We start from the raw sequence: 461,373 nt of genomic DNA, 5'->3' as shown, positions 1-461,373 counted from the left end.
TCATCCTGACTGTAGTCAATGTTGGCACTGACGATTGGGAATTCAGCTTGATCAATAAAATCAGCGAACACTGACGGCCCGTCATCAAATTCATGGTTTCCTGGAACCATTGCATCATAATCGAGCATATTCATGAACTGGACGTCGGCAAGTCCTTTGTACTGATTGTAGAAAAGCGTACCTGAGAACACGTCCCCGGCATCAAGAAGGATTGAATGGTCACGGTCAGCACGGATCTGATCAATGATGGTCACACGTCGGGGAACGTTCTCTAAGTGTGCATGCGTATCGTTCGTGTGCATAATCGTCAAGTCAAAATCGCCCTCAGCGGCTTTTACTTCTCCTCCAGGAATGGCCAGAGTCCCCAATGCAATGGCGCTTGTGACAGCGGCTGTTGCCAACACTTTCAAATTCAGATTTTTCATTTTCTTCATTCTCCCCTTTTATAAGTCTCCGGCATCAGTTCTGTCCCGCCTCTGCTGGGAAAGGGCAGATCCGATGCTGGAGGAATAGATGGAACGTTTCAGTCCTGCAAACCATTCAGCACATCATCGCTTACGGCTTTTGTTCCACCAAGTACATGAAAGTTACGGTAGTCCTTCCTTTCGATGACATCATCAATGCTGTCCGGAATATCGTCCGGCTTCACTAAAAGCATAGGCGCATCGTATTTTGCAGCAAGGACAGATCCGGTCAGAGCGTCGGCAAAGTCACGCCCTGTAGAAACGAAAGCGGCTTTAGAATTTCCGGAGAGTTCGCCGGCAATCTTCGCTGCTGTTGCGTAGCGGTCTGCTCCACTGATGCGCACAGCGTCAGGAAGCTGATTCAAAACTTCATCACTGACCGCTTTCGTTCCACCTGTAACAATCGTGCTCTCCATATTCTTTAAGGCACGCTCGGTTTCAGACGGCAGTTCGTTCGTTTTGGTCAATAGAATCGGATAGCCGTTTTGTGCAGCAAAGGAAGCCGCAGACAGAGCGTCTGGATAATTTCTTCCGTCTGCTACGATCGCTTTATCCGGGCTGCCGTCGAGACGAGCGGCAATGTTGGCAGCCGTCTCATAGCGGTCTTTTCCGTCAATACGTTCAACAGAAAGACCCTGACCTTCAAGCTGGTAGCGGACATAATCGGATACCGCACCGTCGCCGCCCAGAATGACCGCTTTTTCCGCACCAAGACGTTTCAACTCTGCCTTGACTTCGGATGATAGTTTATTAGATTTCGTCAAAAGAATCGGGGCATCCAGCTTATACGCAAGCGGGGCTCCGGCCAGGGCGTCCGGGAATGAATCCCCACGTGCAATGACCACCGTTTCCGACTGATCCCAGCCTTTTTTAGATACTTCAATGGCTGTTTGATAGCGGTCTGAACCGGAGATCCTCTCGGCGGTATCCGCGAAATCAATCTGCGCAAGCATCGGGTCATGGTCACTGGCACGTCCGGCTTCTTCTGAGAAGTCAGCATTGATATTGACACTGTCGATCGACGTGCGTTCGGAAAGATTGTTGGTCACTAAAATGTGATCGAGCACCTGGGAGTTCCCTTGATAGTTATAGGAATAACGCTCTTCTACCGGAAGCTTCTCCACCATATTTGTCATCACATCGCCTTCAAGGGCATGAATCGGGTTGGAGAATTCAAAATCATTTAAGTCGCCCATCACGACGACGTTTGCATCACTGACACGATCCACGACTTTCTGGACGAATTCATTGACGACTTCCGCCTGCTTCATCCGCTGGACTTCGCTGCCCAGTTCAATCGGATGGCTGGCTCCAAACAAGGCATCATCTCCGCCTTTGGAGTTAAAATGACTTGTAACGACAACGATTTTCTCCCCGTTGAACTCAAATTCAGCAGCTAAAGGCTTACGGGAATCATCAAACGCTTCATTTTCAGGGTCAATCCGTCCGGGGTTCAGCGTAAGGCCGTTTTCATCCACATCCACCGCTGTCACAGCGTCCCCTTTTTCTTTGTCAGGAAGAGAAACCCGCTCCGGGTTGTAGATAAATCCGACACGGATGTTCCCTCCCGGCTGGCCGCCATCGGTCTTATCCAGCGGAGCGACATCTGTGAACTGATACGACGGTCCGCCGGCATCCTCAATCGCTTGGATAAGCTTCTTGTAGGACTCATCAGCCTCTACGGTGCCGTCATCCGTCGGGCCGTTATTGTCCTGGACTTCGACAAGTCCGATAATGTCAGGCTGGTTCAGGTTGTTTACCATAGATTCGGCAATGCGGTCCACTTTTTTCTGAGGAGTATCCGCAGAGAAGTTCTCCATGTTGTACGTGGCCACATTCAGTTTATCTTCTTCCACCTGCAGGTCAGACGTTTCGCGTTCCGTCCCGCCACCTTCAACCGTTGGGAAATCCCCGGTTGTCCGGATTTTAAAATTACTGTAATCATATCCGACGACACCTGTGATCGATCCGTCCATCTGATCGCCTACGGTGACATCAACATCGTACCCATCGATATCCACAAGAACCCGCTCCGGGTTGTAGTCATCAGGCGAAATGAGCAGCCCGCCGGCATTTGTCATCCGCTGGTTTTCACTTTTATCTACATAAACGGCTACTTCATCGTACTTTGGAGGTCCTGTAACCGTGGCATCTTTCAGTTCCACGCGCATTCCTTCCAGACTTTCATAAAAGTCGATGGCGTCCTCCTCTGCATCAAAGCTGGTCAGACCGTCATCCTCAATATTTTCGGTCGGCTGGATGCGGTCCTCACCGATGATCGTCGTATCCGGCAGCGTCTCATCAGAAGAAGTCACTTCCACAGCAGCCGCACTAATCTGCGTTGTCAAGAGATCGTCCGCATCATCATAGCCGTCTTCTCTCCATTCGTTCACCTGGCCATTGACATTAACGACATCTCCGACTGCCACACCTGAATTTCTGGAATAGACATAAATACCTTCAGAAGTGGCCACTTCGCTGTCAGGCTCCTGGTCCTGCATATAGAAACCGCTGCTCCCATCCAAGGCGGTTACCACTCCGTCTACATTCTCCACGTTCATATCCTTATAAGGGGATTCGTGAGCTGCACCCTGAATGTCATGAATATCTACATGATCAAGCGGCGCCATGACTTCATATGAGAAACTCGCCGTTTCACTGACCTCTCCACTGTCTTTGATAACAACAGCTTTGATCGTTGTATCTTCATTCAGTGTGATAGGACCTGTGTAGGCAGTACTTTCTTTTGTCGGGTCACTTCCATCCATCGTGTAGTAGATCGACGCATCCGGCTGGGCGGTACGAAGTTTGATTTCGGACCCTTTCACTACGCTGCCTGATGACGGGCTGGCAGCTACTGAGAAAATGGTTTCAACGACATCGGCTTCTTCTCTTGGAACAAGGCGGTATTGATTAAAATCATACGTAACAACGCCTTCAACCAACTCATACGTTTTACCGGCTTCCATTTCCACTTCTGTTTTAGGAGAGATCAGGAAAGTGCCCTTTTCATCTTCAGCAATATAGTCACCGTATTGATTCTTCTCTGTAACGGTAATATTATTGACCTTTACATATTCACCTTCGAAGTTCTCTCCCTCATCAGAGGAGAAATCTTTACTTTTCACGAGCTGAGGATCCGGAATTCCTTTGTTTTCAGTTGTCACAGATACCTGTTCAGCACTTGTTTCAATCTGTTGCAGGCCATAATAATCAGTCAAAGATCCCTGTGCAGTTACTTCATCCCCAATAGAAGCATCCAGACCAGCGGCGCGGACGACAATGCCTGCCGTATCATCCTGTATGTATATGTTGGTTTTTCCGCCTTCTACAAACGATGCTGTCACAATCCCCTGAACTTTGACCGTCGACCCATCATCCACACTTCTCGCAGCTTCAATTGTTTGTAATTCCACCGGCTCATCCGGTTCCGGTTCAACATCGTCTGGATATTGTCCTAAATAAGACAAGGTATCTTTCGGGTAAGTATTGTACGAAGCGTCTCCATCAAAACTGTCTGATAGATCGGTATCTCCAGTAAGCTGATCCATTTTCCGGGTGAGTGTAACGTCTTTAGCAAAATCATCACTCAACCCGACCTGCCCGATGGAGTCAACGACCACTCCATCTTTTTTAAGAACAAGTGTGTCATTTCCATTGAAGCCCATCGTCTGATCCTTGGTTATTTCATCCGCTACGTCGAGAATATCCGGTGACGCTTTCTCATTCGCAATCACATGCGTTTCCCCGGCGGCCAGTGTGCCTTTAAGCTCGAAGGAATAGGTAGGTTCCCCGCTCCCCCCATTATGGTGATCAAGCGTAAACTGACTAAGGTCTATATCCTTTTCTGTCCCATTGAACAGTTCCAGCGCTTTATTAAAGGAACCGCCTTCCACATATTCCGAAAACAACAGCGTATCTGCTGTGGGTGCTTCCGCTTTGACATTATAAGCGGGTCCGGCAAACATCCCCAGCACCATAGAACTTACAACAACTGAACTTACCCCTTTGACGAGGCCTTTCTTTTTCATTTGTGGTCCTCCCCGATATTTATTGACACGATACACCAACATCCCCCATTATAAAGCAATAGTTGTTTGATTTGTGTAAATAGTATTAATATTAGACAAATAATATGTATCCGTTTACAATCAAGAGAATAGACATCTGCCCACAACAAAAGCCCGGCTGATTTGCCGGGCTTTTGTTTTTATAAAGAGGATAAGATGGTCACAGGCATCCCGTCAGGAGCGGTTGTCGAATACATCTTTTCCCCATGTTCTTCAATGGGGCCGTGAACCTCAACCCCCTGCTGTTTAGCGTGAGACGCAAAAGCATCCGCATCATCCACGACCAGCTGCAGCATTTTCACAGGCATCATACACTCATTTTTGTGCCAGAATTCAAGCCAGCTGTCTCCTGTCTTAAAAATACCACCGCGGTATGCCTCCGTATCCTCCCACGCATTCTCGATGCCCAGTTTGTTCTGAAAAAAATCCACCATCGCCTCGCTGTGTTCAGAAACATCAACATACCTGTATCCAAGAATTTTCATCCTCCACCTCTTTCCTTTTCTATTTCCAGGATGGCCCCTTCCACCTTTCTTATTCTAGCCACAGAAAAAAAAGCCTGCACAAAGGCAGGCTTTCAGGAAAAGATTTGATCGATTTTGGAGATTTCATCATCGCTCAACTTCACATCCAGCGTTTTCAGATTATCGACGACCTGCTCGGTGCGTTTTGCGCCGGGAATAACCGCATCAATAGATGGCTGATTCAAATACCACGCCAGGACAATATGAGGAATGTCCACGCCTTTTTGTTCAGCGATTGGACGCAGTTTTTCAACTTTATCCAGATTCTTCTTGAACTCTTCCCCTTGGAACAATGGGTTTTCTGCACGCAGATCGTTGAACGTCGTATTTTTATCATACTTACCAGCCAACAGCCCGGAAGCAAACGGGAAATATGGAACAAAGCTGATTTGGTTGTCCGCTGTGTAAGGAAGCATATCTTCTTCCGCGCCACGTTTGAACAGATTGTATTCACTTTGAATCACATCCACATATCCGTCCTTGTTGGCTTCTTTCAACTGGTCGACAGAGAAGTTGGAAACACCAATGGATCGTATTTTCCCTTGGTCTCTCAGTTCTTTAAGGGCACCGACCGCTTCGTCTTTCGGCGTATCCTCATCAGGGAAGTGGATATAAAACAGGTCGATATAATCGGTTTGAAGACGGTTCAAACTGTCTTCAACAGACTGCTTTAAAAAAGCAGGGGAGTTGTTGAACACAACCTCTTCACCCTTGAATTCATGAGCACCTTTTGTCGCAAGGATGATATCATCACGCTTATATTCGCTCATCACCTGTCCGACAAGTTCCTCAGAACGTTTCGGTCCGTAAATAAAGGCCGTATCGAGAAAATTCATGCCGTGGTTCAGTGCTGTCCGGACGACGTCCTTCCCTGCTTCCTCATCCAGGTTCGGGTAAAGGTTGTGTCCTCCGACGGCATTTGTACCAAGACCAATGGGATTGACATACAAATCTGATTTACCGAGTTTTGTTTTGTTATCCATCTTTTCATCTCCTTCTAAAATTCATCCTTTTTCGGTGTTTACCACAATCCGGGTGTCCAAAAACAAGTGATTGCTGCATCCGGTCCATGATTGATGTCTCGAACCTGCTCCTTTATGATGAGAAAAAAACGTCAAAGGAGATTTCATTCATGGACATCCGCCACCTGCAGTATTTCATTGAAGTCGCACACTTCCAAAGCTTCACGAAAGCAGCTGAACACCTCTATATCTCCCAGCCAACCATCAGTAAAATGATAAAAAACCTCGAAAACGACCTCGGTGTCGAGCTTTTCGAGCGGCGGAGGAAAAAGGTCGTCCTGACAGACGCGGGGCGCCTCATCCTTACCCAGGCGAAAACCATCGATAAAGCCTTTCAAAATCTGACGACTCAGCTGGATGACCTGCTCGGTCTGCAGAAAGGCCACCTGCGTATCGGCCTGCCGCCGATCATGGATGCCGAGGAGTTCATCCAGACACTTGGAAGCTTTCACAAAAAATATCCGCACATTACTTTCCAACTGGTCGAAAGCGGGGCAAAAAAGATCGAGGAACAGATTCTCCAGGAGGAACTGGATGTGGGGATCACTGTACTGCCGACGGATGAAGCACGATTCCATTACTTTTTCCTCTTAAAGGAAGAACTGGAAGTCGTCCTCCATCCGGAACATCCGCTGGCCGGCCGGGAAGAAATCCAGTTGACGGAACTGAAAGAGGAATCCTTTATATTATTCAACAAGGACTTCGTCTTGAATGACCGGATCTCGACGGCCTGTCAGGAAGCTGGATTCCTGCCGAAAATTGTATCGGAGAGCTCTCAATGGAACTTTATAGGCAAAATGGTCGCTTCCAATTTCGGGATTTCCCTGCTTCCTAAAAGCGTCTCCCAACTACTGAATGACAACGTCCGCAGAATCAAAGTGACCCAGCCTTCCATGGCGTGGGAACTGGCTATCATCTGGCCGAAAGATCAATACATCTCCTTTGCCGCCAAAGAGTGGCTGGCATACACCCAAAACCGCATGCACAGCATTGAATATTAATCAGCTTGGACTTCCAAGCTGATTTTTTCATGCCACTTTTGACTGGTTGTAAGCATTTCCATAGATATTGTCTATCGTAGGAATGCCGGATTGCTATTTCACTTTCTCTTTTTTCAGGCTTACACTGATGGTGTTCTCCTTTTTGTAGGGACATGTCTTTACGAATAAGCGCTTCGAAATGATTTTATTTACAGAAAGGAAGTCGGAAAAATGACAGATAAACGATCCAGAGAAAGCCTTGTAATTAATACAGATCAAGTGATGATAAACGATTTGAACAACTACAATACATTGTTCGGAGGGGTGTTGATGAAGAAGCTGGATAACAATGCCACCCTTTCTGCAAGAAGGCACGCCAGAGTCAAGGAATGTGTGACAGCGTCGACAGACTCTATCGACTTCCTTCACCCGATTCATCAGACGGATTCGGTTTGTGTGGAATCCTTTGTTTCGTATACAGGAACGAAATCGATGGAGATTTTCTGCAAGGTGATTGCCGAGGATATGATTACCGGGGAGCGGCGGATGGCTGCCACCGCCTTCTTGACGTTTGTAGCTCTGGACGAAAACAAACGTGCCGTGAAAGTTCCAAACGTCATCCCTGAAACCGAAGAAGAGAAATTCCTTTATAAGTCCGGGGAGGAACGCGCCAAGCGCAGGCGGTTCCGCCGCGACCATAGTGCTGAGTTAACACGGATCATCGGATTAGAAAAACCATGGGAAAAAGGAGTGGATGAACATGATCAAATTAGCAAGCTTGGGTGAGCTCTATGAGGCAAAAGAAGATATCCAGGACATCCGAACCCGCTACCCGGATGTGTACGCCATTCTCAATCATGTAGTCAGCTTCACACGTCAGCTCCAGATCAAGTACGGATACATGGGAGCCCTCCTGATGGAGGAAGACTTGGAATCCTGCCATCCTGAATTTATCAAAGGATCGATTCTCTCCGTCTACCAAAGGGAAGTGAACCGCTTGAAAAACCACGAGGACTTCCCGGTCGTGCAGGCGTTTCTCGACAAGCACAGGGAAGTCGGAGATGCCAAGCTCTTCCTCCTCATTCTCGGGGCTAAACCAGAGCTGCTGCGCGGTTCTACCATCATGAAGTAAAGAAGAAAATCCCCGGGGGTTTAACAACACCCCGGGGATTTTCTTTCCTCAACGATCATTAAGCACCACTTTTAGAAAGCAGCTGCTCCTGCTGCAGCTTTTCCTGAAGCATGGATACTTTCTCACGCTCTTCTTCCAGCTGCTGCTGCAATTTCTCATTTTCCTTCACAAGAATATCTCTTTGGTCTAACACACGGATCATATCTTCTCTCATAGATTGTCCCCTCTTTCTTTTCACTTGTTCACCAGTCGACTCAAACTACTACTAGAAACGTTACTTTGTAAAAATTATGTTAAATAATGACGAATTTTGCAACTAAAATCTTTCGACAAAAGATAAATACCCCATTGCTGCAGAAATGAACCATGTAAAAAACCTCCAATTTTTTGGAGGTTTTTTACAAGATCAATAGATCCACATCGAAAATAGAGCGACTCCAATGCCTACAAAACCAAGCCCGATGCTGTATGGTAAATTCCGCAGCACAATCTGGTAAGGATTTACCTTCAATGCCACAGACGTTAAAGTCACAATCAATCCATACGGCGCCGACGGGACGGTGGCTATCGCACAGACCGAAAGCAGAATGGTAAGGGTCACCGGCGGGAAGGCGCTGGTCAACAGTCCGCTCACCCCTCCAAAGATTCCCATCGTAGCAATCGGATGGACCCCGAGCAGGGTCATCACTAAAAACGCGGCCTGGATGAACAACATGATGAAAATCGGCTGCCCTTCCATTGCGATGAGAGGATCCTGTAAGTATTGGAGATAAGGGGATGCATTCAGCGTTTTCGTTAAGAACGAAAGGGTCAGAAGCAGGACGATAAAGTTATCAAGCCGGTTTGTTTTCCACTTCCATGTCGGCCACCCAATATTCATAAAACTGCGCCTGCGCTTGATCAGCAGCGACCAGACAAAAGCAAACGGAAAAATGGCAATCGTCACGGAAAATAGAAAATCAAGCTGGACGACATTTCCAAGAAAAACAACGAAGCACAAAAATAAGATCAGGGCAGCAATAAACTGCATGAACTTCCGTTTGTTCAATGGAGCTGCTCCTGTGCGGTCGTTTTCTGGAATTGATTCACCCCTGTACGTGAATGTTGCCGCAAACGAATCAAGAGCAATGCCGATCACGGAAATCGCAAGCATCCATGGCAGCACTTGGAGGTAGTCGGCTCCCGTAATAAAGATGGATGTGGCCAGCAGAATCTCCAGCGGGCTCCAAAGAAGAGCGAGCGAATAGCCCCGCAGGGTGACCATCAGAATGAAGTTATTCTTCATCTTCGTGTTCATCTGCTTCAATTTTTCCTTCAGCAGATCCTGAGAGACCGCAGCGGAAGAAAGGTTCAAGAAAGCCGCCAGAGAGACCATCGTAACCTCACTGCGCGTATACAAGCCGCTTAAGCTCTGATCCCCACCTCCGATAAGCGACTGTAGGAGCTTGTTATATCTGCCGGCCTTCACAACACTGTTCATCCACGGAAGCATGGAAATGAGCAGCAGCAGACTGATATTCCCGGCAAAAAATTGAGGGATATCAGAGAGGACCGCATCACTGGAAAAGTAGAAAAATCCGCCGGCTGTCAGCAGCACGGTTCCTAAAATTTTAAAGACGCGGTCCGATCTGGGGAAACTGACGGCCGTCATCACCATCCCCAGGACCCCAATGATTATGTACAGCGTTTCATCTGCCCAGAACGTATGAAGGATATTCAGTAAAAAGACAGACGAGTAGAATAAATAGAGATAATTCGACCAATGGCGCACAGGTATTCTCCTCACTATGGTAGCGTATCCAATGATCTCATCCTATAGAGGAATGGAACTTTTTTCAATCCTAAAGCTCAAAAAGGTGACAACGCCTACAACGTTATCACCTCTCTGTTATTTATCGTTTTTTAGCGAAGAGAAGCGTGGAAGGCTGCCACTGCACGCCTACGTACCCATGTTCAATCAAAGATTTTTGTTCAGCGTAATCCTTCTGCTGAACGGTTACAATGGTAGACTCATCCCACAGCACAGGGCTGGAAATCGGACGATAGAAAATATAGCGGAGCATACCGGCATACTTTTCTTTGACGGCAGCAATGACCATCCCTTGAGAGAACTTATCCTTTAAACTTCCGGGATTTTCAGGGTGAACCGTACAAAAGAGATGAGTCCTGCCGTGGTCAGCTGCGTGGAAAGCCTCCATAATCCAAACACCCATGCTTTTCTGCAGACGGTTCCCTCTGTATTCAGGAAGCACGCATGAAATCTCCTGATGGACGACCTTCTCCCACTCGGCTTCCGGAAGACCGACGTCGCGGCCGAGATTCTCTATGTGCTTTCCTGGATACCATAATGCCCGGAAGGCAGCCAGGGTATCACGCACATAAACCCCGATCAGCAGCCCTCCGCCTGTTAAAATAGTCGTGAACTCTTCTTCGCTCAGCGGCTGCACCGTCGATGAATCATCAACATGCTGCTCCACTTCCTTCTGCATCGTCATCAGTTCTTCCAGGGCATCCAAAGAAAGAACATGGACGCTGTACTTCCTTTCCTGTCCTGTTGGTTGATGCTGTAATATCCCTTCGGCAATCATTCTATCCCTGCTTTCCAATCGTGCTGTCGGCAGTCATTTCCTTTGGTGTAAACGTTTCTTTATGGCTCGTTAATTGTTCAATATAGTCGATATCGGGCTCAAAACCGATGCCCGGCTGGTCCGGAACTTTCATTTCACCGCGGTCCATCCTCACTTCCGGATGAATGATGTCACGCTCCCAATAATGATTGGAAGGAGCTGTATCTCCTGGATAAAGGAACTGAGGCAGGGCTGTGACAGCAATGTTATGCGCCCGGCCGATGCCGGTTTCCAGCATGCCGCCGCACCACATCGGAATATGGTGGTCCTGGCAGAGCTTATGAATCTTCAGCGTTTCCTGCAGGCCTCCAACACGGCCGATCTTCAAATTGACGATCCTGCAGCTGCCAAGCTCAATCGCTTTCCGGACATCATCATAGGAGTGCAGGCTCTCATCGAGACAGACCGGTGTATTCAAATGCTTCTGCAGTTCCGCATGATCAATGATATCGTCATGAGCCAGCGGCTGTTCAATCATCATCAGGTTCAGATCATCCAGCTGCTTCAGACGGGGAATGTCATCGAGCGTGTAGGCGCAGTTGGCGTCCGCCATCATTTCAAGATCAGGAAACCGGTGCCGGACTGCGCGAAGCAGCTCTACATCCCAGCCGGGCTTGATTTTCACTTTGATCCGCTTGTATCCTTCCTTCACATAGCCGGCTATTTTTCCAAGCAGGGCGTCTTTACTTTCCGTAATTCCGATGCTGACGCCCACATCAATGGACGTTTTCGTTCCACCGAGCACTTCGGCCAGTGGACGTCCCTGTTCCTTGGCGTATAAGTCCCAGACCGCCTGCTCCACAGCAGCTTTTGCGTTGAATTGGCCCCGTATGGACTGAAAGCGCTCTGAAACTTCACTCGGATGACCGATCGGTGCTTCCAGCAGTTCGGGCAGGAGAAACTTCCGAAGCATCGGCCAGTTGGTATCAATCGTTTCTTCATTATAAATCGGCTCGTTGATGGATACGGACTCCGCCCAGCCGGAATGACCGTTGGCAGACTGGACTTCCACAAGAATGACGTCCTTATCATATTCAGTACCGACACTGGTCGTAAATGGATGCAGAAGATCCATCTTAATCTGACGGAGAATCACTTTTTCGATATTCACGGAGTTCCCTCCTTCCAGTCTACTTGATCGGCCAGACGCAGCATTTCATATAAAATATCCCGGCCGGTAATCAGAGCCTTTTTGTTAAAGTTCATCGCTGGATGATGCAGTCCTGGAGTAAGCCCGCACCCAAGTCCGATCATCGTCGCAGACAGTCCACTGTTGTGGAAGGTATAAAAATGAAAGTCCTCCGCTCCCGGTGAAACACACGGCGGTGCCAAAGCATCCTTGGAACAGGCTTCCACCACCGCATGTTCAGCCAGCCCTGCAGCCTTATCGTTTGGGACAGCGGCAGGCGAGAATTCCACCCATTCGCTCCCGATTGCTGTTCCTGTTTCCTGCTCGATCTGTTGGATGATTTCCTTCGTCTGGTCGATGAGCTGCTGCAGCCCGTCGTTGGACACGGAGCGGATATCGAACGTCATTCTCGCCGTTTCCGGAATGAGGTTCGCTGCTTCGCCGGAATGCAGTTCTGTCGGCTTCAAGGAATAGCCGGTATCCACATGTACAGCTTTTAACGAAGCCATCAAGCGGCCCGCAGCTTCGATCGGGTTTCTGGCGAGTTCCGGACGGGCAGCATGAGCGGGTACTCCTTTAATCGTCAGCTTCAATGTAATAATCGCCCCGTGCAGAATCACGGGTGCGGCCTTGCCGTCAGGAACTTCCTGTTCTGGACGCAGATGGATACCGCCTAAGAATTTCACATTCGCAAGAGCTCCGCTTTCCATCATCTGCAACGCCCCGGCTGCCGTTTCTTCCGCGGGCTGGAAGATGAATCGGACCGTATGATGTGGCTTTTCAACGGATTCCATAAGCTTTAATGCGGTATGGAGCACCATCGTACTATGGCCGTCATGACCACACGAGTGATTCGGACGCACTTCCCCGTCCACCTCCTGAACGAGCGCATCCATATCCGCCCTCAACGCAATGACTTCCTCTGTCTCCCCCGGATAATCCACGTAAAATCCATAGTGGCGGGCGAAGCTGTGCACTTGATAGCCGGCATCCTTCAGACGGCTTTGTAAATAATGAGAGGTTTTTTCTTCTTTTCCGCTCGGTTCCGCAAGCGCGTGGAGCGCTTCGTATGTTTGTATCAGGTCATCCTGATGCTGATTCACGATGCATTCCCCCTTAGAAAATGAGATGGGCTATACCGACAACAATCGGCAGTGTAATGATGGTACGCAATAAAAAAATGAAAACAAGATCCTTGAAGCTTACCGGAAGCTTCGACCCAAGCAGAAGTCCGCCCATTTCCGACATGTAGACAAGCTGGGTGACAGAAACAGAGGCGATGATGAACCGGGTCATTTCACTTTCAATGCCGCTTCCAATAACAGCCGGAAGGAACATATCAGCAAACCCGACGACCATCGTCTGGCCGGCTGCCGACGCTTCCGGCACCTGCATCGCTACAAGCAGCCATTCAAACGGCTTGCCGATGATCGTGAAGAAAGAGGTGAATTCGGCAATGACTACAGCTGCCGTACCGATAGCCATGACGACCGGCATGACACCGATCCACATATCCAGCACGTTTTGCAGTCCTTCTTTCATCGTTGCCTTCGCCCCGCCACTGTGGCGTGCTTTTTCAAGGGCCTGGCCTTTCCCCCATGTGACAACAGATACACCGGACGGAATCAGCTCCTCTGTTCTTCGTTCGGCGCCTTCGTACGTATCATCCGATTTTCTTGAAAGCGGTGGAATCCGCGGCATGATAATCGCAGCGGCCAGACCGGCAATGATAATCGTTGCATAATAAGGCAGGAAGTACGCCTCCATGTTCAAATAAGTGATGACCACAATCGTAAACGTGATGGAAACTATTGAAAACGTGGTCGCTACAACGGCGGACTCCCGCTTCGTGTAGTAGCCTTCTTCGTACTGTTTAGAAGTCAGCAGCACTCCGATCGTTCCATCCCCCACCCATGAAGCCAGACAGTCCAGCGAGGATCGTCCCGGAAGTGTAAAAGACGGGCGCATCACTTTCATCAACAGAGCCCCGACGAATTCAAGCAGGCCAAAATTGAGAAGCAGTGGCAGAAGGAATCCTGCCAGAAGAAACGTTGTGAACAACACAGGCAGCAGATCATTCAGGAGCAGTCCACCGGTGACATCCGATACAAGAAAATCAGGGCCGAAAGCAAACAGCACCATCCACCCGAAGACCATCCCGGCTGTCCGGGTGACGAGCCAGTTGTTACTTACATAGAAGAGATTTTTCATATACGCAGAATTCATGATCCAGCCAGGCTTCATTCCTCTGGCCAGGATGGAACCTAGAACAGAAATCGTGATGACCGCTACGGTAAAAGCTGGTATATATGCACCAAGAGCACCGTTGATGCTGTTGGCAAAATAGGCTACTGGAACAGTCATGCCTGATTCTGTACGAATAGGAACGATAAAAAATAAAAGACCGAATAATGACGGCAGTATAAATTTCCAGTAATCCTTCTTCGTATAGGTTTTCTCTGTAACATTCGACGTCTGAAACTCTCCCTGCATAATCCCCACTCCTTTTTTTATAGGTCCCTACTCTAAAAACATCCCCCGCTCTGCATACATCAGTTCAATTTTCTGCTGCCTCGCTTTCACCTGTTCCGAGTACTTGTCCGCTGCCGTCTGGATAACCATTTCAGAAACGCTGACGGCCCCCGCAATAGAATGATAGTCCGTCTCCATCCGCTCTTCTGTCGTAATCGTCACATCCGCTTCCCTGCCAACCGGTGACAAAGGCTTATCTGTGAAGGCGATGATGGATGCGCCGGCTTTCCCGGCAGCGTCTGACAGCTCTTTTCCTTCTATCCGATACCTCGGGAAAGAAAAAATGACGACCGCGGACCGTTGATCGATATCTATCATTTCCTCAGGGAGCAGTCCCTCAGCGCTGAAAAGGGACACGCGGTCTCTCAGCTGTCTCAGCGCATAGTAAAACCAATACCCGGCTGCATAAGAACCTCCGAAGCCCCCGATGAATACCCGGTCCGCTTTCATCATGACCTCCGCTGCATGCAGGATTTCCTCCGGATTCAGCTGATCCATCATATGAGCAAACACTTTCTTTTCCTGTTCCGCCACTTGATAAAACCTGTCTTCTTCCTTTACCTGCCCTGACATCGGAGAAGACTGAGAGGACTGAAGCCAGTTGGAGCGGATGGCGTCCTGCATATGGGAATACCCGCGGAACCCAAGCACATTGGCCAGACGGATGACCGTCGTTTCGCTGACGCCGACATTCCGCCCCAGCTGTGAAGCAGTTATAATGGCTCCTTCCTCTTTATGCTCAATCAAATAAGAAGCCACTTTTTTCTGGCCCTGAGATAAAGAGGGATAATACGTCTTAATGGTCTGAAGGATCGGTTCCTCCATCTTCCTCCTCCTTTCTAAGAATGTGTGAAGTTTTTCCTTCGTTTCTATTAATCTACCGTACTTTTTCCTTCATATCAATAATTATTAGAAAATTCAATAATAAAGCTGTCCCTCTTAATAGAGGAACAGCTTTATTTTTCATATAAACGGACGCGTACCAAATAAGCCAGCAACCCTATAATAGGAATACATCCCATCCAATGTCGCTGATTCTCCCTGCCATACTTCCGCTCCCGCCGGTAGATAACGTACACAGCCAGTGCGGTCAAGACGAAGAAATCAACCGTCATCACATGAACAAACTGTGACACTTGAAAGGCGTTTCCGTATGCAGCCGGACTGCCCAGAATAACTCCGTAGAAGAAAAGAGCTGCTGTTCCAAGAGTCATTACTACGAGGAGAACCTTTGAACGAAGCACCTTTACCACCCAGGCGGGCGTTCTTACCTTTCGATCTGATCCCCTTCCGGCTAAGAAAAAATAAGGCATCAAAGCAAAAGCCCCCAGCATAAAGGAGCCGATGACGAAAGGCCATACAGGTACGCGGTCGTCATCCTCCCCAAGTAGAAAAGCCGCAAAAGTTATCGGGTAAATCCCTAAAAAGCTGAACACCATAAGGAGCATCGGATCAGGATCATTCATTTGGATCAGCTGGGTAAGATAACCTTCGTTCCCATCCGGAGCTATGAAGACGGCGTATAAGATAAAAAGCATCCACAATACGAAAAATAAAGAACGCCGCAGCGTCATTTCCCTTCCCTCCTGTCATCAACAGTACTTGTCTATCTCCTGTATTGATTTCACATAAACCATACCTGACAAAAAAGGATCTGAACCTTCTTTTTTTCCTCTAAAAGGGGGATGCTTCTTTGGCAGGAAAGAAGCATCCCCCTCTTTTCAACTAGGAGTCTATCGATTGAATGACGCATTCGACCGCTTCCGTTAAATCCCGCTGCGGCCAGCTCGGAAGCTTCCCGTGCTGTACAGCCAGTTCGTGTGAGGCAGGGAGGTGAATGAACCCGGCAGGAACCTGTTCTCCTTTCTTTTGAAAATGATAGAGCACCTGATACATCACATGATTACATAGATACGTCCCAGCCGTGTTCGAAATTTCCGCGGGATATCCGCTATCATGGAGAACTTCCACAAATCTATGAATCGGCAGCGATGAAAACAGGCCATCAGGTCCTCCCTCATGAATCGGTTCCCCGTCCGGCATGTTTCCTTTATTATCTCTTTCCCTGCTCTCATTACAGTTGACTGCAATCCGCTCCGGAGTGATGGTATGCCTTCCTGCTGCCAGTCCGAGGGATATGACCAGATCCGGCTGGACATCTTCGATATGAGATAGAACTTCCTCTCCGGACGTATGATAATCGACAGAGAGAATACGTCCCTCAACGTGATATCCGTTGATCCGGCGGCCATGAAGTTGATTTACGATTTGTTCAGTTGGATTGATTGGAAAGTTGAGAAACGGTTCGAAACCAGTGAGTAAAAGTGTCGGCACATTTCCATCCCCTTTCGTTCAGAATAACTTTATAAAAGGTAATATTATCCACATTAAAGTTTTCCCTCTATCTTTATATAAAAACCTTCAAACCAATAAAAAAATCATTACAAATCCCAATAAAGCTGTAATACTACTTAAACGAATGAATAAACGAACAATTTTTAATATGATTAAAATAATGTTCGTTTATTAGGTTGTGCAAGAAGATGTCCTCTGTTATAGTAAACCCGTATCCAACTTCATAGCGTACTCGTATATTTTCAGTAATACGGTCTGAGCGTCTCTACCTGGTTCCCATTTAAGAACCGGACTACGAGTTACATGTGTACATCTGTGTCCCCATTGGCACAGTCCTGTTGTATATGTGAACTTTAATGTCTGAAGGTAGGACCCATTTTCTACTTTCAGGCATTTTTATATTGAGGCGGCGTTAAGGTGGATAACAACATCAAAGGAGCTTTCACATATGTCTTATCTCGCACGCACACTTACATTTGCACTTCTTTCCATCCTTTTATTAGCAGGGTGCAGCAGCAATGAATCAGATGCAGAAACCAGCGCAGAAGAAGAAACACAGCAGCCCATCCTTATCCAGGGGCCGATGCCGATAGAAGCGGAGAACTTTGCGGAACGCCTGGAAAACGTAGAAGAGGAAGAATCCGGTACGTTTGTTTTTTATAAAGGAACGGTGGATGACTATCCTGTCATTGTCATGAAAACAGGCAAAGGCATGGAAAATACAGCCGCTGCAACGGCCTTGGCCATCGAAAAGTTCAACCCGGCAGCCATCATCAATCAGGGCACATCCGGCGGGCACGATCCGGAATTGAATGTTTTTGATATCGTGCTTGGAGAGCGCACGGTCAACCTCGGTTCCTTGAAGACAGGGAACCGTGCAGAAGGAGAAGGCATCGCACCGAAGGAATGGATTCCGATGGACTTGATGGCATCTGAAGGAAGTGCCGGGGAAGATCCAGATGCTGAAAACATCCGCTACTTTGAAGGAGACAAAGACCTCCTGGAAGCAGCCAAAGCAGTCAAGGAAACGCACACGGAAGGGAAAGTCGTGGAAGGTACCATTGGTTCCGCAGATGTCTGGAACAATGAAGTCGACCGCATTCAATGGTTCCACGAAAACTTCGAATCCAGCGTAGAAGAAATGGAAGGAGCCGCCGGTGCACAGATCGCCAAAGCGTATGATACCCCGTACCTCGGCATCCGCATCCTTTCCAACAATAAAACCAACGGCGGCGAATACAATCCAGAAACCGCCGCATCCAACCAGGACTACGTCTATGAAGTTGTCCAAGAGTACATCCAAACCAAAGAATGAAAACAAAAGGCAGCTCTGCATGAGCTGCCTTTCCTTCACCCCAAATTCACTTCATCTTGTGCACACACATAGCTCAACACTGTATCTTTAATCGGAACATCCACTTTCCCGTTCAACCCATCCAGAGCCAGCACATCGTAGCCTTTTCCATCTTTGACATAACCGAGCCAGTACGGCACGTAGACGACAAAGCGGTTCACGATTTCCACATGAATTTTCTCACGGCGCTTTTCTTTCGAGAACATTTCCCAGTACAGCACTTCACGTGCTTCCTGCTTCGACACATCCCCCTGCACTCGCCAGAAGCTTTGGCTGCTTTCTTCCACTGGAAGATCAACAGGCAGAATAGCACTCATGCGGCTTAACGGTTCGATTGCCATCCGTCCTTCCAGACCGTCTGGAAGCGAGTGAGTGACCGCCTTATAATCAAAGCAGTAAAAGGGGATGTATACCTGCTCCATGGATGTCAGCTGTTTCGTGTTTCTGAGTTTCTTCCATATGCCGGTGTGAAGCTGCCCGGCCATTTTTTTGACGGCTTCCTCTTTTTCAATGACAGGTTGAAGGTAGTGAGTCATGGATTGTCCTCCTTATAAATTCTGCAGATACACCAGGAAGGCAAAGACGACGAAGAAATATACCACAAGATAGATCGGCCATTTTTTCGTTTTCTTCTCTTCCTCGATTTCCTCGACGGCTGCGGCTGCTTCCGCCCGTCCCTGCAGGGTTTCCTGGACGTTTTTCTTTGTCCGATCGATCGTCAGTCCTTCCAGCTTTTCCTTTGGAGGCGCTTTCGATAACAGGCTGACGGCATAACCGGCCGCAACTGCGATTACCGCACCGACAAGGTTATTGTACAGCCAGGAAATTTCCGCAAAAGCGTTCACGGCCCAGACGGCAAGCATTCCGGCAATGACACCGGCAAAGGCGCCTGTTCCATTGACACGCTTCGTAAAGATCGCAAGGATGAACACACCGAGCAGGGCTCCGTAGAAGTAGGAACCAATCTGGTTGACCGCTTCGATTACCGGTCCGAGGTTGCCGGCAAAGAAGGCGAAGATCGTTGCATAAATGCCCCAGAATACCGTTGCATAACGGGACGCTTTCAAGTAATGTTCTTCGGACTGGTTTTTCTTCATGAATTTGCTGTAAAAGTCACGCACAGATACAGCAGACAAGGAGTTCAGCGCAGAGTCCAGACTGGACATCGCTGCAGCGAATACTCCGGCAATGATCAATCCGGAAATCCCGACCGGAAGCTCATTCACAACAAAACGCGGGAACAATTCGTTCAAGTTATTGATGTTCGGATCTCCAGCATATTGATAGAAAATGTACAGCAGTACACCAATGAGCAGGAACAAAAGCATCTGTGGAATCAACAAGACACCGCTAAGTACAAGAGACAGCTTACTTTCACGAATCGATTTACTTGTCAGCACACGCTGGATCTGACTTTGATCGGTACCAAAGTAGGCCGCATGCAGGAAGAAACCACCGATCACTCCGGCCCATATGCTGTATTCCACACTCAAATCTGTAGAGAAATCGATCGACTCCAGCATGCCCGTCTGGGACGCTGTCGACATGACTTCTCCCCATCCGCCGGGAACATCCTGGAAGATGATGAAGACACTCAGCCCGGCACCGATCCAGAGAACGACCATCTGAATGACGTCCGTCCAGATGACGGCGCTGATACCGCCAAGGACGGTATAGGAAACAGCGATTACGGCCATGAGGATGATCATGATGTTGACGTCAACACCAGTAATGACCGACAACACAAGCGCCGGCGCATACAGGACGACCCCTGTAGCAAGACCACGGGCAATCAGGAACAATCCAGCTGTTAATGTACGCGTTTTCACATCAAACCGGCGTTCCAGATATTCATAGGCCGTATAGACTTCCGTTTTATAGAAGAACGGAACGATCGTCGCAATGAGGAAGGCCATGGCAAGCGGCACGTTGATGAACGTGATGATCCGCGTCAGCCCTCCGTCATAGCCCCATCCCGGGGCCCCGATAAACGTGATGGCACTGGCCTGAGTCGCCATCACCGACAGACCGATCGCCCACCACGGGATGCTTCTCCCACCAAGAAAATAATCTTTTGTCGACTTCTGGTTTTTTCCGAAGGCCGCTCCGATAAAAGCGGTTCCAAGTACATATACGACAAAAATGATGTAATCAATGACTGTAAAACTGCTCATTTTGTCCTCTCCCCATTTCGTTGATCTAACGTATAGACATCCATAAACCGGCGGGCCGCCTGCTTCAACAGTTCAGGTCCCTGTCCAACAGCGTCCTTTAGTGTCATCGGTTTGTCGACGATCGGAAGCACGGCCAGAAGCCCTTCCTTCTCTGCTTCGGACAAGTCTCCTTCCATCATGCCGGCAAAAGCGACACACGGCACATGATGCTTTTTCGCCAGTCTCGAAAGACCGATCGGACCTTTGCCGTACAGCGACTGGGCATCGACTTTCCCTTCTCCGGTGATCACAAGATCTGCTCCGGCAATCTGCTCTTCCAGCTTTCCGAGTTCAGCAATCATTTCAAAGCCGCTCTCCACATGGTAATCATCCAGCAAACTGAATAAAGAAAAACCGAAGCCTCCGGCCGCACCGCTCCCATCCTTTTCACGGACGATCCTTCCGGTGTGCTGTTCGATCACAGCTGCATACCTCGTCATGCTGTCCTCGAGTTCGGCCAGGCACGATTCGTCTGCACCTTTCTGCGGTCCGAAAATCATCACCGCTCCTTCTTTTCCAAGCAGCGGGTTGGAGACATCTGAGGCAATCCGCCATTCCACACCTGTCGTTCTCTGCTTAAAGGTGTCTGTATGGACGTCTGCTACTTTCCGCAGGTTCTTTCCATTCATGTCCAGCTCATTTCCGTCCTCATCGACATACTGAACGCCTAACGCCTGGAAAAATCCGCTTCCGGCATCAACGGTGGCACTGCCGCCAAGGCCGAGGATGATCGTTTCTGCTCCTTTTTCAATCGCCGCCTTCGCCAGTTCCCCGGTCCCGTAGGTGGACGCTTGAAGAGGGTTCTTTTCTTCGTCATTCAAAAGAGGAAGACCGGAAGCGGAAGCTGTTTCAATCACAGCCATCCGCTCCTCCGGAATCCATCCAAAAGAGGCGGTTATTTTTCTTCCTAATGGATCATGAACCGTCTCTTCAATCAGTTCCCCGTCAAACATCTGCATCAAAGCTTCAACGGTCCCTTCACCACCGTCCGCCATCGGAATGGACTGAACATCAACCGTAGAGTCACTTGCTTTAAGTCCCTGCTTCACCGCTTCGCAGGCTTCTGCACTGCTCATCGATCCTTTAAAAGAATCCGGCGCTACAATGATTTTCATTGTTCTCCCGCCTTCAGCCACAGCGCTCCGTAAGGCTGGACCGTTATTTTTTCTTCCGTCGTGTAGGACACTCCGCTTAAAGCATCAACAAACGCTTCTGACTGCAATGGAGCCTGGAACTCTTCCGTATCCACTTCCACAGCTTCTTCAGAGACGTTCACAATCGAAACAAGTTCACCACCGCGGGTGATGGTAAACAACCGGTCATCCAGGAACAGCACTTCCTGCTTGGCGTTCGGGTGGAAGGCTTTCTGCTGTTTGCGAAGTTCGATTCTGTCCATAAACGTCGTAAATACCCGGTCTCGCAAAGTTCCTTCCGTATCGAGGTCTTTCTTAAGCTTGTCTGCCTCGAGCTTCTCACGATTAATGGAACGGTTCCTTCCTGTCGCTTCGACTCCTGCCAAGTCATTCAGTGACCCGAGCAGACTGTGCACGTAAATGCCGGGAACACCTTTGACAGAAAGAAGGATCGTCTGCGCAGCAAGGAAACGGTCGACCGCATCGTGAGGCGTCTCTTCCGGCTTCGTCAATGCACTTAAATAGTTGATATTCAGTTCATATGGACTCTTTGTACCGTCTCCATTATCTTTGTAGGAAACGAGTCCTCCCTGTTCCTTCGCACGATCAGCAAGACTCTGTACTTCCCCATCATTTAAAATCCCTTCCACAGGACGAAGTCCGACGCCGTCGTGGGAAGCCAGGAAATTGAAGAATGACGTATGATCGCTCGTGTCTTCCAACGCATCAGCCCACTCGGAAAGATGGCGGGCATTTCCGGAAACAAACGAGTGCAGTGTCAATGGCGGCAGTGGGAATTGATAGACCATGTGCGCTTCATTGTGTCCGCTCCCGAAGTAGCTGATGTTATCTTTGTGCGGCACATTGGTTTCCGTAATCACGATTGTACCCGGGGAAATTTCCTCCAGGACGTGGCGCATCACTTGAACGATTTTGTGCGTTTCCTCAAGGTGGATGCTCGTTGTGCCAAGCTGCTTCCACAAAAAGCCGATCGCATCCAGACGCAGATAGCGCGCGCCATGCTGGACGTATGCGGCAAGAATTTGAAGCACTTCTGCGAATAACGCCTCACTCTCATAATTCAAATCGATCTGATCATCACTGAACGTGGTCCAGACATATTTTGCCCCTTCGGCGTGCTCCACTTTTGTTAAGAGTGGTAGAGCCCGCGGACGGACAACCGAACTATAATCAAGCGAAGGATCGGATTCCACAAAGTAATCCTGGTATTCCTCTTCCCCTTTTAGGTAATTTTGGAACCAATTACTTTTTCTTGAAATGTGGTTGATGACCGCATCAAACATCAAGTCGTAATCCTCGGACAATTCGTGCACATTATCCCAGTCACCAAGCTCCGGGTTGACCTCCAGATAATCCTGGACAGAAAAACCGTCATCCGATGTGAACGGGTAAAACGGGAGAATGTGTACGGAATTGATGGTCTGCCCGACATACTCCTGCAGAAACTGTTTCAGCGTTGTGAGCGGATTTTCCCCCTCCTGCTTGATGGAGTCTCCGTACGTAATCAGCATCACATCGCGTTCATCCACCCAGTCCTTCGCCTGGGGCTTCTGCTTATAATTATCTATAATATCAAGCGTTTTCCTGTAAAGACGCTCTCCTTTTCCCTTTCCATATACGTCATAAAGGTTCTGTTTAATTTGATCGACAGCCGTTTGAGTCATTTTGTCCCCTCCAAAAATGATGTTAACGCTATCATAAGGGAAATAAGGGATGCTTTCCATGTTACAAATACCAATAATACAAACGTTTTCACAGATTTATTTTGGTATATAGAACAAAAGAGAAGCTCAATCCGCTTCTCTTTCAGGTGATTTTATGGAAGGCAAGCGCTATCTGCAGTAATGTCGAATCATTGATATCACGAGGATCATAACCGGTCACATCCTTAATTTTCTTCAACCGGTACTGAAGCGTGTTTTTATGAATGTGAAGGACTTCCGAGGTCGCTTTAATCGAACCCTTTTGTTGATAAAATGTCTCCAGGGTATGCTGCCAGTCTGGAATGGACCCGAGGTCTTCGGGGTGGAGCTTTCTTGCAATGAAATCACGCCGTACGGATTCAGGCACATCATACATGAGTGACTCCACGCCTAAATCTTCATAGAAATAAAGCGGTTGATGGTGATCAGATGCATAGCGGAGCGCACGGTCGGCCTCTTCCACCGATTTCCACATCGCACCGGGGGTCCGGCACAGGCTGCCGACACCGCCAGAGCTCTCCTGTTCATACGTCTTCAGCAGCGCTTCCTGGATTTCCCGTACCCGTGCACTGACTCTTGCTTTTTGGTAGAGCGGATCTTTATGTTCGTTCACAGACAGCAGGATCATATAGCGGGAACTGCCATCCGGGATCAGTACATGTTCATTGTAGTCCGGAAAGTGGCGGTGGATCAGCTTTTCTACGTTTCTCCGGTACCGCTGCATCTGCACTTCATCATTGACATCTCCGAGAGGGGATCCCAATTTGTCATACCAGTAATCCTGAAAACCGCTGAGCTCCAGCAGCACAGCCACCCGGGGTTTATAAATGTTGATGCCGAACATCCATCCCCTTGTCGCAAACAGCTTTTCATCCTGATACTGATTGCGGATCCATTCGTTCACAAACGTTTCCCTTGCCTGCGTCTCCAGCTCCACCTGCTCATCAAGATACGCTTCCTTAATGAGGATTTCCGTCATTTTTTGAAGCAGCGCGCCCTGCTGGCTGAGCTCCTCCGGTTCACCGGTGATCCCGATCACCCCGACGATCTGTTTATGCAGACGGACAGGAAGATTGATCCCGGCTTTCGCTCCTTCATACGTTTCTTTCGACGATATGACTAACGTATGGCCGGTTTCCAGCACTTTGGCTGCCCCCTCGTGAAAATCACCGATCCGCTTTTTATCAAGACTGGCGATGATTTTCGCCTTTTCATCCATGAAGTTGATATTTTTGTTCATGATCGGTTCGGTTTCCTGAACAATCGATTGAGCTACCTCTCTTGGGATCAGCATTCCCATTCCCCTCTCCGTCGTTCTTCTTATTATTCATCCTAGCACAGATTCCAGGAAGGAGATGGTCATATTCCCCTCTTTCGGCCTATATAGTGGTCTTACGATACTCTGGGAGGAATGATGGAATGACAGAAGATCAAAAACCGGTATTTTTCAAGAGGAAAATGTTCTGGATCCATACGGCTGCTGCGTTGGTGATATTCTTTACTGCATTTTTCATCGGTTCCTACACCCGTACCATTTCTTTAAATGAAGAAAAGCTGAAGTACGAAGAAGTAACAATGGAAATAGAAAAAGTTGAAAAAAGGTTCATCCAAAAACAAGGCGACCAGAAGGATTTAGAGAAGGATGTTGAGCTCCTCGACGAGAAAAAAGAGGAAATAAATGAACAGGTCAAGGCATTGGAAAAGGATTTAAGTGAGGCTGAAGCTCTGGTGGCGGAAAAAGATACACTTCAGGCAGATCTCAAGAAGCTGGAAGAATCAAAGAAATCCAAGGACAGTGAATTGGATGCTGTTGAAGCGGAAATAGATACGAAGAAGGAAGAACTGGCCATCGTAACCGGAAAAATCATTGAATTAAAAGAAGAACCGAAAACGCTCTCCGCCGGATTCTTCACTGTAGGGAAAGACATTCCTGCCGCCCGCTACAAAGTAACCCCGAATGGGAACGGCAACTTCTTTGTGAATGAAGGAGCTAAAGTCAATATCATGATTGGAAGTGGAAGCTTCTATGAGAGCGAATATATCTTTGAGGCGTTGGAAGGCGACGAAATCGAACTGACCACATCTGCCCATTTTACACCCATTCAATAGTTTTCCACCCTGCTTCCATTTATAATAGGAAGCAGGGTGGAACATCTCTCCCTTTCCCTCCAAGACCTCACACAAATATGTCCAACTTTTGAACAGGAAAACGCTTTAATGAAAACAGGACAAGCCTATTGTGAATTATTTCACAAAACTCATTGATTTCATGTTGGATATATTGCACAATATAAATGTGAAATGATTCACAATAACTTGTTCATTATCTTTAGGGAGGAATTCATATGCCAAAACAAAATGTAAACCGTGTCGCTTTAATTGGAGCAGGATCCGTCGGAAGCAGCTACGCTTTTGCGATGTTGAACCAGGCGGTAGCCGAGGAATTCGTGATCATTGACCTGAATAAAGACAAAGCGATGGGCGATGCGATGGATTTGAACCACGGAAAAGTATTTGCCCCGAATCCGACGAAAACATGGTATGGAACGTATGAAGACTGCCGTGATGCCGACATCGTCTGCATCTGTGCAGGCGCGAACCAAAAGCCTGGCGAAACACGTCTCGACCTCGTCAAAAAGAACCTGGTCATTTTCAAATCCATCGTAGATGACGTGATGGCCAACGGATTTGACGGCATTTTCCTTGTGGCCACCAATCCGGTGGATGTGCTCACCTATGCCACATGGAAATTCAGCGGCCTCCCTAAAGAACGAGTGATTGGAAGTGGGACGATCCTGGATTCCGGCCGGTTCCGTTACCTGCTTGGAGAGTACTTCGATGTTTCTCCATCCAGCGTGCACGCAAACATTATCGGCGAACACGGCGATACAGAACTTCCTGTATGGAGCCACGCGACCATCGGCGGTGTTCCAGTCCTTGAATTGATCGAACGTCACGAAAACTATACAAAAGAAGATCTCGACGAAATTTTCGTGAATGTCCGCGATGCCGCCTATCAGATCATTGAGAAAAAAGGAGCCACCTATTACGGCATAGCGATGGGTCTGACCCGCATTACGAAAGCGATCCTATACAACGAAAACAGCATCATGACCGTCAGTGCATACTTGAACGGGGAATACAATGTGGATGACGTGTATATCGGTGTTCCAGCTGTCCTCAACCGCACGGGGATCCGTAATGTGATGGAAATCAACCTGAATGAAGAAGAACAAGGGAAACTGAATCACAGTGCCACTGTTTTGAAAGATATTCTAAGCGAACAATTCTATGTGAAACAGACGAACTAAACTTCTTTTGAAAAGAGATGATCTGCCATGTGGTTCCAACAGTATGATCCTTTTGGTAATCTGGGCGTGAGCGCGCTTTTAGCCGCTCTCCCCATCTTTTTCTTCTTTTTGGCATTAACCCGACTCCGTATGAAAGGGATTCTTGCTGCCTTTCTCACGCTCATCATGAGTCTGGGTATCGCTGTGTTCTTGTTTGATATGCCATGGGGCAATGCGCTCGCCGCAGCCCTGCACGGCATAGCGAACGGTCTATGGCCGATCGGTTACATCGTCATTATGGCCGTCTGGTTATACAAAATTGCTGTACATACCGGGAAATTCACGGTCATCCGTTCCAGTATCGCGAACATCTCTCAGGATCAGCGGCTGCAGCTTCTGCTGATCGGCTTCAGCTTCAACGCTTTCCTTGAAGGGGCCGCAGGATTCGGTGTACCGATTGCCATCAGTGCCGCCCTGCTTGTGGAACTAGGCTTCCGCCCGTTGAAAGCCGCAGCGTTATGCTTGATCGCCAATGCTGCTTCCGGTGCCTTCGGAGCGATCGGCATTCCTGTCATCGTCGGTGCCCAGATGGGAAACCTGGAAACGATGGAGCTTTCCCGGACACTGGCTTACCTGCTTCCTGCCATCTCCTTTGCCATTCCGTTTGTGCTCGTCTTTTTGCTGAATGGATGGAAAGGTGTGAAAGAAACCCTGCCTGCCCTGCTCGTCGTCAGTGGCATTTACACAGGCACCCAGCTGTTTACGATTCTATTTCTCGGACCTGAACTTGCCAACATCCTTGCCGCCCTCTTAAGTATGGCTGGTCTTGCGCTGTTCTTAAGAAAATGGCAGCCGAAAACGATCCACAGAGAAGCGGATGCTCCCGCTGTTCAGACCGGCGAAACGTACAGCCTGAAGGAAATAGTTAAAGCCTGGTCTCCGTTCTACATCTTAACGGCCGTCATTACGATCTGGAGTCTTCCTGCTTTTAAAGCCCTGTTCAATGATGGAGGCCTGCTTGCTGGTACGACCCGGTTGGTATCGATTCCATACCTGCACCAGCAGATTCAGAAAGCCCCGCCGATTGCGCCGGAAACAACCGCGCTTGATGCCATTTTTAAACTTGATTTTATTTCTGCGACCGGCACAGCGATATTGGTGGCTGTTCTTCTGACTGGGTGGTTCAGCTCTGCGATCACCCTTCCGGAAGGGATGAAAAACTTGAAAGCGACGATACAGGAATTGTGGATCCCTATCCTGACCATCTGCTTCGTCATGGGCTTTGCCAACTTATCCAATTTTGCCGGGCTGAGCTCCACCATCGGACTCGCCTTATCCAAAACGGGAAGCCTGTTCCCACTCGTCAGTCCTGTGCTCGGCTGGATCGGCGTTTTCATTACGGGTTCTGTCGTCAGTAACAACGCCTTATTCGGTCACTTACAGGCAGTCACCGCTGACCAGATCACCGCGAACCCGGCACTGCTTCTGGCAGCGAATACAGCCGGCGGTGTGATGGCCAAGCTGATCTCTCCACAGTCCATTGCAATTGCGACAGCAGCGGTTAAGCAGACCGGCCAGGAGTCCACGTTATTCAAGATGACGCTGAAATACAGCTTCATTCTACTGGTGGTTGTCTGTGTAACGACATACATTTTGTCCCTCATTGGTGTATAAAAAGAAATCCCCGCTCTTCTTTAAGAAAGCGGGGATTTTCTTATGACGTTTCATTTCTTTCATGCAGATGTTCAAGAGCCTTCACGAGCGAAGCTTTGAACTGCTTTAGCTCTTCTTCATCCATAGCGAGGTGGTCGACCACCTGAAATGGGATGTCACGGGCATCCTTTTCCGCGTTTCTTCCCTGCTCAGTCAACGTGACGATCACCCGTCGCTCATCCTCCGGCGACCGTTTCCGTTCAAGCAGACCTGATGTTTCCATCCGCTTCAGCATCGGTGTGAGCGTTCCGGAATCCAGATACAGACGTCTGCCAAGCTCATTCACCGTCATGCTGTCCTCTTCCCATAGTACAAGCAGCACCAAGTACTGCGGATAGGTGACATCCAACTTTTGAAGCAGGGGTTTATACATTTTCGTCATTTCACGCGCCGCTGCATAAATGGAAAAACAAATCTGGTTTTCCAATTTCAAATGCTCTTCAGCCATATCGATCTCTCCTTTATACCCCCAGTGTAGCGAATCCATCCATTTGTCACAACAGAACCAGTTTTTGAGTTCCGCTGGTTGACAAACCGATCTCTTTGCTATAAATTAAATTGTGCACAACTTAATTATACACAATTTAAATGAGGAGTGAAGAAAAATGGAAAAAGCTTTATATACAGCAGCAGCAACAGCACAGGGAGGACGTCAAGGTACGGTCACGTCCAGTGATGGTACCTTGAACCTTGATCTATCCATGCCTAAAGAACTTGGCGGCTCAGGAAAAGAAGGAGCGACGAACCCCGAGCAGCTATTTGCAGCCGGTTACTCTGCATGCTTTGACAGCGCTCTTCAACTCGTTGCCTCTCAGGCGAAGAAAAAAATCACATCTGCGATTACAGCCAACGTAAGCATCGGGAAAGAAGGAGAAGGCTTCGGTCTTGCTGTTGAACTTGCAGTGGAAATCGAAGGCGTTTCCCAGGAAGAAGCAGAAGAGCTTGTTGAAAAAGCCCACCAGGTCTGCCCGTACTCCCGTGCGACTCGCAACAATATTGAAGTTAAATTGACAACAACGGCAAAATAAAAAAAGAGAGCTCCTTACTAAAGGACCTCTCAGCTTGTAGAGAAACCTCTGTTTCTTTACAAGCTTTTTTCTTTCTTACCGCCGGGAGCGAAATCCCCTTCCCTTTCCGCGGACGAGCGCCCGAGCTTCCTCAGGAGTGGAAGGAATAACGCTCCTTGGGGGGCTTTTTCATATTCCGTCAGGCAGCCGTCATCAGCGCCTGTTCCTTCACTTTTTCTTTTCCAAGCAAGCGGAAATAGCGCAGCCCATGCCTTTCTTTTGAATCTGCAAAGCTACGCTCGACTTTCTCAGGCTGTCGAGCTACGTTTCGGCAGCTTTTTTTGAATTTATGAATGCGGACCCGTCTGCTCGTTACCCAGTGTATCCTGCTTTTCTTTAAGGCTCGGAAACGCGGTTATGCAGAGTCACGAGGAGCGTTCGGTGGTGACGCCTGCGGGAACAGCACGACCCGAAGATCCACTTGGGCAGGTGATTTTTCCTGACCAAGTCAGCGGAGGCCGTGCCCGCGGCAAGCACCCACCGATAAGCGGAACGTGACCCAAACCACACGGAATGACAAACCTTTTTTCTACAGACGAAAAGAAGCCCCTTAAAAGGGGCCTCTCTATTGCTATTCAAAGGAAAAATCCTCCATACGCTAAAGCTCCGGCGATCACGAAAGCGGGATGCACCTTTACCCGCTCCATCAGCACGTAGCCGGCCACAATCAGAATGACCGTCTGCAGCCAGCCGATGCCTTCAAACGACTCCTTGAAAAAGCTCCACGCCATAACGCCGAGCAGTACGGCAATCACGGGACGGACATACATCGTCATCCGCTTCACTTTTGGTGAATCCTTATACTTGAACAACAGGCCGAGCAGCATGATCATTAAAATCAAGGACGGGGCCACCGTAGCAAAGACCGCAACAAAGGCACCCGGCACACCGGCCACTTCATAGCCGATATAACCGGCCATTTTTGTCGCAATTGGACCAGGAAGTGAATTCCCGAGTGCAAGTACTTCACTGAACTCCTGCACATCCATCCACTCATAGTTCTGGACCACTTCATTCTCCACAAGCGGAATCGAAGCCGGACCCCCGCCGTAACCGAGGATGCCGGGAATGAAGAAGGCGAGAAAAAGCTGCCAGTAAATCATCATGAAGCTCCCGCCCCCTTCGCTTTCTGCTTATCTTTTTTCACAAGGGCAAATACTAACAGAGCTCCGATAATGATCCCCGGGTGGATCGAGAGCACTTCCATCAGAATGACCAGCACGACAGCAGCGATAACCGTGTTCCGCCACCCCATCCCTCTGCCTGCCTTATCTAAAAACTGCCACGTCAACACCGCCAGCATCACGCCCACGACAGGAATAACAGCGGCTGTCATCCCCTGCACCCAGTCAAACTGCTTGATGGATGACAGGGAGGTTAAGAGAATGATAATCAGAAGGATGGTCGGAATAATTGTCGCCAAAACCCCGATCAGCATCCCTGTCATCCCCTTCACCTGATGGCCGATATAGCCGGCGAGCTTTGTTGCAATAGGGCCCGGGAGCGTATTGCCGAGCGCCAGGATGTCTCCGAACTCCTCTGCTGTTACCCATTTGTATTTGTCCACCACTTCTTTATGAATCAATGGAATCGACCCGGGGCCGCCGCCATAACCGAGCATACCGACTCGGAAAAAGGCGATAAAGATATCCCAATAGGTTCTCATGATTTAGAACTCCTTCTCCTCAATTACCACCCCGCGGTTATCCCATCGGTCCGGGATTCCGTGCCTCCGACGAGGACGCCGCTTTCCGGATCTCTCCAGATCATCTGCCCGCGGCCGAAGCTGTTCGGCTCGACCTGAACCGTAATGTCATGGCCTTTATCCACGAGCTGCTGGGCGATATGGGATGGGAAGGTCTGTTCCACTTCCACCTGCTTATCCTTCAGCCACTGCCAGCGCGGCGCATCAAGGGCCGCCTGTGGATTCAATCCGAAATCGATGGTATTCATGACGACCTGCACATGTCCCTGCGGCTGCATGAAGCCACCCATCACACCGAATGGGCCGACGGGGTTTTTTCCTTTTGTTAAAAATCCTGGAATGATTGTATGATATGTCCGCTTTCCACCCTCTAGAGCATTCACATGGTCAGGGTCCATGGAAAAATTATGCCCGCGGTTCTGCAGGGCAATGCCTGTGCCGGGGACAACCAAACCTGAACCGAAGCCCATATAGTTGCTTTGAATGAAGGAAACCATATTGCCTTCTCCGTCCGCGGCCGCTAAATAAACCGTCCCGCTCAAAGATGGTTCACCCGCTTCCGGCTGACGCGCTTCTTCTCCGATGAGCTGCCGGCGCTCCTCCCCGTAGGATTCACTCAGCAGATCTTCTGCCGTATGCCTCATATAGGAAGGTTCGGTAATATGTTTCTGCCCATCCGCAAAAGCAAGCTTCATCGCTTCCATCTGCTTATGATACGTATCCACCGAATCCTTGGCCGGAAACTCGAAGCCTTTCAAAATATTCAACGCCTGGAGCGCAATCAGCCCCTGACCGTTCGGCGGGATTTCCCACACATCATAGCCGCGGTAGTTGACGTGGATCGGATCGACCCACTCACAGCGGTGCTGAGCTAAATCTTCCTTCGTTATGTATCCGCCGTGCTTCTCTGAAAAAGCAGCGATCTTCTCCGCCAGTTCTCCTTCATAAAAAGAGGCGGCCTTCGTTTTTCCTATCGAGCGCAGTGTTTCTGCATGATCGTGGGACGACCAGATCTCTCCTGCTTTCGGCGCCCGTCCTTTTGGTGTGAACGTATGGAACCATTCTGAAAATACGTCATCCTCCAGTTCCTTTTCAAACGTCTGGACAGCCTTGTTCCAATATTTCGCAAGGGTCGGTGAAACAGGGAAGCCTTCTTCCGCGTATTGTACAGCGGGTGCAAGCACCTCTTCTAATGGAAGCTTTCCGAACGTTTCACTGAGTTCCGCCCAGGCGCTCGGTGCTCCAGGTACAGTGACAGGCACCCAGCCGTATTTCGGAATCTCCTCATGACCATCCGCCTTCACCTGGTCAATGGAAATCGACTGCGGCGAGCGCCCGCTCGCATTCAGTCCGTGCAGCTTTCCTTTCGTCCAAACCAGCGCAAAGGCATCTCCGCCAATGCCGTTGGAGGTCGGTTCGACAACGGTAAGGCAGGCGGCCGTGGAAATCGCCGCATCAATGGCGTTGCCTCCTTTTTTCATAATGTCGAGGCCCGCCTGCGCCGCCAGCGGCTGGGAGGTCGAGACCATTCCATTATTGGCGTAGACGGCCTTACGTGAGACCGGGTAGGGCTGGGCATGGTGGTTCAATGATATCATAATCAAGCACTCTCCTTATTCTCTTGTTCATATTCATTCGGTTTGTTCTGCTTCATACTGCTGATGATCCCGTACGTTAAGGACGCGGCGGCCATCACCAGAAGCACAGCTGAAATCGGTCTGGTAAAGAAGGTTGTCAAATCGGGACTTACGGAAATCGCCTGACGCAGGTTTTCTTCAATCATCGGACCAAGGATGATGCCAAGAATGAATGGGGCCAGAGGAAATAGATTGGCTTTCATCCAATACCCGATCAAACCAAAGGCAAGCAGCACCCACACATCAAACATCCGGTTGTTCACAGCAAAGCTTCCGAGCACGCAAAGCAGTAGAATCACAGGGATCAACACATGCTGGGGAATGTTATTGATCTTCAAAAACACTTTAATCCCAAGGCTCTGAACAATCAGCATCAGGAACGCCGCCAGGAAGAAAGAAATAAAGATTCCATAGACAAGAACCGGCTGGTTTTCCATCAATAACGGTCCAGGCTGAATGCCGTGAATCAGCAGGGCTCCAAGCATCATCGCCGTCACCGCATCGCCGGGGATCCCAAAGGCGAGCATCGGGACGAAGGACCCTCCAATGGACGAGTTGTTCGCAGATTCTGCTGCAATAATCCCTTCCTTTGTCCCTTTTCCAAATTCGTGAGACTTCCTGGAAAACTTCTTCGCAATATCATAGCTTAAGATATTCGCAATACTCCCGCCGGCTGCCGGGAGAATACCGACAAGTGTCCCGATAAAGCTCGACCTTATCACATTCGTTCCGGACGACCACATATCCTTTAAAAGCTTCGGCAGTGGGTAGCTGACGTTGGACGCCTCACTGAACGGAACAGGAGCAGGGGGTCTTTTGATATCACTCATCAGCTGGGAAAAGGCAAACAATCCGATCAGCACCGGCAGGAAGTTGAAACCTGACATGAGCTCAGACATTCCGAATGTAAAACGTGGAATCGCGGTCAGCGGATCAGAGCCGACAAGGGCGAACAATATACCAAGCATTCCGGAAATCAATCCCTTAATTAAGGATCCATCACTCAAGCTGGCAATGGCACTGATGCCAAACAGCATCAAAGCGAACATTTCCCAAGGACCAAACTCCAGCGCCCATTCCGCAAGAATCGGAGCGGTGAAAATAAGTATGACACCGGAGATAATCGTACCGATAAACGATGACCACAACCCAATGGCCAGCGCTTTTCCGGCTTCTCCGTTTTTCACCATCGGATAGCCGTCGAACGTTGTTGCGACGGACGAAGGAGTCCCTGGTATCCCGAACAGGCAGGAGGTAATTAAACCTCCGGCGCTTCCCCCTACCTGTACGCCCATCATTAACGCAATTCCGTTGACCGGATCCATGCTGAAGCTGAATGGCAGCGTCAAGGCTACCCCCATTGTTATAGTAAAGCCCGGGATGCTTCCTACAATGATCCCGGCAACGACGCCGGCAAGCAGGATGAGGATCGTCTGTATATTCAATATGGATTCGAAACTTAATAAAATACTATCCATTATTCAAACCCCTTTTTAAAAAAGAACTCCTGATGGCAGAAAGACTAGCAGGAACTTTTGGAAGATAAAACTCAAGACATACGTCACAACGATAGAAATGATCAGCACAAGCCAGAGACGCTTTCTGTTGGATGATAGAAGCAGATAGAGCGTGAACAGAAACGCAACTGAAGATAGAAAGTACCCGGCTGATGGCATGATAAAGATGTAGGCACCAAACAAAGCGAACGTGTACCACACTTTCTTCCCTTCCGCCCACCGCTCTTTCAAACTTGTCTTTGGTTCTGTGCGCTGCTGTTTTTCTGATGTTACATACGCATACACACTTTTCACGAGCAAAAGAAGGCTCAGGACGGCAAGGATACCAATGATTATATTTGGAAAGAAGTCTCCTTCGGTTTTGCCGAGGCTTCTTTCCGGGATTAATGTGGATCCGTAAAAAGCCAGTCCGCAAAAGGCTAAGAGGATTACAGCGTTCATGGCATCTCTTTTAACGGTCATCATGTCAGGCGCCTCCTCTTATTCAAGCAGCCCGCTTGTTTCAAGGGACTCTTTCATTTCCACTTCATTTTCTTCCAGGAACTGAACGTATTCTTCTGTATTTTTGTAGGAGACTTCACTTCCGAGCTCTTCCATTCTTTCCTGGAATGACTCACTTTCTGCTACGTTTTGAAGAGCATCACTCAACTTCTCTACAATAGCCTCCGGCGTATCTTTCGGTGCTGCAATCCCACGGCTTACTGCAGAGGTGACGTCAATGCCTTGTTCTTTCAATGTTGGTACATCCGGGAATTCAGCACTGCGCTCTTCACCTGTGTACCCAAGCAGCTTCATCCGGTCATCCGCCATATACTCCTTACCAGCAGCAATCGATACACTGCCTAAGTGCACATCATTAGCAACAATCGCTTTCATCCGTTTGGCTGTTCCTTCATACCCGACAATGTTGAATTGAATATCTGCAGCGGTTTGGATCAACGCCGGCTCAAGCTGGGAAGTAGAGCCGATGGAAGCAGCATATGTAATGCTTTCCGGATCTCCTTCTGCATCAGCTACGACGTCTTCCATATTGTCCCACGGGTTTTCCGGGTGCGTAGCGACAAGATCATAGGTCGATGTCATAAGCGATACAGGCTGGAAGTCAAAATAGCCGAAATCTGCCTGCCCCATCAATTCGGACATGGCCATGGAATCATGAATCGCAAGAAGCGTATAACCATCCGGCTTGGCATCAAGCGTCTGCTGAGCTCCAATGACACCACTCCCACCTGAGATGTTTTTAACAATGACATCCTGGTCCAGTTCCTTTTCCAGCTCCTCAGCGATGACACGGTTAATGGCATCGGTATCTCCCCCGGCATCCCACGGAACAACAATCTGAACCGGCTGTTCCGGATAGCTTTCTCCTTCTGCTTCCGTCGAACCCCCTGCTGAACTACACGCAGATAAAACTAAGCTGCCGCCAAGAATAAGTGCCCCCATCATTTTTTTCATTCCTCTTCCTCCTCTGATTTTTTAATTTTTCAAATAATTTCGAATTAAATAATATACTAGATAAAGCATGTCCCTATGTCAATACAATTTCAAACAAAAATAAAGATAAATCCGTGTAATTGCTTACAAAAAGATTGAATTAGATTATATTCACTTACATAAAGTAAATGATTACCTGTTTGTTCCATCTTGGTGGTTTGCTATAATGAGTGTGGAAGGAGTTTGCTATGAAAAGTAACGAGTTTGATCAAACGGATCGTACCATTGTCGATGAACTAGTAAGGGACGGTCGAATTTCGTATGTGGAATTAGCTGAAAAAGTCGGCATTTCCCGAGTCGCCGTCAAAGATCGTATCAACAGCCTGATCAATAAAGGCGTCATTGAAAACTTTACAGCCGTCATTAATTCTGAGCGGTTCGGTCAAAACATTTCCGCCTTTTTCGAAGTCGATGTCGAGCCAATGAATCTACAGGCAGTGGCCCAGAATCTGGCAGACAATCCGAGTGTGGCAAGTATCTACCAAATGACCGGACCGAGCACCCTTCATATGCACGTGCTTGTGGAGGATTTCAAAATGCTGGAAGCCTTTATCAATGATGAGCTCTACTCCGTAGAAGGCATCACCCGAGTGGATAGTTCAATTATTCTGAAACGATTTAAAAGCAGGAAAGGATACAAGTTGTAAGCTCTCCTATGGAATAGAAGCATATCCCTCAATCCCTATACCTGCAGATCAAACGGACCTCATACGAAACAGTGACATGGATATGTTTTCGTTCATTGAACTAATGATTTCATTCAACATGAAAAATCCAGTGACCCCTGTCACTGGATTTCCTCTTCTATATCTTCTTAGGACCAACACTATTTTGACAAGCTCCATCATTTCCCGGGAAATTTCCTACTTAAATTTTTCCATATGCTGTATCATGTCTAATAAAGAGCTTACATAGAAAGGAGAACCCTGATTATGGACGGTCTCACGATTACGCAGGCGGAAAAGAGCCGCGGCGGCACGACGATCTTTTCCCCATTTGATTTACGTATTGAACCAGGACAGGTCGTGTCTGTTTACGTTCATACAGATCTCCGACACTGGCTGATTGATATTCTTACTGGAGACGAGGCGTTATCTGGAGGCTGTATTTCCTTCCATGGCTGCCCTTCTCCTATTCCTTTAGGACTGCTCAGCCTGGATGCCCCTCTTTATGAACGCTTGAAGGTGAAGGAGCTGTTCCGTTTTCACAGAGACCTTTACCAATCCAGCGTTTCCTTGGAATCAGTCATGGATTGGACGCACCTGACTGACCTTAAACACCACCAGGTGAAAAAACTGACCTTCTCTGAGAAAAAACGGGTACAGCTGGGCTGTCTCATTTTACAGGACCCTCCATTCTTTCTCATGGAGGAACCCGATCAAAATGTAGACCTCGAAACGAAACAGATGTTGATGAAGATCTTACAACGACTGAAAGAAGAAGGTAAAACTGTGATGATCTTGACCAGTAACCTGGAGAGCGCCATTATGATGGGCGATCACACCCACCGTCTCCATCAGGACGGTATACATAAAGTGGAAAGAGAGCACGAAGAGTCCGCTGAGCCTGAAGCAGATGGTGCAACCGTCACCTTCCATAAAATCCCGACTAAAGTGCAGGAAAACATGATTTTATTTGACCCGCCTGAAGTCGATTACATCGAAAGCATTCAGGGGCAGTCATATGTCCATATCCGCGGGGAAGCCTTCCAGGGAATGTTCACCCTGAATGATTTGGAAGCCAGATTGAAGCTGTTCGGATTCTTCCGCTGCCACCGGTCTTATATCGTGAACCTTCAGAAGGTCCGAAAAGTCATTACGTGGACCAAAAACAGCTACAGCCTCCAGCTCGATAACGCAGAAAAAACCGAAGTCCCGCTTTCCAAAGGTAAAATGGCTGAACTAAAGGAACTGCTGGGCCTCAAATAGCTCCGTTCAGCCCCAGGTGACTCCGTTTACGCAAAAACAGCTGTGCGCTTCGTTGATCTCCCGTAATCTGAAGGAGAACAAAGCGAAACGGGGGAATGAAAATGGATCACATTATTGAAGTCAATCATGTCCAAAAAACATTCGGAAAAGAACAGGCCTTGAGGGATTTAACCTTCGCAGTAAAAAAGGGAGACATTTTTGGGTTTCTCGGACCAAGCGGAGCTGGAAAAACGACAACCATTGAGATTCTGACCGGCCAGCAGGTCCCGACTTCCGGTGAAGCCCGTGTCTTTGGCGTGCCTTCCAAAGATATGCACCATCCCCATTATTTGAAGCGGATCGGTGTGATGTCGGATTCGAGCGGTTTATACGAGCGCTTATCGATTCGTGACAACCTCCTTCTTTTCTGCGAATTGTACGATCAGCCTTCTACACAAGTCGAAGAGGTCCTTGAAATCGTTCATCTGACAGCGGAAAAGAATAAGCGGGTATCGAAGCTTTCCAAAGGGATGAAGCAGCGCACGATGCTCGCCCGTGCTCTTCTGCATCAGCCCGATCTCCTTTTCCTCGATGAGCCGACAGGAGCTCTTGATCCGGCCAACGCTCAGCACATTCATCACGGTCTACGGACTTTAAATGAGCGGGGGACGACCATTTTCTTAACGACGCACGATATGAATGAAGCGGAAACGCTCTGCAGCACCGTCGCATTTCTGGATAAAGGAAGTATCCAACTGCTCGACTGCCCGAAAAAGCTTAGAAAGCAGTTCGGTGACGGACATCTGATGGTGGGACTGACAGACGGCCGGGAAATCATGCTTCCGAACGAACCCGCAAGTGCAGAGGAGATCTACCAATGGATGAAGAACAGCGAAGTGGAAACGATTGAGATGAATACACCAACCCTCGGCGATATTTTCGTAGAGGTCACAGGGAGGAATCTTGTATGACATTTTTAATGAAACGGATTTATGCGATTTTCCAAAAAGATTTGAAGGAATTATACCGGAACCTCTTTGTATCCTCCACGATCATTCTTCCGATTATGATGGCTTTCATGATGAGTCAGGCGGAAGGTGTCACAACAGCCAGCGTCACCTTAGTGATTACGCTGAGCTTTGCGGCTGTTGGGACCTTTGTCCAGTCTGCGATGATTGCGGAAGAAAAAGAGAAGAATACACTAAGAAGTTTAATGATGTCGCCCGCTTCCACCTTGGATATTCTAGCCGGCAAAAGCCTCGTCACGTTTGTCATGACGCTTGCCACACTGATTGTCAGCTTGTTGATCGTAGGCTATTCCATTCAAGAACCTGTGTGGATGACCGGCATGCTTCTCCTGCTCCTTGTTTTCTACATTACCCTCGGAACACTGATCGGCCTGCTGACCCGTACGTTAATTGAAACCTCTGTCGTTCTTATGCCGATTTTACTTTTGTTTGGGATGAACATTACTTTTGAATCGTTGATGGCGAGTTATGAATTCCTTTCGTTTCTTGAGTACCTGCCAAACTATCAAATCCAGCTGTTTATTGAGGACCTCGGTCAGCGGATATCCTTGAAACCTGCATTCATCATCGGCGTATGGACAATCATGACGCTTATCGTAACTATTGGTGTGTATAAAAAGAAATTCACAAGATAAAACAGAAATAAAGGAATAGACGGCAGATTTTCTTGATAACGTTTATGCGGGTGTATTTTCATATAAAAAAGCCTTTCTGATTGGTAAAAGGAATCAGAAAGGCTTATGTATCTGCTTATTCTAAGTTATCGACTGCGTATTGAGCTTGTTCTTTAGTGAATTGCTCTCCATGCTCTGAAATCAACTGATCATAGATGGCTGCTGAAGACATATCCATCGTTTCAGCATAAGATTGCGCTTTTTTCAAAGCATTATCTCTCCAATCATGCTCTATGTTATCCATCGCATATTCTGCTGCTTCTTCAGGGAATTGCTCCCCATATTCAGAAACCAATTGATCAAAAATGGCCGCTTTAGACATATGCATCGTCTCAGCGTAGGACTCTGCCTTACTCAATGCAGAACTATGTTCTCTTGGAACACTAGCCTCTTGAGATGCTTCTTCTTCTGATGAAGTTTCACTAGATTCATCTTCCTCAACGTTTTCTTCAACTGCTGGCTCTTCTGGCTCTTCTGTTTCTTCCACTGTTGATTCATCGTTGGATGTTTCTTCTGTTGTTGGTTCGCTCACGTCGTCAGAACCTGTAGCTTCCTCATCTCCTGAAGTTGCAGCTACAGAAAATATGATAATGGCGATGACCCACACCCACCATTTTTTATAAAAAGGCTTCTTTTTCTTTTCTCTTTTACTCATAATAGACTCCCCCTATTTATTTACACCTATGTAATTATTACTATTTTTTCATTTCATGTCAATAGCACAGTCTACATAAATGTGATGAAATTCATAGGATACTCTTCCTATAGTATATTAATTTCTCTGAATTCCATGAGAGTAGAGGGGGAGATAAAAGGAACAAAGCGGAGATTACCTATATAAGCAGCCTTATAATGCTTGCTCCTTCTTTGATGATGATTCAATTTTATATTGGACAGCTATATAGATTCAGCCTGGCAATCATAATTCTCACTAAAGATATGACTTCCTCCGAAACAGCCTTCGTCCCTCCAAGGGCAACCCCTCTTTCAAATACCTTCTGATTCAGCAGATAGCTCATTTCTACAGGAAGACTGTCTGTTTTTGTTAAAATGACCGCCCCGTTGTTTTTTGCGGCGAGCACCGATCCTGTTAATGCATCCGGAAAGCTGTAACCGGTGGCGATGTAGACATTGTCTGCGTCCATTTGAAACCTTCGGATAATTTCAGCCGATGTGCGAAAACGGTTATTTCCAGAGACACGCGTGGCATCAGGCAATTCGTTCATCACTTCATCACTGACCACCGACGAACCTCCGATCACAAAGGAATGATCAACAGAACGGAGAGCTTCCCTGGTAACCTCCGGCAGGGAAGCGGTACGCGTCAACAAAATCGGGTGTCCTTCCTGGCCGGCATAGGGAGCAATGGAGAGAGCATCGGGAAAATTATCGCCGTAGACAACAAATGCTGTATCCGATTTCTCCATCCGTTCTGCAATCTTTGCTGCTGTTTCATAGCGGTCTTTTCCGCCAATCCGCTCAATAGTAAGTCCCATTGCTTTTACTTCTGTTACAACTAATTCAGAAATGACACCCTTGCCTCCAAGAATGATAACTTCGGATGCCTTCAAGCGCTCCATTTCAGCGCGGGTCGTGTCAGTCAGCCGATCTTTTTGTACCAAAAGAATGGGAGCGTCGATTTCTTTTGCTAAGGGCCCGCCCGCCAATGCATCCGGAAAATTCGAGGCCGTGGATAGAATCACGGTATCAGCCTTGTTCCACCCAGCTTTAGAGATTTCTACAGCTGTTTCGAAGCGGTTTGAGCCGGCAAGTCGGTCCTTTTCATCCGCTGCTGAAGCCATAGGAATAAAAAATAGCAAAAAAATAAGAAAGAAAAGGAAGATCATAGTTTTCCGCATGAGTTTTTAAACAACTCCCTATAAATATTAAAATCATGAACGTCAGTTATTAACAAATCTGATAATTATATATCGGTTGAAATGGCCTGCGATTAAATAGATGCTTATCATCTGCGAGCTGTATCTTATAGTTCCCTCCAACACATGACTGTCACTCAACTCCTTTAAATGACTCATAAAAAAGCTCCTTCCCTTATAGAGAGAAGGAGCTTTCGTTATATAAATTCGGAAAGAAAACCAAGCGTAACAAGCAAAGACACCGCTCCGAAGAAACACGAAGCCAGTGAGAAAAAGAGCGGCCGTTCTTTTCGGACTAAAAAACTAAGACAATAAATCAAAGCTGGAAAAGGGAATAAAATACTAGCAATTTCCCAACCAGTAAACAAGTAAAGGAATGCCATGAAAAACGCAAGATAGCCTGAGATCGTTCGAGCAAGCAGAAATCCTTTCTGTTTTCCGGACTCTTTCACGTTCCAATCTCCTAAAGCCTCTTCCGTCTTTTTCAGTTGATAGGGTTTGTCTGAATGATAATAAAAATACATAGGCTGAAAATACGGAATGGTTCCGACCAGGGAGCTTTTCCCCCAAACAAACCGCTCACCGGCTAGTGGGAATGATTGATACACGTTTTCTGTACTTCCGCCTTCCTTTACATAGGGAGGGGAAGGGGTATGCTCGGTATCAATAGAAAAGACAATCCGTTGATTCTCTAAATGGCCAAAGTAGCGTCTCCAGCTTAATGTACGAATAGAGGAAAAAAAGAAGCGCCACAATTGCCTCCGCACCGTGTAAGCCATACTTGTATCGACCGGCATCCATCCTTCGCCTTCAATATAAATCTCATTCCAAACATGAGCCTGATGACGGCCCATAGCAAAGGCCCCGACCATCACTCTGCAGGGAATGCCGAGTGAACGGCAAAGAGAGGCATAAAGGAAGGAATATTCGCCACAATCTCCCTTCTTTTCTTTTAGAAAATGGGAAACCCCTCTAGCTTTAACCGGAAACGTATAAGAATAGTTTTTCACTAGGTGGACGAAAAGTTCCCATCCTTTTTCTTTATCTGTAGTGGCAGGTTCCGTAATAGCTGAAGCCATATGAGTCATTTCCTCGTTAACAGGAATCATAGGGCTTGAGCGTGTATACCGCTCCCGTTCTTCTTTCGTAAGAGGTGTAGAGCTTTTTGACGTTTTTTCTATTCCAACAACGTAGGAGGCCTGGATCTGCTCCCCCGGGGCTAATTCATAGTAACTGATTGTATTTCCGATCATGTCTTTATCCTCCTGGCGGGGAGGATGTTTCTTTTCTTGTAGGATCGTTTGCCGCTGTGTCTCTGGTGGATTAGCTAGCCAGACACTTACTTGATCAGATGTTTTATTCTTGTATCGGAACGAATAGTCGAACTGCCTCATCACTTCACCTGCTTTTCTCCATTGGAAATCGTGCAGCGATCCCCTTCACAACCGCCAACAGGTAATATGGTCCTTCTACTGGCCAGCCAGTCATACAAGGGAGACCCTAACCCTGCCCATATGGATAATTGGAGGATGGGAACCGCTATCCAGAATAAGGGCAGCTGCTTCACTATTCTCTGCACACTGAAGATCCCTTTTTCCATTTGGTTATCCTTTAATGTAAACGTATGCATCCGTTTTTCTGCCTCTGTCTTATCTATAGCATACCTTTCCAGTACTTGGTTGTCTCTAATCGATTCATACCGCAACTTTCGTCCCCGGTCTAACTTGGATAGGAATCTCATACTTTTGGAGCATACCGGACAATGAGAATCGTAAAAAATGATGACGGCTGCTTGATCACTGAACTTGTTTTGTTTCATACCGCTTCACCTTTGCTCCTTGGAATTTGTTTCGTACTCTAAGAACTGCTCCTTTTATCCAGCTATAGACTCTTTTATACTCCTGGTCGTTGAGCATCAGAAACTGCATAGTAATCATAGAAGCTGAGAACGTAAACAGTCCCATGACAATGGCTATTCCGATATGCAGTCCGATAACACTGAACATAGCAAAGTATTTGGTATACCGATTTAATAGAAAAAAAGGAAAGGACAACTGGACAAAAATGGCGCTGTAAGCCCCTGCCAGCAGCAAAATCTCAGAAGAAGCTATCATATTTTGGAAGAAAGGATGTGTATATTCACCAACTTGGAGAATATAATAGAGCGCTGTTCCGTTCGTCCACATCTCCCCCATCACTTTATGGGTTCCAGAAGATAGATACATGAAGCATAACTGAATAATAGAGGTAAGGATGGCCAGGTTATGTAAGGCATTCCATACTGGAGCATGCCCTATGGCATTGTTTTCTTTATTTGCCCTCGAGCGGTCTATCGAAAAATACGCGGAAGTATTCGCAAACAGCATATAGAGTAGAATGATCCGCATAATGTTATCTCCACCGTCAAGAATCAAGACGTTGGCATGTTGTAATGACCACACAAACAAGAGGTTAACGATAGCAGTAAAACGCGTCATCACTCCCAAGGTGAATAAGAGGGCAAACAAGATGCCGAGGTGAAAAATGATGTCAAAGTACAGAAGAGAATCTGAGAGCTGGTATAAAGAAAAGTTACTGGTCAGAGCCATCTGTTCTTGGAGATGATCGTGATTCTGCATTCCATTAGGCCCCCAGATGAACCTTCTTTGAGAGTAATGAATGAAATACATAAACAAAATGAGCAGACCAAAGGAAACTCTAAGCAATCCAGCTCCAATCAACATATGTTTTTTTTCCGTTAACATTCCATATAAGCGCTTCACTACCAGGACCTCCTTTATAGATTTCAATCAAATACAGGAGAAACTTCCACGAAATCCACCCATTCAAATTCATGAAGCTGCTGTTCTCTTTCATACTGCTCATTATCCTTTTCAGAAAATGGAACAGCTTTTGTTTCCTGCATTATAATTTGTGTTTTTTCAATATCCTTCTCTGGATAGACACTTCTTACATAGGATTGAGCATATCGGTTCAGAGCTTCCTGGGCATATTCATCTTTTTTCTGAGTCCGTTCATTTTCAAGCAGATGATCATAGTCCTCTCGATCAAGGTTTTTCTCTTCAATTTTCTGTGATATTTTCAACGTCACCTCATCCGTTTGATACAGGGAAGTGAAGGCCCCTCTCTGGATTCGAACTAAACGGTTATACGGAGTAAAACGGTTGGCCTGATTTTTATCAATCATAAACGTTGTGAGATCAAGCCAGTCTGATGTACCTCCATCGGCAAACTGAGCCCGAACCATGAATTGGTTGTTGGTAGAAGCCGGGTTGGGAGCAAACAGCCTCCAATTTTGAGAAAATAAAGGTTCCATATAGGCATTGACGGCGAAGCTGTACTTTGCTTTAACGGGGTTGAAAGGAGTTAGATATAAGGCTGTTATAACTAAATGAAAAACAAACACGCAAAGGATTAAGCTGACTCCAATTTTCTTTATCATCGTGTCACCTCTTTAAAGGCAAATCTTCTGCCCTCTATAAAAAGGGCAGAGATTTGCGTTGGAATAACTCACCTAAGTATTATTGATCAAAGACGACTTTCACATCTTCATAATCGCTTTCTCCCTTAATTACATCGTTTCCACCAATCTGATTTTTCGCCCAGTCATACGCATCAGCACCAGCCTTGGCTGTCACGCCCGCTACAAAAGCTCCTCCTGCTACTGCTGCTCCTTTAAGAGCGTAAGCTCCAACCACTGCTGGAATAGCTTCCGGCTCGGCTCCATTTTCAGAAACCTGCTTCACTTCCAGAGTTGTTTGGGATTCGATATCATCTGTGCTAGCCAAAGCGGATGTGGCTGTCGTCCCTCCAACAAATAACCCTAATGCCATACAACCTGCCATCAATTGCTTCTTTACTTTCATTTGATATTCCTCCTTTAATGATCGTACAAAGCATAAGCCAACCAGATACAGTACAGGTACCTCCTTTGTGGTATCCCCCCCTTCAAAATTGCTTTTCTTCTCTTACACTTATTTCCTAGATAAATGGTATCATGGTAACCATGAAAGATGTATTTCGCATGTTATGAAAGAAAAGGGCTGTTTTTCTCGATTTTTTCATCCTATTGCGCAATATAAGAGAAGGAAGTGTTGAAGAGTGGATATGGGAAGAGTATTAAAATACTTTAGATTGAAAGAAGGCATGAGTCAGGAAGAAGTCTCAGAATCTATTGTTTCCCCCTCCTACTTATCAAGAATTGAAAACAACAAAACCACTGTAGAACCGGAAACCCTTATGCTGCTCTTGGAAAGGGTGGGGGTGAATTACGAAGAAATACAAGCAAATGAAGAAAAATTAAAAAAGCTCCTCCGTCACTGGGAAGAGCCCTTACTGAACAACGATAAGCAGGCGTCCGAAAAGATTTACCAGGAGCTGAAGTCTTTCATAACCCCCGTGACTAACACCAACCTTCAAGCTGAATATCATATAAAAAGGGTAAGGGCCTGCATCATCCTTCAAGCATTTGATGATATTAATGATTCCATTTTATTTATCAATGACATCCACGATACTCTCACATCCCGCAACCGCTTCTTTTACTACAAACACCTTGGAAACTACTATTGGGTGAAGAATCAACCCATGATCGCAAAAGAACATTTTGAGAAAGCTTTGTCCGAGTATTCCTCGGTGGATTTAAACGAATTGGAACAAGCGGATCTATATTTCCTTTACGCCCTGACCTTATATGTGTCTCAAAATGAGACCTTAAGCTTTTCTTATGCTCAATCCGCTTTACTCCTGTTTCAAAACAACTACAAATCCAGACAGTGTTTAAAGATACACATCCACCTTGGTATTTGCTACAGCCGATTGGGAGATGTCCCCTCTTCCCTCTCCAACTTTGAGAAAGCGGAAAGCCTCGCACGAGAAATTGGAGATCAAGATCATTTAGGAATCATTTATCATAATATCGCCACGATGCATTTAAGAAAGAGGGAAAGGCAAATTTCTCTTGGCCAGTTAGAAAATGCTCTTTACTACAAGAAAAAAACAAGCACCAGTTATATGAAATCCCTTGTGCTGCTGGTCCTCATTTACTATCAGGAGAACGAAAAAGATACCTGCATGAAGTACTTGAACGAACATCTGGACGTGGCAAAGCAGCTTCCTGAAGACAATATCCACACAAAAGAGTACTGGTTCTTCCATTCTTTTTTCTTTCAATCCGAAAAAGAGTGGGAAATCTATGTCAAAAAAACGTTCCTGCCTTCTCTAAAAAAAGAACAAAAAAATCAGGAAATACAAAGGTATTCCCGATTTTTGGGAGAATACTATGAAGGGAAAGGAGGGTATAAAAAAGCAGCTGAGTACTATAAATTAGCGCTCGACAGCAATCCAGTCGCTGTCTACTAACTACTTCAACAGGGAGGGGAAATCATGAAGAAACTATTGTTGATCTTTAGTTTGGTCCTTGTGTTCATGGCCGGTCCAGCTTCAACCATGACGGCGGATTCTGTTGAAATTGGAAAACCTGGAGTGTCTGAAACCACCCCGAATGGTGATGAACTTCCGTTGAGTAATTAAATGAAGATTTTTCTGCTGTTCCTTACATAAAGCTTTGTGGCCATTTCAAACACCCCCCATATTCCTTTGAATATGGGAGGGTGTTCACTCTTCAAAACAATCTTAAACAGGATCTCCAAGTGAATAACTGAGCTCTTCTTCAGCTCTTCTTCTATTTAATCATGATTTTTTTCTTCATTTACCATCCATACGGCACACCCATTTCCCCTATCATCCGGTCAATCATACTCATCATCACGATCAAAAAGAAAACCGCCATCGCCACATTCGTCATCACAACGCCGTAAAACACATCCAAGCCTTTAGCTTCCCCACCCGAATAAATCGAGAATAAAAGGGCCGTACTTGCCGTTACGTATAACGCAATACTGACAAAAAAGAAAAACGTCCCAACCGTATTCATCGATAGCAGCATAAACAGATTGGCGGCAAGAAGTCCGGTCACAGGAAGGATGACGAGCGACCCGTATTTTGCCAGAACGCTCATATAAGTGATCTCCACCCGCATCCATTTGCCTACACCAAGGTTGACCGCGATAAACACCGCTAAAAAGAGCAGTTGATATAAAAAGGGCTGCAGAACGAGCACACCAAAGAATACATCCGGTACGGACTCCCCGAAGGCCCACAGGCCGCGCGCCGCGTTTCTCGCCGCTAAGTACGAAAAGAACGGCATGAGAAAAGCGAGCAGCAGCAGAGCAATCAGACCATTCGTCCGCTGCAAACCATCCACCCGCTGACTGGCCCGAAACGGTTCCTGCAGCGCTTGAAGGGCAAAACGGTAAAACTGACGGCCTGTTTGTTTAGCCGTTTCTGTATAATCCTTCTGCGGAGGCAATGTGGCCGCTTCGACCGTCGATGCCGATGCATGCTCCGCAAGAACAGAGGCCCCGCATTTTCCGCAGAATTTACTGTCTTCATTCAATGGATTTCCGCATGTCGCACAATGCATAACATCCCATCCCCTTCATTAGAAATTATCCATCCGAACGATTGGTTTCATTGATCGCTACCTCTTCAATTTTCCAGCTGTCGCCCTCTTTCACGACGGTGTAATCCTTCGTCCGCTCGTAATGCGTTTTCTCTCCTTTTGAGTCGGTAAAGATGAACGCTTCATCTGTCGTCACCACATAGCCATCTACTCCATAGGCCGTGGATTTCACAATGTTATTCTCCGTGAACGCATAGGTGAAGCCTTTGCCGGAGATCCCGTCCAAATAGTCCTTAAACTCAGCGGACGCCTGACTGCCATCCTCGAGGAAAGGAGCAATCATCGAGAAGTCCTCCGCATTCAACGCTTCTTCATAGACCTCCCGGAAATCGAGCACGTGATCCTCGGCTGCTTCGGAGTCATCCGATTCCGGTACGTATTCAAAGACCGATTCCTCCGGTTCCTCCAGTTCTTCCTCTTCAAAATAAAAGCTCAATTCACCCCAGTAATCGCCATCCTCCGTACGGACCTGTCCGGACTTGATCACCTCTTTCTTATCGTTTGTCCACTCCGCATGAAGGACCAGCTTGTTTCCGTCCGGCACAGGACCGATGACTCCAAGCTCATCCAGCGACTTCTTCGTACTCTTTCCGTTGACAAAAAGAATCGCTTCCGGCTGGTTGGTATCGACATCATACGTAGTCCCTGCAAAATATAGTTCCATATAATAATCCGATTCCTCCGCCAGCACCTGGTATTCCCACGTTTCTTTGAAACTTCCATATACGTTCGATGCCTCCCCCTTCACCTTATACAGACCAGGGTAGGCTTTGACCGTGACTTCGTCCTCGCCAGCATTCTCCACGGTGATTTTTTCTTTGCCGACTGTAAAGGAAGCCTCGTCCATGTTCGTTAAGAATCTGATCTCAGTCGGAACCGCTTCAATTTCATACGTCTTGTACATCCCAGGGATTACGGCTGTCTTTTTGACAGACAAAATCGGGCTGCCGTATTCATCGCGGATGATGGTATCGAACCGCTGTTGTCCGCTGACGGCATCCAGCATCTGCTCACGGATGGTCTCCCAGTCGTTTTCCTTCAAATACTGCAGGTATTCCTTCTCATTCAGCCATGCTTTTTCATCCAGGGACAACTCGCTTACAAAAGCCGCCGCATCATTATCTGTGACCGCACGATCCATCGCCCGAATCTTCGTCGTCGGGTCAAGCATCGATGACAAAATCAAATGAGCAGTCAGCAGCACAACAAAAACCGCCCCTATCGAGATCAGCGTGATTTTCTTTTTCCGCGGCATCGGTGGTCTTGGCGCTTTTGCTTCCGACCGGGTCAGCGGAGCATCCTTGGGTGCACCACATTCGGTACAGAAAGTTTCTTCCCCGCCCATCTCATGATCGCAGTGTTTACATACTTCCATCCAGCGACCTCCCTCGCCCTTGAAGGTGTTTCCCCGCCTGCTATGTACCTTCCTCCCTTCACCTGATTTAGTTCCATATAATGGGGAGTAATTAACTATACTCAAACGGCCGGGGGTGTATGACTGTCCCTTTTTCCATAAAAAAGAAGAGGACATCCCTCCATGGGACGCCCTCTTTTCCTATTCCTCTATTTACTTTGTAAACTTCACGCAGACCGGCTCGGGCACGAATACATCAGATTGAACAAGCGTCAGCCTGCCGGTTGATTTGTCCCGCTCGAACAACGTCATCGTGTTGGACTTCTGATTCGTCGCAATCAGGAACTCCTCGGAAGGATCCATCACGAAATCACGCGGCCAGTTCCCTTCTGTTGAGGTCCACTCTACAAAAGTAAGTTTCCCTGTATCCTGATCGACTTCGTAAACGGCGATGGAATTATGCCCGCGGTTGCCGGCATAAACAAACTGTCCATCTGAAGAAATATGAATGGCACTGCCATCATTGGTTTCATCAAAGTCCTTAGGGATTGCGGCAATGGCCTGCTGCTCGGTGAAGCTGCCGTCCTTTTCATCATAATGAAGGACAAGCACTTCTGAGCTGAGCTCCGTCATCACGTAGGCATACTTTTTGTTCGGGTGGAAAGTAATGTGACGCGGACCGGAACCCGGTTTCGTGTTGAACACCTGCACCTGGCTCAACTCGCCATTGTCTACGGCGTAAGTGATGACACGGTCGCTGCCAAGGTCAATCGCAATGACGTATGTCTCATCAGGGGTGAAACCTGCATAGTGCATGTGGGGTTTTTCCTGACGCTCATGAGGACCGGTCCCTTCATGCTCCACGATAGAAACTGCAGGATTCAACGATCCATCTTCATTCGTCAGGTAGGAGACCACTTCTTTTGTATGATAGTTAGCCGTGACAACATTGTTGTTCAAATGATCCACACTCACGTGGCACGGTGGAGATCCTGCAGCTGTCTGAGCGTTCAATTTTGTGAGTTCTCCCGTTTCTGCATTGATAGAAAAGGACGTGACACCGCCGTTTTCCCCGTCTTTGGAAACTGCATAAAGATTCTTTTGATCGTCACTCACGGTGACGTACGTAGGGTTCTGCAATTCTGCAGCCAGCTGAACATTTTTCAGTTCCTTAGCGTCTGTATCCAGGGTGAACTGATAGACGCCTTTACTTTCCTGTTTGGTGTACGTACCGATGTAACCAACATATTCCGGCATAGTAAAACTCCTTTATTGAATAGTATCAGTAATTACCATACCCATTATCTCATAAAGACAAAAGAGGCTGAATCATTATCCATTTATGAATATCGAAAGTTATTAAAATCTCTGCTCATAGATCTAAAAGCAGCTCTACCTGTAAGGTATCATCTAATCAGTGAAACGTTAGGTATCCGCAGGAACCATCGGAGAATGGCTGATGGATGAATTGATAGGTGCCTTCATTTTTCTCGTGAAATCCCCTTAGAATTGAAAGAATCGGCAAACCCAGCTGTCAAAGACATTCGCACGTTTACCACCAGTCACAGAATACAATTAATTTTCTCACTTTTCTATAAAATGCATTGACACCTTTCCTTCATACTGCTAACATGGCACTTAACCAAATAAAGGAAGAACATCTTATCCAGAGAGGTGGAGGGACTGGCCCTGTGAAACCCGGCAACCGCTATATTGATAGCAAGGTGCCAAATCCTACTGAGTGAATGCTCAGGAAGATAAGAGATGCCCACAATCTCTAACCTCTCTATCTTTGATAGAGAGGTTTTATATGTTTCCAATTGAATACCTATTTCTTATCCAGAGAGGCAGAGGGACTGGCCCGTTGACGCCCGGCAACCATCAAGCAACAGCTTGAAAAGGTGCTAATTCCTGCAGGAGATGATCCTGGAAGATAAGAAGAGCCGAGAGCCCTCTTCTTATTTTTGTGAAGAGGGCTCTTACTATTATAAAAACAGGAGTTGTTCCATAAATGACGACAGTACTTCTAGACGGCATCCGCACCCCCTTCGGTAAGTGGAAAGGGGCCTTGAAAAAGAAATCCGCAGCAGAACTTGGGTCTCATGCGCTGAGCGCTCTATTAGAGAGAAATCCGGACGCGAAACAAGCCGATGGTGTCCTGCTCGCCCAGGTGATTCAGGCCGGGGGCGGCCAAAATCCTGCGAGACAGGCCGCTTATCAAGCGGGGGTGGATATCGCTACACCCGCCATCACACTGAACAATGTTTGTTTGGGAGGTATCGCTACAATTACCGACGCCTCCCGCAGGCTCCGATTGAATGAAGGAGAGCTGTACATCGTCGGTGGATTCGACTCGATGACGAACGCTCCTCACACCGCTCCTGTCCGGGCTTCTAACGGACTTGGTCACAGCCTGCTGAAGGACACCTTACTGAACGACGGGTTGTGGTGCGCCTTGAGTGATGTGTCGATGGGAGCTCTCACCGATGAGAAGAACCGCTCCTTCGACATCAGCCGGGAGGAACAGGATGAATACGCCGCCCTTTCCCAGCAGCGGGCAGCGGACGCTCAGAAAAATGGTTGGCTGGAGCCGGAAATCGCTCCTTTTACTGAACGACTCGCAGAAGATGAAGGCATCCGTAAAGGGACGACAGCCGAAAAATTATCAAATCTCTCTCCCGCCTTTTCACGCGAAGGCACGATCACCGCAGGCAATGCCTCTCAAATGACGGATGGCGCGAGCGTTGGGATCGTTACCACGAAGGAAAAGGCGGAAGCCCTCGGCCAACAGCCGCTGGCGGAAATCATCGACTGGTCAGAGATTGCCGGACCGGATCCGAGTTTACAAACGAAGCCATCACAGGCCATTCAGAAGCTGTTAGACAAACACCAGTTGACCACGGACGATATCGATTTGTTTGAAATCAATGAAGCCTTTGCCAGTGTCGTGATTGCCAGCTGCCGGGAGCTCGGAATTGATTATGACCGCGTCAATGTGAACGGCGGCGCGATCGCTCTCGGCCACCCGTTAGGCGGGACAGGATTCCGGCTCGTTCTGACGCTTGCCCATGAACTGAAACGACGCGGCGGAGGGAAAGGCATCGCTTCCCTTTGCGGCGGTGGCGGCCAGGGGATGGCCCTGTTGATCGACGTTCCCCATTCATAATTCGAAAGGAGACAATTCCCATGAATACACCCATTACCGCTCAGCGTTCCCCTTACCTGTGGGAACCATCAAACGAACGCATCGAACAGTCGCACATCAAAGCTTTTGCTGACTATACCAATCAGGCGCTCTTCCCTTATGATCGGTTCCACCGCTGGTCCGTTTCCCACCTTTCCGATTTTTGGTCAGCCGTATGGGATTACGCAGGGATCATTGGAGAAAAGGGAGACCGTGTGTTTGTTCCCGGTCCTTCGATGCCGGATAGTGCATGGTTTCCGGACGCCCGCTTGAATTTCGCTGAAAACCTGCTGCGCGGGTCGCTTGACCGGATCGCGGCCTATGAAGCGAATGAGGCAGGCCTCACCCGAAGCATCACGCTGCAGGAACTGAAACAATCCGTTGCCAAAGCCCAGGAAGGGTTCAAACAATTGGGTGTTCAGGAAGGTGACTGTGTCGCCGGCATCACGACGAACGATATCCAGGGACTCGTCGCTCTGCTTGCCACGACATCACTAGGCGCCACCTGGACATCCTGCTCCCCGGACTTCGGAACAAAAGGAATTGTCGACCGCATTGGTCAGGTAAAACCGAAAGTATTAATCGCGGCACTCTCCTATCAATATAAGCAGAAGCCCTTCGATATCGAAGATAAAATTAAACAGACAACCGAGCATCTGGAAGGACTATCCGCGGTCGTCACGTTCGGAGGAGAAACGTCGATCGAAGGCATTTCCACTCTATCCTGGGACGAGCTTTGCCGCAATGAAGCCGAAGAGCCAGTGTTTCAACCCGTTCCCTTTAACCATCCCCTGTATATTTTATATACATCCGGAACGACGGGGCTTCCGAAAGCGATCGTCCATTCTGTCGGAGGCACCCTCCTGCAGCATGTAAAAGAACACCAGCTCCACTGTGATGTCCAGCAGGATGATGTGTTGTTCTGGTACACCAACACCGCCTGGATGATGTATCCGTGGCTCGTTTCCGGACTCGCCAGTGAAGCCGCCATCCTGTTGTATGACGGCTCTCCCGTAAGAAAGGAATCCCTCACCCATTTGTGGGACATTGCGGATGAAGCCGGCATTACCCATTTCGGCACAAGCCCGAAGTATTTAGACACATTGATGAAAGCAGGCGTCGATTTGAAAAGCAGTCATTCGCTTCACTCCTTGAAAAGTGTGCAGTCGTGCGGGGCTCCCCTGGCACCCGAGCAGTACACCTGGATCTATCAAACCATCAAAGAGGATTTGTTCCTCGCTTCCATTTCCGGGGGCACCGAAATCATCGGCTGTTTCGTAATGGGCTCTCCGGTCCACCCTCTGAAGCAGGGCGAAATCGCCTGCAAAGCGTTGGGGATGGCGGTGGACGTCTTGGATGAGCGCGGCGCATCGGTCTACGAAGAAAAAGGCGACCTTGTGTGTACGAAACCATTCCCAAGTATGCCGCTCACCTTCTTCGGTGAAGGCGGCGACGAACGCTACAGGAAGAGCTACTTCTCCAAGCGCCCGGGGATTTGGACACACGGGGACTTAGCTGAACAAACCATCGATCAGTCCTTCATCATTTATGGACGGGCGGATACGACCTTGAATCCCGGCGGCGTCCGGATCGGAACAGCAGAAATCTACGGGGTCGTGGATCATATCAAGGACATTCAAGACAGCGTCGTATTCGGATCCCCGAAGGATCATGATGAAGAAATCGTTCTCTGTATCGTGACCGAGCAGCTGACGGAAGACTTGGCGAAAGACATCCGCGGGCAGATCCGGAAGAAGGCTTCTCCACGCCACGTTCCGAGGCGGATTTATCAAGTGGAGGAAATCCCCCACACTATCAATGGAAAAAGAGTCGAAGGAGCAGCGAAAACAGCCGCTTTGGGAGAAGAAGTGAAGAATGAAGCTTCTCTGCGCAACCCATCCAGTCTGCAGGCGTTCCGCCAGCTCTCAGAAAGGACGTTCATGTAATGACCACCGCCATCCAAGGGGCGATCACCGGCATCGGTGAATTGAAGCCCGTCCGTTATTCAGAAGGAAAAACCACCTTAAGCTTGATCGCAGAATCCGTCCGCCTCGCCGTCCAGGATGCCGGCCTTTCCAAGGATGACATCGACGGCCTCCTCGTCGGACCTCAAGTCGGGGAGACGCCGCAGCATGTGCCGGCGACGGTTTCCGAATACTTAGGCATCGATCCCACGATGTCCAACACCGTCGATCTCGGCGGAGCGACAGGGCCGGGGATGATCTGGAGAGCAGCCGCAGCCATCCAGGCAGGCATGTGTAAAACCGTCGTCTGTGTTTTGGCAAACAAAAATGAAAAAGGGGAAACACTACGCTCTCCCAACCGCAATCCGATCCGCGAATTTGATGTACCTTTTGGGGCTTCCGGAGCGAATACCTCCTATGCCCTGCTAAAACGTCAGCACATGGAAGAATACGGATCCACTCAGGAAGACTTTGCAAGAATCGCTTGGTGGCACAGAAAAAATGCCCAGCTGAACCCGGATGCGATTTTTTATAATAAGCCGCTCGACCTTAAAGATATTCTTGCCTCTCCGATGATTTCCGATCCGCTTCACATGTTGGAAATCGTCATGCCTGTGGCCGGGGGAGCAGCCGTTGTGGTCACTTCTCCGGAGAAAGCAGTGAAAGGGAAGCATAAGCCGGTTTATCTGAAAGGAGCGGGGGAAAAAATCACCCACCGCGCGGTCAGTCAGGCACCAGACCTGGACGCCCTGCCCTTCCACGCTTCCATTCCAAGAGCGCTGGAACAAGCCGGGACAAACGTGGAAGAGATCGACCTTTTCTCCTTGTATGACTGTTATACGAGCGTCGTCGCCATCACCCTGGAGAGTGCAGGATTGTGTAAGCCCGGGGAGTTCGGAGAGTTCGTCAAAAACCACAGCTTCGGCCATGACGGGGATTATCCATTAAACACCCACGGCGGCCAGCTGGGCTTCGGCCAGGCCGACCTGGCCGGCGGTATGTCCCATGTGGTAGAAGCCGTCCATCAATTGCGAGGCGAAGCCGGGAACCGTCAAATCCCGGATGCCGCACAGGCCCTTGTGACAGGAAACGGCGCCACATTAAGCGAAACAACAGCCCTCGTGTTAGGAGGAGAACAATGAGCCAGCAGCCAAATATTTCACTGCCCGGTCCAACGATCACCCCCATCAGCCAGCCTTTTTGGGAGAGCATCCAGGCCGGACATCTCAGCCTTCAGCAGTGTGACAAGTGTGAGCAGTGGGTCTTCTATCCCCGCGCACACTGTCCCCACTGTTTTCATGATTCGTTAACATGGAAACAAGCATCCGGACGAGGAAAGTTGAAAACTTGGAGCGTCATCCACCGTGCGGGACATCCCGCCTGGCAGGCCCATACGCCTTATGTCGTCGGCGTCGTCGCCCTTGAAGAAGGACCTTCCTTATTAACGCACGTCCTGGTAGAAGAAGACGCCTTAACTCATAACCTGAACGTCGAAATCGACATTACTGACGTCGGTCCGCACCCCTTGCCATTCTTTAAAAAACAGGAGGAAACCCCATGATCCTTACGTACTTCATCGCAGTGGCTCTATTCTGGCTGCTCGGATTAATCCTATGGAAGAATTTCTACACGACGAAGAAAGGAGAACGTTAACCGATGCTTACAAGCTCCAGCGTATTACTATGGACCGTCATTCTTTTACTAGCTGTATACTTTGCCGCTGTGACGTGGGTCGGTAAAAAAGGCCGGGCGCACAGCCAGTCGATGGCCGGCTTTGCCACCGCCCGCGGAAAAGTGAGCCCCTGGCTTGTCGGCGCTAGTTTCGCCACCAGTTACGCCAGTGCCAACCTGTTCATCGGTGTCCCGGGACTCGCCTACGAACACGGAACCGCCGTCCTCTGGTACACCCTCGGCTGCTTTGGTGTCAGCTGGGTGGGACTGCTACTCTTTGCCAAAACGTTCTGGCGGTACGGAAAAAAATTCGGTCACGTCTCGACCCTTCCCGAGTGGCTTGGGAAGCGTTATAACTCGAAAGCCCTGCAGGCGATCGTCTCTTTACTGATCTTATTCAATGTGTATTATATCGTCGGGCAGAATGTCGGGCTTGCGACCATCTTTGAAACCGTCATCGGTATCCCCTACTCCTGGGGCATCATCATCGGTGTCGCCATCACGATTCTGTACATCGGTCTTGGCGGCGCCTTCGCACAGATCATTACCGACGGCATCCAGGGCATTCTGATGGCCATCACTTCCATCTTCATCGTCGTATCCTTTTTCTGGACAATCGGTGGAGGATGGAACGTCTTCGGTGTGCTCACCGACCGCCTCCACAGCATCGATCCGAATCTGACCGCCGCCATTGCCGACAGCGGCCCCTATAACAGTGCGCTCGCGATTATGGCCGTCCAGTTCCTGCTCTTCAGTTTCGTACTGATGCCGCACCTGTTAAACAAAGTGCTCTCGATTGAGAAAGAGGAAGATCTCGCTCCATTCACCTTATCCGCAGGACTGGTGCTGTGCATCATATCCACGCTCATGGTCCTCGGCGGACTCGCCGCCCGCGTCCTGTTCCCGAGCCTGCAGAGTGCCGATGCAGCGATTCCGACCTATGTCATCGAAGCCTTCCCGAGTTTCATCGCAGCCATCATGATCGTCGGCATCATCTCCGCGATCTTATCGAGCACAGACAGCCTGTACCTAGGCATCACGACAAGCATCGGCAACGACTTGTACCGCGTCGTCGCACCGATCCTGTCCTCGAAGAAAATGTCCGCCCAGGAGCTGGACAACAAGTCATTGAAAGTAGCTAAAGGATCCCTGATCGTCGTCGGCCTGCTGTCCCTCTACTTCTCCCTGGAACGACCTGAATCGCTGGCCTACCTGATCCAGTTCAGCTTCTCCGCGATCATATCCGGGATCATCGCACCGATCACCCTCGGGTATTTCTGGAACCGGGCGAATCACTACGGCGCAATCGCCGCTGTCGTTACGGGTGCTTCCTTATATGTCGCCTTTACGACGCTGAACGTATTCGGAAACATCTTTATTGCCATGTTCTTCAGTGCCGCTGCGGCCTTTGTCATTATGGGGGTTGTGAGCGTGTTGACTGGTAAAGCGAAGGAAGAAAACCTGGTGCTTGAGAAATCCAGTTAATTTTCCATATATCAAAAAAAGATCTATAAAAGAAGCGTATCACCTCTGGTAGAAACCTAAGGTGATACGCTTCTTTTTATGTTAAATACTCATGAGGTAAAGAAAGACATTCTCAGTGAACCTGACCGCCAGCCTTTATGGTCCCGCTTTTTCCCCATAAAAAAGGAATCCTTTTTTAAAGAAAGCGGCAACTTGACTCATCGTCTATGGTTGTTCCTTCCAATCCATACGATGATTTTCTTATGAAACCAATACCTCATACACTCATCCAAAAAGCAGTCGGAAAACACTTAAGGGATCTACGGTTAGCGCAGGGGCTTTCCCAGGAAGAACTGGCGTACCGAGCTGGCATGCACCCTACGTATATCAGCGGCATAGAACGCGGACGAAGAAACCCGTCCATTACGAACTTCTACTATTTAGCTCATGCGCTGGACGTCCACCCAAAACAACTGATCCCTTCCATTCCATTAGACAGTAAAGGGGAGGAAAACGATGACTGATTCTATAAAGAAAGAGTATCTACTCCTCCCCACTTCAACTTCTTCCATCTATATTGAATTCCTCGGCCAAAATCCTGTTATGGCCATGACCACTTGGAAACAGACCTATATTAAAGCAGAGGCCTCGACGAAAACTGAAGTCATTCAAGAGATACTAACTATGATAAAAAATGACCCTTATACTTTCTGAATCCAGAATCCATAACATGTTTATATGAACACTTACACATATATTATAAAAGTGTAGTGTCATTCATCAACAAAACACCGTCCTAATAATTAGGTAGTCAGCATCGACCATACAGAATTTTCTTCACACAAAAAGTCCCCCTCATTTTACATGAGGGGGCTACTTCATTACTTAACTGTTATCTTTTTTTCATAGTATTTAACATACCAATCAGCGAATCGCTGCAAGCCATCTTGGATGGTAGTCTCTGGCTTAAAACCTACAGCTTTTTGGAGTTGTTCCGTTGATGCGTAGGTCGCTGGAACATCTCCTGGTTTAATGGGTTCATACTCTTTAATAAACTCTATTTTTTGACCAAGAGCATTACTTAAAGCAGCTTCCAAAGAGTGGATGAATGTCATTAACTTTTCAGGGCTGTTGTTACCAATGTTGAAGACTTTATGTGGAGCTCCCTCTTCCTTACCAGGTTCATTGCTTAATAGACGCTCAATACCAATCACGATATCGTCAATATAGGTGAAGTCACGATATAAATCATTTTCAAAGTCACCATTGTTGAAAATCTTAATTGGTTCTCCTGCGAAGAATTTATCCGTAAAGCCGAAATAAGCCATGTCCGGGCGTCCCATAGGGCCGTATACGGTAAAGAACCGAAGACCTGTTGCAGGTATATCATACAAATGACTGTATGTATGAGCCATTAGTTCATTAGACTTTTTCGTTGATGCATATAGAGATACAGGGTTATCAACAAAATCTGATTCTTCAAAAGGCACTTTCTTATTGGCACCATACACAGAACTCGAAGATGCATACACTAAGTGGTCGACCGGATAATGACGGCAGGCTTCTAAGACATTGTAGAAACCAATCATATTACTTTGGATATAAGCATCTGGGTTTTCAATAGAATACCGTACCCCTGCTTGGGCTGCTAAGTTTACTACAATCTGCGGTTTGTGCTCTTTGAAAATATTCTCTAATGCGTCTTTATTAGAAATATCCTCTTTAATGAACGTAAACTTTTCAAAAGGGGCTAATGACTCAAGACGAGTGTGTTTAAGGTTAACATCATAGTAATCGTTAATGTTATCCACACCAATTACTCGACAGCCTTGCTTTAGCAATTGCTTAGAAAGGTAATAGCCAACGAATCCTGCTGCACCAGTAACTAAATACATTTTATTCGTATTAAGTGGTTTGCAACTCATGATTGCGCTCCTTTGAAGACAACTCTCTTTGACCTGGTTGACGTCCGATGGAGTGATACTCTACTCCAGCATCCTTCATTTCTTTCACATCGTAGACGTTTCGCCCGTCATATACTAAAGAAGTTCTCATTAGATTCTTGTATTGTTCTGGAGTTAAGGCTTTTATATCTCCCCACTCTGTAAAGACAAAGCAAACATTCGCATCTTTTAGAGCTTCCTCAACGTTTTCTACATAAGTGATCGTACCTTTTCCGTTTTTACCTTCTGGGAACACTTTTGCAAAGTTTTCTGCTCCTACTGGGTCGAAAGCAAAAATGTCGGCTCCTTGTTCCAATAGAAGAGGAACATTTTCAAGTGAAGGTGCTTCGCGCAAATCATCCGTGCCTGGTTTGAAGGTCAATCCCAGCACTGCAACTTTTAATCCATTAAATGTAATAAGGCGATTGCTTGCTTTCTTGTAAAGCACCGTTTTTTGTTCTTTATTAATATCAATAGCAGCTTTTACCGTTTTGAGCTCATATCCATTCTGTTGAGCCAAATAGTCAAGGGCTTGTGTATCTTTAGGGAAACAGGAACCTCCAAAACCAATTCCAGCGTTTAAGAACTTAGAACCTATGCGTTCATCATAGCTCATCCCTTTTGCTACATCTTGGATGTCTGCTCCCACTAGTTCACAAAGGTTGGCTATATCATTCATATAAGAGATCTTCAAAGCTAAGAAGTCATTAGATGCATACTTGATCATCTCTGCCGATCTTCGATTAACAGATACAATTGGAAGATTGAAAGGCTTATAGATTTCTTTAAGAACGTTCTCAGCCCATTCTGTTTCCGTGCCTAGGATAATTCTCTCTGCATGAAGAGTATCATGAACAGCAGAGCCTTGAGCTAGGAATTCAGGGTTGGATGCAACCTCTACATTTACATCGTTAACCAGAAAATCTTGAATGAATTGTTCAACTTTATCGTTCGTTCCTACCGGTACCGTGGATTTAACAACAACCAAGCAATCTTTTTCTACGGATTCAGCGACTTGTCTAGCGACTGTAGCTATGTATGATAAATCTGCAGATCCATCAGGCTTTTCTGGTGTCCCTACTCCAAGAAAGACTGCATCTGCATCTTTGTATGCAGATTTATAATCGGTCGTATACTGAATGCGACCTTCCGCATAATTTTTTTGCATTAGTTCCTGCAATCCTTCTTCATAGATCGGAGAAGTTCCAGACTCCATTAATTCTACTTTTTCTTGATCAATATCTACGCAAGTTACATGGTGTCCCATTTCTGCAAAACAGACTCCAGCTACTAAACCAACGTATCCTGTTCCTGCCACAGCAATATTATACACATTTATGCCCCCTCAATTAAGTTTACAAGTTCCAGTAAGAATACCCTCGCTTTTCAATTTCTGACTTATCCAAAATACTCTTAACATCGATCACCACTTTTTCCCTATTATCAAAATTACCATAGCACGCATCTATATCATCCCAGCTCATGTTGGCAAATTCATTATGGGCTACTGCAAAGATTAAACAATCTGCTTCTGACACATCTTCCATATCAATCATTTTCACATCGTACTCTTCTTCAATATGACGCTTTGATTCAGCTTGGGGATCCACAATAACTGGTTTTACACCGTATTCTTTTAAAGATGATATAATATCAAATACCTTAGAATTCCTAATATCAGGGCAATTTTCTTTAAAAGTCATACCTAATATAATAACCTTGCTATCCTTAATAAGCTTATTAGCCTTAATCATCTTTTTTATAGTAGCTTCTGCCACAAACTCTCCCATTGAATCATTAATTTTTCGGCCGGACAAAACAATTTGACTATGATAGCCTAATCTTTCTGCTTCATAAATAAAATAGTATGGGTCCACTCCTATACAATGGCCACCAACCAACCCCGGGGTGAAGCCGAGTGCATTCCACTTAGTATTCATAGCATCTACCACATCATTAGTATTAATATTCATTCTATCGAAAACCATTGCCAATTCATTCATAAATGCAATATTTATATCCCTTTGGCTATTTTCAACAACTTTTGCAGCTTCAGCAACTTTTATAGAACTAGCTTTATGTACTCCAGCTTCAATAACTAATTCATATAAATCGGATAATTCATTAGTGGTTTCTTTATCGATACCAGACACAATTTTAATAATTTTCTCCAGTGTGTGCACTTTATCGCCAGGATTTATTCTCTCCGGGGAATAACCTACTTTAAAATCCACACCGCACTTCAAGCCTGATTCTTTTTCTAATATAGGAATGCAAATGTCTTCTGTTACCCCTGGATAAACAGTTGATTCATATACTACAGTAGAACCTTTAGTTAAATTTTTTCCAACTATTCTGCTAGCTCCTTCAACAGGAGAGAGGTTTGGAGTTTTGTCATTATTAATAGGTGTAGGAACAGCTACAATGTGTATTTTGGAGTCTTTTATATCCAGCTCATTTGAAGTGAAAATAATCTCACTTTTTTTAATTTCTTCATCTCCAATTTCTTTTGTTGGGTCTATACCAGACTTGTAGAGTTCCACTTTCTCCTTATTTATATCAAAACCAATAACTTTTATCTTCTTAGCAAACGCTACTGCTAAAGGCATTCCTACATAACCTAATCCTACTACGGATATAGATTCTTTTTTGCTTAGTAAATCTTCATATAATGACATAATCTAACCTCATTTCAATAATTATAGTTATTTTTTGTTAGCATAATACATCACTGCGAAATAATACAATATATATACAACTGAAAATGAACTTGATATTAATACTAAATAGCTTTCTACTTCATACATAAGAACTTTTGAAGCAACAAAGCAGAGTATAGATGAAACTATAAACATAGCTTGTAAAATTAACTCTAAATGTTGTTTGTTGACAACTTGTAATCCATAGGCAATTGTATTCACTATAAACCTTATACCAAACATAGGTGCTAAAATTTGCACATACACCCCAGCTTGCCCCCATCCTTCTCCAAATAATAATTCAAAACCAAATGGAGATAAAAAATACAACAACAAAACCATAGGAATAGCAATTAAAAGTAATATAAAGCTAGTTTTTTTGAAGCTGTCCGCAAATTTCCCAGTACTGTCATATTCTCTAGAAGCCTCTTCAAAAAAAACTTTAGCAATATTTTTACTCATTACAGTAAGTGGTAATCCCAAGACTTTATAAGAAATAGAGTAAAAGCCCAGAACTGTTAAACCATACAATGATTCTATAAACAGAGCTATAGATGCATAAGAAAACCTATTTGAAAAAGTAGCTGGTGCGGAATATATAGGTAATTTCTTGTGTTTTTTCATTACACTTATTATATTAGCTCGTTTTACATTAAGTATGTCTCTAATGTAAGGTCTAATTTTAGACGATTGTTTTTTCAAACCAAATAACATACCTATAACATGAGATATTAATAAGCCGAAAACTCCAAACTTCAAAAAACCTAACGTAACTGATCCTATATTTTGCGCGAAAGATTTTCTTACATAAACTGAGGTCATAATTTTGTATTCTTTATAACGATTATTATATGATTCTAAAATTCTCATAAGACCGTTTATGATTAACATAAAAAATATAAGAACAACAGCGTATGTATAATTGCTATATTCTTGTTTATAACCAAAATAATATGAACCATATAATAAAGTAGCAAGAATGCTAAAGAAAAATGTAATTATAAAAGAAAGCTTAATTATTGGAAATATATTTTTTTCTTTTGGTTCAGAAACTATAGATATGTCATACCTTCCGCAAATTATACCCCCAAATATACTTTCTGCTGTTAAAACTAAGGCATATACTCCCAACTCTTCGGGGGTATATATTCTAGTTAATAGGGGCGACACCAATATAACCAAAGCTTGAGCCAATATTGAACCTGAAGTCAAAGTTATAATTGCTCTTACAAAATTGCTATTTTTCAAACTTTTTAAGTACATTAAATATTTTCCTCTTTTAGTACTGAGGTGATACCCTTTAAATACTCTTGTGACATTTTTTTATTAGTTAAATTTCTTACAGTTTCCTTAGCGTTCATCTTAATTCTTTGCTGTTCTTTGACACTCAATCGTAAAACCTTATCTATAGTTTCTTTAATGGCTTCTACATCTTTTGAATCAGTTAAAAACCCATTATGACCATCAATAATTACACCATCTATCCCTTGACCTTTTGTTCCAATTACTATATTATCAGCAGCCATTGCTTCTAAGTAGACTAATCCTAGCGTTTCTTTTTTACTAACCATTAAAAATACATCTGATTCTTTCATTAACTCAAATGTTTGGTCTCTACTAACTCTACCTGAAAAATGAACTTTATTAGATATACTAAGTTTATTTGAAAGCTTAGTGAGGTTTTTCATTTCACTTCCATCACCAATAATATTGAAAGAATAATTCGTATCTTTAGGAAGCATACTTAATGCTTCTAAACTTTTCTGTACATTCTTATTCTTATCCAATATACCCGCATATAGTATTTTAACCTTTGACTCTAAACTATAACTTGAATTACCGACACCGCTTGATATGTAACCTTCAGGTATCCCAGATAAGCAAATAAAAGATTTGGCGTGCCAACCGATTAATTTAATAAATTCGTCTCTGATTACATAAGATCTAAATCCTAATGCATCAAAGTCCTCAAAGTAAGCCTTCCAAAATTCAAGGTTTTGTCTATTCTTTATATTCTTTATATCGAACGAGTGAACAATTGCTACTTTCTGTTTTCTGTACTCCTTTCCTAAGATTGCATAATAGTAAGTAGGAAAGTGAACTACCAATACCTCTGGTGTGAAGTTTTTATCATCAAGATATTGTTTAGTAACCTTTTTAAACTTATCGACTATATATGGAAAAGATTTAAGAGATTTAGGTAATAATAATAAATTTTCAAAAAAAAGTATATCATTACCATAGCTATCTTCACTTAAATACTCTTGATAATCTAATGGACTACTTATTGCTTTACTTAACTTACTCCACGCACTCTTAAAGCCGTGCATATATGAATGTATTATTAGAATGTTGCTCCCGTGAAAACTTTCTAACAAGTAATGGACTGCCTTTGTATCTTCATATAAATCGTTACGATGGTATATTGGATAAAAAGGCGTTATTATAATTATATTTTTCTTATTCATTATCATCTAACTTTCTTAATATTTTCGCCGGATTACCTACTAAAATACAGTTTCCTTCTGGAAAACTTTTAGTTACTATTGAGCCTGCACCTACTACGGTATTATCCCCAAGTTCTACGCCGGGTAGTATAGTTGAATTCATTCCTACCCAACAATTTTCACCTAAAATGATTGACTTACCCTTTTCATGATTGTCTAAATCTCCAATCTTATGGTTTTGAGTAATTAATCCAACATTTGGTGCTATATATGTACCCGATTTTATAACAATATCAGCATTAAAATTTTGGAAATAGCAACCGAAATTCTGGAAGTTATTCAAGTCATTGACATCAAATTTTAAGTTTTCGATCTTTCCTAGATTATTCCGATGAGAAACCGGAAATGGTATTTTTCTGTTATAACCTACAATTTTCTGCATGAATATACTTTTCCAACACCATTTCCATCCTTTTATATTATCTTCAAACCATCTCCCTCTAAGGTATTTCTTATCATAAAAAACGTACATTATAGGCTTCGAAATTAATATATATATTTTTTTTAGTATATATTTTACATTCACCCTATGATACCTCTTTTTTATTATATTTTGCTAAGAATAAGTTAGGTTCACTATAAACTTTCATCTTTCGATATATATATACCAATACTATTAACAATACAACGACATCTAAACGGTTTCTAATAACAGCAGAAGGGTCTGCATTATTCAATATATTTACTATCGACAGAGAAATTCTAAATAAAATTATTTTTATTGCTAAGTTATCATTAAAAAAATAAAATATTTGATCCAACTTGCGTAATATTTTACCTGTTATAAAACTGAATATTATTAAGGTAATATAACCAAGTTGATAATAGTTTAATGTTAGGAAATCTACTGGTATTCCTCCTGAAGGAATAACTCCCAAAAAGTCCCCATATGCACTAGTGTTGAAGTTTGAAACAGAAATAAGAGATTCTTTACTTATACCTACAGGGTCTAAAAACATACTAGGTATCATAGTAAACGGCCATATTATATAATCCAAAGCGTACCGAAAACCTGAGTAACTTACCAAGTCTTCTCTAAGTACGAAGTTGGTAAAAGGATAACTAAATTCACTTAAGAACAAGGTGATGAAACTTCTTCTTTCATCCATATCAAATTGACCATATGATAAATATTGAAATAAAGCATCCAAGTAATTCAAGAGGAATATTCCTAAAGCGAATAGAACAGTTATGCCTACAAAACTTTTCTTCCTACTTTTATTAAAGGTTAGAAGAAAGGGTAAGAAAAAGATAATTAGTGGCGCACGACCTTGGTTGTATAATAAGAATAGAATTGAAAACAACAATGATATTAACAATTTCGAAAAAATAATCTTACTTTTTTTTAATCTATATAAATAGAAATATAAGAATGGTGTGACAAGTATAATTACAGAAAGAGTAACTAATTGTAAAGCCCCGGATGATATATAGTCTGTTGGTGATTTGTCTAAACCTCTGGTTAATGTGCCCAACATTAAGTATTTGTCCAACGACCCTACTTCCATAATTAATATAAGGATTGATGTTACACTAATTAATAAAAGAGCATCTGTAACATAACCAATTTTTTTATGCAAGGCTGGGATGTAACTTATCTTCTCCTTAGTTATGTTTCGATTTTTATTTGATCGAATTTTCACATTATAAGAAAACACGACAATTAATAAACATGCTAAACACAAGAGCATATTAAAATATAATTCAGAATCACTAACATTATTTAAAAGCTGCGTAAATAAAGATGTATCATCACGTTGTTTTTTAAAAAAAGTTTGGAAGAAAGGTGTTACAATATAAAACATTGTAAAAGTTAAAATGAAAATACTTAAACCGTTAAATCCATTTTTAGAAATAATTTTCTTAACATAAAGATAAATTATTATGAAAAGTAGCACATAACTGATAAAAGATATATATGAAAATATACTATCAAATCCCATAATTCACTCCTTGAAGGTTTATATTTTAAACCCATAGCTCTTCTTAGAGACTTTTCTATAACCTAAATGAATAAAATATCTAATAATATCTACGCCACTTAAATCATTTTTTTTCACTACTTTTATTGCTCCCAAGAAGTCTTTCTTTGACAGTATCCTATACCTGAATAATTGAAGATTTATGATTTTATAAAATTTTCTTTTCTCTTCTTTACTAAATTCCTCAATAAAAGGTTTAAACGTTTTTAAATAATGCTTAGTGATCTTATCCATGTCAAAATTTCTCTCACCAGGGTTTGGATGACGGTGATATATAAGCCCCATTTCATCTACATATGCTATTTTATATTTTTTTAATAACCTCACAGCAAATTCTATATCCTGGTTTCTTTTAAATGATTCATCAAAACCACCTATATCCTCAAAAGCACTTCTTCGGACCATTAAATTAGATCCAGCTTGTATAAATAAATTTCTACAGAGCTCTTCGAAATATAAATTACCTTCCCTATTCTCATAGCAGATGGTATCAATTTTTCCTTTTCTTAATCGCTTATATTTGGTGTAGCACACCCCCCATTCAGGGCCTTTCGATTCTAGACAATTCACCTGGCTTAACACTTTATTAGGTAGAAACTCATCATCATCGTCTAAAAACATAATATACTCGCCTTTTGAATATTTGGCTCCTGTATTTCTTGCCACAGAACCATTTTTGTTTTTTTCGTGCTTAATATAAATCACTCTTGAGTTTTCTTTATACTTTAACATAACCTCTTCTGTTTCTATTCTTTCTGGAGTATTAGGATTATTATCATCTACAATTATCACTTCGAGGTTTGAATATGTTTGATTCAGAACTGAATCAATTGCTCTAGTTAAAGTTAAAGGTCTCATATATGTAGGTATAACCACACTTACTAATTTCCCCCGCATAGTAATAGTCCTTTCTATTTATTGAGTTATTTTTTTAATTTCTTTAAGATAACTTTTCACTACAATATTTCTATCAAACTCAATCTCTACTTTTTTTCTAGATGCTAAACTCATTTGCTTTCTTCTTTCTACGGATAGATTGATGAATTTCTCTATTTTTACAATGAGATCATTTGTGTCTTTTTCATTAACAAGATAACCATTATATCCATCATCTACAATTTCTTTACATCCTGGTCTATTAGTAGTTATTGCTGGTCGGCCACATGCAGCACTTTCTAATAAAACATTAGACATACCTTCCGGGTAATAGGTCGGATGAATAGTGCAATGAGACACAGAATGAAATTTCCTTACATCACTTTGCATACCATGGTATCTAACAATACCTTGTTCATGTAAGGCGTTTATTTTTGATTTATAGTCTTGTTCGCAATATCCTAAAATATGAAATTCAGTATTAGGATATTTATTTTTTATATATTCAGCAGCGCTTAGATATTCTTCGATGCCTTTTTCCTTCATGATCCTAGCGATAAATAAAAATTCAATTTTATTCTTAGCAGGGTATTCTAAGAATTTATAGTATTCTAAGTTCACACCTGATCCAGGTATAATTTTTGAATTGCTTTTTAAAATTTTATTCTTTCTAAAGACTTTTTTATTGTATTCGTTTTGAAAATAAACACATTTAGATTTTCTTAACGATATCTTGTATAAAAACAATGTTATTTTTCTTAGAAGTGTATCATTTTCAACTGCTGTACCTAACCCCGTAATATTAGTTAAATATGGAACTCCTAACAATTGACACGCTAACCCTCCATAAACATTTGGTTTAATTGTATATGTCAGTACTACCTTTGGGCTAATTCTTTTAATAATCTTTCTATACCTAACAAGTAGTTTTATATCTTCTAAAGGATTTCTACCTCTTCTACTTAGAGGTGTTTCAATAAATTTTGCACCAAGAGCTTCTAATTTTGGGACAAAGTCACCATTAGGGAGAGAAATATAAACCTCATATTTTTTAACTAAATCTTCTATTAATTCTTTTCTAAATTTGTATAATCCTATGTCGTTATTTGCGAGTATTAAAACCTTGTCCAAACCTAAGCTCTCCTTGCTGGGACACCTATATATGTCCCCGGTTCTTTTAAGTTATTTATTACTACAGCACCTGCGCCTATATTGCAATCAGAGTCTATCCAGATATTATTAATTGCTGTACTCCCAATACCAAACCATGTTCGGGATCCTACGTATACTGTACCTGCTAAGCTTACATTAGGTGATATGTGGACGAATTCATCTAATATGTTGTCATGATCTATAGATGCGTTGGTGTTTACAATACACCCTGTACCTATTGTACTACCTGAGTTTATTATTGCACCCGGCATTATTACAGATCCTTCTCCTATTTCAACTTCCTTTCCTATAACAGAGGCAGGGTGTATAAGAGTCGCAAGTGATGCTCCCTTTTCTTTCAATTTTTTTTGTATTGTTTGTCTAATTAAATTATCACCAATTGCCACTATAAATTCGGAGCAATCTACAAAATTCCAAGCATCTTTTATAACTCCTTTAATAGGGTATCCCAACAATGTGGTACGATTTGAATTATCATCAAAAAAATATATTTTTTCCCACACATTCATGCGGTATGCCACATCCGCTACAACTTTACCATGTCCACTTGCACCTATAATAATTAATTTATTCTTTTTATTCTTGACCTTCATTATTATTACCTCTAAAAGGTTTAACAGTGGGTGCTTCCGAAGAATTAATTCCCTCTCTAATAAAAACCTTTTTAATAGTAGCAAACATGATTTGAATATCTTTAATTAATGAAACATTATCTACATAGTAAACATCTAAATCAAACTTTTCTTGCCAACTTATAGCATTTCGACCATTTACTTGAGCTAGACCTGTAAGGCCTGGTTTAACCTCTTGCCTACGTCTTTGATGGGAATTATACAAAGAAAGATAGCTCATTAACAAAGGTCTCGGGCCAACAATAGACATATCCCCTTTTATTATGTTAAATAATTCTGGCAATTCGTCTAACGATGTAGATCTTAATATTTTACCAAACTTAGTTAAACGAGCATGATCCGGTAGCGGTTGGCCTCTTTCATCCTTTTTATCAGTCATTGTTCTAAATTTATACATGTAGAAAGGCTTTCCATCGAGACCTGGACGTTCTTGTCTAAACAAAATTGGAGACCCAATTTTGTTTTTAACTAACAAAGAAACTGCTAAAATAAGAGGACTAAATAAAATAATGGCTATTAAAGAAAGGATAATGTCGAGTAATCTTTTAAAGGAGCGTTCATAAAAGCCTTTTTCGTTTTTATTCATTATTTCCTCCATAAAGTTTTAACTATTCTTACAACTTTATCTAGTTCACTATCAGTCATTTTTGTATCAGATGGCAAGCAAATCCCCCTATGGAATAAATCTTCGGAAACTCTCTTACCAATATAAGGATACTTTATAAAATATGGTTGCATGTGCATTGGTTTCCATACTGGCCTAGATTCTATGTTTTCTTTTTCTAACGCATCTATGACATCATTTGGACTTACTCGACCTCTTAAACACATAGCACTTAACCAATAATTAGGATCATCCCATTCATTTACTGGCATAAAATCAATATCTTCATAGTCTCCAAGCTCTCTCTTATAATATTCAAATATATATTTTTTCTTCTCAACCCTCTTATTTAAAACCTTAAGTTGACCTCTACCAATACCAGCAACTACGTTGCTCATACGGTAGTTAAACCCTAGTTCGCTATGCTGATAGTGTCTTGCTTTATCTCTTGATTGAGTAGACCAAAAACGTGCTTTATCTATCTTATCTTTATTATTAGATACTAGCATCCCACCACCTGATGTCGTAATGATTTTATTTCCATTAAATGAAAATATTCCATAATCTCCAAATGTTCCTGTATGTTGTCCCTTGTAGTAACCACCTAATGATTCTGCTGCATCTTCAATAACAATGACATTATACCTATTGCAAACTTCCATTATCCGATCCATATCCGCAGAAAGTCCATATAAATGAACGACTATAACTGCTTTTACACCTGGATATTGCTTAAATGCTTCTTCAAGAGCGTTTGGGCATATATTCCAAGTTTCATAGTTACTGTCTATAAATACAGGGGTGGCATTTTGATAAATTATAGGATTTGCTGTAGCCGAAAAAGTTAATGTTGGGCAAAAGACTATATCTCCTTCACCAACACCTGCTGCCTTTAAAGCTAAATGAATAGCAGCTGTTCCTGAAGTTAGAGCTGTAGCTGATTTTACGCTAACTTTTTCTGCGAGTTCTCTCTCAAATTCATCTACATTTGTTCCCAATGGAGCAATCCAATTAGTATCAAATGCTTCTTGAACAAATTTTTGTTCATAGCCTTCATCACTCATATGAGGGGATGAAAGAAAAATGCGATTTCCCATAATTGAAATCTTCCTTCCATTTTTTATCTACTATTTTGTTTGTTTGGACTTTTATATATCTTTCTTATAAACAACTCCAAGCAAACCAACTTACGTTTCTTCATTATTAGAAGGTTGCCTAAAGGCAACCTTCTTTACATTCCATTAATTAATGGGTACATTTGTTTTCTTCAAAATGTCCCCCATATAACTTATAACATCATCTTTTAGTTCAGTACGCTCCAACGCAAGCTCCAGCGTCGTCTGTACAAACCCAAGTTTTTCACCAACATCATAACGCTTCCCTTCAAAATCATAAGCGAATACACGCTGTATTTCATTCAACCTCTGGATAGCATCCGTCAACTGAACTTCACCCCCAGCACCTTTCTCTTGCTTATCAAGGAACATAAAAATCTCAGGATTCAATACGTAACGACCCATTATAGCTAAATTTGAAGGGGCAGTACCTTGTTTAGGCTTTTCAACAAAAGTACTTACCTGATATCGGCGACCATCTTGTTCTTGAGGATCAATAATACCATAACGATGTGTTTCTTCATCCAACACTGACTGTACACCAATTACAGAAGAAAGTGTGTCTTCATACTGATCCATCAGCTGACGAAGGCAGGGCCTTTCAGCACGTACAATATCATCTCCAAGGAGGACAGCAAATGGTTCATCACCAATAAACTTACGCGCACACCAAACAGCATGTCCTAGACCTTTAGGCTCTTTCTGACGAATAAAGTGAATTTCCACATTAGAAGTCGCATTCACTTTTTCAAGAAGGTCATACTTTTCTTTCTGCATTAAATTATCTTCAAGCTCAAAATTTTTATCAAAGTGATCCTCAATGGCTCGTTTCCCTTTTCCCGTGACGATAATGATATCCTCTATACCAGATTCAATCGCCTCTTCAACGATATATTGAATTGTAGGCTTATCAACAATCGGCAACATTTCTTTTGGCATTGCTTTTGTGGCGGGAAGAAAACGAGTTCCTAACCCGGCTGCTGGAATAATTGCTTTTTTTACCTTTTTCATTACGAAATCCCCCTTACAACCCTATAAAACTTGTTCCATGATTTTTTCACTCGATGGTAATCTGTTATTAGCTAAGTCAATAGAATACTTTTTCAAATCTTCAACTCTGCTCTCTGAATGATGCTCAACTAAATATTCAACAAGTTTATAATCAAAATCCACTGTCTTACCAATAAAGATTTTAGGAAACACCGGGTCCTTATTAACTTCTTTATCACTTAATAGCTCCTCGTACATCTTCTCACCTGGACGTATGCCATTGAACTGAATAGGAATCTGCTCCTCGGTAAACCCGGAAAGGTGTATTAAATTCTTCGCCAAATCGACAATCTTTACAGGTTCGCCCATGTCCAGCACAAACACTTCCCCACCACGAGCAAGAGCCCCTGCTTGAAGCACCAACCTCGAAGCTTCCGGTATCGTCATGAAGTAGCGGGTCATATCAGGGTGAGTAACGGTAACCGGGCCACCTTCAGCAATCTGCTTTTTAAATAGCGGAATCACACTTCCTCGGCTTCCGAGCACATTCCCAAACCGCACAGCCACAAACTTTGTCTGGCTTTGTCTACTTAGGTTCTGCACAACCATTTCTGCAATACGTTTCGTAGACCCCATCACGTTAGGAGGGTTGACCGCTTTGTCAGTTGAAACAAGAACAAAGGTTTTTACCCCTGCATGGTGAGCAGCTTCTGCAACATTTTTCGTTCCAATAATATTATTCTTGACTGCTTCTTTCGGATTCGCTTCCATTAATGGGACATGCTTATGAGCAGCTGCGTGATATATATAAGACGGTGCAAAATCTCTTACGACTTGGAAAATACGTTCTCGGTCCTGAACATCTGCAATGACGGTCACAAGTTCAGTGTCAATATCGTACAGTTTTAACTCCATATGGATCGTATAAATGCTGTTTTCCCCATGTCCAAGTAAAATAATTCGTTCCGGACTGAATTTGACGAGCTGCCGACAAATTTCAGACCCTATACTTCCACCGGCACCTGTGACCATGACGGTCTGCCCTTTGACTTCTGATTCTATGGAACCGATATCGAGTTCGACAGGTTCACGACCTAGAAGGTCTTCAATTTGCACATCGCGGATTTGATTAACAGATACATTACCCATCGCAATATCTTCAATCATAGGGAGAGTTTGTACATTTTTCACCACTTGTTTTGACTCAGTAATAATTTCTTTAATACGCTCATTACTTACAGAAGGCATAGCGAGGACAATGTGATTCACTTGATAATCACTTGCGATGGTTTTAATTTCACTAGTACTCCCAAATACCGGAAGATTAGCAACTGTTAGATGGTGCATTGTGAAATCATCGTCTACAAACCCAACAAGTTCATTTTGGACTTCATTGGAATTCATCATCTGCCTGGCAAGCATTCTTCCCGCAGACCCAGCTCCAACAATAAGTGTTCGTTGATGGTTAGGATCCTTTTTAATAATCCGGGCTTTTTTTAATTTGGGATTAATTGTAAAACCATATGTCTTATAATACTGCCACGCGAATCTAACTCCACCAATAAGTAAAATATGTAACATCCAAGTAACTACAAGGGCCCTCTCATATATAGCCCCAAATGAAATTAACTGAATGAGAGCAGCAGCAATAATTGATAAAGTAACGACAGATATTATTCCTATAAGTTCCTCTGTGCTTGCGTAACGCCATTTTTTCTTATACATCCCAAAAACACTTGAAAATAAATGATGACTAACTAACAGCGATAAGGATAAAACCAACATAACTCCATCGAAAACCGCAACATAGGGATTAAGGAAAAAATGGGACATATAGATGGAGAAGGAAACAATGAGTGAATCTATCAATATTAATAAAAGAAGCCTTCTTCTATATGCAGTGGTCAATGAACTTCCTCCTTTTTAAATTGTCTTTGAGTCATGGCTTTCTCTATTTCTCTATGTAAGATGTATAACTTTTCTTCAGGGGCTTCATATTTAATATATCGAATGGTTTTGATGACTGATTTTGGAAGTTTCTTCAATGAAAGCTACCTCTTTTCTAATTGTGATACAACCCTGATAATTCCTACAACTGTAACTCTTTTGTAACAAATTTGATTGTACCATTTTCCACCATTCAAAAGAAGACCTGTGACGCAGATTTTTACATAACTTTTATATAAAATGTAAAAGTTTGTTATGAATACGCTTTCAATATTGTTCAAAAAAAGAAAAAGGGCACAAGCAAGATAGTTCCATGTACCCTTTCCCATTAGATTAGAGGTTAAATACACCTAAAAATTTAGATTTTTTAATATGCTTAGGTGGATCAGATGCTAACACTTTACCATCCACCACATCTTCTGCGTTTTCCATCAATATATAAACCATATCATTTCCAAACTTCTTATGAATCTCTTCGTATGCCTCTTTCATACAAAACCCCCGGGTCTTTGTATTATGAGCATCTGAAGCTACTAAATGTGCTAGGTTCGCTTCCAAGAGCTGCTCTGAGAACTTTTTGATTTTCTTCCCAAAATGCCCACAGAGACTGCCGGCGGTGACCTGAGTGTAGGCTCCCTTTTTCACGAAAGAATATAGTATATCCGGATTTTCTATAATCTGTTTATTACGCTCCGGATGGGCGATGACGGGGCTGTACCCTGCTACCTGCAGGTCAAAGAATAGCTGCTCGGCATAACGAGGAACAGAGCTGGATGGAAATTCTACCAGGACGTACTTCGTTTTATCATCTATAGCTAGGATTTCATTGGCTTCAAGCCCTTGGACCATTTCACCGTAGATACGGTTTTCCTGACCGGGTAGCACTTCTAAATCGATACCATGTTCTTGAAATGTCCGATTCAGTTCAGCCACTTGAATCAAAATGTCATGTTTATAATTATCATAGGCACCATTTTTATGGTGCGGCGTCGCTACAATTGTTGTAATTCCATCGGCGACCGCTGCTTCGGCCATCTGAATACTTTCTTCTATCGTTTGAGCACCATCATCTACACCAGGCAGAATATGACTGTGAATATCAATCATGGTAAACTCCCCTTTCTTATTCCAACCTATCAAACTAGTTTTTTATAAACTAACGCCGATTATATCAAGAATAAGCATGGATATGAAGAACAAAGCAATGACATTTGTTATAATTTTGTAGAATTATGTGACTGAAGTTATACCCAGTGAGTCTATTAAAAAAAGAAGGCCTAAGACCTTCCTTTTTTATTGCCCATAATAATAGTAGTAGTTGCTCGACTTAATATCCTGGTCGTTCAATACTACACCAAGGATATTGGCCTGGGACTGCTCCAGCTGTTCTTTTGCCTTCACCGCAGAATCTTTCTCTGTCTGTTTACTGCGTACAACGAGAAGAACTCCATCAACGAAGTTTCCAAGCACCTGTGAATCGGTTACAGCATGAACCGGCGGTGTATCAAAAATGATCATGTCATATGTCTGTTTGGCTTCTTCAATGAATTCCTTCATTTTATTAGAGCCAAGTAACTCTGATGGGTTTGGTGGAATGGGACCGCATGTGATGACATCCAGCTTATTTAAGTCGGTATGATTAGCGATTTCAGATACTTTCTGGGCACCAATCAAGTAATTACTCAAACCAATCGTATTCGGTACACGGAACGTATAATGAATCGTCGGTTTTCGCAAGTCTGCATCCACGAGGAGAACCCTTTTCCCCTGCTGGGCAAAGACAACCGCCACGTTGGCCGTTGTGACTGACTTCCCTTCTGAAGGGTTGGCAGAGGTGACAACCATCGTTTCCAAGTCTTTATCGACTGAAGTAAACTGAAGGTTCGTTCGGATGGTCCGGAACTGTTCGGCAATTGGAGATTTCGGATTGTTCTTTGTAACTAGATTCTTCGCTCTTGTATTTGTCGTCGTTGCTGCTGCTTTCTTCTTACGTGCCAACTGATTCACCCCTCATTTCAGATACGCGGTTCTTTGACTTCCGAGCCTTCCCTGGATCAACCGTATCATCTGATGTGATCGTGGAAACGACACCCATAACCGGAAGGCCGAGTGCATCTTCGATATCCGTTTCAGACTTGATCGAGTTGTCGAGGTACTCCAATAAGAAGGCAAGACCGACACCAATCATTAACCCAACCACTAAAGCAATCGCAATGTTTAAAGCTGTATTCGGGCTTACAGGTGTTGGATTCGATCCCACATCAGCTGTAGACAGGACATTAATGTTGTCAACTCCGTTCATCAACTGCGGAATTTCCTGTTTAAATACTTCTACGGTCGTATTGGCAATATCAGCGGCCAGCATAGCATTTTCATCCGTTGCGGTAACGTTCACAACCTGGGACTGTTCCGCATTTGTGACAGACAACTTGCTGGATAGAGTTCCCGCTGTCATATCAAGATTCAATTCATCGGCCACCTGGTCGAGAATTCGCGGGCTTTGAATGATAACGTTGTATGTATTGATAAGTTCGACGTTCGAGCGTATCTCGTTGATATCGTAAGCAGCACTCTGGTCTTGGTTGCTGGACTGGTTCACAATAAACTGGGACGATGATTCATACGTGGGTGTCAGAACAAACAATGTAATTAAGGCACTAATGACCGCTGCTCCAGCTGCTAAGCCGACGATCAGCCACACTCTTTTTTTGATCACCTCGAAAATTTCTTTCAAGGAAATGGTCTCTTCCATTAATAAACCTCCAATATTTGTCGAATTTACAGATAGGAACATTATAGCACACTCTTATTCTTTCAAAGAGGGAGGATTGCGTATTTTTTCAAAATGTTAACAAACCTCTTGTACCACATCTTGTTAAAGTATCGGCATGACGCTATCCATTATTTAGAATTTTGTCGAAATTAGTTCAAATCACTTAATTTGAATGTTTATTATTCTGTTCTATTAGACAAATTAACGGGACATTTACCAAATCTTTCATCTGTTCCTGTATAATGAAGAGACATTTAACCTATGTATGAAGGAAAGGCGGGGAACCATTTGAACAAGAAAGTGCTCATCATTGCTGTCATCGCAGTGCTCGCTGTTGGTGCGGGAGTCTTTTTTACTATGAACGGCGTTGGCGCAAACTCTGTGGACAGTACATATGAAAAAGCCAAGGCGGCTCTGGAAGAGGAAAACTATGAAGAAGCCATTGACTTATATCAATCTGTATTAGAGAAAGACCCGGCATTTGTAGATGCAAGACTGGGACTTGCGGATGCTTTTGTCGCAGTAAAGAAATCCTCAAAAGCTGTAAAGACTTTGTCGGACGGGATCTATGAAACACCGGAAGAAGGAAAGCTGTATACAAAATCCTCCGACATCCAGCTTCAGCTGCAAGATGTAGAAAAAGCGTACAGCTTGTTAGAAAAAGGTATCAAATACAGTGAAAACGATGCAGATGCTGTCAAACAAGCCATGGAAACGTTGGAATCTCAAATTTCCATACAAACGGAAAGACCCCGTGTCCAGAAAGGCTATGAACGTGATCTGCAGTTAGCGTGGAAGAGTGAAGAAGGAAAGTTCATTCCTCTTGAGGCGCAGTGGACGAAGGAAGAAGACAGCCTTGGTGAACTGGTCACAGTTGAAGGCGTCACAGGGACGACTTTTTCTGCAGAAGAACTCGGTAAGGTAGTGGTTACTGCCGAGTGGGAATCCTACACGGAAGATATGGAAGTGGAAGTCGTAGATCAACTGTTGGATCGGGTTGAAGTGACACCGGAAGAAATCGAACCACTCGCGGTTGGAGAAACCCTCGACTTATCGGTGACCGGGTATGATGCGGCCGGAGAAGAAATGAACATCCAACCCGAATGGTCGATCGAAAAGCAGCTGTTTGAACTGGATGTGCAGCAGGATCAGACAGCCACTTTGACTGCAGTAGAAGAAGGTCAGGATGTACTGACCGTCCGCTTCGAAGATTTTGAAGAACAAATCGACATTTTTGTCGAAGGGTCATCTAAAATCATTCAAACAAAATCCCAGGGTCAGGGAACCGTTACGGTCTATCCTGATCAGGAAAGCTATAGTGTCGGCGAAGACATTACGATAGAGGCTCACCCGGCTCAAGGATATGAATTCGTCCGCTGGGAAAATGATCTTGATGGTGCAGTGAATCCAGTGAACCTGACAGTGGAAGACCATATGAATGTGACAGCTGTCTTTGAGCCTGTCAAACACACCTTGACGCTGGCTAAGACCGGAGAAGGCGAAATCGTCCGGGACACGTTGGAAACAGATTTTGAACACCTCGCTAAAGTGTCGCTTCGTGCCCGTGCCGCTGACGGCTGGGAATTCGATCACTGGGAAGGATCACTCACTGCAGAAACCTCTGATATCGTTGTATCGATGAATGAAGACAAAACGCTCCGTGCTGTTTTTACACAAGTGGATGAAGAAACAGACGAAGAGGAACCCGAGGAAGAGGAAGAAGAACAGACAGAAGCTGTAGAAACCTATTCCTTGAATGTGGCGATCAACGGCCAGGGGCGTATCCAGAAAAGTGCGTCTGGCAGCCAGTTCGAAGACGGAACGAACGTAAGCTTATCTGCAATCCCAGCGGATGGCTGGCGTTTCACCGGCTGGAGCGGGGATGCCAGTTCCTCCTCATCCTCCATCACGTTGAAGATGAACCGCAACAAGGTTGTGGCAGCGAACTTTGAAAGAAAATCCGCGCCTCAGCCGGAACCCGAACCTGATCCCGAACCAACACCTGAACCTGAGCCGGAGCCAAAACCGGAACCTGAGCCAGAGAGATACTCTTTGACAATGTCGGTCATCGGTGAAGGAACGATTCAGGCGTCCAATAAAACGGTGAAGGCGGGACAGTCCATTTCTGTCACGGCCGTACCAGATGAAGGCTACACCTTCGTCCGCTGGGAAGGGGACGTCTCAGGATCAAGTGCCAGCACGTCCGTAACGATGAACCGCAACAAACAGGTCAGTGCTGTGTTTGCAAAGAAAGCTGAGGAATCCGAAAGCACAGAAACAGAATCGGAATAAAAAACAGCATGAGAACGAACCTCAGGCTGTTAAGGTCACGAGGAGCGTTCGGTGGGGACGCCTGCGGGAACAGCACGGACCGAAGATCCACGTGGGCAGGTGGTCTTCCTGACCAAGTTAGCTGAGGCCGTGCCCGCGGCAAGCACCCACCGATAAGCGGAACGTGAATATCCACGTTAAACAGAAACAGCTTCTCAAATGAGGAGGACTTTTTCTATAGTAAAAGGAGACGCTATGAGGCCGTCTCCTTTTTTATGTTCACATATTTGATCTCTCAACCGCCTGCCCTGCACTTGATGTTTCCGGTTCACGATGCGTCACATACGTGCCACCGATGAGATCATGGATGGCGCGCTTGTCTTCACGGATTCCGACCATGAACGCACTGACAATGACTCCAATGCCGAAAGTCACGGCGTAGACAATTCCACCGACAACCTCTCTCAAAATCATCCGTCCGAATCCTACATCTGTGCCATCCTTTTTCACAATCCTTATACCGACGGCCTTTTTGCCTACTGTGTATCCGACCCATAGCGCAGGCAGAACGACGTAGTAGACGGTTGCAATGAAGTTAAAAGCAGTATTGTCCTGACTAAAACCTTAAAAACGATAAAATTCAGGGCAGCAATGACAATACCTACTAAAAGTCCGTCAATAACCAATGCACCCAACCTCACCCCGAACCCTGCAGGCATCTTTTCATTCATACTCTCATCTCCCAACGTTTGTATAGTTCTTCTATACCACAAAATGGTATTTTAACACATTTACACACCAACAACCCTTGCGACGGTCGGGGACACCGTTGATGTCAAGCTGAGCGTTCGGTGGTGACACCGTTGATGTCAAGCTGAGCGTTCGGTGGTGACGCCTGCGGGAACAGCACGAGCCGAAGATCCACTTGGACAGGTGGGATTCCTGACCAAGTTAGCTGAGGCCGGGCCCGCGGCAGGCACCCACCGATAAGCGGTACGTGGCCGTAAACTGCTAATAGTTTCTCGACAGCATAAAAAAACCCAGGCGCTTGGCCTGGGTTTTCGTTTATTAGATATTCATCCAATCCGTATGGAACGTTCCTTCTTTGTCGACACGCTTGTACGTGTGGGCACCGAAGTAGTCACGCTGCGCCTGAAGCAGGTTCGCAGGGAGTTTCTCTGTGCGGTAGCTGTCGTAGTAAGCAAGCGCACTGGAGAACGCCGGTACTGGAACACCGTTCTGGATCGCAAGTGCGATCGTTTCGCGGAGTTCTTTTTGATACGTTGTTGCGATGTCTGTGAAGTACGGGTCCAGAAGCAGGTTGGACAGGTGGTCTTCACGATCATACGCTTCTTTGATCTTCTGCAGGAACTGCGCGCGGATGATGCAGCCGCCGCGGAAGTTCATGGCGATATCGCCATACTGAAGATCCCAGCCCTTTTCTTCACTCATGGACTGCATCTGAGCGAATCCTTGCGCATAAGAGCAGATTTTACTCATGTACAACGCTTTGCGGATCGATTCGATCGCTTCTTCCTTGTTGCCGGTGAAGTTCACTTCTGGACCGGTCAAGTACTTGCTTGCCTTCGCACGCTCTTCCTTCATCGCAGAGATGAAGCGGGCGAATACGGACTCGGTAATGATCGGAAGCGGTACACCTAAATCAAGGGCACTCTTACTCGTCCATTTTCCGGTTCCTTTTTGGCCGGCTGTATCAAGGATCACTTCGACAAGCGGCTTGCCTGTTTCTTCGTCGACTTTCGTGAAGATATCAGCTGTGATTTCGATCAGGTAGCTGTCCAGCTCGCCTTCGTTCCACTCCTTGAATACTTCGTGAAGCTCCTGAGCAGACAGGCCGAGGACGTTCTTCATAATGAAGTACGCTTCACAGATCAGCTGCATATCGCCGTACTCGATACCGTTGTGCACCATTTTCACATAGTGACCGGCACCGCCGAGTCCCATGTAGGCCGCACATGCTGTACCTTCAACGTTCGCTGCAATCGCATCAAAGATCGGCTGCACTTCTTTGTACGCTTCTATTGGTCCGCCAGGCATGATGGAAGGACCGCGGCGCGCGCCTTCCTCCCCGCCGGAGAAACCGGTTCCGATGAAGTGGATGCCTTTTTCTTCTAAGTAGGCGGCACGGCGCTCGGTATCTTCGTAATACGTGTTTCCGCCGTCGATCAGCATGTCGCCTTCATCAAGGTGAGGCACAAGGCTTTCGATCACTTTGTCGGTCGTTTCACCGGCTTTGACCATCATAAGGATTTTGCGTGGGGATTCCAAAGAAGCCACGAATTCCTCGGCACTGTAGGCTCCGCTGACGTTGCCGGTGTTTTCTTTGTTTTGGACGAGCTCATCGACACGGTCTGTCCAGTAGTCATACACTGATACTTTATATCCGTTATCTTGAATGTTCAGGGCAAGGTTCGCACCCATGACTCCTAAACCAATGACACCGATGTTCTGTTTCTCCATGTTTCAATCAGTCCCCTTCTCTATCCGTAATTTATACTTCCCACCAGGTATAGCCGTCTTCGTTCAGCAGTTTCTCGGCTGCTTCAGGTCCGTGGGATCCAGCGTTGTACGTGTGAAGCGGAAGCTCGTCGGCTTCGAAGGCTTCAAGAATCGGTTGAATCCACTGCCAGGAAAGCTCCACTTCGTTCCAGTGCGCAAAGTACGTCGCATTTCCTGCCATAGCGTCATTCAACAGGTTCTCATACGCTTCCGGCTGCTCATCCAGGTTTTTCGTGAAGTTGACGTAGGCCGGTTCGAATTTCTCGTTGCCGTCATCCTTCAGATTGACGCGCAGACCGATGCTTTCGTTCGGGTTGATTTCAATCAGAAGCAGGTTGGATGTAGCGCCTTCGGAATCCGGCTCATCCTCCACTTCGTTTTTGAATTCAATGATAATTCGCGTCGATTTCTGGCTAAGACGCTTTCCGGTACGAATGTAGAACGGAATGCCTTTCCAGTATTCGTTATCGATGTACAGACGGGCAGCGAAGTACGTGTCGTTGTTGGATCCTTCTTCGACACCGTCTTCTTCGTGATAGCCGACAACGGACTGAGCGTCCACTTCGCCTGCTTCATACTGACCGCGGACGACATCCTGCTGGATATTGCCCTCATCAACCGGACGCAGCGCCTGCATGATCGCTGATTTCTTCTCTTCGATCTGCTTGGCGGACAGCTTTTCCGGGTGGTGAAGAGCGGTCATCATCACTAATTGTAACAAATGGTTCTGCACCATATCGCGGATCGCTCCGGATTTATCGTAATAACCCGCACGTGTACCGACACCGACCGTTTCACTGGCGGTAATCTGCACGTTGGCAATCTGGTCATGGTTCCACAAGGATTTCAGAATCGGGTTCGGACGGATCAACGATTCCAGGTTCTGCACCATCGGCTTGCCTAAGTAGTGGTCGATGCGGAAGATTTCTTCTTCATCGAACGCTTTTCTCAATTCTGCATTCAGGTGACGGGCGGTATGCAGGTCACTGCCGAACGGCTTCTCCACGATCAGCTTTTTCCAGCCGTCGGTTTCTGTGATGCCGCTCTTCTGAAGCGATGCCGTAATCGGCTCGACAAGGCTCGGCGCCACAGATAAGTAGAATAGACGGTTCTGTGGAATGGATTTCTCTGTTTCACGCTCTTCAATAAAAGCCTTCAAGTCGGCGTACGACTGCGGTTCCATTGCGTCAAAGATGAAGTAGCGGAAGCTTTCCAGAAACTCTTCCATATGGGAGGGATCCGCTTCTCTACGGGAGAACGTAGACAGCGACTCCTTGATGATTTCACGGAAGTCCTCCTGAGAATACGGCCGGCGGCCTAAGCCTACGACAGATAGAGAGGACGGCATTTTTCCTTCGACATATAAATTGTATAAAGCCGGATAGATTTTACGTTTCGCAAGATCGCCGCTGGCTCCGAATAATACGAAAGTCATATCATCCATAAGCTGAGCGGAATCGATTCCAAGCTGACTTTGGTTGCTTTGTTCGTCCATTTTCCTGTTACCTCCTGTTTCTCTGTACGATTCATTTACACCGCCTATAGTATAAAACATGTCAGAGGATTATGTAAGTAATCCACCTTAAACGAGGTGAAAGAAAAGGGAAGCCGTCGCCCGCTTCCCTTCCTTATGGTTCAACTAAACCGGCAGGCTATGCACGGTTGTAAAGATCAATGATTTCATTCAGCAGCCGCTCCGTATCGCTTTCCTCGGCTGCCTGTTCGCCGTTCTCGATCAGCCGCTTACGCAAGAGCTCATCCTCCATCACTCGCTGCAGGCCGGCCTGTAAGGAAGACACACTCTTCGGCTCAACGAGCACACCGTTATCATCCGCCAGCAGGTAGGATAAACCGCCGACATCCGAACCGACCACAGGGGTGTGGCATGACATCGCCTCAAGGGCGACAAGACCGAAGCCTTCGATGTAGGACGGCAGGGTGAACACATCCGCCGCTGCCATCCATGTGGCGACCGTCTGCTGGTCTTTCGGTCCGTGAAAATGAACGAGGGCGCTGTTTTCCTGCTGGACGCTCTCTTTCAATTCCTGGAGGTAACGTTCTTCTTTGACGCTTCCAACGAGGTGGAGCTCCACTTGTTTATTCTGCTTCTGGATGTTCTGTACGGCTTCCAGAAGCTCGGTGAGCCCTTTCGCCTTAATATGGTTGCCGACAAACAGGATGTGAAAATGATCCGGGTTCAGCCCGAGTTCTTTTTTCGCTTCGGTACTGTCAACCGGCTGGAAGACGCGGCGGTCGACCCCCATATTAATGAGGGACACCTTGTTTTCCGCGACTCCAAAGCCGTCAATCACTTCCGATTTCAAAGCCTCGCCGACAACGATGACGTGATCGGCTTCATGAAGGATCTTTTTCGTCAGCTTCTTGATCAGGCCGCTTTTTTTCGCCATCTGATCGAGATCTCCACCGTGGGAGGTGACGATCAGCTTCGTTTTGAACAGCTTTTTGAACAACAGCCCGGGCAGGCCGCTCGGGAAGATGTAGTGCGCATGCACGACATCATACGACCGCCCTTTCGTGATGAAGCGGGCAAGGATTTTCAAAAACCAGATCATATACTTGCGGATCAGATTGCCTTTCCCGCCGCGGTTATCACGGTTGACGGCGGTATCAACGGAGATCCCTTTTTCCTTCAGGGCCTCCACCTGATTTTTCACAAAAATGCCGTACGTCGGTGTGCGGTGACTCGGATACATGTTGCTGATGACGAGTACACGTTTACTCATAAGCGCCCTCCTCGATTAGAGGTCATATTCATGCTCCGGCCGCATATTCAAGAGGTAGCCGAGCATGGCGAAGTAGAAGATCGTGAACGAATCGCCTTCCCAGATGTTGTACACCATCCCGGCGGCATAGGCCGCAAGCAGAACAGCGAGGAGCACAGGACCGAGCAGCGTTTCGTTCCGCTTTTTCCAAATGTGGTACAGCATGTTCAGCAGGAAGATGGCGAATAGAATGACACCGACGGCCCCTGTCTGGGTGATGATCTGGATGTACTGGTTGTCCGAGAAGAACTCCCGCTCGATGCCGTAGTCATCGTAAATCGGTGAATCATAGCTCAATGTCGCCCCGTCACCGAATGTGGCAAAGCCGGTTCCGATGATCGGATGATCGAGATAAATTTCAAAGCCTTTGCTGACAATCCAAATACGTCCGGACTGGCTCGACTGCTCGCGCGTTTCCTTATCAATCGTGGAACCGAGCCGGTCCTTGAAGCTTCCTTCACTGTCGTCATACTGCGACTGCTTCTCTTTCTTCTCTTTTCCGAAGTCGGTGTTCTCGACGATCGACGTTCCGATACTGACCGGCACAGCGATAAGAATCACACCGGCGGCGAGCGATATGAGCAGCGGCTTCAGGAAGTTCCACTTTCTAGCTACAACGACGTAAATCGCAAGCGCAAGTGCGAACGCGATCCATGTTCCACGTGAATACGTGAGACTCCAGACGCCGAACAGACAGGCAAGGGAAACGTAGGTGAGCCACAGCCATTTGCCTGTAAAACGGTTGCGGAAGTACATGATGATGATGATGGAAAAGGACAGGTAATACGCCAGCACGTTCGGGTTTCCTGTCATTCCGTAAATACGGATCCGATTCGTTGCAGACAGCGGCATATCCTGCCAGCTCTGCGGCAGAAAGACGCCGCGTAAAGACAGCTTTTCAACCATGCCGTGGATACAGATCAAGAAGGTCATGATCAGTGTAGTGATGATAAATTTGTTGATGTCTTCCTTCGTGATGTGCAGCCTTCTTGCTATGTAGAACACGAGGTAAAACAGCAGGAAGCCGCGGATCTGGAAGATGATCGCTGTCAGGGATACACCGGTCAGGTACGCCGATACCGCTCCGACAATAAGGAAGCCGAAAAAGGCGTATTCAAACCAGTAGAACTGGAACAGCTTTTTTAAATCCTTGCGGTACATGAGTAGGACACGGAATAAAAGCGCAAAGATGATGATGTCGCCGATTCCTTTTAATGCCGGGTTGAATTCCAGCAGAAACGGGCGGATCGGGAAATACGTAAATAAGATCAGCAGCGAGTTCTTCGGCTTGAAGAGCGCATAGCCGGCGAAGAACAGCATGATCAGTAGATCGATCACCGTGTTATCGAGAGCTGCGCCGATGAAGAAAAGCGCAAGCGCGACGAACACGAAGTATAGTTTTCTCCATGGGATAGGCATGGGGGACACCTCTTTTCTATGATGATTAGTTGATGGTTTTGCGGTACAAATCCTTCTTCATGGCGTAGTTTTTGAAAATCGCCCACAGCAGTGTATCGGTACGGTTGACCTGCTTGAACTTCTCCGGGAAATCATAGCCCATCTGATCGAGCACATCGACGTGTTTCACGAAGTTGGATTTGTCCCATTCGATGAACGCCTCCGCAGTCTCTACAGGATCAGACGCCAGTTTTCCTTTGTAATGGTTCAGCTCCAGGAAGCCGTCAAAAGCGATGGCCTGGGAATCGAACACTTCCGTCGCCTCCACTTTTCTCTCATGCTGCTCGGACGTGTCGACGAGGCAGTTGATCGAATCCGGCGGGAAGGCACAGTTGATTTCATACATGCGGATTTTCGAGCGTACGTTATCCATCCGCTTCAGCGTATCGCTGAGCAGTTTGGCGGTAGCACTGTGATCGGTATGCGCATCAATGAACGGCGTCGTGTAGATGATGTCCGGGCTCAGGGTTTCGATCCTTTCCTTCAAGTATTGAATCGCATCCGGGGTGCTTGATACACCACCGTCCGGCAGGTTGAGGTAGGCGACGTCCGTCAGTCCGAGGATGTCTTTGACCTTGTCAATTTCCTGGCGGCGCTTGGCATTCAGCTCCTCCGCACTCATCTCAGAAACACTGCTCGCTCCATCGGTGATGAACACACAATGGACCTCTGCTCCCTGATCGGCGTGCTGGCGGAGGGTGCCGCCCGGCCCGATCGTTTCGTCGTCCATATGGGGCGCGAGGACGAGCACCTTCTGGACCGGTTCATTTTTCAGCGCCATCAGGTCTGCGTTATAGTGACGGCCGAGGATGAATTTCGTCATCGGTGCGTTGACCGGACGCACCGCGTTCATGAACAATTCTTTACGACTCATGACGTTGCTCCTTTCTTTTTCCGTTTCGTAACATTATGGAGTAGAAACATAAAGGCGTCCGACTTCATAACAAAAGCGGCTCCGACAAAGACAACCGCGCCGACACCGGCGACGATGATAATAATGAACAGGTTGGGAAGACCTGTAATCAGCGGTTTGACGGCCAGGACGGCTCCCGTCATAAGCGCGGCTGCGGCTGTGATTTTCGCGTAATCGATGAGGATGGACTTGAAGTTGAGTCCACCGACAAGCTTTGTGAAAACGATGAGGCATGCCCCTGTATAGAAGAGCGCCATCACAGATGCCGCAAGTGGGATGCCGAGGTAGCCGAGCCATTCGGCAAATACGAAGTTGAAGACGACGTTCAATAAGATGGAACCGACACTGATCATGAGGATCAGGTGGCCCTTTTTCATAGTATAAAAGCCTTTGTTGATGATGTTGTTGAGACTGAAGAACAGGACGGATCCGAAGTAGAAATACGCGACCTGGGTCGTGGCTTCGGTCGCCTTGTTATCAAAGGCACCGCCTTCATACAACAGCTCGATCAAGTTCGGCATCAAGAGCATCATGCCGATGATCGACGGCATCAACACGAGGTACATCGTTGTGAGCCCTTTTTCAATACCCTTTTTAAACTGCCCGGTATCGTTCGTTGTAATCGCTTTAGATAATAACGGGAAGATAATCGTCGCAATCGTCACCCCGAAGATCGCCTGCGGCATGTGCACGAAGTTCTTCGCCGTATTGATGTACATGACCGCGCCCTCGCCCTGGTAGCTGGCGAAGACCGAGCCGACAAGCAGGTTCACCTGGCCGACCATAACCGTCAGTCCTACAGGCAGGAAGATCCAGTAAAACTGGCGGACTTCCGGCCAGTCGAACTTCTCCTTCAGCGTCAACGACTTCTGAGGAACGACGATGAACGCCTTGAAGATGAGGGATAGGACGGTACCTACCGCATAACCGATCGCCAGCGAGTACGCCCCGATCTTGTTGGCGAATAGGAATGCGCCGGCAATCGAGCTTAAAATGACGATGATTTGAGAAACGATCGACAGGGAGAACTTGTTTTCCGCGTCAAAGAACGCCTCCAGCACCGAGTTCATGCCGACGAACGATATACACGCAAAGAAGATGACCGTCACCCAAATGGCGATCTGACTTGCTTCCGGACTGAAATCCGGATACAGGAGCGGAATCAGCACTGGTGCGATGGCCATTCCGATAATCGAAAGAATAAGAGCAAGTCCGGCGGTTCCTTTGAAGACCTGTCCCAGATGGGAGCGGCCGCGTTGTTCCTCCGCCGCCTGGATATAACTCGGAACGAGCGCATTCTTCATCCCGTTCTGCATGAATAAAATCAGCATATTCGGAATAATGAAGGCAGCCAGGTACGCATCCGCCACGTAGCTTGCCCCGAAGTAGTAGGCGATGACCATGTCCCGGATCAGTCCGGAGACCTTCAGGATCAGAGTGGCGCCGATAAACAGTATGCTCGCTAAGCCTAATTTAGATTTCACACAAATACCTCTTTCACGTTTGCTAAAATCAAACAAATTTCGCTATGTAACACTATAATCCATACTTGTTGATTTTACCATAACCTTAAACGAATCGTAATCGTCTAGTCATATCTTTTCCATATATGGGCAGAAGCTCATGCGACCTGAGTGGGGTGGGGGTTGAGGTGGATCGGCGGGGATGTGGGTTTGTCGATCTATCGTGGAATTCGTTGATAAATGAGCGGAATAATCGATATACGTGGATAATCATTGATAAATGCGGAGAATAATTGATATATCCGCAGAATCATTGATATCGGCGGATTTTCGTTGATATGTGCTATGAAAGGCGGTGGCTGCGCAGGGGTGGCGACCGATATATTCGCAATAAGACCGATATAATGCGAATTTGACTGATGTATCCGCGGTTCGACCGATATCCGCGCAGAAAGACTGATAAACCCACCGCTCCGACCGATATCCGGCCGCACACTTGAGCATCAACGCAAAAAACCGGCTGCTCCTCAAGGGAACAGCCGGTTTTCTTCTATTATATCAGCGGCGGATACTTTCCAGCTCCACCTCGGCCTCTTCGGAAATGGCAGCATTTCCGCCCAGGTAGTAGTTCTCCGGGCTGATCGGCAGATGGTTCAAGTAATTCTTCACGGTTGATGGTACGTTGTCTTTTCTCGTCAAAAGAATCGGTGCTTCGTAGGAAGCGGCCAGCGGTGAGCCGGCAAGAGCATCGACGACTTCCTCCCCTTGGGCGAAGAACACCTCTTCCAGACGGTGGTCGTTGAAGTACTTCTCGGCAATCTGCACGCTTGTGCTGTAGCGGTCAGGTCCGCTCACACGCTCGACCGTGTCAACGATACCTTTCAGCTGGTTCTCAACGGTCTGGTGGACAGCCCCTGTTCCGCCGACAATCGTCGCTTTTTCCACGCCGTTTTCACGGATGAAATTGATGACGTTGTCTTCAAGCTTGTACGGCAGTGTCAGAAGGATCGGTGTGTTCTCATCGCCGGCATATGGGGCGATGGAAAGGGCGTCGGTCGATGTTTCATCAGAGGTTGTGATGAAGATTTCATCGACGTTCACTTCATCCGCTACTTCGTCGGCCACTTCATAAGCGGTTTCGAAGCGGTTGGCTCCGGACAAGCGCTCGACATTCGAAGAGCCGTATTTCTGCTTCAGCTGGTTTTCAACAGAAGCGGAAACCGCTCCTTCACTGCCAAGAAGGTAAATCTTCGTCGGGTCCATACGTTCCAGTTCTTTTTCCACGGTTGCCGGAAGCTGGTCCGTCTGTGTCAAAAGAAGCGGGGAATTGTGATAAGCGGCCAGTACACTTCCAGTCAGGGAGTCGATCGGCAGATCCCCGCGTCCGATCACTGCGACTTTCGGTTCGTTCCAGTGCCAGCCGTAGTTGGACAGGGCGGTACTTGTTTCATAACGGTTGATCCCGGAAAGACGGTAGCTGTCCGGCTCCTGGGTGGCAGACAGGTAGCTGGAGGCGACATAGCCGGTTTTCCCGCTTGTCGTTTTCACCGGGTACCATGCCCAGTGCTGGGTGTTGCTGTCATAGCCGACCGGGGCGCCGGTCACTGTGACCTGCTCGCCACGTTTCAGGCTTGTGACAACTGTACTGCTTGGTGCTTTGCGCACATTTAGACTTCCTGCGGTTACGTAAACTTTTTCCCCCGTCCCGAAATCATGCTTCGTCGTATGAAGAGGTCCGGTTGTTTCCACGTTGCTTTCTTCAAAACGCATGATGCCGTCTTGATAAGGGTTCAGCTTGTGCGTCGGGAATGGGGTGACGTTAAACAATCCATAGTTGCGCATGCGGTCATAAATCTTTTCCTGATAGGCAATATACCCGTTCGTAATCGGGTTGTTACGCTCGGAAATGCCGTTATAAGCTAAAATAGCGAAATACCAGTTTTCAATCACATCACGGTCGCCGTCATTGACCGTAGGAATAAGATCGTAGTTGGCATAGTTCCACTTGGACTCAAGAATCTTCAGCCCTTCACGAATGTTGTAGCGGATATCAGTGGAAAGCTTGTAGACTTCTTCTTTTCTTTCCTGGTCGTTCTCAATGAAGCGGTAGTCGGACACCTGCATGATGCCGATTCCGATACAGTCATAACCAAGCTTCAGGTTCGTTCCGTCCCAGGCAATTCCTCGTGTTTTTGAAGGCGTACAGGAATTTTGATAATGGGTGACAGGCGTGCGGCCCGGATCCCAGTACTGCTGCCAGCCACTTTCCTGATAGGCAATCGCTTTGACTATTTCCGGGGGAATATCGAAATTTTCGGCTTCTTCGGTCAAGATGCGGTTGATTTCGGCATAGCTCGGATTCTTATATTTTTCATTGACTGCGGCTTGAGATGTGACCGTGTTCTGCAGAGACATTTTTTCCTCTGTTTTCCCTTTCGTCACGTCACCGCCGGCAATCGTGAACGCATCTTCCGCCAGGGCTTCCGGCTCTGTATCGATGCTGTCTTCATCAAGAATCGGATATTGTATCATAAGTTCTTCTCCGGACAGTTCGAATGTCGAGCGGTCATAGGCTTCGGATTCGAACACTTTCTTTCCATTAGACAAGTTGTACGCATCAAAGAACAAACTTTGAGCTGACCCGTCGGCGCGATAAACGACAACGAGCGTTTCTTCAACAAGAATAAGATCCGTAATCGTGCTGAGCTGTGTCGTTTCTTCAAGCAGTTCTTTCCCTTCTTTGGTTACAGAAAGGTTCGTTTCAAGTTCTTTGTTTTCAACGTCAGCGGTCACAGAGTCATTGATTTCAAAGGAAGCTTCGCTCTCCTCGACGACCCATGTGTTGGAATCTTCTGCACTAACAAAGGCTGGGGCGGTCAGGCAGGCCAATAGAAAAGCAGAAATGCAAGTTAATAGTCTTTTCACACTCATCCGTCCTTTTATCGTTTTTTATTCCTGAATCTCCGTCAGTTCTGATGTCATCGTATAGCCGTTGTCCCCTTTGTCCTCGACCTTTTCACGGATCAGGCCGTACTCAGGGGCATAGTGGTACATCGATGTCACCTTGGAACCGGACGTTCGTTGAACAACGAACACATTTTCAAATTCTCCATAAGGCGTAGCAGTCGTCTGAGCTTCATCAAGAATCTGGAAGTTCGCGGAGCTGCCGGTGGCATCAACAAGAACATCAATCGTTTCATGCGCTTCAAATGAATCAAGCTGACTGGACGTATCCTCCGGGTTGGACTCCTGGTAGACAACAGCAATTCTGCCTTCTGTGAATTCAAGAATCTGCAGGGTCACCATGTCTCCGAACGTCACAATCTGCTGGACGAAGCGGTCGTTCACATCCACCACTTCATGTTTCACTTTGTAATCTTCGTTCTGTGTGAATGTTTTCGTCATCGGCCCTTTCGGCATGTACGCCTTCAGACCGGCGGAGGAGCCTGCTTCCTCAGTTTCTTCCGAGTCATCGGATGCGGAAGAGACAGTATCTTCGTCTTCATCCGTCGTTTCTTCCGGCTGTTCTTCTTCTGTCGGTTCCTCTGCAGCGGTTTCCTCTGATGGATCCTTTTCTTCAACGTCAGATTCCTCTTCGGTCGGCGCTTTTTCTTTTGCAGTCTCTTCTTCTACAGGAGCCTCTTCCGTCTGTTCCTCTTCAGAAGGTTCTGCTTCTTCCTCCGTATCTTCTGAAGGGGTTTCTTCTGACGAGGTTTCTTCTGATAGGGTCTCTTCTTCCGTTGGTTCCGTTTCACTGTTCTCTGGTTCTTCCAGCTGTTCAGCCTGATCGACATCGGTGCCGGAACAGGCTGAAAGCAGAAGAACAAAGAACAGGGCGATAAAGCTTAGTTTCTTCATCCAATCCCTCTCCTTTGTTCAAAAAAGTACTGATTGATTTAGTTTAAGTGGTCAGCAATTTGTTTCTGGTTGTTCTCATCTACGACAGCTCCGATGACTTGAAGCTGTTCGACGACGTTTTCCCCGCCGTACAGATCGAGTTGTTTTTCAAGCTCAGGGTTCAGCTTGTCCCCAACGAGTACGAGGGGTGCGGACGTTCTCGCGGACAGCGCCGAAGCTGTTAACGCATCCGGGTAGTTCTTACCTGTCGCCGCAAGGACGGTATCGGAATTCATGTCATCCTGGAAATACTTGAGCGCAGCCGCAACGGTTTCATAACGGGTCGCTCCGGACAGACGCTCCACACGATCCGCTCCGTTCGCCTCGACAAGCTGTTTTTCAACATCTTCCGAAACTACAGCGGTTCCGCCGAGAATCACGACTTCTTTCCCGGTCAAGTACTTCAAGCTGTCGCTGCTGATTTCATCTTCTCCTGTCAAAACGATGGACCAGCCATTGGCTGCTGCGACAGAGGAGGCTTCCAGTGCATCCGGGAAGCTGGTGCTTGATGCAACAAACACACCTTCTGCGCCTTTCAGATTTTCATTGATTTCAAGATTCGTTTCGATACGCGTGGATCCTGAGATGCGGTCGACGTTATAGCTCTGCTTCAGCTCTTTTTCAATGCCTTCAGAGATGGCGTTCGTCCCGCCCAGAATAACGACGTTTTTCGTATTCAGCCGCTGCAGTTCCTGTTTCACATCGTCACTGAGTTCATCGTCACGGTTCAACAGAATCGGAGCGTTGTCATACTGAGCAGCGAGCGGACCGGCAGACAAGGCATCGGCGAACTCAAACGCTGTCGCAAGGACGACCGTTTTTTCTCCGTCCAGCCCATTCGGATACAGCTGCTTGGACACTTCAATCGCTGTCTTCATCCGGTCTTTACCGGCAAGTACGTTCGTTTCAAACGAATAGTTGTAGCTGTCATCCATATTGGACCAGACCACATCTCCATCGTTCATTACCTTCGTGTTCTTCCACTGCTCGGCATAGGCGACCGCTTCCTGTTCGCGGTAGAAGGATTTCAGATCACCTTTGTCAGAATGGGAAACCGTGTAGTCTTTATCCAGATAGTTGCTCCAGATCACTTCGTCCTGGGCTTGATCCAAAACAGATGTGTTTTTCCACTTCACCGCATAAGTGACAGCATCATCAAGGTTGTAGGATTCGTACAGGGCCCCTTTGTTGGAATGCTCGACGACATAGTTTTTGTCCAAGTAGTTGCTCCAGACGACTTCGCCTTCTTCGTTATCAACGACGCGCATATTCTTCCAGTCATCGGCATAGTCGATGGCGTCTTCTTTTTTCACGAACAGCTTCGTTACAGAAGACTGGTTGGAATGATAAGCGCCATACCGTTTTTTCGTATTATCATAGACTTTTTCCTGCGTGTACTTATCAAGAACATAGACGTTGGCTTCGTCTTTGGCGTAATCGATCGCGTCCTGTTGATCATAAAAGATTTCAAGCCGTTCGCCGTCCATGTCGTACACTTCATACACTTGGAAATAGGCATTGACACCGTCAACGACAGCCTCCGCCGCTTTCTGCTGGAAGGACGATGTTTTAATCAGGGCTTCTTCATCCGGGTTGGACATGTAACCGAACTCTAAAAGAGCTGCCGGCATGTGGGCGTTCCGTGTAACATACAAGTCGGATGGCACAAGGCCGCGCCCTTCTTTCAACGGGGCTCCATCAAGAATGTTTTCATGGACGGTGTAAGCCAGACGCTTACTTTCCGGTGAATATTCGATCTGCTCCTCGGATGGCGGATAGGTCTTGTTAATCCCTTCATCAATATCAAAGAAATAGGTTTCATACCCTCTCATATACGGGTTGGATGGAAGTGCATTCGAGTGCACAGACAAAAAGATTGAGTTATCATTGTTTCCATTCACCGCGTCGTGGGCGATATCCAGACGCGCCTGCAGATCATCGTGCAGATTCCAGGCAAAATGGCTGTCATCTGTGCGTGTCATATGTACGTCGTAGCCGGCATCCTCGAGCTCTTCCTTAATTTCTTTGGACATTTCCAAATTGAAGTGCTTCTCATAATAACCCGTGGATATACCGGAATATCCGGTCGTTCCGGAGAACCTTCCTCCATGACCCGGATCAAGGATAACTGTTTTTTCAGCCTGTGCCTGGGCCGGGTAAATGACAAAAAGTGCGAACAGCAAAAAGAAGCCGCCTATATGTGTTTTTTTCATATGAACCTCCTGCATAATATGAATCATAGATAGCTAGAGTCTAAAGTGGACGGACAGTGATATATGGTTTCATGCAGCGATTTTAGCGGAGCAGTCCCCTCCTTTTGTTTTGGCTCTGATCCCATAAAAAGTGTGATTCAATCGTATATAATGGTAGGTTTGCTGGTTTGTTTAGTCGGGTATATAGTCAATAGGGTAGTAGTGTGTCTAATGATGCAAACTTTCATGGTCATTCGATCCGATGGATGAATACGTGCCGGTAGTTTGTATATCGGCTTATTTGTCGAAAGGGTTAAATATTCGGGAAGAAATTCCGAAAAATTTCTACATGATTCTCTATGTATTTCCAAAATAAGCCTCTACGAGAATAATATGTTCATTATATAAGAGGATTCGACGGCAAACAACATACCTCGGCGTATCTTTGCGCAATTTTAACTTTTTAAGTTCAAAAGTAACAGAAATCACGTAGAAGGATCGAACTACTTCCACCTCCCCTTTTTTCTAACGGTGATGAAAGCCCCCTGCTTCCATCATCACGAAATCCGTCCACATAAAAAAGCAGCGGTGCAAGCACCGCTGCTTTTTCTTTTTACTTATCTCTCCATACCTTCAGCAGAAACAATGGAAGGCGGATCTGGCGTTTAATCCGCCACGGCTCAGAAATCAGCCGGTAGAGCCATTCCACACCGAAACGCTGGAAAAGCGCCGGGGCGCGCTTGACGCGGCCGGAAATGACATCGAAGGAGCCGCCGACACCTTGGAAAATGCTGATATTGAGCTCTTTCATATGATCGACGATCCAATACTCCTGGCGTGGGCTGCCAAGGGCTACAAATAGAATATCGGCACCAGACTCATTGATCGTCTGGATGACCTTCTGTTCATCTTTTTCATAACCGTCCAGTACACCGGCAACGTGGAGGTTCGGATACTGCTCGATGAGCTTTTCCTTCGCTTCCCCTGCAACGCCGGGTTTCGCACCGTAAAGAAAGACGGACTTTTCGTTATCTGCAGCCTGCTCGCAAAGGGTAAGCAGCATATCAATCCCGGTTACACGTTCCTTGATGCCGCCTTTGTTCAGCTTGGAAGCCAGAAGAACGCCGACACCGTCGGGAATCTGGTACGTCGCTTTGTTCAAAAGCGCCTTTAAATCCTGATCTTCCTGGGCTTTTAATATCTTTTCCGGATTGATCGCCACAATGAAAGACTGGCGCTTTTCATTGATATCATCCAATACATTCTGCTTCAGCTGCTCGTACGAGTGGCTGCTGACGTCTACACCTAAAAACTTTTCCTTCATGATTTCACCTGATCTTTATCCGTTTTTGGAGTCACCCAGACGCTTGGCGATAAAACCGGCTTCTGTCCAGTTATCGAGGTTCAGGGCGTTCTTCGTATCATAAACGACGCGGTTGTTCATCTTACTCTTGATGTAGGCTGGGTCGAGCTTCTTGAATTCATCGTGATCCGTCAGAATGACAAGGATGTCCGCTCCTTCAAGCGCTTCATCCATATCCTGTGTCTGGTTGGAGGCGACGTTTTCTTTAATATGCGGATCGAACGTCTTGAAGCTGATTCCTTTTTCAACGAGCTCAAGAATCACTTTCAAGGACGGACTTTCACGCTGGTCATCGATGTTCGCTTTAAAGGACAAGCCGAACAAGGCCACTTTCGGATCCTGAATGAACTGGTCCTTCATCAGCTTCTCGATCTGATTGGCTGTGTACACCGGCATGTTATCGTTCGTATTCCGGGACAGCTGGATCATCTGGGAAAGATCCGGCTGGATTTCAGCAAGGAACCAAGGATCCACAGCTATACAGTGACCGCCGACACCCGGGCCGGGTGTATGGATGTTCACACGCGGGTGATAGTTGGCAAGCTTGATCGCTTCCCATGCGTTGACACCGATCTGGTCGCTGATCAAGGCGAGCTCATTGGCAAATGCAATGTTCACATCGCGGTACGTATTTTCAATGACCTTGGCCATTTCCGCTGTTGTCGCATCCGTCAAGTGGATATTCGCTTTAACGAAAGAACGGTAAAGATCCTTCGTCATTTCGGAGGATTTTTCATTGATTCCGCCGACGATCCGGTCGTTTTCGACCAGCTCCTGGAAGACCTTCCCTGGAATGACGCGCTCCGGGGAATGGGAAACGAACAAATCAGTTCCGATTTCAAGACCGGTGTCCTTAAGGACCGGAAGCATCACGTCTTCGACGGTACGTGGAGGAACGGTGGATTCCAAAATGACAAGGTTGCCTTCGCGTACGTAAGGGACAATCGCCTCTGTCGCTTTACGTACATAATCGAGGTTGGCGGTTTTATCTTCGCGGATCGGGGAAGGGACGGCGATGATGAAAACATCGGCCTCTTCCGGCTCCACCGCCGCTTTGAAGTTACCGGCGTCAACCGCTTCCTCCAGGCGTTCCTGCAGACCGTTCTCTTCTATATGAAGCTGCTTGGCATTAATCATGTCGACAGCTTTCTGATTCACATCAACTCCATGCACTTTGTGCCCGTGAATGGCGAACATGACGGATGTAGGAAGACCAATATATCCTAATCCGACTACACATAGTGACTTCTTCATACAACAATACTCCCTTTCTCTGGCCCATCCATAATCAAGATGCGGTTCCTTAGATCTATTGTTTTATCATGTATTTTTTGAATGATTCCGCAGCCCTTCTCCTTATATCATTCGACAACTTCCTATCTTTATGACGTCTGCCGGTGATGGAGAGGGGTGAGAACCTGTTTATGCAATGCTTTCGACATCATCTAATACCCGTCAGCCGTACACGGTCAAACGTTCCATGACATTACCTTCCATTATAGCTGATTTTATGACAGAGTTCTATCTTGAGATAAAAATGTCGCTTGAATGCCATCGGGATTTAATGAAACGTCACGAACTTGTAACAGAGACCTTCTGCCAACCATGGGCGTTCTTTGTTATACTTTGGGAAGTATTTTTTTATACGGAAAGGAAAGAAGCATTATGGCAGTCCGCCGTTATCAACCAGGCGATGAATCCCAGATTCAGACCCTTTTCCAAAAAACCTTCCACCAGGAGCGTCCTCTTGACGCCTGGGAATGGAAATTCAAACAAAACCCTAAACATAAAGAACCCTTCATCCTCGTCTTCGAGGAAAACGGAAAGATTCTCGGCCACATCAGCTTATGGCTGATGAGTGCCTACATCAAAGGATGCGTCGAAACGGTCGGTGTCCGTGTCGACACGATGGTGGATCCCGATGCCCGCGGCAAGGGGATCTACAAGCACTTGAATGACGCCTTGATCGAAGAAGGGCGCAAAGCCGGCATCACATACCTGTATGGTTTTCCTGCCCCGAAAGCGAAGGAATTATTCCTGCGCTACACCGGCGCGAGCCATCTGACGGATATGCCACGCTGGATGTATGTGCAGAAGCCTGTCAGCCTGCTCGCTTCCAAGCTGTCCCCACTGAAAGTCCTCAAGCCGCTGGATCGTGTGTACGGAAAGATCCGGCAGTCGAAAAAAGCACCGCACGGCTATGAAGTGAAACGGATAACCCGGTGCGACGAAGCGTTCGATAACCTGGCTGAAGAGACGAAACATACGGCGGACGGACTCGTCGTCCGTGATGCCGCGTACTTGAACTGGCGCTACTTCGACCATCCTGTCCATCCCTATAAGATGACCGCCCTCTATAAGCATGGACAGCTGCAAGGGTTCGTCATTACGCATGAAAAAGAAGGACGCTTCCGTAACGGGATGATCGTCGACTGGCTGGCGGTCGATGACGACGCCTGGCGGGCTCTCCTTGAAGAAGCGCTCAACGTCCTGAGGGAAGCGGATGTCGTCCAGTCATGGGCTCTGCCGTCGATGATGCCGGCGCACCTGATGAAAAAGAATGGATTCGTCCATAAAGACAGTCCGATGCCGCTCGTCGGAAAAGAAATCGAATCGGACAATACCGACATGAATGACCCGGATAAATGGTTCATCACACCCGGAGATGTCGATTCCTATTAAAGAAAGCAAGGGAAGCCGCTGCTCCTCAGCTTGTAGAGAAACCTCTGTTTCTTTACAAGCTTTTTTTCTTACCGCCAGGAGCGAAAGCCCCTTCCCTTTCCGCGGACGAGCGACCGAGCTTCCTCGCAAAACCCACGCTCGGCGATCTCGGCCCACTCGTTCTTCCGCAGGAGTGAAAGGGGCACCGCTCCTTAGGAATTCTTTATCATCGAAAAAGACTCTCCTTCACCCCGCTCACCTCTGCTGGATGGAGGGAAAATTTTTTCATATTGTGGAAGGAGTCCGTGAAGTTCAATCTTAAGAACCATCCATAAGCAGCCGTTTTTTTGAATCTGCCGTTGAAACTCACGTTCGGAACGGATGCCATAAAATAACCCGATGCACATCATTTTGAATCATACAAGAGGATCCAGGGAAGGACGTCCATTGTCTTCAGAATAGCAGGGCCGTACTTTTTCGGGAGGTAAAAGAGAAACCTATGTATTGGTCGATCTTACGGAGTAAGTGATTTTCCGGGACAAGCTCTTCTATAGTTACAATTTTTATAGGATAACAAATGAACAAGGTGAAAAAAAAAAGAAATCAGAAAAAAACAAGGCTGTCGATAAAGTCTCGACAGCCTTGTTTTTTATTATGCTTTTTCTTTTTCTTTGTTTTTTTCGCGTTCCTTTTTCGAAAACAAACCGATGATCGGCCGCTTGCCGCGGTAGACGACGCCTGTCATTTCTGCAAAAAGATGAAGCAGAAACAAAAGGACGAACGTGATGATCAGCGATATCCCGAAGGATGTCAGCGAAAATAAGAGCGCCAGCAGGCCGAATAAGGCACTGAAGGCATAAATGATCAGAACCGTTGCTCTGTGGCTGAAGCCGGCGGCAAGAATTTGATAATGGATGTGTTTGTTATCCGGCATCATAATCTTCTGCTTGTTGATCATTCTCCGCAAAATCGAGAACAACGTATCAAACACCGGCACAGCAAGGACGATGATCGGAATGACAAAGCTGAACAATGTCACGTTCTTGAACAGACCGACCATGGAAATGACGGCCATGGAATAACCTAAAAACAGGGATCCTGTGTCCCCCATGTAAATCGAGGCAGGGTTGAAGTTGTGGAACAAGAACCCGATGTTGCTTCCGATCAGAACTATACATAAATAGACAATGGAAATCTGCGGTTCAATGGCAAGCGCCATCACCGCGATGCTGATCAGGGATATAGTCGATACACCGGCCGCCAGTCCATCCAGGCCGTCAATCAGGTTGATGGCATTGGTAATACCGATGATCCATAGAAACGTAAAGATGATGCTGATCGGATCACTCAGAGAGACCATTCCGATGAACGGAATACTAAGCACGTCCACTTTCAAACCGGAAAAGATCAAAACAGCCGCAGCAGCCACCTGGCCGCCAAGCTTGAAGATCGGCCGGATCTGATAGCGGTCGTCCAATAATCCGGTCAAGACGATGATGAACGCTCCGATGATGATCGGTCCTATATACGGCATATCCGGGCGGATAAACAGCATGCCGGCGGCTGCTCCTCCAAAGATTGCCAGCCCGCCCATGCGCGGGGTGATTTCTTTATGGATCTTCCGCAGCTCCGGATAGTCCATCATTTTCCATTTAACAGCTAGCTTCATAACAGGGAATACAAGCGCATAGCTGACCGCCATCGACAGCAGCAGCGCTACGATAATTTCAACAGTAATGTTCATAGAAATCCTCGCTTACTTGGTAAGTTTACTCTTGTCGGTATTAGTATATCACAGGCACGCGAAGATTCCGTTATCTTTCCCGTGAGCCTTTTTTCTCAGCTTATGTAAAACCCGGAACATGGAAAAACACCGCCATAGTCCTCAGCGATGCTCCACACGATCTATTCCTGCAGCTGCTGAATCAGCTGGTTGATGACTTCCTGAGATGATAACAGTTCGGAATTCTCCGTCCGCTGGATGATGTTCTCCAGCACTTCTTTAAGATTCTCCATACGACCCACCTTTTCATTCATGATGTTCCTATATATTCCTATTTACTTAACGGTTCGGTATCAAACGCCTTTTTCCGACGGTCATTATGTAAGGACCCTTCCTGCTGTATGCCGTCTTGGAATAAGCGTCCCCATATTTTCTACGTTTCTCGGAATGATCTGTCAATAAAATTCAAAATACTTTGTTACATCATAATCTATTTTTGTCAGAATGAAAAGAAGAAAATGGTAGAAAAGGCCGTTGATCTTTCGACATCGCAAAAAAACCGGCCCTTTTATAAAGGCCGGTTAAGAAATGGCTGCCCACCTGCGTGTCAATGTCTTCAGCTCATAGCTTCCATGAGCGAAACGATGGACATGTTTCCGTATGACCGCACCACCTTCACGATGGTACGTAAAAAAGACGACAGCCGGATGAAAAAGAGAATCATAGAAGAACAGTGGATTGAAGCTGCGGAGCTGCTTTCCAAACGGCCAAGCACCGAACAGATCAAGTGTACGGGCATACCTATCGTCGAGGACGGCCTGGGGGATGACTCCGGACGTCTCGTTCGTATATTCCAGCAGATGGTGATAACAGAGGGACGCCTGCAGGTAGGAAAGCGGGGACTCATCCCCCGTCACAGCCTTCATGAACGATTCTTCCCATAGTACCGTTTCTTTCTTTCTCCCTCCTATCCTGCCGTTGATCACAAAGATATCCCATCCAGGCTTGATGAGCAGCTGGGAATACTGATCCACTATGGAAGAGAGTGTGCAGGCTCTGCGTTTGTCCGTGACACGCGGGGAAACCGCTGTGACATTGCGCCAGCCTGCTTCTCTCGTGAAGACGGTTTTACCCTTCACAGTCCCCCGTCCCTTCGGTGAGGAGTTCCGGCACCCGGGGATTCTCCAGGAAATCCTTGACCTCCTCCAGACTCAGACCGAGCTGTCTGGCTTCTTTGATCAGAGTCACCCATTCTCTGTATTCCTCCTGTTTCACCATATGATCGTCTCCTTTCGTCCGCTATCGGCTCTGTCCATTCCCCGTTTCTTCGGCATACTTATGCGTTAATAACTCTTCCAGCGGTACCTCCAGCGTCCGGGCGAGTTTTCCCATCACGATTAAGGAAGGGTTCTTCTGTACCCCTCTTTCAATGTTGCTGATATACGATTTGGATACACCAGAACGTTTGGCAAACTCGTTGACAGATAAACCTCTGCCGGTGCGCAGGATACGGATTTTTTCACCAATCGGCGTCACTTCCACCTACCTCACCTTCCATCGTCAGATGACTCCTGACATAATTAACCTATCTTTTTGTTCGTTATTAAGAATATTATAAACGCTGTTCCATTGGAAATAAACAACCATTTTTCATTATAAAGAACATATATTCCACACATTCCTGCCTGTATCTTCTATATACTCACAAATAGTCCGTTTTTAAGAACAATTCCTCACAAAAAATCAGCTGAAACTGGATCAGCTGATTACTTTTCCTTTATTCGATATTTCTGCCGGAATTCTTTCGGACCGATCCCTTCCACACTTTTGAAAACCCTTGTGAAATAACTCTGGCTGTTGTATCCGAGCAGCATACTGATATCCATAAGCGAATGCTCTGTGATGCATAAGAGCTCTTTCGCTTCGGTAATCCGCTGCTGATTGATGAACTGGGTGATCGATACGCCGGTTTCTTTTGTGAAGACGCCGGATAAATAATTCGGATTGACGTTTAATGTTTCCGCAATTTCCTTTAACGTCAAATCTTTCGTCAGGTTTTGGAAAATATATTTCTGTGCGCGCTCCACCAACGGAGAAAAGGACTGCCTCCCCACCCCCTGGATTCTTTCCAGGAACGAACGAAGAATGATAGATTCCAATCCTTCCAGTTCCTCGACGGTCTCTTTCGTCTCCAGAAAACTGATATGGAAATCACTTAATGACCCTGTTTCATCCGGCTGCGCTCCTTTTTCTACACAAAGAAGGCTCAATTCCGTAACCAGACGGATCAGATGGTTTTTAAAGGAACGCACATGATTTTTTATATGAGAGAGGTTATTGTCCATCAATGCATAATACGCTTCCACTGCCTGTTTTTCCCCACGTTTGAAACGTTCCATGAATTCCTGCTTCGACGCCACCGTATCCGGGTAGGATTCAAGCGATGCCGCATATTCTTCATAATGGTGCAGAAGATCAGGCTCTGTTGGATCTTTCTTCGCTTTTTCCTTTTTCCCTGGCAGCACATGCTGTAAGACGCGCTGGATGGATGCCAGTTCCTTCGGCGTCCTTACCGGCAGATGATCCAGGTATCCGGCAAATTCCTCTGCAAGAGAGGAGGAAAGATCATTCATAATCAAACTCAGCTGGACCTCTTTATAGTCCGATATTTCATGGAGGAATGGACCGAGCAGGGCGACCACGGTTTCCTTCTGTGGATTTTCATACGCATAAAAAAAAGCATACTGGTTAAAAGGATCCTTTAACAGGTGCAGGGTGCCGGGCATCTTCCTTGCTTCCTGAAGATAAGGATGGCGGGTTTCCAGAATTTCTTCCGGTGGTTTAAGAAAAGTGTCAGGATATTGAAAGATGGCTGTGTTCTTTCGATCGATTAAATGGACTGGTATATTGAATGCAATGGCACAATCTTTGAGCAGATTGATCATTTCAAAGTTTTTCATGCCGACCCTCCTTCCAACTACTACTATATACTCATTATAATGGGAGGCATAAAAAAAGACACCCTTGAAAAATAAAGGGTGTTATACTAGTTTATACAGTTCCGTTCCGCCGCGCAGGAAATTTTCTACTTCTTCCTTACTCAGGCCTAAAGCTTTCGCTTCCTGTATCAAGTCGATCCACTCATCATCCAGCAGACGATCTTTAGGCATCGCTTTCATCTTGTTAACCTCCCCGTTTCCCGGTTCTTCTTTTCCTAATCCTGTAAGTATAAACCTATTATAATGGATTATACGCCACCACATTTGAAAAAAATTCATATGTTTTTAACATTTATCACTTATATTTCAGTATTTTTAGGAAAATCGTTGTGGTTTTATGTAGAATAGTATATCAGACAAAAAGAACCGGGCCAAAATAATCAGCCCGGCACCTATGAATGCATCGCTTTCCATTTCTCGGTCAGCACTTGGAAAGCTTCCTGATCGTCCTCATCAATGGCCTGATCGATCAGGCGCCGGAGGTTTTCTTTTTCCAATTCACGGATGATGGCTCTCACTTCTTTAGATGATTGCTGGCTGATGTCAATCCCCTCTTCATAATACGGCGACACAATCGAATGAAGGTGTGTCAGAAATTCCGGCAGCTGCAGCAAATCCGCTACGGATACATACACCATATTTTTACCGCGCTGAAACACGAAAATATCGAAGACATTGTGCACCTTCTGACGATTGCGGTCGATGATTATTTCTCTTGCTTCCATTGGAATAAACTGATAAAGTTCGTCATCAATAAACAATGAAAAGTACTGGTAGGCTAAGACGATGCGAATAAAACGTTTATCTTCTTTAACATAATATGGCTTCAACATCTTTATGTTCAACATGGGCCCACCCCTTTTTATGTTATATCTGAATTTTCAGTATTTTATTCTATTATCGCTCATTTGTCAATCAATTGAAAGCCCTTTCTAGATGGATCCGCAAAGTTAGGCGGAACAAATCCGGCCCCTTGAATAAGGAGACCGGATTTTCAGAATGCAGGCATAACCGATATCCTCCAGGCCCTCCAGGAGCGCAAACCATTCCCTTTCCGCGGACGAACGGCCAAGTCTCCTCGGGGAGACCGCCCTGCGGGGCCTCGGCCGTCCGTTTTTCCGCAGGAGTTGAATGGTCTGCGCTCCTTTCGGAATTGAAAAGGATTTTCCGATCCTTACTGGGTAAGGTCTCGTGGAGCGTTCGGTGGTGACGCCTGCGGGAACAGCGCGAGCCGAAGATCCACTTGGACAGGTGGTCTTCCTGTCCAAGTTAGCTGAGGCCGTGCCCGCGGCAAGCATCCACCGATAAGCGGAACGTGACCACCCACCTACAAAAAGGGGGGGGGGCGCCTCTATGAGAGGAAGAAGGAAATTAAAAATCCGGTCCCCTGAGAAGGAGACCGGATTTCATTTGATTAGATGATGGCGTGGAGACGCTCGTCGACCGCAGCTTTGACGGACGCAAGCAGTTCTTCACTTTCACGGCGTGTAGTGGACTTCACTCCGTAATAGAATTTGATTTTAGGCTCTGTTCCGGATGGACGCAGGCAGAACCAGCAGTCATCCTCAAGAATGAACTTCACGACATTGGAGGTCGGAAGATCGATTTCCTCTGTGGTTCCTTCCTGTACCAGCTGGCGGACCGTTGTGGAGTAATCCTCCACCGCCATGACTTTCTTTCCACCGGCTTCCTGAATGTCCGCCTCACGGAAATCGTTCATGATTTTCTCGATCGTATCCGCTCCTGATTTTCCTTCCAATGTGACCGACTTCAAGTCTTCAAGGAAATAGCCGTGCTTCTGATACAGCGTATCCAGGGCTTCCACCAGTGTTTTCCCCTGGCTCTTCCAGTAAGCCGCCGCCTCTGCGGCAAGTACAGCAGCCTGGACGGCATCTTTATCACGGGCGAAATCCTTCACTAAATAGCCGTAGCTTTCCTCGTAGCCGAAGAGGAACTTGTACTCGCCGGACTGTTCGTACTCGCGGATTTTCTCTCCGATAAATTTGAAGCCTGTCAATGTATCCAGAGAGGAAATCCCGTAGGAATCAGCGATCACACGGCCGAATTCAGACGTTACGATCGTTTTCACAAGCAGGCCGTTTTCCGGAATGGAAGCGCTCTGGCCGAGAATATAATCAAGAAGCAGGGCCCCTGTCTGGTTACCAGTCAGCACTTTGTACTCCCCGTTCTCATCCGGCACGGCAACGCCGAGACGGTCTGCGTCCGGATCTGTAGCCATCAGGATGTCCGCGCCCACTGCTTTCCCTTGATCGATCGCCATTTCAAAGGCCTGGTGTTCTTCCGGGTTCGGTGAAGCCACCGTTGAAAATTCCGGATCCGGCGTGGCCTGCTCTTCGACGATGTGCACAGAGTTGAAGCCGTTCTGCTTCAAGCCCTGCTCCACGAGGTGGCGGGCAGTTCCGTGCAGCGGTGTGAACACGACCGAAAGATCTTTCGGCAGGTCGCCGCGAACACTTACGGTTTTCAAAGCTTCCATATAAGCGGTATCGACGTTCTCGTCCACCCAGCGGAGCAGACCGTCCTGTTCCAGCTGCTTTTGGTCCGCTGCTTCTACGTTCAGCTCATTTTCGACCTTGTTGACGAAGTCGATCATCACTTCCGCCTGGGCTGGAGGCAGCTGTCCGCCGTCTTCATTGTAAGCTTTGAAGCCATTGTATTCCGGAGGGTTGTGGCTGGCGGTGACGACAACACCTGCCGCCGCCTTCAAGTGACGGACCGCAAAAGACAGCTCCGGTGTCGGCCGCAAGGATGTAAATACATAGGAAGGAATGCCGTGGCGTCCAAGAACCTTCGCTGTTTCAACTGCGAATTCCTTCGACATATACCGGGAATCGTACGCAATGGCAACGCCGCGCTTGGACATCCCCTGGTCATTGACATAGGAAGCCAGACCTTCAGCGGCTTTCCGAACGGTGTAAATATTCATCCGGTTTGTACCGGGACCGATTTTCCCGCGCATACCGCCTGTACCGAACTCAAGGTTCTTGTAGAAAGCATCCTCTAAAGATGCCTCGTCTTCTACGATCTTTTCCAATTCGACGGACAGATTCTCATCAAGATCAGAAAAGTCTTTCCAGCGTTTGTATTCGTCTTTCCACATGTCCAACACTCCTTTGTCTTTTGGCGGATCGGCCGGGCCGCTCCGCGCTGTTATGTAGAGTTCCGGCTCACTGGTCAAGCCTTAAACGTTTCATTCGTCATGAACGGGGAAAGTTCCTGTCAAGACGACAAAAATTTGTGTATGTATCCGGATAAAGAAATTGAATCAGTTCCTTGATTTCCCAGTGATTCTATCTGTATTGTATCATAAGTCCTGCAGACAGAACGGGAAGCGGACAAGGTTTTTTATGGAATTTCTCCGCTTCCGAATCCCTGTCTTTTTTTCTATGTGACTTTCCCATTTTCCCTGCCTGATTCTTCTATTGATGAGGTGATTGTATGCGTGAGGCCTTTCAAATGAGGGGGGCATTCCTTTCAATGGATGCAGTGTTAAACGGGGGTGCTTCCATTTCCGCCATAGATGTCGACCAGCCGTTTCCTCAGCGCCGAGTAAAACAGGGCGCACTTCTCCTGATCGCTTGCTGCCGTCTCAAGTTTCCTCTGAATATCCTGAACCACTTCCTGCGCATCTTGAACGAATTCATGTTCTTTGCCGCTTAATCCAAGATCGAGCAGCAGAATCTTGTAGTACTTTTCATACTTAATCATAAGTCCAGAGAAAAACAGACCTCCACGATACATAGTTCTCACCTCCTGGTTCTTTTTTCACACTTAGTTATAATCCACCTTCTGGAAAACGTCAACTCCCCCATTATGCATTCCAGGTTTGTGTTTTTTCTCTTTTCTTTCTGAAAAACCTGTTTTTCTACTATATTAATAAGCCTTTTGGAAAAAGCGGGTTTCCAAGGCAATTAAAAGGGCTTTTTCGCACGATTGTTAATTTCCTGTAAACCTTGGAGTCCGCCCTTTGTAATCGTCGGATAATTCACTCTTGTACTTCAATTTCCTTTCCGTTACAATGTCCTTTATACAAAGAATTCTGTGTATATATAGGAGACAGAGAGAAGGAGTGTGAAGAATGAACAAATCCATTACGGTAGGACTGCTCGGTCTGGGAACAGTCGGATCAGGTGTCATTGAAATTCTGCGCGATCATAAAGAACGCATTGAACATAAAACGGGGTGCGATGTCACGATTAAATCGGTGCTTGTCAGTGACATGGCGAAAGAACGTGAGGTTCCGGCTGAAACGGAACTGACGGACCGCTACGAGGACATTACGAGAGATCCGGACATTGATGTCATCGTGGAAGTGATGGGTGGGATCGATCACACCTTGACGATCATGCTGGAAGCCATTGAGCACGGCAAACATATCGTAACGGCGAACAAGGATCTTGTCGCCCAGCACGGGGAGCAGCTTTTCGAAGCCTGCCAGAAGCACAACTGCGACCTTTATTATGAAGCCAGTGTAGCTGGTGGTATCCCGATCATCCGCTCGATCATGGACGGCCTTTCTTCCGACCGCATTACGAAAATGATGGGAATCGTGAACGGAACGACCAACTACATCATGACGAAGATGGCTCAGGACGGCGTCGATTTCGACAGCGTGCTGAAAGAAGCGCAGGACCTCGGTTTTGCCGAAGCCGATCCGACCGCTGATGTGGATGGCCTTGATGCGGCTCGTAAAATGACGATTTTGTCCATTCTCGGCTTCTCCATGCCGTACAGTCTGGAGGATGTTGATGTGAAAGGCATCCGCGGCATTTCCTCTGACGACATTACGTATGCAGAAGAACTCGGGTACCGCATCAAACTGATCGGGATTGCAGAGAACGATGCCAACGGTGTATCCGTCAGTGTCGAACCGACGCTGCTGCCGGTTGAACATCCATTATCTTCTGTCAACGATGAATTCAATGCGGTGTATGTGTACGGTGATGCAGTCGGCGAAACGATGTTCTACGGACCTGGAGCCGGAAAACTTCCGACAGCCACAGCCGTTGTTTCTGATTTGATTGCCGTCTTGAAGAATATACGACTCGGCACGACGGGAACCGCTTACGTCCAGCCACAGTTCCCGAAACAGGTGCGCGCCCAGAGCGAGAAACTGACGAAAAAGTACATCCGTCTTCATGTGGATGATCAATCCGGCATGCTGAAGGAATTGACGAATATTTTTGCCGAGTATTCGATTTCCTTCGATCAATTCACCCAGAAAGCCACCGATCAGGAAGGCGAGCGTGAATTGATGATGGTGACACATAAAGTCAGTGAAGAAGACTTCGAAAAAGCACTTCAAGAGCTGAAAACCTTGGATTCCGTCAGAAAAATCGACAGCGTTTTCCGTGTCGAAGGAGGAGAATGACCATGTGGCAAGGATTAATCCATGAATATGCGGAGTTTCTTCCCATCAATGAACGTACACCAAAACTGACGCTACACGAAGGGAACACCCCGCTGCTTCCGATTCCGGCGATATCCCAGGACCTCGGAATCGAAGGCTATGTGAAATTCGAAGGAGCCAATCCGACCGGTTCCTTTAAGGACCGCGGCATGGTGATGGCCATGGCCAAAGCGATTGAAGAAGGGTCCGAAGCGGTCATCTGTGCTTCCACAGGGAATACATCCGCCGCCGCAGCCGCCTTTGCCGCACGTGCAGGCATCCGCTGTATCGTCGTCATTCCGGACGGTAAAATCGCAGAAGGCAAGCTTGCCCAGGCCGTCATGTACGGCGCTGAAATTTTTGCGATCAAAGGGAACTTCGATGATGCGTTGAAGATGGTCCGTAAAATTTCAGAAACAGAACCGGTGACATTGGTGAACTCGGTGAACCCTTACCGGATTGAAGGCCAGAAAACGGCCGCTTTTGAAGTAGTGGACGCGCTCGGTTCCGCACCGGACATCCTCAGCATCCCTGTCGGAAATGCCGGGAACATCACAGCCTACTGGAAAGGGTTCAAGGAATACCATGACCGCTTCCAGTCCGGCCTGCCGAAAATGATGGGCTTTGAAGCCAGCGGTTCTGCGGCGATTGTCCGTAATCAAGTCATTGAAGATCCGGAAACACTGGCGACAGCCATCCGTATTGGAAACCCCGCGAGCTGGGATAAAGCCATCCAGGCCCGCGACGAGTCGGAAGGGTTGATTGATGAAGTGACCGATGAAGAAATCGTCGAAGCTTATCAACTGCTGGCCCAGAAGGAGGGCATCTTTGCCGAGCCTGCTTCCTGCGCCTCGCTTGCCGGCATGATTAAAAAAGTGAAGGAAGGTACGATTCCTCAAGGCTCCAAAGTCGTCCACGTTCTGACTGGTAACGGGTTGAAAGATCCAACGACAGCGATTGAAACGAGCCCTGTCAAACCGGCACGGATTGAAAACAACTATGAAGTGTTCGCTTCCGCCGTCACAGGAGTACAGTCATGAGCCGGTTCCAGATCCGGGTGCCTGCAACATCCGCCAATTTAGGACCAGGGTTTGATTCGGTCGGCATTGCGCTTTCCAAATATGTGACCCTGGATTGTGAGCCGGCGGAGGAGTGGCATTTTTCTGTTCCGGCAGAAGATCAGGCGCATATCCCTTCGGATAAGCGCAACTTGATTTATCAAACAGCACTGGCCGCCGCTCAGACGCGCGGCTTTGATTCTCTCCCTCCCACCCATGTGACGTTGACGAACGATGTGCCGGTCGCCCGCGGGCTGGGGAGCTCCTCGACGGCGGTTGTCGGTGGCATTGAACTTGCCGATCAGCTGCTGGATCTAGAGCTCACACGGTACGAGAAGTTCAAGATCGCCTGTGATATCGAAGGACACCCCGACAACGTCGGACCTGCCGTCTATGGAGGAATTATGGTCTCGAACTATGACGGCGAGCACCTTGACTATGTCCATTTTACAGAGGACCTGGATTCCTTGACGTGGCTTTCGGTCGTTCCTGATTATCATTTGGAAACCGAAAAGGCGCGGAGCATTCTTCCATTGGAGATCGATTATAAAGAGGGCGTCCGAAGCAGTTCGAGAGCCAATGTCCTTGTGGCTGCTCTTGCCTCTAAAGACTGGGCGCTCGCTGGAAAAATGATGAAGAACGACCAGTGGCATCAGCCGTACCGGAAAATGCTGATTCCTGGTTTCGATGCTGTTACGGAGGTCCTTGAAGGGGAGCAGTCGCTCGGGTATTACATCAGCGGTGCCGGACCGACGATGGTGGCTGTTTTTGATGAATGGACGAAGGAGAAGGAACGACGTCTTCAAAATAAGCTGTCCTCCTACACGGTCGAAGCGCTTGCTGTTGAACTGGATGGAGTCACAACCATCCAGAAAAACGAAGTTCCAGCTGCCGAATCCTGAATAACGAAGAACCAGCGGGCTCATTCCCGCTGGTTCTTTTATTTTCTTCTTCTGTTTCCTGCCAAAATAAGGATCAGGCCGATCAGGGCCCCCACACTGTCGAGTCCGATATCCCCGATGTACGGGGTACGGTCCGGCGTCAGGGATTGATGGTATTCATCCAGACATGCATACAGCACCGTTACAACCAGAGCGCTGACGGCTGCTGTCCTTTTTTTCCAGGGTGTGTTCACAAGGAAAGCTCCATACGCGGTAATCATCAATACGAAAAAGATGCTGATATGAGCCCCTTTCCGAATGAAAAATTCGACCATGCCGTCGATGCCGTGGCTGGCCAGACTGACCTCTTCCCCGTGGTAGGTAAACGAAACCGGCGCCAGCAGCGGCCGAAGCAGATCGAGCGGAAGATACATCGATAACGATGGACGCATATCCTGTTCTCCATAGGGCTGGGAGGAAAAGTAAAAAATCAGGCCCATCACTGCAAATGGGAGGATAGTAAAGATTAACCTTTTATACAAATCATTCACACTTTCTAAATAAAATAGCTGAAAGACATATGAATAGTCTACTATAAATATCAGGAATTAAAAAAAATTTCATAAATTCATAGGACCTACTATTAAAATATTGTAATCTTGTATACAATTGCTTATGGAAAGAAAAAAAGGGGGATTCGAGAGTGGCAAAGAAAAGTAAGCAGTACGATTATGACCTTGGCGAAGTGAAGCGTCTGATCGGTGAGACTGATAAAAACTATCGCGAAATCGCGGCCGAAACGGGATGCCCTTATGCTAGTGTCGTTTATCATGGTCGTAAAATCCGTGGACGCGTCAATCGTATGCGTCAGGAAGAAATCCAGGCGGAACAGCAGCAGCCCCAGTCCCTGCTGGCCTTGGCCCAGGAGACTCCGGAAGAACCAACCGTGTTGTCTGGCGGGACAACCTTGAGTATATCCAGGAACGAAATCCATATCCAGAATGCCGAACAGGAAGCAGCCAAGATGATCAAGGCTGCCCGGGCTATGGGACTGACGAAAATTAACATAACCATCGATCGATGAGGAACATCCGGCGCTTTTCTGGAAGGCGCCGGACTTTTTTATGGGGATGGAAGAGTGGGGATTAAAGAAGGTGTCTGCAGGACTTCAGTTTATTTCGGGCATGACGTCCCCAGTTTTTCACAGCATCCTGGGTCACGCCTTCGATCAGGGCCGTTTCCGCAACAGAACGGCCCTGCTTCACACGGTGGGATACCCATTTCCACTGGTTGGGTGTCAGCAGGTTCTTCACCTGGTCCCAGAAGTATGTATCAACCGGTTCGTCCTCCCATATGTAATCTTCGCTGTGGATGAGTTCTTCTACAAACCGGTTTTCCCTGTCCTGACGGTTGTTTTCGCGGCGGATCTGGTCAATGAGCGCGTTGCGGATCTTCCAGTGGGCATAGGTGGAAAATTCTCCAGCCTCGGGATTGTACGTGCGGTGGGCCTGCCATAAGGCAAACAATCCTTCGGCATAAAAGTCACCGTTCGCATCGATGATGTGCAGCTTACGGATGTGGTAATGGATGCTCCTTTCCCATTCGGCCAGCAGCTGTTCAAAATCTTGTTCCGTATCCATGACTTCACTCCTTCTCATTTTCTGCCTTCACTCTATAATCGAAGAAAATGGAAGTTTTCGTGTCATCTTTTTTCAAAAAATATAATTTCCACCAGGAAAAATGGAATTTCTGCTGGGAAGCCGGCGGCAAATGTAGGACAATAGAAAAGTAGAAAGGAGTGACTCATGTCAAAGATTCAGGAATTTCACGAATTGGAAAAACTCATTTACAAGGTGATGCACACCCTGCACCTCCCACCCCCGTACGACGATTATTTCCAGGAAAGCTACCTCGTCTATCACGCGGCCAAGGCACGCTATGATCCTGCGAAAAGTCAGTTCTCCACCTATTTCCACACCAAACTCCGACATCACTACCAAACCCTCGTCTCCAACGACCTAAAAAGAACAGCGGCCCAGAGCCGGCTGTATACGTTCGCCTCCTTTGAAAAACCCCTCCCAGCGGCGGATCCTGCTCCGACCTCCACTCTATCTCCTTTTGAAAAGCGCCTCCTCTCCGACCTTCTTAACGGTTATAAAAATGTGGAGATTGCGGCCCGGATGAACATCAGCTCCTCGACCTTTTACCGGCGGCGCAGGATCTTAAGAACGAAGCTTGCGCGTTTATACATGTAAAATACAGGGAAAACGACTATCATATCAACTAAACGGAGGAATCGCCTTGGAAGAGACATCCCGCTCCCTGACTCCCCTTGCCAGCATCTGGCTCGACGAGGCACCGACGACCTACACCCACGCCTTTGTGGAACGGCTCGCGTATGAATGGATGATTGAAATCGTGAACCCCTTCCCTATACCGATTATGGAAAATAAGGAATACGTTCTTTCTATATCGATTGAGCAGATCGACGGCACTTTTTACGAAGCCATCCCGATCGAATCCTACAGCATCGAGATGGGGGAACAATTCACCGTCTACCGCTTCCATATGTATCCCCCCGCATAACCTTTCCAGGAATGTTATACTAACGTTGGACGTTTGACTTGGAAAGGAAGAGATTATGCTTTATCTTGCATTTGCCGGATTTTTTCTCATTTATGTGCTGCTTGGATGGTTCACCGACACGGTGGAAATGTCAGCAGTCGGCGGCGTTTTGAGTGTCGCTTTTTTCTTTGGGAATCTTTATTTGTTCTGGCGTGAAAAACGCAATGCTTCAAAAAGTGAATAAAAAAGCTCCGCCGGAACTGGCGGAGCCTCAGGCTGTCGATAACTTTTCCCGACAGCCTTTTTTGTTCTTCCTTTGAAAGTGGAACTTCTGCTTTTTCATCCTGGGAATACCGAAGATTCACTTGAGAAATAGGTCATAAATTACTGAATGACCACTCCCGGAGGAACGCTCCTTTCTCCTAAAAGCCAGCTACTCAACAGGGGAAGTCCTTCTTTCAAAGCAAATGAAGGCAGGAATAGTCTGTTCGCGTCACGAAGAGCGTTCGGTGGTGACGCCTGCGGGAACAGCACGAGCCGAAGATCCACTTGGGCAGGTGGTCTTCCTGTCCAAGTTAGCTGAGGCCGTGCCCGCGGCAAGCATCCACCGATAAGCGGCTCGTGCCCCCCTTTTCATCGCAGAAACAATGAATATCTAAATAAAGCCCGCCGGGGAACGGTGGGCTTTTTCTACGTCAATAGAGTCAGGAGAAGCGGAAGCGTAACCACACTCAGGATGGTTGTCACCAGCGTGATGCTGGAAACGAGGTCGGGCTTGGCGTCGAACTGGACAGCGTACATCGTCGTCGTTGCGGCGGACGGCATCGCCGCTGCTACAATAAGGACCGAAGCCATCAGGTCGTTCATCGGAAGAACAGTCGTCAGCCCCCAGGCGATCAGAGGAGAAGCGACCAGTCGGATGGATGCCGCAAAGGAAACCTTGCTCCAGTCGAGATTTTTGATGGTAATGTTCGCCAGCTGCATTCCGAGCAGAATCATGATGCTTGGAACGGTCGCATCGCCGACGAGTTCAATACTGGAATACAGATTATCCGGGATGTTCACGTCGGCCGCTTTAAACAACAAGGCCATCCAGACGGCGTGGGTCGGCGGCATTTTCAAAATCGTGCGGACAGCCATGCTGAACCCGGCGGTGCCTTTGGCGGCATAATAAACACCGAAAAAGTTCATGACGATCTGCTGAAGCACCATGAATGTCACCGCGTAGACGAACCCCTGCTCCCCGAAGGCGAACAGCACGATCGGAGTTCCGTAATTGCCGGCATTCATAAAAGCGGTGGACAAGATCAGGCCGCTTTCCGTCGGTGTCCCGTAACGGAACAGGCGGGCACCGATTTTATTCAGGATGAGAATACTAGTCAAAAGCGTCAATGAAAAGAGGATCATCATATAGTAATCCCGGTTGAAATCCGCTTCATAGAAGGTTTTGAACACAAGGCAGGGCAGCATCAAGTACAACGTAACCGTAGACAGTGATTTAATCTCCAGATGCAGACTTTTCTGCAGGATATATCCGGCCACGAAGACGAGGATGACCGGAAGAACGACTTGGAAGAATATCCCCATACTCTCCCTCCTTTATCGAGCATTTCTGTTAACTTCAATAGTCTATCAGAAATGTGGGAAGGTTGTCCTGCTTCTGCTCTAAAACGGCTGTCAGCGGGAGCTCATCATTGCCCTCAACGGGGTTTTTTGAAATAATAACAAAAGAATACGAAGGACAGGAGCTAGACGTATGAATAAAACGCTGCGACGCTTTCTCATCGGTGCCGGGATTTTTGCTGCCGTCGGCCTGCTCGCTGTACTGGTGGTTTTCATCGCCATCAGCGGCAATAATGAGGATGCGGTAAAAGAAGACGCCGAAGCCTATACAGAGGACCGATTTACTGGTGAAACCGAAGTATATGGTGTGATGTATGATTCGATGGGCAATCAGCCGTTCAAAGCCGCCGCCGAGGTCAGGCATGTGGAGGACGGGATTGAATTTCTCGTCTATCGGAATGAAGATAACCAGCTGGTCGATACGTATGTGTCCTCCAAATGGGAGGACGAAGTCAAACAGACGTCCATGACGTATCTGGACGAACAGCTGGGAGGAGTCGAAAACCTCGATATCCAGTTTGAAAAATCAACGAGCAGTCAGCACCGCTACACGCCGGAAGATACGCCGAGTGTCGGTGAGGTGGAGGCCGCTCCATCGATTTATCTCGATCTGAACCGGGAACCGGAGGATGGAGATGAAGAGATTTTCGAAGCCTTTGCCGATTTTCTTCAAGACGAATTTTCATTTTCTGACGGCCGGATTACGGTCCAGTACTTTGAAGGGGACACGAAAATCAAAGGCGGATGGACCCGGGAATTTTCATAAACGGAACATGTTTCCTCTCCTACGGGGAAAAGAAACGCCTGCGGCAGTGGAGACGCTCCATACCGCAGGCGTTTCTTTCTTGTCTGTCCTCCGTTTTTCCATCAGGTTCCTTTACTGGGCATCCTTTTTATAATATTCGCCGTTCTTGTATTGGATCTGCTCCGGATAACGGAGGTCCGTGACTTCATCCTGCGTCTGTTTGCTCGGCGGAGCTGTCAGCAGTGAAACGGTGATGTTGGCGATAATGGCGGCAGCGGCTCCGAAGACGCCTGCCCCTGTGTCGATGATTCCAAGGATCGTAAACCCGCCGTACTTGGCTGCGAAAATATAACCAAGCGTAACCGAGAGGCCTGTGATCATACCGGCAATGACACCTGGACCGTTGGCACGGCGCCACCATACCCCAAGGAGCAGAGCCGGAAAGAAGGAGCCGGAAGCGAGCGCAAAGGCCCAGGCGACAATCTGAGTAATCGCCCCCGGCGGATTCAAGGCGATCAGACCAGCCACCACCGTTGCGAGGACAATGGACCAGCGTCCGACAGACAGCCGTTTCTTCTCACTGGCGTTCGGGTTGATGGACCGGTAGTAAATATCATGTGAGAGGGCAGCCGATATGGCAATCATCAGACCGCCGGCCGTCGATAAGGCCGCTGCCATCGCACCGGCCGCCATCAAACCGATGACGAAAATCCCGAGGTTGGCGATTTCCGGTGTGGCCATGACGACGATATCATTACTGATGGCAAGCTCGGTCCATTGGAGCACGCCGTCACTATTGCCATCCGCAAGGGACAGCTTGCCTGTATCGACCCACGGCTGCGTCCACGCCGGCAGGTTCCCGAGCGAGGAACCGGCAACTTCCGTCATTAAAATGAACCGGGAGAAAGCAGCATAGGCGGGAGCAGATAAATACAGCAGGCCGATGAACAATAGAGCCCACGCTCCGCTCCAACGGGCGGCTTTCATCGTTTTTACGGTATAAAAGCGGACAATCACATGCGGCAGACCGGCGGTTCCGGCCATGAGCGTAAACATGAGTGCCATGAACTGCCATTTGGAGGCTTCTGTGAACGGAACGATGTATTCCGATATCCCGAGCTCCTGATCGATAGAGCGCATTTCCGATATGACTTCCCCGTAGGAGAGCCAAGGAACAGGGTTCTGTGTGAGCTGCATCGACATGAAGATCACAGGTATTAAATAAGCAACAATTAAGACGAGGTACTGCGCCACCTGTGTCCACGTAATCCCCTTCATGCCTCCCATCGCCGAATAAAAAGCGATCAGGACGACACCGATGAGGGTCCCGATCATCGTATCCACTTCAAGCAGCCGGCCGATGACGACTCCTGAACCTGACAACTGTCCGACAGAGTATGTAAAGCTGATGATGATCGTCGCAACAGCGGCAATCAGACGGGCGGTGTTGCTGCGATAGCGGTCACCGATAAATTCGGGGACTGTGTAACGCCCGTATTTCCGGAGCTGCGGGGCAAGCAGGAATGTAAGCAGCAGATAACCCCCCGTCCATCCCATAATGTACGCAAGCCCATCATAGCCTAAAATCATGACGGTTCCGGCTAGACCGATAAAGGAAGCGGCACTCATCCAGTCAGCACCGATCGCCATGCCGTTGAACACCGGCGGCACCCCTCGGCCGGCGACGTAGAAGTCCGACGTCTCTTTCGCCTTATTGTAGATGGCGATGCCGATGTAGAGGGCAAACGTCACAACAATTAATCCTAATGAAACGAGAAACTGAGCATCCATACTTTTCCCCCTGTCTTATTGATTGGCAGCCTGGTCCGATTCCTTGGAGCTGTCCTTTGGAACGAGGCCGAATTTTTTATCCACATAATCGCTGATGACGGCATTGAAAAAAAGAAGGACGATAAACGTTAAAATGGCTCCCTGGGACCCCATGTAGTAGGGCAGCGGAATCCCCATCACTGTAAAGGACGAAAGACTTTCTGCAAACAAAACGATGCCAAAGGACACCAGCAGACCGATACCGAGGTAAATCATAATCAGCGTCGTTCTCAGCCGGAAATACGCCCTCGCCTGCTCTGGATCCATCTTCTTCATGTATTCTCCTCCCTATCCTTTTAAGTTGAAAATAAAAACGACCGTCTCCCAGAACGGCAGCGGCACCATGATCACCTTGATCAGCGCGGCGGCAAATAAAGCGGCCAGTGGCAGGGCAAACAGCACCGGTTTTTTCTTTCTTACCGCAGCCACAACAGAAACGATGGTTATGAATGCAAAAAGCAGCGGAATGAGCACCTGGATGTCACCTCCTTCTTGTGTAAGCGTTACCATAACGCTGTAAAAATTTTTAATAATTAGAAAAAACTGAATATTATACCCTGTATTATTCTAAAAATATCAAATAATGTCAACCAGTCAAAAAGAACCATAACGAAAAAAGCACCCGCAATGGGTGCTTTACCTCCCGAACAGCGACCCCCATGTCTTCGGACCTACAATTCCATCGACCTCAAGACCGCGGGAGTCCTGGTAAGCGCGGACAGCAGCCTCTGTCCGGCTTCCGAAAATCCCATCCGCTTCTGCGCCTGTCTTTTTCTGAACAGCCTTCACTTCCTCCCCGCGTGACCCTTTTCTAAGCGGTGTACCCGGGTACGTCCGGATATCCAGCCGCTGCAGCGTTTCCGGACCGGCACTCCCATCGACCTGGAGACCTTCTTTTTTCTGAAAGGTGGAGACGGCCTCCTCTGTCAGCGGGCCGAAGCGTCCGTCGATCTCCCCCGTGTAATAGCCGAGGTTCCGGAGCTTCTCCTGGACGTCATTGACGAGGCTCCCCTGACTGCCGCGCCGGACGTAATGGACGATCGGCAGCTCAAGATGGGCATAATCCTTGAAGCTTGACCAGTCGCCTCCCCAGGAAAAACCCAGTTCCTTCGCCCGTTCCGCCACCCAGCGCCAGTTATGATCAACCGTCCAAAGGGCTGTCCGTCCATCCGGGGTGACTAAAAAAAAATCGACGGCGCGGCCGCTGTGATGGTTGCTCTCTCCCGGTTCGGCATACGTCACGATCGTCCCGCTTCTGCCATACGTTTTCCCTTTATACGTGTAGCCGGGACGTCCTTTTCCATATAAAGCCGCCTGCTCCTCATACGTCCGGTAGCCGGAGGAGATCTGGACGAACAGTCTCCGCTCGTACGCTTCCGTTAACAGCTTCTCCACTTTCTTCTGCACTTCCGGATGGACGTTCCCCATATTGTTCCTGCTCCGCGATTTTAACGTTTCCAATGTAATCATAAAAAAATCCCTCCCTGCTTTTATAATCGAAGCAGAAAGGGATTCGGTGTCTATCGGCGTATTAAGCGGTCAGACTGTCCGGCTGACTTGTGAAGTTCTTCTTCAGCTGGTGATCCAGGATGAAGTTCCCGAACGGAATAAACGCAACCACAAACGCCCCTGCGGCCCATTTGAGCGGCCAGCGGACGGTGAAGGTCACATACGCGACGGCAGCCATATAGATGACAAACAACCCGCCGTGGATGGCGCCGTTGACAGAAACGGCCTCCGGATAATCAAACATATACTTCAGCGGCATTGAAATGAATAACAGAACCAGGAAGGACATTCCCTCAAGGAATCCCATCACTCGCAATTTACCAATGGGTGTTTTAAGCATGCGCTGTCTCCTTTATCGCAAAAAATCAGCGGCGCCGCCCTGGGATGGCGCTTTCACTAGTTCTATCTTAATGGTTCTGGAAAGGAGATGCAATCACCCGCGGCGGCTTTCACTTTTTGTTCACAGATGGGGCGGACGGGCGATATCGATGATTTTCTGCGTATATCGATTTTTTTGTGGATATATCCATTATTTTCTCGATATATCGATTATTTCTCAGATATATCAACGAAATTCTGAATATATCAACCAAATGCCTGACAAACAGAATAATGGCATTCGTTCTCCAACACTCGTACAATGGGAAGAGAAATTACTAGTAGAGGTGATCCCTGTGAAAATAGAAGTATGGTCCGATTTCGTCTGTCCTTTCTGCTATATCGGAAAGGCCCGTCTCGAGGAAGCATTGAAGCAGTTCCCCAACGAAACGGTAGAAGTCGAATATAAGAGCTTTGAGCTTGATCCGAATGCCGGGCGCAACACAGAACCAGTCATGCATGAGCACCTGGCTCATAAATACGGCCGCTCTCTGGAAGAGGCGCGCGGCATGACAGCCAATATGACCGAGCAGGCGAAAAGCGTCGGTCTTGATTTCCATTTTGATACGATGATTCCAACGAACACGTTCGCCGCCCACCGTGTGGCTCAGCTGGCGAATGAAAAAGGGCTCGGCAAGGAAACAGCGGAGCGCTTCTTCAAAGCCGTGCTGACGGACTCTGAGGATATCGGTGATTATGGGACGATTACACGCCTCGCTGTTGATGCTGGTCTCGAGCGCAGCGAAGTGGAAGACGTCCTGAACAGTGACGCTTACACAGAAGCGGTACGCATGGAAGAACGAGAAGCGCATGAAATCGGTGTGCAGGGCGTTCCTTTCTTCGTTATCAACCGTAAGTATGCTGTGTCCGGCGCGCAGCCGACGGAAGTATTCGTCAACGGCCTTCAGAAAGCCTTTGATGAAGAAAACAAACCAGCATTTGAAGACCTTTCCACAGACAATGGTGCGGCCTGCACCGAAGACGGCTGTGAAGTCCCTTCCGGAAAAGAATAACGAAAAAGCTGCAGGACATGATCCTGCAGCTTTTTTTATTTCAGGTGTGAAACCAGCAGGAGACCGATTTATCCGCTTTTTGACCGATAAAACGCTCGATTGACCGATATATCAGCATTTCGACCGATATCCGCGCGGAAAGACTGATAGGTGTTCCACTTGGACCGATAAACAGCCGGTCACCATCTCCAGTGAGCTGCAGCCTTTTTCCTTAAATGATCCCCTGGAAGCGTAAAATCACTTCGGCGATCAATGCCGAACCGATATACGTCCCGAGCATGACACACATCGCAACAACGATGCTGCGCCAGCCAAGCTTGACGAAATCCCCCCATGAGCGGCCGATGGCAATACCGGCGTAGGCAAGAATCGGTGTCGTCAACGCAAGCAGGTTCACTTCACTCGTCGTCTCCACGATAAACGAGGAACCCGGAATCCACGGCATCGACACGAGCACACCGACGAGCGCAACATAAGCGACACTCGGGATGCTTCCCGGGAGCACTTTTCCCAGTATCAAACCGACGAGACAGATGCCGATAAGCACAAGCATGCCCGGCACCGCCTCCCAGACGATGACCTCATAACCGATCCAGTTCCCCAAAAGGGCGGTCACTCCGAAAATCGCAAGCATGAGCAGCCATTCCTGTATATTTTTCAGCATCGCTTACGCCCCCTTTTCTACGCGAGAGCTGGTGCTCTTTCTGCGCGTCATGATTTCATAAAGCTTCTCTGTAAGCGGCAGACCGATGAAAATACTCATATACAGACCTGTCGATAAGGAGAGCAGGTTGCTTGCCCCGGCGAAAGCGAGGATATCGTTCTCCATCTGTGGGAAAGCGGCGACGAGCGAGCCGCTGGCAGCAGCCATCATGCTTCCACTTCCGATACCCGAAGCCATGGCAAAGGACAGCGGATTGAGCGGTGTCAGTGTGGCCAGAAAACCGGATATCAAACCCATGAAAACCGCACCGAATACCGTACCGAATATGTAGATGGCCATGACGCCGCGTCCTTCCGGTGAGTTGAACCCGTATTTGTCCATAATGAGACCGACATTCGGCTCACGGGCGACCGAGTGGGTCATGCCGATACTCTCCCGCTTCAGCCCGAGCATGATCGCGACAGGCAGGGCGATGAAGATCGTCCCAAGGTTCCCGAATTCCTGCAGCAATAGAGCTGGACCTGCTTCAATAATCTGTGGAAGCGATGGACCGATGATCACGCCGATTTTGGCAATCAGCAGCGTGACACCAAGAACGATGAGCGGCTCCGCGTTTTTCGACTGTTTGTCCTTAATGAGCGGTGTAAAAAATAATCCAAGACCAATGATGATGGCATAAAGCATCGGCAGCAGCAGTACTACGCCGGGACCGACCGTAAAGGAATGCGTACCGATCGCCTCTGTCAGGAGGACGATGGCGAGCACAATCATATGTAAACGCCAGTCTTTCCATAAATTCGTAAGCTCTTGTTTCATACCTCTCCCCCTTAATGAAAATAAATATACCAATCATTATAATGTTCTGAATATTAAAATCAAAGTTATTTTTTGGGAGAAAAGGTTTAGGAACCGCTTTATTCGAAAAAAACCCCCGTGGTGACAGGGGGTTTCCTATCGATTTTTCTTTTTCTTCAAGTAATACTCATAGGTTTGGATGCGTTTGTTCAATTGATAGATCAAGAGGAGCGACACGGCAAGAATGCCGGCGCCATATCCATAGAAAGCCACTTCGAGAAGGATCGAATACCCACTGAACAAAAGGTTGCCGGCCCCGTAAAGAAGAGCAATCAGCAGGCAGGACCAGCCGGCTTTTTTCAAAAAGGAAGACTTCCTGCCGGCAAGGATGTGCATGTGGATGATGAAGGCGGCCGAACAGGACAGCACAGCGATCAAAACGCTGAACACATAATCCTCCGGGCCGGAGAGCAGTGGACGGCCGGACCACAGGAGAACGACTCCCCGGATCAACACGCCGATGAGGACCGACAGCAGAAGAGCTTCCGTATAATATTTTTTCATCGCTGATCACCTCATTCCTAGAAACGTTTTGAAAGATTTCACATAGTTTTTGGACACTTCCACTTCCTTTTTCGATCCTTCAAACGTCAAGAGCAGACGACGGTTGAACCACGGAATAATTTTTTCCACTGTGTCGATATGAACGATAAAAGAGCGGCTTACTTTGATGAATTGTTCTCCCGGCAGCCGTTCCTCAAGTCGAAACAGCTTTTCCTTCATCCGATAGACGTCATTTTTCGTATGACAGAAAACAACGGCATCCTGAGCTTCGAAATATAAAATGTCGGCATGCGGCAGGACACGGAATTCCTCCTGTTTCATACCGACGATTTTTGTGGAGGATGTTTTGGAGGAGAGTGACTGCAAAAGCAGCGTCAATTCCTCCAGGTGATCCGGATGGAAAACGATGCACGGCAGAAATCCGTCCTGCAGGCCTTCCTGGACGACATAGACATCGGCCTGTCGGTAGATTTCGATACCGAGAGCTTCGAATTTTTCCAAAATCCGCTCTCTGTGGTCATTCCCGCAGATCAATCCGAGTTTCACAGCAGCCCCTCACTTTCTTTGTTTTCTAATAAACACGGCGTACAGAAGTAGAATCACAGCTATTATAATACATACGGGGAAATAATGCCCCGCCGCCGTGTAAAAGGTCCGCTTCTCCTCTACAGGGACATGGCCGTGCATCGTCCAGTTGTCTGTCGTAAAATGATCCATTTCCGCAATCGTACGTCCATAAGCATCCGTGATCATCGACATCCCGTTCACCGTCTGGGTGATGACAGCTACTCCGTTTTCCAGCCCGCGGAACGTGCCCACAATGGTATGGTACGGCGATATCTCCTTCCAGTCAGCGGATGGAACAAAGAGAAGATCGATGTCCTTTTCCCCGACTTGATCCATGACGGCTGGGAAATCCTTATCCCAGCAGATGACTCCGGCAATCCGACCGTAAGGAGTGTCCACATAAGGGATATCCCCGTCTCCCTCGACCGTCTGTTCGACAAAGCTCCCGCCGTACTTATAATGCTCCGCGGCAATCTCTCCGTTCTGGTCAATGATGTACAGAACATTTTCGTTCGGTTCCTCTGACGGAGTATAGATGTACGGGACGGTGATGATGTAGACGCCGGCCTTTACGGCGACCTCCCGCAGTCTGTCCAGATACTCCGTCTTCTGTGATTCATCAATAATGACCGAGCCTTCGGCGTGATGGATGATTTCTGCCCCGTGCTCCGCTTCTTTTTCAGTAGCTTTGATCAATTCATCCATCCGCTGCCCGGCTTTTTCCAAAAATAAGGAAGGATCGCTTTCCTGAAGCTGAAAAATTTCCGTCGTCTCCTCGTTGGTCCGGTCAAAGATGTGCAGACCGGCAACGTGGACGGTTTCTTTTTCTCCTCCTGAGATCGTCCGCAGTCCGCCAAGGGTCAGGGCAACTGCGAGCACGCCGGCCATCACAAGAGTCGTCCGGCGTTTCTTCAACGTCACCTCTCCCCGCATCAGCCAGAAGACAACAGCGGCCGTCCAAGTAATGAGAAACGTGAGGCCTGTAATGCCGAGGATGGATGCCATCTGCATGACCGGGAGAAGCTGATGCTGCGAATAACCGAGATGACCGAAGCTGCCATATGGATTGAGGTACATATGAAGCGTATCCAGCAACGTATAAGCCGATGGAAAAAGCAGCGTAACGATAAAGGAATCACTCCTTTGGTACGCATGCTTCTGTAGAAGATAGGGGATGGCATACAAAGCTCCAGCCAAACCAGGAAGGTATTCAAAAAAAGGAACGTCAAGACTCGGCAGCATATGTTGAAAGCTGATTTGATTAGCCGCCCCCGTGGCCAAAGGAAGAAGAAGCCATGCTTTTCTGAAGGACATTTCCTTCACAGCCGTCATAAAAAGAACCGGAAAAATCCACGCCGCCACACTGTTTAAATATTTTCCGTTGCTCCAAGCCATAAAAGTCACCCCAGCCGCCATCAAAAGGATCATCCGCATCCATTTCATTTCTCCCACTCCCTTTCTTTTACTGTCTCTATCGTAAGCCGGCAGAGAATAAACCGCCCCCGTTTTTCCGCGGAAAGGACATAATGGAGGATGAAAAGGACATCTTTCCTGATCACTGTCGTTGCACTTCTATAAAAATTTAAAAACAGCAGGGGGGCGTTGGAGAAGAAGACCTTCAAAGGATGCATAGGAGGCCGGCATAAGAGGAGCGCTTACTGCAGAAGGCTGTCTGGTTAATGGGGGATGGGGGAACCATAAGAAAGGCCCTTCCTAATAAGGAAGGGCCTTTTGGCTTTAGAAAAAGCCTGTGTTAACCAGTTAGAGTTGTCCATTTGTCGTGGGAGGGGTCACATTCCGCTTATTGGTGGATGAATGCCGACGTTAGAATATTGAGGAGAGAGACTGCGCCCTATGCAGGTTCGCAGATTCCAAAGAACGACATGAGCTGCGCTATGGCCGCTTGCGTGGAAAAGAAGGGAAAGAACAAGCGCTGATGACGACTGCCTGCAGGAATATGAAAAAGACTCTCTTCCATCCAGCAAAGGTGAGCGGGGTGAAGGAGAGTCTTGTTCGTTTTTAATGAACTCCCAAGGAGCGGTGCCCCTTCCACTCCTGCGGAAGAACGAGTGGTCCGAGATCGCCGAGCGTGGGTTTTGCGAGGAAGCTCGGGCGCTCGTCCGCGGAAAGGGAAGGGGCTTTCGCTCCTGGCGGTAAGAAAGAAAAAAGCTTGTAAAGAAACAGGGGTTTCTCTACAAGCAGAAGACCCTTCCTAATAAAGAAGGGCCTTACACACGTGTTATTCCTGAATCAATCGGCTTTCAAATGGTGCCAGCGACTCTCCTTGGAACCGCTGCTCTTCACTGGTGTGGTTCATCACGAACAAGTAGGAGTCCTTCCCACTTCTGCGGCGGTACACTTCAACTCCGCGGTCCGAAGAAATCGTTTCAATCTGATGATGTTCCGTAATCTCCTCACCAATCCGATCGAGAGCTTCTTCATTGAGCCCGCCGCCGATGTAGTACACATGCCCCTCTCCGAAGCTGTTTTTCGTGACAGCTGCGTAGCTGTCATAGAACGCATCCGTGTACTGGTACAGAGCTTCCGCTGTTTCCGGTACGAGCAGATCACGCCAGATGCTGACGGTGCCGGGAACTTCTGAGAAGCGTCCTTCACCCTCCAGCTCGAGACGGTGATCCTTGGTGAGCGATTCGATTTCCTCCACCCGGGCGCCGACGAGATCGCGGACGAGTCCCGGCTGAACTTCACCGAGACGCAGGTTGTTGTCTTTGCCTTTCAACCCTGTACGGTAGGAAAAGAGAACAGTCCCTCCGTTCTGTACAAACGCTCTCAGCCGCTCGGCAAGCGCCTCGTCCATCACATGCATCACCGGTACGACCACAACCTTATAGCCGGATAAATCACGGTCTGCCGGTATGACATCAATGGCTGCATTCTGGTTGTAAAATGGGCGGTAGAGGCGGACAAGTTCATCGGTAAAATCAAAGTCGCGGCTCTGAATCTGGGAACGCCACGCCCAAATGTTGTCATAATCATAGAGAACGGCTATATCTGCCTGGATGGGTGCATCAAGCAGCTCGCCGTAATCTTTCATTTCGCTGAACAGGGACTGGACCTCTTTGTATTTGCGGCCATACACATTATCATGATCGACGACACCATAGCAGAACTGCTCTGCCCCTTTCGTCATCCCGCGCCAGCGGAAGTAGAGCAGATTGGAGCAGCCGTGGGCGAAAGCCTGGTACGACCACATTTTCGCCTGATTCGGACGCGGCAGGTATCCGATGACATCATGGCCCTGCGCTCCCATCAGCTCTTCCACGATCCAATAGTTCTGATCCAGCAGCCCCCGGTTGAAATCATGCATCATCGCAATCGCTTCCGGTGCGATCGGCTCTTCCAGTCCACCCCAGACCGGATAGTTGTCATAGGAGACAAAGTCCATCGGGCGGAGGTTTTCTGCGTGATCGAACCATTTCGAGAAAAACCCGCCGGAAACGTTCGTCGTGACCTGCTGGTGCGCGCCTTTTGTTTCCTTTACAATCTCCGTCATTTCATGAGCAAACCCGTTCAGGGAGTCAGAACGGAAGCGCGCCCACTCGAGCTTTAAGCTCGGGTTATGCGTCGTAATCGTCGGTTTCGGTGCAGGAATTTCTGAGAAGGCGTTGTACGTCTGGCCCCAGAAAATCGTTCCCCACTCCTCGTTCAGCTGGTCGATGCTGTCATACTTCTCGGCCAGATAGGTCTGGAATTTCTTTTCACACGACCCACACCAGCACATATCGCTGCCTTCATGCCCGAATTCGTTATCAATCTGCCAGGCGATGATGGCCGGCTCATTCTTATAATGCTCGACGACCTTTCTTGTAATCTCTGCCGCATACGAACGATAGACGTCGGAATTGAAGCAGTACTGCCGGCGTCCTCCGAAAACGCGCGGATGGCCGTATTCATCGGCCGATAGAATCTCAGGGTATTGGTTCGCCAGCCACGCCGGGAACGTCGCGGTCGGCGTGCCGAACATGATATGGAAATCCTTCTGCTTCAGCTTTTCAATGACTTGATCGAAGTAGGAAAAATCAAATCTTCCTTCCTCGGGTTCCATCAGATGCCAGGCGAATTCACCGATTCGTACGATGTTGGCCCCCAGCTGTTTGATGCCTTCCAAATCTTCGTCGATCTTTTCCTCCGGCCAGTGCTCCGGGTAATAATCTACACCTAAGTACGTCATAGCTGTCCTCCTGATTCCAATCTATATCGTTTGTAGAAAACGGCGGAATGCGTCCTGTCCTTCTGCCGTGCGCTTGAATACGCCTGCGTGCTCCAGCACGACTGAAAAACGGCGGCCGATTTCATCCTGCAGCTGCGGCCATACATCATCCTTTTCCCAGCGGATGCTTTCCGCCCACGGGACATGCTTGGCTGTTTTTTCATCCTTAAGGGCTTTTCCTTGAAGCTCTCCGCCTTGGATGTATCCCGCCAACGCCTCCATCTCATCAATAAGGCGTCCCGGCAGGACAGCCAGTCCCATCACTTCGATGAGGCCGATGTTTTCTTTCTTAATGTGATGCACTTCCTCATGTGGATGGAAAATTCCCATCGGATGCTCGTCACTCGTACGGTTGTTGCGGAAAACGAGATCCATTTCAAACGCCCCGTCTCGATAGCGGGCAATGGGAGTAATTGTGTTATGCGGCTCTCCGTTTGTTTCGGCATAAATATCCGCCGACGCATCACTATACGCGCGCCACTTCGTCAAAATGCGGTCGGAAAGCTCAGCCAGTCGTGTGCGGTCGGTGCTCTTGAGACGCAGCACTGACATCGGCCACCGGACGATTCCAGCTTCCACATCCTGATATCCCGGAATATGGATGCTTTCTTCCACAGGCGCTTTCGCCATCGGGAATTCATGATGTCCGCCCTGGAAGTGGTCATGGCTCAAAATCGAGCCGCCGACAATCGGCAGATCCGCATTGGAGCCGACGAAATAGTGGGGCAGCTGATCGACGAAATCAAGCAGCCGGTCGAACCCTTCTTTGGAGATGCTCATTGGACGGTGTTCCCTTGATAAAACGATGGCATGTTCGTTGTAGTACACATATGGGGAATACTGCAGGAACCAATGCTCGCCTTCCAAATCGACAGGAATCACCCGGTGGTTGTCCCGTGCTGGATGGTCGAGACGTCCGGCATAGCCGACATTCTCCTTACAGAGCAGACAGTCCGGATAGCTGTCGGCTTTTTTATTTTTCGCCGCGGCAATCGCCTTCGGGTCTTTTTCCGGCTTGGACAGGTTGATCGTAATTTCAAGGTCGCCGTATTCCGTTTCGCTGTACCAGTGTTTGTTTTTGGCGATCCTGTCCGTGCGGATGTAATGCGCATCCTTGGAAAGCTGATAGAATTTTTCCGTCGCCGCTTCCGGCCCCTGCTTTTCAAAGGCATAATAAAAATCACGGATGACTTCCGACGGGCGTGGAACGAGACAGTCCATAATCTTCGGGTCGAACAAGTCCCGTTCTGTCGTTGTGTTGTCTTCGATCAGTCCCTGCTCCACTGCATAATCAAGCATCGGTTCCAAAAGGTCTACAGGTGTATCCGGCACCGGATCTTCCGGCGTTTCTTCCGGATTTTTCCCTTCCAGTTGAAACAAATGGAACAGGCGGTTGCGGGTGTAATCGACATCCCACACGGAGATCATCTTTTTGGCTAATCCGTATTGAAGCAGTCGTTCAATGGTGTGATAAATGGACACGTCTGTCACCAGCCCTTCAATTTATTGGTTGTAACCGGCAGGGTGGTTTTGGAACCAGTCCCATGCGGTTTGAATCATCGTTTCCAGTTCAGCATACTGCGGCGTCCAGCCAAGCTCCTCCATCGCTTTTCCGGAGGATGCGACGAGTTGAGCCGGATCACCGGCGCGGCGCGGAGCCACTTCGGCAGGAATCTCCCGTCCGGTCACACGGCGGGCGGTATCGATGACTTCTTTGACACTGAAGCCCTGTCCGTTCCCAAGGTTATAAATGCCGCTTTCTTCTGTGCGTTTCAGCTTGTCAATCGCCAGCAGATGGGCGTCCACAAGGTCTGTCACATGGATGTAGTCACGGATGCAGGTGCCATCTGCGGTCGGATAGTCATCGCCGAAGATCATGATCTTTTCACGCTTCTCCTGAGCTACCTGCAGCACGATCGGGATGAGATGCGTCTCTGGACGGTGATCTTCCCCGATGCGTCCGTCCGGATCAGCACCGGCTACGTTAAAGTAGCGGAGCACCACGTGCTTGATGCCGTGCGCCTGTTCGGCCCATTTGAGCATCTTTTCAATGGCAAGCTTCGTTTCTCCGTAAGGGTTGGTCGGGAAGGTGCGGTCGTCTTCCTGGATCGGCACCTGATCCGGTTCCCCGTAAACCGCCGCCGTGGAGGAAAAGACAATCCGGTTCACGTTATGAGCAGCCATCGCCTTCAACAGGCAGACCGCTCCGTATACGTTGTTGTCGTAATATTTCAGTGGCTCCTCGACACTTTCCCCTACAAGGGAATCCGCCGCAAAATGAATGACAGAATCAATCTCATTTTCCTCGAACACACGGTTCATGAAAGCTTCATCTCTCAGGTCCCCGTTATATAAAACCGCTCCCTCAAGAATGGCCTGTTTATGACCTTTCTGCAGGTTGTCTACAATGATTACTTTTTCGCCTCTGTCCAGCAGCTGGGCTGCGGCGTGGCTGCCGATGTATCCGGCACCTCCACATACTAGTACACTCATTCCTCTTCCTCCTCCAACCGTTTCGCCCCGTCGCCGATTTCCACCACGTAGAAGTCCGCTTCAAGACCGGTTTTCTTATAATACTGTTCTCCTACGTTTTCCTTAAAAGTATCAATGTCCGCTTTAGGAACGATGCTGATGGTGCAGCCTCCGAACCCGGCGCCTGTCATTCGCGACCCAACGGCTCCTTCTTCCCAGGCGGCTTCCACTAAAGCATCCAGTTCTTTTCCTGTTACTTCATAATCCTCCCGCAGTGAACGGTGCGAATCATTCATCAGCCGGCCGAAACCTCTGATATCCCCGGCATTCAGCTTTTCCACCGCTTCAATCGTACGTGCATTTTCATATATGACGTGTTTGGCGCGTTTTCGCGTAACAGGATCATCAATCACGTGTTTACAGGCCTCAAAATCTTCTACAGAAATGTCCCCGAGGAAGTCGGCTTCCAGTTCGGTTTTCAACTGCTCCAAAGCTTCTTCACATTCCCGGCGTCGTTCGTTGTATTTTGAATCCGCCAGTCCTCGGCGCTTGTTCGTATTGGCGATGACAAGCGTTTCGTCTTCCAGGTGGATCGGTGTTTTCTGATACTCCAGCGTCTGGCAGTTCAACAGGAGCGCATGATCCTTCTCGCCTTTACCAATGGCAAACTGATCCATGATGCCGCAGTTGACTCCGACAAACTCATTCTCCGCCGCTTGAGCAAGCTTCACAAGCTCCACCCGGTCGATGTCAAGTCCGGCAAAGGCATCCAGTACGACACCTGTGACTAGTTCAATGGAGGCTGATGAAGAAAGACCGGCACCGTTCGGGATGTTTCCGTAATAGACGATATCCGCCCCTTCAGAAAGCGGATAACCCGCTTCCCGGATTTTCGCTGCGACACCTTTGGGGTAATTGGCCCACTCCTGCTCTTTTTCATAAACGAGCGCAGTCATGTCCGCTTCTATCATACCAAGTTCAGGAAAGTTCATCGAATACAGTCGTAACTTCGCATCGCTGCGCTTTCTGGCCACCGCATACGTGCCGACACTCAGCGCGCACGGAAAAACGTGTCCTCCGTTATAATCGGTGTGCTCGCCGATCAAGTTTACCCTCCCCGGCGCAAAAAACGAGTGAATGTCTCCCCCGTTTCCAAACTGTTCATGAAATGCCTTGATCATCTGCTTCATTTTTCCACCTCATCCATTGTTGTAGAATTCGTAACGGCTGTCAGGACGAACAACTGGGAAGTAAAGTCGCCGGACTCCTCCAGTCCGCCTGTCTGTGATCCGTCGTAGCCGCTTTCCAGCTGCAGGCCGGCATGCATCAGTTCATCTCCATAATACGTGCGCTCCAAGCCTGCAATCCTATACTCCGTCTCCGGATTCAGCCCGGTCAGCTGGATCCGGCGGAAGCCTGGATTAGGGCGGGCCAGCACTTGATAACTGGCAGCGACCGCCCGCTGTCCGTCCTCGGATACGACCATCCATGCCGTTTCATTCCCGCCCTTTTCAAACGGACTCGTCAGCCGGTAAAAGGTACCGAACTGGAACAAAGCCCGATGCTTTTTATAAAAAGTGATTTGTTCACTCATCCGTTCTTTTTCTTCTTCGTTCATTTTCGTTACATCCAGCTCATAACCGAACGCTCCGAAGAAGGCGACATCGCCGCGCGTTTTCAAACTCGTCACCCGTTTCACCTGATGGTTGGGAACGGCGGAAATATGGGCGCCCATGCTGCTCAATGGATACACCATCGAGGTTCCGTATTGAATCGCCAGACGCTCGACGGCATCAGTATCATCACTCGTCCACCCTTGAGGTGCGTAATACAGCATACCCGGATCGAATCTCGCCCCTCCGCTTGCACACGATTCAAATAGAATGTGTGGAAACGCTGTGGTAAGACGCTCATACAAATCATAAACCCCGAGGATATACCGGTGAGGCACTTCCATCTGCTGATCAGAAGCCAGACGTGCCGATCCGATTTCTGTCATATAGCGGTTCATATCCCATTTCACATATTCGATGTTGGCCTCTGACAAAATGGTTTTCATCCGATCATAGATGTAGTCCACCACTTCCGGGTTGGAGAAATCGAGCACCAGCTGATGCCTGCCTGTAGAAGGGTGTCTTCCTGCCACCTGGATAATCCAGTCGGGACGCGCTTCATAAAGCTCACTTTGCTTGGATACCATCTCCGGTTCAAACCATAGGCCGAACGTCATCCCTGTCTCATTCACTTTTTCAACGAGCGGTTTCAATCCATTCGGCAGTTTCGCTTCATCTACAAACCAATCGCCAAGCGACGTTGTATCGTCATTCCTTCGGCCGAACCAGCCGTCATCGAGGACGAACAGCTCGACACCCAGCCGGCTGGACTGTTCGGCAATCGATTGAAGCTTCTGTTCATCGAAGTCGAAATAGGTGGCTTCCCAGTTGTTGATGAGCACCGGACGCTCCTGATCCCTCCAGCGCCCGCGGGCAAGCCGCTTCTGATACAAATCATGATACAAATGGCTTAAACCGTTGCGTCCATGCGATGAAAAAGCGGAGACGAGTTCCGGTGTCTGGAACGATCCGCCCGGCTCCAGCTTCCAGCTGAAATCGAATGGATTGATCCCCATACTGATCCGTGCCTGCTCATATTGATCGACTTCAATCTGCCCTAAGAAGTTGCCACTGTATACGAGACTGAATCCATAGACTTCTCCAGAATGCTCCGTCGTCCCCGGCCGCTGGACAGCGATGAAAGGGTTGTGCTGGGCACTGCTTGTCCCCCGGGTGCTCTGGATTTTCTGGATGCCCGGATGAAGCGGCTGTGTATGCATGTGACGTTCCCTTGACCATCCGCCGGAAAGCTGGACCCACTCAAAATCGCTGTCCGGGAAGTCCATGGAAGCACTCAGCGCCCTGTCCAGCTGGTACGGTTCCGGTCCTTCATTTGTAAATCTTGCCGAGCGGACGATAACGTCTTTGTCATGATAGACGGTATACACTAAATCAAGCTTCATACCGGTATGGTCGTCCAAGAGAGTGATGGTCAGCGTTTCCGCCTCTGCGTCGTCTTCCACATAGGTCGCTGGAAGCCCATCAAGCGAAGGCTTTCCCGGGGCGACACGGTGGGAGGAGTAAGCGAAGTTCGATATTCTCGAACCGTCCGGCTGCCGGATGTGAAAAGCCGGCTCCCGGTAATCCGATGTCCCATACCCAGGGTAGTCCTGGGGAATCATATCCAGAGAAAACGCTGGATCTTCCTCATAGACATAGGAAGAAGTGACGCGGAACTCCTCCTTGGACAAATGACTGAAATCGTCCCTGTCCCTTACTTTCTTTCCATAATAAAGATGGCCGATCTGACCGTTTTTAAGGACATGTATAATGTAACTGATGTTTTTTCCTTGTAAGTGAAACTGCCGGCTGTCTTCCGTGATGTGAATCGCCAAGATGTTTCCTCCTCCAATCTTTTCCGCAAACGCTTCCAAGTAGTTGTTAGCTTTATTGTAAAAATGAACCCCTTTTCAATCAATGGTAAATAAAAAGACGCATTCTGCACATTTTTGCTTATCGATATTCCACCAGATCAGGTTAGCTGTTATGATATGGAGGGAAAACAGAAACTTAACCATTATGAAATTCTGCTTATATTTGCTTTTCCAGGAAAGGAGAATTGCTTTGACCCCTTCTTCTTTGACACACGGCTCCTACGGCTACCGGTTTTCCGATCCGGACCTGCAGCAGCTTGCCCAGATCTGGTCCCTCGGCTGGGACGAACAGACGACCACGCTGTATGACTGGGACGGAAAGAACCGGCGCGACCGCGGGAAGTATATTTTCCAGTACACGACCGCAGGAAAAGGAGCCATCGATATTGAAGGAACGACCTATGAGCTGACGCCGGGACAGGCGTTCATCGTTAACATCCCCGGGGACTACCGGTATTATCTCCCCGATCACAGTGATAAATGGGAATTCATGTTTTTGACGCTGTATGGAAATGTGGTGGAGTCCTATTGGAACCAGATTCAGGAGAATGTCGGAGCGATCCTCCATATGCCTCCGGATGCGCCGCCCGTCTCCTACGTCCACCAGCTGCTCGAATCAGCGGCCAATAAAGAGATCGCCAATGCCCATCAGGCTTCCGGCTACGCTTATCAATTCACGATGGAGCTGTTTCATTACTGCTCCACCTTGGAAAAAGGACTCGTCCAGTGGCCGGATGCCATCATCGCCGCAAGCATGTATGCCAAAAACCACTACACCGAGGAAATCAGCCCGGATGATATGGCGGAAGCCTCCGGCATGTCGCGCTATCATTTTACGAGGCAGTTCAAAGCCGCCACCGGTCAGACGCCGATTCAGTACTTAACGTCGATCAGGATCAACAAAGCGAAGGAACTGCTGGCGAATACGAAATACTCGGCTGAGGAAATCGCCGTCCTTGCCGGCTATAAAAACGCCAATTATTTTACGAAGGTTTTTAAAAAGCAGGCCGGCCTCACTCCCGGCAGATTCCGCGAATCTCACAAACATTTGTAACAGTAGAATCAGACATAAGAAAGGACGGCCCCGGTCAGGGCAGTCCTTTCAACGCTTCCAGCAGCTCTATGTTGAACCAGCGCCTCCAGAAGCCCCTTTCCGCGGACGAACGTCCAAGCCTCCTCGGAGAGAACGCCCTGCGGGGTCTCGGCCGCCCGTTTTTCCGCAGGAGCGGAATGGTCGCAACACCTTTCGGATCCAAAAAAGGATGTCTCGCCCAGGGTAGGATGAATTTTTTATATGATGGTAAGTGGACAGCGCCAGCACCTATACCCAAACGATTTTGGGCCCTCTGTCATGAGCCACACTGCTTGTTATCCTGCGAAAGACAGGTTTCAAGAGATCATATTCTTCTCCGGTATTATGCAAACGTATGAAAAAGGGAAGGTTTCCTGTAGAACAGGAAACCTTCCCTTTTTCATATGAACCTTTCGTGAGGTCACGAGAAGCGTTCGGTGGTGACGCCTGCGGGAACAGCACGAGCCGAAGATCCACTTGGACAGGTGGTTTCCCTGTCCAAGTTAGCTGAGGCCGGGCCCGCGGCAAGCATCCACCGATAAGCGGAGCGTGACCGCATGCGACTTGCAGACATTGGGCTCTCCACAGGAGCCGCCCTGTTTTCAGCGTTTTGGTACTTCAATGGTGACCGAACGTTTATCGTAGTTGATGGTCATGCTCTTGCCATCGTCCACGAAGTTCTCGAGGACGTCCTTAGCCAGCTGGAGCGCAAATTCTGTCCGCTCCAGCTTTTCGTCATCCACTGGATCGCCACCGGACTCTGCTCGTTGAAGCTCCTGCGCTTCTTCATGGAACGCATCCAGGTTCTCGTACACTTTATGATAAAAAGACTCAATCGGCTGACTGGCTTTTCCCATTCTTTTTCCCGCCTTTCACTCCTTTTGACAATACTCTCATTATATCAAAAAGAAGGCGGGAACATCAGTCAGGATAAGATGCCGATTGGGGAGAGCAGCAGGTAGATGACGACCATCGCAGCTGTGGCGGCCAGGCCGACAGGATAGACGAGCTTCCACGGCGTCATATCCACTTTCGCTTTTTCTTCCAGTACAAAGTCGGTATCCCTCGGACGAAGCTTCCCGATCAGAAGCATCAATCCAGTACAAAGGACAAACAGGATGCCGAGAATGTGCAGGAAGTGAAGGCCTGTATCCCAGACCAGCTGGGTCGTTGCGTAGATGGAAATAAAGACGAACAATGATATTTTCGCTGCAATGGACGGCACCCGTTTCGTTAAATACCCGACAATGAGAATGGTGAAGATTGGTACGTTATAAAACCCATTAACGATCTGCAGGTATTGGAAAAATCCCTGCGGCACTTTATCGATAAGCGGAGCGATACACATCGCAAATACAGCAAGAATGATACCGACAGATTTCCCTTTTCTTACGACTACCTTATCCGGAGCATCCGGGTTGAAATACGGCTTGTAAATGTTCAAGGCAATCAAGGTAACCGAAGAGTTCAGGGCTGAGTTGAAGGAGGATAAAATCGCTCCGAACAAGACTGCCGCAAAGAAGCCCACAAGTGGTGCCGGAAGCACTTCCGCGACGAGGCGGGGGTAGGCGTCGGTCGGTTCAAGACCCGGACCGAACATATTGAAGGCGATGATTCCCGGTACGATCAGGAATACAGGACCGAGCAGCTTCAGAAATGCAGCAATTAAAACACCCTTCTGGCCCTCTTTTAAGTTTTTGGCAGCAATCGCCCGCTGCATGATGTGCTGGGCTGTCCCCCAATAGAACAGGTTCACAAGCAGCATCCCTGTAAACATCGTTCCAAATGGTACCGGGCTGTCCGGTCCGCCGACAGAATTCAATTTTTCCGGAGAATCCTGCACAATTGTCTGGATCCCATTTGTCATCGATCCATCCCCAAGAGCGAAAAGACCTAAAATCGGAATCATCAAACCACCGATCAACAGACCGACGCCGTTGATCGTGTCGGATACGGCGACCGCTTTCAATCCTCCGAAAACTGCGTAGATCGAACCGACAGTACCAATTGCAAAGACGGTGATCCATATTCCGACCGTACGGCTTACACCGAGTGCGCCCGGAATATCAAACAAACCGTTGATCGCTACAGCTCCGGAATAAAGAATAGGAGGCAGCAGGTTGAATACATACCCGAATAAGAAAAGAATCGTCACAATCTGTTTTGTATTAAAATCATAACGATCCTCCAGAAAATCGGGAATCGTCGTGATGCCGCCTTTCATATAGCGAGGCAGCAGGAAGAAAGCTACAATAACCAATGAAATGGCCGATCCAACTTCCCAGCCCATGACGGCAAGGGTATCCGAGTAGCCCTGCGCGTTCAGGCCGACCAGCTGCTCGGTTGATAGGTTCGTGAGCATCAGGGAACCAGCAATGACCCAGGCGCTCAAGTTACGCCCGCCAAGGAAATAGCCGTCCTGTGTATCGAGTTTTTCCTTTCTAGTAAACCACCAGGCTACGAGAGCAACGAAACCTGTAAAAAATAAGAATGATACGACTGTAAATGCATTCATAGATGCCTCTCCTTTGTGTAAGCGGAACCAAATGTATGTATGCGCTTTTTTATGTAACTTCTATATTAGCGGTCTTTCTGAAAGCGTTTCAATGGTAAAAATTCTGCCGTTTTCTGTCTTTTTTTGCTTACAATAGGAGAATCTTTATGACAGATTAGAGACGGGAGAAGCCTTGACCTTCCTGCCTCTTCACCATGAATTTCCAAAAATCATCATAATTCTGCACTTTTTTGCTGTTTTATCTATTACACAAAAAAGAGTCCGATGAATGGTCGGAGTCTCAACAAATTATAAAACCTTCTGCTTTCCAGCCCCCCTCCAGAAGTTCCGACCATTCTTTTATCTGTTGGATAAGGGGAGAAGGATTCAGGACATGGACAGCACCCGAGCAGACAACCGATTATGAGTTGTACGTCTTTTGGTTTCGTCATACAGATTGATAAAGAGAAGGCACATGCTTTTTTCTATGATTTGGACATAAAAAAGGAAGATCTTCTGATAAACAGAAAATCTTCCTTTTATAGAGCATCATCAGGGAAGGTCACGAGGAGCGTTCGGTGGTGACGCCTGCGGGAACAGCACGAGCCGAAGATCCACTTGGACAGGTGGTTTTCCTGCCCAAGTTAGCTGAGGCCGTGCCCGCGGCAAGCATCCACCGATAAGCGGAACGTGACCAGAGACCACATGCTAGCTCCCATTCTTTCCTGACATTCCAGGATTGTAATGATTCGCAGGCTTCTCATCTTTTTAAAAACTGCTGCCTGTTTCCATCTTAAACTTCCATGTGTAGGAGCCGTTTGCGGGAATGTAGGATGCCCGGCCGATTTTGTCCGCTACATACACATCATCATAGACACCAGTACACGGTTCAAGGGCGATGTTATGCTCGCCTCTATAGCCCCCGCGGGTTTTCCATACGCCAAGGTATGGAACTTTTTCTTCAGGGAAATGGTAAGTCAATTTCCTTCCAAGGTCCGGTTGTACAAGGGCGCACCAGCCTTCACTGAGAGGCTTTGTGAAATAAAACTTTTCAGCCGTGCCGTCCTCCAACGGCTCGAGCTTAGCCAGGTCGATCCGCTCCCCCGTAGAAACGGATGAGGTTTCCGGATAGGTGTGCGTTGTGCCCCAACCACCTAAGTGGGTGGAGGAAGCTTCTACACTCATCACTTCCTTCATCGCTTCTGGTACTTGGATTTCCGTCTGGTCGTTATAGTTGAGCAGCGCATGTGGTGTCCATATAAAAGGAAATGGAACCGATCCCTTATTGACTGCCTTGTAGGTGATTTCCACATCGTTCTTCCCGAGCTTGACCCGTTTCATCAACCGATACGGAAACCGATCACTCTCCACCGTCAATTCCATTCCATCGCAGGTGGCCTTCCATGTCCAAGGCATGGCCCATACTTCCCCGTGATCGGGAATTTCGTCCATCGTTACAGGATGAGGGCCCTGATCGATACCGGGGAACATTTCATCAAACCCACTGGAATCATACGCCGAAAAATCCGCCCCGTACGGCGGTATCCGGAGGGACTCTTCCCGTGCCTGATACAGCCACTCATATTGAATGGTCTTGTCATAAAAACTGACCATCTTTCCTCCGTAGTCAGGAAGGATGACAGAGCGTACATACTCATTCTCCAGTACAACTGCTTTCAGTCCTTTAAATGTCGTCTTTTGACAGGTCGATACATCGATCATGATTCATCCTCCTCCATCACTGTCTCCTGGTTTTCCAAGCGTTCATTTCTGGCCCACCTTCAATGGTAACGCTTCCAATTATCTATTATGTATAAGGTAGCATATCCATGGATATCGTGGAAGAGGTTTTTCTAAATTTGGAAAAAACAGAAAAATAAAAGAGACTTTTCTAAGTCTCTGTCTGCTTATGGGTTGGAAAGCTGTAAGATCATGCCTTCCAGCACGTGTATATTACGGGCGTTAAAGCGGATGCCTTTATAATCGAATACAAGGATCTGCCCGTCTTTGACTCCCAGTAGTTCTTCATAATCCTTATCGTCCTTGATCTTCCTGTAACTGATGGAAGCTGGTATATTTTTTCTCGCCAGAAACACTTTCATCCCCGTCAGCTGAGCCTCCAGCTTTTCTGTAGGACGTTCCTGTTCATAAAAGTAAACGATATGAAGTTCATGTTCCATCGTGGATGTCAGTTCCTGAATGGCCCGCTGCGAAGATCCTGCGCCGCAGCCGGCTACGATTAGGAAAACAAAGAAGGTTCCCAGCCACTTTCTCACGTTTCCATTCCTCCATTATAAAGCTTATACCACTATATGCAGGACCATGGAAAATATCCCCCGTTTCTACGGCCGACATTCAAATTTTCACAGAAACCCTTCATCAGCCTTCCATGCGTATAATTTTGCAAATTTGCATATGAAAAACTATGAACATTGAAACCCCTTACATATCCGTCATTAAACGGCTATACTCATAACATAAGATGATCATCCCAATCACAACGTACAATCTTGCATGAATTTCCTAGAAAAACAAAGGAGGGCCCCTCCATGGTTTTAGATAAAAGGCGTGCACACCTGATATCTATTTTGAATCAGTCGACAACTCCTGTCCCTGTTCAAGAGCTCGCTTTCCAAATGAATGTCTCTCCACGCACCGTGTACTATGATGTCGAACAGATCAACGACTGGCTGGCCGGCCAGCAGCTGGAACGGCTCGAGACCAGACACGGAGAGGGACTCTGCTTGCCTGAATCATCCAGACATCACCTGGAAGGGGCTTCCCTTCATTTTGACGGCTGGCATTACCAGCTTTCAATAAAAGAACGCACCCTGTTGATTAAAGCAAACATTCTTTTACAGCCCCATGCATCGATGAATACCTTTATGGATCTCACCCATATGAGCAGAGGAACGGTCGCCAAAGCAATTGCATCACTCAAACAGGAATTTGACCAGACGGGGTTGAGACTCCATTACCAAAAAGGAGCAGGCTACCAGGTGGAGGGACCGGAGGGTGTCCAGAGGCTGATGCTCTTGAACCTGGTCGTTGATGCCTATTCCCATCCTGAGTGGGTGACGGTTCAAAACAACATCCAACACATGGCCCTGCCCTCTTTCCTTCCGTCCGGAGAAAGCAGCCGGATCATCAAACGGCTCCTGTTTGATGTTGAGGAACAGCTCGGGGCCACATTTACCGACGAAATGGCCGATCTGCTGGCCCTTCAGATGCTGATGATGGTCAAACGGATCGACATGAACCAATTCGTCCACGTACAGCCGGAAGAAAAGGAAGTTTTGAAACAGACCGACGCCTATCGTTCCGCTTCCGTTCTTACAAAGGAACTGGAAAACGTATGGCCTCTGGTTTTTCCGGAAGATGAAATCTGCTTTATGACGATGAACCTGCTTAGTTCCAAAGTGCAGCACGACGACATCAGCCGGTATTCAGAAAGGGAAAGTGAAGGACTGCGACGGGTGATCCACCAGATGATCGAAGATTTTCAGATTTATTCATTTGTCGTCTTCGATGACAGAAAAGGGCTGGAAGAGAACCTGCTGTCCCATATCAAACCCGCCTATTACCGGATTAAATATGGAGTCAAAGTCACCAACGAGCTGTCTCAAAACATTCAGGAAACCTATGCCGACCTTTATCATCTGACCCAACGCGTCATGAAGCACCTGGAGCTGTTCATCGGCAGGCCGGTGCCTGAGGAGGAAACGGCTTATATCACCCTTCATTTCGGGGGATGGTTGAACAAAGAAAAAAAAGCCGTCGAAACGAAGTACAGAGGCATCATCGTCTGTGAAAACGGCATCGGTACATCCAACATGCTTCGTTCCCAGCTGGAAGAGTTGATTGCCGGACTTCGGATCACTGCCATTCTTTCCAAACGGGAGTATCAGAAAAACAAGCATGACACCGATGTCGTATTCTCCACCAATTATGTGAAGTCGGACGAGGTACCGGTGATCCACGTCCCGGCCATCTTGAACAATTTTGAAAAAGAACGGGTCATCCAAATCATGAATCAACAATTGGAAACAGAACCCGCAGACAGAAGCCTGCCGGCCGCATTGATGGAAACGATTCAAAAGTATGCGACCGTCCACCAGCAGGAACGGCTTCAAAAAGAGATGACTATGATGTTGGACCGCCTTCATACCGATAGAAAGGAGCTGAGAAAGCCAATGCTTAACGAGTTATTGACGAAGGATACGATTCAGCTTCAAGAACAGGCTCCGGATTGGGAAGAAGCGATCCGCACGGCTGCCCAGCCGTTAATCGACAAATCTTCCATCCATCCTGAATACGTTGAAGCTATGATTACAAATGTCAAAGAGCTGGGACCTTACATCGTGATCGCCCCAAGGATCGCCATCCCTCACGCCCGTCCGGAAAGTGGCGTGGAGCAGCTCGGGATGAGTCTCCTAAAACTGAATGAACCGGTCGCTTTTTCTGAAAAGGAAAAGCATCGAGCGCAATTGATCATTATTCTGGCAGCCATTGATAATCAAACCCATTTAAAAGCGCTTGCCCAGCTGACGGAACTGCTTTCTGACGAAGAGGCCGTCGATCGAATGATTGAAGCGTCATCTCATGACGAAATTCTTCACCTGATCAACCAAACGATAGAAGTGTAAAATTACGAGGAGGTATTCAAATGAAAAAAGTATTAGTTGTATGTGGAAATGGACTTGGAAGCAGTATGATTGTTGAAATGAATGTGAAATCAGCCCTTCAGGACATGGGGAAGGAAGCAGAAGTCTCCCACACCGATTTGACGACGGCCAAAACCGAGCAGGCCGACCTCTTCCTCGGATCTGAGGATATTGTAGAAAGTCTGGAAGATGGGCAGAAGAACGTCGTAAAACTGCAGAACCTGATGGACAAGAACGAGTTGAGAAGCGCGTTGGAACAAAACCTGTAACCTAACCCATTCCATCAAACAAAGGAGCGACTTATATGGTTGATTTGATCATGAAAGATATTTTGGGAACCCCTGCCATCCTCGTTGGATTATTCGCTCTTATCGGGCTCCTTGTACAAAAGAAAAATTCCGGAGATGTCGTCTCCGGTACGCTGAAGACCGTGATGGGATTTGTCATCCTGGGAGCCGGGGCGAATGTGCTCGTCCAGTCTCTCGGGAACTTCAGCAGCATGTTTGATGAAGCCTTTGCTGTCGAAGGGGTCATCCCCAACAACGAAGCGATCGTTGCACTGGCGCAGGAAAGCTTCGGTACAGAAACGGCTATGATTATGCTGTTCGGGATGGTCGTCAACATTATCCTGGCCCGCATCAGCCCTTTTAAATATATCTTCTTAACCGGGCACCACACCATGTTCATGGCCTGTCTCATCTCTGTCATTCTGACGACCGGGGGCTTTTCCGGTGCAGGCATGATCCTTCTCGGTTCCATCATCCTTGGAGCTATCATGGTGTTATTCCCGGCCATGCTTCAGCCCTATACGAGAAAAGTCACGGGGTCTGATGATTTTGCTGTCGGACACTTCGGTTCCGTCGGCTACCTTGTTGCCGCTTCAATCGGAAAAGTGGTTGGCAAAGACTCCAGGTCCACCGAAGAAATCAAAGTCCCCAAATCCCTCAGTTTCCTAAGAGATACTTCTGTGTCTGTCTCACTGACGATGGTTATTCTCTTTTTCGTCGTCGCTGGAGCCGCGGGGCCCGGCTTTGTAGAATCTGAGTTAAGCGGAGGTCAGAACTTCCTGGTGTTTTCCTTCATGCAGGGACTGACTTTTGCTGCCGGTGTCTACATCATTCTTGCTGGTGTGCGTATGCTGCTTGGAGAAATTGTGCCGGCGTTCAAAGGGATTGCGGATAAGATCGTACCAAACGCCAAACCGGCGCTCGACTGTCCTGCTATTTTCCCGTTTGCAGGAAATGCGGTCATCATCGGATTTCTCTTCAGCTTTGCCGCCGGGTTGATCAGTATGCTGTTCCTTCCCCTTCTCGGGTTGAAAGTCATCGTTCCCGGTCTCGTCCCCCACTTCTTTACAGGAGCAGCCGCCGGCGTGTTCGGGAATGCGACCGGTGGACGCAAAGGTGCGATCTTCGGTTCGATGGCCAACGGTGTCATGATCAGCTTCCTTCCTGCGCTGCTTCTCCCTGTTCTCGGAACCTTAGGCTTCCAGGGAACAACATTTGGTGACGGGGACTTCGGAGTTGTCGGGATCGTCCTCGGCAACTTGATCAACCTTGTAGAATCCAATGTGGTTGTTGTCGGCATCATCCTGGCGCTGCTGGCTCTACCGTTTGCACTGGCCGCAAAAAAACGCGGCAGTGAAAAACAGAAAGATACAAGCGCCGCATAAACGAAGTGCCCAAACCTTCCATTCCGGAGGTTTGGGCACTTTTTTTAAACTGAATTTCGTTTTCGGTTCAAACAATCTTCCATTCGTCGGCTTCCCGAGCTTCCAACCCGTCCCAGAACAATTCAAATATCGCAAGAAGCGTTGCTTCGTAATCAGGGAAATTTGCATTCACATGCTTTAAGGAAGCCCCTTCCATCAGACAGTAGAACGAATGAGCCAGGGTCAGGGACAAATGGTGCGTCTCAATTTCCCCGGCAGCTTTTCCAGCCTCGAACATCTCTTCGAAATAGGCGAGTAGAAAGTTTCTGGATGCTGATATCTTTTCGCTTACCACCTGTTCCAGTGACCTTGGCGGAGAAATCTGAGCCATCTGCCAGAACGCAATCAATGCGGGTTCTTTGACGGCTGTCTGGATCGACATAATAAAGCTGTCCCTCAACTTTTTTTCGCTGGACGCCGATTTCATCCGCTGTTTTTTCTGCATCCAGTATTCTTTGTGAAACACTACTAAATGGTCGAGTACAGCTATGTACAGATCTTCCTTGTTTTTGAAATAACTATAAATCCCCGCTTTTGTAATCTGTGTCTCGCGGGCAATCAATGACATCGAAGCCCCGTCATATCCATAGGAAGCAAAGTACTGCAGGGCATTTTCAAGAATGGTTTGTTTCGTATTCATTTTGTTTCCCTTTCAGAGGATGAGCGGTTGTCATCCACATGTATTTAGAAAATAAAGGAAGGTAACTAAACGTTCGGTAACTACTGTCCGCGCGTAACTAAAGTCAAATGCCCATTTCTCTCTCTGGCATTCTTTTCTCCATATTCACGTCCGGCCTTCAGGATTTTCTGTTCGTTCAGGTAACGGCGGAATTCCTCTTTGGAACACGGTCCATCCATTGCTTTCTCAACAAGATCCAGCCATTTGTGATCTAAGTTCTCTCTCATCTGTCTGCCTCCTCCATCGAATGATCCCTTTTATATTATTTACCATAATTCTACATAGATTTTATATAGGTGTAAAGACCTATTTAGCGCATCGGACGCTCTTCGCAAAGGAATATCATGGTAATATGAGAGGGAAGATTACTGTATTTTATTCGACGCAATGCGACTAAACGAACGTTCACATTTTTTTGTACAATGGGGAGTTGATGTTCCATGGTATCCGATTTTTTTGTCAATATCTGCATCCTGACCGCTTTGTTTTTCTCCTATCTTCAATTAAGATGGCACACCCTTGAAAAACATCTGCCACTAAAGGTGATCTGCCTGATTGATGGAGTCGCGGCCGGTATAATGGGAAACTTAATGATGTATTATTCCATTCAGGTGACTGATTTGACGATTGTGGACCTGCGGCATGTTCCCGTCCTTATGATTCTGTTAATCAGCGGTGTCCGGCCGGCCGTTATCGGCACTATCCTCATTATTGCCGGACGTTTCCTTCATGGCTTCAACCTTTCATCGTTGGCGGCCATTATTTTCATGATCGTGACCCTTGCCGGCATCATCGTGATTGATCGAATGAGAAAAAGTCATCAGCCCCGCTATATTTCAGGCTTTTACATGATTTTTTATTCCAACCTCGTCTTTTCCATTGTGCTTTCTGTGGTCGTAAGGGATTGGAGTCTTCTTGAAACTCTGCTCCCTGTATACTGGGTGATCAGCTGTCTTGGCGGTGTGGGGATCATTTATCTCATTCAATACCTCGACCGGTCCCACTCTCTTTTTAAGAGCTATGAGCAAAAAGCTTCCATCGACCATCTGACAGGATTGAACAATGTGAGGCAGTTCGATTTCCACTGGAACCAGCAGCTTGAGGAGAGCGAAAAGAAAAAGAAGGAGTTGTCCCTTCTTATCATTGATGTGGACCACTTCAAGGATGTGAATGATACGTATGGTCATCCGGCTGGAGATCAGGTACTCAAGCAGCTCGGACGTCTTCTTCAGGAACATACAAGAAACTCAGATATCGTTTCCAGGAACGGTGGGGAAGAGTTTTCTGTCATTCTTCCGGACTGCTCCAATTCCTGTGCCTGTGCCATTGCCGAACGGATCCGGAGCGAAGTGATGGCCCATACCTTCTGGATCAATGCCACATCGCATATTCCGATAACGGTTTCCATCGGGGCGAGCACGTATCCATCTACAACGGAAGACAGGCAGGAGATCATTGATTTGACCGATCAGTCGTTATATCAGGCGAAACAGCTGGGGCGGAATCGTGTTGTCTCTTTCACCGCCGGTGGATTCGTTCAGGCTGATCACCGGACTTACTTGATGTAAATTCACAAAATGCTTTGTCTTTCACACCCTGCCAGGCTGTAAAAAACGTTCCATTAGAGTTATCTGTATGTTGTGTGAGTGGTCACGTTCCGCTTATCGGTGGATGCTTGCCGCAGGCGTCACCACCGAACGCTCCTCGTGACTTCACCGAATGATGATCTAAAAAATAGGCGTTTTCTTAAAGCTCATATATCTAGAACAACAAGCTTTATATCTTATAAGAGAATTCAGTACCATTCGTATGCAGGTACTGACTATGGCATTAACCTTCTCTTGAAAGGAGCTCAGATCGTTCCACACCTGCGGAAAGCAGATGGTCCAGGCCCCACAAGGTAGTTTACCCGTGGACACTCGGAGGTTCGTCCACCCAAAGAAAAGGGGCTATTCTCCTGGAGGCACCATAAAAAAGCTCTGCCTTTTCGGCAGAGCTTTTTTATTTATAAGAACAGTAACCCGAGTGAAATTATGATACCGCTTACAAAAAGGACGATGAGACAGAAGCCCATAATATCCTTCGCCTTCAAGCCTGCAATCGCAAGTGCCGGCAGGGCCCAGAAGGGTTGAATCATATTGGTCCATGCGTCTCCCCAGGCGACTGCCATGGCTGTTTTTGGTATCGATACTCCGAGGTGCTGGGCGGCATCCAGCATAATGGGTGCCTGCACTGCCCACTGTCCTCCACCGGACGGAACGAAAAAGTTCACGATCCCTGCACTTAAAAAGGCAAAGAAGGGAAACGTAAAGGGGGTGGAGATGGACACAAACGCTTCTGACATAAGCGCTGCCAATCCGGATGCGACCATCATCCCCATAATTCCTGCATAAAACGGAAATTGGATGATAATGCCTCCCGCCCCTTTCACCGCATCGCTCACAGCGTCCAAAAAATGCCTGGGCGTGCCGTGGAAAAGGATCCCCATAAATAAGAAAGCAAAGTTGACGATGTTCAGATTCAATTGAAAACCGGTCGTAACAAAATAGTACACGAGAAATCCAACGCCAAGTCCTCCGATGATCATGGAAAGAATCCGGCTGTTTTCCATGCGGACGGCCGGTGTCAGGGCGTCCGCCTCCAGCCCGGCTGCCTCCTGATGACGAGGCTGCTCAAGCAGGGAACGGTCGATGACAAACCTTTCTTCCTCTGCTGGTGACATCCTCCTGTTCAAAAGTGGTACAGCGATGAATAACGCGGCTGTTATCGCAAGGTTGAATCCGGCAAATATCGTCTCTGAAGCGGGGATGATCCCGATGGAATCTGCTGTGAAATGATCAGGTGTGGCGATCGTCAGTGGTATAGAACCGGCCAGTCCCCCATGCCAGACAAGGAACCCAGAGTAAGCGCTTGCAATTAAAAGCCGGTAATCCACCCGCTCCACTCTTTTGGCAAGCTCTCTTGCGAATAAGGCTCCGATGACAAGTCCGAACCCCCAGTTGATCCAGCTGGCTGCCAGGGAAACAACCGTCACAATGACAACAGCCTGGCCCGGTGTGCGGGCTGTAGATGCCAGTCGTCCGAGCGCACTTTTAAACACCGGACTGCTCGCCAGAACAAAGCCGGTGACAAGTACGAGCACCATCTGCATGGAGAACGATAAAAGGTTCCAAAACCCTTCCCCCCAGTACTGCACCATCTGGACAGGCGTGCTTGGTGTAAATATCAACCCTAACCCGAAGACCACCATCGTTAATAGAATGACGAAAAGAAAGGGATCGGGCAGGTAACGCTGCATGAGTGTGTTGGATACATGAATGGCTCGTTTTAACATCAAATCCTCCTTTGGTTGGTAGATAAAGACCCACGGTACCATTTCGTTATGCGACACCATTTTCCTTCTCTACAAATGAATTTCCCATTTCCACGAATGATCAGAATGACTTTTCTCCCAAGACAAAATGCAGGATTATTTTTACAAGGTTCTACAAAAATCGTATAATAGAAGTAGTTTGAATGAAAGAGGTGGGGGTATGGAAGAGCGCAGACGTTCCAAGAAGAAAAAGCGCAGAAAGAAAAAACGCTGGAGAATCCTCCTGGCTGCACTGGCACTGATCCTTGTCGCAGGAGGAGTTTATGCATATATGATCCTGCAGGATGTCCGCACAACAGTGAATGAAGATTTACACGAAAGTGTGGCTTCCATTGATAATGACGAAACGAAAGCGAAAGTAGACAATAAAGACCCGATCAATATCCTTCTGCTGGGCGTCGACGAACGCGAAAATGACGTCGGTCGTTCCGATACGATGATTGTGATGACGCTTGATCCGAACAATGACCAGATGCAGATGGTCAGCATTCCCCGTGATACACGGGCGGAAATCGCCAATGACGGCCGCGTGACGAGAATCAACCATGCCTACGCCTATGGCGGAAGTGACATGGCGGTCAATACGGTGGAAAATTTCCTTGATATCGACCTGGACTATTATATTCGTGTGAACATGGAAGGCCTGTCCCAGGTTGTGGATGCTGTCAACGGTGTAACGGTTCAGAACGATATGACCTTTACGTCCGGCAATTACACCTTTGAAGAAGGCGAGCTTGAGCTTGATGGACAGGAAGCCCTGTCCTATGTCCGGATGCGGAAAGACGATCCAAATGGAGACCTCGGCCGTAACGAGCGGCAGCGCGAGGTTATTACTGGTATTATTGATAAAGGAGCAAGCCTTGATGCGGTGAATAAGGTGGGAAATGTGATGGATGTGCTTGGAGATAATGTGAGTACGAACATGCAGTTCTCTGATATGAGGCGTCTGGCGACGAACTACAGCAGCGCCCGTAAAAATACGTCCACCTACCAAATGTCCGGAGATGGACAGATGGTGAACGGCATGTACCTGATTTTCATGTCTGATGCTGAAATTCAGAAAACCCATGATATGATTGTGAACTTCGGTTCCTGATCAACCATAAAGAAAGCCCCGTCTTTACGAAGACGGGGCTTTCTTTATGTTAAAACAAGATGGATGTCACCTGATTCGGCTTCAAGGATAGAGAGACTCTTCCTTGTTGGTGCAGCAACGTTTCCTGAGGCACCTCGTTCAATTTCGCCTCCTGGATGTTCTCCGAATGGGAGGAAAGGTGAAATTCTGCTTCCTGCTCCTCTTCTTTCGGATTGAAAAAGCGCAGCAGCAGACGTTCCTCATCTTCTGCTTTTTTGAGCGTACTTAGAACGGCTCCTTCATTTCCTTCCTTCAGCAGTGAATGCGATCCCGGGGTCACGAGGCCGGATTCATTCAGTTTCATTGCATTGTAAGGAATTCTATTATAAATCTCCACAGGGGTTGTATACTCTTTCGCGATTCTCCCTGCCCCGGCATCTGAGAGTGATCCTTCATGAAGCACCAGTGCAAAGTCAAGTTCCAGACGGCCGATCATCTGGGAGTCCGGTGTCGGAAGTTTTATTCCTGATGGACGTCCCGGACGCCTCACCAGCTCTTCTTTTCCTAATACGCCGACACTCCTGAACAGCGTGACTGCGATCGTATCAAAGGAATCTCCGATGATTTCATATTCACGAACGCTGTTCGTAAGCAGCGTGACCCCGCGTTTGTCGTCTGATAAACCGACATAGGACAGCATCGGATAAATGGAATCCGGGCGTTCATCCCAGTCTTCCTCTTCCCAATAATCCATCGCGCTGTCGACGACATCGCGTTTGATCATGCCGAATTGATTATCCGACCATGAGAAAGCGGAGGCAATCTGTGTTGGAATGAGGGCGCGCAGACGGTGATCCCCGGCCTGGTTGTTAATGTCTGCTTTCACCTCAATGACCGGCTTATGCTTCGCAATGTGTAAGTGCCATTGAACAGATACGAAGCTGTCGATTTTCCCAGCTTTCCGGCTTTCCAAGTTGGCGGGTACAGGTAATTGCAACGCGATATCCAGCCTGGCACTGTAATCATTTTCATACACTTGAACGTCTGCTTCCATCGAACGACTATAGATCAACGTCTCATTCTCAAGCGGGGAATAGTCATATTCATCCCCATCATCACCGCCGTTTTCCAGAAGCAGGACATCTTGGATTTCCACGTTGTTCCTTTTGTCGTAAATGGTGAGTGTACCATTGCTGTTCACTTGAATCCGGTAGTGATCGGTCTCGATTTCCCGTTTATCTGATTGATGCGGGCCGGCAGCAGCAAGCGCTCCTTCTTCCGGTTTGATTTCATACGTCTTATACCCCATGGAAGGGAGGGTGTCCTTCCATTGAATGGTATATTCATAAAACGGATCATAGTTGCCATAGTGGACAATCTGACGGTCAATGAGACCTGGATCAAGAATGTTTTTCTCCAGGACTTCAAAAGGAACTCCCCGGCCGTCATGGCCCTCCATGACGAAGGATTCCAGCTTCGTCACGACTTTATCTGTAATGACTTCCCCGCGCTCATAAGGGAGGAAGTTGAAGGCGGAAACGACATCATGCTCCGCTTGGACCGCATCCGTAATTTTACGCTTATAAAATTCGATCAGCTGATCCGTTTTTTCCTCAGCCAGAAACAGGCGGTTGAGGATTTCCCTGTGCACCTTATCAGAGCAGCAGCATCCGATACTGTCATGGGCATGGTTTTTCATCATTTCCTTCCAGATCAATTCAATCAGTCCGTGATGGTATTCGAAGCCGAGCGAATAGGCCATGGACGCCAGCGGCTCCAACACGTTGGTCAGCTTATTTTCCACGCGTGTATTCGCTGCTTTGATATCATTTCTTGTGGAGTAGATGCTGCGGTGTACACGCATATATTTTCCATCAAGAAACTCTCCGGATAACAACGGCAGGTCGTCGTTCTTCTCCAGTTCCTCAAATACATTTTCATAGCGGCTTAAGAAAAATTCCCGGTCAGGGTAAAGCCGCTGCAGCTTTTCAATGATCGTGTGAATGTTTTCCTGAATCGGCATCTGGTCATGTCCATTGGGAAGGATGATGTGATCGGTCGTAGCCCCGCGGTCGAGTACACGGAAATACTTATCCATCCGCTTCTGGAGCGCTTCTTCATCCTCCGGCAGGTACTTCCCGATGGCATAGCCGAGTGGGAAGAGCTGGACGAGGACGCTGGATCCGTCCTCACTTTCCCAGTGGAATTCTGTTTTATCCGTGCCGTGACGCTCCGATGTACCGCGCCAGAAAATCGAATATTGGATGTCAAAGCCGTTGAAAATCTGAGGCATCTGAGCCGACTGACCGAACGAATCCGGCAGGTAGCCGATTTTCATCGGCGCCCCGAAGGCTTCTGAATCCTTATGGCCATACAACAAGTTGCGGACGATGGATTCAGCTCCGACCACCATTTCATCGGTCTGCGTATACCACGGTCCGATGATCAGCTTCCCTTCCTGGACGAGCTTTCGGACCCGCTCTTTATTTTCCGGCTTTACAGCAAAGTAATCTTCCAAAATGGATGTCTGTCCATCGAGCACATAATAGGGATAGTCGGGATCGTTCTCAAGCTTATCCATAATTTCTTCCATGTTGTTCACTAAGAGGATACGGGACTCCTCTGTTGTAAAATACCATTCTCTGTCCCAGTGCATATGCGGTACAATGTGGGCCTGCTTCATTTCGATATCCTCCTTATTCATTCGTACTTCTCTATCAGGCGGCAGCAGCCGCTTCTTTCGTTATTTTCCTTTTTCTTGTTGCGATCAATAGAACCATAGAAATCAATGCGCCGAGCAGAGCCGCGCCGAACCAGAGACTTGCAGCGAGCAGAATCGGCTGTCCCTGAAGGAGAGCGAGGGAGAAGATGCCGGCGCCCGGTACATTCAATCCAAGGTCAAAGTAGGCGACAATGGCTCCCGTCACCGCAGAACCGGCTACCAGGGAAGGAATGACACGAAGCGGATCATTGATCATAAATGGAATCGCTCCCTCCGTAATGCCGGCAAGGCCGAGCAGCCACGTCTGTTTTCCAATTTCCTGTTCCTGAAGGGAGAAATATTTCTTCCCGAGAATCGTAGCTCCAGTGACAGCAAAAGCGGACACCATTTTAACCGAAGCAAAGGCTGCATAAGGAATAAAGTTACCGCTCGCCATCGCTCCGATACAGAACGTATAGGCGGCTTTATTGACAGGTCCTCCCAGATCGAAGGAAACCATAGCGCCAAGGATCGCTCCAAGAATCAGGGCGTTGGCTCCCGATAAGCTTCCAAGCCAGTTGATCAGACCGTTATTGATCCAGGCCAGTGGTTCTCCGATGACGAACAGCATAATCGATCCAACCACAAGCGTACCAAGGACGGGATAGACCCAGAAGCTGATGAACCCGGCAAATGTACCTTTGGGCTTGATTTTGTTTTTCAAGAATTTCAGGAAGAATCCGGCTAGGAAACCACCGAGCATCCCGCCGAGAAACCCGGAGCCGATCAAGTTGGCAGCTACACCAGCAGCAAAACCAGGTCCAAGCGCCGGTTTATCTGCAATCGAGTAGGCCATATAGGCGGCCAGAATCGGCACCATCAGCTGACCGAGAAGGCCACCGCCGAGCTGACGGAGCATCCAGAGCCATGAACCTTCCGTATCATAGAGCGTCTGCAGATCGAAAGCCTGCGAGATTAACACAGCCGCAGCGAGCGTCATCCCACCGGCAACGATGATCGGAATGATGTAGGAAATCCCGGTAAGGATGGAATCCTTGATTTCTGCTTTAAACCCTTTTCCATCCTGTTCTTCTTCCGTATCATCAGCCGCAGCCGCTTCGGAAACCTGTTCATCCTTCACATAACCGGCTGCTTTTGCTTCCGCCTTTTCCAATATTCCGCGGGCATCCCGGAGTGGCGCTGCTACCGACGTTTTCACTTTCGGCAGGTGAGCAAAGCGCTCTTCATCTTTGACAGCAACGTCATTAGCAAAAATGACCGCATCCGCTTTTCTTAAGTTCTGTTTCGTGTGACGGTCTTCAATACCGTTGGCTCCCTGTTTTTCTACGAGAACTCTATAACCCATCTCTTTTCCTGCCTTCGTCAACGCTTCCGCTGCCATATACGTATGGGCAATTCCGGCTGGACAGGCGGTGACGGCTAGAATGAGACGAGTTTCCGCTGATTGTTCTGCGTTCTCCTCTGATTCCTCTGCTTCCTCTTCTACCGCATCAAGCCGTTCAAATAGCTCTTCGCTTGAAGAAGCGTTCAAAAGCCCTTGTTTATACGCGTCGTCTGATAAACGGGTGACAAATTCAGATAATAAAGATAAGTGCGTGGATCCTGCTTCCTGATCCGGGATTGCTAACAGGATAATGAGTTCGACCTGATTGGAAGGGTCGATGCTCTCCCAGTCCGTCAGTGGTTTTTCAACCGTCGCTACAGCGAAAGCCGCTTCCTTCACGGCCGTCGATTTCCCGTGCGGGATTGCGAGGCCTCCTTCAAACCCAGTCGGGGACAGCTCTTCTCTGTCTTGAACCGCTTTCAAAAATTCGTCCTTGGAATGAAGCTTTCCCTCCTCATCCAGCTGTTTGACTAAATACTCAATGGCTTCCTGCTTCGAAGCAAGATGTATTTTCGTACTTATCAAATGGGGTGAGGTCAATTTTCTTAGTTCCATTCTGTTCCACCTCCGCTTTGTAAGTGTTTTCATCACTTGGCTTTATCTTAGCAAAAAAAAAATAAGAAGATGGATTCTTCTTATTTTTACACATCTTTTTCTTATTAAAGCGTTTTCTTGTGTATGCGGAAACAACTTCAGTAAGATTTCCAAAAATACTGGGATAATGTTTCTAAAACAACCATGACCGGCGTCCGTCCCGTTATATTGTAGCCGTTTTTCGTTTTTTTCGGTGCATAACAATAGAGATTGATGGCCGCCATCGCCTGCAGCGGGTTCTTCGTAAAATGAGTCAAGGATATAATAGGAATCTTCTTTTCCACGGCTTTTTCGGCCGCCTCCAGGACAAGCGGCGTTTCTCCGGAAAGGCTGATTAAGAAAAGGACGCTCTGCTGATTGGCCTGGTCGAGACTGTGGAGGATTTCGTGCCGGTGAATGTGATGGCTCGTCGGCTTGCCGACCACCCGGAGGTTTCTGGCCATCATTTCGCAGAGGTCCGAAGAATCTCCAAGCCCGAAAAGAAGCACCTGTTTGGACTCCGCAAGCTGACGAGCCGCTTCCATCATCCGGTCCTGATCAAGGATTTCAAAGGTTTTCTGGATTAAAGAATAGGAATCGTCATCCGGGACTTCATACGGTTCTTCGAGTTCTACTTTCAGACTGTTCTTCATATGAGAGAATCCGTCGTAGCCGAGTTTTTTCGAAAGCCTTGTAATGGTATTGGGGACAGTATAGGCCTGTGAAGCAAGCAGTTGGATGGATCCGCCGGTCACATCTTCTTTATATTGAAGGATGTAGTCAATGATCTGGTCATCGGTATCATTCAGCTTATATTCATATTTATGAACACGTTCTTCAAATCTCATGTCAGTTCACCTCATTTTGTTGCATCTATTATAGCAGACATAAACCGTGTTTTTTTAATCATTCTATCGGAGGGATCCCCCATGAATATTTTAGTAGCCTTGGATTCTTTTAAAGGTAGCTTATCCTCAAGGGAAGCGAACGCAGCGGTCCAGAAAGGACTGATCAACGCATCCGATTCATTCAGCGTTGATACCATCCCTGTAGCAGATGGAGGTGAAGGCACTATGGATGCATTTGTATCTGCTCTAGGAGGAAAAGTCGTTTATAAAAACGTCTGCGGTCCTCTCAGACGTCCGGTCAAAGCAGCCTATGGAATCATCCGCCAGGACACCACCGCTGTCATTGAGGTAGCGGAAGCGTGCGGACTTCCGCTTGTCAACGAAGAAGAAAGAAATGCCTTATCCGCTACCTCCTACGGCGTCGGAGAGCTCATGGTCGAAGCTCTTGAAAAGGGCTGCCGGGAAATGATCGTCGGGCTTGGAGGAAGCGCAGTGACAGACGGAGGCACCGGGATGCTCCGGGCCCTCGGTTTTCAATTTCTGGACGCGGATGGCCGGAGTATCGGTGATGGGGGCCGTCATTTATCACGACTGGCTCACATCGATACGACTCATGTCCATCCCCGGCTGAAGGATGTTGTCATTCACACGATGTGCGATGTCTCCAATCCACTTTATGGACCGAACGGGGCCGCTCACATTTTTGCTCCGCAGAAAGGGGCATCCCCTGAGGAAGTCTCTCTCCTTGATGAAGGACTGAAGCATTTCGCTGACATTGTACAAAAACAGCTGGGGCTGGATCTTCAGGACACCGCAGGAAGTGGTGCGGCGGGTGGACTTGGAGCCGCCTTCTCAGGATTTCTCCAGTCTTCCCTGCAGTCTGGTGTCCAGTTCATTCTCGATGAGATAAAGATGGATGAGCGCATAGCCGGAGCCGATCTCATCATTACCGGAGAAGGAAAACTTGATGCCCAGAGTTCAATGGGAAAAGCTCCATCCGGCATAGCGGAACGTGCTAAACAGCAGGGCAGAGCCGTCATCGCTCTTGCCGGGGACATTACAGGTGTTGAAAAAGGACATCATGGTGCAGGAATCGATGCCTGCTTTTCGATCATGAGAGGACCTTCCTCCTTACAGGACGCTTTGAATCCGGACACAGCCCGGGACAATCTGGCGGAGACAGCTGAACAGATCGGCCGGCTCCTGACCGTTAAAACAGGTGTATGAACTTGAGGGGGCGGATAGAAAAAGAGGAATGGATCTTCATCCATTCCTCTTTTCCATTTCCTGATACGATTCCCTGTGGGAAAGGACCTTCTCCATGTTCTCCCTTCCCCACTCCCGCATCATGACGACGATCGGCTTCAAGGAGAAACCAAACTCCGTCAAGGAATATTCTACTTTCGGAGGAACAACTGGATACACTTCTCTGTGCACAATCCCGTCTGCCTCCAGCTCTCTCAGCTGCAGCGTCAGCATCCGCTGGGTAATGCCGCTGTTCAGCCTTTTGAGCTCATTGAACCGCTTCGTTCCATCCAGCAGATGAAAAATGATGACACTTTTCCATTTCCCGCCGATGACGTGGACCGTTCCTTCTACGGGACAGGAATATTGGTTCAAGAAAGGTTTCCCAACCGTCTGATCTTTTTTTTCTGCACTCATAGAGGGCCTCCCCTGTTCTATAGGAAACATTTCAATTGTAATCCCTTTTTATATACTGTCACTATACCATAAGTTCATGTGTGAAGAGGAGCAGAAGTCTTTCCCAGCAGGTATCCTTTTTGATACTTTCCCACAAAAATGTGCGTACTTCAAAAAATATAAAGAATCCTTTACGATCAAAACAGGAACTCTAACACCGAAAGCTATGGATGTTGAGAAAGGATGTGGGAGTGATGAGTAAAATGAAAGCTGTTGGATTATATAAACATCTGCCTGTCGACCATGAGGAAAGCCTGATCGACTTGGAACTGGACAAACCGAAAGCCGAAGGTCGTGATTTACTCGTACGCGTGGAAGCCGTCGGAGTCAACCCTGTCGACTACAAAGTAAGAGCGAATGGTGACACGGAAACAGAAGCCAAGGTCCTCGGATGGGACGTTGCCGGGGTTGTCGTGGAAACCGGAGCTGAAACCAGCCTCTTCAAAAAAGGCGACCACGTCTACTATGCCGGAGATATTACCCGGCAAGGCGGGAACAGTGAATTCCACCTCATAGACGAACGCATTGTCGGAAAGAAACCGGCTTCCTTATCCTTTGCAGAAAGCGCCGCTCTTCCATTAACAACGATTACAGCCTACGAAGCCTTGTTTCATCGTTTAAAAGTCAGTCATCATCCAGAAGATAATAAAGGGAAGTCTATTCTGATTATCGGTGCATCCGGTGGTGTCGGATCCATTGCCACCCAGCTGGCGAAGCGGGCCGGGCTTACGGTTGTCGGCACAGCCTCACGTCCGGAAACAGAGGAATGGGCGAAGAAGCGGGGAGCTGATTTCACAATCAATCACTATCACGACTTTTCTTCTCAGCTGAAGGAAATCCAAATCGAAACGGTGGACTTTATTTTCTGCCTGAATGCAACAGAGCAGCACTGGAGTAACATGGCAGAATCCATCGCTCCTCAAGGGAAAATCTGTTCCATCGTAGAGATGCCGGAACCCGTTGATTTAACCATGCTGCAGAGTAAAAGTGCAACATTTGTGTGGGAGTTGATGTTTACACGTCCGATGTATCAAACCGATGATATGATCAAACAGCATGAACTCCTCAATGAGATTTCCGGTCTTATTGATGAAGGGAACATACAGACGACGTTGAATGAAACCCTTTCTCCCATCCATGCCGCAAACATGAAAAAAGCTCATGAGAAGCTTGAATCCGGGAAGGCCATCGGAAAAATTGTTGTGGAATCTTTTGAATCTTAAAACCTCCGCCCATAGGGGCGGAGGTTTTTTACTGGATACCTTCGCCGGCTGAAACAGGCGTTCTGGAAAACCTCGTTTCCGCTTATATCGGAGAGGGAATCCTCCTGGTCCTTCCTATTTATGTTTACATCCATTGAAAATCTTTTGAATCTCTCCTCGCATTCACAGTCATTGGTGTGATTGTTCAACTTACGATGATTGGTTGGCGTGCGTTTGAAAAAAGTTCAAAGCATGTTCATTCACTCTCTCTATTATGTTCCTATATGAAAATTGGATGTTTATGCTCTAAAGGGAGGGGTATACCTTTTAAGGAGATCCCCCTTTTATCCCTATGCGGATACATATCATCACTATCTTCACACCAGTCTCCCGTGGACGTACGTTCACGGGAGTTTCATTTTCACCCTTAACGCTCGTCTGTCCGCGCGTTTTATTTATTATTTTTATATAATTTATAGGAAAATCCTGCATAGGAAGCGGATCCAAAGGGTATTTCATATTGTACAAACCCAACCTACAAACAGGAGATGACCATATATGAGTGAACATCAGCGATCGCTTGGGATTGTCACACCGCCTGGTTACCCCAAGGAGCTCAGTAAAACAATCAGCGAACAGCTTCCAGACATGCTCAAATATTACGTGAAAGACGACTGTGAATGGCAGGTCGAAGCCTTAATCGATCCTTTGACCGGCGTCACGGAAGACCCGGAGGAAGTATTTGAAGCCGGCTTAAAAAAGAAAGAAGAAGAAGACTGGGATTATATCGTCTGTCTGACCGATCTTCCTTTCTTTCATGATCGGAAGCCGATTATGGCTGAAGCATCAACCAATGACAAAATTGCCATCATTACCCTCCCCGGGCTCGGATCCACACCTCTATTAAAACGTGTCCGGCAGTCGATTCTGCAGCTCGTCAATGAAATGTACTATGGAAGCGGTGAAGAAGACAGAGAAAAGGCGCAGGAGAGGCTGCAGTCAAAAGAAGATGGCGAACATAAAAATTTAAAGAAAAAAGGCTCCCGACGGCTTGTGGAAAAACGTGGAATAGACCGATTCTCCCCCATTAAACGGGTGACACCGGATGAAGAGGATACGTATATGGACGTGCGGTTCATCGTCCAGTCCCGAATCAGTGGTGCGTTAAGAGTATTGACCGGGATGGTGCGGGCCAACCGCCCATGGGCGATTTTCCCCGCCTTTATGAAGGTCATCATCTTCGCCTTTGCCACCGGTTCCTACGCCCTTGTGTTCCCGACGTTATGGCGGTTGAGCAATAATTACAGTTCTTGGCGGATGCTTCTGCTTACCATCCTGTCCATTTCGTTAATGGTCGGCTGGATCATCCTTGCTCACAATTTATGGGAAAAGCAACGGAAAGACCGGGCCCCCTATCTCCGGAAACTGTACAATATGACCACGCTGCTTACGCTCGGGGTAACCGTTGTCATCTATTACTTCATCCTCTTTGTAATGTTTTCGGTTGCCGTTGTCGTCTTCATCCCAATGGGGCTGTTGGAGTCGGAAGTTTCCGGCGCTGTCGGTTACGATAATTATTTCTACATCGCCTGGACGGCTACCAGCATATCCATCATTATCGGCGCGCTCGGCTCAGCCCTTGAAAATGAAGAAGTCGTGCTGTCCTCCACCTACGGCTACCGCCAGCAGCAGCGCTATAAAGATGCGGATACAGATCAGGAAACGGAAACAGCCAGGAAACAAGAAACGAAGAAACAGAGAGAGAAAAAGGATAAGCAGGAAGTTTCGCCGGAAAAAAAACGTCCTTCCAGGGAGGATCAGGAAAAAGCGGCGCAGTAAAAGTCGGTGATATCCAGTTCAAGGGATTTCCGCTCCTGACGGCAAGAAAAAAACCGTTCTAGTTAACTAGAACGGTTTCTTTAGTGCTGGAGGGCGTGCAGCTTGGCAAAGAGGCCGGCTTCCCGCCCGAGAAGCTCTTCATGACTTCCTTCTTCAGCCACTCCCTCTTCCGTAATCACGAGAATACGGTCGGCTTTTTTTATCGTCCCAAGACGGTGGGCGATGATCAAGGTCGTCCGATCTTTGGAAAGCTCGGTGAGCGCCTTTTGGATCTGGGTTTCAGTTTCAGTATCCAGCGCGGATGTTGCCTCATCCAAAATGAGAATGGAAGGGTTTTTCAAGAACATCCGTGCGATGGCAAGCCGCTGCTTCTGACCGCCGGACAGCTTCAATCCCCGCTCTCCAATCTGCGTATCATATCCATCGGCCAGGTTTTCAATCATCTCTTTCAGATGGGCCTTCTCCACAGCGTCTTCAATTTCTTCCTGGCTGGCATCCAGTCGTCCGTACGCAATGTTTTCCCTTATCGTTCCGGTGAACAAAAAGACATCCTGCTGGACAATGCCGATCTGGGAACGGAGCGATTCTTTCGTCATGTCACGCACATCGATGCCGTCTATGGTAACCGCGCCATCCTTGACGTCATAAAAACGAGGAATCAACGAGCAGATCGTCGATTTCCCAGCTCCGGAAGGTCCGACAAAAGCAATTGTCTCGCCGGGCTTTACGGACAAGCTCAAGTCCTTTAGAATCTCCCGGTTTTCGTCATAGCCAAACGTGACCTTCTGGAAACGGATGTCACCGTGCAGGTGAGGAACGTCGACGGCTCCCCTCCGGTTTTGGATATCAGGAATGGTATCCATCAACTGGGTAAACCGCTTGAAGCCGGCCATCCCTTTTGGATACAACTCCAGCAGCGCACTGATTTTTTCGATCGGTTTAAATAAAATATTCAAATACAAAATGAATGCCACAAGCTCTCCGTAGCTTAAAGCACCGGAAAAACTGAGCCAGGCGCCGTACACGAGAATGGTGATGGTCATCAGTCTCGTTGTCAGATAAATGCCCGTCAAATTCAGACTCATCACCTTGTAGGCGGTCAGCTTCGCTTTTCGGAACATTTGGTTGTTCGTGTTGAAGCGTTTGATTTCATACGCTTCATTTGTAAATGACTGCACGACACGGGCCCCGGATACACTATCTTCGACCCGTGCATTCACTTCTGCAATATTGCCGAACATTTTCGTCCAGGCTGCATTCATTTTGATGTTGGAAAAATAGATGAGCCAGATGAGGAATGGGACGATAATGATGGCGACAAGCGCAAGCTTCACATTGATGGTCAGCATGATCCAGAAAGCACCGACAAAGGTCATGATGGCTATAAAAAAGTCCTCTGGACCATGATGGGCAAGTTCCCCGATGTCCATGAGATCGTTGGTGATCCGGCTCATAATATTTCCGGTCTTCGTATTATCAAAGAAACCGAAGGACTGCCGCTGCACGTGCAGAAACAAATCTCTGCGAAGATCTGTCTCGATATTGATTCCAAGCTTATGCCCCCAGTAGTTGACGACAAACTGCATACTTGAACTCAGCATATATAAAAGCAGCAGCCCGGTACTGACCGCCACAATCGTTCCCCAGTTCCCCTCGGGAAGCAGATCATCAATAAACCAGGAAACAGCGATCGGAAACCCAAGTTCAAGCAGTCCAACAAAAACCGCACAGAAAAAATCGATGAAAAACAGTTTTCTATGCGGACGATAATAACTGAAAAAGCGTTTCAGCATCTTCCTCCACTCCATCCTGACGACGCTGCTGCAGCGTTTTTAATCGAGTAAAAAAACCGCACGCTCAAGCGGCGGTTTCATCTTCTTTATTCTTCCTGTACCGCTGGATTCCCTTGGTAATCAAACGGAAAATCATGTAGAGGCTGCAAAAGAAAAAGAAGCCGAGCACACTGACGAGTGCGTCCGCAAATTCCATGTTGCCACGGCCTGTGATCTTCTGCTGGATTTCCACCGCAAAAACGAAGACAAGCACCATAGCAAATGTGAAAAGAAAGGAAATAACCGTAATACTCCATTTTGCAAGAGCATGAAACAGAACATCTATAAAAATAAGACCGATGATTCCTAGAATTCCAATTACCCAGAAATGCAGATCCTTATCTGAGAGTTCCCATCCCATCATTCTGGAAAATTTTGCGATGACGTCATGCCATAGGTTGACGACTTCTGCTAACAAGAGAATGATTTCTTTCATGGCATATGTTTCTCCTATCCTGTAAAAATCAATGGTTCAGTTCTTTCTCACTATATCACACCCGCTGTTTTCCAGTAAGTCCCTTTTGATTCCAGTATTGCTTCCTCCGCGGTTCCGCTATAAAATCCATTATAAGACCATTGATCAAAGGAAGTAGAAAGGGATGACACGATGAAACAGACACGATTCAATCGATTTTTCAACCGCCTTTCCCCCTTTCAGATCATCGTTTTCTTCTACTTTTCCGCCTCCCTCATCGCTACATTGCTGATCAGTCTTCCTTTTCTTCATAAAGAAGGCGTTAACGTAAGCTTGATCGACAGCTTATTTACTGCCGTCAGCGCTGTGAGTGTGACAGGACTGGGAGTCGTTTCCACACCGGATACTTTCAACACAGCGGGGTACGTTGCGCTGATGTTTATCCTCCAGTTCGGAGGCATCGGCGTTATGACGCTCGGCACATTCATCTGGATTCTGCTCGGTCAGAAAATCGGATTAAAGCGCCGCGAATTGATCAAAACCGATCAAAACCGTTCCACATTCTCCGGAATGGTCCGGCTGATCCGACAGATCCTCCTGATCATCCTGCTTATTGAAGGAGTTGGGGCCGTCGTTCTCGGTATCTATTATATCCGTTATTTCCCCAGCTGGGAGGAAGCTTTCATCCAAGGGGCCTTCGCTTCCGTGAGTGCCACGACAAATGCCGGGTTCGATATAACCGGGTCTTCCCTCGTCATGTTCCAGGACGACTATTTTGTCCAGGTCGTCACAATGCTGCTGCTGACTCTCGGAGCCATCGGTTTTCCTGTTTTGATTGAAATCAAAGATTATGTAACCAATCGGAGGAAAGAATTGTTTCACTTTTCCTTGTTTACGAAATTGACATCTGTCACGTTCGGACACCTCGTTCTTGCTGGTACTCTGCTTATCTATTGGTTTGACCGAAATCACTTCTTTGCAGGGAAAAGCTGGCACGAGTCTCTCTTTTATGCTTTGTTCCAATCCGTCACGACACGGAACGGGGGACTGGCAACGATGGATGTGGCTGATTTTTCCACGCCGACTTTGTTGGTGATCTGTCTGTTGATGTTCATCGGAGCTTCTCCAAGCAGTGTAGGTGGAGGGATCCGGACGACGACCTTTGCCATTATGGTGCTGACCATCTTTTCCTTTGCCCGTGGGAAAAATCATGTACGTGTGTTCCGCAGGGAAATTCACGAGGACGATGTTTTCCGCTCTTTTATCGTGATTACAACCGCCATCGCCATTACAGGTGCGGCGATTGTGCTTTTGAATTATTACGAACCGCAGTTTACTTTGATGGAAGTGATTTTTGAAGCCTGCTCGGCCTTTGGGACTACCGGCTTGTCCATGGGCATCACCCCGGAGCTTGGCACAGCCGGCAAGCTGATCATCATCGGATTGATGTTCATCGGACGTATCGGCATCTTCTCCTTCCTGTTCATTCTAAGACGCCGGAACATTCAAGATGTATACCGCTATCCAAAAGAACAAATGATTATTGGTTAACAAACAAAGACCAGGGCTCCACGCAGCGTCCGCATTTCAGCAGAAGTGAGACGGGCTGAGCGACTCTTTTAACCCCTGTCTCCCTCCTCCACTCATTCCCGCAAACTGACTGCGGGAGGGGACTTCCCTATTTCAGTATGTAAACATTTGAGGGTTCTCCGTCTTATATATATCCTCCTTGTTTCCAACTCGTCATTTGGCAGGTCGCGAGAAGCCCTCGGTCGGAAGTTGACCATTTCCCTGAACTATGGACAGATCAAAAACAGGACCGGGGCAGGTCCTGCTTATTCATGATCCTCTTTTATTGATACATGTACCGCATCATGACGTGCGCGGCGAGGCGGCTTGTCATATCCCGGAAATCCTTGGATGGATCGACCTCGACAATATCCATGGCGTTAACGATAGGATCCTTGGAAGCCGCCTGTACACTCATCAGCAGTTCCCGTGACGTCAATCCACCAGGGCCGATGGCAGGACATCCGGGAGCATCGGCCTGATCCACGGCATCCATATCGACAGATAAATAGATCATATCCACCTGCTGCTTCAATCGCTGAATCTCTTTTTTCACGATCGATACAATGCCCTCCGTCACTACATCTGCCATCGTGTAGACAGCCACCCCATGGCGTGCACAATAGTCCGCATAGGCTTCAGCATTGGAATAGTCCCGGATGCCGATCTGGACCAAATCCTCTCCCCTTACAATGCTGGATTCGAGCAGGCTGCGAAAGGGGGTGCCGTTCGTCCGTCCGCCGTCCTCTGTGTTCCTTACGTCATGATGGGCGTCCCATTGAAGCACACCGACACGGCCCCACCGCTCATGAAAAGCAGTGATAGAAGGAAAACTGACCCCGTGATCTCCTCCGAGGAGGATGTAACGGGTACAGGCTTCTTCCTCAAGCATTTCCTTCACACTCTTCTTCAATAAATCGTTCGTTTTTTCCGTATCTGTCGGATGGACGGGAGCGTCTCCGAAGTCGAGCATCGTCACATCCGTATAGTCCTGTTCTTTTTCATGGGAATACGTCGTATAAAATCCCAGAGCCCGGCGGATGCTCTGCGGGGCTTCCGATGCCTGGGAGGCAGAGATGGATGATTTCGAGTAAGGCAGACCGAGCAGGCCGATATCTCCGGATTTTCCTTTTTCATACCACTGCTTCGTTTCCTCCACTTTCGTCGTGAACCTGTCTTTGAACCCCCGTACCGGACCGGGATTAAGGTGTTGGAAAGACATCCGCCTCCCTCCTTTCCCAGATTAACCGCCCCCGCTTCCATACCGAACGGGCATGATTCACACCGTAATGATAAGGAAGGTACTTGTAATTCGGAATGTCCCAGAAGACAAGGTCGGCCTGCCCGCCCACCGTAATTCTTCCAGCCACTTTCTCCATGCCGATCGCATGGGCCGCATTGACCGTCACAGCGTTCCAGATTTCTTCCGGCGTCATTTTCATTTTCAAAGCGGCCAGCGCCATGATCATCTGCAGATTATGGGTAACACAGCTGCCCGGGTTGAAATCCGTCGCCAGGGCTACGGCCGCCCCTTCCTGTATCATCCTTCCTGCATCCGCATAGGTGTCTTTGCCTAAATAAAAGGTTGTACCCGGAAGAAGGACCGCAATCGTGTCAGAGGCTGCCAGTCGTTTGATGCCTTCGGATGATGCCGCCACCAGGTGGTCGGCCGATACCGCACCGTATTGAACAGCCAGCTCTGTGCCGCCCAGCGGGTCGATTTCATCCGCATGGATTTTCACCTGGAACCCGTGGCTCAGCGAAGCCTCCATGAACCGGGCTCCCTGTTCGGTCGTAAACACCCCCGTCTCACAGAATATATCCGTAAAAACCGCCGATGTTTTTTGTTTAATGACCGGAAGCAGGTCCATCATCTGGTCAAGAAAAGCGTCTTCCCGCCCTTTATACTCAGGAGGTATGGCATGAGGGCCGAGAAAGGTGGCTGCGATATCAAGCAGCCCCTCGTCGTTCAGCCGGTCAATGACAGCCAGCTGCTTCAACTCTGTTTCCTCATCCAATCCGTAGCCGCTTTTCGCTTCCAGCGAAGTCACTCCATAAGCCGCCATACCGCTGGCAAACCTACGAGCTTTTCTATACAAGGAACTTTCATCCGCCTGCCGCGTTGCACGTACCGTCGAAAGGATGCCTCCACCACTTTTCAAAATATCCAGATACGTTGCACCTGCTTGTTTAAGCGCCAGTTCTTCTTCTCTTGATCCTCCAAAAACGAGATGGGTGTGTGGGTCCACCAACCCCGGTGATACGACTCTGCCTTCAGCATTGAAACGCTGACGGGCCTGCCGTGCACGGGCCTCTTCCGAAGAACCGATCCAGACGACTTTCTCTCCCTTTATGGCGATAGCGGCCTGATGACGGACAGGCAGCTCCTTCATCGCCTTCCCCTTCAAGGGTCCTGCGCTTGGAAGGAGGAGGGTACCAATGTTTTCAATGATTTGATCATCCATCATGCTTATCCCTCCCCAGCATCGGAATATCCAGATTGTGTCTTCGTGCTTCCTGCTCGGCCTTTTCATAGCCGGCGTCTGCATGGCGCAAGATGCCCATGCCGGGGTCCGTCGTCAATACCCGTTTCAGACGTTCCTCTGCGAGATCCGTCCCATCGGCCACAGCAACCATCCCAGCGTGAAGCGAATAGCCCATGCCGACCCCGCCGCCGTGATGGAAGGAAACCCACGAACCACCGGCGGCCGTGTTGATCAGCGCGTTCAATACCGCCCAGTCTCCGACAGCATCACTGCCGTCCTTCATCGCTTCTGTCTCACGGTTGGGAGAGGCTACCGAACCACAGTCCAGATGATCCCGGCCGATGACGACCGGTGCTTTTAATTCTCCCTTCCGTACCAGTTCATTGATGCCAAGCCCCATTTTCAACCGGTCCCCGTAACCGAGCCAGCAGATTCTTGAAGGAAGCCCCTGAAATTTGATTCTTTTCTGAGCCTTGTCAATCCAGCGGAGGAGCGGGGCCTGATCCGGGAATAGGTCGCGTACGAGCTGATCGGTGCGGTAAATATCTTCCGGATCCCCCGATAAGGCAGCCCAGCGGAACGGTCCTTTTCCTTCGCAGAATAACGGCCGGATATACGCGGGGACAAAGCCCGGGTAGTCAAAGGCTTCGGTGACGCCGGCATCATAAGCCACCTGGCGCAGGTTGTTGCCATAATCAAAAACAATGCTTCCATGCTTCTGAAACTCCAGCAAGATTCGGACGTGCTCCGCCATGGAATGGGAAGCCTTTTCCACATATAATTCCGGGTTCTGCTTTCTCAGTTTATCCGCTTCGTCCATGGAGAGATCTGTTGGCACGTACCCATTCAGCGGATCATGGGCGGATGTTTGGTCGGTCACAATATCAATCGGAAATCCTTGATCCATGATCTGTTTATGAATGTCTTCCGCATGGCCGAGGCAGGCGATGGACAACGCTTCCCCCTGATGCTTTGCCTCCTCTGCCCAATGAAGGGCTTCTTCGAGGCTTGATGCCCGTCTGTCACAGTAACCGGATGAGAGCCTTTTCGCTATGCGGTCCTGATCGACTTCAACAGCAATGACGACGCCGCCGTTCATCGTCACGGCCAGCGGCTGCGCGCCTCCCATTCCGCCAAGTCCTGCGGTCAAGGTGATGGTTCCCTTTAAGGAGCCATCAAAATGCTTCTCTGCCAAGGAAGCGAACGTTTCGTAAGTGCCCTGTAGAATTCCCTGTGAGCCGATATAGATCCAGCTCCCAGCCGTCATCTGCCCGTACATCATCAATCCTTTTTTGTCCAAGTCGTGAAAATGGGGCCAGTCCGCCCACTTCGGAACGAGAACAGAATTAGAAAGCAGCACACGCGGGGCAGCCGGGTGGGTACGGAAAACACCGACCGGTTTGCCGGATTGGATAAGGAGCGTCTCGTCATTTTCCAACCGTTTCAACACACGGACGATGGCATCAAACGCCTCCCAGTTCCTCGCTGCCTTCCCAATTCCACCGTAAACGACCAATTCCTCCGGCTTTTCGGCCACCGCCGGATCAAGATTGTTGGAGAGCATACGCAGGACAGCTTCCTGCTCCCACCCCTTACATTCAAGCATCTGTCCAGTTGCAGCTTTTATGTTACGGCTTGTCGACATAAGCATCTCCTCCTTCGTGAATCGACCGCCACTCTTCCCAGTCAAACGAATCACTTTTCATCCATGCCGTCATTTTTTCAATATCTGTAGAAAGAATTCTGTCCTCCGTCAGCGGTGCAACCACGGTCCGGGCTTTCTCCCACAGCTTCCGGATCCGTGGAGATGCCCGGTCAATGCCGCGCCATTCGAGTGCCTGCAGACCGCAGATCAGTTCGATGGCGGCGACTTTCTCCACATTCTCAAGAATAAGAGCGGCATGGCGGGCCGCTGTCGTTCCCATGCTGACGTGATCTTCCTGGTTGGCCGAGGAGGGGATGGAATCCACACTGGCTGGATGAGCGAGCGTTTTATTTTCTGAGACAAGAGAGGCTGCCGCATACTGAACAATCATGAACCCCGACTGCAGTCCTGGATCTGGACTTAAAAAGGCGGGAAGATCATTCAACTGCGGGTTGACGAGCCTTTCAATTCTCCGCTCGGAAATCGAAGCCAGTTCACTGAGCGCAATTTTCAAAAAATCCATCGCCAGGGCAATCGGCTGTCCATGAAAATTCCCTCCGGATACTACGACGCTCCCGCCTTCAAGAAGGAGCGGATTATCTGTAGCTGCGTTCATTTCGATGGTCAGCTTTTCTTTCACGTAGTGAAGCGCCTGCCAGGTCGCTCCATGAACCTGTGGGATACACCGTAACGAATAAGCGTCCTGTACCCGCTTTTCGCCTTGGTAGGTCATCAGCTGACTTCCATCTGTCAGGTGCCGGATACGCTCGGCGACAGCCTCCTGCTCCGGATAGCCCCGTGCAGCATGAATACTCGGATGAAAGGCATCACGGACCCCTTCCAGCGCCTGCAGCGTTACGGCCGCAGTCCAGTCACACTGTACGGCTAATTTTCTCGCCCGAAGCCAGGCTGTGACGCCGACAGCCGTCATGGCCTGGGTCCCGTTGATCAACGCCAGCCCTTCCTTCGCTTTTAATGACAGCGGTGGAATCGATAACTCGGTATAAACAACCGCCGCCGCACGTGGTTTGCCGCGAATAAACACTTCACCTTCACCCATGATCACCAGCGCTAAATGGGCGAGAGGGGCGAGATCCCCCGACGCGCCAAGAGATCCCTGCGAAGGAATAACGGGATGAATCCCCTCATTAATCAACAACTGCAGCCGTTGAACTACGACCTCCCGGACACCTGAGAACCCTTTCAAAAGCGTATTCAGCCTGAGTACAAGCATTGCCCGGCTGATCACTTCAGGAAAGGGCTCACCCACCCCGCAGGCATGCGACCGGATTAAATGTCGCTGCAAAGTATCGACGTCTTCAGCGGCAATCCTGACGTCACTCAGCTTGCCAAATCCAGTATTGATTCCGTAAACCGTATGTCCGTCCGCTACAATCTTCTCAACCGTCTCTCTTCCCACACGTACACGGATCAGACTGCCCTGGGCCACACGAACCTGCTCGTTGTGTACACAGATCCTCTCCATTTCCTCCAGCGTCAAATGATCTCCGTCCAATTCGACCATGGCCATCCCCCTTTCAGACTTCTCCCATCGTTCAGGTGGATCGGCTTAAAAAAAGGCGGCAATGGCACGAAATCCCTACCATTGCCGCCTTCTCATATCTAATGACTACAGGCCACCTATTCTTTTATATATGATTGATTCCAAGTCCACATGTCTCATGCTCCAAACCTTTTACAGGAGCGCCGATCGTCCCGTAAAACGCAACGGCCAGCCATTCCCCTTCTCCAGGATGGTCATAAGGGCGGCCGCGGACGACTGAAAAGCGGAGCCCTACTGTGCGCATCATCGTGCCTACGCCGATCTGCCCCCGGGTGACACCGTGCAGCGCTTCGAGAATCGCATGATACAACGCATGGGTTTCCCTGTAGACATGTTCCTTGATGATGCCGTTGCGCTTCGCCGCCGTTTCTACAGCAGCGATGATTTTCTGAACATCCATGGAACCTGCTTTTCCCTGACAGTAACGGACATGATTGAAACTGTCGGCAAACACAGACCGTTCTTCTTCTGTCAAAGAGGCGGCCAGGACAGCCAGTTTACCAATCTTAATCTGTTGCGGCACACTAAATCACCGCCTTTCTTCAATCTCCGTCTATTCACTAGTCACTGCATAAATTGTAACCGTTTTCTTATAAAGATACAATCCTAATCCAGGAAGTCGCTTTCGATTTCCTGGATCATTTTTTATGTATGGTCGGCCTGTGAGTGTCTCCGCTTCTGCACAAACACATAGATCAGTTCGGTTAGGAAAGCGGCGGCGATTCCCGACCAGAATAATATCTGAGCGGAAAACAGAGATCCGGAAGCAAAGGTTTCGTAAGAGAAGTTGATGAACAGAACAATCAGGTACGTATAAAAACCGACATAAATGCCTTTGTTCCATCCTTTTTTCTCCTGAGCTGTCATGGAACGGAAGAAAATCGGCTTACCCATTTCCTTTCTCTTCTTTCGTAAGACTCATCGTTATGGTCTTCTTCTGAAAACCGAGCGATTCATAAAGTTTAGATGCGTCATTCCCCGCATAGACGCTCAAGCGGATTTCCCGGTACTGCTGCTGAAGACGGCTGATCCCTTCTTCCATAAGAGCCCGGCCGACATCCCGGCCTCTGAATTCCGGAAGAACAAACAACTCATAGATGAACCCGAACTTCTCTCCGGAAAAGGTATCGCTTTTCTCTCCCGACAGCAGCCAGCCAAGCAGCTGTCCCTGATCGTTCTCTGCGATGATGTACGTTCCCCCTTCATCAAGAACCGGCCGGACGAAAGTTTTCGCCTGCTCCTGCCCCACCTTGACCGTACGCATGGTCCCTTCATAAATCATTTGGTGCGTGTGTGAAAGGACCCGGTCATATTCGGAGCTTTCCAGTTTCCTAATCTTCATGCTATCCCTCCGCTTTATGGTTTGATATGAACCCTTGTATTACTTCCTCCATTTTACCTTACAGAAAAAAAAAGAAAACCCGGATGGCGTCATCCGGGTCAGTCCTCTGTATTTAGTTTCCTGTACACCCGGTAAAAGGCGGAAAATGATAGAAACGCAATGATGGAACCTGTAAAAATCGGGATGATCAGCGGGAAAATATACAAGCTGACCATCAGCATAAACCCTGCACTTACCGCAACAGCCACAAACAGAACAGGACTTGTAATGGTAATCAGCAGCGCCTGCTTCATGACGTGCCGGGCTTTCATATCATAGTGAACCATCACAGAAAAACAGTTGATGGTATACACGAATAAGAGAATGCCGAGAACAAGGAAAACGTTCATCAGAAGCTGGTTCACAGCAGAGAAATAGTACAGATCCGCCACAAGCAGTCCCCATAAAACCGTAAGGAACGTTCCAACCGCCGCACTGGTTTTATAGTTTTCCTTATAATAGCTCCAATAAGAACGCCGGGATGCTTTCTCTTCATCTTTACGGACCCACTCGCGTGCCTGGGCAAACAACGCAGTCGTTGCCGGAAAAAAAACGACGGGAAGCAGAATCACCAGTGGTGGAAGCAGATACCATAGATCCTGCAACCCCGAGCTGTACAGCAAACTCAGCAGCAGCAGTCCAACGGGAAGGTTGAAGAATGTCCAGGACAGATTGGCCAGGGCCAGCCGGCTGATCCATTCACTTACGGCATATAGTCCTCCTCTTACTCCTGATGTCTGTTCCATCGTTTTTTCCCCTTTCCAGCGGCTTTATTTGTCCATGTCAGCCAGCCTTCAGGCCCACCACATGTCCGTTGCCGGTTCCTCTATCATCACATCTTTTAAGTTCTTCACCGCAGCTTGGAACCCTTCCTGAATGGACATGATCGGATCTTCGTGTTCAATACTCACCACATGGTCATATCCGAACGTCCTTAGAGCACTGATGATATCAGACCATTCTTTCGTCCCATGGCCGTATCCGACAGAACGGAAGCTCCATGCTCTTGTTTGCACGGCTGCGTAATTCTGCATATCCGTCAGGCCATACATGTTCACGTTTTCCTGATCGATGTACGTATCTTTGGCGTGGAAGTGGTGAATCGCCTGTTCACGACCCAGAATCTTTATCGCTGCGACCGGGTCGATGCCCTGCCACCACAAATGACTCGGATCCAGGTTTGCACCAATGGCTTCTCCTGCAGCTTCGCGGAGCTTCAGCATCGTGTATGGCGTGTGGACGAGAAAACCGGCATGCAGTTCCAGGCCGATTTTCACGCCATGCTCCTCAGCGAGCCGAGCCTGCTCTTTCCAGTATGGAATCAGCTTCTTCTCCCACTGCCATTCAAGAATATCAGAATATTCCGGCGGCCACGGAGTCACCGGCCAGTTCGGAGCGGTGTCATTTTCGTGTCCTCCCGGTGTTCCGGAAAACGTATTGACGACAGGTACGTCCATCAGGCCTGCCAGTTTGACGGTTTTAACAAAGGTGTCATGACATTCCTCTGCAAACGCTTTGTCAGGAGAAATGGGGTTGCCGTGACAGCTGAAGGCACTGATCGTCAAACCTCTGTCATGGACTTTTTGAAGGTATTCTTTACGCTTGTCTTCACTTTCCAGCAGTTCATCCAGGTTGCAGTGAGCATCGCCTGGATAGCCTCCTGTCCCGATTTCAACGGCCTTCAAGCCGGATTCTTTCGCATGATCGAGCATGTCTTCAAACGATTTATCAGAAAAAAGGACGGTAAATACCCCTAGTTTCATTCAGCATCCTCCGCTCTATGGTTTAGTTTAACACTTGTTCCGGTTTGACTGCTTTCATAAATGGCTTCCATCAGCCTGGTGACTTTCAGTGCCTGCTCCGGTTTTACGACAAGCTCTGCCTGGCCGAGACACGCATCAATAAAATTCTCCGCTTGAAGAACCCCGACTTCCGGCTCTCCTTCACGGATTTTCGCTGAGCTGTCAAACAAGGCACCGTATTTCGCCTGGTATAATTCAAACGGATAGACACTCAAGCCGCCTTCCGTGCCTGAAATGGTCAAGGTTGTATGGTCTTCCTTAATGTTCGCTGCCCATGAACACTCAAACTGGAGCGACTCGCCATTTTCAAACGTGATATAGCTTGTTACATGATCATCTACGTTAAAGGTTTCATGATCAAAGCTGCCCCAGTCATTGACAAGTCCCGGTGTCCTGCTCAGCCGGTCATAAGTCCGGCCCGTCACTTCAACCGGTTCCGGATCATCCAGAAGCCAGAGAGCAAGATCAAGGAGATGACAGCCGAAGTCGATCAGACTTCCTCCACCCTGGAGGTCCTTATTTGTGAATACACCCCAGCCGGGAACTTTACGGCGGCGCATAGCCTGGACTCTCGTCACGAAGGCCTCCCCGATTTCATTGTTCAACAAAACTTTCTTCGCCAGCTGCGCCTCTGGAGTAAACCGGTAGTGGTAGGCAATGTCAAGGATGCAGTTATTCCGCTCTGCCGCCTCGATCATCGCCTCTCCCTCTGCCGTTGTCATGGCCATCGGTTTCTCACAGAGCACATGGACCCCGGCTTCCAGAGCTGCAACCGCAATCTCTGCATGGAACTTGTTCGGCGTACAGATCGTTACAGCATCCACTTCCTGGAACATATCTTTATAATAAGAAAAGACGTAGGGGATATCGAACGTCTCCGCTGCCTCTTCCGCCCGGTCACGGTTCACATCCTGAACGGCGGTTAATTCTACTTTTCCGCTTAATTCAAGGAAAGAGGGAATATGCCTCCCCTGGGCAATTCCCCCCGCTCCAATGATTCCCATTTTCAACCGAGTCATTGAAGAGCACGCTCGATACGACTGATTTCCTTCGTTTCCCCTGAACGGACCGCAGCAAGGATCAGTTCAAGTGATTTCAGACCTTCTTCCCCAGTAATGAGTGGTTCCGTGTCATTGAGGATGCTGTCGACAAAATGATCAATCACCTGCGTATTCGTCTGACCGCCTTCGTCATTCGACTGGATTTTCCCAAGCTGATAATTCACGATGTCCCCGTTCGTATACTGGGCAATCAGGGAGTACACAGGATCGTCCTCCAGACGCAGCGTTCCCTTCTCTCCATATATGACTGTGCTGTTATCCTCGTGGGTATTGTAAGCCCAGCTTGCTGTCATTGTTCCGACGATGCCGTTTTCTGAGCGGAGGATACAGACCGCATTATCGTCCACCGTGATATCTTTTTTCGCATTGTTCTCGACAAAGCCGGCCGCTTCGACAAATTCCTGTCCGAGGATGTAGCGGAGCAGATCGGCTTTATGTACACCTAAATCCCCCATGGCACCGATGAAAGCCTGATCTTTCTTAAAGAACCAGCTGTCTTCCCCTTCGGCACTCCAGCCTTCCGGACCGCCGTGCCCGAAAGTCGTACGGAAGCTGTACACTTTTCCGATGCTGCCGGACTCAATCAGCTCCCTGGCTTTCTGATGGGACGGCACAAAACGCTGGTTGTGGGCAATCATCAATTTCTTTCCATTCTTTTCTGCCGCAGCGATCATGTCCTCCGCTTCCTCTCTTGAAGTAGCCATCGGCTTTTCACAGAGCACGTGCGCTCCCTTGTTCAAAGCGGCGATGGACACAGGAGCGTGCAGGTAGTTCGGCAGGCAGACGCTCACCGCATCTATATCTTCTTTTTCTAAAAGATCTTCATAATCCGTATAGATTGTAGCTCCATACAGCTGCCCTACTTTCCGGGCCCGTTCCTCAGCGATATCACAAACCGCCTTGATTTCCACATGTTCATTCGCTTCATATTCCAGCAAGTGACGGTTCTGGGCGATGCTTCCGCATCCGATTACAGCAACTTTCAGCATTGTCATCGTTACAGCTCCTTTATGATTTACTCGTAATGTTTTCTAAAGGCTGGGCATTTCCATAAACCGGCTTCGGCGTGTCTGCGTTACGGACGTAGTTCACACCGTTGCGGATGACTTTTTGTATTTCTTTGTTGTAATAGGTTGGATACGTTTCATGACCTGGACGGAAATAGAAAATCTTTCCGCGTCCGCGTTTGAACGTGGCACCACTGCGGAACACTTCGCCGCCTTCAAACCAGCTGAGGAAGACAAGCTCATCCGGCGCAGGAATATCAAAATGCTCTCCGTACATCTCTTCTTTTTCCAGTTCGATGTATTCCCCGATCCCTTCAGCGATCGGGTGGGTGGGATCGACGACCCATAGACGTTCTTTCTCATCGGCTTCCCGCCATTTCAGATCACAGGAAGTCCCCATCAATTTCTTAAACGGTTTGGAAAAATGGCCGGAATGAAGAACGACAAGTCCCATCCCGTCAAGGACACGCTGCTTCACCTTCTCAGCAATCTCATCCTGGACTTCGTCGTGGGCTTTATGGCCCCACCAGACGAGGACATCTGTTTCGGCAAGGACTTCATCTGTCAATCCATGCTCCTCTTCATCGAGGGTGGCTGTTTTCACCTGGGCATGATCTTCGCCCAGAAATTCTGCAATTGCGCCGTGAATGCCGTCGGGATAAACATCAGCAACGACCTGGTTTTCTTTTTCATGTCGATATTCGTTCCATACTAGTACATTCATTCTTTCCATCTCCTTTTCCTTTATCTCTGTTTGATTTTTCTATGGATCATGCTTTTTTCTGTCTGCTACGCTCCGGCCTGCAGGACGACTCCCGTTCCACGATTCTTGTAGGGATGATCATGCTTTTCTTGACCATATCCGGACGTTTGAGCAGGTCGATCAAGCTGGAGGCTGACTCATGTCCAAGCTGGATCGCCTGCGTATCCACCGTCGTCAGCGGGGGATCAGCGAGTCTTGACACCACCGTATTGTTAAAGGCGGCGATACTCATCTGTTCCGGAATAGACACTCCTCTGCGGGACAAGGACCGCATAACTGTGAGCGCATTGTATTCGTCAGTGAAGATTAAAGCTGTCGGTATCTTTTCAAGGACCAGGAGCTGTTCAGCAACCTGATCGGGATCCTGTTTGTCTGATGGATCATTTTTCAGCCATTTTTCATCAACCGGCAGCCCCTGATCCTTCATGGCGGCGCGATATCCTTCCAACCGGTCGCGGGCGACTTCAAATTGGGAGTTGCCTCCGACATATCCGATTCTTTCGTGACCAAGTCCAATCAAGTACCGGGTCATTTCCTTACTGGCCTCTACGTTATCGTTGTCTACATACATCGTCTCTCCCGGTCGATCGACAGGCTTTCCAAGCACAACAAAAGGAAAGCTGGATTCTCTTAAAAACGGAACGACTTGATCGTCTTCCCTGGAGTAAAGCACGAGCACACCGTCCACACGTTTTCCCTGGACCATCTTGACGACTTCCTGAAAAATCGCTTCCTCTGTATTCCCTGTTGTCAGGTACATGCTGTAGTCCCGTTCATGGCAGGCATCACTGATTCCCCGTAACAATTCGGAGAAAAACGGATTTTCGAAAAAGTGATCAGAAGAAACTTTCGTTACGATGCCGATGGTCTGCGTGGACTGGCTGACAAGGACACGGCCGTTGTAGTTCAGGTGATAGCCAAGCTCATCCATGACTTTCCGGACTTTCCGCTTCGTTTTTTCACTGATTCTCGGACTATCCGAGATGACACGGGATACGGTAGATGGCGCGACGCCGGCCTTTTTGGCCACATCCTTGATTGTTACGGACACGTTCATCTACCTCCCTTCTTCGTTTATTTAACAGCACCCTCTGATACACCATTGATGATCTGCTTCTGTGCGAAGAAGTATCCGATGATGACCGGCAGGATGGCAATGGTAAGTCCAGCCAGCGCCAGGTGCCACTGTTTCGTATATTGCCCGAAGAAATAGAACATTTTCAACGGTATGGTTGCGTTGGATTCGTTAAGAACAAGGGATGGAAGCAGGTAGTCGTTCCAGATCCAGATGACGTTCAATATAGCTACCGTAACGGAAATCGGTTTAAGCAGCGGGAAAATGATGTACCAGAATGTCTGGAAGCGGTTCGCTCCATCGATGATAGCCGCTTCATCCAGGGATTTCGATACTCCTGTCATCGCTCCGTGATAAAGGAAGATGGAAAGACTGCAGCCGAATCCGAGATACATGAAAATCAATCCGCCGGCATTCAGCATGTCCGCCTGTCCAAAGATCGATACAAGCGGAATCATGACCGACTGGAACGGAATAAGCATCGCGGCCACAAAGATGAAGAAAATCACACTGCTCAGCTTACTTTTATTTCTCGCCAGCGCATAACCGGCCATGGATGAAAACAGGATGATGATCGCAATACTGAACCCTGTAATCATGAGCGAGTTGAAAAGAGACTTCAGGAATTCAAGATCAACAAACGCTTCGACGAAGTTTTCAAAAACCGGTTCACTCGGAAATCCGAGTACCCCGCTGAAAATGTCCCGCTTCGTTTTGAACGCATTGACAATCATCAGGTAAAATGGCGAGATCCAGATCAATCCAAGCAGAAGGCCGAGGATTTCTATCGATAGTAAATTTCTTCTCTCTTTGTTCTTCTTCATTACATCTCAACCTCCCGCTTCTTGTTGTAATACACCTGAGTCAATGCAATCACAGCAACGATCAGGAAGAAAATAACCGCTTTTGCCTGGGCATAGGCCATATCGTTGTCAGAGAACGCTGTACGTACGATTTCCATCGCTACCATCTGCGTGGAGTTGAATGGTCCACCGTTGGTCAGGGACAAGTTCTGGTCGTAGATCTTGAAAGCCATGGACAATGTAAGGAACATACTAACCGTAAACGCTGGTGCGACCAGGGGGAACGTAATATTTTTGAAGCGTTGGAAACTGCTTGCTCCATCAATTTTCGCCGCTTCAATCAGTTCTTTCGGAATGTTTTCAAGGTAAGCAATGTAGATGATCATGATGTAACCAGCCATCTGCCACGCTGTCAGAATGACAAGACCCCAGAAGCCGGTATTTGTGGTGGACAACCAGCCTTCAAAACCTTCGATTCCTGTAATTCCGGCAATATCACCGAACACACTGATGAAAATGAACTGCCAGATAAACCCGAGGATCAATCCACCGATCAAGTTCGGCATAAAGAAGACGGTCCGCAGAAGACTGCTTGATTTAATATTCCGTGTCACAAGCAGGGCCAGGCCCAGTCCCATCACATTAAGCAGGACGACCGTAATGAGGGCAAATTTCACAGTGAACCATATGGAATCCACAAATTCACTTTCCTGAAACAGGTTGATGTAGTTCTCAAACCCGATAAAAGCTGTAGCCGTAATTCCATTCCAGTCTGTAAATGAATAGAAAAGACCGTAGAAGAATGGGATGACGACGACAATCCCCAAACCAAGAATAACCGGTGTCAAAAACAGCCAGAATGATAAGCTGCGGTTCTGCATGTACAACTCCTCCAATACATGATGCGGTAGATGCCGCTGGTTATGGTATCGATTTCATAAAAGAATAGGATCAAAACATCCCATCTATTAACATACTTACTTCAGCAAATATCCTAATAGAGGAGAGTTTTATAGTTCCGGCAGCGGCATGGCCGCCGCCGGTCACCAACATCCATTTACTTACGGGCTTTCTCCCAGGCTTCTGTTGCTCTCTGCTCCACTTCTTCCCAAGTGATATCGCCGGCAATGTATTCCTGCATCGCTACACCCATCGCGTCTTCTGTCCAGCCTGTAGGAGCGCCGAGGAAGACCCATCCAAGTGTATTGCCTTCACTTGCGTACTCGTAGATCTGCTGGGAAATCGGATCGGCAATCTCAAGATCTTCGTACCCTTCGTAAGCTGGAATGAATTTGAACTCTTCTGTTACGAATTTCTTACCTTCTTCAGATGTGTACATCCAATCAAGGAAGTCTTTACTTGCTTGAACCACTTCATCTTCAGACTCTTTGTTCACAACCCAGTAGTTTGGTACACCGACAGGAATGCTGCCTTCATAACCTTCCACCGGAATAGGCAGGATGCCTACGTTGTTTTGAGCGAATTCTTCATCCATGGATTCAACGGTATTGTATACCCAGTTCCCCTGCTGGATCATAGCTACTTTTCCAAGGGAGAAGTTTTCTTCCACCTGCTGGGAATAATCAAGGCTCAAAACAGGTTGGACGGAATATTCTTTCTGGAGATCGGTGAAACGTTTCATCTGATCACCCATTTGGAATTCGACTGTATCGGCTTCATAGGCTTCCGTCACACTGTGATTGAACTCATCCGCCAAGTATGCGTTGGAAAGGTGGTTCCCAAGTACCCACTTCTCTTTTGCTGCGAAGGCGATCGGTGCTTCGATGCCAAGCTCATCCTTCTTGGAATCAAGGGTTTCCAAAGCTTCTTCAAAGGCATCAAAGGTTGTAATTTCTTCCGCGTTGATTCCGGCTTCTTCAAAAACTTCCTTGTTATAAAGCATGCCGTAGCCTTCCTGGTTGAATGGAAGTCCCAGAACCTGATCATCGCGGGATACGCCTGTCAAGGTTCCTTCCAATGCAGCTCCAGCGGCTTCTGTATCAGATAAGTCAGCAAGGTACTGCTCGTATTCATCTACATCTGTTGGTCCGCCTACGTTAAAGATGTCAGGCTCTTCCCCGGAGGAGAAGGATGTTTTCAAGGAAGCTCCGTAATCATTTCCTCCACCCACTGTTTTTACGTTGATATTTACATCAGGGTTTTCTTCTTCATACATGGAAACAAGCTCTTCAAATTGATCCTTGAATTCTACTTTGAACTGGAAAATATCTACAGTTGTCTGATCGCCGGATGCACTATCAGAGGAGCCTGAATCTCCGCTGCTGTCAGAACCGAAGGAACAGCCTGCAAGAGCAACAGTTGAAGCGAGTACAGCAGTAGCAAAACCCGAATAAAGTTTGTTCTTTTTCATTACATCCACCCCTATTTTCTATTAATCATTGAATCCGCTTTCATATCACATGAAAAAAAGAGAACCATTCCGGCGGTGTTGTGCAACGAATCGTGCATACGTTTGCACAAATGATATTAAAAAAAGCTCGCCGGCTTGTCCATTGAATATAAAGAAGAGTGCTTGATATTCATGTGAATACGTTTGCATAAAATTCAATGACCACTTGAGTTGATTAAATCATAACATGTGCCTGTCTTAAACACAACACCATTTTTCAAATAATTCCTGAAACGGGCAGCGCTTTCAAAAGACCGTTTCCTTCACGGTTATGGGAAGCCCGTCCCCAACATAAACTAATGAAATGAGGTGATCGATATGAAGAAAAAGAACAATTCCATCAACTGGGAAGCTTTCTCTGAAAATGTTGAAAAAGTTCTGGGAGAAGACTTCTGGAATGATATGCATCACGTCATTCCGAAACGCGGACCATCGTATGATTTATTCGAAACAAAGGATCAGGGGGTCGTTGTCGTTGAACTCCCCGGGTTCAGTAAAAATGATCCACTCCATCTTTCCCAGCAAGGGACACACCTCATTATTCAAGGCGAAATCACACCTCATTATCCAGTACCTGTAGAAGAGCTCCATCACAATGAACGAATGAAAGGGAAGTTCAAAAGAGTCATTCCGATCCCTTTCCATTTTGCATTCGAGGATGTTGTCACTTCCTATAAAGAGGGCCTGTTGATTATTACTATTTTCAAACGTCCGCATCGTCAGGAGATGAAGATCATTTTTGAAGATTAATAATGCAGAAAAATTTCTTTTTCATCGGTTTGTTTTTTCTGCAGACGTATCTCAATCCGGCCTTCCCGATATTGGGCGTAGACGTTTCTTCTGCTGGTTGCCGCCGGAAGTTTAATGGTCATCCGGCCGGCTTCCACTCCCTCCACATACAAATATCCGCTGCCGACACTCAGTCTGATCATATCCGGATCCACCGGATGACTGAGGGATACTGTAACCACAACTTCATTCATCAGTTCCACGACCTTCACCTGATCCAGCTCCTGTTCTTTCCTCAGGTGTGATTCATGGTGAAAAGGAGTAGAAGACAAAGCTTCCTTCATCGACTGTTGGAGAAAGTCATTCATTTTATCGCCATTCATCCAGTTGGGAACGGGACCGTTCCAGCTGCCATCTTCACCACCAACCGGATTGAACCATTTCATAAAGTCCATCATGCTTATCTTTCCCTTTCATACATTAGTCATAGGAGGTGATTTCATGAGCCGCATCCATTTTGGTCAGCTGTCGATCCACCAGGTTTCCAAATCCTCAGGAGTGTTTTCAGGTACGAATTTCCAGTCCGGCTTCAAGGCACACGCCCGTGTGTATGAAGGGAATGGAAAAGTCGTCGGGCATCGCAACTCCCTCCTCCATAATAAACACTTAATAATGAAACGCCCTTCTGCCGATGGGGATTAACCGCTATGTTTTTTTCACGAAAGCGGCGGGATTCCAATAAAAAAACAGATGACTTGGAAAAACAGATTGAAGAATTAAAAGCAGCTCTGCAGCAGGTCAAGGGACGTCCGATCGAATACCACATCCATATCGACCATGTAACAATCAAGGAACCTTCTCTGGAACAGCTGACCTTCCAGCTTGATCAACTCGATATTGAGGAACTGAGCGGTGCATTGAACATGGGGAATAACTTCGGGGTCCATGTAAAACCCAAGGCCTCCCCCGCACCCAAGCTTAGACAAACCAATGACGGCTTAAAATTCACCTTCCCTTCCAAGGAGGAGTAAGATGGCTTATTTATCACCGAATTTCTTCATCGGAAGTATCCGGATCGGAACGATCGAAAATGCTTCCTGCCTGAACATGGGGAATAACGTACCCACAGGTTTTGAAGGACATCAGAAACTCAACCAAGGGTTCGGAACCATTCACGGGGACGGAAACACATTGGAAGAACTAAAATCCATCCTCAGCGACTCGGCGCTGCTGGATTTCATGTCCAAACAAGAAGACACGGAACTGCCGGAATGGATTCAAAACATGATGGAAGAAAAAATGAGAGAGGCTCAGGAAGCTGAATAGTTCCCGGGCTTCTCTTTTTTCTTATGCTCTGAACTGTAACTGGTGACAGGCATATCGATCAGATCATTGTCATACACCACATTGATGTTGCACGAAAGAATGTTGCCGTCTCCAATCACGCTGCCGAGCGCTGCATTTAGTTTTTCATGACTGCTCCAGTTTGACTGGGTATTGGGTCCGACGAAGATGCCCGAGTTCTCTACAATCTGATTAACATAAATAGAATCGAAACGAATGTCGATATGCGTCCCTCCTACACTTGAACGTTCGGTTGAGGGTTATTCACCGTAGGGTTATTGATCGGAGTATCTGTGAAGTCATTATCAAAAATCGTATTCACATTATTGGTGGCAATGAAAAAACCGACAGGAATACCAGCTGCATTATTGTTCTTGCCCTGCCACGACCAGTCCGGCTGATTATTCTGACCAGTGGATATCAGGCCATTCTCGCTTAGTGAATTGACAGCAATCTGATTAAAGACGACGGATACAGGCATTTCTATTCACCTCACCTTTTCTAGACTATCCTATTCCCCCGTCACTGGAATGTGTCACTCCCCGAAATCATCGACCTCCATGTTATAACAATCGAAACATAAGGGTATAGAAACGTGAACGTCCTGCTTGAAGACCACTTCCTCTTCCAACAGTTCCTGCTTGCAGCTCCAGCAAAGGGAACGGAATCCATTCAGGGTTTTCAAAGTATGTTCAACCGTCGTCACCTGGATCACTCCTTTCTGTTGGTTGTAGTATAGGGGATTTTTTCAACGATGACGAACGCCGATTCATCGTCATTCAACGGAGATTCGGTTTACTTTTTTTCCTTTGGCTTATCGTTTTTTCATTTTTGGAAGGATTTTGGAGTGTAAAACGCAAAAGTGTCTATATAAAAAGAAAGGGGAATGAAATCATGACCACCATACCATTCGCTGTCCAGCTTTATACATTAAGGAACGAAACAGAGAAGGATTTTGAAGGAACGTTAAGGAAAGTAGCAGATTTAGGATTCCAAGGCGTTGAGTTTGCCGGTTTCGGTGGACTTTCCCCTGAGAAAGTAAGCGCACTTCTGGACGAGCTGGGACTGAAAGCAGCTTCCAGTCACGTTCCACTTGAGGAACTGAGGGGAAATTTGACCCAGGTGATTGAAAACCATAAAATCATCGGAAGTCCTTACATCGTGTGTCCTTATATTGAGGACAGGGAGCCCGGGGATTACGAGGTTCTGATTGAAGATTTGAAAAACATCGGCGCTATCTGCCGTGACCACGGCCTGACATTGTGCTACCATAATCACGACTTTGAATTGACTCCGCTTCCTGATGGAGCCGTTCCTTTGGAAAAAATCTTTCAGGAAACCGGTGAAGAGGACGTACAGGCGGAATTTGATATCTACTGGATTCAAAAGGCTGGTGGGGATCCTGCGGCCTGGATCGACCGTTACCAGGGGCGTACACCGCTCATCCACTTAAAGGATATGACACTGGATGAGGAGCAGTTTTTTGCGGAACTGGGTACAGGAGGCGTCGATCTGGATACCATTTTCACCCTCGGGGAGAAAAACGGTGTGAAATGGTGGGTGGTGGAGCAGGACGAAAGCCGCCGGACCCCGATGGAAAGTCTTGAAATCAGCATGTCCTACGTCAAAAATAAATTCCCATCTTTACTAACAAACTGAGTGTTCCCAGAAAAAAACCTGACTGAGCGCATCCAGTCAGGTTCTTATTTATTCTGATGAATTCTCCATTTGTTAAATTCTAAAAATTCACGGAACTGCTCTTTGGATACCCCTGAATTCATGGCTTCCTGGACAAGTGTCATCCAGTCCTGATCCAGTGTTTCATCCATCGGCTCTGATTCGCCGTGAAGGAGAAAATTAATGGAAACATCAAGTTCCTGAGAAATTTTTGTCAGGAATTGTATCGATGGATTCGTCTGGATGTTCCGCTCGATCGAGCTCAAATAAGACTTTGCGACCCCTGCTCTATCCGCCAGTTCTGACAGCGACATATGTCGGTCTTTACGTATTTTCTGTATGCGTTCACCGATCATATTTTCACCTTCTTTCTATGTACTACGAGTATAGCATACTTACGGTTTTCGTTCTATTTAAAGCACGTTTTTACTTTGAAACGTGTCGAAAGTAGTAAGCCGCATTCCCCCGTTTTTTATTCTACCTATTATTATCGGCTTCGACAAAAAATTCTTTAATTTTTTGTTCTTCATCAGATCAGGAATTGATATCATCAAAAACAGAAATACTATAAACAAATCAAAAAAAAGGTGATTTGCATGCATGATATTGTAGAAGAGTTTGAAATAACCTTCAATCAAATCCACCAGCACCTGAAGGAACTGAACGGATATCCTAAAAACGACAATTTCGTAGAGCTGCTTCAGCATTCCAAACTGAAGCACAGTGTCGTCCGTGTTCATTTTGACCAGCTTAAACAATATGCCAAATTAAGAAACGCCATTGTCCATGAACGGATCAGCGGTGATTATTATATCGCCACGCCGCATGAAGATGTCGTCCATCATTTGAAGAGCATTAAAAAGGTTCTTGAGCAGCCACCTGAAGCTCTGACCTTCGCTACGCGTCCTGTCCTGTTCTTTAAGATGAGCACGGATCTGCTTCATATTATGGAGGCATTCAGCAAGCACGGGATTTCCCAGTTCCCCATCTATGATGACAGCCATCGCTTTGCCGGACTCCTGACTAATGACGGCATTGTCCGTTTCCTTGCACAGACAGCTGAACATGGAGACCCTCCCGCCCTTCACGCACAGGCCGCCGATGTTCTTGGCTATGAGAAACATGCCAATGTTCAATTTCTTTCCACGACCGCCTCAGTATTCGACTTAGAGGAAAGGTTTGAGAAGAGTCTGAATGAAGATAAGAAACTGAAAGCGGTCATTCTTACGAAAACAGGACAACCGGATGACCTTCCTATGGGAATCGTTACCACGTGGGATTTGATTAAAGTCGATAGGCGGGAACAGGATATTTCGTAATTCGGAATTTTAACTGATTAAAGATTGAATCCATGTATTCAGGAGTATATGATGGACTTAACTGACCATATAAGAAAGAGGTGGCCGACGTTGCACGAAAGAAGACAAGAACCTTTCAGATATCCATTCCAATCACCTCTCCCTGGTTTTTATAACAAGAAATTCAGCCCACAGGTGTCCGGGCCGCTTGAGGTCAATGACATCAGCCTGAACGGCATGCGCTTTACCTCCTCCCCGCAGCCTCATTTGTCGATGAGAGATGAAGTGATTATTTCGTTTATGATGGACGGGGAAACCTTCACCTTTGAAGGCCGGATCATCTGGCTGAAAACCAATGAAGAGAAAACAACGTGTGGTTTACATGTCTTTGATTACCCGGACCGTTTGAAGAATAACATTCAAAAGCTTGGAGATTCCCTGGCAGAACATCAAAAGACTCAAATAGAATCAAAGTCTCCTTAACAAGGAGGCTTTTTATATGCGCCTTTTTCCATCACCCCTTTCAAAAATCCAGGAAAGATCCGGTGGGCTGCGCACACGCGGCAGCAGGGAGGGGGGAAAACGGCCCGCTTTCCTCTGGTGGAACCGTCAGGACCTTCAGACTCCCGCTTCGTCCCTTCTACTACGGGAGTCCAACGCTGCCGCTACTCTGTACGTGCCCGTCCTATTCTTATCACTTCAATTCAGGCTGTTATCATACAATGAAAAAGGGTCTTCCCTGCGTAGAGAAGACCCTTTTTCATTTATTCTTTCGCCGATCGTTTTCGGAAGAATCCTGTGATTTTTGCAGACAGGTCATCAAAATACGTATAGACAACCGGAATCAAGACCAATGTGAAGAAACTGGAGACGGTAAGTCCGAATATAATCGTGACGGCCAGTGGCTGCTGGGCTTCAGCTCCACGTCCGATACCGATGGCCAGAGGGACCATGCCTAGAACCGTTGTCAGCGTCGTCATTAGAATTGGACGCAGGCGGCTTGGTCCAGCCTCCAGAATGGCTTCATACCTGTCATAGGATTTCCTGCGGAGTATATTTATATAATCCACCAGAACAATGGCGTTGTTCACGACAATCCCCGCCAGCATGATTATACCGACAAAGGCCGGCAGACTGAATGGAAGTCCTGTCATGAACAATCCACCGCTGATCCCGATAATAGTGGCAGGGAGAGAGAACATGATGATGAATGGGAAAAGGAAGTTCTCAAACTGCACAGCCATGACCGCATAAACGAGAAACACAGAGAATAGCAGGGCCAGGGATAAATCACCGAAAGCTTCCTGCATATCCTGCGCCTGGCCGCCAATCGTGTAGGAGTATCCATCCGGGAAATTCAAGGCATCCAATTCCGCCCGGACCTCCTCGGTCGCTGTTCCCAGATCAATGTCTGAGATTTCCGCTTCAACGTTCACCTGAGGCTGCTGATTTTCTCTCAACAGTGAGACCGGTCCCTGGACCTGCTCCAACTCGGCAATCGTCGCAAGTGGAACCAGAGCTCCGTTCGGTGTTTGAACCGACATGCCCTCTAAGTCCGCAATCGTCTGCCGCTCCTCCTCCGGAAGCAGGAAGCGTACGTCTTTTTCATCCGTACCATCCCGGTACCGGGTAGCGACTTGTCCATTGAATCCAAGCTGCACCTGGCTGATCACCTGCTGCTCGGTCAGCCCATATTGAGACGCTTTCGCTTCATTGACGGTAATATTCATCTGCGGGCGTCCTTCATCGGTCGAAGAAGCGGCGTTCTGAACACCATCCACTTCATTCATCAAGTAGGCGACTTGACCGCCGAGTTCATCAAGCACTTCATATTCAGGACCGTTCAACTGTACTTGAAGAGGTGCTCCTGTCCCCAGTCCTGCATCCAGTTCACTGACTTCGATTTCAGCTCCCGGAATATCAGACACGGCTTCGTCCATTTCCTTCATCACCGTCTGGGTCGTTTTCTCCCGTTGATCAGGTTCGACCAGTTGAATGGTGTAGGAAGCAAAGTCAGAGGTGCTTGCTCCAAAACCGCCCATATTACCTCCTCCGATAGACAGGTAACGAACATCCACGAGATTTCCAAAAGTATCCAGCTGCTCGTCCACCTGAGCGGTCACGGACTCTGTTTCATCCAGCGAGGTCCCTGCCGGCATGTTGACCCTTATTTCCACCTGACCCTGGTCAGACGGAGGGATGAATTCCGTGCCGATCAGAGGCACCAGAGCAGCACTTCCGACGATTAGAGCTCCTGTAATCGCTATCGTCGTTTTCCGGAACTTCAATACCCAGCGCAGCATCGATCGGTACCCATTGTTCACTTTATCGAGGAATCGGTCGAACCAATACCGTCGTCCGCTTTCTTTCAAGGACTTTGTTAACAGCTTCGACGACAGCATCGGAATTAACGTGACCGATACAGCCAGCGAGGCAATCAAAGCAAACATGATTGTCAGCGCAAGCGGAGTAAAGAGTTCCGAGGCAATCCCTTCTACAAAAATGATCGGCAGAAAGACAACAAGTGTTGTCGTAGCCGAAGCAACAACAGCAGGAGCAAGCTCTGAAGCTCCCTGTTTAGCTGCTTCCACCATTGAGTATCCCCGCTGACGGTAGCTGACGATATTCTCCAAAATAACAATGGAACTGTCCACCATCATACCGATCCCAAGAGCCAGTCCTCCCATCGTCAGCACGTTCAGTGTCTCTCCTGTGAAGTACATTAATGTGAAGGTCGAAATGATGGCGATCGGAATGGACAGACCAATGACAAGCGTCGCCCGGATACTTTTCAAAAATAGCAGCAGGACGAGCACGGAGAAGATTCCTCCGAGAATGATGTTTAAAACGACACTGTTAATGGATATTTTAATAAACTCCGATGTATCCAGAACGATATTCGTGCCGACTTCTTCTGGAAGGTCTCCCTGCACTTCATCAAGGGCTTCCCTGACATTGTCCGCTGTTTCCACTGTGTTGGCTTCCGACTTTTTCAAAATAGAAAGAACGACCGATGAATCCCCGTTTACTTTACTCACCGTATCAGAGTTCGTCAGTGTTTCACTGACATCTGCGATTTGATCAAGGGTAACCTGGGCACCTGTCTGTGATTGAATTCTCGTATTCTTCACGTCGTCAATTGAGCTGAACTCCCCGTCCACCCTGATCTGGAGGTCCTTCTGTCCTTTTTCGATCGTTCCTGCAGAGGCGGACTGGTTGGAGGCATTGAGCGCCTGGATGACCGTTTGTGAATCGAGTCCATACTGGGCCATCTGCGCACGGTCGACAAGCACCTGGATTTCACTCATCTGACCGCCTTCAATACTGACGGAAGCAACCCCTTCCTGCCTTTCCAGAAACGGAACAATCCGGTTTTCCGCTGCCTGCTGTAATTCATCCGGGGTATCTCCCGAAAGGCCGATGGTCATAATAGGAAGCTGCTGTGGATCAAATCGCAGCACACTTGGATCCGAGGCTCCTTCCGGAAGGACCCCGGTGATTTGATCCACATTTTCTCTTACCTGTAAAAGCGTGCTGTCCAGATTGACTCCTGTATTAAACTGAAGAAGGACAAGAGACGCTCCAGCCTGTGATTGAGACTGAAGCACCTCCAATCCTTCAATACTGCTGACAGACGATTCCACCGGCCGGCTGACCAGCTTCTCCACCTCCTGGGGGGCCGCTCCCTCGTATGAAGTGGATACGACCGCAATCGGAAGCTCAATTTCAGGATATAAGTCGATGGTTAAACTTCTTAATGAAACGAATCCAAGGCCTAAGATGGCGGCCACAATCATAATGACACCCACAGGTCTTTTGACGGACAGATTAACGAGCTTCATCAGAATCCTCCTTCATGATGGTCACCTGCGCACCATCTGAGAGGGTCAGCTGTCCTGTAGTAATAACCTCATCCTCTGCCGTAAGATCACCAGAAACGGCAGAGAAGTCACTCTGTGATTCGATCACTTCCACATCCACACGGACAGCCTTCTCTTCCTCGACTTTATATATGAATGTCTCATCATTTTGTTCAACAAGACCGTCCGTAGGAATAATCAACGTGTCCTCAACGACATTTTCGGGGAGCAGGAAGGAGGCCATCATCCCCGGCTTGATTTCCTCTCCGGCATTGTCGACCGTCGCTTCAACTGGATAAAGGCCGGTATCGTCGGGAACAGAAGAGATGTAACCGATAACTGCTGCTGCTTCTTTTTCCAAAGCAGGGAGATCGACTTGGAGCTCCTGCCCCTTTTCAAAAAGATCCAGCTGTTCAGGAGTGATGGAAGCGGAAATAGTCATCGGGTTCAAACGAACGATTGTTGCAAAGGGCTGCTGATTTGTCACCGTGTCCCCTTCTTCTGCACTCAGACTTGCGACTTCACCTGTCACAGGAGCTGTAATCGCCTCATTCGCTGCCTGTTCTTCCGCCTGGTTCAGCTGCACATTCGCCTGTTCTACTTGAAGTTCCGCCTGATCGACAGCCACCTCTGCCTGATCGAGCTGCTGCTGCGCCTGATCGACTTGAGCTTCCGCCTGAGCGACGGCTGAAGAAGACTGGGACTTCTGTCCTTGAAGCTGCTGATACTGAGCCTGGGCTTGATCAGCTCTACTCTGCGCCTGACTGTAGAGAGCTTCTGGAATGGTGCCTTCATCCACCAATTTTTTCGTTTCATCGGCAATCTGCTGCGCCTGCTCATACTGCTGACCTGCCGCCTCTGCCGCTTGAGCAGTCTGACCGGCTTCCGACTGAGAGGCCTGTTCTGCCAATTCCACCTGGTCTTTTGCGTTCTTAACGCCAAGCTGCGCCTGCTCTTCAGAAATCCTGGCATTCTCAAGCTGTTTTTCTGCCTGTCGGACAGCAATCTCCTGCAGTTCTACCTGATCCCCCACATTCCCACCGGGGCGGACGACGGCTATCGTCTCCCCTTTTTCTACACGGTCCCCTTTAGCGATATTCAAGGTGGCCACTTCCCCTGGCGTCTCGGGCATCACCGGGGAGGAATCAGGCGAGGCCGCGCGTCCTGTAATTTTTCGTTCAATAACGAAATCCTCGTTTTGAACACCATCCACCTTCACCGGAGTCACCCGTTCTTCTGTCTCTTTCGAGCTTTCCTCCTGCATACAAGCGGTTACAAAGAAAAGTAGTATAAGTAGTAGCAACAACCGTTTCATTAAAGACTTCCCTTCCGTAGTAAGACTCCGAGATCCCATCATTTTCCTATCTATATTTTCCCTAATACCTTCCGCAAACATACGACAAAATCCCACTGTTTTTGTGGGAGTGACCAAATAGTCACAATTATGAATTATGTTACTAAAGTGTGAAATGTATTGCAACTTGTAGTGTTTTAGCGAAAATGACAATATTGTGAAAGGTCCAAGCACTATTAGAGGGGACTTTGTGATACACCGGGGTCATCCATAAGTGCTGGGAATGGCAGCGTTCCGCTTACCGGTGGATGCCTGCCTCAGGCGTCACCATCGGAAACTCCTCGTGACATCCCCGGGGTGACTTCAAAAAAAGGGGTTCTTTTTTCCAACTGACACCGGTCGGAACTGCTCCATCCTCTCCCTTAGAGAAATCAAAAAAAGGCTGCCGAGATTGTTCTCGACAGCCGGAAACCTTCCTTTTCAGGAGGTTCTTTTTTTCATTGAAGCAGGTTGCCGAGCTGGGCAACCATAAGATCCAATTTTTTAATCTTAGGCAGGTCGTATTCAGGGAACCGTTCATCGAAATGATTGAACATCGGTTCAAGGGCTTCATCCTGGATCAGCTCTTCATACGTTTTGAATGTATGCTGATACTGTCCGATATACCGTTTCATTTTCTTCTCAAATCCGGACAGGTGATAAGTAGAGGAGAAATCAAAGGCTTTCACAATATCACTGTCATAGGAAGGAAAGCCCGGATTGATGGTATGAAGCATGGAAGCCGCCAGAGGAAACTGCATCGTAGGGTTTCCCTTATGATTCTTCACTTCATATAAATCCCTGGTGATCTGGACGATATTCGGCCGTTCATATCCCCTTTGTTCTTCCATCAGTTTAAAATAGAAAATCTCGAATTCCTTCGTTAAGCTTGGATTATCGAGCCGGAAGAAATGGCGGAAGATGAATTGGTACAAGGTGTCGTCCGGCACATAAGTATCATGGAAGACGGTTTGAAGGTAAACATAAACATCCAGTTTTTCGAGCGGGATGTTGTTCACTACTTTTTCATAGTCTTCCAACAGCAGGTCTTTTAAGTCGTTCGCCGTTCTATACTTCATCATTAATCACCTCAATTCGCTTATTCCACACAACCCAAACGTGGAAACACGTATTTGTAAAGTCTGTATGAACGTTTATACTTCCATTTTACATAACACGCATGCTTTTTCCAAAGGTTTTCAACGATTGATAGACGGCTTCCTCCTGTTTTCTCTTCATTTTGCTCCGGAGGCGCCGATGGTAATACGAAAGGAGGGATATTATGGATACTGCCGCTTTATCGATGGTCCTTGGTCAGACGCAGCTCAAACAGCAGACCAACCTTGCATTAATGGACAAAGTGAAAGATGAGTCCGAGGCAAAAGGGAGTCAGATGGTGGAAATGCTGAACCAGTCGGTTTCCCACCCTGATCTTGGTAATCGTGTAGATTTAAGAGGATAAAGTTCAAGCAGGGAGAGAACTCTCCCTGCTTTCGGTTATTCGTTATTTTCTTCATCTTCAGGAGCATTTTCGTCTGTCATGTCTTCCTGTTCCTTCTCTTCCTCTTTCATTTCTTCATCCATATTTTCTTCTTCGTCCATATTCTCTTCTTCTTCCATGTTTTCTTCTTCCTGCATGTTTTCTTCTGTGTCGTTTTCCTCTTCTGCGGGCTCCTCTTCAGAAGCGCAAGCGCCGAGTAATGTGATGGCAAATAGAGCTGTCATAAGCTTAAGTAATAAGGATTTCATTTCATTTCCTCCTTTTCTCATCTTGAGTGTTAGTATGTCCAGCGGGTGGAGATCCATCCATGCTCCCTGCTTTTTTTCCATGGCCCTGTTATTGCTTGGTGTTGTTGTTTAACATGTGAGCTCAGATCACTCCTTTCTGTCATGGGATTTGTAGGAGGCGGCCTTGGGAATGACTCCCTTTCCGTGGGCTACCGTGAGCCGCGGAAAGCGGACGGTTTTCCCTGCTATCCCATGCTCTGAGTAAACAACGGACCGGACCCCTAATTCCAGACGGAGACGATTTAGTAATCGTTTAAAATATCAACACCAGGCTTTAACAGAGCTTTTTCCATAAAAAAAGACCCGCATTCAGACGGGTCTTTCATCAGTTATTTTAAAGCGAACATAATTTCCGCTTCGCAGGCAAGCTCACCATCGACGGTGGCTTTCGCTTTCCCTTTACCTACAGGGCCTTTCAGGCGGACAATTTCCACTTCAAGCTTCAAACGGTCCCCTGGTTTGACCTGGCGTTTGAAACGGCACTTGTCAATACCTGTGAAAAAGGCCAGTTTTCCCTGGTTTTCTTCTTTCTTCAACATCGCCACTGCCCCCATCTGGGCCAGGGCTTCAGTGATCAGAACACCCGGCATCACCGGGTAATCCGGAAAGTGCCCTTGAAAGAAGGGTTCGTTCATCGTTACGTTTTTATAGCCTACCGCGCGCTCCCCCTCCACAAGCTCTTCTACTTGATCGATAAGAAGAAAGGGATAGCGGTGGGGAATGATTTCTTTAATTTGGTTAATGTCCAACATGTTAAAAGCTCCTTTCCTGCGTTCTTTTCTAATTATAAGGGCAGGAGCTCTCTGGAACAAAATTTTTTCGGAAATTGTACGATTCTGTCATTGAAAAGGTGGTTATGAACTTCTGGTCAATTCGGCGCTGCGGGCGTTTGATTTCAGGGATCGTGACGATTCGCCTGAATATCCGGTCTGGTGGATTTCCTCTACCGGGCTCGCCGGGCTCAGCCAGAACGTATACCACGAGCCTTCTTTAACGATTGGACTCAGGTCGAATAGATCAAATTTACAGGTCTGCGATACTTCCTGCAGTTCTTTTTTCGTCGGAAGGGCGAAAAGGTTGGAGTGAGCCACAAAGAAACTGTTGAATGCGGAGGAAAAGGCTTCTCCATGCTCGGTTTCATTGATCGGCGTAATGACCGATATCAGCCCCTCGGCGCGCACGTACGAGTAAAGGTGGTCCAACAGCGGCGGCCGGTCATCCGGATGAATGTAATGAAAAATATTGTGGAGGAGAATCACATCCACGTGTTCATCCTCCGGAGTCCAGCTATTGATGTCTCCGACTTGAAAGGTGACATTCGAATAATCCCCGGACATTTCCCGGGCTTTATCAATGACCTTCTGGTTAATATCGACACCAATCATCTGCACATCCGGAAATTCAGCAGCCAGCTTCCTCAAATATCCTCCATGGCCGCAGCCTAAGTCGACAATGGAATGGACCTGTTTTTCACGGATCATCTTCTTGATTTTCTTAATCGCAAAATGTTCAAGAAGGGCTGAAGTCTCAGCCACTACTCCTCCGTGACGTTCATGATCGAATTCCGCCCGCTCCTGAGATTTGATGATATCGGGATACCTGAGCATCGTCGGGATATGCAGCTCCATCATTTCTTTCAGCAGGGCTTTGACACCTGGAGAAGCATCATCTCCCATAAGAGCACCACACTTCCGTTTGGAAGTCCTGAATCGGTTGTTGGGCCGTTTTTTTAAATGTTTGACGGCGACACCGACTTTCACCCAGGATGAGAGCAGGTCATAAGGATAGCCGGTTTTCTCGCTGATCGCTTCCACCGTCCTTGCCGTCCTGAACTCATCGAACAACCCGAGCTCCGCTCCAACATACGCATGCCAGCCCGGTAAAAAGGATTCATTATTCTTCATCCATTTTCTTGCCTGCATAGCTGTGACCCACTCATTCATTGTCATCTCCCTTTCTTTGGTCTTTTCCAAGGATAATCCTCAGCTTCAGAAAACAAGAAGCGCTGCTGTTCCTGATCCGATACTTTCTTCTTTCTCACGGGCAGGACATTTCCCTGGATGCCCCGGTCAATGAAAGTGAAATCCCATTTCCCCAATCCTGATATATTCAGCATTTGCTTGACATGAAGAGGGTCATCATCGAAAATCCGCTGGACGGCCTTCATGCGGAAACGCCTCCACCACTCATATCTAAATGAATAAACGAGGGCGGACATATGACTGAGGTTCAACAGGAATTCGACTCTCGGCTTTCGAACCTCTTCGTAATAATGCAGATGATCCGCGTAGGATTTCCCTTCCTCCCAGCACCACGCCAAAAGTTCACCAAGCACATCGGCGTCCTGAACAGCCAGGTTCATTCCTTCTCCTGCCATCGGATGAACCGTGTGAGCGGCATCACCTAAGATCGCCAGGTTGCCTGAGTAGTATTTGTCCACGTGATACGTAAAAGGGATCATCAATTGGACCGTCTTCCAGTCTTTAATGGCCCTGACACCTTCAGCAAGTTCAGGCTCCAGTTCACTGTAAGCTTTGTACAGATGTTCAAGCCCCAGCTCTTTTATTTTTTTGTAGTCTCCCGCCTTAATCAGGAACACTGTTCTGACTTCGCGGTCAGGAAGTGGGAATAAGCCGAGGAAACAGCTGGAGGTCGTGATGATTTTCCCTTTTGTGAAGCTTTCCGGCCGGGGGATGGTAACTGTGAGAAAGTGATGGTTATAGTCTTTCCGGTTCACTTCCACGTTCATCGCATCCCGTGTAGGAGAGCTCCTGCCTTCAGCTCCTATGTACACACCGGCTTGGATGTAGAGGATTTCCTTCTTCTGTTTGACTTTAGCCATCCCATTCTCAAACCCTAAGAAGCGTGCGCCCGGAAGATAATGAAAATACTCTTCATATTCCATTCCCTTATTGCGGAGAATCTCCTTCGTCTTTTCGTGAGGGACCATCAAGGAATGGTCATAGGTCGTTGCCACACGACTGTAACTCAGCTCAGTCAGATTGATTTCTTCCGGAGGCTGCCCTTCCCGGCGATGGACTTCCTGGAATCGAAGTTCATCCAAAGCATGGCCGTTCGCCTCTATTTCATCGAGCACCCCGAGGCGTTCCAGTATCGCCAGCGTCTTTGGCTGCAGAAGTTCTCCTTTATAAGCAGGAGATTCTTTTTTTAATTGTTCTGCGATAACGACGTGTACACCTCTTGAAGCGAGCTTGGCAGCAAGAGCCAGTCCGCCGACACCGCCACCTGCGATAAACACTTCTGCTTTCACCTGTCACCCTCCCCGTTGTGATTCATGTCCGTATGGTTTTCTTTCCCTAATTCGGAACTTGAAAACCTTTCAAACGACAACGATATTCCAGAACATGGTATCCAAATCCGGGCAGTGCGTCCGTCCCATAACCGGTGGAGAAATCTTTCATCGGCCGGAAAGCTGGAAGGAATATAAAAAAAAGAACGAGCTGCTGCGCCCGTTCTTTTTTACTGAAAGAAAGCATAAAGATTAGAGTACAAGCTTTCTTTTATTCAGTTTTCACTACAATATCCAGGATGTGCTTCCATGTATCCAGCTTAAGAGCATCCATAGGATTTCCATCTCCGAGAACGCCGTAACCGACCATCAACCCAATGATCAAAGCGGCCGCACTGAACAGCACAACAAGAATAATACGCAGCCAGATCGGCAGAATACGCCGGCGCCCCTGGAGATTTTTTTCTTTCTTATCTGCTTGAGCTCCTGCTTTTTCACCCGTTTCTGTGCGTTTGGGTTCTTTCTCTTGTTTTTTATTCAGTTTTTTACCTTTTGATTTTGGATCTGTCGCCATGGTCGTTCTACTCCTTACGTTTATGGTCTCAGCTGGTTTACCAGTCCCATCATCTGGTCTCCTGTTGAAATAGACTGAGCATTCAATTGATAGGCTCTTTGAGCTGTCATCATTTCCGTCATTTGAGCACCGATATCCACGTTGGATTGTTCCAATGCTCCTCCTTGCAGCTTGATGTTTCCTGCTTCAAGCGCCTCGATGAGTCCAGCCTCCCCGCTTCCCTCAGGGATCCGGAACCGGCTTCCACCTGCGGACTCCAGTAAGTGAGGGCGGGACGCTTCCACAACCTGAATTTGTCCTTCCACTTCCTGGGTGCCGTTTCGCTGGACAAGCAGCGATCCATCATCAGCGATGGATATTCCGTCAAAGGTATCTTCGATCATGATTGGATTACCATCTTCACCGATGACCGCATGCCCATCAGCGTTTGTAAGCATCACTTGATTATTCCCCAAAGGGTTCAGATAAAAGTGACCAGCTCTTGTATACTGGGTTTCTGAGCCGCCATTCTGATCAGAGACATCGAGGACAAACAACTGATTTTCTTCCAGCAGGGCAGCATCCAGAGCTCTGTCTGTCTCCTTCAGGCTCCCCCGGCTGCTATCCACGCGCGTACTTCCGAGTACAGCACCTGTCCCGACCCGGATGCCTTCAGGAGTCAAACGCCCTGTTTCGGCTTGTCCATTGGATTGGTTGTTCAACTGTTGAACGAGGAGGGAGGCAAAATCCGCTCCGGTACTTTTGTATCCTGTCGTCTGGCTGTTGGCCATATTGTTCCCGATGATATCCAGTTTCTGCTGCAGCTGCCCCATCGTTGCAGCTGACTGAATCATGGACCGATTAATCATATAGATCCTCTCCCTCAGCGGATGCGGCCGATTTCAGATACGGCCTGCTGCATACTTTGATCATAAGCTTTCAGGACACGCTGGTTCATTTCAAACGAACGATAGGTGTTCATCATTTCTGTCATCGTCTGGTTCATATCTACATTCGACCGTTCAATGTAGTTCTGGTGCACGGAAAAATTCACACCTTCGTTTTCCAGAGCGTTCCCTAAAGGCTGGGCATTTTCTCCGGGGCCGTAAAGGTCGCTGCCTTCCGGGACAAGCCCATTGGCATCTGGTGTATAGGAAACGGCCAGCTGAGTGCTGCCACTGTCTGTCGTGAGCATACCGGTTTTGGACACAAGAAACGCTTGTCCTGCGGTATTGATTGGATTGCCGCTTTCATCAAGAAGTCTGTACCCTGTATTCGTGGTCAGAAATCCTTCCACATCCACCGTAAAGCTCCCATTCCTCGTGTAACGTGCTTCACCATCGGTGTTCTCCACTTGAAAAAGAACAGCACCGTCTTCATCAGGCAGCTCATCTGCGACAAGTGCCATATCTGTAGAGACTCCGGTTTCTTTAAGAGCCCCCTGGGAAAAGTCAGGCGTGGTCTCCTGAAGATATACACCTGTGTGAAGAGATCCGACCTCACCTTGATCCGGAACGACAGGAGCCGTTGACGTCGGCTGTGTTTTCGATCCCATCTGCTGCAAAAGCAGCTCGGGAAAAGCCCGTAAACTTCCCTGGGTCTGTTTATACCCCGGCGTTTCTACGTTCGATATGTTGTTCGATAACATTTCCTGCATCCGCTGGTTGGCCATCATCCCTGATGCAGCGGTATAAAAACCTCTTAACAACGTCCGTTCACTCCTCCCGGATATCTCAGCCTTTTATAACTTTGTAGAGATACGCTTGTCTATGTTTTCAAGCATAATTCCCGTTCCTGTAGCCACACAGTCCATCGGGGACTCGGCTACAAGAACAGGAACCTTCAATTCTTCTGCAAGGAGCTGATCAATACCATGAAGGAGGGCTCCGCCGCCGGTCATGATGATCCCTCGGTCAATAATGTCTGCGGATAATTCAGGTGGTGTGCGTTCAAGCACCTGCTTTGCAGCCTGAACAATCATCTGGACAGATTCACGAAGAGATTTTTCGATTTCTTCGGAATTGACCGTAATGGTTCTAGGAAGCCCGGAAACCATATCGCGTCCGCGGATTTCGATTTCCTCACTTCTGGAACCCGGGAACACCGTGGCTACACTGATTTTAATATCTTCAGCTGTCCGTTCACCAATCAACAGTTTGTATTCCTTCTTAATATACTGAAGGATTTCGTGGTCGAATTTATCACCGGCCATCTTGATGGAGGAAGCTGTTACAATATCCCCCATGGAGAGCACCGCAACGTCCGTTGTACCGCCACCGATATCAACGACCATATTACCGCTCGGCTGGAAGATATCCATGCCGGCACCAATCGCCGCTACTTTAGGCTCTTCCTCAAGATATACTTTCTTCCCACCGGATTTTTCCGCTGCTTCCTTGATGGCTTTCTGCTCCACTTTCGTAATATTCGTCGGGCAGCAGATCAACATCCTCGGCTTCGAAAGGAAACCTTTCACATTCGTTTTTTGTATAAAATGCTTCAGCATCGCTTCTGTCACATCGAAATCAGCAATCACGCCGTCTTTAAGAGGACGGATCGCTTCAATGTTCCCCGGTGTCCGTCCGACCATCCGCCGTGCTTCTTCTCCAACTTCCAATACTTTGCCTGTATTCCGGTCCATCGCAACGACCGATGGCTCATTCAAAACGATACCTTTACCTTTTACGTGGATAAGTACATTGGCTGTACCCAGGTCTATACCTATATCTCTCGCAAACATGTCCTGTAGATCCTCCCTATTGTAAAAACATCATTACCTCACCACAAAACACATAACGGATGGCCGTTATCCGTTATGCTGTCAGGCAATGCCATACAAATACTCGATAACTTATGTTTTCCCTATTTGAGTCAGTCTATTTTGTTGAAATGATCACACATCTAATTCTATATTCTATCACAAAATTACGACATTCGTCTCATGGGAGTTGAAAAAAGTTACCAAGTCTTGAGGGATTTTGACAATGGGAGGGACTGTTCACAATTGAGGCTGAACCGGCTGCTCTTCAATGATCTGCGTTTTATACTTACGCCTTGTTGCTTCCCCGCCACGGAGGTGTCGGATTTCCTTATGATGATCCAGGATTTTTTTGACTTCCTTCGCCAGCTCCGGATTGACCTCAGGGAGCCGCTCCGTTAAATCCTTATGAACCGTACTTTTTGAAACGCCAAACTCTTTGGCGATCACTCTCACCGTTTTTTTCGTTTCAATAATGTGCTCTCCGATCTTGATGGTCCTCTCTTTGATGTAATCATGCACTCCACTCGCCTCCTGTGATTGACTATCCAAGGAGATAGGGCGTTTAGGAAAGCGTCCGTTATAACATGAGGGGGTACTTGCTTCTGGATGTCTATTCATGGTGTTTCACCCTGGATGTTACCGAGTGCTCGGTTATCTCATTGTATTAATAAAACCGCCCCGATATGCCTTCGCATGCGCATGATGTTCGGATTTCTTAATTTTATGCCCGAAAAAATAAAAAAATAAGGCTGACAAGAATGTTCTTGTCAGCCTTATCTGTTATGCCTGTGTTGTAGAGATGGAAGATGCGCTTTCTTCATCAGGCGCCTGTTCTCCGCCTTCTGTTTCTGCCGGGTCTTCCTCATTATTCAGTTGTTCATCCGATGGTTCCCCGTTTTCTTCTTCAGGGCTGTCGGAAGGAGTTCCTTCTTCTGTCTGCTCAGCTTCAGCGGGCTCTTTTTCTGCACTTTCCACAATCTGGCTGACCGGCTGACCGAAGAATGCTTCCGGGTTCACCGGCTGACCGTCATTACGGACTTCGAAATGCACATGGACACCGCTTGCCTGTCCGAAGGAATTACGTCCTGCTGATCCAATGACATCTCCTTGAGCGATATCCGATCCAGCCAGTACATCGACACTTTCTAAACTAGCATACACGGTAGAGAGATTCTCGTCGTGCTGAACTTCAATAACATTGCCGTACAGCGGATCTTCTTTCACTTCAGTCACTGTTCCTGATAGAGCAGCCGTTACTTCAAAGGCTTCTCCATCTTCTCTTGTAATATCTACGCCTTCACTTTGGTAGTATTTATTGTTGTATAGGACCAGTGCACTTTCTTGATCTTGCTCAGAAGCTTCGTAGTCGTAGAATTTTGTTACGATGGAAGCTGTCTTTTCGTCAGCCACAGGCATCTGCAGATTTTCCTGGTGGTCCATAACGGGTACAGACTCTCCATCTTCATTGACAAGGAATTCATCCTGACTCTGCGATTTCTGCTGGTCAGCAATCTGGTTTTCTACATCATTGGCACTCTGCTGATACCAGAATACGCCGACAAGGACTAAAGCAGCTACGGACAAATACAAAGCTGGATACAACCACTTCTTGCGCATCAAGCGTTTGAACTTTAATTTAGTCACGCTTTTTTTACCTTCATCTTTCATGTTTATCACCTCAAAAACCATTCTGAACAGATCTTGTCCAATCTATACATCGGTGATGAAAAATTTTACAGATGAAGGCAAAACCACCATGGTGATGATTTACTGTATAGGACTGTCCATGAATATCTGATTTCGAGAATTGGATGTATATGAGGGGCGTTTGGGGAGGAGTCGCTTTCCGTGGGGCTCATCATTCCCCACGGAAAGCGGACGGTTTTCCCTGCCATCCCATGCTCTGGAGTAAACAACGGATCGGACCCCTAATTCCAGACGGAGACGATTTAGTAATCGTTTGAAATATCAGCAACAGACTTTAACAGAGCTTAGTTTAAAAAGAAAAAAAGCCGGGGATCCGGCTTTTTGCTTCATCCTTATTCGGCTGCTGAGCTGAGGAGGGCGGTCTGGGTGCTTAAGGGGCTGATTTCAGTATCCTGGTAATAATGGTGGATGATGTCTTTATAATTCTTCCCTGTTTTCGCCATACCGTTGGCTCCGTACTGACTCATCCCCACTCCGTGACCGTATCCTTTGGTTGTGAAAATGACATGATCGCCTTTTTGTTCGATTGTGAAATCACTTGAAGACAAGCCGAATTTCTCGCGGATTTCCCTTCCTGAGAAAGTCTGGCTGCCGAAATGAACTTCATCCACCCGATTGCCTTCTGTTTTGGTCATCGTGGACGTCTGAATCGATCCATCCATGGCTATGCCGAGCGTCTGCTCCAGTTCCGCTGTGGAAACAATTTTCTGATCAGCGAATTTCGGAGAATCTTCATCCCACGGACTTTCTACGCTCTGCAGGTAAGGGATGTCGTGCTCCCAGTAATCGCCTGCATTTTCGGTGTAGCCATTACTCGTGGAAAAAAAAGAAGCCGTAATCGGTTTGTGATCATAGGTGATGATTTCCCCCTGAGTGGCTTTTACCGCCTGTTCAATCTTTTCCATGTTGCTGTTAAACGCATCCTGCCACTGGCCTCTGAGCTCATCCTCATTCTTATATACCTGGTGGGTGACCGTGTCTGTAACATCGGCTGCTTCTGACACCTGAGCTCCTTCAATCATATGACGGGTGATGTACGTCCTTGCTGCCAGCGCTTGAGCCTTCAAGGCTTCCAATTCAAAGTTGACCGGCATTTCTGAAGCCACCACCCTCGCTACATACGTCTCCAATGGGACTTCTTCCACCTGGTCTGTCTGGGAACGCAGAACCTTCACAAGGAATGGAGACTCCTCCTCTCCCTGTTTCTCCTTCGGTTCTGCTTCTTCCACCTCTGATGTATCCGCAGGACTCGTGAAGGGGATAACGATTAAAGTCGGTAGGACAAGTATGGTGATCATTAAGCCGAGAACAACCATCAGACCTGTTCGATTGTTTTTTTTCATCCGCACCCTCCTGGCTGTACACATAGTAAAATCCTCTACTAAAAATGTATCCAGAAATGAAAGATGATAGAACAAAAAATGCCTGCCTATTTCAAATATATTGAAACAGGCAGGCTGTAAAAATGTATATTATAAGGTCGATACAGATTCACTTGGTTCGTGCTCTTCGCTGTAGGCATCTTCTTCTTTCACGCGTTCGATGTCAGCGCCGAGTTGAGCTAATTTTTCTGCGAAGTCTACATATCCACGGTCCAGGTGCTTAAGCTCTGTCACTCTTGTGTATCCTTCAGAAACAAGACCCGCAAGAATCAGGGCTGCCCCTGCACGCAGGTCTGTCGCAGCTACTTCTGCGCCCTGCAGTGAGGATGGTCCTTCAATAATTACACTGCGTCCTTCGATTTTGATACTTGCGTTCATGCGGCGGAATTCCTCCACGTGCATAAAACGGTTCTCAAAAACAGTTTCTGTAATGACACTCGTTCCAGTAGCATTCAGCATTAAAGCCATCATTTGAGACTGCATATCTGTCGGGAATCCAGGGTGCGGCATCGTCTTGATATCCGTCGCCTTCAAAATATCAGGGCCGATCACACGCAGACCTTCATCCTCTTCTTCGATGATAACACCCATTTCCTCCATCTTGGCGACAAGGGATCTCAGGTGTTCATGCATAGCACCTTGTACTAGAACGTTTCCGCCGGTAATCGCTGCAGCTACCATGAAGGTTCCTGCTTCGATACGGTCCGGAATAATGGTGTGTTCGGCTCCGTAAAGCTTTTCCACACCTTCGATACGGATGGTTTCCGTACCTGCGCCTACAATGTGGGCGCCCATTTTGTTCAAGTAGTTGGCAAGGTCAACGATTTCAGGTTCTTTGGCACAGTTTTCCAAAGTAGTCGTTCCTTCTGCAAGAGCTGCCGCCATCATGACGTTTTCTGTCGCCCCTACACTTGGAACATCAAAATAGATTTTTGCACCTTTTAGACGGCCTTTTACTTCCGCTTCGACATACCCGTTTCCTACAGTAACATCAGCTCCCATGGCTTCAAAGCCTTTGAGGTGCTGGTCGATAGGACGTGATCCGATAGCACAGCCGCCAGGCATGGCTACCTTAGCATGGCCATAGCGGGCCAAAAGTGGTCCCAGTACAAGAACAGAAGCACGCATTTTCCTTACATACTCGATCGGAGCTTCTGTCAGCAGCTCACCTGAGGCGTCTACAGTGACAGTGTTCCCCACCATATTGACATCTGCGTTCATATGTCGAATCACTTCGTTGATCGTATATACATCAGCTAGAGTAGGTACTTCGTGTAGTACGCTTTTTCCTTCACTTGCGATAATACTTGCTGCGATGACAGGCAGTACGGCATTCTTAGCACCTTCAGCTTTAACGGTACCATTCAGCTGCCTCCCACCACGGACGATGATTTTTTCCAAGGTTCATTCTCCTCCGCGTCCATATTCACTATTATTAATATTCAGCAGTAATAATGGGTGTGCCAATAGTGATGTTTGTCTCCCCGCCCAAAGTTCTTGTGGCGAATTGAACATTCATTGATTGTTTACCTGAGGGTATTGACTGAGCCCATTTCTCTGTCCAGCCGGATCTGCTCGTCCAGCCATTCTCGTCGATTTCATCTATTGTTGCTACGTCGAAAGTTTCTTTGAATTTTTCATACACTAAAACATCGTCTATAATACCATTGCTTACGGCCTTAAGACAAGAGAAAATTGTAGCAGATTTAGAGAAATATCGACTTTTTACATCTTCCACACTAAGAAACAAGTCCTGTGTCAGAGAAGATGTTCCCTCTCCCTGAATAGAATAAACCAATTCTACCTTGTTCTTCATATTTCTGGGAGAAATCATACTATATGTTTCGACGATCTTTTTATTTTTTTGACGGTTTGTGACAATCCATTTTTCCGCCTGTGCCGTTTCCTCATGGGAAACATCCTGATGCTGCCCCTGCTCTAAAATCCTTTCCATGATTTCTCCGGATCGTTCTGCGGAAACCTTCCGTTTCATCATCATGGTCCATTCTTCTACGTTGAGCTGCTTATCCTCAGCAAATGACGCAAACATCATCAGTGGTTCCTGCTCCTGTGTCATTTCCTGTGGATAAGCACCTGTTCCTACAATGGCAGCTGCCAGCACACCGGCCAAAATATTCTTCCACATGTTTATGCCTCCCCAAGCATCGTCTTACTTTCAGTTTGACCAGGGACAGGCACAATCATACGATACAATTCCTAACAGCATTAGACATTAAAACAAGTACACAAGACTGTTTGACCACGATAGAAAGTCGAGGAAAAAATTACTGACAGTCGTCCCAAGGGCAATCGTGATTATAATAAGGAGAGCTCTTGCTTCAAAGACGCGGTTTTTTCGGAAGAACGCATCAAAGTTAACCGACTGCAGAGCACGCCATGTAATAATGATGAAAATCAAATGGGAGGTCATGCTCATCAGTGCTTCTTCGGCAAAATATTGTTCCATGTCTGTTCACCCTCCTTCATCTACCAGTCCTTTAATCATACGGGCATAACGACAAAAAAGCCGCAGCCTTTGTATTTCCCGGGGAATATCGAGAATATCCCCTATATTCCATCATAGTTACAGGGGAATGACAATTCATCTGACTGCCTCAAGCTTTTCACAAAAAAACTGCTCTCATAATGAAAGCAGTTAGAAATTGTTTTCAATAACGTCTAAACGATTAATGGCTCGCTTAAGGGCCATTTCAGCCCGTTGGAAATCAATATCGGCCTGCTTATCCTGAAGGCGTCGTTCTGCACGTTCTTTAGCCATACGGGCACGATCGGCATCTATATCCGTTGGTTTTTCAGCAGACTGCGCAAGGATGGTCACTTTATCCGGGCGCACTTCTAAAAAACCGCCGCTGACAGCAATTCGTTCAGATCTTCCTTCGCCTTTTAGACGGACAGCACTGATGGTCAAAGGCGCCACCATTGGAATATGTCCCGGAAGGACTCCAAGTTCGCCGCTCTCTGCCTTACAGCTTACCATTTCAAATGCATCTTCCAACACCGGGCCGTCAGGAGTGACTACACTCACCGTTAGTGTGCTCATACGTATTCCTCCTTGGCGATCTCATGAAGGGGTGTAAGATGCTCCATGGGGAGCATCTTAACCTTCAGAGTTGTTTATTGCATTTGTTTTGATTTCTCAACGACTTCTTCGATGCGTCCAACTAGTCGGAAGGCATCCTCAGGAATATCATCATACTTACCGTCGAGGATTTCCTGGAAGCCTTTCACCGTTTCAGCAACAGGGACATAAGACCCCTGCTGTCCGGTGAACTGCTCGGCTACGTGGAAGTTCTGAGAAAGGAAGAACTGGACACGACGTGCACGGGACACGGTCTGTTTATCTTCATCAGAAAGCTCATCCATACCGAGGATCGCAATGATATCCTGAAGCTCTTTGTAACGCTGAAGCGTACGCTGAACTTCACGGGCTACATTGTAGTGCTCTTCTCCCACAATATCCGCATCAAGGGCGCGGGAAGTAGAAGCAAGCGGATCCACCGCCGGGTAGATTCCCTGCTCGGAAAGCTTACGCTCAAGGTTCGTCGTCGCATCAAGGTGGGCGAATGTTGTCGCAGGGGCCGGGTCTGTATAGTCATCGGCAGGAACATAAATCGCCTGGATGGACGTTACAGAACCTTTATCCGTTGATGTGATACGCTCCTGAAGCTGTCCCATTTCCGTTGCCAGCGTCGGCTGGTAACCTACGGCTGAAGGCATACGGCCAAGAAGGGCAGACACTTCAAGACCACCTTGTGTGAAGCGGAAGATATTATCAATGAAGAACAAGACGTCCTGTCCCTGCTCATCACGGAAGTACTCGGCCATTGTCAGTCCGGAAAGGGCTACACGCATACGTGCACCAGGCGGCTCGTTCATCTGTCCGAATACCATGGCTGTTTTCTTAATAACTCCGGAATCTGTCATTTCCCAGTAAAGGTCGTTTCCTTCACGGGTACGCTCTCCAACACCAGCGAAAACGGAGATACCGCCGTGCTCTTGAGCGATGTTGTTGATCAGTTCCTGAATCAATACGGTTTTCCCTACACCAGCTCCACCAAACAAGCCGATCTTACCACCTTTTACGTAAGGGGCAAGAAGGTCAACGACTTTAATTCCTGTTTCCAGAATCTCAGTCTCAGTGGCAAGGTTTTCAAACTTAGGAGCTTCACGGTGGATCGGATCACGGCGTACATCAGCTGGAAGCGGCTCATCTAAATCGATAGTTCCGCCCTCTACGTTAAATACACGACCGAGAGTTACTTCTCCGACAGGTACAGAAATCGGCTTACCGGCATCTGTTACTGACGTTCCACGCATGACACCATCCGTTGATGACATAGCAACGGTACGAACCGTATTGTCACCTAGGTGCAAGGCAACCTCTAAAGTAAGGTCGACGCTTTTTTCGTTTTCATTTTTCGCTTCGTAGCGAACGTGAAGCGCGTTATTAATATCTGGGAGATGTCCATCATCGAACGTTACGTCAACAACGGGTCCCATAATCTGGGTTACGCGTCCATTACTCATCGTTTTCCCTCCTAACTTACTTTTAAAAATCCGAGAGTTCCTACTCGAGGGCTGCGGCTCCGCCGACTATCTCGGTAATTTCCTGGGTTATCGCAGCCTGACGGGCACGGTTATAGGAGAGCGTCAGATCCCCGATGAGCTCATCGGCATTGTCTGTCGCACTCTTCATGGCTGTCATACGGGCTGCGTGCTCACTTGCTTTACTATCAAGAAGAGCCCCGTAAATTAAACTCTCAGCATACTGAGGAAGCAGTACTTCAAGAATTTCTTCCTGATTCGGCTCATATTCATAAGAGCTGCGGCCTGCTTTTCCTTCTGTATTCAAATCCGTCAATGGAAGAATTTTCTTCTCTGTCACTTCCTGAGTGATCGCACTGACGTAGTGATTATAGAAGATGTAGAGCTGATCAATCCGTTCGTCGGTATACAATTGAACGGTATTGGATGCAATGTCCTTAATGTCGGCAAAGTCCGGCTGATCGGACACGCCTGTAATATCCATATCGACAGGCATATTACGCTTACGGAAGAAATCACGTCCAATACGTCCGATTGTAATCAACGTATATTCATCAGCGGATGTATGCTTACTGCGGATCTGCTGGTAGACACGGCGCAGAATGCTGCTGTTAAAAGCACCTGCGAGTCCCCGGTCCGATGTGATGACAAGGTAACCGGTCTTCTTCACATCACGCGCTTCAAGCATTGGATGACTTGCGTCTCCACCACCCTGGGCGATGCTTGATACAACTTCCTCAATTTTTTCGCTGTACGGAACATAATTTCTAGCATTCTGTTCCGCACGGTTCATTTTAGAGGCAGAGACCATTTCCATCGCCTTTGTGATTTGTTTCGTCTTTTTGGTAGACGTAATCCGGCCTTTAATATCTCTAAGGGACGCCACGCTGTTTCACCACCCTTTCCTGCTATGATTCATTTATTCAGAAACGACGAATGTTTTCTTGAATTCATTCACAGCACCGCTCATATCATCGTCTTCCGCAAGCTTCCCTGTTTCACGGATCTGATTCAGCAGTTCTTTGCGGTTGTTATCCAGCCAGTTGTGGAATTCCGCTTCAAAACGTGTGATGTCTTCGGTTGGAATTTCATCCAAGAAACCTTTTGTCAGGGCATAAATGATCATAACCTGCTTTTCAACTGCCAGTGGCTGGTGAAGACCCTGTTTGAGAACTTCTACCGTACGGGCACCGCGGTTCAGCTTCGCCTGTGTGGATTTATCCAGATCAGATCCGAACTGGGCGAAGGCCTCAAGTTCACGGAAGGAAGCAAGGTCAAGCCTTAAGGTACCGGCTACTTTCTTCATCGCTTTGATCTGTGCTGAACCACCTACACGGGATACGGACAAACCAGCGTTGATGGCTGGACGTACACCTGAGAAGAACAAGTCCGACTGAAGGAAAATCTGGCCATCCGTGATGGAGATAACGTTCGTCGGGATATACGCCGAAATATCACCGGCTTGAGTTTCAACGAAAGGAAGGGCTGTCAAAGAGCCGCCGCCTTTGGCATCACTAAGCTTAGCTGCACGCTCAAGCAGACGGGAGTGCAGATAGAAAACGTCTCCCGGGAATGCTTCACGACCCGGCGGGCGGCGAAGAAGCAGGGAAAGTTCACGATAAGCGGCTGCCTGCTTGGACAGGTCATCATAAACAACAAGAACGTGCTTGCCGTTGTACATGAAGTCCTCACCCATCGATACACCAGCATAAGGAGCAAGGTACAAGAGTGGTGCAGGCTGGGAAGCACTTGCTGTAACGACAATCGTGTAATCAAGAGCACCATGGCGGCGCAGTGTTTCTACTGTTCCGCGGACAGTGGATTCTTTTTGTCCGATGGCTACATAAATACAAACCATATCCTGGTCGTGCTGGTTAATGATCGCGTCGATCGCTACAGATGTTTTACCTGTCTGACGGTCTCCGATGATCAGCTCACGCTGGCCACGTCCAATAGGTACAAGGGCGTCAATCGCCTTGATTCCTGTTTGAAGCGGCTCATCTACGGATTTACGATCCATAACTCCTGGTGCAGGAGATTCGATTGGACGGGTTTTGCCAGTTTCAATCGGACCCAGACCATCGACCGGCTGGCCAAGCGGGTTGACGACACGGCCAAGCAGTTCCTCACCTACTGGAACCTGCATGATACGACCGGTACGGCGTACTTCATCGCCCTCTTTAATATCTGTATATGGTCCAAGAATGACAAGACCAACGTTACTTTCTTCCAAGTTCTGTGCCAGTCCCATGACACCGTTTGAGAATTCAACGAGCTCACCAGCCATGACATTATCAAGGCCATGTGCACGGGCAATACCGTCACCCACTTCGATAACAGTCCCCACATCATTGACTTCTATATCTGATTCATAGTTTTCAATCTGCTGTTTAATCAGCGCACTGATTTCTTCAGCTTTGATGCTCATGCGATTTCACCCCTATCATCTATTGTTCGTGGAAAGAAGCTTCCGTTCTATACGGCGCAGTTTTCCACTGACAGAACCATCAAAAATGCGATTCCCTACACGCAGGCGTATGCCGCCGATAATGGAAGGGTCTACGATATTTGTCAGGTTCAAGGATTGCTTCCCGACTTTCGGTGCAAAAGATTCAGATATACGCTGCTTTTCAGCTTCGGAAAGCTGACGAACAGAATAGACATCCGCATCTGCAATTCCTTTGGCATCATTCATCATCCGAATGTAATCCTGGATCATATCCAGAATAATATCCTCACGGTGTCTCTCTACCAAAAGTTTCAATAAGTTCACGATCTCTTCAGAGAAGGACTGAAAAGACTCGGCAATCATTGTTTTCTTTTGATCGATGGAGAAACGAGGGTGCTTAAGAAAAGAGATGATCTCTTCACTGCTTCGGAATACTTCTTTCAGCGTCTGCAGTTCCGTTTCAAACTTCTCCAGCTTGGATCTTTCCTGTCCCAGCTGAAAAAGAGCATCGGCATAACGGTGGGCAATGATCGACTGACTCATCGCTTCTCGCCTGCCTCATCGATATACTGGTTGATCAAAGCTTCCTGATCTTTTTCAGAAAGTTCTTTTTCAATCACTTTGGAGGCGATCATGACAGACATGCCTGCCACCTGATCTTTAAGAGCCTGTACGGCTTTTTCTTTCTCCTGCTCGATTTCCTGACGCGCTGATTCTTTCAGGCGCTCAGCTTCCGAACGTGCAGAATCGAGAATATCACGTTCCTGCTCTCCCGCCGTTTTGCGGGCATCTTCGATAATCTTCTGTGCATCCTGACGAGTGGCCTTCAGTTCATCTGAAGCTTCACGCTGCATACGGTGAGCTTCTTCACGGCTTTTTTCAGCCGTATTTATTTCATTGGCTACATAATCTTCACGATCTTTCATCATTTTCATCAATGGTCCCCACGCAAACTTCCCTAATAGGGCAAGAAGACCAAGGAAGAAAACAAGCTGAACGATCATATCACCGATTAACAGTCCTCCCTCAGCACCGAGGACCAGATTAGCTGCGAATCCTTGCACAGTTTTCACTCCTCTCCACACCAAATCATCACGAACGCTGCCTGTCCCCATCCAGTCCGGTTGAGGCTAGACAAGCGAAAAACCCGGCTTCCGCTGGCTGTACAGCTTCCGTCGAAGTTTTCCTCCTGTGACTTGCGGGTATAAAGTTTTCATAAAGTATAAAGGAAAGGCGAAGATCGATTGAGTTGAACTTCGCCATAAGCGTATATACTCGTCCTGATTATTGTCCCATTACGATGAATGCAATAACTACGCCGATGATAGGAATCGCCTCGACTAGTGCAACACCGATGAACATCGTTGTTTGAAGAGCACTGCGGAGTTCCGGCTGACGCGCGATACCTTCGACTGTACGACTTACGATTAGACCGTTACCAATACCAGCACCCAGTGCTGCTAAACCTACTGCAATTGCAGCTGCTAAAAGACCCATAATGAAAATCCTCCTCAATATTTTAAAAAAATTTGTTTATGATGCTTTATATCAATGATCTTCGCTCACTTTGTGAGACAAGTAGACCATCGTTAACATAACGAAAATAAACGCCTGGATGAAACCAATAAACGTACTAAAGCCCATCCACGCAACCATTGGTACCGTGGCACCAAGGAAACCGCCGACGCCTGTTGTTGCCAATCCAACCAATAAGCTCAACAGAATTTCACCAGCATAGATGTTCCCGTAAAGACGCAGACCAAGTGTCAGCGTGTTGGAGAACTCCTCAATAATCTTAAATGGCAATAAGAATGGCAGCGGACGGACAAAGCCTTTGGCATATTCCTTCCCGCCTCTCAATTTCACGCCATAATAGTGGGACAATACGACGACGAGCGTAGCCAGGGTTAATGTGATACCCGGATCGGCTGTCGGAGATTTCCACCAGAGAGTGTGTCCTACTACACCATTCGTGACGACCCCAAGCATGTTGGCCACAAATATGTAGGCAAATAATGTCAACCCAAGCGGCAGGAATAACCTACCTGTCCTCCAGTCCATGTTGGACCCTATGATCCCTTTAATGAAATCGATGAGCCATTCCATGAAGTTTTGGTAACCTTTAGGATAACGCTTCATGTTACGTGTTGCCGCTACGCCGAGGATAAAAACAATCAATGATGCGACAAACATCATCAGAACGTTTGATAAGTTAAAATCCAGCCAACCAATACCAAACGCATCCTCATAAATCGGTGCTTCATGATTCAAACTGTTCACCTGCCTTCCATCATGCTATACTGTTGATTTATTGAACAGATAATCTATCAAAATGACAATGTAGGCTGTCATTAAGCCCAGAACTACAGAAATTAAATGGAAATATTCTTCATATTGAAGGGCGATGACTGCAGCTAAAGCGCCGGAAGCCAGTCGCGTAAATGTGCCAATCCCTCTTACGGAGCGGTTGTCTGAGGAAGCTTCTCCTAATTTGCGGATCTTTCTCTGCATGAGCCAGAGGTTGTAGTAGCTCAATGCACTTCCAAGCAGAAGTCCAAGGAAAATTGGCTGCCAAGGGGTAATCCCCCAACCAAGTACAAATAATGCCAGAAGGTAGAACATCCATTTTCGCTGACGGGTAATCATCTGATGATATCCTTGCATGTTAATCGTCTCCCGTATACGTCCGTACTAAATGAATGGTTCCATATGTACCTGCACCTAACCCAAGGAATAATCCAATGATTAAGAATGTGGGTTCAGTGGAATAGTGACTGTCCACCCATTTCCCTAAAAAAACACCTGCGAGCGGACCGCCTGCAAGCTGGGAAAGGATACTGCTGGTCAGCGCCATCGCTTTAAAAGGAGGGTCGTATTTTTTCAATCATTTCCGTCCCTTCCACTTTCAGGATGGCATCTGCAAGTCACCTATGAAAACCTTATCATTCCACACTATGTAAGAATACAATAGGGGTGGTTTCATGTCAATGTGTTTGTGATTAAAAATACAAAGGATTGACACCGTTCGATCACATTTCCGTCACAATTGTGACACAATCTTCCTGCATAAAAATAACCATGATTCCAAGGCCACGGATAAGCACCACAGAACCTCGTTCTGTGGTGCTTTTTTATCGGTTCCCTTCTATATATACAGGAAAGGCATAGCTGGCCTTCTCCCTTCCATGCACAATTTCCACCACTGCTGTATACATCCCTGCCAGTTCCTGATTACGGACAGAGACTTCACCTTCCACCATGCCGGCTTCCTGTTCCTCCAGCTCCACAAGGGTGGCTGTCCACATCATCGTCCCCGCACGATACAGGTCAATAACAATACTATCCACAGGATCCGAAAGGTGAAAACGGTAGTCGGCCTTTTCCCCAGCCGGCCACCTTTGGGTGAACTCAAATCCGGAAACCCATTCATAGGTCGATTTCTGATTCACGTACATATAAGGAACATTGTAAGACACACCGCCTGCTTGAAAGGACACGTACCCTTCCTGCACACCCTCGTCCAGGAAGGATCCATTCAACCCAAGTCCTATGCTTACTTCCTTTGTTTCATTTCCTTCAAGGCGGAACGGCAGTGGCAGTTCCCATGTCTCCCCCTGTTTTCTTTCCGGTTGTTGAAACCGGACCTCTACGGATTCGTCAGTTCGGTTTTCCAAGGTTAATGCAAGGTTTTTCCGCTCCAGCCGTCCCTCAACTTTTCCAATAACCATGTCCTCCTGATGAAAAAGAAGGGGTGGTTGAAGAGCTTCCGTCATATTGAATACCCCGGCTCCCTGTTCCGTCGGGAGAAATGTCTCTCCTTTTCCCTCCATCACATCCGCTGTACTAACCAACGCACTTTTGATCTCTTTCGGCGTCCAGTCCGGATGTGCTTCTTTCAACAAGGCCGCCGCACCGGCAATGTGCGGGGCAGCCATACTCGTGCCCTGCAGGGGTGTGTAGCCGCCCGGGACTGTACTCCACACGGCTACACCGGGTGCCAGGAGATCAGGTTTGACCTCCCAGTTTGTTGTGACAGGTCCCCGTGAACTGAATGGCGCCACCTGCTCATCCTCCGCAAGCATGACGGTTTCGACCCATTGATTCTGCTCGACGGCCTTTTCCTTCAGCCACAGCCCTTCCTTCTTCGTCAGCGAGGCTGCCGGAATTGGAATCCTGCTTCCATTCAGCCCGCCACTGAATGAACCCTCTTCATGATTGTAGATGAGCACAGCCTCCGCTCCCGCTTGATACGCCTTTAAGGCTTTTTCGAAAAAAGGCAGCCCTCCACGCTCAAACAAGACGATATGCCCGCGGGCATCAGAAACCTCTGTCTCCCCTGTCCCTGCAAAAACGACCGGGTACTTTTTTTCCAACGACCAGGGAACAGAGCCTGAAAGTGTCTGGATGTGTATGCGCTCTTTTTCACCAGGGATCTTCAGGGCTGGGACTTTCGTTTTCATAGAGGAGGCCCCGACGGTTACGGCAAGGCTGGAAGTGGCCGGTGAACCGACTGTCCACGCATCCGGACCTGAATTCCCTGCGGCAGCTACTACGACAACTCCCATTTCCACGGCTTTGTTGACAGCATGCGTCGTTGGCCAATCCGGCCCGTTCACATCATTCCCCAGTGAAAGGTTGATGACGTCCATGCCATCTTCCACAGCTTCTTCCAGTGCGGCGATGACCTGGACCGATGTCCCCATTCCCCCTGGACCGAGTGCTCGATACGCATACAAATCAGCATCAGGGGCCATCCCCTTCATCTCCCCATCCGCAGCAATGACTCCGGCAACATGCGTGCCGTGGATCGTCGCACCCTCTCCTTCTGTTTCCATTGGGTCATCATCAAAGTCCACGGTGTCGCAGCCTCCCTGATAATTTTTCGTTAAATCAGGGTGGGTGTAGTCCACACCGGTATCAATCACCCCCACTTTCACGCCCTTCCCTGTATAGGAAGTCTGCATCTCGTTACGGAGCGTGTGGGTGGAGTAGGGGATTTCATCTGTGGCGAGGGCCTGATACTGGGTAACAGCGTGCTGATTCCTGACCGTTTCCATCCTCGCTGCTTGTTCAAGTTCATTCACCCGGCCCTTCACGGCTGCGGCATTCAACAGCGTGTCATATCGGGCGACCACTTCAAGCCTCGGAAACCTCCGCTCCAGCTCATCAACAAACTCTGCCACAGGCTGTTCCACTTCTATGATGATGGTGACCTCTTCATCCGGCTCGGGAGCACGAAAGCCTGAAACCATCAGAAAGACAGATATTATGGGAACCAAAAGTTTCATAACGGTGCGCTCCTTTTTAGGATAGCTTCTGCCAGTAGAGAACGATTATACTTCCATAAAAAAAGCTGAGCTCGAATGAGCTCAGCTTTTAGAGAAACCTTTTTTCTAGTGACTCCAAAGGATCGATCACCAATACTTGGTTATGGATAGGATCCTGTCTCCCCACAGGCATCGGCACGAGGAGCGTTCGGTGGTGACGCCTGCGGGAACAGCGCGAGCCGAAGATCCACTTGGTCCCATGGTTTTCTTGACCAAGTCAGCTGAGGCCGTGCCCGCGGCAAGCATCCACCGATAAGCGGAACGTGCCCTCTCAACATGACATACGGACAACTCTAACTGGTTATGATGAACTTTTTCTACAGACTGAAAGCTGAGCTCGAATGAGCTCAGCTTCCTTTTTATTCGTCAATTTCAAAAGCTGCCGGCTTTTCCTGCCTGCGGCCGAAATAATATTGGATGGCTTCTGCAATGCGCGCAGATGCTTGTCCATCTCCATAAGGGTTGGACGCCTTCGCCATCTGTTCATGCTTCTCATCCTCAGATAGAAGCTCATGAGCAAGGTGGAAAATGTGGTCTTCATCTGTCCCGGCGAGTTTTAACGTACCTGCTTCAATCCCCTCTGGACGTTCGGTCGTATCACGCAGAACAAGGACAGGTACACCGAGAGACGGTGCCTCTTCCTGCACGCCGCCGGAATCAGTCAGAATCAAATGCGCACGGGAAGCAAAGTTATGAAAGTCGATGACGTCGAGAGGATCGATCAATTTAATCCGGTCATCATTACCAAGAATGCTGTCCGCCGTTTCTTTAACCACTGGATTCAGGTGAACTGGATAGACAACTTCAATATCGTCGTGTTCCTGAACGAGGCGCTTAATCGCTCTGAACATCTGTTCCATATTGTTACCGAGGTTTTCCCTGCGGTGCGCCGTCATTAACACAAGACGCTTGGAACCCACTTCATCCAGTACAGCCGATTGATAATCACCCCGGACAGTCGTCTGCAGGGCATCGATGGCCGTATTTCCGGTTACGAAAATATGGTCCTCTGATTTATTCTCAGCGATCAGGTTATCCCTGGACTTGTTCGTCGGAGCAAAATGAAGATCTGCCATGACCCCTGTCAGCTGCCTGTTCATTTCTTCCGGGAACGGAGAGTACTTATTCCACGTGCGGAGTCCAGCCTCCACGTGCCCGACAGGAATCTGGTTGTAATAGGCCGCAAGGGAAGCAGCGAATGTCGTGGTCGTATCTCCGTGCACCAAAACAACATCCGGCTTCGTCTCCTTCATGACGTTGTCCAGACCTTCCAGCGCCCTCGTCGTTACCTGGGCCAGTGTCTGTCGATCTTTCATAATATCCAGATCAAAATCAGGAGTGATATCAAAAATCGTGAGCACCTGATCCAGCATTTCACGGTGCTGAGCGGTGACTGTTACAATCGGCTCAAACTGGTCACTGCGTTTTTTCAATTCCAATACAAGCGGAGCCATTTTGATGGCTTCCGGCCTTGTACCAAAAATGGTCATTACTTTAATTCGCTCTGCCATGGTGCTGCCTCCTTCTGTTGAGGAATAGTAGCCGTACGTTTACTTAGTGCCATATAGGCGGTCACCGGCATCTCCGAGACCAGGGACAATATAGCCTTTTTCATTCAGTTTTTCATCAAGGGCTGCCAGGTAGATATCAACATCCGGATGCTCTGCCTGAACAGCTTCTACACCTTCAGGCGCCGCTACAAGGCACATCAGGCGGATTTGGCGTGCTCCACGTTTCTTCAAGGAGTGGATTGCTTCATTGGCAGATCCGCCTGTGGCCAGCATCGGATCGATGACAATCAGTTCACGTTCTTCGATATCACTTGGAAGTTTGACATAATACTCCACCGGCTTCAGCGTCTCAGGATCACGATAAAGTCCAACGTGACCGATTTTCGCAGCTGGAATCAGTTGTATAATTCCATCCACCATACCCAAGCCTGCACGTAAAATAGGAACAAGGCCGATTTTCTTCCCTGTCAGCACTTTCGCTCTGGCCTGTTCCACGACAGGCGTATCGATTTCCACTTCTTCCAATGGAAGATCACGCGTGATTTCAAAAGCCATAAGAGCAGCTACTTCATCCACGAGCTCACGAAAGTCTTTCGTCCCCGTCTCTTTTTTACGTATGTAGGTCAACTTATGTTGAATCAAAGGGTGATCCAGTACATAAACGTTTGCCATTGCCATTCACTCCTTCTCAAAATTTACATCCTTTAAATTGTACTGAAAAAGCCTCTCTCCTGCAACCCGGATTTCATTTCGATTTCCTTACAAAATGTTAATTTCCTTCATGAACAGCAGAAGAGAACCATTCACAGATGGATGGAAAAGGAAAAGAATCCATAAAGAAAGAGCTCCCTGTGTACAGGCAGCTCTTTCTTTATAAGCTTTTTTCTTTCTTGCCGCCAGGAGCGAAAGCCCCTTCCCTTTCCGCAGACGAGGAGCTTATCGGTGGCGATGCCCGCGGCATTCATCCATCGATATGCGGAAAGTGGCCCTTCACACGACTAATGGACAACTCTATATTGGAAGGCTTTTTGTGTCAGATGGATGAATAATTTAACGTCTGGTATAGAGGGAAGCGGGAAGTAAGAGCACGAACGCGCTTCTCTGCTTCTTTCATTTTCTCTTCGTCTTCATGGTGGTCAAGCGTGAAGGCAATCAGATCTGCGATTTCTTCCATTTCCGCTTCCTGGAAGCCGCGGCTTGTAACGGCAGCTGTCCCGATCCGGATGCCGCTCGTAACGAAAGGACTCTCGGGGTCAAACGGAATGGCATTTTTGTTCGTTGTCAGTCCGATGGCGTCCAAGGATTTCTCAACGACTTTCCCGGTTAACTCCTTGCTTCTTAAGTCCAGTAACAGCAGATGATTGTCCGTTCCGCCGGAAACAATATCCACTCCTTTATTTACAAGAGCCTCTCCAAGATGCTTCGCATTAGCGATCACCTGGCGGGAATACTGTTTGAATTCAGGCTGCAGCGCTTCTTTAAAGGAGACCGCCTTCGCTGCGATGATGTGCATAAGCGGGCCGCCCTGCATACCAGGGAAGACGTTCTTATCAATTTTCTTCGCAAACTCTTTTTCACAGAGGATCATTCCACCACGAGGACCACGGAGTGTCTTGTGGGTCGTTGTTGTTACAAACTGGGCATGAGGGACAGGGTTTGGATGAAGGCCGGATGCTACAAGTCCTGCAATGTGAGCCATATCCACCATCAGGTAGGCACCCACTTCATCAGCAATCTCCCGGAATTTTGCAAAATCGATTTCTCTCGGATAGGCACTGGCACCCGCAACAATCAGCTTCGGCTGCACTTCTTTGGCTTTCGCGAGCACAGCGTCATAATCAATTTTCTGATCGTTTTCATCAACGCCGTACTCCTCAAAGTTGTACAGCTTCCCACTGAAGTTCACTGGACTGCCGTGTGTTAAGTGACCGCCATGGCTGAGGTTCATGCCGAGTACAGTATCGCCGTGGTCCAATACTGTAAAGTAAACAGCCATATTTGCCTGGGCTCCGGAGTGAGGCTGTACGTTTACGTGCTCCGCTCCAAACAATTCCTTGGCACGATCGCGCGCAAGATTTTCCACGACGTCTACGTGCTCACAGCCGCCGTAGTACCGGCGCCCTGGGTACCCTTCTGCATATTTGTTGGTGAGTACAGAACCCATGGCTTCCATTACGGCTTCAGAAACAAAGTTTTCAGAGGCAATCAGCTCAATATTATCCTGTTGGCGTTGTCTTTCATTCTCCATCGCGGCAAAGATTTCTGCATCTGCTGTTTTTACATGATTCATCGTATTTCGTTCCCCTTTCATGGCTCTTAATCACAAAACGATCCTTCTGCATCCCTTTCATACACCGCCCGTGCTCCCCCGATGAGAGGAGGACGGGTTTTAGCTGCTGTCATATGGGCATGCCCCACTGTTTTCTGCTTCAATCGGACAGGAACAGCCACCCGCTTCAAATGCATGCCGATCAGCGTGTCTCCGATATCCAGACCTCCCGCTGCCTCTACGGCTTCAACAAGGACTGGATCCTTCAAATGCTTAAAGGCATAGGAAGCCATCGATCCTCCCGCCTTCGGAACAGGAACAGCCGCTACTTCCTGCAGCCGTTCACGCTCAAGCACGGAGCGTTCCACCACCAGAGCCCTGTTCAAATGTTCACAACATTGAAAAGCCAGATCGACACCGTCGACAGACTGAATGTCCAGCAAAGCATGAAAAACAGATTCAGCGATCGCCTCGCTGCCGGATGTGCCGATACGTTCCCCGGCAATTTCACTGGTCGAACAACCGACTACAAACAATCCCTTCTGCAGAATATCGGATTCAAGCAGTTCATCTATCAGCTGCTTCATATCATTCTCCACATGATTCCATTGTGCCATTTCCCCGCACCTCCTTTGTTAAGTACCCGGAACACCGGTAACACAGGCTTTATGATAAAAAAGGAGAAGCTGATTCTGCTCCTCCTTTTTATCGCAGCGAAAGCTGTAAGACCTCCGCATTTCTATATCCCATTGTATTACTTATTTTCATATTCGGCAATCTTACTTACACGTCTTTCGTGACGACCAGCCTCGAAATCTGTAGATACCCACGTTCTGGCAATTTCCCTCGCCAGGCCGGGTCCGATGACGCGCTCTCCCATGCACAGGACATTAGAGTCATTATGTTCACGTGTGACCTTTGCCGTAAATAAATCATGCACCAGGGCAGCTCGGATACCTTTCACTTTGTTTGCGGAAATGGACATCCCGATCCCCGTCCCGCAGATTAAAATGGCTTTATCAAATTCACCGGCTGCTACGCGCTCCGCTGCCGGTATCGCATAATCCGGATAATCCACCGATCCTTCACAATCACATCCGGCATCCTCAAACGCCACGTCCAGTTCTGTCAGGACCTCTGCTACTTCTCTACGCAAATTCACACCGCCGTGATCGGAGGCAAGAATGACTTTCATTTACGCACACTCCCCTCTTCTACATTCCACTATATCGTGCCAGTTTCCTATAGGACTGTCAATGAATAGAAAGAAGGGAAATCCTTATGTACACACGCCCCCCGAAGGGGTCCGTTTTTTATGACTGCTCATCCTTCAGCTTGTCCACGAGAACATCGATGTGTCGGCTGAGTTCATCCCTGGTCCTCCGATAGACATTCAGGCTGCCTCCGAACGGATCCGTAATATTCACATCCGGGAGCTGTTTTTCCAACCGTTCAATCCGGCTGATTTCATCGTCCAGCTCTTCACGGAGTCTGGATTCGAGTTCTTCATCATTGAGGTGATGGTATTTGGCGAGCAGGCTTGTCCGCTTTTCTTCAAAATGGCTGTACAGTTCCTTCAATTCCCCCCACTGATTTTCATCAATGAGCACGTACTCCTTCAGGGTGAAGAACTTCTCCTGATGGTCAGGATACTGAATCGCAAGCGTCTGCTTATGGCGGTCTGTCATTGTCAGAACAAGGTCTGCCCATTCAAGGGTTTCAGCTGAAACGGGGCTTGTCTGGTGGTTCAGTGACAGGTCGATTTCACGTAGAACGAGGCTGGAGTTTTCCGCGAGCGGTTCTCCTTTTCCGGCAAAAATACCGGCAGAACGCACCTTGTCCTGATCGTATTTTGATTTGAGAAGCGCTTCTGCCATCGGACTTCGGCATGTATTACCTGTACATACAAATAAGATATTCATTTCCAATTTCTCCTCATATAGAATCCGTTTTATTCCATCATATCACAGAGGATTCTCTTCCTGAAAGAATGCTCAAAATATAGCATAGAGGCCGAGGGCACACAGGATACTGCCTCCCAGGAGCTCGCTGTAAATCCCCAGGAAAGCTCCAGCCCTTCTTCCTATAAGAAAGCCCGTCCACGTCAACAGCATACTGAACAGGCCGAAAGAGGCAATCGTCATCACCACATCCGCCTCCCGCAGCCCCAGACTGAAGCCCACAGGAAAGCTGTCGATACTGACACTTAATGCAAACAGCCAGAAACCGACCCCGCTGAGACGATAGGAGACCGCGTGTTTTTCCGTAAACGAGGCAAACACAGTGTAGGCACCAAGACCGAACAACATAAAACCTCCAGCCATTTCAGCCCACTCGCTCGCGCCGGCAGACAACCACTGTCCGAGAAGCATTCCCAGTCCAGGCATGAAAATATGAAAAAGCCCGATGGCGATCCCTGTCAGCAGGACATATCTCATACGCACCGCCTGCATCCCTATTCCTAACGACACAGAGAAAGCATCCAGCCCCAAAGCGATGGAAAGCAGCAGCAGTGAAGATAATTGTTCCAACGAAAAACCCCCTCCCCGGACATGCTGTATCATCGTATGCACGGGGAGGGGGAGCTATGTCATTGGTCTTTGACCTTTTTCTCAGCAGCTTTATTCAAACGGTTCATCACAGCAGCACCCACCCCGGTTTCAGGGAAGGATTCGCACAAAATAACATCAACATCTGCTTCCTTGAATTCACGAAGAGCACCATACAAACCTTCCGCCACTTCTGAAAGGCGGCGGCGGGATCCACAGCGGATGATGCGGTCGTGATCCAGGGAATCCGCCAGTTCCCGGCTTGCAATAATCCCGATCCGTTCTCCACGGGATTTACACGCAGCCAGCGTTTCAGCAAAAAAGGAATCGTCCCCTTCCACAAGCCAGAGTGGCGCTTCCGGTGCATAATGCTTATATTTCATACCGGGAGACTTCGGAGCTTCGGCGCTGCCGGCCAAAGCCGGGTCCACGGCAACGCGTGGAAGCACGGTCTCTAAATCTTCCTTCGTCACTCCCCCGGGGCGTAAAATGACCGGAATCCCGGCAGTAATATCCAGCACCGTTGATTCCAGACCGACTCCTGTCGGTCCGCCATCAAGGATACCGGCAATCCGCTCATTCAGATCCTGATAGACGTGGGCAGCGGTCGTAGGGCTCGGACGGCCGGAGCGATTGGCACTCGGAGCGGCCAGCGGTGTATCGGCCGCCTCCAAAAGAGCCAGGGCCAATGGATGATCCGGCATACGGACAGCGACCGTCGACAATCCAGCCGTCACATTTTCCGCTGCGGATCCATTGCTTTGAACAATCAAGGTGAGCGGTCCCGGCCAGAAAGCATCCATAAGTTCAGCTGCTACCGGAGGAATTTCCACGGCCAGACTTTCCACCTGGGCGCGGTCCGATACATGGACAATCAAAGGATTATCTGAAGGACGTCCTTTGGCTTCAAAAATTTTCTGGACGGCTTTTTTGTTGGTTGCATCAGCACCCAGTCCATATACCGTTTCCGTCGGAAAAGCTACCACCTGCTGATTCAGAAGCAGCTCCGCCGCTTCCTTGACAGCTTCATCGTTTTTTTGTGGATGATTCAATCTTTTCCACATCTTCGTTTGCATACACATGGTCCGTACTCCTTTGTTCTAGGTAAATATCTACATATATTATGATGAATTCTACAATATATCGCAAATTTAGACATTATTCACAAGATGTCCTCAAGTTATCCACAAAAATACCCACATATCCAAAGAATCCGTTAGTAACTTGGAAGATAAATCCACCACTGTGCACAGGTTATCAACAACAAAAAGGCCAATTGTGAATAAGTTCCTTAGTTATTCACAATTTCGCATGTGACCCTTCATATATCCACAATCTTTTTTCGACATCCTCCAGACGGAAACCCTGATGCTGTAAAAGAAGGTCCAGCGTTTGGGAATGACTCTCCACGTGAAGCGGTCCCAGGTTCTTATCTTGCACATAAACCTGGATCAGCTCAAAAATCTGCAGGATTGTCCCAGGCGTCACCGCAGCCTGCACATGCAGTTTCTCCATTTTCCGACCGGCGGACACAGGCGTCAGACAAAAAGAGCCTACAACCTTATTCTCCTTAACCAACTGGAAGTTTTGATCGTCTATTTGTTTAATAAACATGATAGAATCCACCCCTTTGATTCACTCTATGAAAAAAGAGGTGGATTCTATGCTAGGAAAATAGACTTTCCCATATCTCTACAACGAAAAACTTCACTTCTTTTTCTTCCTTCTCTTCCTTCACATCTTCCTCATTGTCCGAAGGTGTTTCTTCAGCTTCAGCTACACTTGTGCCGTTTGAAAAATCAAGGAAGCATAAAGGAGGAAACAACACACACCACCAGTTGTCGCCAGTCCCTCTTCCAAGCGTAATCAACACCGCTTCATACTCTCCGGCTGGATAAATATAAGACCCGTAAAGCTTTGTTGGAAACTGGACGTTTTCCCCGTAATCCACCGTATAGGAGGAACGTTCCCCCTCGGCTTTCAACGTCTCTTCAACGATGACTTCCAATTCAGGCAGCCGGGCTTCAATTAACTGCCTGGCGGATTCTACAGATGTGAGGTCCTTCACCCATTCAGTAATTTCAGCATTCACTTGGTCGCGCACCTTCCGTTTGATACGCTGATCCTCCCCGTCATTGCTGTCTGCAAGAATCCGGAGACGAATCGCTTCATCCGGGATGACTTGATAATCTATGCCGGCTTCTGAGCGCTGCCCCCACGGCAGAACGGTCATAAGAATAATTAAACTGAATAATAGCAGTACACTGTTTTTCATCGTCCTCTTCCTCCCTGTCCCTTACTAGTTGCTAGTATGGGCAGGGAGGAAATATCTTAAACCATTGACCTATGAATCTATTAAAAAAACCAGATTTTTATTCTTTTTTCCTCCGGCTTGCAAAAACCATCCGGTCCCGTCCGTTGATATCTGTTCTGACCTCGGCCTGGAAGCCGGGCAGCAGTTGTTCAATCATAGACAAGACTTGTTCTCCCTGAAGCCATCCAATTTCAAAGGCGAGGAGAAGAGGCTTCTGTTCCGCATGCGCGACCTGAGTGAGAATACGCTTGTAGGCGGCCAGGCCTTCTTCTTCTGCAAATAACGCCAGAGAAGGATCAAAATCAAGAACGGTATCATCCATCAACGCTTTTTCTTCTTCAGAAATATAAGGAGGGTTTGAAATGAGAATATCAAATGGTTCATGCTGTACAGGGGATAGGAAATCACCCTGGTAAAACTGGATATCCACCTCGTGGCGACGCGCATTGGCCGCTGCCACTCTCAGGGCTGCCTCGGAAATATCCACAGCAGTCACATCACTTCCCGGTATTTCCAATGAAGCTGTAATGGCAATGATCCCGCTTCCTGTTCCAAGATCCACAATCTTTGGCGATGCTATTTTTTCGGCACGTGCCCATTCCATGACACCAAGGACAAGTTCTTCCGTTTCCGGGCGTGGGATGAGAACATCCGGCGTCACGTGGAACTCCCGGCCAAAAAAGGAAGCAGAACCAAGCAGATGCTGAACGGGCTCTCCGGTCTCCGCATGCGCCCGGACAGCATTGATGAAGTTCTTTTTCACTTCCTCATTCAGTGGTTCATCTTCATAGGCAAGCATTTTCGAAAAGCTCCATCCCAGATATCCTTCGAGTAAAAGCTGCGCGGCCTGGGTCTCTCTGTCATGCTCCTGCAAAAAAAGAGAAGCCCAGCGGCGGGCTTCCCGAATCGTCGTAAAAGTAGGCTCCATACTATTCACCAAGCTGTTCCATTTTTTTCGTCTGCTCTTCGATCAACAGGGCATCAATGATTTCATCCATGTTTCCCTGAAGAATCTGGTCAAGCTTCTGTAACGTCAAACCGATGCGGTGATCCGTCACACGTGTTTGCGGGAAGTTATACGTACGGATACGCTCGGAGCGGTCTCCTGTACCTACAGCAGATTTACGGTTTTCATCGTATTCTGCTTGTGCTTCCTGTTGGAATTTATCATAAACACGAGCACGAAGAACTTTCATCGCCTTCTCTTTGTTCTTGATTTGTGATTTTTCATCCTGACAAGATACAACAGTTCCTGTTGGTTCGTGAGTCAGACGTACGGCGGACATGGTCGTGTTGACACTTTGCCCTCCTGGACCACTTGAAGCAAACGTATCGACTCGGATATCTTTATCGTGCAACTCTACTTCGACTTCTTCTGCTTCAGGCATAACTACGACAGTCGCGGTAGAAGTATGAATACGTCCGCCTGATTCCGTTTCAGGTACACGCTGCACGCGGTGAGCGCCGTTCTCGAACTTCAGCTTGGAAAAGGCCATGTTTCCGGACACCATAAAGATAATTTCTTTATAACCGCCGACATCACTTGCATTTGCTTCAATGACTTCTGTCTTCCACCCCTGAGCCTCTGCATAGCGTGCGTACATGCGGTAAAGGTCACCAGCAAATAGAGCCGCTTCATCCCCACCGGCTGCGCCGCGCACTTCCATGATAACGTTCTTGTCATCGTTCGGGTCTTTCGGAAGCATAAGGACTTTCAAGCGCTCTTCAAGATCTTGTTTGCGTGTGGAAAGTTCATGAATTTCTTCTTTGACCATTTCCACCATATCCGCATCCATTTTGTCGTCAAGCATCGCTTTTGCATCATCCAGCTGCTCGGTCACTTCTTTATATTCACGATAGGCAGTCACGGTATCCTGCAATCCGGACTGTTCTTTGGAATACTCGCGCAGTTTATTCGTATCAGAAATTATTTCAGGATCACTAAGTAATTCATTCAATTTTTCATAACGATCTTCTAATGTTTGTAAACGTTCGATCAATGGTATGCACCTCTTTCTCCATAACAGTCTAATTATATTATAGAGCGCCTGGAGATACAACAACCCCGGAAAACCACCAAACAAAACCGGCACCAATACGGGGCCGGTCCACAGACGTCACTTTATTTTGACATGGATATCATAACGGGGGACTGCTTTGTAAACCGCTTCACCAACCTGGTCTTTCCACTCTTCCCGTTCTTCCTCTGACATGTCCTCTTCACCAGCTATATCAACGGTCACCCAAACCTGGTCCGCCTCCATGATGACACGTTTAACCGCCACCCCTTCCAGCTGCTGGGCGGCTGTCTTGATCAACTCGCGATCCTGTTTCAGTCCCCATGTGTGACCGACTTTATTTACGGATCGCGGGTTCTCATCTTCCATGGTCACTTCATTGTTCATTCCCATATTCTCTACATCGTCACGGCTCGTCTGCCCCTGATATTTTTCCACTTGTGTCCCACAGCCGGCAGCAAGCAGGCACAGCACAGCGGCTGGTATCAATACGTGCTGTTTCAAGGTATCACCTCTTATCCTTTTAGGCCTAGTATGACCAGAAGAGGTGAGGGTATGTAATAAGGTTCCGTGCAGCTTTCAACATGCTGAAACAAGCAGGACCTCGATGGCCTGCTGTTACACAAGTTTCCTTAACCGGCGGGGGTCCTCCTGAATGTGATATTCCAGCTCTTCACACAATTCCGCATAATCAAGGCACATCTTATATGTCCTGCCGGATCGGCTGTCCCCGAGTTTCAGACACTCGTCGGCACAGGAACGGCACACTTCCGCACACGATTGAGCTAAATCGCGGCTCAAAGGACTGTTTTTTCGAACCACTTCCACCGCATATTTATAGGCGTTCATGGATTCTTCCAACAAATTGGATTTCTCCATAAGATATGCGCTTGTTTTCATTTTTTCCACTCCTTTTCCAAGGGATAAAGAAGATAGGAATCCTCTGCTTTTCCATAGAATACCACATCCACGCCGATGAAAAACCTTCATCAGCACATCGAAGCACACCCAGTCCGTTTTAAGCATAAAGCTCTGTTAAAGTCTGTTGTTGATATTTTAAACGATTACTAAATCGTTTCCGTCTGGAATCAGGGGTCCGGTCCGCTATTTACTCAGAGCATGGGTTGGCAGGGAAAACCGTCCGCTTTCCGCGGGGAACGAAGTTTGAGGAAGCTCACGATACCCCGTGGAAAGCGGATCATTCCCAAGTCCGCCTCCTACAAATTCCATGACAGAAAGGGGTGATCTGAGCTCACATGTTACATAACAACACCAAGCAATAACAGAGCCAAGCATAAAAAAACAGCCGGCACCAAGACCGGCTGTTTTTAAAACAGGTTACTCCGCATAAGCGGCTTTTATTTCCTTCTGCCTGGGTTTGTTCGGCACTTCGTGATGATGACGGCAGCGCGGCTCGTAGGATTCTGACGCTCCCACCAGAATAACCGGATCATCATAAGAGGCCGGTTCCCCATCAATCAAACGCTGCGTACGGCTTGCGGGCGATCCGCAGACCGGGCAGATCGCGTTCAATTTTGTCACACTTTCACTCAGAGCCATCAGCTCAGGCATCTTACCGAAAGGTTCTCCCCTGAAGTCCGTATCCAAACCAGCGACGATGACGCGTATGCCTTTGTCTGCGAGGCATTCGACTACTTCTACGATATGTTCGTCAAAAAACTGTACTTCGTCAATTCCAACAACATCCATCTCATCCGTGACCTGCTGCAGAATATCCAAAGAGTTTTTTACCGGCCGCGCCGTCACTGAAGTCCCATTATGGGAAACTACAGCATCTTCCTTATAACGGTCATCGATCGCAGGTTTGTACACGCGCACATTCAAGTTTCCAAAGGTTGCCCGTCTTACCCTGCGGATCAGCTCTTCTGATTTTCCACTGAACATGCTTCCGCAGATCAGTTCAACCCATCCGCTCTGTTTCATCACATACACGTCCACTGTCGCTCCCTTCTCCATCAATCAAGCTCAATCCAGCAAAATTGTTTCGTTTATCCTGTATCTCATCAAAAAAGAGCTTCCTCGGCAGCCCCGGATCCCACCGCGGCTCAAACACCAAGGACAGCTCCCTAATATTCATACTTCCCCGGGAATCAGCTGTTCAGTCTTTTGAACCTCTTTTCCCGCATTTTTTTGACAAAAAAACAGGCAAACCTTTGAGACAATTTGCCTGTTTTTGTTCAAAATGATGATGTCCCCTTCCGTAGAAGGCGGATCATAATTATGAAAGGTTATATTTCTTCTTGAAGCGATCCACACGGCCGCCAGCTTTGTCAGCTTTCTGCTTACCTGTGTAGAACGGGTGAGACGCAGAACTAATCTCTACACGGATCAATGGGTAAGTGTTTCCATCTTCCCACTCGATCGTTTCTTCAGAAGTCTTAGTAGATCCTGTTAGAAACTTGAAATTAGAACTTGTGTCTAGGAATACGACTTTACGGTATTCTGGATGAATTCCTGCTTTCATGTTCTTCCACTCCTTTTTGCCCTGAATCCTTGAGAGACAGAGTTATTGTAAGAGCCGTCGAAGGTTCAACATACACCTTGTACTGAAACTCACATAGAAAGATTATAACAGGGGGGAGACCCCAATGCAACAACCAGTTTTTATGAATGGTCAGAGAAGGTGTTGTTTCCACCCACAGGCCCGCCAAAAGCCCGGCGGAGGGATCAGCGGCGCGCCGGTGAAGCTTTGCCTTTCATATCCTTGTCCATCAGATCGAAAAATTCGTCGTTGTTTTTCGACGCACGGAGTCGACGGAGGAACCGGTCAGCAAAATCATGGGAATCGGACATCGTTTTCCGGATGGCCCAGACTTTATCCAGCTGGGTCTGCGGAAGAAGAAGCTCTTCTTTCCTCGTACCGGACCTTACAATATCAATAGCAGGGAAAATCCGGCGTTCTGCCAGACTGCGGTCAAGATGCAGCTCCATGTTCCCCGTGCCCTTGAACTCTTCATAAATGACATCATCCATCCGGGAGCCTGTATCAACAAGCGCCGTGGCTAGAATCGTCAGACTTCCACCTTCTTCAATATTCCGGGCAGCGCCGAAGAAACGCTTCGGACGATGGAAGGCAGCCGGGTCAATACCACCGGATAATGTCCGGCCACTTGGCGGGATGACCAGGTTGTACGCCCGGGCAAGACGGGTGATGCTGTCCATCAGCACAATCACATCACGCTTGTGTTCCACAAGGCGCATCGCCCTTTCCAGTACCAGCTCCGACACTTTGATGTGGTTTTCCGGGACTTCATCAAAGGTCGAACTGACGACATCCACATCCGGGGCAACGGACCGTTCGATATCCGTCACCTCTTCCGGACGCTCATCGACTAACAGAATAATCAGCTTTGCATCGGGGTGATTGGTGGAAATACTGTTTGCCATCTGCTTCAGCAGCATCGTTTTCCCTGCTTTAGGAGGAGCAACAATTAAGCCACGCTGTCCATAACCCACGGGAGCCATCAAATCCATAATTCTTGTGGAAAGCTTTTTCGTTTCCGTCTCCAGTTTCATATGTCTGTCAGGATAAAGCGGTGTCAATGCCGGGAAGTGGACACGCTCCTTGGCGGAATCCGGGTCCTCCCCGTTGACCGCATCTACGTGAAGCAGCCCATAATATCTTTCGTTTTCTTTCGGCGGACGGACTTTTCCGGACACCTTATCCCCGTTACGCAGGTCAAAACGACGGATCTGGGAGGCAGAAATATAAATGTCCTCTGCACTTGGAGAATAATTAATCGGACGCAGGAAACCGAAGCCTTCAGAAGGAATGATTTCCAGAATGCCATCCATAAACAAAAAGCCGTCTTTTTCTGCCTGAGCTTTCAGAATGGCAAAAATCAATTCACGCTTCGTCAGCTTTGCATAATAAGAAACTTTATACTGCCTGGCTTTTGTATAAAGGTCCTTTAAGGTCAATGTTTCTAAATTGGAGATTGTTAAATCTGCCACGTAATCACCACTCTTTTCATTTCTTATCGCTTGGATACACGTACCTGTCCCACTAAAGGACCGGGCGTTCATGGGTCACCATCTGCATCAATAGGCCCTTTCCGACCCTGAACCCAATCAAGGTATGGATGGACCCAATTTATAGGTTCTTGGAATTAAATGTGAACGGAGTCAACGACTTCTCAAAGTGAATACTTGCAAAGAAGAAAAAGGAGAAGTTAAGTGAAGTAAAAAAAAGAAGCCTAAAGAAGCAAGTGACATGATCCTTCTAACTCATAAACAACATTCATTGTACTCCTGTCACTCAAGAGTTTCAATGTTATTTTTTCAGAAGATGCTGTGAGGATAGGAAAAGGAAAAGGAAGCCGCCATTTCCGGCTCCCTCTTCCTCTCCTTCCCACCCACAGCGCGTACGACACACGGGAGGCGGTTCTCCTGCAGTCCCTCTGGAGAATAACGCCCCAGGTGAAAACTTAAGAGTTTTGGAACTGTTCGATTTCCTCTTCCGACATTTCCTCATACCAGACGTCGGCGCCCAGATCAATCAGCTTATTGGTTATATTTTCATACCCTCGTTCGATATGATCTACTCCGGTGATTTCTGTAATTCCATCTGCCATTAAACCGGCAATCACTAGAGCGGCACCAGCTCTTAGATCGGTGGCTTTCACCTTCGCGCCCTGAAGCTTGGAAGGACCGGTCACAATCGCTGATCCCCCCTCCACTTTTATGGAGGCATTCATTCGTCTGAGCTCATCCACGTGCTTGAAGCGGGCCTGATAGATCGTATCGGTGACAACACCCGTCCCTTGTGTCTGTGTAAGCAGGGAAGTGAACGGCTGTTGAAGGTCTGTCGCAAACCCTGGATAAACGAGTGTCTTGATATCCACACTTCTTAGTTGTTTCCCGGGACGTACGTACAGCTGCTCATCATTTTCTTCAATGGTCACGCCCATTTCCCTGAGCTTGGCAAGCAGGGACTCGAGATGCTGGGGAATGACGTTATCAATGACCATCCCGTCTCCCTGGGCTGCTGCCATAATGGTGTAGGTACCGGCCTCAATCCGGTCGGGGATAATCGTATGCAGACATCCCTGCAGTTCCTGCACCCCTTCGATGCGGATGACATCTGTACCCGCACCTTTGATTTTGGCGCCCATGCTCGTCAACAGGGTGGCCACATCAATGATTTCCGGCTCTTTTGCGGCATTTTCAATGACGGTTTTCCCTTTTGCCCTGACGGCAGCAAGCATAATATTGATAGTCGCTCCAACACTGACTACATCGAGATAAATACGTGCGCCTCGAAGTTCTTTCGCTCTTAGATAAATGGCGCCCTGTTCGTTCGTCACTTCCGCCCCAAGAGCCTCGAAACCCTTGATGTGCTGGTCGATCGGACGCGGGCCCAGGTGACAGCCGCCGGGAAGCCCGATGACCGCTTTATTGAAACGGCCGAGCATAGCTCCCATGAAATAATAGGAAGCCCGAAGTTTTTTCACCTTCCCGTTCGGGAGCGGCATGTCCACCATATTGGACGGATCGATATGTACGGTTCTGCCTTCCTTTGCCACCGTGCCACCGATCTCTTCCAGAAGATCAGCCAAAATACCAACATCCGATATATCCGGCAGGCCTTCAATCGTTACAGGGGATTCAGCTAAAATCGCAGCTGGAAGAAGAGCAACCGCACTGTTTTTGGCGCCGCTCACCCTTACCTGTCCCCGCAGCGGGGCCCCGCCTTTTACTAATAGTTTACGCATGGAAAACTCCTCGCTTTAAAGGTCAAGATTTTCACTTATTATGTGCAATTTTTACCAAATCACACATTATTTTTGGTTGTTCCAGTCATTCAGGAATTTTTCGATTCCCTGATCCGTCAAAGGATGCTTCACGATTTGATTCAGCACCTTAAAAGGAACCGTTGCAATGTGCGCACCATACAGGGCCGCTTCCGTGATATGAACCGGATGGCGGACCGAAGCAGCGATGATTTCTGTATCAATCGCATGACGATCGAAGATTTCTGAGATTTGAGCGACTAATTCCATGCCGTTCTGGCCAATATCATCAAGACGGCCGAGGAATGGTGAAACGTAGGAAGCGCCTGCTCTGGCTGCCATCAGCGCCTGATTGGCTGAAAACACAAGCGTGACGTTTGTCTTGATATTCAAGTCACTGAATGCTTTTACAGCTTTTAACCCTTCCATTGTCATGGGAACCTTTACGGTAATATTCGGCGCAATGGCTGCAAGTTCCTTCCCTTCCCCAATCATTCCTTCTGCGTCTTCAGAAATGACCTCCGCGCTGACAGATCCGGCCACTTCTGCCGTAATCTCTCTTAAGCGGTCGTGAAAAGAAACGCCTTCCTTGGCGACGAGGCTCGGGTTTGTCGTCACACCTGCAAGAATGCCGAGAGCATTGGCTTCGCGGATATCCTCAATATTGGCTGTATCGATGAAAAATTTCATAATCTCCACTCCTCTTCCCTTTGTGTTGGATGCTCAACCATGAAAAATGTCGAATGATTGCGTTTTCATTCATGCTTAAAAGGAAACCGCTACAGGGGTAGCGGCTTCCTTGATACAGAGGTTCTTACGCTTTGTTGGAAGAACCGAATTCGCGCATCTTGCCGATAACCGTTTCTTTGATTGCGTCACGGCCTGGTCCAAGATATTTACGAGGGTCGTACTGTTCAGGCTGGTCAGCAAGAACTTGACGTACGGCTTTCCCTTGTGCGATCTGGTTTTCAGTGTTCACGTTAATTTTAGCTGTACCGAAAGAAATAGCTTTCTTAATGTCAGCCGTCGGGATTCCTGTACCACCGTGAAGAACAAGCGGCTTGTCTACAAGTCCCATGATTTCTTCCATGCGGTCAAAGCCAAGGTTCGGTTCACCTTTGTAAGGGCCGTGGACAGAACCAAGTGCCGGCGCAAATACGTCAACATTTGTTTCGTCTACCAATTGCTTACACTCAGAAGGGATCGCGTAGGCAGCTTCAGCATCGTCTACGATCAAGTCATCTTCCTGACCACCTACACGGCCAAGTTCTGCTTCAACAGATACGCCGTGGATGTGAGCAAGCTCAACAACTTTTTGCGTTACAGCGATGTTCTCTTCCAATGGATCGTGAGAAGCATCGATCATGACAGAAGTAAATCCGGCGTGGATCGCTTCTGCACATTTTTCGAAGCTGGAACCGTGGTCAAGGTGAATCGCAACCGGTACAGTTGTACCGTAGGCTTTCATAAGGGCCTTCACCATGTCAACGACTACGTTGAAGCCGCCCATGTAACGTCCGGCACCTTCAGAAACACCAAGGATGACCGGAGACTGCTCTTCTTCTGCAGCCTGCAGGATGGCCTGGGCATATTCTAGGTTATTAAGGTTGAACTGACCTACACCGTAGCGTTCTTCCTTCGCTTTTTCCAGCATTTCTTTCATTGATACTAGTGGCATGAAAGATATCCTCCTTTGAATAACGTGCTTTCCCTATTTACAAGTCTGTTTCCATACGAAAACACACCATGCAAGTTTGGTTACAGTAATAGAATACCAATACCCTTCTTATGGTGCAACAATAGGAGGATTATATAACGCTTACATTAAGAAAAAAGTCATGAACGGCTGTGAACAAGCGTCCCATTTACCATTTCCTTCAAGTTATGGATATCAAAAGGTTTTGTTATGATATGCGTGACAAAATGGAAATCGATGTCCTTTCTTACTGATTCCTCCGAATCCCCTGTGATAATCATAACTGGAGAAGAATCGTTCATTTCCTCAAGAAATTGGAGAACGTCTCTTCCATGCATGACAGGAAGATTATAATCCATGATGATAAGGTCAAGGTTCTCTTCCTTCACCACCTGGCACGCTTCTTTACCTGTTTTAGCCGAAATGGTCTCATGGCCTTCTGCTTTCAGAATTTCTTCAAGCAGTAACCGGATCCCCGGCTGATCATCGACAATCAGGATTTTATTCGTCATTCTTTCTCCCTCCCTTTCCATGATCGTGTACTTTTTCTCTCATTCCTTTAGTTTCGAGGCGCCCCCTGTCATTTCCTGCCTACAAATGGATGCGTTGTCATATTTTCTGGAATCAAACTGGAATTCGACATCATTCTTCTCCCTGACATGAAAAAGCCTCTTCTGTCAGAAGTTTTTTGAACAAGAAAGGCTGGCGCGGTCCCCCGCTCCAGCCTTTCTTTCCAGCTCTTTTATTGGTAAGTTTTCATAGCTGCTCCGATAAAGCCGTAGAACAACTCCTGCGGACGAGTCGGGCGTGATTTGAATTCCGGGTGGAACTGGCTCGCCACGAACCAAGGATGATCTTCCACTTCGATAATCTCAACAAGACGGCCGTCAGGGCTTGTTCCTGAGAACTTGAAGCCGGCTGCTTCCATCTGTTCACGGTAATGGTTGTTAAACTCAAAACGATGGCGGTGACGCTCATAGACGACTTCTTCCCCGTAGGCTTCCAATGCTTTGGACCCTTCTTTGAGGCGGGACGGGTAAATGCCCAGTCTCAGCGTCCCTCCAAGATCAGATACCTCTTTCTGCTCAGGAAGAAGATCAATGATCGGATGCGCGGTAGATGGATCGATTTCTGCCGAATGCGCTCCTTCAAGACCGAGAACGTTACGGGCAAATTCAACTGTTGCCAGCTGCATCCCCAGACAAATGCCGAGGAATGGGATGCGGTTTTCGCGTGCATACCGGATGGCGTCGATTTTGCCTTCGATGCCACGGTCCCCGAATCCGCCTGGAACAAGGATGCCGTCTACACCGTTCAGCTCAGCTTCTACGCTGGCTGCATTCAGCCCTTCAGAATTGACCCATTTCACTTCGATATCGGAATCGTAGCTGTATCCTGCGTGTTTCAGAGCCTCTACAACGGAAATATAGGCATCCGGAAGTTCTACATACTTACCGACAAGCGCAATTGTCGTCTTGTGCTGCAGGTTTTTCACACGATCAATGAGCTTATTCCATTCGGTCATATCGGCCGGTGCACAGTCCAGACCGAAGTGGTCGCATGTCAGCTGGTCAAGTTTCTGCTCCTGAAGGTTGATCGGAACATTGTAAAGCGTATCAGCATCCGCCATTTCAATGACCGCTTCCTTGTTGATGTCACAGAACAGGGCAATTTTCTCCTTCATGTCTTCGGAAATTTCCATCTCTGTACGAAGGACAATCGCATCCGGCTGAATGCCGAGAGAGCGCAGCTCTTTCACACTGTGCTGGGTCGGTTTTGTCTTCATTTCACCGGCCGCTTTCAAGTAAGGTACCAATGTACAATGCAGGTACATGACGTGCTCGCGTCCGATATCGCTCTTGATCTGGCGGATCGCCTCAAGGAATGGCAGGGATTCGATATCCCCGACGGTTCCGCCGATTTCTGTGATGACGACATCTGCATTCGTCTCATGACCGGCACGGAATACACGGTCTTTGATTTCATTCGTAATGTGCGGAATAACCTGAACGGTTCCGCCGAGGTAGTCGCCGCGGCGTTCTTTTTTAATAACGGTGGAGTAGACTTTCCCTGTTGTCACGTTACTGAATTTGTTCAAATTGATATCGATGAAACGCTCGTAGTGACCAAGGTCCAAATCGGTTTCAGCGCCGTCATCTGTAACGAAAACTTCCCCGTGCTGGTACGGGCTCATCGTACCCGGGTCTACGTTGATGTATGGATCAAATTTCTGGATGGTTACTTTCAAGCCTCTGTTTTTCAATAATCGTCCTAATGAAGCAGCTGTAATCCCTTTTCCTAGAGATGACACCACTCCGCCTGTTACAAAAATGTATTTTGTTGCCACGTCAAATCCCTCTTTCTCTATTTGTATTAATTAGTTATTTACTAAAGCTTCAATTTGATAAGGGGATGTAAAAACAAAAAACGCTCCCCGTCATTGCCGGGGAGCGTTTGGATTCCGTTCAAGGAAATTAAAGAGCCCAAATAAGATTTTACTGATATGACTTTTGAAAGTCAACCTCCTTATTTATCTTCATCGTCATCTCCAACGAAGCTGAGGTCATCTTCCACAATTTCTTCCTCTTCTTCATCCAGGTCATCCTCTTCATAATCACCATCGTAATCATCGTCATCATCAAGGTCAAGGTCTTCATCAGTAAGCTCAAGATCATCCTCGAGATTCTCATCTTCATCGTTGTATCCATCCTGCCCAAGCTCATCTTCAAGCACCTTGGAAGGTTTTTTCTTTTTCTTCTTCTTTTTGCGTTTCTGAGGCAGGTTGGCGATTTCTTCTTCCATCTGCTCTACAGGGTACCACTTTTTCAAGCCCCAACGGTTCGTCCCGATCGTCATGAAACGGCCGTCAATGTTCATATCTGTGTAGAACTGGGAAATGTACTCTTCATTCTGCGCTTTTGTGAAACCTTTCATTTTTGAAATCCGGTTAAAGATTTCATTGAAATCAATGGCTTCGCGCTCCTCTTCCAATATCATGGTCGCCAGTTCGATCATGGAAATTTCTTCAATCTTCTGTGGGCTGAGTTCTTTTACGCTCACGATTCAGCACTCCTTTATCTAGACAAAATAGAATTAATGACTTCATGGGCATACGAATCACATTTAATCATACCATCCATTATATGAGGTGCCTGTACAAAAATCAAATAGAGTCTGCCTCTTCTTTACTTTTCTAGCCAAAGCTGCATGAAAGTAAACCTTGTGCTGAAAAATAGAAAACAAACATAAGCCTTTGTGTTCCTGGAGATATCCTTTAAAATAAAAAGGAGAATGCTCTATGTAAGGAGAGACGATCAATGGAAAACCGCCCTTTTAACTGGACAGCCATCATTCTGACTGCTGCCGCTGTTGGAGTCTGGCTCTACTCAAGCTTCGGAATCATCCACTCCGAACACCTCGAGGAAGCAGAAGTGACGAAGAAAGTCCATAATGATGAAGGCTATTATGTCACGATTGATGAGAAGAAAGTATCTGTCAAGGATACGAGCACTTGGATGCTCCTTGAAGAAGGAGGAACCTACAACATTACGTATGAATGGTACGGCATGAAAAAACCGTATGTGACAGAAGTGAACCAGGCCCACGATGACGATCAGGTGGGCGGCCACTAAAACGATGCGTCTAAACTTATGTAAAACCCGTCCTGTGAGGAGATTTCCAAATCACAGGACGGGTTTTATCTTTCAGAACAGCCTACATGTTCCTTCTATACTGCCCCCCTACTTCATAGAGGGCGTTCGTAATCTGGCCGAGGCTGGCCACTTTGACGGTTTCCATCAGCTCAGCAAAAATGTTTCCACCGCCGGCGGCCGTCTGCTTCAGCCGATGCAGAGCCTCAGCAGCCGTCCGTTCATTCGACTGCTGGAAACGGCGCAGTTCTGTAATCTGATGATTCTTTTCTTCTTTCGAAGCACGGGCGAGCTCCATCGAATCGATTTCTTCTTCAGAAGGAGGATTTGGATTCAAGTACGTGTTCACTCCGATGATCGGCAGTTCACCTGAATGCTTCTTCCCTTCATAATACAACGACTCTTCCTGAATTTTCCCCCGTTGATACTGGCGCTCCATCGCACCCAGCACACCACCACGGTCGTTGATCCGTTCGAACTCCTGGAGAACTGCTTCTTCCACAAGGTCAGTCAATTCCCTTATAATGTACGCCCCCTGCAGGGAGTTTTCATTTTTCGTGAGGCCGAACTCCTTGCTGATGATCATTTGAATCGCCATGGCCCTTCTCACCGACTCTTCGGTCGGCGTTGTAATGGCTTCATCATAGGAGTTGGTGTGCAGGGAATTACAATTATCCTGAATCGCAATCAATGCCTGCAGCGTCGTCCGGATGTCATTAAAGTCTATTTCCTGGGCATGGAGCGAGCGTCCGGATGTCTGAATGTGATACTTCAGCTTCTGACTCCGCTCATCAGCACCGTATTTATCCCGCATCACCACTGCCCAGATCCGTCTCGCTACGCGTCCGAGTACGGTGTACTCCGGATCCAGTCCGTTGGAGAAGAAAAAGGATAAATTGGGTGCGAACTTGTTGATGTCCATCCCCCGGCTCAAATAATATTCCACATAAGTAAAGCCGTTCGCAAGAGTGAAGGCCAGCTGTGTAATCGGGTTGGCCCCTGCTTCGGCAATATGATAGCCGGATATGGAAACGGAATAATAGTTGCGGACTTGATGGTCAATGAAATACTGCTGAATATCCCCCATCATCCGCAAGGCAAATTCTGTAGAGAAAATGCATGTATTCTGTCCCTGGTCCTCTTTCAGAATATCTGCCTGCACGGTGCCGCGGACGACATGGATTGTTTCCTCTTTTATCTTTTGTGCTTCTTCAGCTGTCGGCTCCCGTTCTTCTTCCTTCTTAAACTTGGCAAGCTGCTGGTCAACGGCTGTGTTGAAGAACATCGCCAGAATAATCGGAGCCGGTCCGTTAATCGTCATCGATACCGACGTCGTTGGATCGACAAGGTCAAACCCGTCATACAGCTTTTTCATATCTTGAAGCGTGCAGATATTCACTCCGCTCTCGCCGACTTTCCCGTATATATCCGGCCGTTCATCGGGGTCCTCCCCGTAAAGGGTGACAGAATCAAAGGCCGTACTCAGCCGTTTCGCATCATCACCTTCGGATAAATAATGAAAGCGGCGGTTCGTCCGCTCCGGCGTTCCTTCTCCGGCAAACTGGCGCTTCGGATCCTCTCCCTTCCGCTTGAACGGGAAAACGCCGGCTGTAAATGGGAAAGCTCCTGGAACATTTTCCTGAAGAAGCCACGTTAACCGGTCTCCCCAGTCTTTGTAGTGCGGCAGGGCGACTTTCGGGATTTTCGTTCCGCTCAGACTTTCGGTTGTGAGGTCCATTGTAATGTCTTTGTTTCTCACTTTAAATGTATAGGTATCCCCGCTGTAACGTTCATGAAGACCATCCCAATCTTCCAGTTTGCCGAGGTCATGACGGTCGATGGTCCGTTCATAATCTTCCATTAAGCGGCGGAGGTTCTCTCTCACACCCTCATCCTCCACCATATCGAGGGTTCCCTGAAGCTGATAAAGCTTACTCGCCGCTTCCGCCTGTGTATCGGTGCGCTTATGATAATGGCGGACTGCCATGGAAATATCCCGCAGATACTGCTTTCTTTCATTCGGTATAATCACATTCTGCTTTTCCGCTTTTTGGTTCAGTGAAGAATAAGAAGTCTCATCCTCCCAGGCATAGGTTTCGTTCAACGTCTCAAGGAGAGCGGCGAACAATGTATTGGTGCCCGGGTCATTGAACTGGCTGGCAATGGTCCCAAAGACAGGAAAGCGGCTGTCATCTTCATGAAACAGCATATGGCTGCGCTGATACTGCTTTTTCACCTGATTAAAAGCATCTTCCGAACCCTTCTGCTCGAACTTATTAATGACGATGAAGTCAGCAAAATCAATCATGTCGATTTTTTCGAGCTGGGAAGGTGCCCCGAACTCCGCGGTCATTACATACATGGACAAGTCCGTAATATCTGTTACAGCGGCATCCCCCTGTCCGATCCCGCTCGTTTCGACAATAATGAAGTCTACACCAGCGGCTTTAACGACCTGGATGGCTTCTTCCACTGCCGTAGACAATTCTGAACGGGCCTCCCTTGTCGCCATGGACCTCATATAGACACGGGGATGGAAAATCGCATTCATCCGGATCCGGTCCCCAAGCAGAGCGCCGCCTGTTTTCTTCTTCGTCGGGTCGACCGACAGAACAGCGATTTTCTTCTCCGGGACTTCATGAATAAAGCGGCGGATCAGTTCATCGGTTAACGAACTTTTTCCTGCTCCCCCTGTACCGGTGATTCCAAGAACCGGGATCGTTTTATCCTGCGTTTTCTCAACTGCTGTTTCAAAGGCAGCTACGGCCTCGCGTTCTTCCTTGGATGTGTTTTCTACGTAGGTAATGAAGCGGGCGATCGCCTGGTGGCTCCCTTCAGATAAATCGGCCACCCCTTTTTCCACATCCAGTGGCGGGAGAAAATCACATTCCTCCATCATCTTATTGATCATCCCCTGCAGGCCGAGTGAACGGCCGTCTTCTGGAGAAAATACCCGGGCCACACCATACTCGTGAAGCTCCTTGATCTCTCTCGGAATAATCACACCGCCTCCTCCGCCATAGACACGGATGTGTCCCGCCCCTTTTTCATTCAAAAGGTCGACCATATATTTGAAATATTCTACATGTCCGCCTTGATAGGATGAGATGGCAATGCCCTGGGCGTCTTCCTGGATGGCGGCGTTGACTACATCTTCGACAGAACGGTTATGACCGAGATGGATCACTTCCGCACCGGTCGATTGAAGAATTCTCCTCATGATATTTATGGAAGCATCATGACCATCAAAAAGACTGGAAGCCGTTACGAATCGAACAGGATTTTTCGGCTTATAGATTATCGGTTGTTCCATTTCCGCTCTTCCTTTCTTTTTCAGCTGCTGCTACGCATGCCCCGCGCTGTCAGCCGGCTGTAATTCCTTCTGTCTCTTTCCCCAGTCCTCTTAGAAGCAGATGGATCTGGGTATCGGTATACGTTTCAATCGTAAAATTACGCTGCAGAATCCAACGCCTGAATCCCCACATCTGTCCCTGCACAAAAATATTGTTGGCCATTAAGCGTACTTCCGCTTCCGCGTACTCGCCCGGGAGACTGTTGATGATGACCTGCTCCAGCATGGCGACCATGTCACGCTCTTTCTGCAGGACATATTCCTGAGCTTCCCGTGACAGCGATTTCACTTCCTGATACATCACCAGAACCTCATCCTGCATATCGTCCATCAATTGAAAATACGATTGGACCGCCTGAATCAGACTTTTGACGGTTGTCTGTTCCGGGTCGATCGAAGCTTCCATTCTTTCTTTTACACGCTGATAAATAGAATCACAGACAAGAAACAATACATCCTCCTTCTTGCGGATGTACTCGTATAAGGTTCCAATACTGAAACCGGAAGCTTTGGCGATCTCCCGTGTCGTCGTTTTATGAAATCCCTTTTCCATAAACAGCGTGACGGCACCCTTGATCATCTGATTCCGCCGCTTCACAATCAATGCTTCGTCTTTGATGGTGGATGGTACCTGCTGATCTGTCACATCATTCATCCTTCCCAGCCCATTCCTGAAACCATGATCGGGCCAGCTGATAGGGGTCGGCGTCGGGATTTTGGAAGGCCTGTGTTTTCTCCGGGTCCTTCTCTACCGAAGATTTTACGTTCCGCCATATTTCTTCACGGATCAGATCATAGACTTCCAGCTGCAGCTGGTCTTTTCTCCGCTTCATCCCTGCCTCGGTTTCGTATAAATACGTACGATGATCCTGCACCTTTTCCCAGACGTCTGCCATTCCTTTGGATTCCGTGGCCACCGTCTCAACAATAGGCGGCTGCCACCCTTCCGGCTGAATGATCATCAAATATTCCTCGAGGGTCGATTTCAGCTTCCGCACGCCGGGGAGGTCTGCTTTATTAATAAGAAAGAGATCGGCAATTTCCATGATCCCGGCTTTGAAAATCTGAAGGACATCGCCACTGTTCGGTGTCAGGACAAGACCTGTGGTATCCACCACCTTCATCACATCCAGCTCCGACTGACCCACACCCACCGTTTCCACAAGTACGACATCAAATCCGTAAGCATCACAGACCCGGATGCTGTCCTTCGTCGCTCTTGCCAAACCTCCCAGACTGCCTCTCGTCGCCATACTGCGGATGAAGATTCCAGGATCAAGAAAGTGCTGGTTCATTCTTGTGCGATCCCCAAGGAGAGCCCCTCCACTGAATGGACTTGTAGGATCGACAGCAATAACAGCGACCGTAAGCTCCTGCTTTCTTAAAAACGTCAGCAGGTGGTTGATCAAGGAGCTCTTCCCTGCCCCCGGGGAGCCTGTGATGCCGATATAGTGTGCCTTTTTCTGTATCGAAAAGATATCACTCATCAGTGGAAGCTTTTCCGGATCTTCATTTTCAACGAGCGTGATGGCACGGGCAAGCGCCCTCATATCCTGATTTTGTATTCGTTCCGCCAGCGGGTGCATCATCCATCACCTTCCTACTTCGTTACCATCCGGCCGATAACGAGACGTTGAATCTCCTGGGTCCCTTCATAGATCTGAGTGATCTTCGCATCCCGCATGTACCGTTCCACCGGGTAATCCTTCGTATATCCATATCCGCCGTGAACTTGAACCGCTTCTGTGGTTACCTTCATCGCCGTATCACCGGCAAACAACTTCGCCATGGCCGACGCCTTGGAATACGGAAGACCTTCAGATTCCAAATAGGCCGCTTGATACGTAAGCAGACGGGAAGCTTCGATTTCAGCTGCCATATCCGCGAGTTTGAAAGATATCCCCTGTAAAGCAGCGATCGGCTTGCCGAACTGCTCCCGCTCCTTGGCGTAGGCGACAGACTCATCAAGCGCCCCCTGCGCAATTCCTACAGCCTGGGCAGCGATGCCGTTTCTACCACCGTCCAGCGTCATCATCGCGATTTTAAAGCCCTGGCCTTCTCCACCAAGCAGGTTTTCCTTAGGAATCCGGCAGTCTTCAAAGATTAACTCTGTCGTCGGAGAAGAGCGGATACCGAGTTTTTTCTCTTTTTCCCTGTGGAGAATCCCGGTGTGTCTTTTTCTACGATGAAGGCGCTGATGCCGCGGTTCCCTTCATCCGGATTCGTCTTAGCAAAGACGACATACGTATCAGCGACACCACCATTGGTGATCCACACTTTGTTTCCATTCAGTACATAGCTGTCACCGTCAAGCTTTGCCTGTGTGCGCATGGAAGACACATCACTCCCTGCCCCCGGTTCGGATAAAGCGTAGGCGCCAAGCTTTTCACCCGCAGCCAGTGGAGCCAGAAACTTCTTCTTCTGCTCTTCCGTTCCAAATGTATAAATCGGCCAGCTGGCCAGAGAAATATGCGCAGAAAGGGTGACGCCTGTGGAAGCACACACTCTGGAAAGCTCCTCCACAGCAATCACGTAACTGATGAAATCCGAACCGATGCCGCCATATTCTTCCGGCCATGGTATTCCCGTCAGCCCGAGTTCAGCCATTTTGTCGAAAATTTCACGATCAAAACGCTCCTCTTCATCCCGCTCTGCCGCTGTTGGTTCCACCTCATTCTTGGAAAAGTCCCGAACCATTTTTCTAAGCATTTCCTGCTCTTCTGTTAATGTGAAATTCATTTCTCCATCCTCCTAATCTCTCACCAGATGATTGCCGATGACGACACGCTGGACTTCGCTTGTTCCTTCGTAGATCTCACACACTTTTGCATCTCTGAAAAACCGTTCCACCGCATAGTCTTCTGTGTATCCGTAGCCTCCATGGACCTGAACCGCTTCAATGGCTGCTTTGACTGCTGTACGGGAAGCGATCAGCTTAGCGATCGATGCCTCTTTACTACACGGTTTTCCTAATGCCTGCATCGATGCTGCATTGTAGACCAGCAGTTTGGAAGCTTCGACTTCCGTGGCCATGTCTGCCAATTTGAAGGAAACCCCCTGCAGATGGGCAATCGGGCGCCCGAACTGCTCCCGCTCTTTTGCATAGGCGGCGGCATGCTCCAAAGCGGCTTCCGCAATACCAAGTGACTGGGCGGCGATGCCGATTCTTCCGATATTCAAATTGGAGAGGGCGATTTTATAACCTTCTCCTTCTTTACCAAGGAGCTGGGAAGCTGGTAGCTCACAGGCATCAAAGTTCAAAGAAACCGTACTCGACCCATGCATGCCCATTTTCCTTTCCGCTTTTCCAATCGAGAACCCAGGTGTGCCGCGCTCCACAATAAAAGCGCTCAAGCCTTTACTCGGAGACACTTCGGGATTCGTCCGCGCGAAAACGATGAAGGTATCTGCACTGCCTCCATTCGTAATGAACACCTTGGAGCCGTTAAGGATGTATCGATCTCCCTTTTTCTCAGCACGCGTCTTCAGGCTGCTGGCATCACTGCCCGCGCTCGGTTCCGTCAAAGCGAAGGCACCTAAATATTCACCCGATGCGAGTTTGGGGATGTATTTGGATTTCTGTTCTTCCGATCCGAAATATAAAATCGGGTGGGTCCCCACTGATGTGTGTACAGATAATATGACACCAAGGGTCGCACTTACTTTAGATAGTTCATGAATCGCAATGATATAGGAGGTATAATCCATCTCGGCTCCCCCGTATGCTTCAGGGATCGGGATCCCCATTAAACCGAGCTCCCCCATTTTAGGAATCAGTTCTTCCGGGAAGCGGTCTTCCTTCTCCATACGTTCAACGGCCGGTGCCACCTCATTCTGCGCGAAATCCTGTACCATCCGGCGCATCATTTTCTGTTCATCTGTCCATTGAAGCTCCACGGTCATCTCCCCTTTTCATCAGTTATTCATAGATGTAAAAACCGCGGCCGGATTTCTTCCCGAGCCATCCGGCTTTGACGTATTTACGGAGAAGCGGGCAAGGCCGGTATTTGCTGTCGCCGAATCCTTCATGAAGGACCTCCATGATAGAAAGGCATGTATCCAGTCCGATAAAATCAGCGAGTGTCAGTGGTCCCATCGGATGGTTCATCCCAAGTTTCATGACCGCATCGACATCTTCGGGTGAGGCGACGCCTTCATGGACGGTATAAATCGCTTCATTGATCATCGGCATCAAAATCCGATTGGAAACAAATCCCGGAAAATCCTCTACCTCTACCGGTGTCTTCTGCAGTTTTTCAGCCATTTCCTTCACAGACGCATACGTGTCATCGCTCGTTTGGATAGCTCTGATGATTTCCACCAGCGTCATGACCGGGACCGGATTCATAAAATGCATGCCGATTACTTGGTCCGGACGCTTCGTCGCTGCAGCGATTTCCGTTATCGGAAGAGAAGAGGTATTGGTCGCCAAAATTGCATGAGGGGGTGTAATTTCATCCAGCTTCTGGAATACATCGACCTTCACTTTCATACTTTCCACGACGGCTTCAATGACGAGATCGCAGTCAGAGGCCTCCTGCAGATCGGTCGTAATTGTCAGACGCTCCAACATCTCCTCACGCTTGCCATCGGTCATACGACCCTTCTCAACAGCTCTTTCCAGGCGCTTTTCGATCCCGGCCTGCCCTTTATTCAATGCTTCCTTCTCTCGATCATTCAATTTCACATGAAGACCAGCCTGGGCAAAAACTTGAGCAATCCCTGCGCCCATCTGGCCTGCGCCGATGACCATGACTTTATTTATTGACATTCCTGTGTCCTCCTTATTGTTTTGGTACTTCGATGAGAACGGCATCCCCCTGGCCGCCGCCTGAGCAGATGGCTGCAATCCCTGTGCCGCCGCCCCGGCGTTTCAGTTCATAAGCCAATGTCAAAAGGATACGGGCTCCGCTGGCCCCGATCGGATGGCCAAGAGCAACGGCTCCACCGTTGACATTCACTTTTTCCGGATCCAGACCGGCGATTTTCCCACTGGCCAGGGATACAGCGGCAAATGCCTCGTTTACTTCAAACAGATCGATCTCATCGATGGTTTTTCCGGATTTTTTCAACAGCTTATTGATAACAAGTCCCGGTGTCTGCGGGAAATCCTGCGCCTCCACAGCAATCTCATCATGGGCGAGAATTGCTGCCAGCACAGATGCTCCGGTTTCTTCAGCCTTTTCATCCGACATTAAAACCATGGCACAGGCCCCGTCATTGACACCTGGTGCATTTCCGGCCGTAATCGTTCCTGTCTGGTCGAACACCGGCCGCAGTTTAGACAACGCTTCGATTGTTGTGCTCTTTCGAGGAGCTTCATCCTGATCCACGATGACAGGGTCCCCTTTGCGCTGGGGAATTTCCACTGGCGTAATTTCTTCTCCCAGCTTTCCCTCTTCCGTGGCCTGGACGGCACGCTGATGACTGCGGTACGCCCACTCATCCTGAGCTTCACGTGTCAGTTCATACTGTTCGGCTGTCCGGTTGCCGTAATTGCCCATATGGACGTTCTCGAATGAACAGGTCAATCCGTCATGCACCATCATGTCTTTCACAGACGCATCCCCCATCCGGAGACCCCAGCGCGCTTTCGGCATGAAATATGGCGCATTGCTCATGCTTTCCATACCGCCGGCGACGATGATTTCTTCTTCTCCAAGGCGGATGAACTGATCTCCCATCGTGACACTGCGCATGCCGGAGGCACACACTTTATTGACGGTTTCTGTTTTCACATCCCAGGGGATTCCAGCTTCACGAGCTGCCTGTCTGGAAGGGAGCTGCCCTTGTCCTCCCTGAAGAACGCTTCCCATAATCACTTCGTTCACATCCTCCACATGGACCTTCGCCTTCTTCAACGCTGCTTTAATCGCCATACCACCAAGCTGTGCCGCCGTCAGTGGTGCTAAAGCCCCTCCGAATTTTCCAAATGGTGTGCGTGCTCCATCCACGATGACTGTTTTACGCATTGTCATTCCTCCTCTTTTTTGATAACGCTTACAAAATTGACAATTGAACGCTCGCTCAATATCGTCCCATAAGGAAAGTGTACATAAAATACTGTACACTTTCCACAATTTTTCAATCATTCTGTCATTTTTCCGTTTTTTAAACAAACGTTTAATTAAGCCGTTTTCTCCTCTGTGCTCTCAAAAATGGACTTCGCCAGAATTTCTGCAATATCCATCGTGCTGACCTCTTCTTCCACTTCCTTCGCTTTTGTTCCGTCTGACAGCATCGTCAGACAGAATGGACATCCGCTGGAAATCATTGTCGGCTCCACTTCCAGCGCCTGCTCGGTCCTGGCTACGTTCACACGATTCCCTGACTTTTCTTCCATCCACATCATGCCTCCGCCGGCTCCACAGCACATTCCGTTGGAACGGTTCCGCTTCATTTCCACGACCTCGACACCTGGAATCATCTCCAGAACTTCTCGCGGCGGCTGATAGACTTCGTTGTAGCGGCCAAGATAGCAGCTGTCGTGATAGGTGATTTTTTCTTTCACCACTCCCTGAGGTTTCAAGCGTCCTTCTTTCAACCATTCCGCCAACAGCTCGGTATGGTGGTACACTTCGGCTTCCAATCCGAAATCCGGATACTCATTTTTAAAGATGTTATAGGCATGTGGATCAATGGTAATGATCTTCTTCACATCATTTTTCTCGAATTCCTTCATGTTCTTCTCCGCCAGCTCCTGGAAAAGGAATTCATTTCCCATCCGGCGGGCGGTGTCTCCGGAATTCTGTTCTTTGTTTCCCAGGATGGCAAACTTGATGCCTGCTTCATTCATCAGTTTCGCAAACGCCATGGCGATTTTCTGGCTCCGGTTATCGTAAGAGCCCATAGAGCTGACCCAGAATAAGTATTCGAACTCTTCCCCTGATTTCTTCAACTCTTTCACTGTAGGAATATGAACATCTTCATCCAGCTCTCTCCAGTCTTCTCTTTCCTTCTTGGAAAGACCCCATGGATTCCCCTGGCGCTCAATGTTCATCATGGCACGCTGACCGTCGGCATCCATTTTTCCTTCGGTAAGTACGAGATAGCGGCGCAGGTCGATGATTTTATCAACATGCTCGTTCATAACCGGGCAGGCATCCTCACAGTTCCGGCAGGTCGTACAAGCCCACAGCTCTTCTTCTGTAATGACATCCCCGATCAGGCTTTTGTTCTGGACCGCTTCGAGCGTTGCTGCGGCCTCATCTGTCCCATGGCTCCGGGCCATTTGAGCGAGTGTATTCCCTTCTGTCCCGGAAAAAGCGTAGGCTGGGACCCACGGGGACTTTCCTGTAACAGCGGCTCCTTTTTCGGTAAGGTGGTCGCGGAGTTTCACAATCAGATCCATCGGCGACAGCATTTTTCCGGAACCGGACGCCGGACATACATTGGTACACCGTCCACATTCAACGCATGCGTAAAAATCAATCATTTGAAGCTGATTGAAGTCCTCAATCTTCCCTACCCCGAAGGATACGTCATCTTCATCGGCATCTTCATCCATTTCAAAATCAATGGACTTCAATTTCCCCGGCGGCTCCTCACGACTCAAAAAGACGTTCACAGGTGCAGCAAGAAGGTGGGCGTGCTTGGACTGCGGCACGTAGACAAGGAAGGTAAGCAGGATCAATAGGTGAATCCACCACATGACAAAGAACACCGTAACAGCTACAGGTTCCGGCACCCATCCGAAAGCGCTTGCAATAACGCTCGCAACAGGTTCTGTCCATGCTCCTTCATGGGCATGCCAGATCATACTCATGCCGTTTCCAACGAGGACGGTTACCATCAGTGTTCCAATGAAAATCAGGACAAGCCCGGCTTTAAATCCGCGCTTCAAACGAACAAGCTTTTCGATGTAGCGGCGGTGAAACGCCCAGATAACGGCGGTCAGAATAGTTAACGTCACCAGCTCCTGGAAAAACGTAAAGCCGGCGTAAAAAGGGCCGAGCGGAAGATGGGCATCCGGCACAAGTCCTTTATAGATAAAATCAATCGCTCCGAATTGCACGAGAATAAATCCATAAAACATCATAACGTGAATGATTCCGGATTTCTTATCCTTGAGCAGTTTCTTCTGCCCGAATACATAAATCCAGATTTTGCGTAACCGTGACTTCAGCTGTTTGTCATACTCGAATTTTTTCCCCAGTTTGATATAAGCGATACGAGTCTGAACCACACGGACAAATAAATAAAGTCCATAGATCAGGACACCAAGGAACAAAATCCAGTTTGCGACCAGCAGTGGATTCATAGGTTTTCCCCCTCTTTGTTGTCATCGCACGAAGCGATTTCCCTTTTCTCCGATCAGAAACTTTTAATTTTCTGAATCTTATAGCTTAACTATAAATTATGAATGAGCATTCAGTCAACATTTTTTCTGTATTTTTCCTTTTGAAAAAGTCGAAAACGGGGAAACTATGTGGAAGAGTTTTTTAGGAGGCTATACTATCATGTTCTATATCATTCTATTACTAGCAGCCGCTCTTATTTTCCTGCTTTATATAGATTTTAAATTAGGAAGAGTCCGGCATCATAAACAGGCCCGCACGATACCATTGGAGGAAACGACGGGCAGCTATCACTTATTTAAGAACGGTTCCAGGCTGTATGAGCAGCTTTTCCGGGATATATCAGAAGCAGAAAAACAGGTGGATGTGCATTTTTTTCTTATTGAAAATGATTATATCGCGGATAATTTCCTTCAGGTGCTCAAAAACAAAGCGGCCGAAGGTGTCCCTGTCCGCCTGATGGGCGACCGTGTGGCCAGCTTTAAAATAACGAAAAAGCGCCGCAGCGAACTTGAAGAGGCCGGGGTGCGCTTCGCTTTTGCGGAAGTACCCGGCTTTCCTTACTTCTTCTACCGCCTTCAACGAAGAAACCATAGGAAAATCACTGTCATCGATGGAAAGATCGGCTATGTTGGCGGCTTTAATGTCGGAAAGGCGTACATTGGAGAATCGTCAAAATTCGGGGATTGGCGGGACTACCACATCCGAGCATACGGTCCGGTCGTTCATCAGCTCCATACGATTTTTCTTGATGACTGGTATCTGGCAACAGGGGAACAAGATACCCCCTTCCCTCCTTCAGAAACCGAGCATCCGTATCGAATGAGGGTTGTAGCGAGTGACGGCGTAGAGCTTGAGAAGGAATTCAGGAAAATGATTGATTCGGCTGAGCAGGAAATTTTAATCGGTTCGCCTTACTTCATCCCTACGCCTACGCTTCAGGAGGCTTTGAAAAAAGCATTGAAGCGGGACGTCTCGCTGCACATTATGATTCCGATGAAAGCGGACCATGCCTTTGTAAAGGAAGCAGCGGTGCCGTATTTAAAAGAACTGAAGCAGGCTGGTGCTGACATACGCTTCTTTGATGCAGGCTTTTATCATTCAAAGGTCATTATGATTGACGGTCAGTTCGCCGACATTGGAACGGCGAACTTTGACCGGCGCAGCTTTTTCCTGAATAAGGAAGTGAATACCTACGTGTATGACGAAGCTTTCATCCAGGACTTGAGAGATGTCTATTTTGAGGATGTCGCGGACGCTGTTCCTTTCGATGACCGCTGGCTGAAAAAACGCTCGCTCGGAACGAGAATCAATCAAAAGATTGCTGTTCTGCTCCGCCCGTTTTTATAGACGTCATTTGAACAGCTCTGTGAACACTGGCCCGATCCATCCATACACTTTAAACCCAAGATAAATGCCAATGATACCGGCCACTCCCGCAAAGGCGGGCGGCGCCGGTATCGGCAGTTTTACAGCAGCAAATAACAACCCGACAACGAAACCGGTCAGTAATGCCAGCACCACTTCTTTTCCCACATGGATTCCTCCTTCTTCCGTCCTTTTCGTATATCATGTACTTCTTTCTCCACTCCATTCATCATTCCCTTTTCCTTATGACTGCGCCCATAAAAAAAGAACGCCTCTGCCTGATTATGCAGAGACGCCCTTTTCCTACTCTATGAGATTACATTTGATTTGGTGCAGATACACCAACAAGTTTCAGCGCATTGTTCAATGTGATCCGTACAGCCTTCATTAAGGCAATCCTCGCCGCTGTGCGCTCCGGATTGTCGCCATCCAATACTTTCACCGCATTGTAGAAGCTGTGGAGGGCAGAAGCCAGATCAAAGGCATACTGGGTCACCCGGTGCGGGGTACGTTTGTCGGCCGCATCCGCTACAACCTGCGGGAATTCCCCAAGCTTCTTCAGCAGGTCTTCTTCCTTCTCAGCCGTTAACCAGCTGTTATCGTAGTTCTCTTTCATGAGTCCTTTCTCTTCCGCCTGCTTCAACATCGTACAGATTCTTGCGTGCGCATACTGCACATAGTACACAGGGTTTTCATTGGACTCAGAACGGGCAAGATCCATATCAAAGTCCAGGTGGGAGTCACTGGAACGCATGGAGAAGAAATAGCGCATCGCATCGACACCGACTTCCTCCATCAGTTCTCTAAGTGTGACCGCTTTTCCGGTACGCTTACTCATTTTCACCTTTTCGCCGTCCTGGAACAAATTGACCATCTGGATGATTTCCACTTCCATCGTATCTTTTTCATAACCCAGTGCCTGGATGGCTGCTTTCATACGCGGGATGTAGCCGTGGTGATCCGCTCCCCAGATGTTGATGAGCGTATCAAAGCCGCGGTCCAGCTTGTTTTTATGATAGGCAATATCCGGCGTCAAGTACGTGTATGTGCCGTCGTTTTTAATAAGGACACGATCTTTATCATCGCCGAACTGTGTTGTTTCAAACCATGTGGCATCATCTTTATCGTACACGTATCCTTGATCCTTAAGGACTTTCAAGGCATCTGTAATCTGGTCACCCTGATACAAGGAGGTTTCAGAGAACCATTCATCAAATGGCACACGGAATTCTTTCAGATCGGTCTTGATTCGGTTTAAAAGGAACTTCAAACCATATTCACGGCAGAACTGAAGACGCTCTTCCTGCTCGGCTTCCGCCCATTTTTCACCGGTCTCTTCCGCGAGATTTTCTCCCAGCTGGATAATATCTTTCCCGTGATAGCCATCTTCCGGCATGTCCCAGTCACGGCCGAGCGCCTGCATGTAACGGGCTTCGAGAGACTTCGCCAAATTCATCATCTGGTTCCCTGCATCATTGATGTAGTATTCACGGGAGACGTCATAGCCGGCTGCATCCAATACGTTGCACAAGGAATCACCGACAGCTGCTCCACGGGCGTGTCCCAGGTGAAGGGTTCCCGTCGGATTGGCCGAAACGAACTCAATCTGGATTTTATGACCGTCTGCGCTGTTGGTGCGGCCATATTCACTGCCGGCTGACAGTACAGAAGGCACAAGCTCCGTCAAATACTGATTGTTCATGTAAAAGTTAATGAAGCCCGGTCCTGCGATTTCAATTTTTTCAATGGATGCTTTCGAATGGTCGAACTGCTCCACCAGTTCAGTTGCAATCGCACGCGGGTTCTTTTTCGCTACACGCGCCAGCTGCATGGCCATATTGGTGGCATAGTCCCCATGAGCTTTATCCTTCGGCTGTTCAAGCACCACTTCCGGCATTTCTCCTTCTCCGGCAAGCCCCGCTGCCAGCACAGAACGCACAATCTCTTCTTTCAGGTTCTGTTCCATTTGTTCAACGATATTCATGAATCGCTCTCCTCCTCAAACGTCAACGTCAGGCTGTGCTTCTGCGTCACCTCGTGATTTAACGTCATCGTATAGTTTAAAAACAGTCGTCCCTGCACGGATTCTTCCAGCGGGGTGTAGTCCAATTCTTTCGTGTAGGTTTTCATATGAAAATCACCATAGGTGTGGTGATAGAGATTCTCTGTTTCCATCAAAGGTTTAAAAACCTGGCGCATTTCCACACCGCCGGTACGCTTGATGCTTACATGCTCCGGTTTGATCGTCACCATTGTATGGACAGGCTCACCGTCTTCCGGGTGCTCCGTAAAGGTCAGCACCTGCGTACTGCCGCGGACTAAAAAACGGCCGGTCTCTTCGATTTCCATGGTCTCTCTGCGATCTTGATCCTGGATTTTGGTAACAAGCTGGACCTGGATGTCTTTTGCATTTGCAGACATGTTTCTCCACCTTTTCTTTAACAGTTTTACGAACGAGTTATAACTAATCCATTATAAAAATTTCAGTTTAAAAACGCAAGCGCTGGTATCAGGAACTTGTCAGCAGACGAACATACCTCTCTATATCATCCACATAGGAAACGTGTGCCGGAACGGACCATGCGGTATATACCACAAGGATGGCCAAAACAACCGCCGCGTACCACTTAAAGGCTAGATGTTTCTTAAACGGACGCTGTGCAGGAGCAGCGATAAACAACAAGAGAGGCAGAAGAACAGCGATCACACCAAGGTCCACGCTCCATTGCTGTCTTTCTTCAGAAACCGCCAGCTGGAAGAGCAGGATATTGTTGATGTTCCCTTCCCTCTCCACTTCCATTTCTTCTTTATTCCATAATCCTTCTTCAATCGTCAGGGTGTTTTCATTCAATGTATAGCTGTAATTTGATGGGTTCCATTCCCCTGCAAAAGTGGCGGTGAAGAGAGCCACCATCACCAATGCATAGGCCGAAATGAGACCGATCCCTTTCTTCGTCAAAATGAAACGCTCCTTTATTCATGATTTCAGGCCCCGGGCCTGAAAATAGAAAAGCCACCGTGATCATCACAGCGGCTTTTCCTATTCTATCATTTATTGAACAAACCCTAAAAGCATTTCACGCATCAGTTTGCTGGCAGCAATCTGCGTTTTTTCCGAATGATCATAGGCCGGCGCTACTTCCACCAGGTCAGCCCCTACAATATTCATCTCACTTCCTGCCATGGCATGAATGGCCGCAAGCAGTTCCTTAGAAGAAATGCCGCCCGCTTCAGCCGTCCCCGTTCCTGGTGCACCGGCGGGGTCAAGCACATCTATATCAATCGTGACGTAAACCGGCCGCCCGGCCAATTCAGGAAGAACCTTCTGCAAAGGCTCCAGCACATCGAACTTGTACAAATGCATACCGGATTCAGCAGCATATTGGAACTCTTCCCTCATACCGGAACGGATACCGAAGGAGTAGACATTTTCCGCTCCGATGAGCTCACACGTCTTCCGGATCGGCGTCGAATGGGAAAGCACCTCTCCCTCGTATTCCTCCCGAAGATCAGCATGGGCATCAATATGAATGACGGCAAGGTCCGGGTATTTTTTGTAAACGGACTGAATGACCGGCCAGGAGACAAGGTGCTCCCCGCCCATCCCGAGCGGGAACTTGCCTTTTTCCATCAGTTCATCCATATAATCCTCAATAATAGCAAGGCTTCGGGCTGCATTTCCGAATGGCAGCAGCAGATCGCCTGCATCATGATAGCTGACCTCTTCCAAATGACGGTCCAGATAAGGACTGTATTCCTCAAGGCCGATGGAAGCTTCCCTGATCCGGTTCGGACCAAATCGGGAGCCCGGACGGAAGCTGACCGTCCAGTCCATCGGCATGCCGTAAATCACAGCGTCCGCTTCTTCTTCTGAAGCTCGGCTCATAATGAATACTTTTCCAGAGTAGGCTTCATCAAACCTCATGAATGTCACTCCTTCGTCAAGTCTTTCACAAATTTCGGCAGCGCAAAGCAGGCCTGATGGATTTCTTCGGTATAGTATTTCGTATCCAGTTCCGTGAAACGGTCTTCAGGAACCTGAAGGGGATGATGCGTCTTGCTTCCCATCGTGAATGTCCATAGTCCGCTTGGATACGTTGGAATATTGGCCGTATACACGTGGGTAATCGGAAATGTCTCTTTCACATCCCCGTACACCTGACGGATCAGATCTGCCTTGAACCACGGGTTGTCTGTTTGCGCGACAAAGATGCCATCCTCCTTCAGTGCTTTGGCAATGCCCTCGTAAAAGCCCTTGGAAAAAAGATTCACAGCAGGTCCGACCGGTTCTGTGGAATCAACCATGATCACATCGTATTCGTCCCGGCTTTGTGCAATATGCATGAATCCATCATCCACTTTGACCTCGACCCGTTCGTCTCCAAGCGTTCCTGCGATGGATGGCAGGTACTTTTTCGAATACTCGATGACCTTCCCGTCAATTTCCACAAGAGTGGCTTTCTTCACACTTTCATGCTTCAGGACTTCTCTAATCACACCGCCGTCTCCGCCGCCGACAACCAGCACATTCTCAGGACGGGGATGGGTGAATAAAGGGACATGGGCGATCATTTCGTGATATACGAATTCATCCTTCTCCGTCGTCATGACCATATCATCAAGCACGAGCATGTTTCCCCATTCTTCTGTCTCCAGCATTTCCAACTCTTGAAAATCTGTTTTCTCTTTATGAAGCGATCGATTCACTTTCGCTGTAATCCCGAAATGATCGGTCTGTTTTTCTGTAAACCATGTACCCATGAAGCATTTCTCCTTTTCATCTATACATCCGCCGGTGACGGGGATCCCCCTCCATACCGGTATTTAAAAAGCAAACAAGAAGTTTATTTTACTACGAATTCTCCCATAATAATAGCAGTCTTTCGATTCGGTGAACACAAAATTTTCTCTTTATAGTTGGGAGTATAAACAAGATGTGGTCATTTATCAAAACTTCTTACAAATGGCTGATCATCAGCCTTAAACTGACGGGAGCCGGTGCCATCCTCGGCGTGATCGCTGTCATTGCTGTAGTCATGACAGCGATTATCCAGGGCCCCCCGTCCTTGACGACAGAACAGAATACACTCATCTACGGCAGCAGTGGAGAGGTGATCGGGGAGGACAAAGGGGCCGAGGAAAGGTATTGGATCGCGATTGAGGATATGCCCCAGTCGATTAAGGACGCAACCCTTGCCATTGAAGACCGGCGGTTTTACAACCATTTCGGCTTCGATTTCAAACGGATTGCCGCTGCTGCCTTAACCGATTTAAAGCAGATGCGCATGGCCCAGGGAGCAAGCACGATTACCCAGCAGTATGCCCGCAACCTATATCTTTCGCACGATAAAACATGGAAACGCAAACTCTATGAGGCGATGTATGCCCTGCGACTGGAAATCTTCTATAACAAAGACGAAATTTTAGAGGGGTACCTGAACACTATTTATTACGGCCACGGGGCTTATGGCATTGAAGCAGCGAGCCGCCACTATTTCAGTAAGCATGCCGGGGAACTTTCCCTCACAGAAGCCTCCATGCTTGCCGGCATACCGAAAGGGCCCAGCTACTATTCTCCTCTGAACAATGAAGAGAAAGCCGTATCCAGGCAGGGGCAAATTTTAACGGAGATGGAGCGCCACGGCTATATTACTTCGACAGAAAAAGAGGAAGCTGTGGAAGCCAGCTTGAATTATGCGGATGGTCAGAATGAAAAGATACAGGAAACCGCTCCCTATTTTCAGGATGAGGTCATTTCCGAAGCAGCCCGGCTGCTGGGCGTGGACAGAGAAAGCATCCAGACTGGTGGGTACCACATCCATACGACTCTTAATGAAGAACATCAGGACACACTGGAAGAAATGGCCGCCCGGCACCTTCCAGACGGCCATGACGTCCAAACGGCCGCAGTCGTTATGGACAGCCGCACCGGCGCTGTCACCGCACTGATCGGGGGCAAAAATTATGAGGAAAGTCCGTTCAACAGGGCGGTTCAGGCAAAACGGCCGATCGGATCCACCATTAAGCCGCTGCTTTATTACAGTGCACTGGAGGCCGGAGAATCGCCGGTCACGATGCGCGAAAGCAAGCCGGTGGATTTCCCCGTCGAAGGAAAGAGCGACCCGTATGTTCCAGCCAATTTCAACGATCAGTATGCCGATAAGCCGATAACAATGGCTCAAGCTCTTGCTGTATCCGATAACATTTATGCCGTATCCACCCATATGGATATCGGTCCGGAAAAGCTTGTCGAAACGATGAAAACGTTTGGTCTAGAGGGGGCTTTTGAACCCCACCCCTCTCTTGCCCTAGGCTATTCATCCATATCCTTGTACGACATGATCACGGCGTACGGAAAGATGGTCAAAGGATCTGACTCTCTCGAAGGGCATACGATTGAAAAAATTACCGACCGGCATGAACATGTGTTATATGAATATGAACCGGTCCTTTTGAAAGATGACCCTGTCAATCAGGAAACGGCCTTTACCGTTACCCATATGATGACAGGGATGTTCGATCCGGCCCTTGATGCCTCTTACGCTTCTGTGACAGGCACACCTGTTAACGGAAAACTGACCCGGATGTATGGAGGCAAATCAGGAACTACAGATACGGACAGCTGGATGATCGGTTTCAGTCCGCAATACGTTACAGGTGTATGGATCGGCTACGATGAAGGAGGGCGCCCTTTGGAAACGTTCAATGATCACCGATATGCCAAGTCCATCTGGGCGGATACGATGGAGGGCATTCACGAAGCTCTCCCTTCAGCGGCTTTCGTACCTCCACCAGGTGTGAAGGGGGTCTACATTGACCCTGATACCGGCTACCTTGCCGGACCTGACTGCCCTCAGGAGCGGCTCGTCTACATGGAAAAAGCGGACATACCGAAAAAAGTATGCGGAGGCAGTGAAGAAAAGGATATCAATGATGAATTCGAGGACGACCCATGGTTTAAAGATGTCGTGGACTGGTTCTTCTAACCAAAAAAGTCCGATCTTCAACCAGCAATAGAAAAGCACGGAGAAAGCTCTTGTCACACAGTACTTGTACGCACGTTGTGTCTGAGGTCACGTTCCGCTTATCGGTGGATGCTTGCCGCGGGCACGGCCTCAGCTAACTTGGGTAGGAAAATCACCTGCCCAAGTGGATCTTCGGCTCGCGCTGTTCCCGCAGGCGTCACCACCGAACGCTTCTCGTGACCTACCCTATGGAGAGATGGACAAAAGATTGACCTTTTGTGAAACGGAAGGGGATCCTTGATTCTAAGATAATGCAGTCTGCTCCATGATCACGTTCATTCGCAAAAAGGAATGGTCGGATTTGGAGCGATAATAAAAAAGACAGAGAAAACGACCGGTCACAAGCCGGTCGTTTTCTCTGTCCTAGTCAATCATGTACGATCCATGTATTACTTAATATATTACCACGTCAAAGGTTCGTCAATACGAATCACAGAGATCTATCCGTATTTTATGAACATTCCGGTAAATCAAGCTCAGGCGATCGTTAAATCAATGATATCCTCCAAGGGAAAGCGGACCTGTTCCTTCGTTTCCCAGTGGATCCCTTTGACAACTCTTTCCCACCGGCTTACCTCCTGGACCTTCAGCAGACATTCTTCATAATCAAATCCATTATGGAACCTCAGACGGACGGTTAAATCATCCTTCACCGCCCTCTGCAGCAAAAAGTCGATTTCGACCGCCTTCTGTTCATCAATGATGCCTTTTTCCACGCGCTGATCCTCTTTCCACAACTTTTTCACCATCTCCACATGTTCCGGCAGCATCAAAGACGTCCACTTAATGGTTCCTCGATCCCGATTACGATTATCCATCATGCCCCTCCTCAATCACGAACATTTGTTCTTATTCTATCATAAAAAAGGACAGCGTAAACTGGAAGTTACAGGAGAAGTGAAAAAAAGATCCCTTTCTCCAGAATACCTGAAAAAACGAGGCATAAAAAAAGCCGCCGGTTGTCCCGGCAGGCTCCCCTCTTATGAAACGCCTAACGCAGCCTTCAATTCCTGAGCCGTATTTTCCCAGAGCTCCGGTTTGAATTCACGAAGATATTCTCCAAGAATTTTTCTGCTCTTTTCATCCACGTGCTCGACAACAAAGCGTCCTTTTAACGATTTGTCCATATGATTCACGTGCTCCGGCATCAGCTTATACCCTCGCTTGATGGAACGATCGACGATGATTTCACTGGCAGCCACTCCGTAGTAGCAGGGATTCCCTCCACGGTAATCCACCGTCACCCAGGCAATCCAGTAATGAAGGCCATTGGCCACCACGTCTTTATCTGTGATGAATTTGATCCGCTTCTCTACTTTACTGCGGGCATGAAGCGCCCCCATGTCCACATAAGCTTCTTCTTCATTGGGATCGACGATGACCGGGGTCATATTCTCAAGACTGATGGAGCCTACCCCGTAGCCGCCGTGCCCGTCTGTCGCATCATCTTTGATGATCGTAAATTGATTTTTCTTCTTATCACTGCTGTCACTATTTTTCTTAAACTGATCGAATTCTTTCATGATTCAGCGAACCTCCTTTACAAGCCCGTACGTTTTGCCCCTATTTTAACATAGAACCACCGGGATGGTGGAGTGAAAGGGCAGCGGTCACTCTTCCTTATTGGTCAAACGTTTGTTCAAGGCCAGGTATTCTTCCTTCAGCATAGAGAAGACAACCGTATCCTGAAACCTCTCCCCATCAAAATCCGTCTGACGAAGTGTCCCTTCCTCCTGAAATCCATATCGTTCAAGAAGTTTCCTCGACCCCTGATTTTCTGCAAATATATCTCCGACGATTCTGTTCAGCTGCAGCTCCTCAAACCCATACCGGAGAATGGCGGCCATCAATTCAGACATGACGCCTGAACGCTGATATCCGGGAGAGATGACTACTCCCATCTCCGCTTTCCTGTGCCAGTGATGAAGCTTATGAAACCGGAAAAATCCAATAACGTCTCCACTCCGGTCTTCGATCACCCAGGGGATTTCGCGCTTCTCCTCATAAGCCGTCAAGTACGCTCCAACTTGTTTTCTCATCTCCTCGATATTCTGAACCGGATGGGCCGTGATATACTTCATCGTTCCGCCGTCCCCCATGAACGGGAACAAAGAAACGGCGTCTTCTTCCCGCAGACCCCGAAGACGGTAATGCTCGGTATGTAACGACGGTATGGCCATTTTCTCATCCTTTCCCAGGCATTCCTGTTCTTCTGTGCAAGCCTTTTCCTCCAGGAGCATAAAAAAGATTGCCCTTCACACATACGCTCGGGCCAGGTGGAGGACAATCTAACGACAGTAACGCAGTCCACATCGTTCTTCCCAATCTGAGAAACTGCGCTCTATTTTTTCTTTTCTCGAACCATACATCCATTTTCCTTCGCACGTCGTCTATGCGGAGCGTGACCATCCACACGACATACAAGACAACTCCAACGGACACGTACTTTTTATTCCTATCTAATGCATACCGCGGATCGTTTCGATGAAGGTCCAGCCTTCTTCAATGTCTTCGTCTGAATACTTCTGGGCACTCTTGACTGTAAACACTTTTTCGGCGACCTCTTCTTTCGGCAGGTCCTCAAAGAAAAGCATCGTTGAAACGAGCTCTAAAAACCTTGAGCTCCGTTCATTCATCAGATCAATGTGCTGATTCAGAGGCGGCAGGTCCATTTCATAATGCTTGAGAAAATCGCGGCCGCTGTCGGTCAGCTGATAGCGGTACTGGTAATAATTCTTCTTCTCTTCTCTCGTTTCCGTTACAAATCCCAGGTTGCACATTTCCTCTACCCGGAGCGTCAGTTCCTCTGAATAGGGGCCGTAAAAATGGAATTGGTACCGTTCCTCAAATGGGATTTCACACTTTTTCAAGATATAGATCATCTTCTGCAGTTTCTTCCTTCCGACGATTTCTTCCGTGCTTGAAAAAAACTGCATCAACTTCGCATGATTCTCCAACATGGAGGTTCACTCCTTATCCAAACAATATTTCCATAATCCGCTTCTTCGTTTTACTTCGATTGGACATTTCCTCAAGGCGGTCGAGAGGAATATACAGCTTATGATCCGTCCGTTTCTTCCCGGAAATCGACTCGACAATATCCGATAGTCTGGACAGCTCCTTCAATTCACCGCTCGGCTGCAGCAGATGAATCGGCAGGCGCTCCCCCTCTTCGCCGGGGCGGTAGAAATCATAAGGCAGGTCGGAACTGGAATCCACGACAAGGTAATAATCCGGGTTCAATCCCGCTTTGGTGAACAGCTTATACAGCTCCATCCATTCATTCATCTGGGCATTCGGATTGAATTCGATGTATTTGAACAGCCGCCGGTTCACGAACCGCTGGCAGAGATCACTCAATACATCGTCCTCTTCTTCCATCCACATCTGGAAATAGTAAAGCACAACGGCTTCATCTAAAGCTAAATACTCCTTCAAGCTCGGTTTCCCTTCAAAAAAGGAAAGGAAATGGACCGGTTCCAGCTTGAATGTATAGCCATCGTCATACAGCTCTTTTGCCCGGTGCAGAATCTTTGTCAAAATGACTTCCGCACTGCGGGTGACCGGGTGGAAATAAACCTGCCAGTACATCTGGTACCGGCTCATAATGTAGTCTTCCACCGCATGCATGCCGCTTTCCTTCACTACGACCTGATCTTCCATCGGACGCATGACTCTGAGAATCCGCTCCATATCGAAATGACCATAGCTGACCCCCGTGAAGTAAGCGTCACGCTGCAGGTAATCCATCCGGTCGGCGTCAATCTGACTGGAAATCAAACTGACGACCAGCTTATTTTCATACGTTTTGTTAATGACATCGGCAACCTTTTTCGGAAATCCTTTTTCCACACGTCTGAGGACCTGATTAACCTCGGTATCCCCAAGCAGAATGGCCTGGGTGAATTCCTCATGATCCAGCTTGTACACCTTCTCAAAGGAATGGGAAAACGGGCCGTGGCCGAGGTCATGCAGAAGCGCCGCACAAAGACAAAGCAGCCGCTCCTCCTGATTCCAATCCGGCCGGTCCTTGAAGTTCTCAATGATCCGTCTCACGATTTCATACACACCGAGCGAGTGGTTGAAGCGGCTGTGCTCTGCTCCATGGAACGTCAAATAAGAAGTTCCCAGCTGCTTCACACGTCGCAGCCGCTGGAATTCAGACGTTCCGATCAAATCCCATATGACCCGCTCCCGTACATGGACATAACGGTGAACCGGGTCTTTAAATACTTTTTCTTCACTTAGTTTCTCATCACGATAAGCCATCCGCTTGTCCTTTCCTGACGACATTTTTAACTATTATATACCTTTATATCCGACAAAAAAACGTCTTGACAGACAAAAAATGACAGGGGCGAGGTCTCTTCCCTGTCCCTATCCCTTTTTGACCGACGACTTTTTTTAACCCATCGGAGATTTTACAACGGTTCACTTATTCATGCAACAACCGATATTTGCTATAATAGATGGTGCTGTATGTAAAGGAGTTCGAATGTGCATGAGTACAATCCATACCTTATTAAAAACCAATACCTACCGCTTCATCGATCAAAGCAGTCTTGGACCTTCGTTTTCAGCTCTTCAGTCGTTCGCCATGGACGACACTCTGTCCATCTCCGTCGGAGAGCGCATCAGTCCGACGACGGCCCGCTTATGGGTGCATCATCATACCGTCGTCCTCGGGATTCCCGATGCCCGTCTGCCCTACATCGATGAAGCCATCGAATATTTGAAAGCCGGCGGCTACCAGGTTGTCGTCCGTAACTCCGGCGGCCTTGCCGTCGTGTTGGATGAAGGTGTCATGAACCTCTCCTTCATTTTCCCAGACTCAAAGGAAGTAAACATCCATGAAGGCTACGATGCGATGGTTTCATTTATCCACTACCTGTTCCAGGATGTGACCGATGAGATTGAAGCGTATGAAATCACGCGGTCCTACTGTCCGGGCACCTATGACCTCAGCATCAACGGGAAGAAATTTGCCGGCATTTCCCAACGCCGGGTAAAAAACGGTTCCGCTGTGCAGATCTATCTGGACGTCACGGGGAGCGGAGCTGAAAGAGCCTCCCTGTTGAAGAACTTTTATGAAATCGGAAAAAAGAATGAAGAAACACGATTCACCTACCCGGATATCGATCCGTCTGTCATGGCTTCTCTTAACGAACTGCTCGACACCCCCCTTACTGTAGCGGATGTCCGGGACAGGATCTTGACGAAGCTGTACGAACTTTCCGGCCACATTGTGACCGATCCACTGAATGACACGGAAATCGAATGGTTCCAGAAACGGTTCGATCAAATCGTCAAACGCAATGAAAAAGCGCTCGACCACCTCCGCTGAGGATGTCGAGCGCTTTTTACCTATTTCAGCCGAACCAGCTCAGGCTTCTGACTTTCTTCTTCACGTGTCGTACATAAGGAGTCCCAGTCATAAGATGCCCCGTCTCTCATCGTAACCATACGATCGGCAAGGGCGCGGGAATCCTCCCGGTCGTGCGTCACAAAGATGCAGGTCGTACCCGTTTGCTTAAGGATGGCTTTGAGCTCATTTCTTATTTTTACCTGCAGATCCGCATCAAGGTTACTGAATGGTTCATCCAACAACAGCAGCTCCGGCGCGGGTGCCAGAGAGCGGGCCAAAGCGATCCGTTGCTGCTGTCCTCCACTCAGTTCATGGGGGTACCGTTTTGAAAAGTCCCCCATGTTCACAAGCTCCAGCACTTCCTGCACTCTGCGGCTGCGGTCCTTCCTCTTCCATTTTTTCAACCCGAACTTCACATTCTCATACACCGTCATATGCGGAAACAGCGCATAATCCTGAAAGACAATGCCGATGCCTCTTTTTTCAGGAGCTACAAATGTCCGGTCATCTGTCATCGTACGGCCTGCGATGTGGATCGTCCCTTTTTCAGGGATTTCCAAACCGCACAGGAGACGGAGGACGGTACTTTTCCCACTGCCACTCTCGCCCAGGATGGAAATGATTTCGCCCTGCTCAATATCCAGGTTAAAACCATGGACGGTTCGTTCTTTGGAATTGGCATACCCAAAACAGAGATCTTTGATTTCAACATACATATCAATTCGACTCCTTTTCTAAGACCTGATGAAAAATAAAGACAGCCGCTGCACTAATGACGACTATGATGAGAGAAGACAACGCCGCTTCATGAATCTGCTCATCACTGGCATATTTAAAAGCATTGGTCGAAAGCGTTCCGAAGTTAAATGGACGCAGAATCAACGTCAGCGGGAGTTCTTTAATGATCTCAATAAAGGCAAGCAGAAACCCGCTGATCAGCGGTGCCCGCAGCATTTTTACGTCCACTTTGAAAAAGGTCTTCGTCATATTCATACCAAGCATTCGTGAGGCTTCCGTATACTTGTTTCCGATTTTATCGAATCCGGACTCGATGGAATTGTACCCAATCGCCAAAAAACGAATGATATAGGACGAAATCAGAATGACTAAACTTGTGCTCAAAAACAGCCGGCTTTCCATCCCTGTGGATTCATAGAAACGGGAGAGGCCACTGTCCAGTTCAATAAAGACCGTGCTGATACCGACAGCAATGACGGCTCCAGGAATGGAATAGCCGAGAATCGTCACTTTGGCTGCAGATTTCGCCAGCCGGCTCTGATGCGTGCGGGCGAAGTTGCCGATAATCACAGCAAAAAGAACAATCAACAGCGCTCCAACCAGGGATACGAACAGGGAATTCCAGATCAACGTTAAAAATTCAGGAGATGCTACTTTTTCAAAGGTTAACAACATCCAGTCCAAAAGCTGGATCAACGGGATAAGAAACCCGAGCATGAAGATGGCCAGACAATAACTGAAGGCGGCCCAGCCACGTCTTCTGCTTAGTTGAACAGCACGCAGCGGACGGGCTTTTGCCGTCGTAGCCGCGTATTTCTTCCGGCCGCGCAGCAATTTTTCCAAAATCAAAATAGAAAAGACGATAAACATCAGGGTCGCTGATAATTTAATGGCTGAATTCAAGTCATTCATACCAAACCATGTTTGGAAGATGGCCGTACTGAATGTAGGAACACCAAAGTACTGCACCACCCCGTAATCATTCAGAACCTCAAGGAGAACAAGGCTGACACCCCCGACGACAGCTCCACGGGAGATCGGCAGGACCACCCGGAAAAACACTTCCAGCGGCGAGCCTCCAAGCAGCCGGGCATTTTCAATTAAAGATGCAGACTGATTGGCGAGAAATGCTCTTGTAATCGTATACACGTACGGATATAGAAAAAGAGTGAAAATAAAAACAGCACCCGGAAGATTCAGAATATCGAAGTATTTCTGGTCCACTTCGATCCCCCACGTGTTCCGCAATGTCGTCTGGATCACTCCTGTGTAATTCAAGATCCCATTGTACGTGTATCCGGCAATGTAAGGAGGAATCGCGAGCGGTAAGATAAGCGCCCACTTAAAAAACTTTTTCAACGGGAAATCATAAGCAGAAATCAACCAGGCGAGGCTTGTGCCTATGATAATGGTTAACAGCCCGGTGCAAACGATAAGCAGGGATGTGTTTTTCAATAAATCCGGAAGTATATATTCAGTAATATGCTCCCAATTTTCTGCTTTTTTCGTAAAGAAGTTATATAAGATCGTCACGTTGGGGACGAGAATTAAGATGACAATGATCAAACTGAGTATTGACCAGCCATTTCTATAAGCAGGCAGTCTTCGCCGTACATTCAAAGAGGACACGTCCTTTTCTACCAGTCCCTCAGCCTTGAATGAAAAAAGCCTGAAGACTTGCTTCATTCAAGGTTGAGTCCGTAATAATGATAACAGTTCTCATCTGTTTTGTATAGAAAAAACCGCATCATGACGGGCATGATGCGGTTTTTTCTTATTTCCAGCCAACTTCATTCATAATTTGAATGGCACGATCGTTGTTTTCTCCAAGTTCATTAAGAGAGATGTCCTGCTCTTTGAACTCACCCCAGCTTTGAAGCAGTTCAGAAGCTTCGACATCAGGGTTTACCGGATACTCGTAATTCGCTTCAGCAAATTGTTTCTGCGCTTCTTCTCCAGACAGGAATTCAATGAATTTCTGAGCGTTTTCAGTGTTCTGGCTGCTCGCTGTCACACCAATACCGCTGATGTTCACGTGGGTCCCTGTAGAATCCTGGTTCGGGAAGATGATTCCCAGCTGTTCAGCCACTTTCACTTCTTCCTCATCTTCAGAGTTCAGCATTTTTCCAAGGTAGTACGTGTTCATAACCGCCACATCACCTTCACCGGCAGCGACAGCTTTCGCCTGGTCACGATCTCCTCCTTGAGGATCACGAGCCATGTTATCTACGACTCCCTGTGCCCATTCCTTGGCAGCATCTTCACCATCTGTGGCAATCATAGAAGCAACAAGAGACTGGTTATAAATGTTGGAGGACGAACGAATCAAGACTTTGTCCTGGAACTCCTCGTTTGTTAAATCCATATACGTTTGAAGGGTTTCTTCATCCACACGCTCTTTGTGATACGCAATGACACGTGCACGTTTTGTCAGACCAAACCAGTTGTTATCCGGATCACGGAATTTCTCCGGGATGTTTTCATTCAACGTGTCACTTTCCAAAGACTGCAGCAGATCCTGCGATTTCGCACGGTGCAGACGACCGGCATCAGCGGTGATCAGCAGGTCGGCTTCAGAAGCCTCTCCCTCGCGATCAAGACGGGCAATCAATTCGTCATCATCCCCTTCAATGACATTGACCTCGATCCCCGTTTCTTCTGTAAACGTATCATAGAGCTCCTGATCTGTATCGTAATGACGACCGGTGTAAAGATTTACTTCTCCACCCGTTTCCTCGGAAGCGTTCTCTCCACTTGTTTCTTCTGTGTCTGCCGCTTCCTGATCAGAAGATGTACCTTCCTCCTGTTCGTCCCCTCCGCATGCAGCCAGTACGAATACGGATAGAAGAAGCGTTAAACCTAACATCAACCATTTGTTCCTCATCATGTCCACCCCTGTATGTAAATTTTAAATGATAATGATTTTCATTCCAGCTATTATTTTAATGGAATTCAGCCTAAAGTCAAGCGTTTTCAGCCTATTCCTATTTCCTAATGCAAACGCTTTACTCCAACATTATAAAAAAAGACTGCCGGCCTTCAGGCCGACACTCTTTTCTGCGATTCTATTATAGAGATTGAGCTGCTGTAATAATGGCCAGCTTGTACACATCATCTGCACTGCAGCCGCGGGAAAGGTCGTTGACCGGCTGGTTCAGACCTTGAAGAACCGGACCTACCGCATCAAAACCGCCAAGACGCTGGGCAATTTTGTACCCGATGTTACCTGCTTCAAGACTAGGGAATACGAATGTATTCGCTTCGCCTTTCAACGGGGAATCCGGCGCTTTTTTCTCAGCTACGGATGGAACGAAAGCAGCGTCGAACTGGAATTCACCGTCGATGACAAGATCAGGGTTCTGTTCTTTGGCAATCGTCAGTGCTTCAGCTACTTTTTCCGTTTCCGGGGATTTCGCAGAACCTTTCGTGGAGAAGCTGAGCATCGCTACTTTTGGATCTACATCGAATAAGGCAGCCGTGTCCGCACTCGCCAGCGCAATTTCTGCAAGGTCCTGGCTGTCCGGGCTGATGTTGATGGCACAGTCAGCAAACACATATTTCTCGTCTTCACGGACCATGACGAAAACACCGGAGGTTTTCTTAATACCCGGCTTCGTTTTGATGATTTGAAGAGCTGGACGTACCGTATCCGCTGTTGAATGAGCGGCACCGCTGACAAGACCATCTGCTTTGCCCATATAAACAAGCATTGTACCGAAGTAGTTTTCGTCCTGGAGGATTTCACGGGCTTTTTCCTCTGTCGCCTTGCCTTTACGGCGTTCGACGAAGCTTGCTACCATGTCATCATATTCAGGATAGTCCGCCGGGTTCAACACTTCAGCGCCGGAAATGTCCACACCCAGTTCTTTCGCTTTCTGTTCTACTTTTTCTTTATCTCCGACTAGTACAGGTGTCACCATACCATCCGCAGTTAATTGGCCGGCAGCTGTCAGAATACGCTCGTCCATCGCTTCCGGAAGTACGATTTTCGTACCTTTTCCATCAATTTTAGCTTTCATAGTATCAAATAGGTTACTCATGCTTAACCCTCCAATTTTCATTTCTGTTATATATGATAAAGTCTTTTGTGTATAAATGAAAGGAATTCCCTTCAAATTTTCTCCTTCCCTACGGTTCTATCCCATTTATCTGTACCCGGAAACGTCATCCATCATTCCTTCATTTAATTGTCACAGGATATCGGTGCCCTTCGTAATGCCGAATGATCAAAATATGTTATATTGGGAATGTGATTTTTTTAACTAACGACTTGCTATACAAAGGAGCGAATGATCCTATGCCAGAAGCAGTAGTAACGATGGATGGATGGTATTGCCTTCATGATTTCCGCACATTGGACTGGACAGCCTGGAAGTACGCCTCCGAGGAGGAGCGTGGACAGGCCGTCTCCGAATTCCGTGAGCTGATCGGACAATGGGAACACACGGAAGAAAACAAGGAAGGCAGCCATGCCCTCTACACAATCGTCGGTCAGAAAGCTGATTTCATGATGATGATTCTCCGCCCGACGATGGAAGAATTAAACGAAATTGAAACAGCCTTCAACAAAACGAAACTGGCTGAATTCACCACTCCGGCCTATTCCTACGTTTCTGTTGTCGAGCTCTCCAATTATATGGGAAGCGCCAATGAAGAGGATCCTGAAATCCAGGCCCGCCTTCGTCCGAAGCTTCCGAAGTGGAACCACATCTGCTTCTATCCGATGGATAAGCGCAGACAAGGAAACGACAACTGGTACGTTCTTGAAAAAGATGAGCGTGCGAAGCTGATGTATGCTCACGGCATGACCGGCCGGCAGTATGCCGGAAAAATCCGCCAGATCATCACCGGTTCCATCGGTTTTGATGACTGGGAATGGGGCGTCACCTTGTTCGCTCACGATGTCCTTCAATTCAAGAAACTCGTGTATGAAATGAGATTCGATGAAGTCACATCACGCTACGGCGACTTCGGCTCTTTCTATATCGGAAACCTTCTGAAGCCGGAAGCTGTTGATCAATTCCTGAAAATCTAAGATCCAAGAAACTGTCCGGGGAAACCCGGGCAGTTTTTTTATTTCCCATGATATCCCCCATTTATTGTACCTCTGTTTTATGAAGCGGATTTTTCGGATGTGTTAAGGTTCGATGAATGCACCATGGTTTATTTTTTTCATATCCAGGGAGGGTCCGTACATATAGTGATAAAGAGCATGCAAGCATGCCTTTCGTAAAGCGAGGTGACAGCGTGGCTGTTATTCCTTCCACTGAGGCTGACGTGAAGTTACTGGCACGGCTGATGCGGGCGGAAGCCGAGGGTGACGGAGAGCTGGGGATGCTGATGGTTGGGAACACAGGAGTGAACCGCGTGCGCGGAGATTGTATTGATTTCACGGATATCAACACGATCCGCGATATGGTCTATCAAAGTCCAGGAGGATTCGAAGCCACCCAGAAAGGTTATTTTTACCAGAGGGCGCGCGAAAAGGATATCCGCCTGGCCAGGAAAACAATCAAAGGGACGCGCTACCACCCTGCCTCCAACTCCCTCTGGTTTTTCAAGCCTTCCGGCGACTGCCCTGAACAATGGTTCGGACAGTGGAATACAGGCCGCTATAAATCGCACTGTTTCTACTCTCCGACCCGGTCCGACTGTCCAAGTGTGTATTAAATTCCTGTAAGGAGTGATTCAATTGGCACAAAAACCACAATCCGGAGGCCAGGGACAGCCGATGTACGGGCAGATGTCCTCCCCTTATTATGGTCAGAGCCCTTATATGTACCAGTATCCCAGCGCCCCCTATTCCAACCAGGGGATGCCTCAAGGACAACAAGGAGGAGGTCTCCAGGTTCCGCCTATGCAGCAGGGAACGTTCAAAGGTGGAGTGAATCCGCCGAACATGCTTCCTTCTGAGGAATCCTATATTGAAAATATTCTCAGGCTCAATGCCGGCAAACCGGCAACAGTGTACATGACCTTTGAAAACAACGACCAGTGGAATGCAAAAATCTTCAAAGGAGTCATTGAAGCCGCCGGCAGGGATCACATCATTCTAAGTGATCCACAGACTGGGAAACGTTATCTACTGCTGATGGTCTACCTCGACTACATTACCTTTGATGAGGAAATCAACTACAACTACCCATACGGCTCCGGATCCAATCAGGGGATGGCCAACTACCAGTCCCGCCCTTAAGCCTGAACTCGCTATTTCGATAGCGGGTTTTTCACTATGAAAGGAAAAGGTGAGCGGATGAGACCTCCTTATGAGAACTACCAGCGGGCCTTGCTGGGAACCCTCCTTCTTGCGGTCGTCCTGGCAGTCCTGGCCTTGTTTCAGCTGGAACATCAATGGCTCGTTCTTCTTTTATTCTACGTGCTGACAGCCGGTTTTGTATTAGAAGGACTTGTAGCCATGAAAAAGCAGCTGCAGATCGAAATGATCATCCAGCTGCTGCGTGCCTTTATCGTTTTTGTGTTTGCAACCATTCTTTATTTCTGACGATTACAGGTGCTTAATGATGGCATACCCAAGCAGAATCCAGCCAATCAGGAATGATAAACCACCGAGCGGCGTAATCATGGCAAACGTCTTGATTTCTGTAACGGCATAGATATAGAGACTGCCGGAGAACAGGAGAATGCCGATCAAAAAGAACCAGCCGGCGCCTGTCATCATTCCAGCCTGGATTCTGCCCATCAATAATGCTGTACCAAACAAAGCCATCGTATGGAACATTTGATAATCCACGGCTTTGCCCCACTGATCCAATCCTTTTTCCGATACTTTCCCTTCCAGACCATGAGCTCCGAATGCTCCCAGAGCTACAGACAAAAAACCATTGATAACTGCGGCGATCAGTAAAAATTTCATATCGATCCTTCCTTCCTAGAAATCAAATATAGACGGCCCGTTGGCCTCTTCATGATCGACGGCCGTATCAGGCTGGGACTGTTTCACAGGTGCCTTGTCCGCCCCCATCATTTTCCTTATTTCTTCTGCGGTCGGTTCATTCACCGAAGGTTCCGGACGACCTCCCCGGTCCTCTTCCTCCAACAGAAGCTCCGCCAGAAGCTTCACAGAACGGACATGCTCCCTTACTTTCGGCTCATTTCCATGCTGAAGCATCGCTTCCTGTATTTCATTGGCCATTCTTTTTAGAACACTATGGTTGGTTACTGCCATTTTATAAACTCCTTTACTTACATAAAAATGGGACTCTGTCGTAGTTTAACACGTCTCTTCCCCTCCTGTCCCATCCCCTTTCCAATGTTCAAACAAAGTTCCAAAACGTTTCTATACAAACCTCTCTTACTAAAATGCATAAAGATGTATACGCTCGTCCTCAAAACCTTTCCCATCCAAACTCGATTAAGGGGGATGCTGCTTCTGTGAATCTAAGTCCTTCTCAAGAAAAAGACGTTTATGAACAGCCATGGATAAAGGGTGTCCGCGCCTAGCCCGAATAGCTGTATGAAGAAAGGTCTCCCGCACATCATGACGGTATATAAAAGAGGACTGCCTTTTGTTAAACAAAAGGCAGTCCTCTTTTTTTGCACATGACTTGGTTCGGTCACGAGAAGCGTTCAGTGGTGACGCCTGCGGGAACAGCGCGAGCCGAAGATCCACTTGGTCAAGTGATCTTCTTGACCAAGTCAGCTGAGGCCGTGCCCGCGGCAAGCATCCACCGATAAGCGGAACGTGACCGGAAACACAACGGAAGAACAGTTTCTAGTCAGGATGATCAAATAACCCCTAATTTGTTTAGGAAGATAAGGAGGATCATGACCGGTGCGACGAACTTCACGAGGTAGTACCAGATCTGCCCGATACCGGATCCTGTGAAGTCTGTAGCTTCCAGAGCTTCTGATTTAGAGAAATACCATCCGATCAGAAGGGCCATGGAAAGACCGCCCAGCGGCAGAAGAATGTTGGATGCAATGTAATCCATGGAATCCAGAATGTTCAAGTCACCGATCGGGGTGACGCCTGACCAGATTCCGAAACCGAGAGAAACCCCGATCCCCATGACAAACATGACCGCTCCCATGACAACACTTGTAGCAAACCGTGTCCATCCGAGAATTCTCATGAAATAGGCCGTCGGCACTTCCAGTATAGAAACCGAAGAAGACAGAGAAGCAAGAATCAAGGCAAAGAAGAAGACAAGCCCTACGATTCCCCCCATCGGCATCTGTTCAAAAATACTCGGCAGTGTAATGAATACGAGCGGCGGACCTGAACTTGGATCGATCCCGAAGGCAAAAACCGCCGGGAAAATGACGAGCCCTGAAATCACTGCAAAGAAAGTATCCATAATCCCAATGCCGAGGGCTGCACTCGGCAGTTTGTTTTCTTTTCTTAAATAGCTTCCGTACGTGAGCATCGCTCCCATACCAAGACTGAGAGAGAAGAACGCCTGCCCGAGGGCGGCGATGTAAATGGACGGATCACTTAGAGCGGTCCAGTCCGGCTGAAATAAGAACTTCACCCCTTCAGACGCCCCATCCAGGGACAAGCTGAAGAAAGCGAGTCCAATGAGAATGAGGGCAAGCAGCGGCATAAAGATCTTGTTGGCTGCCTCAATGCCTTTTTTCACCCCGCTCAAAACAATAACAATCGTAAGAATCATAAATAAGGCTGTCCAGGCAATCGGATGCCAGGAATGACTGATAAACTGACCGAATGCCCCTTCGTAACCGACCTCCGGAGATGTAAAATAAGATCCATTTAAATAATTCCAGAAATAAAAGATCGCCCAGCCGGCTACGACGGCGTAAAAGCTCAAAATTAAAAAGGAACTGGCAATGCCGAAAAATCCCGTCAAATACCATGGTGTATTTGGTGCCAGCTTTTTAAAGGAACCGACAACATCACTCTCTGCTTTTCTACCGATACTCACCTCAGCAAGCAGCAGCGGGACCCCCAGTAAAATGACAAAGGCCAGGTACAACAGCAGAAAGGCTCCTCCACCATTATTTCCCGCTACAAAGGAGAACCTCCAAATGTTCCCGAGGCCCACGGCCGAACCCATGGCCGCCAGCATAAACCCAAGCTTCGTCCCCCACTTTTCTCTTACCATTCTTCCTCAACTCCTCTCCATCTCTTTCTATGATGTTCTGATAAATATTCATCATAATATCATAGATTCGGGAAAAGATAATATAAAATCAGAAATTTCATAAAATTTACAGCCTGAAATCGATCTTTGTATACTTCGCTTGGACACGAGAAGCGTTTTCCTGATGTTTTTCTTCAAATTTCATACAGGATGAGCCAGAGGAATGCAGCACCACCTGAGAGGGCATTTCCTTCGATTTGAAATCGTAGGCACTGCAGGCTCTCGGAAAAGCGGGGTTCCATGTCGTGCGAAAGTGCCGGCACCGAAAACAGTTGATCTTCTTCAAAGAAACCCTTCCTTTCTACCATGATGTGGTAAAAGCATAGCATATCCGGCCGGCCCGGACATACATAAAACAGCCCTGCTTCACTCTCATGAAGCAGGGCTGTTATTTTAGTACCCACGTTCTTTTTCAAGACGCTGGATCCGTGCTTCCAGTCTCTCGTATTCCTCACGGGAAACGAAGCCAAGTTCGTTCATTTGGTCCTGGAATTTCGCCTTCACCTGTTCATTCCACTGCTGATCCTTTGTTTGACCTTTGGCCATCCACGCCTGCATCCGCTCATTCACCATGCTCTTCGCCTGCGAAGGACTGATCTCTCCGCGCCTGACCATGTCATTCACAAGCTTCTCGAACTTTTGTTTTCCACTGACTGCGGCTCCAAGACCTAAATGAAACCCTTTTTTCAATAAGTCATTCATGTTCGATTCCTCCTATTATGAGTAAGCTTCCGCAGCATATGCACGTGATTGATGGAGCTGAAAATAAATCCGGCTGCACCAGTCCCGAAGATGACCCCACCGATCCACCAGCTGGGAAGGACTTCAATAACGCCTGTATAAAAAAAAGCAGCGGTTCCGATCAGCATGATGATAAACGAAAGCAGTGTCATAAATAAATAATATTGGTGGAACAACTGATTTTTCTGCTGAGTCGTTTTCCACTCTCTTTCCTTGTCCCCGTCCTCCAAATATTCGACCAAAGCCCGCGGGAGGGAGAGCAGCGGCCTCGCTGTCTCCTTCAACACGTCCGTGTAAAGGGATGAAGTGGAATCCTTCCCGGATACCCACTCCTTAATGACCGGCCGTCCCCAGGCAATCAGATCCACTTGAGGATAGATTGTGCTCAGGACACCTACGACAATGGATGCCGCACGTCCAAGAAACGCATAGTCAGCAGGCAGCTGAATCGGCTGTTCTTTGACAAACTGCTGCAGATCCTCCAGCATGTCATTCATCATATGTGCATCCAGCTTGTCAAAGTTCCCTTCCAGGTACATGTCTGTTGTCTGCTTCAACAGTTTCTTCACTTTTTCCGTATCCGCTTCCGGCAGAAGGAAATTCATTTCCTGCAAGGCTTCAATTACTCTGTCGTAGTCGTCCAGAATGAACCCTTGAATCATTTTACGTATGGAATCGGCATCCTCTTTCCGGATTTCCCCGACCATTCCGAAATCGAGAATGACCACTGTACCGTCTTCTTTAATCATCAAGTTGCCCGGGTGTGGATCAGAGTGGAACATCCCGGCATATAAAAATTGTTCGATACACAGTTCAAACAAAATATAGGCAATACGGCTCCGGTCGATCCCCTGCCTGTCCATAAAGGAGACATCCGTAATTTTGTGCCCCTCCACCCACTCCATGACGAGCACGCGTCTGGTCGATAGGTCTTCGTAATAATGCGGCACCCTTACATCCTGAAAATCACGGAACCGCTTTTGAAACGCCCGTCCGTTCTCCAGCTCCATCGTAAAATCAAGTTCGTTGCTGATGACCCGGACGACTTCCGTATAAAGGGCCTGGAGATCCGCTTTTTTTCCATAAACGGTGAACCGGTTGACGAGCCAGAATACAATTTTCAAAGCCTTGAAGTCCATCCGGAATGTATCACGGACTCTGTAGCGCTGCACTTTAACCGCCACCGGTGTCCCATCCTTCAGGTACGCTTTGTACACTTCTCCAATGGATGCAGAGGCCACCGCTTTTTCATCAATGGAATTCAGGTGATCATCCAGTGAGGCGTTCCAGTCTTCTTCAATCGTCGTTCTGGAATAGGAAAACGGGACGGGCTTCACACGATCGACAAGTCCCTCCAGTTCTTTAATGAAGGACGGCGGAAGAAGATCCCCACGGGAGCTGAGAAATTGTCCGAACTTTATCAGCAGCCCGCCGAGGGCGACCGCCTTCCTCCGATACTCTTCCGCCATATCTGCCAGCATCATCTCCCATTTCCTTTTCGTCTGCTCATCCCAGATCCGGTGTCTCTTTTCGAACCAGAAAATGCGGAGCAGAAAACGGACAGACATCCAGACAATAACTGTGATCCGGTAAATGGCTATGTATTTCAACCGCTGATGCATGCGTCCCGCCTCCTTTCCATACTTCTGTATCTTACTTTTCCCCGCAAATCCACAGGTCAACCCTGTCAATCGACAATCCCGCACAGACTTCAGCTACTTACAGCCGCCCCGCAGAAAGGCAGCGCTTGCACTTTTCTCTACTATTGTGTGAAAATTCATGTATAACGAAAGGATGAGTGCCATGATTCAGATTCGCGAGCTGGAAGTCAGGGAATTACATACGGCAGCCGAGTGGCTGTATCAGATGAATGGCCAGGACCGCCATTATGTGGCCTGGATGGCTTCTGAGAAAAATGAAATCTTCGAGCAGATCTGGACGTTAACCCAGTTCACAGAGCCTTTAGCTTATGTCGCTTGGGAAGGTTCCGAAATCGTAGGATTTTTAGGCATGGTCCCTTTTTTCGAGCAGAAATTCTGCCGGCTCCTCGGGCCTTTTGCGGTAAAAGAGGAATCCGACGTCATTGAACGCTTATGGGACAAAGCTTCTCTGACTGCCCAGCTTCATTTTGATGCGGTTAAAGTAGCCTGCTACGGGGCGAACGAAGAGTTGAAAGCTTTCGCTGAAACCCATGCGTTCGAACTGTATAACGTTGAAAAAACACTGGTCCTCTTCCAAGCCCATTACAAGGCTGCGGAGTCCACAAAGACCCCGTCAATCTTCCGGCTGCAGGAACAGGATAAAGAAAGATTGGACAAGCTGCATCCAGATGCGGCTTATTATACGACAGAAGAAATGTTTTACCTTTCACGACAGCAGGGGAACGATCTATGGGGATATGAGAAGGAGGGAGAGCTCGCCGGGTACCTCTACTTTGAAACGATCGCGGAAGGGGAAGAGGGTGAAATCTGCTTTGTGAATGTTCATCCTTCCTATCAAAACACCGGCATCGGCACAGAGTTGATGGAACATGCCCTGCAATATGCGTTTTACGCCCTCGAACTGCAGGCGGTCACCCTATCTGTCCGCTCCTTGAATCCTCAGGCTGAACAGTTATACAAAGCCATCGGTTTTCAGGAGCTGAACGAAATACATGCGTACCAGAAGATTTTCACACCGACCCCACCTGCTCCGCTTCATTAATGGAAAGGAGACCTTTGATGGATATCATCGAAAAAACATTGAGCACCATTGGAGATGAAAGCCGGATACAGAAGCAGACCGCCGTCAGTGGTGGTGACATCAACCAGGCATTTTACGTACAGACCGAAAGACAGGCGTACTTTATAAAGACGAACGCCGGGGTCCCCTCCCACTTTTTCCAGGCGGAAGCCGAGGGACTGCAGACAATTCAACAGACAAAGACCATCCGTGTCCCGAACGTCTATCATTACGACATGCCTGAAAACAGGGAGCCTGCCGCGCTTGTGATGGAATGGATTGAACCCGGGAGCCGGAACGATCATGCAGCCCTCGGCCGTCAGCTTGCTCATATGCACAAGCACACAAGGGATTCGTATGGATACGGGGCTCCGACGTTTGTCGGACAGCTCGATCAGCCAAATACGTGGGCCCCTTCCTGGGTGGACTATTACCGTACGTGCCGCCTGGGCGCACAGCTTGATATTGGGATCTCCAAAAAACGGATAACGAACAAACGAAGAAAGCGGATGGAAGCATTGATGAACAGACTGGACCAATACCTCCCCGCTCATCCCGAAGCCTCTCTGCTCCACGGTGATCTATGGGGCGGCAATTACATGATGGATGAGCACGGACAGCCGGTTTTGATTGACCCTTCCATTCTTTATGGGGACCACGCTTTTGAACTGGCCTTTACAGAAGTCTTCGGCGGCTTCCCAGCTGATTTTTACAATCATTATCAAGAGGTCCTCCCTCTGCCTGAACATTACGAGGAAATCAAACCTCTGTATCAGCTCTTTTACCTGCTTGCCCATCTCAACATGTTCGGGGAAAGCTATGGTCCGGCTGTGGACCGCATTCTTAAGCATTATGCAGAATGATCATCAGGAATAGGCCCGGCCCTTCCCTGAGTCGGATATTTCCACCAGATCGACCGGGTAGGGCTGGAAATAACTCTGCTGCTTCAAATACCCGCTTTGAAAACGGGCGGTCCAGGAACTCAATACACTGAGAACAGCACTTAAGGGGATTTTTTCTTCTTTATATTGATGAAGAAGATCAGCAAAACTTTGTTTTTCTCCGCTTGTCAGCTGCTTCTTAAAATACCCGGCAATGTGCTGACAGACGTTGACGTGGGCGCTTGTTTTCGCAGGCTCCCGCATCAGCTCATGAAGCAGATTTTCGTACGTTTCAAGCACCTCACCGATTCCAAGATGGTCATGGTTGGCTGTCGTCTGCCCCATTTTCTTCAACAGGCCCGGGTGGTAGGCCATAAACAGATATTTATGCCGGGCATGAAACTGCTGCAGCTCCTTCATCTTTCTTTCCTTCTTCATCTCCCGGAAGGAGGCCAGGGTGAACAGTTTCGTCAAAAAATGATGGCGCAGCGTGAAGTTTTTCAACCGCCCTTCCTCCTCCACAGCGAGCCCGCTGTGACGCTTGAGTACCTCTGCGGCAAACACCCCGGATGTCTTTCCGATCACCTGGGAATTCTGCGCACTCTGATACACCTTCACATCATGCATCCCACAGGTCGGAGAACGGTTCTTCAAAAGAAATCCATCGACATCATCAAGATGATCAAGAAAAGTATTGGAAAAACCAGTCATTTTATCAGTAAGATCTTCCCCCGTTTTCGGTTGAACGAGACGTTTTTCCTCATCATCCACGAGACGGATGACATCTCTTGGTACACCCAGTCCGATTTCCACTTCCGGGCAGACAGGAATAAATTCTACATGCGCTTTCATTCGTTCGACTGCTTTATCTGGTATGACCGCTCCGTTATACCGCACCTCTGCAAATTCAAGGCACCGGCTTACGACGACTCTAGGCTTCGCATATGACTGCATTCCCTTTCCCCATTTCCAGTTTCCAATGTATATAAAAGGTTCCCCGTTGTCCTTTTGTGATAAACCCCGGGGTCTGTGATTCTCTACAAATTTCCTATTGGTTTTTGGCAGTAATCGTAATAGAATAAATAATGTTGTATATTTATTCTGAGATGTTTATAAATAAAACAGATTAGTCAGGAGAGATTTTGGATGAAAGCGAAAGATTTTAAACCTTCTTCGCATCTGCGTTTTATCATACCGTCCCTCATCGGTATTTTCTTATTTATGTTCCCTATCAGTGGTGATGACGGAGCCGTCACCATTCCAATCGCCGTTTTGGCAGGAGAGGTCGAGGAACGACTGGCCGGCTCCCTGTCTCTCATCATGACCATCATTATTACGATAACAGCGCTTGCCACTGTTGCCGCTAAACTGCTGAGATCGGATGGTTCCAAATCTCCGTTTTTCCATTCATTATTTAATGTACCCGCGGTATGGGTCGTTACCCGTGTTCTCGGTATGATTTTCGCCATCATGGTCTACTTCCAGATTGGACCGGAGGCGGTCATTTCCGAAAATACAGGCGGACTGCTGCTGGATTCCCTGCTGCATGTCCTGTTCGCCGTCTTTTTATTTGCAGGGCTGTTCCTTCCCCTGCTGTTGAACTACGGCCTGTTGGAATTGTTCGGAGTCATCCTTACGAAAATTATGCGTCCGCTCTTCAAACTGCCGGGACGCTCGTCTATTGACTCCCTTGCTTCCTGGCTCGGGGACGGAACGATCGGAGTCCTTTTGACGAGTAAGCAGTATGAAGAAGGGTACTACACGAAAAGAGAAGCAGCCGTAATCGGAACCACCTTCTCCATCGTCTCCATTACCTTCAGTCTTGTCGTCATACAGGAAGTCGGGCTCGGCCATATGTTCGTGCCGTTTTATCTAACTGTAGCGCTCGCCGGATTTGTTGCAGCATTGATCATGCCGCGGATTCCGCCGCTGTCCAGAAAGCCTGATACCTATGTAACCGATGAAGCAGGAGAACAGAATGAAGATATTCCCGAAGGCCACAATGTGTTTACCTACGGATATGCCCAAGCGGTTGAGCGCGGCAGCAAATCGATAGGTCCCGGAGCCTTTATGAAGCAGGGCGCCCAGAATATCCTTGATATGTGGATGGGGGTTGCTCCGATTGTCATGGCCCTCGGGACGATTGCTCTAATCATTGCGGAATTCACCCCTTTCTTCACGTGGATCGGTATGCCGTTCATTCCACTTCTTGAACTCATGCAGGTGCCCTATGCTGCGGAAGCCTCTGAAACCATTCTTGTAGGGTTTGCGGACATGTTCCTGCCTGCAATCATCGGAGCTTCTATCGAGAGTGAAATGACACGGTTCATTATTGCCGCTCTTTCTGTAACCCAGTTGATTTACATGTCGGAAGTCGGTGGTCTTCTGCTCGGTTCCAAGGTTCCGGTTAACCTGAAGGACCTGTTCATCATCTTCCTTGAGCGTACGATCATAACCCTTCCAGTCATTACACTGATGGCACATCTATTGTTCTGAATGCATAAAGAAAGACCGCCGGGCCTTTGGCTCAGCGGTCTTTTAATTGTTCCAGCACTTTTTGCGCGGTTTCCAGACTGGACGAAGGATTCTGACCGGTCACAAAGGGAAAATCAACGACGACGTGACTTTCATCCGGCTTTCCTTTGCTGAATTCCGCCCCTTCTTCGATTAAACGATCTTCCAGTGAAAACGGGACACGTCCCTCAAGACCAACCTTCGTTTCCTCTTCATTCGAAAAGCCTGTCAGCTTTTTCCCACTTACAAGAGACTGCTTATTGTGATCCGTGACACCAATGAATCCGGCGGGGCCGTGACAGACGGAAGCCATGACTTTTCCTTCGGTAAGAAAGTGACGGAGAAGCTCTTCCAACTGTTCATTTTCAGGAAAATCGACCATGGTTCCGTGCCCGCCGCATAAAAAGACAGCGTCATACGACGTCGGATCCACTTCTGCGAGTGCCACCGTCCGGCTGATCGGCTCCATCACCCCGTCCCATACATCAGGAAGCTGGTTGCTGTAACTGTTTTCATCAATCGGCGGGCGCCCTCCCCGCGGGCTTGCGGCGGTCACCTCATAACCGGCTTCCCCGAACTCCACGGACGGTTCGACAAACTCAGACAGCCAGAGCCCCGTTTCATGTCCATCCATGTGATCAGCATTCGTGACAATCATCAAGATTTTTTTAGACATACAAAAACCTCCTTGCGAATCTCTTACGTATTATTCACAAGGAGGCTCTATTCCATCCACCAGGAAAGGCGGATTTATTTATGATTGAAGCGTGGAATCTTTGTCAAAGGTCCGCTGCCACCAACGTTTGATGAGCTGGATACGCCCCTCAATGAACGGCTGTGTCAGCGTGCGGATCAAGCTGCTCGATAACAAGTAGACAATAGCGGCAGAGATGATCGCAAGCCCGATGACATCAAACAGGTTATCCACTTTGAACAAGTCGGCCTGCCGGAAGAACTGGATGAAAAAGCCGTGCAGCAGATAAACGTACAAGGTCTTTCCGCCAAGGTACGTGATTTTATATTCTGTATTCGGAATCCATGAAAGGACACTGACAACCATGATCCCCGCGAGAGCGTATACCGCCAGTCGGAACAGTCCTCCCATTTCCGGACTGCCGAGAACCTCATAGGATTTCGAACCGAGCAGCCAGCCGGAGTTGATTTCAGGGAGGACAGCAATCACACCTGCGGCTGCAGCCATAATGACCATACTGATTTCCCGGACACGGCGTGTTCTCCACTTATGCACATGCTCCTTCGTCAGCCAGTACCCGGCAAGGAAAAACGGGAAGAAAACGAATGTGCGGGATAGACTGAAATGGTGGCCGATATCTGTGAAATATCCGACGAGCACACCGATCTGAACAGCGATGGCGACACCGAGCATCGGCGGGATTTTCTTAAACCAGTACAACAGAATGTGCCAGCAGAACAAACTGAACAAGAACCATAACGACCAGTGCGGATAAAAAATCCCGTCAAACCCTTCACCTTTCCCGATGAAGAAGTAATACCCGGTATAGACGAGCTGAAAAATCAAGTATGGCAGAATCAACTTTTTAGCCAGCTGGATCAAGTAATCCTTCTCCCCCGATCCTTTGGCAAAGAACCCGGCAAGGAAAATGAACGCCGGCATGTGAAAGGTATAAATCCACGTATAAAGGGTGTACATCGGTTTGGAACCATCGGTAAACGGCTGGATCATATGACCGAAAACGACGAGAAAGATAAGGACTACTTTGGCATTATCAAAAAAAGCATCACGCTTCATGGGATCACCCTTCTTCGATTCAAGATAATCTATTCTACTTCATATGTACCACAATCTATCCTTATTGTAGACAGGTTTTTGAAGATTTAAATCGTCTGTAATGATAATGTAATTCAGAAGATACAATGTCATCTTTCCACGAACAAAGACACCCTGGATCAAGGTGTCTTTCAGCTTGTAGAGAAACCTCTTTTTCTTTCTTACTGCCAGGAGCGAAAGGGGCACCGCTCCTTGGGAGTTCTATAACATCGAAAAAGCCTCTCCTTCACCCAGCTCATCCCTGCTGGATGGAGGAGAGGCTTTTTCATATTCCGGCAGGCAGCCCATGCCGTTCTTTTGAATATGCGAACCTGCTTCGTGCACAACCTCTCTCCTCTATATTCTAACGTTGGCACAAGGAGCGTTCGGTGTTGATGCCCGCGGCATTTATCCACCGATAAGCGGAAAGTGACCCTGCCCACGACAAATGTAAACTCTAACTGGTTTACACAGGCTTTTTCTAAAGCCAAAAAGACACCCTGGATCAGGGTGTCTCTTCGCTTTCCTCAAAATCCACGGCCCACATACCGTTCCGGAAAATAGGTTCATACAGACCTTCCTTCGTTTCTCCGTCGATGTTCAATTCATCCGACCCCATCATGAAGTCTTCATGGACGAGACTATCATTGACGCCGTGTGATTCCATCTGCTCCTTATTAAAGGAGGATCCGCCTTTTATGTTGGTGGGATATGCTTTTCCTAAAGCTAAGTGACAGGAAGCATTTTCATCATATAACGTGTTGAAAAAGATGTGACCGGATTGGGAAACCGGGGAAGCGTGCGGTACGAGGGCGACTTCTCCAAGTCTGGCTGAGCCATCATCCGATTCAACCAGATGCTTCAGTATATCCTCCCCGGATTCCGCGGCGTAATCCACCACTTTTCCATCCTTGAATGTTAAGGTGAAGTTCTCAATCAAGTTCCCCGCGTAACTCAACGGCTTTGTGCTGGAGACCTTCCCATTCACACCGTACTTATGAGGCATAGTAAAGACTTCTTCGGTCGGAATGTTGGGGTTGAACGTGCTTCCTTTTTCTGATTCAGCCGCTCCTCCATGCCAGATGTGATTCGAAACGAGCTCAATGGTCAGCTTTGTCCCTGGCCCGGAATAATGGAGTTTTTTATACTGCTTTTGGTTCAAATATTCCCTCGCCTGCCGAAGAGCTTCATTATGCTCCTCCCACGCCTGAACCGGATCGTCCTTGTCCACCCGTGTGATTCTGAAGATCTCCTTCCACAGCTGTTCCTGTGCCTCTTCCGGAGAAGCATCCGGAAACACTTTCTGCGCCCATGCTTTCTGCGGATAGGCAACAATGGACCAGGTCGTCTTATCATTCATTAAATAGTCCCGGTATCCGGAAAGAGCCTCGCCACTCGCTTTCGTGGCCGCAGCCACCCGTTCCTGATCTACATTCTTCATTAAATCCGGGTCCGGACCGTAAATGGTTAACAGCCCATACCCGTCCGCCACCATTTCTTCAAGACCTTCCGCTTTCCATTTAGGGAAATCCTTAAGGACGTCCATCGGTGCATGCTTCATTTTCATATAACTGAGCATTTCGTCGTTCCATTCGACATGAACGTTTTTCGCCCCCATCCCGTAGGCCTTTGCGGTTACGATCCGGACGAAATCGGCAGCTTCAATGGGGGCGTTGATGATCAGCCCCTGCCTGTGCTGCAGGTTCACTCCGTTTTTCAAAGCCAGATCTGCATACTTCTCTAAATCATTTCGCTTTATTGTCATGGTTACCCCTCTTTTTAGGTTTTGTCTTTAAAAACTTCAATCGCCCGCTTTCGCATCTTTTTATGGTCCACCACAGGCTCAGGATAGTCTTCACCGATCATGCATCCAGCCTTTTCCTGTTCGTTCTCCGGCATCTTCGAAGGATCATGGATATACTTCTTCTCCACATTTTCAAGCTCCGGCACCCATTCCTTAATGAAACGGCCGTGAGGATCGAAGCGCTCGGACTGCCTGACTGGATTAAATACGCGGAAATAAGGAACAGGATCTGTACCGGTGGAAGCCGCCCACTGCCAGCCACCGATATTCGAGGCAGGGTCATAGTCCACCAGCCTCTCAGCAAAGTACCGTTCTCCTTCGCGCCAATCCATCAGCAGATCCTTCGTCAAAAAAGAGGCCACAGCCATACGGAGCCGGTTATGCATCCAGCCGGTTTCATTCAGCTGTCTCATCGCTGCATCAATCAACGGAAAACCAGTCTGCCCCTGCTTCCATTTTTCCAGAAGATCCTCATCATTATTCCACGGAATACCTCTGTATTTTTCAACAAGCTCTTTATCGTCTGATTCCGGATAATAGTAATAGATCATGTTGTAAAAATCCCGCCACGCAAGCTCGGAAATATAGGTTTCCACTCCGGATGTATCCTTTTTGAAGTTTACTTCGTCCTGAATTCTATGATACAGCGTCCGGACGGAAACCGCACCGGTACGCAGATACCTGGACATCAGACTTGTCCCATCAACGGCCGGGAAATCCCGCTCCTCATCATAATCATAGATGGCTCCATCAAGAAACAGGCTGAACCTTTCACCGGCAGCTTCTTCCCCTGTCCCGGGAAAATCAGCTTCTATTTTTTCCATCAGCGACTGGTACGCTTTTTCTCCTTCTTTAAAGGAAGAACGTTTATCCACGGCCGCATTTTTCAGTTTATCGTGGTTCACCCGTTGAATACCGGGTTTCTGCTGCTGCTTCCACTTCTTTAAGTATGGGGAGAATACTTTATAATGGCCGCCATCCTGCTTTTTGATTTCCTCCGCCCCGTGCAGGTGGTGATCCATGTAATGGTAGACTTCCACATCAATCGAGTCCAGATACTCCACCATATGATCATCCCGCTTCTTACCAAATCCTGTTTCATCCCGGTTGAAGTAGACCATGTCCACATCCAGTTCCTTTACAAATGTCTGAAAGGACTCTTCGGTTTCTCCTTCAATAACATGGACAGGCGCACCCATATCCCCGGCACGTGAAACGAAGTCCTGAAGGGTTTGAAAATAGTAATCATGCCTCATTGTGAATGACTTGTTCAAATCCGGGTGAATATGAAAAAACAAAACGAGGCTGTCCTCATCTTTTGTATGTTCAACAGCTTTTGCAAGTGCTGTATGATCATTCAACCGTAAATCTCTTCTAAACCAGACGGCTCTTGTTGTCATCACCGTTCCCCCTTTCCCTTTATCCTTCCTTTTTCCTACTTCACTTAAACCCTGTCCAACCGGGGGGACAGGCTCCACGAAAAACCAGAGCCCCTTCCCTTTCCGCGGACGAGCGCCCGAGCTCGGCGGTCTCGGACCACTCGTTCTTCCGCAGGAGTGGAAGGGGCACTGCTCCTTGGGGGTTCTTTAACATCGACAAAGACTCTCCTTCACCCCGCTCACTCTTGCTGGATGGAGGAAAATCTTCCGGCAGGCAGCCGTCATCAGCACCTGTTCTTTCCCTTCCTCTTTTCCACGCAAGCGGCAATAGCGCAGCCCATGCCTTTCTTATGAATCTGCGTACCTGCGTAATGCACAATCTCTCTCCTTCATATTCTAACGTCGGCACAAGGAGCGTTCGGTGTTGATGCCTGCGGGAACAGCACGGGCCGAAGATCCACTTGGGCAGGCGGCCTTTCTGACCAAGTCAACTGAAGGCGTGCCCGCATCATTCATCCACCGATAAGCGGAAAGTGACCCTTCCCACGACAAATGGAAAACTCTAACTGGTTAACACAGGCTTTTTCTACAGCCAAAAGAGGGGTTCTGCTTAGCAGAACCCCTCTTTTTTGTACTATTTTGGCGAAGTTACGAGAAGTGTTCGGTGGTGGGGCCTACGGGACCGAACCCAGGTCAGCTGAAACCGGGCCCACGGCAGGCATCCACCGATAAGCGGAACATGACCGCACATACCACCTCTGTAAAACCGTACTTTTCCAAATAGGTTCTTTTATTTGAACGCGTTCATCAGTGTCGCCATTTCAATGGCTGCTGTGGCTGCCTCCCAGCCTTTGTTACCGGCCTTCGTACCTGCACGCTCGATGGCCTGTTCAATGGTGTCTGTGGTAATGACGCCAAAGATCACTGGAATACCAGTCTTCTGGGAAGCCTGAGAAACCCCTTTAGCTGCTTCGCCGCAAACATAGTCGAAATGCGGCGTGGAGCCGCGGATGACAGCTCCCAGGGTGATAACCGCATCGTACTTCCCGGTTTCCGCCATCTTCTGAGCGGCCAGTGGAATTTCAAAAGCTCCAGGCACATAAGCAGCCTCTACATCGTTCAGATCGACGCCGTGACGCTTCAGCGCATCTACGGCTCCTTCATACAGCTTACTCGTAATAAAGTCGTTGAACCTTCCTGTTACAATACCGATTTTCAGTCCTGTTCCTACAAGATTACCTTCAAATGTTTTAACCATAAGTCTCTTCCTTTCTAGTAGTGGAATAAGTGCCCCATTTTAGACTGTTTCGTTTTCAAGTAGCTTTCATTTTCTTTGCGGGAAGGCATCTGAATAGCCACCCTCTCTACAACCTCAAGACCAAAACCACCAAGTCCGGAAATTTTCTTCGGGTTATTCGTCAGCAGACGAAGTTTTGTAATGCCCAGGTCCTTCAGGATTTGAGCACCGACACCGTAATCTCTTAAATCAGGCCCGAAGCCGAGTTTCTCATTCGCTTCCACCGTGTCATAGCCTTCTTCCTGAAGCTTATAGGCTTTCAATTTATTCATTAACCCGATCCCGCGGCCTTCCTGTCTCATGTACAGCAGAACACCGCTGCCATTTTCGGAAATCTGCCGTAAAGCGTTGTGCAGCTGAGGACCGCAGTCACAGCGGTAGGAGCCGAAGACATCCCCTGTCAGACATTCGGAGTGTACCCGCACAAGGGTCGGCTCCTCCGGATTGATGTCTCCTTTTACAAGAGCGATGTGATCTTTAAAATCGATATCATTCTTGAAGCCTACCGCTCGGAATTCGCCGTATTCTGTAGGCATCTGCACCTCGATTTCCCGGGTCACATGGTTTTCCTGCTCATGGCGGTATGAAATCAAATCCGCAATGGTGATCATCGGAATGTCAAACGCCTCGGCCATTTCTTTCAGGTCAGGCACACGGGCCATCGTTCCATCATCTTTAATGATTTCACAGATGACACCTGCCGGCCGGGCTCCCGCAAGACGTGCCAGGTCGACAGCCGCTTCCGTATGACCCGCTCTGCGCAGGACACCGCCTTCCTTGGCAATCAACGGGAAAATATGACCGGGCCGCTGGAAATCGGAAGCTTTACTTTCCGGGTTCAGCATTTCCCTGATGGTCAGGGCCCGTTCGTCCGCTGAAATTCCAGTTGTTGTCTCTTTATGATCCACACTGACCGTAAACGCTGTCTGATTAGGGTCTGAATTGTCATTGACCATAGGCATCAGCTCGAGCGCTCCAGCTGTTTCATTCGTAATCGGGGCACAAACCAGCCCACGCCCATGCTTGATCATAAAATTGATCATCTCCGTGGAAGCATGCTCCGCGATTCCAATAAAGTCCCCTTCATTTTCCCTGTCCTCGTCATCACAAACGATGACAAGCTTTCCCTGCTTCAATACATCAATCGCTTTTTCAACCGAATCAAACATATGCTTTCCCCCTCTTCATGCAAACCCGTTATCAGCCAGCATCTTTTTGGAGATGGCTGTTTGCGGGTGCTCTTGATTCTGCCCACTCAGGAAGTGAGCGACATATTTTCCAATCATGTCACATTCGATATTAACTTTGTCTCCCGGACCTTTCCTGCCGAGAACGGTATGTTCCATCGTGTGCGGAATCAAAGAAATGGTGACACGATCCTCTTCTACTCCGAATACAGTCAGGGATGTACCATCAACAGCTATCGAGCCTTTATAGACAAAATAAGGAACCAAGTCGGACGGAAGCTGTATGTCGTAATAGACGGCGTTGGACTCCGGCCTTTTTGATACAATGCTGCCCGTACCGTCAATATGACCCGATACAAGGTGACCGCCGAACCGCCCATCTGCCGCCATCGCGCGTTCAAGATTGACATCGCTGCCCTGCTTTAATTCATGGATGTTGGTGGCGCGGTATGTTTCCGGCATCACATCAAAGGATGCGGTATCCTTCGTATAATCTGTCACGGTCAGACAGACACCGTTAATGGAAATACTGTCCCCAAGCTTGATATCTTCCAGAATTTTGGATGCAGCAATCTTTATCTCCAAAGCTTCCGTTTTACTTTTAACGGACTGCAGTGTTCCTATTTCTTCTACAATTCCTGTAAACATTAGGATTCCCCTTTTCTTATCGAAACAATTTTAATATCTTCTCCAAGCTGTTCGGTCGATACAAACTCAAAAGATGTCACCTGTTTCAACTGTTGGATGCCGCGGCCGGCAACCGGGGTCAGTGCTTCTTTTCCACCGATCAATTTGGGAGCAATATACGTAATCGTCTCATTCACCTTTCCTGATCTGACAAAAGCGTCGGCAATGGTGGCCCCTCCTTCAACAAGGAGAGAGGTGACCTTGTGCTTTCCTAAATAGCGCAGGACTTCTCCAGGATCGATGGTGCGGCCAAGCGGAATGACGTGGACATGGGCATGCTCTTCAAGAATCAGACGCTTTTCATCCGGTATATCCGCTGACGTGAAAATCCACGTTGGAGATTCATTATTTTGTATCAGATTCGAAGCAGTCGGAATACGAAGATGCGTATCGAGGACAAGACGGATCGGATGCTTTCCGCCACCCGGAATTCTTGTCGTCAATGTCGGATTATCCATCATGACCGTATTGATCCCGACTAGAATCGCGTCCGATTGATGACGATAGCGGTGTCCGTCCTGCCGCGCCTCTTCTCCTGTGATCCATTGACTCTCTCCACTGGCGGTGGCAATCTTCCCGTCAAGGCTCATCGCTGTCTTTAAACGGACATAAGGTTCACCTGTTTGAATGTAATGAAAGAAGGCACGATTCAGTTCATCTGCCTCGTCTTTCAAAACACCCGTCCGGACCTCCACGCCCTGCCGCTTCATCATTTCAATGCCCCGGCCGGAAACTTTAGGGTTCGGATCCGATGAAGCCGTAACGGCCCGGCGGATGCCTGCCTTCACGACAGCTTCAGCACACGGAGGTGTCCGTCCATGATGGCTGCACGGTTCAAGAGTGACATAGATGTCCGCGCCTTCCGCTTTTTCTCCTGCCATCCGTAGTGCGTGCACTTCCGCATGAGGTTCACCAGCCTTCACATGCACGCCTATACCGACGACTTGATTATCTTTGACCACAATGGCGGCTACTGAAGGGTTGGGACTCGTCTGGCCGACCGTTTCCCTGGCCATCTGTACAGCCATTGCCATGTACTGCTCATCACGCTCCATCTTCATCACCTGCTCTTTTTCCATAAAAATAACCCTGAAGAAGACATACTTCTCCAGGGTCTTAAACGTCATTTTTTTGCGTACAGCAAACAAAGGGTACACGTGTTGCATGAACGGTACCGATACGTTTCCACAACCTTCTCCCATCCAGACTTTAACTGTCGGCTTTGGAATTTCACCAAATCAGGGAGAACCGTGCTTAACACTGATTCTCCGTCGCGGGCTGAGAGCATAAGCTCATTACCGCCGGCTGGGACTTTCACCCGACCCCGAAGGTTTCCATATTCAGTTGAATTACTTTAAATATATATGAAATCCCCATCTGCCGCAATCCTTAAGGTTTAAACAGCACCCATTAAGGCTATGTACTCATAAAACTGACCGCCCTTATGATGGGCACACGGATAACTGTCCACCGGATTCACGCCGCTTTGTTGTGAAATCAACAGGATTCATGACAGCCTTTCAACATCCTCAACAGAAGATGCACCACCTGATTTTAACAATCCAATGATGTGTAAGCCTGCTCTTTTCACGAACCTCCTATTGTAAAGCAGAAGAAAATCAGCTAGTATAGATTTATCAGGAAAACGTTTGCATAATAAGATATATTTTTAGATTTTCATGGTTATGGTTATTGAATAAACAAGCTGTTTATTCAATCATTCTCACTGAGAAAACGTTTGCATATCACGAATGATTTTATTAGGAAAGAGGGGCTGTATATGGAACGGGTATGGTGGAAAGAAGCGGTAGGATATCAAGTTTACCCTAGAAGTTTTCAGGATTCAAATGGAGATGGGATCGGCGATCTGCAGGGAATGATCAGCCGTCTGGACTATTTGAAGGATATGGGCATTGATTTCATTTGGATCTGCCCAATGTACAAATCCCCGAAGGATGATAACGGTTATGACATTTCCGATTATCAGGACATCCTGGATGAATTCGGAACGATGGAGGATTTCGACGAGCTGCTTAAGGAAGTGCATAAACGTGACATGAAGTTGATCATCGACCTCGTCCTCAACCATACAAGTGATGAACATCCATGGTTTTTGGAATCCCGGAAATCCAAGGACAATCCCAAGAGGGACTGGTATATCTGGCGCGATGGCAGAGGCGGCCGCGAACCGAACAACTGGGAGAGTATCTTTGAAGGATCGGCATGGGAATATGACGAGGAAACAAGGCAGTATTACCTTCATGTGTTCTCCAGAAAGCAGCCGGACTTGAACTGGGAGAACGAAGACGTCCGCGAAGCTCTATACAGCATGGTCAACTGGTGGCTGGATAAAGGAATCGACGGTTTCCGCATAGATGCCATCAGCCATATCAAAAAGCGGCCGGGCTTTCCAGATATGCCGAACCCTGAAAAAGAAACGTATGTGTCCTCTTTTGATATGCATATGAACCAAAAAGGGATCCACACCCACCTTCAGGAATTCAAAGACCGCACATACGATAATTATGACGTGATGACGGTCGGAGAAGCGAACGGGGTAAGTGCCGATGAAGCGGATCAATGGGTCGGCGACAACGGAAAAATGGATATGATCTTCCAATTCGAGCACCTGGACCTTTGGGATCAGGATGCTGAACAGCAGCTTGACATTAAGGGTTTGAAAAAAGTACTGACCCGATGGCAGAAAGCTCTTGAAGGGGATGGATGGAACGCTTTGTTTGTAGAAAACCATGACAAGGCCCGTGTCGTTTCGACGTGGGGGGATGATCAAGTCTACTGGCGCGAAAGTGCGACGGCGATTGCAACGATGTATTTCTTTATGCAGGGGACGCCTTACATTTATCAAGGTCAGGAAATCGGCATGACGAATATGACCTTCCCTTCCATTGAAGATTATGATGATGTGGCTGCGAAAAATTTATATCAGAACAAAAAAGCAAAAGGCATGGCTCATAAGGACATTATGAACATTCTCTGGAACACATCCAGGGACAACAGCCGTACGCCGATGCAGTGGAGCCGTGAAGCACAAGCTGGTTTTACAACCGGAAACCCGTGGATGAAAATCAACCCGAACTATACGTCCATCAATGTGGCTGATCAAGAACAGGACCCCCATTCCATCTTGAACTACTACAAAGAAATGATTGCCATGAAAAAGGAGCAGGATGTGTTTACGTATGGCATCTATAATCTTCTTCTTCCGGAAGATGAGCAGATTTATGCTTATACGAGGACGCTGGACAGTAAAAAAGCCATCGTCATCGTCAATCTGACCGATCAAGCAGCTGACTTTCAGTCGGAGGAGCCACTCAGCTCCAGTCAGCTGATGTTGTCCAATTCGATTGTAAACCATCATAAGAACGTATCCAGCTTCTCGTTGAAGCCTTATGAAGCGCGCGTTTATCTTATGGAGACGTAAACGAAGAAAGCTTGTAAAACCATGGTTGGTTTATAGTGGTTCTCACTTCCTGCCAAGGCGGAGTCCTTTAAAAACGAAAAGCGGCCTGTATGCCATGCCATACAGGCCGCTTTTTTCTTCCCTTTCTGTCAGGAAGCAATAGTTACATCTGAGTCCAGCTCCAACGCTACGTTTCCTGCAATTGCTCGTGAGATCATGCAGGACTTTTCCGCCTTTTCAACAAGACGCTGAAGTTTTTCCAACTCCTTCTCTTCTGCCTCACTTTTCAACACGACACGGGGACGGTGAATGATTTTCTTATAGGTGAAGACTCCGTCGGTCACATCGACCTGACCTTCCGAGGTCATATTCATTTCCTGAAGCGGCAGATCCGCTCTTTCGATCATAGCGGCCAGCGTAATGATGTAACAGGTCGCCGCCGCCCCCAGAAGCATTTCATCCGGGTTTGTTCCTACATCCGGTCCATCCATTTCTTTAGGGATGGAGATTTCTGTTTTCAATTTATCTGATTCGATCCGGCCGACTTCGTTGCGGCCGCCCGGCCAGTCTGCCTTTAAATGAAAATGATGTAATGCCAAAGCAGAACAACCTCCTTTTTATTTTTTCATAGCAATGAATGGATGCGTACCTCCATTGGTCTTCTGCATAAACCGGTGGGTTTCTTTAAATCCAGCTCTTCGGTATACTTCGACCGCCCGCTGATTGAACTCAGCAACACTCAATGTAAAAAAACGGGCCCCATAGTGGCGCTCTGCAAAACTCAAACCAGCTTCCATAAAGGAATCTCCCTTCCCCTTTCCCGTTAGATCCGGGCGGAGTCCAAGACCTACATCCACCGTTTCTTCAACAGTCGGATGAAAGGTGAAGAAACCGATCAGCGCGCCTTCCCTATAGGCGCTGTACGTATGCGGACTTCTCCGATGGGGATCGATAAACTCACGATAATCTTCTTCATCGGCGGTCATATCGTAAAAATCATACGGCGGAGGATAATGCCACGCCGCCATTTCCTCGGCTTCCTGCTGGGTCATCCGGGAAAAAGTGATGGACATTATGACTCCCGCGCATCCCAGTCTTTCTTGAAGCGGTCCATTTTTATATGCAGCTGCTCCACCATTTGATGGACACGCTGAAAATCTTCCCGATCGAGTTCTTCTGGATCCATGCTCTCAACAACCTGATGCAGCATATCAATCCGGTTTTTCACATAACGGAATTGATCGGACGTATTCTCTACAGCTTTTCCCACCGTACATTCCCCCTTTTCTCTATTGTATCGTTTCTTTTATTTTCAATAAACCAAACGGCACTTTCACGCGCCATGAACGGGTGCGGAATGTGCCGTGCTTCAGCTGAGTGATACAAGAAAACCCGTACTACGTGCGATCATAGTACGGGTTTTCTCCTCAATGCCGGGCTCTGCCCTTTAAAATCAGGCTTGCTTTTCTTCCTTTTTACCGGAAAGGAACCAGCCCAGCACTGCAATTAAAACAAGGACAGAATAGAATATAATTTTCCACACTGTCGAATGAGCAAAGTGTTCATCAAGAATTTGAATATTCGGGTGGGCTAGCGTGGATACGACAAGCTTGATACCGACCCATCCCACAATGACAAAGGCGGCGATTTCAAGACCCGGACGGGATTGAAGCAGATTGACGAACACATTGGCCGCAAAACGCATGATGATAATTCCGATCATCCCCCCTGCCAGGATGACACCGAACTGTCCTCCATCCAGACTTCCGACGTTGGGAAGATCCGTTTCTGGAAGAGCAACAGCAAGAGCTACAGCAGCTAAGATGGAGTCGACAGCAAAGGCGAGGTCGGCAAGTTCGACTTTCAACACAGTCATCCAGAAGCCTTTCCCCCGCTCGGAGCCGGTATCTTCCTCTTCCTCCTCTTCCTCTCCGCCGGACCTCCATTTATCAATGAGGTGCTTGATCGAGATGAATAAGAGGTAGGCGGCACCAAGGGCCTGCACCTGCCAGACATCGACAAGGAAAGATATAATGAATAAAGAACCAAATCGTAAAATGAACGCACCAAGCAGTCCATAAAACAGGGCTTTCTTACGCTTTTCTTCCGGCAGGTGCTTTACCATAATGGCCAGAACAAGAGCGTTGTCTGCGGCTAGAATACCTTCCAGACCGACAAGTACAATCAAAACCCAGCCATACTCAATCAACAATTGAACATCCACAGTTTCACTCTCCTCATTTATACAAGCTGCCATTAAAAAATGGCCCCGACCAAAGTGGTCCGGGCCATTACATAGACCTTTACCACTGTGGGTAAAGGTCTCGCTAACAACGTACGTTGCCAATAAAGCCGGGGATGACTCCCGAAATGACGACTTTATTGTACCAGCTACTCCCCTTTAGGAATGCTATATCTTTCTTAATCATAGCATGAAGCCTTTTTTTGTCAATCATTCCCGCCCACATTATGGAATCACTTTAGTATGGGGACGGGACGGAATCCTTATACGTGGTTCATCAATCGTTTGATCCATTCGGGATAACACGCGTCCATCAGGCTTTCTCTTCAAATAAACGGGTGGTTTCGACGATGACCTCAGCCGCTTTTTCCATACTCTCCAGAGATATGTACTCATACTTTCCGTGGAAGTTTTCTCCCCCGGTGAAAATATTCGGCGTAGGAAGTCCCATGTAGGAAAGCTGTGACCCATCCGTTCCTCCGCGGATCGGTTGAATGATGGGCTTCACACCTTTGTTCTGCATCGCTTCTTCAACGATATCAACAATATGACGGACCGGTTTGATTTTGTCCCCCATGTTGTAGTACTGATCCTCCATTTCTACAGCCACCCGCTTTTCTCCAAGGCGTTCATTCATGTCAGCAGCCAGACCATGTAACCGCTGCTTTTTCTCCTCAAATTTTTCTTTATCGTGATCCCTCACAATATAGGAAAGCTCAGCCCGATCCACATTCCCTTGCAGGCCAAGGAGATGGTAAAAACCTTCATACCCTTCTGTATGTTCAGGCGCTTCTTCGGCTGGAAGCTGATTTTGGAATTCCAGAGCAAGCTTTACCGCGTTGACAAGTTTATTTTTTGCCGTCCCCGGATGCACACTGTTTCCGTTAAAGATGAGCTTGGCGCCTGCTGCATTAAAACTTTCATACTGAAGTTCACCGAGCGGACCTCCATCAACGGTGTAGGCGTAGGAAGCACCAAAACGGTCGACGTCAAATTTGTGGGGGCCTCTGCCGATTTCTTCATCCGGTGTAAACGCCACACGGATTTTTCCGTGCTTGATTTCGGGATGTTGAATAAGATGATTCAGAGCCGTCATAATTTCAGCAATACCTGCTTTATTATCGGCCCCGAGCAGGGTCGTTCCATCCGTTGTGATCAACGTCTGCCCTTTATAGGCGGTAAGTTCAGGGAAATCTTCCGGGCGAAGCTCCACCTCTTCATTCAAAGGCAGCACCCCTCCGTCATAGTTTTCAACAATTTGAGGGTTTACATGTTCGCCGGTAAAATCGGTGGCTGTATCCAGATGAGCGAGAAAGCCGATTACCGGCACCTCTTTTTCCGTATTTGCAGGAAGGGATGCCATCACATAAGCATGGTCATCCACACTGACTTCACTCATCCCGATAGCTTCAAGTTCTTCGACAAGCTTATGAGCAAGCTCCCACTGCCCTTCCGTTGAAGGGGTACGGCCGGTAGTTTCATCGGATTGAGTATTCATTTTTGCATAGGAAACTAAACGTTCCAACAATTCTTTTTTCATCATTGATGCTCCTTTCATGTCTCTTTCGGGTAAACTTTCATACAGGAAAAGTAAATCTATTGCTTCCCCCCCGAAATTTGGTATCCTTATTATAACGAATATGCACGAACGTCTGAAAGCTGGAGCATCCAGCTTTTCTTCATTCTACATAAAAAGGTGTGTCTTATCTGTGGTCCAAAAAAAATGGTTTCAAGCCATCGTTACTGCCATCCTGCTTGCTCTGTTGATTTTACTGCTGCATCAAATTCAGTTTTTCTTCGATCCGATCATGACCTACGTCGGAGCCATCGCCTTTCCTTTAATCGGTGGTGGGATTCTGTTTTATTTATCCCGTCCCTTACTAAAACTTCTGGAACACTACAAAGTGCCGAGAATTCTCGGAATTGTCATCATCTTCCTATTGTTCATTGTTCTCGGTTACATCATCACCCAGTTCATTGCTCCAATCGCCCAGGAGCAGTTCACCCGGCTCGTAGATAACATTCCGGATATGGCTGAAATGATTGGCGAAGGCGTAACATACTGGCAGCAGAATCAGGACATTATACCAAGTCAGTTCAATGCGACCATCGATAATGTGGCCAACAATCTGGAAACATATCTTCAGGATGCCTCCACGGTGGTCATCAACGTCGTCAGCCAGTTGATCAGTTTTGTGTTCGCTCTTGTCCTGATCCCGTTTTTCCTTTTCTTCATGCTGAAGGATGGTGACAAACTGATCCCGTTCATCAGGCAGTTCTTAGGAAAAAGAGCGGGAAAAAGCTTTGCTAAACTGGCTCACGATATCGATCATACGCTTCATTCCTTCATTCTCGGTCAGCTGACGGTCAGTATCGTTGTCGGTCTGCTGCTGCTTGTCGGGTATTTAATCATCGATCTTCCATACGCTCTGACCTTGTCTTTATTTGCCATGGTGATGAATGTTATCCCATTCGTCGGCCCCTTCCTGGCCGTGGTACCAGCCATCCTTGTCGGATTGTTCGAAGACCCCATCCTGGCTGTGTGGGTGGCCGTCATTACCATTATCGCTCAGCAGCTGGAAGGGAATTTTGTTTCGCCAAACGTCATGGGTAAAGCATTGAGCATCCATCCGCTTACCATCATTACCTTGATTCTCGCAGCTGGAAGCCTTGCCGGCTTCCTCGGATTATTGTTTGCTATTCCCACCTATGCGGTTATCAAGACAATTGTCCGTCACTTCTATCAGGAGTGGCTTGAACGGAGAACAGCTGATCACAGCTGATTATACAAACGCTCTGACCCGCTATTGTTTACAATAGGGGGTCTCCTTTTTTCATTCCATATCACCGAAGCGAGGGATTTTTTATGCATAAACCAAGATTATGGACCCGGCCTTTTATCTTTCTCATTCTTGCCAACTTATTTACGTTTATGAGCTTCCAGATGCTGCTTCCCAACCTGCCTCCGTATATCGAGTCGATTGGCGGCAGCACCCTTGAAGTCGGATTGATTACCACCACCTTCGCTTTTGCAGCGATCGTGATTCGTCCGTTTATTGGTCACCTCCTGATGACCCGGGCACGGAAACTGCTCATCCTCATCGGTGCCGGGGCCCTGCTCCTCCTGACGATGATGTATCCTGTGACACAGGTGGTCTTCTTCCTGCTGGTCATCCGCTTCATCCACGGCCTTGCGTGGGGATGGTCGACGACGGTCAACGGAACCGCCGCTGTTGACATCGTCCCAAGACGCCGTGTAGGGGAGGGGATGGGCTATTTCGGTTTATCCGTTACCGTCGGAATGATTATGGCTCCAAGTCTCGGTATCTACTTGTATCAGAACTATTCATTCTCTCTACTCATATGGATTTCCGCAGCACTCGGAATCATTGCGCTTCTTTTATTTTCTGTCACCCGCTTCACCACGCCTGAGCAGGTGTATGAAAACCAAAAAAATCCGCCTCGCTTCTCCTTCAAAGATGCATTAATCGAAAAGAGAAGCTGGTACCCGGCTCTCGTCACGATTCTCAACACGTTTGGTTACGGAGCGGTTGTTACCTACATTGTCATCTTCGGTAATGAACAAGGACTGGACGGAACGTTTCTTTTTTATTTCTTTAATGCCGTCCTTGCTACTGTGTCACGTCCCATAACAGGACGGTACTTTGATAAGCGGGGACCATGGAACTTAATAATCGTCTGTTCCGTCATATCTTTCATTGCCATGTGGGTGCTGGCAACAGCGGATTCGAATCTGGACCTTATTATCGCAGGAGCTTTATTCGGAGCCGGCTATGGATCCATGATGCCGGCACTCCAGGCCTGGGTCATCTCCAAGACCTCCATCGAGCGAAGCGGGATTGCCAACGGGATGTACTACTCCTCTATTGACCTCGGCATCGGTGCGAGTGCCCTCATCCTTGGGTTTATCTATCAATTTGTGAACACAGCTGCCCTGTTTAAACTATCCAGTTTTCTCTTTTTAGTCGTCATGGTGCTGACGATCATGGACTTAAAAAGGCAGACCGAACCGTGGCAGTCGCCTCAATAATAAAAGCCCCGCATCTCTGCGGGGCTTTTTCGTTATTCGGCTGCATTGATTTCTTCAATCAGCTTATCAAGAACTTCACCATCTACCGTGGATACTTCGTTGCGGTAGAAGTCGCGGACAGGTTCAGCCTTTTCTTTAAAAGCTTCACGCTGTTCGTCAGACAGCTCTACAATCTCTGTCGGGTTTTCCGTATCGTTCTTAATCGTTTCTAAATATTCTTCGTTCTGCTTCTTCTGTTCTTCAAATACCCAGTCCTGCATCTCCGTTACGGTTTCATCCACCATCGTTTTCATTTCTTCGTCAAGGCCATCATACCAGTCAGTGTTCACAGTAGTCATTGCCACGTAATTGTTATGATTCGACATTGTCATGTAGTCCTGTACTTCGTTGAAAGAAGCATCTCCGATGAAGAAGATCGGGTTCTCCTGTCCTTCCACTGTGCCACGGTCCAGGGCTGTGTAAAGCTCAGACCAGCTCATTGGTGTCGGATCAGCTCCATATGCTTCATAGGACTTCAGGATCAACGGAGACGTCTGTGTACGCATCTTGAAGTTTTCAAAATCCGCAGGTTCGGAAATCTCCTTACTGGATGTCCACTGCATCGCGCCTTCAGACCAGAAAGAAAGCGGCGAAATGCTGTGTTCCTCGTAAAGCTTACGAAGGTCTGTATTCAAAGCTTCGCTGTCGTTCAGGATATTCTGTGTCTTTTCTACACTTTCAGGAAAAAGGAATTGGAGCGCAAAGATTTGTCCTTCTTTCACCATATTCCCTGTGAACCCTGGAGACATGACAGCCATTTCCACGGTACCGCTCTGCAGCTGCTCGACCTGGTTTGTTTCACTACCGAGCCCTCCGAATTCATACACGTCGATATTAACAGCACCGTCGGATTTTTCATTCATACGCTTGGCAAACTCCTGGGCGTATTCATACTGGACCTGTCCTTCCACTTCCTCTGTTACGAACTTCCAATTATACGTCTGTCCGTCTCCCCCGCTGTCACCACTGCTGTCGTCACTGCCTCCACAGGCAGCCAGCACCAAACTGATCAACCCTAGAATAAGAACTGCTAATCCAATCTTTTTTCGAATGAGAATGACCTCCCTTTGTATTTAAACTCTCCTTTTCCTAAAGAAGGAAAAGTGACAGTTCGTCAAAAAATATGAGTAAGCCTGAGATGGCAAACAAAATGAGAATATACGGCGGTGTGCCCTTGATAACCTCCAGGTACGGTTTATTGAAGACCGCACTGGCTGTAAAGATATCTACTCCAAACGGCGGCGTAGCTGATCCCAGAGCCGCCTGGAATGTGATGACGACTCCGAGGTGGACCGGATCTATACCAGCACTCATCGCAGCCGGGTAGAAAATCGGCGTCAGGATAAGAATGACGACGATCGGGTCTACAAACATACAACCGATAAAGAAGAAGATGGTGACCATCAAGAGTACGTAAATGGCACTAGGATCGGTTCCAAGGACAGTTTCCGTAATCATCTGAGGAATCCGTGCAAAGGAAATGACCCATGTAAAAGCCTGCCCGCCGGCGACAAGGACAAAAACGGCTGATGTAACAAGCCCTGTAGACCTGGCGATTTTCGGGAGCTCTTTAATATGTACGGAGCGATAGATGAACACCTCAAGAATAAAGGCATAGAGCACTGAAACCCCCGCTGCTTCCGTAGGACTGAAGAGTCCTGTATAAATACCCCCGATAACGACAATTGGAAATCCGAGTGGCAGAATCGCTTTTCTTGTCATCGTCCACCGTTCGCTCCAGCTCGCTTTTCCTGCCAGCGGAATATCGGCCATTTTAGCGTAGATGATGCTGTAGACCGCAAAGCTGATGAATACGATGATCCCGGGAATGATACCAGCAATGAACAAGTCACCGACAGAGGTGCCGGAAACGAGGCCGTATATGATCATTCCAATACTTGGCGGCACAAGGAGTGCGACGTCACTGGAATTGATAATTAAAGCGATGGCTGATGGATCTTTATAACCGATTTTCAGAAGACGCTCTCTCATCGGCTTACCGATGGCGACTACTGTAGCCTGGGTTGAACCTGATATCGCGCCAAAAAGCGTACAGGCAGCGGCTGTTGTTACAGCGTAGCCTCCCCGGATATGACCGATGAACGATCCGATGAAGTCCAACAGGCGGTTTGATGTCTTCCCTGTAGTCATAATATCGGCAGCGAAAATGAATAAAGGTACAGCTAGTAATACGTAAGGTTCGATTCCTGTAGAGAATTGCTGCATGAGGATCATGGGGTCCAATGTTGGGAAATAGATAAACATGATGACTAATGGAGCTGCCATCAGTGGAATCATCATGGGAAAGTTTAAGAATAAAAGCACCACCATGATAATGAGCATAGTCGCGATCATATCGTTATCCTTTCTTGTATCCGATTTTTATAAATGCGTTCCTTCCAGATCATTTGTATCTTCGTCGTTGTAGTCCTTGACATCGGTTCCCAAGTACACTTCATCCCGGTTCGTAATGTTGATCCACATGTTTCTAAGGAACTGGATGCCTCCCAGCAAAAAACCGATTGGAATGAAGATGTAGAGGTAATAGGCCGGCATTTCCAGTGCTGAAGTCACTCTTCCTGACTCATACACGTCCTGTACATAAAGACTCGAATAATAGGCCAGGACAAACAGCACGGCTGCTGTGCCAAAGGGAATGAGAATAGAAAGGAATTTCCTCACCTTAAAGGGAGCCAGATCATAAAAGGCGGACATGCTGATATGTCTTCCTTTACGTGCGGCATAGCTGATCCCCATAAAGGTTGCTACGACAATGGCAATCTGGCTGACTTCATCAGCAAATGGAGGCGAATAGCTGAAAAGCGCCCGGCTCAGCGCCTTTCCAACGACCATTAAAGCAATAATAATAACCGCGTAGCTTAATATAAACTCTTCAATTTTTAATATGATTTTGTCTACTGCCTTAAAAACCTTCAAGTATGTAATCCTCCTAAATAGATCGAATGTAGTAGTTTTCAGGCCAATTACTAAACATCATACCGGAACCACGAAATTCACTCAAATCAGTATGAACAGAATATTTTGTACTAATTAACCAAATGGAGCTGCCAGATGGAAATGGATGGGTGAGAGTCCATTATGGTGCCGATAGCTCGTTCTAGATAAAGAATCCTTCAGTTTACCGCTTACATTTACAAAATATAACAGATTTATTTTTTAATTTTTATGAAAATGATAAACGATGGAGTCACTGATTTTCTCATAACCGATTTTTTTATAAATGGAGTTTGAGGTGGGATTGGCGAGATCTGTGTATAACGAGCAGAAGGTGTATCCCTGTTGAAGAAGATTCTTCGTTAAGTGCCAGACCGCCTGGGTGGCATAACCCCTTTTTTTAAAGGAGTCCGGTGTGAAAACCGCGTTGATGGTTGCCCCGTTTTTTGTTGTCCTGGCCCGGCCTGCCATCGAAACCGGGATTCCATCCACCAGCCATAGAAATAAGCGCTGATCCCGGATGAGACTCTCTGTAAGCTCCGCGGCCCTTTCAACAACAAGGGGTTCATCTGTTTCTTTTCCGTACTGGATCATCCATTCCACCACCATGGAGTAGTGGGACATGTCTGCGTCCTGGAGCTTACCGCTGCTCTGAGGAATGTCATTCAATTCATCGAGGCGATGGACGCCCTGCTGCACATGGACCCGGGGGATGACAGAAGTCAGCTGCGTCCATTCTTCTACAAATGCGGCAGTGGATTTTTCATCTCCGATGACACCCGGCACTTCGCATTCCTGGTTATATAGATGACGGGCTGCTGCTTTAATGTAAGGAGTGGCATCTCCTCGTACGCTCGGCAGAATCCACAGATGAGGGGGTGTGCGTAAAGCCATGTATTCCGTCTTTTCCCCCTTCGTGATGCGGAGGGTGTAACAGGGGCCCTCTTCCCTGCCAAGCACGAAACGCTCCAGTACACCTAAAGGCAGATTATTTTCAGCTTCTCTTTGCAAGAGGAGTGGTTCCACCTTGGACAAGAACTCTTTAGGACTTTCGTCATTATGAATGATCATCAATTCTTTCCCCTTCCCCTTTAACTCTAAACTATTTTTTGTTAAAATTCTGAATATAAGATCGTTTTTCCATTATACGTTGTCAATAAATGGAGAACAAGATGAAAAGGAGTGATCCTGTGACTGAACAGGAAATTCGTGACCAAATCGCCTTCTTAAAATCAGACTATGTCCGAATCCAAGGCGATCTGGATAAACTGGAAGCCGCCGGTGGAAACATCCAAAATGCTGAACAGCAGCTCGCACGGATGGAAGAAGAATTAAAAGTATTAAATAAGAAGCTTGCAGAAGCATAATAAAAAGGAGAAGCCGGTATCGGCTTCTCCTTGTTTTGTATAGAATCCCAGTGCATCCTCTTGTCTTCAGAAATTCTGACCATTCCGTTTCCCGGAGGAACGTCCAAGTCTCCCAAGAAAAAACTCCATGCGGGTTCATGGACGTCCGTTTTTCCGGAGGAATGTTCTTTCATAATCGAAAATACGAACCTTCACTTAAGCAACCATAAAAGTTTTCGTATCTTGGCAGGGTCTCCATTACCTGTGCATGAACGGTTTTTGGACCATTTTAATAACTGTTAAGATCGTTTTCTGCTTATAATTCCGAACCGGACCATGCCGGCGGCGAGGAGCGTTCGGTGGTGACGCCTGCGGGAACAGCACGAGCCGAAGATCCACTTGGTCAAGTGGTTTCCTTGACCAAGTTAGCTGAGGCCGTGCCCGCGGCAAGCATCCACCGATAAGCGGAACGCTGTTTTCTCCACGACCTTACATCCACTTTTTCCAAAGTCAAACTTTGACTTTGCTGCTTTATGATTTTTTCTCTTCCTGGTTCTTCCTCTGGCCTTCGAGCTTTTCCTGAATTTTTTCGAATTCCTTGCTCGGAGGCATTAAGGAAACGATCACATCCCCATTTTCAGGACGGAACTCCATCCCCGGTGTAAAGAATTCAACTTTACCGGAGGTCCGTTTGGCGAATAGCAGCATCGCATGTTCATCCATATTCTTCCGATAATCTTCAAAAGAATATTGAGCCGTCAGGGTTGTTTTTCTGAACACATACCCATTTTCAACCCGGGCGTTCAGTTCTTCCCACGAAGCTCCTTCTTCAAACAGAACACGGCCTCCAATTGTATGAACAAGATCTTCCAAATTATCCCCTTCCTTATTGGAGAGGCTCAATTGGAAAGAGTTGTTCCGGCCAAATTCCGGCACGAATGTCGTACAGACCAGTGCATTGTAGGAATCCAGTTCTGTTGCCGCCACGAGGTATTCATAAGGCGTCATGTCGAGATAATATTCCGTCTGTTCAGAAAGGATCTCCCCGTGATAGGAGGCAATGCCTCTGGAACGCGCCCGTGACAGGCGCTGCCAGGAAGAGTCCGTAAGAAGTACCGGGATTTTCAAGTCTTCCAGCGTTTTTGCCAGGCCTGTTGTGAAGGCACTTCCTCCTGCAATCAACACCCCAGGCGGACCTTCCATAGACAAGCCCAGTTTTTTAGCGAGCCAGCCGATGGAAAATCCATGAGCCACAACTGTCGTAAAGACAAGGGCAAAGGTGAGGGAGATCAGTATGGATGCATCTTCATATCCACCTTCAAGAAGGATACTCGCAAAGTAACTGGCAACCGTAAGGGCCACAATTCCCCTTGGAGCAATCCAGCCTACGAGCAGTTTTTCTGATTTTGACAAATCGGTCCCGATTGTCGACAGGAAGATCGACAACGGACGAACGATAAATAACATCAGAAGGACAAAACCGATAATCCGGATATTAAAGATCTCCACCAGTGTATCCACCGTTAAGGAAGCTGTCAGCATGATAAAGATTGTTGAAATTAACAGCAGGGAGATATTTTCCTTAAAGTGCCTCATGTCCGCAATGGATGAAATATGCATGTTGGCAAGGGTCATCCCCATAGCTGTAACAGAGAGAAGACCTGTCTCATGCATGACTTCATCCGCTCCTGTAAAGCAGGCAATGACCACTGCGAATACGACAGGCGACTTTAGAAACTCCGGCACGTAGCCGGTTTCGAACATCCACCCTACGCCTTTTCCGCACAGCCAGCCAAGAAAGACTGCGAAAGCTGAAGCTAAAAAGAACATAAGCAGGGCCGATGGGTCATTGACAGTTAAAAACACAATGATTTCAAATGCGAAAACCGCAAGAAGCGCTCCGATCGGATCGACGATAATCCCTTCCCATTTAAGAATCTTGGCGGGTCTGGGTTTCAGTTTCGCCTGCCTGAGCAGCGGGAGGATTACGGTTGGTCCGGTTACAATAAATAAACCGCCGATCGTAAAGGCGACCGCCCAGGACAGCCCGGCAACATAATGGGCAGCAAAGGAACCGAGAATCCAGCTGAAGAATGCGCCGAACGTAACAATCCGGAACACCGGCCTCCCCAGTCCCCGAACTTCCTTAAAGTCAAGATTCAAACTGCCCTCAAACAAGATCACCGCAACAGCCAGGGAAATAATCGGTTTATAAAGATCCCCAAAGTCCTGTTCCGGATTCATTAAGTTAAATACAGGTCCAGCCAGCAGTCCGGCTATGGACATGACTACGATAGCCGGCAGACGGAAGCGCCATGCCACCCATTGAGAGCCGACGCCGAGAAAGCCAACCAGGGTCAATTGCAGTAACAGCGAATCGATCATGTAGTAGTCTCCTTATCTTCTATGTTTATCAACAGCCGTGATTGATGTATAGCCATATTCTATAACCCGGTTTTCCTTCTGTAAACTAACTTATCTTATCAGTTTTATAAAAATATCATGACATTCTTTCCCTGGTAATCTTAACCGTTTAAATTTTCAGACAAAAGGGTTGACATGGTATTCCCACCCTGATAACATTACTCCGGTGCTAATTGAAATTTCTTAAAATTTTTGATGGATCCCACGCCTATCGTCACTTCCAGACAAGCTGTGCTCATGTCTGGATAGGAGCGATTTTTTTTACGCAGAATATATAGACACCCTTGAGGAGGAAGCTGCTTTATGAGAGCCAGAGATACGCTGTTTATCGGATTTACACTATTTGCCTTATTTTTCGGCGCCGGCAATTTAATCTACCCTGTTACATTAGGAATTGAATCAGGAACGTCTTATACACCTGCTATTCTAGGGTTCGTCATAACGGGAGTCGGTATTCCCATCATCACAGTGGCTGCCATATCCCTTGTTCAAAACGGCGCGGTCCAGCTGGCCGGACGCGTGCACCCTCTGTTCGGAATTCTTTTTACTTCCATGGTGTATTTAGTGATCGGACCTTTCTTCGCCATACCAAGGGCAGCCAACGTTGCCTTTGAAACAGGCGTAGCGCCTTTTGTGAACGGAGAATCCCTGACGCTCTTCATCTTTACCATCGTCTTTTTCCTGCTCGTGTATTTATTGAGCCGCAACCCTTCCAAATTAGTGGATCGTATCGGTCAATTTTTAACACCTGCTCTGTTTCTGGCTATTGTCGCCCTTGTAATCGGCAGCTTCTTCGCCCTTGACGGTCCCATACAGCCGGCAGGTGAAAAGTATGCGGCCCAGCCATTCTTTACCGGCTTTGTGGAAGGGTACCTGACCATGGATGCCATCGCATCCCTTGCTTTCGGAATTCTTGTCGTATCATCATTCAGGGACCGCGGTGTTACAGAGCCCAGGCAGGTGACGCTCTCCACATTAAAAGCGGGGCTTGTCACAGCCGCCGGTCTGACTTCCGTTTATGTGGCTATCGGCTGGATTGGAGCTAAAATGGCGGTAGAAGGTACGTATGATAACGGAAGTGCGATCTTATCCGGGGCCGCCCAGATCATGTTTGGAGATACCGGTACCGTCCTTCTCGGTGTTATTGTCGGTTTGGCCTGTCTGACCACCTGTGTTGGACTGACCGTCGCCTGTGGACAGTTTTTCTCGAAGCGTGTCCGGAAGCTGTCGTATCATTCCGTCATTGTACTCGTGACCATCGTCAGTCTCGCTATTTCCAACATCGGGTTAAACCAGATCATTTCCTATTCTGTACCCGTCTTAGTGTTCGTCTACCCTATTACGATCGTCCTTGTTGGTCTGACATTCATGAGCCGGCTGTTCAACCACTCTTCCTATGTGTACCGTGGAGCCATCATTCTGACAGCTTTCATCGGGCTCTATGATGGACTGGCAGCATTCGGAGCCGATGTTTCCGCGATTACCCCGCTTATCAGCCGCCTTCCCTTTTATGAGCTGAACCTGAGCTGGTTGTTCCCGGCCATTATCGGTGGTCTTGCCGGCTGGCTGTATCAAACCTTCAAAGGGCAGACGAGAACGACAGAGAGTTACCAGAAATCTTAAGTATTAGAAAATCCCTCTTTCATGAAAGAGGGATTTTTTTTATTACTGATCAATGAGCGTGACGCTGACTTTCACGTCCAGGTTCTGTCCGCCCCCGCGATAAACCCCCTGCAGCGGGCTGACATCTGCATAGTCCCTCCCCGTACCGATACGGATATGCTGCTCAAGGGCTTCTACATTATTGGTCGGGTCAAGACCGACCCAGCCGATACCCGGAATCATGACTTCCACCCAGGCATGTGTAGCGGCATCTCCGACTAAGGCAGAGTCTTCCCCTACGTATAAATACCCACTTACGTAACGGGCGGGTATTCCCTGGGAACGGAGGACGCCAATCATAATATGGGCATAATCCTGGCAGACACCTGCACGAAACGGCCAGGACTCATACGCTTTCGTACTCACCTGGGTCGTACTTGTATCATAACGGAACGACTCGTGAATGTACTCCATCAACCGCAGGGAATACCGGACAGGGTCCTGCATCGGCCCAAGAATATCCTTGAATTCTTCAATCTGTTCTTTATATAAAAAAGTATAGGGCGTCTCATTAATATAAGCCAGGTAATGATTCCGGAACAATTCTGAATGGAAAATCGACTGCATCTCATCCGAACATTCAATCATACGGATGAATGGACTTTTTTGAATACTGACGGTGGAAATCGTTTTAAGAGTAAGGTGTTCATGTTTTTCCGGAATAAAAAATGTTTCCACATGGTTTCCCCATAAATCGATATGTTCCTTTGTCATGGAGGACGGCGTAATTTCCGTCCGGTAGGCAAGCAGACGCTGACATTCATCGGTTCTCGGTTTAAGCCGGATGTGATTCATGCTCTGGTCCACGAAATTATCATAATAGAAGGTATTGGTATGTTCGATTTGAAACTTCACTGGGTATTCCTCCTGATTGTTTTCTATTTCACCCGAACAGGTTCGATTAAGTAGTAGGTTTCCGAAAACATCCGGCTTAATGTCATACAGCGGTCCTGGAAGTGGTCAAGGAACTGCATCAGTTCTTCCATGCCCATATCTTCAATCGATGATTCTTCGATTTCATTTTGAATCACTTCCAGCATTTGAAACAGGTTTTCCGAGTAGTGTGAGACTTTCCCATCCTCCAAATTAGTCACAGCCTCAAGGACATGATCCATACAGTACTGAATCGAGCGCGGGAAATTCCGTTCCTTAATAAGGAAGCTCAACACATTTTTCGGCTCCATCGTCGGTGGATGTTCTTTAATATAGGCATCATACCCATTCAGAAAATGGAGAGCCGTCAGCCAGTGGTAATAATGATGAGTGCCCCCGTCGGTTTCCTTACGGTTTTTCTCACAGGTAACGTTCAGGATGCGCGCCATTTTTTCAGCCCGCTCCAGCCATTTTCCGATTTTGATGAATGAATAAGGCGTACCACGGCTCATGCTTGATTCAATCACTCCCTGGGAGGTCATGGATGTCTGGATCACCCGGTTTAAATACTGCTGGGTATGATCCCTGGTGTTCGGAAGCTCCTGCCAGTCTTTTTGATCGAGGTGGAACTGATTCAGCACTTCCCATAATTCTTCGGGAAGGATGTCCCTTGTCGCCCTTGCGTTTTCCCGGGCGTAATTCATCGTGTGCATCAGGGAATTGACGTTGAGCGGACTGATCGTCAAATACTGGATCATCGTTTCCCGATCCATCCGTTCATAAAAACTGTAGTAATCCGCTGTAGAAGCACAGACTTCCAGAATTTCCTCCCATTCCTTGTCCAGTGCATCTTTGCTGGAAGCCTCCAGCATATGGATCAGCTGTACTTTCAATACCCGGGCATTGTTCTCAGCCCTCTCGATATTTCTGGACATCCAATACAGCGAATCCGCTACCCGGCTAAGCATGTTGATCACCACTTTCTGAAAGAATCCATGTATCCTTGCCGCCTCCACCCTGGGAAGAGTTCACGACGAGCGATCCTTCCTTCAAGGCTACTCTGGAAAGTCCGCCTGGAAGGACGTTCATCTGCTCACCGCTCATGATAAAGACACGGAGGTCCACATGACAGGGATAGAAGCGTCCTTCCTGATACGCAGGAGCTCTGGATAATTTAATGGTCGGCTGGGCAATATACCGGCTCGGATTCTCCACGATCTTTTTCCTGAAGATTTCCTGTTCGCTTTCATCGGACTGTGGACCGATAAGCATATCGTATCCACCGGAAGCACCGACATTTTTAATCACCAGCTGGTCGATATTCTCCAGTACATAATCGAGACGCTCCGGATCACTGAGAAAATATGTTTCCACATTGGGAATGATCGGATCCTCATCGAGATAGAAGCGGATCATGTCCGGAACATACACATACATGGCCTTATCATCAGCCACGCCGTTGCCGATCCCGTTCAAAATCGACACATTCCCTTTCTTATACGCTCTCAATAATCCGCTCACACCGAGCATGGAGTCAGGACGAAAGGCTTCAGGATCGAGAAAATCGTCATCAATCCGGCGGTAGATGATATCCACTCTCTGCAGACCGCGGGTCGTTTTCATATACACCATATCATCCTTCACCACCAGGTCACGTCCTTCCACAAGCTCGATCCCCATCTGCTGGGCAAGAAAGACATGATCATAATACGCAGAATTATAGATGCCCGGGGTCAGCAGAACAGCTGTCGGTTTCTTCCCGGGCTCGGCATTCAACGGCACCTGTGTGATCAAGGACTGGTGAAGTTCAGATAATTGATGTTCCAGTGTCTCAATAGAATGCTGGTTGAACAATTCCGGATAGACCTGCCTCATGACATACCGGTTTTGAAAAACATAGGACATGCCTGATGGATTGCGCAGGTTATCCTCCAGCACCCGGTACTCTCCGTGCTCATCCCGGATCAGGTCCACCCCGGCAAGGAAGATATGATTGTTCAGCGGCACGCGCACCCCGCCGATCTGCTTATCATAATAGTACGGGTTGTTTTCAATCAGATCCCTCGGAATCACACCGGCTTCCACGATACGCTGTTCATGATAAATATCATCGAGAAAGTGGTTGAGCGCCGTCATCCGCTGCTTCATGCCTTTCTCGATCTTTTCCCAATCTCCGCGCGGGATAATAATCGGCACAAAGTCAAAGGGCATCGTTCGTTCCGTCCCTCCGGTATGACTGTAAACCGTAAAGGTGATCCCCTGCCTGAGAAAATTCAACTGAGCGGTTTCATGTTTATTCATCAGCTCTCGTTCATTAAATTGATGGACCAATTGATAAAACCATTGGTAATGACTTTTGGGCTGTCCATCTTCCTTCATCATTTCATCAAAGTAGACACCCGTTTTATAATTGGTTAACACGACCTCTCCTCCGTTTCCTATGTAATCACTATCCTTTACCCTAAGTTAACAAAGATTAGGCCGAAATTGTAAGAAAATTAGTACATTTAACAAAAAGCCCCAGAATTCCTCAAAATTCGAGGTTTCCTGGGGACACACTCTTATTTCATTGTAATGACGATTTTACCTTTGGCATGGTGACTTTCACTGATTTCATGAGCTTTACGAAGTCCTTCCTGGGAGAACGGCAGCTCATGGCCGATCACAGACTTCAATGTGCCTTCTTCCATCATCTTACCCAGCTTGGAGAGCTGTTCTCCGTTCGGTTCCAGCCAGACAAAACCAGTCTTGATGTTTTTCTCGGCCGCCTTCGTTTCATCAGGGGGCTGGACGATTGACGGAAGCTTCCCTCCTTCTTTCAGAACCTGAAAGCTTTTTTCCTGAATGTCTCCGCCAAGGGTGTCGACAACGATGTCAAAATCCTGCAGGACCTCAGAGAAATCCTCTTCTTTATAATCAATGAAGCGGTCCACTCCCAGCTTCTCTACCCATTCCCGGTTTTTGCCGCTCGCAGTGGCCGCAACATATGCTCCGAGATGTTTGGCAATTTGGACAGCGTAATGGCCCACTCCGCCTGATCCCGCATGGATAAGTACACGATCCCCTTCTTTAATATCCGAAAAGTCGACGAGGCACTGCCATGCTGTAAGACCGGCCAGAGGAACAGCGGCCGCTTCTTCGAAAGTCACTCCCTCAGGCAGCGGTGCCAGCAGATGTTCATCCACCGCTGTATACTGGGCATATGTTCCGAATCTTGTCGTATCCGGTCTTGCGAATACCCGGTCCCCCGGTGAAAAATCCTTCACATCCTCTCCTACTTCGGTAATGACCCCTGCGGCATCCCATCCAAGAATAATCGGAAATTCGAAAGGAACCGCATCTTTCAAGTACCCTTCACGCAATTTCCAATCAATCGGGTTAATGGAGGTCGCCCGGACATCCACGACCACCTGCTTGTTCTCAGGTACAGGGTTTGGAACTTCTTTCTCAACGAGCTGATCCCGACCTCCGTACTGTTCAATGATGACAGCTTTCATGATAAAACCGACTCCTTTTTTGAAGATTGATCCAGGTTAGTTTTCCCCTATATTTTCACGTGAAACATGGTAAGATGTGAGGAGAACGATTACATTAAAGGATGATTCACATGATGGAACAGGCCGAAAAAATTTTAATGCAGTATTACGGATATTCTTCCTTCCGGCCGGGACAGGAAGAAGCGATTGAACAGGTGATGAACGGGCAGAACACCCTCGCCGTCATGCCGACCGGGGGCGGAAAGTCGCTGTGCTATCAGATCCCGGGACTTGCGCTTGAAGGAACGGCTGTCGTCATATCGCCATTGATTTCGTTAATGAAAGATCAGGTCGATGCCCTGCTTTCCTACGGGGTGGCTGCCACCTACATAAACAGCTCCCTTACGGCAGAAGAGCAGCGGACACGACTGAGAGATATGGAAAAAGGGCGCTACTCCTTCATTTACGTCGCACCGGAACGATTTGAGACTCCTTCCTTTCTCTCCGCTGTAAGCAGGATCCCTCTTTCTCTAATTGCTTTCGATGAGGCCCATTGTATATCCCAGTGGGGACACGATTTCCGACCGAGCTACCGTTCCATCGTCCCGACGCTTAATAAAATTCCGAACCTCCCTGTACTCATGGCTTTGACAGCGACAGCCACCCAGGAAGTCGTGGCCGACATCAAACAGCTGATCCATGTCGAAAACGGTCATGTGATCAACACAGGGTTCGCAAGGGAAAACCTGGCTTTTCGTATCGTTAAAGGAAGAGATAAGCGTGAGTTTATTACAGAATACATGAGCCAGCTCCCCAATGAGTCCGGTATCATCTATACCGCCACCCGGAAAGAAGCCGACCAGCTGCACTATATTCTCGAGAAAAAGGGCTACGCAGCAGGCAGGTACCATGCCGGTATGACAGAGCATCAGCGGAAACAGGCACAGATGGATTTTGTACAGGACGAGACCAAAGTGATGGTGGCCACGAATGCGTTCGGGATGGGCATCGATAAATCCAACGTCCGCTATGTCATCCATTACGCTATGCCGATGAATATAGAATCCTATTATCAGGAAGCGGGACGTGCAGGAAGGGATGGCGAACCCGGTGACTGTATCCTTCTTTTTGCGAGTAAAGACATTAATCTGCAGAAGTTCCTGATCGACCAGTCGCCTTCTGAGGAAAAGAAGAAAGAAGAGTACGCCAAACTGCAGGCGATGACGAATTACTGCCACACCCATACGTGCCTGCAGAAGTATATTCTGGAGTACTTCAACGACCCTGTCCCCTATGAACGCTGCGGAAAGTGCTCCAACTGTACACATAATGGAGAAGTGGAAGACCGCACGAAAGAAGCCCAGATGGTGCTGTCCTGTGTGAAACGCATGGGAGGCGGATTCGGGGCAGGTCTGACAGCCAAAGTGCTGAAGGGCTCCCGCGACCAAAAGGTGAAGCAGTTCGGTTTTCACGAGCTTTCCACCTATGGGATCATGCCGAAAATTACGGAGAAGGAATTAACCCAGTTTATTCACTTCCTGACGGCCGAAGGTTATTTAACGGCCGGATCAGGGAAATACCCTTCCCTCCAGCTCACCTCAGAAGCAGCAGCTGTCCTCAAAGGGGATAAACCTGTAGAAATGCTCGTGGAAACTGCCGCCGTCCAACAGTCAGGTGAATATCATGTGCAGTATTTTGAAGAACTGCGGCACTTAAGGAAGCAGCTGGCTGATGAAGCCGGACTTCCGCCATACGTCATCTTTTCTGATGCCACCTTGAAAGAATTTTCCAATCACCTGCCCCGGACGAAAGAAGAGATGCTTCAGATGAAAGGGGTGGGAGAGCGGAAGTACGAGCAGTACGGCGAGACATTCCTGGAAGTGATCCGGCCGTGGTCCGAACAAACCGAATCAGCCCCAATCCCGTCACGCCGGCCGGAACCGAGAGATCCCTTTGATGACAGGCCCAGCCACATCGTAACGTTTGAGCTGTGGAAAAGCGGCAGTCACTCTATCCGGGACATTGCAGATCAGCGCGGCATGAGTCCGCAGACGATTGAAAACCACCTGTTCCGCTGTGTGCAGGAAGGAGAAGATATTTCGTGGGACTACTGGTTTGATGAAGAACAAGAGGAGCAGGTCCTTCAACATTATCACAAGCTCGAGGAGAAAAAGCTGAAGCCGTTGAAAGAAGAGCTTCCGGACACGTTTACGTATTCCATGATAAAAGCTGTATTAATCAAACACCGTTACCTGAACAGATAAAAGGAGGAATGGGATGATTACCCTGGATGATGTAAGAAAATGGGACGCAGATGATGAACTGAATGAATATAAATCGGAATTCTTTTTAAAAGAAGACAGCATTTACATGGACGGCAACTCTCTTGGACTGTTGTCCAGGCGTTCCGAATCTGCTCTGCAGCAATCTCTTAATGACTGGAAAGCGCACGGCATCGAAGGATGGACACAAGCTGACGAACCGTGGTACTACATGTCGGAAAAACTCGGACGGATGACGGCTCCTCTCCTTGGGGCTTCTCCGGAACAGGTCATCAACACAGGATCCATTACGACAAATCTCCATCAACTGCTTGCGACCTTTTACAATCCGGAAAAAGGGCGGACAAAAATTATCGGGGACGAACTAAACTTCCCCTCCGATATTTATGCTGTCAAAAGTCAGATGGCCCTGCACCACCTTGACCCTGAGAAGCATTTTATACAAATCGCCAGCGCTGATGGGTATACACTGAAAGAAGAGGACATTATCGCCCAGATGAAGGATGACGTAGCTCTTCTCCTGCTGCCTTCCGTTCTGTACAGAAGCGGGCAGCTTCTTGATATGAAAACCCTCACCCACGAGGCTCACAAGCATGGAATTCTTGTATTGTTTGATCTTGCCCATTCCATCGGCGCTGTTCCGCATCAGCTGGATGAATGGGAGGTGGATTTCGCTGTATGGTGTACGTACAAATACTTGAACAGCGGCCCCGGTGGTACAGGTGGATTGTACGTAAACCGCCGGCATCTCGGGACTCATCCCGGACTTGCCGGCTGGTTCAGTTCTGATAAAGACAAGCAGTTTGATATGGATCACGATCTGACTCCCTCTTCCAGTGCCGGTGCTTTCCAGATTGGAACCCCGCATATTTTAAGTTCTGCTCCGCTTCTCGGATCTCTGGAAATGTTTTTGGAAGCAGGCATCGAGGGAATCAGAAAGAAGTCACTGGCCCTCACCCAATTATTCATGGATTTAGTTCATCAGGAATTGAAAGGCCTCGGGTTCACCCTGGGTAACCCTGTGGAGAAGGAGCGCCGGGGCGGTCACGTCTGCCTCGTCCATGAAGAAGCGGCCAGTCTCTGTAAAGCACTGAAAAGCGAAGGGGTCATTCCCGATTATCGATCCCCGAATGTCATACGGCTCGCCCCTGTCGCTTTCTACACTTCCTACGAGGATGTGTTTAAGGTTGTCATGACCATCAAACAAATCGTACAGGAAGAAAAGCATAAATCATTTAAAAATGAGCGGGATATTATCGCTTAGGAGGATACCGATGAAGTGGATGGATATCAGTATGAAACTGGATGCAGGCACCCCGCCATGGCCGGGGGATGAACCTTTTACGTATGAAATCACTTATGCAATGGAAGACACCGGATCTGTCAACGTGGGGCAGTTTAAAGGCAGTTGTCACATCGGAACACATGTCGATGCCCCTTTCCATTATGATCCCTCAGGGGCCCGGATAGCAGATCTGCCTGTCGACCGTTTCGCAGGAAAAGCGGTGGTCGTTCATTTGGACCGACCGGAAGTCATTCATAAAGAACAAGTGATGGATATCGATTTGACAGAAGTGGATAAAATCCTCTTTCGTACAAACAGCTGGCCTGATCGGTCCGCTTTTCCTTCTTCCTACTCAGTGATCGGAAGTGACCTGGCTGCTTACCTTGCTGAACAAGGCATTGATCTAATCGGCGTCGATACTCCTTCTGTTGATCCAGAAACGAGCAAAGACCTCCCTGCCCATCACAGTCTCTGCGCCCATGATCTGCTCATTCTTGAGGGTCTCGTCCTGGAAAACATCCAGCCGGGCATCTATGAGCTTATGGCCTTCCCGTTGAAAATGACTCAAGCAGACGGCAGTCCGGTACGTGCGGTGCTGAGAAACCTGTAATGTTGCAGTAAAAAAGGTGGACGTCAAAAGACGTCCACCTTTTTTATCTTTATTTTTTTGAAATCCGTTGTTCCACAGCCATGATCTTCGCCACTTTCGGCGCCAGCCAGATCATAGGAAGCAGAAGGAGTGACACAGGAACGGCAGTCACCACAATAAAGTTCTGCAGCTGTGTAATTCCGCTGTCTCCTGTAATCAGAAGAATGACAGCAATCGCTCCCATAAGCACAGCCCAGAATACACGGAGCCATGTCTGCGGGTTACCTTCTCCTGTCACGGCCATAGCAATGGTGTAGGACATGGAGTCAGACGTTGTCACAACGAATAGAATCGTCAGAATCAAGAAGAGCGGTGATACGATTTCCGCCAGTGGGAACTGTCCGGTAATCGCAAACATCGCTGCCGGGTTTCCTGCCTCATTCAAAGCGTTTGAAACCGATCCCGGATTCTCCATTTCGAAGAATATTCCAGATCCACCAAGGACAGTAAACCAGAACGTTGAAATAACCGGAGCGAATACAGACACCGCTATGATAATTTCACGGATCGTACGACCTCTGGAAATCCGGCTGACAAGAATGGCCATCATTGGACCATACCCGATAAACCAGCCCCAGAAGAAGACGGTCCATAGAGATAACCAGCCTTCATCCCCGCGGTACGTACTCATAGGAATGAACTGATCCACATAATAACCAAATCCAGATAGGAAATGGTTGATAATAAAGCCGCCGGGACCAAAGATGACGATGAAAATCATTAGTCCAAGAGCAAGACGGACGTTGAAACTACTCAGCATCTGGATCCCTTTATAAAGTCCGGACACAGCTGAAATCGTAGAGACAAGAACGACAACCAGGATGATTGTAAATTGCGTACTGAATGTATTAGGAATTCCGAAGATTTCCTGCAGTCCATAGCTGGCCTGCAGACCAAGGAATCCGATCGGACCGATTGTTCCTGCTGCCACGGCAATAACAGCAAACGCATCAATCATCGTTCCGAAGAAGCTGCTCCGAAGCTTTTCACCAAAGATTGGATAAAGCAGGGTCCTCGGCTTCATAGGCATCCCTTTTTGATAGTGTCCGTACATCATAACGACAGCACTGATCGTACCTAAAATCGCCCAAGCAAGAAAGCCCCAGTGCATGAAGCTCTGAGCAAGTGCAGGATCAATTGCCGCTTCTGTGCCCGCTTCTACTCCGGACTGAGACGGCGGTGCAGTAAGGAAGTGCCACATCGGCTCAGCAGCAGCCCAGAAGACGCCTCCGCCGGCCAGTAGTGTAGCCATGATAATTGAAAGCCATTTATACAAACCGATTTCCGGTTTATCCATATTACCCATTTTTATTTTTCCATATTTAGAAAATCCAAGCCATATACCGACGAAGAAGGTCGCCAGCATCAATACCTGCCAGAACGCACCAAAATAAGTGGCTGACCAGGCAAAACTTTCACTTACAACTGTTTCTATAAACGAAATGTCGATAAGAGCAATAATCACGAAGAGTGTCAATAAGCCTCCACTGATTGCAAATACAGGCCAGTCTATCCGGCCTTTCGATTGTTTATCCATTTTGATCTCCTTTTGATAATGGTGTTACTTTCTCGGAGGAAAGCACAATAACTGACTCTAACATTACCCCTATTATGGTGTAAAGAAAAATCTTTTATCCGGTCGATGAAAAGGTCACTATTGTGACCTTTCAATCCCGTACCTCCACTTTGTGGTCTTCCTGCCGGCGCTGACATTCCCTGCAAAGATTGATGTCTTCCTCTGCCCCGGAAACGAGCGGCTTTCCACAGCGTGAGCATTCATCGTGACGGTTGGGGTTTGCTCCAAAGATGTTCATCTCATATCCGTCGCCCACCATAGGACCCTCTCCTTTTTCGTATGCTGTTCTTTGTATTCCCAACGTTTTTCATTTTAGTCCTTTTGCGGCCTGTTTTGCTGCCATTAACCCTGAAAGCGTTACGCCGAGTGTTCCGGCACCTGGAAAAACGGTATCCCCGCACTGATACAAATCAGGGATGCCGGTTCTTATCGAGTAACTGGACAGCCAGCTGTATTTTCCAGCAGGTGCATAACCGCCTACCTTCCCATCTTTACGGCGCAGCCATTTTTGAAAAGTGACGGGTGTACCCGGCAGGACAAGGTCAAGCTGATCAGTGAACCCTTCAAAATAGTGCTCCACGGTCCGTATGAGTTTCTCCTTCATCCAACGCTTTTCGGCTTCATAATGGCCGGACTCCCACCAGGGAGAAATGTCGGTATGGGTGGACAGGGTGAACGAACGCTTCCCTTCGGGAGCCATCAAAGGATCCTCCGGGTCCGATAATGACAATAAGAACTGTCCGCCATTATGGAGGTCATCCGGATGATCGGGATCGATAAACTGATGGTACAGCACATCCGTATTTTGGAATACGTCTGCGTCTACACCGCCGTGAATAATATACGCCCCCCAGGCTTTCTTTGCTGTTTCTTTCCGGGGACGAATATAGGACTGTGAGCTGAGGTCCTCTGTTAACGTGTCATGAAGGTTGTGAACAGAATTGTTCAGGATGACCTGACGGGCTTGAAAGGTGGAATTCCTTTTGGAATGAAGGATAAACCCTGCCTCTCCTTTTTCTATGGAGTGAACCGGATGCCTCATGAGAATGGACCCGTCATGCTCCCGAATATAGGCAGCCAGTTTATCAGCAGCTTCAGCAAGACCACCGTGGACGGCAAAAGCACCTTTATGAAACGTTTGAAGAGCAGCAAAACCTAAAAAGGCGGGACATTTTTCTACACTCGTCTGTACACTGTCCATTAATTCACCATTTAAAAACGTCCTAAACATGCGATGCTGATCCAGCCCATGTTTTTTAAGCCGGTCCTCCACGGTTTGTGTCATATAGGGAAGCAGCCGGAGAGAATTTTCATTCACAAGCGTCAGAAGCTGAGCATAGTCCCCCCATGTCCTTGGAGGAAACACCGGAAGCTTGTCTGTCAGCCGATCCACCAGATGTCCTACTTTGAACACTTCATCATAGAAATTCTCAAACGTGCTCCCGGGTCCTTCAAAAACCCGTGCCATCTCTTTATACCAGTCATGCCGGTCACGGTAATAATGAATGATGCGATCCGGAAGGTGGACATCCATAATAATATCCAGCTTTTTCATTGACGGTTTCTCAATCCCCAGCCGTTCAAATAAGCTGTCAAGTACACCTCCGGGCTCAAACCCCATCCCAACGGTAGCACCGGATTGAAAACGATAACCGTTCCTCTCGAATTTACCCGCGCTTCCGCCCAGTTCGTTGGACGCTTCAAATACGACGACCTTATACCCTCTATAGGTTAAATCCGCAGCGGCTGCCAGTCCCCCGAAACCAGCACCCACAACAGCAGCATCATAGATCAAATCGGCCACCTCCTTTTTTTATTCATTCCCCTAATCGGCCGATGTTTAAAAAGAAAGCAGCGGATTCAATACCATTACTGAATCAGAAGTTATTCTAAGATAATCTTTTTACACATTATGGATGGTATTTATGAACAGGAAGAAACAAAAAAAGACAGCCGGGACGTCCCCGGCTGTCTTCCTATTCATTATTCAAACGTAATCGCCCAGCTGCCTTTTCTCATGACGGCTTCGGTTGTACCGTCTTCAAGCACACCGTCGATATCCAGTTCCCCGGATCCCATCATGAAGTCCACGTGGGTGAGGCTGTGGTTGACACCATTCTGATCTAATTCTTCCTCATTCATGTCGGAACCGCCCTGCACGTTATTCGGATACGCTTTTCCAAGCGCAAGGTGACAAGATGCGTTTTCATCATAAAGGGTGTTATAGAAAATCAGTCCGGATTGAGAAATCGGTGACTCATGAGGCACGAGCGCGAGTTCACCAAGGTGACGGGAGCCTTCGTCCGTATCCAGCAGGTGTTGAAGGGTTTCGCTTCCTTCTTCCGCCGTAAAGTCCACCACTTTTCCTTCTTTGAAAGTGAGAGAGAAGTTATTGATGACGTTCCCACCGTAGTTCAACGGCTTCGTGCTCGCCACTTTCCCATCGACACCGTATTTGTGAGGAGCTGTGAAAACTTCCTCTGTCGGCATGTTCGGGTTAAATGAAATATCACCTTCTGCCGTTTTGGCCGGTCCGCCTTTCCAGACATGTCCTTTTGGAAGCGCCACTTCAAGATCAGTGCCCGGCGCTTTATAAATCAGCTTCTGATACTGTTTCTTATTCAAATATTCACGGGCGGTGATAAGCGTATCATTATGCTTTTTCCAAGCGTCCACCGGATCTTCCTGATCCACACGGACGATGCTGAAAATCTGCTCCCACAATTTCTCCACAGCTGTATCTTCCTCTTCCCCTGGGAAAATCTTCTTCGCCCACTTTGGAAGAGGAATACTGATGATCGACCATTGGATCCGGTCATTCATCGTGTAGTTACGGAATGTGGACATCGCCTCTGAGCGTGCTTTAGCAGCAGAAGCTACTTTCCCAGCATCAATCCCTTTCAAAAGATCCGGGTCCGTGGAACGGATGGAAAGGATGGCTGCTCCCTGCTCTGCGAAATACGTGTATTTTTCCTGCTGCCATTCCGGTACGTGGGAGAGTGTTTCCTGATCCGCGTGCTCATAAGCCATGCGTGTCAGCTCATCGTCTCCCCAGTTAATATGTACATCCTTGGCTCCCATTTCAAACGCTTTACGGGCGACAATACGAGTGAATTCCGCCCCTTCAATGGTGGAATTGATCATTAAAAGCTGATCGTTTTGAAGATTGACGCCTGTACGAAGCGCCAATTCTGCATATTTTTCGAGTTTATCCATACTTGGCATTTTCATCTGTCTACCTCCTATATTTAAACAGTGTATCCGTATTCATTATTCCACAAAAAAACGATGACTACAAAACATATGAAAGGAAGCGGGACAGGGTCGGATGGACCACTGCCCTGCATATATGGAAAAGAAGGCGCACGTTCTTTCAAGGTGCCATCCTTTTTCTCTGAACATTATTCAAGCCCTTCAACTATGAGGGAGAGCTCTTCCCAGCGTTCCATTTTCTGCTCCAGCTCCGCCTCCGCTTCTTCTTGTTGAGCAGTAAGGTCCCTGACCTTGTCATAATTGGAAGCCTCTTGAGCCAGCTGGTCATTCAACTCTTCGATCTTCTCTTCCAAAGCGGCAATATCGTCTTCAATGGTCTCCCATTCCTGTTTTTCCTTATAGGAAAGTTTCCGCTTACGGTTCCCTCTTCTCGTTTCCTCCTGGGCGGACGGCTGTTTATTTTCCTTCAAAACCGTCTGCTCCTCTTTGACAGCTTCCAGGTACTCGGAATAATTTCCATAGAAACGACGCAGTTTTCCACGCTGTTCAAACGCAAGCAGCTGGTTTACGACGCGGTCAAGGAAATAACGATCGTGGGAAACCGTAATGACGACACCGGGGAACTGCTCCAGATAGTCTTCCAAAACGCCAAGGGTTTCTGTATCCAAATCGTTCGTCGGCTCATCAAGAAACAAAACGTTCGGTTCACTCATCAGGACGCGCAGCAAATAAAGGCGCCGGCGTTCTCCACCGGAGAGCCTCTTAATGTAGGTCCACTGCTGCGGTCGTGGGAATAGGAAACGTTCGAGCATCTGCTCGGCGGTAATCTCTGTTCCGTCTTCAGTCCGAATGACTTCTGCCACTTCTTTAATGTATTCAATCACTTTCAAGCTTTCATCGAGCTCTCCGTGATCCTGTGTGTAATATCCGATCTTCACGGTTTGGCCTGTGTGAACATTTCCTGCGTCCGGTGTAATCCGTTCCGCCATAATATTCAGGAGGGTTGTTTTTCCAGATCCGTTGGGACCGATGATCCCAAGCCGCTCTCCGGGGACGACTAAGTAATCGACGTCCTCCAGCAGTTTATGGCCGCCGTAACTGTGGGTGACCCCCTGTAGTTCGATGACCTGATTCCCAAGCCTTGATGAGCCGATAGCCATATCAACATTTTCTTTTTTCGTGTGGAAGGTCTCTTCTTTCATCGCTTCCACCCGCTGAATACGCGCTTTCTGCTTTGTAGATCTCGCTTTCACTCCAGCTTTCAGCCAGGCAAGTTCCTTACGCATGGTATTTTTATGCTTTTGTTCAGCCTGCAGTTCCCACGCTTCGCGTTCAGCCTTTTTCTCAAGGAAGGTTTCATAGTTTCCCTCATACGTATACAGACTGCTTTGATCGAGTTCATAGATCAGGTTCGTTACTCTATTCAAGAAGTACCTGTCGTGCGTCACAACCATAAGAGCCCCTTTGTAGGAGGAAAGGTGCTCCTCCAGCCACTCGATCGTTTCATTATCCAAATGGTTGGTCGGTTCATCAAGCAGCAGAAGATCCGCCGGCTGAATAAGCGCCTTGGCGATGGCCACCCGCTTTTTCTGACCGCCCGACAACTCCGATACTTTTTTATCAAAGTACGTGACGCCGAGCTTGGAAAGGACGGTCTTGGCTACAGTGCTCGCTTCCCAGGCCCCTTTTTCATCCATTCTCTGCTGCAGGTCGAGCATCCGCTCCTGGACGCCGGTGTCCTCCGGATTTTCAGCAAGTTCCAGCATGACCTGCTCGTACCTGCGCATCAGCACCATAATTTCAGCTTCCCCGTCATAAATATGTTCCAGAACCGTCTGGCTTTGGTTGAATTCAGGGTCCTGTGGCAGATACTCCACTGTGAAATCCTTCGCATGATCCATATCGCCCTGATCCCCTGTTTCCATACCGGCCAGAATTTTCAGCAGGGTCGATTTTCCGGTCCCGTTCACACCGATCAAGCCGATTCTCTGCTGGCTGGATATCGTAAAGGATAGGTCATCAAATAAATCTTTATCTCCATAACTTTTACTCAGTTGATTGACTGATACTACACTCATTACGCTCATTCCTTTAATAAGAATCTGCTCCCATCATATCACACCGGCCGCTTCTGCTGTGGAGGACAGGGTCTGGGAAGGGAAGAAAAAAGCTGTCGACAGGGCATCGCCCGTCCACAGCTTTTGTATCAATTTATGCGTCTTCCTTCTCAGAGGACTGGTCTCTTCTCCAGTATTCCATTCCGTCTACACCAGGCAGGTGATCCTGATAAAAGACAGGGTCTTTCCCAGCTTTTTTCTGTTTCACATAGTCATTGAGAGCTGCATAGGCCACCGATGACAACCGGAAAATGGCATACAGGTTGATTAAGGCCATGATTCCCATCGTTAGATCCGCCAGTGACCAGACAAGGTCAAATTCAGCGACAGCACCGAACATAACCATAGCCAATACCGCAAGACGATAGATGAAAATGGTGCTTTTACTCGTTTTAATAAATTCGATGTTCGTTTCTCCATAATAATAGTTTCCAACAATCGAACTAAAGGCAAATAGAAGAATGGCAATAGCGATAAATACCGCTGCCCATGATCCAAGCTGGGATTCGAAAGCTTCCTGAGTCAGCTGGATGCCATCAAGGGAGGTGTTTTCATAACCCCCGGCAAACAAGATGATGACAGCTGTAGCACTACAGATAAGCAGCGTATCCGTGAACACACCAAGGGTCTGAATCAGTCCCTGCTTGACCGGGTGGGTCACTTCTGACGTAGCCGCTGCGTTCGGCGCACTACCCATACCGGCTTCGTTGGAAAACAGGCCGCGCTTAATTCCAATCAGAATCATACCGCCGAAGGTTCCACCAGCGATTTCACGGAAGCCGAACGCCCCTGCGAAAATCTGGCCGATCATTTCCGGTACTTGAGCAATATTGCCGAACAGGACGTAGGTGGCAAGAATGATATAGAAGATCGCCATTATCGGAATGATGTACTGCGTCACCTGGGCGATACGCTTGAGTCCACCAAAGATAATTAAAGCTACGAAAACAGTCAGGATGGCCCCCATCAGCCATTTATCAACATCAAAGGAGTTTTCAAAGGCAAGCCTGATCGTATTGGACTGCACAGAACTGAATACAAGACCGTATGTAAAAGTGATGGTAACGGCAAAGACAATCCCCAGCGTCCGGTTTTTTAATCCTTTTTCAATATAATAAGCCGGTCCGCCTCGGTATTGGTTTTTATCCGGAACCTTATAGACCTGGGCCAGGGTGCTTTCGATAAAGCTTGAAGCTCCTCCGAGGATAGCTACAATCCACATCCAGAAGACCGCACCAGGTCCTCCGACAGTAATAGCCGCAGCGACACCTGCCAGGTTTCCTGTACCGACACGGGATGCCGTACTAATAGCGAAGGCCTGGAAAGGAGAAGTTCCTTTCTTTCCTTCTGCCGAGATCGCCCGTTTATCGAACAAGACACGGAACATCTCGGGTATGTAACGAAACTGTGCGAATTTCAGACGTATTGAAAACCATAAGCCCACACCCAGTAAGGCGGCGACAAGAATGGTCCCCCACATCCAGTCATTCAAAAAGGATAAGACTTCCTGCACACTGATCACTCCTATAAAATGTAAATGTTTTCCTGTTTTAACACACGTATTCCCTTATCATAAAGGAAAAAAACATGAATAAGTTCAACTTTTTTATTTTATCATACAATTGGATTTCACCACTACTGCCTTTCCGATGAAAGGATCCCCTCCCGCAGCAGGATATTTCTGTTTCGAAAGTCCGGTATCTTTCAGGAGCCGCCGAAGTTATGGATATGCGGGTATTAAAAAACCAGGAGAAGCGCTGCCTCTCCTGGTCTAGTATTAGGAATTCCTTAGCCACGGAAGACTCGTGCCGAATTTCTCAGCGAGTTCCTTGGATTCCTTCCGACGGCTTTTCCGGTGCTCATGACGCTTCTGGGCGTGATCATGAAGCCACTGTTCTTCCTCTGTCTCCGGGTACACCGGCGGTACTGGTGTCGGGTCATTGTTTTCATCAACAGCCACCATGGATAGAAATGCGGTAGTGCATACTTTCCGTTCTCCTGTCAGCAGGTTTTCTGTCGTTGCTTTCACGAATACTTCCATGGATGTATTATGCGCCCATGTCACAAAGGCTTCAAGGCAGATCGTATCGCCTTCAAATACCGGCTGAAGAAAGTCGACAGAGTCAGTGGAAGCGGTGACCACCGGTTTGCGGCAGTGCCGGACGGCAGCTATTGCAGCCACGTCATCAATGTAAGCCATCAGTTTTCCACCGAAAAGGGTTCCGTGGGTATTCGTATCCGGAGGAAGTACATGTGAATTTTTAACGGTCAGTGAATCTATACAAGGTTTTGCATCCATATCTTTTTCCTCACCTTCATGTGGAATCGTTCTCTGAGATACATTATATCATGTTAGAGAAGCTCGTCTTTCCTTTGAAAACGGATTTCAAAAACGGCTCCTGGTTGATCATCGCGGTTATAGGCCTTGATGGTCCCTCCGCTCCTCTCGATGATAGCCCGGGCGATAGCAAGACCGAGTCCCGTTTCCCCTTCTTTCCCTTTGATGAACCGCTCAAACATCTGCGGGAGAAGTGCCTCTGGAATCCCTGTGCCATCATCTTTGATTTTGACGTGCATCTGTTCGGCTTGCGTTTCGATTTCTACAGTTACATGATGGGTTCCGTGACGGACAGCATTACTTAATATGTTGATGACTGCTTGGAGTATACGCTCTCGATCTACAAACGAATAAAACGAATCGCCGCCTTTCAAGTCAATGGTCATATCCTTATCGTTCGCAAGCGGAATGAGTCTGTCTTTCGCTTGTATGACTACATCAGTGATGTTTGTCTGTTCAGGATGGTAGACATCTTCACTGCTGTCGAGCTTAGCAAGCAGAATCATTTCATTGACGATCTTTTTCAGCCGTTCCGTTTCACTGACCATGACGTTCAATCCTTTTTCCGCCGCTTCTCCCTGGAAAATACCGTCCCGTATTCCTTCTGCATAGCCTTGAATCGACATGAGAGGTGTTTTCAGCTCATGGGAGGCATTCTGGAAAAACTGTTTCTGGGAATGGATGTAACGCGCAAGCTCCGCAGCCATGTGCCGGACGCTCTGCTCGACTTCTTTGATCTCCCCGGAAGCCTGGACCTGTTTAACATCATCGAACCGTCGTTTCTCGATTTTTTTCACTTCCTGCTTCAGCTTCGTCAACGGTGTAACGAGCCTCCACGTTAAAATGTAGCTGACAATCAAGGCGAGAAGGAGGCCGATCAGAAAGACCATGATCATCCGGATCGCAAATACGGACTGGACCGCCTGGAGATCATTCAGCGGGGTCGCCATCACAAGAATCTGACTGTTTCCAGCATTGACCGGGAAATCATAGACCACATACTTCTCCCCTTCACTCTCCCACACTTCCTCCCCTTCCAATTCTCCCTCATACCGCTCCATCCAGGAAGCAGCAATAGCGGCCGGCATCGTGCGGAACAGGATTTCTCCATTGTCGCTGTCGAACAATAAAATGGGATAATTGCGGTCCTGAATCAACTGGGATAACTCCGGGGTACGGTCTTCATCCTGGTCATTAATCAAATCAATTAAGAGCTCCGCCCTGCCTTTCAACTGGCGCTGTTCATCCTGAATAAGCATATCCATTAATAAGGAATAAACGAAAAAAGCTGTAATGGACATAACGATGATGATTAACGCAGTGAAGGCTGCATTCAATTGATAGAGCAGCTTCATGAGGACTGATCCCTCAACCTGTAGCCATGACCCCAAACGGTTTCAATCGGCAGTTCCTTCATCTTCTTCCGCAGTCGTTTGACCAGATCATCGACGGCTCTGTCGCTGCCGTAATAATCATCGCCCCATACTTTAATAAGAAGCTCTTCTCTTGAGAACGCCCGGTTTTCCTGGGAAGCCAGAATGCGGAGCATTTCAAACTCCTTTGTCGTGACTTCCACTTCCATTCCCTTGAAATAGGCCCGCCTTTCGGCTTCACTCAGTTCAAGCTCGCCGGCCTTGATCACATCGAGCCTTTCTTCTGAAAGAGGCTTCATGGCTTCCCACCGCTTCAAGTGTCGTTTCACCCTCGCGACCAGTTCCCGAGGACTGAAGGGTTTCGTCAAATAATCGTCACCACCGAGCTCAAGGCCGAGAATTTTATCGATTTCGTCATCTTTGGCAGAAATGATGATAATCGGAACTTCTGAAGTCAGTCGGATTTTCTTGCAGAATTCATACCCATCCATGCCTGGCAGCATGATATCCAGCACCCAGAGGTCCGGAGACGACGCTTCGAATATTCCCCAGGCCTCTTCTGCCGTTTCCACGCTGATCACTTGATAGCCTTCTTTCTTTAAGTAGGCTTCTACTATATCCCTGATGTTTGGATCATCTTCCACCAATCCAATAAGTCGGTTCATCACGTTTCCTCCTGGTTTTTTCTTTTATTCTCTCACATTTTCAGAACTTCCTCTTCCATTACACACTTTTTACACATTTTCTCCAAAGTCATTCCATAAGTCATGCCTATAATAAGAATTGTCAGAGGGAAACACCAAAGACATTCCAGCAGATCTTCACGAAAGGGGCAGCCGTTACTCTATGTTGGATGATGATAAGAATGTAAGCAGAAAGCAGTATAAACGTTCGGGGATGGCCTTCAGCGTCCTCGGTGCCATTATCGCTGTTTTTATCGTAACGACGGTCTTTCAATGGAAAGGAATTTCTATTGAAATCAACACCGAAGAGCCGACAGCACAGGCTGATGAAGTGAATATCGGACAGAACGAAGAAGATGTCACTCAAGCAGTGAATGAGGTTTCTCCGGCAGTCGTTGGTATAAGCAACATTCAAAGTTCAGCTCAGGGAACACAACAGGCCGGCACAGGTTCCGGGGTCATTTACAAAGAAGAAGGTGATCAGGCATTTGTCGTCACCAACCATCATGTTATTGAGAATGCTTCAGCCCTTGAGGTCATCCTTAGTGATGGGACCAAAGCAGAAGCCGAATTAAAAGGCAGCGACCCATTGACAGACCTGGCCGTTTTACAAATAGATAGCGAACATGTCGAGAAAGTTGCCGATTTAGGGAATGCCGGTGACGTAGAGATCGGCCAGACAGCCATAGCCATCGGCAACCCACTGGGCATGGAATTCGCAGGGTCGGCCACTAAAGGAATCATCAGTGGATTGAACCGGAATATTCCGGTGGACATCAATGGTGACGACCAGGCCGACTGGCAGACCGAAGTCATACAAACAGATGCAGCCATTAACCCGGGCAACAGTGGTGGTGCGCTGATTAACCTACAAGGTGAAGTCATTGGTATCAATTCTATGAAGATCGCCCAGGCCGAAGTCGAAGGCATTGGCTTTTCGATTCCTATGGACGCCGCCAAACCTGTCATTGAAGACTTAGAGACCAACGGGGAAGTACAGCGCCCCTATATGGGTGTTTCCCTGCAGGATGTAAGCCAGATTCCAAATCCTGTTCTGGAAAGCGAACTGGGTTTACCAACTGATATCACCCACGGCGTCCTTGTCCAGGGCGTCGAGCAAGGTTCCCCTGCTCAAAAAGCAGGACTGGAACGCTACGATGTCATCACCGCCATCGACGGGAATAAAGTAGACTCGCTCATCCGTCTACGGCAGTATCTCTACAGCCAAGCACAGAACGGAGATACTGTAGAGCTTGAAGTGTATCGGGACGGGACCCCAACCACCGTCCAGCTCACACTGACCTCTCAGTAAGTATTGAACAGATATGAAGAATACGGATACGAACAGAAAACACGGAACAGTCAGGCCTTGTCCATCGGAACCCAACCCCTATGCCGATGAGCAGGCACGGCCGTTTCAGCAGCCAGCCAAAGTAAAGTGGAGCCTCTGCTTCCGAAAAAGACTAACCTCCTTTTTCAGAACAGAGGCAGGTACAGAAACGACAGGCCGGCCGGTGTCACCAAACAGCTGAGATCCCCCCCTCCTATCCTGTTTGTTTGATGCCTGCCGCTCCGTCCTTTCTATGATCGAAGTAAAACCAAATCAACCTCTCTCAAAAAACCCCTGCACACGGTGTGCAGGGGTTTTTTTCAGATATAAAGGAGAAGAAGCATCGTGTTTTTCAAGCACCATTAGAAAACCATCAAAAATCTTATAGTGAACATGCTCTTTCCCGTCTATGATTTTTCCATACGAAGGGAGATAACCTTATCTTGATTAAAAGCCCGATGCCCACCTCGTCATGTATGGAGCTCACAAGGAACGTTCGGTGGTGACGCCTGCGGGAACAGCACGAGCTGAAGATCCACTTGGTCAAGTAATCTTCTTGACCAAGTCAGCTGAGGCCGTACCCGCGGCAAGCATCCATCGATAAGCGGAACGTGACCATTCATAAGACATATGGGGATCTCCAAATCCTATATTTACAGTCCAAAAACCCCTGCCTATGACAGGCAGGGGTTTTTACGTTATAAGATCGGCGACAGCAGCCGGGAGATCGCTTCTTTGAAACGGATCCACGTTGACCTTGATTGATAAAGCGGCAGAGTGAGCTCAGTCGAATCTACGATATCTTCATGAAAACGGTCAGACAGCTCTTTCGCTGCATCCGGATGATAGAGAAAGGCATTGACTTCAAAATTGAGCCGGAAGCTGCGTACATCGATATTGGCCGTTCCGACGGAAGCGATAGTATCGTCCACGACAATCGTCTTGGCATGAAGGAATCCTTTCTGGTAAATATAAACCGTTGCCCCGGCCTTCAGCATGTCGCCGATATTGGAATAAGTCGCCCAGTAAACAAAAGGGTGATCCGGCTTATTCGGAATCATAATCCGAACATCGACACCTGAAAGAACAGCTACACGGAGAGCATCAAGAAGACTGTCATCGGGAATGAAATACGGTGTCTGGATATACACATGTTTTTTTGCAGACAGAATCATCTTCAGATAACCATGTTTGATCTGTTCCCATTCAGAATCCGGTCCACTTGAAACAATCTGCATCGCGACGTCGCCCTTTGGCTCCGCTTTGTAATAACGCTCTTCATATACGATGTCTCTGCGGGAGGCATGGTTCCAATCGAGAATGAAACGCGTCTGCATATTGTTCACCGCATCCCCCTCGACACGGAGATGAGTATCGCGCCAGTAGCCGAACCGCTTATTAAAGCCAAGGTATTCATCCCCAATATTAAAACCACCGGTATAACCGATCTTCCCATCGATGATTGCCAGTTTCCTATGGTTACGGTAGTTGATCTTCAAATTGACCTTCGGAATAAAGGAAGGAAAAAACGACTCCACCTGAATGCCGGCCTGCTTCATCTTCTTCAGGTAGCCCCGCTTCAAAAGACGAGATCCCATATCATCATAAAGAAGCTTTACTTCAAGACCGGCTTTCGCCTTTCGAATCAACGCATCTGCGAGCCGCTGTCCAAGGTTATCATCCCGGAGAATGTAATACAGCAGATGGATATGATTTTCCGCCTGTTCAATATCTTCAAGAAGAGCCTGGAATTTCTTCTGCCCATCCGTAAAGATCTGCACAGCATTGTTCTGGGAAAGAAGGGCATCGTTGTTTTTCAGATGCATGTATATCAGATCCTCATAAGGAATAATGTCTTTATGCTGAACTTCCAGATGTCCTTCCTTAATGGCCGTCAACTGCTCCTGGACAGCCGTAAGAAGACCGAGACGGCTCTTTTTATCCCACGTGAAGATTTCTTTCCGGTTGAGTCGCCTCCCGAAAATCAAGTACAGCAGGAATCCGGCAATAGGAATGAATAAGAGCACCATCAGCCACGCCCACGTCGCACTGGCATCTCTTCGTTCGAGGAAGATGATCGCCAAAGCGAGCAGGACGTTTAAGCCAAGAATAATACTTAATAAAATTGGAAATATATCGATCATGTAGACACCTGCCTTTTAATGAACACCATTTCTCTCAATATATCATATTCTCTACCTCACAAAGGTTGGGAATGGAATGAAATCATGTAAAAAATACCATAAAAAAAGACAGGCGCTTCACCTTATGCCTGTCTCGTACCCATCTATCCTTGATGTTCCAAAAGAATTCCTGCTTCTTTAAGAGCCTGTTCTGCTTCATCCAGCGCTTCCCTGCTCTCTGCAGCAATCGTATGCGTATGAATGCCGCCCGTAAGCTCCAATAAAAAGGGAGCATTGGTGGAACGGACTTTTTCAATGAACTTCTTTACATCGCGGCGGTTTGCGACTTGAAGTCGTGCGGTCAAATCCCCGTATACCGGGTGTTCGACGACGACGTCCCGGACGTGGACACCATGATCCACCAGGATATTCAATTCATTTTCTGTCTCGCTTCCTTCGTGCCGACAGACAATGGTCCGCTGATAAGCCAGATCTTCTTTAGCCTCTGACATATACATGTAGCCCTGACTGGTAGCCACAATCGGTTCGTTCCCCGCTTTCAACAGGGAAACGTCACCGACAATCACCTGCCTCGTTACATTCATTTCTTCAGCTAGAGCACTTCCCGTAATCGGCATCCCCCGCTGCTTCAACAGGGTGAGGATGTACTCCCGCCGTTCATTTGCTTTCATTTTTTTAGAAGATTGACTCATAGACATGACCCCTTCGTGCAAAATACGTATCCTTATCTTACCATACAGAAATAGTGTTCAGGAAGCTTGACAGAGCCTCATCCCTGCTCAAGTGTCCACCCTGACAAATTCCACTTTTCAATGGAGAAGGTGCTCTCCCCAAGTGAAGTAAACAATATATGCTCTTCTTCCGGCTGAGGGAAGATCCGCGAGGTGAACACTTCCTCGCCCCCGTTCACGAAAATTTCCAGGCTGGATGTATCCGCAAAGATACGTAAGCTTTCCAATGGCCGTTCAAGACGGACTCTCCGGAATTCCGTTTTGGAATGCTCATCCAGACGCGGACGCGATAAAGTAAGAATGCCTTTTCTATAGCTGAGGGAGGCATATTGGTAGAATTCCAGCGCAAACTGATCCCCGAGCTTTTCAAATTCAAGGTTAAGCTCTATGGACCGCCCTTCTACTCCTCTCACAGCTTTCTGATCATTTTCAATTGTGATGGACGAATGCAGAAGGACCGGCCCTCTCATTTCCTGCAGTTCCTCCACCGGGGACTGAATCAACTGTCCATCCCTCCATGTCAATTCCCGCGGAAGGGTCAGGGCATGGATCCAATGGTTATCGACCGTTGGGTGAGCCTCCTCCCATTGATCAGGCACTCCCATCCATCCGACAAGGAGGCGTCTTCCATGCTCATCCTCCATCGTCTGCGGCGCATAAAATTCAAATCCTCGGTCCAGTTCCTTGAAGGCGCCATGATCGAAGGTCCCTGCCTCATAATCCAAACTGCCGGTGAAAAATCCACTCTGATAAGTGTTGGCATAATCCATCCCATCCGGGTCAAGCCCCTGTGGAGAAACAATCAATACATCCCGGCCGTTCAAATGAAAGAAATCCGGGCATTCCCACATATAACCGAACGCTTGCAGCGGCCCTTGGAAACTCCCTGCGGCAGGTCCGATAAACTCCCAGTTTTCCAGGTCCTGTGATTGATATAACAACACCTGCCCCTGCTTGGCTTCCGTCTGTGCCCCGACAACCATGTACCACTTTCCTTCATGATGCCATACTTTAGGATCCCGGAAATGACTGGTATACCCTTCGGGACGCTCCACGACGACACCTTTTTTCGTGAAGGTCACCCCGTCACTCGAAACGGCCAGGCACTGATACTCCTCTTCAGGGTCTCCATCACCATCTATATTTCCTGTATAGAAAAGATGCAGCTGATCATCCGATACAACAGCACTCCCAGAGAATGCCCCGTCCTTATCAAACCATTCGGACGGCGTAAGCGCAGGCTTTTGCTCCGTCCAGTGGATAAGATCCCTGGATGTCCGATGTCCCCAGAATTTGGCGCCGTGGCCTGTATGGAAAGGCATCCACTGATAAAACAAGTGGTAGGTGCCGTTCCACTGGATCCATCCATTCGGATCATTCATCAATCCTGCAGCAGGCATATGGTGGTACGTGAGGCGGTAAGGATCCCCTTCCACACTCTCTTTGTTTTTACGTACTTCTGCTTCTACAAGTTCTCTCAGTTCCTCGTCCCGCTCCGTCAATGTCATCCCCCTCTATGTATAAATACGTCCTATCACCTGATTCTTTCCACCTATTATATAGCGTTTTCTATCTATTTTCCATTCATATCCCAGCAGATGAATACGAGCCGACAGCCATGCTGCTCCACGCAGATTGCTTTGTTTCTTCAAATCTTCTGCATAAAAAAGAAAAAAGCCTAAAACACCAGGGTATTTTAGGCTTTTCCTATTACTTCGTCGTTAAGACAGCCACTGTAGACTGACCAGCTTCTGCATGATCACTGTACGATGGTTCAAAAGAGTCGATGATATCGTCATAGTTGGTAATGATGACAGGAGTAATGGTGCTTTTCGCTTTTTCTTTAACCAGATCCATATCAAATGTGATCAAATGGTCTCCAGCTTTCACCTGATCTCCAGCTTTCACGTGACCTTCGAAACCTTCTCCTTCCATTGATACGGTTTCAAGACCGATGTGGACAAGGACTTCAACACCGGACTTCGTTTTGATCCCTACGGCATGGTTGGTTGGGAACAGTTGAACGATTTCTCCGGATACAGGACTGACCACTTTTCCATCTGCAGGTTCAATGGCAACACCATCACCCATCATACGCTGGCTGAATACAGGGTCGTCCACTTCATCAAGAGCGACAACTTTCCCGCTGACAGGAGCAGTCAGCTGCTCTTCTTCATTTTTTTTACCGAATAATTTTTTAAACATACGGCACCGTCCTTTATGTTTTTATAAATGTTAAAGCTAGTTTCACGGTTGTTCATGAAGCTACTTTTACTTTTCCCTGCACCGGAAAGGATAAACGCCGAACAAAACAAAAAAGCCGGACAGGTGTCACGGCTTTGACGCGTTCATCAATCTTCCGAGAGGGACTGATATAAATCATACCAAATATCGTCGACGGCTTCGAGTCCGACGGATATACGGATAAGCGATTCGTGAATGCCCATGGCGTTCCGCTGCTCTTCAGGAACGACCGCATGAGTCATGGAAGCGGGATGCTGGATCAATGTTTCGGCATCTCCAAGGCTGACCGCAATCTTAATGAGGTTCAACCGGTTGATGAATTGTTCCGCTTCTTCCCGTCCTCCGTTCAATTCAAATGCGATGACTCCCCCTCCGGCCTTCATTTGATTCTGTACAATCGCGGACTGCCTGTCATCCTCAAAGCCCGGATAATGCACGTGCTTCACTCTCGGATGACGAATCAGACGAGCCGCTATTTCAGACGCATTCGCACTATGGCGATCCATGCGGAGGTGCATCGTTTTCATTCCTCTGATCAACAGCCACGCATCAAATGGAGATAAGATACCGCCGATGTCCTTCTGCTGGGAAGAAGCAAGCTTCTCCATAAACGACCGGCTCCCTACGACGACACCGGCTACGACATCCCCGTGTCCTCCTATATATTTCGTTGCACTATGAACAACAACGTCGCATCCAAGTTCGAGCGGTCTTTGAAGATAAGGCGTGCAGAACGTATTATCAACTACAACCGGGATGCGGGACAAAGAGGCTGTCCGTGACACCATCTCCAAATCTATGACTTTCATCGTTGGATTAATCGGCGTTTCCACGAAAATACAGGCCGTCCGGTCCGTTATCGTCTGCTTCAGATCCTCCTCTGTCTCCATAGAACAGAAGTCATGAGTAATCCCATACTTCTCTTCCATCATCTTGAGCAGCCCGTACGTACACCCATACAGACCATTGGAACAGACAATATGGTCACCGGCTTTTGTAAGCGCAATAAGGACGGCCGAAACAGCCGCCATCCCAGATGCAAAGGCAAGTCCCTTCCCGCCACCTTCCAAAGCAGCCATTCGTTCTTCAAACTGGGCGACGGTTGGGTTGCCGAGCCTGGAATAAATATAGCCCTCCTCCTCACCGGCAAACCTGCGTGCCCCTTCCTGAGCAGAAGCAAATGAAAATGTAGAAGTTTGATAGATCGGGGTGGTCAGGCTCCCTGTTTCATTATGTCCAGCCTGCTCATTGTGAATCATCTTTGTTTCCATATGTGTCTTTTTCATAACCCTTCCCCTTCCCTTTTCTGTAAGCGTTTACATTAATAGTTTATCAAAAAAGGAGGGAAAAGGCTCCCCCCTTACCTACTATATTCATCACAGAGACTCTTGTTCTTCCACATCGTCTCCGTCCTTAAGTTCATTGAAATGTTCATGAAAGAGCCGCTCCAGCCACTCAAAATCAACTTCTTTAATCCCTTCTGCAAGTGGCAGCGGTTCTCTTCTGTAACCATACGGTTATCCACGTAATGAAGCAGTTCGAAAATAAAGGCCCTTTCCGGATCGATAACGTCGTCAAGAGCAATGGTGTACCCTTTTGATTTCAACTCACGGCACACCTGGATCATCTCGAAACTGAATGACACTTCATCAAGGATCTCAACGACCAATTCTTCAGGGTCGAAGTATTCCGGTATTTTTTAAAACAACAGGTCCTCCATGAAATTAATAAAGCAGGGCTTATCATTGGACAACCGATCCAGTCCGATTGTAACGAAACTGTTCATCAGCACGTCCGATGCTGCCTTGTTCTCATCCATGGGCACAAACTTGTTCTCCTCCCTACTCCGGTATAGAAGCTCATACGTCATCCACCGTCAAAATCGGCTGCCGTGCCACACATACTTCCATCCTGTTTATCACTTCCATCTGATTCCATATACCCACTGGTTATACTACAAAAGTTTCCATACAGGGATCAGGTAGAAGCCTGCAGCCTCATTATGTCATACGATTGTCGAAAACTTATATTTTTTCCAGATACATGATTTGGTAAGGAAAGGAAACACTGTAAGAAAAGCATCTCTCAGGAGGGTTTCTATGACACATTATGAACAGTGGACACAACCTGAACCACTATGGAGAGAAGATACATCCTTGTCTTCCTATGAACCGTTAAAAGAAGATACATCTGCGGAAGTCGCTGTCATCGGCGGTGGTATGACCGGAATAACGACGGCTTATCTGCTCGCTAAAACCGGGAGAAAAGTCATTCTTCTGGAAGCGGACCGATTGATCAACGGCACCTCCGGACATACAACAGCCAAAGTAACGGCCCAGCACGGATTAATCTATCACGAGTTGATTAAACACTTTGGTGAGGAGTCCGCCTCCCTTTATTACCAGGCACAGACAAAGGCTCTCCAAACGATGAAAGAATGGGTCGATAAGTACAATATCGCTTGCGACTGGGCGGAAGAAGACGCTTTTTTATTCGCAACCACCTCTAAAGGAGCATTGAAACTGGACAAGGAGTACGAAGCCTATCAGACGCTGGACATTCCCGGTGGTACAGGTCATACGCTCCCTTTCAGCATGGATGCTGAAAAGACACTCCGCATGAGAAACCAGGCCCGGTTCCACCCTGTGAAATATCTGAAAGCCATCGCTGAGGAATTTGTGAGACTTGGAGGAGAAATTTACGAACAGACGAAAGCGGTTGACGTTACTGAAAAAGACCGCCTTGAAATTAAAACCGGCGGCGGGTCCGTCGTGGCCTGCGAGAAAATGGTCTCCTGCAGCCATTTCCCTTTTTATGATGGAAAAGGCCTGTACTTTTCCCGCATGTATGCGGAAAGATCCTACGTGATCGCTGTCGAACCTGAGCGTGAAGTTCCTGCGGGCATGTACCTGTCCATCGACGAACCGAAACGTTCGATCCGCACGGCTGAGTACAACGGAAAGAATGTTCTGATCATCGGTGGAGAAAGTCATAAGACCGGTCAGGGGGTCGATACAAGCTTCCACTACCGGGCGCTGGAGGAGTTTGCTGCCGTGACGTTCGGCATCAGGAAGAAGCTCTTCCAATGGTCTGCCCAGGATTTGACGACGCTCGATAAGGTTCCTTATATCGGACCGATCACCCGGAAAAACGACCGGATTTTTATTGCGACCGGTTTCCGAAAATGGGGCATGACCAATGGAACACTCGCTGCCCAGCTGATTACCGATTATGTATGCGGGGAAACCTCCTTGTTCCACGAGCTTTTCAAACCATCCCGTTTCAAGTCAGATCCAAGTATGAAGCAGTTCATTTCCCAGAACTTCGATGTAGCCGCCCACCTGGTGGAAGGAAAAGTCGAACTGGTGGAAGATAAACCGAACCGTTTAAAAAAAGGGGAAGGAATGGTTGTCCAGTGGAAAGGACAGAGGGCCGGTGCATTCAGGGATGAGGAAGGACAGCTTCACGTCCTGGATACCACCTGTACCCACCTTGGATGTGAAGTCGAATGGAACAGTGCGGAACATTCCTGGGACTGCCCGTGTCATGGGTCCCGCTTTTCCTATGATGGTTCTGTCATGGAAGGACCAGCCGATCAGCCGCTTCTGAGAATAGCAATCGACAACCATGCGGAACTCCCGTTTCAAAACCTTGGTGATGCAGACCGGCCGCAGGACACGCCGTAATCAATGACAAACGTTTTACCGCTTGTAGAGAAACCATGTGTTTATCTACAAGCTTTTCTCATGCTTCCAGATCACCGCCATTGGTCAGCCGCCCGTATCTTCCGGAGAGGCCATTGGCCGGCCTGTACTTTTTGATCATCTAAGAACCGTTCCTCTTCATAGGTGGCCCTGAAGCGCACCCTTTTCGATTTCAAGGGAAAAGGAGGCACTTCAGGCCTTTTCTTTCCATTCTGTTCTGCAAATGGTGCTATAATGATTCGGACGTACATCGAACAGTTTTTTATGGAAAGGAGGACAGAGATGGAAAATGATCAAAAACTAGGAATCATCTATACATCCGGAGCTTATATTCTATGGGGCATTCTTCCGATTTACTGGAAATGGATTCAAGAAATTTCCGCCTTTGAGATTCTTGCCCACCGCATCGTCTGGTCGTTTGTTTTTATGACGCTGATCATTTTGGTTCTTCAAAAACAGCAGGCGTTTTTCAAAGAATGCCGACGGATTTTAAAGAATAAGCGGCAGATGATCGGAATGACACTGGCATCTGTGACCATCAGTATCAACTGGGTGACCTACATACTTGCTGTCAATACCAACCACGTGGTTGAAGCCAGCCTCGGCTATTACATTAATCCGCTGGTCAGCATTCTGCTCGGCATGATTTTCCTTCAGGAACGCTTCTCGAAAGCCCAGTGGCTCGCTTTCGCTCTCGCTGGAACAGGCGTCCTTTATATGACACTAAAGTTCGGCTCCGTCCCCTGGCTTGCCCTGCTCTTGGCCTTCAGCTTCGGAACATACGGCCTGCTTAAAAAACTGGTGCCGTTGAACGCCATGTTTGGGCTGACCATTGAAACGTTCATCGTTACACCAGCTGCGCTTTTCTTCCTGCTCCAGCAGCTAAGCGGGCAGGGGGCATCCGTAGAATGGGGATTGCTCACAGCACTCCTTGTCTTCGGCGCCGGAGTCGTGACCGCTGTACCGTTACTTTTATTCTCAGCGGGGGCCAAACGGATTCCGCTTTCCATGGTGGGTTTTTTACAGTATTTCGCGCCAACGATTATGCTGTTCATCGGTGTATTCCTCTACGACGAACCATTCACATCGGTGCATGGCGTCGCCTTTACATTCATCTGGGCAGGACTTGCCGTCTATACGATGGCCCGCATGAAGCGCATGAAGAAATACGAACCGAAAGTCACATAAAAAGGTGTTCTCCTGGAGAGAACACCTTTCACCTTGTAGAGGAGCTTCTGTTTCTTTACAAGCTTATTTCTTTCCTACTGCCAGGAGCGGAAGCCCCTTCCCTTTCCGCAGACGAGCCCGCGAGCCGAAGACCCACTTGGTCCAATGGTTTTCTTGACCAAGTCAGCGGAGGCCGTGCCCGCGGCAGGCATCCACCGATAAGCGGAACGTGCCCCCCTCAACATGACATGCGGACAACTCTAACTGGATAGGACGAACTTTTTCTACCAGCGCAGATGGGCAGCAGCATCTTTCCCTGACAAATAGGCACTTTCAAAACGGGTCCGGCCGGCTGTATCATTCGGGCGGAGGAACGCGTCTCCTCCGAGGATGAGTCTGCCGTCTCCATTCACATCAAGACAGGACTCCTTCACAACTTTCTTCGCCTGGGCATACCTCCACCGCTTCAACTGCTCCGACTCCAGGTCGTCCCATGGAAGATAGTTCTCCGCCTTTTCTTTCACCAGAGACATGACATAATCTTCACCGTAGTATTTTCTGGACCAGTCTGCTGTCATATAGACACTGACGATCACATCTTCGGAAATTCCTTTTTTACTATGGTCGACAATCCGTTCCACACCTTCAGGAAGGTCTTGATCCAAATGGCCGTGCTCAGGAAGTTCTGTAGGCTTGTTGAATTCAAACAATCCCACATACGTTGGCTCAAACAGGATCCCTTTCAATTGTTTTCTCACAGGTTCAGGCATGCTCATGGTACTGTTTCTGAAGAGCTCCAGAACCTGGGGCACAGGCATCGTCAAATACAGGCTGTCCGTCTGCCATTCAGAACCGTCTGCACTGTAGACCCTGTATCCCCCGTCATTTTCTAATAATTTCTCGACCTTTGTTTCCAATAAAGTGGGGATACCCTCAGCAAGCTGCTTGGCAAAAGCATTCATTCCGTCTACAGCCGTGTACCGCGGGTGGTCGTCACCGAACCATTCCTTTACCCATCCGGCCTCCACCCAGTGCTGGACTTCTTCTTCAAGTTCTTCTGTACGGACCGTGAAAAACTGGGCCCCGTGGTCCGCTCTGCCGCCCGCAATCCGGCGGGTGGCGAGGCGTCCCCCGACACTTTTCCCTTTATCGACAAGCAGGATATTTGTACGTCCCTGCTTCATCAGACGGCGCGCGGCTGTTATTCCTGCAAGGCCTGCACCGATAATCGTCACTTCATAATGTTCCATCCTTGACCCTCCCCTTCTCTTCTCTTGGGCTTCCTTTGCAGAAAACCCCATTCATCCTATATTTTTTCGACTTCAAGAACTTCATCAAGAATCGGATAAACCGCCTCGACTCCTTCTTCTGCCACCAAACAGGCGACACCGAGAGGCGTTTCCCAGAAAGTCTCTGGAATGGCCGGATTCTTCAAGCCGGCCGGCTGATACAACGAACGGTAAATCCGGTTCAAGTGATCCCTCGTTTCTTCTGCTTCCTTCGGTTTTTCTCCACGGGCGACCAAAAAGACCCAGCGCATCGACTGAAAAAGATTATCGCCCGGCATAAACGTGTATTCTTTAAAAAACTTCAATTGTTTTTCAGCTTTTTCTGTCAGACCTGTTTCCACAGCAAGATCGTCAAGATGGCCATGCAGATGGCGGTACACCATTTGGAAGATTCTTCTTTTTTCGTCCTGCATCACTTTATCTGTATAAATTTCCTGCAGCTTTTCGAAAGCTGATGTTTTCGACCATTCCATCTTCTCATCACCTCTCTTAACCATTTCGCCTTCAAAGGAAGTTAATCCTTCCTGAAACCGAAGGAGGAAGCTTCCCCTTCCACCGATTGATAAAAAAGAGGGAAATCCTTGGTGTCTTCTTTCAAATGCCGTCCCATATGAGGCATCAGCTTATTCCACGCCATAGGGTTGGCGGCGATGGTTTGAAACAATGCCATTTCGTTGTCTGTCCACTTCCGGAGCGATTGAATATAATCCAATGTCAGCTGAAATCCCGGCAGCAGCTGTTCATCCCTTCGACTCTGAAAACGATCCAGGGCTGTTTTCCAATCCACCCCTTCATCCATCTGCTGAAAAGCATCGGCCAGCAGAAAAGACTGTAGAAACGCATCATTGATTCCAAGCCCCGTACTTGGATCTTTACTGTGACCAGCATCTCCAAGGAGGACCCAGCCCTCTCCATAAGCATTCCTGAAAAAGTTCGGCATTCCGGGGGTTCCGATAATCTTTCCCTGCAGAACTGCCCCTTCCATCCTTTTCTTCATTCCGTAAAATTGATTAAACGTTTGTTCAAATGTATCCTGCGGCGCTTTCATCATGTCCGTAAATTCCCCAGGGTGGATTTCAATACCGAGACAATCCCGGTTTTCCTCCATTGGAAATACAAAGCCGATTCGTCCTTCATGCAGGAAAATCTCCGTTACAGGTTCGCTTAACGGCTCCACGCCTGTGTAATAACCGTATAAGACCGGACGGAGAGGCTTCGTTTCCCGATACTTCTCTGCTTCCGTCCAGGCAGCGATGTTCGAGTTCTTTCCATCCGCTCCGGCCACCCACGCTGCACAGGCCTCCCACGCTTCCCCTTCTGTTTCAAGGTGAAGCCCGGCAACGCGCCCGTCCTCTCTGATCAAACCTCTTGCTGACGTACGCGGCATAAAAGTGACGGAACTCAACGCCTCGGCCTGCTCGATCAGAAGAGGGTCCAGGACATCTCGTTTAGGTATAATCGTATAATCCGCTCTCGGTCCTTCTATAAAACTTTGGCCGATATACGTCCGCATCCGGCTCACTTTTCTCAAACCGGTCTTCTCCAGTTTATGAAGGATGCCCAGTTCCTCAAGGAAGCGGGTATGGGACATAAAGTGAGTAGACAGTGTGTCACTCGGAAACGCGGCTTTATCGATCAACAGGACACGCTTCCCCATTTTCCCGAGCAGGACAGCCAGACTTGCCCCAGCTGCCCGGGCTCCTGTAATGATCACGTCATATGTATGATTCATTCCGGTCCTTCCTTTCTTTCTCAACCTGTGTCCCATCATAATCGGTTTCACGCAAAAAAACTACAGCCACAGGAAAACAAGCATAGGAAGCCATAAAAAAATCCCCTGGACGGGGATTTTTTAAAAGGTACGCTCTTCTTCAACTTCGTGATTCTGGTCAAGGATGTACAAGCGGCTCGGTTTGTTCTTTTTCGCGATTTCTTCCGCTTTTTCTACAGCTGTATCACGCTCATCAAATAAATCTGTCGGAGCTACGTCCTCAATTTTTACGAACCATCCGGTTACATCTTTATTTGGTACTACACTATATTCCTTCATGAAAACATCTCCTTCAACATAGACTTAATTATCCATTCCCGCCCTATTATAGATTTAAACACCCTTGTTTCAAGCTGGGAATTGACAAGAGAGCTGGACCCCTTTATAATTTCAAACAAGTCAGATAAATTAAATATTGAAAACTCTTATCGTGAGCGGCAGAGGGACTAGGCCCTGAGACGCCCGGCAACCTTCAAGGAAAACTTGAAAAGGTGCTACATCCTACAGATCAGATGATCTGAAAGATAAGGGGAGGTAAGCATACATAAAAGCCCTCTTCTTACTTACAGAAGAGGGTTTTTCTTTTTCCCTCTACACCGAGGATCAGGATGTCCTGGAAATCATAAGGAGGAATGAAACAATGACCAATTCAAATCATGTATACGGTGATGAAACACAGCTGCTTCACGGTGGACAGGAAGCTGATCCAGCAACAGGATCGCGTGCTGTTCCCATCTATCAGACAACGTCATATGTATTTAATGATACCGATCATGCCCAGAACCTATTCGCCCTGGCCGAACCAGGGAACATCTATTCCAGAATCACAAACCCGACGGTCGATGTATTTGAGCAGCGTGTTGCCCTTCTGGAAGACGGTGCCGCTGCTGTCGCTACAGCTTCCGGGATGGCGGCAATCACGATGGCCGTCCTGAACGTTGCCGGAGCCGGAGATACCATCCTCACTTCCTCCAACTTGTACGGAGGTACGTATAACTTATTCGTCCACACCCTTCCCCGCTATGGTGTGAACGTTGTTTTCGTAGATGGGAACGATCCTAATGCCTTTGAGGAAGCTGTTACACCTGAAACGAAAGCGATTTTTGCTGAAACCATCGGGAACCCAAGCCTGAATGTGCTGGACTTTGAAGCGGTAGCGGATATTGCCCACGCCCATCACATTCCCTTGATTGTCGACAACACCTTCGCCACCCCTTATGTATGCAAACCGATCGCCTGGGGAGCCGATATCGTTGTCCACTCCGCAACGAAGTGGATCGGGGGCCATGGTACAGCTATCGGCGGTATTGTCGTAGACAGCGGGCGTTTTGACTGGAATCACGAAAAATTCCCGGGTTTTACTGAGCCTGATGAAAGCTACAACGGCATCCGCTTCGGTATTGATGCTGGACCTGCCGGCTATGCGGTTAAGCTCCGTGTTCAGATTTTGAGAGATATCGGCGCCTGCCTGAGCCCCCAGAACGCCTTCCTGCTCCTGCAGGGACTTGAAACGCTTCACCTGAGAATCGAAAAGCATGCAGAACAGGCCTATGAGATTGCTGCATACCTGCAGAATCATGAAGGGGTGGATTGGGTGAATTACCCTGGACTGCCGGATCACCCTACTCATGACCTTGCCCGAAAGTATTTGAAAGGCGGAGCCGGATCCATGGTTGTCTTCGGAATCAAAGGGGGACGCGAAGCCGGTCGTAAATTGATCGATCACTCCACACTCTGGTCCCACGTAGCTAATGTGGGTGATGCGAAATCATTGATCATCCATCCGGCATCCACCACCCATCAGCAGTTGAATGAGGAGAACTTGAAAAAGTCCGGTGTTTCCGAAGAACTTGTCCGCTTGTCGGTTGGTCTGGAATCTGTGACTGATCTTATACAGGACTTGGATCAAGCCATAGAAAAGGCCAATGGATACAGCCGCCCTTATAAGGAACAGCCTCATCCAGCGGAGACCGTTCTCCGTTCCTCTCTCGACCGGTCCAATGGGAACATCCGCCGGAAAACGATCGGCGTCATTCCTGATCAGCCGGGAGGCCTGCAGGAGGAAGCCTCCAAGTTGGAGCGGTTCGGTTTTGATGTGACTACTTTTTCAAAGGTGGAAGACATTCTGGAACAGAACGATCCAGCTTTCGATATTCTTTACTTTGAAACCCTTGGAGAAAACCAAACGGATCTGGCCCAGTCGGCGAATCCATCGGTCATCTGGTCCAAAACTGCTTCTTCCCTGAAAAATGAACAAATCCTATCCGGTGCGAGCCTTTACGAGACGATCGTTTCGATCCGCTCAGGACACCACTTATCTCAAACACTCGTCACTGTATAATGGCCAGAAAGGAGAATGAAAGCATGTCTTTAAAAAACCCCGCCAGCCAGACAGCAGCTTTGGAAACGATTGAACTGGGACCCTTCCATTTCGAATCCGGCGGACGGCTGGAATCTGTCGAACTGGCTTACGAACGCACCGGCCCGTCTCATGCTCCCGTCATTGTCGTCTGCCACGCTTTAACCGGGAACCAGGCAGCTGTGGGTACGGAAGAGCAGCCCGGCTGGTGGGCAGGATTAATCGGGGAGGGGGAGCCAATCGACACCTCCCTGTTCCAAGTGATTACTTTCAATGTTCTGGGAGGTTGTCACGGGTCTACAGGTCCCGCCAGTATGAATCCGGATACAGGCAGACCATTCCGTCAGCATTTCCCTAAAGTGACCATCCGGGATATGGTCCGTGCCCAGTATGAGGCTTTAAAAAAGATGGGCATTCATCAGGTCAAAGCTGTTGCGGGAGGATCGCTTGGAGGTATGCAGGCGTATGAGTGGGGGCTCCTCTACCCTGACTTTATGGAGAAGCTGCTGATTATGGCTGCCACCCCCTACTTAAGTGATTACGGCATCGCCTTCAATCATATCGGGGCGAAAGCCATTAAAAACGATCCTTTTTTCCAAGACGGGAACTACACGACGAATGAGTCCCTGCAGGGGTTTGAAATTGCGCGGATGACCGGCATGGTGACTTACAGAAGCCCTGCTCTTTTTGAAAAAAGGTTTGACCGGTCCAATGGAGGAGACACTTATGAAATTCAGTCCTACCTGGATTATCAGGGAGATAAAATCAAAGAACGGTTTGACGCGAACAGCTACTTGTACCTGCTTGATGCAATGAATAACCATGACATCGGGAGAAACCGGGGAGGATGGAAAGCGGCCGCCGCTCAGTATAAAGCAGACTTGATCACGTTCAGTTTTGAACACGACCTGCTGTATCCAGAAGAGCTGATTTCCGCTTTTTCATCGGCGGCACCGAAGGCCGTCCACAGGCATATCCCTACGGATTATGGTCACGACGGCTTTCTCGTTGAATTCGAACAATGGGGCCGTTTCATCAAAGATGAGCTGAATGAGGACTAGAAAACATAAAAAAGACGGGTAGACGAACACGATGTTCATCTACCCGTCTTTTTTATGATGGAAGATCACTGACTTTCACAAATTGAAACCCTTGGGAAGTTAACTGTTCCAGCACAAGCTCTACGACTTCAGGGGTCCGGCTCTCTAATTCATGGAGAAGAATCACTGAACCATCCTCTGCCTGTGAAATAATCTCTTCCGCTATTTCCTCCGGCTCCTGTTCGCTCCACTCTTCGGAATAGAGCGTCCATGGAACCGTATTCCAATCGCCTTTATAAGCCTTTGGAGGATTCTCGCCAAACGGCAGTCTCAATCCAGCCGTTTCTACTCCCGCGGCCTGCTTGATCACGTCCTGGGCAGCGAGGATCTGCTCATCCACCTCTTCCGGATTTAACCGGGCGAGGCGGGGATGATCCCACGTATGATTTCCGATTTCATGACCCTGCTCAGCCACCATCCGGGCCGTTTCCGGGTAATAGGACACCCGTTTTCCGATCATGAAAAACGAGCCTTTGGCGTCATACTTCTCCAGAAGGTTGAGAATATCCACTGTCCATGTTGGATGAGGACCGTCATCAAAAGTGAGAGCAGCTCTCTTTTCTCCGGTTTCCACCCCAAGGTCATCCGTTGAAACAGCCTCCACGGGGCTTTGCTCCTGCTCTGAAGAAGATGTTTCCGATGCGTCGGAAGCGGATTCCAAAGCTTCTACAAATTCTTTCCGAATGAGATCCTGCCCTTCTTCAAGTTCGACCAGTACATATCCCAATGTGCCGTCCTCCGCCTGAAGATAGACCCTCACCCCTTCTTTGGTAAGGGCCACATCTTCAAATGTTCCCTTATTCACGTGAAGAGGTAGATGGTAATGGGTGGCGACTTCCTCTTCCTTCATTGCTTCTTCTGTCAATGCAGCCAGTTCATCAAGCACTTCCGGATCATTCTTGAGCAGCTCGTCCAGCTCAAGCCTGCGTCCGTCCTTCTTATCAAAATTCATGACGGTCTGGTTTTGGATAACCTCGTTTCCGCCTACATCCATCGTTTCTATGAAGCGGACTACGAAGAAACGGTGATCCTGATAGAGCATCTCAAAGTCCACGTGAAGCTCATGGGATTCAGAAGCCTCCACGGATTGTTTATTCTGATAGCTGGCCTGTTTAAAGTCGGCCTTCTGTTGATTGACGTAATCAACAATCGTCTGATTCAATTGATGGTTGGTTGTCTGCGGATAGTGGATGGTTATGTGGTATTCATTATGCTCCACGAGTTCCGTCTTCATATCGATATCGTACATTGGTTCTGTTTCATCAGATGGTTTAGAATCATTTTCATTAGCTTTTGCGATAAATGAGCATCCTGATACAACTAAAACGACCAGCAGTGATATATATAAAATAGGTTGTCTCATAATTCTTCCCTCTTTATCTATTAGTCACACAACCTATTGTAACACAAATGTAACAATCATTTAATTAATCAGATATATTCAGCCTATTCTGACATTAAAAGTGGGTGCGGACGTCCCAGAGCTCAGGGAAAAAGCGGTGATCCAGAACTTTCTTCAAGTAGCCGACCCCCGAGGATCCTCCTGTCCCTTTTTTATGGCCGATGATCCGTTCCACTGTCTTCATATGACGAAAACGCCACTGCTGGAGGCTGTCCTCCAAATCGACAAGCTTCTCAGCCAGCTGATACAGATGCCAATACTGATCTACATCTTTGTAGACCATTGCCCAGGCGGCTTCAACCGAAGGGTTCTGCTCATACACATCTTTATAATTCCTGTTCAGCACCTGTGGATCGAGATCAAAACCTGCTTTGGACAGCTGCTCAAGTGTCACATCATACAAGCTGGGATTTTTATAGGCCTTTTCCAGTCGATTGTGAAGATCTTTATCTTTCCGGTAAATCTTCAATACAGCATTCGTTTTATACCCAAGAGCAAACTCAATCATCCGGTACTGGTAGGATTGAAACCCCGAAGCCTGGCCGAGGTGATCCCGGAATTCCATGTATTCTGACGGGGTCATCGTCGCCAGTACGTCCCATGCTTGGATGATCTGCTTCTGAATACTGGAGACTCTGGCAAGCATTTTAAAAGCCGGCTGCATGTCGTCATGTTGAATCGACCGGATGGCTGCCTGGAGTTCGTGAAGCATCAGCTTCATCCATATTTCACTCACCTGATGGATCATAATAAAGAGCATTTCATCATGATGGGAAGAAAGCGGCTTCTGCGCATCAAGCAGCTGGTCTAAACGTAAATATTCTCCATAAGTCATCCGATCGGAAAAATCCGTATGCACGCCTTCACTGCCTTTCGGCGGTTGCTGGGTCATGAGTGGGACCTCCTTTAGTCAAGTACTCCACGCTGTGGGATATTGCGGAACGTCATCGGGAGGAATTCTGTGTGAACAAGCCCTTCATACATTAAGAGCGTTCCGAGGACAGGGTCTTCTGTATGGACGTGCACCCGTGTCGCCCCTTCTTTTTCTTCATAATGTTCATATACGGACGTCACAGGCCCGGTCATGCCCAGCACTCCTCCCACATGATTCGTTCTTGACTCCATATACAATCCGCCCTCTGAAGTAACGTGAAGATCAAATTCTGCCTCTACCAGGCCCGAACGGCCAAGATGATCGACAAGGCACTGTTTTTCTTCATCATACCTCGCAGCAGAATCAAAACCGCGGATGGCATATGGGAAAAAGAAGCGGCGGATCCAACTGATCGTTTCTCTGCCCTCTTCATCTTCATAGACGTAATTTTCGAGGGTAAACGGCACATCTTTTCCACGCTCTCTGAAGAGAAGGTGATCCTTCACCCCCGCACTCATCAGCGGCCTCACCAACGCCGGAGTTCCTCGGATTTCCGTCATTCTGCCCTGTCCAAGGACCATAAGATTCTGCTTACTCGTTAATCCGTATTTTTTCTGCAGCTCAGGATGAAGGTTATGGAACTGCTCCCCGAGTGCTTTGTGGTAGATGGATTTCATTTGTATGCGGCCTCCTTTAAACTATCCGTTTTCCTGTTCTCCCCGTGCCTCGTGATGAATACACTAGGGAAGACGGAACCTTGGCTGTACATGAATTATAGCACAAGTAAACGCTTACGATTCAGCTGCATGCAGAAAAGAAAGACCTGCCCTTACAAGCAGGTCTTTCTTATGAAAAAACGTTGTTCTACATAACTTCCTCTGCATAATCACTGATTGCATAACCCTTCTGCTGCTTCATCAGCCAGCCCTGCTTTTCCAGCTGGGTGAACAACCGCTGAATATGCTTTTCAGGCCAGCTCGATAACAGACCAAACCAGCGTGTTTCATGAAGATAGAGACTTCTTAATTTGTTCGTCGGCTTGCCCGCGAGCATCTGGACCAGGGTGTGCACCGGATATTCACTGCCATAATAATAGATGAGGTCAAGAATCTGCTGAGTATCCGCATAAGTGATGGACCTTCCTTTAATGGTCAGAATGATATCCTCATCATTGTAGCGGACTTCTTCGAGACGCGCCTTCAGTTCCTCAAGGACATGCCGGGTATTCGGGTAGACATGCTCCGGCACGACCTTCTGCCAGCGGTTCAACTCCTTAAGAATACGGACATCATGAAGCTGGACACCTGCCAGCCACAGCAGCTCTGAATCGGTCCGCTTCTCCGGAATATGAACCCGGCTTAATTTGTCATACATGTCCAGTAAAGGATAGGCGGACAGGTCGTCTTTTCTGCGCTGATACTTTTCGATACGGCTGACGACAGCCAGGCTTTCATCAAGGGATTTCCTTGCGGTGTTGAGCTGTTTTTTCAAAGCTCTCAATTGGCCAAGCTGCTCGAGAAGCCTGCTGTTCTGTATCGCTATGTCATTGAACTGCTGCTCAATCGTCGCTGTGCGCTTGGCTGCCCGTTCCACATCAAACTCTTCAGGAAAACGGACCATATCTTCCACCGTGTCATAATAAAGGCAGAAATCACACGTTTCACAGTAGCAGCAGATCGTTTTCTCCCCGGCATCGAACTGTAAACATTTTGAATGGGGGCAGCTGCCTTGTTCCTGCTCGACCCACGCCTGTGGAAGAGCTCGGAACGGGCGCATGACGATTTCGACACGGTGCCTCCAATATGCGATGTCCTCAGGATAGTTCAGCACAGAAATGAGTGAGGATTGATTCATTGTTTCGACCGCATCGATGACTTCGCGCTTTTGATGAAAAAGCTGGACCATCGGATGCCGGTGAAACGCATCTGCTATTTTATCAAGCCAGTCTTCACGACTTTCCGTGCTGATGTGAGAAAGAAACAGATAATCATCCAGCACTTCCCCGACATGGTCATACAACTGGTCTGCGGACAGCTGAGTGAAATCTGTGTTATATAAATATTGATCTTTTAAAGGTAGTCCATGTTCTTCAGGCAGGGACTTCCATAAAAATAATTCTGGGCGCAGCAAATGTGGATGGATCTTCTCTTCCTTTTGAAAAGCTACAGGCAGAACTGCATCTCCGGTTAGTCCGAGATAATTCTGGATGGACGTTGTGTCCAGAGACTTCCTGCCGATATGATCCACAATTGCATCGTTAAGCCTGGATAATAACCCCCGTTCAAATTTATGTCCGATGGAACGAATATGTTTGTTCTTTTTCCCAATCGGCGCAAGTACAACATGAGGGTAGCGATGATCCTGGTAAGCAATCCTATTTGGCAGTCCCATAATGAATTCCCCTTTGAATAAGGATTTACTACTATTATAGAAAAAGTATTACGAGTTACCAACAAATATAAGTAAAATGGGCGTCAAACCGTTAAAATTTCCACGGGATACCCAATGAACAGTCCTGTTTCTATAACTCCAGGGATGGCACTGAGCTCTTTTTCCAACTCATCATGAATGTGTTGGAACCGCACTTCCAGCAGGAGATTTCCTGCTTCCGTGAGCACGGGGCCGTCTTTCGCCGCCGCCATCCGCAGCTGAATGTCCACACAAGGGAATTCCTGAAGCTTTGTTTCCACAAGATGCACAGCCCTCGGATCCACTTCAACAGGAACAGCATACTTTTCACCGAGTTTCTGAACATATTTACTTTCATCCACTAAAATATACGTTTTAGGGGAGCTTGCCATCACGAGTTTTTCAGCGAATAACGCTCCGCCCCTTCCTTTGATCAACCGGCCGGCATTGTCTACCTCATCCGCTCCGTCAAAACCCCAGTCGGGCTTTGCAGCTGTCAATGTTGTCGTCTTTAAGCCGAACAAGGCACAGTTCATCTCCGCTTCTTTCGATGTCGGTACGGCATAAACGTCCAGCCCCTCGTTCTTTACCCGTTCAGCGATCTTTTCCAGAGCAATGAAAGCCGTCGACCCGGAACCGACGCCGATCACCTGCTGATTTTCAACATATCCGCTCACTCTGGCGGCGGTCCGTTCTTTGGCTTCCCGATTGGATATTCCGCCAGCCCATACCGGTTTCCCGGCCAGCTGATTGTTCCAATTCATACAAATCACCTCTCTCTTTGTATTCCCGAAAGTCTCATGAAACAAGCACAGGTGTTAGGAAAAGTGTATCAAACAGGTTCCCCACAGATACAGCGACGGGGTAAACTTTGTCATTCTTTACGCCTCCTTCACATAAACTTAATGGAATACGACGGGCCGAAGTAAAGGGGGAAAAGCATGAGAAGACTCTATTGGAAACTGGTCATCTTCTATCTCATTCTGATTACCGCCTTTGTCTACGTCACCTTCCTCCACTGAAAACACCCCGGCCTGCATGGCCGGGGTGTTCGTATACTCTTTCATGTATTTAATGGACAAGATCATGTTTGAATGCGTAAATGACGGCCTGCGTCCTGTCTGATACTTGTAATTTCCCAAGAATACTGCTTACGTGAACCTTTACCGTTTTTAAGGCTATGAACAACTCTTCTGCAATCTCCTGGTTCGTCCTGCCATCTGCCATCAGAAGCAGAATTTCCTTTTCTCTGTTCGTCAAATCTTCATGGAGCGCCCGTTGGTCGGGGTGACGCATCTTTGTCATGATTTTCCCGGTGACTTCCGGTTCCAGAATGGACCGTCCTTCAAAAGTGGCACGGATCGCCTGGGCAATTTCCTCTGCTTTTGACGTTTTCAGCATATAACTGACCGCTCCCGCCTCTAAAGCGGGATACACCTTCTCATCATCAAGAAAACTTGTGACGATGATAATCTTCGCCTCCGGCCACTCGGCTGTAATCCGCTTTGTCGCTTCAATCCCATCCATATGTTCCATCACGAGGTCCATCAAAATAATGTCCGGCCGGTGTTGAAAGGCAAGCGCTACAGCATCTTCGCCGTCCCCTGCTTCAGCGATCACCTCAATATCCGGCTGCGAGGACAAATAGGCGGATACACCAATACGGACCATCTCATGATCATCTGCAAATAATACTCGAATCATCAGGATTGACCTCCTTTAAGTCGGTGGGGCACTTTTACTTCCAACCGGGTCCCCTGTCCTTTCACACTGACAACCTTTAGCACGCCGCCCACTTCAAAGGCACGCTCCTCCATATTTTGGAGACCGTAGGAACTCGTTTTTTTCTCTTCCACATGAAACCCCATACCGTCGTCGATCACTTTCAAAATAACGGTTTGATCACGCTCCAGAAGCATAACCGAAAGGGTCGATGCCTTGGCGTGCCTCAGTGTGTTGGATACCGATTCCTGCAGAATCCGGAAGAGCTGGTCCTCCACACCTTTTTCTAATGGAAATGTTTCAATCGTCCAGTCAATCTGAAGCGGCACCTTTTGGATCAGCTCCTGAAGAAGCTCTGTCATTCCTTCCGCCAGCGTTTTATCTTTCAAGGGAACCGGCCGAAGATGGAGGAGCAGTGCCCTCATTTCGAGCTGGGATTGATGAATCATCCTCTCTACCATCTTCAGCTGCCGATCCACGCCTTCCCGCTCATGGTCTTTTGTCTCATTAATGGCTGACATCATCATGGAAGCGGCAAACAACTGCTGACTGACAGAATCGTGAAGTTCCCTGGCCAGACGATTCCTTTCCTGTATGACTACTTCCTGAAGGCTTTTTTCCCGTTCTTCCGCTCTTTCTGTAACCATACGTTGAGAAAGCTCGGCTTGTTTCACAATTTTCTCTTCCAGCTGTTTCATTCGATCTTCAATTCTTTTCACTTCTGCCAGATCCGCCGTGTCCGTCTCCAGAGGACTGCCTTTCACGACTTCTCCAAGCTGCTGTTCGATATGGGTAAGCTGACGACGCCAGTACCACCCCTGGGCCGTACCGGTTACAAGTCCCATAAACAGGGATAACAGCAGAATCAAAAATCCATACGGAAGATCGAGCACCTCTCTTGTCCAGAGCACTGACCACCGCTCTACCGGAAAAGCGGCGAATGTTACAGCGGTCAGGAGAACAGCAAATAGAAAGAACGTGAAAAGTCCCGACCCAATCTGCCTCTGCCAAAGGTTCATATCCGCTTCACCTCGAGATCACCGGAAAATATCGACGTAATCACCTTCACCCGGGGCTTATTTTCCTGATAATCCGGTGTTTGGTAATACGTCATCTGATTGAGCATTCTGGACTTTTTAAACTGAAAAATCGAGCTTCTTCCAATGATGGCGCTGTGAAGGATCGTCACTTCCACCTCATACGGAACATAAATCGTGACATTGCCTATAAAATGACGGATGGAAATAACGGATTCGTTCGAAGGAAGAACGGTCTCACTTAAATCGATAACCCGGTCGCCTATGCCTCCGTGCACATTCACATCCTGCCACGGATAGGAATGTGGGGGCGTCGCCTGCCGCCCAAAAAACTTTTGAGTGAATACAGGTTCTTCCGGAGGGTCATGCGGTTCCTGGTCCATCTCTCCAAGCTGAACGTTTTCCGGGTGCTGCTTCGTTTTGTAATAATGACGGACCGCCAGAAAAAGGATGGCCAGCACGAGAAAACGAACGGCAATCATACTTAGTACAGTCAGCCCGAGACTGACCGCCCCGATCCAGAACATGACTTTTCTCCAAAGCGGTCTATAATTCTTCCAACCGAAGTAAATCAGTACGGCTGAAAAACCGACAGAAAAAATGAGACCTCCGTTAAAGAACACTATTTCAATAATCAGGAGAATCACCCCCGTGATTAAAATCGTGTTCAGCATATCTGTTGAAATTCTTTTAAGCACAGCGGTCATTCCCCCTTCCTCTTATCCACCTGCGCCCTTTAGACAAAGGAAAGACGCAGAGAACTGCGCCTTTATCATACCATGATTTAGTTACCCCGACACTTCCTGCTTATTCCGGACCTTTTTCTCAATCTCTGTCATCTTACTGTCAAACGTATGACGGTAATAGGCACTGTTCACCTTATACTCCAGGTCCTCCATGTAACGGTCGATCTCAGAGAATCTGGAATACGGCTTGTCTGAGCCATCCTCCAGCACACGGTTCATTGTGTGATGCGCACGCGCTGTATTTTCACGTCCCATAAACGCCATCCGTTTCAAATGCATATCCTTTAGTTTATGCTTCATTTCCTCATACTTACGCTCAAGGGCCTCCAGCTGCTCTACACATTCTGCCTGAGACTGCTTCAGCTTTTCAGCACGCGATTCATATTCTTCCTGCTCTTTTACCGCAAAATTATGCATGGACGTTTCGCCGGCCTGTTCAGCCACATGCGCCTGATGCTTACGTTTCTCAGCCAGATCTGACGCTTTTTGATATTCCCTCGTGAATTCATCCTTCAACTGGTACTGCCTCTCCACCAGCTTCCGGACTTTTTCCGTCTCCTTTTCACTTTCTCTTAAGTACTGATTCAGCATAGCGGCCGGGTTCTTCTGTTCCTTTTGGTCCAATGCCTCATGAAGATCTGCCGTAATTGAATCCTTTAGTCGTGTAAATAGGTTGGCCATGTTTCCATCTCCTTTGTTATTTGTTCAACTCTGCCCATTGACGCTCAAAATTTGTAAATGGATCGTCTTTTTTTTCAGACGCGGGATCACGTGGACGGCTTGTCCAATTTTTATAAATCCAGTAAAGGACAAAAGCAGCAGCGACGCCGACGACCGCGTAAACATTGGAAACAGCGACGCTTAAAACAATCAAGCCGACGACCATCCAGCCGATCTTCCCGGCTGTCGAGTCACTTTTCACAAACTGCTTGAAAACGATATAAAGCAGCCACACACTGACACCAAGCAGAATCATCGGGCCAAGGTTCGCAATGAATAATCCAAGGGCAATCAGACCTGCGAGGAACAACAGAAACTTTTTCATGTATTTCCCTCCCTGCACTGTTCTTGTCTTTATCATACCGGTGCTGAAGGATTTCCGTAATGAGCCGGGGATATATCTTTATCTAAGACCAGAGGCTTATATCCCTTCCGCCCTCGTTTTCCATAGGAGAGAAAAGATCTATATACCTTCCGGAACCAAAGCCCTCCCATTCGTTTGTTTTGATTTCACAGACAAAAGGAATGATCGTCCGGCCCGCACTTTTTCTACAATAAAAGCTCTGTTAAAGTCTGTGGTTGATATTTCAAACGATTACTAAATCGTTTCCGTCTGGAATTAGGGGTCCGGTCTGCTATTTACTCAGAGCATGGGATGGCAGGGAAAACCGTCCGCTTTCCGCGGCTCACGGTACCCCGCGGAAAGGGAGTCATTTTCAAGGCCGCCTCCTACAAATCCCATGACAGAAAGGGGTGATGATAGGAGCTCACATGTTAAATAACAACACCAAGCAATAACAGAGACACAATAAAAAAAGGAAAGGTGCCTTCTGCAGGCACCTTTCCTTTGATCGTCTTACGGCTGCTCTATTCACTTTATGATGGTGAGTTCTTTTGGTGTTTCTGTCAGCGTGACAAATCCTTCCGGGGTGACAAGTACATCATCTTCAATACGGACACCGCCGATTTCAGGATCGTAAATGCCCGGTTCGAGCGTATACGTCATCCCTTCTTTTAATACCCCGTCATTCAAATGGCTCATAGAAGGGAATTCATGCACATTGATTCCCAGTCCATGTCCAATCCGGTGTGGAAACTTATCGCCGTAGCCGGCTTCTGTAATGATCTGACGCGCCGCTTCATCCAGATCACCAATCCTTGTTCCAGGACGACTGATGGCCAGGGATGCATTCAATGCTTCCAGAACCGTTTCATAGATAACTTTCTGCTTTTCATTGACAGAGCGGAAAGCGAAGGTCCTCGTAATATCAGACGTGTATCCTTTCCAGACGACTCCAAGATCAAACAGGACAAGGTCTCCTTCTTTTAATCTACGGTCTCCAGGATTTCCGTGAGGGTGGCCGGATTTCTCACCAAAAAGCACCATCGTGGAGAAGGACATTTGAGCGACGCCTTTTTTCTTAAGCTCATACTCAATCGCCGCCAGGACTTCCATTTCCGTAACCCCTTCATTCAGGGCTTCTGTCCCTACCTTGACCCCGAAATCTGCGAGTTCTGCCGCTTCCTTCAAAACCGCGATTTCCTGCTCATCCTTCACGACACGCATCTCGTTTAATTTCCCTTCGATGTCCAGAACCTCTGCGTCATCAAACAACGCAAAAAAGGACTCACTACGCCCGTAGGAAAGCACTTCTTTTTCTATGCCCACATGATGTACGTTCGTGATCCCCGCCTGATTCATAGAATCCTTCATCAACGTCCAAGGATTTTCATGATCAGCGTAACCAATGATTTCATGGCTCCACCCTGTTTCCTGCAGCTGTGCTTTTTCCATTCCCGGAAGAACAGCTATAGGGTCTGCTTCCGGAAAGACGACCAATCCTAACAGTCTTTCATGAGGGTCAGTTAGAAACCCGGTTAAATAAAAGAAGTTTTCCGGTGAATTAATAAAAGCTGCATCAATACCCGTCTCCTTCAGGTAGGCAGCCAGTTCATCCAAACGATGTTTCATTCTCCATCTCTCCTTTCGAATCTTCTTTCATCATATAGCAATCCAGACCGTTATCCAACTCACACAAAAGTCCGAAAAATGGCAAAAAAGCCCTGTCCCCTATGCGGGCAGGACCTTACGTTCTTTCATGAAACGACAGGACTATGCCGCCTGTCTGAGTCTTGTTTTGGAAAGCCACGCCTTTTCCAACCTCTGGGTAAACAAGACTGCACCTACGGCGAGAATACTGTCCTTTATGATAAACGGCACCATACTGGACCACGCCAGAGCGAGACTGATCCCGTCTCCTCCCACCCAGAAATTCAGTGCGAGATAAAATAATTGGACACCGACAAAATAGTTGATGATGATGCCGGCGGCAGCGGCCATCATGTACCTCGGCATCGTCCGCCTGGATTCAGCGATTTTCCCTACAAAATAAGCAAGAATAATATAAGACAAAATAAATCCGAACGTCGGAGCAATCACAACCGACAACCCGCCTTTAAACCCAGCAAAGATCGGTGCTCCCGCCAAACCTAAAAGAACATACACGAGAATCGAAAAAGACCCGAGACGGCTTCCGAGCATAAGCCCTGCCAGAATAGCGAAAAACGTCTGCAGGGTCAGAGGAACTCCCATAACCTGGAGAAATGGCAGGTAAGCCGTAATATTGGCACCGATAGCCATCAGCGCAACAAATAAACTCCCTAAAGTGATGTCATAAACGCTTAGTTTCGACTTCTTCATCATTTTTCCTCCTCCACAACTTCTTCCTTAAAGATAAAAAAACCCTGACATAATGTCAACACTAATTTATTTTAGTTTACAATAAACTTTTTCAAACACACACCTTTTGAAAAAATACACAGCGGCCAAAAAAAGACTGCCGGAAAAGTTCCCGACAGTCTGAAAATCCCAGTCTCGAGCGGTGCTTAAACCTTTACAATCCAAGCCCCATCGACAACTGATTCGTATAGCTCGTATAAGCCACGGTATGGTTTATCACAGCAATCTCACGAACACTAAAGCCTGCTTTCGTAAGGCGGTTCACGCTGTCCTGATCCACCTCTACAGGTTTGGCGGTTAACTGTTCGGCATAATTCAGGACAGCTTTCCACTGCTCACTCATGGATGATGCTTCATAATGATCCAGCCATTCTTCTACATCATTCACACCTGTGTGGCCTTCTAACAAGGAAGCATGACTTTTTGTACAGTAGCGGCAGCCATTTTTCATTGACACAAACGTGATGACCGCCTCTCGCAAATCATCTGGAAGGCCGGTATTCTTCACTGCCTGTTGAAGTGGAAGAAAAGCTTCATATAAACCGGGGTCATTGGCAATAAGCCGGTCAAACAAAGAGGAAGGCTCATCTTCTCCTCTTATTTCTTTCATATGCTGTTGTTTCACAGGTTTAACCCAAGGCATATCCATCCCTCATTTCTACAAAATCCATTCCCGGCACAGCGGTATCCGCCAATAAATTTCCCGGGAAATCTTTTTATTTAATAATTCGATAATTTCTCCAATCTTCTGGGAATAAACTCGTGTATTTTCCAGAAACAAACCGGTCATCTATAAGCTGGATAGCTCCATGATCCTCTTCCGAACGGATCAAGCGTCCACCAGCCTGGAGCACTTTGTTCATTCCAGGATATACGTAAGCATAATCATACCCCCGGCGGCCTTTCTCATTGAAATAGTCTTTAATCAACTCTTTCTCGAAGTTTCTTGGAGCCAGACCGACACCAACGACGGCCACACCATTCAGCCGGTCTCCGCGGAGGTCGACACCTTCAGAAAAAACACCACCCATGACAGCAAAACCTGCCAGACGCCCTCCTGGAACGAATTGGGCAAGAAAATCCTCCCGCCGGCTCTCATCCATGCCCCTTTCCTGCATGACTGCATCGACAGGGGACATCTGCCGGAACTCTTGGTAGACAAGCTCCATGTAGTGATACGACGGGAAAAAGAATAAGTGGTTTCCACTATAGCTTTCCACCTGGTCTTTCAACCGCTCTGCCAGAATTCCGGCCGTTTGATTCCGGTTTTTATACCGGGTTGATAACGGCGTAATTGTGACATCCACCTGAGAGGCGTCGTAAGGGGATGGAAGCTGAAGGATGTAATCCTCCTTCGTCCCTCCCAGCATTTCTTTATAATAGGCAAAAGGTGAAAGCGTGGCTGAAAAGAATGTACCGGAGCGGAACCCATCTGTCACCTTCTTTAATACGTGGGAAGGATCCAGGCAGAACAACTTCAGCATCAGGTCCCCGTTTTCCCCTTTTGCCGCTATAAAACGATAATGATCATCCACAAACTCAAAAATCCTCAGGAAATTCTGGGCGGTGAAATACAAGTCAACAAGAGATTCGGAGCGCTCGTCCTCCGCTTGTTCCTGGATGATCTGCTCCGTTTTCCCAATGAACCGTTCCAGGTTTTCTTCCAGTTCTCCAGGGATCTCATTGATGACGATCTCTCCACCTTGGAAACCGGCAAGGCGCTCCAGGTCATCAGCCACTGCCAGGGCGGTCTTTCGGACCCCCTCCTCGTCTTCCCACGAATCAGAAGCCTCCCTGAATGGGTTTTTATAAATCGAGGCCGAGTACATTTCTCTCGCCCGTTCAACAAGGTTATGCGCTTCATCCACAAGGAGAGCTGTTTTTTTCTTACGGTCAGGCATCAGCCTCTTTAAGGCAACACGCGGGTCGAAGATGTAATTGTAATCACTGATGATCACGTCCACCACATCCGTAAGGTCAAGAGAAAACTCAAACGGGCATAAACGGTGTTTTCTGGCATACGCTTCAATCACAGGGCGTGTGAGCTGCGTCTCATTCCTCAGTACATCCACAATGCCGTCATTCACCCTGTCGTAATACCCATCTGCATATTCACAATAATCCGGCTGACAGATCGTTTCCTCCTGAAAACAGATTTTCTCCTTAGCCGTTAAGGTGACCGACCTCAGGGAGAGACCGTGCTCTTCCATTTTGGCCAGTGCCTCCTCAGCTGTCGCTCTCGTCGTCGTTTTAGCGGTTAAATAGTAAATCCTGTCCATTTTATCAAGAGAAAGAGCTTTGACAGCCGGAAATAAAGTCGATATCGTCTTCCCGATGCCGGTGGGGGCCTGAGCGAACAGGTTCCGTTTTTCTTCAATCGTCCTGTACACACTCCCCGCCAGTTTCCGCTGGCCTGTCCGATAGGTAGAGAACGGAAAAGAAAAGGAAGGAACCGTGGCTTCCCTCTGTTCCTCCAGATGATGAAGGACAGAGGCGTAGGATTGATAAGCCTTCACGGTCTCCTCCATAAAGTCAGCCAGTTCCTCATGCGTGAATCTTATCTGCAGGCGTTTCTTTTCCTTCGTCCGTTTCTGCACATAGGTCAGCTGGACATCGATTTTTTCCAGGTTTTCCTGGAGAGAATAGATATAGGCGTAGCCTTTTGCCTGAGCCCAGTAAACGGGATGAGAAGAACTGTCGAGTTCCTCCAGGTCCCCGGATGTCGACTTGATTTCATCAATGACCGGCCCGTCTTCTCCCTCAAGCAGGCCGTCACACCGTCCCTGAACAATCAGACGAAGCTCTCCATACGCATATTCACACTGAAGAAAAACTTCCTTTTCATCTCCGTCCTTATATTTCTTCTGCACTTCCTGATGGATGGCTGTTCCCTCCAACAGAGCTGTATTGGACTGGAACCTTTCATCAATACTTCCAGCCCTGTACACATAAGAGACCAGCTCTCTTACAGAAATCGTCATACTTCGATCCATTTTTCAAACGCCTCCCGCAACCAATTCGTTCCCTACCCTCATCTTCCAACACTCGTTCACGTATGTCTATTGTAAAGGCGTCATGCTATAATTATGGATAAAACTTTTTCATTTCCCATAAAAATAAAACCACATATAATAAAATTAACGCCCCCTCAGGAGGGATCCTAACGTGAAAAAGTGGAGATGGACAGCCTCCATCCTGCTTACTCTCATTCTTGCCTTTTTTATAACAGCCTCCTTTATCTATACACCAGAGGAGCAGGAGTCATCCAGCACACCTGATGAACAGCCGTTAGAAACAGGAGACGCGGATGTAGAAGAGCAGCCAGAGATAGAGCAGGAGGAAGTTTCAACAGAGGAAGACGAAAACGCCCTTGGCGAAGGTCTGCGGGACGTTTTCACAAGTGTCATGGACAGCGCACGTGACCTTTTCATAAAAAATGATTTGACCGTAGTTGCCATTGGGGACTCTTTGACGCAGGGCGTCGGAGACGGGACAGATAATGGCGGCTATGTTGGTATTCTTGAAGACAACTTCACAAATACTAACAACAATACGTCTCTTGAAGTGATCAATTACGGAAAACGCGGCAATCGTACGGACCAGATGTTAGAACGGATGGAAGACGAAGATATTTCCCGGTCCATCGAACAGGCAGACATTGTGCTCATCACCATCGGCGCCAACGATGTGATGAAGGTGGTTAAAGATAACTTCACAGATTTAAACTACCAGGACTTCCGAAACGAACGCGATGGATATGAAGAGCGGCTCAAGGAAATTATTGAGAAGACACAAAACTTGAACGGCGAAGCCCCCATCTACTTCGTTGGTCTGTACAATCCATTTAACCAGTATTTTGATAACATCCCCGAGCTTGGAGAAATCATGGGCGATTGGAACGAGGCGAGCGAAAGGATCATCGGCACCTATGATCAGGCCCACTTTATTCCTATCCGTGATATCTTTGATGGAAACGAAGAAGAACTCCTATGGGAAGAAGACCATTTCCACCCCAATGAACAGGGATACAAGGAAATGGCAGAACGCGTACTCGCTCATATTAGAGAAGATATTGAAGAATAACCTGGGTGGAATGATAAATGAAACGATTACTTCTTAACAATAAATGGCGGACATCCTTCTGGGTCCTTGCCATCATCAACATCGGGATCATCGGGTGGCTTCTGGCTTTAGTCTTTCTCCCGAGCTCGTATACCCTTGTCAATGTAGACCGTGGTAAAGAAAACACCGATGCCGAGTTCACCATTGTCTCAACGAAAGAGAATATGGAGCAGCTCGCCAATGAATACTTATCCGAGCTGTCCAACCAGACCGTATTTGATTACTCCGTCTCGATCGACAAAAACGTTACGTTATCCGGTAATATCAAGGCTTTTGAACAGGTAGTCCCCATCAAGGTGGAATTAAACCCTGTGGTCCAGGAAAACGGCGACCTTGTTCTGGAACAGGAGAAAATCTCTCTTGGGCAGCTGCCACTTCCTAATAAGAAAGTACTGGAATTCTTAAAGGATAACTACAATCTGCCGGAATGGGTCATCGTGAACCCGAATGAAGAAAATATCTATGTTGCCGTCACCCAGATGGAAACGGCCAGTAACTTCAATGTGAAAGTGGACCGCTTCAACCTGAATGCCAACCAGCTGGCTTTTAAAATTTCCGTACCAAAAGATACGTTCCAATTCGCCCAGCAGATGGTGGAAGACAATTTTTGAAGCAGTCGGGAGAGCACAGCGGATGAATGGCCTCCACTTCCTATGGTAAACTTAAAGCAACAGGTCTAACAAAAGGATGTGACGTTCATGCGCGTAGTCAACAACATTGCGGATCTAATCGGAGATACTCCGTTAGTGAAATTAAACCGCCTGGCTCCAGAGGGTGGCGCAGATATTTATATGAAACTGGAAAAGTACAACCCGAGCGGCAGTGTGAAAGACCGGGCTGCTTTCAATATGATTGAACAGGCTGAAAAGGATGGATTTTTAAAAGAGGGATCCACCATCATTGAACCGACAAGTGGAAATACGGGAATCGGTATTGCGATGAATGCCGCCGCCAGAGGATACCGCGCTGTTCTAGTCATGCCGGACACGATGACACAGGAACGGATCAATCTTCTGAAAGCATACGGAGCGGAAATTGTTCTGACGCCGGGAGACGCCAAAATGCCCGGAGCCATCGCCAAGGCAAAAGAACTGGTCGAAGAAATCGACGGCGGCTTTATGCCGATGCAGTTTGAGAATATGGCCAACCCTGATGCTCACCGCCATACCACAGCTGCAGAAATTATCGAAGCAATGGATGAACTCGGTAAACCGCTGGCCGGTTTTGTCTCCACAGCAGGGACTGGAGGAACGATTACAGGAACCGGTGAAGAATTAAAAAAACGCTTCAAGGACATGACCATCCACGTTGCGGAACCGGCAGGATCTCCCGTGTTGTCGGGCGGTCAGCCAGGCAAGCATAAGCTGGTCGGTACAAGCCCGGGATTCATTCCAAGTATATTGAATCAGGAGATTTATGATGAGATTTACCAGGTCACCGACGAAGATGCCTATGACATCACCCGTCGTCTGGCCCGTGAAGAGGGGCTGCTCCTTGGGACATCCTGCGGCGCCGCCTGCTGGGCTGCCATCCAGGCCGCCAAACAGAAAAAACCGGGAGAAGTCATCGTCTGTATCGCTCCGGATACAGGAGAGCGCTACTTATCAGGCGATCTATTCCGATATTAAAAGATATAAAAAAGGAGTCCACGATGGACTCCTCAGCTTGTAGAGAAACCCCTGTTTCTTTACAAGCTTTTTTCTTTCTTACCGCCAGGAGCGAAAGCCCCTTCCCTTTCCGCGGAGGAGCGTTTGGTGGTGATGCCTGCGGGAACAGCACGGGCCGAAGATCCACTTGGACAGGCGGTCTTCCTGATCAAGTCAGCGGAGGGCGTGCCCGCGGCATTCATCCACCGATAAGCGGAACGTGACCCTTCCCACGACAAATGGACAACTCAAACTGGTTAACACAGGCTTTTTTAGATGCGGTACAAATCCCGAAATCGTAAATGCCATCCGAGATGATACGACAACACGCGGCTCAGGATAATCAGTAGAAAAATGCTGTAGGTATGAAAGGGATTGTAAAGGTCGACCCACCCAAGCCCAATCACAACACCAGTCACCATTGCCCATACCGCGTAAATCTCCTGGTGAAGCACCATCGGGCGCCGCTGGGCCAGCACGTCCCTTGTCACACCCCCGCCCACTCCTGTCAGGATGGCAGCGAAAACGATTCCGCCCAGTGGGAATTCATGCTGGACAGCAAAGGACGCTCCCTGCAGAGCGAATGCAGAGAGTCCCACAGCATCAGGATAGATATTCCAACGGTCCCAGGCCATTACCCACGTTTTTGGAAAAAAGTACACAATGGCAATGGTGATTAAGGCGACGTAAAATAAGTATCCCTGATCCCATACGTGAATCACCGGCACATCCAAAGCAATGTTCCGGATAATCCCTCCCGCGAACGGTGTGGCGATTCCTAAAATAAACGTACCGAATATATCATACCTCTCGTTCAATGCGACAATAGCTCCACTAAAAGCAAATGCACTGACGGCGAGGATGTTTAAAACTTCCCATGTCATGCCTATCCCCCTCCCTCTGCTTCCCGATATACGAATGTCATGCCGCACCGATTATACCAAATTCTCCATCCCCTCTATCGAAAAAACTCAAAAAATGTAAAAAATGCGCACAAAACGCTAGGACTAGTATGTTTTTTTCTATACACTACCATATATAGTGAATTTTGTTGCAATATGCCACAAGGAATTTTCTTCAATAAGTAGAATTCATTATATAACTAAGCAAAGTAGGATGTGATGAACCAGAAATGAGAAGCTGGCTGATCAATTTAAGAAAAGAACAGGCACTCACCCAGCAGGAGATTGCAGAAGGAGCTCATATTGATAGAGCTTATTACGCACAAATAGAGAACGGTACCAGAAACCCCAGTATGACGGTTGCTTCTCAAATTGCGTCTTACCTGCACATCAATCCATCTCTTTTTTACACCGAGCACTTAAGTGAACCTTTCGAAAAAGCGCTCGTAAATTCCCCCATAGTCATTGCTCACTGTGATTTGAACCTCCGTTATACATGGATGTTCAACCCCCACCCGGACTTTAAAATGAATGTAGTCATGGGTAAAACAGATGAGGAATTGGACTTTAATGAAGGCACAACAGCATTGATGAAGCTGAAGCAGCGTGTGATCGACGATGGAATGGCGAGAAGAGAAATCCTCGCCTTTCCCCTATCCGAAGGCTTGACCAGATATGACGTATTTGCCCAGCCTCTTTACGATCAGCTTGGACGTATTACAGGTGCGGCAACAGTTTCTGTTGAAATGCTTACGTAACGAAGGAGGAACTGCTATGGCTTTTGATAAACTATCTCCCTTCCTCCTGAAAGATGCCATTCATAAAGCCATGGAGTTGAAGCTGGAGGAGGAGTTCATCCAGCTGCTGCTGAATGAGATGAGGAAAAGGGAAAGAGAAGCAGGAGAAATCGCTTCTTTCGAATAACCGGAACAGCCGATTGAACACCTTCGGAATGTATGTTTCCACTTCAGGGCGGGTAAAGCTAACCAGAGGTGATAATCATGGATAAGAACCGATGGATTATGCATCAGGACTGGGATGATTTATATTTCATACACTGGCCCGTCCCTGTAGATGTACTGCGGCCTCATGTACCTGAGGAGCTCGATATAGACGAATTTGACGGCTCAGCCTGGATTGCTGTAGTCCCCTTCCGTATGAGGAATATCCGGTTCCGCGGCCTGCCGAAACTCCCGTTTGGCACGGATCTTCTGGAACTGAATGTAAGAACATATGTCTCCTACAACGGCGAACCAGGGGTTTATTTCATTACCCTTGACTCCGATCATCCTCTCGGGGTTTTTTTAGCGCGCACCGCTTTCGGACTTCCTTACGTCCACGCCTCTATGCGGATGGATAAAAATGATTCGATCACACAGTTTTCCAGCAGGCGGACCCATAAAGGGTACACACCTGCCCACTTTCATGCGGAATTCCAGACACTCAGTGAGCCTATGCAGGCCCGTCCAGGCTCACTTTTATACTGGCTGACGGAAAGGTACGCCCTCTGGGTGGTTCGGGGGAAGCGTGTTTATAAAGGGCCCATTATTCATAATAATTGGATGCTGCAGAAAGCTGAAGCGGCCGTAGGAACGAATCATCTGCTGGACTTTCTCCCTGCCGAACATTTCCAGCGTCGACCGATCACCTATTATTCCAAATCCGTCCAGACACGTATTTTTCCGTACGAACGGAAGTCATGAGCGCACATGTTGAACCTCATGACTCTCTGCGTTATAATTATCTCGAATTCAAAGTAAATGAGGAGGATCATTCATGGAGTTAAAAGGCATCCATCACGTATCAGCCATTACAGCTTCCGCAGCCAATAACTATGATTTTTATACAAGTGTGCTTGGGATGCGGCTCGTCAAAAAGACGGTAAACCAGGATTCCCCTTCTATGTACCACCTCTTCTATGCGGATGAAAAGGGAAATCCCGGGACGGACCTGACCTTTTTCGAAATACACCGGGCCGGCCATACCTATCCGGGAACAAGGAGCATCTCCACCACATCTCTACGGGTGAAAGATGATGAAGCCCTGCTATTCTGGCAGAAGCGTTTGAATGATTACGACCTTGATGTAGACAGGATACAGGAACGTCTGGGTAGAAAAACGCTCGCGTTCAGAGACCCGGAAGGCCAGCGGCTTATGCTTGTATCCGATCAGAACAACACCGGCGTACGTGCAGGAACACCCTGGAAAAACTCCCCCATTCCTCAAGACAGCGGTATTCTTGGACTCGGCCCTGTTCATTTGACCGTTCATGAAGCCGTTAAAACAGAAAAAGTACTGACGGAAGTCCTCGGTTTCCGTAAAGTCGGCGCCTATGATCAATGGACGGTTTATGAAACAGGGGAAGGTGGGTCAGGAGCTGAAGTCCATGTGGAGGAAAAGCCGGATGCACAACCTGAAAAGCCTGGAAGGGGCAGTGTTCACCACGTTGCCTTCCGCGTTGAAAATGAAGAAGAATTAGCAAAGTGGAAGACAATCATCGATGCCGCCGGTTATCCGAATTCCGGTCTTGTCGATCGCTTTTATTTCAAATCATTGTACTTCAGAGAAGCCAATCACATTTTATTCGAACTGGCTACAGACGGACCTGGATTTGCCACTGATGAAGACCCCGCACACCTGGGTGAATCACTGGCTCTTCCACCGTTCTTAGAGCACGAACGCGAAAAAATCGAAAAAACGCTGGCTCCACTGGATACTTCCAGAACATGAATCGTGCTCCATTGTGCATACGCCTCGTACAATCCGCCAACCGTACGAGGCTTTCTTTATTCTTCTCATCTCCTCCCTTCCGAAAAGACGGGGAAGCAGACTCCCAAAGCATGAAAAAAGCTTGTAGAGAAATACCTTTCCCTACAAGCTGATTTCGTTAAAATGCAATCTGTATTACGATTCAAGACGCGATTTAACCCAGTTGATTAAACCGCCTTTTTCCATAATGTCCATTTGTCTGTCTGATAGGGCATGCTCCAATTTAATCGTTTGGCCCCTGCCTTTAATTTCAGCTTCAACCACCGGCGATTTTTTGATCTGCTCTCTCAATCCTTTGAAAACGAGAACGTCTCCCTGCTCAATCTCTTCCAATTGAGCCGGATCCTTGAATGTAAGCGGCAGGACGCCAAAGTTGGCCAGGTTCTGCCAGTGAATTCTGGCAAAATCTTCGACAACCGCTACTTTCATCCCTAAATACTTAGGAGCCAGAGCGGCATGTTCCCGGCTGGAACCCTGTCCGTAGTTGGCACCTGCCACAACAGCATGACCACCCTTTTCTCTCTGTTCCATCGCCCGGTCATAGTACGTGTCATCTACGATCTCAAAGGTGAACTTACTAATTTCCGGCAGGTTACTTCGGTATGGCAGCACTCGCGCTCCTCCTGCAAGAATCTCATCGGTCGAAATGTCATCCCCCATTTTCAGGAGCACAGGGAGCTCCATTTCGTCCGGAAGTTCATCCATTTCAGGAATCGAGGCGACGTTTGGACCTTTGACTAATTCGACGTCCTTTGCCTCCTCGTAGGGCAGAGGTTCATCCAGAAGACGTGTATCCACGGTCGGCTCATCCAAATCCTTCACATCAGGATAGTCAAACCCGGCTTTTCTCGGGTCCGTTATGACTCCTGTCAAAGCAGAAACGGCTGCGGTTTCCGGGCTGCATAAAAAGACACTGTCTTCTTTCGTCCCGGAACGTCCGGGGAAGTTTCTCGGTGTTGTACGCAGGCTGTTCCGTCCTGTGGCAGGTGCCTGTCCCATACCGATGCATCCATTACACCCCGCCTGATGGAGACGTCCTCCAGATTGAAGGAAATTAGCGATATGCCCTTCCTGTGACAAGTCAATCAGCATTTGTCTGGAGGTCGGATTTATATCAAAAGAAACGCCATCGGCTATATGTTTACTTTCAACAATTTTGGAGGCTGTCGCAAAATCACGGAATCCAGGGTTCGCCGAGGAACCGATATAAGACTGGTAGATTCCTTCTCCCTCCACTTCCTCAACAGGTACCACGTTTCCCGGACTGGAGGGCTTGGCCACCATTGGTGTAATTTCTGAGAGATTCAATTCATCGTGGACATCATATGTGGCATCTTCATCCGGTGACAGTTCTATCCATTCGTCTTCCCTGCCTTGAAGCTTCATGAATCGTTTCGTTTCCTCATCGGAAGGAAAGACCGTTCCAGTTGCCCCAAGCTCTGCTCCCATATTCGCTATGACATGCCTGTCCATGGCTGTGAGATTTTTCAAACCGGGTCCATAATATTCAAACACGTGGTTCACTCCGCCTTTGACCCCGTGCCTGCGCAGCATTTCCAGTATGGCATCCTTCGCACTGACCCAGTCCGGAAGGGAACCGCTCACTTTTACGCCCCATACTTTCGGCATCTTTACATAAAACGGTTCACCGGCAACAGCCATTGCGACATCGATGCCGCCTGCCCCCATGGCAAGCATGCCCATACTGCCGTTGGCACATGTGTGGCTGTCAGATCCCAGCAGTGTTTTCCCCGGCCTCGCCAGCCTCTGCATATGAACAGGATGACTGACACCATTTCCCGGACGGCTGAAATAAAGCCCGAACCGCTTGGCGGCACTTTCTAAGAACAAATGGTCATCTGGATTTTTGCTGTCTTCCTGGATTAAATTATGGTCTACATACTGAGCAGAAACCTCTGTTTGAGCCTTTTCAATCCCCATTGCCTCCAGTTCAAGCATCACCATTGTCCCTGTAGCATCCTGCGTAAGAGTCTGATCAATTTTCAAACCGATTTCCGATCCAGGCGTCATCTCTCCCTCGACTAAGTGGTCCTGGATCAGCTTCTGTGTGACATTGTATCCCACACGAATCACTCCTCCTCACTGATTGGTCGATATTTCAAGAATAGATGAAATTTTCCTATACCTTTTATACCCGTTCTCGTGTATTATTACTCATAAACCCATATTTTCCCTTGAAAAACCTCTAATGGACACCCATTCTGTCCCTTTTATGAAAGTCCCCTTCAAAAACCACCTCTTAAGTACCATTTTTTCTGCGACTTGGGAAACTGCCGAAATTTATTGAAAATGATGAAACGAACATGTATTCTAAAAATAGATTTGAAAGAGAATTGTTCTCCCAAATCAACAGTTGATCAACTAGGTGTGTGGAAAATGGAATATGGAAAAGTGCTTCGGTTCCATCGGGTGAAGCAAGGGTTAACACAAAACCAGCTCGCTGATGGAATTATTTCGCCAGCGTATTTATCCAAGATTGAGAACGATCAGACCGTTCCTGCCTCTGAGGTACTCGAACTTTTGTATGAACGCCTCGGCCTTGATTTTCACGACTCTTCCTATAACCACCCTTCCAAAGAAAAGCTGAAGGAATGGTATAAAACGATTTTTTACAAGCAAAGGGAAGACGCGGAAAGATTGAGAGAGGAACTTTCTCATCAAAAGGATACGCTGAACAATCATCATCTGTATATATTTTTCGAGCTCTTCCGCATTCGCCATCTTTTATTGGAAAACAAGGTGGAGAAGGCTTATGAGGCATGGAAAGATATTAAACAGCATGAAGATACATTCGATGTTGAAATGAAGTACTATTTTCACGTAAGTTCCGGCCTGCTTGAATATTATCGAGGGAATTTTGATGAATCTTTTCAACAGTTGATGAAAGCCAAGAACTACATCAGTTCAGCGGGCATCGAAAAGTGGGAAATAAGCGATTTATATTACCACTTATCTTTAAGTTCCAGCCAGGCTCATCATGTTTCTGCCTCTGTTTTCTATGCAGATCAGGCCTTGGAAGCTTATAAGAGCCAGTACGATCTTGCCAAAAGTGCAGACTGCCACATTCTTCTAGGCATCAATTACAGCCGGTTGAAAAACTATACGAAATCTCTTGAAAATTATAATCTGGCTAAAAAGATTGCATCTCAGACCAAAGATAATCAACAACTCAAACTGGTTTATATCAACATTGCAGTGTTGGAATCCAGAATTGAAAACCACGATTCTTCCATTCATAATTATAAGAAAAGTTTAGAATATGTTCGTGAATCTAAATCTACTTATGATTATCACGAGTACTTGAATATCATTCACGGGCTGGTCATTGAACACTACCGCTTGGATGATAAATCCGGGTGTCTTGAATGGATTGAAAAAGGCTTATCGGAAGTCGAAAAAACTGCTTCTGAAAGTCACTACCTGCACTTTATGGTGTATTACAATTTACTGAAAGAACTGCCTGAAACACTTCCCTTCATTGAGGAAACTGTCCTTCCTTATTTTCAAAAAAAGAAGGAACATGTTTATGTGATCAGGTATTCTAAGTTCTTAGCCGATCTCTTTGAAAGGCAGAGAATGTATAAACGCTCTTCCGAATATTTAAGGTTAGCAATGCAATTGTTAAATAAACATTCTGACTTAGGAGGAATTATGTTATGAAAAAGATCATTGCATTTGTCGCTGTTCTAGGTCTGGCTGTATCTATCGCCGCTCCGATGACTGCAGATAGCGCAGTAGAAACTTACCCTAGACCATTAGTTGCTGAGCAAGTTTAATTTACGTGTTAATTTAATTTTTATATAATTAACACCTCCCCTAATCCTATACCTATACAAACTTTCGCCTCTACTTTTCTTGAGTAGGGGTCTTTTTTTGCCAAAAAAAAACACGACCTTGTTCCCAAAGTCGTGTTTTCATCAGGATTTATTTATCCCTTTGTTGTTCCCAGGCCGCATATCCACCCTTCAAGTTGATGGTGTCCTTAAAGCCGTTGGCCTGCAGCAGGCTGACGGCGATCGCGGAGCGGACCCCGGATTGGCAGTGGACGATTGGTGTCCGGTCGTTCGGAATTTCATCCAGGTTGTCTTTCAAATGTCCAAGCATGAAATGACGGGCCTGATCCATGTGACCTGCCTGCCATTCACCTGGATTACGCACATCGATGACCACATATTGATCATCCTGTTTATAGTGACTCTCCAGTTCCTCCGGGGTAATGGACGTATAAGTTTCAAGTCCTCCGATCTGACTGAGATCTGATTGGGCAACATAAGCTGTAACTTCATCCAGACCGATGGCTTCCAGTGATTTTTTCATTTCATCTAACCGGCTTTCCTCACCGATGAGTACGATGGACTGGTCATAGTCGACGAGCCAGCCGGCCCAGTTTGAGAAAGATCGATTGTAAGGAATATTGATCGTTCCTGGAAGGTGGCCTGCCGCAAAGGTCCACTTATCTCTCGTGTCAATGATGACCGTATCATTTCCTCGATAACCTTCCAGTTGATCCACTGTCAATTTCTTTATATCTCTTCCCTTATTCAAAGACGGGCCTTCTTTATTCAGCTTTTTCATCATCCCAAAATATTTCGGTGGCTCCGGCTGTCCATCAATCAATTCCTCTGTAAATTCATCGACATCCGTGTGCTGAAGCGCCCAGTTATTTGCTTTTTCATAGCCAACCGTAGAAGCAGGGACTGCTCCTAATGATTTCCCACAGGCACTGCCTGCGCCATGACCCGGCCAGACTTGAAGATAATCAGGAAGTTCTTTGAAAGCTTCAAGGGACTGGAACATTTGGCGCGCTCCCTGCCTGGACGTCCCTTCTGAACCGGCAGCCTTTTCCAACAGATCCGGACGGCCGACATCCCCTACAAAGACGAAGTCTCCTGTGAAAATCCCCATAGGAACCTTGGAGCCTCCTCCTTCATCAGTTAAGACAAATGAAATACTTTCAGGGGTATGTCCGGGGGTGTGAAGAACATCAAATTTAATATTTCCAACGTAAAACTGATCTCCCCCGTTCAGTAACACGTGATTCAATTCATTTAAATACTCGTATTTCCAGTCATTGTCTCCCTCATTGGACAAATACAGAACAGCTCCAGTATGCTGAGCCAGTTCTCTGGCACCAGAGAGAAAGTCGGCATGAATGTGTGTTTCCGTCACTTTCGTGATTGTAAATCCTTCTTTTTCAGCTGTTTCAAGATAAGGATTGATATCACGTGCGGGATCAATCACCATAGCTTCACCCGTTCGCTGGCATCCTGTCATATAAGACATCTGAGCTAATTCTTCATCAAAAAATGATTTAAAAAACATCGTTCGCATCCTCCTTAAAAAGCTTATATTGAATTTATAACATACCCCTTACCGTATGTAAAACCAAGAAGCTTATTTACGTCTGTCCCAATTCGGACCAAGAAAAACAAGGGAATTTCCAATGAGGCACCGGCTTATTTATAAAAAAATGCACACGAATACCGTGTGCATTTACTCTTCAAAGTATTTGTTTAAAGTGGTGACGGGATCCAGGTTCTTCAGAGGGCTCATCGGGAATACATTGTTATCCTTATTCAACGCTACGGCGTCGATTTCCTCGTAAGACAGGTCACGCACGGTATGATCGATTCTTGCTTTTGTTTCATTCATCATGCCCATGACACTGCGGTTATCCGTTTTGGTATAAACGATTTCATCAGTGGCATCAAGGATATAGTAGGCTGCCTTCTTATCAACATCCAGCAGTTGAAACAGCTGCTGAAGGGAGCCTTTAATCACATTATCCAGATGCTCAAATTGTTCTTTCTGCAAACCGAAGAGCGTCAAATTTATACCTGTTTCATTGTTCATAAGCATCAGGCACTTTCTACCCTTCACCGTAATCATATTTGCATGCCATTTATATAAATCGGGGACATCCTGATAATCATTCAAATCACGAACAGGGGATTTCAATTCATTCTGCAGTTTTTTTGTAGCACCAATGACGAACATCTTTCCACCTCTTTCATTTCTTTAGCTACACCTATTTTACCTTTTTCACTATAAAAAACAAAGGAGAACCATTACGGCCCTCCTTTGTTCAAGCTTTCGTGCGCCTGGCGAAGTCCACAAATTGAAACTTGTCAGGACGGTGTCTGGATTCTGTAAATTGAAAGGCTGTCGTATCGGCAAGGTAGACATAACTTCGAATAACGACCACCTGCTGATGACCATTCAAGTCCAGCAGTTCCCTGTCTTCATCCGTGATATCTTCGACGACGATTTCCTTTTTGGCAAAACTGATTTCAAGTCCCAGCTCTTCTTCTATATAGTGATAGAGAGACTGCTCCGCTGTTTCCTTCGTAATATCCGGGATCAAATCTTCACGGATATAGTCTTTATCAAGAATGATCCGTTCTCCATCAATTTCTCTTGAGCGGATCAGCTTCCAAAGTTTCGCATCTTCCGGACATCCCAGCTGCCTTCGGATGTGGGAGGCCTGTGTGACGATCGCCAATTCATGCACCGACGTTTTCACTTCCTGTCCCATCTGGTCAGCCAGCTCTTTAAAGCTGGTCAGACCCGAAACAGGAAATTTGAATTTGTTCCTTTCCAGAACGACCGATCCCTTCCCACGCACTTTTTGGATATATCCATTTTGAGCAAGCAAATTCAGCGCTTTTCTGATCGTTTCCCGGGATGTATCAAACTGAGCAGTCAGCTCATGTTCAGATGGAAGTGTCTCACCGGCAGAAAAGACCCCCTGCTGTATCTTTTTCACGAGTTGATTAAAGATGACTACGTATTTGTTCTTCAAGGTTTATCCCCCTCTTCCATTTTACCTGCCTGGGAGATGATAAACCACAGATTCATAAGGGCGGAGAGAGATTTCTTTTCTGATTGATGGTTCGTCCTCATAGTTGCTGATCAACACGTCCATCTCTTCCTGACTGTCTATGGATGATGGCAGCTGGAACGTCGCAGCTTCTCCGTAAAAGTTATTGATAACCAGCAGCTTTTCTCCATTCCACTCCCGAAGATAAGCGAACACCTGTGGATGTTCCGGCGTAAGAAGCTGGTAATTCCCGAACGTAATGATATCGTGGGACTTCCTCAACTGAATCAGCCTGCGGTAATGATGAAAAATGGAGTTTTCCTTATTCATGACCTTTTCAGCATTGATGGTTTTGTAGTTATCTGCAGGCTCAATCCACGGCGTTCCATCTGTAAACCCGGCATTCGAGTTATCATTCCACTGGACAGGTGTCCGTGAATTATCTCTCGATTTCTGCTTTAGAACAGCAAGGATCTGATCTTCATCGAACCCTTTTCCTTTAAATTCTTCATACATGTTCAGGGATTCCACATCCCTGTATTGATCGATATGGTTGAATTTAGGATTGGTCATTCCAAACTCTTCTCCCTGATAAATATAAGGCGTGCCCTGCATCATATGAATGACAGTCGCAAGCATTTTCCCGGATTCCTCCGGATAGTTCACGTCATCTCCAAATCTTGAGAGGACGCGCGGCTGGTCGTGGTTGCACCAGAATAGAGCGTTCCACCCGCCGCCTTCATTCATTTCCTTCTGCCATTTCGATAAGATGGCTTTCAGTTCATGAAAATCAAAGTCGGCTACGGTCCATTTCTCTCCACCCGGATAGTCCACCTTCAAGTGATGGAAGTTAAAGGTCATGCTGAGCTCCTTGCGTTCAGGAGCCGTATATTTGATGCAGTGGTCAATCGTAGTTGAGGACATTTCCCCAACCGTCATCAAATCATAAGGCTGGAAAACTTCCCGGTTCATTTCCTGCATGAATTCATGGACCCTTGGACCATCCGTGTAAAATTTACGGCCGTCCCCCGGAGCTTTAGAGCCATCATCATCAGGAAATTCCTGGTCCTTGGATATCAAGTTAATGACATCCAGGCGGAAACCGTCGACACCTTTCTCTCCCCAGAACCGCATCATTTCATAAATATCCCCGCGCACCTGTTCATTTTCCCAATTCAGATCTGCCTGAGTAATATCGAAAAGGTGAAGGTAATATTGACCGGACGTTTCATCATAGGCCCAGGCACTCCCCCCAAACTTGGATTTCCAATTGGAAGGCGCACCACCGTTTACAGGGTCCTTCCAAATGTAATAATCCCTGTACGGACTTTCCTTGGACTGAAGAGCTTCCTGAAACCATTGATGTTCGGTCGACGTATGGTTCACAACAATATCCATGATCAGCTTCATGTCGCGTTTGTGCGTTTCATGAAGCAGTCGTTCAAAGTCTTCCATTGTTCCGTATTCATCATGAATATCGTAATAATCACTGATGTCATACCCATTATCATTCTGAGGGGATTTATACATCGGAGTCAGCCAGAGAACATCCACTCCAAGTTCATTCAGATAATCCAGTTTCTCAATGATCCCCTGGATATCTCCGACTCCATTGCCCGTTGTATCGTTAAAGCTTTTCGGATAGATCTGATAGACAACCGCTTTTTTCCACCAGGGCTGTTCATTCATGACCTCACCACCATTTCATAGTTTTATACGTCTTTTTTACGTTTTGCATAGAGATACGTTCCTACTAGAGGGAGCACGATGACGATAGCCATCCCTATCATGAAATCCAGCCAATAATCGCTGACGATGGAGAAAATGCCCGGCACACCGCCGACTCCAATCGAATTAGCCAGCACCCCTTGAGCTGAGATATACAGTCCGGCAATGGCGGATGAACTGACCGCTATAATGAATGGATATTTGAAGCGCAGGTTCACACCGAATAAGGCAGGCTCTGTAACCCCAAGCCATGCGGAAACTCCTGACGATACACCAAGCCCCTTCAGTTTTTCATCCTTCGATGCAAGCCAGATCGCAAACGCCGCTGATCCCTGGGCAATGTTAGACAAGGCAAGCATCGGCCATAGGAATGTCGTGCCTGTAGAACCGACAAGCTGGATATCTACAGCCAGGAACGTATGGTGCATCCCTGTTATGACGAGCACGCCGTACAAGCCGCCGTAAATCAGCCCGCCAAGCCAGGAGAACGTATCAAATACAGCTACAAGTCCATCTGTAATCCCGTTTCCAATCGCAAATGTAATCGGCCCAATGATAATGAAGGTCAAAAAGCCTGTGACAAGTAAAGCAATCGGCCCAACGAAAAGCAGTTGTATGCTGTCCGGAATCCGCTTGCGCAGGAACAATTCAATCTTCGTAAGCAGATAAGCTGCAGCCAGGACTGGAAGCACCTGACCCTGATAGCCGATTTTCTCGACCGTCATACCAAATAAATTCCACGTAGGAACGGAGCCTTCGGAAACAGCTTCCCCATAGGACCAAGCATTCAATAAGTCCGGGTGAACGAGAACGAGTCCAATAACAATCCCTAAAATCGGACTGCCTCCAAATTTCTTGACAGCGGACCACCCGATCAATCCAGGCAGGAACACGAATGCCGTATTGGCGATAATAATAATCATGTTCGCAATATCAGACCACTGAGGATACACATCAATCAAAGACTGATTATCAAAGAAAATATCGGGTGCTGTAAGCAGATTGTTGATACCCAAAAGCAGACCAGCGGTTACGATGGCCGGCAGAATCGGAATGAAAATATCAGCCAATGTTTTTATGGCTCGTTGGAGCGGATTCATTTTTTCACTTGACGCTTGTTTCACTTCTTCTTTTGTAGACTCACCAATACCGGCCAGTGCTACAAATTCCTTATACACTTTATCAACTGTTCCCTGGCCTACGACAACCTGGAACTGGCCATTCGTAGAAAAAGAACCTTTGACGGCTTCAATCTGATTCAGTTTCTCCTGATCGACAATCCCCTCATCATGCAGGGCCAGCCGCAGCCGAGTGACACAGTGCGTGGCAGCCGACAGGTTTTCCTTTCCACCAATGGCTTCTAAAATTTCTTCGGCCTGTTTTTTGTGATTCATATCCTTACCTCCAGATGTTATTTTTTCTTCCCAAACAACGAGGTTCATCTACGGGTATCCAAGCGCTATTCTTAAACGCTTTCAACAACCATCAAAATAAACTTGTATATACATGATATGACTTTATTATAATTTGTATATACAAGTTATGCAACCGTTAACATTAATCATTTATAAATGGACTTCCTTTCCTTCATGAAGAAAAACGAAAAAAGCCCAAAACATCGTTATTATATGAGCAGATTGTTTTTTCATCCCTATCTGTTATGGTATATATTTAGGGTGTCGAAATAAATAGGAAGAAGGGATAAGCATGCAGACCAGCACAGCAGAAGCCCGGAAAAATGTGTGGGTGATGTGGTTTGCAAATTTCTTTATTGCAGGAAGCATCACGATGGTTCTTCCTTTTTTGTCGTTGTACATTGAAACATTCGGAAATTTCTCAGATGCCTACGTTCAGACATGGTCCGGATGGGTATTCGGCGTCACATTTGTCACTGCTTTTATATTTTCACCGATATGGGGGAAGGTTGGAGACCGATATGGACGGAAGAAAATTCTCGTCATGTCTGCGCTCGGACTAGCCTTATCGGTCTTCTTTATGGGGCATGCCACATCCGTTTGGCAGCTCTTTTTCCTGCGTTTATTTATGGGCGTATTCACCGGGTTTATTCCCATGTCCCAGGCCCTTATCTCTACGCAGACACCTAAGGAGACAGCAGGACGTGTACTGGGAACGCTTCAGACCGGGAGTATTACCGGCAGCCTCCTCGGACCGCTGCTCGGGGGGTGGATTGCCGATGCCATTGGTTACGCCGCTACATTCCAATACGTTTCCTTTACCGTAGCCCTTTCAGCCATCATCGTCTATTTCGGGGTACGTGAGCAGAAAGTGAAAAAGGAAAGCGCCGATGAGAAAACCAGCTATAACACGAGAGAAGTGCTCAGCCATATTGTTCACCACCCACTATTACTAATGGTTATGGTGGTGTCCTTATTTGTCCAGATTGCCCACTTCAGTATTCAACCGATCCTTTCCTTGTTTGTCGGGGAACTCCACGGCCCGGAAAACCTCGCCTTGTTTTCCGGAATTGCATTTTCCGCTGCCGGACTGGGTAATTTAATGATGGCTAGAAAATGGGGAAAAATCGCAGACCGGATCGGTTATATAAAGATTCTCATCTTCCTTCTGGTTATGGCAGGTGTCGTATACCTGCCGGCCGCTTTCGTTACGAACATATGGGAGCTTGTTCTATTAAGGTTCCTTCTCGGTGTTTCCATCGGAGGCATTATTCCTGTTCGAACTGCTTACATTAGACAGCAAGCCCCTGTAGCTATGCAGGGAGAAGTCCTTGGCTACAACACCAGTCTCCGTTTCCTAGGAAACATCATCGGCCCCGCCATGGGCGGTATGGTTGCAGGTGCATATGGATTTTCGATGGTCTTTTTCGTGACCAGTGGATTGCTTCTTCTTTCCGGTGGCATGCTGTTTTTGGTCCTTCACAAACGTAAACCCGTTTTCAATCACGCATCCAGCCACTAACAGATTTTATCTGTTAATATAGGTGTAAAGACATTCCGGGAGGGATTCGATGAACCGTGCACTACTAGTCATTGATTACACGAACGATTTTGTGGCGGATGAGGGGGCGTTGACCTGTGGAAAAGCAGCTCAGGCGCTCGACCCATTCCTTACCAAGTTGAGCAGGGATTTTGTTGAGCAGGGGCAGATGCTTGTTTACGGGGTCGATGTTCATGAGCAAGACGATCCTTATCATCCGGAAACGAAGCTGTTCCCCCCTCACAATATAAGAGGATCAGAGGGCAGACATCTGTATGGGAAAACCGGGGAGGTCTATTCCGTCTATGCCGACCGCTCTTCGGTCCTATACATCGATAAGACCCGTTACAGTGCTTTCGCCGGAACCAACCTCGATCTGAAATTACGCGAACGGGGCGTTACTGACCTTCATCTTACAGGGGTATGTACAGACATCTGTGTGCTTCATACAGCAGTGGACGCTTACAATTTCGGATATTCCCTTACGATTTATAAGGAAGGGACCGCCAGCTTCAATGAAAGTGGTCATGCATGGGCACTGGCCCATTTTGAAACCGTGCTTGGTGCCAAGGTTATCTAACAGGCGCAGCTTTCGTTTCCCGTTGGGGAAGCGGAAGCTTTTCTTATGGCCCGGCATTACAGAACCAAAAGGAAGGGAGTGATGAGGTTGTCACCATCACCAGAACCATCTATGAAATATTTTAAAACCGTGTTTATATTAAGTGCTGCTGTTCTCATTGTTGTCATGAATACAACGATGTTTAACATAGCACTCCCGAGCATTCTGCGGGAGTTTTCACTCGAACCTTCCGAAGGTGCCTGGATTGTTTCCGGTTATTCCATTGTCCTGGCTGTCTTTACGATCACCTACACGCGGTTAACGGATTATATCCCTATCCGTCATCTGTTGACGATCGGGATCACCATTTTCAGTTTATCTTCCATTCTGGGATTCTTTGCAGATTCCTACCTATGGCTGCTGACCGCCCGTCTTTTACAGGCGTCAGGGGCCGCTGCTATCCCAGGCTTGTCCATGGTATTCGCCGGAAGGTATATTCCGCCGGCACGCCGGGGAAGTGCTTATGCATTAATCGCTTCCTCCTCTTCCCTCGGTTTTGGTCTCGGGCCTGTTGCCGGCGGGTTTATTACGGACTACGTCGATTGGAATTTCTTATTTGTTGTCACCGTTATGGTTCTATTCATCGTTCCTCTCCTTTACAGGGTCATGCCGGCTGAAACAATGAAACGTGGAAGCTTTGATGTGTGGGGCGCTGTATGGTCTGGAGGTACGGCTACCTTTTTCCTTTTATACTTTTCCACCTTTACGCCGTGGTATTTAGCAGGGGGCATTCTGGCCGCCCTGTTATTATGGAGAAGAATCAATCATACAGATGTACCGTTCATTCAACCTGAGATTTTAAAGAATGCTCAGTACCGGAAAATCTTATATATGAGTTTTCTCGGTTTCACGCTTCACTTTGCTGTTCTATTCCTGATGCCGATTATGCTTGAACAGGTGTATGGAAAAGGAGCGGCAGCCATCGGCCTGATTATTTTCCCGGGAGCCATGCTTTCAGCTGTGGCTGCGGTGTATATCGGCCGTCTCATTGACAGCTACGGAAACATCAGAATCCTATTATTGTCACAGGTGTTATTAATGATCGCCGCCTTTAGCTTTTACATGTTCTCCGGGCTCAGCCCCTATCTCATTATGGTCGGGTATATGTTTACAAGCTTTGGATTCTCCAGCTTGTCGTCTAGCTCAACAAACGAGGTATCCCATATCCTGCCCAATGAACAGATCGGGGCCGGAATCGGGCTTAAACAACAGATCCAGTTTATCGGCAGTGCGTCCGGGTCTGTCCTTGCGGGGATTCTCCTGGATTTCAGGCAGCAGCCGTACACGGTGTCTGACTTCTCCCTTCCATTCGGCATATTGATTGTTCTTATGGCTCTGTCCATTCTGACACTGGCGCTTTATACAAGAAAGACGGAAGTTCCAAACGTTCAAAAAACTGACATTTGAATTTTACCGCAGAATCGAATATGATGGAGAATGGAAAAATTTTAATTAACCCAAACTGATATAGATAGAACAATAGGAGGAATCACTTATGAGCTCAAAAGATTATCGAGTTCTGCTGTATTATAAGTATGTTGACCTTCCTGATTACGAAGAGTATTGCCAAAACCACCTGAAATTCTGTAAGGATCTCGGGCTGAAAGGACGAATCATTGTTTCTCATGAAGGAATCAATGGAACCGTCTCAGGTACAGTAGAACAGGTCGAGGAATATATGAACTACGTCCGCTCCGATGAGCGCTTCGCAGACATCCACTTCAAAATGGATGAGCATGAAGGCCACGCATTTAAGAAAATGCACTGCCGTGTGAAGCCCGAACTTGTCAACTGGAGCCTCGAAGAAGATGATATCGATCCTAAAACCTTCGGAGGTAAGCACCTGAAGCCGAAGGAATTCAACGAAATGTTGAAAGATGAAGATACGATCGTCATTGACGGCAGAAACGAATATGAATACCGGATCGGCCATTTCCGTAACGCTATTCAGCCGGACGTCAACCACTCCCGCGAATTCCCTGAATGGATTGCTGAAAATGCAGACCAGTGGAAGGGCAAGAAAGTCCTGACTTACTGCACGGGAGGCATCCGCTGTGAAAAGCTGACCGGTATTCTTAAGAAAAACGGTGTTGAGGATGTGTACCAGCTTGAAGGTGGAATCACCACGTACAGCAAGGACCCGGAAGTGAAAGGTGAGTTGTTTGATGGAAAGATGTACGTCTTTGATGAGCGTATCTCTATTCCCGTCAACCACGTAGAAGAAAAGGTCATCGCTGAATGTGAGCACTGTGGAAAAGCGGAAGACCGCATGATCAACTGCAGCAATCCCGTCTGCAACCGCCAGTATGTCTGCTGCGAAGCTTGTGAAGAAGAGCATCACGCAGCCTGCACAGCTGAATGTAAAGAGCACCCGGAAAACCGCTGGGATGCTGTTCAGAAAAAGCAGATTGATAAATACGACCGTATTCACGGTTAAACAAAAAGGCTTGTCCCCTGCTTGGGGACAAGCCTTTTATCATTCCGCACTCCATCAGGTCCGGGCTTATCCTTTAAGCCGGTGGGCAGCATGATAAGTGGAACCGATGCCGCGGTCAAAGGGTAACGCATGCTGAATAGCTGTCGTAACGAAAGACTTAGCCCGCCGGACAGAGTCCTCCACACTGTTCCCTTTAGCCAGTTCAGCGGTGATGGCTGCAGAATACGTACAACCCGCTCCACTTGTATGGATTGTCTGGACACGTTCCGATTCCAGTTCCATCATTCCGCTTCCATCATAGAGCATGTCAACGGCTGGATAATCCTTCAACGCTCCCCCTTTAATCAATACATACTCTGGACCAAGGTGATACAGATCACGCGCCGCTGCCTTCATATCTTCCGGGGTTTCCGGAACCGGAACACCAAGCATATGGGCCGCTTCCTGAAGATTGGGCGTGATGATTTTCGCTAATGGCAGCAGTTCGTTCATAAGTGTCTCAACAGCCTCATCCTTCAGCAGCTGTGAACCCATTTTCCCGACCATCACAGGGTCCACCACTACATTCTCCACCTGGGACTCCTCAATGATTTCAGCCGTCCGCTTAATGATTTCTTCCGTAAACAGCATCCCTGTTTTTAATGCATCCACGCCTACATGCTCAAGTGATGCGTATATTTGAGCTTCGATAGACACAAGCGGCTGTGTAAAAATCCCCTGCTCTGTTTTTCTATTATTTGCAACAAGAGCTGTTACAGCGCTCATTCCGTAAACATCAAATTCTTGAAATGTCTTCAAGTCCGCCTGAATGCCTGCACTTCCCTGTGAGGCCGAACCAGCGATACTCAAGACTCTTGGTATTTGTCCCATCATGGACCTCCTCTTTCTTCTCTGTTCATAAATTGTAACAAAAACAAAAGGTCCAAAGCTATCCAGTCCCCTTTTCTATCCTGTAGAATAAAGGCAAAGGAGACGTGAAGATGAAACCGTTCACCGAAAGGACCATAACCATCATTAAGCAGATCCCCGAAGGACACATTATGACCTATGGACAGGTAGCTCGTACGGCCGGTAACCCAAGCGCAGCCCGACAGGTTTCCCGTATCCTTCACAGTATGAGCTCCACCTACCACCTCCCATGGCACCGTGTAGTGAATGCCCAGGGGCGGATCGCTTTTCAGGATGAAGAAAAAGCGGCTGTCCAGCGGAATCTTTTAGAGGATGAAGGCGTTTTGGTGCTTCATAATAAAGTGTCGTTGGAAACCTATCAATACGTGAATCATGAACCTTATGAATCCATATAGCTGAATGTGTGAAAAAAGGATGTTTTTCTATGTTTGAAATCAAACCATATCCCGAGTTGTCCTGGTCTCTTTCGCGGCATAAGACCATGCTGACCTGTTCCAGGAAATACGCCTATGATTACTATGTTTCCCATAATGGATGGCTGCGTCAGGCTGATTCGCTGGCCCGACAGGCGTATCGTTTAAAGAAGATCACCAATCTGGAAATGCTGTTCGGAAGCATTGTCCACGATTTGATTTATCAAACCCTGCAAAAAGTGCGCAGGGATGAGCCCCTGCCGGGCGAGAATCATCTTTTGGATGACATCCGCCACCATCTGAACCGTGGTTTCGTTGAATCCACAAAAAAAGAACACTTGTGGATGAACAGACCGAAACACTACACCATGCTTCATGAAATATACTACAGCCAGTCCAATACCCTGCCGGCAGCCAAGGTGGAGAAAATTACAGGAAGGCTGAAGCATGTAGTGAAACACTTTTTTAACAGCCGGACATTCAAGGATGTTCAGAATAAAGAAGCAATGGAATTCATCGATTCGGAAACCTTTCGTTTCATGAAAGCGGACGGCGTGAAGATTTTTGTTGTGATGGACCTTGTCTACAAAGATGTCACAAGAAATAAATGGATCATCGTAGACTGGAAAACGGGAAAGTCCTCCGAAGAAGACCGCAGTCAGCTTTCTCTTTATGCCCTGTACCTGCTTCAAAAGTACGAAATTCCATCTTTGGACGACATCATTATCCGAAACGAATATCTCCTTGATGGAACACATGTGGAGTACCAGTTGGACGATCAGGATCTGATCAATGTCCAGCACCTCTATCAAATCAGTATGGAGCAGATGAAGCTGTACCTGGCCGATCCGGATAAAAATGAGCCCCTCCCCCTTCAGCAGTTTCCGATGCAGAGCAATCCTTCCATCTGTTCACGGTGCAATTATCAGGAACTCTGCTTCCCTTCCAATTCGAATGTTTGAGAAAGATGAGAAAAGGCTAAACAATTAGCAGAAGACATTCTAGAAGGAGCTGTATACGACATGAAAGTACTTGTAGCAGGAGCAAACGGACATACCGGACGTCTATTAGTAGAATATTTAAAAGCTGACGGCCATGAGCCTTACGGCCTGATTCGTAAAGAAGAACAAAAAGCAGCGGTCGAGAAGCTTGGTGGAACACCAGTCCTTGCCGATGTAACCAAGAGTGATGTAGGGTATGCGGTTAAAGGAATGGATGCGGTTATTTTCGCAGCCGGTTCAGGATCCAGTACCGGTGCTGACCAGACAGAAGCTGTTGACCGTGATGGCGCGATCAACCTCGTCAAAGCAACCGAAAACCTCGGCATTAAGAAATTCATTATGCTGAGCAGTATGGCCGCAGGTGAACCGGAACGCGGGCCTGAGGAACTGAAGCATTACATGAAAATGAAGGGCGAAGCGGATGATTATCTTGCATCCACGGAGCTTGACTATACCATCGTCCGTCCCGGCGGTCTGACCAATGAATCCGGCACGAGCAAAATCCAGGTCGGTGAAAAAGTAGACGCTGGAACGATTTCCAGAGAAGATGTTGCGAAAACAATGATTGCCTGCCTTCAAGAACAGAACTGCTATCACAAGACATTTGAAATGATTTCCGGTAACCAGCAGATTGAAGAGGCATTAAAAACATTATAATCAAAAAAAACCAGGCCGCGCGCCTGGTTTTTTTATACATAAGCAATAGGCATAGGCACAAAGTCACTTCATAGGACAAAAGTATTGAAAAATATAATTCTCTGCTATAATGTTAACAACTGATGCGTTAAAGGAGTAGTGAATTATGAAAGGCTCATTAATTAAACAACATCGGAAATTTAAAAATATGACCTTGGAAGAACTTGCATCAGGAATCTGCTCGGTCTCTTATTTGAGTAAGATCGAGCACGATACAATCAATGCCAGTGAAGAGATTTACCGCCTGCTCGGCGAGCGCTTAAAAATTAAACTGATTGATATTAACGAAGAGTTCGACGAGGCAATATACAACAATCTGCATGCCTGGCACGAGGCTGCCCAGATGAGGGATTTCTCCCTTATGGAAGAACTCTATGAAGAGTGTACCCATCAATTAGATGATAACCAGAATATTGAATTGACCAACTTATATAAAATTGTTCACACCCGCCATCAAATGACTAAAATCGGAAAAACCCTTACGGATGACGTCATGAAGGAACTTTCGAATATTTATGACGGTGCAAATCCAGAATATCGTTTTTTTTTCCATAAAACCGTCGGTGTTCATTACTTGTTATCAGCGGAATTGAAGAAGGCCCTGAAGCACTTTATGGAAGCCGAACACCTCATGAATAGACTTCCCATCCACGACGGGGAGGTTTATTTCCATTTAGCTTTAGCGTATTCAAAAATCCGGTCGTTTGTTGAATCCACCTACTATGCCTACCAGGCCTTAGAGATCTATGAGGCTACACTTTATTATCAACGCATGGTTGATAACTATATTATTATTGCGATTAATTACAACGCCCTCGGCGTGCATCAAATTGCTGAAAGGTTCCTCTTAAAAGTGCTGAAGGTCGCTAAATATCAGCTGCCTGTTACTGAAAAAAGAAGGATTTATCACAACCTGGGGATCAACTATATTAATCAGGAAAGATACTCTGATGCCTATCACTACCTGCACCAAGCCTATGAAATCGATACGAAGGAAACCATGTTCAGATCCAGTACGATCTACCTGCTTGCTTTGACCAGCTACTATAGTAATGATTTACCCCAGTGCTGGAAGTACATTGCGGATGGAGAGGCTGAGTCGGAAAAGGAAAATCTCCTGAAATACAAACATAAGTTTTATATCTTAAGGAACATGGTGAGTGAAACAACACTCGAAGATTCCTTCATGGAAAAGCTCGAGCATACAATTATTCCTGACTTCCGGCGGTTGAATGAATACAAAGACTATAAAGAATTTGTAGAAATGCTCGGCAACCTCTATTACGAAAAACGCATGTACAAAAAAGCCGCCATGTACTACAAAGAAGCCAACCACTACAGAGAAACCCAAAAAAAAGATTTACTATAAAAAAAGGAGAAAGCAACCGCTTCCTCCTCAGCTTGTAGAGAAACCCCTGTTTCTTTACGAGCTTTTTTCTTTCTTACCGCCAGGAGCGAAAGCCCCTTCCCTTTCCGCGGACGAGCGCCCGAGCTTCCTCGCAGAACCCACGCTCGGCGATCTAGGACCACTCGTTCTTCCGCAGGAGTGGAAGGGGCACCGCTCCTTGAGAGTTCTTTAACATCGACAAAGACTCTCCTTCTCCCAGCTCACCTTTGCTGGATGGAGGAGAGTCTTTTTTATATTCAGGCAGCCGTCATCAGCGCCTGTTCTTTTTCTTTTCCACGCAAGTGCGCACAAGCGCAGCCCATGCCGTTCTTTTGAATCTGCGAACCTGCTCAGGGCACACACTCTCTCCTCTATATTCTAACGTCGGGACGAGGAGCGTTCGGTGGTGAGGCCTGCGGGAACAGCGCGAGCCGAAGATCCAATTGGTCAAATGGTTTTCTTGACCAAGTCAGCTGAGGCCGTGCCCGCGGCAAGCATCCACCGATAAGCGGAACTTGTCCCCTCAACACGACATGCGGAGAACTCTGCCTGGATAACCCGGATTTTTCTACAGCCTGAGGAGAAAGCATCCGCTTCCGCCTTTTCCTTTTTACATCCCGGTAATGTTTTTCTTCCAGTTCTTAAATTCCAGCTCATCGAATTTAGCTCCCATTTTCTCCTCATCGATGTAAAACAGCGCCTCATCAAGAGAACAGTCAACCTCTGCTTCACAATGAATCGCAGCAAGCCTCCTTGATAAATGAAGCATCTCCAGGTTCTCTTCTATTTTCGAGCGCTGCCCTTTCGTCAGTTCCTCGATATTTTCAAGGATGCCTTCAATAGTTCCATACTTCAGAAGAAGTTTCAGGGCTGTTTTTTCACCAATCCCTTTCACCCCTGGATAGTTATCACTCGTATCCCCCATTAAGGCCTTCAAATCAATCATCTGAGAAGGTGTGATGCCTTTTTCCTCATAAAAGCTGTCTTCATGATACTCGGCATAGTTTCCATATCCCTTCTTCAATAGGACGACATTCACATTCGGTTTCAAAAGCTGGAGGAGGTCCTGATCTCCTGTCAGCAGGAAAACCTGGGAATCCTCACTATACACCCGGCTGAGCGTCCCCATACAGTCATCCGCTTCATACCCGATCCGCCCAACATTCGGTATATCCAAGGCCGCGACGGTTTCTTTAGCCAGTTCAAATTGGGGAATCAGCTCAACAGGCGGCTCCCCCCGATTCGCTTTATAATCCGGATATAAATCGTTCCGGAAGGTTTTACTTCCCATATCCCAGCAGCAGATGACGTGGGTAGGCTGATAGGTGTCCAAAGCGGTGAATAAATGCTTCATCATCCCATAGACAGCATTCGTCGGTGTGCCTTTGCTGTTGATCATATAATAATTACTCATAGCCGTGGCGTAAAAAGCGCGGAATAATAGTGCCATGCCATCGACAAGCAGTACTCGGTTGGTCGTCATACATAAGCTCCTTTTTCACTAGATACTCTTATTATAACAAGAATGTCCAAAGCATCGAGCGCTGTTTTTCAGTTTTGTTTTCTGTAAATTGACAATTTTCCATCTTAATGGTAGTTTCAAAATGAAGGATAATGTAAACGCTTGCAAAATTATTTTAATAGGAGGATGGATCTATGGTTTATGCTTTTCCAAACACAGAAGGGTCGGACGTTCAGTTTAAGGAGCGCTATGATAATTTCATTGGCGGGGAATGGACAGCACCCATTAAGGGGCAGTACTTTGAAAATGTGACTCCTGTAACCGGCAGAACCTTCTGTCAGGTCGCACGATCCACAGAAGAGGATATTGAACTGGCTTTGGATGCGGCTCATAAAGCAAAAGATTCCTGGGGCACAACATCCGTCACGGAACGATCGCTGATTCTCAACCGGATTGCAGACCGGATGGAGGAAAACGCTGAAAAGCTTGCCATCGCTGAAACATGGGAAAACGGAAAAGCCGTACGCGAAACCTTGAATGCAGACATCCCTCTTGCTGTAGACCACTTCCGATATTTCGCTTCTGTCATTCGATCAGAGGAAGGAAGCATCGGGGAAATCGATCAGGATACGGTCGCCTACCATTTTAAAGAACCACTGGGCGTTGTCGGTCAGATCATCCCTTGGAACTTCCCGCTTTTAATGGGTGTTTGGAAAATCGCCCCTGCTCTGGCTGCAGGAAATACGGTCGTTCTGAAGCCGGCCGAGCAGACACCCGCATCCATCCTTTATTTCATGGAAATGGTGCAGGACCTTCTTCCTGCAGGCGTCCTGAATATCGTGAACGGCTTCGGTCTGGAAGCTGGTAAGCCTCTGGCGCAGAGTCCCCGCATCAACAAGGTGGCCTTCACTGGAGAAACGACGACAGGCCGTATGATTATGCAGTACGCTTCTCAAAATATCATTCCTGTCACGCTTGAACTTGGTGGTAAATCACCAAACATAATCTTTGAAGATGTCATGCGCGAAGATGACGATTTCCTTGATAAAACGATCGAAGGCATGGTCATGTTCGCCTTGAACCAGGGTGAAGTCTGCACGTGTCCATCCCGTGCCCTTATCCAGGAGTCCATCTATGATGAATTCATGGAGCGTGCGATAAAGCGGGTGAAAGAAATCAAAACCGGAAACCCATTGGACCCTGAAGTGATGATGGGTGCCCAGGCTTCTTCTGAACAGCTGGAAAAAATCCTGTCCTATCTGGAAATCGGTAAGGATGAAGGTGCCGAGTGCCTGACCGGTGGAGCACGCAATCAGCTGGACGGCGACTTTAAGGACGGCTATTATGTGCAGCCGACCGTTTTTAAAGGGAACAACAGCATGCGTATTTTCCAAGAGGAAATCTTCGGACCCGTCTTGTCTGTGACCACATTCAAAGACCATGACGAAGCTATGAAAATCGCCAATGATACCCTTTACGGTCTCGGAGCTGGTGTATGGACGCGGGATATGAATACCGCCTACCGTTTCGGCCGCGGCATTGAAGCCGGACGTGTGTGGACAAACTGCTACCATGCCTATCCTGCTCATGCAGCCTTCGGTGGATACAAAATGTCCGGCGTCGGCCGTGAGAATCATAAAATGATGCTCGATCACTATCAGCAGACGAAAAATATGCTTGTCAGCTACAGTCCGAAAAAGCTTGGGTTCTTTTGATCCCCCTCAGCTTCCTAAAAGAAAGGAGACCTCTTTAAGATGGTGGAACGTGTAAAAGCAACCGATGCTGCCCTGGATCTCATCGACCGTCTGAAGAATAAGCACGGCCCCCTCCTTTTTCACCAATCAGGCGGATGCTGCGACGGCAGCTCGCCGATGTGTTACGAAGAAGGCGATCTGATGATTGGCAGTCAGGATGTCCGGCTCGGGGAAATCGGGGACACCCCCTTCTATATGAATAAGCGGCAGTTTGATTACTGGAAGCATACCCAGCTGATCATAGATGTTGTGGACGGACGGGGAGGCATGTTTTCTCTCGAAGGAGTCGAAGGGAAAAGATTTCTTACGAGGTCCCGCGCCTTCACGGATGAAGAGTATCAGCAGTTGAAAGAAGCAAAAGTGAAGAAGTAAAAGGGCTCTCAACCAGCTGCCGGGAATATTCCCGGCAGCCTTTTTTCAATCCTCGGATGTCCATTCACTTTTGTTTCCTGAAAGCTGTCGTGACTCTCTCTTGGACACCACCCGCTTTTTCGAACAGCCTCAGCATCGCTTTGTTCCGGATATTTGTCGAACCTACATGGGAGGAAGCACCGAAGTCATGCTTCAGCCTGCGGAGAGTACCAAAAAACAACGCCGTCCCCTTTCCCCTTCCACGCTCTTCAGGCACCAGTCCGAAATAAAACACCCGCCCCTCATTCTCTGTTCCCGGTTCAATATGAGGCATAACAATCCCAATCGGCCGCCTCTTCTCAAAAACGGTCAGACAGGAGGATTCGTATCCTTTTCCTAATTCCTGTTTGACGCTTTCCATATGATCATCCATCGTCAGCGTCGACTTTCCGTTTGGAGAATCGTTCATCGACTGCTCCCAGACTTTCTTAAATAAAGGTTCCCCTATCTCTGAGACTGTCTTCCATGTGTATGAAGAGGAAACAGAAGGCAGAGACTTTAAAGGGGTCCGGTAAAAAACGGTCGTGTTGTGCCTGGTAAAGCCGTTGTTCAGCAGGTACACTTCTGCTTCAGGACAATTTTCCAGCATAAGCGTAATGATCTGCCCCGGGGAAGCATCCTGTTCAAGAATATCTGCCAATGAGCAGATGTCCGCTGCAGACAATCTCCCTGTATCTTCAATGGTGATATACTTTTCACCTTCGATTCGTTTGATGGCACCTTCTTCTGCAGGCATCATACATGTATCCCCTTCCATTGAATGAATGTTCATTACGCAGGCCCTATTACTTTTCAACAGGGTTTAAAAAGCGTTACGATAAAATAGAAACAAAGGAGGATGATTAAATGAGTAATCGAGAAATCCAGCTGGTAGAAAGACCCGTAGGCGCGCCTACCCATGAGCATATCAACATCGCTGAAACAGAAACACCTGAACCAAAGCAGGGAGAGGTCCTTGTGAAACTTCTTTACGTATCTGTAGATCCTTACATGCGTGGACGTATGAGTGATGCAAAGTCTTACGTAGCCCCTTTCCAATTAAATGAACCGATGGAAGGCGGCGTTGTCGCTGAAGTTGTGGAATCAAAATCAGATGCCCTTGCGTCGGGAGATATCGTAACCGGCATGCTTCCGTGGCAGGAGTTCACAACGGCTGATCCAAATACCCTGAGAAAAATCGACCCAAGTCTGGGACCTGTAACCACATCCCTCGGTATCCTTGGTATGCCGGGATTAACCGCGTATTTCGGATTGATGGACATTGGTCAGCCGAAACAAGGCGAGACACTGGTCGTTTCCGGTGCGGCCGGGGCTGTTGGCTCAGCTGTCGTTCAAATCGGTAAAATTGAAGGCTGCCACGTCGTTGGTATCGCCGGCTCTGATGAAAAGCTTGCGTATTTAAAAGATGAGCTGGGTGTCGATGAAGTCATCAACTATAAAACGGATGACGTTCCTTCCCGTCTTGATGAAGCCTGCCCGAACGGCATTGATATTTATTTCGATAACGTCGGTGGTGAGATCTCCGATGCGGTTTATCCACGCCTGAATAAATTTGCGCGGATTTCCCAGTGTGGAGCAATTTCCACATACAATACACCGAACGCTCAGGGACCTCGCATGCAGTCCCACCTTATTAAATCAAGCGCCCTTATTAAAGGGTTCACTGTAGGCGATTATCAGGATCGTTTCAGTGAAGGCTTCCAATACTTGTCCCAGAAACTTCAGGAAGGCCGGCTGACGTATGAAGAAACAATCATCGAAGGTTTCGAAAACGTCCCGGACGCTTTCTTTGGACTGTTTGAAGGGACCAACCTCGGGAAACAGCTCGTAAAAGTTGCTGAACCTTCCCATCCCTAATTGTAAAAAAACCTGTAGAAGGGCTCCTTCTACAGGTTTTTTTACGTTTCAAGCGATTTGGAAGGGCGCTGGATTCCCAGATCACTAAGCGCCTGTTCAAGGCCGCCTTTCGTATGGATCCGTTTAAAGTTGACCCCAAGGTCCACCATTGTTTTGGCCATTTCCGGTCTCAGTCCTGTCAATGTCGTTTTCACACCGACAAGCTCCAAGGCATGAAAGATTTGATAAATGTAATTGGCTACATACGTATCTATGATCGGAACCCCGGATACATCGATGAACAGCTCATCAAGATCCAGTTCCATACTCCGGCGCAGAGACGTATCCATCACCATTCTTGCCCTTGGGGGATCGACCTCTCCAATAAGAGGAAGAACCGCCACTCCTTCAACGATGGAAACAACCGGCACAGACAATTCAGCGAGTCTGGTTTCTTTCCGTTCTGCCTCCTGCTGGATGCTCCTTGAATAACATTCGCTGAAATGACGGGTAACTTCATCCAGGATGGAACTGATCGTTTTACTTACTTTTATAATCGCAGAAGAAGAAAAAACGTCCTGTTCCACCTCTTCCTGAAAGTGATCCCAAAGGACCCGACGGACGAAATGTACAGCTCGCAGCGACTGGGATAACTCCCCGCCCTGGTTGATTTTGCTTTCCACTTCTTTCTCCGACCAGTTCTTCACTTTTTCATGAATTTCCAACGTCTCTTCTTCCAGGCTCTGGGCAATATAAATGAACAACTGCTCCCAGTCAGCAGTCATGAGGGCTTGTACCCCATATTCTTTTTTCTTCATCGCCTTGACTTGCTCACCCAGCGTCTCCCTGCTGGATAAAATCTTCTCTTTTATGTAGGACAGCTCATTATTCATCTGCAACCGTCTCCCTGTTTAAAGTATTCTTTTGTCCTAACCATACCATAAACTATTTTTTGAAAGAATAACTATGCCTATTCTTCTTTGTTCAATTTTTGTATGATGAGAAAGAAAACGTTTATCCATGGAGGATCCATATGAATAAAGCGACTCTGATTGTTTTTCTTGTACTCTGCCTTCTCTTCCTGACCAGGGGGCTCTATATTGGTGTTTCTCAGGGGGAATGGACATCCTTGATCATCGCCCTTCTCATCATTGCCTTTGGGTCCTACCGCCTTTTTAAGAAAAACCAAAAATAAAGCCTTCTGTAAAGGAGGCTTTCAGCTTGTAGAGGAACCTCTGTTTCTTTATAAGCTTTTTTCTTTCTTGCTGCCAGGAGCGAAAGCCCCTTCCCTTTCCGCGGACGAGCGCCCGAGTTTCCTCGCAAAACCCACGCTCGGCGATCTCGGACTACTCGTTCTTCCGCAGGAGTGGAAGGGGCACCGCTCCTTGAGAGTTCTTTAAAATTGAAAAAGACTCTCCTTCACCCCGCTTATCCTTGCTGGATGGAGGAAAGTCTTCTTCATATTCCGGCAGCCAGCCGGCACCAGCGCCTGTTCTTTCCCTTTTTGTTTTCCACGCAAGCGGCCATAGCGCAGGGCACAGTCTCTCTCCTCTATATTCTAACGTCGGCACGAGGAGCGTTCGGTGGTGATGCCTGCGGGAACAGCACGGGCCGAAGACCCACTTGGGCAGGCGACCTTCCTGACCAAGTCAGCGGAGGGCGTGCCCGCGGCATTCATCCACCGATAAGCGGAAAGTGACCCTTCACACGACAAATGGACAACTCTAACTGGTTAACACAGGCTTATTCTACAGTCAAAAAGCCTTCTGTGCAGAAGGCTTTCATGCATATCTGGGAAGATCGTATCTCCCGAACCACTGGTGCCTGTGGGCGGAAAACCAACGGTATAATGGCGATCCGATCCGGGAGGCGCCAGGGAGGGATAAGAGGACGCCAAGGGCTGCAAAAAATGGCAGGGCAAGCATCAGCCGCCGAATCGTTTCAAACCCCTGAGTGACTTCCCCCTGCTTTGTCAGCATATGAATCTCATCTAAGACGTTTCGATCCTTTAAGTAAGGGTATTTCCCATAGTTCTCTGTTTCCTGTACAGCTACCCATTTAATCTGTTCCATCCAGTCAAACTTTCTCAATACTTTTTTTACATAGAAGCAGAAAGGACACTGCGCATCGTAAAACACGATATGCTTCACTGGATCACTCCTTTATGAAAACTCCACCTTCACCCATCCGCGCAGGGCGTTCACCATCCAGATTTCATCGAATTCTCCAACCTGATCCTTGTAGAGAATCTGCTCCTTTATCAGTGATTCATCCAACAGGTACTGCCGGTAGGTCCCTCCGAGAAGACCACTGGTAACTGGTGGGGTGAGGTACTCTCCCTGGTATTTAACGACGAGGTTCGCTATTGTGAATTCTGTCAGCTCCCCCCGTTCGTTCCAAAGCAGAACAGCTGCTTTACCGGGCTTCTTGTGTCTCTCATACACTTCCCTGTGGGTTGTTTTATGAAACAAAAAAGGATCCTGGTCGGACACAGGGGTGTCGGCAAGAGCGGTCTGGACAAGGGAATTCGGCTGATCCATCGGTGTGACCTGAACTTCCTCCCGCCCCTTTTCACCCGTGAGCAGTCTTACTTTGTACAGACCCTCCGGCCGCTGATCCGCTTCATCCAGTAACCGCTGCTTCAATCGGGATAGGTTTAAAGAGAAACGAAAATACCGGGCCGACCGCTCGAGCCTCTGCAGGTGGTAATCCAGCAGGTGAAGGTGTCCCTCCTCCAGCCTCATCGTTTCCAACAGATGAAAGTCGGGGCGGTTTTCTGTGAGAAGACGCGCTTTGGTCAGGACCTCCTGGTACTCCCCTTCTGAAGTCGAATCCCAAGTTACCCCGCCCCCGGTTCCGTAAACCGCCCTTCCGCTGTCATGATTGATCATGATCGTCCGGATCGGGACGTTAAAAACAGTTTCCCTCCGCGGAGTGATAAAGCCGATCGCTCCGCAGTACACGTCACGGGGAGAATCTTCGAGCTTTTGGATGTATTCCATTGTCCGCACCTTAGGCGCCCCCGTAATCGATCCACACGGAAACAACGCTTCAAACACCTGATACATCGTGAAGGAGGCAGGAAGCTCCCCTTTCACGGTGGAAGTCATTTGATGGACCGTAGGATAGGTTTCTATATCGAACAGAGCCGGCACACGGATAGACCCGGGTATGGCAAGCCGGCCGAGATCATTCCTTAATAGGTCGACAATCATCAGGTTTTCTGATTTTTCTTTTTCAGAAACTTGAAGATGTCTGTACTGCTCTTCATCTTCCCGGTGAAACCTTCCACGCGCAGCCGTCCCTTTCATCGGCTTTGTTGTAATCGTGTCGTTGTCCATCCGGAAAAAAAGTTCAGGAGAGGCGGATAAAAGACTATGTCCTCCCATATTTATATAAGCGCCATAATCGGGCTTCTGATTTTTAATCAAGCGCTTATACAACGAATAAGCATCACCCGAAAACGCTGCTTCCAGTCTTGTCGTATAATTGACCTGGTACGTGTCCCCCTCTTCTATGCCCCTCTTTACTTGCTCGATGCCTTTTTGGTAGTGCTCATAGCTGCCCTTCATTTTCCACTGGGACACATGAAAAGGCAGGTTCGAGGAAGGCTCAGGAGCGTCCATCGCTTTCTCAAAGATACCGAACCAGACGAGCGGCCATTCCGGTGAATCATGAACCGTGAACGCCTCATCAAAAGCCGGTGCTGCCTCATAGGAGACGAATCCCGCCGCATAATACCCTTCATCAAGAACATGCTCCAGCCGATCGAAAATCCCCTTCACTTCCCTGTGGTCGTCGGTGGTTAAGATTTCGACCGGTTTTTCAAATCGGCTGGTCTCCTTTTTTCCGTGCTCGTTCACAAACTCAAAATGCAGGAAAGGCGCTTCATTCATACAACCGCCCCTTTCCTGCCTGCTTGATAGTGCAGAGACTGCTGATACTTGTTCCACAGCATCGTAAAGCCGTGTTCAGTGAGAATCGATTCCGGGTGGAACTGGATCCCTTCCACTGGATAGTCTTTGTGCCGGACCCCCATAATACTTCCATCTTCAGATGAAGCTGTCAGCTCAAGCTGCTCCGGAAGCTGGCGCTTATCGGCCTCAAGGGAATGGTACCGTGTAACCTGTACCTTTTCCGGAAGCCCTTCATACACGTGTGCCCCATCGTGGGTAATCGCTGTTACCTTTCCATGCATCGGCTGCCTCCCTTTACGGACCAAGCCTCCATAAGCTTCTACAATCAGCTGGTGGCCGAGACAAATACCAAGAATAGGGATGTCGGCTTCAAAGGCCCGGAGTACCTCCAGACAGACACCGGATTCTGATGGTTTACCAGGCCCCGGGGACAGCACAATCAGATTTGGTGCAAGCAGGGAGATTTCCTCTACCGATACGGCATCATTTTTCCTGACGATGACTTCTGTGTCCATCTGCCGAAAATATTGTACTAAGTTATACGTAAAAGAATCATAGTTATCAATAACGACGATCATAGTTTCGTTCACCTTTCGTCCGTAATCATAATGCTTTCATTATACTACCCTTTGAGGTCCTCCTCATAGGAAGAACTGCTGGTAAAATCCATCAGCTCAGGAAAAAACAATCGAAAATGACTGATGGATATATTAGAATGTATAAAAAGATGCGCTCCAGTGAGGATGAATCAAATGTGGAAACAACTGCTTTATTCAAAAAGCATATGGATCAAGATCGCCTGTATCGTAATCGGTATTACGATGCCGCTGTGGCTGAGTATTGAACGGACAGGCATTGATGAATGGATGGAAAACCTCCAAACCGATCCCGATGGAAGCACCCTGATGCTCGCTGCCTTCGGCCTTGTCATGCTGAACACCATCCGGGCGCTGCCCCATTATATCGGGGCCCTCCTTCTTGGTGATGAATTAGGAAGACGCCTGGAACGACCCTGGCTCAAGATTGCTGTGCCGTTCGCCATCATTCCCCTTGTCTATGCCATCATCAACGGGTATAATTCGATCAACTATCATTTTGGCGGACCCGCCATCATTCTCTTATTATCCATAGCTGTTCTTCACCTGTTAGGCAAAGGACAGCTCCGCCCGACTTACAAAGCCTTTATTCTCGCTCAGCTTTTATTCGGATTCCAGTGGCTGGATACGATCACGTACCTGACAGCCTTCGGATTCGGGGGCGGAGAGCTTTCCATGCTGGTGAAAACTACGGCAGAACTGCTCGGCTTTGAACAGGCGATCAGCCTTTACAGCTTCCTTTTCTTCGCCTTCTTTATCAGTAACGCCACCGTCCTTGCTGTCTACCTGACTGTGGCTGAACAGAAAACACGCATGAGGCAGGACCTCGATATTGCCCGTCTCGACATGGTGGAATCCAGATCCGGACGGGAAGCTCTGCACCTCGTGCATGATTTGAAAACACCACTCTCTTTAATGGAAGGGCTCAACTCCCTCATCCAGATGAAGACAGAAGACAGGGAAATCCTGCAGTACACCAATAAAATATCCTCATCCATCCAAGCCACCAGTGATATGGTTTCCGAAATCCTCTATCATGAAAAAAAGAACTGGTGTTCATTAAAGACTTTCATCGAATATGTCAGGGCCAATAAACTGTCGGAATCAGAGACGATGTACACGTTTGACCTGGCTGCGGACGAAGAACTGGAAATCAATATCAACAAAATCCGTATGACAAGAGCGCTTGTCAACTTAATTGATAATGCCGGAGATGCGGTCGAAGGAAAAGCAGATGCCAAAGTAACGATTGCTACGAAAGAGAACAGGCAGGGCGTATCCGTCGGTGTCCAGGATAACGGCCATGGCATCAGTAAAGAGAACATCAATAAAATATGGAATGCAGGCTACAGTACGAAATCCCATCCGGGGGTCGGCCTGACATTTGTGAAAAACGTCGTGAAAGAGCATGGCGCTGAAATGACGATTGAAAGTAAGAAAGGCCTGGGAACTACGTTCTGGATTCACTTACCGAAGGAGAGAGTACGAGATGAAAATATTAATCATGGATAATGACGAATCTCTTAGATATATGCTTACGGAATTCTGCCGTCATGCCCAATGGGAGTCCGATACGGCCGCCAATGGCCGTGAAGGCGTAGATCTGTTTCTGAAAGGAAACTATGATGTGATTCTCGTAGACTACCATATGCCGGAGATGGACGGTTTACAGACAGTCAAGGAAATCCGCCGGCATAACTCGATCGTGCCTATTCTTGTCCTGACCGTCGACGAAAGGCAGGAAGTCGCCGACCGTTTCCTTGAAGAAGGGGCGACGGATTTCGCATTAAAGCCTGTGAAAGCTCCTGATCTCATTTCACGAATCAAACTCCATGCCCAGATTGCGAATATGAAACATGTCCAGGAAGAAGAGGAAGATGTCTTTACCGCCAAAGGAATCAGCAAAGGTACGCTCCACTCCATCGCTCAATACTTACAGGAAAACCGGGAAGCCTTCCCTGTCGATGTGATTTCTAAGGAAATCGGTCTTGCCTATCCAACGGTCTATCGTTACTTAATGCACCTGCTGGAAGAAGGAAAAGTAAAACAGGTCGTGAGCCACCAACGCATCGGCCGTCCGAAAAAATTATATAAATGGTACGCACACTAACATACATCCCCCGCCCTCAGGGTACAGGGGTATCGAACGATTTATAAAGGAGGCTCTCTATTGAGAACCAGCAACCCGATATTAAAAACAGACGCGTTCCAGCGATCCCGTGAACAGGGGAAAACAATGACTCTTGGCGGAACGATCGCCAAAATAGCCGTTTTATTCCTGTTCCTGCTTGGAACTGCCGGATATACATGGTATCAGTACGCCCAGGGAGCGGACGTAACAACGATGATGTTGATCGGAGCGCTCGGAGGATTGGTATTCGCCCTGGTGACCGCTTTTATTCCAAAAGCTGCTCCTGTTACAGCTCCCATTTATGCCGCTTTGGAAGGATTTCTGATCGGAGGGCTGTCCGCTTATGCGGAGGGAGCTTACTCAGGCATTGTCATTCAAGCGGTCAGTTTAACGCTGGCAGTCATGGCTGCCCTGCTTTTTCTATATGCCACCCGAATCATTAAGGTAACGAGGAACTTCCGTTTGATGGTTGTTTCCGCTACGCTTGGAATATTCCTCGTCTATCTTGTGCAGTTCATTCTGCAGTTTTTCGGAATGGAAGTGCCCTATCTCCATTCCAGCGGGCCCATCGGCATCGGCATCAGTCTATTTATTACCGCTATCGCTGCGTTGAATCTCGTCCTTGATTTTGACTTTATCGAACAGGGAGTGGAACGCGGGGCACCTAAGCATATGGAATGGTACGGCGCCTTCGGTCTGATTGTGACGCTTGTGTGGCTGTATATTGAAATTCTCAGACTCTTACAGAAGATTCGGCGCTGAAACACTAAAAGCATGGAAGGAACCCCAGGGTTCCTTCCATGCTTTTTTCATACTTTATCATTGACCGGCCGGTCCTGTTTTTCTTTTTTTCGGGCAGCCTTTTCCTTTTCATGCTTGCGGGTAAGAGTGTATCCCAAAAGGGTTTGTATGCTGAGGAATATATATAATACCGGCAGGCTGATGCTGTTGGGTGTTAACTGGTCTAATAAAACTCCACTTTCGTCAGTTTGGAGGATAGACTTTGTTGATTGGATGTCGAAAATGCCCGTGAGGATAGTTGAAATCCCGAAAGCTATTGTGAATCCTGCAAAGATTATGATCCATACACCAAAGGGCTTTTTTCTAATAATACCTCGTATAATCAGGTAAGTCATCAAACCTGTCATCAGCCCGCCATAACCTATATAGACATAGAGTTGCATAATAAGATCTGAACTTTCAATGATAAAAAATCCCTCTTTTCTTGTGTTGGTGTCATCGCCAGCCGTCTCCTGCCTGCTTGTTAAAATGGGCCAGGCAGGTTACTGCTTCAAAAGATATTAGAAGAAAGGCAGCTATGCTGTTATAGAAAATCGTCTGGCATTGAGTGGATTTCATCATGATTATCAAAAACCGTTGTTCTGTAAAAAAGTGATCAATGGATCAGTGAAGGACTCCGGCAGCGGAAGGTCCGGGTCTGTATATGTTTCCAGATTTCCTTCACGGTCTTCAGGAGCTTCCTTCAATACATGATTCATCCCTTCCACCAGAAGAAGCTCCGACTCCGGTGCCGCTTTCTTTAAACGCTCAGCTTCCGCTACCGGAATCTGAACATCATGGGTACCGTTCACAAGGAGCACCGGCATATCCAGCTCACTGATCCGGCCGGCTGGATCATAGCTCATCCAAGAACGGAGAAACGGCTGAAGGTCAGAAGCGAATAAGCTCTGCAGGGGAGAACTCACCCTCCCGGCATCCTCTCCATTCCTCAACTTTTCCAACACATCCAGACTTTCCTTATATAAATCCTCTGGCAGACTCTCCTCGAGCTGGTTTTCAAGCACTCGATCAATCGGCTGGCCGGCGCCTGCAAGGGAGACATAAGCGTCCACCGGATGGCCCTCAGCGGCCATCATGCCGACAAGTGATCCCTGACTGTGCCCGATGACCGCTGTTTTCGTAAACCTGTCATCCCTGGAGAGTTTGTCGATCCATTGGCTGGCATCATGAACAAACACCTCAAACCTCATGTTTTGATTATCCATAACGGCCTCACGGTTCTTCCCCGCGCCCCGCTTATCATAGCGAACAGAAGCGATCCCGGATTCCGCAAGTGTCGCGGCAAGCATTTTCAGGCTGTCATTCCTCCCCTGCATGCCCTGCGAATTTCCGTTACGATCCGTCGGGCCTGATCCTGGAATGAGCAGAGCCACCGGCGCCTGTTCCAACCCTTCAGGCATCACCAACTCCCCGTAGAGGGTGCCGGAATCCATCTCTATACTCAGAAACTCCCCCTCTTCTTCAGGGGCCGCTTCTTTTTTCTGCATTTGGAAACGATAGGACTGTCCTCCCTGGGTAAATGTCCCCGCAAGCTCCCCGTTTGTTAATTGTCCATTGAATTGAATGGATTGACCCGGTACCGGCATCGTGAAAGCCACTTCCTCCCCGCCTGCCGTAATATCGGACAAGACGAAATCCTCCACGTTTTGGGCAGGGATGCTGATGGTTCCCTGCCATTCTTCTTGTTTATCCATATGTATAACAATGCCCAGCGGCTGTCCCGGCACTTCAATGGAACCTTCCCATCTCCCCTCCAGCATTTCAACACTCCTTTGATCTTCTCCCTTTTCTCCCGTTTGACATCCAACTAAGAAAAGAACGACCAGAAAGATGCCCCCTACCCACTTATCCATTGATTTCCCACCCTTTCCTTTCTTAAATTTTACAGGAAATTCAAGTGAATATCACAACATCAATAAAAAAACTCCGTCTCTTCAAGGAGACGGAGTAAACATCAAGCCTGCTGCTGACGGGATTTGCTGCTGTTCATAAAGAAGGTCATGAGCAGCATAAGGGCGAGGAATACGAGCACGATGCTGAATCCACCGGCCATTCCGAAAATTTCAGAGGCCAGGCCTACAATGTAACCGGCAATACCCCCGCCAATACCGGCGGCAATATAGATCAGTCCTAAGGCAGAACCGCTGGTTTTGGACATCTGCGTCCCAAACGCTGTCGCTGTCGGGAACAATGCTGAGAAGAACAGGCCGGCTCCTGCGAAAAGATACGGGAAGCTTTCCGCTACAAGGAAACTGATACCGACCATCAGCAGCGCCCCTGCCGAAAAGCTGATCAGGATCACCCGCTCGTTCACCCATTTGGTAATATAGGCGGCTGCGAGTCTTCCAACCATGAAGAAAACAGAGAAAATCGATAGAATAGCCGCTACCAGATCTTCCTTCTCTGCCGTTGCCATGCCTCCTAAATCAAGCGATTTGAGGTAGACCGGGAAGAAGTTTGTAAAGGACACTTCCGCCGATACTTGAAAGACGAGAAAGATCATAAGGAAAACGAATTGAGCATCCTTCAGCATCGGAATAAAAGCCTTCAAATCGACTTTTTCCGCTTTCCCTGAAGGGAAGGCTACACTTGTGATATAGATAATGACAGCAACCAGTGAAACCGCAATGCCTAGATAAAAGTATCTCCAGGACGCGAATTGGAAAAGGAAGTTCAATACTTGTGGGAAGATCACCATCCCAAGACCATAAACACCCATCGCAAGGTTGAACATCTGGTTCTGTTTTTCTGGATAAGCGGCGGGAACAATGGCGTTGGAAGCTACCCCGAGCGCTCCAAGACCAAAACCGACAATCATATAAAAACCGAGGAAAAACATAATATTGGGGGCAAGACCTGTCCCCAGGAATCCAAGACCCATAATAATCGAGCCGATGATGGTCATCGTACGCAGACCTTTTTTGTCTGTGTAATATCCAATGATGACACTGGCAAGCGTAAAGCCAAGCTGGAAGATTAAAACGACAAGACCAAACTGGCTCATGTCCAGACCCAGATCATTTTCCACCTGGTCAAGGACAATCCCTTTGGTGTTGGTCACCCCGCCTGATATAAATTGAGTAAACATTAAAATGATTAAAGCGTGTAAACTTTTCCCTTTCTTCATGTGTGGTACCTCCTGATCGTCTTTTGTATGGGAACATTTTCAGGAAATACCCCGGTTTTTTTTTAGTAAAACTCCAATCTTCTATGTAACCGTTTTTTTATAAAATTTCTTACTATTATTTTAGAAAAATGATCTCCTCTTCCTGTGAATATCCTTTATCTTCCTGGTTATCCACCACTCATGAAACCTTAAAACACGGCATACAGAGATGAAGATGACCTGATTTATAAAAACAAACAAGGCTGGCGGGAGAATCCACCAGCCTTCATTATTATATTAATGTTTCATATCGGTGGAACCATGGCTCCGCCTCCTCCAGCTGCGCCGCCAGTTTAAAGAGCGTCTTTTCATCTCCGAACCGGCCCGTGAAGTGGGAACCGACAGGCACATGGTTCTCTTTCCAATACAGCGGCACACTCATCGCAGGGAGCCCCGTCACATTGGCTGCCGGGGCCAGATGGGCATAGGCCGCTGAAACAGCAAGGATTTCATCAATCGTCTTCTCTTCCCCGTTATAACAGCCGAGCGGAAGCGCGGAAGAAGCATTGACCGGGTGAAGGAGAACATCGTATTTCTCAAAGAACGCATGGAATTTCGCGCTTTCAGCCGCCAGATAGAGACGTGCTTTTTCATAATCAAGAGCTGAATAACCTTCTGCTTTTTCAATAAGGGTGGAAAGCATCCGTTCTACGCTGTGACGGTCTGCCGTTTTCCCATTCATCTGTGCCGCTTCTTTCACGGCCAATGCGCCTCCTACGACCCACACGACGACAAAAGCATCCATAAACTTGTTCAAATCAATGTCCGGGTACGCCTGCTCAACGTGATGACCGAGTGATTCGCACAGCCGTGCTGTTTTATTTACGGCTTCCTGAACATCTTGACTGATCGGCATAACGTCGCCGAAATCAGCCATATATCCGATTTTCAAGGAGCCCAGATCGCGATGATCCAGGCCGGCATAAGGTTTTCCCTGCGCAGGAGTGGCAAATAGATCCCCTTTTTGCGGGCCTTCTAAAATATCAAGCAGGGCTGCACTGTCCCTGACAGATTTAGTCACCCCATGACTTACCGCAAAACTGTTCAAGTGCATGGAGAATGGAGTCCGCCCCCTTGTCGGCTTGAATCCGAACAACCCGGTGTTGGAAGCAGGAATCCGGATCGAGCCTCCACCGTCACTGGCGTGGGCGAAAGGAACCATCCCTGATGCGACGGCCGCTGCAGCTCCACCACTCGATCCACCGGGTGAGAAATCTTTGTTCCACGGATTTTTCGTAAACCCGAGATGGACAGACTCTGTCGCTGGTGTAAAGCCGAATTCAGGGGTGTTGGACTTTCCAATGATGGTCAAGCCTCCTTTTCTAAAGCGCTTGACGAATTCATCATCCCATCCAGCCTTGAATCCTTCCATCACTTTGGATCCATATGTTAACGGATGGCCCTTCACGACATTCAAATCTTTAATTAAGAAGGGGAGCCCCATAAATGGACCATCGGTGTTCACAGGCTCTTCGATTTGATGAACAACAGCGTTCAGATCCGGGTTTTTCCGGTTGATGACAGCCCGGTAGTGATCGATCACTTCTTCAATTTTCCATTCTTTCTGAAGGAGTTTCTTTCGAAGCTCCCACGCATCATAACGGTAAAGTTCACGGTGTTCCATTATGTTTCCTCCTTTATACTTTCCTGAATATGTACAGGTTTGTCCCCTTTATGCCAGGGTAAAGTAAAACAAACAAAAGAGGAGGGAAAAGGTGTGCATCCTAACATCTTCTGGACGGCGTATGCGGCCGCTCTCATGATTTTGTCCTTGTTTATCAGTTTCACCCATCAGGAAGGACTGCTTCAGCTGATCCGGACGTTTCTCTGTTTTGGTGCAGCCCCGGCTTTGATTGGATACACTACAAAAAGGGGGAGCTGGTTCCGCCATTCCTGGAAACAGCTGCTTCCTACGGTCTCCTGCCTGCCGGTAACCGCAGCAATTTTTCTGGCAGGCACCACCGCCGCATACGACTTCCCGGCCCAAGAGGCACCGTCCTCCATATGGACGGGCATCCATCTGAGCCTGTCATTTTGGGCGGCGCTGCTTTTCTGGTCTCCTCTTTTGATCCCGGCTCCTTTTTTGCGGAAACGAACCTCTATGGAAAAGTTCGCCTATTTGATCGTTACAGGTATGCTCTTCTACTTTTATCACCAAGCCGCCGGTTATGTACAGGGAGACCCTGTATCCATCACGTTTATGACGACAGGGACCACCGCATTGATCATGTACCTTTTCTATTCCATCCATACGTGGGCAGCTGCAGAAGAACAAACGGACCAGTCAACGGTGAAAGGGAAGTTCCACCGTGTCCAACGCAACGAACCTTCATGATTCCATACTTACAGCGTAACAAGTACACATTTATTTTCCACACCGCAGACGAAAAAAGAAGGCTGCCGGGAACATTCCCGGCAGCCTTTCCTGTTCACATTTATCTCGGCTTCATGAACAACTGGGTCCAATACGTACCGAACCTGCCCTGCCCTTCTACGTAACCCACTCCGATATGAGTGAAATCCTCATGAAGGATGTTGGCCCGGTGACCGTCACTGTTCATCCAGCCTTCCACTACTTCCTCCGGTGTCCGCTGTCCGGCTGCAATATTTTCACCAGCAGCAAGGTAGGAGAAGTCAAACTGATCCATCATATCAAACGGACTTCCATATGTCGGCGATTCATGACTGAAGTAATTCTTATCCGCCATATCCTGGGATTTCACATCGGCCATGCCGCTCAATCGATCATGCATTTCTAAAGGCGGCAGACCTTCTTCAGCCCGCTCTTTATTGACAAGGACAACGACTTCCCGCTCATATTCACCGGGGGTGTAGCTGTCCAGCGCCTGCACTTCCGCTGTCGGCTCGGCTTCGTCCTCTCCATCCGGTTGAGCAGAGGAGGAAGACTCAGCTGAAGGTTGTTCCCCTTCCCCGTCCTGTTCCGACGGAGACTCATCCGGGTAGGTCCATTCGATTTGATCTATAAACGTAAAGAAGTCCTGAAGGTCGGACCGGAATCCTTCCACTTCTTTTTGAAAATCGGTTTCCTGCACCCATCCCTGAATATGTTGGCTGACTTTTTCATAAGAGGCTTTCGGCCCTTCTTTAAAAAGGTCCTGAGCAGAGACAGGAGTAGCTGCAACAATAATGACAAACAAGGCGGCTGAAAAGAGGACAAGTTTCTTTATCATGATGATTCTCTCCTTGGTTTGTGAAGGTATGATTCTACTTCCAGTATTCCATGCTCCCCTTCAAAAGGCAACTTTCCCGCTGTCTGCTACCGGGTCTGCAGACGGCCTTTATAGATGATACTTTCCTCTAACGGAATATCAAGGTCTTTAGCCATCTTTTTCAAACGCTTCTCTTCCACGGGGTTGACGATGGAAACGACGCGTCCTTCCACTGCCCCGATACGGCCGGTCCTTCCTGCTCTATGCACATAAGAACTCGGGTCCTTCGGAATATCCAGATTGACGACGTGATTGATTTCGTGGATATCCAGTCCTCTCGCGGCCACATCTGTCGCCATCAATAATGGATAAGTCCCGTTACGGAACTCCTTGACCGCTTTTGCACGCTGTTCTTTTTTCGCATCACTGTGAAGGAGACCAAGATCCAGCTTTTTGTAAACCAGCTTTTCAGCCATCACGTTCAGTTTGGCGATATCCTGCATGAAGGCTAGTCCGGTAAACCCTTCGGTGTGGGCCAGCTTCCGGACCACTTCAATTTTTTCCCGATCTTCACTGACGATATAATGGTGGGTCACTTGTGGCTTTTTCATCTCTTCATCAATGCGGATGACTTCGGCATTCTCATCCATGAATGTCTGCGCCAGGTCGATGACTTCGTCTGGAAGAGTCGCAGAGAATAACAGCTTCTGCGTATCGCGCTGGACGCTTTTTAAAATATGGTTGATCGTCTCTTTGTGTTCAGGGACAAGGAGCTGATCCGCTTCATCAAGAACGACAGCCTTTACTTCATGAGCTTTTAATTTCTTTTTCTGGATGAGCTCATGGACACGCCCGGGCGTCCCTGCCACCATATGCGGTTTCTTTTTCAATTTATCGATTTGGCGTTTCACGTTCGCCCCGCCAATCAACGTCGTGCTCGTAATCCCGCTTCCCTTCGTCCACTTTTGAATTTCCTGGTGGATCTGCATCACCAGCTCATGGGAAGAAGCAAGGAGAAGGATCTGCGTATGCTTTTGGCTGCTGTCGATTTTCTCGATCAGTGGAAGGAGATAGGCAAGGGTTTTCCCACTTCCTGTCGGTGCTTCTGCCAGCACATCCTCCCCCGCTGAAATAGGAGGAAGAGACGCTTCCTGCACAGCTGTCCACGAATCAAAGCCGGATTCCTCCCATGCCTGTTTCGTAGAGGAAGATAAGCTCTCCAGCCATTCCTGTTGTTTATCTGTCATGATTTATTCGTTCCTTTCTATCTGAAAAACGTTGTGTATGATTCACGGTATAAAAAATAGGCCTCTTCCCAATTCGTTTGATGGAGAGGCCTTCATGTGTGATCCACAGCTTACTTCCAGTATAGCATGATTGCGTTTAAGATTCGATAAACTTCTTCAAGTGCTGCAGATGATCCTGGTCTTCTTTTTTAATGATCTGTTTGATTAACGGGCGGGTCAGCGTATTGCGCAGTCCCTGTGTGAACAATTCACCCTTGAAGACCACCTGCGTTCCTCCCGGCGCCGGTTCAAACTGATAATGGTAACGCAGGTCAAGACCACTCTGTACACTTTTCACCGAATACGACCGGTTTTCTTCCAAGGCGGTGACCTCAATGACCGCCGAGACCTTCCTGCCTCTAATCTCTCTCGTCTCTTTGAATTTATACCCTTCTCTTACAGGGCCATCACTCAGCAGTTCCACCCCAACGACCGCTTCCATAATCTGCGGACTGTTGGAAAAATCCACGGCAGCTTGGAACACTTCTTCTACCGGCCGTTCAATCAGGACCGTCTGGGTCATAAAACTCAATAGCCTTCCTCCTTTCTCTCTCCTTTTCCTATTCTCCACAAAAGGCCCGTCCCCCTTTTTCCAGATGATGATTCCATTTCTCCCGCTCCTGGAGGTATAACACGTGTGGAAACACACAACCTACGAAAAATAGAGGTTTGAAAGGGGGACCGATGATGGACTGGTTATCCGTCCTTCCATTTATCGTTGTCATCTTCGCAGCCATATGGACCAGGCAGGTCGTTCCAAGTCTCCTCTTCGCGGTTGTTGTTGCCGGATATATTATGGATTTCCACTGGCTTGGAGGGATGTTGACGGCTCTCGGTTTCATTATTGACGGCCTGAAGGATGAAAGCAACATTAAAATTATCCTGTTTTTATATGCTTTTTCTGCTTTGATCGGTCTGATTAAAATGTCAGGCGGGATTAAAGGATTTGTGCAGGAGGCGGCCGAACGGATTGAACATAAGCGGGGAGCTTTCATGCTGACCTGGATTTCCTCTGTCGGAACCTTCAGCGCCCCAAGCTTCCGGATCGTCACGATCGGACCTGTCATGAAAGCTCTAAGAAAATCCATCCCTATGACGAAACAGGAGCTTGGATTTGTCATCGAGACGACCGCCTCCCCCCTCGTCGTCCTGATTCCGATCGCTACAGCCTTCGTCGGCTACATGACCTCCGTCATCGAATTATCACTCAAACAGGCGGGACTGGAGGGAGATGCCTACAGCCTTTACATCCAAAGCATTCCCTACAACTTTTTCGCTTTTGCAATGCTCGGGGTAGGCTTCTATCTAAGTTTTTTTCATAAAAATAAGACGCCTGCCACTGATGCTGAAAATCATGAGGAACAGACGGAGGATGATCAATGGGAGGACTGCCACCCGGCCGTAACGAAAGATCTTCCTGCCAAACCGTGGCATTTGATTGTCCCTTTGATCAGCGTCATTCTCCTGACTTTTCTACTCATGTACAGTCTCGGCGTTCAAGCCGGCCGCCAGGGGCTTGATGCTCTGATCAACGCCAATGTGCTTGATGCCATGGTCCTTGCGGTTGTGCTTACGTTAACAGCCTTTGTCATCTATTTGAAGCTGCGGTCGGAATCTTTGAAAAAAATGATGGACAGCTTAATTGCCGGCGGGAATGATATGATGGGCGTCATCCTCCTCCTTGCGATGGTATGGGGGCTGAGCACCGGCTCGGAAGCGCTTGGTTTTGCGGAGACGATTTCCTCCTCCTTTTCCTGGGTCCCTGCAGGATTTGTCGCCGTGATTACATTTATTGCAGGCTGCGGCATCTCCTACTTCATTGGGTCTTCCTGGGGGACGTGGGGCATCCTCATGCCTGTCGGAGTATCCATTGCTGCTGCCGCCGACAGTTCCCTTCCTATGGTGATCGGAGCTGTCTTTGCAAGTGGTACGTTCGGAGCTTTTGCTTCTCCATTAAGTGACGATACGAATACGACGGCCGGTATTCTGGATTTGAATCCTATGAAGTACGCCCGGTTCAAGCTCCGTCCCGCTCTCATTGCCGCCGGTGCTGCCGCTGTTCTCTATTTCATGCTTTCCTTCTTTCTGACTTGAACATTGAAGCACAAAAAAGGAGCTGATCCGCTTAAACAGATCAGCTCCTTTTTTTCTGAGTCTCATTTGGTGACGACTGCGGCAGAAAGCCGAGCGGTAATCCACATTTTATCCAGCTTAAACACCGGGGAGCCGGAGTGGTTTTCCAGCCTCATTTGATTGGCAGATAGAGGCAGTATCTTGTTTCCTGTCCCGTGTAAGGCTGATACTCCTCAAAGCCGAATCCTTCCACCTGCTGATATCCATTTTCTACAATCCATTGATGAAGAAACGTATACGGGTCAAAGTCATGAATAGAAGGGTCATAATCGATCATGGCGTACGTGTGAGCAGGGACGGTTTTAGTAATCATATCCTGTGGAATCTTCTCAAAACTCTCAACTTCCACGGCAGCAATCCAATAAAAAGCATCTCTGGATTCATTCCAATTCGGCGGGTCTACAAACATTCCGATCGACCGGGGGGCGTGGACACGGTTCTTCACTTTCGGCAGTTTCATCGTATGAAACTGTTCCATCAGCCTCGGCACCTTGATGGCACGTTCATCCATCATCGTTTGACAAGAGACACCGACCACCTTGAAATGGGGCTTTTCAACGACCTTAGGTTCCACTGCTGTTGTCACTTGCTCACTCATTGCATGGCCACTCCTTTTGATTTTGATCTCTCTTTGACTACTTCCACATGAAACCTTGTAATCCCTTGTAGAAATAACTCGTTCGATGATATTCGCAGCCATTCGACTATCTTTTTATGCACCCTGGCGTAAGATAAAGTATAAAGTTCCATTCCTTTATCTTACGGTGCAGGGAGGAGCATTTATGTCATTTTTATTTCCAGCCGATAACCGCCTGCAGAACCGCCTTCTGCACGTGCATACGATTTTCCGCCTGTTGAAAAACGACCGAATGGCTTCCATCAATGACGTCGGCCGTCACTTCCTCTCCCCGGTGGGCAGGAAGGCAGTGGAGAAAGGTGACATCGTCAGCTGCCTGCTTCAACAATGCATCGTTGACCTGGTAACCGTTGAAGTCCTGAAGGCGGGCCTCCGCTTCGTCCTCCTGCCCCATACTTGCCCAGACATCTGTATAAATGACATCAGCCTTCCATGAGGCCCGCTTGGGATCCGGTTCGATCGTCACTTTCCCGTCGTATTTGCCGGCCAGCCCCCGTGCCCGTTCTGTCAGCTCCTTGTCCGGTTCATAGCCTTCCGGGGTACAGATGACCACTTCCATCCCCATCATAGCGGATAGGATCATCAGAGAGTGGGCCACATTGTTGCCATCGCCGATATAGACCACTTTCAATCCAGAAAGACGGCCTTTGATTTCAAGAATCGTAAAGATGTCCGCAAGAGCCTGACACGGATGGTAGCGATCACACAACCCGTTGATGACCGGGACAGAAGCATGGGCAGCCAGTTCCTCGAGTTTCTCATGGGAGGTGGTGCGGTACATAAGCGCATCCACATACCCTGACAGAACTTGTGCTGTATCAGCGATCGTTTCACCGCGACCGATTTGAATATCTCTTGAATTCAAGTATAGGGCGTGCCCTCCCATTTGGACCATTCCGACTTCGAAGGACACCCGGGTTCTTGTGGAAGACTTCTCAAAGATCATGCCCAGCGTCTTCCCTTTCATGGACTGCGAGTAAGGATTCTCCTTCACATGCTGGGCGGCCGCCAGGAGCCGCGAGACATCCGACTGGGTATAATCAAGCCACGTGAGCAGATGACGGCCGTGCAGGGATTCATTAGCTGCGTGCATTTGTTCCATTAAATTCATAGGGGTTTCACTCCTTCAAGGGATTGCTGTGGCAGAGGGACAGGTACAGGGTCTTTGCATTCCAACCCCTTCACATACGCATCAAAGGTCGCTGCCTCGCTCATGACGGTCAGGCCGTTTTTGACAGCTGTAATTCTGCGTTTTTCTGCTTCCTCACCCGATTGGTCATTGACATAAACAGCCGCATCTTCTTTCGTAATCCATTCCTCGAATGACAGGTCAGAAGCTTCTGGAACGTGTCTTCCTTCGAGTTCCACCATACACGCTTCCTTCACGTCATACAGATCAGGGAGATGAGCGAATACCTTGGCAAGAGCTTCCTCGACCGTTGTTCCGAGACACATGCCTTCTCCCGTCGATTTCATGTTTGGACCAAGCTTATGATCCAGGTCCGTCATGGCATAGGAGGAGAAGAGCGGGTATTTGACAGCTGTCTCCTGAAAAACGGGAGCCGGCTGTTGGGACAGACTGAATTCAGCGTCATCGATCAGGATACGGACGGCCCAGTCGACCATCGGGATATCTGCGACCTTACTGACGATCGGAACCGTACGGCTTGCCCGTGGATTGACTTCCAGGACGTACACGTTATCCTGCTGAATGAGAAATTGGATGTTCATTAAGCCGCAATAGGCGAATTCCGCCGCAATCTTTTCACTATACGTGCGGATTTTCTGCTTCCATGCATCTGCCAGTGTGGATGGGAATACAGCCATACTGTCGCCTGAGTGAACTCCACCAGGCTCGATATGTTCGATGATGTCCGGCAGGTAGATCGAATGGCCGTCCGACACGAGATCCACCTCTACTTCCGCCCCTTGGAGCAGAGAGTCCAAAACGATCGGATAATGACGATCATCCGATTCAGCGAGCGCCTGCTCCAGCTCCTGTTTATCCTGTACAATGACCATCCCCTGACCACCAATAACATACGAAGGGCGGCAGAGAAGCGGGAAGGTATAGGAATCCGCAGCTTCCAGCGCTTCTTGCTTGGAATGACAGGTCGTTCCGGCCACATGCGGGATACCAAGTTTTTTCAGCGCTGCGTAAAATTTATCACGGTCCTCCAGGGCATCAAGCACATCGGCGCGGACGCCAGCTAACGGAAGGCCCGCTTTCTCCAAGTCTTCAGCCAGATTGATCGCCGTCTGTCCTCCAAACTGAGGGAAGACAAGGTCAATGCTTTCGTGTTCCACAATGGAAGCGATGATTTCTTTTTGGATCGGTTCAAAATAAAGGCGGTCGGCGGTTTCATAATCAGTACTGACCGTTTCCGGATTATTATTGATCATGATCGTCGTCCATCCCTGCTTCTGAAGACTTTCAATCGCCTTAACCGCACTATAGTCGAATTCAACCCCCTGACCGATTCGAATAGGCCCGGAACCAAGAATCAACGCCTTCTTCCCTTTTGAAGGCAGCGGTGCAATTTCATTCATACCGGCAAATGTACTGTATACATAGTTTGTGGCGGCTTCAAATTCCGCTGCACATGTATCGACAAGTTTAAAGGAACGCTGGATATCATACGCTTTGCGTGCCTCTTCCACATCGGCTGTTGTACACCCGGCAAGCGCTGCGATATGGTCATCCAAAAACCCGTAGACTTTTGCCTGATGAAGCAGCGGCTGTGACAGTCCTTCCGTACCAAGAGCCTTTTCTGTATCGACTAAATGACGGATGACTTGAAGGAACAAAGGATCGATGTGTGTTTCCTGATGGATTTTATCCATCGACGTCCCTTTCCGAATCAAGTCATAGATAGCAAAAAAGCGCAGGTCTGTCGGCTGGTGCAGATGGTACCAATGATTTTCCACTTCAGGAATTTTTGTATCGAGCGATTGTACAGCCTTTTGGAACGCTCCCTCCATCGTGCGGTCGATCGCCATCACTTCGCCGGTCGCCCGCATTTTCGTACCAAGCGAACGGTCCGCCTGTGGAAACTTATCAAACGGCCATCTTGGGAATTTGACGACAACATAATCAAGAGCAGGCTCGAAACTTGCGTACGTATATCCTGTCAATGGATTCTCCAACTCATCCAGTGTGTATCCAAGTGCAATCTTGGCGGCCATTTTAGCAATCGGGTAGCCTGTCGCCTTTGAAGCAAGGGCGGAGGAGCGGCTGACACGCGGATTGACTTCAATGACGTAATACTGCTTGCTTACTGGATCAAGGGCCAGCTGGACATTGCATCCTCCAATGACTTCAAGCGCCGATACGATTTTTATCGAAGCGGAACGAAGCATTTGATAGTCATCATCGGTCAAAGATTGGGAAGGCGCAACGACGATGGAATCCCCCGTATGCACACCGACGGGATCGAAGTTTTCCATATTGCATACCGAGATACACGTCCCCTTATGGTCCCGCATGATTTCATATTCGATTTCTTTAAATCCGGCAATGCTTTTTTCGACGATGACCTGATGAATCGGGCTCGCCTTCAGACCTGTAGCTATCAATTCATCCAGGTCTGCCTCATCGTGAACGATTCCACCACCGCGTCCCCCAAGGGTGTAGGCCGGGCGGCTGATGATCGGATAACCGACTTCCGCAGCGAATACGCGCGCCTGTTCCGTCGTAGTGATGACCTCACTTTCCGGAACCGGCTGATCAAGGTCGTTCATCAAAGCACGGAACAATTCGCGGTCCTCTCCCTGCATAATCGAGGAGATCCCTGTCCCCAGAAGGGTGAGGTTATATTTTTTCAATACTTCTTCCTTTTCCAGTTCGACGGCGAGGTTCAGAGCCGTCTGTCCGCCCAGGCCCGCTAACAGGGAATCGGGGCGCTCCATCGCAATGATTTTTTCCAGACTCGCTACCGTCAGCGGTTCGCAGTAGACTTTATCCGCCACATCATAATCCGTCATGATGGTCGCCGGGTTATTGTTGACGAGGATGACTTCATGACCTTCTTCTTTCAGTGCCAGACATCCCTGTGTTCCGGAATAATCAAACTCTGCGGCTTGACCGATCATGATGGGTCCTGATCCGATCACCAATACTTTAGACATGTTCCTTCACTCCTTTGCTGCCTACAAGACTAATGAAATCATCAAACAACCATTCCGCATCCTGTGGACCAGGATGGGCTTCCGGGTGGAACTGAGCCGACATCAACCGTCCTGAATCATGCATCAACCCTTCAATCGAACGATCATTCACATTAAAGAAACGCTCTGACAGCGGGGTCTGTGATAAGCTGTCTTTTTTCACAACGTAGTTATGATTCTGGGACGTTAAAAAAACCTTCCCTGTCACGGCATCTTTGACCGGGTGGTTGGCACCGCGGTGACCAAATGGAAGCTTCTCCGTATCCGCTCCGTAGGCCAGTGCAATGACCTGATGGCCCATGCAGATTCCGAAGGACGGATACTCGTCGAGAATGGATTTGATCTGTTCAATCTTCGGTAAAGCATCTTTCGGGTCACCGGGACCGTTGGACAAAATGACGGCCTCTGGTTTCACCTTATGAACGGATTCAACCTGTGTAAAAGGAATAACCGAAACTTTCACTTGGCGCTTCAGCAAAGCCTGCAGGATGGATTTTTTCCAACCAAAATCGATTAAAGCGACATGAAGACTTCCTTCACCATACGTCTCTACCGTCTCCCCCTGTACAGCGAATATCTGCTGATCAGACGGTTCGGAAAAGTCGTGATGATTCTGATGACTCATAACTGCCTGTTGTGTTCCATGAGCCCGTATCGCTTTCGTGACTTCCCTTGTATCTACGCCCGTGAGATAGGGCACCTGCTGCCCATCCAAATAGGCCCCGAGCGACTGGGTCGACTGGAAGTGAGAAGGCTGCTGTGTGCATTGGTACATGACCACTCCACTCACTTGAATTTCGCTGCTTTCTTCATCCGTTTCATTAATGCCGTAGTTTCCAATGAGTGGATACGTGAAAACGACGATCTGATCTTTGTAGGAGGGATCTGTGAGAACTTCCTGATATCCGGTCATGCCGGTAAAGAAAACAATCTCCCCCTGCATCGGTTCTTGTAACGTCGAAGAAGCCTTTCCTTTAAATGTCCGGCCGTCTTGCAAATGTAGGTAACTTTCCATGCCCTTCACCTCGCTGAATGAATATTTATTATATACACTGAATTTTTATACATTGAGTGTCTGGAAAAGACGGCGCTTAGAAGTCACCGTCTCATCTATTAGGCGTTCTGCAGGTTTTTTTCCTGTTCCACAAGGGATGCCTTGATCAAAGCGGCCGCCCGCTGCAGTTCGTCCGTTTCCACCGTTAATGGGGGAAGCAGTCTCAGGACATTCGGCCCGGCTACAACAGCCAGCAGTCCTCTGCCTCTGAGGGAGTGGACGAGCTCAATGGCCGGCGTGTCCACCTCCACTCCGATCATCAATCCTTTTCCACGGATATCCTTGACGCTGTTTAAAGAGCCAAGCTCTTCTTGGAGCGCTTGGACGAACGTGCGTCCCTTCTCCTCTACGTCGGATAAGAAGGAAGAAACAAAAATCTCTTCCAGCGTCGCCTGCACAGCGGCAGAAGCCAGCGGGTTTCCGCCAAATGTAGAGCCGTGGGACCCGGCTGAAAAGGAAGGAGCCAGTTCTTCTTTTCCGATCATGGCTCCGACCGGAAACCCACTGCCAAGCCCCTTCGCTGTCGTTACGATATCCGGGTTCAGACCATGATGCTGGTAGGCGAACGATTTCCCTGTCCTGCCGATCCCTGTCTGTACTTCATCAATGATCATAAGTGCCCCGAGTTCGTCACACTTGGCTTCAACTGCCTTCAGAAATTCTGTGGTACCAGGGATGACGCCCCCTTCCCCTTGGATCACCTCAACCATGATGGCGGCAACTGAACCATCATGAACGCGCTCAATGGCTTCCTTGTCATTGTAAGGGAAGTATTCGAACGTCTGCAGCAGACTTCCGAACCCTTCCTGAATTTTCGCCTGACCTGTCGCACTCATCGTCGCAAAGGTCCGTCCATGGAAGGACTGTTTGAAGGAAATAATCTTTTCCCTTCCTGTATGCTTGCGGGCCAATTTAATAGCCGCTTCATTCGCTTCCGCCCCGCTGTTGCAGAAGAAGGCATAATCCAGACCCGATCCTTCACATAAAAGCTCCGCCGCTTTCTGCTGAGCAGGAATTTCGTAAAGGTTGGATACGTGCCACACCTGATCGAGCTGCTTCTGAAGGGCTTCCTGGACCTTGGGTGGACGGTGTCCGAGATTACAGACAGCGATGCCTGATACAAAATCCAAGTATTCCTTTCCTTGATCGTCCGTCACTCTTGTACCTTCTCCAGATACAATCGTTAACGGAAAACGGTTATATGTCGGAAATAAACTCATAATACGGTCTCCTTTCGTCCAGAACGGATGGAGGTTCCTTTCAAATGGCTGCCCTGTACAAGACGATCCCCGCCGCTTACAATCCACACTTCCTGAAGCCGGTCCGATAAGGCTTCTACGGCGGACTGCACCTTTGGAATCATCCCCCCATAAATGACACCTTCCTGGATGTACTGATTAATTTCCTCCGGGGTGGTACCCTCAACCAGCTCCCCTTCTACTAAAATACCGGGAACATCTGTGACAAAGAGGAGCTTTTCTGCTTGAACAGCTCTTGCTACTGCGGCGGCGGCGGTATCGGCATTGATGTTTACCGTGCGTCCGTCTGTCGTTTTTCCAAATGGAGCGACGACTGGTACGTATCCACCCTCAAGCAGGTGATCGAGCACGGATGGATCGATCTCTTTCACTTTTCCAACGAAACCAAGCTGTGCTTCGTCCACAAAGTCAGCGGTCAACAATCCGGCTTCAGATCCTTTCACACCGAGAGCCTTTATCCCTCGTCCGGCAAGCCTTCCTGTAATCTGACTGCTCACGGTACCACCGAGGGTCATCTCAACAGCCTCCATCGTATCTGCTGTCGTTTTCCTCAACCCTTCAATAAACTCCCCGTGGATCTGCAGACGATCAAGCAGCCGGCTGATAGCAGGTCCTCCACCGTGCACGATGATGCAGCGGTAATGGGTAAGGAGTTCCTGGAAACTGTCATAAAAATCGTCTGTCAGCTTATCGAGCATACTGCCGCCGAGTTTGATGACAATGGTTGGTTTATGTTCGGTAGCTGGCGTTGATTTTGACGTAGTCATACGTTAAGTCACACCCCCAGGCCGTTCCAGCTCCATTTCCTTCATCAAGGTGTATGGAAATATGCACTTCTTCATTGTCCAGATCCTCCGTTGCCTGCTCTTCTGAAAACGGACACGGCGTCCCTTTGCTGAAGACGAGCTGATCCTCAATATAAATGTCACACGCTTCCGCGTTCACTTCAGCTTCACTGTGACCAATCGCGCCGACAATCCGGCCCCAGTTGGCATCCAGCCCGTAGACGGCCGTCTTCACAAGACTTGAGCCGACTACCTTCTTAGCAATGATCCGTGCCTCTTCATCTGAACGAGCACCGGAAACGTTCACTTCGATGAGCTTGGTAGCTCCTTCCCCGTCTTTAGCGATCTGCTTGGCCAGATCCTCGCACACCAGTTGAAGGGTCGCTTGGAATGCATCCCAGTCTTCGTGATCCTCATCAAGCGGTTCATTATCCGCATGGCCGTTGGCAAGCGTCAAAACCATATCATTCGTGGAAGTTTCCCCGTCCACAGTAATCTGGTTGAACGATTTATCTATCGATTGGCTGAGCGCGCGTTGGAGCGCTGCGGGTTCAATAGCCGCATCGGTCGTAATGAAACCAAGCATCGTCGCCATATTCGGGTGAATCATCCCTGAACCTTTGGATGCGCCGCCGATGGTCACGGTTTTCCCATCAATCACCACCTGATAGCAGGCGGATTTCTGACAGGTATCTGTCGTTAAAATCGCCTGTTGAAAATCGCTGTACCCCTCTTCCGATACTTCAACGGTTTCACACCCGTAGGATATTTTCTCCATAGGAAGCTGCTGTCCGATTACACCGGTGGAAGCGACGGCTACAAAATGTTCAGGCAGACCAAAGCGTCCGGCGATCATTTTTCTCATTTCATAGGCGTTCTGCAAACCTTCTTCTCCTGTACAGGCGTTCGCTACAGCACTGTTAATGACAATCCCCTGGAGTTTCCCTGCTTCATTGACACTCTCCTGAGTCACCTTCAATGGAGGAGCCTGGAAATGACTCTGGGTATAAACGGCTGCAGCAGAAGCTGGTGTTTCACTTAGCAGAAGGGCAAAGTCTTTTTTACGGTAGCGGAGGCCGCTGTGAATCCCGCCTGCACGGTACCCTTTTGGAGACAAAATGGAGCCTCCCGTTACTTTTTCCATCTGCTTTGATTTATCCACTTGTATCAAATCATTTCTCTCCTTCTTTAGTTAGGGATAGACAGGATGTGGCGCAAGTCCTGTTCTTTCGTCAAGCTGGAATAATAGATTCATATTTTGAACGGCCTGACTGGCTGCACCTTTCATTAGGTTATCAATGACACTGACGATGGTCACCCGGTTCGTTCTTGGGTCGACCGTTACACCAATATCACAATAATTGGACCCGTATACGTCTTTCGTAGCTGGGAATTCCCCCGGCCTTCGCACACGGACGAATGGTTTGGATTCATAGTATTTGAGAAAAAGAGAATGCAGTTCTTCGGCTGTCTTTTCTTCTTTTAATGTTACATAGATCGTAGCCATGATTCCTTTCGTCATCGGAACCAGATGGGTGGAAAACGTCACCGGACGCGTGTCTCCACTCCATACAGAAAGCTGCTGCTCAATCTCCGGGATATGCTGATGCTGATTCACTTTATAAATCTGGAAATTTTCCTGGGCATGAGCGAAATGCGTCAATGGATTGGCATTTTTACCTGCTCCGGAAACACCCGATTTCGCATCGATGACAATAGATGATGGGTCAGCAAGGTTTTCGGATATCACTGGACCGAGTCCGAGCAGAGAAGCCGTCGGGTAACAACCCGGATTAGCGATCACTCCGGCTGCACGAATGGCTTCTGCATTCCATTCAGGAAGTCCGTAAACAGCTTTCTGAAGGGTTTCAACAGGAGCGGGCGGCTTTTTATACCATTGTTGATAAGCTTCAGGATCCCGCAGGCGCAGATCTCCGGATACATCGATAATTTTAGCTTTTCCTCCAAGCAGTTCAGGTGTAAGTTCCGACGACACTCCTGAGGGTGCTGCCAGGAACAGGACATCCTGCTCTTCCTTCATCTTTTCAGGGACAAGATCCTGTAATTCATGACGGCTTCCCCCTGCAAACTGAGGAAACATTTCCTCATAAACTTCTCCTGCCCTTGATGAGGAGTACAGCGTTATTTGACTGATCTGCGGATGGGTGCTGAGGATCCGGAACAGTTCCATGCCTCCGTATCCTGTCGCCCCTACAATTCCTGCTTTCAACGAAAAAACCACCTTTATGTATAAATATGATAAGGTCTGTATATTTACAATATTATTAACCCTTAGAAGTCATCTGTCAATAGGCAGCTGCCACATTCTGACGATTTTACAGTGTCGTAATCTCATAGACTGCTGTTGTTGCAATTCATCCAGCTTTTCCAGCTCAAAGTTATCCACATGTGCATAACTGACACCTATTCCTGAAAATTTCTGTTTTTATTCACATATACACACATTTATACACAAAAACCACAATCAAAGTCTTATATGCCCTTCCCTATCTAAGAAAAGGTAAGGATCTTTCCACATAAAAGGTTTGACGGTCACGTTCCGCTTATCGGTGGATGCTTGCCGCGGGCACGACCTCAGCTAACTTGGACAGGAAAACCATCTGTCCAAGTGGATCTTTGGTCCGTGCTGTTCCCGCAGGCGTCACCACCGAACGCTCCTCGAGACCTCACCTTATGACGGAATGAAAAAGAGGAGTTTTTCTGTTCACCAGAAAAACTCCTCTCTTATCCTATAAAGTCATAGGTGCGAAAAAATGTGCTTCCCCTTCACCGGAAAACCATCCGTATGGATCATAACAGCCAAAGCAGAAATCACAGGGTTGTCTATACAATGAAATGGTCCAGCATGTGCCACGCCGTTTCGGTTATTAGACGTCAAAGGTTTGGAAAACGTTGGTCTCATTCAAAGGATAAACGTTTCTCTTCGTCAGGTGGTTAATAATCACCTTATTCCGGTGTACCGACAACCCGAGGTTTGTGGAACCAACGCCATGGGTGTGGGAAATGCCGCTGTGGACATAAATATGATTGGAGTTCGGTTTCTGCTGCACCAGACGGTAATCCTCTGTCACTTTATACCGGCCCTCATCGTCCCACACCAATAGATCGGTGAGTTCCGTGACAAAGTCCGGAACATATGGCTGATAACCTGTGGCTGCAATAATTACTTCAGAATCATGACTGAATGTTTCACCCTTCTGAATATGACGGCCTTCAAGGGTGAAGCCCCCCGATTCATTTCTTTCTATTCCATTGATTTCACTGAGCACTTTCAATCCGACGTTCAATGTCTCCCGGCCGACCGAATGCTCGTATAACAAATTATAGATATCATTAATGGTATGATTGCTGATTCCTTTGTAATACAATCCCTGCCCGGCAAAAATATCATCTTTCTGCTTTTGGGGAAGCTGATAAAAATAATCCACATAATCCGGAGAAAAGTGCTCCAGACTCAACTTTGATTCTTCCATCGATTCAAATCCGGCAGAACGGGTGATCCAATCCAGCCGGTAGCCCCCGCTCTTCTGCTCTTTCAGAAGTTCGCGAAACGTTTCGGCAGCACTCTGTCCTGAACCGACCACTGTAATCGATTCCGCATTCCTGCAGTGGTCGTAGTGGGATAGAAATTCAGACGTATGAAAAACCCCCTCGCCTTCCACTTTTCGGAACGAGGCCGGCATCACAGGGACACTGCCTGTGCCGAGCACAAGGTTCTCTGCGTAATACGTGCAAACCTCCTGTGTTCCTACATCACGGACTTCAACCGTATACAACGACTTTTCTTCCTCGAGCGTCAATCCCACAACTTCTTTTCCAAACACACAGCTGGTCAGCTGTTCAGCGGCCCATTGGCAGTAATCGTTATATTCCCTCCTCGGGATATCCAGGCGCTGCAGAAAATAAAAAGGATACATCCGTCCATGTTTATTGATGTAATTCAAAAAGCTGTACGGGTTTGTCGGATCCGCCATCGTTACTAAGTCAGCGAGAAATGGGACCTGCATTTTCGTCCCTTCGATCAACATCCCTGGGTGCCATTCAAAGGCGGGCTGTTTTTCAAAAAACAGAGCCTCTACATCTTCAAGCGGCTCAGAAAGTGCTGCTAAACTGAGGTTGAATGGTCCTACCCCTACACCGATTAAGTCAAAAACCTTTTCTTGTTGCTCCATCATCCACGACTCCTTATCTGAAAAGTGATAGATTTCAGAATTTGATCTACTAGTCTTATGTTATCATATGCTCAGGATGTTCGTAGAGAGGAGAAGATATACTTGAACGATGAAGTGAAGATACATAAAAAAGAACCCGCTGCTTACATGGACGTCCTTCTGCTGGCTGATGAAAGCGAAGAGCTGATCCGGTCGTATATGAACGAGGGCGATTTCTATGCGATTACTGTAGACGGCAGAACAGCAGGGGGATGTGTATGTACGTTCCCGGAAGAATCTACCATCGAAATTAAGAATATCGCTTTAAAGGAAGCTTTCCGCGGGCAGGGAATCGGAAAAGCAGCGATTAAAAAGATTGAAGCCTTTTACAGGAGCAAAGGAAAAACAAGGGTGATCGCCGGAACATCCAACTCCAGCATTGAGAACCTCTTGTTTTACCAGAAAGCCGGCTTCCGCTTTCATTCTATAAAAAAAGACTTCTTCCTGTCCTATCCGGAACCGTTCTATGAAAACGGCATACGGGGGATCGACATGATCGTCTTTCAAAAGAAGCTTTGACAAACCAAAGAACCCCCGGAGAGCTGTTCCCAAAGAGAGATGAACGAGATTCATCCATCAAAAAACTGCCGGAAACCTTTCCGACAGCCTTAAGGATCTGCTTTGATAGATCCGTCTGCTACAGCCACCCGGATCTTCCAATGAGAAGACATGCTTCAAATCCGAATTTCACTCCATAATAAAAGAGAACAAGTCCGGCCGTTCTCTGAACCCATTTCAGCAGAGTAAAGGTCATGATGGATCTGCTGAAATGGACAATAAAAGCGAGATTCATGTTCCACAATCCGATTCCAATAAAGACCATGGAGCTGATCAAAAAAGAGTGAAGAACATCCTCTTTCTGCAGCGCACCGCTTAACACAGATCCGTAAATGCTTACCCAGAAAAGAATATTCATGGGATTGGTGCCGGCAATCAGCACGCCGCGGGCATAGGAAACCAAGGAGGCACCACGGCTGCTCCTGTTTCCTTCCGCTGCGTCCCATTCCGCTACGACAGGTTTACGGAAGCTTGTCCACCCGGCATGCGTTAAAACCAAACATCCAAGAAGCAATAAAGTAATCTGCACCCAAGACCATGACAGCACAGTGCCTGCTCCTAAAAACATCACAAACATCAGCAGTAAATCGGAAGACATCCCGCCAAGCCCTACACATAGCGCCGGCCAGAAGCCAAAGGTCAGCCCTCTCCGGATAATTTCTATGTTAATGGGTCCGACAGGCGCTGCTATAGATAATCCCAGGACAATGGAACCTGCAAGAAGAGTGACCATCCATTCTCCCCCCTGCAGATTTAATCAACGACAATGTAGGCAATCATAGGTCCGTCGGTATCGATCTCTGCGTGCGTTGTACAGATCAGCCGGTAGATGCCTTCCTTATCAAATTTCAAATCCACCACCGTTTCCTTGCCCTGCTCCACCACTCCTTTGATGTCTGTACCTTCAATATAGAAAGGATGCTCTTTCCCATTCACTCCATAAATGGATAATTGGACATCCTCTCCCTTTTCAATAAGAATTGTTCCCGGGTCCCATCGGTAGGCTTCCATTTCTGTGCCATCCGCTTTTTCGGCTTTGAATTCCCCTGTTACAAGCTGGACCACCCGCGGTTCTCCACCTGACGGGGCTGTCGTTGTCGAGACGGCACCTTTCCAAAAGAATGATCCGATAAAATAGGCGGCCAGTGCTATAACAAGGGCACCCCCGATCAGACCGATTTTCTTCGCCGACCATATCCATGCTTCCATGTTTATCCCTCCTGTAGATGTTCCTTACATATATATGCAGGTCCTCCAGGGGAACTTGTCTCTTTTTTCCCCTACAAAAAGAACAGCCGTCCGGCTGTTCTCTCTCATCCATATTAAAAAAAGAGCTTTGGATCAATCCATTCCGTATAGGACGAGGATTCATCGTCTTCGCTGAGAAGCAGGGACCGGCACCGCTGATCATAATCAAAGGGTATGGCCTGCGTATAATCCGCAGGGTACACGTCCGCATTTCTATACTGGGTGAAAGGTCGATCGAGCGGGACACCCCGGACTTGATCCTTCTTCAATTCTTCAACAACGATGCCGCCGATCTGGCGCCCCAGTCGAAGGCCCTGGTCGTTGTCGACAGGATAGTGAACACCAGCGAGCAGCCGTGACCGGGCATTTTCCTCCGCGAGCTCCCTGATTTTTTTCCTTTCTGCCGGAAAGAAGTAGGTTAATATAGCTTCTGCGGCTCCGGATACGGTTGCATGGCCGGACGGATACGAAGGATGGTCCGGTGTGCAGATGACGGTGGCCAGAGATGGATCAAGCTGGTTCGGACGCGGCACCAGCCACTTATACTTCAACGACCAGCAGACGACGAACGCATCATTCATCCCACTGAACAAAGCCCCTAACATCCGGGCAGCCCGTGGAGCTTCCACCCCATAAGTGTCGATTAAACGATCAGCAATCGGAAGCCACTGCTTGGAAGCCGGCCCCTCCCCCCAATATTTCGCTACACGGATGTCATGGTCCGTCAAACCTGCCAGTACTTTCTTCACTTTCTTTAACTCTTCCTGCCAGTGGATCGTTTCCGGGTCCTGGATCATTAAACGGATTGGCTGTCCATCAAGCCGTTTGAACCCATGCCGGCGGCTGTGGTGAATAAAATAAGTCTTCCATTCACCTGCCTCCACTTCAACACCGGAATCGAGCTTCGGAGGATGATCTTCTCCTGCGTAAGGCAGTTCCGTCCAAAGTGGATAGTTGTGATTACGGGACATACGCTTCCCCTCCCTTATGTCATACCATATGACACAGGGACCACGGTGGTGTATTTTTCACCGAGCTGATGAACGCTGAGTCCCGGACTGAGCTTGAATCAATCCCGCATATCTGCCGCGCTGTTTCATTAAGGACGTATGGGTCCCCTGCTCTACGATGGCCCCATTCTCCATAACAAGAATCACATCCGCCGATCGAATCGTATGCAGACGGTGGGCGATGACAAAACTTGTCCTGTCTTTCATCAATTCCGTCAGTCCTGCATTGATTTTGATTTCCGTCACTGTATCAATACTGCTTGTCGCTTCATCAAGGATCAAAAGTGCCGGGTCAGCGATCATGGCCCGGGCGATAGAAAGTAGCTGGCGCTGCCCGTGACTGACCCCCTTCCCATCCGAATCGAGTTTCGTATCATAGCCGTCCGGAAGCCGGACGATAAAATCATGAGCATGTGCAGAAATGGCGGCTTGCTCCACCTCTTCATCCGAAGCACGAAGACGGCCGTACCGGATGTTTTCCCGAATTGTCGTGTTAAACATGACAGCGTCCTGGAGAACGACTCCCATCTGACTGCGCAGACTGTCCCGGCGGATATCGCTCAAAGCTGTACCATCCAGCAGGATGCTTCCTCGATCCGGTTCAAAATAGCGGGATAACAAGGAGATTACAGTGGTCTTCCCTGCCCCTGTCGGTCCTACAAGGGCCACTGTCTGCCCTTGTTTCACCTTGAAGCTGATATCCTTCAAGGTATCCTGTCCTTCCTTGTAGGCGAAGGAGACATTCTGGAACTCCACTTCCCCCTGCAGAGGAATCGATACAGACCGGGATTCATCCTCGGTTTCCATCTGTTCATCCATCACTTGAAAAACTCTTTCCGCTCCTGCAGCAGCTGACAGGATCATATTGAATTGGTTGGCAAGATCATTAAGAGGCCGGGTGAACTGACGGGAATAGGTCGTGAAAGTCACAATGATTCCAATCGATATGAATCCATTGACCGCGAGAAGGCCGCCTGCTCCTACAATAATGGCAAAGCTGACGTTATTCAGCATGTTCATCAGTTTGGGGATAAACCCGGTATATACCTGCGCATAATAGCCGGACTCTCTCAACGCTTTATTTTTTTCAGCAAAGTCCTCAATGACGTGGGGTTCTCTTGAGAACATTTTTACGATGAACTGACCGGTGAACATTTCCTCTACATATCCATTCACGTCACCGAGATTCCGCTGCTGTTTCTTAAAAAAAGGGCCTGTCCGGTTCGTAATCCATTTCATACCGGCATACATGACCGGAACGATCGTCAATGTCAAAAGAGTCAGCACAGGGCTCAGCCAAAGCATCATTCCGATTGTACCCACAATGGTCAACACGCTCGTAACGAATTGGACAACCGCTGTGTTCAGCGTCCGACTTACATTTTCAATATCGTTGGTCAGACGGCTCATCAGCTCCCCCTGCGGCATTGTTTGAAAATAGATGACAGGCAGCTGCTGAACATGGGCAAATAACTGGTCCCGCATACCCTGCACAGCCTCCTGGGCAATCCCGATCATCCAGTAATTTTGGAGCCATAAAAAGACAGAGTGCATCAGATATACACCCAAGAGAAGCCCAAGCATGATGAGCAGCTGTCCTCTACCTGGATCCTCAATGACGGTATCTACTGTTCTTCCGAGCAGGTAAGGTCCGAGAAGAGAAAGACCCGCACTTAGTACAATAGCTGTTATAACGAGGAAAAAAGCCCACTTGCGTCCACTCATATAGCTCCAAATCCGTCTTAAAGTCGAACCAAATTGATCCGCCTTCTGTCCTGACATTCCGATCGAGTGATGGCGGCCTCCCCCTGCTTCCTGGCGCTTCATGACATCACCCCTTCCTTTTGTGACTCAAAGACCCGCTTGTAATAGGCATTCGTTTCAAGCAGTTCCTCGTGTGTTCCTTTCGCAGCAATCCTCCCCTGATCAAGCAGCAGAATCAGATCCGCCTGCTGGATGGAACTGATCTTCTGAGCTGTAATGAAGACCGTACAGGACTGATCATCCAGACTTTTCAACAGCTGTTTTTCCGTATGGGCATCGAGAGCACTGGTGCTGTCATCCAGCAGCAGAACAGACGGATTCCGCACTAAAGCCCGCGCAATGGACAACCGTTGTTTCTGCCCGCCGGAAAAAACGACGCCCTTCTGCCCGATTTGTGTATCATACCCACCAGGAAGTGATTCAATGAAGTCAGCTATCTGCGCCTGAGCGGCCGCCTCCCTGATTTCTGCTTCGTCCGCTCCCGGTCTGCCCCAGCTGATATTTTCACGGACCGTTCCTGAGAAAAGCTGGACCTCCTGAGGAACAAGACTGACGGACTGCCTTAACACCTCCAGGGAATAATCCTCCATATCTTTTCCGTCCAAAACAATTCGACCGGATTCTTTTTCGTATAATCGGGGTATTAAATGAAGGAGAGACGTTTTACCTGAGCCTGTTTCTCCTAGGATTCCCACGGTGCTTCCGTTCTCAGCTTCAAAGGAAATGTTGTTTAGAATACGTTGACCGCCCCGGCGGAAAGAGACATTCGAGAAATTTATTCCACCTTCGACATGGTCAAGCGAACAGGACCCGGCCGCACGGTCGGTCTCCACAGATGATAAAAGAACCTCTTCCACCCTCCCGGCAGAAGCCTGGCCGCGGGAAACCATCACAATGAGGAAGGTGAACACAGAGAATGTGAAAAGAATTCTAGTCGCATAATTGATGATGGCGACAAGCTCTCCCGGCTGCAGACTTCCGATGGCCAGAAAACCGGAGCCCGTCCATAACAGAACGAGAATGACCACATTCATGCCGAGCATGACCATCGGCATAGCGGTTTCCATCAACCAGAGCGCCTTTTTATTCTCAGCGACGAGCCCCGCATTAGCCGTGCGGAACTGCTCTTCCTCGTAATCTTTGCGATTGAATCCTTTCACAAGACGGACGGCAGATAAATTCTGTCTGATTACATTATTCAAAGCATCAAGCTTTTCCTGCACTTTTTTAAAGTACCGGACCCCTTTCATTAAAGTGAAAAATAAGAATACGAGAAATACAGGAACACCCCCGATCAAAATCATGGAAAGACGGACATCAATGGTCAGTGCCATGATAAGGGCAGAAATGATGAAAAGAGGGGCGCGAAGCCCGATTCTGACCAGCATGAAAAGCAGGGACTGCAGCTGTATGACATCGTTTGTAATTCTTGTAACGAGACTCGGTGTCGAGATCCTTTGAAATTGATCATCGGTAAAATACTGGACTTTTTCAAATAAGTCACGACGCAGGTCATGCCCCACTCCTTGACTGAAATCGGCGGCATAAAAGGAATTTGTTATCCCGGCAGCAAAGGCGGCGAACGATAACCCGAGCAGAACAAGTCCCCAGATCGTGACCTCCAATAAATCACCCGGGACAATTCCATCATCGATAATCTTCGCCATAAGGACGGGCTGAGTCAGTTCGACGATCAACTCAATCACCATCAGCAGTAAAGCGATAACTACGGATTTCTTATATGGAATGGCATAAGAAAATATTCGTTTCATATTTTTTCCTTTCCGGCTGTGTCCACTGTACAAGCTGTTCCGTATACAGCCCCTGTGTTATGTATGGTCCGACGCATGCACTTATACAAAAACCCCGAAATTTATTATATAAGTATAACTTTTGTATACCTGTACACCCCTTTTCAACAGGCTGTACAAACCAAAAACACGGACTTAGTTGTTGCTTAACCAACTATTTTTAGTTCATAATGGTCTATGTTGAAACTAACCTTTTTGTAACTACTTGTGATGTGAATAAAAAGGAAATAGAATTATAGTAATAGCGTTTTCCGATTTATCAGGAAGGTGATCCATTTGGACAATATAAAGCCAATTTTTCCGGTTACGGAAGAATTGCTCGAACTTGTGGACTTGTTGAATCAAATATCTCAATCAGAGGAAGAAAAAATCATTCCTCAAACAATGACGGTATTAAATAAAGTATATGCCCAGGGCATCATGGAAGGCTATGAAAAAGCCATGCAGAAACAGGGGCAGAAAAAATAAATGGAAAAGAGGCGGGACTGATGGGAGGCAGAGTCGGCATTAGTGTCACACTTGAGGTCGTCTGTGGGAAATGGAAGGGGTTGATTCTCTGGAAGCTTCTTCAGGCTGAATCCATGCGGTTTAATGCGCTGCGTCGTACTCTTGATGGTAATATTTCTTCGCGGATCCTGGCACGTGAGCTGAAACAGCTGATGAATGACGGACTTGTGGAAAGAATTGACCATCAGACCGTTCCGCCTCATGTTGAATACCGCTTATCCCCTTACGGCCGCTCAACAGCTTCCTTCCTCCATGCTATGAACCAGTGGGGAATCAAGCATCAGGAAGAATTGGAAGCTGCACAGCCCTATCCTGACCGGGCAGGTGACGAATCCACATCTTAAGAAAAAAGAGGCACGTTCATACACGTGCCTCTTTTCTCTTCGTCTTATTCATCTGCGGGATATAGGAGACCAATCTGTCTGCGGGCTTCCTCCATAATCCGGGCAGTGATCAACGTGTGTTCGAAGGAATTTACAGAAGACTGTTTCGCCCCCCGTCCAATGACCTCAATAAACTCAGCCACTTCATAATACATAGGAGGAAAATCACTCTCGACCGTCAGTTCTTCCCGTTTTCCGTCCCGGTATAGGATGTGGATGTTTTCCGGTTCAGAAATGTTCGGAATGATCATGGTCCCTTTTTCTCCTTGAATTTCTGAAGGAGAATGGGAGTCGATAATCTTCGAGTGCATAACGACCCCTTCCATATCGCCGTAGTCCGCTGTTACAGATCCTTGGCCGTCGACACCGGATTCCAGAAACAGGCCGTTTGCTTTAATGGAGCGTGGTGCCCCGAATAAAGCCGCCATCGGATAGATGCCGTAAATCCCTAAATCCATCAATGAGCCGTTGGATAATTCAGGTTTGAAGGCATTCAGGACCTCCCCTTGCTTATACGCGTCATAGCGGGAGCTGTACTTACAGAAGTTCCCTACATATCGGCGGACAGGGCCCAGCTTATGGAGATGCTGCTTCACCGCTGAAAATCCAGGCATCAGCGTGGACTTCATCGCTTCCATCAGGACGACCCCTTGGTTTTTGGCTGTATCAATCATACCGGCAATTTCCTGCTGGTTTGACGCCATCGGCTTCTCACAGAGTACATGTTTTCCATGCTTCATAAGAGTGACCGCATGTTCGGCGTGGAGAGCATTCGGACTGGCTATGTAGACGGCCTCGATTTCTTCACTGAGAGCCAGGTCTGCTATTTTTGTGAAACGGAGTGGAGCTCCGTACTGATCGGCGAACGCATCGGCCCGCTCCTGGTTTCTTGAATAAACCCCTGTCAATTCAAATTCCGGATGGCTGCGCCCGGCTTCAATCAGCTTTTCGGTAATGGTATTTGTTCCTATGATGGCAAATTTCAAAACGATACACCGCCCCTTCTTTATGGTCATTATACATGAAACCATAGGAAACCCCTATATTTACCGCTAGTTTTTCAACTGATTCCAGCCCAGCTCAGCCAGTTTTTCCTGTCCCTTTTTGTTCGGGTGAACATCCCGTTCTATGATATATTCCGGATGTCCTTCAAAAGCTCCATACGCATCAATCAGCGTAACAGAGGCAAAATGACGGACCAGTTGGACGAGTGATTGATACTGCTGATTAATGTAGGAGAGGGGGGCACTCAACTGATCAGAGGCTGCCGGATAGGGATTATATAAATTATAGACAAGAATTTCCCCGTCTGACAAATCGTCAATTTCAAGGATTGTCGAATACACATTATAAATAAGATCTCTGATGACAGGTGCCGCTTTCTCCAGATCCACCCCTTGTAGGTTATCGTTTTTCTTGAGGAAATTGAGCAGGTCATTCCCTCCAATATAAAGAAGGATATAATCCGAATCAGCGACCGCTTTACGGAAGACCTTATTTGTTTTCAACTCCTGAAGCAGTTCTCCTGATGTAAGTCCCGGGACACTGAGATTATTGACGGCCATGTTCCCTTTTTTCCCAATCAAATAAGGAAAAGCATAAGGTGATGGCTGTTTATTGACGGGGGTAAGGTGATACCCATATGGGATGGAGTCACCAAGCGCTGTGATCTGCTTTTCAGGGAAGCTGTAGACATGGACAGCTCCCGTCATCCATATGAGCAGAAACAGTAGTAGTCCTGTCTTCTTCATGTGTATCGTCCTTTGCTGGTTTATGTAGAAAGGCGCCGGCAGAGCCGGCCGCTTTTCTTTACTTCGCTATGAACATCTGCACCCAGTAGTTCCCATCCTTGGCATAGCCTACACCAATGTGGGTGACACTGTTGTTCATGATATTTTTCCGGTGTCCGGAGCTGTTCAGCCATCCATCCACAACGGATTTTGGAGACTGCTGGCCTGCAGCTATGTTTTCAGCCGCTGTAGAATAATCGACATCAAAGTCCTTCAGCATATCGAACGGACTGCCGTAGGTTGGAGACGTATGGGAAAAATAATCATTCTCCGCCATATCCTCTGATTTCACCTGGGCGACCTCTTCCACTTCTGCACTATTCTTCAATGGCTCCAACCCATTCTTTTTACGGGCTTCGTTTGTTAACTCGATGACCTTTTTCTGAAAATCACCGGATGCTGCCTGGCTTTCGCTTGGGCTGGAGTCTTTTTCAGTTTGGTTCTTGTTTTGCTGAGCAGACTCCGGCTGTCCTTGGTTATCCCCGGATGGTGCAGCCTGACGTTGGTCATAACGGCCTTCCTGATCGAAAAAGTACGGGCCTTCCATCCTTCCATTCGGACCATTGGGATTGATGCCCTCAAAATAGACGTTGGCATCGAAACGGCTCTGTTCATTGGAACGGGGGTCTACGGCATACCTTTGTTCCTGCTGCATGTTCTCATCTTCCGGATCGAAGGTAACCTGGTTCAAATTGTTGCGCTGACTTTCACGCGCACGTTCTTCTGTTGTATTACAAGCAGCCAGCAAGCCGAGAAGCATGATGACTGATAAGATCACAAGGATATTCTTCCTCATTTTCATCCTCCTTAAGGAATAGGTTCATCTATACTATCTGCTCTTTCCATAACCTTATCCCTGAAAAGAAGTACCAGCATCACTCTTGCTTTTCCACGAAAAAAAAGACTGCGGAACCCCACAGTCTTCGTACTTATCACCGGTGATTCAATCGGAAACAGACGACCTTCTGCTCGGTCATTGCTTCCATGCTGAAGCGCACACCTTCCCGGCCGATCCCCGATCCCTTGGTTCCACCAAACGGCATCTCATCAATCCGGTAATCACTGCTGTCGTTGATCATCAGTCCTCCAACATCCATATACTGAATAGCTTCAAACGCTTGTTGAATAGTATTGGTGAAAATTCCCGCCTGCAGCCCGTAGTTCACAGAATTGGACAATTCAATCGCTTCATCCAGACTTCTCACCGGGTGTACGAGCACAACAGGTCCGAATATTTCCTCCTTAGCCACTTTTGCATCATGCGGAACGCCGGTCAGAATGGTCGGATAGTAAAAGGCTCCTTCTCTTCTTCCACCAAGGACGATCTCCGCCCCTTCGCTGACCGCTTCCTCCACCCAGCTTTCCACCCTGAGCGCCTCTTTTTCCTGAATCATCGGCCCGACATCCGTTTCTTCCTCCATTTTATCGCCAACATGGAGAGCAGCTGACGCGGCTGCGAACTCATCAAGAAAAGCTCCATACTGCTGTTCCTCCACATAAATCCGCTGCACACCGATGCAATTCTGCCCGGCCGCTGAAAAAGCACCTGAAACGCAGGCTTTTACAGCTTCTTCCCGGTCTGCGTCGTTCAAGACGATAACAGGGGAATTGGATCCGAGCTCCATACTTAATTTTTTTGTCCCTGCTTTTTTCGTAATCGCATCACCTGCTTCGGGTCCACCGGTAAATGAGATCATCTGAACGGCCGGATGAGTGATTAAAGTGTCACCAATATCTTTTCCTGATCCTGTAATGACGGACAAATACCCTTCTGGAAGCCCTGCGGCTGTAAACGCCTCAGCAAGTTTCAAAGCACTTAAGGGGGTGACAGAGGCCGGTTTCAGGACAATCGCATTACCCGCAGCGATCGCAGGGCCGATCTTATGCGCCACTAAGTTGAGGGGATCATTAAACGGCGTAATAGCTCCGATGACACCGATCGGAAAGCGCTGATAATAGCCGACTCGGTTTTCACCGCCTTCATTCTGATCAAAATTGATGGTTTCTCCTTTTAACCGCCGCGCTTCCTCGGCACTGATTTCAATCGTCTGAACCGCCCGCTTCACTTCTCCCCTGGCTTCGGTAATCGTTTTGCTTCCTTCCAGGGCGATCACTTCAGCAAAGGACTCTTGATTCTCCCGCACGTAAGCGGCAGCTTTTTTCAACACTGTCATCCGTTCATGCGTCGGCCAAGGGCGCCGGGAAGTAAAAGCACGATGCGCCCCTTCCACCGCCTCTTCCATATCTGATTTGGAGGCGGAAGGTACTTCGGCGAGTAAACGCCCGTCCTGAGGATTGTAGACCGGGAAAGTGGAATCGGCTTCGACCCACCGCCCCGCGCACAGCATTTTTTCAACAACAGGATTCGTTTTCATGGCTCTGCTCCTTTCCTACACTTTTATTCTTGACTGCTGTTTATGGTAATGGATCAAATCAATCAACAAGGCATACCCGGTTTCCTTCAGTCCCGCTCCTGCTCCTGTCATAAAAATGGGGCCGGACATGTCACAGTCATATAAAATGGCATTCAAGGCTCCTGATACTCCCGCAAGAGGCTCATGAGCGGAGATGCGTTCCGGCTTGACCACCCCTGTAACACGGTCACCGTCCAAGGTTAATGTACCGATCAACCGCCATTTCTTTCCCGCTTTTTCCGCTTCCTGTATATCCGATGCACTCACTCCCGTAATCCCTGTACAAGGAATATCTTCCGGGGACAACGCCACACCAAAGACATGACTGGACAGGATGGCGAGTTTATAACGGACATCATAACCTTCCACATCACTGGTGGGATCAGCTTCTGCATACCCTAGGCCCTGCGCCTGCTTCAAAGCCTCTCCATAGTCCAGACCCTGCTCCATTTCCGTCAAAATATAATTGGTCGTACCATTCAGGATGCCCTTAATTTTATGGATCGTATTTCCTGCAAGTGTCTGCTCTGGGAGACGCAGCGCAGGTGTTCCGCTCATGACCGTGCCTTCAAAACCGAAAAATGCACCTTTCTCCTCCGCTTTCCGGGTCAACTCCTCATACGCATGGGCGACAGGTCCTTTATTCGTCGTGATGACACTTTTCCCATGATCCAGAGCCCGGCGGCAGTGGGTCAATGCCGGTTCGCCTGTTTCCACATTCGTATAAGTGACTTCCACGATGACGTCTGCATGAGCGTGATCGATCATCTCCAAACTGTCCCAGCCTTTAACGACACCCGCGTGTTCCGGATAGGTTTCCACAGTCCCATGATCGCTGAGCCCTTTCAAAAGAACGGGAATATCAAGCCCATCCGGATGATATACCGCCCCTTTCATAACATCACTGACTCCGACAACGACAGCATCCAAGCCATACTCCTTCCTAAGGCGGAACCTTTTCTCTTCGATGATTTCCGCAAGTGCGCGTCCGACTCCTCCAAAACCGATAAAGGCGATTTTAACAGGCATTGTCATCCCCCTCGCTTTAATAGTTCATAAGCACTCCCCAAAAGGACTTGAACACCATGGGGCAGTGCTTGTTCGTCCAAATCAAAATCGGATTGATGCAGACTTTTCTCTTCGGTCAGCCCACAGCCAAGGAAAAACATCGCACCGGGAATGGTTTTCGTGTAAAAACTGAAATCTTCACTCCCCATGCCGAAGGGTTCTTCAATAAGCTTCAGAGAACCCGCGGCTGTTTTAATGGCTGTGTTGATATCGCGGTCGTTTACAAGGGCTGGTTCTCCCCGCTGGACAGTAAGTTCATAATTCCCGCCAAGGGCTGTCACGATGGCAAGGGTCTGCTTCAATTCTTCCAGCAGCTGTTCTCGGACGGATTCCTTATAAGAACGGATCGTACCCTCCAGATAAAGCCGGTCAGGGATAATGTTTCCCGCTTCACCAGCCTGAACCCGGCCGACGCTGAGTGTCCCGACTTCCAATGGGTCCATCCGGCGCCCATTCAGGCTGTATAAAGCTCCCAGCAGCGAGGAGGCCATCCAGATTGGGTCATTCACATGCTGTGGATAGCCGGCATGGCCGCCGGAACCATGGATGACAATGGAAAATTCATCGTTGTTTGCCATACTCGGCCCGTCATGCCACTGCACTTCCCCTGGTTTACGCCACGGACACATGTGGAGCCCCACCATTTTTTGAATATCATCCAATCTTCCTGTCTGCAGCATTTTCACAGCTCCGGTTTCCCCTTTAGAGTCGCAGCATTCTTCGGCCGGTTGAAAGATCAACTTCACTGTGCCTTTGAAACGCCCTCGTTCTGCATCTTCATGCAGCAGCTGAGCGGTACCCAGCAGTACAGCCATATGGGCATCATGGCCACAGGCGTGCATCACCCCTGGAACCCTGGAAGAGAACGAATGAGTGGTCGTTTCTTGAATCGGGAGGGCATCCATATCCGCCCGCAGTCCGACCACCGGACCTTCTCCATGACGAATGGAAGCAACCACGCCATGGCCGCCTACTTTTTCTTCTACCTTAAAGAGTGGAAGCTTCTTAAGTTCCGCAGCAATCGTTTCACTCGTCCGCTTTTCCTGAAAACTGAGTTCAGGGTGGCGGTGAAAATCCCTTCTCCAGCTGACCAGCTGCTCAAACAATTGACGGGATCTCAAGGCCAAGTCCGGGTTTCTGGTCTCCACACCGCTCCCCCCCTTAAGGATTCACATAGGTTTTCAGCGATTGGAATGCCTGGGCTAAGTCTGCCTTCAAATCTTCAATGTCTTCGATTCCCGCCGAATAGCGGATCAAGCCTTCAGGAATTCCCATAGCCGCTCGTTCTTCTGGTGTACACTCCACATGACTCGTCGTTCTCGAAGGGCCGACAACGGTTTCTACAGACCCTAAGTTGGCTGCCCTATTGGCATAATTCAACTTAGGCAGTAAATCACGGACACCTGCCACTCCGCCTTTCACAGAAAAGCTGAGCATGCCACCGAATCCTCTCATCTGTTCTTTCGCTGTCTGGTGATGCGGATGCTCCGGAAGGCCTGGATAGAAGACGGCTTCCACTTCGTCAAAGGATTTCAAGTATTCAGCGATGGCTGCAGCATTCTTGTTTTGTTGATCGACGCGCAGCTTCAACGTCTTCATCCCGCGCAGAAGCAGGTAGGCAGCCATCGGGTCGAGGGTGGCTCCATTGATTTCACGGTAGTGGTAGATCGGTTCAATCAATTCTTTTCTGCCACAGACTGCTCCCCCAAGAGCATCAGCATGGCCACCGAGGAATTTCGTGGCACTGTGGATGACAAGGTCTGCCCCTAGCTCCAGTGGGTTTTGGTTGACCGGTGTCGCAAATGTATTATCGACGATGACAAGGGCACCAGCAGCCTTTCCGGCCTCAGCCATCCGCTTGATATCCGTAATCTTCACGGTTGGATTGGTCGGGCTTTCCAAGTACAACACCTTGCATCCTTTGGCAATCTCCCCTTCAATCAACTCGTGATCTCCAGTCTCACAAAGGACAACCTCGACCTGCTGTTTGGGAAGGAATTCAGTAAAGATTTTATTCGTTCCGCCGTACGTATCTTTAATGGACACCACCCTGTCGCCCGGGAACAAGTACGTACTGAGCGTATTGCTGATGGCCGCCATCCCGGTGGAAAAGCTTGTGGCCGCCTCCGCTCCTTCCAAGATACGGATTTTGTCTTCAAACGCCTGCACAGTCGGGTTGGTGTTCCTGCCATAAATATGACCGGGCTTAGCGCCTACAGCAACGTCATACCATTCATCCATGTCGTCATAACCAAAAGATACGCTGTGGACGACAGGTACCTGTGTCGCTCCGAAAGCCAGCTGTTCCTTTTCACCAGCCCAGATGGATTTTGTGCTCATTTTAGCTTCTTTCACGAAGATCATCTCCTTTATTTTTCAAAGCTTTCCACGCAAACCTTGCGATGGCTGTGTCCTGCACCCCTGTTCCTGTTAAATCACAGACCGTAATATCCTCATCGGAAGTTCGGGCCTGTTTACGGCCGCTGGTGAGCTCCCCGAGTTCCAGAGCCTGTTTTTCCAGATCCGGTACCCCTCTCAGTTCCCCGAGACGTCTGGACTGATGGATGACATCACAGGTGATGCTGTCCGCTTGTTCCAACACCCCGTGGTCAAGCTCCTGCTTATGTTCCGCATCCGATCCCATTGCTGTGATGTGAAGGCCGGGTTTTAACCATGCTGCATAAATCAGCGGCTCACGGGACGGGGTGGTCGTTACAACGATGTCGCTTTCATCGACGACCTGCTTCACGCTTGAGCAGATCGTTACCGGCAGGCCCAGTTCGTTTTCCACCTCTTTTTTATACGCTCCCGCCTGTTCCACTCTTCGTCCATACACATATACGTGATCGATAGGACGGACGAGCGTCAAAGCTTTCAATTGGAGTCTTGCCTGGGCACCTGTCCCGATGATACCGGCCCGGTGTGCGTCTTTTCTGCTGCAGAACGCCGCTGCCACGGCCCCCGCGGCGGCGGTACGCAGATCTGTCAATAGACCCTCATCTGCCAGCACGGCAAGCGGCTGTCCGGTACGGCTGTCAAGCAGAATCATCATGCCTCCGGATGTCGGAAGGCCTGCGGAAGGATTGTTAAAGAAGCCGGTGGATAATTTAACAGCAAAACTGTCTTCGCCCTCAATATAGGCGGACTTGATGTCCACTTCCCCGTTATGCTCCGGCACGTCTATACGCATAATCGGCGGCATCGTCACCTTTTTCGTGACCAATGCCGTAAAGGCTTGTTCGATGACTTTGAGTAATGGGGGATCGAGACGTATGAGGCGCTCGATCTCCTCCCTGGTATACAATTGAATCACGGCCACTTCCTTTCAGCTGATTTGTCCGCTCAAATCCAAATGGTCACGAATGACTAATTCCTGAGGATATGTGGTGAAGCGTTCACTGCCTGAGTCCGTCACCCGGAACGTTTCCGATATTTCTATCCCATCTGTATCAAACCAGAGTGCCGGGATGAGGTGGAAGGTCATATTAGGCTGAAGGACAGTCGGGTCCCCTTTTCTAATACTGGCTGTATGCTCGCCCCAGTCCGGAGGGTAATTCATGCCGACAGAATACCCGAGACGGGCTTCTTTTTCATATCCGTATTTTTTGATCGTGTGCCGCCATACTTCTTCAAGCTCTCCACAGGTGACTCCAGGCTTCGCAAAATCAAGCACCGTCTGAATACCTTCGAGAACTACGGGAGCGACCTGCTTCATCTTCTCATTCGGCTGTCCGATGGCTACGGTTCTTGCAAGTGGAACATGGTACCGCTTATAACACCCTGCCAGTTCTATAATAACGGCGCTTCCTTCTACAAACGGCCGGTCCGTCCACGTTAAATGAGGAATCGATGTATGGTCTCCGGTCGGCAGAAGCGGCACGATGGATGGATAATCCCCGCCGTATTCCGGCGTCCCTTTTACGAGATGGTAGTAAATCTCCGCTGCCGTATCACATTCTCTGACACCGGGCCGGACGCTTTCCACCCCTTGAGTCATGGCAAGATCCGCAATCCGGGCTGCCCGCCTCATGTATTCAATTTCCTGGTCTGACTTGACCATCCTCACTTGGTTGACCAAAAGCGAACCATCCGCAAAAGAAGCGTCCGGAAGTCCCTGCTTCAGCCGTTCCAGAGCCATACCCGTGAAGTAGTAGTGATCCATTTCCACACCGATGCGTCGTTTCCCCTGACCGATCTGCCGGATGATTTCCGCTGCAAAATCCATCGGATGGTACACGGCTGAATGGACATAGTAATCCGGATAGGCGATGACATTTTCATCGTAGATCCATGTCGTCACTTTGGCACCGCCGGCATCCTGGTATCGGCCAATCCAGAGTGGCTGAGGTTCATCAATCAAAATTACGAGCATTTGATGGACATAAAAGGACCACGCATCATAACCGGAGAGATAATTCATATTGGCAGGATCCGTTATCAGCAGCACATCGATCCCTCTGTCCGCCATATTTCCTTTGACGGCCTGCAGACGCTTCTGGTACTCCAAAATGTCAAACGGAAGAACCATTCCATCCCCTCCATCCAAGTAGTCAGAATTTTAAATCTTCATTACGTCCATTGTATTCAACAGAAATTTTTTATGTAATGTAAAAATTGTATGAATTTTCAAGGCTGTCCTTGCTACATAATGGACACAGATGTCCCCTTTGGTGTTATGCTCTTTATAAATGCTTGTAGGAGGATGATCCATGACGTACAGTTACATCTCTCACCTTTACTGCCCGAAATGCTCGAAAACCTACAACACCTCAGAACCTCACCACTTATGTACTTGCGGCTCACCACTGCTTGTAAACTATGATTTGGAAGCGCTGTCTACATCTTGGTCAAAAGAAAGCCTCAGGGACCGCAATCCCGATCTCTGGCGCTATCATGAACTTCTTCCACTACAGAACCCTTTTTACCGGGTCTCCCTGGGAGAGGGGATGACACCGCTCCTTTCTCTGCCCGCTCTTGGAAAAGACATGAACATCCCCCATCTGGATATGAAGGATGAAGGCGTCATTCCGACGGGCTCTTTCAAAGCCCGCGGAGCAGCTGTCGGGGTATCCAAAGCCCGCGAACTTGGCGTGAAGGCACTGGCTATGCCGACAAATGGCAATGCAGGAGCGGCTTGGTCCCTCTATGCCGCCAGAGCGTCCATCACCCCCACCATTGTTATGCCGGTCGATGCCCCGAAAATCACACGGAATGAGTGCGCGGTTTCGGGAGCACGCCTTTTCCTTGTCAATGGCTTGATCAGCGATGCCGGCCAAATCATTTCACGGGCCGCTCAGGACCCGGACATCTATGATGTTTCCACATTGAAAGAGCCTTATAGAATCGAAGGAAAGAAAACAATGGGGCTTGAAATCGCAGAACAGACCGAATGGAAGCTGCCGGATGTCATTTTGTATCCGACCGGAGGCGGCGTCGGTTTAATCGGTATTTATAAAGCGATTCGGGAGCTCCAGCGACTGGGATGGGTAGAAGACGGGCGGATGCCGCGACTTGCTGCTGTCCAGTCAGAGGGCTGTGCCCCCATTGTGAAGGCCTGGGAAGAGGGACGGACAGAGTCCGATTTCTGGGAGGATGCAGAAACGATGGCGTTTGGAATCAACGTTCCGAAAGCCATCGGTGATTTCCTTGTGTTGGAGGCGATCTATGAGTCCAATGGTTGTGCGGCTGCTGTTTCTGAATCATCGATTCTGGAAGAACAGCAGCGGGCGGCGGAAATGGAAGGAACATTTGTCTGCCCGGAAGGTGCGGCTGCTTTTGCTGCTGCCCGGCAGCTGCGTCAGAAGAACTGGATCAAGGAAGAAGAGCACGTCGTCGTATTGAATACCGGAGCCGGCATCAAATATCCGGACACCGTAAACCTTGATATTCCAATCCTTCAACCTGGTGACGCTCTGAATAGAAAGGTATGATGAAAGTATTCTTAAAGAAAGTTGGGATAGAATGGAACGCATACAAATAGCAGAAGACCTCTCTTATTCACGCATTGTACACGGATTATGGCGTTTAGCCGACTGGAACCAATCGAAGGAAGAGACACTTGACTTGATTGAACACAATATCGATCAAGGCATAACGACATTTGACCATGCCGATATTTACGGAAGCTATACATGTGAGAAGCTTTTCGGAGAGGCACTCAGTCTGAAGCCATCTCTCAGGGATCAGATGGAGATTGTTACGAAGTGCGGCATCGTGCTTCCTTCAGAAAACCGCCCGGAGCATACGTCTCATCACTACAATACGACGAAAGAACATATCATCAAGTCGGTGGAACAGTCGCTTACCGATCTTCAGACAGAGTATGTAGACACTTTGCTGATCCATCGTCCCGACCCGTTCATGGACCCTGCATCCACAGCTGAGGCCTTTATTCAGCTGCAGAAAGAAGGAAAAGTACGTACCTTTGGTGTGTCCAATTTCAAGGATCATCAATGGCAGATGCTTGAATCCTATCTGCCGTTTTCTCTTGTAACCAACCAGATGGAACTTTCCGCCTACCAACTGGAAAACTTTGAAGACGGTACGTTAAACCTTTGTCAGCAGAAACGCGTCGCGCCCATGGCCTGGTCCCCTCTGGCCGGCGGAGAAGTCTTTACATCCAACGATGATAAAGCCGTGCGGCTGCGAGACACACTGGCGAAGATCCAGGAGGAAATCGGTGCCGAGGGCATAGATGAAGTCATGTATGCCTGGCTTTTGAACCATCCGTCCCGGATTATGCCGATCGTCGGATCCGGTAAAAAGAACCGGATCGCCGGTGCCGTTAGAAGCCTGGATTACACCCTTACTCATGATCAGTGGTTTGAAATTCTACAGAGCTCCATGGGCCATGATGTACCGTAATTCATTTACAAACGTTTGATTCTATAAAAAGGACCGGAACGACGCTCGTCATTGCGTCGTTCCGGTCCTTTTCAGCGTTTATAACTCTCCAACAGCCTTCCGGATATCCTCCGCTTTCGTAATGGCGGATATGACAGCTGTGCCGGATGCGCCGGCTTCCATCACTCTGTGTGCATTTTCCGTGGTGATGCCGCCGATGCCGACCACAGGCATGTCCGGCTGTCTATCTTTTAATTCTTTGATCCATTCCGTACCGGAAACCGGGTTGGCATCCTTTTTACTCGTTGTAGGATAGACCGGTCCTGCTCCAAGGTAATCAACGAGATCAACGGGGCTGTTTTCCCATTCATCCAGGTCGGAGACGGACAGACCGATCACCGCATCAGGATGTGCCTCCCGGATCCCCTTGACGTGTTCATCCGACTGACCGACATGGATGCCTTCCGCGTTCAATCGGCGGAAAAGGTCCACATCATCATTTACGATGAATAAAATACCGGCGGATTTACAGCGCTGCTGCAATGCAGCCGCCAGCTGATATTTTTCATCCCCCTGCAGCGCCCCTTCCCCTTTTTCCCGGAATTGGAAAGCCGTAATGCCCCCTTCAATCGCTTCGTCCAGGATGGATAAAGGGTCCCTGTCACAGTCCTGACTGCCCATGATCAAATATTTTCTGAGCTGCTGTTCCAAATTCACCGGTCCGCCTCCTCTTCTGCTCCCAGAGCATCGATAAACGCAGGAACAAATGTCCCGGGTCCTGACACATGAGGGTGAGAAGCGGCCTGTTCTGCTGCTTTACCAAAATGATAGAGACCGGCCCGGACGTTTCCTGCGCGGTCTCCTTCAATGGCAAGAAACGCAGTGAGAACGGCACCAAGCAGGCATCCGGATCCTGTGACTTTTGAAAGCCATTGGTGTCCTGTATCGTTTTTGAAGACTTCTCCTTCATACCCGATCACATCGGTTTTGCCTGTGCAGACAGCCATCGTCTGATAAAGTTCAGAAACTTTGAGAGCAATCTCATCGGTATTGGAGGCTTCTCCAGAGTCCACCCCTTTTGTTTCGACTTTCTCTCCAGCAAGGAAAGCCAGTTCTCCCGCATTGCCTTTGATCACATCGACATGAACCGTCGACAATATTTTCCTACAGGCCTCTTCCCTGTAGGAGGTGGCAGCGACTCCTACAGGATCCAGAACGACAGGGACGCCGGCTTCATTCGCCGCTTTTCCCGCCTCCAGCATCGCTTCCACCTGCTGCTCGTTCAATGTGCCGATATTCAACAGAAGGCCGTCTGCCAAACGAGCGACATCCCCGGCTTCCTGAACGGCATTCGACATAATCGGCGAAGCGCCGAGAGCAAGCAGGCCGTTGGCTGTATAATTCATGACGACTGCATTGGTAATGTTATGAATCAAAGGACGTTCACTCCGCAGCTTCTGGATCAATGTTTGTGTCATGGATGAAAAACCTCCCTGCGTACAGCGAAATGATTGGTCGGGCCGTCCCCTTTACCAAGATCGAAAGAATGGCGAATAGCCTCTGTCACAAAATGCTTGCCCTTCTCTACCGCCTGCGCGAGCGGATATCCCTGGCTCATATAAGCGGCTATAGCAGCCGAGTACGTGCAGCCTGTGCCATGGGTATTCGCTGAATCAATCCGTTCTTCTTCGAAGGTGTGCAGCTCATATCCGTCATATAGAAAGTCGACCGCTTTCCCTTTTAAATGGCCGCCTTTTACAAGCGCAGCACCGGCTCCCAGCTGTTCTACAATTTCCACAGCTGCTTCCTTCATATCCTCTTCATGATGGATCCTTCGATTGAGAAGGGTTTCTGTTTCCGGAATATTGGGGGTGACAAGCGTCGATTCTGGTACAAGATGCCTTTTTAAATAGATCTGTTCTTCCTGCTCTACAAGCGGATCTCCACTTTGAGCAATCATGACAGGGTCCATAATATACGGAGCATCAATGGTCTGCATCCAGTCTTTAATGACCTGCATCATTTCCTTATTGGCAATCATCCCTGTCTTCACAGCGTGCACCGGCATATCATCACTTACCGCAAACAGCTGCTCACGGATGAAGGAGTCAGGGAGATGATGCACATCTTTGACTCCTGTCGTATTTTGGGCGACAACCGAAGTCACCACACTCATACCATAGCTTTTCAATTCCTGGAATGTTTTCAAATCGGCCTGGATGCCGGCTCCTCCACTTGGATCCGTACCGGCAATTGTTAATACACATGCGGGTTTCATTGAACCACTTCCTTTCCTATCAATCATTCTTTTCAATTGGATTTCATCAGGACTGCGGGAGCGGGCTTTCCACCTTCACTCTTGATAAAAGGAACACAGCAATGACCGCTCCTGACAGACTACTCACTAGAAACGACGGAAGAAATGCAAAGACCGCTGCTGAGCTTCCCATGAACCAGCTGGCGAAGGGAACGGCGGCCAGAGCACCAATCACACCTGTGCCCAGCACTTCTCCTGCTGCTGCAGAAAGCTTCCGTGCATAAACCTTATAAAATACACCGGCAAAAAACGCCCCGAACATACCTCCGGGAAAAGCCAGAATCGTCCCGAGTCCCAGCAGAAAACGCAGCAGGCCGATGACAAAAGCGACCGCCACCGCTGGAATCGGACCGAGCATTACGGCTGCCATGACATTGACGGCGTGCTGGACAGGGTAGGCTTTGGCTGCTCCAGCGGGAAACCATAAAAACTGCGAGCCTAGTGTACCTACGGCCACAAGGACGGCCATGAATGTAAGAATTCTGGTTTTATTCATCAGTCAGCTCCTTCCTGGGAATAAAATAAAAAACCAGGTCCACCGGGGACCTGGTTTTGATAGAAGAAGTCGATCAATGACGATCATGTGACTACTTCCCTCCGCTGGTATTAACCAGATCAGGTACGTAAGAGTCAGAAAGCGTCCATGCTTTCCTCTCAGCCTCTTCAGGCTCCCCTAGTAGTTTTGAAATCTATTCACTTGCATCCATCATAACAAAACTGGTTGAATCTGTCATCATCTCCTGCCTCATGCAGCCAGGCAAAAAGACTTCCGTTCACTGCGGCCCGGGCTTCTCTACTTTTTTCAGGAGCCACAGCCGCACACTCAGCTCCAGTAAAAATAAATCATCCGCGTTCAATAAGGACAACCCCGTCAGCTGTTCAATATTCCTCAGCCGGTGCAGAAGGGACTGCCGGTGCAGATTCAGTGCTCTCGATGTCTGGCTGACATTGCTGTTGTACTTGTTATAAACCATAAATGTATGAAGAAGCTCCGCCTGCCTTTTCTGATCATAATCAATCAGGGGCTGGAGAGTATCCTGAACAATATCCTCGATTTCCTTTTTATGGGATAAGGCCATCAAAAGCCTGTTCATCCTTGTCTCCTTAAAGAATGTCCGGCCCCCGGCCTCGTTCTGCTGCTCTCCCATCTGCAGGGCTGTCCGCGCTTCCTCATAGCTGTGATGGAATACTTGATACCCGTCTTTATGACACGAAATCCCCCATTGGATCGTGACACCAGCCAGCAGCTCGAACAAACGCCTTTCGACAAGGTCCAGAAATTGATTCGCTGCTTCCTCACTGCCTGCTTTATCCGCCTCCAGAAAGATGATGACTTTCTCTTCATCAAAGGTCGTCATCACCTGCCGTCCCACCATGTGCCCGGCATAAGCGGCCTCCTTCTGTATGTAATAGTTGCGGCTCTGTAGAGAAGAAGAAGAGGGAAGCTGTCCATCGTTTCCTACTGAACGGCTTGCCGGCTGATGGAACAGAACCTCTCCGACAAAGCAGACGTAAGGTTTCTCAAGATCATAGCCGAGAAGCCTGGCTTTCGACAACAGCTGCTTGTCCATGCGCTGCTCCTGCTTCGCCAGTTCCAAAAGAAAGTTATCCTTGAGACGGATTTCTGTCATTTCGATGGCATTTTCCTTCACGAAATAAAGGGCACAGGCGGTCAGCGTGTGCTCAAGAATCGTCATCATCTCTGTTGTTACCTCTTGGTCCTTTTCCGGCTGAAACAACAAATATCCCTGTTTCTTATAGTTGGATAGAATCGTAAGCTGATAACAGCATTCTTCACCGATTTGATAAGCTTCTATAAAATGTGTAAGCGGGTGCTCCACACGGAAAGGATGCTCAATTAAAGAAACAACCGCTTCTTTACGCCCGTTCAACGCTTCAATCAGGGAAGAATCAAAATGCTGATTGGCCCGGATGTGCTTCAAATGGTCACTGATGGCATTGGGCAGCCCTGTGTATTGATAGAGGATGGTCGTGATTTCCTGAAGTCCCTTCCCATTCAGCACGCAATTGATCAATTCCTGACGGATCCCTTCGACATGCCTGTGAATCTTCTGTTTCTCATCATTGATTAACTGCAGCACGCCTTGAATAATATCCGCAAACCGTACTTCCCAGGGGATTTCCACAAGCACGAGCTCATGTTGTTCAGCTAGAGCAATGATACGATCAGGGATTTTAAACAAATGACGGCCGGTGGCAAAAGCCAGAATGGAAGCATCTGACCGGATGACATCCTTCACGTAGGCCTCCAGGGCCGGGATATCCTCCCCGCATCCCACTCCCGTGCTGAGAACAAATTCATTGTTTCTCACAAAATTTTCGACAGGCGTCTCTATGACAGAGATCCACTCCACATCACGCTCATAAACAGGCGTCTGCACGTTCGCTTTCTCTAACATCGGCAGCTTCAATACCTCTTCCACAGGTACACCCATCCCCACTCCCCCTTTTTCAGTTGTCCATCCACGTTCGAACCGTATCTGTATCTACATTGTTTCCCGTAATGATCAAGACCACAGGCCCTTCCAAAATCGGCTGATCAAGGAGATAGCCGGCTCCAACAGCGGCTGCACCCTCTACGATAATTTTATGATGATCAAGGAGACTGTATAATCCTTCTTTAATACGGTCTTCCTGTAAAAGCACACCTTTATCCATCAACGACCGGGTCATAGAAAATGTATAACGGTTATCCTCACCAATGCCACCCAGCAGACTATCGGCCAGGGTATCCTCTTCTTCCAGCCTAACGACCGCCCCTTTTTTCAGACTGGCCTGCATGACGGCACTTCGTTCCATCGTCACCCCGGTGACTGAAACAGCAGGATCCATCTTTTTCAAAACGAATCCGATCCCGGATAAAAGGCCGCCTCCGGACAGCGGGATCACCACTTCTCTCAGTTCAGGAAGCTGTTCCATCAATTCAAGACCGATGGTTCCCTGTCCAGCAATCACCTCGGGGTCATCAAAGGGCTGGACGATCGTCATTCCATACTTAGATGCCAGCTCCCTGCAGCGAACAGCAGCTTCATCCTGACTGACCCCCGTCCGTTCGATATCCGCCCCCAGACGCTTCAGACGTCTAAGCTTCGCTTCTGGAACACGACGGGATAGGCAAACCGTACAAGGAATACCCATCTGCCGTGCTGCGTAGGCGGTGGCGATTCCATGATTTCCTGTAGAAAATGTTGTCACACCACGCTTTTTTTCATCTTCTGTTAAAGATAGCAGCTTGTTTGCCGCCCCCCTTATTTTAAAAGATCCTGTAGGATGGGATTGTTCCATTTTCAAGTAAACCGGCTGCCCTGAGCGGTCGGAGAAATACTCCGAATACACAAGCGGCGTCGGTTTCACGATGCTCCCGATACGTTTCCTCGCTTTCCACACATCTCTCAACAACAGCTGTTCCAAAGAATCCCCCCTGAAATAGATAAAAAATTCTGATTATTACTTATTATAGGGGATGGATTGATAGTCGGAAAAGGGGCAGAGAGGGGAATCTTTGTAAAACCCTCTAAAAAAAGCCCTCCCATGACGGGGAGGGCCTGATGTATTCAGGATGATTTCTTCTTTCCAGACGTCGTTGTTTTCGTTCGTGCTGCTTTGGTCTTGCGCTTTTTCGTGGGTCCTTTTGTCTTTTCAAGGGATTTTTCCAAGGCGTCCATCAGACTTGTAACGTTATCCGGAGCCGGTTTATCCTTCGCTGTTGTAATTTCTTCATTATTTTTCTTCGCTTCAATCAGTTCCATCAACGCTGTCCGGTAGTCATCTTTATATTTCCCAGCATCAAATTCGGTGGTCAGCTGGTCGATCAATGTAACAGCTGTACTCAGTTCTTTTTTACTTAAATCAGATTCTTCAGGGACATTCGGGACATCCTGGACACTCCGCACTTCATCAGGATAATGGATCGTCTCCATGACTAAGGTGTTCTCATACACCCTTAAAACAGCCAGCTGCTCCTTCGAGCGGATGATGATTTTGGCAATCCCGATTTTACCGGTATCCCCGAGTGCCTGACGCAGAAGGCTGTAGGCCTTGGCCCCGCCTTCGTTAGGAGAGATGAAATAGCTCCGTTCAAAGTATATCGGATCGATCTCCTCCAGTTTTACAAAATCGAGGATTTCCACCGCTTTATCGCCTTGTTCCTTTTTCAGCTGCTCTAAATCCTCGTTGTCCAGGACAACAAACTTATTTTTCGCATACTCGTAGGCCTTAACGATTTCTTCACTTTCGATTTCTCTGTCACAGACAGGACAGCGCTTTTCATATTCCACCGGCGAATGACACTCTTCATGCAGCTGCCTCAGCTTAATATCCTTATTTTCTGTAGCAGCATGCAGTTTCACAGGAATGTTGACCAGACCGAAACTGATGGTTCCTTTCCACATGGTGTGCATAGTGATGGCTCCTTTTTTCTTAGCTTTTGCGTTCAAAGTGAAAATATGTTCCATCCTGAAAGGACAACCTAAGGGAAAAAGGAGGAAACGTATGAAACGTCCGATGGTGCTCACCCCGTCCGACGATCTCCCTGAAGGCGGGGAGTGGATGTATGAACCAAAATATGATGGCTTCCGTGCATTCCTCGAATGTACATCTGAAGGCATCCGCCTGATCAGCCGGAACGGGAAGGATTTAACAAATAAATTCCCTGAAATCAGTGAAGCCGTCCCTCCTCCGCATACAAGTCCCTTTATTCTGGACGGGGAAATTGTCATTCTGAATACAGCTTTTCAAGCCAATTTCGACCTTCTCCAAAAGCGGGGACGTTTAAGAAAGACAGCGAACATTCGAAAAGCAGCGGCGGAGCGGCCTGCCTTATTTGCAGCTTTTGATTTCGTTCAGGAAAAAATTCCGTTAAAAGAAAGAAAACAACGGCTGACGGAACTCCTTGCCAAGTGGGAACACCCACGAATTGAAATGGTGGCCGTTTATCAACATGTGGATAAGCTGAAAGACATCATCCACCTGCACTTTGGTGAAGGAATCATCGCAAAACGGAGCACCAGCACCTATCGATTCGGAGAAAGAACCCGGCACTGGCTGAAGTGGAAGCAGTGGAAAACAGCATCCGTATTCCTCACCCGCTTCGACCCAGGCAATGGATATGTGGATACAGGTGTGTATAACGAGGGGCAGATCCGAAAAGCTGGACGCTTCAAACATGGTCTTCCACATGAAGAAGCTGCCACTCTTCGTCAATTTTTTAAGGAGAAAGGAAAAAAAGAAAAGAACAAGTGGACACTCCCGCCAAGCGTCTGTGCTGACATCCACTGCTTAGGAGCAGAAAATGGAGAGTTCCGGGAACCGATGTTTCACCGTTTCCGTTTCGATCACACACCAGGAGAATGTACATCAAGGAAGATGACGTGGGATTTAAGTTTGTTCCCCGGCCGTTTTGAGCCGACCAGCCTTGAAAAAGAGCTGTTCCCAGGTGTGACCAAGCGGGACTATCTTCTGTACACCCGGCATATCGCTCCTTATATGCTGCCTTTCATGAAAGAAAAGAAGTTGACCGTGATCCGATTTCCTGACGGCATTCATAACGAATCCTTCTTCCAGAAACACCGTCCGGATTATGCCCCGGATACACTGAAACTGTGGATGGAAAAAGGAGAGCCCTATATGATCTGCGAAGAACTTCATGGTCTTCTCTGGCTGGCGAATCAGGGAGCCGTAGAATTCCATCTTCCTTTTGAAAAAGCAGGCGGTGTTCATCCGGATGAAATCATTCTTGATCTGGATCCTCCAGAAAAAGAGGCTTTCCCTCTCTGCCTCACAGCCGCTCTTCTCTGCCGGAAATGGCTGGATGAGCTGGGCATGATCAGCTTCATTAAACTATCAGGAAGCAAAGGGATGCAGCTTCACATCCCGTTCCAAGAGGGAGATCTTACTTATGAAGAAACGCGGGCCATCACAAAGACATTAGCCCGGCTCCTCGTTGAGACAAAACCGGATCTTTTCACTGTGGAACGATTGAAAAGAAAGCGTAAAGACAGACTGTACATCGATTATGTCCAGCATGGGGAAGGGAAGACGATCATCGCTCCCTATTCTGTACGGGCGAAGGACGGCGCTCCGATTGCCGCCCCTTTGCACTGGGAGGACGTACAGGATGGACTGGACCCCCGGTCATTCACGGTGGAGAACATGCTTGAAAGGCTCCAAAAAAGAGGGGATCCTTTTCAGGACTATGAAAAAGCCAGAGCCCTCCAACCGATGGATCAGGTTCAAGCCCTGCTCGACTATTGATGTCGGATATTGCCCGGGAAATAGGAAAATACGCCATTCTTCTTTCATACAGGCGGATGTCGAGGTTCCATTTTTTATGTAGAGGTGTTGGGAAAAGGAGAAATCCAGCGGTCGATTCTCCTTTTTCCCAACCTTCCCGCAAGCCTCAGGTGCCTTCATGACTTATAATTCAAGCTTTTAACACCTGTTTCCGGGTTATGACAGCAAGCAGAACAGCGACGAACATTTCCGCAAGAGGCAGAGACAGCCATACCCCTGCAGCTCCAAACCAATTTGGAAGCAGCCATAAAAGCGGAAGGATGAATACAAAGCTCCGCAGAACAATAATCGTTGTCGAAGGGCGTATCTGACCTACGGACTGGAAATAGGTCATATAAACGAAGTTGAAGCCTAAAAACAAGTAACCGGTAAAGAACAGCCGGATGCCGTTCACCGCAAGATCCGTGACATCTTCGGACTCCACTCCAAACAAGGAAACAAGAGGACGGGCAGCTAAAACTCCTATGATTAGCAGCACGATGCCGAGACCTGCAGCTGTCCGTTCACCTATCCTCACTGAATCCTTGATGGCAGCCTTGCTCCCAGCTCCATGGTAATAACTGATCATCGGCTGGAGGGCCGATTCAATACCGAAAAAGGATAAGAACATAAAGCCGTGCAGGTAATTCACTACTGAAAAAGCGGCGACGCCTTCCGTTCCAAGTAACTCCCCGATCGCTATATTATATCCAGCGACAAATACAAGCGTCCCCGCCTCTGCAAGAAAGCTCGGAAAACCGATGGTCATAACTTCTCCAAGAAGCTTCCATGACCATAGAAAAACCGGTTTTCGCAGATAAGTATTTTCCTTGAAAAAGTGAAGCAGCAGCACAACCAGACCTGCCACACTGGCAAGCACGGTCGCCAGTGCCGCTCCAAACACCCCTTTTTCCAAAATGAAAATCATATAATAGTTCAAACCAATGTTCACGATGGCAGTTACCCCAAGCGCCACCATAGAGAGGGTAGGACTTCCATCGTTCCGGACGAAGATACTGAGGAGCTGCTGAAGGGCAATCAACCACCCCAGCAGAAATAAAACCGTTAAATAGTCCACGGTAGGAGCGAACGTATCCGCATTGGCCCCGAGCCAATAAGCGATTGGCTCAATGAAAAAGTATCCGGCTGTTCCGATTACAGCCAGTATAACGAGAGAAGCCGCAGTGGAAAGCGAAAAGACACTCCGCGCTTTGTCAGGCTCTCCACGGCCGATATGCATGGAATAAATCGTCCCTCCTCCGATTCCGATCCAGAGGGAAATGGAGAAGATTAATGAGAAAACCGGCATAGCAAGATTGACACCAGCCAGTCCTTCTTCGCCTACACCGCGTCCTACGAATATGCCATCGATCAGGATGTTGATCGACATCAGCATCATCCCGAACAACGCCGGGAAGAAATATTGAAAGAATACCTGTCTTACTGGTTTGGTTCTCAACGTCTCATGTGTTCCACTCATCTTTATGACCTCCTGCATCTGTTTGCAAGAGAAAGTATAAACCTTAAAGTGACTTTAAGGTCAATCCTTTTCTGTTACAGGAATTTGAATCCAAGTAACATAGGCAGATGAATCGTTGGTTACCGATTCATCAAGAACCGCCACTTCCAGAGGTGTCCCTGATATCTGCCTTCCATCCTCCTTCAAGTGATCCAGCATCACGGCATAACTGTCTTTAATCGTCTCATAAGGCCCCCGGTGGGGGTAGCAGGCATATGTCCCTTCAGGAAGGCTGGGACTCGCCGGTGTTTCCTTGTCTTTTGCTAAAAATATGAACACAGCGAAATATTTCGCAGGTCCTTCTCCATGAAGACTGTCCATGTCGACCATCGTCCCCATATCCCCTGTGAAAAATCCATCATAACCGCCTCCAGCAGATGCGAGTTCTTCCAGATCCTGAAGAAAAATGGCGTCTGATGCTACAAAAAGATCCACCGGTTGATCATTATACAAATACGTAATCGGGCGCTCAGGAAAATAACGATAGACGAAAGAAGGCGACCGGCGGAGCGCAAGCCCCTCATCAATGGTCTCAATTTTGCTTTGAATCATTGCGGAAACCTTCTTCAGCCTTACCATTTCATTATCGATTTCCCTTTGTTTGCTCTCCAGCAGCTCTTTTGTATTTTCAGCTGTCCGGTTTGCCAGCTGGTGGTGGATATCATCGATGGAAAAGCCGTTCTTCTTTAGAAATATGATCGTATCCAATACGACAAACTGTTCAAAGTTATAATAGCGGTATTGTGTTTCCGGATCCACATACCCCGGACGAAACAGCCCGATTTGATCGTAATACCTTAACGTAGAAGCAGAAATCTGAAATAACCGGGCCATTTCCCCGATACGAAAGCGCCGCTTCATAAGTATCTCTCCTCCCTTTCATCTATCCCCCTATCCTATATCATATCCTAAACCGATCGCACGGATCTCTGGGCTGGATTTTTCCATTAGAAAAGGGTGCCTTGATCAGGGGCACCCTTTTCTTTCTGCTATTCTGTTACCTTTTCCACGGTTTCCCTCAGTTTGAATTTTTGAAGCTTCCCACTGGCATTCCGCGGCAGTTCGTCCACAAATTCATAGCGTCTCGGCCTTTTATAGCGGGCCAGCTGCCCACTTGAAATACAGAATTCATCGAGCTCCTTCTCCGATAGTCCGGGGTCTTTTCTGACGATATAAGCGGCGACCCGCTCTCCCCAAAGCTGATCCGGCTCACCGATAACAGCGGCATCCAGGACACCCGGATGTGCGAATAAGCAGTCCTCCACTTCCCGCGAGTAGATGTTCTCCCCGCCGGATAGAATCATATCCTTCACCCGGTCACTCACCCACAAATAGCCGTCTTCATCAAAGGAGCCGATATCCCCGGTGTGGTACCAGCCTTTATACAACGCTTCCTTCGTCGCTTCCGGGTTGTTGTAGTATTCCTTCATCATACTCGGCCCCCTCACGATAATTTCCCCGAGTTCCTGAGGCTTACAAATTTCATTGGGCTCCGCAGGCCCGTGTTCATTCGTCCGTACGACCCGTATGTCATGATGGAAAATCGGCCTTCCCGCCGATCCGGCTTTCTCGATCTGCTCGTGGTCGAACAACGCCGTAATCGCCGGTCCCATTTCAGTCATCCCGTACGCCTGGACCAGTTCCACCCCGAGCACTTCATGCAGTCTTAAAGTAAGCGCTGGAGCCATTGGTGCGCCGCCATACAGCCCTTGACGCAGTGTTGAAAAGTCCTCATGGGAGAAGTCTTCCTGCAGCAGCATATTCCACATTGTCGGTGCAGCGAAGAACGTTGTAATCTGTTCCTCTCTTACGGTCTTGATCACTGCCGGGGCATCAAAATGATGGAGAAGAACATTGGATGCACCAATCATAACTCGTGGGAAAAAGGCACAGTGCAGTTCCGCGCAGTGGAAGATAGGTGCCGCGGTCAGCCCTCTGTCTTCTTCCTGCAGACGCATGGAAGCCGCTATAATGAGCGCCTGGTCCACCATATCCCTGTGGGTATGAATGACTCCTTTCGGCAGACCGGTCGTCCCTGATGTATACATGATTGCGTAAGGGTCATCCTCCTGGACCTCACAGACAGGGGGGCGCTCCAGGACTTGTTCCATACGATCGTAATAATGAGAGGCAAAAGAAAAGGCTTCATCAATCGACCAGAACTCCACTCCCGGCATCCCACCAGCCACTTTTTCCACTTGAGGGGCCGTCGCTTTTTCAAACAGGACAACTTTCGGACCGGCATCCTGCAAAATAAAGCGGATCTCTTTTTCTGTAAGTCGGAAGTTGATCGGGTTGAATACAGCACCGATTTTCATGCAGGCAAACAAAACCGTGGCGAATTCTGCTGTGTTGTACAGGACGGTTGATACTTTATCCCCCTTCTCCACACCGGAAGCAGAAAGCGCTGCGGCTGTCCTGTCCACTTCATCCTCCCACTCCTTGAACGTCCACCGCACTCCAAGCCGAACATCTACAAGGCCTTCTTTATCCGGATACTTCGCAGCAGTCTGCTCAAACATGCTCTTTAATGTTGGTCCCATTTTCATCGACTCCTTTTCGTTTTTACCAGTGGCTTTTCTGCCGGTTCAACAGGAAATCCAGGACACGGAAGGATTATTTCGGCTGCATCCGTATGGCTCCGTCCAGGCGGATCACCTCCCCATTCAACATAGAATTTTCTATGATGCTTACAACCAGATTGGCAAATTCATAAGGTTTTCCCAGCCGCTTCGGAAATGGTGTCATTTGACCAAGAGCTTCTCTTGCTTGTTCCGGAAGACGGTCAAACATCGGCGTTTCAAAAAGTCCGGGTGCAATGGCCATCACACGGATACCCCAGCGGGCCAGCTCTCTGGAAACTGGAAGCGTCAGCCCGGCTACGCCTGCTTTTGAGGCACTGTAGGCCGCCTGACCAATCTGGCCTTCAAAAGCAGCGACAGAAGAAGTATTGATGATGACGCCTCGTTCCCCGTCCTCAACAGCTTCATTATTCTGCATAACTTCAGCAGACAGGCGGATAACATTAAAGGTGCCTGTCAAATTGACCTGGATCACCCTTTGGAACGAATCCAGCGAGTGGGGTCCCTCTCTGCCTGTTACTTTTTCAGCCGTGACAATACCGGCACAGTTGATAACCGCCTGAATGCCCCCAAACACATCCACACCCTTCTCTAAAGCCTGTTGGACTTCTGTCTCAGATGTTACATCCGTCTGGATAAAAAGCGACCGGCTCCCAAGTTCGCGGGCAAGAGCCTTTCCGTTCTCTTCATTCTGATCGACCATTACGACACAGCCGCCCTGCCGGATGATCTTCCGGGCAGCGGCCTCTCCAAGGCCAGAAGCTCCGCCTGTGATGAACGCTGTCACACCTGAGACATTCATGAGTGTCCTCCCACTCTTTCCACCACTGTGGCATTAGCCATGCCGTGTCCTTCACACACAGCGAGCAGTCCGTAACGCTTCTCCGTCCGTTCTAATTCGTGAACCAAGCTGGTCATCAATTTGGCTCCGGTAGCCCCGAGCGGGTGGCCTAAAGCGATCGCTCCACCGTTCCTATTCAATTTCTGATGAGATACTCCGGTCTCTTTCATCCAGAACATAGGGACGGGCGCAAAGGCTTCATTCACCTCAAACACATCCACATCCTCTATTCTCAAACCGGCTTTTTTCAACACCTGCCAGGTTGCTGGAACCGGCCCCGTCAACATGAGCGTTGGATCTGATCCCACCACTGCACGGGCAAGGACTTTTGCTTTTGGAGTCAGTCCGAACTGTTCCGCTTTATCTTTCGACATCAGCAGGATAGCTGCCGCGCCGTCACTAATTTGGCTGGCATTCCCTGCTGTAATGCAGCCGCCTTCCTGAAAAGCCGGCGTCAGGGTGGATAAAGTTTCCACAGATGTACCTGGTCTGGGTCCCTCATCCACTTCAACCCGTCCAGCCTCTGTTTCCACAGCCATGATCTCCTTATGAAAATGCCTTGCCTGGATAGCTGCCAAAGCCCGGTGATGGCTTTCTGCTGCATAAGCATCCAGCTCTTCCCTCGTAAGCTTCCATTGTTCGGCGATTCTTTCCGCTGATACCCCTTGATTGATCATGTCAAAGCGCTCCGTCAGCATCTCGTTGAAGGAAACGCCTTTCATGTTTGAAAACATCGGGACGCGGGACATGCTTTCAACACCACAGGCAATGACGACATCCATGTCACCGGATGCAATCGCCTGTGCACCGAAATGAACGGCCTGCTGGCTGGAGCCGCACTGACGGTCAAGGGTTACCCCTGGAACTTCAACAGGAAATCCGGCCGTTAAGGCTGCAATTCTGGCAATGTCACCGGCCTGCTCCCCCACCTGTGACACACAACCTGCAATCACATCCTCCACGGTTCCCTTTGGAATACCGGCTCTTTCTACGACCTCATTCAAAACGCCGGCCAGAAGCAGATCCGGGCGGATAGAACTTAGCACGCCATTCCTTTTCCCTACAGGCGTTCGAACCGCTTCAACAATTACGACTTCATTCATGCTTTGATCCTCCCAATCCCATCTTCTTCGCAATAATGGTTTTCATGATTTCATTGGAACCTGCATAGACAGCCGTTACAGGGGCATCACGAAACCTCCTGGCAATCTCATACTCTTCCATATATCCATAGCCGCCGTGGAGCTGCATGCACTCCAGGGCTGTCTTTTTCACGAGTTCTGTCGTCCACCATTTGGACATCGATACTTCCTTTACAACGTCTTCTCCCTGCATATGAGCTTCAATCGTCCGGTTCAGGAAAGTGCGGCCGATTTCAATTTCTGTATGAAGCTCAGCCAGTTTGAACTGAGTATTTTGAAACGAAGCGATGGACCTTCCGAAAGCTTGACGCTGGGTGACGTAATCCACGGTTATTTCCAACATCCGTTCGCAGGCCGCAACAGCTCCGATGCCTACAATCAGCCGCTCCTGCTGCAGCTGATTCATCAAATAATAAAATCCCTCTCCCTCTTTTCCCAGCAGCTGGGAGGAAGGGACGATGGCATCCTCAAAAATCAATTCCGCAGTATCCTGGCTGTGCAGTCCGACTTTTTCAAGTTTCCTTCCCCTTGAAAAACCGTGTGTCCCCCGCTCGACAACGAACAGGCTGATCCCTTTATGCGGCGGGGAAGCATGAGGATCTGTCTTACAGACGACGACAATTAAATCCGCATGAATCCCATTCGTAATAAATGTCTTTTCTCCATTCATGACATACGTATCATTTTTCTTTACTGCTGTTGTACGAATGGCAGCAAGGTCCGACCCCGCTCCCGGTTCCGTCATGGCAACAGCCGTGATCACCTCTCCTGTCACACATTTCGGAAGCCACCTTGCCTTCTGCTCTTCGGTACCATAGGCTTCCAGATAAGGAACGACAATGTCATTGTGAAGACCGATCCCAATCAAACCGGTTCCTACTTTTTCAAGCTCCTCATTAATGATGACAGAGTAACCAAAATCTGCCTCCATCCCACCATAGGTTTCACTAAGCCATGGACACAAATAGCCCTGCTCCCCGAGTTTTCTCCAAAAGGACCGGGGCACTTCCCCCTTTTCCTCCCATTCTTTGTAATAGGGGACAGCTTCCTTTTTTAAAAATTTTTCAAAGGAATCCCGGAGCATTTCATGTTCTTCTGTTATGTATCCCGCTTTCATGACCACCCTCCCCGCCTTTACTAAGCACCTATTTCTCCTCTCTTCCTCGTTTTTCCTGCCCTTAACGGAAAACGCTTACAAAAAATTGTTTTTCTGCATCGAATGACAAAAAAACCAGCCCTTACCGGACTGGTTTTGTTCGTTATTCTATAACTTTTTTAATCGCTGCGGCTACGCCGTCCTCGCTGTTTGATTTCGTTACAAAAGAGGCTTCATCTTTGACAATCTGCTGTGCATTGCCCATCGCTACACCAAGACCCGCTTCCCGGATCATGGCTATATCATTCATGCTGTCGCCGACAGCCATGACATTCTTCATATCAAGATCCAGCCACCGGCACACTTTCAACAGGGCCGCTGCCTTGTTCACGCCTACGGGATTCACCTCAATATTGGTAGGACTTGAATTCGTCACTTCCAACGCATCATTAGCCTGAAGCTCATCCAGGATCACTTGACGGACCTCATCATCTTCGATATCGAAACCGAATTTGAGCCAGTCGTAGTCTTCAATTTCATTATCAAAAGGGTTCTGCGTATTATACAGCCCCTGGACTGTTGATGACCAGAAATAAAGGCCGTGTTCCTGTTTCATTTCCCACAAACGGTTCACATGGCTGTGATCGAGTTTCGTCTGATCCACCAGTTCGTAATCATGATTATAAATCTCTCCACCATTAATGGTGACGATGTACGACGAACGGCCAAGCGCTTCAGAAATATGCCGGCACCGGGAAAGGGAGCGTCCCGTGCTCAGGACCACATGGATCCCCTTCTCCTTCGCCTCTTTCACAGCAGCAGCGTTGGCTTCTGACACCTCTCCTGCGTGATTCACTAACGTACCATCAAGGTCAAGAGCTATTAATTTGATATCTTCTGTCATTCCAGTCACGTCCTCTCTTTATCCACACTCCATTTTAATATAAGGACGGCCCTCTTACAATTCACACCTTTCCAATCCTCCATGATTAACAACATACCACAATGGGTATGGTAAAGAAGAATTCATAAGGAGGGAGAACATGTTTCATTATACGGTTGAAACAGAAAAAAGCGTAGAGCAGGCCGTTGAAAGCCTGGAAGCGAATTTGAAAGAGGAACAGTTCGGTGTCCTATGGAATTTTGACCTGAAGGGAAAATTGAACGAGAAAGGATTGGATTTTGAGGACGATTTCCGGGTTCTTGAAGTGTGCAATCCAAAAGAAGCCCAGCGTGTCCTGGAACAGAACAAAATGGCTGGATACTTCCTGCCTTGTAAAATGGTTGTTTATAAAGAGCAGCAGCAAACAAGGATCGGAATGCCCAAACCATCCTCCCTTACACAAATGGTGAATGACGACCAAATTCTTGCCATGGCTGAAGATATTGAATCACGTTTGATCCGCTGTATGGACAAATCGATATAAGGGTGAAAAGAGCTGCCTCGTGGCAGCTCTTTTTTAATGGTTCAGCGGAGGCAGATTGTCTGGAGGATTCCCTTTTAACGAGTAATGAAATTCCCCTTCACTTGTTATAGCTCCGAAGAAAACATCTGTTACCTGATGATCTCCAAGCACTGATTCCAGCCACCCACGGTCACGCCCCATCCTCTGGAGGATATCAAGCTGGAGGGTTCCATCAAGAATGACGGGGATATCATACCCCCCTCCCCTTAAAGGCATCTGGAATTCCTCACGTGTGGGCGGTTCTTTTTCAGGCACTAATTTCACAGATAACTGGCCGTTGGCCTCCACGATTCCGAGATCCACCTGAGTGAGATCGAAAACCTGCTGTTCGCGAAGCATTTGAGTGATGTTATCAATGGAATAGCGGATCTGCTGGAGGTTTTTCTCCACCATTTTTCCTTCATATACGACAATGGTCGGTTCAAATGTCAGCAGTCTGCCCAGCTTCCTGTTTTTCAACTTCACCGTAACAATGAATTTCTGGAGCAGGGCTATAACAATAATGGCAGCAACCGTATGTATATGATCGATATCAGGATCTGCGATATCTGCGCCAACGACAGAACCTAACACAAGCACGACGAGAAAATCAAAGACCGGCAGTTCCCCGATGGACCGTTTCCCCATGAAAATACCAACCCCGAGCATCAGCGGGAGAATCGTAACAATCCGAAGGACGACAATGAACAGGTCTTTCCATAAATCCATGGACCCTCACCTCCTTTCCTAGCTTCACCCTTCCTTCTCGTCCTATCCATTCATTCAAACGAAGGTGTTGACATTATACCTATAGGGGTATATGATATGTCATGTACTGTTCAACAGCAAACATCTTCACAAGGAGGGGAAAACATGGAATATAATGACGCCATGAAGAACAGAGTCAAGCGTCTCGAAGGCCAGCTGCGTGGTGTATTGAAGATGATGGAAGAAAATAAAGACTGTAAAGATGTCATTACGCAGCTTTCTGCTTCGCGGAGTGCCATTGACCGAGCGATTGGACTTGTGGTAAGTTCCAACCTTGTGGAGTGCATCCAGGAAGCAGATCAACAGGAAGATAAAGAAGCCTCCATTAATGAGGCCGTTCAACTGCTCGTCAAAAGCAGATAAATTTTTAGATTTTAATATACCCTAGGGTGTATCAATTCAAGGAGGATATAACATTGTCTGAGACAAAAAAGACGAATATCATTTTATTCAGCGGGGATTATGATAAGGCAATGGCTGCCTACATCATTGCCAACGGAGCAGCAGCTTATGATCATGAAGTCACCATTTTCCACACGTTCTGGGGATTGAACGCTTTACGTAAAGATGAACCCATCCAATTGAAAAAAGGGTTTATGGAGAAAATGTTCGGCCGGATGATGCCTAGAGGTGTAAATAAAATGGGCATTTCTAAAATGAACTTTGCCGGATTTGGACCGAAGATGATCAAAGACGTCATGAAAAAGCATAACGTTATGCCACTGCCGGATTTGATCGACATGGCCCAGGAACAAGATGTGAACCTTGTAGCCTGCACGATGACTATGGACCTTTTAGGTCTGCAGAAAGAAGAACTGTTGGATGACATTCAATATGCCGGCGTAGCCGCCTATCTCGCTGATGCTGAAGACGGCGCTGTAAACCTGTTTATATAATCGAGGAGGAATCAAGAATGAAGACATTGACGGCAAAAGAAGTAGAACAAAAGCTGAATGAAGGAAAAACATTAAATATTGTGGATGTTCGCGAAGATGAAGAAGTCGCTGAAGGTATGATTCCAGGTGCTAAACACATTCCGCTGGGATCCATTGCAGACCGCGCAGATGAACTTGATAAAGAAAAACCTTATCTTATGGTCTGCCGTTCAGGTGGACGCAGCGGCCGTGCCAGCGAGATCCTTGAAGATAAAGGATTTGATATCACGAACATGGAAGGCGGCATGATGAGCTGGGAAGGACCGACGAAATAACCAAGTGACCCTTATGGGTAGAGGAGGAATTGCAATGGAATTGAAAACAGATGTAACACTGGACGCTAAAGGATTAGCCTGCCCGATGCCGATCGTGAAGACGAAAAAATCGATGAAAAACATGGAATCCGGACAGGTACTTGAAGTCCAGGCCACTGATAAAGGATCAACGGCAGATCTGCAGGCATGGACGAAGAGTGCCGGTCACCAGTACCTGGGTACCATTGAAGAAGACGGAATCCTCAAACACTATGTACGCAAATCAAATGATGAAGAAACAGCAGAGAAAAAGCACCCGGATGTCGTGAACAACGAAGAACTGGATGCTGTTCGCTCAAATCCTGTATCCATCATTGTTGATGTTCGCGAAACAGCAGAATATGCCTTCCATCACATCCCTGAGGCCATTTCTATTCCTTTGGGTGAAATCGACGATCGTGGCAATGAACTCGATCAAAGTAAAACGGTCTATGTCGTGTGCCGCACAGGCAGCCGAAGCGACCTGGCCGCACAAAAGCTTGCCGCTAAAGGGTTTCCTGCTGTTTATAACGTAGTTCCCGGGATGAGCGGCTGGAACGGTGAAACGAAATCACTGAATCAATAATTTTTTTGATAAAAATATACCGCAGGGGGTAAGTATATGACAATGAAAAATATGTCGATCCAAGACATTGCTCATAAAGTCCTGAATAACGAAGAGCTGTTCCTTTTGGATGTCCGCACAGAAGATGCCCATCAGGACTGGAAAATCGAAAGTGAGCATTTTTCTTATTTAAACGTTCCCTATTTTGATTTGCTGGACGGTGTCGATGAAATTATAGGACAGCTGCCAAAAGATCAACCGATTGCTGTCGTTTGTGCCAAAGGTGGTTCTTCACAAATGGTTGCAGAGATGCTTGTTGAAGAAGGAATGACAGATGTTTATTCAGTGGAAGGCGGTATGAAAGCCTGGAGTGAGCATCTCGAGCCAAGGAAAGTCAGTGATCTGAAGGACGGCGGTGAACTGTATCAGTTCGTCCGTCTCGGAAAAGGATGTCTTTCCTATATGGTCACATCCGGAGGCGAAGCAGCCATCATTGATGCAGTAAGAATGACCGAAGCCTACACGGATTTTGCTGAGAAACTCGGAGTAACGATTACGAATGTCTTTGATACCCATCTTCATGCAGACCACATTTCAGGCGGTCGTAAGCTTGCAGAGGAAACAGGAGCTGTTTACTGGCTGCCACCGGAAGATGCCGGTGAAGTTGTCTTCAACTATCAGCCTCTAAGGGATGCCGATCACGTCCAGATCGGTCATTCGAACATTGATATTCATGCGTTGTACTCACCAGGACACACAATCGGATCCACTTCTTTTGTCGTGGACGATACGTTTCTGATGACGGGAGATATTCTATTCATCGATTCCATCGGCCGTCCTGACCTGGCTGGAAAAGCAGAGGACTGGGTAGGGGACCTGCGCGAAACCCTTTATACACGCTATAAGGAACTCTCTAATGAACTCGTCGTCCTCCCCGCCCACTTTATGATGATGAACGAATTGAACGAAGACGGCACGGTAGCAGAGAAACTTGGAACTCTGTTTTCCCGGAACCACGGCTTGAATATATCCGATGAAGGTGAATTCCGCCGTATGGTTACAGAAAACCTGCCGCCACAGCCAAACGCCTATCAACAGATCCGTGAAACGAATATGGGCAGAATCAGCCCTGACCACGAAGAGCAGCGGGAAATGGAGATTGGTCCAAACCGCTGTGCTGTAAGATAAACCATTCTGACATGCGTCCGTCCACTACGGACGCATGCATCAATCAAAATTGAGGAGGAAACAATATGAACGCAGCGAAAGTACTTGATGCAAAAGGTCTGGCATGCCCAATGCCGATTGTAAAAACAAAAAAAGCGATGAAAGACGTTGAAGCCGGTGAAGTTCTTGAAATTCACGCCACGGATAAAGGTGCGAAAAGCGATTTGACAGCATGGGCAAAGTCCGGCGGTCATGAACTGCTGAAACATGAAGAAGAAGACGGCTTATTCAAATTCTGGATTCAAAAAGGCGAGTAAGCACACAGATTCACGTATAAAAAATGCAGAGGGAACCGGTAGAGGTTCCCTTTTTTAAGGAGGTCATCTTCATGGAATTTGGATTTATTCTTACGATTTTCCTTATCGGTTTTGTCGGTTCCTATGTATCAGGCATGCTCGGAATTGGCGGGTCGATTATAAAATACCCGATGCTGCTTTATATTCCACCTCTTGTCGGTTTTACAGCCTTCACCTCTCATGAAGTTTCCGGGATCAGTGCAGTCCAGGTTTTCTTTGCCACCATCGGCGGTGTGTGGGCCTATCGGAAAGGCGGTTACTTAAATAAGCCGCTGATTATTTATATGGGAATCAGCATTCTGATCGGGAGCTTTATCGGAGGGTACGGGTCGCGTTTCATGCCGGAAGCAGGTATCAACCTTGTTTACGGTATCCTCGCCCTGATTGCTACCGTTATGATGTTCATTCCGAAAAATGGACTGGATGACCAGGAGATGGATGAAGTGACGTTCAACCGTCCGCTGGCCGCCGGGCTTGCCCTGATTGTCGGGATTGGAGCCGGGATCGTCGGTGCTGCCGGAGCTTTCCTGCTTGTACCCATTATGCTTGTCGTATTAAAGATCCCAACAAGAATGACGATTGCTTCATCTCTGGCGATTACGTTCATTTCTTCCATTGGCGCAACGATTGGAAAAATTACGACCGGCCAGGTGGAATACGCGCCTGCTGCTATTATGATTGTGGCCAGTCTGATTGCGGCCCCTCTCGGAGCATCCGCTGGTAAGAAAGTGAATACAAAGATTCTCCAGACAGTCCTTGCTGTACTGATCCTGGCATCGACGGTTAAGATCTGGATGGACATCTTTTAAAAAGCTCTGTTATTGCTTGGTGTTGTTATTTAACATGTGAGCTCCTATCACCCCTTTCTGTCATGGGATTTGTAGGAGGCGGCCTTGGAGTTCGAGGAGACTCATCGTTCCCAGCGGAAAGCGGACGGTTTTCCCTGCCATCCCATGCTCTGAGTAAATAGCAGACCGGACCCCTAATTCCAGACGGAAACGATTTAGTACTCGTTTAAAATATCAACAACAGACTTTAACAGAGCTTTTAAAAAAGGACCTTCCCAGGTCCTTTTTTCGTTGTTGTCTTTACCCGCCCCTCTACCCCCGGAGAATTTCCGGGATGGAGGGCCGTCGCTTCTGGTCCGTTACCGTGAACCTTTCTATATTTGAAAACCTTCTTATGCACTCTGGACATAAAAACCCCTCTGCCTGACAACAGAGGGGTTTGGTTTATTCTTCGTTTGATCGGGGTTGTTCATCTTCTGTGACCAATTCCGTTTCGTCCAGATAGCGGAGCAGGTCGCCGTATACGATGGAGTCGGACATCTCCAATTCTTCCTGTGCTGCCGTGAAGCCATCTTCACAGGCAGCTCCATCTTCGACTTCTTCTCCTGTTTCACGATCATAGCATGTGCCTTGAATACCAACGTATTCTTCGTTGGCAAAGTTTCCGTCTCGTGTGATCATCAATTGACGGCGGTCTTCATCCAGCAGATCATGACCGAATTGGACAGGGTTCTCATCTTCAATACCTAAAAGATTCATGAGGGTTGGACGCAGGTCAACTTGTCCACCAACCGTATGATTCTCCTCAGATTCGATGTCTTTTCCGTAGATAAGGAAAGGAACACGTTGAAGCTGGAACTGTTCATACTCATTTATTTCTTTTCCTAAATACTCACCCATCGCTTCCTGGTGATTCTCGGAAATGCCGAAGTGATCTCCATAAATGACGAGGATTGTATTGTCATACAGCTCTGAGTTCTTGAAGTCCTCGACGAATTTTTTCAACGCTTCATCCTGATAGCGGATGGTTTGGAAATAACGGTTCAATGTGCCGCTGCTCGTTTCTCCTTCTTCAATGAGTTTCAACTCTTCAGGAAGTGTGAACGGGTAGTGGTTGGTCAGCGTAATCATTTTAGAATAGAACGGCTGATCCATCTCCTGCATTTTGTTCAAGGAATCTTCAAAAAAGTATTCATCAAGGTACCCCCACCCGTGGGACTTTTCTGTCGTTACCTCATAATCTTCCTTGGAGAAGAATTCATCATACCCCAGCGAATCATACATCACGTTTCTGTTCCAGAATGTCTTATCGTTGGCGTGCATGGAATTTGTAAAGTAGCCATTTTCACCAAGTACGCTCGGCATCGCTTTATATTCGTTACCGGAGTGCGTAAAGAATACGGCGCCACGGTTCAGAGGATAAAGGGAGTTCGCCAGTAGAAATTCGGAATCAGACGTCCGTCCTTGTTTAACCTGGTGATAGAAGTTATCAAAGTAGATCCCCTCTTCTTTCAGGTCGTTGAAGTAAGGAGTCAGCTCCTCGCCGTGCAGCGTATTATCCACTACAAAGGTCTGTGTACTTTCCAATGAAATGGCAATCACGTTCTTGCCTTCAGCGGCACCTTCCAGTCTGTCGCTGTCTTCTTTCTTGTTTTCGTTCAAATAGTTAATGACCGGGACGAGCTCATTGCTGTCCGCCAGCGTTTTCTTCATTTCGGTCTTCCCTTGAAGAACAATATCATACACATGATAGTTCAATACACCAATGTATTTGACAAGCATGTTGCGGTCAAATGTTCGTTCAAGCAGGTCCGTACGTTCTGTCTCCGCCCATTGAAGGTTTACAATGAACAGGGGAATAGCAACGATGGCCAGAACGATTCCCTCCGGCCGCTTCGGTGTGAACGTCTGGAAGCGGGAAGGTTTGAGATAAAACAACAGAAAGCCTGCAGCAATCACATCAACGAACAACCATAAGTCAGCAGGACTCATAATCGTCGTAATACTTCCCCCGAGGTCAGCCAGGTTGGCTACTTGATTTAACATCGGAATAGTGATGAAATCATTGTATTCACGATAAAACAACACATTCACATAAAGCAGGATGGATCCTAGAATGTAGGCAGCAAACATCCCTCGCCGGCGTCCAAGCAGAATTCCAACTCCGAACAATAGGAATATACTGCTGAGCGGGTTGAAGGCCAGAATATTCGCCTCATTCGCATTCTCGACACCCAATGTGAAAATGTTTGTTTGAATATAATACATTTTCAACCAGAATAGACCGATCACAAATGCATAGACTAGTAGTTTCAGTCCTGTTTTTTTATTTATATATTTATTTCCTGTAAACATTGTAAAACCTCCGTTAATTTTACATTACCCTATTTTAACTCATCTTATTTCATTTTTGTACCATTATGGCGATAGTTTTAAAACTCTGACACATTTATCCTTGTTTTATTACAGGTTTGTCATGGAAAAATGAACCTCTTGGCCTATGACACTTAAAAGTTACTATCTATACATGAATTTTTCATCGTTTGTCATCTCTCTCCTCTTTTTATGTTAACCTATTATCAAATAAGTTTACAAAAGGAGGCTGCTTCATGTCAGACGAAAGCAGAAAGCTTCGATTTTTGTTGAATAGTGCGATTTTCGCCGCATTAACGGCCATTATGGCCCAAGTTGAAATCCCTCTTCCCGTTGTACCGATCAGCGGCCAGACACTTGCTGTCGGCTTAACCGCCACGATTCTCGGGAGCCGCCAGGGCGCAGCAGCTATGGTTGGATACATGGCTTTGGGTGCGGTAGGGATGCCTGTATTTGCAGGGTTCAGCGGAGGACCCCAGGTTCTTGCCGGACCGACGGGAGGATACATTTTCGGATTCATACTCAGTGCATTTATAACTGGATATATCCTCGAAAAAACGTCATTCAACTTAGGATGGGCGTTGGCGGCGAATACGGCCGGGATGGTCATCACTCTTCTATGTGGAACCCTGCAGTTAAAATTCGTTCTTGATATCAGCTGGACCGCAGCCTTTGCCACCGGTGCCTATCCTTTTATCGCGGTCGGATTGATCAAGGCGTTTCTTGCCTCCTGGCTGGGCATTACGGTCAGAAATAGACTCGTGGCCGGACAGTTCATTCAGCAATCCGTACCAAAGGAAGCCTCCTCGTTCTATTCCCCGGGAAATAAGGCCGGCTCATAAATGCCGGCCTTTCGGGAACCCTATTCCTGGAGGTGATCGATTTGAATCCTTATTTATGTCCAGGATGCAGAACAAACCGTTCTCGCTTTAACGTCATTGAACAGCAGGCAATGCCGGTCAAGATGGACCCGCAGACTGGAGAAAAAAATCCTTCTTACACTGCAGAAACCATGGATGCCTTTCATCTCGCTTATCAAGGACCAGCCATTAAGGTCCAGTGCGGGGCCTGCGGTCTGATTGAAGATGAAGCCTCTTTCATAGCCTTTGCTGGACACCACCGTATGAATGGAACCCCCTGAATAGAATCAGAGGGTTCTTTTTCGTCGTATATTCAAACGGAACCCTCCCCGGGTGAGAAAGAAGACTATAAGAAGGAGAGCTGAAGATGGATACACCATAACGGCGGCTGTGAATACATATCCCGCCAATCGATACCACGAAGCTGGATAAAAGGATTCTTCATTCACTTTCCTCATCTCCTCCAACACGCTCCCTTTCAAGTCATACCCCGTCCAACAAGCAATGGCCAATGCCTGGATACACGAAGAAACCAAAGAGAAACTGAGCATCTCCTGAATAACCATCACCGCACATCCATAAATAACAAGCAGGGGGGTCATCCATTTCACATACGTAAGGGCGAGCAGTTCATCCTCAACTGGGATAAATCGAAATACCGTCGGCTGTTTAAAAAAATTGTGAAAGATACTGGTCGACACTTCAACAAAGATAAAAGCAGCCAGCGGCACCGTGAAAAATCTCATCCAGTCCACCTGGAGTGGGACAACGATGATAATAAGGACGCCCGCTGTTAGAGCAGACAGCAGATAGTTGTAGGATTCTTTTCCATGGGACAGCCAGATCCGATCATACAACCGCTTAGGATAAAACCTACTGTTTCTCCTTCTCTGGACCGCAGACGTAAACCGTCTGGGTGGTTTCACAGCGACATTCGTCACTTGATTGACCAGCCACAGGTTCCAAACCTTTGCGTCGTTCCGTTCTGCGATCCTGCCCCAGGAAGGTTCATAATAATAAAAGCAGGCACTGGAAGCTGCGGCAGCCCATACCAGTGTCCCGATAACCAGACCAAGGAAGGATCCTGCTGTATAGCCGGCCGTTATAACCATTCCCCCTGCAGCGGCAAGCACCAGTTTGATATACCACGGTGTGCTGTATAATCTCCATTGAATCCACACCTCAAACAGATGACTGACTCCATATACCATAAGAAATAAAAGTGTAAAGGCTGACGATAGTGGGGTGATAGAACCGGCTGCCAATAGCAAAACGGCTGCCAGAAGGAGGGTTTTCCCTGCCTTCTCCTTGTATAAATATAAAAGAATGTCCCGTCTGGAATGAGGAAGAAGGCTGAGGTGAAGTTCTGATGAAGTAAAAGGCAGCGAGGAATCCTTGAAAGCTGCCATACAAGCTCTCACCCACACAGCAAGGGGAAGAAAAGGGAGATACATCAAGGCACGTTTTTCCAATGTTTGAAAAAACGGGGTGAATTCTTTCAACCAATCAAGGCTGATAAAGAGCAATATAACGGCCATGACCCCGGCATAAAGAAATACCACAGGATCATACAACGTCTTAAACGATTTTCGGTACAAATGCATCTTTTTCTGCCGACGACTACGCTGCAGCAGCCGAAAAACCTGCCTGCTCTCCGGCCTGTTCATTTATGCCCCCTTCTTTCCAGCTTCTCAAAAGATTCGACAGGGCCGGAGGAAGACACAGAACCATGTTTCAACATAACGTATGTATCTGCCAGAGCTTTCACTTTGTCCAGCTGGTGAGTGGTCAGAATAATCGTCATGCCCTGTTCTTTTCTGCGAATCAACTCTTCTTCTAAATATTGACCAGCGTATACATCCAGACCCATAAAAGGTTCGTCAATAAACAAAACAGGAACATCCGGCAGGAGGGCACAAATCGTCTGAACCTTCTGCCTCATTCCTTTGGATAACGCTTCTGGATAGTCATCCTTTTTGTCCGTCATTTCAAAGGCGGCCAAATACCCTTCAACTCTGGCTGCAAAAATATCTTCATCGATGGAGTAGCTCCGCCTGTATAGATCAAAATGCTGCCGGGTCGTTAGTTCACTGAACAGCAGCGGCTCTTCCGGGATAT

At 47.9% G+C, this 461,373-nt stretch carries 436 protein-coding genes, 4 pseudogenes and 6 riboswitches (2 of these 446 running past the window's edge); of the genes and pseudogenes, 116 read left to right on the top strand and 324 right to left on the bottom strand.

The genetic code is table 11. The features are described from left to right. The 4 genes from ACXADP_RS04800 to ACXADP_RS04785 form a co-directional block, all read right to left on the bottom strand. On the bottom strand, positions 1-425 hold the start of the coding sequence (locus tag ACXADP_RS04800) for a cell wall-binding repeat-containing protein (RefSeq protein WP_474970962.1). Its footprint begins 2,035 nt before the window's first position; the window shows 425 of its 2,460 coding nt (coding positions 1-425); it begins with the start codon at positions 423-425; the stop codon falls past the left edge of the window. Between the two features lie 98 nt (positions 426-523). Then, positions 524-4,495: a cell wall-binding repeat-containing protein gene (locus ACXADP_RS04795; protein ID WP_474970961.1), complete on the bottom strand. Its 3,972-nt coding sequence runs from the start codon at positions 4,493-4,495 to the stop codon at positions 524-526. A 179-nt stretch (positions 4,496-4,674) separates the two neighbouring features. Beyond that, positions 4,675-5,019: a VOC family protein gene (locus ACXADP_RS04790; RefSeq protein ID WP_474970960.1), complete on the bottom strand. Its 345-nt coding sequence runs from the start codon at positions 5,017-5,019 to the stop codon at positions 4,675-4,677. Positions 5,020-5,111: 92 nt separating this feature from the next. After that, positions 5,112-6,041: an aldo/keto reductase gene (locus ACXADP_RS04785; protein ID WP_474969577.1), complete on the bottom strand. Its 930-nt coding sequence runs from the start codon at positions 6,039-6,041 to the stop codon at positions 5,112-5,114. Positions 6,042-6,190: 149 nt separating this feature from the next. Between ACXADP_RS04785 and cidR the strand changes: the two genes are divergently transcribed. The 3 genes from cidR to ACXADP_RS04770 all read left to right on the top strand — a co-directional run bounded on the left by cidR (position 6,191) and on the right by ACXADP_RS04770 (position 8,192). Next, the gene (gene cidR, locus ACXADP_RS04780) at positions 6,191-7,081 is read left to right on the top strand and encodes a cidABC operon transcriptional activator CidR (RefSeq protein ID WP_474969578.1); all 891 of its coding nucleotides are present in this window, start codon (positions 6,191-6,193) and stop codon (positions 7,079-7,081) included. Positions 7,082-7,291: 210 nt separating this feature from the next. After that, positions 7,292-7,846 (top strand): acyl-CoA thioesterase, encoded by a 555-nt coding sequence (locus ACXADP_RS04775; protein ID WP_474969579.1) that lies wholly within the window; start codon positions 7,292-7,294, stop codon positions 7,844-7,846. Continuing rightward, on the top strand, positions 7,821-8,192 hold the full coding sequence (locus ACXADP_RS04770; RefSeq protein ID WP_474970959.1) for a hypothetical protein: 372 nt from the start codon (positions 7,821-7,823) through the stop codon (positions 8,190-8,192). The genes ACXADP_RS04775 and ACXADP_RS04770 overlap by 26 nt, the downstream gene beginning before the upstream one ends. Positions 8,193-8,250: 58 nt before the next feature. On the opposite strand, the gene ACXADP_RS04765 is transcribed toward ACXADP_RS04770, so the two are convergent. The 9 genes from ACXADP_RS04765 to ACXADP_RS04725 form a co-directional block, all read right to left on the bottom strand. After that, positions 8,251-8,406: a hypothetical protein gene (locus ACXADP_RS04765; protein ID WP_474969581.1), complete on the bottom strand. Its 156-nt coding sequence runs from the start codon at positions 8,404-8,406 to the stop codon at positions 8,251-8,253. A 192-nt stretch (positions 8,407-8,598) separates the two neighbouring features. Next, positions 8,599-9,963 (bottom strand): hypothetical protein, encoded by a 1,365-nt coding sequence (locus tag ACXADP_RS04760; RefSeq protein WP_474970958.1) that lies wholly within the window; start codon positions 9,961-9,963, stop codon positions 8,599-8,601. 121 nt (positions 9,964-10,084) lie between these two features. Beyond that, positions 10,085-10,780: a GNAT family N-acetyltransferase gene (locus tag ACXADP_RS04755; RefSeq protein WP_474970957.1), complete on the bottom strand. Its 696-nt coding sequence runs from the start codon at positions 10,778-10,780 to the stop codon at positions 10,085-10,087. A 1-nt stretch (position 10,781) separates the two neighbouring features. Then, on the bottom strand, positions 10,782-11,930 hold the full coding sequence (gene menC / locus ACXADP_RS04750) for an o-succinylbenzoate synthase (RefSeq protein ID WP_474970956.1): 1,149 nt from the start codon (positions 11,928-11,930) through the stop codon (positions 10,782-10,784). Continuing rightward, on the bottom strand, positions 11,927-13,051 hold the full coding sequence (locus ACXADP_RS04745; RefSeq protein WP_474970955.1) for an amidohydrolase: 1,125 nt from the start codon (positions 13,049-13,051) through the stop codon (positions 11,927-11,929). Before ACXADP_RS04745 ends, menC begins: the two co-directional genes overlap by 4 nt. A 13-nt stretch (positions 13,052-13,064) precedes the next feature. After that, entirely contained in the window at positions 13,065-14,441 is a 1,377-nt protein-coding gene (locus ACXADP_RS04740) for a YjiH family protein (RefSeq protein ID WP_474970954.1), read from the bottom strand. 27 nt (positions 14,442-14,468) lie between these two features. After that, on the bottom strand, positions 14,469-15,305 hold the full coding sequence (locus ACXADP_RS04735; protein ID WP_474969587.1) for a MurR/RpiR family transcriptional regulator: 837 nt from the start codon (positions 15,303-15,305) through the stop codon (positions 14,469-14,471). A 131-nt stretch (positions 15,306-15,436) separates the two neighbouring features. Next, positions 15,437-16,054: a hypothetical protein gene (locus ACXADP_RS04730; RefSeq protein WP_474970953.1), complete on the bottom strand. Its 618-nt coding sequence runs from the start codon at positions 16,052-16,054 to the stop codon at positions 15,437-15,439. A 151-nt stretch (positions 16,055-16,205) separates the two neighbouring features. Then, positions 16,206-16,814: a pyroglutamyl-peptidase I gene (locus tag ACXADP_RS04725; protein ID WP_474970952.1), complete on the bottom strand. Its 609-nt coding sequence runs from the start codon at positions 16,812-16,814 to the stop codon at positions 16,206-16,208. A gap of 233 nt (positions 16,815-17,047) precedes the next feature. Then, a riboswitch (purine riboswitch) is annotated at positions 17,048-17,150 on the top strand. A 133-nt stretch (positions 17,151-17,283) separates the two neighbouring features. On the opposite strand from ACXADP_RS04725, the gene ACXADP_RS04720 reads away from it, so the two are divergent. Next, positions 17,284-18,150, top strand: coding sequence for a 5'-methylthioadenosine/S-adenosylhomocysteine nucleosidase (locus ACXADP_RS04720; RefSeq protein ID WP_474970951.1), 867 nt, complete (start codon positions 17,284-17,286; stop codon positions 18,148-18,150). Between the two features lie 35 nt (positions 18,151-18,185). On the opposite strand, the gene ACXADP_RS04715 is transcribed toward ACXADP_RS04720, so the two are convergent. The 5 genes from ACXADP_RS04715 to ACXADP_RS04695 all read right to left on the bottom strand — a co-directional run bounded on the left by ACXADP_RS04715 (position 18,186) and on the right by ACXADP_RS04695 (position 24,553). Further along, on the bottom strand, positions 18,186-18,725 hold the full coding sequence (locus ACXADP_RS04715) for a hypothetical protein (RefSeq protein ID WP_474969591.1): 540 nt from the start codon (positions 18,723-18,725) through the stop codon (positions 18,186-18,188). A 12-nt stretch (positions 18,726-18,737) separates the two neighbouring features. Continuing rightward, positions 18,738-20,363: a sodium:solute symporter family protein gene (locus ACXADP_RS04710; RefSeq protein WP_474970950.1), complete on the bottom strand. Its 1,626-nt coding sequence runs from the start codon at positions 20,361-20,363 to the stop codon at positions 18,738-18,740. Further along, positions 20,360-21,517, bottom strand: coding sequence for a glycerate kinase (locus ACXADP_RS04705; RefSeq protein ID WP_474970949.1), 1,158 nt, complete (start codon positions 21,515-21,517; stop codon positions 20,360-20,362). Before ACXADP_RS04705 ends, ACXADP_RS04710 begins: the two co-directional genes overlap by 4 nt. Next, a complete protein-coding gene (locus tag ACXADP_RS04700) occupies positions 21,514-23,220 on the bottom strand; it encodes a sugar phosphorylase (protein ID WP_474970948.1) in 1,707 nt (568 codons plus the stop codon). The genes ACXADP_RS04705 and ACXADP_RS04700 overlap by 4 nt, the downstream gene beginning before the upstream one ends. Positions 23,221-23,362: 142 nt before the next feature. After that, positions 23,363-24,553, bottom strand: coding sequence for a CdaR family transcriptional regulator (locus ACXADP_RS04695; protein ID WP_474970947.1), 1,191 nt, complete (start codon positions 24,551-24,553; stop codon positions 23,363-23,365). 125 nt (positions 24,554-24,678) lie between these two features. Between ACXADP_RS04695 and ACXADP_RS04690 the strand changes: the two genes are divergently transcribed. The 3 genes from ACXADP_RS04690 (at position 24,679) to ACXADP_RS04680 (ending at position 28,223) form a co-directional block, all read left to right on the top strand. Beyond that, on the top strand, positions 24,679-25,368 hold the full coding sequence (locus ACXADP_RS04690; protein WP_160837903.1) for a hypothetical protein: 690 nt from the start codon (positions 24,679-24,681) through the stop codon (positions 25,366-25,368). 236 nt (positions 25,369-25,604) lie between these two features. After that, the gene (locus ACXADP_RS04685) at positions 25,605-26,570 is read left to right on the top strand and encodes an L-lactate dehydrogenase (protein ID WP_474970946.1); all 966 of its coding nucleotides are present in this window, start codon (positions 25,605-25,607) and stop codon (positions 26,568-26,570) included. A 27-nt stretch (positions 26,571-26,597) separates the two neighbouring features. After that, positions 26,598-28,223, top strand: coding sequence for an L-lactate permease (locus tag ACXADP_RS04680; RefSeq protein ID WP_474969597.1), 1,626 nt, complete (start codon positions 26,598-26,600; stop codon positions 28,221-28,223). A 40-nt stretch (positions 28,224-28,263) separates the two neighbouring features. Here the strand turns inward: ACXADP_RS04680 and ACXADP_RS04675 are convergent, their stop codons facing one another. After that, positions 28,264-28,710, bottom strand: a complete 447-nt coding sequence (locus ACXADP_RS04675; protein WP_474969598.1) for a MarR family winged helix-turn-helix transcriptional regulator — start codon at positions 28,708-28,710, stop codon at positions 28,264-28,266. A gap of 157 nt (positions 28,711-28,867) precedes the next feature. Here ACXADP_RS04675 and ACXADP_RS04670 point away from each other — a divergent pair, with 157 nt between their 5' ends. Next, entirely contained in the window at positions 28,868-29,290 is a 423-nt protein-coding gene (locus tag ACXADP_RS04670; RefSeq protein ID WP_027954908.1) for an organic hydroperoxide resistance protein, read from the top strand. 178 nt (positions 29,291-29,468) lie between these two features. Here ACXADP_RS04670 and ACXADP_RS04665 read toward each other — a convergent pair. The 7 genes and pseudogenes from ACXADP_RS04665 to ACXADP_RS04635 form a co-directional block, all read right to left on the bottom strand. Further along, positions 29,469-29,627: pseudogene (locus ACXADP_RS04665) on the bottom strand (transposase); the annotation flags it as partial. A gap of 277 nt (positions 29,628-29,904) precedes the next feature. Beyond that, positions 29,905-30,432, bottom strand: a complete 528-nt coding sequence (locus ACXADP_RS04660) for a chromate transporter (RefSeq protein ID WP_160838616.1) — start codon at positions 30,430-30,432, stop codon at positions 29,905-29,907. Further along, complete coding sequence (locus ACXADP_RS04655) at positions 30,432-30,995, bottom strand: chromate transporter (RefSeq protein ID WP_474970945.1); 564 nt, start codon at positions 30,993-30,995, stop codon at positions 30,432-30,434. The genes ACXADP_RS04660 and ACXADP_RS04655 overlap by 1 nt, the downstream gene beginning before the upstream one ends. Before the next feature lie 23 nt (positions 30,996-31,018). Beyond that, the gene (locus ACXADP_RS04650; RefSeq protein WP_474970944.1) at positions 31,019-32,632 is read right to left on the bottom strand and encodes a gamma-glutamyltransferase family protein; all 1,614 of its coding nucleotides are present in this window, start codon (positions 32,630-32,632) and stop codon (positions 31,019-31,021) included. Between the two features lie 2 nt (positions 32,633-32,634). Continuing rightward, positions 32,635-34,149, bottom strand: coding sequence for a tripartite tricarboxylate transporter permease (locus ACXADP_RS04645; RefSeq protein WP_474969601.1), 1,515 nt, complete (start codon positions 34,147-34,149; stop codon positions 32,635-32,637). A 15-nt stretch (positions 34,150-34,164) separates the two neighbouring features. Beyond that, positions 34,165-34,653, bottom strand: coding sequence for a tripartite tricarboxylate transporter TctB family protein (locus ACXADP_RS04640; protein ID WP_474969602.1), 489 nt, complete (start codon positions 34,651-34,653; stop codon positions 34,165-34,167). Positions 34,654-34,668: 15 nt separating this feature from the next. Beyond that, a complete protein-coding gene (locus ACXADP_RS04635) occupies positions 34,669-35,643 on the bottom strand; it encodes a tripartite tricarboxylate transporter substrate binding protein (RefSeq protein WP_027954903.1) in 975 nt (324 codons plus the stop codon). A 227-nt stretch (positions 35,644-35,870) separates the two neighbouring features. On the opposite strand from ACXADP_RS04635, the gene ACXADP_RS04630 reads away from it, so the two are divergent. From ACXADP_RS04630 to ACXADP_RS04615, 4 genes are all read left to right on the top strand, one after another. Next, positions 35,871-36,329: an Lrp/AsnC family transcriptional regulator gene (locus ACXADP_RS04630; protein WP_474969603.1), complete on the top strand. Its 459-nt coding sequence runs from the start codon at positions 35,871-35,873 to the stop codon at positions 36,327-36,329. 285 nt (positions 36,330-36,614) lie between these two features. Further along, complete coding sequence (locus ACXADP_RS04625; RefSeq protein WP_474970943.1) at positions 36,615-37,610, top strand: LytTR family transcriptional regulator DNA-binding domain-containing protein; 996 nt, start codon at positions 36,615-36,617, stop codon at positions 37,608-37,610. Positions 37,611-37,711: 101 nt separating this feature from the next. Continuing rightward, positions 37,712-38,560: an ABC transporter ATP-binding protein gene (locus tag ACXADP_RS04620; RefSeq protein ID WP_474970942.1), complete on the top strand. Its 849-nt coding sequence runs from the start codon at positions 37,712-37,714 to the stop codon at positions 38,558-38,560. Continuing rightward, on the top strand, positions 38,557-39,252 hold the full coding sequence (locus tag ACXADP_RS04615; RefSeq protein ID WP_474970941.1) for an ABC transporter permease: 696 nt from the start codon (positions 38,557-38,559) through the stop codon (positions 39,250-39,252). Before ACXADP_RS04620 ends, ACXADP_RS04615 begins: the two co-directional genes overlap by 4 nt. Positions 39,253-39,367: 115 nt before the next feature. Here ACXADP_RS04615 and ACXADP_RS04610 read toward each other — a convergent pair whose 3' ends face one another. From ACXADP_RS04610 to ACXADP_RS04580, 7 genes are all read right to left on the bottom strand, one after another. After that, the gene (locus tag ACXADP_RS04610; RefSeq protein ID WP_474970940.1) at positions 39,368-39,946 is read right to left on the bottom strand and encodes an Ltp family lipoprotein; all 579 of its coding nucleotides are present in this window, start codon (positions 39,944-39,946) and stop codon (positions 39,368-39,370) included. 229 nt (positions 39,947-40,175) lie between these two features. Further along, the gene (locus tag ACXADP_RS04605) at positions 40,176-41,150 is read right to left on the bottom strand and encodes a cell wall-binding repeat-containing protein (RefSeq protein ID WP_474970939.1); all 975 of its coding nucleotides are present in this window, start codon (positions 41,148-41,150) and stop codon (positions 40,176-40,178) included. 215 nt (positions 41,151-41,365) lie between these two features. Next, the gene (locus tag ACXADP_RS04600; RefSeq protein ID WP_474970938.1) at positions 41,366-42,421 is read right to left on the bottom strand and encodes a transglutaminase-like domain-containing protein; all 1,056 of its coding nucleotides are present in this window, start codon (positions 42,419-42,421) and stop codon (positions 41,366-41,368) included. A 140-nt stretch (positions 42,422-42,561) separates the two neighbouring features. Then, on the bottom strand, positions 42,562-42,987 hold the full coding sequence (locus tag ACXADP_RS04595; RefSeq protein ID WP_474969616.1) for a thiol-disulfide oxidoreductase DCC family protein: 426 nt from the start codon (positions 42,985-42,987) through the stop codon (positions 42,562-42,564). Further along, positions 42,965-43,930 carry an HTTM domain-containing protein gene (locus ACXADP_RS04590; RefSeq protein WP_474970937.1) on the bottom strand — a complete coding sequence of 322 codons (966 nt, stop codon included), beginning with the start codon at positions 43,928-43,930 and terminating at the stop codon, positions 42,965-42,967. The genes ACXADP_RS04595 and ACXADP_RS04590 overlap by 23 nt, the downstream gene beginning before the upstream one ends. A 23-nt stretch (positions 43,931-43,953) precedes the next feature. Further along, positions 43,954-44,610, bottom strand: coding sequence for a DUF5819 family protein (locus ACXADP_RS04585; protein WP_281658654.1), 657 nt, complete (start codon positions 44,608-44,610; stop codon positions 43,954-43,956). Positions 44,611-44,689: 79 nt separating this feature from the next. After that, positions 44,690-45,034 (bottom strand): hypothetical protein, encoded by a 345-nt coding sequence (locus ACXADP_RS04580; RefSeq protein ID WP_027954894.1) that lies wholly within the window; start codon positions 45,032-45,034, stop codon positions 44,690-44,692. A gap of 241 nt (positions 45,035-45,275) precedes the next feature. On the opposite strand from ACXADP_RS04580, the gene ACXADP_RS04575 reads away from it, so the two are divergent. Beyond that, complete coding sequence (locus ACXADP_RS04575) at positions 45,276-46,529, top strand: helix-turn-helix domain-containing protein (protein ID WP_474972291.1); 1,254 nt, start codon at positions 45,276-45,278, stop codon at positions 46,527-46,529. A 24-nt stretch (positions 46,530-46,553) separates the two neighbouring features. Next, positions 46,554-46,700 (top strand): hypothetical protein, encoded by a 147-nt coding sequence (locus tag ACXADP_RS04570; RefSeq protein WP_156896470.1) that lies wholly within the window; start codon positions 46,554-46,556, stop codon positions 46,698-46,700. A 178-nt stretch (positions 46,701-46,878) separates the two neighbouring features. Here the strand turns inward: ACXADP_RS04570 and ACXADP_RS04565 are convergent, their stop codons facing one another. The 3 genes from ACXADP_RS04565 to ACXADP_RS04555 all read right to left on the bottom strand — a co-directional run bounded on the left by ACXADP_RS04565 (position 46,879) and on the right by ACXADP_RS04555 (position 50,302). Next, entirely contained in the window at positions 46,879-47,652 is a 774-nt protein-coding gene (locus ACXADP_RS04565) for a zinc-ribbon domain-containing protein (protein WP_474970936.1), read from the bottom strand. Positions 47,653-47,677: 25 nt separating this feature from the next. Next, positions 47,678-49,066: a TcaA NTF2-like domain-containing protein gene (locus tag ACXADP_RS04560; RefSeq protein ID WP_474970935.1), complete on the bottom strand. Its 1,389-nt coding sequence runs from the start codon at positions 49,064-49,066 to the stop codon at positions 47,678-47,680. Positions 49,067-49,258: 192 nt separating this feature from the next. Beyond that, on the bottom strand, positions 49,259-50,302 hold the full coding sequence (locus tag ACXADP_RS04555; protein ID WP_474970934.1) for a lactonase family protein: 1,044 nt from the start codon (positions 50,300-50,302) through the stop codon (positions 49,259-49,261). Positions 50,303-50,704: 402 nt separating this feature from the next. After that, a riboswitch (SAM riboswitch) is annotated at positions 50,705-50,809 on the top strand. 68 nt (positions 50,810-50,877) lie between these two features. Next, positions 50,878-50,985: riboswitch (SAM riboswitch) on the top strand. Between the two features lie 71 nt (positions 50,986-51,056). On the opposite strand from ACXADP_RS04555, the gene ACXADP_RS04550 reads away from it, so the two are divergent. The 7 genes from ACXADP_RS04550 to ACXADP_RS04520 all read left to right on the top strand — a co-directional run bounded on the left by ACXADP_RS04550 (position 51,057) and on the right by ACXADP_RS04520 (position 58,042). Further along, positions 51,057-52,211, top strand: coding sequence for an acetyl-CoA C-acyltransferase (locus ACXADP_RS04550; RefSeq protein ID WP_474970933.1), 1,155 nt, complete (start codon positions 51,057-51,059; stop codon positions 52,209-52,211). A gap of 20 nt (positions 52,212-52,231) precedes the next feature. Beyond that, positions 52,232-54,175, top strand: a complete 1,944-nt coding sequence (locus ACXADP_RS04545; RefSeq protein ID WP_474970932.1) for an acetoacetate--CoA ligase — start codon at positions 52,232-52,234, stop codon at positions 54,173-54,175. Next, positions 54,175-55,335 carry a thiolase family protein gene (locus ACXADP_RS04540; RefSeq protein WP_474970931.1) on the top strand — a complete coding sequence of 387 codons (1,161 nt, stop codon included), beginning with the start codon at positions 54,175-54,177 and terminating at the stop codon, positions 55,333-55,335. The genes ACXADP_RS04545 and ACXADP_RS04540 overlap by 1 nt, the downstream gene beginning before the upstream one ends. Continuing rightward, the gene (locus tag ACXADP_RS04535; protein ID WP_474970930.1) at positions 55,332-55,754 is read left to right on the top strand and encodes a Zn-ribbon domain-containing OB-fold protein; all 423 of its coding nucleotides are present in this window, start codon (positions 55,332-55,334) and stop codon (positions 55,752-55,754) included. Before ACXADP_RS04540 ends, ACXADP_RS04535 begins: the two co-directional genes overlap by 4 nt. Before the next feature lie 95 nt (positions 55,755-55,849). Beyond that, positions 55,850-57,349, top strand: coding sequence for a sodium:solute symporter family transporter (locus ACXADP_RS04530; RefSeq protein ID WP_474970929.1), 1,500 nt, complete (start codon positions 55,850-55,852; stop codon positions 57,347-57,349). A gap of 242 nt (positions 57,350-57,591) precedes the next feature. Then, positions 57,592-57,852, top strand: a complete 261-nt coding sequence (locus tag ACXADP_RS04525) for a helix-turn-helix domain-containing protein (RefSeq protein WP_474970928.1) — start codon at positions 57,592-57,594, stop codon at positions 57,850-57,852. Next, positions 57,845-58,042: a hypothetical protein gene (locus tag ACXADP_RS04520; RefSeq protein ID WP_474970927.1), complete on the top strand. Its 198-nt coding sequence runs from the start codon at positions 57,845-57,847 to the stop codon at positions 58,040-58,042. The genes ACXADP_RS04525 and ACXADP_RS04520 overlap by 8 nt, the downstream gene beginning before the upstream one ends. Before the next feature lie 167 nt (positions 58,043-58,209). Here ACXADP_RS04520 and ACXADP_RS04515 read toward each other — a convergent pair whose 3' ends face one another. The 17 genes from ACXADP_RS04515 to ACXADP_RS04435 all read right to left on the bottom strand — a co-directional run bounded on the left by ACXADP_RS04515 (position 58,210) and on the right by ACXADP_RS04435 (position 76,548). Beyond that, positions 58,210-59,253, bottom strand: coding sequence for a GDP-mannose 4,6-dehydratase (locus ACXADP_RS04515; protein WP_474970926.1), 1,044 nt, complete (start codon positions 59,251-59,253; stop codon positions 58,210-58,212). Further along, positions 59,234-60,604, bottom strand: a complete 1,371-nt coding sequence (locus ACXADP_RS04510) for a UDP-glucose dehydrogenase family protein (RefSeq protein ID WP_474970925.1) — start codon at positions 60,602-60,604, stop codon at positions 59,234-59,236. The genes ACXADP_RS04515 and ACXADP_RS04510 overlap by 20 nt, the downstream gene beginning before the upstream one ends. A gap of 22 nt (positions 60,605-60,626) precedes the next feature. Then, the gene (locus tag ACXADP_RS04505; protein ID WP_474970924.1) at positions 60,627-61,949 is read right to left on the bottom strand and encodes a nucleotide sugar dehydrogenase; all 1,323 of its coding nucleotides are present in this window, start codon (positions 61,947-61,949) and stop codon (positions 60,627-60,629) included. 27 nt (positions 61,950-61,976) lie between these two features. Further along, positions 61,977-63,233: a lipopolysaccharide biosynthesis protein gene (locus tag ACXADP_RS04500; protein ID WP_474970923.1), complete on the bottom strand. Its 1,257-nt coding sequence runs from the start codon at positions 63,231-63,233 to the stop codon at positions 61,977-61,979. After that, positions 63,233-64,438: a glycosyltransferase gene (locus tag ACXADP_RS04495; protein WP_474970922.1), complete on the bottom strand. Its 1,206-nt coding sequence runs from the start codon at positions 64,436-64,438 to the stop codon at positions 63,233-63,235. Before ACXADP_RS04495 ends, ACXADP_RS04500 begins: the two co-directional genes overlap by 1 nt. Further along, on the bottom strand, positions 64,431-65,003 hold the full coding sequence (locus ACXADP_RS04490; protein WP_474970921.1) for an acyltransferase: 573 nt from the start codon (positions 65,001-65,003) through the stop codon (positions 64,431-64,433). The genes ACXADP_RS04495 and ACXADP_RS04490 overlap by 8 nt, the downstream gene beginning before the upstream one ends. A 1-nt stretch (position 65,004) precedes the next feature. Then, positions 65,005-66,420: a hypothetical protein gene (locus ACXADP_RS04485; protein WP_474970920.1), complete on the bottom strand. Its 1,416-nt coding sequence runs from the start codon at positions 66,418-66,420 to the stop codon at positions 65,005-65,007. An 18-nt stretch (positions 66,421-66,438) separates the two neighbouring features. Next, a complete protein-coding gene (locus tag ACXADP_RS04480) occupies positions 66,439-67,356 on the bottom strand; it encodes a glycosyltransferase family 2 protein (RefSeq protein ID WP_474970919.1) in 918 nt (305 codons plus the stop codon). A gap of 18 nt (positions 67,357-67,374) precedes the next feature. Further along, positions 67,375-68,466, bottom strand: a complete 1,092-nt coding sequence (locus tag ACXADP_RS04475) for a glycosyltransferase family 4 protein (protein ID WP_474970918.1) — start codon at positions 68,464-68,466, stop codon at positions 67,375-67,377. Between the two features lie 2 nt (positions 68,467-68,468). After that, positions 68,469-69,101, bottom strand: coding sequence for an acetyltransferase (locus tag ACXADP_RS04470; RefSeq protein WP_474970917.1), 633 nt, complete (start codon positions 69,099-69,101; stop codon positions 68,469-68,471). Beyond that, the gene (locus tag ACXADP_RS04465; protein WP_474970916.1) at positions 69,085-69,726 is read right to left on the bottom strand and encodes a sugar transferase; all 642 of its coding nucleotides are present in this window, start codon (positions 69,724-69,726) and stop codon (positions 69,085-69,087) included. Before ACXADP_RS04465 ends, ACXADP_RS04470 begins: the two co-directional genes overlap by 17 nt. Beyond that, a complete protein-coding gene (locus tag ACXADP_RS04460) occupies positions 69,726-70,841 on the bottom strand; it encodes a DegT/DnrJ/EryC1/StrS family aminotransferase (RefSeq protein ID WP_474970915.1) in 1,116 nt (371 codons plus the stop codon). Before ACXADP_RS04460 ends, ACXADP_RS04465 begins: the two co-directional genes overlap by 1 nt. A 144-nt stretch (positions 70,842-70,985) precedes the next feature. Beyond that, positions 70,986-71,870, bottom strand: a complete 885-nt coding sequence (galU, locus tag ACXADP_RS04455; protein ID WP_474970914.1) for a UTP--glucose-1-phosphate uridylyltransferase GalU — start codon at positions 71,868-71,870, stop codon at positions 70,986-70,988. 21 nt (positions 71,871-71,891) lie between these two features. Beyond that, on the bottom strand, positions 71,892-73,757 hold the full coding sequence (locus ACXADP_RS04450) for a polysaccharide biosynthesis protein (protein ID WP_474970913.1): 1,866 nt from the start codon (positions 73,755-73,757) through the stop codon (positions 71,892-71,894). A 372-nt stretch (positions 73,758-74,129) separates the two neighbouring features. Next, entirely contained in the window at positions 74,130-74,903 is a 774-nt protein-coding gene (locus ACXADP_RS04445) for a tyrosine-protein phosphatase (RefSeq protein WP_474970912.1), read from the bottom strand. Between the two features lie 186 nt (positions 74,904-75,089). Next, the gene (locus tag ACXADP_RS04440; protein WP_474969646.1) at positions 75,090-75,794 is read right to left on the bottom strand and encodes a CpsD/CapB family tyrosine-protein kinase; all 705 of its coding nucleotides are present in this window, start codon (positions 75,792-75,794) and stop codon (positions 75,090-75,092) included. Then, the gene (locus ACXADP_RS04435) at positions 75,784-76,548 is read right to left on the bottom strand and encodes a YveK family protein (RefSeq protein WP_474970911.1); all 765 of its coding nucleotides are present in this window, start codon (positions 76,546-76,548) and stop codon (positions 75,784-75,786) included. Before ACXADP_RS04435 ends, ACXADP_RS04440 begins: the two co-directional genes overlap by 11 nt. 282 nt (positions 76,549-76,830) lie before the next feature. Between ACXADP_RS04435 and ACXADP_RS04430 the strand changes: the two genes are divergently transcribed. Next, the gene (locus tag ACXADP_RS04430) at positions 76,831-78,861 is read left to right on the top strand and encodes an InlB B-repeat-containing protein (protein ID WP_474970910.1); all 2,031 of its coding nucleotides are present in this window, start codon (positions 76,831-76,833) and stop codon (positions 78,859-78,861) included. Between the two features lie 258 nt (positions 78,862-79,119). Here ACXADP_RS04430 and ACXADP_RS04425 read toward each other — a convergent pair. From ACXADP_RS04425 to ACXADP_RS04370, 12 genes and pseudogenes are all read right to left on the bottom strand, one after another. After that, positions 79,120-79,571 (bottom strand): annotated as a pseudogene (locus tag ACXADP_RS04425) (RDD family protein). Positions 79,572-79,908: 337 nt separating this feature from the next. After that, entirely contained in the window at positions 79,909-81,321 is a 1,413-nt protein-coding gene (gene gndA / locus ACXADP_RS04420) for an NADP-dependent phosphogluconate dehydrogenase (protein ID WP_160836548.1), read from the bottom strand. A gap of 31 nt (positions 81,322-81,352) precedes the next feature. Beyond that, the gene (gene zwf / locus ACXADP_RS04415; RefSeq protein ID WP_474970439.1) at positions 81,353-82,804 is read right to left on the bottom strand and encodes a glucose-6-phosphate dehydrogenase; all 1,452 of its coding nucleotides are present in this window, start codon (positions 82,802-82,804) and stop codon (positions 81,353-81,355) included. A gap of 208 nt (positions 82,805-83,012) precedes the next feature. Further along, complete coding sequence (locus ACXADP_RS04410) at positions 83,013-84,104, bottom strand: glycosyltransferase (protein ID WP_474970909.1); 1,092 nt, start codon at positions 84,102-84,104, stop codon at positions 83,013-83,015. A 15-nt stretch (positions 84,105-84,119) separates the two neighbouring features. Beyond that, positions 84,120-85,562 (bottom strand): O-antigen ligase family protein, encoded by a 1,443-nt coding sequence (locus ACXADP_RS04405; RefSeq protein ID WP_474970908.1) that lies wholly within the window; start codon positions 85,560-85,562, stop codon positions 84,120-84,122. 25 nt (positions 85,563-85,587) lie between these two features. After that, on the bottom strand, positions 85,588-86,475 hold the full coding sequence (locus ACXADP_RS04400) for a PIG-L deacetylase family protein (protein WP_474970907.1): 888 nt from the start codon (positions 86,473-86,475) through the stop codon (positions 85,588-85,590). Further along, positions 86,472-87,998 carry a murein biosynthesis integral membrane protein MurJ gene (gene murJ / locus ACXADP_RS04395; protein ID WP_474970906.1) on the bottom strand — a complete coding sequence of 509 codons (1,527 nt, stop codon included), beginning with the start codon at positions 87,996-87,998 and terminating at the stop codon, positions 86,472-86,474. Before murJ ends, ACXADP_RS04400 begins: the two co-directional genes overlap by 4 nt. A 537-nt stretch (positions 87,999-88,535) precedes the next feature. Continuing rightward, on the bottom strand, positions 88,536-90,902 hold the full coding sequence (locus ACXADP_RS04390; protein WP_474970905.1) for a cell wall-binding repeat-containing protein: 2,367 nt from the start codon (positions 90,900-90,902) through the stop codon (positions 88,536-88,538). Positions 90,903-90,926: 24 nt separating this feature from the next. Further along, positions 90,927-91,835 (bottom strand): hypothetical protein, encoded by a 909-nt coding sequence (locus tag ACXADP_RS04385; RefSeq protein WP_474970904.1) that lies wholly within the window; start codon positions 91,833-91,835, stop codon positions 90,927-90,929. A 38-nt stretch (positions 91,836-91,873) separates the two neighbouring features. Next, positions 91,874-94,087, bottom strand: a complete 2,214-nt coding sequence (locus ACXADP_RS04380) for a cell wall-binding repeat-containing protein (protein ID WP_474970903.1) — start codon at positions 94,085-94,087, stop codon at positions 91,874-91,876. A gap of 592 nt (positions 94,088-94,679) precedes the next feature. Continuing rightward, positions 94,680-95,390 (bottom strand): WecB/TagA/CpsF family glycosyltransferase, encoded by a 711-nt coding sequence (locus tag ACXADP_RS04375; RefSeq protein WP_474970902.1) that lies wholly within the window; start codon positions 95,388-95,390, stop codon positions 94,680-94,682. A gap of 15 nt (positions 95,391-95,405) precedes the next feature. Further along, positions 95,406-96,683: a nucleotide sugar dehydrogenase gene (locus ACXADP_RS04370; RefSeq protein WP_474969658.1), complete on the bottom strand. Its 1,278-nt coding sequence runs from the start codon at positions 96,681-96,683 to the stop codon at positions 95,406-95,408. Between the two features lie 411 nt (positions 96,684-97,094). On the opposite strand from ACXADP_RS04370, the gene ACXADP_RS04365 reads away from it, so the two are divergent. Then, complete coding sequence (locus ACXADP_RS04365; protein WP_474970901.1) at positions 97,095-98,111, top strand: GNAT family N-acetyltransferase; 1,017 nt, start codon at positions 97,095-97,097, stop codon at positions 98,109-98,111. A 280-nt stretch (positions 98,112-98,391) separates the two neighbouring features. On the opposite strand, the pseudogene ACXADP_RS04360 reads toward ACXADP_RS04365, so the two are convergent. From ACXADP_RS04360 to ACXADP_RS04315, 10 genes and pseudogenes are all read right to left on the bottom strand, one after another. Further along, positions 98,392-98,675: pseudogene (locus tag ACXADP_RS04360) on the bottom strand (transposase); the annotation flags it as partial. A gap of 67 nt (positions 98,676-98,742) precedes the next feature. Beyond that, positions 98,743-99,834 carry an MraY family glycosyltransferase gene (locus tag ACXADP_RS04355; RefSeq protein ID WP_474969660.1) on the bottom strand — a complete coding sequence of 364 codons (1,092 nt, stop codon included), beginning with the start codon at positions 99,832-99,834 and terminating at the stop codon, positions 98,743-98,745. A 560-nt stretch (positions 99,835-100,394) separates the two neighbouring features. Further along, positions 100,395-100,952, bottom strand: coding sequence for a hypothetical protein (locus ACXADP_RS04350; protein ID WP_474970900.1), 558 nt, complete (start codon positions 100,950-100,952; stop codon positions 100,395-100,397). Beyond that, positions 100,942-101,091, bottom strand: a complete 150-nt coding sequence (locus ACXADP_RS04345; protein ID WP_474969662.1) for an anti-repressor SinI family protein — start codon at positions 101,089-101,091, stop codon at positions 100,942-100,944. Before ACXADP_RS04345 ends, ACXADP_RS04350 begins: the two co-directional genes overlap by 11 nt. A gap of 21 nt (positions 101,092-101,112) precedes the next feature. Beyond that, on the bottom strand, positions 101,113-101,355 hold the full coding sequence (locus ACXADP_RS04340) for a helix-turn-helix domain-containing protein (RefSeq protein ID WP_474969663.1): 243 nt from the start codon (positions 101,353-101,355) through the stop codon (positions 101,113-101,115). Between the two features lie 224 nt (positions 101,356-101,579). Next, positions 101,580-102,773 (bottom strand): AraC family transcriptional regulator, encoded by a 1,194-nt coding sequence (locus ACXADP_RS04335; RefSeq protein ID WP_474970899.1) that lies wholly within the window; start codon positions 102,771-102,773, stop codon positions 101,580-101,582. Between the two features lie 81 nt (positions 102,774-102,854). Next, positions 102,855-102,992 (bottom strand): anti-repressor SinI family protein, encoded by a 138-nt coding sequence (locus ACXADP_RS04330; protein WP_474969665.1) that lies wholly within the window; start codon positions 102,990-102,992, stop codon positions 102,855-102,857. Positions 102,993-103,204: 212 nt separating this feature from the next. Then, positions 103,205-103,660 (bottom strand): IDEAL domain-containing protein, encoded by a 456-nt coding sequence (locus ACXADP_RS04325; RefSeq protein WP_474969666.1) that lies wholly within the window; start codon positions 103,658-103,660, stop codon positions 103,205-103,207. A gap of 566 nt (positions 103,661-104,226) precedes the next feature. Next, positions 104,227-105,933, bottom strand: coding sequence for a phospho-sugar mutase (locus tag ACXADP_RS04320; RefSeq protein ID WP_474970898.1), 1,707 nt, complete (start codon positions 105,931-105,933; stop codon positions 104,227-104,229). 389 nt (positions 105,934-106,322) lie between these two features. Beyond that, positions 106,323-106,574 (bottom strand): hypothetical protein, encoded by a 252-nt coding sequence (locus tag ACXADP_RS04315; RefSeq protein WP_027954832.1) that lies wholly within the window; start codon positions 106,572-106,574, stop codon positions 106,323-106,325. Positions 106,575-106,911: 337 nt separating this feature from the next. Here ACXADP_RS04315 and ACXADP_RS04310 point away from each other — a divergent pair, with 337 nt between their 5' ends. From ACXADP_RS04310 to thrB, 3 genes are read left to right on the top strand one after another with little or no spacing between them, the layout of a single operon-like run. Further along, complete coding sequence (locus ACXADP_RS04310) at positions 106,912-108,204, top strand: homoserine dehydrogenase (RefSeq protein WP_474969668.1); 1,293 nt, start codon at positions 106,912-106,914, stop codon at positions 108,202-108,204. Positions 108,205-108,206: 2 nt separating this feature from the next. Beyond that, positions 108,207-109,262 (top strand): threonine synthase, encoded by a 1,056-nt coding sequence (gene thrC, locus ACXADP_RS04305; protein WP_474970897.1) that lies wholly within the window; start codon positions 108,207-108,209, stop codon positions 109,260-109,262. Continuing rightward, positions 109,259-110,182, top strand: coding sequence for a homoserine kinase (thrB, locus tag ACXADP_RS04300; protein ID WP_474969670.1), 924 nt, complete (start codon positions 109,259-109,261; stop codon positions 110,180-110,182). The genes thrC and thrB overlap by 4 nt, the downstream gene beginning before the upstream one ends. 38 nt (positions 110,183-110,220) lie before the next feature. On the opposite strand, the gene ACXADP_RS04295 is transcribed toward thrB, so the two are convergent. Further along, the gene (locus tag ACXADP_RS04295) at positions 110,221-110,712 is read right to left on the bottom strand and encodes a VanZ family protein (RefSeq protein WP_474969671.1); all 492 of its coding nucleotides are present in this window, start codon (positions 110,710-110,712) and stop codon (positions 110,221-110,223) included. 152 nt (positions 110,713-110,864) lie between these two features. Here ACXADP_RS04295 and ACXADP_RS04290 point away from each other — a divergent pair, with 152 nt between their 5' ends. Next, entirely contained in the window at positions 110,865-111,245 is a 381-nt protein-coding gene (locus ACXADP_RS04290) for a hypothetical protein (protein WP_027954827.1), read from the top strand. A gap of 61 nt (positions 111,246-111,306) precedes the next feature. Here ACXADP_RS04290 and ACXADP_RS04285 read toward each other — a convergent pair whose 3' ends face one another. Next, a complete protein-coding gene (locus ACXADP_RS04285) occupies positions 111,307-111,801 on the bottom strand; it encodes a sigma-70 family RNA polymerase sigma factor (RefSeq protein WP_474970896.1) in 495 nt (164 codons plus the stop codon). Positions 111,802-111,966: 165 nt separating this feature from the next. Here ACXADP_RS04285 and ACXADP_RS04280 point away from each other — a divergent pair, with 165 nt between their 5' ends. The 3 genes from ACXADP_RS04280 to ACXADP_RS04270 are packed head-to-tail and all read left to right on the top strand — an operon-like array spanning position 111,967 to position 112,970. Continuing rightward, entirely contained in the window at positions 111,967-112,416 is a 450-nt protein-coding gene (locus ACXADP_RS04280) for a helix-turn-helix transcriptional regulator (protein ID WP_474906410.1), read from the top strand. 46 nt (positions 112,417-112,462) lie between these two features. After that, complete coding sequence (locus ACXADP_RS04275; protein ID WP_474906408.1) at positions 112,463-112,747, top strand: hypothetical protein; 285 nt, start codon at positions 112,463-112,465, stop codon at positions 112,745-112,747. A 55-nt stretch (positions 112,748-112,802) separates the two neighbouring features. Further along, positions 112,803-112,970 carry a hypothetical protein gene (locus tag ACXADP_RS04270; protein ID WP_206933208.1) on the top strand — a complete coding sequence of 56 codons (168 nt, stop codon included), beginning with the start codon at positions 112,803-112,805 and terminating at the stop codon, positions 112,968-112,970. Positions 112,971-113,416: 446 nt separating this feature from the next. Here the strand turns inward: ACXADP_RS04270 and ACXADP_RS04265 are convergent, their stop codons facing one another. Continuing rightward, positions 113,417-114,313: an AEC family transporter gene (locus tag ACXADP_RS04265; RefSeq protein WP_474970895.1), complete on the bottom strand. Its 897-nt coding sequence runs from the start codon at positions 114,311-114,313 to the stop codon at positions 113,417-113,419. Positions 114,314-114,482: 169 nt separating this feature from the next. On the opposite strand from ACXADP_RS04265, the gene ACXADP_RS04260 reads away from it, so the two are divergent. Beyond that, a complete protein-coding gene (locus ACXADP_RS04260) occupies positions 114,483-115,115 on the top strand; it encodes a hypothetical protein (RefSeq protein WP_474906402.1) in 633 nt (210 codons plus the stop codon). 111 nt (positions 115,116-115,226) lie between these two features. Here ACXADP_RS04260 and ACXADP_RS04255 read toward each other — a convergent pair whose 3' ends face one another. The 5 genes from ACXADP_RS04255 to ACXADP_RS04235 form a co-directional block, all read right to left on the bottom strand. Further along, the gene (locus ACXADP_RS04255) at positions 115,227-116,885 is read right to left on the bottom strand and encodes a sodium:solute symporter family protein (RefSeq protein ID WP_027954821.1); all 1,659 of its coding nucleotides are present in this window, start codon (positions 116,883-116,885) and stop codon (positions 115,227-115,229) included. A 15-nt stretch (positions 116,886-116,900) separates the two neighbouring features. After that, on the bottom strand, positions 116,901-117,200 hold the full coding sequence (locus tag ACXADP_RS04250; RefSeq protein WP_474970894.1) for a DUF4212 domain-containing protein: 300 nt from the start codon (positions 117,198-117,200) through the stop codon (positions 116,901-116,903). A gap of 12 nt (positions 117,201-117,212) precedes the next feature. Then, entirely contained in the window at positions 117,213-117,398 is a 186-nt protein-coding gene (locus ACXADP_RS04245) for a hypothetical protein (RefSeq protein ID WP_474970893.1), read from the bottom strand. Positions 117,399-117,560: 162 nt separating this feature from the next. After that, on the bottom strand, positions 117,561-118,394 hold the full coding sequence (locus tag ACXADP_RS04240) for a peptidoglycan-binding protein (protein WP_474970892.1): 834 nt from the start codon (positions 118,392-118,394) through the stop codon (positions 117,561-117,563). 61 nt (positions 118,395-118,455) lie between these two features. Continuing rightward, complete coding sequence (locus ACXADP_RS04235; protein ID WP_474969679.1) at positions 118,456-118,773, bottom strand: DUF3817 domain-containing protein; 318 nt, start codon at positions 118,771-118,773, stop codon at positions 118,456-118,458. 334 nt (positions 118,774-119,107) lie between these two features. Between ACXADP_RS04235 and ACXADP_RS04230 the strand changes: the two genes are divergently transcribed. Continuing rightward, complete coding sequence (locus ACXADP_RS04230) at positions 119,108-119,824, top strand: DsbA family oxidoreductase (protein WP_474970891.1); 717 nt, start codon at positions 119,108-119,110, stop codon at positions 119,822-119,824. Between the two features lie 211 nt (positions 119,825-120,035). Here the strand turns inward: ACXADP_RS04230 and ACXADP_RS04225 are convergent, their stop codons facing one another. The 10 genes from ACXADP_RS04225 to ACXADP_RS04180 all read right to left on the bottom strand — a co-directional run bounded on the left by ACXADP_RS04225 (position 120,036) and on the right by ACXADP_RS04180 (position 132,565). Further along, positions 120,036-120,488 carry a hypothetical protein gene (locus ACXADP_RS04225; RefSeq protein ID WP_474970890.1) on the bottom strand — a complete coding sequence of 151 codons (453 nt, stop codon included), beginning with the start codon at positions 120,486-120,488 and terminating at the stop codon, positions 120,036-120,038. 3 nt (positions 120,489-120,491) lie between these two features. Continuing rightward, positions 120,492-121,304 carry a DUF3100 domain-containing protein gene (locus ACXADP_RS04220; protein ID WP_474969681.1) on the bottom strand — a complete coding sequence of 271 codons (813 nt, stop codon included), beginning with the start codon at positions 121,302-121,304 and terminating at the stop codon, positions 120,492-120,494. Positions 121,305-121,439: 135 nt separating this feature from the next. Beyond that, positions 121,440-121,847, bottom strand: a complete 408-nt coding sequence (locus tag ACXADP_RS04215; protein ID WP_474970889.1) for a hypothetical protein — start codon at positions 121,845-121,847, stop codon at positions 121,440-121,442. Between the two features lie 6 nt (positions 121,848-121,853). Next, a complete protein-coding gene (locus ACXADP_RS04210; RefSeq protein ID WP_474970888.1) occupies positions 121,854-122,393 on the bottom strand; it encodes a LytTR family DNA-binding domain-containing protein in 540 nt (179 codons plus the stop codon). Between the two features lie 9 nt (positions 122,394-122,402). Next, entirely contained in the window at positions 122,403-123,857 is a 1,455-nt protein-coding gene (locus ACXADP_RS04205; protein WP_474970887.1) for a nitrilase-related carbon-nitrogen hydrolase, read from the bottom strand. A gap of 796 nt (positions 123,858-124,653) precedes the next feature. After that, on the bottom strand, positions 124,654-126,606 hold the full coding sequence (locus ACXADP_RS04200) for a beta-galactosidase (RefSeq protein ID WP_474970886.1): 1,953 nt from the start codon (positions 126,604-126,606) through the stop codon (positions 124,654-124,656). A gap of 21 nt (positions 126,607-126,627) precedes the next feature. Next, positions 126,628-128,127, bottom strand: a complete 1,500-nt coding sequence (galT, locus tag ACXADP_RS04195; RefSeq protein WP_474970885.1) for a UDP-glucose--hexose-1-phosphate uridylyltransferase — start codon at positions 128,125-128,127, stop codon at positions 126,628-126,630. Between the two features lie 21 nt (positions 128,128-128,148). Then, positions 128,149-129,138, bottom strand: a complete 990-nt coding sequence (gene galE, locus ACXADP_RS04190; protein ID WP_474970884.1) for a UDP-glucose 4-epimerase GalE — start codon at positions 129,136-129,138, stop codon at positions 128,149-128,151. After that, on the bottom strand, positions 129,135-130,307 hold the full coding sequence (locus ACXADP_RS04185) for a galactokinase (protein WP_474970883.1): 1,173 nt from the start codon (positions 130,305-130,307) through the stop codon (positions 129,135-129,137). The genes galE and ACXADP_RS04185 overlap by 4 nt, the downstream gene beginning before the upstream one ends. Then, the gene (locus ACXADP_RS04180) at positions 130,304-132,565 is read right to left on the bottom strand and encodes an alpha-galactosidase (protein WP_474970882.1); all 2,262 of its coding nucleotides are present in this window, start codon (positions 132,563-132,565) and stop codon (positions 130,304-130,306) included. Before ACXADP_RS04180 ends, ACXADP_RS04185 begins: the two co-directional genes overlap by 4 nt. A gap of 229 nt (positions 132,566-132,794) precedes the next feature. On the opposite strand from ACXADP_RS04180, the gene ACXADP_RS04175 reads away from it, so the two are divergent. Continuing rightward, positions 132,795-133,658, top strand: a complete 864-nt coding sequence (locus ACXADP_RS04175) for a helix-turn-helix domain-containing protein (RefSeq protein WP_474969688.1) — start codon at positions 132,795-132,797, stop codon at positions 133,656-133,658. A gap of 620 nt (positions 133,659-134,278) precedes the next feature. Here ACXADP_RS04175 and ACXADP_RS04170 read toward each other — a convergent pair. From ACXADP_RS04170 to ACXADP_RS04155, 4 genes are all read right to left on the bottom strand, one after another. Beyond that, a complete protein-coding gene (locus tag ACXADP_RS04170) occupies positions 134,279-134,533 on the bottom strand; it encodes a hypothetical protein (RefSeq protein ID WP_474969689.1) in 255 nt (84 codons plus the stop codon). A 68-nt stretch (positions 134,534-134,601) separates the two neighbouring features. Then, positions 134,602-136,191: a solute:sodium symporter family transporter gene (locus ACXADP_RS04165; RefSeq protein ID WP_474970881.1), complete on the bottom strand. Its 1,590-nt coding sequence runs from the start codon at positions 136,189-136,191 to the stop codon at positions 134,602-134,604. A 747-nt stretch (positions 136,192-136,938) separates the two neighbouring features. After that, complete coding sequence (locus tag ACXADP_RS04160; RefSeq protein ID WP_474969691.1) at positions 136,939-137,892, bottom strand: aldose epimerase family protein; 954 nt, start codon at positions 137,890-137,892, stop codon at positions 136,939-136,941. 185 nt (positions 137,893-138,077) lie between these two features. Beyond that, positions 138,078-138,446, bottom strand: a complete 369-nt coding sequence (locus ACXADP_RS04155; protein WP_474969692.1) for a hypothetical protein — start codon at positions 138,444-138,446, stop codon at positions 138,078-138,080. Between the two features lie 273 nt (positions 138,447-138,719). On the opposite strand from ACXADP_RS04155, the gene ACXADP_RS04150 reads away from it, so the two are divergent. The 3 genes from ACXADP_RS04150 to ACXADP_RS04140 are packed head-to-tail and all read left to right on the top strand — an operon-like array spanning position 138,720 to position 142,506. Further along, positions 138,720-140,816, top strand: coding sequence for a BglG family transcription antiterminator (locus ACXADP_RS04150; protein ID WP_474970880.1), 2,097 nt, complete (start codon positions 138,720-138,722; stop codon positions 140,814-140,816). A gap of 20 nt (positions 140,817-140,836) precedes the next feature. Continuing rightward, on the top strand, positions 140,837-141,103 hold the full coding sequence (locus tag ACXADP_RS04145; RefSeq protein WP_474969694.1) for a PTS sugar transporter subunit IIB: 267 nt from the start codon (positions 140,837-140,839) through the stop codon (positions 141,101-141,103). 35 nt (positions 141,104-141,138) lie between these two features. After that, complete coding sequence (locus tag ACXADP_RS04140) at positions 141,139-142,506, top strand: PTS ascorbate transporter subunit IIC (RefSeq protein WP_474969695.1); 1,368 nt, start codon at positions 141,139-141,141, stop codon at positions 142,504-142,506. A gap of 67 nt (positions 142,507-142,573) precedes the next feature. Here the strand turns inward: ACXADP_RS04140 and ACXADP_RS04135 are convergent, their stop codons facing one another. Both ACXADP_RS04135 and ACXADP_RS04130 read right to left on the bottom strand, forming a co-directional pair. Beyond that, positions 142,574-143,185, bottom strand: a complete 612-nt coding sequence (locus ACXADP_RS04135) for a TetR/AcrR family transcriptional regulator (protein WP_474970879.1) — start codon at positions 143,183-143,185, stop codon at positions 142,574-142,576. Between the two features lie 80 nt (positions 143,186-143,265). Next, positions 143,266-143,451, bottom strand: a complete 186-nt coding sequence (locus ACXADP_RS04130) for a hypothetical protein (protein ID WP_474970878.1) — start codon at positions 143,449-143,451, stop codon at positions 143,266-143,268. Positions 143,452-143,664: 213 nt separating this feature from the next. Between ACXADP_RS04130 and ACXADP_RS04125 the strand changes: the two genes are divergently transcribed. Then, positions 143,665-144,792, top strand: a complete 1,128-nt coding sequence (locus tag ACXADP_RS04125) for a GGDEF domain-containing protein (RefSeq protein WP_474970877.1) — start codon at positions 143,665-143,667, stop codon at positions 144,790-144,792. A gap of 437 nt (positions 144,793-145,229) precedes the next feature. Here ACXADP_RS04125 and ACXADP_RS04120 read toward each other — a convergent pair whose 3' ends face one another. Next, on the bottom strand, positions 145,230-146,558 hold the full coding sequence (locus ACXADP_RS04120) for a short-chain fatty acid transporter (RefSeq protein ID WP_474970876.1): 1,329 nt from the start codon (positions 146,556-146,558) through the stop codon (positions 145,230-145,232). Between the two features lie 199 nt (positions 146,559-146,757). Between ACXADP_RS04120 and ACXADP_RS04115 the strand changes: the two genes are divergently transcribed. Next, complete coding sequence (locus ACXADP_RS04115; protein WP_474969700.1) at positions 146,758-147,693, top strand: LCP family glycopolymer transferase; 936 nt, start codon at positions 146,758-146,760, stop codon at positions 147,691-147,693. A gap of 49 nt (positions 147,694-147,742) precedes the next feature. Here the strand turns inward: ACXADP_RS04115 and mngB are convergent, their stop codons facing one another. From mngB to ACXADP_RS04100, 3 genes are all read right to left on the bottom strand, one after another. Next, positions 147,743-150,355 (bottom strand): mannosylglycerate hydrolase, encoded by a 2,613-nt coding sequence (mngB, locus tag ACXADP_RS04110; RefSeq protein ID WP_474970875.1) that lies wholly within the window; start codon positions 150,353-150,355, stop codon positions 147,743-147,745. Positions 150,356-150,389: 34 nt separating this feature from the next. Then, positions 150,390-152,333: a PTS 2-O-a-mannosyl-D-glycerate transporter subunit IIABC gene (mngA, locus tag ACXADP_RS04105; RefSeq protein ID WP_474970874.1), complete on the bottom strand. Its 1,944-nt coding sequence runs from the start codon at positions 152,331-152,333 to the stop codon at positions 150,390-150,392. Positions 152,334-152,470: 137 nt separating this feature from the next. After that, a complete protein-coding gene (locus ACXADP_RS04100; RefSeq protein ID WP_474969703.1) occupies positions 152,471-153,199 on the bottom strand; it encodes a MurR/RpiR family transcriptional regulator in 729 nt (242 codons plus the stop codon). 81 nt (positions 153,200-153,280) lie between these two features. Here ACXADP_RS04100 and ACXADP_RS04095 point away from each other — a divergent pair, with 81 nt between their 5' ends. Then, complete coding sequence (locus ACXADP_RS04095) at positions 153,281-154,426, top strand: glycerate kinase family protein (RefSeq protein WP_474970873.1); 1,146 nt, start codon at positions 153,281-153,283, stop codon at positions 154,424-154,426. Between the two features lie 36 nt (positions 154,427-154,462). Here ACXADP_RS04095 and ACXADP_RS04090 read toward each other — a convergent pair whose 3' ends face one another. Continuing rightward, a complete protein-coding gene (locus tag ACXADP_RS04090; protein WP_474970872.1) occupies positions 154,463-154,861 on the bottom strand; it encodes a winged helix-turn-helix transcriptional regulator in 399 nt (132 codons plus the stop codon). A gap of 233 nt (positions 154,862-155,094) precedes the next feature. Between ACXADP_RS04090 and ACXADP_RS04085 the strand changes: the two genes are divergently transcribed. Both ACXADP_RS04085 and ACXADP_RS04080 read left to right on the top strand, forming a co-directional pair. Continuing rightward, complete coding sequence (locus tag ACXADP_RS04085) at positions 155,095-156,123, top strand: zinc-binding alcohol dehydrogenase family protein (protein ID WP_474969707.1); 1,029 nt, start codon at positions 155,095-155,097, stop codon at positions 156,121-156,123. Between the two features lie 537 nt (positions 156,124-156,660). Further along, a complete protein-coding gene (locus tag ACXADP_RS04080) occupies positions 156,661-157,941 on the top strand; it encodes a hypothetical protein (RefSeq protein ID WP_474969708.1) in 1,281 nt (426 codons plus the stop codon). An 80-nt stretch (positions 157,942-158,021) separates the two neighbouring features. On the opposite strand, the gene ACXADP_RS04075 is transcribed toward ACXADP_RS04080, so the two are convergent. Together ACXADP_RS04075 and ACXADP_RS04070 are read right to left on the bottom strand one after the other, a co-directional pair. Beyond that, positions 158,022-159,734 carry an ABC transporter ATP-binding protein gene (locus ACXADP_RS04075; protein WP_474970871.1) on the bottom strand — a complete coding sequence of 571 codons (1,713 nt, stop codon included), beginning with the start codon at positions 159,732-159,734 and terminating at the stop codon, positions 158,022-158,024. A gap of 64 nt (positions 159,735-159,798) precedes the next feature. Beyond that, positions 159,799-160,209 carry a hypothetical protein gene (locus ACXADP_RS04070; RefSeq protein WP_474969710.1) on the bottom strand — a complete coding sequence of 137 codons (411 nt, stop codon included), beginning with the start codon at positions 160,207-160,209 and terminating at the stop codon, positions 159,799-159,801. Positions 160,210-160,380: 171 nt separating this feature from the next. Between ACXADP_RS04070 and ACXADP_RS04065 the strand changes: the two genes are divergently transcribed. Continuing rightward, positions 160,381-161,739: a TrkH family potassium uptake protein gene (locus ACXADP_RS04065; RefSeq protein WP_474970870.1), complete on the top strand. Its 1,359-nt coding sequence runs from the start codon at positions 160,381-160,383 to the stop codon at positions 161,737-161,739. A gap of 301 nt (positions 161,740-162,040) precedes the next feature. Here ACXADP_RS04065 and hutG read toward each other — a convergent pair whose 3' ends face one another. The 16 genes from hutG to ACXADP_RS03985 form a co-directional block, all read right to left on the bottom strand. Then, positions 162,041-162,979 carry a formimidoylglutamase gene (hutG, locus tag ACXADP_RS04060; RefSeq protein ID WP_474970869.1) on the bottom strand — a complete coding sequence of 313 codons (939 nt, stop codon included), beginning with the start codon at positions 162,977-162,979 and terminating at the stop codon, positions 162,041-162,043. Continuing rightward, positions 162,960-164,222, bottom strand: a complete 1,263-nt coding sequence (hutI, locus tag ACXADP_RS04055) for an imidazolonepropionase (protein ID WP_474972290.1) — start codon at positions 164,220-164,222, stop codon at positions 162,960-162,962. Before hutI ends, hutG begins: the two co-directional genes overlap by 20 nt. Next, a complete protein-coding gene (gene hutU, locus ACXADP_RS04050) occupies positions 164,215-165,888 on the bottom strand; it encodes a urocanate hydratase (protein ID WP_474970868.1) in 1,674 nt (557 codons plus the stop codon). The genes hutI and hutU overlap by 8 nt, the downstream gene beginning before the upstream one ends. Continuing rightward, entirely contained in the window at positions 165,872-167,413 is a 1,542-nt protein-coding gene (gene hutH / locus ACXADP_RS04045; protein WP_474970867.1) for a histidine ammonia-lyase, read from the bottom strand. The genes hutU and hutH overlap by 17 nt, the downstream gene beginning before the upstream one ends. Before the next feature lie 124 nt (positions 167,414-167,537). Next, positions 167,538-167,975, bottom strand: a complete 438-nt coding sequence (gene hutP, locus ACXADP_RS04040) for a hut operon transcriptional regulator HutP (RefSeq protein ID WP_474969715.1) — start codon at positions 167,973-167,975, stop codon at positions 167,538-167,540. 122 nt (positions 167,976-168,097) lie between these two features. Beyond that, a complete protein-coding gene (locus ACXADP_RS04035; protein ID WP_474969716.1) occupies positions 168,098-168,346 on the bottom strand; it encodes a hypothetical protein in 249 nt (82 codons plus the stop codon). Beyond that, positions 168,339-168,794 carry an N-acetyltransferase family protein gene (locus ACXADP_RS04030; protein ID WP_474969718.1) on the bottom strand — a complete coding sequence of 152 codons (456 nt, stop codon included), beginning with the start codon at positions 168,792-168,794 and terminating at the stop codon, positions 168,339-168,341. Before ACXADP_RS04030 ends, ACXADP_RS04035 begins: the two co-directional genes overlap by 8 nt. A 98-nt stretch (positions 168,795-168,892) precedes the next feature. Then, positions 168,893-169,579 (bottom strand): YesL family protein, encoded by a 687-nt coding sequence (locus tag ACXADP_RS04025; RefSeq protein ID WP_474969719.1) that lies wholly within the window; start codon positions 169,577-169,579, stop codon positions 168,893-168,895. Positions 169,580-169,627: 48 nt separating this feature from the next. After that, complete coding sequence (locus ACXADP_RS04020) at positions 169,628-170,596, bottom strand: sugar phosphate isomerase/epimerase family protein (RefSeq protein WP_474969720.1); 969 nt, start codon at positions 170,594-170,596, stop codon at positions 169,628-169,630. Further along, the gene (locus tag ACXADP_RS04015; protein ID WP_474970866.1) at positions 170,593-171,654 is read right to left on the bottom strand and encodes a Gfo/Idh/MocA family protein; all 1,062 of its coding nucleotides are present in this window, start codon (positions 171,652-171,654) and stop codon (positions 170,593-170,595) included. Before ACXADP_RS04015 ends, ACXADP_RS04020 begins: the two co-directional genes overlap by 4 nt. After that, on the bottom strand, positions 171,651-172,691 hold the full coding sequence (locus ACXADP_RS04010; RefSeq protein WP_474969722.1) for a Gfo/Idh/MocA family protein: 1,041 nt from the start codon (positions 172,689-172,691) through the stop codon (positions 171,651-171,653). Before ACXADP_RS04010 ends, ACXADP_RS04015 begins: the two co-directional genes overlap by 4 nt. Positions 172,692-172,704: 13 nt before the next feature. After that, positions 172,705-173,427: a ThuA domain-containing protein gene (locus ACXADP_RS04005; RefSeq protein WP_474969723.1), complete on the bottom strand. Its 723-nt coding sequence runs from the start codon at positions 173,425-173,427 to the stop codon at positions 172,705-172,707. A gap of 46 nt (positions 173,428-173,473) precedes the next feature. After that, a complete protein-coding gene (locus ACXADP_RS04000) occupies positions 173,474-174,517 on the bottom strand; it encodes a LacI family DNA-binding transcriptional regulator (protein ID WP_474970442.1) in 1,044 nt (347 codons plus the stop codon). A gap of 23 nt (positions 174,518-174,540) precedes the next feature. Then, positions 174,541-175,365, bottom strand: a complete 825-nt coding sequence (locus ACXADP_RS03995; RefSeq protein ID WP_474969724.1) for a carbohydrate ABC transporter permease — start codon at positions 175,363-175,365, stop codon at positions 174,541-174,543. Then, positions 175,365-176,225: a carbohydrate ABC transporter permease gene (locus ACXADP_RS03990; RefSeq protein ID WP_474970865.1), complete on the bottom strand. Its 861-nt coding sequence runs from the start codon at positions 176,223-176,225 to the stop codon at positions 175,365-175,367. Before ACXADP_RS03990 ends, ACXADP_RS03995 begins: the two co-directional genes overlap by 1 nt. Before the next feature lie 176 nt (positions 176,226-176,401). Further along, the gene (locus ACXADP_RS03985; protein WP_474970864.1) at positions 176,402-177,715 is read right to left on the bottom strand and encodes an ABC transporter substrate-binding protein; all 1,314 of its coding nucleotides are present in this window, start codon (positions 177,713-177,715) and stop codon (positions 176,402-176,404) included. A gap of 357 nt (positions 177,716-178,072) precedes the next feature. Here ACXADP_RS03985 and ACXADP_RS03980 point away from each other — a divergent pair, with 357 nt between their 5' ends. Then, positions 178,073-178,504 (top strand): Hsp20/alpha crystallin family protein, encoded by a 432-nt coding sequence (locus ACXADP_RS03980; RefSeq protein ID WP_474970863.1) that lies wholly within the window; start codon positions 178,073-178,075, stop codon positions 178,502-178,504. Here the strand turns inward: ACXADP_RS03980 and ACXADP_RS03975 are convergent. Next, positions 178,501-178,941, bottom strand: a complete 441-nt coding sequence (locus ACXADP_RS03975; RefSeq protein WP_474970862.1) for an Hsp20/alpha crystallin family protein — start codon at positions 178,939-178,941, stop codon at positions 178,501-178,503. The genes ACXADP_RS03980 and ACXADP_RS03975 overlap by 4 nt on opposite strands. Before the next feature lie 43 nt (positions 178,942-178,984). Here ACXADP_RS03975 and ACXADP_RS03970 point away from each other — a divergent pair, with 43 nt between their 5' ends. The 3 genes from ACXADP_RS03970 to ACXADP_RS03960 are packed head-to-tail and all read left to right on the top strand — an operon-like array spanning position 178,985 to position 179,809. Further along, positions 178,985-179,185, top strand: coding sequence for a hypothetical protein (locus ACXADP_RS03970; RefSeq protein WP_281658960.1), 201 nt, complete (start codon positions 178,985-178,987; stop codon positions 179,183-179,185). A 5-nt stretch (positions 179,186-179,190) separates the two neighbouring features. Continuing rightward, on the top strand, positions 179,191-179,514 hold the full coding sequence (locus ACXADP_RS03965; RefSeq protein ID WP_474969729.1) for a hypothetical protein: 324 nt from the start codon (positions 179,191-179,193) through the stop codon (positions 179,512-179,514). Position 179,515: 1 nt separating this feature from the next. After that, positions 179,516-179,809 (top strand): hypothetical protein, encoded by a 294-nt coding sequence (locus ACXADP_RS03960; RefSeq protein WP_474969730.1) that lies wholly within the window; start codon positions 179,516-179,518, stop codon positions 179,807-179,809. 253 nt (positions 179,810-180,062) lie between these two features. Here the strand turns inward: ACXADP_RS03960 and ACXADP_RS03955 are convergent, their stop codons facing one another. Beyond that, complete coding sequence (locus tag ACXADP_RS03955; RefSeq protein WP_027954760.1) at positions 180,063-180,308, bottom strand: hypothetical protein; 246 nt, start codon at positions 180,306-180,308, stop codon at positions 180,063-180,065. 114 nt (positions 180,309-180,422) lie between these two features. On the opposite strand from ACXADP_RS03955, the gene ACXADP_RS03950 reads away from it, so the two are divergent. After that, complete coding sequence (locus ACXADP_RS03950; RefSeq protein ID WP_474969731.1) at positions 180,423-180,566, top strand: hypothetical protein; 144 nt, start codon at positions 180,423-180,425, stop codon at positions 180,564-180,566. Positions 180,567-180,721: 155 nt separating this feature from the next. Next, positions 180,722-181,486, top strand: coding sequence for a sugar phosphate isomerase/epimerase family protein (locus tag ACXADP_RS03945; protein ID WP_474970861.1), 765 nt, complete (start codon positions 180,722-180,724; stop codon positions 181,484-181,486). 44 nt (positions 181,487-181,530) lie between these two features. On the opposite strand, the gene ACXADP_RS03940 is transcribed toward ACXADP_RS03945, so the two are convergent. Continuing rightward, positions 181,531-181,860, bottom strand: coding sequence for a helix-turn-helix domain-containing protein (locus ACXADP_RS03940; RefSeq protein ID WP_474969733.1), 330 nt, complete (start codon positions 181,858-181,860; stop codon positions 181,531-181,533). Positions 181,861-182,100: 240 nt separating this feature from the next. Here ACXADP_RS03940 and ACXADP_RS03935 point away from each other — a divergent pair, with 240 nt between their 5' ends. Together ACXADP_RS03935 and ACXADP_RS03930 are read left to right on the top strand one after the other, a co-directional pair. Continuing rightward, positions 182,101-182,823, top strand: a complete 723-nt coding sequence (locus tag ACXADP_RS03935; protein WP_474969734.1) for a CBS domain-containing protein — start codon at positions 182,101-182,103, stop codon at positions 182,821-182,823. Positions 182,824-182,913: 90 nt separating this feature from the next. After that, positions 182,914-183,285: a PilZ domain-containing protein gene (locus ACXADP_RS03930; protein ID WP_474970860.1), complete on the top strand. Its 372-nt coding sequence runs from the start codon at positions 182,914-182,916 to the stop codon at positions 183,283-183,285. Positions 183,286-183,566: 281 nt separating this feature from the next. Here the strand turns inward: ACXADP_RS03930 and ACXADP_RS03925 are convergent, their stop codons facing one another. From ACXADP_RS03925 to ACXADP_RS03915, 3 genes are all read right to left on the bottom strand, one after another. Continuing rightward, positions 183,567-186,644, bottom strand: coding sequence for an efflux RND transporter permease subunit (locus ACXADP_RS03925; protein WP_474970859.1), 3,078 nt, complete (start codon positions 186,642-186,644; stop codon positions 183,567-183,569). Beyond that, positions 186,631-187,977 (bottom strand): efflux RND transporter periplasmic adaptor subunit, encoded by a 1,347-nt coding sequence (locus tag ACXADP_RS03920; RefSeq protein ID WP_474970858.1) that lies wholly within the window; start codon positions 187,975-187,977, stop codon positions 186,631-186,633. Before ACXADP_RS03920 ends, ACXADP_RS03925 begins: the two co-directional genes overlap by 14 nt. 476 nt (positions 187,978-188,453) lie before the next feature. Further along, on the bottom strand, positions 188,454-189,074 hold the full coding sequence (locus ACXADP_RS03915) for a hypothetical protein (protein ID WP_474969738.1): 621 nt from the start codon (positions 189,072-189,074) through the stop codon (positions 188,454-188,456). Positions 189,075-189,277: 203 nt separating this feature from the next. Between ACXADP_RS03915 and ACXADP_RS03910 the strand changes: the two genes are divergently transcribed. Beyond that, complete coding sequence (locus tag ACXADP_RS03910; protein WP_474969739.1) at positions 189,278-189,457, top strand: YjfB family protein; 180 nt, start codon at positions 189,278-189,280, stop codon at positions 189,455-189,457. Positions 189,458-189,492: 35 nt separating this feature from the next. Here the strand turns inward: ACXADP_RS03910 and ACXADP_RS03905 are convergent, their stop codons facing one another. The 48 genes from ACXADP_RS03905 to rpoE form a co-directional block, all read right to left on the bottom strand. Next, positions 189,493-189,744 carry a hypothetical protein gene (locus tag ACXADP_RS03905; RefSeq protein WP_474969740.1) on the bottom strand — a complete coding sequence of 84 codons (252 nt, stop codon included), beginning with the start codon at positions 189,742-189,744 and terminating at the stop codon, positions 189,493-189,495. A 368-nt stretch (positions 189,745-190,112) separates the two neighbouring features. Next, positions 190,113-190,535: a 3-hydroxyacyl-ACP dehydratase FabZ gene (gene fabZ / locus ACXADP_RS03900; protein ID WP_027954748.1), complete on the bottom strand. Its 423-nt coding sequence runs from the start codon at positions 190,533-190,535 to the stop codon at positions 190,113-190,115. Between the two features lie 102 nt (positions 190,536-190,637). Continuing rightward, positions 190,638-191,726 carry a class I SAM-dependent methyltransferase gene (locus ACXADP_RS03895; RefSeq protein WP_474969741.1) on the bottom strand — a complete coding sequence of 363 codons (1,089 nt, stop codon included), beginning with the start codon at positions 191,724-191,726 and terminating at the stop codon, positions 190,638-190,640. A gap of 2 nt (positions 191,727-191,728) precedes the next feature. Beyond that, entirely contained in the window at positions 191,729-193,054 is a 1,326-nt protein-coding gene (locus ACXADP_RS03890; RefSeq protein ID WP_474970857.1) for an FAD-dependent oxidoreductase, read from the bottom strand. A gap of 250 nt (positions 193,055-193,304) precedes the next feature. Continuing rightward, entirely contained in the window at positions 193,305-193,607 is a 303-nt protein-coding gene (locus ACXADP_RS03885) for a DNA-directed RNA polymerase subunit beta (RefSeq protein WP_474970856.1), read from the bottom strand. 20 nt (positions 193,608-193,627) lie between these two features. Next, the gene (locus ACXADP_RS03880) at positions 193,628-194,455 is read right to left on the bottom strand and encodes a flagellar hook-basal body protein (RefSeq protein ID WP_474970855.1); all 828 of its coding nucleotides are present in this window, start codon (positions 194,453-194,455) and stop codon (positions 193,628-193,630) included. A 14-nt stretch (positions 194,456-194,469) separates the two neighbouring features. Further along, entirely contained in the window at positions 194,470-195,294 is an 825-nt protein-coding gene (locus ACXADP_RS03875; RefSeq protein WP_474969746.1) for a flagellar hook-basal body protein, read from the bottom strand. Between the two features lie 33 nt (positions 195,295-195,327). Further along, positions 195,328-196,326: a rod shape-determining protein gene (mreB, locus tag ACXADP_RS03870; protein WP_027954743.1), complete on the bottom strand. Its 999-nt coding sequence runs from the start codon at positions 196,324-196,326 to the stop codon at positions 195,328-195,330. Positions 196,327-196,584: 258 nt separating this feature from the next. After that, entirely contained in the window at positions 196,585-196,866 is a 282-nt protein-coding gene (spoIIID, locus tag ACXADP_RS03865) for a sporulation transcriptional regulator SpoIIID (RefSeq protein WP_027954742.1), read from the bottom strand. Between the two features lie 261 nt (positions 196,867-197,127). Continuing rightward, positions 197,128-198,015, bottom strand: coding sequence for a peptidoglycan DD-metalloendopeptidase family protein (locus ACXADP_RS03860; protein WP_474969747.1), 888 nt, complete (start codon positions 198,013-198,015; stop codon positions 197,128-197,130). 371 nt (positions 198,016-198,386) lie between these two features. Next, positions 198,387-199,397: a stage II sporulation protein D gene (gene spoIID / locus ACXADP_RS03855; RefSeq protein ID WP_474969748.1), complete on the bottom strand. Its 1,011-nt coding sequence runs from the start codon at positions 199,395-199,397 to the stop codon at positions 198,387-198,389. Between the two features lie 129 nt (positions 199,398-199,526). Then, entirely contained in the window at positions 199,527-200,837 is a 1,311-nt protein-coding gene (murA, locus tag ACXADP_RS03850) for a UDP-N-acetylglucosamine 1-carboxyvinyltransferase (RefSeq protein ID WP_027954739.1), read from the bottom strand. A 34-nt stretch (positions 200,838-200,871) separates the two neighbouring features. After that, entirely contained in the window at positions 200,872-201,582 is a 711-nt protein-coding gene (locus ACXADP_RS03845) for a YwmB family TATA-box binding protein (protein WP_474970854.1), read from the bottom strand. Between the two features lie 87 nt (positions 201,583-201,669). Further along, complete coding sequence (locus ACXADP_RS03840; protein ID WP_027954737.1) at positions 201,670-201,903, bottom strand: DUF1146 family protein; 234 nt, start codon at positions 201,901-201,903, stop codon at positions 201,670-201,672. A 189-nt stretch (positions 201,904-202,092) separates the two neighbouring features. Further along, positions 202,093-202,497: a F0F1 ATP synthase subunit epsilon gene (locus ACXADP_RS03835; RefSeq protein ID WP_027954736.1), complete on the bottom strand. Its 405-nt coding sequence runs from the start codon at positions 202,495-202,497 to the stop codon at positions 202,093-202,095. Positions 202,498-202,571: 74 nt separating this feature from the next. Beyond that, positions 202,572-203,984 (bottom strand): F0F1 ATP synthase subunit beta, encoded by a 1,413-nt coding sequence (gene atpD, locus ACXADP_RS03830; RefSeq protein ID WP_474969750.1) that lies wholly within the window; start codon positions 203,982-203,984, stop codon positions 202,572-202,574. A 40-nt stretch (positions 203,985-204,024) separates the two neighbouring features. Next, positions 204,025-204,888, bottom strand: a complete 864-nt coding sequence (locus ACXADP_RS03825; RefSeq protein ID WP_027954734.1) for a F0F1 ATP synthase subunit gamma — start codon at positions 204,886-204,888, stop codon at positions 204,025-204,027. A 33-nt stretch (positions 204,889-204,921) separates the two neighbouring features. Next, the gene (gene atpA, locus ACXADP_RS03820) at positions 204,922-206,430 is read right to left on the bottom strand and encodes a F0F1 ATP synthase subunit alpha (protein WP_474969751.1); all 1,509 of its coding nucleotides are present in this window, start codon (positions 206,428-206,430) and stop codon (positions 204,922-204,924) included. A 15-nt stretch (positions 206,431-206,445) separates the two neighbouring features. Next, a complete protein-coding gene (locus ACXADP_RS03815; protein WP_027954732.1) occupies positions 206,446-206,994 on the bottom strand; it encodes a F0F1 ATP synthase subunit delta in 549 nt (182 codons plus the stop codon). Continuing rightward, positions 206,991-207,515: a F0F1 ATP synthase subunit B gene (atpF, locus tag ACXADP_RS03810; RefSeq protein WP_474969752.1), complete on the bottom strand. Its 525-nt coding sequence runs from the start codon at positions 207,513-207,515 to the stop codon at positions 206,991-206,993. The genes ACXADP_RS03815 and atpF overlap by 4 nt, the downstream gene beginning before the upstream one ends. 220 nt (positions 207,516-207,735) lie before the next feature. After that, positions 207,736-207,948, bottom strand: a complete 213-nt coding sequence (atpE, locus tag ACXADP_RS03805) for a F0F1 ATP synthase subunit C (protein WP_014644824.1) — start codon at positions 207,946-207,948, stop codon at positions 207,736-207,738. Positions 207,949-207,999: 51 nt separating this feature from the next. Beyond that, positions 208,000-208,722 carry a F0F1 ATP synthase subunit A gene (gene atpB, locus ACXADP_RS03800; protein WP_474970443.1) on the bottom strand — a complete coding sequence of 241 codons (723 nt, stop codon included), beginning with the start codon at positions 208,720-208,722 and terminating at the stop codon, positions 208,000-208,002. A gap of 24 nt (positions 208,723-208,746) precedes the next feature. Next, entirely contained in the window at positions 208,747-209,115 is a 369-nt protein-coding gene (locus tag ACXADP_RS03795) for an ATP synthase subunit I (RefSeq protein WP_027954729.1), read from the bottom strand. 1 nt (position 209,116) lies between these two features. Beyond that, the gene (locus ACXADP_RS03790; protein WP_027954728.1) at positions 209,117-209,335 is read right to left on the bottom strand and encodes an AtpZ/AtpI family protein; all 219 of its coding nucleotides are present in this window, start codon (positions 209,333-209,335) and stop codon (positions 209,117-209,119) included. A 247-nt stretch (positions 209,336-209,582) separates the two neighbouring features. Beyond that, entirely contained in the window at positions 209,583-211,739 is a 2,157-nt protein-coding gene (locus tag ACXADP_RS03785) for a S8 family serine peptidase (protein ID WP_474970853.1), read from the bottom strand. A gap of 398 nt (positions 211,740-212,137) precedes the next feature. Continuing rightward, positions 212,138-213,289 carry a non-hydrolyzing UDP-N-acetylglucosamine 2-epimerase gene (gene wecB / locus ACXADP_RS03780; RefSeq protein WP_474970852.1) on the bottom strand — a complete coding sequence of 384 codons (1,152 nt, stop codon included), beginning with the start codon at positions 213,287-213,289 and terminating at the stop codon, positions 212,138-212,140. 39 nt (positions 213,290-213,328) lie between these two features. Further along, a complete protein-coding gene (upp, locus tag ACXADP_RS03775; RefSeq protein ID WP_027954725.1) occupies positions 213,329-213,961 on the bottom strand; it encodes a uracil phosphoribosyltransferase in 633 nt (210 codons plus the stop codon). Between the two features lie 361 nt (positions 213,962-214,322). Then, on the bottom strand, positions 214,323-215,579 hold the full coding sequence (gene glyA / locus ACXADP_RS03770) for a serine hydroxymethyltransferase (protein WP_474969755.1): 1,257 nt from the start codon (positions 215,577-215,579) through the stop codon (positions 214,323-214,325). A 26-nt stretch (positions 215,580-215,605) separates the two neighbouring features. Then, positions 215,606-216,175 carry a TIGR01440 family protein gene (locus ACXADP_RS03765; RefSeq protein ID WP_474970851.1) on the bottom strand — a complete coding sequence of 190 codons (570 nt, stop codon included), beginning with the start codon at positions 216,173-216,175 and terminating at the stop codon, positions 215,606-215,608. 137 nt (positions 216,176-216,312) lie between these two features. Continuing rightward, the gene (gene rpiB / locus ACXADP_RS03760) at positions 216,313-216,753 is read right to left on the bottom strand and encodes a ribose 5-phosphate isomerase B (RefSeq protein WP_474969757.1); all 441 of its coding nucleotides are present in this window, start codon (positions 216,751-216,753) and stop codon (positions 216,313-216,315) included. Between the two features lie 118 nt (positions 216,754-216,871). Next, entirely contained in the window at positions 216,872-217,480 is a 609-nt protein-coding gene (locus ACXADP_RS03755) for a low molecular weight protein arginine phosphatase (protein WP_474969758.1), read from the bottom strand. Positions 217,481-217,552: 72 nt separating this feature from the next. After that, a complete protein-coding gene (locus ACXADP_RS03750) occupies positions 217,553-218,089 on the bottom strand; it encodes a manganese efflux pump MntP (protein WP_474969759.1) in 537 nt (178 codons plus the stop codon). A gap of 59 nt (positions 218,090-218,148) precedes the next feature. Continuing rightward, positions 218,149-219,183 carry an L-threonylcarbamoyladenylate synthase gene (locus tag ACXADP_RS03745; RefSeq protein ID WP_474970444.1) on the bottom strand — a complete coding sequence of 345 codons (1,035 nt, stop codon included), beginning with the start codon at positions 219,181-219,183 and terminating at the stop codon, positions 218,149-218,151. 223 nt (positions 219,184-219,406) lie between these two features. Next, entirely contained in the window at positions 219,407-219,721 is a 315-nt protein-coding gene (locus ACXADP_RS03740) for a hypothetical protein (protein WP_474969760.1), read from the bottom strand. Between the two features lie 52 nt (positions 219,722-219,773). Then, on the bottom strand, positions 219,774-220,382 hold the full coding sequence (spoIIR, locus tag ACXADP_RS03735) for a stage II sporulation protein R (protein ID WP_474969761.1): 609 nt from the start codon (positions 220,380-220,382) through the stop codon (positions 219,774-219,776). A 97-nt stretch (positions 220,383-220,479) separates the two neighbouring features. Next, complete coding sequence (gene prmC / locus ACXADP_RS03730; protein ID WP_474970850.1) at positions 220,480-221,349, bottom strand: peptide chain release factor N(5)-glutamine methyltransferase; 870 nt, start codon at positions 221,347-221,349, stop codon at positions 220,480-220,482. Position 221,350: 1 nt separating this feature from the next. Then, complete coding sequence (gene prfA / locus ACXADP_RS03725) at positions 221,351-222,421, bottom strand: peptide chain release factor 1 (RefSeq protein ID WP_027954715.1); 1,071 nt, start codon at positions 222,419-222,421, stop codon at positions 221,351-221,353. Between the two features lie 117 nt (positions 222,422-222,538). Next, entirely contained in the window at positions 222,539-222,943 is a 405-nt protein-coding gene (locus ACXADP_RS03720; protein WP_474969763.1) for a hypothetical protein, read from the bottom strand. Positions 222,944-223,057: 114 nt separating this feature from the next. After that, positions 223,058-223,339 carry a four-helix bundle copper-binding protein gene (locus ACXADP_RS03715; protein ID WP_474969764.1) on the bottom strand — a complete coding sequence of 94 codons (282 nt, stop codon included), beginning with the start codon at positions 223,337-223,339 and terminating at the stop codon, positions 223,058-223,060. Positions 223,340-223,777: 438 nt separating this feature from the next. Beyond that, positions 223,778-224,392 carry a thymidine kinase gene (locus ACXADP_RS03710; RefSeq protein ID WP_474970445.1) on the bottom strand — a complete coding sequence of 205 codons (615 nt, stop codon included), beginning with the start codon at positions 224,390-224,392 and terminating at the stop codon, positions 223,778-223,780. 286 nt (positions 224,393-224,678) lie between these two features. After that, entirely contained in the window at positions 224,679-224,924 is a 246-nt protein-coding gene (locus tag ACXADP_RS03705; protein ID WP_008632303.1) for a type B 50S ribosomal protein L31, read from the bottom strand. Between the two features lie 203 nt (positions 224,925-225,127). Next, positions 225,128-226,414 carry a transcription termination factor Rho gene (rho, locus tag ACXADP_RS03700; protein WP_474969765.1) on the bottom strand — a complete coding sequence of 429 codons (1,287 nt, stop codon included), beginning with the start codon at positions 226,412-226,414 and terminating at the stop codon, positions 225,128-225,130. Between the two features lie 473 nt (positions 226,415-226,887). Continuing rightward, positions 226,888-228,174 (bottom strand): UDP-N-acetylglucosamine 1-carboxyvinyltransferase, encoded by a 1,287-nt coding sequence (locus ACXADP_RS03695; RefSeq protein ID WP_027954709.1) that lies wholly within the window; start codon positions 228,172-228,174, stop codon positions 226,888-226,890. A 66-nt stretch (positions 228,175-228,240) separates the two neighbouring features. Then, complete coding sequence (gene fsa, locus ACXADP_RS03690) at positions 228,241-228,882, bottom strand: fructose-6-phosphate aldolase (protein WP_474970849.1); 642 nt, start codon at positions 228,880-228,882, stop codon at positions 228,241-228,243. Between the two features lie 124 nt (positions 228,883-229,006). Continuing rightward, the gene (gene fba / locus ACXADP_RS03685; RefSeq protein WP_474969766.1) at positions 229,007-229,870 is read right to left on the bottom strand and encodes a class II fructose-1,6-bisphosphate aldolase; all 864 of its coding nucleotides are present in this window, start codon (positions 229,868-229,870) and stop codon (positions 229,007-229,009) included. 158 nt (positions 229,871-230,028) lie between these two features. Next, positions 230,029-230,400: a response regulator gene (locus ACXADP_RS03680; RefSeq protein ID WP_474969767.1), complete on the bottom strand. Its 372-nt coding sequence runs from the start codon at positions 230,398-230,400 to the stop codon at positions 230,029-230,031. Between the two features lie 230 nt (positions 230,401-230,630). After that, positions 230,631-232,235 (bottom strand): CTP synthase, encoded by a 1,605-nt coding sequence (locus tag ACXADP_RS03675; RefSeq protein ID WP_474970848.1) that lies wholly within the window; start codon positions 232,233-232,235, stop codon positions 230,631-230,633. 179 nt (positions 232,236-232,414) lie between these two features. Next, complete coding sequence (gene rpoE, locus ACXADP_RS03670; RefSeq protein ID WP_474969769.1) at positions 232,415-232,948, bottom strand: DNA-directed RNA polymerase subunit delta; 534 nt, start codon at positions 232,946-232,948, stop codon at positions 232,415-232,417. A gap of 257 nt (positions 232,949-233,205) precedes the next feature. On the opposite strand from rpoE, the gene ACXADP_RS03665 reads away from it, so the two are divergent. Beyond that, entirely contained in the window at positions 233,206-233,520 is a 315-nt protein-coding gene (locus tag ACXADP_RS03665; protein ID WP_474969770.1) for a hypothetical protein, read from the top strand. Positions 233,521-233,602: 82 nt separating this feature from the next. Here the strand turns inward: ACXADP_RS03665 and icmF are convergent, their stop codons facing one another. The 8 genes and pseudogenes from icmF to ACXADP_RS03625 form a co-directional block, all read right to left on the bottom strand. Next, entirely contained in the window at positions 233,603-236,851 is a 3,249-nt protein-coding gene (gene icmF / locus ACXADP_RS03660) for a fused isobutyryl-CoA mutase/GTPase IcmF (RefSeq protein ID WP_474969771.1), read from the bottom strand. A gap of 49 nt (positions 236,852-236,900) precedes the next feature. Further along, positions 236,901-237,536, bottom strand: a complete 636-nt coding sequence (locus ACXADP_RS03655) for a TetR/AcrR family transcriptional regulator (protein ID WP_474970847.1) — start codon at positions 237,534-237,536, stop codon at positions 236,901-236,903. 1 nt (position 237,537) lies between these two features. Then, positions 237,538-238,476 carry a methylmalonyl Co-A mutase-associated GTPase MeaB gene (gene meaB / locus ACXADP_RS03650; protein WP_474972289.1) on the bottom strand — a complete coding sequence of 313 codons (939 nt, stop codon included), beginning with the start codon at positions 238,474-238,476 and terminating at the stop codon, positions 237,538-237,540. Positions 238,477-238,490: 14 nt separating this feature from the next. Then, positions 238,491-239,629: pseudogene (locus tag ACXADP_RS03645) on the bottom strand (acyl-CoA dehydrogenase). A 12-nt stretch (positions 239,630-239,641) separates the two neighbouring features. Beyond that, positions 239,642-240,787 carry an acyl-CoA dehydrogenase gene (locus tag ACXADP_RS03640; protein ID WP_474969773.1) on the bottom strand — a complete coding sequence of 382 codons (1,146 nt, stop codon included), beginning with the start codon at positions 240,785-240,787 and terminating at the stop codon, positions 239,642-239,644. 22 nt (positions 240,788-240,809) lie between these two features. Next, positions 240,810-241,661 carry a 3-hydroxybutyryl-CoA dehydrogenase gene (locus tag ACXADP_RS03635; RefSeq protein WP_474970846.1) on the bottom strand — a complete coding sequence of 284 codons (852 nt, stop codon included), beginning with the start codon at positions 241,659-241,661 and terminating at the stop codon, positions 240,810-240,812. A gap of 13 nt (positions 241,662-241,674) precedes the next feature. Continuing rightward, complete coding sequence (locus ACXADP_RS03630) at positions 241,675-242,862, bottom strand: acetyl-CoA C-acetyltransferase (protein WP_474970845.1); 1,188 nt, start codon at positions 242,860-242,862, stop codon at positions 241,675-241,677. A gap of 155 nt (positions 242,863-243,017) precedes the next feature. Further along, positions 243,018-245,150, bottom strand: coding sequence for a heterodisulfide reductase-related iron-sulfur binding cluster (locus tag ACXADP_RS03625; protein WP_474969776.1), 2,133 nt, complete (start codon positions 245,148-245,150; stop codon positions 243,018-243,020). 199 nt (positions 245,151-245,349) lie between these two features. Between ACXADP_RS03625 and cls (ACXADP_RS03620) the strand changes: the two genes are divergently transcribed. Continuing rightward, positions 245,350-246,537 carry a cardiolipin synthase gene (gene cls / locus ACXADP_RS03620; RefSeq protein WP_474969777.1) on the top strand — a complete coding sequence of 396 codons (1,188 nt, stop codon included), beginning with the start codon at positions 245,350-245,352 and terminating at the stop codon, positions 246,535-246,537. Between the two features lie 3 nt (positions 246,538-246,540). Here cls (ACXADP_RS03620) and ACXADP_RS03615 read toward each other — a convergent pair whose 3' ends face one another. The 6 genes from ACXADP_RS03615 to speE form a co-directional block, all read right to left on the bottom strand. Next, positions 246,541-246,723: a XapX domain-containing protein gene (locus ACXADP_RS03615; protein ID WP_474969778.1), complete on the bottom strand. Its 183-nt coding sequence runs from the start codon at positions 246,721-246,723 to the stop codon at positions 246,541-246,543. A gap of 148 nt (positions 246,724-246,871) precedes the next feature. Continuing rightward, positions 246,872-248,539: an arginine--tRNA ligase gene (gene argS, locus ACXADP_RS03610; RefSeq protein ID WP_474970844.1), complete on the bottom strand. Its 1,668-nt coding sequence runs from the start codon at positions 248,537-248,539 to the stop codon at positions 246,872-246,874. Continuing rightward, positions 248,536-248,976, bottom strand: coding sequence for a YwiB family protein (locus tag ACXADP_RS03605; protein ID WP_474970843.1), 441 nt, complete (start codon positions 248,974-248,976; stop codon positions 248,536-248,538). The genes argS and ACXADP_RS03605 overlap by 4 nt, the downstream gene beginning before the upstream one ends. An 88-nt stretch (positions 248,977-249,064) precedes the next feature. Further along, the gene (locus ACXADP_RS03600; protein ID WP_474970842.1) at positions 249,065-249,514 is read right to left on the bottom strand and encodes a hypothetical protein; all 450 of its coding nucleotides are present in this window, start codon (positions 249,512-249,514) and stop codon (positions 249,065-249,067) included. A gap of 93 nt (positions 249,515-249,607) precedes the next feature. Next, entirely contained in the window at positions 249,608-250,480 is an 873-nt protein-coding gene (gene speB, locus ACXADP_RS03595) for an agmatinase (RefSeq protein WP_474969783.1), read from the bottom strand. Positions 250,481-250,485: 5 nt separating this feature from the next. Further along, complete coding sequence (gene speE, locus ACXADP_RS03590; protein WP_474970841.1) at positions 250,486-251,316, bottom strand: polyamine aminopropyltransferase; 831 nt, start codon at positions 251,314-251,316, stop codon at positions 250,486-250,488. A gap of 173 nt (positions 251,317-251,489) precedes the next feature. On the opposite strand from speE, the gene ACXADP_RS03585 reads away from it, so the two are divergent. Next, entirely contained in the window at positions 251,490-253,541 is a 2,052-nt protein-coding gene (locus tag ACXADP_RS03585; RefSeq protein ID WP_474970840.1) for a transglycosylase domain-containing protein, read from the top strand. A gap of 515 nt (positions 253,542-254,056) precedes the next feature. Here the strand turns inward: ACXADP_RS03585 and ACXADP_RS03580 are convergent. The 5 genes from ACXADP_RS03580 to ACXADP_RS03560 all read right to left on the bottom strand — a co-directional run bounded on the left by ACXADP_RS03580 (position 254,057) and on the right by ACXADP_RS03560 (position 257,849). Next, on the bottom strand, positions 254,057-254,398 hold the full coding sequence (locus ACXADP_RS03580) for a YolD-like family protein (RefSeq protein ID WP_474970839.1): 342 nt from the start codon (positions 254,396-254,398) through the stop codon (positions 254,057-254,059). Between the two features lie 162 nt (positions 254,399-254,560). Then, positions 254,561-255,103: a YwhD family protein gene (locus ACXADP_RS03575; protein WP_027954686.1), complete on the bottom strand. Its 543-nt coding sequence runs from the start codon at positions 255,101-255,103 to the stop codon at positions 254,561-254,563. Positions 255,104-255,190: 87 nt separating this feature from the next. Then, entirely contained in the window at positions 255,191-255,760 is a 570-nt protein-coding gene (locus ACXADP_RS03570) for a GNAT family N-acetyltransferase (protein WP_474970838.1), read from the bottom strand. Between the two features lie 279 nt (positions 255,761-256,039). Next, a complete protein-coding gene (locus tag ACXADP_RS03565) occupies positions 256,040-256,540 on the bottom strand; it encodes a YwgA family protein (protein ID WP_474969787.1) in 501 nt (166 codons plus the stop codon). A 13-nt stretch (positions 256,541-256,553) separates the two neighbouring features. Continuing rightward, complete coding sequence (locus tag ACXADP_RS03560) at positions 256,554-257,849, bottom strand: HD domain-containing protein (RefSeq protein WP_474970837.1); 1,296 nt, start codon at positions 257,847-257,849, stop codon at positions 256,554-256,556. A gap of 232 nt (positions 257,850-258,081) precedes the next feature. Here ACXADP_RS03560 and lipL point away from each other — a divergent pair, with 232 nt between their 5' ends. Continuing rightward, positions 258,082-258,924, top strand: coding sequence for an octanoyl-[GcvH]:protein N-octanoyltransferase (gene lipL / locus ACXADP_RS03555; RefSeq protein ID WP_474969788.1), 843 nt, complete (start codon positions 258,082-258,084; stop codon positions 258,922-258,924). A gap of 20 nt (positions 258,925-258,944) precedes the next feature. Here lipL and ACXADP_RS03550 read toward each other — a convergent pair whose 3' ends face one another. From ACXADP_RS03550 to pta, 4 genes are all read right to left on the bottom strand, one after another. Beyond that, entirely contained in the window at positions 258,945-259,661 is a 717-nt protein-coding gene (locus ACXADP_RS03550; RefSeq protein ID WP_474969789.1) for an ABC transporter ATP-binding protein, read from the bottom strand. 1 nt (position 259,662) lies between these two features. After that, positions 259,663-261,303, bottom strand: a complete 1,641-nt coding sequence (locus ACXADP_RS03545) for an ABC transporter permease (RefSeq protein WP_474970836.1) — start codon at positions 261,301-261,303, stop codon at positions 259,663-259,665. 154 nt (positions 261,304-261,457) lie between these two features. After that, positions 261,458-262,567: a Fe(3+) ABC transporter substrate-binding protein gene (locus ACXADP_RS03540; RefSeq protein WP_474969791.1), complete on the bottom strand. Its 1,110-nt coding sequence runs from the start codon at positions 262,565-262,567 to the stop codon at positions 261,458-261,460. Between the two features lie 184 nt (positions 262,568-262,751). Beyond that, on the bottom strand, positions 262,752-263,723 hold the full coding sequence (pta, locus tag ACXADP_RS03535; RefSeq protein WP_474969792.1) for a phosphate acetyltransferase: 972 nt from the start codon (positions 263,721-263,723) through the stop codon (positions 262,752-262,754). Between the two features lie 257 nt (positions 263,724-263,980). Here pta and hemQ point away from each other — a divergent pair, with 257 nt between their 5' ends. The 4 genes from hemQ (at position 263,981) to ACXADP_RS03515 (ending at position 266,185) form a co-directional block, all read left to right on the top strand. Continuing rightward, positions 263,981-264,718 carry a hydrogen peroxide-dependent heme synthase gene (gene hemQ / locus ACXADP_RS03530; protein WP_474969793.1) on the top strand — a complete coding sequence of 246 codons (738 nt, stop codon included), beginning with the start codon at positions 263,981-263,983 and terminating at the stop codon, positions 264,716-264,718. A gap of 212 nt (positions 264,719-264,930) precedes the next feature. Beyond that, complete coding sequence (locus ACXADP_RS03525) at positions 264,931-265,353, top strand: cell wall hydrolase (RefSeq protein WP_027954676.1); 423 nt, start codon at positions 264,931-264,933, stop codon at positions 265,351-265,353. Positions 265,354-265,375: 22 nt separating this feature from the next. Next, positions 265,376-265,879 carry a spore coat protein GerQ gene (gene gerQ / locus ACXADP_RS03520; protein WP_474969794.1) on the top strand — a complete coding sequence of 168 codons (504 nt, stop codon included), beginning with the start codon at positions 265,376-265,378 and terminating at the stop codon, positions 265,877-265,879. A 36-nt stretch (positions 265,880-265,915) separates the two neighbouring features. After that, positions 265,916-266,185 (top strand): hypothetical protein, encoded by a 270-nt coding sequence (locus ACXADP_RS03515; RefSeq protein WP_474969795.1) that lies wholly within the window; start codon positions 265,916-265,918, stop codon positions 266,183-266,185. Between the two features lie 3 nt (positions 266,186-266,188). On the opposite strand, the gene ACXADP_RS03510 is transcribed toward ACXADP_RS03515, so the two are convergent. The 5 genes from ACXADP_RS03510 to ACXADP_RS03490 all read right to left on the bottom strand — a co-directional run bounded on the left by ACXADP_RS03510 (position 266,189) and on the right by ACXADP_RS03490 (position 271,168). After that, a complete protein-coding gene (locus ACXADP_RS03510) occupies positions 266,189-266,557 on the bottom strand; it encodes a DUF423 domain-containing protein (RefSeq protein ID WP_224869219.1) in 369 nt (122 codons plus the stop codon). A gap of 15 nt (positions 266,558-266,572) precedes the next feature. Then, on the bottom strand, positions 266,573-266,869 hold the full coding sequence (locus tag ACXADP_RS03505; RefSeq protein ID WP_474969796.1) for a DUF5327 family protein: 297 nt from the start codon (positions 266,867-266,869) through the stop codon (positions 266,573-266,575). A gap of 559 nt (positions 266,870-267,428) precedes the next feature. Further along, on the bottom strand, positions 267,429-268,766 hold the full coding sequence (locus ACXADP_RS03500; RefSeq protein ID WP_474969797.1) for a sodium-dependent transporter: 1,338 nt from the start codon (positions 268,764-268,766) through the stop codon (positions 267,429-267,431). 432 nt (positions 268,767-269,198) lie between these two features. Further along, positions 269,199-269,507, bottom strand: coding sequence for a phasin family protein (locus ACXADP_RS03495; RefSeq protein ID WP_474969799.1), 309 nt, complete (start codon positions 269,505-269,507; stop codon positions 269,199-269,201). After that, on the bottom strand, positions 269,504-271,168 hold the full coding sequence (locus tag ACXADP_RS03490) for an ABC1 kinase family protein (RefSeq protein WP_474970835.1): 1,665 nt from the start codon (positions 271,166-271,168) through the stop codon (positions 269,504-269,506). The genes ACXADP_RS03495 and ACXADP_RS03490 overlap by 4 nt, the downstream gene beginning before the upstream one ends. A gap of 181 nt (positions 271,169-271,349) precedes the next feature. Between ACXADP_RS03490 and ACXADP_RS03485 the strand changes: the two genes are divergently transcribed. Continuing rightward, positions 271,350-272,249 carry a GNAT family N-acetyltransferase gene (locus ACXADP_RS03485; protein ID WP_474970834.1) on the top strand — a complete coding sequence of 300 codons (900 nt, stop codon included), beginning with the start codon at positions 271,350-271,352 and terminating at the stop codon, positions 272,247-272,249. 17 nt (positions 272,250-272,266) lie between these two features. Beyond that, complete coding sequence (locus tag ACXADP_RS03480; RefSeq protein ID WP_474969802.1) at positions 272,267-273,130, top strand: fructosamine kinase family protein; 864 nt, start codon at positions 272,267-272,269, stop codon at positions 273,128-273,130. Positions 273,131-273,133: 3 nt separating this feature from the next. Here the strand turns inward: ACXADP_RS03480 and ACXADP_RS03475 are convergent, their stop codons facing one another. Then, positions 273,134-274,102: a YbgA family protein gene (locus ACXADP_RS03475; protein ID WP_474970833.1), complete on the bottom strand. Its 969-nt coding sequence runs from the start codon at positions 274,100-274,102 to the stop codon at positions 273,134-273,136. A gap of 192 nt (positions 274,103-274,294) precedes the next feature. Here ACXADP_RS03475 and ACXADP_RS03470 point away from each other — a divergent pair, with 192 nt between their 5' ends. Beyond that, positions 274,295-275,644, top strand: a complete 1,350-nt coding sequence (locus tag ACXADP_RS03470) for a YjiH family protein (RefSeq protein WP_474969804.1) — start codon at positions 274,295-274,297, stop codon at positions 275,642-275,644. Between the two features lie 31 nt (positions 275,645-275,675). Here ACXADP_RS03470 and ACXADP_RS03465 read toward each other — a convergent pair whose 3' ends face one another. From ACXADP_RS03465 to ribD, 9 genes are all read right to left on the bottom strand, one after another. Continuing rightward, positions 275,676-276,338 carry a type 1 glutamine amidotransferase domain-containing protein gene (locus ACXADP_RS03465; protein ID WP_474969805.1) on the bottom strand — a complete coding sequence of 221 codons (663 nt, stop codon included), beginning with the start codon at positions 276,336-276,338 and terminating at the stop codon, positions 275,676-275,678. Positions 276,339-276,416: 78 nt separating this feature from the next. Then, positions 276,417-277,433, bottom strand: coding sequence for an acyltransferase family protein (locus tag ACXADP_RS03460; protein WP_474969806.1), 1,017 nt, complete (start codon positions 277,431-277,433; stop codon positions 276,417-276,419). A 240-nt stretch (positions 277,434-277,673) separates the two neighbouring features. Next, a complete protein-coding gene (locus tag ACXADP_RS03455) occupies positions 277,674-277,796 on the bottom strand; it encodes a hypothetical protein (RefSeq protein ID WP_474970832.1) in 123 nt (40 codons plus the stop codon). Between the two features lie 160 nt (positions 277,797-277,956). Beyond that, positions 277,957-279,216: an aminopeptidase gene (locus tag ACXADP_RS03450; protein WP_474970831.1), complete on the bottom strand. Its 1,260-nt coding sequence runs from the start codon at positions 279,214-279,216 to the stop codon at positions 277,957-277,959. Between the two features lie 14 nt (positions 279,217-279,230). Beyond that, positions 279,231-280,655, bottom strand: a complete 1,425-nt coding sequence (locus ACXADP_RS03445; RefSeq protein ID WP_474969808.1) for a cryptochrome/photolyase family protein — start codon at positions 280,653-280,655, stop codon at positions 279,231-279,233. A gap of 769 nt (positions 280,656-281,424) precedes the next feature. Further along, positions 281,425-281,892, bottom strand: coding sequence for a 6,7-dimethyl-8-ribityllumazine synthase (ribH, locus tag ACXADP_RS03440; protein WP_027953321.1), 468 nt, complete (start codon positions 281,890-281,892; stop codon positions 281,425-281,427). Positions 281,893-281,906: 14 nt separating this feature from the next. Next, positions 281,907-283,100 carry a bifunctional 3,4-dihydroxy-2-butanone-4-phosphate synthase/GTP cyclohydrolase II gene (locus ACXADP_RS03435; RefSeq protein ID WP_474970830.1) on the bottom strand — a complete coding sequence of 398 codons (1,194 nt, stop codon included), beginning with the start codon at positions 283,098-283,100 and terminating at the stop codon, positions 281,907-281,909. A 15-nt stretch (positions 283,101-283,115) separates the two neighbouring features. Further along, on the bottom strand, positions 283,116-283,766 hold the full coding sequence (gene ribE / locus ACXADP_RS03430; RefSeq protein WP_474969810.1) for a riboflavin synthase: 651 nt from the start codon (positions 283,764-283,766) through the stop codon (positions 283,116-283,118). After that, positions 283,766-284,860, bottom strand: a complete 1,095-nt coding sequence (gene ribD, locus ACXADP_RS03425; RefSeq protein WP_474970447.1) for a bifunctional diaminohydroxyphosphoribosylaminopyrimidine deaminase/5-amino-6-(5-phosphoribosylamino)uracil reductase RibD — start codon at positions 284,858-284,860, stop codon at positions 283,766-283,768. Before ribD ends, ribE begins: the two co-directional genes overlap by 1 nt. Positions 284,861-284,991: 131 nt before the next feature. Then, positions 284,992-285,141: riboswitch (FMN riboswitch) on the bottom strand. Between the two features lie 444 nt (positions 285,142-285,585). Here ribD and ACXADP_RS03420 point away from each other — a divergent pair. Beyond that, positions 285,586-287,247 (top strand): glycoside hydrolase family 13 protein, encoded by a 1,662-nt coding sequence (locus tag ACXADP_RS03420; RefSeq protein ID WP_474970829.1) that lies wholly within the window; start codon positions 285,586-285,588, stop codon positions 287,245-287,247. 128 nt (positions 287,248-287,375) lie between these two features. Here the strand turns inward: ACXADP_RS03420 and ACXADP_RS03415 are convergent, their stop codons facing one another. The 5 genes from ACXADP_RS03415 to pepT form a co-directional block, all read right to left on the bottom strand. Beyond that, positions 287,376-287,825: an OsmC family protein gene (locus ACXADP_RS03415; RefSeq protein ID WP_474970828.1), complete on the bottom strand. Its 450-nt coding sequence runs from the start codon at positions 287,823-287,825 to the stop codon at positions 287,376-287,378. An 18-nt stretch (positions 287,826-287,843) separates the two neighbouring features. Further along, entirely contained in the window at positions 287,844-288,299 is a 456-nt protein-coding gene (locus ACXADP_RS03410) for a GNAT family N-acetyltransferase (protein WP_474970827.1), read from the bottom strand. Then, the gene (locus tag ACXADP_RS03405; RefSeq protein WP_027953328.1) at positions 288,299-288,496 is read right to left on the bottom strand and encodes an SE1561 family protein; all 198 of its coding nucleotides are present in this window, start codon (positions 288,494-288,496) and stop codon (positions 288,299-288,301) included. The genes ACXADP_RS03410 and ACXADP_RS03405 overlap by 1 nt, the downstream gene beginning before the upstream one ends. A gap of 183 nt (positions 288,497-288,679) precedes the next feature. Beyond that, on the bottom strand, positions 288,680-289,450 hold the full coding sequence (locus ACXADP_RS03400; RefSeq protein WP_474969814.1) for a TerC family protein: 771 nt from the start codon (positions 289,448-289,450) through the stop codon (positions 288,680-288,682). A 331-nt stretch (positions 289,451-289,781) separates the two neighbouring features. Further along, a complete protein-coding gene (pepT, locus tag ACXADP_RS03395) occupies positions 289,782-291,008 on the bottom strand; it encodes a peptidase T (RefSeq protein WP_474970448.1) in 1,227 nt (408 codons plus the stop codon). A gap of 169 nt (positions 291,009-291,177) precedes the next feature. On the opposite strand from pepT, the gene ACXADP_RS03390 reads away from it, so the two are divergent. Next, entirely contained in the window at positions 291,178-292,251 is a 1,074-nt protein-coding gene (locus ACXADP_RS03390) for an AI-2E family transporter (protein ID WP_474969815.1), read from the top strand. An 83-nt stretch (positions 292,252-292,334) separates the two neighbouring features. Then, on the top strand, positions 292,335-293,519 hold the full coding sequence (locus ACXADP_RS03385) for an MFS transporter (protein WP_474969816.1): 1,185 nt from the start codon (positions 292,335-292,337) through the stop codon (positions 293,517-293,519). A gap of 32 nt (positions 293,520-293,551) precedes the next feature. On the opposite strand, the gene ACXADP_RS03380 is transcribed toward ACXADP_RS03385, so the two are convergent. From ACXADP_RS03380 to ACXADP_RS03365, 4 genes are all read right to left on the bottom strand, one after another. Then, positions 293,552-294,571, bottom strand: coding sequence for a DctP family TRAP transporter solute-binding subunit (locus ACXADP_RS03380; protein ID WP_474969817.1), 1,020 nt, complete (start codon positions 294,569-294,571; stop codon positions 293,552-293,554). Positions 294,572-294,647: 76 nt separating this feature from the next. Further along, positions 294,648-295,913, bottom strand: coding sequence for a TRAP transporter large permease (locus tag ACXADP_RS03375; protein ID WP_224869181.1), 1,266 nt, complete (start codon positions 295,911-295,913; stop codon positions 294,648-294,650). Between the two features lie 27 nt (positions 295,914-295,940). Then, positions 295,941-296,495: a TRAP transporter small permease gene (locus ACXADP_RS03370; RefSeq protein ID WP_027953335.1), complete on the bottom strand. Its 555-nt coding sequence runs from the start codon at positions 296,493-296,495 to the stop codon at positions 295,941-295,943. Positions 296,496-296,735: 240 nt separating this feature from the next. Next, the gene (locus ACXADP_RS03365) at positions 296,736-297,584 is read right to left on the bottom strand and encodes a GNAT family N-acetyltransferase (protein ID WP_474970826.1); all 849 of its coding nucleotides are present in this window, start codon (positions 297,582-297,584) and stop codon (positions 296,736-296,738) included. A 119-nt stretch (positions 297,585-297,703) separates the two neighbouring features. Between ACXADP_RS03365 and ACXADP_RS03360 the strand changes: the two genes are divergently transcribed. Beyond that, positions 297,704-297,880: an SE1832 family protein gene (locus ACXADP_RS03360; RefSeq protein WP_281658913.1), complete on the top strand. Its 177-nt coding sequence runs from the start codon at positions 297,704-297,706 to the stop codon at positions 297,878-297,880. A 510-nt stretch (positions 297,881-298,390) separates the two neighbouring features. On the opposite strand, the gene ACXADP_RS03355 is transcribed toward ACXADP_RS03360, so the two are convergent. Beyond that, positions 298,391-300,244 (bottom strand): cation:proton antiporter, encoded by a 1,854-nt coding sequence (locus ACXADP_RS03355; protein WP_474970825.1) that lies wholly within the window; start codon positions 300,242-300,244, stop codon positions 298,391-298,393. Between the two features lie 342 nt (positions 300,245-300,586). Here ACXADP_RS03355 and brnQ point away from each other — a divergent pair, with 342 nt between their 5' ends. Beyond that, on the top strand, positions 300,587-301,906 hold the full coding sequence (gene brnQ / locus ACXADP_RS03350) for a branched-chain amino acid transport system II carrier protein (RefSeq protein ID WP_474969820.1): 1,320 nt from the start codon (positions 300,587-300,589) through the stop codon (positions 301,904-301,906). Between the two features lie 42 nt (positions 301,907-301,948). On the opposite strand, the gene ACXADP_RS03345 is transcribed toward brnQ, so the two are convergent. From ACXADP_RS03345 to ACXADP_RS03330, 4 genes are all read right to left on the bottom strand, one after another. Beyond that, positions 301,949-302,800: a transglutaminase family protein gene (locus ACXADP_RS03345; protein WP_474969821.1), complete on the bottom strand. Its 852-nt coding sequence runs from the start codon at positions 302,798-302,800 to the stop codon at positions 301,949-301,951. A 23-nt stretch (positions 302,801-302,823) separates the two neighbouring features. Continuing rightward, on the bottom strand, positions 302,824-303,786 hold the full coding sequence (locus ACXADP_RS03340; RefSeq protein ID WP_474969822.1) for an alpha-E domain-containing protein: 963 nt from the start codon (positions 303,784-303,786) through the stop codon (positions 302,824-302,826). Continuing rightward, the gene (locus ACXADP_RS03335) at positions 303,779-305,239 is read right to left on the bottom strand and encodes a circularly permuted type 2 ATP-grasp protein (protein ID WP_474970824.1); all 1,461 of its coding nucleotides are present in this window, start codon (positions 305,237-305,239) and stop codon (positions 303,779-303,781) included. The genes ACXADP_RS03340 and ACXADP_RS03335 overlap by 8 nt, the downstream gene beginning before the upstream one ends. 140 nt (positions 305,240-305,379) lie before the next feature. Further along, positions 305,380-306,315 carry an NADP-dependent oxidoreductase gene (locus ACXADP_RS03330; protein ID WP_474970823.1) on the bottom strand — a complete coding sequence of 312 codons (936 nt, stop codon included), beginning with the start codon at positions 306,313-306,315 and terminating at the stop codon, positions 305,380-305,382. Between the two features lie 110 nt (positions 306,316-306,425). Here ACXADP_RS03330 and recQ point away from each other — a divergent pair, with 110 nt between their 5' ends. Genes recQ through kynB form a run of 3 tightly spaced genes read left to right on the top strand, consistent with a single transcriptional unit; the run spans position 306,426 to position 310,471 of the window. Next, on the top strand, positions 306,426-308,558 hold the full coding sequence (gene recQ / locus ACXADP_RS03325) for a DNA helicase RecQ (protein ID WP_474969825.1): 2,133 nt from the start codon (positions 306,426-306,428) through the stop codon (positions 308,556-308,558). A 13-nt stretch (positions 308,559-308,571) separates the two neighbouring features. After that, the gene (kynU, locus tag ACXADP_RS03320) at positions 308,572-309,840 is read left to right on the top strand and encodes a kynureninase (RefSeq protein WP_474970822.1); all 1,269 of its coding nucleotides are present in this window, start codon (positions 308,572-308,574) and stop codon (positions 309,838-309,840) included. A 10-nt stretch (positions 309,841-309,850) separates the two neighbouring features. Continuing rightward, complete coding sequence (kynB, locus tag ACXADP_RS03315) at positions 309,851-310,471, top strand: arylformamidase (RefSeq protein ID WP_474969827.1); 621 nt, start codon at positions 309,851-309,853, stop codon at positions 310,469-310,471. A gap of 49 nt (positions 310,472-310,520) precedes the next feature. On the opposite strand, the gene ACXADP_RS03310 is transcribed toward kynB, so the two are convergent. From ACXADP_RS03310 to ACXADP_RS03270, 9 genes are all read right to left on the bottom strand, one after another. Beyond that, entirely contained in the window at positions 310,521-312,047 is a 1,527-nt protein-coding gene (locus tag ACXADP_RS03310; protein WP_474969828.1) for a BCCT family transporter, read from the bottom strand. A gap of 130 nt (positions 312,048-312,177) precedes the next feature. Next, positions 312,178-312,345, bottom strand: a complete 168-nt coding sequence (locus ACXADP_RS03305) for a hypothetical protein (RefSeq protein ID WP_474969829.1) — start codon at positions 312,343-312,345, stop codon at positions 312,178-312,180. 48 nt (positions 312,346-312,393) lie between these two features. Beyond that, a complete protein-coding gene (locus tag ACXADP_RS03300; protein WP_474970821.1) occupies positions 312,394-313,881 on the bottom strand; it encodes a phytoene desaturase family protein in 1,488 nt (495 codons plus the stop codon). Positions 313,882-314,069: 188 nt separating this feature from the next. Beyond that, positions 314,070-315,317, bottom strand: a complete 1,248-nt coding sequence (locus ACXADP_RS03295; protein WP_474969831.1) for an aminopeptidase — start codon at positions 315,315-315,317, stop codon at positions 314,070-314,072. 170 nt (positions 315,318-315,487) lie between these two features. Beyond that, positions 315,488-317,377, bottom strand: coding sequence for an ABC-F family ATP-binding cassette domain-containing protein (locus ACXADP_RS03290; protein WP_474970820.1), 1,890 nt, complete (start codon positions 317,375-317,377; stop codon positions 315,488-315,490). Between the two features lie 133 nt (positions 317,378-317,510). Beyond that, positions 317,511-318,896, bottom strand: a complete 1,386-nt coding sequence (locus tag ACXADP_RS03285) for an alanine/glycine:cation symporter family protein (protein WP_474970449.1) — start codon at positions 318,894-318,896, stop codon at positions 317,511-317,513. Positions 318,897-319,193: 297 nt separating this feature from the next. Continuing rightward, positions 319,194-319,715, bottom strand: a complete 522-nt coding sequence (locus ACXADP_RS03280; RefSeq protein WP_027953351.1) for an acyl-CoA thioesterase — start codon at positions 319,713-319,715, stop codon at positions 319,194-319,196. A gap of 53 nt (positions 319,716-319,768) precedes the next feature. After that, a complete protein-coding gene (locus ACXADP_RS03275) occupies positions 319,769-321,109 on the bottom strand; it encodes a sensor histidine kinase (protein WP_474969833.1) in 1,341 nt (446 codons plus the stop codon). Continuing rightward, a complete protein-coding gene (locus tag ACXADP_RS03270; protein ID WP_474969834.1) occupies positions 321,106-321,792 on the bottom strand; it encodes a response regulator transcription factor in 687 nt (228 codons plus the stop codon). Before ACXADP_RS03270 ends, ACXADP_RS03275 begins: the two co-directional genes overlap by 4 nt. A gap of 181 nt (positions 321,793-321,973) precedes the next feature. Between ACXADP_RS03270 and ACXADP_RS03265 the strand changes: the two genes are divergently transcribed. Continuing rightward, the gene (locus ACXADP_RS03265; RefSeq protein ID WP_474970819.1) at positions 321,974-323,122 is read left to right on the top strand and encodes a S1C family serine protease; all 1,149 of its coding nucleotides are present in this window, start codon (positions 321,974-321,976) and stop codon (positions 323,120-323,122) included. A gap of 716 nt (positions 323,123-323,838) precedes the next feature. On the opposite strand, the gene cls (ACXADP_RS03260) is transcribed toward ACXADP_RS03265, so the two are convergent. The 7 genes from cls (ACXADP_RS03260) to ACXADP_RS03230 all read right to left on the bottom strand — a co-directional run bounded on the left by cls (ACXADP_RS03260) (position 323,839) and on the right by ACXADP_RS03230 (position 330,084). Beyond that, entirely contained in the window at positions 323,839-325,281 is a 1,443-nt protein-coding gene (gene cls / locus ACXADP_RS03260; RefSeq protein ID WP_474970450.1) for a cardiolipin synthase, read from the bottom strand. A 146-nt stretch (positions 325,282-325,427) separates the two neighbouring features. Next, positions 325,428-325,976: a 3H domain-containing protein gene (locus tag ACXADP_RS03255; protein WP_474969836.1), complete on the bottom strand. Its 549-nt coding sequence runs from the start codon at positions 325,974-325,976 to the stop codon at positions 325,428-325,430. Between the two features lie 77 nt (positions 325,977-326,053). Further along, positions 326,054-327,523, bottom strand: coding sequence for a glycoside hydrolase family 32 protein (locus tag ACXADP_RS03250; RefSeq protein WP_474970818.1), 1,470 nt, complete (start codon positions 327,521-327,523; stop codon positions 326,054-326,056). A 202-nt stretch (positions 327,524-327,725) separates the two neighbouring features. Then, entirely contained in the window at positions 327,726-328,220 is a 495-nt protein-coding gene (locus ACXADP_RS03245) for a PTS sugar transporter subunit IIA (RefSeq protein WP_281658899.1), read from the bottom strand. Between the two features lie 146 nt (positions 328,221-328,366). Continuing rightward, positions 328,367-329,545 (bottom strand): methionine gamma-lyase, encoded by a 1,179-nt coding sequence (gene megL, locus ACXADP_RS03240; protein ID WP_474969839.1) that lies wholly within the window; start codon positions 329,543-329,545, stop codon positions 328,367-328,369. Positions 329,546-329,619: 74 nt separating this feature from the next. Continuing rightward, positions 329,620-329,865, bottom strand: coding sequence for a hypothetical protein (locus ACXADP_RS03235; protein WP_474970817.1), 246 nt, complete (start codon positions 329,863-329,865; stop codon positions 329,620-329,622). Positions 329,866-329,958: 93 nt separating this feature from the next. Next, positions 329,959-330,084 carry a hypothetical protein gene (locus tag ACXADP_RS03230; protein WP_474969841.1) on the bottom strand — a complete coding sequence of 42 codons (126 nt, stop codon included), beginning with the start codon at positions 330,082-330,084 and terminating at the stop codon, positions 329,959-329,961. A gap of 274 nt (positions 330,085-330,358) precedes the next feature. Here ACXADP_RS03230 and ACXADP_RS03225 point away from each other — a divergent pair, with 274 nt between their 5' ends. Then, positions 330,359-331,945 (top strand): FAD-dependent oxidoreductase, encoded by a 1,587-nt coding sequence (locus tag ACXADP_RS03225; protein WP_474970816.1) that lies wholly within the window; start codon positions 330,359-330,361, stop codon positions 331,943-331,945. A 300-nt stretch (positions 331,946-332,245) separates the two neighbouring features. Further along, positions 332,246-333,151: an EamA family transporter RarD gene (gene rarD, locus ACXADP_RS03220; protein WP_474969843.1), complete on the top strand. Its 906-nt coding sequence runs from the start codon at positions 332,246-332,248 to the stop codon at positions 333,149-333,151. Positions 333,152-333,414: 263 nt separating this feature from the next. On the opposite strand, the gene ACXADP_RS03215 is transcribed toward rarD, so the two are convergent. From ACXADP_RS03215 to ACXADP_RS03200, 4 genes are all read right to left on the bottom strand, one after another. Then, on the bottom strand, positions 333,415-334,380 hold the full coding sequence (locus ACXADP_RS03215) for an NAD(P)/FAD-dependent oxidoreductase (RefSeq protein ID WP_474970815.1): 966 nt from the start codon (positions 334,378-334,380) through the stop codon (positions 333,415-333,417). Positions 334,381-334,436: 56 nt separating this feature from the next. After that, the gene (locus ACXADP_RS03210; RefSeq protein WP_474970814.1) at positions 334,437-334,892 is read right to left on the bottom strand and encodes a hypothetical protein; all 456 of its coding nucleotides are present in this window, start codon (positions 334,890-334,892) and stop codon (positions 334,437-334,439) included. 41 nt (positions 334,893-334,933) lie between these two features. Further along, positions 334,934-336,151, bottom strand: a complete 1,218-nt coding sequence (locus ACXADP_RS03205; RefSeq protein WP_474969846.1) for an FAD-dependent monooxygenase — start codon at positions 336,149-336,151, stop codon at positions 334,934-334,936. A 120-nt stretch (positions 336,152-336,271) separates the two neighbouring features. Further along, on the bottom strand, positions 336,272-336,469 hold the full coding sequence (locus ACXADP_RS03200) for a DUF2188 domain-containing protein (RefSeq protein WP_474970813.1): 198 nt from the start codon (positions 336,467-336,469) through the stop codon (positions 336,272-336,274). A gap of 143 nt (positions 336,470-336,612) precedes the next feature. Then, a riboswitch (SAM riboswitch) is annotated at positions 336,613-336,721 on the top strand. A 109-nt stretch (positions 336,722-336,830) separates the two neighbouring features. Here ACXADP_RS03200 and ACXADP_RS03195 point away from each other — a divergent pair. Next, entirely contained in the window at positions 336,831-338,531 is a 1,701-nt protein-coding gene (locus tag ACXADP_RS03195) for an O-acetylhomoserine aminocarboxypropyltransferase/cysteine synthase family protein (protein ID WP_474970812.1), read from the top strand. 23 nt (positions 338,532-338,554) lie between these two features. Beyond that, entirely contained in the window at positions 338,555-339,610 is a 1,056-nt protein-coding gene (metX, locus tag ACXADP_RS03190; RefSeq protein WP_474969848.1) for a homoserine O-acetyltransferase MetX, read from the top strand. 52 nt (positions 339,611-339,662) lie between these two features. On the opposite strand, the gene ACXADP_RS03185 is transcribed toward metX, so the two are convergent. The 14 genes from ACXADP_RS03185 to ACXADP_RS03120 all read right to left on the bottom strand — a co-directional run bounded on the left by ACXADP_RS03185 (position 339,663) and on the right by ACXADP_RS03120 (position 354,292). Next, positions 339,663-341,012, bottom strand: a complete 1,350-nt coding sequence (locus ACXADP_RS03185) for a polysaccharide deacetylase family protein (protein ID WP_474969849.1) — start codon at positions 341,010-341,012, stop codon at positions 339,663-339,665. A gap of 94 nt (positions 341,013-341,106) precedes the next feature. Beyond that, positions 341,107-341,943 (bottom strand): tryptophan 2,3-dioxygenase, encoded by an 837-nt coding sequence (gene kynA, locus ACXADP_RS03180; RefSeq protein ID WP_474969850.1) that lies wholly within the window; start codon positions 341,941-341,943, stop codon positions 341,107-341,109. A gap of 14 nt (positions 341,944-341,957) precedes the next feature. Further along, on the bottom strand, positions 341,958-342,602 hold the full coding sequence (locus ACXADP_RS03175) for a DUF4166 domain-containing protein (protein ID WP_474970811.1): 645 nt from the start codon (positions 342,600-342,602) through the stop codon (positions 341,958-341,960). 187 nt (positions 342,603-342,789) lie between these two features. Beyond that, positions 342,790-344,316, bottom strand: coding sequence for an RQC-minor-2 family DNA-binding protein (locus ACXADP_RS03170; protein WP_474970810.1), 1,527 nt, complete (start codon positions 344,314-344,316; stop codon positions 342,790-342,792). Between the two features lie 83 nt (positions 344,317-344,399). Further along, on the bottom strand, positions 344,400-345,098 hold the full coding sequence (rpiA, locus tag ACXADP_RS03165) for a ribose 5-phosphate isomerase A (RefSeq protein ID WP_474970809.1): 699 nt from the start codon (positions 345,096-345,098) through the stop codon (positions 344,400-344,402). 307 nt (positions 345,099-345,405) lie between these two features. After that, positions 345,406-346,038: a response regulator gene (locus ACXADP_RS03160; RefSeq protein WP_474969854.1), complete on the bottom strand. Its 633-nt coding sequence runs from the start codon at positions 346,036-346,038 to the stop codon at positions 345,406-345,408. Further along, complete coding sequence (locus tag ACXADP_RS03155; protein ID WP_474969855.1) at positions 346,038-347,075, bottom strand: sensor histidine kinase; 1,038 nt, start codon at positions 347,073-347,075, stop codon at positions 346,038-346,040. The genes ACXADP_RS03160 and ACXADP_RS03155 overlap by 1 nt, the downstream gene beginning before the upstream one ends. Then, complete coding sequence (liaF, locus tag ACXADP_RS03150; protein WP_474970808.1) at positions 347,072-347,800, bottom strand: cell wall-active antibiotics response protein LiaF; 729 nt, start codon at positions 347,798-347,800, stop codon at positions 347,072-347,074. Before liaF ends, ACXADP_RS03155 begins: the two co-directional genes overlap by 4 nt. An 81-nt stretch (positions 347,801-347,881) precedes the next feature. Continuing rightward, on the bottom strand, positions 347,882-348,520 hold the full coding sequence (locus tag ACXADP_RS03145) for a PspA/IM30 family protein (protein ID WP_474970807.1): 639 nt from the start codon (positions 348,518-348,520) through the stop codon (positions 347,882-347,884). Positions 348,521-348,536: 16 nt separating this feature from the next. Further along, positions 348,537-348,884 (bottom strand): lmo0954 family membrane protein, encoded by a 348-nt coding sequence (locus ACXADP_RS03140; protein ID WP_474969858.1) that lies wholly within the window; start codon positions 348,882-348,884, stop codon positions 348,537-348,539. Positions 348,885-349,430: 546 nt separating this feature from the next. Continuing rightward, positions 349,431-350,531, bottom strand: coding sequence for a M24 family metallopeptidase (locus ACXADP_RS03135; protein WP_474970806.1), 1,101 nt, complete (start codon positions 350,529-350,531; stop codon positions 349,431-349,433). Between the two features lie 141 nt (positions 350,532-350,672). Then, positions 350,673-351,260: a biotin transporter BioY gene (locus ACXADP_RS03130; RefSeq protein ID WP_474969860.1), complete on the bottom strand. Its 588-nt coding sequence runs from the start codon at positions 351,258-351,260 to the stop codon at positions 350,673-350,675. A gap of 193 nt (positions 351,261-351,453) precedes the next feature. Beyond that, positions 351,454-351,942, bottom strand: a complete 489-nt coding sequence (locus ACXADP_RS03125; protein ID WP_474970805.1) for a carboxymuconolactone decarboxylase family protein — start codon at positions 351,940-351,942, stop codon at positions 351,454-351,456. Positions 351,943-352,015: 73 nt separating this feature from the next. Continuing rightward, complete coding sequence (locus tag ACXADP_RS03120) at positions 352,016-354,292, bottom strand: helicase C-terminal domain-containing protein (RefSeq protein ID WP_474969862.1); 2,277 nt, start codon at positions 354,290-354,292, stop codon at positions 352,016-352,018. Positions 354,293-354,464: 172 nt separating this feature from the next. Between ACXADP_RS03120 and ACXADP_RS03115 the strand changes: the two genes are divergently transcribed. The 3 genes from ACXADP_RS03115 to cysK all read left to right on the top strand — a co-directional run bounded on the left by ACXADP_RS03115 (position 354,465) and on the right by cysK (position 357,049). Further along, positions 354,465-355,382 carry an SGNH/GDSL hydrolase family protein gene (locus ACXADP_RS03115; RefSeq protein WP_474969863.1) on the top strand — a complete coding sequence of 306 codons (918 nt, stop codon included), beginning with the start codon at positions 354,465-354,467 and terminating at the stop codon, positions 355,380-355,382. 17 nt (positions 355,383-355,399) lie between these two features. Continuing rightward, positions 355,400-356,032 (top strand): YpmS family protein, encoded by a 633-nt coding sequence (locus ACXADP_RS03110; protein WP_474969864.1) that lies wholly within the window; start codon positions 355,400-355,402, stop codon positions 356,030-356,032. An 87-nt stretch (positions 356,033-356,119) separates the two neighbouring features. Further along, entirely contained in the window at positions 356,120-357,049 is a 930-nt protein-coding gene (gene cysK, locus ACXADP_RS03105; RefSeq protein ID WP_474969865.1) for a cysteine synthase A, read from the top strand. Positions 357,050-357,339: 290 nt separating this feature from the next. On the opposite strand, the gene ACXADP_RS03100 is transcribed toward cysK, so the two are convergent. Continuing rightward, the gene (locus ACXADP_RS03100; RefSeq protein ID WP_474969866.1) at positions 357,340-357,951 is read right to left on the bottom strand and encodes a trimeric intracellular cation channel family protein; all 612 of its coding nucleotides are present in this window, start codon (positions 357,949-357,951) and stop codon (positions 357,340-357,342) included. 248 nt (positions 357,952-358,199) lie between these two features. Between ACXADP_RS03100 and ACXADP_RS03095 the strand changes: the two genes are divergently transcribed. The 4 genes from ACXADP_RS03095 (at position 358,200) to ACXADP_RS03080 (ending at position 360,699) form a co-directional block, all read left to right on the top strand. Continuing rightward, on the top strand, positions 358,200-358,727 hold the full coding sequence (locus ACXADP_RS03095) for a helix-turn-helix domain-containing protein (RefSeq protein ID WP_474970804.1): 528 nt from the start codon (positions 358,200-358,202) through the stop codon (positions 358,725-358,727). A gap of 16 nt (positions 358,728-358,743) precedes the next feature. Next, entirely contained in the window at positions 358,744-358,893 is a 150-nt protein-coding gene (sda, locus tag ACXADP_RS03090) for a sporulation histidine kinase inhibitor Sda (protein WP_474969868.1), read from the top strand. 77 nt (positions 358,894-358,970) lie between these two features. After that, positions 358,971-359,672, top strand: a complete 702-nt coding sequence (locus ACXADP_RS03085) for a YqjF family protein (RefSeq protein ID WP_474970803.1) — start codon at positions 358,971-358,973, stop codon at positions 359,670-359,672. 73 nt (positions 359,673-359,745) lie between these two features. Next, positions 359,746-360,699, top strand: a complete 954-nt coding sequence (locus tag ACXADP_RS03080; protein WP_474969870.1) for a ring-cleaving dioxygenase — start codon at positions 359,746-359,748, stop codon at positions 360,697-360,699. Between the two features lie 174 nt (positions 360,700-360,873). Here ACXADP_RS03080 and ACXADP_RS03075 read toward each other — a convergent pair whose 3' ends face one another. Next, entirely contained in the window at positions 360,874-362,823 is a 1,950-nt protein-coding gene (locus ACXADP_RS03075) for an aconitate hydratase (protein WP_474970802.1), read from the bottom strand. 225 nt (positions 362,824-363,048) lie between these two features. Between ACXADP_RS03075 and ACXADP_RS03070 the strand changes: the two genes are divergently transcribed. Next, entirely contained in the window at positions 363,049-364,419 is a 1,371-nt protein-coding gene (locus ACXADP_RS03070; RefSeq protein ID WP_474970451.1) for a tetratricopeptide repeat protein, read from the top strand. A 264-nt stretch (positions 364,420-364,683) separates the two neighbouring features. Here ACXADP_RS03070 and ACXADP_RS03065 read toward each other — a convergent pair whose 3' ends face one another. The 5 genes from ACXADP_RS03065 to treP all read right to left on the bottom strand — a co-directional run bounded on the left by ACXADP_RS03065 (position 364,684) and on the right by treP (position 370,701). Further along, the gene (locus ACXADP_RS03065; protein WP_474969872.1) at positions 364,684-366,081 is read right to left on the bottom strand and encodes an MBL fold metallo-hydrolase; all 1,398 of its coding nucleotides are present in this window, start codon (positions 366,079-366,081) and stop codon (positions 364,684-364,686) included. 171 nt (positions 366,082-366,252) lie between these two features. Further along, positions 366,253-366,756, bottom strand: coding sequence for a DUF6933 domain-containing protein (locus ACXADP_RS03060; RefSeq protein WP_474969873.1), 504 nt, complete (start codon positions 366,754-366,756; stop codon positions 366,253-366,255). Between the two features lie 88 nt (positions 366,757-366,844). Next, complete coding sequence (gene treR, locus ACXADP_RS03055) at positions 366,845-367,561, bottom strand: trehalose operon repressor (protein WP_474969874.1); 717 nt, start codon at positions 367,559-367,561, stop codon at positions 366,845-366,847. Positions 367,562-367,582: 21 nt separating this feature from the next. Then, positions 367,583-369,268 (bottom strand): alpha,alpha-phosphotrehalase, encoded by a 1,686-nt coding sequence (treC, locus tag ACXADP_RS03050; protein WP_474970801.1) that lies wholly within the window; start codon positions 369,266-369,268, stop codon positions 367,583-367,585. 23 nt (positions 369,269-369,291) lie between these two features. Next, positions 369,292-370,701, bottom strand: coding sequence for a PTS system trehalose-specific EIIBC component (gene treP, locus ACXADP_RS03045; RefSeq protein ID WP_474969876.1), 1,410 nt, complete (start codon positions 370,699-370,701; stop codon positions 369,292-369,294). Between the two features lie 313 nt (positions 370,702-371,014). On the opposite strand from treP, the gene ACXADP_RS03040 reads away from it, so the two are divergent. From ACXADP_RS03040 to trhO, 4 genes are all read left to right on the top strand, one after another. After that, complete coding sequence (locus tag ACXADP_RS03040; RefSeq protein ID WP_474970800.1) at positions 371,015-372,244, top strand: MFS transporter; 1,230 nt, start codon at positions 371,015-371,017, stop codon at positions 372,242-372,244. A gap of 49 nt (positions 372,245-372,293) precedes the next feature. Continuing rightward, positions 372,294-372,842: a cysteine hydrolase family protein gene (locus tag ACXADP_RS03035; protein ID WP_474970799.1), complete on the top strand. Its 549-nt coding sequence runs from the start codon at positions 372,294-372,296 to the stop codon at positions 372,840-372,842. A gap of 87 nt (positions 372,843-372,929) precedes the next feature. Then, positions 372,930-374,288, top strand: coding sequence for an MFS transporter (locus ACXADP_RS03030; protein WP_474970798.1), 1,359 nt, complete (start codon positions 372,930-372,932; stop codon positions 374,286-374,288). 88 nt (positions 374,289-374,376) lie between these two features. Further along, positions 374,377-375,318: an oxygen-dependent tRNA uridine(34) hydroxylase TrhO gene (gene trhO, locus ACXADP_RS03025; RefSeq protein ID WP_474969880.1), complete on the top strand. Its 942-nt coding sequence runs from the start codon at positions 374,377-374,379 to the stop codon at positions 375,316-375,318. A gap of 66 nt (positions 375,319-375,384) precedes the next feature. Here trhO and thiD (ACXADP_RS03020) read toward each other — a convergent pair whose 3' ends face one another. After that, complete coding sequence (gene thiD, locus ACXADP_RS03020) at positions 375,385-376,188, bottom strand: bifunctional hydroxymethylpyrimidine kinase/phosphomethylpyrimidine kinase (RefSeq protein ID WP_474970797.1); 804 nt, start codon at positions 376,186-376,188, stop codon at positions 375,385-375,387. A 110-nt stretch (positions 376,189-376,298) separates the two neighbouring features. On the opposite strand from thiD (ACXADP_RS03020), the gene ACXADP_RS03015 reads away from it, so the two are divergent. The 4 genes from ACXADP_RS03015 (at position 376,299) to ACXADP_RS03000 (ending at position 379,706) form a co-directional block, all read left to right on the top strand. After that, positions 376,299-376,622: an MGMT family protein gene (locus tag ACXADP_RS03015; RefSeq protein ID WP_474970796.1), complete on the top strand. Its 324-nt coding sequence runs from the start codon at positions 376,299-376,301 to the stop codon at positions 376,620-376,622. Positions 376,623-376,651: 29 nt separating this feature from the next. After that, positions 376,652-377,602: a PD-(D/E)XK nuclease family protein gene (locus ACXADP_RS03010; protein ID WP_474970795.1), complete on the top strand. Its 951-nt coding sequence runs from the start codon at positions 376,652-376,654 to the stop codon at positions 377,600-377,602. Positions 377,603-377,662: 60 nt separating this feature from the next. Then, entirely contained in the window at positions 377,663-378,298 is a 636-nt protein-coding gene (locus tag ACXADP_RS03005; RefSeq protein WP_474969883.1) for an SDR family oxidoreductase, read from the top strand. 145 nt (positions 378,299-378,443) lie between these two features. Beyond that, complete coding sequence (locus ACXADP_RS03000) at positions 378,444-379,706, top strand: helix-turn-helix domain-containing protein (RefSeq protein WP_474969884.1); 1,263 nt, start codon at positions 378,444-378,446, stop codon at positions 379,704-379,706. A gap of 628 nt (positions 379,707-380,334) precedes the next feature. Here the strand turns inward: ACXADP_RS03000 and ACXADP_RS02995 are convergent. Then, complete coding sequence (locus tag ACXADP_RS02995) at positions 380,335-381,207, bottom strand: 5'-3' exonuclease (RefSeq protein ID WP_474969885.1); 873 nt, start codon at positions 381,205-381,207, stop codon at positions 380,335-380,337. A 173-nt stretch (positions 381,208-381,380) separates the two neighbouring features. On the opposite strand from ACXADP_RS02995, the gene adh reads away from it, so the two are divergent. Together adh and ACXADP_RS02985 are read left to right on the top strand one after the other, a co-directional pair. Then, on the top strand, positions 381,381-382,901 hold the full coding sequence (gene adh, locus ACXADP_RS02990; RefSeq protein ID WP_474969886.1) for an aldehyde dehydrogenase: 1,521 nt from the start codon (positions 381,381-381,383) through the stop codon (positions 382,899-382,901). Between the two features lie 39 nt (positions 382,902-382,940). Next, positions 382,941-383,312, top strand: coding sequence for a DUF779 domain-containing protein (locus tag ACXADP_RS02985; protein ID WP_474970794.1), 372 nt, complete (start codon positions 382,941-382,943; stop codon positions 383,310-383,312). 64 nt (positions 383,313-383,376) lie between these two features. Here ACXADP_RS02985 and ACXADP_RS02980 read toward each other — a convergent pair whose 3' ends face one another. Continuing rightward, positions 383,377-384,090, bottom strand: coding sequence for a GNAT family N-acetyltransferase (locus ACXADP_RS02980; RefSeq protein WP_474970793.1), 714 nt, complete (start codon positions 384,088-384,090; stop codon positions 383,377-383,379). Between the two features lie 107 nt (positions 384,091-384,197). Here ACXADP_RS02980 and ACXADP_RS02975 point away from each other — a divergent pair, with 107 nt between their 5' ends. Then, entirely contained in the window at positions 384,198-385,208 is a 1,011-nt protein-coding gene (locus tag ACXADP_RS02975) for an NADP-dependent oxidoreductase (protein WP_474970792.1), read from the top strand. 41 nt (positions 385,209-385,249) lie between these two features. On the opposite strand, the gene ACXADP_RS02970 is transcribed toward ACXADP_RS02975, so the two are convergent. Further along, complete coding sequence (locus ACXADP_RS02970) at positions 385,250-386,080, bottom strand: STAS domain-containing protein (RefSeq protein WP_474969889.1); 831 nt, start codon at positions 386,078-386,080, stop codon at positions 385,250-385,252. A gap of 140 nt (positions 386,081-386,220) precedes the next feature. Here ACXADP_RS02970 and ACXADP_RS02965 point away from each other — a divergent pair, with 140 nt between their 5' ends. After that, positions 386,221-386,382, top strand: coding sequence for a hypothetical protein (locus ACXADP_RS02965; RefSeq protein WP_474969890.1), 162 nt, complete (start codon positions 386,221-386,223; stop codon positions 386,380-386,382). Positions 386,383-386,968: 586 nt separating this feature from the next. Here ACXADP_RS02965 and ACXADP_RS02960 read toward each other — a convergent pair. The 3 genes from ACXADP_RS02960 to ACXADP_RS02950 are packed head-to-tail and all read right to left on the bottom strand — an operon-like array spanning position 386,969 to position 389,682. Beyond that, positions 386,969-387,337 (bottom strand): thiol-disulfide oxidoreductase DCC family protein, encoded by a 369-nt coding sequence (locus tag ACXADP_RS02960; protein ID WP_474970791.1) that lies wholly within the window; start codon positions 387,335-387,337, stop codon positions 386,969-386,971. Positions 387,338-387,349: 12 nt separating this feature from the next. Then, entirely contained in the window at positions 387,350-389,083 is a 1,734-nt protein-coding gene (gene pabB, locus ACXADP_RS02955; RefSeq protein ID WP_474970790.1) for an aminodeoxychorismate synthase component I, read from the bottom strand. Further along, complete coding sequence (locus ACXADP_RS02950) at positions 389,080-389,682, bottom strand: anthranilate synthase component II (RefSeq protein WP_474969893.1); 603 nt, start codon at positions 389,680-389,682, stop codon at positions 389,080-389,082. The genes pabB and ACXADP_RS02950 overlap by 4 nt, the downstream gene beginning before the upstream one ends. Positions 389,683-389,856: 174 nt before the next feature. On the opposite strand from ACXADP_RS02950, the gene ACXADP_RS02945 reads away from it, so the two are divergent. The 3 genes from ACXADP_RS02945 to ACXADP_RS02935 are packed head-to-tail and all read left to right on the top strand — an operon-like array spanning position 389,857 to position 392,593. Further along, positions 389,857-391,212, top strand: coding sequence for a sensor histidine kinase (locus ACXADP_RS02945; protein WP_474970789.1), 1,356 nt, complete (start codon positions 389,857-389,859; stop codon positions 391,210-391,212). Further along, a complete protein-coding gene (locus tag ACXADP_RS02940) occupies positions 391,190-391,810 on the top strand; it encodes a response regulator (protein ID WP_474969895.1) in 621 nt (206 codons plus the stop codon). The genes ACXADP_RS02945 and ACXADP_RS02940 overlap by 23 nt, the downstream gene beginning before the upstream one ends. A gap of 60 nt (positions 391,811-391,870) precedes the next feature. Next, a complete protein-coding gene (locus ACXADP_RS02935) occupies positions 391,871-392,593 on the top strand; it encodes a Bax inhibitor-1/YccA family protein (RefSeq protein WP_474970788.1) in 723 nt (240 codons plus the stop codon). A gap of 47 nt (positions 392,594-392,640) precedes the next feature. Here ACXADP_RS02935 and ACXADP_RS02930 read toward each other — a convergent pair whose 3' ends face one another. From ACXADP_RS02930 to ACXADP_RS02915, 4 genes are all read right to left on the bottom strand, one after another. After that, on the bottom strand, positions 392,641-392,979 hold the full coding sequence (locus ACXADP_RS02930; protein ID WP_474970787.1) for a hypothetical protein: 339 nt from the start codon (positions 392,977-392,979) through the stop codon (positions 392,641-392,643). Between the two features lie 219 nt (positions 392,980-393,198). Beyond that, positions 393,199-394,485 carry an alpha/beta hydrolase family protein gene (locus tag ACXADP_RS02925; protein WP_474970786.1) on the bottom strand — a complete coding sequence of 429 codons (1,287 nt, stop codon included), beginning with the start codon at positions 394,483-394,485 and terminating at the stop codon, positions 393,199-393,201. Positions 394,486-394,586: 101 nt separating this feature from the next. Then, complete coding sequence (locus ACXADP_RS02920) at positions 394,587-395,759, bottom strand: MFS transporter (RefSeq protein WP_474969899.1); 1,173 nt, start codon at positions 395,757-395,759, stop codon at positions 394,587-394,589. A gap of 271 nt (positions 395,760-396,030) precedes the next feature. Continuing rightward, the gene (locus tag ACXADP_RS02915) at positions 396,031-397,422 is read right to left on the bottom strand and encodes an amidase (RefSeq protein ID WP_474970785.1); all 1,392 of its coding nucleotides are present in this window, start codon (positions 397,420-397,422) and stop codon (positions 396,031-396,033) included. A 93-nt stretch (positions 397,423-397,515) separates the two neighbouring features. Between ACXADP_RS02915 and ACXADP_RS02910 the strand changes: the two genes are divergently transcribed. Beyond that, positions 397,516-398,133: a hypothetical protein gene (locus ACXADP_RS02910; protein ID WP_474970784.1), complete on the top strand. Its 618-nt coding sequence runs from the start codon at positions 397,516-397,518 to the stop codon at positions 398,131-398,133. 100 nt (positions 398,134-398,233) lie between these two features. Here ACXADP_RS02910 and ACXADP_RS02905 read toward each other — a convergent pair whose 3' ends face one another. From ACXADP_RS02905 to ACXADP_RS02895, 3 genes are all read right to left on the bottom strand, one after another. Further along, positions 398,234-398,989: a CAP domain-containing protein gene (locus tag ACXADP_RS02905; RefSeq protein ID WP_474969902.1), complete on the bottom strand. Its 756-nt coding sequence runs from the start codon at positions 398,987-398,989 to the stop codon at positions 398,234-398,236. 86 nt (positions 398,990-399,075) lie between these two features. Continuing rightward, positions 399,076-400,215, bottom strand: a complete 1,140-nt coding sequence (locus tag ACXADP_RS02900; RefSeq protein WP_474970783.1) for a DEAD/DEAH box helicase — start codon at positions 400,213-400,215, stop codon at positions 399,076-399,078. 136 nt (positions 400,216-400,351) lie between these two features. Then, entirely contained in the window at positions 400,352-400,777 is a 426-nt protein-coding gene (locus tag ACXADP_RS02895; protein WP_474972288.1) for an SRPBCC family protein, read from the bottom strand. Between the two features lie 164 nt (positions 400,778-400,941). On the opposite strand from ACXADP_RS02895, the gene ACXADP_RS02890 reads away from it, so the two are divergent. Beyond that, on the top strand, positions 400,942-402,348 hold the full coding sequence (locus ACXADP_RS02890) for a Na+/H+ antiporter NhaC family protein (protein ID WP_474969904.1): 1,407 nt from the start codon (positions 400,942-400,944) through the stop codon (positions 402,346-402,348). Between the two features lie 151 nt (positions 402,349-402,499). On the opposite strand, the gene ACXADP_RS02885 is transcribed toward ACXADP_RS02890, so the two are convergent. From ACXADP_RS02885 to ACXADP_RS02845, 9 genes are all read right to left on the bottom strand, one after another. Further along, complete coding sequence (locus ACXADP_RS02885; RefSeq protein WP_474969905.1) at positions 402,500-402,985, bottom strand: GyrI-like domain-containing protein; 486 nt, start codon at positions 402,983-402,985, stop codon at positions 402,500-402,502. 193 nt (positions 402,986-403,178) lie between these two features. Next, on the bottom strand, positions 403,179-404,135 hold the full coding sequence (gene argF, locus ACXADP_RS02880; protein ID WP_474969906.1) for an ornithine carbamoyltransferase: 957 nt from the start codon (positions 404,133-404,135) through the stop codon (positions 403,179-403,181). Next, a complete protein-coding gene (locus tag ACXADP_RS02875; RefSeq protein WP_474970782.1) occupies positions 404,132-407,152 on the bottom strand; it encodes a carbamoyl phosphate synthase large subunit in 3,021 nt (1,006 codons plus the stop codon). Before ACXADP_RS02875 ends, argF begins: the two co-directional genes overlap by 4 nt. Then, positions 407,145-408,206: a carbamoyl phosphate synthase small subunit gene (locus ACXADP_RS02870; protein WP_474970781.1), complete on the bottom strand. Its 1,062-nt coding sequence runs from the start codon at positions 408,204-408,206 to the stop codon at positions 407,145-407,147. The genes ACXADP_RS02875 and ACXADP_RS02870 overlap by 8 nt, the downstream gene beginning before the upstream one ends. A gap of 98 nt (positions 408,207-408,304) precedes the next feature. Further along, the gene (locus tag ACXADP_RS02865) at positions 408,305-409,465 is read right to left on the bottom strand and encodes an acetylornithine transaminase (RefSeq protein ID WP_474970780.1); all 1,161 of its coding nucleotides are present in this window, start codon (positions 409,463-409,465) and stop codon (positions 408,305-408,307) included. Further along, the gene (gene argB, locus ACXADP_RS02860) at positions 409,462-410,271 is read right to left on the bottom strand and encodes an acetylglutamate kinase (protein WP_474969910.1); all 810 of its coding nucleotides are present in this window, start codon (positions 410,269-410,271) and stop codon (positions 409,462-409,464) included. The genes ACXADP_RS02865 and argB overlap by 4 nt, the downstream gene beginning before the upstream one ends. Further along, the gene (gene argJ, locus ACXADP_RS02855; protein ID WP_474969911.1) at positions 410,234-411,460 is read right to left on the bottom strand and encodes a bifunctional ornithine acetyltransferase/N-acetylglutamate synthase; all 1,227 of its coding nucleotides are present in this window, start codon (positions 411,458-411,460) and stop codon (positions 410,234-410,236) included. The genes argB and argJ overlap by 38 nt, the downstream gene beginning before the upstream one ends. A gap of 21 nt (positions 411,461-411,481) precedes the next feature. Then, positions 411,482-412,519, bottom strand: a complete 1,038-nt coding sequence (argC, locus tag ACXADP_RS02850; RefSeq protein WP_474970779.1) for an N-acetyl-gamma-glutamyl-phosphate reductase — start codon at positions 412,517-412,519, stop codon at positions 411,482-411,484. A gap of 658 nt (positions 412,520-413,177) precedes the next feature. Next, complete coding sequence (locus tag ACXADP_RS02845) at positions 413,178-414,482, bottom strand: lysine N(6)-hydroxylase/L-ornithine N(5)-oxygenase family protein (protein ID WP_474970778.1); 1,305 nt, start codon at positions 414,480-414,482, stop codon at positions 413,178-413,180. A 102-nt stretch (positions 414,483-414,584) separates the two neighbouring features. Between ACXADP_RS02845 and ACXADP_RS02840 the strand changes: the two genes are divergently transcribed. Next, positions 414,585-415,040 (top strand): GNAT family N-acetyltransferase, encoded by a 456-nt coding sequence (locus ACXADP_RS02840; protein ID WP_474970777.1) that lies wholly within the window; start codon positions 414,585-414,587, stop codon positions 415,038-415,040. Between the two features lie 118 nt (positions 415,041-415,158). Here the strand turns inward: ACXADP_RS02840 and ACXADP_RS02835 are convergent, their stop codons facing one another. From ACXADP_RS02835 to ACXADP_RS02815, 5 genes are all read right to left on the bottom strand, one after another. Next, complete coding sequence (locus ACXADP_RS02835; protein ID WP_474969915.1) at positions 415,159-415,812, bottom strand: LysE family translocator; 654 nt, start codon at positions 415,810-415,812, stop codon at positions 415,159-415,161. Between the two features lie 20 nt (positions 415,813-415,832). Continuing rightward, positions 415,833-416,288, bottom strand: coding sequence for a cupredoxin domain-containing protein (locus ACXADP_RS02830; RefSeq protein WP_474970776.1), 456 nt, complete (start codon positions 416,286-416,288; stop codon positions 415,833-415,835). Between the two features lie 113 nt (positions 416,289-416,401). Next, entirely contained in the window at positions 416,402-417,298 is an 897-nt protein-coding gene (locus ACXADP_RS02825) for a vanadium-dependent haloperoxidase (RefSeq protein WP_474969917.1), read from the bottom strand. Between the two features lie 57 nt (positions 417,299-417,355). Next, entirely contained in the window at positions 417,356-419,164 is a 1,809-nt protein-coding gene (locus ACXADP_RS02820) for an ABC transporter ATP-binding protein (RefSeq protein ID WP_474970775.1), read from the bottom strand. Next, positions 419,161-420,873 carry an ABC transporter ATP-binding protein gene (locus ACXADP_RS02815; RefSeq protein WP_474970774.1) on the bottom strand — a complete coding sequence of 571 codons (1,713 nt, stop codon included), beginning with the start codon at positions 420,871-420,873 and terminating at the stop codon, positions 419,161-419,163. The genes ACXADP_RS02820 and ACXADP_RS02815 overlap by 4 nt, the downstream gene beginning before the upstream one ends. 315 nt (positions 420,874-421,188) lie before the next feature. On the opposite strand from ACXADP_RS02815, the gene ACXADP_RS02810 reads away from it, so the two are divergent. Together ACXADP_RS02810 and ACXADP_RS02805 are read left to right on the top strand one after the other, a co-directional pair. Next, the gene (locus ACXADP_RS02810; RefSeq protein WP_474970773.1) at positions 421,189-421,380 is read left to right on the top strand and encodes a hypothetical protein; all 192 of its coding nucleotides are present in this window, start codon (positions 421,189-421,191) and stop codon (positions 421,378-421,380) included. 20 nt (positions 421,381-421,400) lie between these two features. Then, positions 421,401-421,763: a winged helix-turn-helix transcriptional regulator gene (locus ACXADP_RS02805; RefSeq protein WP_474969921.1), complete on the top strand. Its 363-nt coding sequence runs from the start codon at positions 421,401-421,403 to the stop codon at positions 421,761-421,763. A 44-nt stretch (positions 421,764-421,807) separates the two neighbouring features. Here ACXADP_RS02805 and ACXADP_RS02800 read toward each other — a convergent pair whose 3' ends face one another. The 9 genes from ACXADP_RS02800 to ACXADP_RS02760 all read right to left on the bottom strand — a co-directional run bounded on the left by ACXADP_RS02800 (position 421,808) and on the right by ACXADP_RS02760 (position 431,602). Then, positions 421,808-422,818, bottom strand: a complete 1,011-nt coding sequence (locus tag ACXADP_RS02800; RefSeq protein WP_474972287.1) for a Gfo/Idh/MocA family protein — start codon at positions 422,816-422,818, stop codon at positions 421,808-421,810. Between the two features lie 36 nt (positions 422,819-422,854). After that, positions 422,855-423,553 carry a GDSL-type esterase/lipase family protein gene (locus ACXADP_RS02795; protein ID WP_474969923.1) on the bottom strand — a complete coding sequence of 233 codons (699 nt, stop codon included), beginning with the start codon at positions 423,551-423,553 and terminating at the stop codon, positions 422,855-422,857. A 58-nt stretch (positions 423,554-423,611) separates the two neighbouring features. Then, entirely contained in the window at positions 423,612-424,388 is a 777-nt protein-coding gene (locus tag ACXADP_RS02790; RefSeq protein ID WP_474969924.1) for a CAP domain-containing protein, read from the bottom strand. A gap of 136 nt (positions 424,389-424,524) precedes the next feature. Beyond that, positions 424,525-425,967, bottom strand: coding sequence for an aldehyde dehydrogenase family protein (locus ACXADP_RS02785; protein ID WP_474969925.1), 1,443 nt, complete (start codon positions 425,965-425,967; stop codon positions 424,525-424,527). A 15-nt stretch (positions 425,968-425,982) separates the two neighbouring features. Further along, positions 425,983-427,035: a homoserine dehydrogenase gene (locus ACXADP_RS02780; protein WP_474970772.1), complete on the bottom strand. Its 1,053-nt coding sequence runs from the start codon at positions 427,033-427,035 to the stop codon at positions 425,983-425,985. Between the two features lie 2 nt (positions 427,036-427,037). Beyond that, positions 427,038-428,222 carry a M20 metallopeptidase family protein gene (locus ACXADP_RS02775; RefSeq protein WP_474970771.1) on the bottom strand — a complete coding sequence of 395 codons (1,185 nt, stop codon included), beginning with the start codon at positions 428,220-428,222 and terminating at the stop codon, positions 427,038-427,040. Positions 428,223-428,235: 13 nt separating this feature from the next. Then, a complete protein-coding gene (locus ACXADP_RS02770; protein WP_474970453.1) occupies positions 428,236-429,414 on the bottom strand; it encodes a cystathionine gamma-synthase family protein in 1,179 nt (392 codons plus the stop codon). A 1-nt stretch (position 429,415) separates the two neighbouring features. Then, the gene (locus tag ACXADP_RS02765) at positions 429,416-430,387 is read right to left on the bottom strand and encodes a cyclodeaminase (RefSeq protein ID WP_474970770.1); all 972 of its coding nucleotides are present in this window, start codon (positions 430,385-430,387) and stop codon (positions 429,416-429,418) included. Positions 430,388-430,399: 12 nt separating this feature from the next. After that, positions 430,400-431,602, bottom strand: coding sequence for a M24 family metallopeptidase (locus ACXADP_RS02760; RefSeq protein WP_474969929.1), 1,203 nt, complete (start codon positions 431,600-431,602; stop codon positions 430,400-430,402). A gap of 181 nt (positions 431,603-431,783) precedes the next feature. Between ACXADP_RS02760 and ACXADP_RS02755 the strand changes: the two genes are divergently transcribed. Next, the gene (locus tag ACXADP_RS02755) at positions 431,784-433,004 is read left to right on the top strand and encodes a threonine synthase (protein ID WP_474970769.1); all 1,221 of its coding nucleotides are present in this window, start codon (positions 431,784-431,786) and stop codon (positions 433,002-433,004) included. Positions 433,005-433,035: 31 nt separating this feature from the next. After that, positions 433,036-433,938: an aldo/keto reductase gene (locus ACXADP_RS02750; RefSeq protein WP_474970768.1), complete on the top strand. Its 903-nt coding sequence runs from the start codon at positions 433,036-433,038 to the stop codon at positions 433,936-433,938. A gap of 78 nt (positions 433,939-434,016) precedes the next feature. On the opposite strand, the gene thiE is transcribed toward ACXADP_RS02750, so the two are convergent. The 7 genes from thiE to ku all read right to left on the bottom strand — a co-directional run bounded on the left by thiE (position 434,017) and on the right by ku (position 440,655). Beyond that, positions 434,017-434,634, bottom strand: coding sequence for a thiamine phosphate synthase (gene thiE, locus ACXADP_RS02745; RefSeq protein WP_474970767.1), 618 nt, complete (start codon positions 434,632-434,634; stop codon positions 434,017-434,019). Further along, complete coding sequence (thiM, locus tag ACXADP_RS02740; protein ID WP_474970766.1) at positions 434,631-435,395, bottom strand: hydroxyethylthiazole kinase; 765 nt, start codon at positions 435,393-435,395, stop codon at positions 434,631-434,633. Before thiM ends, thiE begins: the two co-directional genes overlap by 4 nt. Beyond that, positions 435,392-436,195: a bifunctional hydroxymethylpyrimidine kinase/phosphomethylpyrimidine kinase gene (gene thiD / locus ACXADP_RS02735; RefSeq protein ID WP_474969934.1), complete on the bottom strand. Its 804-nt coding sequence runs from the start codon at positions 436,193-436,195 to the stop codon at positions 435,392-435,394. Before thiD (ACXADP_RS02735) ends, thiM begins: the two co-directional genes overlap by 4 nt. Positions 436,196-436,241: 46 nt before the next feature. Then, positions 436,242-436,730 carry an energy coupling factor transporter S component ThiW gene (gene thiW / locus ACXADP_RS02730; RefSeq protein WP_474969935.1) on the bottom strand — a complete coding sequence of 163 codons (489 nt, stop codon included), beginning with the start codon at positions 436,728-436,730 and terminating at the stop codon, positions 436,242-436,244. A gap of 79 nt (positions 436,731-436,809) precedes the next feature. After that, positions 436,810-436,919, bottom strand: a riboswitch (TPP riboswitch). A gap of 88 nt (positions 436,920-437,007) precedes the next feature. Continuing rightward, positions 437,008-438,690 (bottom strand): PucR family transcriptional regulator, encoded by a 1,683-nt coding sequence (locus ACXADP_RS02725; protein WP_474970765.1) that lies wholly within the window; start codon positions 438,688-438,690, stop codon positions 437,008-437,010. A gap of 16 nt (positions 438,691-438,706) precedes the next feature. Beyond that, positions 438,707-439,666: a pyridoxal-phosphate dependent enzyme gene (locus tag ACXADP_RS02720; RefSeq protein WP_474970764.1), complete on the bottom strand. Its 960-nt coding sequence runs from the start codon at positions 439,664-439,666 to the stop codon at positions 438,707-438,709. Between the two features lie 143 nt (positions 439,667-439,809). After that, positions 439,810-440,655, bottom strand: coding sequence for a non-homologous end joining protein Ku (ku, locus tag ACXADP_RS02715; RefSeq protein WP_474970763.1), 846 nt, complete (start codon positions 440,653-440,655; stop codon positions 439,810-439,812). Between the two features lie 91 nt (positions 440,656-440,746). Here ku and ligD point away from each other — a divergent pair, with 91 nt between their 5' ends. After that, complete coding sequence (gene ligD, locus ACXADP_RS02710; RefSeq protein ID WP_474970762.1) at positions 440,747-442,507, top strand: DNA ligase D; 1,761 nt, start codon at positions 440,747-440,749, stop codon at positions 442,505-442,507. Between the two features lie 169 nt (positions 442,508-442,676). Here the strand turns inward: ligD and ACXADP_RS02705 are convergent, their stop codons facing one another. The 7 genes from ACXADP_RS02705 to ACXADP_RS02675 all read right to left on the bottom strand — a co-directional run bounded on the left by ACXADP_RS02705 (position 442,677) and on the right by ACXADP_RS02675 (position 450,609). Beyond that, a complete protein-coding gene (locus ACXADP_RS02705; protein WP_474970761.1) occupies positions 442,677-444,005 on the bottom strand; it encodes an MATE family efflux transporter in 1,329 nt (442 codons plus the stop codon). A 60-nt stretch (positions 444,006-444,065) separates the two neighbouring features. Beyond that, entirely contained in the window at positions 444,066-444,905 is an 840-nt protein-coding gene (locus ACXADP_RS02700; RefSeq protein WP_474969941.1) for a MerR family transcriptional regulator, read from the bottom strand. Between the two features lie 128 nt (positions 444,906-445,033). Next, positions 445,034-446,587, bottom strand: coding sequence for a fatty acid--CoA ligase (locus tag ACXADP_RS02695; protein ID WP_474969942.1), 1,554 nt, complete (start codon positions 446,585-446,587; stop codon positions 445,034-445,036). A 73-nt stretch (positions 446,588-446,660) separates the two neighbouring features. After that, positions 446,661-447,428, bottom strand: a complete 768-nt coding sequence (locus ACXADP_RS02690) for a 3-hydroxyacyl-CoA dehydrogenase (RefSeq protein WP_474969943.1) — start codon at positions 447,426-447,428, stop codon at positions 446,661-446,663. After that, positions 447,425-448,570: a thiolase family protein gene (locus ACXADP_RS02685; protein ID WP_474970760.1), complete on the bottom strand. Its 1,146-nt coding sequence runs from the start codon at positions 448,568-448,570 to the stop codon at positions 447,425-447,427. The genes ACXADP_RS02690 and ACXADP_RS02685 overlap by 4 nt, the downstream gene beginning before the upstream one ends. After that, positions 448,563-449,726, bottom strand: a complete 1,164-nt coding sequence (locus ACXADP_RS02680; protein ID WP_474969945.1) for an acyl-CoA dehydrogenase family protein — start codon at positions 449,724-449,726, stop codon at positions 448,563-448,565. The genes ACXADP_RS02685 and ACXADP_RS02680 overlap by 8 nt, the downstream gene beginning before the upstream one ends. A 142-nt stretch (positions 449,727-449,868) precedes the next feature. Continuing rightward, positions 449,869-450,609: a Cof-type HAD-IIB family hydrolase gene (locus ACXADP_RS02675; protein ID WP_474969946.1), complete on the bottom strand. Its 741-nt coding sequence runs from the start codon at positions 450,607-450,609 to the stop codon at positions 449,869-449,871. A 139-nt stretch (positions 450,610-450,748) separates the two neighbouring features. On the opposite strand from ACXADP_RS02675, the gene ACXADP_RS02670 reads away from it, so the two are divergent. Next, positions 450,749-451,132: a DUF302 domain-containing protein gene (locus ACXADP_RS02670; RefSeq protein ID WP_474969947.1), complete on the top strand. Its 384-nt coding sequence runs from the start codon at positions 450,749-450,751 to the stop codon at positions 451,130-451,132. 33 nt (positions 451,133-451,165) lie between these two features. Here ACXADP_RS02670 and ACXADP_RS02665 read toward each other — a convergent pair whose 3' ends face one another. Next, positions 451,166-451,879 carry a DUF421 domain-containing protein gene (locus tag ACXADP_RS02665; RefSeq protein ID WP_474970759.1) on the bottom strand — a complete coding sequence of 238 codons (714 nt, stop codon included), beginning with the start codon at positions 451,877-451,879 and terminating at the stop codon, positions 451,166-451,168. Positions 451,880-452,023: 144 nt separating this feature from the next. Here ACXADP_RS02665 and ACXADP_RS02660 point away from each other — a divergent pair, with 144 nt between their 5' ends. The 7 genes from ACXADP_RS02660 (at position 452,024) to ACXADP_RS02630 (ending at position 456,043) form a co-directional block, all read left to right on the top strand. Continuing rightward, positions 452,024-452,281 carry a metal-sensitive transcriptional regulator gene (locus tag ACXADP_RS02660; protein ID WP_474969949.1) on the top strand — a complete coding sequence of 86 codons (258 nt, stop codon included), beginning with the start codon at positions 452,024-452,026 and terminating at the stop codon, positions 452,279-452,281. A gap of 53 nt (positions 452,282-452,334) precedes the next feature. After that, positions 452,335-452,814, top strand: a complete 480-nt coding sequence (locus ACXADP_RS02655) for a DsrE/DsrF/DrsH-like family protein (protein ID WP_474969950.1) — start codon at positions 452,335-452,337, stop codon at positions 452,812-452,814. Positions 452,815-452,831: 17 nt separating this feature from the next. After that, the gene (locus ACXADP_RS02650; RefSeq protein ID WP_474969951.1) at positions 452,832-453,128 is read left to right on the top strand and encodes a rhodanese-like domain-containing protein; all 297 of its coding nucleotides are present in this window, start codon (positions 452,832-452,834) and stop codon (positions 453,126-453,128) included. A 34-nt stretch (positions 453,129-453,162) separates the two neighbouring features. Beyond that, positions 453,163-453,732 (top strand): sulfurtransferase TusA family protein, encoded by a 570-nt coding sequence (locus ACXADP_RS02645; RefSeq protein ID WP_474970758.1) that lies wholly within the window; start codon positions 453,163-453,165, stop codon positions 453,730-453,732. A 36-nt stretch (positions 453,733-453,768) separates the two neighbouring features. Beyond that, on the top strand, positions 453,769-454,899 hold the full coding sequence (locus tag ACXADP_RS02640; protein WP_474970757.1) for an MBL fold metallo-hydrolase: 1,131 nt from the start codon (positions 453,769-453,771) through the stop codon (positions 454,897-454,899). Between the two features lie 65 nt (positions 454,900-454,964). Continuing rightward, positions 454,965-455,195 (top strand): sulfurtransferase TusA family protein, encoded by a 231-nt coding sequence (locus ACXADP_RS02635; protein WP_027956743.1) that lies wholly within the window; start codon positions 454,965-454,967, stop codon positions 455,193-455,195. Between the two features lie 71 nt (positions 455,196-455,266). Continuing rightward, positions 455,267-456,043: a sulfite exporter TauE/SafE family protein gene (locus tag ACXADP_RS02630; protein ID WP_474969954.1), complete on the top strand. Its 777-nt coding sequence runs from the start codon at positions 455,267-455,269 to the stop codon at positions 456,041-456,043. A gap of 423 nt (positions 456,044-456,466) precedes the next feature. Here the strand turns inward: ACXADP_RS02630 and ACXADP_RS02625 are convergent, their stop codons facing one another. Next, positions 456,467-458,377: an LTA synthase family protein gene (locus ACXADP_RS02625; protein WP_474970756.1), complete on the bottom strand. Its 1,911-nt coding sequence runs from the start codon at positions 458,375-458,377 to the stop codon at positions 456,467-456,469. A 254-nt stretch (positions 458,378-458,631) separates the two neighbouring features. Between ACXADP_RS02625 and ACXADP_RS02620 the strand changes: the two genes are divergently transcribed. Beyond that, a complete protein-coding gene (locus ACXADP_RS02620) occupies positions 458,632-459,237 on the top strand; it encodes a biotin transporter BioY (RefSeq protein ID WP_474970755.1) in 606 nt (201 codons plus the stop codon). A gap of 41 nt (positions 459,238-459,278) precedes the next feature. Beyond that, positions 459,279-459,536: a DNA alkylation repair protein gene (locus tag ACXADP_RS02615; protein WP_474969957.1), complete on the top strand. Its 258-nt coding sequence runs from the start codon at positions 459,279-459,281 to the stop codon at positions 459,534-459,536. 6 nt (positions 459,537-459,542) lie between these two features. Here ACXADP_RS02615 and ACXADP_RS02610 read toward each other — a convergent pair whose 3' ends face one another. Together ACXADP_RS02610 and ACXADP_RS02605 are read right to left on the bottom strand one after the other, a co-directional pair. Next, on the bottom strand, positions 459,543-460,922 hold the full coding sequence (locus ACXADP_RS02610) for a hypothetical protein (protein ID WP_474970754.1): 1,380 nt from the start codon (positions 460,920-460,922) through the stop codon (positions 459,543-459,545). Beyond that, positions 460,919-461,373, bottom strand: the 3' portion of a protein-coding gene (locus ACXADP_RS02605) for an ABC transporter ATP-binding protein (protein WP_474969959.1). 235 nt of this gene lie beyond the right edge of the window; only the last 455 of its 690 coding nucleotides appear in the window; its start codon lies beyond the right edge, outside the window — the gene reads right to left on this strand; it ends in the stop codon at positions 460,919-460,921. The genes ACXADP_RS02610 and ACXADP_RS02605 overlap by 4 nt, the downstream gene beginning before the upstream one ends.

It is taken from the genome of Halobacillus sp. AWH4_228, from assembly GCF_056158365.1.
Note: the sequence above shows the minus strand (reverse complement) of the source record. Positions and strands in the feature narration are given on the sequence as shown.

Coding starts and splice junctions, on each gene's coding strand:
- ACXADP_RS04795 (WP_474970961.1), bottom strand. CDS start 4,495: ATGAAAAAGAAAGGCCTCGTCAAAGGGGTAAGTTCAGTTGTTGTAAGT.
- ACXADP_RS04790 (WP_474970960.1), bottom strand. CDS start 5,019: ATGAAAATTCTTGGATACAGGTATGTTGATGTTTCTGAACACAGCGAG.
- ACXADP_RS04785 (WP_474969577.1), bottom strand. CDS start 6,041: ATGGATAACAAAACAAAACTCGGTAAATCAGATTTGTATGTCAATCCC.
- cidR (WP_474969578.1), top strand. CDS start 6,191: ATGGACATCCGCCACCTGCAGTATTTCATTGAAGTCGCACACTTCCAA.
- ACXADP_RS04775 (WP_474969579.1), top strand. CDS start 7,292: ATGACAGATAAACGATCCAGAGAAAGCCTTGTAATTAATACAGATCAA.
- ACXADP_RS04770 (WP_474970959.1), top strand. CDS start 7,821: ATGATCAAATTAGCAAGCTTGGGTGAGCTCTATGAGGCAAAAGAAGAT.
- ACXADP_RS04765 (WP_474969581.1), bottom strand. CDS start 8,406: ATGAGAGAAGATATGATCCGTGTGTTAGACCAAAGAGATATTCTTGTG.
- ACXADP_RS04755 (WP_474970957.1), bottom strand. CDS start 10,780: ATGATTGCCGAAGGGATATTACAGCATCAACCAACAGGACAGGAAAGG.
- ACXADP_RS04740 (WP_474970954.1), bottom strand. CDS start 14,441: ATGCAGGGAGAGTTTCAGACGTCGAATGTTACAGAGAAAACCTATACG.
- ACXADP_RS04735 (WP_474969587.1), bottom strand. CDS start 15,305: ATGGAGGAACCGATCCTTCAGACCATTAAGACGTATTATCCCTCTTTA.
- ACXADP_RS04730 (WP_474970953.1), bottom strand. CDS start 16,054: ATGACGCTGCGGCGTTCTTTATTTTTCGTATTGTGGATGCTTTTTATC.
- ACXADP_RS04720 (WP_474970951.1), top strand. CDS start 17,284: ATGTCTTATCTCGCACGCACACTTACATTTGCACTTCTTTCCATCCTT.
- ACXADP_RS04715 (WP_474969591.1), bottom strand. CDS start 18,725: ATGACTCACTACCTTCAACCTGTCATTGAAAAAGAGGAAGCCGTCAAA.
- ACXADP_RS04710 (WP_474970950.1), bottom strand. CDS start 20,363: ATGAGCAGTTTTACAGTCATTGATTACATCATTTTTGTCGTATATGTA.
- ACXADP_RS04705 (WP_474970949.1), bottom strand. CDS start 21,517: ATGAAAATCATTGTAGCGCCGGATTCTTTTAAAGGATCGATGAGCAGT.
- ACXADP_RS04700 (WP_474970948.1), bottom strand. CDS start 23,220: ATGACTCAAACGGCTGTCGATCAAATTAAACAGAACCTTTATGACGTA.
- ACXADP_RS04695 (WP_474970947.1), bottom strand. CDS start 24,553: ATGCTGATCCCAAGAGAGGTAGCTCAATCGATTGTTCAGGAAACCGAA.
- ACXADP_RS04690 (WP_160837903.1), top strand. CDS start 24,679: ATGACAGAAGATCAAAAACCGGTATTTTTCAAGAGGAAAATGTTCTGG.
- ACXADP_RS04685 (WP_474970946.1), top strand. CDS start 25,605: ATGCCAAAACAAAATGTAAACCGTGTCGCTTTAATTGGAGCAGGATCC.
- ACXADP_RS04680 (WP_474969597.1), top strand. CDS start 26,598: ATGTGGTTCCAACAGTATGATCCTTTTGGTAATCTGGGCGTGAGCGCG.
- ACXADP_RS04675 (WP_474969598.1), bottom strand. CDS start 28,710: ATGGCTGAAGAGCATTTGAAATTGGAAAACCAGATTTGTTTTTCCATT.
- ACXADP_RS04670 (WP_027954908.1), top strand. CDS start 28,868: ATGGAAAAAGCTTTATATACAGCAGCAGCAACAGCACAGGGAGGACGT.
- ACXADP_RS04660 (WP_160838616.1), bottom strand. CDS start 30,432: ATGATTTACTGGCAGCTTTTTCTCGCCTTCTTCATTCCCGGCATCCTC.
- ACXADP_RS04655 (WP_474970945.1), bottom strand. CDS start 30,995: ATGAGAACCTATTGGGATATCTTTATCGCCTTTTTCCGAGTCGGTATG.
- ACXADP_RS04650 (WP_474970944.1), bottom strand. CDS start 32,632: ATGATATCATTGAACCACCATGCCCAGCCCTACCCGGTCTCACGTAAG.
- ACXADP_RS04645 (WP_474969601.1), bottom strand. CDS start 34,149: ATGGATAGTATTTTATTAAGTTTCGAATCCATATTGAATATACAGACG.
- ACXADP_RS04640 (WP_474969602.1), bottom strand. CDS start 34,653: ATGATGACCGTTAAAAGAGATGCCATGAACGCTGTAATCCTCTTAGCC.
- ACXADP_RS04635 (WP_027954903.1), bottom strand. CDS start 35,643: ATGAAAAAAATGATGGGGGCACTTATTCTTGGCGGCAGCTTAGTTTTA.
- ACXADP_RS04630 (WP_474969603.1), top strand. CDS start 35,871: ATGAAAAGTAACGAGTTTGATCAAACGGATCGTACCATTGTCGATGAA.
- ACXADP_RS04625 (WP_474970943.1), top strand. CDS start 36,615: ATGGACGGTCTCACGATTACGCAGGCGGAAAAGAGCCGCGGCGGCACG.
- ACXADP_RS04620 (WP_474970942.1), top strand. CDS start 37,712: ATGGATCACATTATTGAAGTCAATCATGTCCAAAAAACATTCGGAAAA.
- ACXADP_RS04615 (WP_474970941.1), top strand. CDS start 38,557: ATGACATTTTTAATGAAACGGATTTATGCGATTTTCCAAAAAGATTTG.
- ACXADP_RS04610 (WP_474970940.1), bottom strand. CDS start 39,946: ATGAGTAAAAGAGAAAAGAAAAAGAAGCCTTTTTATAAAAAATGGTGG.
- ACXADP_RS04605 (WP_474970939.1), bottom strand. CDS start 41,150: ATGCGGAAAACTATGATCTTCCTTTTCTTTCTTATTTTTTTGCTATTT.
- ACXADP_RS04600 (WP_474970938.1), bottom strand. CDS start 42,421: ATGATCGGAAATACAATCAGTTACTATGAATTAGCCCCGGGGGAGCAG.
- ACXADP_RS04595 (WP_474969616.1), bottom strand. CDS start 42,987: ATGAAACAAAACAAGTTCAGTGATCAAGCAGCCGTCATCATTTTTTAC.
- ACXADP_RS04585 (WP_281658654.1), bottom strand. CDS start 44,610: ATGATAAAGAAAATTGGAGTCAGCTTAATCCTTTGCGTGTTTGTTTTT.
- ACXADP_RS04580 (WP_027954894.1), bottom strand. CDS start 45,034: ATGAAAGTAAAGAAGCAATTGATGGCAGGTTGTATGGCATTAGGGTTA.
- ACXADP_RS04575 (WP_474972291.1), top strand. CDS start 45,276: ATGGGAAGAGTATTAAAATACTTTAGATTGAAAGAAGGCATGAGTCAG.
- ACXADP_RS04570 (WP_156896470.1), top strand. CDS start 46,554: ATGAAGAAACTATTGTTGATCTTTAGTTTGGTCCTTGTGTTCATGGCC.
- ACXADP_RS04565 (WP_474970936.1), bottom strand. CDS start 47,652: ATGCATTGTGCGACATGCGGAAATCCATTGAATGAAGACAGTAAATTC.
- ACXADP_RS04560 (WP_474970935.1), bottom strand. CDS start 49,066: ATGGAAGTATGTAAACACTGCGATCATGAGATGGGCGGGGAAGAAACT.
- ACXADP_RS04555 (WP_474970934.1), bottom strand. CDS start 50,302: ATGCCGGAATATGTTGGTTACATCGGTACGTACACCAAACAGGAAAGT.
- ACXADP_RS04550 (WP_474970933.1), top strand. CDS start 51,057: ATGACGACAGTACTTCTAGACGGCATCCGCACCCCCTTCGGTAAGTGG.
- ACXADP_RS04545 (WP_474970932.1), top strand. CDS start 52,232: ATGAATACACCCATTACCGCTCAGCGTTCCCCTTACCTGTGGGAACCA.
- ACXADP_RS04540 (WP_474970931.1), top strand. CDS start 54,175: ATGACCACCGCCATCCAAGGGGCGATCACCGGCATCGGTGAATTGAAG.
- ACXADP_RS04535 (WP_474970930.1), top strand. CDS start 55,332: ATGAGCCAGCAGCCAAATATTTCACTGCCCGGTCCAACGATCACCCCC.
- ACXADP_RS04530 (WP_474970929.1), top strand. CDS start 55,850: ATGCTTACAAGCTCCAGCGTATTACTATGGACCGTCATTCTTTTACTA.
- ACXADP_RS04525 (WP_474970928.1), top strand. CDS start 57,592: ATGAAACCAATACCTCATACACTCATCCAAAAAGCAGTCGGAAAACAC.
- ACXADP_RS04520 (WP_474970927.1), top strand. CDS start 57,845: ATGACTGATTCTATAAAGAAAGAGTATCTACTCCTCCCCACTTCAACT.
- ACXADP_RS04515 (WP_474970926.1), bottom strand. CDS start 59,253: ATGAGTTGCAAACCACTTAATACGAATAAAATGTATTTAGTTACTGGT.
- ACXADP_RS04505 (WP_474970924.1), bottom strand. CDS start 61,949: ATGTCATTATATGAAGATTTACTAAGCAAAAAAGAATCTATATCCGTA.
- ACXADP_RS04500 (WP_474970923.1), bottom strand. CDS start 63,233: ATGTACTTAAAAAGTTTGAAAAATAGCAATTTTGTAAGAGCAATTATA.
- ACXADP_RS04495 (WP_474970922.1), bottom strand. CDS start 64,438: ATGAATAAGAAAAATATAATTATAATAACGCCTTTTTATCCAATATAC.
- ACXADP_RS04485 (WP_474970920.1), bottom strand. CDS start 66,420: ATGGGATTTGATAGTATATTTTCATATATATCTTTTATCAGTTATGTG.
- ACXADP_RS04480 (WP_474970919.1), bottom strand. CDS start 67,356: ATGCGGGGGAAATTAGTAAGTGTGGTTATACCTACATATATGAGACCT.
- ACXADP_RS04470 (WP_474970917.1), bottom strand. CDS start 69,101: ATGAAGGTCAAGAATAAAAAGAATAAATTAATTATTATAGGTGCAAGT.
- ACXADP_RS04465 (WP_474970916.1), bottom strand. CDS start 69,726: ATGAATAAAAACGAAAAAGGCTTTTATGAACGCTCCTTTAAAAGATTA.
- ACXADP_RS04460 (WP_474970915.1), bottom strand. CDS start 70,841: ATGGGAAATCGCATTTTTCTTTCATCCCCTCATATGAGTGATGAAGGC.
- galU (WP_474970914.1), bottom strand. CDS start 71,870: ATGAAAAAGGTAAAAAAAGCAATTATTCCAGCAGCCGGGTTAGGAACT.
- ACXADP_RS04445 (WP_474970912.1), bottom strand. CDS start 74,903: ATGATTGATATTCACAGTCATATTCTGCCTGGTGTAGATGATGGTGCT.
- ACXADP_RS04435 (WP_474970911.1), bottom strand. CDS start 76,548: ATGGAAGAGACCATTTCCTTGAAAGAAATTTTCGAGGTGATCAAAAAA.
- ACXADP_RS04430 (WP_474970910.1), top strand. CDS start 76,831: ATGTATGAAGGAAAGGCGGGGAACCATTTGAACAAGAAAGTGCTCATC.
- gndA (WP_160836548.1), bottom strand. CDS start 81,321: ATGGAGAAACAGAACATCGGTGTCATTGGTTTAGGAGTCATGGGTGCG.
- zwf (WP_474970439.1), bottom strand. CDS start 82,804: ATGGATGATATGACTTTCGTATTATTCGGAGCCAGCGGCGATCTTGCG.
- ACXADP_RS04410 (WP_474970909.1), bottom strand. CDS start 84,104: ATGAGTAAACGTGTACTCGTCATCAGCAACATGTATCCGAGTCACCGC.
- ACXADP_RS04405 (WP_474970908.1), bottom strand. CDS start 85,562: ATGCCTATCCCATGGAGAAAACTATACTTCGTGTTCGTCGCGCTTGCG.
- ACXADP_RS04400 (WP_474970907.1), bottom strand. CDS start 86,475: ATGAGTCGTAAAGAATTGTTCATGAACGCGGTGCGTCCGGTCAACGCA.
- ACXADP_RS04385 (WP_474970904.1), bottom strand. CDS start 91,835: ATGAAGAAACTAAGCTTTATCGCCCTGTTCTTTGTTCTTCTGCTTTCA.
- ACXADP_RS04380 (WP_474970903.1), bottom strand. CDS start 94,087: ATGAAAAAAACACATATAGGCGGCTTCTTTTTGCTGTTCGCACTTTTT.
- ACXADP_RS04375 (WP_474970902.1), bottom strand. CDS start 95,390: ATGAAGGAAAAGTTTTTAGGTGTAGACGTCAGCAGCCACTCGTACGAG.
- ACXADP_RS04370 (WP_474969658.1), bottom strand. CDS start 96,683: ATGAAGAAGTCACTATGTGTAGTCGGATTAGGATATATTGGTCTTCCT.
- ACXADP_RS04365 (WP_474970901.1), top strand. CDS start 97,095: ATGGCAGTCCGCCGTTATCAACCAGGCGATGAATCCCAGATTCAGACC.
- ACXADP_RS04355 (WP_474969660.1), bottom strand. CDS start 99,834: ATGAACATTACTGTTGAAATTATCGTAGCGCTGCTGCTGTCGATGGCG.
- ACXADP_RS04345 (WP_474969662.1), bottom strand. CDS start 101,091: ATGGTGAAACAGGAGGAATACAGAGAATGGGTGACTCTGATCAAAGAA.
- ACXADP_RS04335 (WP_474970899.1), bottom strand. CDS start 102,773: ATGAAAAACTTTGAAATGATCAATCTGCTCAAAGATTGTGCCATTGCA.
- ACXADP_RS04330 (WP_474969665.1), bottom strand. CDS start 102,992: ATGAAAGCGATGCCTAAAGATCGTCTGCTGGATGATGAGTGGATCGAC.
- ACXADP_RS04325 (WP_474969666.1), bottom strand. CDS start 103,660: ATGTTGAACATAAAGATGTTGAAGCCATATTATGTTAAAGAAGATAAA.
- ACXADP_RS04320 (WP_474970898.1), bottom strand. CDS start 105,933: ATGTGGAAAGACGAATACAAACGCTGGAAAGACTTTTCTGATCTTGAT.
- ACXADP_RS04315 (WP_027954832.1), bottom strand. CDS start 106,574: ATGTATCGTGGAGGTCTGTTTTTCTCTGGACTTATGATTAAGTATGAA.
- ACXADP_RS04310 (WP_474969668.1), top strand. CDS start 106,912: ATGAACAAATCCATTACGGTAGGACTGCTCGGTCTGGGAACAGTCGGA.
- thrC (WP_474970897.1), top strand. CDS start 108,207: ATGTGGCAAGGATTAATCCATGAATATGCGGAGTTTCTTCCCATCAAT.
- thrB (WP_474969670.1), top strand. CDS start 109,259: ATGAGCCGGTTCCAGATCCGGGTGCCTGCAACATCCGCCAATTTAGGA.
- ACXADP_RS04285 (WP_474970896.1), bottom strand. CDS start 111,801: ATGGATACGGAACAAGATTTTGAACAGCTGCTGGCCGAATGGGAAAGG.
- ACXADP_RS04280 (WP_474906410.1), top strand. CDS start 111,967: ATGTCAAAGATTCAGGAATTTCACGAATTGGAAAAACTCATTTACAAG.
- ACXADP_RS04270 (WP_206933208.1), top strand. CDS start 112,803: ATGCTTTATCTTGCATTTGCCGGATTTTTTCTCATTTATGTGCTGCTT.
- ACXADP_RS04265 (WP_474970895.1), bottom strand. CDS start 114,313: ATGGGGATATTCTTCCAAGTCGTTCTTCCGGTCATCCTCGTCTTCGTG.
- ACXADP_RS04260 (WP_474906402.1), top strand. CDS start 114,483: ATGAATAAAACGCTGCGACGCTTTCTCATCGGTGCCGGGATTTTTGCT.
- ACXADP_RS04255 (WP_027954821.1), bottom strand. CDS start 116,885: ATGGATGCTCAGTTTCTCGTTTCATTAGGATTAATTGTTGTGACGTTT.
- ACXADP_RS04250 (WP_474970894.1), bottom strand. CDS start 117,200: ATGAAGAAGATGGATCCAGAGCAGGCGAGGGCGTATTTCCGGCTGAGA.
- ACXADP_RS04240 (WP_474970892.1), bottom strand. CDS start 118,394: ATGATTACATTGGAAACGTTAAAATCGCGGAGCAGGAACAATATGGGG.
- ACXADP_RS04235 (WP_474969679.1), bottom strand. CDS start 118,773: ATGCTTAAAACACCCATTGGTAAATTGCGAGTGATGGGATTCCTTGAG.
- ACXADP_RS04225 (WP_474970890.1), bottom strand. CDS start 120,488: ATGCTGAAAAATATACAGGAATGGCTGCTCATGCTTGCGATTTTCGGA.
- ACXADP_RS04220 (WP_474969681.1), bottom strand. CDS start 121,304: ATGAAACAAGAGCTTACGAATTTATGGAAAGACTGGCGTTTACATATG.
- ACXADP_RS04215 (WP_474970889.1), bottom strand. CDS start 121,847: ATGAAAAAATATTATACGGAAGCTCTTCTGCTGTCGGTCCTCATCGGC.
- ACXADP_RS04205 (WP_474970887.1), bottom strand. CDS start 123,857: ATGAAATGGATGCGGATGATCCTTTTGATGGCGGCTGGGGTGACTTTT.
- ACXADP_RS04200 (WP_474970886.1), bottom strand. CDS start 126,606: ATGACGTACTTAGGTGTAGATTATTACCCGGAGCACTGGCCGGAGGAA.
- galE (WP_474970884.1), bottom strand. CDS start 129,138: ATGAGTGTACTAGTATGTGGAGGTGCCGGATACATCGGCAGCCACGCC.
- ACXADP_RS04185 (WP_474970883.1), bottom strand. CDS start 130,307: ATGAAGCAGATGATCAAGGCATTTCATGAACAGTTTGGAAACGGGGGA.
- ACXADP_RS04170 (WP_474969689.1), bottom strand. CDS start 134,533: ATGGGAAAAGCCAGTCAGCCGATTGAGTCTTTTTATCATAAAGTGTAC.
- ACXADP_RS04165 (WP_474970881.1), bottom strand. CDS start 136,191: ATGAATGCATTTACAGTCGTATCATTCTTATTTTTTACAGGTTTCGTT.
- ACXADP_RS04160 (WP_474969691.1), bottom strand. CDS start 137,892: ATGATCGATGTATCGACCTGTCAAAAGACGACATTTAAAGGACTGAAA.
- ACXADP_RS04150 (WP_474970880.1), top strand. CDS start 138,720: ATGGTTTTAGATAAAAGGCGTGCACACCTGATATCTATTTTGAATCAG.
- ACXADP_RS04145 (WP_474969694.1), top strand. CDS start 140,837: ATGAAAAAAGTATTAGTTGTATGTGGAAATGGACTTGGAAGCAGTATG.
- ACXADP_RS04140 (WP_474969695.1), top strand. CDS start 141,139: ATGGTTGATTTGATCATGAAAGATATTTTGGGAACCCCTGCCATCCTC.
- ACXADP_RS04135 (WP_474970879.1), bottom strand. CDS start 143,185: ATGAATACGAAACAAACCATTCTTGAAAATGCCCTGCAGTACTTTGCT.
- ACXADP_RS04130 (WP_474970878.1), bottom strand. CDS start 143,451: ATGAGAGAGAACTTAGATCACAAATGGCTGGATCTTGTTGAGAAAGCA.
- ACXADP_RS04125 (WP_474970877.1), top strand. CDS start 143,665: ATGGTATCCGATTTTTTTGTCAATATCTGCATCCTGACCGCTTTGTTT.
- ACXADP_RS04120 (WP_474970876.1), bottom strand. CDS start 146,558: ATGTTAAAACGAGCCATTCATGTATCCAACACACTCATGCAGCGTTAC.
- ACXADP_RS04115 (WP_474969700.1), top strand. CDS start 146,758: ATGGAAGAGCGCAGACGTTCCAAGAAGAAAAAGCGCAGAAAGAAAAAA.
- mngB (WP_474970875.1), bottom strand. CDS start 150,355: ATGAAGCAGGCCCACATTGTACCGCATATGCACTGGGACAGAGAATGG.
- mngA (WP_474970874.1), bottom strand. CDS start 152,333: ATGGAACTAAGAAAATTGACCTCACCCCATTTGATAAGTACGAAAATA.
- ACXADP_RS04100 (WP_474969703.1), bottom strand. CDS start 153,199: ATGAGATTTGAAGAACGTGTTCATAAATATGAATATAAGCTGAATGAT.
- ACXADP_RS04095 (WP_474970873.1), top strand. CDS start 153,281: ATGAATATTTTAGTAGCCTTGGATTCTTTTAAAGGTAGCTTATCCTCA.
- ACXADP_RS04090 (WP_474970872.1), bottom strand. CDS start 154,861: ATGAGTGCAGAAAAAAAAGATCAGACGGTTGGGAAACCTTTCTTGAAC.
- ACXADP_RS04085 (WP_474969707.1), top strand. CDS start 155,095: ATGAGTAAAATGAAAGCTGTTGGATTATATAAACATCTGCCTGTCGAC.
- ACXADP_RS04080 (WP_474969708.1), top strand. CDS start 156,661: ATGAGTGAACATCAGCGATCGCTTGGGATTGTCACACCGCCTGGTTAC.
- ACXADP_RS04075 (WP_474970871.1), bottom strand. CDS start 159,734: ATGCTGAAACGCTTTTTCAGTTATTATCGTCCGCATAGAAAACTGTTT.
- ACXADP_RS04070 (WP_474969710.1), bottom strand. CDS start 160,209: ATGAAAGAAATCATTCTCTTGTTAGCAGAAGTCGTCAACCTATGGCAT.
- ACXADP_RS04065 (WP_474970870.1), top strand. CDS start 160,381: ATGAAACAGACACGATTCAATCGATTTTTCAACCGCCTTTCCCCCTTT.
- hutG (WP_474970869.1), bottom strand. CDS start 162,979: ATGTCTTTCCAACACCTTAATCCCGGTCCGGTACGGGGGTTCAAAGAC.
- hutI (WP_474972290.1), bottom strand. CDS start 164,222: ATGGATGATCAAATCATTGAAAACATTGGTACCCTCCTCCTTCCAAGC.
- hutU (WP_474970868.1), bottom strand. CDS start 165,888: ATGTCGACAAGCCGTAACATAAAAGCTGCAACTGGACAGATGCTTGAA.
- hutH (WP_474970867.1), bottom strand. CDS start 167,413: ATGGTCGAATTGGACGGAGATCATTTGACGCTGGAGGAAATGGAGAGG.
- ACXADP_RS04035 (WP_474969716.1), bottom strand. CDS start 168,346: ATGGGTAAGCCGATTTTCTTCCGTTCCATGACAGCTCAGGAGAAAAAA.
- ACXADP_RS04030 (WP_474969718.1), bottom strand. CDS start 168,794: ATGAAGATTAGGAAACTGGAAAGCTCCGAATATGACCGGGTCCTTTCA.
- ACXADP_RS04025 (WP_474969719.1), bottom strand. CDS start 169,579: ATGGAACAGACATCAGGAGTAAGAGGAGGACTATATGCCGTAAGTGAA.
- ACXADP_RS04020 (WP_474969720.1), bottom strand. CDS start 170,596: ATGAAACTAGGGGTATTTACCGTCCTTTTTTCTGATAAATCGTTTGAA.
- ACXADP_RS04015 (WP_474970866.1), bottom strand. CDS start 171,654: ATGACTCGGTTGAAAATGGGAATCATTGGAGCGGGGGGAATTGCCCAG.
- ACXADP_RS04010 (WP_474969722.1), bottom strand. CDS start 172,691: ATGACAATGCTGAAAGTTGCTGTAATCGGATGCGGAAGCATCGCCCAG.
- ACXADP_RS04005 (WP_474969723.1), bottom strand. CDS start 173,427: ATGAATGTACTAGTATGGAACGAATATCGACATGAAAAAGAAAACCAG.
- ACXADP_RS03995 (WP_474969724.1), bottom strand. CDS start 175,365: ATGAAGAAGAACAAAGAGAGAAGAAATTTACTATCGATAGAAATCCTC.
- ACXADP_RS03990 (WP_474970865.1), bottom strand. CDS start 176,225: ATGCAGAACCGCAGCTTATCATTCTGGCTGTTTTTGACACCGGTTATT.
- ACXADP_RS03985 (WP_474970864.1), bottom strand. CDS start 177,715: ATGAAAAAGAACAAACTTTATTCGGGTTTTGCTACTGCTGTACTCGCT.
- ACXADP_RS03980 (WP_474970863.1), top strand. CDS start 178,073: ATGAAGAAAAAGAACAATTCCATCAACTGGGAAGCTTTCTCTGAAAAT.
- ACXADP_RS03975 (WP_474970862.1), bottom strand. CDS start 178,941: ATGATGGACTTTATGAAATGGTTCAATCCGGTTGGTGGTGAAGATGGC.
- ACXADP_RS03970 (WP_281658960.1), top strand. CDS start 178,985: ATGAGCCGCATCCATTTTGGTCAGCTGTCGATCCACCAGGTTTCCAAA.
- ACXADP_RS03965 (WP_474969729.1), top strand. CDS start 179,191: ATGTTTTTTTCACGAAAGCGGCGGGATTCCAATAAAAAAACAGATGAC.
- ACXADP_RS03960 (WP_474969730.1), top strand. CDS start 179,516: ATGGCTTATTTATCACCGAATTTCTTCATCGGAAGTATCCGGATCGGA.
- ACXADP_RS03955 (WP_027954760.1), bottom strand. CDS start 180,308: ATGCCTGTATCCGTCGTCTTTAATCAGATTGCTGTCAATTCACTAAGC.
- ACXADP_RS03945 (WP_474970861.1), top strand. CDS start 180,722: ATGACCACCATACCATTCGCTGTCCAGCTTTATACATTAAGGAACGAA.
- ACXADP_RS03940 (WP_474969733.1), bottom strand. CDS start 181,860: ATGATCGGTGAACGCATACAGAAAATACGTAAAGACCGACATATGTCG.
- ACXADP_RS03935 (WP_474969734.1), top strand. CDS start 182,101: ATGCATGATATTGTAGAAGAGTTTGAAATAACCTTCAATCAAATCCAC.
- ACXADP_RS03925 (WP_474970859.1), bottom strand. CDS start 186,644: ATGAAGCTCGTTAATCTGTCCGTCAAAAGACCTGTGGGTGTCATTATG.
- ACXADP_RS03920 (WP_474970858.1), bottom strand. CDS start 187,977: ATGAAACGGTTGTTGCTACTACTTATACTACTTTTCTTTGTAACCGCT.
- ACXADP_RS03915 (WP_474969738.1), bottom strand. CDS start 189,074: ATGAAGTATAGAACGGCGAACGACTTAAAAGACCTGCTGTTGGAAGAC.
- ACXADP_RS03910 (WP_474969739.1), top strand. CDS start 189,278: ATGGATACTGCCGCTTTATCGATGGTCCTTGGTCAGACGCAGCTCAAA.
- ACXADP_RS03905 (WP_474969740.1), bottom strand. CDS start 189,744: ATGAAATCCTTATTACTTAAGCTTATGACAGCTCTATTTGCCATCACA.
- fabZ (WP_027954748.1), bottom strand. CDS start 190,535: ATGTTGGACATTAACCAAATTAAAGAAATCATTCCCCACCGCTATCCC.
- ACXADP_RS03895 (WP_474969741.1), bottom strand. CDS start 191,726: ATGAATGAGTGGGTCACAGCTATGCAGGCAAGAAAATGGATGAAGAAT.
- ACXADP_RS03885 (WP_474970856.1), bottom strand. CDS start 193,607: ATGGCGACAGATCCAAAATCAAAAGGTAAAAAACTGAATAAAAAACAA.
- ACXADP_RS03880 (WP_474970855.1), bottom strand. CDS start 194,455: ATGATTAATCGGTCCATGATTCAGTCAGCTGCAACGATGGGGCAGCTG.
- mreB (WP_027954743.1), bottom strand. CDS start 196,326: ATGTTTGCGAGAGATATAGGTATAGACCTGGGTACAGCCAATGTACTT.
- ACXADP_RS03860 (WP_474969747.1), bottom strand. CDS start 198,015: ATGAAAGATGAAGGTAAAAAAAGCGTGACTAAATTAAAGTTCAAACGC.
- spoIID (WP_474969748.1), bottom strand. CDS start 199,397: ATGAAAAAAAACAATCGAACAGGTCTGATGGTTGTTCTCGGCTTAATG.
- ACXADP_RS03845 (WP_474970854.1), bottom strand. CDS start 201,582: ATGTGGAAGAATATTTTGGCCGGTGTGCTGGCAGCTGCCATTGTAGGA.
- ACXADP_RS03840 (WP_027954737.1), bottom strand. CDS start 201,903: ATGGAACAATATTTTGCCGAAGAAGCACTGATGAGCATGACCTCCCAT.
- ACXADP_RS03835 (WP_027954736.1), bottom strand. CDS start 202,497: ATGAGCACACTAACGGTGAGTGTAGTCACTCCTGACGGCCCGGTGTTG.
- atpD (WP_474969750.1), bottom strand. CDS start 203,984: ATGAGTAATGGACGCGTAACCCAGATTATGGGACCCGTTGTTGACGTA.
- atpA (WP_474969751.1), bottom strand. CDS start 206,430: ATGAGCATCAAAGCTGAAGAAATCAGTGCGCTGATTAAACAGCAGATT.
- ACXADP_RS03815 (WP_027954732.1), bottom strand. CDS start 206,994: ATGAGTCAGTCGATCATTGCCCACCGTTATGCCGATGCTCTTTTTCAG.
- atpE (WP_014644824.1), bottom strand. CDS start 207,948: ATGGGTCTTTTAGCAGCTGCAATTGCAGTAGGTTTAGCAGCACTGGGT.
- ACXADP_RS03795 (WP_027954729.1), bottom strand. CDS start 209,115: ATGCAAGGATATCATCAGATGATTACCCGTCAGCGAAAATGGATGTTC.
- ACXADP_RS03785 (WP_474970853.1), bottom strand. CDS start 211,739: ATGAAACTTTTGGTTCCCATAATATCTGTCTTTCTGATGGTTTCAGGC.
- wecB (WP_474970852.1), bottom strand. CDS start 213,289: ATGGCAGAGCGAATTAAAGTAATGACCATTTTTGGTACAAGGCCGGAA.
- upp (WP_027954725.1), bottom strand. CDS start 213,961: ATGGCAAACGTTTATGTACTGGATCACCCTTTGATTCAACATAAGTTG.
- glyA (WP_474969755.1), bottom strand. CDS start 215,579: ATGAATCATGTAAAAACAGCAGATGCAGAAATCTTTGCCGCGATGGAG.
- ACXADP_RS03765 (WP_474970851.1), bottom strand. CDS start 216,175: ATGGCACAATGGAATCATGTGGAGAATGATATGAAGCAGCTGATAGAT.
- rpiB (WP_474969757.1), bottom strand. CDS start 216,753: ATGAAAGTCATTCTTGCCTCCGATCACGGCGGTGTGAATTTGCGTAGA.
- ACXADP_RS03755 (WP_474969758.1), bottom strand. CDS start 217,480: ATGAATATCTTATTTGTATGTACAGGTAATACATGCCGAAGTCCGATG.
- ACXADP_RS03745 (WP_474970444.1), bottom strand. CDS start 219,183: ATGCAAACGAAGATGTGGAAAAGATTGAATCATCCACAAAAAAACGAT.
- ACXADP_RS03740 (WP_474969760.1), bottom strand. CDS start 219,721: ATGTTTATTAAACAAATAGACGATCAAAACTTCCAGTTGGTTAAGGAG.
- spoIIR (WP_474969761.1), bottom strand. CDS start 220,382: ATGAAAAACAGTGTACTGCTATTATTCAGTTTAATTATTCTTATGACC.
- prmC (WP_474970850.1), bottom strand. CDS start 221,349: ATGGAGCCTACTTTTACGACGATTCGGGAAGCCCGCCGCTGGGCTTCT.
- ACXADP_RS03715 (WP_474969764.1), bottom strand. CDS start 223,339: ATGAAAACAAGCGCATATCTTATGGAGAAATCCAATTTGTTGGAAGAA.
- ACXADP_RS03705 (WP_008632303.1), bottom strand. CDS start 224,924: ATGAAAGCAGGAATTCATCCAGAATACCGTAAAGTCGTATTCCTAGAC.
- ACXADP_RS03695 (WP_027954709.1), bottom strand. CDS start 228,174: ATGCGTAAACTATTAGTAAAAGGCGGGGCCCCGCTGCGGGGACAGGTA.
- fsa (WP_474970849.1), bottom strand. CDS start 228,882: ATGAAATTTTTCATCGATACAGCCAATATTGAGGATATCCGCGAAGCC.
- fba (WP_474969766.1), bottom strand. CDS start 229,870: ATGCCACTAGTATCAATGAAAGAAATGCTGGAAAAAGCGAAGGAAGAA.
- ACXADP_RS03680 (WP_474969767.1), bottom strand. CDS start 230,400: ATGACGAATAAAATCCTGATTGTCGATGATCAGCCGGGGATCCGGTTA.
- ACXADP_RS03665 (WP_474969770.1), top strand. CDS start 233,206: ATGGAAAACCGCCCTTTTAACTGGACAGCCATCATTCTGACTGCTGCC.
- icmF (WP_474969771.1), bottom strand. CDS start 236,851: ATGGAACAACCGATAATCTATAAGCCGAAAAATCCTGTTCGATTCGTA.
- meaB (WP_474972289.1), bottom strand. CDS start 238,476: ATGCACCCGCTGGCGGAACGAATACAAAATCAGGATATGAGGGCGCTT.
- ACXADP_RS03635 (WP_474970846.1), bottom strand. CDS start 241,661: ATGTCAATAAATAAAGTCATGGTCATCGGCGCAGGCCAGATGGGCGCA.
- ACXADP_RS03630 (WP_474970845.1), bottom strand. CDS start 242,862: ATGCGTAAAACAGTCATCGTGGATGGAGCACGCACACCATTTGGAAAA.
- ACXADP_RS03625 (WP_474969776.1), bottom strand. CDS start 245,150: ATGAATCCACTGCTGGTCGCAAACTGGATTTTGTTCCTTGGTGTCCTG.
- cls (WP_474969777.1), top strand. CDS start 245,350: ATGTTCTATATCATTCTATTACTAGCAGCCGCTCTTATTTTCCTGCTT.
- argS (WP_474970844.1), bottom strand. CDS start 248,539: ATGAATATCGTTGAACAAATGGAACAGAACCTGAAAGAAGAGATTGTG.
- ACXADP_RS03605 (WP_474970843.1), bottom strand. CDS start 248,976: ATGTCTGCAAATGCAAAAGACATCCAGGTCCAGCTTGTTACCAAAATC.
- speB (WP_474969783.1), bottom strand. CDS start 250,480: ATGAGGTTTGATGAAGCCTACTCTGGAAAAGTATTCATTATGAGCCGA.
- speE (WP_474970841.1), bottom strand. CDS start 251,316: ATGGGTACATGGTTTACAGAAAAACAGACCGATCATTTCGGGATTACA.
- ACXADP_RS03585 (WP_474970840.1), top strand. CDS start 251,490: ATGTGGTCATTTATCAAAACTTCTTACAAATGGCTGATCATCAGCCTT.
- ACXADP_RS03580 (WP_474970839.1), bottom strand. CDS start 254,398: ATGGATAATCGTAATCGGGATCGAGGAACCATTAAGTGGACGTCTTTG.
- ACXADP_RS03575 (WP_027954686.1), bottom strand. CDS start 255,103: ATGAAAGAATTCGATCAGTTTAAGAAAAATAGTGACAGCAGTGATAAG.
- ACXADP_RS03570 (WP_474970838.1), bottom strand. CDS start 255,760: ATGGCCATACCGTCGTTACATACCGAGCATTACCGTCTTCGGGGTCTG.
- ACXADP_RS03565 (WP_474969787.1), bottom strand. CDS start 256,540: ATGTTGGAGAATCATGCGAAGTTGATGCAGTTTTTTTCAAGCACGGAA.
- ACXADP_RS03560 (WP_474970837.1), bottom strand. CDS start 257,849: ATGGCTTATCGTGATGAGAAACTAAGTGAAGAAAAAGTATTTAAAGAC.
- lipL (WP_474969788.1), top strand. CDS start 258,082: ATGAGTACAATCCATACCTTATTAAAAACCAATACCTACCGCTTCATC.
- ACXADP_RS03550 (WP_474969789.1), bottom strand. CDS start 259,661: ATGTATGTTGAAATCAAAGATCTCTGTTTTGGGTATGCCAATTCCAAA.
- ACXADP_RS03540 (WP_474969791.1), bottom strand. CDS start 262,567: ATGAGGAACAAATGGTTGATGTTAGGTTTAACGCTTCTTCTATCCGTA.
- pta (WP_474969792.1), bottom strand. CDS start 263,723: ATGAGTAACCTATTTGATACTATGAAAGCTAAAATTGATGGAAAAGGT.
- hemQ (WP_474969793.1), top strand. CDS start 263,981: ATGCCAGAAGCAGTAGTAACGATGGATGGATGGTATTGCCTTCATGAT.
- ACXADP_RS03515 (WP_474969795.1), top strand. CDS start 265,916: ATGAAAGGAAAAGGTGAGCGGATGAGACCTCCTTATGAGAACTACCAG.
- ACXADP_RS03510 (WP_224869219.1), bottom strand. CDS start 266,557: ATGAAATTTTTACTGATCGCCGCAGTTATCAATGGTTTTTTGTCTGTA.
- ACXADP_RS03505 (WP_474969796.1), bottom strand. CDS start 266,869: ATGGCAGTAACCAACCATAGTGTTCTAAAAAGAATGGCCAATGAAATA.
- ACXADP_RS03500 (WP_474969797.1), bottom strand. CDS start 268,766: ATGGTAAGAGAAAAGTGGGGGACGAAGCTTGGGTTTATGCTGGCGGCC.
- ACXADP_RS03495 (WP_474969799.1), bottom strand. CDS start 269,507: ATGAATGACTTATTGAAAAAAGGGTTTCATTTAGGTCTTGGAGCCGCA.
- ACXADP_RS03490 (WP_474970835.1), bottom strand. CDS start 271,168: ATGCATCAGCGGTTGAAATACATAGCCATTTACCGGATCACAGTTATT.
- ACXADP_RS03485 (WP_474970834.1), top strand. CDS start 271,350: ATGATTCAGATTCGCGAGCTGGAAGTCAGGGAATTACATACGGCAGCC.
- ACXADP_RS03480 (WP_474969802.1), top strand. CDS start 272,267: ATGGATATCATCGAAAAAACATTGAGCACCATTGGAGATGAAAGCCGG.
- ACXADP_RS03475 (WP_474970833.1), bottom strand. CDS start 274,102: ATGCAGTCATATGCGAAGCCTAGAGTCGTCGTAAGCCGGTGCCTTGAA.
- ACXADP_RS03470 (WP_474969804.1), top strand. CDS start 274,295: ATGAAAGCGAAAGATTTTAAACCTTCTTCGCATCTGCGTTTTATCATA.
- ACXADP_RS03465 (WP_474969805.1), bottom strand. CDS start 276,338: ATGTCTAAAAAAATCTTGATGATTGTCACGAATGCTGATCACATGGAT.
- ACXADP_RS03460 (WP_474969806.1), bottom strand. CDS start 277,433: ATGAAGCGTGATGCTTTTTTTGATAATGCCAAAGTAGTCCTTATCTTT.
- ACXADP_RS03450 (WP_474970831.1), bottom strand. CDS start 279,216: ATGACAATAAAGCGAAATGATTTAGAGAAGTATGCAGATCTGGCTTTG.
- ACXADP_RS03445 (WP_474969808.1), bottom strand. CDS start 280,655: ATGACAACAAGAGCCGTCTGGTTTAGAAGAGATTTACGGTTGAATGAT.
- ribH (WP_027953321.1), bottom strand. CDS start 281,892: ATGGTTAAAACATTTGAAGGTAATCTTGTAGGAACAGGACTGAAAATC.
- ACXADP_RS03435 (WP_474970830.1), bottom strand. CDS start 283,100: ATGTTTGATTCGGTTGAAAAAGCGATTGATGTATTGAAGCAGGGAAAG.
- ribE (WP_474969810.1), bottom strand. CDS start 283,766: ATGTTTACAGGAATTGTAGAAGAAATAGGAACACTGCAGTCCGTTAAA.
- ribD (WP_474970447.1), bottom strand. CDS start 284,860: ATGGAGCGTGATGAGCAGTACATGGCAATGGCTGTACAGATGGCCAGG.
- ACXADP_RS03420 (WP_474970829.1), top strand. CDS start 285,586: ATGGAACGGGTATGGTGGAAAGAAGCGGTAGGATATCAAGTTTACCCT.
- ACXADP_RS03410 (WP_474970827.1), bottom strand. CDS start 288,299: ATGTCCATCACTTTTTCCCGGATGACCCAGCAGGAAGCCGAGGAAATG.
- pepT (WP_474970448.1), bottom strand. CDS start 291,008: ATGAAAAAAGAATTGTTGGAACGTTTAGTTTCCTATGCAAAAATGAAT.
- ACXADP_RS03385 (WP_474969816.1), top strand. CDS start 292,335: ATGCATAAACCAAGATTATGGACCCGGCCTTTTATCTTTCTCATTCTT.
- ACXADP_RS03375 (WP_224869181.1), bottom strand. CDS start 295,913: ATGATCGCGACTATGCTCATTATCATGGTGGTGCTTTTATTCTTAAAC.
- ACXADP_RS03365 (WP_474970826.1), bottom strand. CDS start 297,584: ATGATCATTCATAATGACGAAAGTCCTAAAGAGTTCTTGTCCAAGGTG.
- ACXADP_RS03355 (WP_474970825.1), bottom strand. CDS start 300,244: ATGATCGATTCGCTGTTACTGCAATTGACCCTGGTTGGCTTTCTCGGC.
- brnQ (WP_474969820.1), top strand. CDS start 300,587: ATGAGAGCCAGAGATACGCTGTTTATCGGATTTACACTATTTGCCTTA.
- ACXADP_RS03340 (WP_474969822.1), bottom strand. CDS start 303,786: ATGCTTAGCCGGGTAGCGGATTCGCTGTATTGGATGTCCAGAAATATC.
- ACXADP_RS03330 (WP_474970823.1), bottom strand. CDS start 306,315: ATGAAAGCTGTCATCATTGAACAGTACGGAGGTCGGGATCAGCTCGTT.
- recQ (WP_474969825.1), top strand. CDS start 306,426: ATGATGGAACAGGCCGAAAAAATTTTAATGCAGTATTACGGATATTCT.
- kynU (WP_474970822.1), top strand. CDS start 308,572: ATGATTACCCTGGATGATGTAAGAAAATGGGACGCAGATGATGAACTG.
- kynB (WP_474969827.1), top strand. CDS start 309,851: ATGAAGTGGATGGATATCAGTATGAAACTGGATGCAGGCACCCCGCCA.
- ACXADP_RS03310 (WP_474969828.1), bottom strand. CDS start 312,047: ATGGATAAACAATCGAAAGGCCGGATAGACTGGCCTGTATTTGCAATC.
- ACXADP_RS03305 (WP_474969829.1), bottom strand. CDS start 312,345: ATGGTGGGCGACGGATATGAGATGAACATCTTTGGAGCAAACCCCAAC.
- ACXADP_RS03295 (WP_474969831.1), bottom strand. CDS start 315,317: ATGAAAATGCCAAGTATGGATAAACTCGAAAAATATGCAGAATTGGCG.
- ACXADP_RS03290 (WP_474970820.1), bottom strand. CDS start 317,377: ATGAGTGTAGTATCAGTCAATCAACTGAGTAAAAGTTATGGAGATAAA.
- ACXADP_RS03285 (WP_474970449.1), bottom strand. CDS start 318,896: ATGTGGGGGACCATTCTTGTCGCCGCCTTACTGGGTGTGGGCTTATGG.
- ACXADP_RS03280 (WP_027953351.1), bottom strand. CDS start 319,715: ATGGATGCAAAACCTTGTATAGATTCACTGACCGTTAAAAATTCACAT.
- ACXADP_RS03275 (WP_474969833.1), bottom strand. CDS start 321,109: ATGAAGCTGCTCTATCAATTGAATGCAGCCTTCACTGCGTTAATCATC.
- ACXADP_RS03270 (WP_474969834.1), bottom strand. CDS start 321,792: ATGAACCGACTTATTGGATTGGTGGAAGATGATCCAAACATCAGGGAT.
- ACXADP_RS03265 (WP_474970819.1), top strand. CDS start 321,974: ATGTTGGATGATGATAAGAATGTAAGCAGAAAGCAGTATAAACGTTCG.
- ACXADP_RS03255 (WP_474969836.1), bottom strand. CDS start 325,976: ATGAGTCAATCTTCTAAAAAAATGAAAGCAAATGAACGGCGGGAGTAC.
- ACXADP_RS03250 (WP_474970818.1), bottom strand. CDS start 327,523: ATGACATTGACGGAGCGGGACGAGGAACTGAGAGAACTTGTAGAAGCA.
- ACXADP_RS03245 (WP_281658899.1), bottom strand. CDS start 328,220: ATGTTTAAAAAATTATTCGGTAAAAAAAATGAAGAAGAGCAGCTGACT.
- megL (WP_474969839.1), bottom strand. CDS start 329,545: ATGAAAAAGACACATATGGAAACAAAGATGATTCACAATGAGCAGGCT.
- ACXADP_RS03225 (WP_474970816.1), top strand. CDS start 330,359: ATGACACATTATGAACAGTGGACACAACCTGAACCACTATGGAGAGAA.
- rarD (WP_474969843.1), top strand. CDS start 332,246: ATGGAAAATGATCAAAAACTAGGAATCATCTATACATCCGGAGCTTAT.
- ACXADP_RS03215 (WP_474970815.1), bottom strand. CDS start 334,380: ATGGAACATTATGAAGTGACGATTATCGGTGCAGGCCTTGCAGGAATA.
- ACXADP_RS03210 (WP_474970814.1), bottom strand. CDS start 334,892: ATGGAATGGTCGAAAACATCAGCTTTCGAAAAGCTGCAGGAAATTTAT.
- ACXADP_RS03205 (WP_474969846.1), bottom strand. CDS start 336,151: ATGAATCATACATATGACGTGATCATTACAGGAGCCCGGGCAGCTGGG.
- ACXADP_RS03200 (WP_474970813.1), bottom strand. CDS start 336,469: ATGAAGGAATATAGTGTAGTACCAAATAAAGATGTAACCGGATGGTTC.
- ACXADP_RS03195 (WP_474970812.1), top strand. CDS start 336,831: ATGACCAATTCAAATCATGTATACGGTGATGAAACACAGCTGCTTCAC.
- metX (WP_474969848.1), top strand. CDS start 338,555: ATGTCTTTAAAAAACCCCGCCAGCCAGACAGCAGCTTTGGAAACGATT.
- ACXADP_RS03185 (WP_474969849.1), bottom strand. CDS start 341,012: ATGAGACAACCTATTTTATATATATCACTGCTGGTCGTTTTAGTTGTA.
- kynA (WP_474969850.1), bottom strand. CDS start 341,943: ATGACCCAGCAACCGCCGAAAGGCAGTGAAGGCGTGCATACGGATTTT.
- ACXADP_RS03175 (WP_474970811.1), bottom strand. CDS start 342,602: ATGAAATCCATCTACCACAAAGCACTCGGGGAGCAGTTCCATAACCTT.
- ACXADP_RS03170 (WP_474970810.1), bottom strand. CDS start 344,316: ATGGGACTGCCAAATAGGATTGCTTACCAGGATCATCGCTACCCTCAT.
- rpiA (WP_474970809.1), bottom strand. CDS start 345,098: ATGAATTGGAACAATCAGCTGGCCGGGAAACCGGTATGGGCTGGCGGA.
- ACXADP_RS03160 (WP_474969854.1), bottom strand. CDS start 346,038: ATGATTCGAGTATTATTTGCAGATGATCATGAGATGGTCCGTATTGGT.
- ACXADP_RS03155 (WP_474969855.1), bottom strand. CDS start 347,075: ATGAACCTTTGGCAGAGGCAGATTGGGTCGGGACTTTTCACGTTCTTT.
- liaF (WP_474970808.1), bottom strand. CDS start 347,800: ATGACCGCTGTGCTTAAAAGAATTTCAACAGATATGCTGAACACGATT.
- ACXADP_RS03145 (WP_474970807.1), bottom strand. CDS start 348,520: ATGGCCAACCTATTTACACGACTAAAGGATTCAATTACGGCAGATCTT.
- ACXADP_RS03140 (WP_474969858.1), bottom strand. CDS start 348,884: ATGAAAAAGTTTCTGTTGTTCCTCGCAGGTCTGATTGCCCTTGGATTA.
- ACXADP_RS03135 (WP_474970806.1), bottom strand. CDS start 350,531: ATGAAACATCGTTTGGATGAACTGGCTGCCTACCTGAAGGAGACGGGT.
- ACXADP_RS03130 (WP_474969860.1), bottom strand. CDS start 351,260: ATGAAGAAGTCGAAACTAAGCGTTTATGACATCACTTTAGGGAGTTTA.
- ACXADP_RS03125 (WP_474970805.1), bottom strand. CDS start 351,942: ATGCCTTGGGTTAAACCTGTGAAACAACAGCATATGAAAGAAATAAGA.
- ACXADP_RS03120 (WP_474969862.1), bottom strand. CDS start 354,292: ATGGATCGAAGTATGACGATTTCTGTAAGAGAGCTGGTCTCTTATGTG.
- ACXADP_RS03110 (WP_474969864.1), top strand. CDS start 355,400: ATGAAACGATTACTTCTTAACAATAAATGGCGGACATCCTTCTGGGTC.
- cysK (WP_474969865.1), top strand. CDS start 356,120: ATGCGCGTAGTCAACAACATTGCGGATCTAATCGGAGATACTCCGTTA.
- ACXADP_RS03100 (WP_474969866.1), bottom strand. CDS start 357,951: ATGACATGGGAAGTTTTAAACATCCTCGCCGTCAGTGCATTTGCTTTT.
- ACXADP_RS03095 (WP_474970804.1), top strand. CDS start 358,200: ATGAGAAGCTGGCTGATCAATTTAAGAAAAGAACAGGCACTCACCCAG.
- sda (WP_474969868.1), top strand. CDS start 358,744: ATGGCTTTTGATAAACTATCTCCCTTCCTCCTGAAAGATGCCATTCAT.
- ACXADP_RS03085 (WP_474970803.1), top strand. CDS start 358,971: ATGGATAAGAACCGATGGATTATGCATCAGGACTGGGATGATTTATAT.
- ACXADP_RS03080 (WP_474969870.1), top strand. CDS start 359,746: ATGGAGTTAAAAGGCATCCATCACGTATCAGCCATTACAGCTTCCGCA.
- ACXADP_RS03070 (WP_474970451.1), top strand. CDS start 363,049: ATGATGAAACGAACATGTATTCTAAAAATAGATTTGAAAGAGAATTGT.
- ACXADP_RS03065 (WP_474969872.1), bottom strand. CDS start 366,081: ATGTTTTTTAAATCATTTTTTGATGAAGAATTAGCTCAGATGTCTTAT.
- ACXADP_RS03060 (WP_474969873.1), bottom strand. CDS start 366,756: ATGTTCGTCATTGGTGCTACAAAAAAACTGCAGAATGAATTGAAATCC.
- treC (WP_474970801.1), bottom strand. CDS start 369,268: ATGAATGAACAGCCCTGGTGGAAAAAAGCGGTTGTCTATCAGATCTAT.
- treP (WP_474969876.1), bottom strand. CDS start 370,701: ATGAATCACAAAAAACAGGCCGAAGAAATTTTAGAAGCCATTGGTGGA.
- ACXADP_RS03040 (WP_474970800.1), top strand. CDS start 371,015: ATGCAGACCAGCACAGCAGAAGCCCGGAAAAATGTGTGGGTGATGTGG.
- ACXADP_RS03035 (WP_474970799.1), top strand. CDS start 372,294: ATGAACCGTGCACTACTAGTCATTGATTACACGAACGATTTTGTGGCG.
- trhO (WP_474969880.1), top strand. CDS start 374,377: ATGAGCTCAAAAGATTATCGAGTTCTGCTGTATTATAAGTATGTTGAC.
- thiD (WP_474970797.1), bottom strand. CDS start 376,188: ATGGGACAAATACCAAGAGTCTTGAGTATCGCTGGTTCGGCCTCACAG.
- ACXADP_RS03015 (WP_474970796.1), top strand. CDS start 376,299: ATGAAACCGTTCACCGAAAGGACCATAACCATCATTAAGCAGATCCCC.
- ACXADP_RS03010 (WP_474970795.1), top strand. CDS start 376,652: ATGTTTGAAATCAAACCATATCCCGAGTTGTCCTGGTCTCTTTCGCGG.
- ACXADP_RS03005 (WP_474969883.1), top strand. CDS start 377,663: ATGAAAGTACTTGTAGCAGGAGCAAACGGACATACCGGACGTCTATTA.
- ACXADP_RS03000 (WP_474969884.1), top strand. CDS start 378,444: ATGAAAGGCTCATTAATTAAACAACATCGGAAATTTAAAAATATGACC.
- ACXADP_RS02995 (WP_474969885.1), bottom strand. CDS start 381,207: ATGACGACCAACCGAGTACTGCTTGTCGATGGCATGGCACTATTATTC.
- adh (WP_474969886.1), top strand. CDS start 381,381: ATGGTTTATGCTTTTCCAAACACAGAAGGGTCGGACGTTCAGTTTAAG.
- ACXADP_RS02985 (WP_474970794.1), top strand. CDS start 382,941: ATGGTGGAACGTGTAAAAGCAACCGATGCTGCCCTGGATCTCATCGAC.
- ACXADP_RS02980 (WP_474970793.1), bottom strand. CDS start 384,090: ATGATGCCTGCAGAAGAAGGTGCCATCAAACGAATCGAAGGTGAAAAG.
- ACXADP_RS02975 (WP_474970792.1), top strand. CDS start 384,198: ATGAGTAATCGAGAAATCCAGCTGGTAGAAAGACCCGTAGGCGCGCCT.
- ACXADP_RS02970 (WP_474969889.1), bottom strand. CDS start 386,080: ATGAATAATGAGCTGTCCTACATAAAAGAGAAGATTTTATCCAGCAGG.
- ACXADP_RS02965 (WP_474969890.1), top strand. CDS start 386,221: ATGAATAAAGCGACTCTGATTGTTTTTCTTGTACTCTGCCTTCTCTTC.
- pabB (WP_474970790.1), bottom strand. CDS start 389,083: ATGAATGAAGCGCCTTTCCTGCATTTTGAGTTTGTGAACGAGCACGGA.
- ACXADP_RS02950 (WP_474969893.1), bottom strand. CDS start 389,682: ATGATCGTCGTTATTGATAACTATGATTCTTTTACGTATAACTTAGTA.
- ACXADP_RS02945 (WP_474970789.1), top strand. CDS start 389,857: ATGTGGAAACAACTGCTTTATTCAAAAAGCATATGGATCAAGATCGCC.
- ACXADP_RS02940 (WP_474969895.1), top strand. CDS start 391,190: ATGAAAATATTAATCATGGATAATGACGAATCTCTTAGATATATGCTT.
- ACXADP_RS02930 (WP_474970787.1), bottom strand. CDS start 392,979: ATGACAGGTTTGATGACTTACCTGATTATACGAGGTATTATTAGAAAA.
- ACXADP_RS02925 (WP_474970786.1), bottom strand. CDS start 394,485: ATGGATAAGTGGGTAGGGGGCATCTTTCTGGTCGTTCTTTTCTTAGTT.
- ACXADP_RS02920 (WP_474969899.1), bottom strand. CDS start 395,759: ATGAAGAAAGGGAAAAGTTTACACGCTTTAATCATTTTAATGTTTACT.
- ACXADP_RS02915 (WP_474970785.1), bottom strand. CDS start 397,422: ATGGAACACCGTGAACTTTACCGTTATGATGCGTGGGAGCTTCGAAAG.
- ACXADP_RS02905 (WP_474969902.1), bottom strand. CDS start 398,989: ATGATAAAGAAACTTGTCCTCTTTTCAGCCGCCTTGTTTGTCATTATT.
- ACXADP_RS02900 (WP_474970783.1), bottom strand. CDS start 400,215: ATGACAGATAAACAACAGGAATGGCTGGAGAGCTTATCTTCCTCTACG.
- ACXADP_RS02895 (WP_474972288.1), bottom strand. CDS start 400,777: ATGACCCAGACGGTCCTGATTGAACGGCCGGTAGAAGAAGTGTTCCAA.
- ACXADP_RS02890 (WP_474969904.1), top strand. CDS start 400,942: ATGGACTGGTTATCCGTCCTTCCATTTATCGTTGTCATCTTCGCAGCC.
- ACXADP_RS02885 (WP_474969905.1), bottom strand. CDS start 402,985: ATGAGTGAGCAAGTGACAACAGCAGTGGAACCTAAGGTCGTTGAAAAG.
- argF (WP_474969906.1), bottom strand. CDS start 404,135: ATGAATTTAATGGAACAAATGCACGCAGCTAATGAATCCCTGCACGGC.
- ACXADP_RS02875 (WP_474970782.1), bottom strand. CDS start 407,152: ATGTCTAAAGTATTGGTGATCGGATCAGGACCCATCATGATCGGTCAA.
- ACXADP_RS02870 (WP_474970781.1), bottom strand. CDS start 408,206: ATGGAAAGTTACCTACATTTGCAAGACGGCCGGACATTTAAAGGAAAG.
- ACXADP_RS02865 (WP_474970780.1), bottom strand. CDS start 409,465: ATGAGTTTATTTCCGACATATAACCGTTTTCCGTTAACGATTGTATCT.
- argB (WP_474969910.1), bottom strand. CDS start 410,271: ATGACTACGTCAAAATCAACGCCAGCTACCGAACATAAACCAACCATT.
- ACXADP_RS02845 (WP_474970778.1), bottom strand. CDS start 414,482: ATGGAGCAACAAGAAAAGGTTTTTGACTTAATCGGTGTAGGGGTAGGA.
- ACXADP_RS02835 (WP_474969915.1), bottom strand. CDS start 415,812: ATGGTCACTCTTCTTGCAGGTTCCATTGTCCTGGGATTATCTATAGCA.
- ACXADP_RS02830 (WP_474970776.1), bottom strand. CDS start 416,288: ATGGAAGCATGGATATGGTCGGCGAAGAAAATCGGTCTGATCGGGGGT.
- ACXADP_RS02825 (WP_474969917.1), bottom strand. CDS start 417,298: ATGTCCCGTAATCACAACTATCCACTTTGGACGGAACTGCCTTACGCA.
- ACXADP_RS02820 (WP_474970775.1), bottom strand. CDS start 419,164: ATGAAGCGCCAGGAAGCAGGGGGAGGCCGCCATCACTCGATCGGAATG.
- ACXADP_RS02815 (WP_474970774.1), bottom strand. CDS start 420,873: ATGAAACGAATATTTTCTTATGCCATTCCATATAAGAAATCCGTAGTT.
- ACXADP_RS02805 (WP_474969921.1), top strand. CDS start 421,401: ATGGGAGGCAGAGTCGGCATTAGTGTCACACTTGAGGTCGTCTGTGGG.
- ACXADP_RS02800 (WP_474972287.1), bottom strand. CDS start 422,818: ATGACCATAAAGAAGGGGCGGTGTATCGTTTTGAAATTTGCCATCATA.
- ACXADP_RS02795 (WP_474969923.1), bottom strand. CDS start 423,553: ATGAAGAAGACAGGACTACTACTGTTTCTGCTCATATGGATGACGGGA.
- ACXADP_RS02790 (WP_474969924.1), bottom strand. CDS start 424,388: ATGAGGAAGAATATCCTTGTGATCTTATCAGTCATCATGCTTCTCGGC.
- ACXADP_RS02785 (WP_474969925.1), bottom strand. CDS start 425,967: ATGAAAACGAATCCTGTTGTTGAAAAAATGCTGTGCGCGGGGCGGTGG.
- ACXADP_RS02780 (WP_474970772.1), bottom strand. CDS start 427,035: ATGCCTGTTAAAATCGCCTTTATCGGTTTTGGAGGAGTCGGACGCGCA.
- ACXADP_RS02770 (WP_474970453.1), bottom strand. CDS start 429,414: ATGAGCACAAAATCCATCTGGGCTGGTGAAAAGGAACAGCTGGCTTTC.
- ACXADP_RS02760 (WP_474969929.1), bottom strand. CDS start 431,602: ATGGTTCTTCCGTTTGACATTTTGGAGTACCAGAAGCGTCTGCAGGCC.
- ACXADP_RS02755 (WP_474970769.1), top strand. CDS start 431,784: ATGACGTACAGTTACATCTCTCACCTTTACTGCCCGAAATGCTCGAAA.
- ACXADP_RS02750 (WP_474970768.1), top strand. CDS start 433,036: ATGGAACGCATACAAATAGCAGAAGACCTCTCTTATTCACGCATTGTA.
- thiM (WP_474970766.1), bottom strand. CDS start 435,395: ATGACACAAACATTGATCCAGAAGCTGCGGAGTGAACGTCCTTTGATT.
- thiD (WP_474969934.1), bottom strand. CDS start 436,195: ATGAAACCCGCATGTGTATTAACAATTGCCGGTACGGATCCAAGTGGA.
- thiW (WP_474969935.1), bottom strand. CDS start 436,730: ATGAATAAAACCAGAATTCTTACATTCATGGCCGTCCTTGTGGCCGTA.
- ACXADP_RS02725 (WP_474970765.1), bottom strand. CDS start 438,690: ATGGGTGTACCTGTGGAAGAGGTATTGAAGCTGCCGATGTTAGAGAAA.
- ku (WP_474970763.1), bottom strand. CDS start 440,655: ATGCACACCATGTGGAAAGGAACCATCAGTTTCGGTCTGGTCAACATT.
- ligD (WP_474970762.1), top strand. CDS start 440,747: ATGAAACGTCCGATGGTGCTCACCCCGTCCGACGATCTCCCTGAAGGC.
- ACXADP_RS02705 (WP_474970761.1), bottom strand. CDS start 444,005: ATGAGTGGAACACATGAGACGTTGAGAACCAAACCAGTAAGACAGGTA.
- ACXADP_RS02700 (WP_474969941.1), bottom strand. CDS start 444,905: ATGAAGCGGCGCTTTCGTATCGGGGAAATGGCCCGGTTATTTCAGATT.
- ACXADP_RS02695 (WP_474969942.1), bottom strand. CDS start 446,587: ATGGGACCAACATTAAAGAGCATGTTTGAGCAGACTGCTGCGAAGTAT.
- ACXADP_RS02690 (WP_474969943.1), bottom strand. CDS start 447,428: ATGAATGTCTCAGGTGTGACAGCGTTCATCACAGGCGGAGCTTCTGGC.
- ACXADP_RS02685 (WP_474970760.1), bottom strand. CDS start 448,570: ATGAATGAAGTCGTAATTGTTGAAGCGGTTCGAACGCCTGTAGGGAAA.
- ACXADP_RS02680 (WP_474969945.1), bottom strand. CDS start 449,726: ATGAAAGCGGGATACATAACAGAAGAACATGAAATGCTCCGGGATTCC.
- ACXADP_RS02675 (WP_474969946.1), bottom strand. CDS start 450,609: ATGACAGAAGATATCAAATTAATAGCTCTTGACCTTGATGGTACGTTA.
- ACXADP_RS02670 (WP_474969947.1), top strand. CDS start 450,749: ATGTTTCATTATACGGTTGAAACAGAAAAAAGCGTAGAGCAGGCCGTT.
- ACXADP_RS02665 (WP_474970759.1), bottom strand. CDS start 451,879: ATGGATTTATGGAAAGACCTGTTCATTGTCGTCCTTCGGATTGTTACG.
- ACXADP_RS02660 (WP_474969949.1), top strand. CDS start 452,024: ATGGAATATAATGACGCCATGAAGAACAGAGTCAAGCGTCTCGAAGGC.
- ACXADP_RS02650 (WP_474969951.1), top strand. CDS start 452,832: ATGAAGACATTGACGGCAAAAGAAGTAGAACAAAAGCTGAATGAAGGA.
- ACXADP_RS02645 (WP_474970758.1), top strand. CDS start 453,163: ATGGAATTGAAAACAGATGTAACACTGGACGCTAAAGGATTAGCCTGC.
- ACXADP_RS02640 (WP_474970757.1), top strand. CDS start 453,769: ATGACAATGAAAAATATGTCGATCCAAGACATTGCTCATAAAGTCCTG.
- ACXADP_RS02635 (WP_027956743.1), top strand. CDS start 454,965: ATGAACGCAGCGAAAGTACTTGATGCAAAAGGTCTGGCATGCCCAATG.
- ACXADP_RS02630 (WP_474969954.1), top strand. CDS start 455,267: ATGGAATTTGGATTTATTCTTACGATTTTCCTTATCGGTTTTGTCGGT.
- ACXADP_RS02625 (WP_474970756.1), bottom strand. CDS start 458,377: ATGTTTACAGGAAATAAATATATAAATAAAAAAACAGGACTGAAACTA.
- ACXADP_RS02620 (WP_474970755.1), top strand. CDS start 458,632: ATGTCAGACGAAAGCAGAAAGCTTCGATTTTTGTTGAATAGTGCGATT.
- ACXADP_RS02610 (WP_474970754.1), bottom strand. CDS start 460,922: ATGAACAGGCCGGAGAGCAGGCAGGTTTTTCGGCTGCTGCAGCGTAGT.